Genomic DNA, 461,373 nt, shown 5'->3' with positions numbered 1-461,373 from the left:
GATGCAAACATGGCAGATGAGCAAGTCATCCTAACCCCGCAAGGGTTGAAGCAGCTGGAAGAAGAACTGGAAGAATTGAAAACGGTGAAACGCAAAGAATTGGCGAGCAGACTTAAAACAGCCATTAGCTACGGGGATCTTAAGGAGAATAGTGAATACCATTCCGCCAAGGACGATCAGGCTCACATGGAGACACGTATTCTGACTATCGAGAGAATACTGAAGAGAGCCCAGGTGGTGGAGCACTCCGACACGTCCAAGGTGAACATCGGATCCGTTGTGACCTTGAATGACATTGAGTTTTCCGAAAAAATCGAGTACCGGATTGTGGGACCTGCAGAAGCGGATGCGTCGGAGAATAAAATTTCGTACGAAAGTCCGTTGGGAGTAGCTCTGATGGGCAAGACCGTAGGGGATATTGTTACGGTAAATGCACCTGTGGGACAAATCCAGTTCGAACTTTTGGCTATCAATACACTATAATGTAAAGGCCCGCTGCTCATGCAGCGGGCCTTTCATTAGTCGCCGTAACTGGCAATTCCCTTTTTGATCAGATAATCCATCTCGGTTTCAAGGATTTCCTCCACCTGAAGCTCATTTAACTTCATTCCCGGGCGCTTTAGTACATAGTCGACAATATCGTCCATATCAATGTCGACCTCTCCCCTGGCATTGGCTTTGACACTGTTCAAATAGGACTGCCCAAATTTTAATACCTCGGCAATATGTTTGGCATTGATTTTCGTCTTTTGTTCGATAAACCGGATTACATCTTGCTCGTTAATCTGTTTTGGCATGAACTCTTGCGTCCTCCTGTTTCTATCCGTGCACGACCTCGGTGCCGGCTATCATATCATGAATCGATCGTTTATCTTCGCGGAGCCCCACCATAAAGGCGCTCACCACCAGCGCAATCCCCACGGTCAATCCGTAGATCAGTGCCGAAGAAACCACACGCAGCAGCATAGTGCCGATACCGGGATTGGAACCATCCCTCTTCTGAATACGGATGCCGCACATTTTCTTCCCTACCGTCGCCCCGTTCCATAATGCCGGGACCAGCCAACCGTACAAGAACATCAGCAGGCGACTTAACGAATCGTCAGCAGAACCCCTAACAGAATCGCTGCCACAATCGCTACCGGGATACCAACGATAATTCCATCTAACAAACTTGCCCCAAACCTAATCCAAAAACCTGCAGGATAATTCATTACGCTCCCCCTTCCTTTTCAGTATACTATTCTTCGCCCTCCTGTCCAAAGACTAGGTATCCTTCGAAAACAACAGAATTCCGTCACGCTTCGTCCATCCGGACCGCTCCCAGTAAAGGCTTCCAAGCTCATTGTCCTCCAACACAAACAAATAGCAGCGGATGATCTCTTCCTCTTTTAGCCCGTCCAAACACCGCGTTATCAGTTCCCGTCCGATTCCGGAGCCCCTATAATCTTCATCAACTGCCGCGTGGTACAAAAATCCCCTTTTGCCGTCGTGTCCGCATAGTACAGATCCGATCAGTGTCTCACCGTCAAAGCATACGAAGCTCAGACCGGGATTGCGCCCCAAAAATTTACGGACAGCCTCTTGGGAGTCGGACTGATTGAGAACCATGCCCGGTGTTTTCTCCCATAAAGCAAAAGCAGCTTCGTAATCATCGATGGCCATGGGCCTAAAAGTGAACCTCATATGATGTTTCTCCATTTCCGCCATGGATCTCTCATGACTTTTTAATAGCATTCTAATATTGCAAAGGTTTGGTTTAGCATAGACAAGGTTAATTCATACCATGAAACAAAAAAACAAGAACCAATAGGAGGTCATTCATATGTTAAGCAAACGTTCAATGTTTACAGCGATTGGTCTTGGAGCCGCTTATTTGCTCAGAAACAAACAATCCCGTGACAAGTTGATGGGACAGATCTCCTCCATGACAGGCAAAACCAAGCCGAACAATACACAAAATTATTAGAATGGCAGGGCCCCTCATTTGAGGGGTTTTTGTTTGCTTACATAGCAGGAAATCAGATCTACCGCTAGAGATGTTTGGCTTAATCCATTACATATGATGTCGGCATGCCATTTACAAGGTTCTACATACTGCTCATGCCTCGTTCTTATCAACTGCAGATAATCGGAATAGTCCTCTTCCTGTATCCCCCAACCTGCTAATTTTGAGACTCTTCTGAGCAGTCTCTCGTCCGGCGGGCAGTCTACATAAACTTTTATATCAAGCATCTCCTTGAGCGTTTCGAAGTGGAACAGCATAAATCCCTCAATGATCACTATGTCAGATGTACCTGATTTCATGATCAGGGATAATTTTTGTTGAATGCTTGTACTGTCGATCGAATCGGGATGATCAAAGTCTTCATACACTTGGTTGGAAAATGGGGATCGGGACTGCACGCGTTCATGTTTATAAAATCGGTCCATTTCAATGAGTTCAACTTTATACTTCGTCAGAGCATCATATATTTTTCTGCTTAATGTAGTCTTTCCGCTGCCGGAGCCTCCGGCAATACCGATAACGATTGGGGAGTTCAATGGGATTCATCCGCCTCTATGATAGGATCAGCAACCTCAACAATCCCTTGCGTTGCATAAGGATAGTCAATTTGTTGTTTCACCTGCTTTTCGGCCTCGCTGCCGGCAAACAACCGGATCAGATATAACCCTAGATCGATGGAAGTACTGACGCCCCCGGCTGTAATCAAATTTCCGTCTTTTACAATCCGGGATCGGATCACCTCCCGGCAATAGGGTTCGAGCAGCTCATAAGCCAAAGGATGGGTGGTCGCTTTGGAACTGCTCAAAAATCCGGCGGCCCCCATTAATAACGATCCTGTGCAAACCGAAACCTTGTATTTCACCTGTGAAGCCGTCTTGAGCCAGTCAATGAACTGCAAATCAAATCTTAGTTGACGTGTCCCCATTCCCCCAGGTATGAAAACCATGTCATATTGTGATAAATCCGGCTTAATCACTCCTGCTTTGACCGTCAGGCCCAACTCATCCGTAATGTCTTCTTTCAGCGCACAAAAGTCCCACGATGCACCTGCCGTCGGCTCAAACTGCTTTAACCTGTAAATGACATCGTAAAAGCCGACTAAGTCCAGAAACGTTAGCCCGTCAAACAGGATCAGCGCTATTTTCATTAGTTTGCTCCTTAAGATAACTTAGTAGTTCGTGCACGCTTGACACGGTATGTATAGGTTTTACGGTAACACTTTCAGGCCAGGGCTGGTTTCTTTTCATCCAAATCGATTTCATTCCGGCAGAGGCTGCGCCTTCGATATCATTTTTAGGATGATCGCCTACGTATAAGCTCTCCGTTGGTTTCATATTCAGCTTCATAAGAGCCATTTCGAAAATAGTCCGGTCCGGCTTTTTCACTCCCGCTTGCTCTGAAACTAAAATAACGTCAAAATACCCTCGAATCCCCAAAATGTCAATTTTACCGTATTGAATCTCAGTTAGGCCATTTGTAATCAAACCTAGACTATACTTGCCTTTGCAATAATCCAACAGCTTCCTTGTTCCCTGCATTAATTCAGCATTAGCCGGATATTCCCGTGTATAGAAATCCCACAGTTGATCAGCTGCCAGTTTGTCCTTCCACGGAAGGAGCGGCAGAATGTCATGAAATAATTCCTTTTTGTTTTTGTACCCGTCATTGTCCAGCTCTATTATTAGGCTGCTCCATCTGTTTTTTTCATCCGTAGTAAGTGCTGTTGCGAAAGTATCCAGGAGCTTGTCCGTAAACTTAGAAAAGGTCAAGGTCCGGTCCAGCAGCGTATTGTCCAAGTCAAAAAGTAATGCTTTCCATGGATTGATCACAATAACACCTCCGATCTTGTATCTATTCGATGTTCAAGCAGCCTCCTCCTCCCTTTTGCAGCCAATGAAAAAGGACCCCTGAAAGAGGTCCCATCGTTACTTATCGTTGTCCTTCCCACTCCGCATAAAACTGATCCAAGTACAGTTCCATAAACTTGTGCCGCTCGGCAGCCATGTTCCGGCCCGTGGTCGTATTCATCAAATCTTTCAGTTTCAGCAGTTTTTCATAAAAATGATTGATCGCCGTATCGTTCCCGTTTCTATATTGTTCGGGTGTCAATTGCTCTCGTGGAGACATCCGCGGATCGTGTATGGGCCTGCCTTTCCAACCGGAGTAGGCAAATACTCTGGCAATTCCCATCGCTCCGATCGCATCCAGCCTGTCCGCGTCCTGTACAATCTTCCCTTCGAGCGTGCGGACAGGAGGACGGTTACCGCCCTTAAAGGACATCGTCGAAATGATGTCCATGACATGATCGACAGCTGTCAACTCCACACCGGTGTTTAACATCCAAGCGTACAGATCCCGGGAAGCCTGTTCAGGGTCGTCATTCAGCTTCTCGTCCGCCATATCGTGTAGCAGTGCGGTCAATTCACAGAGAAATACATCGGCATGTTCCTCCGCGGCTATCGTTTTAGCTGTTTCCGCTACACGGTAAGTATGCCACCAATCATGTCCTGAGCTGTCATCGCCCATTTTTTTTTGCACGGCAAGCCTGGCTTGCTCTAAAATGTGTTGCTGATCCATTACGGCAAAGGCACTCCTCTGGAGCTGACATACAAAGTGTACCATTCGTCACGGGTAAGCGTAACTTGCTCCGCGTCGCGGCATGCACGAATACGGTCAGCATTGGCTGTACCGATTACCGGCTGAATGCCGGCCGGATGTTTCATCAGCCATGCAAGGACAATCGCCTCAGCGGTGGTGTTCTTCTCCTCGGCCAGTTGTTCTACCAATTTAGCGGTTGTTTGAACAGATTCTGGCTGATCTGCCGTGGACGCTCCGGAAAAAACACCTTTAGCCAACGGACCCCAAGCTTGAATTTGAATGTTTTCCATACGACAAAATTCCACCGTTCCTTCGGGGAAAATATCGTTTTTAGCGGATTCGGTGTTCAATTGTACGACGCTGTTCAGCCATCCCAGCTTCGCTAAGCTCATCTCAAGTTGGTTTACTACAAATTTTTCATCGGTATAGTGCTGCAGCAGTTGAATTTGAGCCGCACTCATGTTAGAAACGCCGAACCGGCGCACTTTTCCGGATGACTTCAGATCCGAAAGTGTTTTGGCTACTTCTTCAGGATCCATTAACGGGTCGGGGCGATGAAGCAGGAGAATGTCGAGGTATTCCACGCCGAGCCTTTTAAGAATACCGTCAACACTTTTATGTATATGCTCCTCTGAAAAATCGTACCGGCCGGGAACTCCGCTTTCCTCGGCAAAACGTATCGCACATTTCGATTGAAGAATAATGGATTCACGCAGCTCCGGCCTGTCTTTCAGCACCTGTCCGAATACTTGCTCAGCCTTACCCCGCGTGTAAATATCCGCATGATCAAACATATTGATACCGATGGACAAAGCCGCTTCCACCGCGTCATGCGCCTGACGGAGGTGCTCGGAAGTAACCGGACTGCTGTCCCAGCCGCCTCCCAACCCCATACAGCCTAAAACCAGCCTGCTGCCCTCGATACCGTGTTTGTGCAAAGGTAATGATTTCGTCATGTTCCTGGTCATCTCCCGCCATTGAATTTACGTAATTATGTACTAGTTCAAATCTTATCTAAGTTTACTACAGGCTGCTGGGCAACTCAAACAGCTCAGCAAAAACAGGCCTCTAAAAAGAGACCTGAAAACACTTTGGAATCAAGCTTCCATACGCTGACTTGGGCGGAGCTCCGTTTCAGCTGCGGAGCGAAGCTTTACCAGTGCTTTCCATGGATCCTGATCACCAAGGTAAGTCAAAGACAACACTCCATCGAAACCTGAGGCTGAAGTCAGCGCGAGGCATGCCCGAAAATCTTCCGTATCCGGCTCCCCGTTCGGGAAATTACGCATTTTGGCATGGACCGTTTCTGCAAAAGGAAGCACCTTCTCCAGCTGATCCAAATGATCTCTTGTGAAATTCCCGTAGTCCGCAGTAAAACCGAGCTGATCTTTGCATAAATCAAGCAGCGTGAGGCATTGGTCCGCTGTAGACAGCAGTTCCCCTATGTTTTCGGTCACAACACGCAGTTGATAGTGCTCGGCATATGCAGCTAATTCGCAAAGGGCTTTAGCGGCTCGTTCAAGTGAATTCTTATCCTCCGGAACCGATTCCCCCGCCACTACCCTTACTCTTGACGCTCCAAGCTTGGAAGCGGCTTCTATCCACTTTTTGCACCATGCGATATCGGCATCCCTTCGCACAGAGTCACTGCTCGATAGATCACCATAGTCTAAAAGAACAGAAGCAATTTGGATACCTGCCGCATCAAACGCTTCTTTCACCTTAACCAGCTCTTCGTCCTGATCTATAAGGTGGGCATATGACAACTCAGCAGACTGATATCCCCTTTCCGAAAGCTGCGAAGCCCATGTTGAAAGCGTCCATGTTTCCGGATAATCCTCTATTGTTTCTTTCGTCTGCTGCTTTTCCGGATCCCATTCCGTAAGGTGAAGCGGCCCAAGATGCCGCCCAAAAGTCCAGCTGTTTACAGACCATAGCATAAAAGTTCCTCCCCTGTTCATGTAAATGCGGTTGAGTTGAATTACCCAATTCTTTGAGGAATGATTGAGAAATATCCGGAACTGTGCAAGGTGATCCGGCCTACGCCGTCCTTTAGGCGAAGAGATCGTTTCATTCCGGAGAATGCATGATATTCCTTCATAAATGTTTCCAATTCCCTGTTTTGCGTTGTACCCGCGTAACTGTTGTGCTATTTTTAAACCTAACCTCTTCTGAGTGAAGCATCTTCATAGGAAAGGATGATTTGTTATGTCTATTGAACAGAAACGATGCCTGTTCTGCGAAAAAATTGTATATGCGAAGGTTACTTCGGAAGGTTTCGTATTTCGGGACTGCTACTGCACTCCTGACGGTTCTTATGAAATGAGCGCTTCTTGCTATGAGCCTTTTAATACGTTGCCGCACAGCCGGAAACGGGAAATGTTCCATATTGTATCGGCATACATAAGGGAAGTAACGGATTTGAAGCAAGCAGTCCATATTACAGTAGATAGTCTGGAGCAGATCGAACGATCGCCTATCGTACCCATTACGATCGAAAGTAAGGCCGAAAAGCTTCTTCAATATTTGCACAGGCATGCGGAAGGGCCGAACGACCCTGTCATCATTCACCAGCTTGCGCACAGCTACAACTTAACCTATTCCCCTAATATGCAGGAATTCGTATATATTATGGAGCAGCTTAAGACGGATTTTCTGTTGGATCGTGTAGGGCCGACAATCAAATTGACGGAAAAAGGCTGGAGAACGGCTCTCGCCGCGGCTCTCGCCGAAACTTTAAAACACTGCTGTATCGTGATGTCTTCCGACCCGGATCTGCGCTCAGACTGGAGTGAGTGGATTCTGCCCAAAATCGAACAATGCGGATATCAGGTACATGTCCCGGAGGTTAAGCGTACCGGTGATATTCTGGCAGAAACTGTGCAAGCCATTAATCACAGCGAATTATTGATTGTAGATATAACAGGTCTGACGCTTGAGGCTTTTTATGCGGCCGGTTATGCAAAAGGCAAGGATATGCCGATTATCTGGACTCTGCATAAAACAGCCGAGCACCAACTTCCTTTCCCCTCGGAAGAAATTCGCCCATTGCTTTGGGAAACGGCTGAGGAGCTTGGTGCCCTGCTGCAGCTGCGTCTCACACAGTAATGCAATGATGAATTTCACAAATATGGCTGTTTTATAACGAAAAAGACTGGGACCCCTAGGTCCCAGTCTTTCGTTGTTTAGTTATCATTACACCGCAAAAATATGCCTTCCGATTTTCACAGTCTGCTTACGGGTCCAAATCCACTTCGATGTGGCGGTCTGCGGATTGAAATAATATAGCGCATTATAGGTAGGATCATGGCCTTTGACTGCATCTAATGCCGCTTGGTAGGCTGCGTAATCCGGCTTAAGCTTATACTGGCCGTCATGCACGGCAGTGAATGCCCAAGGTTGAAATAGAACTCCATGCACAGTTTTCGGAAACTCAGGTGAGGACAGGCGGTTCATAATGACTGCCCCTACGGCAACTTTCCCTTTGTAAGGCTCGCCTCTGGCCTCTGCGTAAATCATTCTCGCCACCTGATCAAGTTCATGCCGGTTCACAGAAACTTTACGGAGTTTTTTCCAGGTAGTCGGCCCGGTAATCCCATCCGCTTTCAACCCGTACCGCTTCTGGAAGGATTTTACCGCCCGGGTTGTTTTGGGTCCATAATAAGAGGTTATCTCCCCCTGGAACAGCCCTACTGTTTTCAATCGGTACTGCAGATCAGGCACATCCGTTCCCCGTTTGCCGTAAGACAAGGTAGCTGATTGTACCGCTCCGGCCGGTTGAACCCATCCGATGGCAGTAAAGCCCAAAATGAAAAGCATTGTAATCCAAATCCATTTCTTCATGCTGCTGCAACCTCTCCTTATTCTTGTGGTTCCCTCAAAATACGGGAACGACGCAAAAACAACGATGTACGCCGTGATACTAATTGTATCATAGGGCTTGCAGCGGGCGGAACCGGATTCGAGTAATTACAAATAATTACCACCCTTCTCCGTGATTCTACGGAGGCGGATGCGGTTATAACGCTGGGCAGCGATGCAAGGTATATTCGCAGCTGCAGCATACAGACACATAATCAAAAAAGAAGGCAGGTCGCACCATAACAGAAATACGGGCAAAGGAAACATGGCCAGCCAATGGGCAAGCTCCCCCCTCCTCGTCTCCATAATAAATCTCTCCAAATAGACTGCCGATGCACCTTTCAGCCGCTTCTTGGCGAACCCGCCGGTAAATAACCGGCTGCCATCGGGCAGCAGCGCTTTCCATGCCTTCACCTTAAGCCATTGCTCATAGAACCGTCCATTGCGCTCAAAAGGGTATATACGCGTAAGTATGCGGCTCTGTTCGAAAAAAGATAAGGGAAGCCGGTTGCAGAAGATCGCGGCTCCCATTTGAATCAGCAGCCAAACGGCTATATCAAGAATGATATTCCAAGCAGTCGGCAGCACCCATACCTGCATAAAGGACTTCCCTCCCTAAAACATCACGTTTTCTTATTGGCGGCCTTGGATCCGGCATCGACAATTCTGCCTTTCCACCGGACTTGGCGGCGAATAAACGTCTTGTAGGCCGAAAGGGCGAAGATTCCTGCGAAAGCCGAAACAGGTACAGGAAAGAAAACGGAAGTCAGGAAGGAAAAACTGCCGGCACGCCGCAGTAGGATGAACAGCAGTGCGGCATAGGCAGCATAAAAAACCGCAATACCGATGCCTTCCCCGAAAGAGGACACTCCATAAATTAGTGTCGTTATGAAGCGTATCGAGATGGTTATCATGCCCGCGACCCAGCAGATGATCGCAGCAAGCAGCCATGGGCGGAGGCTAACCGCCCCTCCGGCGAAGTTCTTGCTCCACCCTTCGGCCAGGGACGCGAAGCCTTCCGGATACATCCGGAAGGCTGCCGTTCCTTTGCCGCTGTACAGGTGGAGCGGCAGCCCCGAGGCTTGGAAGCGACGCCCAAGCGCGTAGTTCTCCAACACCTCGCCCCGCACAGCTTCGTGTCCGCCGAGACGCTCGTAATCGTCGCGGCGGCACATCACGCAAGGTCCGAAGGCGCCCGAAGGGCGCACCTTTGGACCGAGCACCGTCATCGCCCCCATGGAGGCAATGACGACAAGGTTGAACACGGCGGAAAGCTGCTCGTAGGGCCGGATCACTGTGTGATACGGCTGCACCGCGAGCAGACCGCCGTGGCGGCACTGCGCCGACGCCAGCTTCGCCAGGGCGTCGGGGGCAAGGCGCGTGTCCGCATCCAGGAACAGCAGCAGGCGTCCCGACGCCTCTGCTGCTCCTGTGCGGCATGCCCACGCCTTGCCCTGCCATCCGGGCGGAAGCGGAGCCGCCTGGATCACATTGGCGCCGCCGGCTGCAGCAACGGCGGCGGTCCGGTCCGTAGAAGAATCGTCCACGACGAGGACCTCGAACGCCTTTACAGTCTGCTTCTGCAGGGAATCCAGCAGCGGTCCCAAATTTGCTTCCTCATTCCTGGCCGGAATTATGACGGTAATGTCATTCCCCTCTTCGGGAACACTTCCCGCAGGAGGCAGCAGCGCAATGCGGCCCAACAAGACGCCAAGGCAGATCAGTCCGCTGCTCACTAGGATTACATCGGTTAACGACACATCAATCCCCCGTCCGGAATGAATTCGCTGGAATAGTTTAGTTTATCTCGCCTGTGGTAATAGATGGTAATAGGCAGTATATGTAGTTACCCCATTAAGCCAAGGCAGTAACACAAGCATTCTCATTAAAGCCTTGCCATATTGGTAACGGTATCATACATAAACATAAGCTTAGAACGATTATAGTACGAGAGGATGAGCGGTATGTCTATGCTGGCAAAGAAACGTGTAATTGTAATCGGCGGCGGGTTGGCGGGGTTATCTGCAGCTATGCGGCTGACGGCGGACGGCCACCAAGTAACGGTGCTTGAGCAGGGTGAACGTGCCGGAGGGAAACTTAATATACGCAGCGGTCAAGGGTTTACTTTCGATACAGGCCCTTCCATCCTCACCATGCCATGGGTGCTTGAACAACTTTTTACAAGCTGCGGGCGTAAACTGGAAAACTACCTTACCCTCCAAAGAGTTGAGCCGCAATGGCGCACGTTCTTTGAAGACGGGGTTAACATTGATGTAAGTGCAGATTTGCCTACGATGCTAAACGAAATCAGGAACGTATCGCAAAAAGATGCGGCCCGGTTTATGGATTATCTGCAATACTGTGCGAAAATGTACGAACTGTGCATGTCCAGTTTCTACAAAGAGAGCCTGACAGGGCTAGCCGATCTGCGCGCCATGCACTCTTTAAAGGAACTGCTGGCCATGGACCCGCTTCGTTCTATGGATCAAGTAACCGGAAAGTATATAAAGGACCCTCATCTTCGTCAGATGTTTAATTTCTTTATTATGTATGTAGGCTCTTCCCCTTATGGAGCGCCTGCTGTACTCTCCCAATTGATTCATGTGCAGCTGGGCCTAGGGATATTCTATGTCAAAGGCGGCATGAGAAAAATCGCGGAAGCTATGCTGAAGGTTCTTGCCGAGATGGGTACCGAGGTTCGCACCCATGCCAAAGTAACTGAAATTCAAACGGCTGGAACGAAAGCCGCAGGCGTTAAGTTGGAAAGCGGTGAAACCCTGCAGGCGGACCTTATCGTGTCCAATCTGGAGGCTATTCCGGCTTACCGCACCCTCGTTAAGAATCACGGCCAAGCCGAGAAGGCGGCTGAAAAACTTAAAAAATACGCACCGACAGTGTCTGGTCTGGTACTGCTTCTGGGTGTAAACAAATCTTACGAGAAGCTGCTGCACCACAACTTCTTCTTCTCGCAAGATCCCGAACGTGAATTTAGTGATATGTTCGAAAAAGGGATTCCGACGGAAGATCCGACAGTGTATGTCGGAGTGTCTTCAAAGTCGGATCCGACACAGGCGCCGCAAGGAAAAGAGAATCTATTCGTGCTGACCCATGTGCCGCCTCTGAAAGACGGAGAATCATGGCAGCCGCATAGGGAGCGTTACCGCGAACTGGTGCTCGACAAACTAGAGCGGAACGGATTGACTGGATTGAGGAAATCCATTGAGTTCGAATATCAGTTCACACCGGATGACCTGCAAAGTCTATATGGCGCCAACGGAGGATCCATATACGGTGTGGTTACAGACCGCAAAATGAACGGCGGGTTCAAAATTCCAAGCCGGAGCGAACTGCTGAGCAACCTGTATTTTGTCGGAGGTTCTACACATCCGGGCGGCGGCGTACCTATGGTCACTCTGTCCGGCCAGCTCACTGCAGACCTGATCCGGGAAGATCTTAAACAACCCGGCGCCGCAGACGCAGGATAACGGAATTTTAACCTTTCAATGACAGGGCGGCGCAAGCCGCCCATCTTTATGTTCCCGCGTTCTCCCCTGTTCTGCCCGCTTTGGGTTGAATAAGCCCCAAGCCGATGCCGACAGGATCCACCAGATAGGCCAGAAAGAAGTCATCGAATTCCATCTTATCCCTGACAATCTTCGCACCCCGGAGGACAGCTTGGCTGATTGCCTGATTCATATCGGCGACTTCAAGATGCAGCCTGACCCCATGCGGGTAATCGGCAGGCCCCTCGGAGATGCCGCCGTCCAATCCCTTCAGATCCTGGCTTCCCGCCCCCGTTGATACTTGGCGGTATCCCCAGTTCTCTTCCCCCATCTTCCAACCGAATACCTCACTATAAAAGGATGAAGCTTTCTCCGGATCCTGGCTGTTGATCTCAAACGAAATCACTCGTCCCACGGTCTCTCCTCCAGTCGTCTAGCTAACTTACGTTCATTATATACGAACATATGTTCACTTACAACAAATATTTACCAAACATTCATTATTTTCTCGGCTTAGTCCTATTCGTTGCTTCCGCTTCCAACGGATTATCCGGCCAGTAATGTTTGGGATAGCGGCCTTTAAGGTCCTTTTTCACTTCAAAATAGGCATGTTCCCAAAAACTCGCTAAATCCTGGGTAACCTGAACCGGCCTGCGGGCTGGGGATAACAAGTGAATGGTGACGGGAACTCTGCCGCCGGCGATCCGCGGCGTTTCTTTCATCCCGAACAATTCCTGCAGCCTCGCAGCCAGAACCGGTTGTTCTGGATCCGAGTAATCAAGCGTGATCCTGGATCCGCTTGGAACGGTAAGCTGCAGCGGTACCAGCCGGTCCAGTTCCTGCCTTTGCTCCCATGGTATCAGCTCAGATAAAATATGTCCTATCTGAATCTTCTGCAGGTCGCTCCGGTTTCTCATACCGTACACATGCGGCGCAAGCCAGTCTTCCAAATGATTCAACAGCGATTCGTCCGAGACATCGGGCCAGTTCGCGGGATCGTATTTATGCATGAAGGACATCCGGCTTTGGAGCAGCCTGTCCCCTTTCGTCCACGGCAGCAGCTTATGCCCGCCCTGACGAATGCCGTCCAATAAAGCTTGAAGCATAAGTTCAGGATCCGGGGATTGTGAAGGAGTTTCTTGAATCAAGACCGCCCCGATCTTCCGAACCGTAAAAGTCCGGACAGTCTGAGCCTCCCGGTCCCAGTAAACGGACTGCTCTTCACGTATGATATCGGCAAAATATCGGTTGATTTGCTCCAGACTGATTCCTGCGCCCAGGTAGACCTTACTTTCTGTGCCTTGATCGTCAAGTTCTGCAGCTACCAGATAGGGCTCCGCCGCAAGCTGCTGACCCTCTGAAACTTCAGCCCCCCTGCCGTTAGCAAGCGTGAATTTGCCGATGCTCCGCTGCTGGCCGATTCGATCCGGATAGGCGAATCCTAGGAGCACCCCGCACATCTCAACGGCGCTTACCTCTGCCGCGGAGGTTTCGTTATCCTCTTCCCTAGGTGCCTCAAATGCTCCGCGACCGCTTCCCTCAGTGCGCAGAGCCGCCAGAGCATGATCCGCTTCCGCGATAACACGCCGGCATATCGCCGGATCGATCTCCATGCCGCCAAGCGTATCAGGGAGGTCAGCCCCGCGCCATGTCCGCGCCTCTTGCAGCATCGCCAGGCGGCTGCTCAAATCCGCATCAGTCTTCGCCCGGCCGCCGGTGCGGACCGCCACGTCGCGCTCGCCCAGCATCGCCGCCAGGTCGCATGCGATCCTGGCCAGCCCCAGCCCCTCCGCCCGCAGCACCATGTGCGCGAGCCTCGGGTGCATCCCCAGGGCGGCCATGCGCCGCCCATGGGGCGTGACCGCACCTGTCTCCGCTATCGCGCCGAGCAGGTGCAGCAGTTCCCGCGCCTGACGGTACGCGGGAACGGGCGGCAAATCCAGCCACGCCAGCTCGGCCGGATCGCCAACCCCCCAAGCCGCCAGCTCAAGCGCAAGCGGCGCAAGATCCGCCTCCAGCACCTCCGGTGTGCTTCGCGGCGGGAGGCGCCGGTCTTCCTGCTCCGTCCACAGACGGTAGCAGACGCCCGGCGCAGTGCGCCCCGCCCGGCCGCGGCGCTGGTCGGCGCTGGCCCGGGACACGGGCACCGTCTCCAGCCTTGTCATCCCCGTCCGGGGCGAAAACCGCGGAACCCGCATTAATCCGCTGTCGATCACGACACGAACTCCTTCAACGGTAAGACTCGTCTCCGCAATCGACGTCGATAGCACGATCTTCCGCTGTCCAGATACCGCCGGCGCGATCGCGGCCTCCTGTGCTGCCTGAGGCAAATTCCCGTAGAGCGGCGCGACCCTTACGCCGGGAGACAGTCCTGACTCTCTCAGCTTCCGCTCCGCACGGCGAATTTCACCTGCTCCAGGCAGAAACACCAGCATGTCTCCGTCATGGTCCTGCAATGCCTGTTTAACCGCACGTACCGTTCTGTCTTCCAGCCGTTCGGCACCATGACCGGGATAGTATACCGTTTCCACAGGATACATCCTGCCTTCCCCTCTGATGACGGGGGCATGATTCAAGATCTGCGAGACCGGCTCCGCATCCATCGTTGCCGACATAACCAGCAGCCTCATCTCTTCCCTGAATAACTGCTGTGCCTGCAGGCAAAGGGCCAGCCCCAAATCAGCATGCAGGCTGCGCTCATGAAACTCGTCAAACAGGACGGCGCCAACCCCGTCAAGCGACGGGTCCTGCTGCAGCATGCTGGTTAAAACCCCTTCGGTAACAACCTCGATCCTGGTCCGTTTGCTTACTCTGGTGTCCATTTTCACCCTGTAACCGACTGTTTCGCCGGCTTGTTCCCCTAACTGCCGGGCCATGTAAGCCGCAACAGACTTCGCCGCCAGCCTCCGAGGCTCGAGCATAAGAATACGGCGGTCACCCAGCCAGGAAGCATGTAACAGCGCTAAAGGCACTCTGGTGGTTTTGCCCGAACCGGGCGGGGCAATCAATATGGCATTCGTATGATCTGAAAGAGTATCCATAAGCTCCCCCAGAACATCATCTATAGGCAAATTTATGTTAGTCATATACAACTTCCTTCATTACTTGAGCAAAAGGCTCTCTGACGACGCAGCCGGCATAACGGTCGTAAGCAGTCTCGCTCTTATTGATAACTGCCAGTCGATCCCCTTGAAAATAAGGAACCAAATTGGCCGCTGGATACACCGACAACGACGTCCCCGCGACGATCATGAGATCCGCTTCGCGTATGGCGGCTTCGGCCTCGGCAAACAACTGCATATCCAACGGTTCTTCGTATAAAATCACACCGGGCTTCACAATACTTCCGCATTTGACGCATAGGGGCACTTCTCCCGCAAGGGACATTAACTCTTCCAGTGTATAGAATGCCGCGCATTGTACGCAAAAGTTCCGGTGAACGGAACCATGCAGCTCCAATACGGACTTGCTTCCCGCTTTTTGGTGCAGCCCGTCTATATTCTGCGTAATGATTGTGCGAAGTTTCCCTCGATGCTCCAGTTCCGCGAGGGCCTGATGTCCGCTGTTAGGCTCCGCATCCGCATGGATCATCTTTCTGTAATAAAACCTGTAAAATTCCTTTGGATGTTGTTCAAAAAATGAACGGCTCAGCATCTCTTCCGGGGAATGACTGCTTCCCTGCTTTGTGGTAAAAAGACCCGCTTCCGAACGAAAATCCGGTATGCCGCTCTCTGTAGAAGTTCCCGCTCCCCCAAAAAACACAATTCGGCTGCTCATACCGATCCACTCCCGCAATCGGGTGATTCCCATTTATACCGCCTCCACTAGTTAACATAATATTTATTATGTAAAGTAAATGAATGAATCCATGAGAATAACCTTCCTTCCATGATTATCCTCCACTAATTAACCTTCACAGTCAGTTCAATCAACAGGTCCATATCCGTATTTATCCAAATCCACAAAACGATCCCTGTTCAGTTCCACGCCTTCCGACTCCAACAAGAATCTCTGCAGCTCGAACGATTCTTCGTCCCTGATTTTAATTTCCCCGTTCCCGCTGACGACACGGTGCCATGGAAGCTGATACCGGCTGCTCATCGAATGCAAAATACGAACGACTTGCCTTGCCGCTCTCGGACTTCCGGCTGATCTTGCAATTTGTCCATAGGTCGTTACACAGCCTTCAGGTATCCCCCGAATCAGGCTGATTACCGTCTCTGTAAACGATGTCATCTTTTCTCCCCTAACTCCAACAGAACATGAATCCACGAACTCCCAGTTTAAAAGGAGCATGTTCCGGGCTATAATATAAGAACAGATGTTCTATAGGTGGTGTATTTATGAAAAACGTTGAGAAATACGTCAAACGGCATGCCGAAATCATCTATATGGATGCCAAAGGGAACTTTACGCAGCGCGAAATTTTCATTTACTCCGTTCAGGAAGACAAAGTCCAGGCTTTTTGCACTGCCTCCGGGGCTCCAAGAACGCTGCTAAAATCCAGTATTCTGGCCATGCAGCCGCCAAAGTGCCCTAAGGGGATATCTCCTTTTATACATGATATAATATAATGCAGGCACGCAGACAGCTTAACTCAACGCCAATATATCTGTTAAGGAGATGGTTTCATGTCCAACAAGTTTAAGAACGATCCTGCCCTAAAAGACCGCTTGACTCCCATACAATACCACGTGACGCAGAATAACGGAACCGAAGCTCCGTTTACGAATGAATTTTGGAGACATTCCGAAGAAGGCTTGTACGTCGATATCGTATCGGGCGAACCTTTGTTCAGCTCTCTGGATAAATTCGATTCTTCCTGCGGCTGGCCTTCCTTCTCCAAACCGCTTTCGGAAAGTAAGGTTTCCGAGCATGTGGACACTACACATCATATGGTAAGGACGGAGGTCCGGAGCAAAGACGCTGATTCCCACCTCGGTCATGTATTTGATGACGGTCCCCGCGAATTGGGCGGACTCCGGTACTGCATCAACTCCGCAGCCTTGCGTTTCATACCGAAAGCTAAGCTTGAGGAAGAAGGATACGGCCAGTATCTTTCCATTTTTCAAAAGAAATAATCTGCAAAGAAGCATCTCCGAGGCAAGCCTCATGAGATGCTTCTTTTTCCATACTACATAACTTGCCTCGTTCTGTTTAGTTCTGTATCAGAGCAATCAAATGCCCGTCTTTCACCTGTATTTCAAAACAAGCCAATTCCCGGACAGGTACGTTCTGGCACACCCCGGTCTCAGCATCGAATGTCCAACCGTGCAGCGGACATACGATTTCGTCGTCTTCCGCTTCTACCGTATATCCTGCATGCGGGCAATCACGGGAAACCAGCTTATATTTCTCCCCGTTTTTCAAAATGTAGTATTTGTCTCTCTCCTGCTCCACTGCCGCCGGAAACGACGTAAAGCTCTCCAATGCGCCTAAATCCCATTCCTTCATGATATGTCATCCTCCCTTGCTTCGATAACATATCCATTCGAGATGGAGTCCGAATTTCCTCCCCGCCTTCCAACCGGCCGGTGGACATTCTTATATGGTAACAAAAAAAGAGCGGGATCCGCTCTTTCTTTGGCCCTTTCTATTCTTACTCTTTAATCAGTGCCCAACCGGAAGGATACACCTCGACACAGTCCGGCTGTTCGTGCTCCGTATTGTTCACAAGTGTCGTAACCGGATAGGTCTCCATCAAATGCTCGCCGGTCGGCTGCAGCATCCACTCCAGCGAGGCTGTATTCGTGTATTCGGGACTCAGCCAGGCATCGATATCTTTCTCCTGAAGGATCACGGGCATCCGGTCCTGATAAGCGGAGACGACTGCATTAGGTTTGGTGGTCAAAATCGTACAAGTACGAACCTCTTCCCCTTGCGGTGTAATCCAGACATCATACATTCCCGCAAATGCGAAAACTTCCCTGTTTCTTAGAACGACATGCATCGGCTGGCGTATCTTTCCTTGCGTTTTCCAGGCATAGAACCCGCTGCAGGGAATAATGCAGCGCTGCTTTTTCAGAAGCCGCTCGAATATGGGTTTATCATGGATTTTTCTGCAGTCCGCATTAATCGAATCTTTGGCCCAGAACGGGTAGAGCCCCCAACGGAACTCCTGGAGATATCGTTCCTCCCTGTTCTCTGCAATAACCGCTACGTTTTGCGTAGGAGAAATATTAAAACGTCTGGCATACATTCCCTTATTGCTCCGAACCTGGTACCGCTTCATCAGCTCACTAAGTTCAGACGTTAACGAATAACGTTCGCACATTGCGGATCACCACCTTTTTTCAGGTAGTATCCGCAAATTGGAAAAAACTATACATACAGTCTAAATGTACCTTTAGATTTTCAACCGGTCCCTAAACTGACTTCCGAATAATGCTCTACCACAGGAAACGGCTCATAAAAATGATGCAGCAGCTTCCTCCACTCCTGATATTGCTCCGATTGGCGGAAGCCTACCGTATGATCTTCGAGTGTCTCCCACCATACGAGCAGAAGATACTGGTTGCCATTCTCCATACAGCGGTGCAGTTCATGCCTGATATATCCTTGCATGGAAGAGATAATGGCGGAAGCCTGGCGGAAGGCTTCTTCAAAACCGGGCTGGAGCGTAGGCTTTACCGGCAGTACGGCGCTCTCTAGGATCATGGTCTATTCCTCCCTCTTTACTTTAACGGATTCGATGATTTCCATCTTGTTATCCCAGCATTCAGGACTTAAATCCACCGGATATTCTTCGGGGTGCATGGACCTCTTGTACTCATCCCATAACAGTTCCAAGTTGGCGGCTGCGTAAGATTTGGATTCCTCCACGGAAGGGATCGCATAGATAAGCTTTCCATTTTCAAACACGGTCCGATGCACTTCTCTTGCCTCAAAGTTTTTGACCGTTTTACTTTGATAAGTATGCACAGGATGGAACATATATAGGGAAGGCTCTTCATTCGGACGCTCATGATCCAACGCAATATAATCGCCTTCCGATTTACCCGAATTCTTGTTAATGATCCGGTATACCCTTTTCATGCCGGGTGTGCTGATTTTCTCGGGATTGCCCGATATTTTTATTACGTCCCGCATCCCGCCGTTCTCGTCCTCAACGGCGACGAGCTTATACACGGCACCTAAAGCTGCTTGCTCGTAAGAAGTAATCAGCTTTGTGCCGATGCCCCAGGCGTTAATTCTGGCCCCCTGCGCGCGAAGGTTGATAATGGTGTACTCGTCAAGGTCATTGGATGCAAAGATTTTTGCATCGGAGAAGCCCGCCTCATCGAGCATTACACGCGCGCGTTTAGACAAGTAGGCCAAATCGCCGCTGTCCAGCCGGATCCCGACAAACCGGATCAGGTCTCCCATCTCTTTGGCCACACGGATTGCGTTCGGCACGCCGGAAAGCAGCGTGTCGTACGTGTCTACAAGAAACACGCAATCGCGGTGATGCTCCGCGTATTTGCGGAAAGCGGTGTATTCGTCCTCGTAAGCTTGGACGAATGCATGGGCGTGCGTGCCGGCAACAGGAATGCCGAAAAGTTTGCCGGCACGCACGTTGCTGGTCGCATCAAAGCCGCCGATGATCGCGGCTCTGGCTCCCCAGACAGCGGCGTCCATTTCTTGGGCACGCCGGGTCCCGAATTCAAGAGCAGTCTCATCCCCGATCACCTGCTTCATCCGCGAAGCTTTTGTGGCAATCAGCGTCTGATAGTTCACGATGTTGAGCAGCGCCGTTTCGATCAGCTGGGCTACCGCCAGAGTTGCTTCTACCCGCAGTATCGGCTCGTTTCCGAACACGAGCTCCCCTTCTACCATACAGCGCAGCGTTCCGTTAAAGCGAACGGTGCGCAAATAGGCAATAAACTCTTCTTCATAGCCCATCTCATGCTGCAAATAAGCTAAATCCGTTTCCGAGAACCGGAACGATTGCAAATAACTGACCAGCCGGTCCAGTCCGGCAAAAATGCCGTACCCGTTACCGAAAGGGAGCTTTCGAAAGTACATTTCGAATACGGCTTTTTTATCGTGAATCCCGTCAGACCAATACGATTTGGTCATATTTATCTGATATAAATCGGTATGTAAAGCAAAACTGTCGTCATTGGTGTGATTTGTATCCGGCAGCATCATGACTCCTCCAATCTGTTTGTTTACAGATTTCTCTATTTTTCAACATACCATACGAACGGCGGCATCGTCGATAAGAGTAACGGCTTAAGACTTCAATTCCGCCCTGCGGAACAGGCCCGTTCTGGATAAAGTAAAGACGGCAAGCGATGCCCAAATGAACAAGAAGGCAATCAAATGCACATGGGAGAAGGTTTCCCCATAGACGAACACCCCTAAAATCAGGCTGATCGTAGGTGCGATATATTGAAGAAAGCCGATAAGTGAGAGCGGAATCCGCTGCGCTCCAAGAGCAAAGAGCAGCAGCGGCGCAGCAGTAGCGGCACCGGAGCCGACAAGCAGCAAGAGTGTTGCCCCTTCCCCTCCGCCTACATCAAGTTTGCCTTGAAAGGAAAGCCAGATTAGATAAGCTGCTGCAAGCGGGGTAACAATTAGCGTTTCCATCGTTAAGCCGATGGAAGCTTCGAACGTCGTTAATTTTTTAGCCAAACCGTACAGCCCGAAAGAGACAGCAAGCGTGATCGCGATCCACGGGAAGTTCCCTAAGCGGATCGTCAAGATAAGCACTCCGGCTGCCGCCAGCGCAAAGGAGACCCACTGCATCGTGTTCAGTTTCTCCTTGAGGACGAACATGCCAAGCAAAACACTGACCAATGGATTGATATAATAGCCCATACTGGATTCTACCAGGTGCCCGGAGTTTACGGCCCATATATAAACGAACCAGTTGATGCTGATCAGCAGGCTCGCGGCAGTCAGGGAAAGCAGCTTTGCCGGGTGCTTGAGCACATCTTTCAGCTGCCTGGTAAATTCAGTCCATTTCCGGCTGACTCCCAGCAGTGCCAGCATTAATATACAAGCCCAAAATACCCGGTGCGCCAATATCTGATCCGACGGCACATGGCCCGCTACTTTCCAATAAATCGGCAGCAGTCCCCAAAGCAAATAGGCGCCTGCAGCATAAGCTGTTCCTTTTGAATGTTCAGTCATACCCTATCCTCCAAGCGGAAATCCATACTGTAAAGACTTTATTGTACTCCTGTTTCTGACCATCGGCAAATAAATCTCTAGAATGTCCTGTAGTCCCCTGATATGATAGAAAGATCGGCTTACAGTCATCTTAGGGGGACAAGTTATGTTTTCATTATGGAACAGTCTTTCTGCCGGAGTGAGGCGATTTGCGATGACGGAGGCGCTCCTTGGCATCGGGATCGGTCTGTTCTCTTTGGTATTGAACTATCATTTACTGTCTATGCATCTGAACGAGAAACAAATTGGTGAAATTACATCCGTTTCCAGTATCATCACCGGATTGATTTCCCTGCCGATAGGGCTGCTTACGGATCGCTGGGGCGCCAAAAACGTAATGGTCTGCGGAATAGGCCTGATGGGCATCGGGTATTTCCTATTCGCAGGCGGAGATACGCTGCCCTTGTTCTATAGCGCTCAAATCATAACATCCATTGGAATCACATTGCTGGTCAATTCGGAAATTCAGCTTTTATTTTCCTACACGGCATCGAAACAAGAAGAAGGAACGGCTTACAGCGTGCTTTTCTCTGTATTTACTCTTTTTACAGGCGTAGGTACGCTGCTTGGGGGATGGCTTCCGCAATGGCTTGACGGAGAAGGCCGTTACGTCGGAACACTCGTTTTTGCAGGGGCTCTGCTTTTGCTGCTTGCTGTTCTGCGTTGGGCCCTGCTGCCCGCCAGGCCGCCGGTGATCAGTTCGGAGAAACCATCCGGCGCAAAGCTTTCCATCAAGTTGCAGATGGCTGCCATGTACAAAGGAACCAGCTGGAAACTGGCTGTTTTCTCCTTATTAGTTGGCACGTCGCTGATGCTGGTTACTCCCTACTTAAATTTGATGATTAAAGAGCGCAATCATTGGAGCGAATCGGCCACTTCCATACTCCTGACGATAAACGGACTCATGCTGTTTGCCGGTTCTTCCGCAGCTCCCATGCTTACCCGGAAGCTAGGAGTCCGGAGAACATTCGGTTTGTTATTCCCTTTGAACCTGCTTGCTGCCGTTTTGTTGGGCCTGCAGTTGCCGGTCTTGCTTTTTAGTTTGCTGCTGCCGCTGCGGGGAGGGTTGTTTACACTGCTGAATAATCTCGTGGAAAGCGAATCGATGTCCGCTGTCCCGGAGGCGGACCGTAACCGTTTCGCCGGCATGCGAACGGTATCAAGAAGTATCGGTTCTTCCGCCGCCGTTTACGTAACCGGGGCCTTGCTTGCATCCGGTCATACCAGGCTGCCTTTCCTGTTATCCGCGCTTGTTCTTCTCGCAGCTTATGTCTATTTCTACCGTACGGTCCTTCCGGTCTATGAGCAGACGGAACAGACTTCCCCGCTCAAGTCGGCATCCGACTAAAGCTGTTTAGCAAGGTGAAACGGCTTACGCCGTCCTATATGCGGGGAGATCGTTTCTTTCCGGATCAATATCAGAACAGAGCATAGCATCATGCTAACTTTCTGATTATTTAAACTAAAAAACCGGCCTCATGGCCGGTTCTTATTCATTAAGGGATATATTGTTGAATAATTTTAACGACAACGCCGTCTTTCACCACCAGGTGATACGGGTAATCTTTCAGGCTTGCATCTTTGGCAATAAGTTTTTTAAATGCGGCCAGAGATATTTTTTCGTTCCAGACAATATCTGCGTCTTCCCAGTTCCCTGTACGATTGTAAATCTGCATATAGACGGCAGCCTTAGGGGAGACCGTTAGTTTGCGGAGCTTGGCATTGTCATTCACAATATAATATCCGTCCGGTGCGCCTTCCAGACCCGAATCCGGTTCTCTATCCAAAAATACTTTATCAGCGCTTGCCCCTTCGTACCACTGTATATAATCCGCTACTACAACCGTTTTGCCGTTAGCAAGTGCTAGTTTATCGATATATGCTGCATGCGTGTCCTTTGAAGGTTTCACCGGTGTGTAGGCCCCCGTCGCGGAAACCGCCCCCGTATTCATGCTGAATAATAAAACAGCTGTAAGCATTGCTGCGAACTTGACCGAAATTGTTTTCATCGTATTCGTTCCTTTCCTCTGTGTAAGAATGTCCCATGGTTGTCCAACTGGAATACGTTATAAATACCTATAACGCCATTCTATGATTTAGAAACGAATTTAGACCTAAACAAGTTGCATGATTCGGAAAAGAAATAGTTTCCAACAGCAATGATACGCCTAGGAACCAGCACTTATAATCTGTTTTACTCTTCCTACTTGACCATCTGTAAGCCTTACTTTAATGCCATGCGGGTGCGTCGGGGAGTTGGTCAGCAAATCTTTCACAATCCCGCGGGTCAGTTTGCCCGTCCGCTGATCCTGCTTAAGTACGATATCTACCTCGATGCCTGGTGTAATATTCTTTCTGATTTGTCCGTTCACGTATCCAGCTCCTCTTCCTCTATGTTGATTGTTTCAGAATTCGGCTTATATTTCTGCTGCCACTCTTTCCATCCGTCCTCGGCTTCCTCCCGGCTAAAATTGCCTTCCATGAGCTGCTGATCATCCAGTTGGAAAAGCGTATCATAAAACCGCTTTCCAACCTCATATACCCCGCTGTCCAATTTATGGGGGAGCCTATACAATAAATTTTCCGCTGCATCATAACGGCCTTCACCTGTATAGTAGTCCATTAAAAACAGTTCGGTCAGCGCAGGGAGATCCGCTTTATCGGCATTCATCTCCTTCAAGAGGCCGGAAATTTCCCTGCCGGTCAACCCATCCGGATCAAATCCTTCGCGCTTCGCTGCCAGTAAGAGAAACAGAGCTTTTCTCAGCCCATTGGCCCGGTCCGCTTCGATCTCCATATCCTTGTAGATATCTGCCTGGTGACGGAGCAGCAGCCCGGCCGCAGCCATTTTATCAGACTCTGGCACCCCGTTCACACTAAACATGTTCAGCAGATGTTCTTCGCTAACCGAATGCAGCAGCTTGGATTTCGGGAGATACAGCTTCGTCAGCTGCTCGTCAATCAGCTCCAGGCCTTCCTTCTGCTTCTTTTCCTGCCTTAGCTGGAGCAGCCGGGTTCCAAGAACCTCTGTCATTTGTTCGATCAGCCGCATCAAATAATCTCTCTTATACAGATCGTCCGCCCCCATTTTGTTGTCGCCTGTCTCTAAGTATACCAAGCCGGGAACACGAAAATCCAATTGTACACCTGACCAAGCTATACTACAATAGTACAAAAACAGAATTGGGAAAACAGGTGAATAAGGTGTCCGAATCATCTAAAGCAACAGAACAGGAAATCAGAGAATTGGCAGCCCAATACGCTCTCGGTCCGGAAGTGGAAATTCGGTTGGAATCCAGCGGAATGAACAATACGACCCGGTTTCTATACGCCGGAGACCAGGTCTATGTGCTTCGCATTTATGACAACCATAAAGATATCGCCAAGGTTCAATTTGAACACGAGGTGATGCTCCGTTTAGGAGAGATGAAGCTTCCTTTTGGAGTTCCCAAGCTTGTGCAAACGGAATCCGGTGCAACCTATGCACGGTCATCCGCAGGAAAGTTGTCGGCTCTCTTTGAAAAAGCACCCGGCACCCGGCCCTCTTCGGATACCCCGATGCATATCGAAGCGATGGGTAAAGCGGCGGGACAGCTGGTTGAAGCCTTATCCCGCGTAAAATCAAGTGTCCCTTCTTCCTATTTGCCTTATTATGAAATCTACGACGTTCATCCTTTATTGACTAGGGACAAGCTTCCTGGAGCTGCTGCCTTGCCTCAAGTGCCCGAGGTTGCATCAGATACCGCGTACTTGCTTGATGAAATCCAGCGCTTAGAAGAAAGCATTCCCGGCTTGAAATCCCTCCCTGTTCAAATCGTCCATAGCGATCTGGTGTTCAGCAATGCCTTAATTTACGGTGATTACGTAACGATTCTGGATTTTGAGTTTGCCACTTTGGAGCTTAGGGCTATGGAACTGGCAGTTCTGGTTTCAGAGCTTATCCGGGAGGAAGTTTCCAACGATGTACAACGATCGCGGATTATGCTGCTGTTTCAAGGTTATTCATCCAGTCATCAGTTGGAAGACAGGGAGATCGTTGCCCTGGCAGCATTAGTCAAACTGCGGTTTCTGGTGGTGTACGTGCATTTTCTGGGACGTTATTTGGAAGGCCTTGACGGCGCGGACGTACTTGTACACCAAATTGCCCGGGCAGCCTATGGGTGCCGCTGGTTTGAGCTGCATAACACTTCCTGGGAAAAGCTCATTGACCAACTCTAATTCCTCAATAAAAAAGGGCTGCGTTCGCAGCCCTTTTTCCCATCTTTCTTATTTATTTAAGTTCCGGGAGTTCGGTGTGGCCGTTCCGTATTCCTCTACACTTTTCCATGCATCAGCATCATCCATCCGATTGTTAGGGAGCAGAGGTTCCAGCAGTTCCTCTTCCACAGGCCGTTCGTCCACTGCATCCGACCGGTCAGCATGGTCTATACAGCAGCGTGCTGCGGGCATTGCCTCTAAACGTTCATAAGGAATCGGCTTACCGCATTCCTCACAGACTCCATAGGTCCCTTCCTCCATTCGTTCAAGGGCCTGATCGATCTCCCCCAAATTTTCCTGCCAGTGTACATTCATTGACAGGTCCATGCTTTTTTCAAACGTTTCCGTCCCGCTGTCCCCTGGATGATTGTCATAGGCAGACAAGTCTCCTGTTGCTTCCAGCATTCCCTCCCTGACTGTATCGTTGTTTTCCTCTATCATGTTCTCCAAGTCAGCCCGCTCGGAAGCCAGGCGGCCTTTTAATGTGTTTAGCTGTTCTTTCGATAATGTACTCATGTCCATCCCTCCGGTTCTAAACTTCTAGTCGGTAACGATACATAGCTTTACCCTTAAGGGACAGGAATTGACTCATTCGGTATAGACTAAAGCTGCAGGAAATGGAAATTAATAGGCAGGTAAACCCTGCTGCTTGCTCCGCTTGGCAACTTTACTAAAGATGTTGTACTATGTGAGAAGTCAGTTGTCATCCCAGAGATCGGAGGAATCACATCTATGGAACAGGTCATCATCGTAGGGGCAGGCCCTTGCGGACTTGCGGCCGCCATCGAGCTTCAAAAAGCCGGGTATAACCCCCTCGTTGTCGAAAAACATAATATCGTACACTCCATTTATCTATACCCGACTCATTTGCAGTTTTTCAGCACTCCGAAAATGCTGGAAATCGGGGATCTCCCTTTTTCGACACCGTACGAAAAACCTTCCCGCTCCGAAGCATTAGCATACTACCGCTTAGCCGCGGAACACTATCAACTGCGGATTAAGACCTATACCGAAGTCATCTCGGTTAAAGGCTCCGAAGGCGAGTTCACGGTGAATACGGTAAATCGTTCAGGTGAAGAAGAAATTCTAAAAGCAAGATATACAATCATTTCCACCGGATATTTCGATCACCCGAATATGCTGGGAATTCCAGGAGAAGAAGGGGCCAATGTTACCCATTATTACAGGGAAGCCCATCCTTACAGCGGAACAAAAACTGTCATTATCGGAGGCAGCAATTCCGCAGTTGACGCAGCTATGGATCTGCTGCGGGTAGGTGCGGAAGTGACAATGGTCTATAGGGGTTCCTCCATCTCCTCCAGTGTGAAACCTTGGGTGCGGCCTATCTTTGAAGGTATGGTCGACAAAGGCAGGATCCGTCTGCTGTTAAACTCGCATGTGACCGATATTACGCCGACTTCGGTTACGGTGAATACCGACGGGCAGCTGCAGCAGATCCCCAACGACTTTGTTCTTGCATTAACCGGTTTCCGTCCGGACCGGAAACTTCTCTCAGGTGCCGGAATCAAGTTAATCGGTCCACATGAACTGCCCTCTTTTACTCCAGAGACGATGGAAACCAATGTTCCCGGATTGTACATCGCGGGTGTCATCTCTTCAGGCAGTAACGCAAACGAGATCTTCATTGAGACCGGCCGGTTTCACGGCAGAAAAATTAGAGAACATTTAGACAGTAAGCGCTCATAGAACACATAAAGGCCGCCGAGTTCATCGGCGGCCTTTATGTTCAATAACGAGATGTTAGAAGTTAAAATTATCCGGGTCCGGTCCTGTGCGCTCATTGCGGTTCAGACCGTCAATTTTCGCCATATCGTCTGCCGAAAGCTCGAAGTCGAAGATTTGTGCGTTAGAAATAATCCGTTCTTTCTGGATCGATTTCGGAATCGTCACGACTTCATTCTGCAGATCCCAGCGGAGGATGATTTGCGCAGTCGTTTTGTTATATTTCTCCGCGAGCTCTTTCAACACCGGCTCATCCAGCAGTTTTCCCTGCATGAGCGGGCTCCATGCTTCCAGCTGAATGTTGTGCTCTTCGCAAAAAGCACGGAGCTCAAGCTGGGCCAACCGCGGATGGTATTCAACCTGATTGACTGCCGGCACGACTTCACTGTCTTCCATGAGGTCCTGCAAATGATGCACTTGGAAGTTGCTTACTCCGATGGCACGAACCCTGCCTTCTTTATATAAATGTTCCATAGCTCGCCATGTTTCTTTGTATTTGCCTTTTACAGGCCAATGAATCAGGTATAGATCCACATAATCCAGACCGAGTTTTTGCAGGCTTGACTCAAATGCATCCAGAGTGGACTGGTACCCTTGATCCGCATTCCAAACTTTGGTGGTGATAAACAGTTCTTCGCGATCCGTGCCGCTTTGGGCAATGCCGCGACCGACGCCTTCTTCATTTTTATACGCAGCAGCAGTGTCAATGCTTCTATATCCAGCTTGAATAGCATTCACGATTGCGCTTTCCACCTGTTCTCCTTCCTCTACCTGCCATACGCCTAAGCCAAACCAAGGCATTTCTACGCCGTTATTAAGTACAGTGCGGTCTTGTAATGATTTTGCCATGAATGTTCCTCCTAATTGTTAGTTGTCTCGCGATCCCTACAAACCTACTGTTTCCCCCGGTGTCATAATCAAGCAATGCTGCCCGTTTTCTTCCACGCGCGCTGCAAACTCTTCCGCATTCTGATTCAGCAGAGGAAACGTATTGTAGTGAACCGGTACGATTGTCTTCGCTTGGATCCACTCAGCTGCTATGACAGCGTCGTCAGGTCCCATCGTATAGTGATCCCCGATCGGCAGGAAGGCCACATCGATATCATACATATCCCCGATCAGTTTCATATCACCGAACAAGCATGTGTCGCCCGCATGGTAGAACACCTTGTCCCCAAAATGAATGATCAGCCCCGCAGCGGATCCCATATGCAGGGTTTGTCCCTCTTTCGTCACCAGGCTGGAACTGTGGAAAGCAGGAACCATCTTCACTTTGCCGAACGGCAGGTGAACGGTCCCGCCCATGTTAATATCCAACGTTTTAAGGCCTTGGGTTTGCAAATAATCCGCCAATTCGACAATTGCAAGAACAGGTGCTTCATTGTTCCTGGAGATGGTGTCGGTGTCTCCGAAATGATCGTTATGGGCGTGCGTAAGCAGTACATAATGGACTTTGATCTCGTCCGGTTTGGCTGTTGCCGCAGGGTTCCCGTTCAAAAACGGATCGATGATAACCGAATGTCCCTCTGTCTCCAGCTGTATACAAGAATGTCCATGAAATGTGATTCTTATCATTAAGTATCGCCCTCCTGGATCCTGATTGAATAGACTATGGAATTAATAAAATCTTACCTGTACTTTTGCGGCTTTCTAAGTAGAGGTGGGCTTCCTTCCCTTCTGCTAACGCGTAGCAGACTGGCTCTGTAATTTTCAGGTTTTCATCTAGAATCCACTGAAAAAGAATTCCCGCGCGCTTCACTCTCTCTTCATGGGAAGTCAGATAACTCCACAAATCCCCGCCCGTCAATGTCTTGGAAGTATCCATGAGCATACGCGGGTCGACAGGCTGTGGATCTCCCCCAGCCATACCGTAAAATACAACCGTACCTTTCGGCCGCACCGAGGCAAAACTTTCGGCAAGCGTAGATCCAACAGAATCAAAGGCTGCATCCATCCCCTCCCCAGATCTGGAACAATCCACAGCTTTTTGGACCCAGGACTCTGAATAAAGCGCACAATGCTCCACTCCGGAAGAAAGGATGGCGGACCGTTTCTCTTCGTTTGAGGTAAGTCCGAACACGTTGCCTCCTTGGAATCGGATCATTTGGGTAAGGAGACTCCCTACGCCGCCGGCTGCAGCGTGCACCAGTACATCGTCACCTGCCTTTACCCGGTAACTGTCCGTGCACAGATAGTGGGCTGTTAAGCCTTGCAGTAAGGAAGCAGCTGCTGTTGCAAAGCTGATACCTTCCGGGAGCGGAATCAAATGATCCGCCGGAACAAGCACCTTTTCCGCATTCGCATAGGGAACATCCGCAAATCCTACACGGTCGCCGGCTTGATACCCTTGAACATCGTCCGCTACCCATTCAATTACGCCCGCCCCCTCATATCCTGCAATAAAGGGAGGTTGTCCTGACAAATGGTAGTTGCCTTTACGGCGGTAGATATCCGCATAATTCAGCCCGACTGCCTTCATTGTTACAATTACGCATCCGGAACGCTCCAGAGGATCCGGAACGTCACGATACTGAAGGACCTCAGGCCCTCCGAATTTCTCGAAAGTTAAGGCTTTCAAATTTCACTTACCCCTCCTTTCGGCGTTAGCCATGTATGTATTCCCTATATCATTATAACGATTCAACAGCCAAAATAAAAACCCGGGCGGAATGCCCGGGTTTCTGCGTCCTATTTCTCAAACCATTTCTTAACAAGTTTATCCATTTCGCCGTTCTCTTTCATTTCCTTCAGAACGTTGTTGAAGGCTTCAACTTGATCAGAACCTTTCGGGAAGGCGATCGCAGATCCGCTTTCTCCCTCGTTCTCAACTGTCGTGAACTCCAGATCATCGTTGGCTTCTGCATAGCCTTTGGCTACCGTGTCTTCAATGATCGCTGCATCTAGACGGCCGGCCTTGATTTCCTGAATGATTTCCGGAATTTTGCCCAGCGGCACGATTTGCAGGCCTTCTACTTCCTTAGCTGCATCCTCTTGAATGGAGCCAAGCTGTACGCCGACTTTCTTGCCTTTCAGGTCTTCCAGTGTTTTAAATCCGCTGCCTTTTTTTGAGAAAATCGTATTCTTGGCGTCGAAATAAATGTCGGTAAAATCAGCGTTTGTTTTACGCTCTTCGGTAGGTGTCATTCCCGCCATGACGAAGTCTACTTTCTTCGTAGACAATGCGGCGAGCAGCCCGTCAAAATCCAGGTTCTCCACCTGAACTTCAAATCCGAGCTTCTCTCCGATGTATTTAGCGATATCTACGTCGAAGCCGATGATTTCATTCGTTGTTACATCTACATCTTCATAAGGAGGATAGTCTGCGGAAGTCCCCATTTTCAAAATCTTCTTCTCTGTGCTGCCGCCGCTTTCTCCGCCATTGTCCGCGGCTTTGTCGTTCTGTCCGCATGCTGCAAGCAGTGCAACCATGAACAGGGCAACCAATGCTGCCGATACGAATTTCTTCATCGTTTCTAACCCCTCCGGATCTGTAATGTTTCTTTATAAATATTTAACTATGCTAATAATTATACCAAAAGCATTGAAAGAAATTCAATCATTTTTTTGGGTTGCTCCGGTTCCAGTTCATAGAAAAACGCCGCCAAGGTCTATACCCGGGCAGCGCCGTTGTTCTTCTTCGTTGTTATTCACTGCAGCTGGAGGACACGGGAGCCGTACCTTCTTCTACATTAATATTTTCTGAGACCGTATCGCGGATGACAGAGAAAATCAATTGAAGCAGATAGTTCAAATCAGCCTGGCTTTGCTGAAATTGGGCAACGAGCGGAATACCATCCAACTCGTCCTGCAGTGTCTCGATTTCTCCTTCGATTTTGGCAACCATCTTCTCATTTTTGAACGTTTGGAATGCTACAATCTCTTTTTGCTTTTTCTTAATGGCACTAATTAATTGTTGAATCCGTTCATTTCCATTAATCAGCGCCTCTGCCTTCTGATAGACGGTCACCTCTTCGGAAGTCGAAATCAGTTCAGCAAGCTCTTTTGTTTTGGCTAAAATATCTTCACGCACTACCATTTCCGTATTCGTGTAATGTTCCATTGAACACTCTTGATCCCCATGCATATGTGCCAATTCATCCACTCTCCTGTTATCTATCATAACTTACGCTAACGCTGCTTCTTCTTGAAATTCCAATTCGCCTTTAATGATCCATGTTTGGGAGACGGTAACGCGTACATTGACGAAAGTCCCGATTAAATCGCGGCTGCCGGTAAAGTGAACAAGCTTGTTGGAGCGTGTCCGGCCTGCGAGCACATCCGGGTTGTTCTTGCTTTCGCCTTCGACCAGCACTTCGACTGTTTCACCTAATAAATTCTGATTGGCCTTTAAACTTTGCTGGTTTACCAACTCGTTCAAACGCTGCAGGCGCTTCTTCTTAACCTCTTCAGGAACATTGTCCTCCATCGAAGCTGCCGGTGTCCCTTCCCTCGGTGAATAAATAAACGTATAGGCAGAATCGAAACCGACTTCCCTTACTAGAGACAGGGTGTCCTCGAACTGCTCCTCGGTTTCTCCCGGGAAGCCAACGATAATATCGGTCGTCAGGACGGCATTCGGAATTGCCGCCTTAATGCGGCCTACCAGATCAAGATACTGCTCTCTCGTATACTTTCTGCTCATCAGCTTAAGTACTTCCGTACTTCCTGACTGGACCGGCAGATGTATATGTTCTACTAAATTCCCGCCTTGAGCCAGCACTTGAATCAGACGGTCATCGAAGTCCCTGGGATGGGACGTAGTAAAGCGTAACCGTGGAATATCAATTTTGTGGAGATCGTCCATCAGATCGCCGAAAGTATAGTTCAGGTCCTCGAAATCTTTCCCGTACGCATTCACGTTCTGACCAAGCAGCGTAACTTCCCTAAAGCCTTGACGAGCCAGCTCTCTGACTTCGGCGATGACATCTTCCGGGCGGCGGCTCCGTTCTTTCCCGCGGGTATAAGGGACGATACAGTACGTACAGAACTTGTCGCAGCCGTACATAATGTTGACCCACGCTTTGAGACCTTGCCGCTTCTTCGGCATGTTCTCGATAATGTCGCCTTCTTTAGACCATACTTCCACTACCATTTCTTTGCTGAACAGAGCTTCTTGCAGCAGCGCCGGAAGTCTATGAATATTATGCGTTCCAAAAATCAGGTCAACGAACGGATGCTTGCTAAGTATCCGGCCTACTACAGCCTCTTCCTGAGACATGCAGCCGCACACGCCAAGAATCAAATCCGGTTTTTGAATTTTCAGATGCTTCAGATGGCCTAATTCACCGAACACCTTATCTTCCGCATTTTCCCGTATCGCGCACGTGTTCAGCAGAATGACGTCAGCTTCCGTACGGTCCTCTGTGGAAGTGTAGCCCATTTGCTCCAGCATGCCTTTCATCGTCTCGGTATCATGCTCGTTCATCTGACAACCGTAAGTATAAATTGTATATTTCTTGCCAGCACCGATCTTTTGGAATTCTTCCGGTATCGAATAATCGATGACCTGTATTGCTTCTTTCCCTCTGCGCTTCTCATCCTTATATGAAGGCACAGAATTTATAGTTACATCCCTACCCTTAATCCGGTACGTCGTTTTCTCGTCATCCTGCTTTACAACTTTGGCAGTGGAGAAATCAAAATATTTCGAGTAGTCTTTCGCTTCCTTACTCAACGGGATACACCTTCCTTTTACTACGACAAACTTACCTGAAAATTATATCACTAATCCCTCTCTATATCCATCCAACGTGAAAGAATAGAAAAGGGGAAATTTACTTTCTATACATTTCTGTTTACAAAGTAGATTTCCTCCGCTAAAGTTAGGTTACCAAACGAGAATCACTAGAAAGATCAGGTGAAAAACATGAGTATGTCATTCGTAAGTAAGTACCCCAAAGAAGCTTGGCCCTTTATGGCCGCCAGCTTAATTAATTCCCTCGGCAGTGCCTTTATGTGGCCTGTCATAACGATCTACGTGCACGAAGTACTTAACCGCTCCTATGGTGATGCAGGCTTTGCGCTGCTATGCTTTTCCAGTGCCATGATGATCGGCCAGTTTGCCGTCAGCGCTTTATATCAAAGGCTCGGAATCAAAATCCTCTTAATTGGGGGGCTGCTTTTACAGGGGCTTGCTCAAATCGCCTTGGTGGCTGATACCGGCTGGGCTTTATTTTTGGTGCTGATGACGATGAACGGATTTTTCTCGGGACTCTCTATGCCGGCAATCCAAGCCTTTGTCGGGCTTCGCTGGAAAAAGACAAGCGGAGGCATTTTCAATTTCATCTATGTCGGTAATAATATCGGGATTGCAGTCGGCACTGCGCTAGCCGGCGTGACGGCCACATTCTTCAGCTTTGGCGCCAATTTCGCGATGAGCGGGTTGACTACTCTACTCTTTGCTTTTTACATGTGGTTGACCATTGGTAAAATGAAAGTGGCGGAACAGAAGGAAATGACACTTGGCGGCAAAAAGAACGCAGGCACCGTCAACAGCCGAAAACTGCTGCTCAACTACCGTTTATACCTGTTTATGTCAGTAGGCTCACTACTGATATGGTTTTCAAATTCTGTATGGAATACGGGGATAGCTCCATATTTAAACGAACAAGGGGACAACGGGTTAACATCGTACGGTTTGTTATGGACTATAAACGGCATCATTATTTTCGCAGGACAGCCAATTCTCTCTTTCTTTAAAAGCAGGGTGCTCCAAACTCTGACTTCCCAGATGACGGTCAGTGCGTTCTGTTACGGAGCCGGTTATACCGTTATGCTCATAGCCCCTTCATATCATGCCTTTATCATCGGCATGATCATCGCGACCTTCGGAGAAATGCTGATTGCCCCGACGATGCCCGCATTCATTACGGAGCATGCCGGCGGATACGCTCCATTCTATCTCGGCATCGCTGGAGCAATCAGTGCGGCTGGCCGGATCGTCGGTCCTTATGTACTCGGTAATGTGTATGACTGGGGCGGATTACATCAAGTGCTGCTCATTTCCATAGCTGGAACAGCGGCTGCTGCTATCAGCTTTATGGCTCACAGCAGTCTTCACCAGGGCTGGAGAGAACGGAATTGGAAAGCCGCACCTTAAAAAACAAAGGAGCGTATCGTATAGCCGATACGCTCCTTTTCGTTCTTTTGTTGTCCCGCTTAATCTAGAATTTCAGCCATATCTCCTGTTTTCGCACCGGATGCATTAGCTTCATCCGTATCGATATGCATATCGAGCGCATACGTTTCATGAACCCTTGCAACTACATTCTCAAACACCAAACCGCGTTCGCCGCCAACACGTACTCTTAGAGACTGGTGATTTTGAATGCCCCATTTTTCTGCATCCGATGTATGGAAGTGAATATGGCGGGCAGCCACGATAACACCTTTGTCGATTTCAATTTCTCCAGCGGGTCCCACAATTTTGATTCCCGGCGTTCCCTCAATGTTGCCCGACTCGCGTACAGGCGGATTTACTCCTAGTGCAAAAGCATCCGTTCTGGAGACCTCCAGCTGGGTTGCACCGCGCGCAGGACCTAAAATACGTACTTTATCGAATTTGCCCTTAGTGCCGATGACTGCAACGGTTTCTTCCGCTGCAAACTGGCCCGGTTGGGACAAAGCTTTCATTTCTTTAAGTTCATAGCCTTTACCGAACAACGCCTCAATGTGTTCTTTGGATAAATGGATGTGGCGTGCAGATACACCTACAGGTACTTGTTTCATTTCGTTTCAAACCTTCCTATTGTAAGTTCGAATTTGCATAAACCTGACTTATAAAACCTATGTAACCTAAATTAGCGTTCGCAAATCCGCTGTCCAATATACCACTTTCGCCGGAAAATTGCAAAATATGCAAAAAGGACGTAGGAACCTTCCCTACGCCCTTTCCTGACCTTGCCTATATTATCTGAATTCAGCTACCAATTTATCGAATTGTTCCTGGGTCAGCTCCAGCTGCTGCTTCGCCAGTCCTTCTTCTTTAAAACCGGCTACCATATTTTCATAGCTCCGCTTCTGTTTATCCTGATAAATCAAGCCGGTGATCATGCCGCCGGTTTCCATCAGTTTCGTCATAGCTTGGATACGGTTGCTCGGATCGTAGCCAGGCACTTCTTCCAGATCAATGATATTTTCTTTAAACCAGTCGTACGTATTAATCTTATTAAACGTAACACACGGGCTGAATACGTTGATCATGGAAAAACCTTCATGCTGTAAACCTTGCTCGATCAAAGAGGTCAGCTGCTTCAGATTGCTGGAGAAGGACTGCGCCACAAAAGTAGCGCCAGCCGACAAAGCAATTTCAAGCGGCGCCAGGGTCGACTCGATCGATCCTTGCGGGGTACTCTTGGTTTTGAAGCCCTCTGCACTTCTCGGGGAAGTCTGTCCCTTTGTAAGACCGTAAATCTGATTGTCCATAACAATGTAGGTGATGTTCATATTTCTGCGGATTGCATGTACGGTATGGCCCATCCCGATCGCAAAACCGTCCCCGTCTCCTCCGGAGGCGATAACAGTAAGTTCACGGTTTGCCATCTTCAAACCTTGTGCGATAGGCAGGGATCTGCCGTGGATTCCATGGAAACCATAGGCGTTAATATATCCTGAAATCCGTCCTGAGCAACCGATACCGGAAACGACAGCTAAGTTCTCAGGCTCAAGGCCGATATTGGCAGCTGCTCTTTGAATGGCAGCCTGAACGGAGAAATCTCCGCAACCGGGGCACCAGTTCGGCTTGATGTTATTTCTGAACTCCTTAAACGTTGCCATGTACGATCAGCCCCTTACACTCTTTATGAATTTCTGCAGGCAGGAATGGATTCCCGTCATATTTAAGTACATTAACAATCTTGTCCGCACAGCCCGCATGAAGCTTGATCTGGTCAGCCAGCTGTCCTGTTGCGTTATTTTCAATGACTACGATTTTCTTAGCTTTAGCCGCTTCCGCTTTGAACGCTTCTGCAGGGAAAGGATGAATGAGGCGTACCGTCACATGGTTGGAAGTAATGCCTTCCGCATCAAGCCGCGCTCTAGCTTCGTCGATGGTTCCTCCGGTGGACCCCATGCCAACAATCAGGAGGTCTGCACTTTCGTGAGGAGCATTGACGTGAATCGGGTTTGGAACCTTCAGGTTTGCCAGCTTGCCAAGTCGTTTATCCATCATCTTCTTGCGGTTTACCGGACTTTCTGAAGGACGGCCTTCTTCGTCATGCTCTACCCCTGTAACGTGGTGAATCCCGTTCTTCTGTCCAGGCAAGATTCGAGGGGACACGCCGTCCGCTGTGAATTCATAACGTTTGAACAGCTTCCCGTCTTCCCTTGCAGGCGCATCGGTTGCAATGTTTCCGCGGCGGATTTGCACCTTGTTCAAATCAAGCAGCTCGGAAGACTGCTTACCCAGGGACAGCTGCAGATCCGTTAACAAAATGACCGGCACCTGGTACTCCTCTGCGATATTAAAAGCTTCGATGGTGTCGTAGAAGCACTCTTCCAGCGAGCTGGGCATTAATACTACTTTCGGGATTTCACCGTGCGTGCCGTTTATCATGGCATTCAGGTCTGACTGCTCTTGCTTGGTCGGCAAACCGGTACTCGGTCCCCCGCGCATCGTATCAACGATAACGACCGGCGTCTCGGTCATGCCTGCAAGGCCGATAGCCTCCATCATAAGCGATAAGCCAGGTCCGGCCGACGCCGTCATGGATCTTACCCCGCCATATGCAGCTCCAATCGCCATCGTAACTGCTGCAATTTCGTCCTCCGTCTGAATGACAGTGCCGCCGAATTTAGGAAGCTGTTTAATCAGGTACTCCATAATTTCCGATGCCGGTGTAATTGGATAGGCAGGCATGAAACGGCAGCCGGCAACCAATGCCCCCAAGCCGATTGCATCATTGCCGATCATGAACAGCTTTTGTTTCCCGTCAGCCGGTTCCAGCTGAAGCTCATTAATGGGTCCGCCGGCCAGTTCCAGAACGAAATTCGCACCGCGGGCAACGGCTTCTACGTTCTTCTCTACAACCGTCGCACCTTTGCGTCCGAATTCTTCTTCCACCGCTTTGTTAAATACATCAATTGGCAGGCCTAATAATGCCCAGGAAGCGCCTGAAGCAACCATGTTCTTCATCAGGGAAGTTCCCAGCTCCTCGGCGATTGCCGTAATAGGTACGGGAAACAGTCTTGCATCTATTCCTTCCGGTACGGTAGGGCTGAATTTCGCGTCAGCAACGATGACCCCTCCGGCCCGCAATTCATGGGAATTTAAATCTATAGTTTCCTGGTCAAAAGCTACGAGAATATCCAAGTCGTCCGAAATGGCGCGGATCGGCTTTGTGGAAATCCGGATTTTGTTATTGGTATGTCCGCCCTTAATCCGGGAAGAGAAATGCCTGTAACCGTATAGATAATAGCCTAAACGGTTTAAAGCGGTTGAAAAAATCCGGTCTGTACTTTCTACCCCTTCCCCTTGCTGTCCCCCGATTTTCCATGACAATTGACTAATCAAGCGTGTCCACTCCTTTATTGGTGACCCTGAAACTGCCTGTGAAGCAGCAACCCCGCGAAAATATTAATGAAAACTACACAAACGATATAAATAGTCATGTAAATTTTATGTCTGCGTGCCCTGATTTGCAAGGTATTTCGCCGAAAATGAAACATAGCAAGTTTAGATTGAATCCATATCATTTAGGCATTGATTTATCCCCTATTATGCTCGTCAGGCAATTCCTTTTCTAGAAACCTGTACATATTATCATATAGCAATCCGTTTACTATAGATTCCGGGTAATGCTTTTGCAGCTCATTGACTAAATCAGGATAGTTCCCCGGGTGCTCCAGCCCTTTTATATAAGAAGGAATCCCGTCAAAGTCCGAACCGAAGACCAAACTGCGCTCTCCGCCCATGCCGCAGACATGGTCCGTATGTGCCAGAATATCTTTGATCTGAACTGTTGTCCTATCGGAAACGAAGTATGGAACAAACGTGATACCGATCCTTCCCCCGTCTGCTATCACTCTCCGGATTTGATCGTCCTTCAAATTCCGCGGATGGCTGCATATAGTATAAGCGTTGGAGTGGGAAGCAAGGTAAGGCTTTTTTGACGCTTCCGCCAAATCCCAAAAAGCCCGCTCGGACAAATGAGACACATCCAGGATGATGCCGAGCCGGTTACACTCTTCGATCAGACTCAGGCCTTTTGTTGAAAAACCGCCGTTTCGCTTCTCCAGTATCCCATCCGCCGCCCAGTTGCCATAATTCCATGTAACCCCGAGCGTCCTGACACCAAGGTAAAACAAAATCCGGAGATAAGCAAGGTCCCCTCCTAACCCATCAACTCCCTCCAGATGCAGCAGAGCCCCCAAATCGTTGGATGAGGAAAGTTTCTGCAGATCCGACTTGGTTTTGATGAAACGAAGGCCATGACCATGAAGGATACGAGTATAAAAAAGATCCACGCTTTGGAGTATGGGCCGAATACTTCTGTCAGTAAACTCCTCTTCGTGAACATAAATGGCGAAAGTCTGCAGCTTTACTCCTCCTGCTTTAAGTCGGGACAAGGTTACATCCAGTTTACGGTCATCTTCAAAGTGAATGGACGCATCCTCCAGCATTTTACCGAGCACATCGCAATGTCCGTCATAAATCATGCAGGTCATCCTCCTATATGTTGTCCTAGAACCACCTAGACAAAATAAAAGCCCGTTTACGTTAGTAAACAGGCGAAGCTATTTATATAAAAAAGATTATCTCGGCTCTACAATTAACTTAATTGCGGTACGGTCTTCTCCATCGATCACGATGTCTGTGAAAGCAGGAACGCATATCAGATCCACTCCGCTTGGAGCGACAAACCCTCGGGCAATGGCCACAGCCTTAATGGCCTGGTTCAGTGCACCTGCGCCGATCGCTTGAAGCTCGGCTGCGCCTCGTTCCCGCAATACGCCTGCTAATGCACCCGCTACGGAGTTAGGATTGGACTTTGCTGAAACTTTTAATACTTCCATGAACAGTACCTCCTCGGGATTGATTAGTTCCGGTAGTGTTATACATATTCTGTTTTCAGGATAAAATTCCTGCCGGGCCCGAGAAAATTTTACATTTCCTGCCTTTTGGAGGACGATGGGAGCATTAGGCTAACAGCAGGTCTTCCTCATACAGGCGGATAAGCTGGATAGACTTAGATACGCCAGTCGACTCATCCATATCGATCAGCACCGCATGAAAATGCCATTTCCCCTCCGATACGGTAAACCGTGCAGGAAGCTGTGTCTGAAATTTGTACAGTACCGCGTCCCGTTCCATACCAAGCACACCGTCACGCGGTCCTACCATACCTACATCTGTGATATAGGCAGTTCCTTCGGGGAGGATGATTTGATCATGTGTCTGGACATGCGTATGAGTGCCCACTACAGCAGACACCCTGCCATCAAGATGCCAGCCCATCGCAATTTTCTCGGAAGTAGCCTCGGCGTGCATATCAACGAGAATACATTTGTGCTTGGATCGGACTTCCTCTACAATTTCATCCGCTTTCGCAAAAGGGCAGTCGATCGGGGGCAGGAAGGTTCTTCCTTGCAGATTTATAATTACAAGTTCCTTGCCCCCTGCTTTGATTACTGTGTGCCCCCGGCCCGGTGTGCCTGAAGGAAAATTAGCCGGGCGCACCATACGGGGTTCCTCGTCGATAAATTCAAAAATTTCTTTGTTATCCCATGTGTGATTTCCCAAAGTTATACCATGGACGCCCATATCAAAAAACTCGCGGGCAATCGCTCTAGTGATACCTCTCCCGGCCGCAGCATTCTCCCCGTTTACAATGATAACGGAGGGCTGAAACCTCTGTCTCATCAGCGGCAGCGTTTGCTTCAGTGCTTTTCTTCCCTGACTGCCTACAATATCACCTACAAAAAGAACTTTAATTTCTTTCTCCTCCTTACACGTAACCGGACACTTTGAATCTTCCATTCAGCCGGATTGCAATTACTCATTAGTATAGGCAGCAATGCCTCATATATGTGGAAAAGTGGCTGCAAGCACTGCTGCAGCCACTCCCCGTTCTTCCTATTATTTAGCGTATTCAACCGCCCGTGTTTCCCGAATGACGGTAACTTTGATATGCCCTGGATAATCCAGTTCACTCTCAATCATCTTAGTGATGTCACGTGCCAATCGGAAAGCTTCGGTGTCGTCGATCTTCTCAGGCTGTACCATAACCCGGACTTCGCGTCCGGCTTGGATCGCATAAGATTTCTCAACGCCATCGAAGGATTCTGAAATTTCTTCCAGCTTCTCCAGACGTTTAATGTAAGTTTCCAGTGTCTCTCTTCTTGCTCCCGGACGTGCTGCGGACAATGCATCCGCTGCCCCAACCAGCATCGCAATTACAGAAGTAGCTTCGCAATCCCCGTGGTGGGATGCAATGCTGTTAATGACAACCGGGTGTTCCTTGTACTTCTTGCCGAGTTCTACGCCAATCTCGACATGAGATCCTTCCACTTCGTGGTCGAGCGCTTTACCGATATCATGCAGCAAGCCGGCACGTTTCGCCAATGTAACGTCTTCTCCGAGCTCTGCAGCCATTAAACCGGTCAGGTAGGCCACTTCCATGGAATGCTTCAATACGTTCTGTCCATAGCTTGTACGGAATTTCAAGCGGCCCAGAATCTTGATCAGATCCGGATGCAGTCCGTGAACGCCCACTTCGAAAGTAGCCTGTTCCCCGTACTCGCGGATCCGCTCGTCCACTTCCTTGCGGGACTTCTCCACCATTTCCTCGATACGTGCAGGATGGATACGTCCGTCCGCAACGAGCTTCTCGAGAGAGGTTCTTGCGATTTCGCGTCGGATCGGATCGAATCCGGATAAGATAACCGCTTCCGGCGTATCGTCGATAATCAGGTCGATACCTGTCAGCGTTTCCAGTGCACGGATGTTCCGTCCTTCGCGGCCGATGATCCGGCCCTTCATCTCTTCGTTCGGCAGCGTTACAACAGATACTGTAGTTTCCGCAACGTGGTCCGCTGCGCACCGCTGGATCGCAAGAGTGATGATTTCACGGGCTTTCTTATCCGCGTCTTCCTTCGCATTCTGCTCGATTTCCTTAATCATTTGAGCGGTTTCATGACGAACTTCCTGCTCTACATTGGAAATGATGATATTCTTCGCTTCCTCAGTAGTCAAACCGGAAATACGCTCCAATTCCGCAACTTGGGCTTTATAAAGCAAGTCGATTTGCGCCTGTGTTTCTTCGATACGCTTCTCTTTGTTGGCAACTTGCTCTTCTTTGCGCTCTAAGGAATCCAATTTTTTATCCAGCGTTTCCTCTTTTTGCAACAGTCGTCTTTCCAGTCGTTGTGTTTCGTTGCGACGTTCACGAATGTCTTTTTCAGCTTCGGTTCTCAGCTTATGGACTTCGTCCTTAGCTTCAAGAACCGTTTCTTTCTTTAATGCTTCAGCTTCTTTCTTGGCGCTTTCCACAATTTGCGCGGCAGCGTGCTCAGCACTAGAAATTTTAGCTTCTGCAAGGGATTTGCGGATAAAATAACCGATCCCAAAGCCTAGAACGCCAACAACGAGTACGACCGGGACCCAGATGTACCACATCTTGCTCACCTCCTCGTTGATTTCTCCATAAGCTTACGCTTGGGGATCTTTGTTTGGTTTTTAATCCGTTTCGCAATCATTGGATAATGTTGCTGCAAGGCCGTCTTTCCGGCAGTAAAGCCGGCCAGGGAAGCATGTACCGTGCCCGTACATCTTCGGGTTCATACAAATAATTGGCGATGCGTATAATCTGGAATCATTATCATAAAATAATTGATTCACAAGAATATGAATGCACAAGATTATTTTATCTTTTGGAGAAAGAAGTTGTCAAGCGATGTTAGTATGTTCTTCCTTTTAGTCCCATGATTTTTAATTCCATTAATGATTTATGGGATTAATCCAAAAACATCTCATCCGCTTCCATCTCTGCTTCCCCATCTATACAGGCCCGCAGCACCTTTTGAACTTGGGAGGAGGAGTAACCCCTTCTTAGCAAAAAGCCGTATAACTTCCTGCTCTTGTCCGTTCCGCTGCCGGAGAGAAGCTTCCATCTCTTGAGGCCAAGTTCCATTGCACTTGCCAGTTCCCTTTCCGGGTCAACCCGTTCCAATGCGCTTTGAATATGTTCCTTCGGTACACCTTTTTGCGCCAGCTCCTGCTGTACAAGATTCCGTCCCTTCTTCTGTGAATAGATACGGGATTCGGCCAGCTGCTGGGCGAACAGTTTATCATCGACAAACTTCTGCTCTTTCAGACGTTCCACGGCATAGTCTATCAACTCCGGCTCATATCCCTTCTCTTTCAATTTCAGCCGAAGCTCCTTTACCGTTCTTGGCCGGTGACTGATGAAACGGACAGCCTGAAAGTATGCCGAATGGCGTTCTTCATCCTGCAGAATCTGCTCAAAATTCTCAGAAGGGATCATTTCCCCTTTAAGCAGCCTGTGCTTGATCATGATGTCTTCATGAACGGAAAAAGCATACGTACCGCCTACATGAATATTGTACCGGTGTTTACTCCGCTTCTGCCTCTCCACTGAAGTTATCATGGCTGCCTGTTCTTCTTCCTGCTCCCCAGTCTGCAAAATGCTGCTGCCGTCCATGTGCATGGTCTCTTGCTTTTCCAGCCAAGCTTCTATCGTTTTCTTCTTATTCACACTTTTGCCTCTAGGTTTCATCATCTTCAACCTCCCGTCTATCTTTGCGTTTAAAAGAAAAGCCGCACCCTATTGCAGGGTGCGGCTGGTTCCGTCACTGTCTTACTCCATGGACAGCAGCAGTTCTTCTTCATCTTCGTCATCAACGGAAGGAGTTCCGACCATGCCTGTCAGGTTGCTTGCATCCCGAATCTTCTTCTCGATAACATCCGCAATTTGCGGGTTCTCTTTCAAGTATTGCTTCGCATTCTCCCGGCCCTGGCCAAGACGCTCGTTCTCGTAAGAATACCAAGCGCCGCTCTTGTTCACGATATCCATTTCCGTACCGATATCGATAATGCTGCCTTCCCTGGAGATTCCCTCTCCGTACATAATATCGATTTCAGCCTGTTTGAACGGAGGCGCCACCTTGTTCTTCACGACTTTAATCTTCGTACGGTTACCGACCATATCGTTACCTTGCTTAATCGTCTCGATTCGGCGCACTTCCAGACGGACGGAAGAGTAGAATTTCAGGGCGCGTCCGCCCGGTGTGGTTTCCGGGTTGCCGAACATGACGCCGACCTTCTCACGCAGCTGGTTGATAAAGATCGCAATCGTCTTGGACTTGCTGATCGCACCGGACAGCTTCCGCAGCGCCTGAGACATCAGACGTGCTTGAAGACCCACGTGGGAATCCCCCATGTCGCCTTCGATTTCCGCTTTCGGTACCAATGCCGCAACGGAGTCGATAACGATAATCTCAACAGCACCGCTTCGTACAAGCGCTTCTGCAATCTCCAGCGCTTGCTCTCCCGTATCCGGCTGGGACAGCAGCAGCTCGTCGATGTTAACGCCAAGCTTGCTTGCATACAGTGGATCCAGTGCGTGCTCAGCGTCAATAAAAGCCGCCTGGCCGCCAAGCCTCTGTACTTCGGCAATAGCATGGAGCGCTACTGTAGTCTTACCGGACGATTCAGGTCCGTACACTTCAATAATTCTGCCTCTCGGCATACCGCCGATACCTAATGCAATATCTAAAGCTAGGGAACCGCTAGGAACGGTTTCAACCTGCATATGTGTGGATTCACCGAGTTTCATGATGGAGCCTTTACCGAATTGTTTCTCGATTTGGCGCAATGCTACTTCTAATGCGGCTTTACGATCTGCTGCCAAATAACTCACTTCCTCTTCTTGTTATATTTATATGATAACTTATTTCCGTTCGCTTGCCAAGCATTTTTTCGAACATACATTCGCTTTTTTGCTAAGGCTAAGCCAATACGGATGCTGACGTCATGAAACAAACAAAAACCGCAACAAAGGAGTCCTTTGCTGCGGTTCTTCCGTCAACATTTAAAGATTAACATATACTGGCAGAATCTGCAACATATCTTCCTATAATCTGCTGGTCCGACAACCGCGGACCCATGAATACAGCTACTTGGCTACCAAAGCCGACCACAACAGAAATAACGCTCTCTTGGCCGCTTTCAGCTTCACGCTTTCCCGGTTTCCGGCAAGCTGGAGCCGTTCAACCACCGTTTCTCTGCCGCGCTGGGCAAGCCCGATATAAACCAAGCCTTCCGGTTTGCCTTCGGAAGGTCCGGGGCCGGCTACTCCCGTTATAGACAAAGCGTAGTCTGAATCCGCGAACGACCGGATCCCCTCCGCCATCGCCGCAGCTGTCGGTTCGCTTACAGCGCCGGGGCAACCGTCTCCTTCCAGGAACTCCTGAGGAACGTTCAGCAGCTTGTGCTTAAATTCGTTGGAGTAGCTGATAATCCCTCCGCGGAACGCGTCCGCACTGCCGGGATTCGCCGTAATCAGGTCCCCGAGCAGGCCCCCTGTGCAGCTTTCAGCCATAGCCAGGGTTAATCCTTTGCCTGACATAATTCGAACAATCGCCGTTTCAATCGGAATATCCTCGTCAGCATAAATATGTTTGCCTAGCCGGGAATAAATTTCGGCTACAACTGCAGCCATCTTCTCCTCCGCTTCCTCCTTGCTACCCGCCCTTGTAGTAACCCGGATCGATACTTCCCCCTCTTTCGCATACGGTGCGATCGTAGGGTCCGTTTGTGCTTCAATCAGGTCAATAAGACGGTTCTCCAGATCTGATTCGCCAATTCCGGCAAACTTAAGCATTTTGGAATGCAGAGGTACCGCCTCGCCAAGCAGGCCCCTTAACCAAGGCAAAGCCTGGTGAAGAAACATCGGTTTCATCTCTTTCGGCGGACCGGGCAGAAGCACATAATGTGTGCCGTCCGCCGTTAAGGCATTGCCCACAGCAAGCCCCGTTTCATTCTCCAGCGGGTCGCTGCCTTCGATCCAATGGGCCTGCCTTATGTTACTTTCGACCATATGGGCCCCGCGGGAAGAAAATAACTCTCTGATTTTATCCATCGAGGGTTCATGAACCTTGAGCTCCCTGCCAAGCATGCCGGCGAGGACGTCCTTGGTTAAGTCATCCTGCGTAGGCCCGAGTCCGCCCGTAAACAAAATAACGTCCGCTCTCCCTCTTGCAATTTCAACTGCGGCCCGGATCCGCTCCGGATTGTCGCCGACTACCGTTTGGTAATGAACATGTATGCCGTTATTAGCACATTCCTGAGCGATAAACTGGGCGTTTGTATTAACGATCTGCCCGAGCAGCAATTCCGTTCCCACTGCAATAATTTCAGCCTTCACAACATGGCGCCCCTTTCCGGCAAAAAATAAGAGGAGTACCATCCGGTTCCTCCGGTAAATAGACTCCTCTTGTTTTGTAAACAACGTGTTTTATTTTGAAAAATTGAGAACGCTCTTATTCTTGATGAAATAATCGATCCCTGAGTAAATAGTAATAATCGCAGCCGCCCAAGCCGCCACAAGATCAAATCTGAAATGAACGAAAGCAAACGGAAAGTTATTCAGCATGATCGCGATGATGGCGGTAATCTGAATGGCTGTCTTCCATTTCCCCCAGGCGCTGGCAGCCACCACGGAGCCTTCGAGCAAGGCGACCTGGCGCAGTCCCGTTACCGCGAACTCTCTGGAAATAATAACGATGGCAATCCATGCATCCAGTTTGTCCATTTCTACCAGCGAGATGAGGACCGCGGCGACCAAAAGCTTATCAGCCAGAGGATCCAGCAGTTTACCGAGATTGGTTACAATTTTGCGCTTGCGGGCAATATAGCCGTCCAGACCGTCGGTAGCCGCAGCAATGATAAAAATCAAAGTAGCAATGATCTGGTTGTAGCTGATACTAAACTCCCCGAAAGTCAGCGGATTCACATCAATTTTCACCAATAGAAAAAACATGATCACCGGCACGAGGAAAATACGGGCTAGCGTAATTCGGTTAGGCAGGTTCACGCAATTCCCTCCCCGGACAGGTCGAATTCAAAAGAATGCGTAATGCGTACCCTTTGAATTTCACCTATGCCAGAGGTGCATCGGGTAATAAATACTTCGCCGTCCACTTCCGGCGCGTCGTATTGCGATCTTCCTATGTAAACATCGCTTCGGCCGTCGTAACGCTCGACAAGCACGTCCAGTTCTTTGCCGATGAAGCGGCCGCCGGCCTCTTTGGAAATTTCACGCTGAATCTCCATCAGTGTGTTGGCACGCCATTCCTTTACATCATCCGGCACTTGGTCCGGCAGTCTGGCGGCTGGCGTATCTTCTTCCTGAGAGTAGGTAAAGACGCCAAGACGGTCAAACTTCATCTCACGGACAAATTCCGTTAAAGCGTGGAAATCTTCTTCCGTTTCACCCGGAAAGCCGACGATCAGCGAAGTCCGCAAAGAAACATCCGGAATACGGTCACGAATTTTGCGAACCAGTTCTCTTGTGTCCCGCTGTCTGCCGGGACGGCGCATCCGTTTCAAAATCCGATCCTCACTATGCTGCAGAGGCATATCGATATATTTACAGATTTTCGGATTGGAGGCGATAGCATCAATCAGTTCATCCGAGAAGAATCCCGGGTATGCATAATGAAGACGCACCCACTCGATTCCCGGTACTTCGCTTACTTTATTCATAAGTACCGGCAGCATGAAGCCTTCATATAAATCCGTTCCATAATTGGTAGAATCCTGGGCAATGAGACTGATCTCTTTCACGCCTTGGCTGGCGAGATCCGCAACTTCTGCCAGAATGGACTCCATAGAGCGGCTTTGGAACTTGCCTCTCATAATAGGAATGGAGCAGAATGTGCAAGCGTTATCGCAGCCTTCAGCGATTTTCACATAGGCTGTATATCGTGGTGTAGAAACGCGGCGAGGCAGAACTTGATCATAGTTGAATATCGGGTTGCCCACATATACCGGCTTGCGGCCGCGCAGAGCCTCATCTACGATATCACCGATTTTATCGAAATCGCCCGTGCCGACAATACCGTCGATTTCCGGCATCTCATTCATTAGTTCCTTCTTGTAACGCTGTGTCAGACAGCCTGATACAATCAGTGCTTTCAACTTTGCGGTTTCTTTCAGATCGGCCATATCCAGAATCGTGTTCACCGACTCTTCCTTCGCCGCATCGATAAATCCGCACGTATTGACGATAATGACCGTCGCTTCTTCCTTATCATCGACAAGCTGGTAGCCTCTTTGGTGTATTAGACCTGACATAATTTCGGAATCAACCAGGTTTTTTTCACAGCCGAGCGTGACTACCTTCACTTTTTCTGTCATGTTACGTCCCCCAATTATCCATACCTATCTAATCAAGTATAATACACTGAAAAGCGGAGTGTCAAAAAGAGGAACCTCTTTCACCCCGCTTTCCATCCCGTTATTTAAGGTTTGTAAACTGCAGATCGAGCGGTAAATTCGCTTTGCGAAGCAATTGAATCACACTTTGCAGATCATCCCTGCTTTTGCCGGTAACCCGGATGGAATCGCCCTGGATCTGACTTTTCACTTTCAGTTTGGAATCCCGGATCAGTACGTTAATCTTCTTCGCGTTTTCCTGATCAATACCGACTTTGAGCTTGATACGCTGGCGTACAGAGCGGCCGCTTGCCGGCTCCACTTTGCCATAATCTAAATTCTTAATGGAAATTCCGCGCTTTGTCATTTTCCCTTGCAAAATATCAAGTACGTTCTGGAGTTTAAATTCATCGTCGGAGGCAATGACAAGCTCTTCTTTCTCCAGCTTAATTGTACTATTGCTGCCTTTAAAATCGAAACGGTTGTCAATTTCCTTCTCAGCCTGGTTGATGGCGTTGGCCATCTCCTGCAGGTCCACCTTGGAAACAATATCGAATGAACTTTCGGAACTCATGATGGGTACACGTCCTTTCAAAACATTATGCAAGCATTATAGCAAATTTTAACGAAAAATAAAAAGTGCACGGAAAGCGGAATTGATAATGTGATTCAAGGTGAATCGGCTTTTGCCGTCATTATGCGGGGAGATCGTTTCATTCCGGAGAAATATCAGAACAGAGTACAGCGAAAAACTTATACTTAATTTGATATTTTAAAAAAAGAAAAGGAGGCCGCGGAGGCCTCCATGTTATTCTAAGACAGTATTCTACATTGCGGATAAATTCATCTGCAGACGCTTCGAATTCGGCTGATCGCCGTCTTCCACCTGCACGCCGTTCACTTTTACAACTACGTTCGCCGCATTTCCGACTTTAATAAAAGTGTCCTTATCCGAGGTTACCGTAACTGTACTGGAATTCTCCAGCGTTCCGGTATCCAGCTGTTTTCCTTTGGAGTTCCCCTCGCGCACCTCATACCAGCATTGCTTGCCTTCGGCAACAGTCAGCTCCACAGTTATGCTTGTGGAACCTGACACATTGAAGTTATCCGTTTTCCCGCTTTTCTTGTCGAAAACGACTTGAGCATCCTGCGGCAGTGCAGGCTCCTCCGCTGTACCGTCCGTATTGGGCACCACCGTCCCGTCCGTTGTGCCGGTGTCGCCGCCGCTTGTTCCCGTGCCGTTTCCGTCAACAGACCCCGCAGGCGTATTTCCTGAACCGTTGTTGCCCGTTCCGGTGGCAGAGTCTCCATTCGTACTGCCCTCATTTGGCACTACTTCAGGCTCCTTCGTCTCGTCCGTAATCTTAGTATCGTCCTGCGGCTTCGATTGCTGTTCATTTCCGTCTTGCTTGTTTACGATAGCAAAATAAATAATGCCTATAATGAGAATTGGGAACAGCCACATTAGCGCGGAGGATGCCCATTTGCCCACTTTCTCCGTATCGGAATCCGACCTTCTCCGTTTACGTGCTACCGGTTCCGGACGCGTTTCCTGCGGAGCAGCTGGGAGCACATTTTTGTAAAGTCCTAACACGTCATCCGGATTCAATCCGACCGTTTCCGCATAGGTCTTGATAAACGCCTTTACATAAAAGTTGCCTGGCAATGCCTTGAAATTCCCGTCTTCAATGGCTTCGAGGTAATGCTTACGTATTTTCGTGATACCCTGTATGTCTTCAAGCGTATACCCTTTCTCTAAACGGGCATTCTTTAATAACTGTCCTAGCTCTGACACGTAAATTCGCCTCCCTTTCTTCTGTTATTGTCAAAATCCGTCGTAATTTGCGGTGAACGTGTCGTAAGTAATCTCTTCCTCCGGAAAGTTGCGCAGCTCAATTATGTAATCAAAATGGCTGTAGTCATATTCTGATTCTCTTATGAAAATATCCGGATGCTCTATCACCTTGGTAGAAGGCATATGCATAATATCTTTCAGCAGCTGTGCATGCTTTTCATTGGAACGGATGGTGCTTACGATTCCGTCGATAATGAAGATATTATTCGGGTTCATTTCGTCTTCAGACATTTGGCTGCGCACCGTCTGACGCAATAACGTCGAGGATACGAACGTCCACCTTTTGTTGGAACAGACACTTCCGGCGATAATGGATTCAGTTTTGCCGACACGCGGCATGCCCCGAAGTCCTATGACCTGATTGCCTTCCCTTTTAAATACTTCACCCAAAAAGTCGACAAGTAATCCCAATTCTTCTCTTGTGAAACGGAAAGTTTTGCGATCGTCCGAATCCCGGTCTATGTATCTTCCATGACGTACGGCCAAAATATCGACAAGCTTCGGCGCACGCAAGGCTGTAATCGTTATATTATCTACCTTTTTGAGCATTCTGCCCATGAGCTCGATTTTCTCGTCATCGGCGGTCTGAAGCAGCATTCCGCGTTTACGGTCGTCTACCCCGTTAATAGATATGATGTTAATTTCCAGCATCCCCATCAAAGACGCGATATCCCCCAGAAGTCCCGGGCGGTTCTTGTGAATCTTGTACTCCATGTACCACTGTTTCAATTCCATACGGTTTTGGCTCCTCTATCCCATGAATACGCATTGGTTACTTTAATTAAAGTATCATATTCTACAATATTCTGCATTATCCACTTTCATGGGATTTATTGGAGACGACGGAATCAGGGCCGCTTCGTTCAGCACAAAAGCCCCCTTCGAGGCAGGAGGCTTCGTATGCTTCATCTTGCGGCCCCTAACTTTTAGGCAATCCGCTTATTGGTTATGCTTAGCCAATTTAACCATCAATTTGGCCATCACGTGGCGTTCTTGTTCATTTCCAACATCCCACAGCTCTTTCAGCACGCGTTGTTCGTCATTCTTAGGGTCCACTCTTTCGTCCAGGAATTCACCGATTTCATAAGCAAGGTTTGCGATTGTATCATCGTTCATTCCTGCTTTATGAGCCGCCTCAACGCGGTCCCCTAAAAATTTCTTCCAACCGTCAAAGCTAGATAGTACAGACATTCAAAGTCCTCCCTGTTCATCATGTAGTATTCAACATTCGTAATATTTGCATCAGAGAGGACAATTATACAACGTAAACCGCCTGCAAAAAGTTGCAGCACTTAAGTAATCCATCCCCCGTTAGGAGATATGACCTGTCCGGTAATATATCCGGACTCGGGTAGCGCTATAAAATATACTAAAGATGCGATCTCCTCCGGTTGGGCGAAACGCCCTACAGGAATCTCGTTTTGCAGAGCATCCCGTTCCTCCATGTTCAGATGGCCGATCATCTCGGTGTCTACCGCTCCCGGAGCGACTGCATTTACAGTAACTCCGGAGGGAGCAAGCTCCTTGGCCAACGCCTTCGTGAAAGCATTTACTCCGCCTTTAGCAGTTGAATACACCACTTCACAGGACGCTCCGGACATGCCCCAAATAGACGAGACGTTGATAATCCGCCCATAACGCTGGGATATCATATGCGGCATGAACATCTGCGTACAAAGAAACATGCCTTTCAAATTGATCGACATGACTTCATCCCATTCTTCTTCCGTTACATCCGAAAGCATGCTGTAATGGGCAGTCCCGGCATTATTAACCAGAATATCCGGTAATAAGCCGTGTGTATCCAGCTTCTCCTTCATCCGCTGCAGCTGTTCTTTCGAACGCAGATCTGCGGAAATCGTAAGGACCCGCACGCCGTATTCCAGGCAGCTGCGGGCTACTTCATTCGCGGATTCATGAGACTGTAAATAATGAATGACCACGTTCATCCCGACAGAGGCGAACCTTTTGGCGATAGAAGCGCCGATCCCTCTGCTTCCCCCGGTAATCAACACAGTCATTTCCGATAAGGGTTTCACTGTTTCTCGCTGGTGACCAGGGATACAGCTAATTGATTCCAGTCAAAGTGCCTCCGAATCGCCTCATTCACATCCTGAAGCGTGATTGATTCATACAGGGGCAGCATTTGAAACAGATCCGTATCTCTAAACCGGTATTTCGTATATTCATTTGCAATGGATTCAGGGGAATTCATCATCCGTAAAAAGGCTCCGATTTTTTTGCGGCGGCTCCGTTCAAACGCTTCCTGGGAAACCCCATTCTCAATAGCCGGAGTAAGCTCCTTTTTGATGGCAGAAAGCAGTTCTTCCGGGGAACGTGTATCCCCGCCAATCACCGTAAAAGCATAATCTTTGCTGCAATTATATTCGCTGCCAAAACTGTCGGAAATCAGATTCTCGTCATACAAACTTTGATACAGGCTGGAACTCGGTCCAAGCAGTATATCCAAAGCGAGGCGCATTACAAGCTCTTTGCGGAGCAGATCGTCTCCTCTTTCGGCAGGAGCCGGTTCTTTAAATCCGAACAAGCACTTAGGAAGCGATACAGGAAGCGTGATTTGTTTTCTTGCATCTCTAACCTGTACCGGCTCTTCCTCGAATATGCGCTCAATTTCACCTTGCGGTTCGAACGTTTTGGCTGCCTGGTTGTCGCGAACGAGCTTCATGATCTCATTCGCATCCACTCCTCCGACAACAAATAAGTTCATATTCGTCGGGTGATAAAATGTATGGTAACAATCGTACAGCGTATCTTTCGTGATCTCGGCAATAGATTCTACGGTACCTGCAATGTCAATATGAACCGGATGCTTGGCATACATCGTTTCAATCAGCCCAAAGTAAACCCGCCAATCCGGATTATCCTGATACATTTTGATTTCCTGTCCGATAATCCCCTTTTCTTTCTCCACATTCTCGTTGGTAAAATAAGGATTTTGAACAAAATCGATTAATGTTTTTAGGTTCTCCTGGATATGCTCTGTAGCCGAAAACAGGTAAACGGTACGGTCAAAACTTGTAAACGCATTGGCCGATGCCCCATGGGAAGCGAACTTATTGAAAACGTCACCGCCCCCCGGTTCCTCGAACATTTTGTGCTCAAGAAAATGGGCTATGCCGTCCGGAACGCGCTGCTCCTCTTTGCCCTGCAGCCGGAAATGATTATCAACCGAACCGTAATTGGTAGAGAAAGCAGCATACGTTTTTTGAAATCCCTCTTTAGGCAAAACATACACCTGCAGCCCATTAGGCAGCTTTTCGTAATAAATGGTTTCTTTGAGTTGGTCGTATCGGATCGCTTCCATTTGTTACTCTCCCTTCTGGTCCCGCAGGAAATAGATAGTCTCCAGGCTAACCTGCTTAGCAAAAGCTTGTATGTCGGGCACACCGACCTGCTCCAGCCTTTGTATCAACTCGCCAGCCGAACGTTCCTTGCCGCTGAGCACACTGCTGAAATCAAACGAAATCATTTCAAAAGCGGAATCCAGCATCTCCCGCAGTGAATTCCCAAGCATGGCTTTGGTTTGGGACAGCTCCAGCTCGCTAATGTCCCCTGCGGCCATGGAGTCCAGCTGCTTTCGTATAATGTCCGTCGCTTTCTCAAAGTTATCGATCTCTATACCGGACTGAATCGTTAGAATACCTTTATGACCGTCCAACCTGGAGGCAGCATAGTAAGCAAGGCTTTCTTTCTCCCGAACATTAACAAACAGCTTCGAATGAGGATACCCTCCAAGAATACCGTTGTACATCAACGCTGCCGGATAGTTCTCGTCCGAATAACTAGTACGGGCCCGTAAACCCATGTTAAGCTTTCCTTGATTCACGTCCATCTTTTCCACAATTGTCCGGACTTCTCCTGCCTCACGTTGGACCGGTTTCACATCATAAGAATAAATATCCCCGCGTTCTACGGAAAAATGCTTCTGCACTAATTCGGAGACCGCTTCGAGTGAAGTGTCACCAACCACATATACATCAATTGGAGATGTTCTCAGCCAGTCCATGTAAGATTGGTACAAAGATTGCGGAGTAATCCCCTGCAGGTCACCGATGCGTCCAAGCGGGTGCAGCCGGTATGGCTCATCTTTGCACATTTCTTCTATATTGCGTTCCGCCGCGTAGCGGATTTTATCGTTAACAATGGATTCCAGCTTCTTCTTAAGCGTGTTTTTTTCGGCTTCTACATATTTCCTGCTGAAGGCTCCATCTTCCACTAATGGATTCGTAATCACTTCTCCGAGAAATTGCAGCGATTCAGCTAACAGGGATGAAGACTGCTGCTTTACGAATTGATCGTGTATCGTATCCATACGGAATTGGACGATTTGATTATCGCCCCGTTTATAAATATCAAACCCGAAACCCGCTCCATAGAGGTCGTCCAACCTTTCGCGGAACTGTTGTGTTTCCGGGTAAGTAGCCGTTCCTCTTCTTAGAACGAAAGGGGCCAGTGCCGTCGCAGTCACTTTCTCTTCTGTTAATGGATGGCCGATATACACAGAAACGGCAAATGTCTTAAAACGTTGTGTAGGCATGACGTGAAGCCGGATTCCGTTTACGGTAGTTCGTTCAAATCCCTGGTTAGTCAAAATGTTCCGACATCCTTTCTATGCTGGCCTAATGTGTCTAAAGTCACTTTATTCCATTTTTCATTATTCTATACCATCGGCCAATGAGGTTCAACTTTTGGGTGTTCGACTGCTCTTTCACAGAAAAAGTAAGAAAAGATAAAAGGCTCTTGCCGCGAGCCCTTTATCTTTCCGTTTGGTTACATACAGAAAACATGTTTCCCTATCGTCTTTACTTGCGGGCGGCTCCAAATCCATTTGGACGTTGCTGTCACTGGATTAAAATAATATAAACAGCCTCCTGAAGGGTCCCAGCCGTTAATGGCGTCCTGTACGGCCCGTTTCGCTCTTTCGTTCGGCTCCAGATTGATTTGGCCGTCTGCCACGGCTGTAAAGGCGCCCGGCTGATAAATGACTGCAGCGGCAGTGTTAGGGAAGCTTGCTGATTTCACCCTGTTCAGGATCACGGCAGCCACCGCAACCTGCCCTTCATACGGCTCGCCTCTGGCTTCACCGTATACAGCGTTGGCCATAATTCGAATGTCGTTGCTGGACAGGCCCAAATGATTAGATGGTGTCATTTTATTGCCTGCCGCATTACCGCCGCCGCCTTTACCGGCTTGATTACCGCTTGCGGCCCCGCCATTGGCAACGCCTAGATCGGTAGCGGTAGGTTTATAATTTTTCGTTGCATTGTATAGTTTTAGTTTCGTCTCAGCACCCGCGACACCGTCAGGCTTAATGCCGAATTCGCTTTGAAACCATTTCAGCGACTGCAGCGTGCTGTAACCGAACTGACCGTCGACCTTCCCGAAAAAATACCCTAAATGCTTCATCCGGTATTGTAATTCCCTGACGTCTTTGCCCGCAGCCCCGTACTTGATTACGGACTTGCTGAAGGTTTCTGTTACATGTCCTGGAGTATTCATCCGATATAACCCTAGAAGGAGAGCTACAATCGCTAAAACCACCCAAAACACTCGTTTTGGCATCATGTTATTTCATCCTCTCGTTATGTTACTTAAGCCAGTTGTAGTTAGTATGAGATGCAATGAAAGGGATTATGCACCATGAACTGCAGCACAAAGAAACCCCCTCTGGCAGAGGGGGTTATTCCGGCTTATGAACTCATTCGGTTATGTTCGTATTGCTCCATGCTCAATAGTACCTCGCGGGGTTTGCTGCCTTCGTATGGGCCGACTACACCTTTGGCTTCCATCGTATCAATAAGCCTGGCTGCCCGGGTATAGCCGATTCGCATCCTCCGCTGCAGAAGGGAAACGGAAGCTTGCTTAGCCTCCAATATAATTTGGACGGCCTGGTCGAACAACTCATCCAGCGGCTCACCTTCGTCTTCCGGTTTGTCCTCCACTTCGGGAACAAGTTCTTCGTTATACTCCGCCTGTTCTTGATCGCGGCAGAAGTTAACAACAGCTTCTACTTCCTGATCGGACAAGAATGCTCCTTGTACCCTGATCGGCTTAGAGGCTCCCATCGGAAGGTAAAGCATATCCCCCCGTCCAAGAAGCTTCTCGGCACCTACCATATCCAGAATGGTACGTGAGTCCACCTGAGAAGATACCCCGAAAGCAATTCTTGAAGGGATGTTCGCTTTAATTACACCCGTAATAACATCGACGGACGGCCGCTGTGTAGCGATAATCAGATGTATCCCCGCGGCACGCGCCATTTGGGCCAGCCGGCAGATGGCATCCTCCACATCATTTGCCGCAACCATCATTAAGTCTGCAAGCTCGTCGACAATAACTACAATATACGGCAGCAGATCTATATTTCCCTTAGAAGCGAGCATCGCATTATAGCCTTCAATGTTTCTTGTTCCTGATTTGGAGAACATCTCGTACCGTTTCTCCATCTCTACTACGATTTTCTTGAGTGCCAGGGAAGCTCTGCGCGGATCCGTCACGACAGGAGCAAGCAAATGAGGGATACCATTGTACACATTGAGCTCGACCATTTTGGGGTCAACCATCAGGAATTTGACTTCTTCCGGCTTTGCCTTGTATAAAATACTCGTAATGATCCCGTTAATACAAACGGATTTCCCTGATCCGGTTGCTCCCGCTACAAGAAGATGGGGCATGCGGGCTAAATTGCCAACAATGGGCTGCCCGGAGATATCACGGCCCAAGGTGATCGACATCTTGGAGCCTGCTTCCTGGAAGGCTCCGCTCTCCATGACTTCCCGCATCGTAACGACAGATACTTCGGAATTGGGAACTTCAATACCGATGGCGGACTTGCCCGGAATTGGAGCCTCCATTCTTATATCCTTGGCGGCAAGCGCAAGAGCAATATCATCTGTCAGACTGACGATACGGCTTACTTTCACACCGGTGTCCGGCTGGATTTCATAGCGCGTTACCGATGGCCCTTTTACTACTTCAAGAACTTTCGCACGTACACCGAAGCTTTCCAGTGTCGCCTCGAGTTTTCTTGCGGTGCCCATGTAATCGGAAGAATCCGCACCCTTCCCGAAAGCTGCTCCCTTGGACAACAAGTGAAAAGGGGGCAGCTGGTACGGCTTCTTGGCTGGACGCTCCGGAGCAAAGCTCATGCCCGCCAACCCGTCTTCTCCCTCAAACTCAGGGTTTTCCGCTTCCATCGGAGATACGGCTGGCGGTAGAACTTCAGGTTCATCCTGCCACTCTGCTTTCTCACCCGGTGTCAAGTGATCCTCAAAATTTCGGATAATCGGTATAGGCTGCTCCTGGATGGCTGCAGGTACTGAATTGGAATCCAGCGCCTCGTCATCATCGTCATACGAATTGTCATTGTACGGAGCCGGTACTGTTCTGAGGCCTTTGCCATCCATCTCGTCCTCTTCCAGATCATCCATCTCCGATTGTTGAGACTTCGGTTCCTTCTGCAGAAGCTGAAAGAACAGCGGCCTCTTCTTAGGTTTAACCGGCTTGTACATTTCTTCATCAAACTCATCGTCTATAGGAAGGTAAGGATCCTCATCCGGTATGGCAGTTTTAGCTGGCTGCTGCACTTTCTTCTTCTGCTGCAGGTTCTTAAGCATAGCCACTATCTTCTTATCCAGACGGCCGAGCACATGTTTCCCTTTGCCTCGTGCGGCTTGCGCCAGATCAACATATGAGATTCCGGTTATCAGCATAAAACCGATCACGAACATAGTATAAACCATCAGTTTGGATCCGGTATAGCCAAAAAGAAAAAACAACAAGGCATACCCGATCCCGCCGACATATCCGCCTCCGTACTCGTTTGAAGCTGATATTGTTCCTGCAGGAGGGCCCTTAATCAGTCCGTTCATAAGCTCCCGTTGCGTAGTATCCATAATGGCGCCTGATGTCAAGATTCCGGCCGGAGCAAATTTGCTGTCAATCATCGCGATATGCGTATGTATAGCAAAAGCAAGAAGAGCTACCAACAGGCCTGTTTTGCGAAGTGTCCAGCCGCGGGGCCATTTCCGGTTCCACATCACAAACAATCCAACATAAATAAATACAACAGGCAGCACAAAATACGAATCGCCCAGGACGAAACGAAACAGCTTCATAAAGGCTTTTCCAACAGTAGCTTCCCCTGATAGGGAAATCACGGAAAGCGTGATAATCAGAATGCCGTATACTTCAAATTTCAGCGTTGAGGTAAGGGCTTTCGACTTCTTCTTCTTATTCTTCTTAGCCAAAACTTGGACACCCCCGAGTCCCTATTATACCATAACTTGCCTGGGGTTCCTATGATCTAGGTTTAAACCATCATTACGGGTGTATAATGGATCACTTGTCCCGGTGAAAATTTCGGATCAAGATAATCCTCCATCGATGCACAGTTTACAAGCCTTACAACCCTTACACGCATGGCATCCATACGTTCGACAAGCAGTAACCGGCCCTGAAACGTCAGCTCTTCATAGGGCGCCATTTCATCGGTAAAACCGGCAAATACGACTTCCAGCGGCATCGGTGTATAATAAGTCAATGTGCTACCCCTCCATTACTGCGTACTTGGCGGTATTCTCCAATGAGCTGATTCAACTTTTTCAGCGCGTCGCCTATCCCTCCAATAGCATCGATGAGACCGTGCTTCACCGCATCCGCGCCGATTACGGTCGTTCCGATATCTCGTGTCAACTCACCTGTCTTGAACATGAGTTCTTTAAATTTCTCTTCTGTAACATTGGAATGCTCTTTTACAAAACGGACGACGCGTTCCTGCATTTTATCCAAATACTCAAATGTTTGCGGTACGCCGATCACAAGGCCGTTAAGACGGATCGGATGAATTGTCATCGTTGCGGTTTCGGCAATAATAGAGTAATTCGAAGAAACAGCGATCGGCACGCCTATGCTGTGACCTCCCCCCAGCACCAAAGTTACCGTTGGTTTAGACAATGTCGCGATCATCTCTGCTATGGCAAGGCCTGCTTCCACATCTCCCCCGACCGTATTCAAAATAATCAGGATTCCTTCCACTTTCGAACTTTGTTCTGCAGCCACCAACTGAGGGATCAAATGTTCATATTTGGTGGTTTTATTCTGCGGGGGCAGAACGATATGTCCCTCAATCTGCCCGATAATGGTCATGCAGAAAATATTGGATTCTCCTGAAGGAACCGTAGTCTGTCCCAGGTGCTGTATATTCTCCAAAACGGGGTTGCTTCTGCGTTCTTCCATACCTGGTCCCGGTTGTTCCGTGCGGTACGGTGCCGGATTCACACCGGGTGCCGGAGGCTGGTTCGGGTTCGGGTTTTGCGGCGCACCCGGAGCTGTACCGGGAAGGGGGGCGGCATTTCTGGTCGTTATCGGGCTGCGCGGATTATTGTAAGTCATATGAAGTTCCTCCTTGTAGTTGCCTAATCTCCCATAGTATGGGTTATCGATTAGATATTATTCCAAGGTTGGACGAGCTTTGAATAGAGGCTATTCAATGCAAAAAACCTCTCCATGGAGGAGAGGCTCTTCTAAGTGACTGTAACGGTATCTAATTATACTTCCATGATGATCGGCAGGATCATCGGTCTTCTGCGGGTTTGTTCGTACAGGAACCTTCCAAGCGCTTCTTTCACATGGGTTTTCAGGGAAGCCCATTCATTGACGTTATCGCTCATCAGACGGTTCAAAGTGTTCGTCACAATCTTGTTCGCTTCATCCAGCAAGCCTTCGGATTCACGAACATAAACGAAGCCGCGGGAAATGATATCCGGACCGGACAAAATGTTCCCTTCCTGCTTGCTAAGTGTAACGACAACAACCAAAATTCCATCCTGCGACAGCAACTTGCGGTCACGCAAAACGATATTTCCTACATCTCCGACACCAAGTCCGTCTATCAGTACATTGCCTGCTTGGACTTTCCCGGATTTACGTGCACTTCCGTTCTGAATTTCCACAATATCCCCATTGTCTACAAGGAATATATTCTCTTTCTCGACACCGATTGTTTCAGCAAGAAGTCCATGATGCCTAAGCATTCTATACTCCCCGTGAATCGGAATGAAATATTTTGGCTTCATCAGCGTGAGCATGAGCTTTAACTCCTCTTGGCTGCCGTGACCGGAAACGTGTACACCCGAGACGGAACCAGGTCCGTAAATCACGTTGGCACCCAAACGCATAAGCTCGTCCACTGTGCGTCCTACATACTTCTCGTTGCCAGGAATTGGAGTGGCTGCAATGATTACCGTGTCACCAGGAAGGATATCGACTTTCCTGTGTGTGGAACGGGCCATTCTTGTCAGCGCTGACATCGGCTCTCCCTGGCTGCCTGTCGATAAGATAACAACACGGTCAGCAGCCATCTTATTCACTTCTTCCGGCTCAATCAACATCCCGTCCGGTATATGCAAATATCCAAGCTCGCTTGCAATATTAACGACATTAACCATACTGCGCCCGATTACAGTCATCTTTCGGTTTGTAACAACCGCAGCATCGATAACCTGTTGGATTCTGTGCACGTTGGAAGCAAAAGTAGCTACTACTACGCGTTGTTTAGATTTACGGAATATCTCTTCAAGTTCTTCCCCGACACTTTTCTCAGAAGGGGTAAAGCCCGGCCGTTCTGCATTTGTACTGTCCGATAGCAGGGCAAGAACGCCTTTGCTGCCGATTTCAGCCATACGATGCAGGTCAGCATACTGATCGTTCACAGGAGTCTGATCGAATTTAAAGTCTCCAGTGTGTACGACAACTCCTTCAGGGGTATCCAGCGCAACGCCTACTGAATCCGGAATGCTGTGATTCGTTCTGAAGAATGTAGCACGCAGGACACCCAGTTGAATTTCTGAGTCTGCGTTAATCAAAATACGCTTCGTTTCCCCCAGAAGATTCGCTTCTTTTAATTTGCTTTCGATAAGTCCAAGGGTCAATTTCGTGCCGTAAACGGGTACATTTAACTGTTTGAGGACATAAGGCAGTCCTCCGATGTGGTCTTCGTGTCCATGGGTGATGATGATGCCTTTAACCTTATCTCTATTCTCTGTTAAGTAGGAAATGTCAGGAATTACAATATCCACACCGAGCATGTCCTCTTCGGGGAATTTCAAACCGGAATCTACAACGACGATATCGTTTGCATATTGAATGCAATACATGTTCTTACCAATTTCGCCTACGCCGCCCAATGCGAAAATGGATAATTTATCAGCATTATTCTTCTTTGACAACTGAATCTTAACCTCCTAAACGTATTCAAAACGTCCCTAATTGATATTAAACATTCCAAAATGTACCGTACCCAAGTCACTTGACCCCATTATACATGATGGAAAACCCAAAACACAAGTCAATGCAAGTAAGCACTATTGTATCCAAAAAACAAAAACCGATGCCGACCTGAGCCAGGAGGCCCAAGCAAACATCGGTCGCACGATATCCGGATGCAGGTAGCACCAAGAATGATCGTTTAAAATAAGGATGCAATGAACGCTTCCTGCTGTTCGTTTGCTGACAGTAAAGGAAGTCTTACGCCACCTGTTTCCAAGCCCTTGAGCTTAAGTGCACACTTCACCGGCGCGGGGCTCGGGAATTCGAACAAACCTTTGAAAACGGGAAGCAGTTGACGGTGGAGTTTGGCTGCAGTGCCGGTATCTCCGCTAAGGTGGGCTTCCATCATTTCTTTCATGGAGCTTCCCACCACGTGGCTCGCGACACTCACAATTCCGTGTGCCCCGATGCTCATCATAGGAAGAGTCAGGCTGTCATCACCGCAGTATACGATGAAATCTTGATCTACAATCGTAAGCAGCTTCGTGATTTGGTCCAAATCTCCGATCGCTTCTTTGGTAGATGTAATATTCGGAATGCTGGATAAGCGCGCTGTTGTTTCAGGCAGCAGATTTACCCCTGTACGCCCTGGGACATTATATAACATGATTGGCAGGGATGTAGACGCCGCCACAGCTTTATAATGCTGATACAGCCCTTCTTGACTAGGCTTATTGTAATACGGCGTAACCAAGAGAATACCGTCCACCCCTAGAGCTTCCGCTTTTTGGGTTAAACTGATCGTGTGGGACGTATCGTTGCTGCCTGTTCCTGCAATCACTTTACAACGGCCGGCAGCGTGCTTGACAGAAAACTCAAACAGATGCAGTTTCTCGTCTTCGGATAGCGTAGGCGACTCGCCTGTAGTTCCGCTTACGATAATACTATCCGTTTTCTGTTCATCAATCAGATAATCAATCAGCTTACCGGCTGCCGCCCAATCAATTTGCAGATCCTGGTCGAAGGGAGTGACCATAGCCGTAATCAGTCTTCCGAATTCCATCGTAACAACCTCTCCTATCAAATAGACTACTTATGCAAATGAAACTTGGCATGCAATGCTCTAATCGCTTTGACCATGTCGCTGTTCTGGACCAGTACCCAGATCGTTGTATTGGAATCTGCGGATTGAAGAATTTGAATTTCCTCTTCAGTCAGTGCTTCTACAATACGTGCCATAATACCCGGTACCCCGTTCATTCCTCCACCGATGACTGATACTTTGGCGCAATTCTCAAGGAAGGAAGGCTCATAGTCCATAGCCCTCAACACTTTCATGGCCTGCTCCGCATCATAATCGAATACTGTATACACAACACCCATAGGGTTTACGTTGATGAAATCCACACTGATATGGTTCTCCGCCATAGCTTTAAAAACGTTAAGCTGCAAATCACGGTGATTGCCGTCGGCCAGTACCTGGATTTGCGTTACATTGGAAACATGGGCAATCCCGGTGACGAAACGGTCTTGGATTTTCTCGCTGTGCTTGAGAATATCCTGCGATGTAACCAGAGTTCCTTCGTCCTGTGAAAAAGTGGACCGCACGCGGATTGGAATTTGGGCCTGCATCGCCACTTCCACAGCCCGGGGATGTATTACTTTTGCTCCGTTGTATGCCATATTGCATATTTCAGCATAGGTGACAACTTCAAGCGGCCGAGCATCTTCCACTACGCGGGGGTCTGCCGTCAAAATACCGTTTACATCAGTGAAAATATCTACCATTTCAGCTTTCAGAGCTGCTCCTAAAGCTGTAGCTGACGTATCGCTGCCGCCCCGGCCTAATGTAGTAAAGTCGCCGTCCTCTGTAATTCCTTGAAATCCGGTAACGACCACGACTTTATCCTCTTCCAACTGTTCGATAATTCTGGAAGGATTAATTGATAAAATATGAGCGTTTCCATATTGGGCATTCGTAAGAATACCCGCCTGGGCTCCGGTAAAAGCGACTGACGGGATTGCGAGATCGTTCAACAAGCTGCATAAGGTGGCTGCAGAAATCATTTCTCCACAGCAGAGCAACATATCTCTTTCTCTAACCGGCAGCCTGTTCCCGTTCGAGCGGACCCAGTCCAAAAGTGTATCCGTCGCATAGGGTTCTCCTTTACGCCCCATTGCGGATACGACTACAACCAGTTTATATCCCTGGTCAAGTGCATGCCTGATATGTCCGATGGCATGCTCCCTCGCTTCCGGTGTGGATAACGAGGTGCCGCCGAACTTCTGCACTAAAATACGCATTCCATTTCCCCCATACCTGTTGCTGGTGCATTGCTGACTGACTTTAGGTAACTCTTGAAGCATGATAGCGGTCGACCGGAATTCACTTCCAATTAGGAACTTCCGGTCTTCCCATAATCTAAGTATTTGCTCTCCCACAGTACCTGTTGCTGAAATAAATTAATATGAACCTACTATTCATTCGTCTTAACATAAATCTACCTTACTACACAAGCGCATTACTTCCCGATATATCAAGAAAAGCTTCGTTAGAAGCTCTCTCGGATGTATATGTGGTATGCAATAGCACTGTTAGGAGTTAAAACGTTCCACTAGCAAAGGCTGAAGCTGTTTACCTTCCAATGCCGCCTCACATGTCTCCATGATAAGATCCATGCGTGCGACAAGGGAATTCGGTTTCGCCTTGGGCGCATCCTGGCCATATGGTACAAAATAAATATTCTTGGTTACCAGCAGCTTAGCTATATTCGCTGCATTCAGCCCCAAGCCGTCATTCGTGGAAATAGCAAGGACAAGTGGCCGTTGATTTCTCATTTGGGCTTTGGCCGCCATCAATACCGGTCCGTCCGTCATAGCGTTCGCCAGCTTGCTTGTCGTATTGCCGGTACAAGGGGCAATCACCATAACATCCAATAATTTGGAAGGCCCTAGCGGCTCCGCGTCTACGATTGTAGAAATAATATCATTCCCTGTTATATCTTTCAACTGTTTTTGCCAATTTTCCGAGGTGCCGAAACGAGTATCCGTAGTAAGAATTGTCTGTGAAACAATCGGCACCACCTTGGCGCCGGCATCTATAAACCTCTGGATTTGCGGCATCACTTCCGCAAACGTACAATGTGATCCCGACAGCGCATAGCCAACCGTCTTCCCTTGCCAATTCATTGCGCATTCCCCCGCTCTAGTGAATCTTCCAATATCAACTGGCTTAAGCAGTTCGCTAGAATACGACCGGCCGTCTTAGGAGCGACGATCCCCGGCAGTCCGGGGGCCAACATGGCCTTCACTCCGCGCCTTTCAGCGTAACGGAAATCCGTTCCGCCGGGGGCTGAAGCCAAGTCGATAATCACGGCACGGTGTGGGAGATTGACTATGATTTGCGCTGTGACTATCATATTCGGTATCGTATTAAAAAGCAAGTCGACATTGGAGACTTGATTCAGCAAATCTTTTGTATAAAAAGGCTCGAAACCCATCTCCACAGCACGCGCATAATGTTCATCCTTCCGCACGCCTACTTTGACTTTAGCTCCCAGACCCTGAAGTGTTCTCGCTAACGTGAAGCCGGTTCGTCCAAGACCCAACACCATACATTGGGACCCGTGAATCGTGATGTCGGTGTTCTGAATCGCCATCATAACCGCACCTTCAGCCGTGGGAATCGAATTATATATAGCAACATCATCCCTGTCGAGAAGTTCCACCAGGCGGAGCCCGTGTTTCGTGCACGAATGTTTCAGAAAGCTTTTGGCCATACCGGTAAACACAGTGGCTTCTTTAGGAATTTGCGATGAAATAGCATCCTCCCAGTATAGTTCCTGCGTAGAGAAGACAGTGCTGATCCGTCCCGCATCGTCCGTACCAACCACCGGCAAGATAACCGCGTTTGCTCCTTGTACTGCCTCTGCGGTCCAATCAGCCCGGGAAACCCCACCGAATTGCCGCTGTAAATTGTCAAAACCGATTAATGTGACCGTAGCATCCCATTCGGAGAGCTGCTGAATGACTTCAAGCATTCTCGCATCGCCCCCGACGCATACCACATGAATACCGGTTAACATCAGGCACCTTTCCTCCTTCGCTGCCGATCTATACTCACATCTTATGCTCGCGCCCAAAAAGGGTTACTGCCCCTGGAAACAGAAAAAAGCACCTTTCCCCATCGGGAAAAGTGCCTATCGCGAAATTATTTCGTACCTGTATGTCCAAACCCGCCGGAGCCGCGCACGGTTTCAGATAGTTCATCGACTTCGGTTAACTCAACTCTCGGAACCACTTGAAACACCATTTGTGCGATCCGTTCATTGCGGGTTAACCGGAACGGTTCTGTACCATGATTAATCAGCAGCACTTTCACTTCTCCGCGGTAATCCGCGTCGATCGTGCCCGGAGAGTTTAAAGCAGTGATTCCATGCTTGTATGCAAGTCCGCTCCGCGGTCTGATTTGGGCTTCCAGCTCTGCCGGCATGCTCATCGCAAAACCGGTCGGCACCAAAATCCGTTCTCCCGGTGCTATCACCGTGTCTTCCCCAACGGCTGCATATAGATCGAAACCCGCTGCAAGCTCAGACATTTTTTGAGGCAGAGACAGATCCTCGTTCCCCGGCAGTTTCTTCAACTCCACTTTATAGAACAAGCTGATCCCTCCTGAACCCCGATATAACCTGGTCGGATTGGCCCACCATAGCCAAGGCGAAAGGCTTGCTGAAAACCGTCTGATACAACGAAGCAATTTCGTCCATAGTTACGGCGTCAATCCGCTCAATGATTTCATCCAGCGTCAAATGACGGCCAAGCAAGAGCTCGTTCTTACCCATCCGGTTCATCCGGCTGCTTGTACTTTCCAGGCTTAAGATCAAGCTGCCTTTGAGCTGTTCTTTGCCTTTGTGCAGTTCCGCAGCAGTCATCCCGTTACGAACCAGGTCATTCATCACTTCCATCGTCACTTCCAGCACTTCTTTCGTTTGTTTCGGAGCGGTACCCGCATAGAGTGTAAACAAACCGCTGTCTAGATGTGCGCTGTGATAAGAATAGACGGAGTAAGCTAAGCCCCGCTTCTCGCGGATTTCCTGGAACAACCGGGAGCTCATCCCCCCCCCGATCGTATTGTTCAAGATGATCATTCCATAAATACGCGGATCAGCCAGTGAACAGCCTTCGAACGAAAGGCAGATGTGATTCTGCTCTGTAGCTTTCTCATGGAACAATAAGCCGCCGTCGAAATCAGGTTTGATTAACACATCCTGCTCGCCTGCGTTACTGAACTGTCCAAAATGGGCTTCTACCAGTTCAAGAATGCTGCTCTCTTCAATATTTCCGGCAATGGAAAGTACCGTGTTGCCGATGTGGTAATTTTCCTTCATATACTGTCTGAGGTCGTCCGACTGTAGCTGCGTCAAAATCTCCTCAGTCCCTAAAATCGGGGAGGCCAGCGGGTGCGTACTATAAGCTGCTTTGGTAATCAGATCGTGCACCATATCATCCGGCGTATCTTCATACATCGAAATTTCTTCCAATATAACGTTCTTTTCCTTCTCCAGTTCCTCGCGGTCGAACTGTGAATGGAAGAACATATCGGAAAGCACGTCCATCGCTAAAGGAAGATGCTGATCCAGCACCTTGGCATAGTAACAAGTATACTCCTTGGATGTAAAAGCGTTCACGTTTCCGCCAATGCCGTCAAATACCTCCGCAATCTCTTGCGCGCTGTAACGCTCTGTACCTTTGAACAGCATATGCTCAATAAAATGGGATATCCCGTTATTAATCTCCTTCTCGTTGCGCGAACCCGTTTTGACCCAGATGCCAAATGTGACAGAACGCAAGGAAGGGATGGGTTCCAGTACCACCCTTAAACCGTTAGCTAACCGATGCTTTATCAATAGGGATCCTCCTATAAATGCTTATACTTCATGATTCTATCAAAAAGCAAACGTATCCTCAACTTTAGGTACCCTTGCAGGCGAAAGCAGCTCGCTGACAGTGCCCAGAACATACCCTTTCCGTTTAATATTACGGATCATTTCCGGCAGTGCCTGGCTTGATGCGCTTGTTGGGTGCATCAAGATCATGGATCCTGCCTCCACTCTGGTGCTGATCTTACGGATAACGGATGCGGGAGATGGATTCGTCCAATCTACGGTATCAAGTGTCCACAGTACGGTTTGCAGGTTCATGCTTTTGGCTATGTTTACAGTCTCTTGGTCGAAATCTCCTGAAGGAGGTGCAAATAATTTGTTGTTGACACCAATTTCCCTCAAAAGTTTCTCCGTCTTTATAATTTCCTCACGGGCTCTGCTTTCAGTAAGCTGGCTCATGTTTTTGTGGGAGTAGGCGTGGTTTGAAAGCTCGTGACCCTGGGCCAATATTTCCTTAGCGGTCTCTTTATGAGACTTCAGCCAAGTCCCGTCCAGAAAAAACGTCGCTTGCACATGTTCCTCTTTCAATGTTTTCAACATAACGGGGAGGAACTCGTCCCCCCAGGCAACATTGATCATGAGAGAGACCATCGGCTTTCTAGGATTTCCTTTATAGACAGGGTTAGGAGGAAGTTGCGACAAGTCAACGGAAGCCGGAATTTCCCGGTAAACAATCTGCAGCTGATCCTGAGGACCTTTGTCTGCATTTATGCGGTGCGTCCGTGCAATATCAACTTCTAATCCGTTGTAGCCCGGAATCGCCTTCCAGACCCGGTCCACTCTGGCATCAATCGGTTTGACATACTGTTTGGCAGCCTCTTCTCGGATGCGTAACAATAGCCGGTCATCTGATAGTGCAGCTGCAGTGATGGATTGTTTATGGCTTGATTTCACAAAAGCTGTATATTCTCCGATAGGACCGGGCATGGTGAAAACTCCGAAACTGATTACGGCAGTGCATAGGATAACCCAAACTTTTTTTCCGTTCATCACTGGACTCCTCCAACTTCAAGCGGCCCGTCCGATCCGCAGGGGATTTGTCCTATTTGTATGATAACCATTTCCTGTTTATGCAAAATAAAAAAGAGTCAGATGCGACTCTGGCTCTTCTTCGTTATTGTAATCGGATTAGGCTTTAGCCGGCGCTTCTGCAGCCGGAGGCGTCATCGTAGCTTTGCGGGAAAGATTTACCCGGCCTTGCTGGTCAATTTCCGTAACCTTCACCGTAATCTGATCGCCGATCTTCACGACATCTTCGGTTTTAGCTACACGTTCCGTAGAAAGCTGCGAAATATGAACTAACCCCTCTTTGCCTGGAAGGATTTCTACGAACGCCCCGAACTTCTCTACACGTTTCACGGTACCGAGGTACGTTTCGCCGACAACCACTTCTTTAACAATTCCTTCAATGATGCTTCTGGCTTTATTATTCATTTCTTCATTAGAAGAAGCAATGAATACTCTGCCGTCCTGCTCGATATCGATTTTTACGCCGGTTTCTTCAATGATCTTGTTAATAATTTTGCCGCCTGCACCAATGACATCGCGGATTTTATCCGGATTGATCTGCATCGTAACGATTTTCGGAGCGTATTTGGATAAGCTCTTTTTCGGTTCTTGGATACGCGCCGTCATTTTGTCCAAAATGAACAAACGGCCTTCTCTGGCTTGTTCCAATGCTTCCTTCAAAATGCTGCGGTCGATGCCGTCAATCTTAATGTCCATCTGAATAGCAGTGATCCCTGCAGCCGTACCGGCAACTTTAAAGTCCATATCTCCAAGATGGTCTTCCATCCCTTGAATATCAGTCAGTATCGAAACTTGGGAACCGTCTTTAATAAGGCCCATTGCAATTCCCGCTACGGGAGCTTTAATCGGCACCCCTGCATCCATCATCGCCAGGGTGCTTGCGCAAATCGAAGCCTGGGACGTAGATCCGTTCGATTCGATAACTTCGGATACCAGACGAATCGTATAAGGGAATTCCACTTCATTCGGAATTACCTTAGACAAGGCACGTTCGCCCAATGCGCCGTGCCCGATTTCGCGGCGACCCGGAGCGCGGAGTGGTCTCGCTTCCCCGACGGAGAAAGGAGGGAAATTGTAATGGTGCATAAAGCGTTTCGTTTCTTCCGGGGAAATGCCGTCCAAAATTTGTACGTCTCCCAATGCGCCCAAAGTACATACGCTTAGTGCCTGGGTTTGTCCGCGGGTGAACAAGCCGGAACCGTGCGTACGAGGCAGCAGCGAGATGTCGCAGTCGATCGGGCGGATTTCGTTCAAGCCGCGTCCGTCCGGACGAACTTTGTCATGCGTAATCAAGCGGCGCACTTCTTCTTTCACGATATCATAAAGGACTTCATGTACATCTTTCATAAGCTCAGGTGTTTCCGCGTATACTTCGGAGAAATGCTCTGCTGCTTCCTTCTTAATGGTGTCGATTGCTTCGGAGCGTGCCTGCTTCTCCTCGATCCGAACAGCTTCGACAAGTCTATTCATGGCATAAGCACGGACTTCATCATTCACCTTGGCATTTACTTCATGCAGTTTTACAGCCATCTTCGGCTTTCCTGCCGCCTCAGTGAATTGCTCGATGATGCTTACGATATTCTTGATTTCATCATGTCCGAACATGATTGCTTCAAGCATTACGTCTTCCGCTACTTCGTTGCCTTCCGCTTCCACCATCATAATCGCGTCTTTCGTTCCTGCAACGACACAGTATACATCACTTTGCTCTTCCTGTTCAGGAGTCGGGTTGATGATGAACTTGCCGTCAATACGGCCGACAATAACGCCGCCGATCGGACCGTTGAACGGAACGTCGGAGATGCTCAACGCTGCGGAAGTACCGATCATTGCAGCGATTTCAGGAGAGCAATCCTGGTCTACGCTCATGACAAGATTCAATACTTGTACATCATTACGGAACCCTTCCGGGAACAAAGGTCTAATCGGACGGTCCGTCAAACGGCTGGACAGAATGGCTTTCTCGCTTGGTCTGCCTTCTCTCTTAATAAATCCGCCTGGAATTTTACCTACTGCATAGAGGCGTTCTTCATAATTTACGGTTAACGGGAAAAAGTCTAAATCTTTTGGTTCCGATGATGCCGTTACGGTACATAACACAACTGTATCTCCGTAGCGAACGGTCACTGCCGCGTTCGCCTGCTTGGCCAATCTGCCGGTTTCCAAGACCAGCTTGCGGCCGCCAAGGTTCATTTCTATCGTTTTTTCCATGGGATCCCTCCTTAGTAACTCACACTACTTCTGCATAATGGTCAGTATTTCCTTCTCACGGCAAAAACATGAAGCAGCCGCGGATATTTATGTACATTACAAAAAGCAACCTTACTGACAGCCCGGACGGGTGCCCGGACTTGAGGTCAGCATGGGTTGCTTCTTTACGGTTACGTATATTATCTACGCAAGCCAAGTTTGGCGATCAGAGAGCTGTAACGGGTAACGTTCTTGTTCTTCAGGTAAGACAACAGTTTACGGCGTTGGCCAACCATCTTCAGCAAACCGCGGCGGGAATGGTGGTCTTTCTTGTGAATCCGCAGGTGGTTCGTCAGGTTCACAATGTTCTCCGTCAAAATTGCAACTTGCACTTCAGGAGATCCTGTGTCGGACTCGTGAGTTTTGTGCTCTTGGATCAGTTGTGTCTTGCGCTCTTGTGTCAATGCCATCGTAGGGCACCTCCTATAAAATGTTTGTAATCGCCGATAGCCCAGCCGATCGTCGGAAGTAGAACGAATCTCCAAGCTACGGTTAATGCCGCAGAGTTCAAATAAGCTGTGTTAACGGCAACGTAGTAAAGTATAGCATATTTTTGCTTTAAAAGTAAAATGATTTCGCCGTCTGTGCATCTTTACCGATTTGATCGATTAATTCCTGAACGGAAGAAAATTTGCGTTCGGCGCGGATAAAGCTCAAAAAATCCACCCTGACGGTTTCCCCGTAAATGGACCTGTCAAAATCAAACAAGTGCACTTCAAGGCTAGGTACCGTATTCTCTGTAAAAGTCGGCTTCACTCCGATATTCATTACGCCGCCGAACCTTTTATCACCTATATAAGCCCGCACGGCATAAACGCCCTTAGCAGGAACGATAAATGGTTCATGCAGCTTAAGATTTGCAGTTGGGAAACCAATCGTTCTCCCGCGCTGATCTCCGCCTACCACTTCCCCGTACAGCGAATACGGTCTTCCTAATAACTCTGCTGCTTCGCTTACATTGCCCTTCTCGAGAAGGTTCCTTATGCGGGTAGAACTTACTTTCTCCCCTTCCGCCATATAAGGCGGGACCATGTCTACGTTGATGTCAGGAAGGCAAAACTCCCGGAGAGTGGATACGGAACCCGCACCCCGGTAACCGAAGTTAAAATCAAACCCGACAACAATAGTATGCAGGCCCATAGGGATCAACATGTCGGAAATGAACGTTTCCGGCGCAAGTTTTGCAAACTCAGGTGTAAACTTAACGACATATGCCGTATCCACACCCATTTGTTCAAACAGACGAAGTTTCTCCTCTAGAGGTGTTAAATACTGTCCGTATTGGGACAATCCCAGAATTTCTCTCGGATGAGGATGAAACGACATGATCGCTACAGGAAGTTGTTCTTCGCGGCCAATCCGCAAAGCTCTGCGGATGACATCCTGGTGCCCCCGATGGGTACCGTCAAAGTCACCGATTGCCAGAACCTGCCTGCTGCTATCTGAGGGCAGAAGTGCCCGGTCGAGCGGAAAACCCAAATGAATGATCTTCAAATCCATCACACCTAACTTTAGTCAAACTAAACTTGATCTGAATAAATTTTCACGGGGACCAGCCGTTGTACAGATGGATCCAGTTGATAGAATCCAACCAGCTTTTCCTGTTCGGTAAAGGCCGCAATGACATCTCGCTCATTCCCGGTAATCCCGCTGACAAAGGAAACCGGCAGTTTCTGGCCTTGCAGCGCTTGTTTCAATCTGGAATCAAGAATTACCATTCTCGGCATATGAGAAACCATACGTTCAACGGGAATGAGTAATGAACTGATATCACCTGTTTCTTGCGCCTTCTGAATCTGATCCAGCGTGTAACATTGGTCCATGGAAATATGTCCTGTTGAAGTCCGGGTCAGTTCGGCCATCGCAGCTGGATATCCTAAAGCTTTGCCGATGTCTACGCACAGTGTCCTGATGTATGTTCCTTTGGAACATTTGACGCGGAAGCGGATATCGGGATGCTGCTTGTCCAGCTTCAATTCTAGGATGTCGATGGAATAGATAAAAACTTGACGGGCCTTCCTTTCGACAACCTCTCCTTGACGGGCCAGCTCATATAAACGTTTCCCGTCCACTTTTACTGCAGAGTACATAGGCGGAACCTGTGAGATCTCACCTAAAAAATTCCCGACGGCAGAGCGGATTTGTGATTCCGTCAATGTTACCGAATCCACCGAAGAAACGATTTCCCCTGTCATGTCTTCTGTGTCGGTTGACACTCCGATACGCAGCACGGCCTCGTACTCTTTCGGCAGCTCTTGTATATATTCCACCAGCTTCGTAGCTCTCCCGATACATAACGGAAGCACACCGGTTACCTGGGGGTCCAGGGTACCAGTGTGCCCAATCCGTTTCATACGTAAAATGCGCCTGGCTTTCGCCACGACATCATGGGAGGTGAAGCCTACCGGCTTAAGAACCGGCAATACTCCGTCCAAGCTCATTCTAACGCACTCCTAACACAATTCACAACTTCTTGAATGACCTGCTCTAATGGTCCTTGTACGGTGGCTCCCGCAGCACGGACATGCCCTCCGCCGCCGAAGCTTTTCGCGATCACAGCAACATCGGCCTTGCCTGCAGAACGAAATCCCACTTTATAGGTGTCTTTGCCCGTCTCTTTAAATAAGAGGCCGACTTCAACCCCCTCGATATTCCGGGGATAATTTACAATACCTTCAAAATCTTCATTGGTCGCATTCGAATCCTTCATGTCAGCTGCAGTCACCATTACCCACGCGATTTGCTTATCTTCAGTGAATGCCAGGGTAGACAAAGCTTTCTTCAAAAGAAGAATATGCGCCAAGGAAGACTTCTCCAAAAGCTCGTTAGCAAGCTCATGGCCGTTTACACCCAAGCGGAGCATCTCTGCAGCAATATTCATTACATGCGATGTCGTATTGGAATATCGGAAACCGCCGGTATCGGTAAGTAATCCGGTATAAATCGCAGTGGCTAAAGAAACATTCCAATTTAGCTTCATCTCTTGAAACAAGTCATACAAAATTTCAACGGTAGCGGCGGCATCGGTACGAATCAAGTTCACTGCACCGAACTCGTCATTTGTAGGGTGATGGTCGATATTTAAAACGATGGCATCTTCCGTAAACATCGACGCGACAGAGCCGATTCTGGAATAATCCGCACAATCAACACTGATGATGTGCTTAAACTTACCTTTTGCCGGATTTTCAGACAGATTGACGATTTCACTGTACTTCGGAAGAAAGGATAATTTTCGTGGCACCGAGCCTTCATTGATAAGCAGAAAATTCTTTTGGAGCTGCTCAAGCAATAGCCCGATGGCTACGGTAGAACTTGCTGCATCCCCATCCGGTTGGATGTGGGATACAACAAGAAAATCATCATTCTCCTTCAGGAAACGTGCCGCCTCTTCCAACTGATTCCCATAAACAGCTGCACGGGCTGCCGAACCGCTCATTCGCTGTCCTCATCGCTGATTTTTTCCAAAAGCTTTTCAATCCGGCTGCCGTACTCGATCGACGAATCAAACTTAAATATCAGTTCCGGCTGATGACGCAGAAGCAGCTTGCGTCCAAGCTCTGAGCGAAGAAAGCCTTTGGCTTTCTCCAAAGCTTTCAGGGACTCGGCTTTCTGCTCATCACTGCCTAATACGCTAAAAAATACTTTAGCCTGAGACAAGTCGTTTGTGACCTCTACACCGGTAACTGTAATGAAACCTATGCGGGGATCCTTTAATTCGGTTTGAATGATTAAGCTTAGTTCCTTCTTAATCTGTTCGCCTACCCGGCCGACACGTACTTTAGCCATGGACGATCACCTCTTATCTTTCAACAGTTTCCATCACAAATGCTTCAATGATGTCGCCTTCTTTAATATCGGTGAATTTCTCAATCGTAATACCGCACTCGTATCCTTGAGCCACTTCTTTGGCATCGTCTTTGAAACGCTTCAGCGTATCGATCTTTCCAGTGAAGACCACTACATTGTCGCGAATAATACGTGTTTGCGAAGCACGTGTAATTTTGCCGTCGGTAACCATACAACCTGCAATTATCCCTTTGTTGATTTTGAAGATATTGCGCACTTCGGCATGGCCGATAATATTCTCTTTGAAAATTGGATCCAGCAAGCCTTTCATGGCCGCTTCGATCTCTTCGATGGCGTTGTAGATAACGCTGTGCAGACGGATGTCTACTTTCTCCTGTTCAGCCGTTGCTTTCGCAGCAGGTTCCGGTCGAACATTGAAACCGATGACGATCGAATTGGAAGCAGAAGCCAAACTGATATCGGATTCCGTAATAGCCCCTACACCGGAATGAAGGATTCTGACACGTGCGCCTTCGACTTCGATTTTTTGAAGGGAACTCTTCATTGCTTCGGAAGAACCGTGTACGTCTGCTTTAATGATGACGTTGAGCTCTTTCAATTCTCCGTCTTTAATGTGCTGGAACAAATCATCCAGCGTTACGCGCGTGTTGGCCGTAATCTCGGATTGACGCAGCGCTACCGTACGCTTCTCTGCAATATCGCGGGCTTTGCGCTCGTCCTCGAACACGATGAACGGATCGCCGGCAAGCGGCACTTCGGTCAAACCGGTTATCTCTATTGGGGTAGAAGGTCCTGCTTCTTTCAGACGGCGGCCCTTGTCGTTGACCATGGTTCTTACACGTCCGAAATAGACCCCTGCTACGAAAGCATCCCCTACTTTCAACGTACCGTGCTGAATGAGAACGCGCGCTACAGCTCCGCGGCCTTTGTCCAGCTCGGCTTCGACAACCGTACCTCTGGCCCGTTTGTTAGGATTTGCTTTATATTCATTGACCTCTGCAACGAGGAGTATTGTTTCCAGCAATTCATCCAAACCTTGACGCTGTTTCGCAGAAACCGGTACGAAAATCGTATCTCCGCCCCACTCTTCCGGAACCAGTTCATATTCAGTCAAGCTTTGTTTGATGCGGTCTGGATCTGCGCCTTCTTTATCCATCTTATTGATGGCGACGATGATCGGAACGTTAGCGGCTTTCGCATGGTTAATCGCCTCGATGGTTTGAGGCATAACGCCATCGTCTGCAGCAACAACCAGAATCGTGATATCGGTAACGGAAGCACCGCGTGCACGCATGGAAGTAAATGCCTCGTGACCCGGCGTATCCAGGAACGTAATCTTCTTGCCCTTCGCTTCAACTTGGTATGCCCCGATATGCTGGGTAATACCGCCTGCTTCTCCGCCAGTTACATTCGTTTCACGAATGGCGTCCAATAGAGTTGTTTTACCATGGTCGACGTGACCCATGATAGTAACAACCGGCGGACGTTCCATGAGGTTTTCTTCCTCATCCGTTTCTTCAAAATTCTCGAAACGGTCCTCTTCGACAACAATCTTCACTTCAACCTCTACACCAAACTCAGTGGCAAGAAGCTGAATGGCATCCAAATCCAACTCTTGATTAATCGTAGCCATCGTTCCAAGGAACATCAGCTTCTTAATGACTTCGGAAGCATCCTTGTGAAGAAGCTTCGCCGTCTCACCCACGGTCATGTTACCGCGGACGATAATTTTCTTAGGGGTGTTATCGATTTTCTCTTTCCGTTCTTGCGATTGGTGCTTGCCTTTGCCTCTGTTATTGCGGCTGTTAAAGCCTCCGCCGCGGTTGTTGCCGCCGAAGCCGGGTTTTCCGTCTTCAAAACGCTTGCCTGTTGGCTTCGCTTTGCGGTTTTGGGATTTCGGGTTCGATCCGGCAGCTCCCGCTCCTGAATCAGCAAAGCCCGGACGCGCTGCAGGTTTGGAATCCGCAGTCCGCCCTGGCTGCGAGGGACGCTGTCCCCCTCCAAACCGGTTACCGCCCTGACCTCCTTGGCCTCCTTGACCGGAGAACGTTCTTTGGCCGCCCTGACCTTGGCCTCCTTGGCCGGAGTATGTGCGCTGGCCGCCTTGACCTTGACCGCCTGTACGAGGCGCGCCTCCCTGGCCGCCGGTGCGCGGAGCACCGCCTTGGCCGTTGTTGGAACGCTGTCCGCCTTGGCTGCCCTGGCTGCTGCCGGAATAAGGTCTCTGACCTCCTTGGCCGCTTTGGCCGGAACGAGGTGCACCGCCTTGAGATGGACGGTTGTTGGATTGGGAACCTCCAGTCGAGCTGGTCCGGTTCTGATTGTAGCTTCCGCTTGAATTTCTATCATTAGGTTTTGTTGAATTCATATGTCCCTGTCTTTCTTGTGGCTGAGATCGACGTTCACCGGAGTTTGCGTCGTTGGTGCGGTCTTGCGAAATGCTGGTTGGTGCTGTGTCTCGCTGCGGCAGCGAAGAAACGGTCGAAACCGGTTTCTCTTCTGCTTTAGGCTGTGCCGGTGTGGAAGCTACTGTTTTGTCAGCAGACTTGCTTGGGTTAGCGCCCGGCGCCGGCTTAGATCCTTCGGATGCCCTCTTGGCAGCCGCATTCTGCTTGATATCGCGAAAGAATCCTTCCACGCGGGAAACCGCGTCATTCTCCATAACACTCATATGATTATTAACTGGAAGATTTAAGCGTTTAAGAATGGTAATGATTTCCTTGGAGCTCATATTTAACGATTTCGCATATTCGTAGACTCTAAGTTTATCTTTATTATCTTTCTCTTGTTTACTCAATATTCTCCACCTCCGCGGGTTGTTCCAAGCATTTCATCATCATCTTGGCAAAGCCCGGGTCCGTTACGGCCAGAACCACGCGATCCTCTTTGCCGATACTTACGCTGAGCTGTTCGCGACTCAGTTCTTCCGTATGCAGGACCTGGTAGGAACGGCATTTGTCCCTGTATTTCTTCTTGGCGTTGTCCGATGCGTCATGAGCTACAAAAACCAGCTTTGCAGAACCGGAACGGACCGCCTTCAACACATTCTCGTCACCGGAGAGAAGCTTTCCGGCCCTCAAGGCTAATCCCAGCTGATTCAGCAGTTTAGGAATCATCGTCATTCACCGCGTCTTTAGCTGCATTAAAGTCATCTTCCACCCGAATAAATTCCTGTTCGAGCTGATCATAAATTTCCGGGCTTACCGGCTGCTTCAGCGCCCGGTCCAGCGCCTTGCTTTTCTTCGCCAGTTTGAAGCAGGAAACTTTGCCGCACAGATAGGCGCCGCGCCCCGATTTCTTGCCCGTGAGGTCAATCAGGATCTGCTCATCAGGCGTGCGGACGATCCGAATCAGCTCTTTCTTCGGCATCATCTCTTGGCAGGCGACGCATTTGCGCAAAGGTATTTTTCTTGGCCTCACGTTATACCCTCCTTCGGAAACGGCGTGTAATTAGTCGATGCTGACAGAGTCCTGATGCATTAATTCCGTGCTAGTTTTGACTCTTCCATACTCTTGCTCAGCCTGCGTTTCGCTCTTGATGTCGATTTTCCAGCCTGTCAGCTTCGCAGCCAGACGGGCATTCTGTCCTTTAATACCGATCGCAAGCGAAAGCTGATAGTCGGGAACGATAACGCGGGCCATTTTCTCATTTTCAAAAACGGTCACTTCCACGACTTTGGACGGGCTTAACGCATTGGCTACGTACTCGTCGACATTTTCGGACCAGCGGACGATGTCAATCTTCTCGCCCTTCAGTTCATTCACAATTGTCTGGACACGCAGACCTTTAGGTCCTACGCAAGAACCTACTGGATCCACTTCAGGATTGCGGGAGTGAACGGCAATTTTCGAACGGAATCCCGCTTCGCGCGCAACGGAGCGAATTTCCACGACGCCGTCAAAAATCTCTGGAACCTCGAGCTCAAACAAGCGCTTCAGCAATCCGGGATGCGTCCGGGACAAAATAATCTGCGGTCCCTTTGTCGTGTTCTCCACCTTGGTAATATAGGATTTCACACGGTCGCCGTGGCTGAATTTCTCATTCGGCATCAATTCGTTAAGCGGCAGAGCCGCCTCGATTTTGCCAAGGTCAATGTAGATATTGCGCTGGTCCTGACGCTGAACGATACCCGTTACGATATCCTCTTCTTTGTCGATGAACGCGTTATAAATCAGGCCGCGCTCCGCTTCGCGAATACGCTGCGTAACAACCTGCTTGGCAGTTTGCGCTGCAATTCGCCCGAAGTCACGGGGTGTAACCTCGATTTCGGAAATGTCGTCGATCTGAAAGTTCGGATTCATTTCGCGGGCGGCATGCAGTGAAATTTCCAGACGCGGATCGAGTACATCCTCCACGACTGTCTTGCGGGCATATACCCGGATAACGCCCGTCATCCGGTTGATGTCGACGCGAACGTTCTGCGCCGTGTTGAAATTGCGTTTATAGCTGGAAATCAGGGCCGCTTCGATCGCTTCAATCAATATGTCCTTGCTGATCCCTTTCTCTCTTTCGATCTCCGACAGTGCTTCAATAAAATCCATGCTCATTGGAAAGTAGTTCCCCCTTATCAAAATTTCACATTAAAAAACGATGGCCAACCTTGCACTCGCCACTTTCTCGTAGGGCACCTCAACCGTCTTCTTCCCTGCCGCTATCTTCAGGACATCGCCTTCGAACGAAAGCAGCTTGCCTTCAAATTCCTTCGAGCCGGAAACTGGTTCATAAGTGGTAACGAAAACGTTCTTGCCCACCGCTTTAGCAACATCCTGCGGCTTCTTAAGCGGGCGTTCGGCGCCCGGCGATGATACCTCAAGGAAATAAGCATCCGGAATCGGGTCGGTTTCATCCAGCTTCGAGCTTAAAAACTCGCTGACGCGGCCGCAATCGTCAATATCAATGCCGCCTTCTTTGTCTACAAAGACCCGCAGAAACCAGTTGCTTCCTTCCTTCACGTATTCAATGTCGACCAATTCAAAACCATGCTCCTCTAAATAGGGTTGAACAATAGGTTCTACGATGGTTTTCGCCTGTGCTGAATTCAAAAATGTACCTCCTCGATAGTTTCAAATATGTATGAACCTATTCAAATAGGCTCTTATCAAAATGTAAAGAGTGGGTTTCCCCACTCTTCTGCAGTCGTTCTATACACATTATTACCAGAAAAATTATAACATAACATCACAGCTCTGACAAGGGCGTTCCCTTGACGCGAACGGTGGCAGGTAAGCAGGCAACAATTAGAATAAAGACAGCTGGTTGGACTCCGGCAGTCCGCGGAAGCAACCCATCCCCGTAAGGACTTCCACAATCGTTTTACTTGCCTTGGAACGCTGCTGGAAGTCTTCAATAGACAGGAAGTCTCCCCCCTCCTTCGCTGCGGCGATATTCCGTGCCGCATTATCACCGATGCCGCCGATGGCTGCAAACGGAGGAATCAGCGAATCCCCGTCGATAATAAATTTCGTAGCATCCGAGCGATATATATCAATCGGTTTGAAGGAGAACCCGCGAGCCGTCATTTCAAGCGCCATTTCAAGCAAGGATACCATGGCCTTCTCTTTAGGGAGCGCCTGGAAACCTTTTTCCTCAATTTCAATGAGTTTTCGCAAGATAGCTTCATATCCTTGACATAGCAGCTCCAAATCGAAATCCTCTGCCCGTACTGTAAAGTAGGTCGCGTAATAAGCAATCGGGTAATACACTTTAAAGTAAGCGGTCCGCACCGCAGAAATAACGTAGGCGGCGGCGTGCGCTTTCGGGAACATATACTCAATCCGAAGACAGGAGTCAATGTACCACTGAGGCACTTTATGCTTCTTCATGTCCTCGATCCATTCGTCGGTAAGCCCTTTACCTTTACGCACGCTTTCCGTAATCTTAAATGCCAGTCCGGCATCCATGCCTGCTTTATAGATAAGGAACAGCATGATATCGTCACGGCAGCCGATCACGGTTTTGATCGTACATTGACCTTTGCGGATCAGCTCCTGGGCATTGCCCAGCCACACGCCGGTACCGTGCGACAAGCCTGAAATCTGCAGCAAATCGGCAAACGTCTGCGGCTGCGTTTCCTGAAGCATCTGACGCACGAATTTGGTTCCCATTTCCGGCACCCCGTATGTCGCTACCGGCGTCCGAATCTGTTCCGGCGTTACATTCAACGCATGGGTTGAAGAGAAAATACTCATTACTTTAGGATCATTCATCGGTATCGTAGTCGGATCTACACCGGTTAGATCCTGCAGCATTCTCATCATCGTCGGATCATCATGGCCGAGAATATCAAGCTTTAGCAAATTGGCATCAAAAGCATGGTAATCAAAGTGTGTGGTCTTCCATTCGGCGTTTATATCATCCGCAGGGAATTGAACCGGAGTGATGTCTTCTACTTCAATGTAATCCGGGACAACGACAATACCGCCCGGATGCTGCCCGGTGCTCCGCTTTACGCCGGTACAGCCGTTCGCCAGCCTGGTGAGCTCGGCATTCCGCCATTTTTTGCCTTTCTCTTCTTCGTACTTCTTAGCAAAACCAAAAGCGGTTTTCTCTGCAACCGTACCGATGGTACCGGCACGGAACACGTTTTTGTCGCCAAACATGATCTTGGTGAAATTATGGGCCGTAGGCTGATATTCACCGGAGAAGTTCAAATCGATATCGGGAACCTTATCCCCTTTGAATCCCAGGAATGTCTCGAAGGGAATGTCCTGCCCTTCCCCTTTCATTTTCTCTCCGCACTTAGGGCAGTTCTTGTCCGGCAGATCGAATCCGCTCGGGTAGCTTCCGTCAAGGAACCACTCGCTGTACTGGCACTTGCACAGGTAATGCGCCGGCAGCGGGTTTACTTCGGATATCCCCAGGAACGTCGCTACTACGGAGGAGCCGACCGATCCCCTGGATCCGACCAGATATCCGTCCTGATTCGATTTTTTTACCAAGCGCTCAGAAATCAGATAGTTGGCGGAAAACCCGAATTTAATAATCGGAACAAGTTCCTTTTCGAGCCTTTGCACGACCACATCCGGAACAGGTTCGCCGTAAAGTCTTTTGGCGGTATCGTAACATGTATTGCGGATTTCATCATCTGCGCCTTCAATGATCGGAGTATACAGCTTGGTCGGGAACATTTCGATTTCTTCAAACCGGTCCGCCAGCTCCACCGTATTCTTAATGACCACCTCGTGCGCTTTCGTATCGCCAAGGAAGGCGAACTCAGCAAGCATTTCATCAGTAGTGCGGAAATGGACGTCAGGCTTGTTCTGATCCTTCAGCGGACTGAAGCCGGTAATGCCCTGGATCGTAATATCGCGGAAGATTTTCTCCCTTGGGTTAAGGTAATGGACATTGCCGGTTGCGATAACCGGTTTATTCAGCTTGTAGCCGATTTCGCACACTCTTTTCAGAGCTCCTTCAATTTCCTCACGGCTTCCCACGAGCCCTTTATCCACCAGATGCATATATAAACCGACCGGCTGGATTTCAAGAATATCGTAAAACTCCGCCACCTGCTCCGCCTCTTCAACCGACTTATTTAAGACGCTCTCAAAAAACTCGCCTTTTTCACATCCGGATACAATCAGCAGCCCTTCCCGAAGCTCCATCAGCTTGCTCTTAGGGATACATGCCACTTTATTAAAGTATTCCGTATGCGATAGAGAGATCAGCTTAAAGAGATTTTTCTTCCCGACCGCATTTTGTGCATAGATGCAGCAATGAAACGGCCGGGTGTTCTTCAAGTTCTTTCCTACAAAATCATTCAGCCTGGCCAGGTCCGTAATATTTGCCTGAACGGCGTCATTGATCAGATGAAACAGCACGTAACCTAGGGCTTCCGCATCGTCAACGGCGCGGTGATGATTTTCAAGCGACACTTTATATTTATCCGACAGCGTATTGAGCCGGTGATTTTTCAGGTTCGGATGCAGCAGACGCGCCATTTCCAAAGTATCAAGTACAGCATTATCCAGTTCTGGCATGCCTAAACTTTTCAGTGTGTGCTGAATGAAACCCATATCGAACCTTGCATTATGGGCCACGAGCACAGCATCCCCTACAAAAGCAGAGAACTCGCGGATACAAGGTTCAAGCTCCGGCGCATTCACTACCATGTCATCCGTAATATTAGTCAGCTGCTGAATATGATAAGGAATTTTCTCATGCGGATTCACAAAAGTGGCATACCGGTCGATTTCTTTGCCGTCCTTCATCTTCACGCCGGCAATCTCGATGATCTTGTTATTGACAACCGAAAGTCCCGTGGTCTCGATATCGAACACAACATATTCCGCTTCTTTCAGCGGCACTGGCACCGCATTTAACACGACGGGGACAGCATCGTTCACAACATTAGCTTCTACTCCGTAAATTACCTTGATACCGTTCTTCTTGGCGGCTTTGTAAGCATCCGGAAAACATTGAACTCCGCTGTGATCCGTTACGGCAATCGCTTTGTGTCCCCACTTGGCGGCAGTTTTCACATACTCCCCGATCGGTGTTATACCGTCCATCGTACTCATCGAAGTATGCAAATGAAACTCTACACGCTTCTCTTCCGCTTTGTCCTTGCGTTCCCCCGGAGGCACCACCTCGTTAATATCATTAGGAATCATCACAAGCTCAGGCACCTGCATAAAACGGTCATACTCCACCTTGCCGCGGCATTTGATCCATTTTCCGTTAGAGAGAAGGTTCAGTATTTTGACGTCTTCCTTATTCTTCGCAAACACCTTCAACTGCAGGGAGTCCGTAAAATCAGTCAAATTAAAAGTGAAGAGAGTCATGCCGTTACGGAGCTCTTTCTGTTCCAAATTGAACACAGTGCCCTGAATTGCTATTTTCTTCTCCTCATCGGTAATCTGCTGCAGAGGTACCGGCTGGTCTTTAATCTCGTTGCCGATCCACAGTTTCAAGTCCTGCTCGGGCAGATCCGAGTCTTCAGACTCTGACTGTACGGCCGTTATAAGCTGTTGTACAACATGCCGTTCCTCTTGCTCGATTTTCTGCATGAACTTCTCATAATCCTCGGGATTCGACTCTCCCAATGAAAGCTTCACCTGCAGGTTACGGGAAAAATATTGCGAATAATACCGCTGAATCCATTGGTCCACATTTTTCTTTTTGGCAAGCTCCAGCGACATCGAATCTACCAAGGCTGCGGTGAGCAAATTCCCGTTCACTTCAATCCTTCCGGATTTCAGCCATCCGTTCACCGAAGGTACTTCTTTTTGAACCCAATCCAGAAACAGGTTCCAATATTCCTGTACGACATGAGCGTCCTCAACGGCTGAACCGTATTGCAGCACGAAACGCACTTTGGCAATATGCGATAGTTTATCATGTACGAGCTTACAGAAGGTTCGGTAGACCGGATGAGGAACCAGCGTTTCTTTGGATAGATAAAATGTCCATTCCCGGTTCGTCTTGCTGATTTCCACCTTGTCGATATACCCTTCCGAAAAATAGGTTTCTATCATCTCCATCGGGATTTCCGACTGCTTCATGAGCAGCTCGAAGCGATTCCTCTTTTCGGTAAGTTGGCTCACGATGTTTCCCCCTCTATAACTCTAGTAAACTTTGATTCTAGCAATGGCATGATCCAAACGACAAAGAAAAGTATAGGGCGGAACCGCCGATTGGGATTTTCACCCTTACTGCTGCGGCTGGTTCACACAACCTATACTTTAAGCTCAATCTATATTCTACGACATTCGTTTCTTAATAAGCTCTGGCAAAAACAACCGTATGTTCCGCAGCTTCGCCGCAAACGAGGCACTTGGATTTCTTCTCTTCCGTTTCAAAAGGAATGTTGCGGCTTGTTGCTCCTGTTTCTTCTTTCACCTGATGCTCACAGGCATTGGAGCCGCACCATCCAGCCAGATAGAACCCGCGGCGCTGTTCCATGTCGGCTTTAAGCTCGTCCAGTGTATCTACTGACAGGAAGTTTTCATCTCTGAACCGTTTGGCATTCTCGAACATCAGCTGATGCGTTTCTTCAAGCATCTTCTGCACTTCTTCTACCAGGTTCTCCTCCGAAACGATCCGCTTTTCTCCGGAAATACGGGAAACGAGAACCGCCACGCCATTCTCCATATCTCTTGGCCCCAGTTCCAAACGAACTGGTACGCCCCGCATTTCGTATTCGTTAAACTTCCAGCCCGGGCTTTGGTCAGCACGGTCATCCACTTTCACACGGACTCCTGCTTTCTTCAGCTCGGCATACAACTCGTCCGTACGTGCTATTACTGCGTCTCTGGTTTTGGCAGGACCGATTGGTATCATGACCACTTGCGTAGGAGCAACTTTTGGAGGAAGCGCCAGTCCGCGGTCATCGCCGTGCACCATAATAAGCGCCCCGATCAGACGGGTGCTGACACCCCAGGAAGTTGTATGCACATACTGCTGCGTATTTTCACGGTCAAGGAATTTGATTTCGAACGCTTTAGCGAAATTAGTTCCTAGATAGTGGGAAGTTCCCGCTTGTACCGCACGGCCGTCCTTCATCATGGCTTCAATTGAGAACGTATCGACCGCACCGGCGAATTTTTCCGAAGGAGTCTTCTGTCCGGTAATGACTGGAATTGCCAGGAAGTTCTCTACGAAATCGCGATAGATCTCCAGCATCTGCATCGTCTCGTGACGAGCTTCTTCTTCCGTCTCATGAGCTGTATGTCCTTCTTGCCAAAGAAACTCGCTTGTACGCAGAAACGGCAGCGTACGCTTTTCCCAGCGCACGACATTCGCCCATTGGTTGATCAACAGCGGCAGATCACGGTAGGATTGAATCCACTTGGCATACATATGGCCGAACATCGTCTCTGATGTCGGACGAATTGCCAATTTCTCTTCCAGCTGCTCTCCACCGGCTTCCGTTACGAATGGAAGCTCAGGGTTGAATCCCTCGACATGCTCCTTTTCTTTCTGAAAAAAGCTTTCGGGAATAAAAAGCGGGAAGTATGCGTTACGGTGGCCTGTCTCTTTAAACCGGGCATCCAGTTCACGCTGGCACAGTTCCCAAAGCTCATAGCCCTCCGGACGGAATACGATACACCCGCGGACCGGCGAATAGTCCATCAATTCCGCTTTCTTAATGACATCAATATACCACCGAGAGAAATCTTCGCTCTGCGGGGTAATTTCGGTAACAAAACCTTTGTCCTTTGACATGTCGACCTCCGAAAATTAGAACTTCAAGTTCAGCTCTTAAATAAACGCAAAATATCATTATAAGTAACAGCCAGCATTAGCAGCATCAGCATCGCGAATCCGATGAAATGCACCATGCTTTCCCTGTTGGGGTCTACCGGACGGCCGCGGACCGCTTCAAATCCGAGAAACACAAGCCTGCTTCCGTCAAGCGCAGGAAACGGCAGCAAATTGAATATTCCTAAGTAGAGGCTTAAAATCCCCGCCCAGTAAATCAACTGCGGGAGGCCGGCTTTGGCAAATTGGCCGGTCACTTCAAACGTACGTACCGGTCCGCCTAAATCATCCATTTTGAACTGGCCGAACACAAGCTTCTTAAAGCCGTCAAAAATCAATACCGTCGCATCTTTCATAATATGCGCACCATTCTGAACCGCCTCGCCGAATCCGGCATTGCGTGTGATAACAGGCACCGTGATACCCACACGGCCGATATTATCCTGTTTATTCAAAGCAGGGGTAATTTCAACCTTCTGCTCTTGTCCATTGCGGATGATAATCCAGTCCATCGGCTTATTAGGCGATTTATTAATCAGCTCAATCAGCTTCGTTCTATCCCCGCCGATGGCTACGCCGTTAACGGACTTTACAACATCTCCGGGAGTCAAGATGCCTTTGGCTACGGAGTTGTTCTCCACTGTGCCGATCTTCACATACTGCGGTTGTTCCACTGGAATCCCCGCCATTAATATGTACGTGCAGAAAAAGACGAAAGCTAAAATAAAGTTCATCAGAGGGCCGGCAAATATGGCCAACGCACGCTGTCCGACGGTCTTGCTGCCGAACTGGCGGTTATGGGGCGCAATTTGGGTTTCTTTGAGTTTGGAGACGATCACCGCTTCAGGATGAACGTTATACTTCTGGACTTCACCCTCGATATCAAGCTTTACATATAGTGCATGCTCGATGTCCAGCTTTTCGATCACGCCTTGAACCGTGTTGTTCCTCTGATCCAGCTGATCCATAAAGATGTGGCTGACTTGATCCTGCTTGTTTAGTCTTAGCGCAACAGTCTGCCCCGGCTGGACTTCAACAACTTCCGGATCTTCTCCGGCCATCCGCACGAAACCGCCGATCGGGAGCAGCCTTAGCGTATAACGGGTTTCTCCTCTTTTATAAGAGAAAATTTTCGGCCCGAAACCGATGGCAAACTCTCTGACGAGAATGCCGGCACGCTTAGCAAAATAGAAATGGCCCCATTCATGAATGGATACCAGTACAAAAAATACCATGACCGTTTGAAACAGTACTTGAGGCGTCAACGATTCCCAACCCCTATTCTCTTAGTGTGAAAGGACTTTCCGTTCCGGTGATGAGATCAACGCGGGTTAACATGTCCTTAAGATAACATTATTCCTCACTCTAACACAAGAGAATCAACTCAGGCAAACATGCAGTGAAAAACCGAGGCCGGTTCGCACCAACCTCGGCCTATCATACTACTTATGCCATGCTGCAGCCTCTTTACGGGCCCAGGCGTCACATGCAAATATTTCGTCCAGCTGCGGTTCGTGAATGGTATCATGGCGGCTCAGCACTTCCTCAATAATGGCCTCAATTGCCAAAAAAGGGATTCCTCCGCGAAGGAAACGGGCAACCGCCGCCTCATTAGCTGCATTATAAACAGTGGGTGCGCTTCCGCCAGCTCTGCCGGCTTCGAAAGCCATCCGCAGCAGCGGGAACCGGTCATAATCCATTTCCCGGAAATGCAGCGTGCCTAGACGCGCCAAATTCAACGGCTCGGTAGGGCTTGCAATGCGGTCAGGGTAAGTTAAGGCATATTGAATCGGGACCCTCATGTCGGGATTCCCCATTTGTGCTATGATGCTGTGATCATTGAATTCCACATAGGAGTGAATGATGCTCTCGGGATGGATTAAAACTTCAATCTGATTGTAGGACAAGTCAAACAACCAGTGGGCTTCCATCACCTCTAGCCCCTTGTTGACCATCGTAGCCGAATCAATCGTAATCTTCGCGCCCATAGACCAGTTTGGATGCTTAAGGGCATCTTCTACTGTCACACCCGCAAGCTCCTCGCGTGAACGGTCCCGAAACGAACCGCCGGAAGCGGTTAATGTAATCTTCCGGACGGCCGCGCGGGGCTCGCCGTTCAAACATTGAAAAATCGCCGAATGCTCACTGTCAATCGGCAGCAGCGACACACCGCGCTGCTTCGCCAACGCGGTGACCAGATGGCCGGCGCTCACAAGGGTTTCCTTGTTAGCGAGGCCGATCTGCTTGCCGGCGTCAATCGCCGCAAGTGTCGGCTTCAGCCCTTGGCTGCCGACAAGGGCTGTAATGACGAAATCCGCGTCGTTATGGGCCGCGATTTCGATTAAACCCTGCTCGCCGAAGCTCAGCTCGATGCCCGGAGGAAGCTCGCCGCGAATACGGTCGGCTAGCTCCTTAGTGGCAACCGACACTTTCTTCGGGCGGTGCACTCTGGCCTGCTCAGCCAGCAGCTCGATATTGCTTCCGGCTGACAATGCCTCCACTGTATATAGCTCCGGATAGCGGGAAATGACATCCAGGCTTTGCGTGCCAATCGAACCCGTAGAACCAAGAATCGAAACTTTCTTCTTCAAAAGGACACCACTTTCTATCATTCGTTCCGGCTGTTGACATGCGATCAAATCAAGCCGAGCATATGAACCAGCGGGAAGACGATCAGCCAGCTGTCGCACCGGTCCAATATACCGCCGTGACCAGGCAGCAGATTGCCTGAATCCTTTACTCCCCTGACACGTTTATATGCAGATTGGATCAAATCTCCAAGCTGGCCGAACACGGAGCTGACTACACCGATCCACACTGCGTTTGTAACATTCAGCAAGTCCGGTTTCACGACAGCAAATAGAACGGCAGCCAGTACCGAAATAACAATCCCCCCAACGGAACCTTCTATGGTTTTGTTAGGGGAAATTTCAGGCCACAGCTTATTTTTGCCGAAAGCCTTTCCTGTAAAATAAGCACCGGAATCGGAAGCCCATATGCAGACAAACAGCACAAAAGTAAAAAATAACCCGTTCGGATCCATATCCCGCGTAGCGGTCATATAATGAAACCCGATCCCTATGTAGACGACACCGATAAAAAGAAGCGAGACTTTACCGATATCCTTTTTGTTCTTCGAAAAAACAGTAATTGCCATAAGAAGCAGCATGAACAGCCAAATAATGGTTTCCATAGGAGGAAAATGCCAATCTTGTATAATACTCGCCGGCATTACTAAATACAGTACGGCCGCATAACCTGCGATGACAGGGATCTCCATGCTTTTGAAACCGTTCATCTTGGCGAACTCATAAAATCCGATTAATGACATTACCGTGATAAGGGCGCGAAACCAGACCTCTCCTAGTACAAGCAAAAAGAGAAAAGCGGCTCCGGCCAGCACCCCTGTTACGATTCTCTGCTTCAACGACGATTCCTCCAATAATGCCGGTCTTGCCGGTTACAGTCCGCCGAAACGTCTAGCGCGCTGTTGATATCCTCTTATAGCTTCATGAAAATGTTCTTCTGTAAATGCGGGCCAGAACACGTCGGTAAACCACAGCTCAGAGTATGCAAGCTGCCACATCATGAAGTTACTGATACGCAGTTCCCCGCTCGTACGGATTAATAGATCAGGATCCGGCAGAGTGCGGGTTAGCAAATGCTGTTCGTACAATTCCTCTGTGATTTGATCCGGTTGCAGTTCTCCCGTTTGGACCGCTGCCGCCATTTCTTTAAATGCATTTAGCATTTCTTTCCGGCTGCCGTAATTTAAAGCGAAATTTAGAACCATTCCCGTATTGTGTTTAGTGCGTTCTTCCGCTGCTTCTACGGCTCTCAGCGTATGCTCCGGCAAATCTTCCTTATAGCCCATCATGCGGACCTGTACATTGTTCTCGTGCAATTCTTCCAGTTCAATGGAGAGAAACTCCTGAGGAAGCTTCATTAGAAACTCTACTTCTTCCTTAGGCCTTTTCCAGTTCTCCGTTGAAAAAGCATACAAGGTCAACACCTTGACTCCCAGCCGGTCTGCGGCTTTCGTAATGCGCTTAATTGTTTTCATACCCGAATGATGCCCTGCGATTCTTGGCAGACCATGGGATTTTGCCCATCTGCCGTTACCGTCCATAATAATGGCTACATGCTGCGGGATTTTGTCGGAAGAAAGTTCGGCCGCTGCGGATTCTTTTTGCTGTTTGGACGCAAATAAGTTTTTGAGTTGTCGTTTCATCCTATTTCCCCCGTGAAGAACTCGAACATAGACATAAACCCCCTCGGATAGAGGGGGGAACGTATGTGAATTAAACTTCCATGATTTCCTTTTCTTTAGCAACAAGAATCTTGTCAACTTCTGCAACAAACCGGTCCGTAGCCTTCTGGATATCATCCTGATGTTTCCGGGACTCATCTTCAGAGATCGTGCCCTTCTCCAGCTTCTTGATATCATCGTTGGCATCGCGGCGGATATTGCGGATCGCCACCTTTGCATCTTCCCCGAACTTCTTCGTGTTCTTCACGAGCTCGGCTCTGCGTTCTTCCGTAAGCGGCGGGATTACAATACGAATGGAACTTCCGTCGTTGGAAGGAGTAAGTCCAAGATCAGACTTGAAAATAGCTTTCTCAATGGTGGACAAGGAAGACTTATCCCAAGGTTGAATCATCAGTGTTCTGGAGTCCGGTGTGGAAATATTGGCCAACTGGTTCACCGGCGTCATTGCTCCGTAATATTCAACCTGTACGCGGTCCAGCAATGCCGGAGTAGCGCGGCCCGCACGCAGCGTAGTCAAGTCGCGGTGCAGGGCGGACAGTGCCTTTTCCATGCGTTCTTCCGCGTTCTTTTTTATGGCTTGTGGCATTAATCTACACTCCCTTTGATAATGGTACCGATTTTTTCACCAAGGACAACACGCTTAATATTACCCTCTTCGGTAATGTTGAACACAATCAATTGGATGTCGTTATCCATACACAGGGACGATGCTGTAGAATCCATGACTCCGAGGTTCTTGTTCAAAACTTCCATGTATGTCAGCTGGTCGTATTTCTCGGCAGTTTCATCTTTGAAAGGATCTGCAGAGTATACGCCGTCCACTTTGTTCTTAGCCATCAGAATGACTTCCGCTTCGATTTCGGCTGCGCGAAGAGCTGCAGTCGTGTCTGTGGAGAAGTACGGATTTCCTGTGCCGGCAGCAAAAATGACAACACGGCCTTTTTCCAGATGGCGGATTGCCCGTCTGCGGATATAAGGCTCAGCGATTTGCTGCATGGCGATGGATGTTTGTACGCGGGTCGGCACGCCGATCTGCTCCAATGCATCCTGAAGTGCCAGCGAGTTCATCACAGTTGCCAGCATCCCCATGTAGTCAGCAGTTGCACGGTCTATACCTTTGGCGCTGCCTGCGATCCCCCTCCAGATGTTGCCGCCGCCTACGACAATAGCTACCTCAACCTGGAGTTCCACAACCTCTTTTACTTGCTCAGCAATTGAGGAAATCGTGTCGGCGTCGATTCCATAGCCTGTCTGTCCGGATAAGGCCTCTCCGCTTACTTTAAGAACAATGCGTTTAAATACCGGTTGTTCCAAACTGTTTTCCTCCCTTTCCTATCCCCGTATTAACTTATCATTAGTGATTTATACTTTCTTATGTGGTTATAAAAGAAGGAACACAGAAGGTGTTCCTTACTTGGATTCATATGCTGATGCTTATTGCTTCACTTGAGCCATAACTTCTTCAACGAAGTTATCGACTTTCTTCTCAAGGCCTTCGCCCAGTTCAAAACGTGCAAAACGACGGATGGAGATATTTTCTCCGATCGTTGCCACTTTCTCTTTCACAAGCGTTTCGATCGTTTTGTCCGGATCTTTAATGAAGGATTGCTCCATCAGGCAGAACTCTTCATAGTACTTGCCGATGCGGCCTTCAACCATTTTCTCAACGATTTTCTCAGGCTTGCCTTCGTTCAGTGCTTGAGCTTTCAGAATTTCTTTCTCTTTCTCGAGCTCTTCAGTCGGAACTTCTTCACGGCGTACATATTTAGGGTTAGCCGCTGCGATTTGCATAGCAACGTCACGTGCAAACTCCTTAAACGAATCTGTTTTTGCTACGAAGTCAGTTTCGCAGTTGATTTCAACCAGAACGCCGATTCTTCCGTTAGCGTGAATATAGGATTCAACAACGCCTTCCGTCGCAATACGTCCTGCTTTATTAGCCGCTGCCGCCAAGCCTTTCTCACGAAGAATTTCACCCGCTTTGGTTACATCTCCGTTAGCTTCTTCCAATGCTTTTTTGCAATCGAGCATACCTGCTCCTGTTTTCTCGCGCAATTCTTTAACTTGAGCCGCTGTTACTGCCATGATTAATTTCCTCCTTAAAGGTTGGGTGCTTAGTTAGGGATGTGTTTCGACGATTTTTATGTGAGATAAACCTATTTCGGGGCCTTTCAAAGAAGAGCGGCCGCGTTTCTATGTAGGTTTACGCGCCAATAAGAAAGCCCGTTCGCTTACAGAAGCTAACACTTTCTTATGTTGTAAAAACCGTTCGCCGCAGCTCCCGGGCATACCATTCGTTTGCTTGAAAAAAAAGGGTAGTGATAGGTTAAAAAACCTCCCAACCACCCTTTTATGTGTACAGCATCTATTAAGCTGTTGTAGTTTCGCCTTGGTTAGCTTCGATGATAGCGTCAGCCATTTTTGCAGTAAGCAATTTAACGGCACGGATCGCATCGTCGTTACCAGGAATAACATAATCGATTTCGTCCGGATCACAGTTCGTATCAACGATACCTACGATTGGGATACCCAATTTGCGAGCTTCCGCTACGGCGATACGCTCTTTGCGAGGGTCGATAATGAACAGGGCATCAGGCAATCTTCTCATGTTCTTGATTCCGCCCAGGAATTTCTCCAAACGATCTTTCTCTTTGCGAAGGATGATGACTTCTTTCTTAGGCAGAACCTCGAAAGTGCCGTCCTCTTCCCATCTCTCAAGAGTTTTCAGACGATCAATACGCTTCTGGATTGTGGAGAAGTTTGTCAGCGTTCCACCCAACCATCTTTGGTTGATGAAGAAGTTACCGCAGCGCTCAGCTTCCTCTGCAACAGAGTCTTGAGCTTGCTTCTTAGTTCCTACGAACAGCATAGTGCCGCCCTCAGCTGCAAGGTTCTTAACGAAGTTATAAGCTTCGTCAACCTTCTTAACTGTTTTTTGCAAGTCGATAATGTAAATACCGTTTCTTTCGGTGAAGATATAACGATCCATCTTAGGATTCCAACGACGGGTTTGATGTCCGAAGTGTACCCCAGCTTCTAGAAGCTGTTTCATGGAGATTACTGCCATCTTCACGCACCTCCTCAACATGGTTTTTTAGTGTGTTGCCCTCCGCCTGCCTCATCTTTGCATAAAACTCCAAATGGAGCACCGTTATACAAATTAGCCGACGTGTGATTTTAACACCGTCAATTACTATATCATACGCAGCCCAAGGATGCAACCGCCAGGCATAGAAAAACCCTGAAACCACTCACATAGCCGGCTATTCAGGGTTTAATGATGATATCAATGATGTTCTGAAGGGACATGCCCTTAGTAAAATGCTTCAATCCGGGTTGAATTTTGCCGTTCGCCTGTTTGACCGTCATCAAGTTTTCGAACGCCTGCACTTCCTTTATTACGCCAAGCTGACGAAGGATTTCAGACAATGTGGCAGAATCCGTCCCCTTCATAATGTATACGGCCATCATCGCTCCAGAATCCTTTGAATCATTCGCGATGTCGGACGGCTTATTCCCTAGAGCGGCGGAACTTGCGGCTTTCGACCCGATTTTCTTGGCTTCGCTCACCAAACGGTCTACTTCTTTCTGAGTATACACTTTGTCGCCGTCCGATAATAAAGTCAGTCCCAGTTCCTCTGCCTGCTGTTTTACTTCATCGGCCGTTAAAGGTTCCTGTGCCGGCATGCTAAACCTAGCGTCCTGCTGTTCCACCGCAAACAACAACTGAAGAAGAAGCGCTCCGGCCATCATGCCGATTCCGATCCCTATAAGCAATGTGCGGTTCTTAAGCACGAAGTGTCTCCTCCTGTCGTGCCAGCTGAAGAATTAACTGCAGTTCGCCCTTGTTCATCGACAGCTTTTTCGCAATATAGTCAGCGGATTTGCCCTGGGACTGAAGTTCGAACACTTCGCTGTACCTCTGTTTGATCTGCATAGCCTGGTGAGACTGATCCGCATTCCCCGTATCTTGGACAGGTTCATTTTCAGAGCTCTTTACTTCGGATTTACCTGTCCATTCTGCGTCCGAACGAGCCTGAATCCGTTCCAGCTGCTTATGAAAGGTGTCCAGTACTGCATTGAATTTAGCTTCAGCAGCCGCATACTGTTCCTCGAGCTGGTTAATCCTTGCTTTAAGTTCCGCTTGTTCCCGGTCATGTTCCTTATGAATTTGTGAAAAATGGGCCAGCAGCTCCCGGTTTTCTTGTTCAATCTGCCCCATATAATGCTCCAGGCTTTCCTGAAAATCCTTGACGGACCCGCCGCCTTGCTGCCGGTCTGCGCGCTTTGGCATCAGGGATGCTAAAACAGCAACTACTGAGCCTAACAACACAATATAGGACCAACTGCTCATTAGGTATCACCATACTTTTCTGGGTTAATAGGTAAAATCAATATGTCTGCCTTTGTATGGATGCTCGGCAAGGGTTTCTTCCGTATCTTCTTTCAGGGTACGTTTCTTTCCGGAAGAGGCGGAAGGCGCCGGATTTCTGCGTTCTCGGTCGGCAACCCCGCTTCCCGATGCTTCTTCCGGCTTACTGCTTCGATGGCGTGAGTCTTCCTGATGCTTGGCTTCCTGTCCGGCTAACTGGCTCTGATCCGTGACCGGTTTCTGGTTTAACTGATTATGCAAAGGCACCAGGTCATTGGTCCTGGGAATTGCAATTTGCATCTCAACAGGTTTAAAGTTCACGTTCCACAGCTCCTTCCGTTCCTGCCTCAGCGCCCGGCAACCATTCCTATATCACCGTCAAGATATCGGAATGTGACTCTCTGGCATGGATCCTTAACGAATTTCGTATAGCGTCCGATCACGATTTTGGCGCCTCCATAAATGGTAGAAATTACATCCACCCTCGCCTTTTCGGTATCTTCAAGCGTTTTCTCAATCCCCAAAATTTTATCCCGCAATACGTTTTGTTCATCCGCGGTTTGCCTTTTGGTATGGGCAAGCTTAACCCTCATAGCCATTTTATCTGGACCCAGGCTGCCGGCTGCTGCCATTTGATCCAACAGGATCAGTGCTTTCTCCGTTTTGTCCGCATTCTCCATATTTAATTTCAATTGGGAACGCAGCTGCTGCAGTTCGTTTCGAAGTTCGGGCACAACCCCTACTTCAATGGCCGTTGCTGTCGACATCGTATTCCCGACGGTTCTTGCCACGACCGACTCACCCGCCTGAATAAGCCCTCCAACGATTAAGCCCTTGGCCCCATTGCAAAGCACGCTTCGTTTGGCTCTTACCTGAGAATGCATAATGCTTTGGGTAACTACAACATCTTCTCCGGCATAAACATTTCCTTCTTGAATAAAGGAACTTTTCACTGAGCTTCCCGCCCGGATATAACCTTTGTTATGGCCGAGCACACCGGCTGTGATCTCAATCGACCCTTCCGCTTCCAATTCTGCGCCTTCCACGCCGCCGATGACCCGGATATCTCCGGCCGCTTTTACCCTGAACCCGGTAAGGACGTTTCCGCGTATAACTACAGTCCCTACAAAATCAATGTTACCGATGCTGTAGTCCACATCTCCATTTACCTCGTAAACCGGAAAAACATTGACTTTGTCCCGGTCCGTTTTGGTAACCATACCATCAATTGCGGCATAAACCCGAATCTGTTCCGGATCGATCACGACATTTTTACCAAGCTTAAACCTGGCTTCCCTACCGTGTTTCCCAGCAAGCTCTTCCCCTGTGACGGCCCTCCCGTTCTGACCAGGCAGTGCAGGGATACGTTCCGCAATCAACTGTCCCCGTTTCACATTTCGCAGATCGATAATTTCCTTAAAATCAACCGTCCCGTCTATAAGCTCTACCGGCTTACGGTCTTTGTTATCTAAATCATATTGAAACTGTATGTATCCGTCTTTCCCGTCCTGAGGTACTTCCCCAGAAGCAACCAGAGCCTGGTTAAAAACATACTGTTGGGGGTCGGAAACCATGTAGGAAAGCACATGAGTCTGTATTCCGTGAACAATTTGCCTGCTTTCCAGCAGCTGCTCCAGTTCTTCCAATGTAACGCTGAACTTCTCGTCGATATCTATAAACTGGACAAATGCCTTTAACTTATCGTCTGACAAGACCAATGATACATAATGCTCGATCGGATAAGTTCTAGTAGACATCACCGGTCCTCCTTTCATCCTGGCACAACCATGTTATGGGTTCTCAAACAACTGCCCTTTCAGCCTTCCTAGAGAACCCCTAAGGCGAAGAATGGCTTTAGAATGAAGCTGCGAAATCCGGGAAGGTGACAGGGACATCACTTCGGCAATTTCACTTAAGGATAAGTCTTCGTAATAAAGCAGGGAGACCACCGTACGCTCCTTCTCCGTCAACCGTTCAATAGCCTTAACCAGTGATTCTTTTAAGAAAAATTCCCCAACTTTAGATTCCGGATTTTTGGCTCTTTCATCCACCAGCACATTCAGCCTGGTTTCCGTTTCTTCTTCGCCGATCGGATCCTCCAGAGAACAAATGGCCGTTATCGATATATCCTGAAGCATGTGCTGAAACTCCTTTTCCGAAAGTTCCAGATAATCACTTACTTCCGCATCGGTTACAGTTCTTAAGTACTTCTGTTCAAGCACAGTATAAGCCTCTTCGACCTTCTTGGCCTTCTCACGGACGGATCGCGGAACCCAGTCCCCTTGACGGAGACCGTCGATGATGGCGCCGCGGATGCGCCAGGAAGCATAAGTTTCAAATTGAAGCCCGCGCTCGTAATCGAACTTTTCCGTTGCATCCATTAATCCCATTACACCGTAGCTGGATAGGTCGTCCTTTGAAACATTTTTGGGCAAGCCAACGGCCAGTCGATTAGATACGAAATCCACAAGAGGCAAATAGGTTTCGATAAGAAGCTTCTTGGCTTCCGTGTCCCCTTGTTCCTTCCACTGCTTCCACAATTCCATGTTCGGCAAATGTGATGTCTTGGTTTCCATCATGGTTCACCATCCCCTACTCTTCATTCAGGTGGCGTATTGCTTTAGCCAGCTCCTCAGGTTGAAGTTTATTCTTGTTGACTAACTGCGGCGGTTCAAGAGGAGCAAAGGAGAGATCCGCTTCTTCATCCTCCGGCTCCTGATGCGATTCCGGCGGCGCTCCGTTTTTTAGAAGCCCGTTTAGCTCTTCCGAATCATCCGGAGTCACATAATCCAGGGTTCCGCCCACGCCATGCCTACCTTGAGTCTCCTCCGCGCCTGCCGCCCCGTTGATGCCCATCAGGATACCAAGGATCAAACGGAACATAAAGATCAGAACGAACAGTATAACGAAAGAATAAAGACTGCGGATCAAGGTAGTCTGGAGAAGGTTCGAACCGAGGCTCAGCACAAAAGTCAAAACCATACCCGTACCGGCACCAATGAAATTCCATCGTAATGAACCTCTCATTTATATCTCTTTAACCCCTTGCTGCACACTGCGAATAATGAGAATGCCAGTTTCTGCCTGAAATTCGATCGTCCGCCCGTAATTGCTGCCGGTATCTTCAGCAAGCAGCGGGATTTGGTATTGTTCAAGCATTGCTTTACAGGACTCCACGTTCCTCGGTCCGATGCGGAGCGTATCATTTCCGCTTGAAAAAGCAAACATTTGTGCGCCACCCGCCATCTTAGCAACCATTCTGCTAAGGGAGGCTCCAAGCTCCGTCATCCTGCGGATAAGCTCAGGTATGGCGGTATCAGCATATTTTGCGAGATTAAGGCTTCCTTCTTTGGCGATTTCGGATGAAGGCAGCATGACATGCGCCATTCCGGCCACTTGGGTCCTTGTATCGTAAAGTGTCAATCCTACACAGGAGCCAAGGCCTGTCGTTTTCAGTACACCGCCGGGTTTCATCACATTCAAATCTGCCATGCCAACCTTCATAACATGATCCTGTATCATTCGGCGGGCACTCCCAGCGCAGTGAAGATTTTACCGAATGATTCAGGATCCGGGATCAGAAAGAAATACCCTTCCACTTCATCGTGATCCTCCAAAAATTTGGTGTCAATAACAAGTGCTGCATCGCCCATTTCGCCATATTGGATCAAACCGTAACTGAGTATGGCACCTGCCATGTCGATAGCCAGCGACGGGACTGTCGGAGACATAGCCAAACTTGTGAAATCCGCTAAAGAGGACAGATACGATCCTGCCAGAATGTTACCGATTTCGGAAAGTGCGGAAATCTCCATTTCTGTGTACTGGCCTTCTGCTTCAAGCTGGATGCCCGCAAAATTGCGAAGTAGCCGTTTGGCCGATTCCTGGTTAATGATGAAAAACATATTACCCGGCGCATCCCCGACAACTCTTAGAAATATAGCGACTACGACGTGTTCCGCACCGCCTACACGTTCGGCTACTTCCTCAAAAGGCACCAGGTTCACTTGAGGCACCTGCATGTCGATAGGCTTGTCCAGCAGTCTGGATAAAGCTGTTGCTGCATGACCGGCCCCGATGTTCCCGACTTCTTTGAGGACATCCATCTGCATTTCGGCAAACTTCTTGAACAATTCCACCTGTTGTTAACCCTCTATACTTTCGAGCTGGATAATTTCGTTCTTATTCAGCACTTCATGGAGATTCAGCATAACCAGAAGGCGGTTATCCTTCAGTTTCGCAACACCCCTCAAATACTTGGCTTTAATACCGCCGACCACTTCAGGCGGATCCGCAATCAGATCCGTATCCAAATCGATGACATCGCTTGCGGAGTCGACAATTAATCCGACTTCCATCTCCCCGACGGCGACGATAATAATCCGGGAATTTTCCGTAAATTCAGCTTGCGGCAGGGCAAAGCGTTCACGAAGGTCAATGATTGGAATGACAATTCCTCTAAGATTAATGACTCCCTTTACAAAAACCGGCGTCTTCGGCACGCGGGTTATCGGCATCATTCTTTCAATTGTGCGGACCTTGTCAACTTCTACCCCGTATTCTTCATGTGCCAGCGAAAATACGATAAATTTAGTCTCTTCTGCCATGGCTGCTGCCTCCTCTATTTAATTAATGCATTCGGATCAAGAATAAGTGCTACTTGCCCGTCACCCAGAATAGTTGCTCCGGAAACGGCATAAAGTTCGGTTAAATATTTGCCCAATGTTTTTAATACGATTTCTTGTTGCCCGATAAACTCGTCTACCATGAGAGCCGCAAGTTTGTCGCCTTTGCGGATTACAACCACTTCCGTCTCGACTTCGCCGGCTTCGCTGTAATCGGGACTTTCCAGCTGCTGACTGAGAGATACCAGCGGAATTACCTGATTACGGTAATCCATCATCAAATTGCCGTGAACTTTACGGATTTGCTCCGTTTGAATCATGGCCGTTTCAACGATGGATGACAGCGGAATAGCGTATTTCTCGCTGCCCAGCTTCACCAGCATGGCTGAAATAATCGACAAAGTCAGGGGAAGCTGCACTGAGAATTTCGTTCCGGCGCCGAGTTTGGAATCTACGGTTACATTCCCGCCCAACGAGGTAATCTTGGATTTCACAACGTCCAGGCCTACACCGCGGCCGGAAATATCGGAGATTTTTTCTGCGGTGGAGAATCCGGGAGCAAAGAGCAGCCCATACACTTCTGCGTCTTCCATGCTTTTGGCCTGTTCCGGATTTACAATCCCTTTCTTGACGGCGGAATTCAACACTCCTTCGCGGTTGATGCCGCGACCGTCCTCTTCTATTTCAATAAAGACGGAGTTGCCGCTGTGAAATGCCCGCAGATGGACCGTTCCGGTTTCATTTTTACCGGCGTCAATACGGTCTTGTATAGGCTCAATACCATGATCTACCGCATTGCGCAGCAAGTGTACCAGAGGATCGCCGATTTCGTCGATAACGGTGCGGTCCAGCTCCGTATCGGCGCCTTCGATGATCAGGTCGACTTTCTTATCCAGTGATTTGGCCAAATCCCTGATCATTCTAGGAAAACGATTAAACACCGAGTCAACAGGCACCATTCTCAGCTTCAAAACGATATTCTGCAAATCGCTGCTTACCCGCGACATATGCTCAACTGTTTCCGTGAGCTCGTTCTTATGAAGTTCACTCGCAAGTTGTTCTAATCGAACACGGTCGATAAGCAGCTCGCTGAAAAGATTCATTAAAGCATCCAATCGCTCAATATCTACACGGATTGTGCGGCCGCCAACTTGTCCTCCGCCAGCTGCAGCCGCCTGCTGGGTGCGGGGGGCTGCCTTCGGCTGCTCAGCCGCAGGCACATTCTTCTTGTCGGAGGCTGAATGTGCTTCCACTGCCGCGGCAGCCTCCTGACGGGCAACTGCCGGGGCTGAAGCCGATAAAACGGCAAGCGTTTCTAGATCCAACACAACGGCACGGACTGCATCTACTTCTGAAACTGCCCCTACACGCTGTTCCAGCTCCTGCGCCTCAAGTCCTGAAATATAGTAGACGGAGAACGAGCGGTCGAACTTTTCCTGTTCTATGTCCTGTACACTTGGCGAGGATTTCACAACTTCCCCGTTCTGTTCCAGCACGTCGAATACCATGTAGGCCCTGGCAGCTTTGAGAATGCAGTCTTCTCTTAGAGACACTTCAAGCATAAACACCCGGCTGCCTTGTTCGATCGATTGTTTCAGGATTGAATATTGGAACTCATCAAGCTCTATACCATGGGCTTGGGAAGGCGAAGCTTTGGAAATTTCCGCAACCGGAGCAGCGGTTCCCTTCGCATAGTCAGGGCTGACAATAGATTTCAGTGATGACACGATCTGTGTTACGTCGGCAGTACCCGTGCCTCCTTGGATAATATCCTGCACCATGGATTCCAACGAATCCAACCCTTTAAACAGCGTATCGAAAATGAACGGATCCATATCCAACTTGCTGTTTCGGACTAGGTCAAGCACGTTTTCCATTTCATGAGTAAGGGACGCAATGTCCTCGAAGCCCATCGTAGCGGACATCCCTTTTAATGTATGAGCCGACCGGAAAATATTCTGGACGATGCTGATATCCTGGGGATTGCCTTCCAATTGAAGCAAATTTTCATTCAATGCCTGCAAATGATCATTCGATTCGTCAATAAACATGGACAAATATTGATTCGTGTCCATCCCGCACCTCCTGCAAATTTTGAAAAACTGGTTTCATCTCTTTATGTATATCAAAGCCTTAACGTGACATCAGGAGTTCGGTTAATTTGCGGGGAATCTCAGTCACAGGCAAAATATAATCAACGCATTGCGTCTCTACTGCCGCTCTTGGCATACCATACACAATGCAGGTCTCCTCGGATTCCGCAATCGCGGTCCGAATGCCCGCTTCCTTTAATGCTTTCATTCCTTTGGCACCGTCACTCCCCATGCCTGTCATAACTACGGCGTGCATTTCCAAATCTTCAGCAATCGGCAGCAGCGAGTCAAATAACGCATCTACCGAGGGGCGGTGGCCGTTCCGCGGTTCGTCTTTGGTGAGTTTTACTCTGTAGCTTCCCGCCGTCTGCTTAACAATGAGCAAATGCCAGCCACCCGGAGCTATATAAGCTTTACCGGTTTGCAGCTCTTCACCTTCAGACGCCTCCGTCACCGCGATTTGAGAATTCTTGTCCAGCCGTTCCGCTAATGAATGGGTAAACTTCGGAGGCATATGCTGAACGATCACGATCGGGGCAGGAAAATCTGCCGGAAGTTCTGACAGCACTTGATTTAGAGCACGGGGGCCCCCCGTCGAAGTCCCGATAGCGACAAGCTTCGTTATTTTCGTCCTGGAGTGCGTTGGGATCGTTTGGTTAGCAGCCGCAGCTTGCCCGGGAAGCTCTGAATTCGATTGCGGGTTTGGCCAAACTTTGGGGATCGCTGGCTTGTCAGAACCGAATTTTTGTTTACTCTCCTCTGTTTTGGCCGGTTTCCGAACAACTGCAGCCTCCTGCACTGCCGTGCGTTTGACTGGAGTCACTGCAAGCGCTGCAGAAGCCTTCCCACTTGATGGGGCCTGTAACGCGTTCTTTGAACTCATTCGGATTTTGACAGCCATCCTCAACTTTTCCTGCAGGAGCAACTTTACTTTATAAACATCAAGAGATACGGAACCCGAAGGTTTCCGAACGAAATCCACAGCGCCCCGCTCCAACGCAATAATGGTTTCCCTGGCACCTTCTTCAGTCAGGCTGCTCAGCATAATTACCGGAACCGGTGTGTCCTGCATAATATGGAGCAGCGCTTCCAGCCCGTTCATTTCGGGCATCTCCACATCCATCGTCACGGCATCGGGCTGAAGCTCCTTCACCTTGGCAATGGCTTCTTTGCCGTTCTTGGCCGTACCAATTACGGTAAACTGCGGATCGTCTTCAATTAAATCGGATACGACTTTCCTCATAAACGCTGAATCATCCACTACGAGGATTCTGTTTGGTGCCATCTTCTTCACCCCTGTCACATGATGACAATTTCGTTCTGCAATGGATGCTTAAGCCAGCAGGTTTTTCATTTTTTGCAAAAAGCCTTTCATGCCACCCTGTTTGGCAGACAATCGCTTCTCGCCATTCAAAAATTGGAGGACGATCTGCCTGATCGACTCGGAAGCGGCACTGCCAGGGAAAGACAGAGTGAACGGCGTTTGTTTCTTTACAGCTTTCGAGACATTCGGATCGTCGTAAACGAAACCAAGCGCCGGTATGTTCAGTCCCAAAAACTGCTCGGCGACCATGCTGATTTTATCAGCGGTATGCTTGCCTTCCTTGAAATCCGACACCCTGTTGATTACGAGCCTGTACTTTACTTTATGACCTAAAGAATGAACCATTTTGATGATGGCATAGGCGTCGGTAATGGATGTAGGCTCGGGTGTCGTTACGACAATCGCTTCGTCGGCCGCTACGATAAATTTCAGCGTTTCTTTGGAAAGTCCGGCGCCTGTGTCGAAAAGAATGTAATCCACAGTTCCATTAAGAAGCTCTACCTGTGAAGCAAAGAAATCAAGCTCCTCTTCCGTCAGCCTAAGCAAGTCGTTAAAGCCTGACCCGCCGGCGATAAACTGCAGCCCGCCCGGGGCAGTATGGATAATCTCCTGTATCGTCCGTTCCCTCTTCAATAAATGGTACAAGCTGTACTTGGAGGAGACGCCCATCAGCACATCGATGTTGGCTAAACCGATATCGGCATCAAATATGAGCACTTGATATCCTTTGGACTGAAGTGTGAGCGCAAAATTCAGCGTGAAGTTCGATTTTCCTACGCCGCCTTTTCCGCTGGTGACCGTTATGATTTTGGTCTGCCTGTAATCCCCGTTCTCCCTGCCTTGGATCATATTGCGGAGTGCCTGCGCCTGATCACTCATCTCTCCAGCCCTCCAGCAATCCGTTCAGGAGGCTCGCTTCATCGGCCTGCCGGATATCATCAGGCACCGTTTGTCCATGGGTTACATATGACAACTGCAGATCGAAGTCGTACAGCAAATTCGCTGCGGCTCCGTAAGAATCGGTCTCATCCGCTTTTGTAAATAAAACTTTGTCGATCGAAAACTTGGTGAAATTCTCTGTCACGGCTTTCATATCTCTGTATTTCATCGTAAGGCTCAACACAAGGAATGTTTCGTTTTCCCCTTCAGAACGAAGAAGGCTGTTCAATTCGGACACATACATTTCATTGCGAAAATTACGGCCTGCTGTATCCATAAAGATCAGATCGCAATCGGACAGGTTCATGAACGCCCTGTTAAGTTCCTGAGGCGAGAACACCACTTCCATCGGGATATTCAATATTGTAGCGTAGGTCCTTAGTTGGTCGATTGCCGCAATGCGGTACGTATCTGAAGTGATAAAGCCTACTTTACGGTTATGTTTGAGCGCCTGCTCCGCAGCCAGCTTTGCAATGGTCGTAGTTTTGCCTACTCCGGTCGGCCCCACAAAATGCACGACACGTGTAGAGGGCGATATCGGCTTGCGGCCTTCCTTATAAAGAATGTTCTTTAGTTCTTCCCTCACGATCATGCTGATCCGGTCTTTGGAAAGTTCCCCGTCTTCCCCGGCAGAAGCTTCGTCAAGGACATTCATCAGGTGTGTCAATAACTCTTCGCTGATATCCTGGCTGCGCAAGTGCTTCTCCAGCTCCCTGACTGCTTCCGGTGTCGGCTTTGTCCCTTCCTGCCGCAGGGAAAGCTGCTTCATCATCGCTTTCATCTGCTTGAGCTCTTCATACAGCCGTTCGTCCTGCGAAACGAACGGCGCGGCGCCGCTCGCTTCCAGCGGCTTCGCTGCCTGCATCGGAAGCGGCACCGCCGCTTCCGATGCGGGCGAGGCCGCTGGCGCGCCCGCTGATCGCGGCGCCGGCGCGGGCGCCGGTCTGTGCCGGTCCTCCGGCACAGCCGACGGTGCGCCCGCGGCGTAGGCTCTGGCCGCAGCTGCCGGAGGCATGCTGGCGGCCGGCCGGCCCGGCTCCTGCAGCGGCGTTTCGCGCTGCGCTGCAGGGGCCGGGCTCGCCTGCGCTGCGGCATGCTGCAGCAGCGCCTGCTCCAGCTGGGCCGCGGCGGAAGGCTTCGCCTTCGGCCGGGCCGGTTCTTCCGCCGCTGCGTCGGTGGCGGCGATGACTTCGATTTTCTTCTTGGCGAACATGCCTAGAACACCGCCGACCCGGACTTCCTTCGTATTGAGAATGACCGCGTCTTTGCCAAGCTCGGCGCGAATTTTCTGCATCGCCTCGGGCATCGTGTCCACGATATACTTTTTCACTCTCATAAATTCACCACCCCTACGCTCTGAATTTCCACGTTAGGTTCCAGCTCGCTGTACGAGAGGACAGGAATATCCTGCATCGTACGGTCCATCAGCTGGCGCAAATACATCCGGATGGTCGGTGACGATAAAATCAACGGCTGCTGCCCGGACTGGATCAGCTTGTTAATCTGTTCTGCCAGCTTCTGATAAACGGCTTGGGTAGATGACGGATCCATCGCCAGATAACTTCCTTGCTCCGTCTGCTGAACGGATTCGGCGATTTTCTTCTCCAATGACGGACCGACCGTAATCACCCGCAAGGCCTCCCCTGTCTGCGTGTATTGCAGCGTGATCTGACGGGAAAGAGCTTGCCTCACGTACTCGGTCAGAACATCAGGGTCCTTCGTATAAGTTCCGTAATCGGCCAAAGTTTCAAATATAGTAACCAGATCGCGGATGGACACTTTTTCTTTCAAGAGCTTTGCAAGCACCTTCTGGATGTCGCCGATGGAAAGAACATTCGGGATCAGCTCGTCCACGAGAGCCGGATTGGAATCTTTGACATTGTCGACCAGCGACCTTGTCTCTTGACGGCCAAGAATTTCATGGGCATGCCGTTTGATCACTTCCGTCAAATGGGTAGCCACAACCGAAGGCGGATCTACCACCGTATAGCCCGACAGTTCGGCACGTTCCTTATTCGCTTCATCAATCCAAAGCGCAGGGAGTCCGAAAGCCGGCTCCACCGTTTCAATACCATGAATGGAATCATCATCGAAACCGGGGCTCATTGCGAGATAATGGTTAAGCAGCAGTTCGCCCCGCGCGACGGTATTCCCTTTGATCTTGATGACATATTCGTTCGGCCGCAGCTGAATGTTATCGCGGATGCGGATGACCGGTACGACAAGGCCCAATTCGAGCGCGCACTGCCTGCGGATCATAATGATCCTGTCAAGCAAGTCGCCGCCCTGCTGCGTATCAGCCAGCGGAATGAGACCGTAACCGAATTCGAATTCGATCGGATCCACCTGCAATAACGAAACGACGCTTTCCGGGCTGCGCACTTCTTCGATCTGCTGCTCTTCGACCAGCTGCTCGTCCTGAATCTGCTTACGCTCCAGGTTCTTCTGCATCGTATAGGCTGCATATATCAACAGCCCGGCAATAGGTACTGTCGAAATCGGGCCGATCGGAGTGAAGAAACCGAGCAGCAGCACGGTTCCCGATACGATATAAAGCAGTTTAGGCTGACTGAACAGCTGCGAGGTGATGTCGAAGGACAGATTGCCTTCCGAAGCGGAACGGGTTACGATCAAGCCTGCCGCAGTCGAAATCAGCAAAGCAGGAATCTGGCTAACCAGACCGTCTCCGATCGTGAGAATGGAATACGTGTGCAAAGCTTCCCCGAAAGGCATGCCATGAATCGCCATGCCGATGATGAAACCACCCAACAAATTGATTAATAGAATGACGATCCCTGCAATCGCGTCGCCTTTTACGAATTTGCTTGCACCGTCCATAGCTCCGTAGAAATCGGCTTCGCGTTCAATTTTGGACCTGCGGTCTTTGGCCTGCTGTTCGTTAATCAAACCGGCGTTTAAATCCGCATCGATACTCATTTGTTTCCCCGGCATTGCGTCCAGCGTAAACCTTGCGGCTACTTCGGCCACGCGCTCGGACCCTTTCGTAATTACGATGAACTGTACAACGACCAGGATAAGAAACACGACAAAACCGACGGCAATCTGCCCGCCAGCGACAAAGTTACCGAACGTCTCAACAACGTGTCCCGCTTCAGCTTTGGACAGAATATTTCTGGTTGTTGATACATTCAATGCTAGACGGAACAAGGTCGTGATTAGCAATAATGCCGGAAAAATGGAAAACTGAAGCGCCTCGTTTGTGTTCATCGACACTAACAGAATAATCAGTGCCGTTGAAATGTTGATGATCAAGAGGACATCCAGCAACCAAATCGGCAGCGGCAGCACCATCATGAGCACAATGCCGATGATGCCTAACAGGATGGTTAAATCTTTCGTTCTCACGCTGGGTCCTCCTCTCTATGAATGTTAAGCTTTGCGTTTCATTTTGTAGACAAAAGCCAACACTTCCGCAACAGCCTGGAACAGTTCCACGGGAATGCCTTCCCCTATTTCAGCCTTCTCGTACAACGCTCTGGCGAGCGGCCGGTTTTCCATCGTAGGAATCCCTTCCTGCTTGGCGATTTCCTTAATTTTGAGGGCTACGAAATCCATGCCTTTGGCAAGAACCAGCGGAGCATCCATTTTGCCGGCCTCATATTTTAGCGCGATCGCAAAGTGGGTTGGATTCGTAATGACCACATCCGCCTTGGGAACTTCCTGCATCATGCGCTGCATCGCCATACGCCTTTGCTTTTCGCGGATTTTAGCTTTGATGAGCGGGTCCCCTTCGGATTTTTTATATTCATCTTTAATGTCCTGTTTGGACATCTTCAGCTGTTTTTCGTGTTCATAGCGTTGGTACGCATAATCCAGAACGGCCAGTACTACAAGTACGGCACCGATTTTGACCCCAAGCGATAAAACAAGTCCGGCGGTAAACGTGAATATCGATTCTAAAGGCACCGTGCTGAGTTCAAGGATGCGCTCCTTTTCCCCCCACAACGTCATATAAGCCACGACACCGACAACTATGATTTTGGCAATGGATTTGAACAATTCCACTAAGGACCGGAGCGAAAAAATCCGCTTTGCCCCTTCAATCGGGTTGATCTTATTAAATTTCATCATCAGCGGGTCGCCGGTTAACAGAAAACCAAACTGTGCGTAATTGCCGATGATCGCAACGATAACCGTGATGACCATGATAGGTGAAATCAAAATCAAAGACTGCACTATTAAATCGCTGAACATTTGAGCGGCTGTTGCTTGAGTCAATTCCCGGTTCATATAATCGTGAAACGTAACGGAGAACAAACGGTAGATCCGTTCTTTATAAAACCCGCCGAACATAGAGAACGACAAAAAGGAAATTAACAGGATAAATGCGCCGGGCAGCTCCATGCTTTTGGCGACCTGGCCCTTTTTACGGGACTCCTGGCGTTTCTTCGGCGTTGCCTGTTCTGTTTTTTCTCCGGAAAATAACTGTAAATCCAGCTTCAGGCGGAACTCCGGGTTCAGAGCCACAAGCGTCCCCTCCTCTACTTCTTGTGCGTTCTCTAAGGTGCGGGCTGGCCGCCCATAAGTTGTAACAGGGACCGCATTCCTTCAAACATGGAAGCAAACACATGCTCAAACTGGGAAATAAAGCCCGGGATCAGCAGTAACAGCATCAGCAGTCCAACCAATATTTTAAGCGGTACCCCGACGACAAAAATATTCATTTGGGGAACCGTCCGGGCCAGCAGGCCCAATGCCACGTCAGTTAAGAACATCGCAACGACGATCGGTGCGGACATTTGAAAGGCCAGCTTGAACGTCTCACTAAACGTGCGGATCAGAAAATCGGTAATATGTCCCGAGTACATTTGCTGAAACAAGGTGCTGTTTAACGGGACCCATTGATAGCTTTGGATCAGTCCTTCAAGCAGCAATAAATGACCGTTGATCGAAAGGAAGATTAAAATGGATATCATAAATTTGAAATTACCGAAAATCGGGCTTTGCGCGCCGGTCATCGGATCGATCACATTCGCAATCCCAAAACCCATCTGAAGATCGATAAAGGAGCCCGCGATTTGGACTACCGTGAAGAACAGATATGCCAGAAAACCGAGCAGAAGTCCCGCGAGAATCTCTCTGGCAATCGATAATACATAAGTTGCATCTGTTTCCACCGTTACCGTTCCATACTGGTTCAGCAGGATAAGTACCGATACGAAAAAGGCGAGGCCAATTTTGACTTGAGACGGAAGGCCGCGCATGGAGAAAATCGGCGCCACCACAAAAAACGATGTAATTCGACAAAAAATCAACAGGAAGACAGGAAAATAGGTTTGTAACAGCTCCAACTGTCTTCACTACCTATCCGATATATTTGTAGAGGTTATTAAACAGGTTATAAGTAAAATCTACCAGTGTCGTTAAAATCCAAGGCCCAAACAGCAGAACCGCGGCAAATACCGCTACAATTTTGGGCACAAACGCCAATGTCTGCTCCTGAATTTGGGTGGTCGCCTGAAAAACACTTACAAGCAATCCGACGACCAGAGCAATAATCAGCATGGGGGCACTGGCCTTTAATACGGTGTATACGGCTTGTCCGGCCAATGCCACGACGAATTCGGAATTCATGCGTTACCCACCTTGTAATCAAGTATTAAAGCTTAACAGTAGAGATTTCACTACAAGATACCAGCCGTCTACCAGGATAAACAGCAGAATCTTGAACGGAAGTGAAATCATGACGGGCGGCAGCATCATCATCCCCATTGCCATCAATGTACTGGAGACGACCATATCGATAACCAAAAAGGGAATAAAAATCATAAAACCCATTTGAAAAGCGGTTTTCAATTCGCTGATAGCATATGCCGGCACCAAAACATGAATCGGAATGTCCTTGTACGTGGCCGGTTTGGGCGATTTGGAATATTTCAAAAATAAAAGTAAATCTTTCTCTCTGGTTTGCTTCGCCATGAACTTCTTCATCGGCTCCGCTGCCTTCTGAAGGGCGGCTGTTTGGGTCATCTCCCCCTTCAAATAAGGCTGAAGGGCCACGGTGTTCAGTTCGCTTAATGTCGGTGACATGACGAACAATGTCATAAACAATGCCAGCCCTACCAACACCTGGTTGGGAGGCATCTGATTGGTTGCAAGGGAAGTCCTGACGAATCCCAGCACGATAACGATCCTTGTGAAGCTGGTCATTAAGATCAGTATGGCCGGAGCCACACTTAGGATCGTGATCAATAGCAGGATCGATAAGGTGGTTGAACCTCCGGGTTCACCTGTACCGGTACCGCTCCCTCCGATTTGGATCCCGATATCAGGTATTGGGTCCGCCGCCATAGCAGCAGCGGCTCCAAACGAGCTGAGCGTAATCAATAATACAAGGGCTATAAGTAATTTTCTTCTCATGTTTCCGACGACCGATCATTATTTTTTTCTTCCTGCAGCATGTCTTCAACCATTTTCTTCCGGCTTGGCAGCTGCTGCATCTTTTGATAGAACACATCCTGGAAAGATGCTTCCAGTTCTTCATCCTGCTGCGGTTTTTTACGTTTCCAGCTGCCTATCCAATCTGACAAAGCTGAAGCGGCGGCATTTCCGTTGAAACCGGCTGGATTTCGAAAAGAAGAGAGAATGTGTTCCACTTCCTCGGGGTCCTGAATTTTCTCCAGCAACCGGATATCCTCACCCACGCCGACAACATAAATCGAACTTCCGATTTCCACCAGTTGTATCGATTTATGCTGCCCAAGGGGTATGCCGCCCAGCGTTTTGATAGAACGGTTTACCATCCATCCCCTGTTCTTTTGTCCTAAATACCGGATGAGCAGCACAATCAGCCCAACGATCAATACCAGGACAAAGATCACGCGGAAGAAATTACCGAATAGGTTCGGATCAGGAGCTGCAAGATCGTCGGGGAGCGGTTCGTTCTCTCGTAATCCCGTATTCGTTGCTAGCAGATAAGCTTGTAGTGCTATACGCATCAATAGAGACAACCCTTTCCCGCTTGCAAACGTTAGCCCAGAGTTTTCTTGATCGCTTCAATAACACGGTCAGCCTGGAACGGTTTTACGATGAAATCTTTGGCACCCGCTTGGATAGCATCGATAACCATAGCTTGCTGGCCCATTGCGGAACACATTATGACTTTGGCATTACCGTCCATCTTCTTGATTTCTTTCAGAGCCGCAATCCCATCCATTTCCGGCATTGTGATGTCCATAGTGATCAGATCCGGCTTCAATTCTTTAAATTTCTCGATCGCCTGGGCGCCGTCTTGGGCTTCACCTACTACTTCAAATCCGTTCTTGCTCAAAATATCCCGGATCATCATTCTCATAAAAGCTGCATCATCTACGATCAAAATACGATTCGACATAGTAATTCATCCTCCTAATATTGTGTTATTGCAATTTCTGAATACGATCCCATTGGCTGACTATATCGGTTACACGTACACCGAAATTTTCATCGATGACCACTACTTCGCCTTTTGCTATCAACTTGTTATTCACAAGGATATCGACCGGCTCGCCGGCAAGCTTGTCCAGTTCAATGATGGAACCCAGCGACAGCTCAAGAATATCTTTGATCACCTTTTGCGTACGGCCCAGTTCCACCGTCACTTTCAACGGGATATCCAGCAGGAGATTCAGGTTCGTTTCATCAAGGTTACCGCCTGCATTGCCCGATAGATTCGAGAATTGAACTGGTTGTACATTCACATTCCGGTTATTCATACCACCGTACCCTCCCATAGGTTGCTGAGGAGCCGCAGGCTGTTGCATAGCAGGCTGTTGCATAGGTGCAGAGTATGATGGGCTAGGAGGCTGGTGCATGGCCGGCGGTGCCTGGTACATCGTCTGTTCTTGTGTATAGCTTTGTGCTGCTGCCGCGTGTGGAACTTCCTCGGGCATCGTGTAGAAATCCTGCTGGTTCTCGTATGGATCAGTTCCAGCCGAATCCGGTGAACTTCCGCCCATAAGGATCGATACCATTTCTTTAGCAAAAGGAACGGGAACAAGCTGCATGATCGTAGAATCTATTAAATCGCCGATCGTAAGGCGGAACGAAATTTTAATGAAATAATCGTCCTGCGGCAGATTCGTTACCCCTTGTCCGCTCTCCATATTTAAAATATCGATTCCCGGCGGTGAAATATTGACGAAACGGTTGAAAATCGTCGACATAGATGTTGCTGAGGAGCCCATCATTTGATTCATTGCTTCCTGTACCGCACTGATGTGAATTTCATTCAGTTCCGTTGCATCGTCAACGTTTCCGGCACCGCCCAGCATTAGATCTGCAATTACTTGGGCATCCTTCGTTTTGATCACAAGGGAATTAATTCCCTGAAAACCGTCTACATATCGGACGCTTACAGCTACATGAGGTTTTGGAAATTCATCTTCCAAATCGTTCTTGGCGATAACGGATACTTTCGGTGTGGTAATGTCAACTTTCTTGCCCAATAAGGTGGACAGTGCTGTTGCTGCGCTGCCGAATGTAATATTGCCGATTTCACCTAGAGCATCCTGTTCCAGCATACTCAGGAATTCATCGATGGCAGGACCCGAACCCGAAGAGGAGGGCTCATCTGAGTTCTGTCTAAGTAATGCGTCTATTTCCTCTTGGGACAAATAGTCCTTATTCGTCATATTCTTCTGCTCCTTCGCTGACAATCTCCGAAATCTGGACTGCCATTCTTCCTTTTGTTGATCCTGGGCTGCCGTGGAACTTCAACCGCTCGCCTACTTTTACATTCAAGGGTTCATCCGTTTTTGTGTCGAGTGTAATAACATCCCCTACCATTAAACCAAGGAATTCCCTAACGGAAATGTGAGAGTTCCCGAGTTCAGCAATGATAGGAAGCTTAGCTTTCGTCAGCCTGCTTTGCAGCACTTCCTGTTCTTCCGGCGCCCTGGTTCTCTTTTGAGAGACAAACCAGTGGTGTACGGAAAGCCTGGACATGATCGGCTCAATCACCACATGCGGGATACATAAGTTGATCATTCCCGTCGTATCTCCGATTTTGGTGCTTAGAGAGATAAGGGCAATCGTTTCATTGGGAGAAACGATCTGCATAAACTGCGGATTGGTTTCCAGCGCTTCAAGTCTTGGCTGAAGTTCTATGACCGTTTTCCAAGCTTCCTGTAAGCTGTCGAATGCCCTGCTGAAAATGCGTTCCATCACTATAGTTTCAATTTCAGTAAGCGTATTGAGCTTAGTCGGAGCCGTTCCCGTACCGCCAAGCATACGGTCCAGCATAGCATAGGCTACGTTTGGATGTACCTCTAGAACCATACGGCCCTCTAAAGGCTCAGCTTCAAAAATATTCAAAATCGTCATTTTCGGAATGGACCGAATAAACTCATCATATGGAAGCTGTTCTACTTGAACTACATTGATTTGAACAAAAGTTCTAAGCTGTGCAGAGAAGTATGTAGTCAAATACCGCGCGAAGTTTTCGTGGATTCTGGTTAAACTTCGGATATGATCCTTTGAGAAGCGAACCGCCCTCTTAAAATCGTAGGCACGAACCTTTTTCTGAGTGTCTTCCTTCTTGAGCTCCTCCGCATCCATCTCACCTGAAGAAAGCGCGGCAAGCAATGCGTCGATTTCATTCTGCGACAATACATCAACCAATCAAGTCACCCCCTTATGCAAATTCACATGCGTATTTCTTCTAGTTGAGAGGAGTTATTACGAAATCCGTAATTTCCACCTGAGTCAGCTTGCCTTTTGGCAATGTTGCGTTAATTAAGTTAATCAGCTTGGCACTCAGAGCATCAAAGCCTTTGCCGCCTGTCACTTGTTCCGGCTGCATGTCGGACAATGTGCGAATGATGATCGGTTTAATTTTGAGGTTTACGATTTTATCGAACTCCTCTTTGGTTTTCTTGCTGTCAAGCTGGAAAGCAAAGCTCATTTTCACCACATAATCCCGATCTGCAAGGTTGGTAGTGATGTTCTCCAGCACAGAGCTTACCTCGATGATCTCTTCCGCAGACAGTTTCTTGGCCGTTACTTTACTGACACTGTCCTTTGCTTGCTGGTGGGGGTCTTCGGATTCCATTGATTTGTTCATGTAATTCCACAGTACGAAAAAGGCTACTGTAATCAGTGTAATAATAACTAATATCATGGCCATCCAAGGCATCATACGCTTAAACATGGTCTTGCTCCTCCGTTCGATTCACTACCGAAGCGGAAGCGAGTCCGATCGACCGCAGGTAGTTGCTGGTCAAACTTATTACATCGGAAACACTTTCTAGAACGATTATTTTTTTGCCCGTCGTTAAGGTTACTACCGTATCCGGCGTGTCCTCGATCGTCTCAATCAATAAGGCATTGATCACCAGGCTTTTGTTGTTCAGCCTCGTAACAGGAATCATGGTTTGTCCCCCATTAATCAAAGTAATCTCATAGGGTGTCTGACCGGAGGAGCTTCCTCCGGTCTCAACCCAGTAATGGTTTAACGCTTGAGATTCACAACTTCTTGCAGGATTTCATCGGATGTAGTGATGATCCGCGAATTGGCCTGGAATCCGCGCTGAGCCACGATCATCTCTGTAAACTCGTTCGTTAAGTCTACGTTAGACATCTCAAGTTGACCAGAGATAATGTCACCTGTTCCAGCTTCTGTATTACCCGCTTCCTGGACTACGATCTGTTCGAGGTTAGAGTTCAGTGTATTACGGTATAGGTTACCCCCTACCTTTTCTAAGCCGCCCGGGTTGGTTACTTTTACAACCCCTACTTTGAAATCGGTCGGCGTACTGGTTCCATCCGCATTTACGGCGATAATCGTTCCGTCTTGCGCGATGGAAAAGGCAGTTACTTCTGCATCCAACTGGATGGGCTCTCCAAGGCCGCCGTCCGCATTCATGACGAACATCCCGTCTCCGTTAACCAGGTAACGATCTGCATCCAATGTAAAGTTACCTGCACGCGTTAGGTAAGGGACTTCCTGATCCGGGGAGGTCTTTACTGCAAAGAATCCGTCCCCGTCGATCCGGAGATGCGTGCTTACATTAGTTGTCTGTGCACTGCCTGGCGTATGAATGGTTTCAATACTGCCAATCGTCACACCCAGACCGATCTGCTTCGCATTTACACCTCCGACTGTCCCGTCGGAAGGCGGCGTTACGCCGGAAACAGTCTGGCTTAAAATATCTTTGAATACTACGTTTCCGGCTTTAAAGCCGATTGTATTTACATTAGCGATGTTATTTCCGATTACATCGAGCTTTGTTTGGAAGCCCCTCATACCGGATACACCGGAATACATTGATCTCAACATGTCAAGTTCCTCCTAAAAGTTAAACAAAATGGTGGGCAAGCTGCTTCAGTCGGTCCGCAGCTTCAGGCTCCCATAAACGGGCCGGCCAAATATTATGAAATTACAATCGCACTGTCGATTTGAGTGAATACTTGATCTTTCATCGACTTGGAATCAATAGCGGTAACAACCGTGCGGTTTTTAATGTTTACAATCAATGCCACATCGTTCATGAAAAACAGCGAATCTTTAGCTCCCTTGGCAGAAGCCTTATCAATGGCGGTTTCGATCTTGGCCATTTGTTCGGGCTTCAACACAATCCCTCTTTGCTGAAGCCTTGTTTCAGCGTGGTGGCTGAACTTGACGAGCTTTTGATCTAACAGCTCCTGAAACGATTTTGTTTCCTTAGTATGAGATCCCGAAGGCAGAGCTCCGGAAACATTCCGTTTAGCACCTGTCCCGACAACATTCGGGAAAATCTGACCTATAGTTATTCGATCCGACATGTTATTTCTCCTCTTTATTTCGGATGCCTGTTATCCGATCCAGAGAAATTTGTTCCTCGCCGGTCTCCGCGTACTGAACGCCGTCCTTAATGCGTATCGATTGCACGGTTCCGCTGCGGTTTGAGCTTAGTCCGGTCACCGGATCCGTCACGGTCCAAGAGATGTCCTTACCGATCAACCCCGATGCCATTCCGATGGATTGACGCAGCATTTTCATCTCGCCGGCCATATTCATGATCTGCTCTACAGAGCTGAATTGAGCCATTTGAGCAATAAATTCACGGTCCTGAAGCGGCTGTGACGGGTCTTGATTCTGCAGCTGTGTCACTAAAATTTTGAGAAAATCATCTTTGCCGAGTGAGGATTTGTCTTTCCCCGCTTTGCTGTCCGTTACGCTATCAACATTATGCTGTGCGTAGTTGGGCCAGATGTTTTTGGTTGAAATGGGATCTGCCATTGTATTCACCTCATTCGTTAAGCGGTGACGTTAAATTCACTGCCGTAATTGCGAAGCCTCGCCTCTTCTTCTAGATTCAGGTCATCAGCAAACTCGCTGCCAACTGTATCAACCGCCGAAGTCCGGCTCCGGTTTCCTTGTCTTCCGGATTGTTCTTTAAACTGTTGTTGTCTCTGATCCTGAAACATGGAAGTTTGTGCGTTCGTGTTCTGCGTTACCTCCAGCTTCTCTACCTGAATGCCTTGGGCCAGAAGAGTATGCCTTAACTGGTGCAGCTGATTCTCAAGCATTTCCTTCCCGGCGTTGCTGCTCGCCATAAACTGGGCCACCAGGTGCCCGTTCTGCAAGGAAAGCTTTACTTCTACTTGACCGAGATGTTCCGGAGTCAACGTAATTTGAGCTTCCGTCAAGCCGTTAAACTGGGTTACTTTCACATGTTTAAAGAGAAATTGGCTCATATCATCTACAAATTGCTGCGAAGACATAGTCAGTTGAACCGGCTTTGCTGCTACCTCGGCAGGAACGGTTTTTGCCGTCTCCGGCAGCTGAACGACTGTGAATGGCTCGGCGGTTTCAGCAGGCAGCTGAGTTTCGGCAATGCCTAATGGTGTCTGCTCTGTCATAACTTCATCGGCAGCGGAAAATGCAGACTGCTGCATTTGCTGTACGGCAGCCGCTGTTTGCTGAACCTGCAGATGCTTTAAGCCGACAGGCTGAATCAATGGAACGGTTTTGACAGGAGCGCTATCCATTACGATATTTTGGTTACCTGCCGTACCCCCTATGTCACGGACAGTACGTGTCGCTCTGTTGCTGTTCCCTTTCCCTGCTTCGATGCCTGAACCGGATGCTGCTTCAACAGCATGAAATGCACCTTGTGCACTTCCCGCTTGAAGAGCAGAAGGATCAGATAACATCTTCTGAAGCTTTGTAAGCACTTCTTGGAAAGCAGCAATCTGCTGTGAATTCACCTGATCATGCTGCTGAAGTTTCTTTATGGATTGCATCAGATGGGCCAGGGTGTTTTCTGGAGTTGAACCGTTCGTAAGCAATTGGATAAGCTGATCTTCAGAAATGGCGCTGCTTGCCTGACCTGTTCGTGCGTTCTCAGAAGATTCAGCGGTTGCAGCCGGGATAAGGGTAAGTAAAAGGGCATTAGCCTCAGCCATCCAATCCATGAAAGCTGGATCCGTTTCTGCCTTTTGCTTTTCTTCCTCGGACAAGCCTTCCAGCAGTTTTAAAAGTTTCGCCGCAAGTTCTTCCAGGTCGCCTAATTCTGTTCCCTCATCCGAAAGTAGTTGGGTCAGTTCTCCGGAGCCGGAATTCATTGTTTTCAGCAGCAACGATGGTATGTCCTCTGTAGAGCCCGCGGTTGCCGATTCTCCGGTTACATGTTTATCCCCCAGCAATTGAACCAACGCGGAGGCAAAGTCCCCTGTTCCCTCATTATCCTTGTCTGCTTGTACACCGTTGGGAGCGGTTGCGGAAACGGACGATCCGTTTGCGGCGGGAGACGTAATGTTCATCATATCCATATTTATTTCACCTCCTCTCAAAAGTACAAATCAGTTGCCTAACTTAGCTGTAATCTTGGCAGTTACTGAAGCGGACTCCGACGTCATTTCGCTTAAAATTTGGGAGCGGGCTGCCGTTTCAAGCGAGTTAAGAATCGATAAAACTTTGTCTTTATTGGTTTTGTTCATTTCCAACAGCATTTCGGCAGCACTTTTCGGAGTCATGCTTGCAATCGTACTTGCCAGGTCGTTTCTAGTAATGGATGTGGATGTCTTAGGTTCGGACTTTGTATATTTATCAAGTCTTTCTTGCAAAGCCTTTACTTCCAAATCACCCGATTTCACCGTGTCCTTTAGCAGTATGGAAGCTTCGGCTGCCTTCAAGGGGTCCATTTTCTCTAAAATCCGTGTCTGTTCATCCGTTTTCATCCGGCTAAGTACAAGCACTTGTTCACTGAGTGTCAGGTTTTGAATCACTTGTGCGGCTTTATTGGGTGACATATCCGCATAAACTTTAGCTAGGCCCTTCACCTTATCCTCATAAGCGCCCTCGTTGGCTGTTTCTGTGGTTGATTTAGTTTTTAGAGCCGCAATCTGTGCGCTCAGCCGCTTGATCTCTTCATCTTTGGCCTTGATGTTTTCCGAAGCTTTCAGCATTTCAGCCTCTTTCACCGCTAATTGCTGCTTCAGCTCTTTCACCGTATTTCCGCCTGCATCTTCGGGTGTACCTGTACCCGGTGTCTTCGAATCAGGCAAAATGGATTTCACCAAGGGTATCTTGTTACCATAGTTTAACAGTGAATTTTTAAAGTCGTAATTAAACATAGTCAGAAGCACCAATACCAGAACCAGTGTGAAAACAACCGGTGTCAGAAAAAACAAAAATCGTTCAAAGCCGCTGTAAGAAGATTTGTCAGTTTCCATACTTTCCATGCGGTTACCTCCTTAGAGAGCGGTATTCACAAAGCGGACCGTCGCCATTTCATCGAGCTCGTCCTGCTCTTTTTTCAGAAGTTGCGAGTGAAACATCAATTTCGCCTTCTCCCGGGTCATGCTCCATACTTTTTCATCCTGCATTTTGTTTTGAAGAACGTTTTTTGTGTGTTCCACTTCAGACTGTGCTGCTTGAATCTGACCTTGTTGGTTGCGGATCCGTTCATCCAGCCTGCTAATATAAAATTGGGCGGTTCTCATCGAAGAAATCGTAGTGCTGAGCGACTGCTCCTGCAGTTCTTCCTGAAGTTTGGTTTTCTGCTCATATAACATCGTAAGCGAGCTTTCCTCCTCCCGAAGAACGCCTACCGCCTTAGACAGCATCCACTCCGCGTGCGTTTTCTGGGTGGTCTTCAAGTCTACGATTTTTTGTAAATGATAGTGGAAACGCATCTATACTCATCTCCTGTAAAAATCGATCAGGAGCCGGTCCACAGCTTCCTGGTAGGTTACTTTCTCTTTGATGCTTTGTTTCGTGTAATCCCAGATGGTCTGGATATATTCCAAAGAAAGATCAATTTCTGAATTTGTTCCCCGCTGGTACGCCCCTATATTGATAAGGTCTTCCGAATCTTTATAAGTAGAGAGCAACCGTTTCAGATAAGATGCCGCTTCCTGCTGCTGCGGAGGCACAATGTCCTTCATGACACGGCTGACCGAGGCCAGCACATCAATGGCAGGAAAGTGGCCGCGGTTCGCTATGCTCCTGTGGAGAACAACGTGCCCGTCCAAAATTCCGCGCACGGCATCCGCAATCGGCTCATTCATATCGTCACCATCAACAAGTACGGTATAAAAAGCTGTAATGGAACCTTTCGGACCTGTGCCTGCGCGTTCTAAAAGCTTCGGAAGATTTGCAAACACCGAAGGCGTATACCCGCGCGTGGCTGGTGGCTCGCCAATCGCAAGACCTACTTCCCTATACGCCATGGCATAGCGGGTAACCGAATCCATCATGAGCATGACATTAAGTCCGTGATCCCGGAAATACTCTGCGATCGTCGTAGCGATCAGTGCGCCTTTGATACGGATTAATGCAGGTTGATCGCTTGTGGCAACGATTACTACTGAGCGTGCTAGACCTTCCGGGCCGAGATCTTTCTCGATAAACTCCAGAACTTCTCTGCCCCGTTCGCCGATCAGTGCGATCACGTTCACATCGGCAGAAGTATTTCTTGCTATCATGCCGAGCAGCGTGCTCTTTCCAACCCCTGATCCGGCAAAAATACCGACACGCTGACCTGAACCGATAGTCAGAAGTCCGTCCAGGCAACGCACACCTGTTGAGATGGGTTCGGTCACCCTGGGGCGCTGCAGCGGGTTACTTGGAGCATTATGGGTTGAATAATGGGACATACGGCTAGGCAGATATGAACCGTCTAGCGGCTCCCCGAGTCCATCAAGAACCTTACCGAGCAGTTCATGCCCGACTTGGACCGTTAGCGGTTTTCCTGTCCCGACAACATCGCAGCCCGGGCCAATCGAGGTGAGTTCGCCTAGCGGCATCAAAAGAACCCTGTTATTGCGGAACCCTACAACTTCGGCTTTGAGCGGCTGGGCGGAATTATGAGGATAAATGTAACAAACATCGCCGATACTTGCGTTTGGCCCCTCTGATTCAACGGTAAGCCCGATAACTTGCGTAACTTTGCCGTTCACCCTGACCGGATCCACCGCTTTTATAGCATCCAGGTACTTGTCCACGTTGAGGTTAGCCGTCCGCATAATCGCCTGCCTCCCCTTTCGCTACCTGAAGGAGAATTTTCTTGATCTCCGTCAATTGGGTATCGATTCTGGCATCTATACTCCCGAATGCCGTTCGGACAACACATCCTTGATCGTTCACTGAAGCATCCGGCAGAATCTGAAGTTCCGCTTGGGAATCAATATGCAGGACAAGCTCTTCCCTGTAACTTTGAATCGTACTATACCGACCGGGTGAAACGCACAATGTAATGACTCCTTGTTCTCTTCTTCGTGCAAGCACGCTTTTGACCAGGTCGACCATCCATTCGGTTTCAACAGTCAACTGTTTGTCCAATATTTTGGAAGCAATGTTGGTGCTGAGCTCGATTAGAAACGGTTCCGCCTCCTGAATGATCAGCTGCTTCATTGCATGAGATTGCTCAAGAATGGAACCCGCTTCCAGAAGCATTTGCCCGTATTGCTCCCTCAGGTTCGCTTCTGCTGAAACCAAACCTTCCTGGTACCCTTCCAGATAGCCGGAATTTTTAGCTTCGTTGACATGCTGCTCGTCCATCAGACGGCGTTCCTGCCACCACAGATCGATTTCTTCCTGAGCTCGGATTTTAATTCGTTCCGCCTCATCCTGTGCTTCCCGGATTTGTTCCTGAGCAAAAATTTCGGCTTCGCGCATCATCTGTTCTTTGGCCGCAGTAAACTCTTCGTGCTTATGGGCAAGCAGCTTCTCTTCTTCCGTCATCTCCGACTCTTCTTTATAGAAGGGCTTGACGATAACTTCCCGGGCTTCCAGTGTACGGATATGCTCTAAAGATACATATTGATTCGGTTTGATAACATTAGACAATGATATCGTCTCCTCCACCGCGGGCAATGATGATCTCTCCAGATTCCTCTAAGCGGCGGATTGTTGCCACAATCCTGGTTTGAGCTTCTTCGACATCACGCAGCCGGACAGGTCCCATGTACTCCATTTCTTCCCGAAACGTTTCCGCCATCCGTTTGGACATATTCTGGAAAATGGCTTCCCGGACTTCTTCGCTTGCCACTTTCAATGCAAGCTGCAGGTCCGCGTTCTCGATATCGCGTATAATTCGTTGGATCGAGCGATTGTCGATATTGACGATATCCTCGAAAACAAACATGCGTTTCTTGATTTCCTCCGCCAATTCGGGATCCTGGATTTCCAATGAATCGAGAATGGTACGTTCCGTTCCGCGGTCTACTCCGTTCAAAATCTGAACGATAGCTTCGATACCGCCAGCAGACGTGTAATCCTGGGTCACGGTAGCGGATAACTTCTGTTCCAGTACCATTTCAACTTGGGCGATAACCTCAGGAGAAGTGCTGTCCATCAAAGCAATCCGCTTTGCGACATCCGCTTGCTTGTCCTGCGGCAGGGAGGAAAGAATGACCGATGCTTGTTCTGATTGTAAATAAGAAAGCACTAGGGCAATTGTTTGGGAATTCTCGTTCTGAATAAAATTCAAAATTTGAGCCGGCTCCGCTTTGCGGGCAAAATCAAACGGCCTGACTTGCAGTGTCGATGTCAGCCTGTTGATAATATCGAGCGCTTTTTGGCTGCCAAGAGCTTTTTCGAGAATTTCTTTCGCGTAAGTAATGCCGCCCTGAGAAATGTATTCCTGAGCAACACAAATTTCATGAAACTCGCTTAAGATGGTTTCCTTCTCGCTGTTTTCCACTTTTCGCACGTTGGCAATTTCAAGCGTAAGCTGTTCGATCTCATCTTCTCTTAGATGCTTAAACACCTGGGCGGACACTTCCGGCCCTAGCGTAATCAATAGAATTGCGGCTTTCTGTCTGCCTGACAACCCCTGCTGTAATTTTACCAACCGTTACACCTCTATTCGTCAACTAGCCAAGTCCGAAGCAGATTAACAAATTCCTCCGGTCGTTTCTTGGCCAATGTCTCAAGCTGCTTGCGTACTTGATTTTCGTTCTTTGCCGGGTCCATCTCGATACTTGGCAGCTCCACTCTGGTAGAAGGAGCCATTTCGAGTTCCTCTTCAGCCAATTCTGCAGCTCTCCGTTTTCTTCTGACTGCCAGAACAATTCCTCCGGTAACCAGCGCAAGTGCTACTCCGCCTAGACCAAACATCAAGTATTTGGAAAGAGCGCTTGTCGTCTCCGCTTGTTGTTTACCTTCGAAAGCTTTCGAGAATATGACCACTTTGTTCTGCATATCTTCCGGAGTAAATGCCATCCCGTTGTCCGCAAGCGATGCGCTGACGATATTCACCATAATATTTTTGACTTCATCCTTCGTCTCCTGGGTTAAAGATGCAGGATTATTCGGATCCGGTGGTTCAATACCGATATTAATGGTTAAATCTTTTACGGAGTAAGGGCTTCTCGATATCGTGTTCTGAATCCGGTTAATTTCGTTGTTGATCGTTTCAGATGATTTCTCCGAAGTCGTTTTACCTGTAGAACTTGAGCTGGGATAGTTTGGAACATCCGTTTGGCCCGTCCCGGCAACTCCTCCGCTTGGCGCCCCTTCTCCGGAATAATTCTCTTGAATTTTCTGGACTGAAACGGCAATTCCTTCATCGTTAACTACCGGTGTTACCAAATTCTCCTGGGAATTAACCTTGTCGAAATTCAATTTCGAGACGACGCTGACTACGAACTTTCCGTTTCCGAATAATGGACCCAGGAATTGTTTCACATTGTTTTCGATAGATTTATTAAACTGGTTCGTTACCTCAAACTGCTGTGCCACAACACCTGCCGAATCGTTCCCCGCTGTTTTCGAGGAAGGGAGCAGCTCGCTGTCCGGCCCGGTTACATTAATGTTATCCAGCGGCAAATTCGGAACACTCTTAGATACGAGATTATAAATAGAGTCGATTTGCGCTTGATCGGGCCTGTACCCAGGTTTAAATCTAACATTTACGGAGGCAAGTGCCTGTTGCTGATCTTCTGTTGTAACAAAAGGGTCTTCTTCAGGCAGAGTAACCAGCACCTTGGATGAGGTAATCCCGTTCATAGAGTTAATGAGCTGTTGAATTTCTCCTGCCAGCGCATCCTGTTTCACAACATCAAATTCATTATCTGTAAAACCGAACATATTCTCACTTTTGGAAAAGATATCAAAACCGATGGATCCATTCTGGATGAGTCCCTGCGCCTCCCCTTCAATCTTCACTTTAGTGGCGTCAGCCGCCGGGACATCAATCATGCTCTTGCCGTCAGGCGAGGAGCTTATCTTGTACGGTATACCGTTAGAATCCAGGTAAGCGGCGATACCGGAAGCATCCGCAGAATCCAAATTCGTAAAAGCGGTAGAATACTCGGTCTTAGAAAAATAAAAGCTTAATAATATGATGGCCAAAACACTCATCAATACGGCCGAAACGAGCATAATTTTCTGTGTCTTATTAAATTGTGTCCAATATTGAGTCATTCTCTCTCTATATTGGAGAAGCCTTTCGTTCACAACGTCACCTCACCAAAGATTTACTATGAAAGAAGAGTGCGATTAAATTTGGGTTCTCATAATTTCTTGGTACGCTTCTATCACTTTATTGCGTATTTGAGAGGTAAGCTGCAGGCCGAGCTCCGCTTTCTGAGAAGCAATCATGACCTGATGAACATCCACTTCGCCGACAGCGAATTTGTCATTCATCGTACGTACGGTTTGTTCCTGCGTGTTTAAAGTCTCTATTGCGTTCTTCAACATATTCGAAAATTGCTCTGTGACTTCAGAACTACTTCCCACTTTCAGCCCTGAATCCTTGGGCATAATCATCTGTAATGGCTTAATAGCTGCTTGCTCAATCAATAGATTCCCCTCCAAGGAAGTAGTTTACCACATGTTACCTGTTCCAGGTTCTGCCTTACCTGCCAATTTCCAACGCTTTCGTGAACATTGCTTTGGAAGCATTCAGCGCGGTAACGTTCGCCTCGTAGGATCGTGTGGCTGAAATCATGTCTACCATCTCTTTAACAACATCGACATTCGGCATCTGTACATATCCCTTCTCGTCGGCGTCGGGATGTGAAGGGTTGTACACAAGCTTAAAAGGAGTCTGGTCTTCCATAATCCGGGTCACCTTTACCCCGTCTGCTCCGCGTACTTTCCCATCGGAACCATTCATGGCATTATTGAGTAGATTGTCGAACTGCCGATTCGGCTCAAGAACCGCCATCTTCCTGCGGTATGGCTCAAACTTGCCATTTACATAACTGCCTCTGGTTGTCTCGCTGTTTGCAATATTGGAAGAGATGAGATCCATCCGAAGCCGCTGAGCTGTTAACGCGGATGCGCTGGCATCAAACCCGTTGGATAGCTTCACTTATTATTTCCCTCCTTGTATGGCAGTCCGGTACTGTGTTATTTCATGATTCAGCTCTTGAATATAAGTGTTATATTTGAGTTGATTTTTCGCCAGTTCCGTCATCTCATAATCGATATCCACATTATTCCCGCTGTTGTTCATCAACGTAGTGCCTGCGGTGACGACTGTCGGCAGAGGAAGCGAGCTTAAAGGGCCGATGTAAAAATGTCTTGGATTCGTGCGCTTGCCGGCCAGGGGTTCAGGATTCCATCCGTCCTCTGCTGCCTGCAGATACTCTTCGAACTTCACCTCAGACTTCTTGAAGTTCGGCGTATCGACATTGGCAATATTATTGCTGATGACTTTCTGCCTGAGCATCGATACGTCCAAAGAGCGTTCCAGAGAGCTCATCCCTCTGCTGTTGAATAGATTCATGCTACGTCCCACCTCTTATTGTGCTGAAGAACATATTTCTACACATAATATCCAATTTCCTGCCTTGTTTCGACAAAACTTGATGATCTAGTACTAAAATTCTACATATCTATACTCCAAGATATTCCTTTCCAGCACAATAAGAAAAAAGCCCTATCTTTCGAGGGCTTTTGACATTTTTTGCTAATATTATATGCTGTTTTTATTAAGTTCCTTCACTAATTGGTCATTTAGAATCTTGATATAGGTCCCTTTCATGCCGAGAGAACGGGTTTCAATCACTCCAGCGCTCTCAAGCTTTCTTAGGGCATTCACAATAACCGACCTGGTTATGCCTACTCTGTCCGCAATTTTACTTGCAACCAATAGGCCTTCTTTCCTACCTAATTCTTCAAAAATATGCTCCACTGCTTCTAATTCACTAAAAGATAACGAACCGATAGCAACGGAAACCACTGCTTTGCTTCTTGCCTCAAGCTCCAATTCTTCCGTCTTCTCCCGCAATATTTCCATGGCAATGACCGTGGAACCATACTCCGCAAGAATCAAGTCATCATCCACAAAAGGCTCTTCCATCCGCGATAAAACAAGAGTTCCTTGGCGTTGGCCGCTTCCGATTACCGGTACGATCGTCATATATTTGTGATTGTTCCAATGATGTATTTGTTCTACTATACCCTGAGTATCCGACTCCGGCTGCACATTGGCAGCGGTTTCCTCTATTTTGAGGAGCACCTTATTGTATTCATCCGGAATACGCCGTTCTTCCGTAACCGATTCCTGGATCAAATGAGGCTGATGCTGGGCATGGACGGAATAACCCAGCACTTTTCCTTTGCGGCTGATAACATAAACATTAGCGTCGATAATCGTTTGAAGCACTTCAGCCATTTCTGTGAAATTGACAGCATGACCGGCAGCTTTCTGAAGAAGTTTGTTTAACGTTCTGGTTTTTGTAAGTAAAGTCACTTTCTTTGCCTCCCGAAGTTCGGGGCCGACATAGAACCCCTGGCACAGCTACAATATATATTGGCTTAAATCTTTGTTTTTGGCAATGTCGCTTAATTTCTCACGCACGTATTCAGGTGTTATCGTCATCTGCTCCAAAGGAATGTCTGAAGCTTCGAACGACAAATCCTCCAGCAGTTTTTCCAAAATGGTGTGAAGACGACGAGCACCGATATTTTCTGTGTTGCTGTTCACATCTGCAGCGATGCAGGCAATTTCCCGAATAGCTTCCCCTGAAAACTCCACCCGAATCCCTTCTGTTTCCAAAAGAGAGGTGTACTGCTTCGTCAGGGCATTTTGCGGCTCAGTAAGGATAGATACAAAATCATCTACCGTAAGATTGCTCAGTTCAACCCTGATCGGAAATCGGCCTTGCAGCTCCGGGATCAGATCCGAAGGCTTGGAAATGTGAAAAGCTCCTGCGGCAATAAACAGAATATAATCCGTCTTGACCGGCCCGTATTTCGTCATTACCGTTGATCCTTCGACGATAGGCAGGATGTCCCGCTGCACTCCTTCTCTTGAAACATCAGGACCTGCTCCTCTGCCGCTTCCTGCTACTTTGTCGATCTCATCAATAAAAATGATACCGGACTGTTCCGCGCGCCGGACGGATTCTGCATGGACATCATCCATATCGATGAGTTTATGGGCTTCCTCTTGTGTCAGCACTTTTCTGGCTTCCTTTACGGTCAGCCTCCGCTTCTTCGTGCGTTTGGGCAAAAAGCTACTGAACATTTCTTGCATATTCATGCCGGACTGTTCATTACCTTGGCCTTGCAGCATGTCCAGCATCGTAGGAGAATGATCCTCTACCTCGATTGTAATCCATTCATTCTCCAGTTTACCGGCGGTCAACTGCGTCCGGATCTGGGCACGTTTTTCAGCGAGATTCGGGTCTGTCTCTTCCGGTTCAGGCTTCTCCGCCCCCTGGTTGCCTCCAAACAGCATTTCCAGCGGATTTCGGCCGGCCGTCTTTTTGGCAGCCTGCGGGGCAAGTATAGATACAATTCGTTCATTAGCCAATTGCTCGGCTTGCTCCTTCACCGTTTCCGTACGTTCCGCTTTCACCATTCGGATTGATGTTTCAATCAGGTCCCTTACCATAGATTCGACGTCTCTGCCCACATATCCTACTTCTGTAAATTTGGTTGCTTCCACTTTTACAAAAGGGGCATTTACAAGTTTGGCTAGTCTTCTGGCAATTTCCGTTTTCCCTACACCTGTAGGTCCGATCATTAAAATATTTTTCGGCACTACTTCGTCACGCAGGCTCTCCTCGAGCAGACTTCTGCGATAACGGTTGCGCAGGGCTACGGCTACTGATTTTTTGGCTTTCTGCTGGCCGACGATATATTTATTTAATTCCGCAACGATCTGTCTTGGGGTAAGCGCAGGTTGAGTCATACGACAGCCCTCCTAAAAGTTATAGCGTTGCCGGTGCTAAATTTCTTCGACAATGATATTCTCATTCGTATATACACAAATTTCGGCGGCCACTTGAAGGGCCCCTCTGGCTATGTCTTTGGCTTCCATTCCCGAGGCATGCCGTTTTAGGGCGCGTCCCGCGGCCAGTGCAAAACTGCCTCCCGATCCGATGGCTAGAATGCCGTCGTCCGGCTCGATGATTTCACCGTTACCTGAAATAAGCAGCAGTCCGCTTGCATCCATAACAATCATCATCGCTTCAAGTTTCCGCAATACGCGGTCGGACCGCCAATCCTTTGCCAGTTCGACGGCTGCACGCTGCAGATTGCCGTGATGTTCCTCCAGCTTGTTTTCAAATTTCTCAAAAAGCGTGATCGCATCGGCAACAGAACCCGCAAAGCCAGCAATTACTTTGCCACGGTATAATCTGCGCACTTTTTTGGCTGAAGCTTTCATGACCATATTGTTGCCGAACGTGACTTGGCCGTCACCGGCAATGGCACCTTTCCCCTGGTGGCGTATCGCAAAGATCGTGGTGGCGTGAAAAGACGGCATTTCTGACATCATATCGACTCCTCTCATGGAATTTTGCAGATGATCCATCATGCTCTCGGATGGGCCCGGTTATACACTGATTGCAGATGCCCTTTGGTAACATGCGTATAGATCTGAGTGGTGGAAATATTAACATGGCCAAGAAGCTCTTGCACTGTTCTCAAGTCAGCGCCCGCCTCCAGCATATGGGTGGCAAAACTGTGTCGTAACGTATGAGGGCTGATTTGCCGGATTCCGGCAACCTGTTCCACATATTTATCAATCAGTCTGCGCACGCTTCGGTCCGTCAGTCTTGAACCGCGATGGTTTAGAAACAATGCATGGCCGTCCACTTTATTCATATTCGCCTGAAGGAGCTTCATTCTTGCTTCTGACATATATTTTTGGAGCAGGCTTATGGCAAACTCACCTAGCGGAACATAGCGTTCCTTCGAGCCTTTACCGAAAACCAGAGCGATCCCGTGATCCAGTTCTATCGAGGACATATTCAGCCCGACCAGCTCACTGACACGCATCCCGCTTGCATAAAGGACCTCCATGATAGCAGCATCCCTTAGTCCCAGCGGAGTGGATGTATCCGGTGCTGATAAAAGGTCCTGCATTTCTTCTACGTACAGAAATTTAGGAAGTTTCTTATCTCGTTTCGGCGTGCGGATGTACGTAAAAGGACTGGCCACGACATCACCTTCCCGCAGCAGGTAACCGTAAAAGGAACGGAGAGAAGATAGCTTGCGCGACACACTGCTTTTGGCATACTCGTTCCCGTTCAGCTCAGCCAAAAACATGCGTACATGCAAGTATGAGACCTCTCCAAAGCTAGTTATGCCTTTGTCTTTAAGGAACGTTCCAAATTGCCCTAAATCCTTTGCGTACTGGGTCATCGTATGCTCCGCCGCATTCTTCTCCGCCTTCAGATAACGAAGAAAGCCTTCCACCCTGAATTCTTCGATCAATCTGCTCACCTCCGCTGGAAAAGGTTACTCTAATAAATCGGCAAACGAACGAATCGTTTCCAAGGCGCGCTCCGCAATTTTTTCGTTCTTTTCTTTTTTGTTGCGGATCCGCTTGTCCAATGGCGGAAGCAGGCCGAAATTAGCGTTCATCGGTTGAAAATGTTTGAAATCGGCAGTAGTAATATAATGCGCCATGCTGCCAAGAGCCGTTTCTTTCGGCATAACAACCGGATCCTTACCCAATGCCAGCCTGCCCGCGTTCATACCTGCAATGAGGCCGGAAGCTGCGGACTCGACGTATCCTTCTACACCTGTCATCTGTCCTGCAAAGAACAAATCGGCGCGCTGCTTGAACTGATAGGTCGGTTCCAAAAGCTTCGGAGAGTTAATGAACGTGTTCCGGTGCATTACGCCGTAACGGACGATCTCCGCATTTTCCAATCCTGGAATCATGGAGAATACCCTCTTCTGTTCTCCCCATTTCAAATGCGTCTGGAAACCGACCATATTGTAAAGGGTGCCTGCAGAATTGTCCTGTCTCAATTGGACAACCGCGTAAGGCAGCTTGCCAGTATGTGGGTTCACAAGGCCAACGGGCTTCATCGGGCCGAATAAGGCGGTCTGCTTTCCCCGCTTGGACATGACTTCGATCGGCATGCAGCCTTCGAAATACACTTCTTTCTCGAATTCCTTAAGCGGTGCCGCCTCCGCAGTAATTAAAGCCTCATGAAAGCGGTCGAACTCTTCTTCCGTCATAGGGCAGTTGAGGTAAGCAGCTTCACCCTTGTCATATCTTGAAGCAAGATAAACCTTGCTCATATCGATCGAGTCTTTCTCAATAATCGGCGCAGCCGCATCGTAAAAGTAAAAGTACTCTTCGCCTAACAGGCCCTGAATTTTCTCAGAAAGTGCGGGAGATGTTAACGGTCCCGTAGCAATCAGCGTGATGCCTTCGGGAATGTCTGTAATTTCTTCCGTACGAACTTCGATTAGCGGGTGGTTATGCAGCGTGCTGGTGATGTCCCCCGAAAACCCGTCACGGTCTACGGCAAGCGCTCCTCCGGCAGGAACGCTGTTACGGTCCGCACTCCCCAATATTAAAGAATCGAATAAGCGCATCTCCTCTTTTAACAAGCCCACCGCGTTCGTGATTCCGTTAGCCCGCAGGGAATTGCTGCACACCAGTTCAGCAAATTTATTTGTATGGTGGGCCGGTGTCTGGCGAACAGGCCTCATCTCGTATAAAGTAACAGGCACTCCTTGTTTAGCGATCTGCCACGCAGCCTCACTTCCGGCCAGTCCTGCTCCGATGACGGTTACTCTTGGTGTATCTGACAAGATAATAAACCTCCTTAAAAGTTAGAGCCTACTTCGCAGTAGGCATAAAAAGTATAGCTATGCTGTTGGTCATACGGGACGAAGCAGGCTCCACTTAGTCCGCGCTTTCCGCATCTTCCTCGCTATGGTCGCATTGGGTGCATTTGATCAGGAGCCCTTTCTTGTTGCGCTTCTCTATCATCAACCCCCCGCAGTCCGGGCATGGATGTTTGGCTGGCTTATCCCACATCACGTTATCGCATTCCGGATACCGTTCGCATCCATAGAACACTCTGCCCTTCTTGCTGCGCCTTTCGATCATATGTCCTTCACCGCATTTCGGGCAAGGTACCCCTATATCTTTAACAATCGGCTTTGTATTCCGGCAGTCCGGGAAACCGGAGCATGCCAGGAATTTACCGAAACGTCCCATTTTGTAAACCAGCGGATTTCCGCATTTCTCGCAGATTTCATCGGACACTTCATCCTGAATCTCGATCTCTTTCATCTCTTCTTCGGCTACTTCCAGCCTTTTCTCGAACGGCTCGTAGAAGTCGCCCAGTACTTTCACCCAATCCTCTTTACCCTCGCCGACATGGTCGAGGTTGTCTTCCATATGGGCCGTAAATTCACGGTCGAGAATTTCAGGAAAGAACTCTTCCATCAATTGAATGACCAGTTCTCCAAGCTCCGTAGGAATAAACTTCTTCTCTTCCAGTGCGACGTAGCCGCGCTTCTGGATCGTCTCCAGTGTCGGGGCATACGTACTCGGACGGCCGATGCCTTCTTCCTCCAGCGTCTTGACTAGACGGGCTTCCGTATAGCGTGGTGGAGGCTGAGTGAAGTGCTGCTTCGGATCGATTTCTTCCTTCTTCAGCTTATCGCCTGCAGCCATAGCCGGCAGGAACTTTTCCTCTTCCGTAGCACCGTCATCGTTACCTTCGACGTACACTTTCATGAAGCCGGGAAATTTAATTTTGGAACCTGTCGCACGGAACATAACACGATCCGCCGTAATATCCACTGTCATCGTATCCAGAACGGCTGAAGCCATCTGGCTTGCCAGGAACCGTTCCCAGATCAGCTTGTATAACCGCAGCTGGTCACGGCTGAGATACTCTTTCATCTCATCCGGTGTACGGAGTAGAGAGGTAGGCCGAACCGCTTCATGAGCATCCTGGGCGTTCGCCGCTTTCTTCGAATAGTTGCGCGGGGATTCAGGCACGTAAGACTGGCCGTATTTGGACACGATATAATCCTTAGCTTCCTCTTGGGCAACAGGAGAGATCCTCGTGGAATCCGTACGCATATAAGTAATGAGACCGACGGTTCCTTCCTTGCCAAGCTCCACTCCTTCATACAACTGCTGAGCGACGGACATCGTCTTCGCAGCCCGGAAATTCAACTTGCGCGCCGCTTCTTGCTGAAGGGAGCTGGTTGTGAACGGGGCGGAAGGATTCCGCAGGCGTTCCTTCTCCCTGATGTCCTTAACGATATACTCTGCTTTTCTGAGTGCCGCAAGAACTTCCTGGACTTCCTGTTCATTGTGAAGTTCTTTCTTTTCTCCGTCGAGTCCATAAAATTTCGCTTCAAACGTAACGGGCCCTGCGGTTAGCTGGGCGGTAATCGTCCAATATTCTTCCGGCACAAATTCGTTGATTTCATTCTCACGGTCAATAATGATCTTCACTGCTACGGACTGCACCCGGCCGGCGGACAAGCCTTTTTTCACTTTCTTCCATAGAAGAGGGCTGATCTTGTAACCTACAAGGCGATCCAGAATACGCCGTGCCTGCTGTGCATTCACCAAATCCATATTAATCTTGCGAGGCGTTTTAAACGCGTCTTTCACGGCTTGCTTCGTAATTTCATTAAAAACGACACGGCAGGATTCCTGCTCGGAAACGTCCAAGTAATGAGCAAGATGCCATGCAATCGCTTCCCCTTCGCGGTCAGGGTCAGCCGCCAGATAGACTTTCTTGACTTTCTTGCGCGCATCCTTCAATTCCTTGAGCACATCGCCCTTGCCGCGGATCGTTATATATTTAGGGGTAAACCCGTTTTCCACTTCCACGCCGATTTGGCTTTTCGGCAAATCGCGCACGTGTCCCATGGAGGCTTTTACAATATATTTGCTTCCGAGATATTTTCCGATTGTCTTGGCTTTCGCCGGTGATTCCACAATGACTAACGCGTCGGCCATAGGTGGTGCTTCCTCCCCGAATGGTTCGATTAGAATAAAGTATAAATAGATCCTGGCATTTGTCTGATCTGTTTTTTTATCAATAAATGTAACAGAAGTGAATGCAAATGTCCAAATTGAAGTTTAGAAACGGCCTGCAGCTCGTCCAAGGTGGCTCCTTCCAACGGGATGAGCTGCAGGACGAAGTTCTCTTCGTCCGTTAGCTGGGGCGGAGCCTCCGACGCCGGCTGCACAGGCACTTGAGGCATTATCGAGGAATACTCCTCGATGATATCCTCCGCGCAGGTGACGAGCTTGGCCCCTTGTTTGATCAGCGCAAGAGCCCCTTGGCTCTTCGGTGAGGAAATAGGGCCGGGCACGGCGAACACGTCGCGCGCCTCCTCCAAGGCCTGGTCGGCAGTGATCAGGGATCCGCTGCGGACCGCGGCCTCGATGACGACCGTGCCGAGGGAGAGCCCCGCGATGATGCGGTTGCGCTGCGGAAACATACCCGGATGGGACGGCGTCCCAGCCGGGTATTCCGACAGCACGAGACCGCGCGCGGCGATCTCCGCGTACAAGGCACGGTTCTCCGGCGGGTACGCGACGTCAATGCCGGTGCCCAGCACGGCAATGGTCGCCCCGCCGGCAAGCAGCGCGCCTCTGTGCGCGGTGCTGTCGATTCCGCGCGCGAGGCCGCTGACGACGCCGAAGCCTCGCCGCGCAAGGCCCGCCGACAGGTCCTCGGCGGCCTTGCGCCCGTATGCGGTCGGCGTGCGCGTGCCGACCATCGCCAGCAGGGGCAGTTGCAGCAGCCCAATGTCCCCGCGGGCGTAAAGCACCCAAGGCGGCTGAGCGGTTTGCTTCAGCAGCGGCGGGTAGGCTTCGTCCAGCACGGTCACAACCTGTGTTCCGGACGCCTCATAGAACGCTAAACGGCTGCGGATCGATGCTGAGGTGAATCCGCGCCTCAGCACTTCCCTTTTCACCTCATCCAGCCCCAGCTCCTCGGCGGGGCTCGCCCCCGACCCGATATCCAGAAGCTGATCCAAGCTGCTTGTGCCCTGGATCAGCTTCCGGATCGTTTTCCAGCCGATCCCGGGCAATTCATGCAGTCCAAACAGAAGCTCACGTTCCCCTAAAAGAGACTTACAATGTATGGCCGCCGCCTTTGTACCCGATTCTACCATTCCTTTATTGCTGTATTCCATCGCCATGTCCCCCTTAATACGCAAAAAACCTCTCCGCTCCCTAAGGAGAGGAAAGGTTTCTTACCGTTCCGGTATTGCTATATACTTCCAATCTTACTTCTTAACGATACATTTGTCCAGCAGACCTTTTTCTTCAAGAACGCTGACAAGGGTAGAGCCCATCTCAGAAGGCGTAGGAGCTACTTTAATGCCGCATTCCTCAAGCTTGGCCACTTTCTCCGCAGCCGTACCTTTACCGCCTGAAATAATCGCGCCGGCATGGCCCATGCGTTTGCCTTCCGGAGCCGTTTTGCCGCCGATGAAGCCAACAACCGGTTTCGTCATATTGGCTTGGATCCACTCAGCCGCTTCTTCTTCCGCCGTTCCACCGATTTCACCGATCATGATGACCGCATAAGTGTCCGGATCTTCATTAAACATCTTCAGGATATCAATGAATTCGGAACCTTTCACCGGGTCGCCGCCAATACCTACTGCGGAAGATTGTCCGATGCCGCGGGTCGTCAGCTGATGAACCGCTTCATAAGTCAGGGTTCCCGAACGGGATACTACGCCGACATGGCCCGGAAGGTGAATATATCCAGGCATGATACCGATTTTGCACTCGCCCGGTGTAATAACGCCAGGGCAGTTAGGACCGATCAGAACGGTATTTTTGCCTTCCATGTAACGAGAAACTTTTACCATATCCAATACCGGAATACCCTCAGTAATACAGATTACGAGCGGAATTTCAGCATCCACCGCTTCGATAATGGAATCTGCTGCAAATGCAGGGGGTACATAAATAACGGAAGCATTCGCGCCTGTAGCCGCCACTGCATCAACAACCGTGTTGAATACCGGCAGAGATTTTACTTCGCCGTTTTCCAGTGTAATGTCGACATTTGTGCCGCCTTTGCCAGGTGTTACGCCGCCTACCATCTGCGTGCCGTATTCCAAGCCGCCTTTGGTGTGGAACAAACCTGTAGCACCTGTAATCCCTTGAGTAATAACCTTTGTATTCTTATTGACCAAGATACTCATTATCGATTCACCCCGAATAGTTAATAATGATAGAAAAGAAAGCGAACTTACTGAACCAGGCTTACGATCTTCTGCGCGCCGTCTGCCATGGAATCAGCCGCTACAATATTCAAACCGGATTCGTTCAAAAGCTTCTTGCCGAGCTCTACGTTCGTGCCTTCCAGACGCACAACCAAAGGACGGTCCAGACCAAGCTCTCTTGCCGCCGCTACTACGCCTTCAGCTATAACGTCACAGCGCATAATGCCGCCGAAAATGTTAACGAAGATCCCTTTGACTTTCTCGTCGGACAGAATGATTTTGAACGCTTCGGTTACTTTCTCTTTCGTTGCACCGCCCCCAACATCGAGGAAATTAGCAGGGTCGCCGCCGTAATACTTGATAATATCCATAGTAGCCATTGCTAGTCCCGCACCGTTAACCATACAGCCGATATTGCCGTCGAGGGCGATGTAGCTCAGGTCGAATTTGGACGCTTGAATCTCCTTTTCGTCCTCTTCTTCCAAGTCGCGCAGCGCTTGGATGTCCTTGTGGCGGTACAATGCATTCGAATCGAAATTCAGTTTCGCATCCAGAGCCATGACGTTTCCGTCACCGGTCACTACCAAAGGGTTGATTTCCGCGATGGAGCAGTCTTTCTCCACAAAAGCTTTATATAAAGAAAGCATGAAGCTTGCCGCTTTGTTCACTAGTTCTTTAGGGATGTTAATATTAAACGCAAGTCTGCGGGCTTGGAAAGCTTGCAGGCCGACGGCAGGATCTACAACTTCTTTGAAGATTTTCTCCGGGGAATGAGCCGCTACTTCTTCGATCTCGGTTCCGCCTTCTTCGGATCCCATCATGACTACGCGGCCGGTTGCACGGTCTACAACGACACCGACATAGTACTCCTTCTTGATATCGCAGCCTTGCTCGATCAGCAGGCGTTTCACTTGTTTACCTTCAGGGCCTGTTTGGTGAGTAACCAGCACTTTACCCAAAATTTCCTGCGCATATTGTCGAACTTCGTCCAGGTTTTTTGCGACCTTGACACCGCCCGCTTTACCGCGGCCTCCGGCATGAATCTGCGCCTTAACGACCACTACGGAAGTGCCGAGTTCTTTGGCTGCTTCTACCGCTTCTTCCACGGTAAACGCAACTTTGCCCTGAGGAACTGCAACACCATATTGTTTCAGGACTTCTTTACCTTGATACTCATGGATATTCATCTACAAATCCTCCTATCAGACTATGTATACGTATTCATAAAAAACCTTTCTTATTGTATCACTTTCCTGCAAAGTTGTCTTCTTTTACCTCAAAAAACGGCCGCACCGCCGCAGGAAACGTCAAACTTTGGAAGAAAGTCCCGTTTTTTCTTATTCCTCGGGCAATGAACGGAATGATACACATAAAAAAGCTTCTCCCCTCTTCGGAAAGAAGCGTTTGCTTATTACCGTTCTCCGGTTAATAAGTAGATGTGACGACGCTGGGAGTGCGCGGCTCCCGTTCTGCTTGTTTCACAAAACGCATTTCATTGCCTACAAAATTGCAGACCATGCACTGGATATGAGGCTCGGCCTGAGCCACTTCTACCGGTTCCGCCATTTCTTCAACCACTCCGGTTATCGCATCTTTCAGAAACCGTTGGGAGTAGTTGGACATGATGCTGAATTTAACCCGGTTCGACCTGCAATTGGGGCAAAAATAGGGCTTGTCCTGCATGATTATCACCTCTTTCGCAGTATTCCCCAATAACGTAAAAAACATGAAACAGCAAATGAGAACGCCTTAATACCAGCTGTTTTATGATAAAATATATATGCCTCGTAGAATAATACTGAACGATCGGGAGTGGATTGTATGGGTGTCGGTTTGCTTAAAAACATCGCTATATTCACTGCTGCGGCTTCCTTGCTGATCACCGGTTCCCTACCTGCAAGCGCCGAAGCAAGCCGAAGTTATCTGGAGCATCAGCTCATCAAGCTGCCTTCGGGAACGTTTGACCGCGAAGAAGCGGATGCCATGACGAGCCGGCTTTTCCGGATGTATCCGAATCTTTTAGAGGGACTTATTTATAACAAAATACATATAAAGCTTACGAACGGCCCTATCACGGAAGAGCCGGAAATGGCCGCATTCAAGGGGAAAACCCCTAGAGGGTGGGAAGGTACGGGCAAAAGCTGGGATGACATCCCCGGTTCGGGAGGAAACCCGGTTCTTGTGCGCATCGGTTACAGTGAACGCGGTAAAGGCCATGGGTCCTATAATTTGGAACTTCACGAAACGATGCATGCAGTCGATCGGTATTTGTTCCATGAAGTTTCCACGTCGGAAAAGTTTAGAAAACTGTGGGAAGAGGAGGCCGGAAGGCTCTACTACGGTGATGGGTATATTGATTCCTACCCTGAAGAATACTTTGCGGAAGCGGCTTGCATGATGTTTGCCTCGGAGGAAACGCGCACAGCGGCGGAGCAGAAGCTGCCTGAGACTTACTCTTTTCTGGAAAGCCTTTTTAGGGAGTACGTCCCTTCCTTGCCTGCTCCAATAAAAGAAATCGAGCAACATTGGGCTAAGAGTGCAATAGAGCGGCTGATCGGTCTTCAAATCCTTACAGGCTTGCCCGGAGGGAAAATCCTCCCCTCCTCCCCTGTGACAAGGGAACAGTATGTGAAGATATTATTGATTGCATCCGGAGGATCCCCCTCGCAGGCCAACGGGCCCGACCGCTCAGCCTTTTCAGATGTCCCTGCGACCCGTTGGTCCAGCACGTACATTAACGAAGCAGTCAACAAAGGGTGGGTCCTTCCCGGGGAATACGACGATGCCCGCTTCCTTCCCGGCAGGACGTTAACTCGGCTTGAAATGGCGGTCATGGCCGCAAGAGCACTCCGGTTGCAGGAGAATGTAAATGCTCTCGCATCTTTTCCGGACAGCAGCGTTATTCCCGTGGAACTCCAAGGGGCGGCTGGGGCAGCAGTTGCAGCAGGTTTACTAAAAGGACTTCCAGGCGGAAAGTTCGGTCCGGACGCGGAAGTGACCCGCGCTCAAGCAGCGGCGGTTACAGCGAATGTTCTCGCTTCCCAAGCTCAGATACCGGTTCCTATTGACAATCAAGGTTCTGCGGCGATAGACTTCAAGTAATTAAACATATAGTTGGCATGTAAGGAAGCACCTTCATCCGGCGGTTTACATTGAGTTCAATGAAACTGGGAGGAAGGTGTTTTTGGTATGTATGCAAAAGTTAATTGTGCCTGTATAGACGGGATCGACGGTAAAATGATCGAGGTGGAAGTAGATGTGAGCAACGGTTTGCCTCAGATCAATATTGTAGGGCTGCCTGACTCCGCTGTTCGCGAATCCAGTGAAAGAGTCCGGTCCGCCGTTAAAAACTGCAAATTTACGTTTCCGATGGAACGGATTACCGTGAATCTGGCCCCTGCGGACGTTCGTAAAGAAGGTGCTTCCTTCGATCTCGCCATTGCAGCAGGGATCCTCTGCGCCAGCGGGCAGTTATCGGTTCCTCTGCTCGATCAAACACTGATCCTGGGGGAGCTTGCTTTGAATGGAGAAATCCGGCCTGTACCGGGAGTGCTTTCTATGGCGGATCAGGCTGTCAAGCAAGGGATAAGGCGCATAATTTTACCTGTTGCAAATGCAGAAGAGGCTGGTCTGATTGAAGGGATCGCATTGTTCCCTCTTCATCATCTAGAGGAGTTGAAAGAACTTGGTACTATAGATAAGGAACCTGCGCAATTGATTAATAACATAAATAATAAATGGGGTGAATATTCAAATCGATTGTTGGAGAGAGAACCCTTTACCGATCCACCTACAGAAGAAAAAGATAGCAAAAAGGATGCCCAATATCTTGATTATTCCGATGTGATCGGCCAAAACCAGGCGAAACGAGCTTTGATGATCGCGGCTGCCGGGATGCATAATCTGCTGTTTATCGGGCCTCCCGGATCAGGCAAAACAATGCTTATCCGCAGGCTTCCTACGATTTTGCCGGAGCTGACAGACAGCGAAGCGCTGGAAGTTATGAAGGTTTATAGTGTATCCGGAAAACTTCATGACCGCACGCGGCTGCTAAGGCAGCGTCCGTTCCGCTCACCGCATCATACAGTGTCCGGTGCCGGCCTGATCGGCGGAGGATCGGTTCCAAAGCCGGGCGAGGTGACACTGGCGCACCGCGGCGTGCTGTTTCTGGACGAGCTGCCGGAATTTACGCGGGGCGTGCTCGAAGTGATGCGCCAACCGCTCGAAGACCAGCGCGTCATTATAGGGCGGGCGCGGGCAGTGACCCGCTTCCCCGCCGATTTCATGCTCGCTGCAAGCATGAACCCATGCCCCTGCGGCCATCTGGGCTCCGACTCCGGAGGCGCCCCCTGCACCTGCAGCTCGGCGAAGATCCAGCAGTACCGGTCCCGGATATCCGGGCCGCTGCTGGATCGGATCGACCTGCATGTGGAGGTGCCGCGGGTATCGTCGCTTGCAGCCGCAGGGCGCCCGCTCGGCTCGCTGGAAATGCGCGACAGGGTGCTGCGCGCCCAGTCCCGGCAGCGGGCTCGCTATGCGGGCACGGGCATCGTGTTCAACGGCGAGCTGGCCGGCCGGATGCTGCGCCGGCACTGCCGCCTCACTTCCGAGGGGGAGAGGCTGTTGGAGCAGTCATTCGCGGCGCTACAGCTAAGCCTGCGTGCCTATGACCGGATTCTCCGCATTGCCCGGACGATTGCCGATCTTGAAGACAGTGACGATATTCTTACGGAACATGCCGCTGAGGCGGTACAGTACCGAAATCTGGACAAGAAATTCATCCCGTAACACGCTAATTTCTTATTCTAAGTTGACTCCATGGCGAAACGGTTGCAGGTATGAAAACTTACACTTGCAGAAATAAAAAGCTGTTTCCTGGGAGCTCACAGGAAACAGCCGGTCTCAAAATGCATTCGGTATATGCTTTACATCGACTTTATCTTTCACCATAAGCACCGCAACCACGTCAAAACGCAATCTGCTTTCCAACTTCTGCTCTGCAGACAGGTACATCTGTGCCAATGTACGCACCTTGCGCTGTTTCTGCGGGGTTACAGATTCCGCAGCGGAACCGAACCGCTCCGAACCTGTGCGGGTACGAACCTCCGCAATAACAACCGTGTCACCGTCTTCAGCAACTATATCCAACTCGCCGAACCGGCATCGCCAATTCCGGACCACAATGCGATAACCCAACTCTTCAAAATACGAAGCGGCTATCTCTTCTCCAGCTTTCCCTGTCGCTTTTCTGCCGTCATAAGGAGTCGTTCGCGGATTTTTATTATTTTCCGTCATACCGTTGGAACACGCTCACTTTCTGGTCTGATCGGTATACATAACTTAGAATTTCGGCAACGAGCTGGTATAGTTCCGGGGGAATTTGCTGGTCTACTTCAATTTTGGACAATACCTCCACTAAGGATGCATCTTCCTGGATAGGCACACCGTGTTCCTTGGCCTTCTCAAGGATCGCTTCCGCAACCCTTCCTGATCCTTTGGCCGTAACGGTTGGAGCTTGCTGCGTACCCGGCATATACTTCAATGCTACAGCTTTGGCTAAAGATTTAGGCCTCTCAGTCGGATTCGGGTGTTCCTTCATATTCGTAAATCCATTCCTTTATAAGGTTCTGCAGTATAGTTGGCAGCTGACTGCATAAGTACAGCCTCATCAGTGCTGCTCCCTATATCGTCACTAGATCCTGTCACAGGATAAGGAGCACATTTTAGCGACAAAAATTGGTAACCGAATCCCTCCAGAGCGTCAGATATATCGGAGCGGCTTTCTTCCATCAGTTCTTGGACCGCAGGGAAATCGTTGTGTATTTTAAGCGTTACGATCTTATTCACTACCTGTACATCAAGCAGCGTATTTCCTAAAGCTTTCATGTGAAGATCGAACAGCAGCCTGCAATTGTCTTTATCCAGCTCCCCCTTCTCGCCTTTACGGGACTGAATATGGACGGCCGCAGTTTGTTCGCCTTGATCGTTTTTAAAGGGAATAAACAAAGTAACATGGGAAAAAACATGATTCCGGTCCGGCGACATTAAAAGCTGTTGACCTGTGATTTGCTGGATCGCCTGCTGCAAGGAGTCTTTCACCCCAGAGGGAAGGTCCGCCGATTGGGAGAGCTGCAGCAACAGACTTTTTACGGTTTCTCCGCTGGCAGCAGAAGTTCCTTGCTGTGCACTCGCATTTCCTGTAAGGAGTATCTCTTGCTGCATGGCGGAATTTAATCCGGCACGTCCCTCCCCGGACTGGGACATGGGGACAAATCTTGAAACCCTATGTTCATGCTCTATCCCCAACAGCTTCATTACTTTCGCAATCCAGGGATTCTCTTCCACCGTTGTGCCGGTAACCCCCGATGAGACGTTTCCATTTAAGCTAGGACTTTGTTTCTCTTGGACTTCAAGTTCTGAACCCGCGCCCGAGTGCTGTGCTCCACCCGCTATTGAATCATCAGCTGTATTCTGGCGAAGATCCGTTCCTGTAGCACCGGGAACAGCGGGCAGAGTACCATTCATCTTACTGTCTCCCACACTTCCCGATTGTTCAGGCATGTTACCGCCAGGATATGGCTGTGAACCCTGCTTGGGGGTACCTGCTATTTGTTCCTTTGCAGCCTGTCCAGAGGCAGCCGCTTCAGCCTGTCCAACCTTTACGTTCTGTTGAGCTGCCGCCTCCCCGCTTGTGGAAGCTCCCGCGGCGGGGTTCTTTACTTGCGCCTCATCATGTAGTTCGCCGCCCTGTGCTTGTGTTACATAAATGGAAGAACCGCCGCCAGCGTCACCCTTCTGCAGAGTAGCCGTTCCATTGCCTTCCGGATGTATTCCTTTGTCATCGGACACATACCCTTGCATCGGCAGTGTTATCCCGTTACTAGCCTTATTCCCGCCGGTATTGACCCTATCTGCAGTACTTCCTGATGCTGCTGCCCTGTGTTCCGGCTCCGCACTGCCTGTGTCCAGACCGGCTGCACCACTGGAACGGACCGGAATATCCCTGCCTGCAGGGACTGCCGTACCACCCTGCCCTGGCCCTGGTTTAGTATCGCCGGCCAGGTTTCGGGAACCCGCGGTTTCTGCAGCCCCGAGCTTTCCCAAAACCTGTTTAGCGGGAACAGCCACAGCTGCCTCGCCCTCTCCGAGAATTTCTCCCGCAAGGGCCGTCAGTTTTTGCAAAAGTTGTGTTGTCTCAGGCGACAGTTTGATTCCCTGGCTGCCCAGCTGGTTTAATGCGCTTTGCAAATCCTGTAACGTCCCGGCAAGCGGTTTACCGAACATGACCTGTCGCAGGGAAGCAACTGTTTCCGCCGTAACAGGCAGTCCCCTTTTCATCGCTACCGTTGCTGCTTTCAGCCATTCTCCCTCATCCGTTCCTTCAGGGATCTGCTGAATCAACAGCTTCAACGCCTCCGCCGATTCCTTCGTTAACGGCAGCCCTTCTTTATGTAATAACCGTACAATTGCTTCACCCTGTCCGGGCTTCATTCCTTGCAGGCCTAAGGTCTTTACCACATCAGCTATAGAATCCTCCGCAATGGGAACCGCCGTCGAGCTGCCCACAGGCTTCAGTACAACCTGTCCATCAGCAGATTCCGGCTGAACCTGCAATAAAGTCGTTTGTCCCTGCTCCAACGGAGTTTCCAGTTTGGCTTTTACCAATGCACCGTTAATATTCATTAAGGCTTCCGAGTCCGGCCCTGTCTGCAGCACTTTCCCTTTGACAATCTGCCCGGGTTTTAATTCAAGCTGCTTCCCTTCCGCAGGCTGCACCGCCCCTACCATACTCCTCATCAAACTGCTGATATTCATTCCTGTTTCCCCCGCTCCGTTTCATTAAGGAAAGCTTCTCTTTTATATATCGGCCTGTTTAGGAGAAACATGAAGACGCGGTACGGTTCTTCACCATGCTAGAATAGTTCCAATTGTTCCAGTCCCTGCGCCGATTCGAGTATTTTGCTGAGAAACGTCATCCGGTGAAGTGGGCTTGGTCCAAACTCCAGCAACCGTTCCCTGTGAAATTTCGTAGCATAGCCTTTATGGCGAGCGATCCCAAACTCCGGATATTGCCTGTCCCATTCCAAACATAAACGGTCCCGCGTCACCTTAGCGATAATAGAAGCCGCTGCAATAGACTGGCTAAGGGCATCCCCGTGTATGACAGCGAGCTGTTCGGTGCTGCAATCTACTTTTTCGGCGTCAACGAGCAAATAATCGGGTTGGGGAACGAGTTGTTCCACAGCCATTTTCATGGCCAGCCGTGCAGCTTGCTTAATATTGATCTCCTCAATAGTCTTCACATCCACTCTGCCAACTCCGACAGACAATGCCTCAGCAAGGATAAGGTCATACAGCTCCTCCCGTTTCTTTTCAGTCAATTTTTTGGAGTCGTCCACACCTTCCAGAACGAGACCCGCGGGCAAAATTACCGCTGCTGCAACAACATCGCCGAACAAGCATCCCCTGCCTACCTCATCTACTCCTGCTATATGTATATAGCCCTGATTCCAGAGCCCTGTTTCGTAGGATAACAATGTTTGCACCTCTTTTATCATAATCTCACCGAAAAGTCATATTCACGATGCCCGAACCCTGCCGGCAGAAAACTTCCGCAAATGCACCGTTCACTAGCGTTAACTGAGGCGGTACATGGCCGATATCGGCATCATAAATGACCGGTATACCCATAGGAAGGAAAATCCGCTCTAAAGCATCCTTCAACTCAAAATTTTGGGTATCTGCATATCCGTCAGGCCGTCCGACAAGCACACCGTTCGCATGATCAAACCACCCGCATTGCTGAAAGTTCCATAAATGCCTGTAAATGTCCGCCGCATTCATTTCACAGCTTTCTAAATACCAGATCAGACCGGTATCGCTGCAGTATTGTTCCACAAATGCAGATACGGGCGCATACCGGGTTCCCGCTAAAATCGACAGGGTGTCCATGCATCCGCCAATCAATCTTCCTGAAAAGGACACGTCAGACCGTCTCTCACCAAGGATCTTCCACTCCGTTGGCGTATCCAATTGAAAATGGGGCTGCTGAAAGTCCCATCGGGATTGATATAACTGTGAGGAATGCTGCAGGATCGAACCGCCAGCCGGTACGGACAAAACCTGGTCCCAGCCAACCATCCCCGTTTCTCCAGCACGCATGTCCATTAGATTCGTTCCATGAGCCGTAGCGTTTCCTGTTAACAGTGTGTAAACAAACAGAATGGTGCTGATATCGGAATACCCGAGCATCCATTTCGGCTCCCCTGCTTTCAACGCCTCCCAATCGATCAGCGGCAATATTTCCATCAAAAATTCTCCGCCCCATGGAGGAATCACAGCATCAACAGAGGGATCGGCCATAAACCTCTGCAATTCCAACGCCCGAGACTCCTTAGGAGCGCTGACACACTTATCGCTGATTCTAAGCGCCTGGCCTTCAGCCACGTTATAACCCAAGGAACGGACCGCCTGAACAGCTTCGTCCAAAACACCGTGCAATTCCGGCCTGACCCCGCTGGAAGGTGCTGTGATTCCTATCGTATGACCGGGTTTCAACGGATTTGGGTACGTTATCCGTTTCATACAGTCCGCCTCCTCTATATGTATCCTTTAGGTTACTATGACTTTGAAGCTGCGGCAACCACGTAACAACAAAAAAGGCAGGCTCTATGCCTGCCGCTTTCTGGGAATCATTTTTAAAATACTTCTTGTTCGTTCGGTCTCTCTAAAGAGATTCGCCCCATTTTGCCCGCTCGGAGTTCTCTTAGTATCAGCATTGAAGCTTTGTCCAAATCGACCCGCCCCCCGCTGACGATACATCCGCGCTTCCTTCCGATTTCCTCCATGATCTCAACCACCTCACGGTTGTCCTCAAGATCTTCGGGAACATGCTGGACACCATAACGTTCCTGCAAATTCGCTAAGTAATGCTTAGCCATATAGCGCACCGCATAGAAGGCAATATCATCGATATGAAGAATTTCCTCTTTAATGGAACCGATGGTAGCAAGACGGTACCCCACTTGCTGATCCTCAAATTTTGGCCACAGAATACCTGGTGTATCCAGCAATTCCATTTCGGTTCCTACTTTAATCCACTGCTGGCCCTTGGTTACGCCTGGTTTATCACCGGTTGCCGCTATATTCTTCCCGGCCATCTTATTGATTAATGTAGATTTGCCTACGTTCGGAATACCTACAATCAGCGCTCGGATGGCCCTTGGATTAATGCCTTTGTTCAACTGACGCTGTATTTTATCGGCCAAAATAAATTTCGCCTTCGGAATGATATCCCCGACCCGGTGTCCGGATGAAGCATCGATCGGGAATGCATTCAATCCGGCTTCAGCAAAATAATTCACCCATTGCTCCGTAACCTGAGGATCGGCCAGATCTGATTTGTTCAGTACGACCATCCTAGGTTTATCCTGAAGGATCTCGTCAATCATAGGATTTCTGCTGGACAATGGCACTCTTGCATCGAGCAGTTCAATTACGATATCGATCAGCTTCAGCTTCTCCTGGATTTGTCTGCGGGCTCTGGTCATATGTCCAGGAAACCATTGAATCGCCATCGCCACTCACCTCATTCTAGTGTTTAACCAATGATATATTATTAATCGGCCAAAAAATAACGTCCGCTCTGCCAATCACTTTATTGTAAGGAATATAACCGATTTCCCTGCCGTCTTTACTGTTTCCGCGGTTATCCCCCATTACAAAAATAGAACCTTCCGGCACGGTGCCGTCCTGAACCATCCCATTCGGGAAACCCGGCCCTGTATTATAGAGTCCGCCATTTTTCTTCATTTCATCCACGGCTGCCTTAATGTACTGCTCCTCAATAGGTTTGCCGTTAACGGATACCGTATCGCCTTCCACTGTAATTTTATCGCCCGGCAGACCGATGACACGCTTAATGTAATCTTTGCCTTCCGGAGCGTGGAACACGACAACTTCTCCGCGATGCGGTTTACGGATCGAATAGACAATTTTATTGACGATCAGACGTTCGCCCGTCTCGAAATTAGGCTGCATGGAAGGACCGTCTACTATAAAAGGAGCAAAAATGAAATAACGAATCACGAAAACGAGCACTGCGGCAATTAATAAAGCTTTAATCCATTCCCAAGCCTCGTTCTTGACCGAGCTTTGCGTAATTTCCTGTTCCATTCGAATTCAAGCCCCTCTCCTGCACATTCCTCTATGTAAGCTAGATGTATGCTTGTAAATAAGTAAACTAAAAGGGGCTTGTTTTATCAAGCCCCTCCTGCTATTAGCGAATTTCTTTAATTCTTGCTGCTTTACCGCGTAGACCGCGAAGATAATAAAGTTTCGCACGGCGAACTTTACCACGGCGAGCCACTTCGATTTTCTCAATTTTCGGAGAATGGATCGGGAAAGTTCTTTCCACACCCACACCGTAAGAAATTTTTCTTACAGTGAAAGTCTCGCTGATTCCACCGCCGCGGCGTTTAATTACAACACCTTCAAACAGCTGAATACGTTCGCGGGATCCCTCGACAACTTTAACGTGAACTTTCAGCGTATCGCCTGGGCGAAAGCTTGGCAGATCAGTACGAAGTTGTTCTTTAGTAATCTCTTGTAACAGGTTCATTTATGACTCCCTCCTTCCACACAGGTGTTCTTGCGGCCATCTAATCGACAACGGGACATCCGTTCTCAGCTCGCAGCGGACCACCAGACTCAAAACTTTCACAACAGACTTTATTCTATCATAAGCCAAGAGCGAATACAATACGCAGCTCTAGGAATCTTTGAATTGCTGCAGCCATTTTCGTTCTTTCTCGGTAAGCTCCATTCGCTCCAGCAAATCAGGACGACGCCTAAGCGTACGAAGCAGCGATTGCTGTCTCCGCCATTCGGCCACATTCGCGTGATGCCCGCTCAGCAGCACGTCCGGAACCTGCCATCCCCGAAATTCAGCAGGCCTCGTATAATGAGGGTATTCCAGCAATCCAGTACTGAACGAATCTGTAACAGCCGACTGCTCGTTGCCTAAAACACCCGGGAGAAGACGCACAATGCTGTCGACAATCACCATGGCAGCCATTTCTCCGCCAGTCAGCACGTAATCTCCTATGGATATCTCGTCCGTCACCAGATGCTCCCTGATCCGTTCGTCATAGCCCTCGTAGTGGCCGCACAGAAAAATAAGGTGATCTTCCTGCGAAAGCTCTTCCGCTTTGCGCTGGGTATAGGTCTCGCCTTGAGGACACATCAGTACGATACGCGGGGGTTTGCCTTCGGAGGGAGGAAGATCTTCAACTGCTGAAAAGATAGGTTCCGGTTTCAGCACCATCCCTCCTCCGCCGCCGTAAGGATAATCGTCCACGGTATTATGCTTATTGTTGGAGTATTCGCGGAAGTTTACCGTGTTCAGGGAGACCAGGCCTTTTTCCCTTGCCTTTCCGAGAATACTGCTGCCAAATACGCCTTCGAACATTTCGGGAAACAAGGTCAGGACATCAATCCTCATGTTAGAGCAAACCCTCCATTATATGTACTCGCACCGTCTTGTTTTTTACGTCGACATCCAATACTACATCGTCAATGACCGGCAGAAGCACCGGTTTTCCATTGGGACGCGCCACAACCCACACATCGTTCGCTCCGGGAGTCAGAATTTCTTTGATTTCCCCCAAAAGTTCACCTTCATCGGTAATGACCTGACAGCCGATAATTTCATGGAAATAATATTCGTCCTCTTGCAGGTCTTCCACGAACCGTTCGGAAATTTTAACAAGCCATCCTTTGAACCGTTCTACATCATTAATATTGTCGAATCCTTTAAGCCTGGTAAGATATACATTCTTCTGCTCGCGCGAAGATTCGATTTCAATCGCTTGTTGATCACCGGTTTCCGGATGCACCAGCACCAGCTGGCTGCCGGGTGCAAATCGCTGCTCGGCGAAGTCGGACTGGGATAGGATTTTCACTTCCCCGCGTATGCCGTGCGTATTCACCAGTTTGCCAACGGTAAACAGTTTCTCCGCCATCATGGCCCTCCAATCCTGTAAATACAATTTCTTCTTCTAGCATAACCATCTTTGTTTCTAAAGACATCTAAGGTCGAGAAAAAGGGCTAGGATGACATCATCCTAACCCTTTGCCGTTGATCGTATCTAGGATACGATCTCCACATTCACACGTTTCGTTTCCTTCACTGCTGCCGAGGTAACCACGGTACGGATCGCTTTCGCAATCCGGCCCTGTTTGCCGATAACTTTACCGACATCACTCGGATGTACGGATAACTCGTATACGACCGCGTGTTCACCTTCAACAACGTTCACGCGAACCTCTTCCGGATGATCTACCAAGCCTTGTGCGATAACCGAAATTAACTCTTTCATCGTGAGGCCCTCCGAATCAGCAAATTACTTCTGAAGTTTAGATTCGTGGAACTTTTGCATAATGCCTGCTTTGCTGAACAGGTTGCGAACTGTATCGGAAGCTTGCGCACCGGTTTGTAACCATTTCAGAGCTTTCTCTTCATCGATATTTACTTGAGCCGGTTGTGCAACCGGGTTATAAGTGCCGATTTCCTCGATGAAACGTCCGTCACGCGGAGAGCGGGAATCGGATACTACCAGACGGTAGAAAGGAGCTTTGTGAGCACCAATACGTTTTAGACGAATACGAACTGCCATTTGTGAAAGTCACCTCCTTCAAAGAATTGCCTTGCCTATCTTACCATACGGATTAACCGAACGGGAATTTAAAATTTTTGCCCATCATGCCCTTCAGGCCTTTCATGCCGCCCTTCGGACCTTTCGGCCCCATCATGCCGGAGAACTGCTTCATCATCTTCCGCATTTCTTCGAACTGCTTGATGAGTTTGTTCACTTCCTGAATGGAAGTTCCGCTGCCGTTCGCAATCCGCTTGCGGCGGCTTGCGTTGATGATTTCAGGCTTCACTTTCTCATCCTTGGTCATGGACTTAATAATCGCTTCAATGTGTCCAAGCTGCTTATCGTCCACCTTGAGGTTGTCCATGCCTTTCATCTTGCCCATGCCCGGCAACATATCAAGCAGCTGATCCAGCGGTCCAAGCTTCTTTACCTGTTCCATCTGATCCAGGAAGTCATCAAACGTGAACTCCGCTGTCCGCATCTTCCGCTGCATCTCCAGCGCTTTCTCCTGATCGATGCCGGCCTGCGCCTTCTCAATCAGCGTAAGCACGTCGCCCATGCCCAAAATCCGGGATGCCATCCGGTCCGGATGGAAAGGCTCAAGCGCATCAATCTTCTCGCCCATGGCGGCGAATTTAATCGAGCAGCCCGTTACGGCCTTTACGGACAGCGCTGCACCGCCTCGAGTGTCGCCGTCGAGCTTCGTCAGCACGACGCCTGTCAGTTCCATCTGTGAATGGAAGCTTTCAGCGACGTTAACTGCATCCTGACCGGTCATCGCATCCACGACCAACAGCACTTCGTCCGGCTTCACCACTTCACGGATCTGCTTCAGCTCGTCCATGAGGTTTTCATCGATATGAAGCCGTCCGGCCGTATCTATGATCACGTAGTCATTGCCGTTATCCTTCGCATGCTGCAGACCGCTGCGGGCAATTTCCACCGGGCTCGTCTTGTCGCCCATGGTAAATACCGGAGCCTTAATCTGCTCGCCGAGAACTTGCAGCTGCTTGATAGCGGCAGGGCGGTAAATATCCCCCGCTACCAAGAGCGGCTTGTGGTTCTGCTTCTGAAGCAGCTTAGCCAGCTTACCGGTCGTCGTTGTCTTACCTGCACCCTGCAGACCGACCATCATGATGACGGTTGGCGGGCGGTTAGACTTAGCAAGCTTGCTCTGAGTGCCGCCCATCAGGTTTGTTAATTCCTTATTCACGATGTCGATAACAACCATCCCGGGAGTGAAGCTCTTAAGCACTTCCTGCCCGACCGCCTGCTCCTTCACCTTGGCAATGAATTCCTTCACTACCTTAAAGTTAACGTCCGCTTCAAGCAAAGCGAGGCGAACTTCGCGCATCGCTTCGTTGACATCGTCCTCGGACACTTTGCCTTTGCCTTTCAGCTTGCCGAATACGTTCTGCAAACGACTGGCTAATCCTTCGAAAGCCATCCGCGTTCACCTCCGTTTGTCTTTCGTTAAGATCTATTCTTCTATAACTTCATCATCTATCATATCTAAGTTTATCAGTTCGCGGGCGATGCGCAACAGCTCTTCGCGCTGTCGTCCGCCTTCCGCTTCCTGCAGCAGAGACTGCAGGAGCTGCTGACGCCGCTCGTATTGAGCCAGCAGATGCAGCTTCTCTTCGTAATCTTCCAGCACCCGTTCCGCGCGCTTAATATGCTCGTAAACGGCTTGACGGCTGATTTCGAACTCAGCGGCGATCTCGCCCAGCGAGAAATTCTCGTGGAAATAATAGCGCAGGAACGTAGCCTGCTTCTCGGTCAACAGCGTCTGGTAAAAGTCGAACAGCGCGTTGATCCTTGTCGTCTTGGACAAGGCCTCCAAGTCCGTCACAGTGTCAACTCCTTCCGTCAAGGAAAAATACTTTACACCGGAACATTGACTAGTTTACCCGATCCGCAGACGATTGTCAAGGAGTTATACTTGTCAGATTCAAATAGGCTCAGCGGACAGTTTTCTAAAGCTCTTCCCCTGCTTCTTCCCGGTCTTTGATCAGCCCTGCAAACAGAGCATGCACGAATTGTTCGGAGTCAAACTCCTGAAGATCATCCATTTTTTCGCCTAAACCCACGAATTTCACCGGAATGTTAAGCTCCTGACGGATTGCAATGACAATTCCGCCCTTTGCCGTACCGTCTAGCTTGGTCAACACCAGGCCGGTCACACCCGTTTTCTCGCCAAACAGCTTTGCCTGCTGCAGCGCGTTCTGCCCTGTCGTTGCGTCCAGCGCCAACAGCACCTCATGCGGAGCGTCTGGAACTTCCCGCTGAATGACGCGGTAAATTTTGTTCAGCTCTTCCATTAAGTTCACTTTATTCTGGAGCCGGCCCGCAGTATCGCAAATCAGGATATCCACCCCGCGGTTCTTAGCGGCCTTAACGGCGTCATACATGACTGCGGCCGGGTCGGAGCCTGCCTGCTGTTTAATTACTTCGACGCCAACACGCTCTCCCCAGACTTCCAGCTGCTCGATCGCTCCCGCACGGAACGTATCTCCGGCGGCCAGCATAACAGTCTTGCCTTGCTGCTTATAACGGTGAGCCAGCTTGCCGATTGTAGTCGTCTTGCCTACCCCGTTAACGCCTACAAACAGAATGACACTTAGTCCTTGTTTAGCCAGATTTACCGATGTATTCTGCTCGCCCTTCAGAAGTCCGATTAACTTCTCGGACAGCACCGGCTGCAGGTCTGCTGCGTCTTCAATTTTGCGCTTGCGCACTTCAGTGCGCAGCTCATCAATCAAGTTCATCACCGTGTTGACACCGACATCCGCACCAATCAGAATTTCTTCCAGCTCTTCGTAAAATTCTTCGTCAATCTTTTTGCGGCGCGTAATCAGATCTTCAACCCGTTCGACGAAAGCCGTGCGTGTTTTAGCCAGTCCCTCCGTAAACTTGCTGGTGATGCTTTCCGTTTTGGTGGCGATGCTCTCTTTTAACTTTTTAAAAAAACTCATAGGTTCCTCCTGTCATGTACTGCTCTTATCCTGCGGTTGCTTCGTTATTCAATCGTACCTATGCTGATACGGCCTCATCGTCCTCGAGTTTCACGGAAACCAGCTTCGATACGCCGCCTTCTTCCATCGTAACCCCGTAAAGCACGTCAGCTTCTTCCATCGTTCCTTTGCGGTGTGTAACCACAATAAACTGAGTCAACTCAGAGAACTCTCTTAAATACTGGGCAAAACGGGATACGTTCGCTTCGTCCAAAGCCGCTTCTACTTCATCCAATACGCAGAACGGAACCGGCTTCACCAGCAAAATGGCAAACAACAGCGCGATCGCAGTCAGTGCGCGTTCGCCCCCTGAAAGCAGCTGTAAATTCTGAAGCTTTTTGCCCGGGGGCTGCGCGATAATCTCGATCCCAGTCTCCAACAGGTTGTCAGGCTCGGACAAGATCAGATCCGCTCTGCCGCCGCCGAACAGCTTAGCAAATACGACAACGAAATGGGAGCGGATCGCATCGAACGACGCCCTAAATCGCTTGGACATCTCATCGTCCATCTCTTTAATAACCATATAGAGCGCCGTTTTGGCTTCGATCAGATCATTTTTCTGCTCGTTCAGGAACTCAAACCGTTCGTTGACACGGGCGAACTCTTCGATAGAGCCAAGATTCACATCACCCAGCGCAGCGATCGAACGCTTCAAGTCACGTACCAGGTTCTGCGTACCCGCCACATCTTCAGGAAGCGGATATCTTTCCTTGGCCAACTCGTAGCTCAGCTCATAATCTTCGGACAGCTTGCGAAGCAGGTTCTCTAATTCTACATCCAAACGGTTTACTTTGACCTCCGTCTGGCGGAGCTGCTCTTCCACCTGCTGCAGTCGTACACGCTGCTCGCGGGTTTCGTTCTCTTCTTCTTCAAGCTCTTTGGCCCACTTCGCGCGTTCCGCACGTTTAAATTCAAGCTGATCGGTACATTGCTGTTTTCGGATTTTCAGGCTGTTGACATCCTCGGTCTGCTTAACCGTCTGCTGCTGGTTGTACTCTATGTCCTCTGCAATTTGCTCCAGCATGCTCCGGTTCAGTTCCAGCTCCTGATCCTGCTGCTGAAGCTCGCTGGTCACGCGCTTTAAATGATCTTGCAGCGACTGTTTCTCCTGTGTATAGGAGGCAACCTGGACTTTGAGGTCGGTTAAGTACGTCTGCAGCTCTTCTTTGGCAGACTCACTGGCTTTACGTGAAAGTTCAGCGTTCCGGATCGCCTGCTGCAGCCCCTGCTCCTCACTTTGAAGCACTATAAGCTGTTGCTCCAGTTCCTTCTTGCGGGTGCGGTATTCTTTGATTTCGCTTTCGTGCTGTCCCCGGTCCTGCAGGTACAGCTCCAGTTGAGGGCTCAGCTGCGACAATTCGCCTTCCAGCTGTTTGAGCTCGGCCAGCAGCTGCTGTTCCTCGATCCGGTGCTGCTCGCCGGCTTCCCGCAGACTTTCAAGCTTGCCGTTCGCTTCGGACATATCCTGCTTAAACCGGCTCAGCTGGTCCTTTAAGGCAGCCATCTGTTCCTGGGACTTCCTGATCTCTTCATGGAGCTCATCGATCTGGCGTTGACGCCCCAGCAGGCTCGCATTCTTCTTCTGAAGGCTGCCGCCCGTCATCGAACCGCCTGCGTTAACGATATCTCCTTCGAGTGTCACTACCCGGTACCTGTATTGACAACGAGCCGCAATCTTATTCGCATCTTCCAGAGATTCGGCGATAATGACATTTCCAAGCAAATTGCCTACAATATTGCGGTATTTTTGGTCATAGTGGACCAGATCGGCAGCAATCCCGACAAAACCCGCTGCACCTTGAAGATTCCGCTGTTCCATCTCCGCAATATATCTTTCCTTAATGACGTCCAGCGGCAGGAAGGTCGCGCGTCCCAACTGACGGCGTTTCAAGAACGCAATGGCTTCGCGGGCGCTTGCTTCCCCGTCCATTACAACATGCTGGAGAGCCCCGCCCAATGCAGTTTCCACTGCGAGCTCGATTTCCGCCGGCACTTTGACAAGCTCGGCCACTGCTCCATGGACACCGCGTAATCCGCCTTCCCGATTTCTGGCTTTCAGCACCTCTTTGACACCGTGCATAAACCCGTCGAAATCATTCTGCATTTCTGTCATCGTATCCCGCCGGGAAATGAGCGCGTCGGCTTTCTGTTCCCACTTCCGTGCGGTTGCCTGCGCATTCTCGTATAACTCTTGATTTGAGCGGATACTTTGGGATACTGCGACATATTCATTCTTCGTGTCGGAGATAGCTGCAATACAGTCGGTCAGCTTCGCGCTCAGACTTTTCTTGCGTGCCTCCAGCTTTGCCTGCTGTTCCGCTAGCCGGGATTTATCTTCCTCCACCCGCGTCATCCTGCGCTGTACCGCTTCCATCTGTTGTTCCAGGTAGCGGATGTCGTTGCGGGCCTGCGCAGACTGGTTGAGCTTGTCCAGAAGATCGCCGCGAAGCTTCTCTTCCGCTTCGCTGCTAGTGCCGCCGGCAACGCCGAGCAGGCGCTCTTCTTCCGCTCTCAAGGTGGATTGCAGCCGGTTCAGCTCCGAGCTGATATGATTGTATTTATCCCGGTATCCTGTCTGCTCCGCCCGTCTCTCTTCGATCCGCTTTTCGCCCACTTCCACCATCTGCAGCAGCTGCAGCCGGTTTTGGACCAGATTGCGGCTCCGTTCTTTCAGCACTTCCCCTTGCCCTTCGTTCTTCTCCAGCTCTTCACTATACCCTAGCAATGCAGCCTGAAGCTCGTCCAATTCCGTTTCCAGACGGCGAGTCTCCCAACGGTGTTTCTCTAAATGCGCATCATGCTGCCGGACAACCGTAGACAACTCAATCTGCTCAGTCTGCAGCGCAGCCAGCCGTTGATTCGCTTCCGCCCAGCTTTCGTGAATCTGCTCGATTTGAAACACGTACATGGAAATTTCGCTCGTCTTCAGCGTTTCTTTCAATTCCTTATACTTGACGGCTTTTTCCGACTGCACCCTGAGCGGCTCGATCTGATCTTCCAGCTCCACAACCAAGTCATGAATCCTCAGCAGGTTCTGTTCGGTATCATCGAGTTTGCGCTGTGCGTCTTTTTTGCGGGATTTGTATTTGACAATGCCCGAAGCTTCCTCAAAAATCCCGCGGCGGTCTTCCGACCGGGTGCTTAGAATTTCCTCGATCCGGCCTTGACCGATGATGGAATAAGCTTCTTTGCCAATCCCCGTATCCATAAAAAGCTCGGTAATGTCTTTCAGGCGGCAGGACTGCTTATTAATAAAATATTCGCTGTCACCGCTTCTATGTACACGGCGTGTTACCGTTACCTCGCTAAAATCCAGTTTCAGCGCTTCGTCATGGTTATCTAATGTGAGCGATACCTCCGCATAATTCACGGCTTTTCGCGCATCGCTTCCCGAGAAAATGATATCCTCCATTTTGCCGCCGCGCAGTGACTTTGCACTTTGCTCGCCCAGCACCCAACGGATGGAATCGCTAATGTTGCTCTTTCCGCTGCCGTTAGGTCCTACAACCGCGGTGATCCCCTGAACGAATTCCAGTTCCGTTTTATCCGCAAACGATTTAAACCCTGCTATTTCAAGCCGTTTCAAGAACATGGCTAACTTTCACCTCAATGCTATTTTACCATACAATCCTTCCATTCCGCTTCGGCAAAAATACTAGGCCTCAACAAAGAAAAGGAGCAGGAACAACCGTAGTTGCTCACTGCTCCCTACTTTGCTCCGGCCCGCGCCCAAATGCAGCTTACGCTTCCGTCGGGGAAGCCGCCATAATCGTCCTCAACGCTTCCGAAGCAGCCTGCTGCTCCGCTTCCTTCTTTGACCTTCCCGTACCCCGGCCCAGCCTGCGGTCATCCATATAAACCTCGGACACAAACTCCCGCTCATGAGCAGGTCCCGTTTCTCCGACGATCCTGTAATCCAGGGCCCCCATCATTTGAGACTGGGTCAGCTCCTGAAGCTGCGTCTTAAAGTCCTTGTTCTGGAGTTTCGCCGCCGAATTCAGCTTAGGGAACATATGCGTGTCCAGAAATAACTTAACAGCGTCCAGGCCTTGGTCGAGATACAGAGCGCCTACGAACGATTCAAACACGTCGGCCAGCAAGGCAGGCCTGGTCCGTCCGCCTGTAAGCTCTTCCCCCTTGCCCAGAAGAACATAGAGTCCGAACTGAAGCTCTTCCGCAAACTGGACGAGGGAAGGCTCGCAGACGATCGAAGCACGAAGCTTCGTCAGCTCTCCCTCGGGCTTCTCGGGATACATGCGGAATAAATATTCCGAAACGGTCAGTTCCAGTACGGCGTCCCCAAGGTACTCCAGCCGCTCGTTATCGTTGGAATGGGTCAGCCGGTGCTCGTTGACATACGATGAATGAGTAAATGCCTGCGTCAGCAGGGAAGGCTCACGAAAACGGATATTCAGTTTGGATTGAAGTTGTTTAAGATCTTTATGCATGGCTTGCCTTTTCACTCCTTGAACACGTCGTTCGCCCTGCCTGCCGCTTAGGCTTCATATTTCTTTAAAATAATCGTTGCGTTATGCCCGCCGAATCCGAAGGAGTTCGACATGACGACATTCAGATCCGCTTGACGCGGCGTATTCGGCACGTAATCCAAATCGCATTCCGGATCCTGGTTCTCCAGGTTCGCTGTCGGCGGGATCGTCTGATGCTGCAGCGCAAGGCCAAGGATTACACTCTCAACGCCTCCGGCAGCACCGAGCAGATGTCCTGTCATCGATTTGGTTGAACTCACGGCCACTTTGTAAGCATGGTCTCCGAAAGCTTTCTTGATTGCCGTCGTTTCGGATTTATCCCCGACAGGAGTAGAAGTGCCATGTGCGTTAATGTAGTCTACATCCTGAGGTTCAATCCCCGCATCTTTCATCGCTTTCGCCATACAGCGTGCAGCCCCGTCCGGGTCCGGCTCCGTCATATGATGGGCATCCGCGCTCATGCCGTAACCGATAACCTCGCCGTAAATGCGGGCGCCGCGTTTCAAAGCATGTTCCAGCGATTCCAGGATCAATACGCCGGCACCTTCGCCCATTACGAATCCGTCACGGTCCACATCGAACGGGCGGCTTGCTCTCTCCGGCTCGTCGTTGCGTGTGGACATGGCGCGCATGGAACAGAATCCGGCCATACCGATCGGACGGATGGTCGCTTCCGCGCCGCCGCAAATCATCACGTCGGCATCGCCGCGCTGGATCATTTTGAAGGAATCCCCGATGGAATGCGTTCCTGTCGCGCAAGCCGAAACCGCAGCCGTATTCGGGCCTTTCGCTCCCGTCGACATGGAGATCTGTCCGGAAGCCATATTCGCGATCATCATCGGAATGAAGAACGGACTTACCCGCTTCGGACCTTTCTCAAGCAGAATTGAGTGCTGTTCTTCCCATGTGCCCAGCCCGCCGATGCCCGAACCGACAATAACGCCGGCTCTTTCGGGATCCGTGTCTTCCTCGATATTCAGGTTTGCGTCCTTAAGCGCCATCAGGCTTGCCGCAAGGCCGAACTGTACGAAACGGTCCATCCGGCGCGCTTCCTTCTTCTCCATGTACGCTTCCGGGTTAAAATCCTTCACGGAAGCTGCGATCTTCGTCGGATAATCCGATACGTCGAACGCTTCAATCGTAGAAATGCCGGACTTGCCCTCCAGCAGGTTATTCCAAAGCGTATTCAAATCGGAACCCAGGGACGTCACAACGCCCATTCCCGTAACTACAACTCTTTGCTTCAACATTCTCACCTCGAGAGCAATCTACAATATATATTAAGAACATGATGGCGATCAAAGCAGCCTCTATGTTGCTTTCGTACTCTTAAATGATCCTTTGAATGAGGAGAAGTCCCGTTGGTCTAACGGGACTTATCTGTTTTACGTATGAGATTTTATGTAATTAACAACTTCTCCCACAGTGGTAATCTTCTCAGCATCCTCATCGGAAATTTCCATATCGAACTCGTCCTCTAGTTCCATAACCAATTCTACAACATCGAGAGAATCAGCGCCTAAGTCATCTTTGAAAGATGCTTCGGTAGTGACTTCAGCCTCGTCAACTCCTAGACGATCGATGACAATACGTTTCACACGGTCTAATACATCGGACATCCGGTTCACCTCCTCCTTGGTATTATACGAGAATTGATAGCAAATTACCATAGAATCGAAATCAATTTTCGTTGTCTGCCTTAACGCGGGTTACGGCTGTATAATAAACTATTATACCTGCTTGCGAATCTTACATGTACATACCGCCGTCGACATGGATAGTCTGCCCTGTCATATACGAGGCATCTTCCGATGCCAGGAACAATACAGCCTTGGCGATATCCTCAGGCTGTCCGAGACGTGCCAGCGGAATGGAACCCATTAGACCGTCACGCTGTTCCGCCGAAAGCTTGTCGGTCATATCGGTTTCAATGAAGCCCGGAGCTACCGCGTTCACCGTAATGTTACGGGAGGCGAGTTCCCTGGCGGCTGCCTTGGTCATACCGATGACTCCCGCTTTCGCCGCAACGTAGTTAATCTGGCCCGGGTTACCCAAGGCGCCTACGACGGAGGAAATGTTCACAATCCGGCCGCCGCGCTGCTTCATCATCGGACGGGTGACCGCTTTAACGCAGTTGAACACGCCTTTCAAGTTCGTATCGATGACCTGATCAAACTCTTCCTCTTTCATCCGCATAATCAGGTTATCGCGTGTGATGCCGGCATTGTTTACCAGTATATCGATTTTGCCGAAAGTTTCAAGGACATGCTTCACCATATCCTCCACTTCCGAAGAAACGGCTACGTTTGCACGGATCTTTACCGCTCTGCGGCCCATGGCTTCAATCGCTTCCACCACCTGTGCCGCCGCCTCTTCGCTGCCTGCATAGTTCACGGCAACGTCCGCGCCTGCTTCTGCCAGCGCAAGCGCTATCGCTCTGCCTATGCCGCGCGACGCACCTGTGACCAGCGCTGTTTTTCCTTCAAACTTGCCCATATGAATCCCTCCCCCAAAATTCCTTGTCAGCCTGCCGGAACGGAAGGGCATCACCTTCCAGTGTTGCCCACCTGGCGAAGCTTATACCGTCTGCAGCTGTTCCCCTGCGGTTTGTACTGCCTCCAGAGAATTCACGGACACGACGCGGACAGAGCGGTCGATCTTCTTGATCAGTCCGGCAAGCACCGAGCCGGAACCGATCTCAACGAAGGTATCGACCCCCTGGCCGATCAGCCAGTTGACCGAGTCCTCCCATAGGACCGGGGAGGACACCTGCTCTTCCAGGAGCCTGCGGATATCGGCAGGCTCCGTCACCGGTCCGGCCGTGACATTGGCCACGACCGGCACTTCGGCAGGCTGCATGTCGATGCCGGCCAGTACGTCCCGCAGCCGCAGCGCGGCCGGCTGCATAAGCGAGGAGTGGAACGGTCCGCTGACCTCCAGCGGGATGACCCGCTTGGCGCCTGCCTCCTTGCCCCGTTCCACTACAGAGGCTACGCCCGCGGCGGTGCCGGACACGACGATCTGGCCGGGGCAGTTCACATTGGCCAGTTCAACAGCGTTCCCGCCTGCGGTAATGTCTCCGCACAGCGCCGCCAACGGCCCGCGCTCTGCGCCCAGCACAGCGGCCATCGCCCCGGTGCCGCCGGGCACGGCCTGCTCCATGAACTCGCCTCGCGCACGGACCGCGCGGACAGCGTCCTCAAAGCGCAGGACGCCCGCAGCGACCAGCGCGCTGTATTCGCCCAAAGAGTGGCCCGCAACGAAGTCGGGACGCACACCCTGGGCATCAAACGCTTCCAGCAGCGCAATGCTCGTTGCCAGCAGAGCCGGCTGGGTGTTGTACGTGATTTTCAGCTGGTCGTCCGGCCCGTTGAAAATCAGATCGGACAGCTTGAACCCCAACGCTTCATCCGCCCGCTCAAAAACGGCACGGCTTCCCTCATGGCCTTCATAAGCATCCTTCCCCATGCCGACGGCCTGCGCCCCTTGGCCGGGAAACACAAATGCGATCTTGCCCATAAGTTATCTCTCTCCCCTGTTAGTAAGTGTCTTTCAACAGATTACCCTACCAATTCATCTTACCAAACCAGAACCGATGCTCCCCAAGTCAAACCTCCGCCGAAACCGACGAGAACCACTTTATCTCCTTCGTTCAAGCGTCCTTCTTCCGCCGCCTCCGCAAGCGCAACAGGGATGGAAGCGGCCGACATGTTGCCGTAGCGGTCCAAGTTGACCATGCACTTCTCTTCGGGCAGCTCTAAACGGTTCAGCGCCGATTGGATAATCCGCACGTTTGCCTGGTGAGGAACCAGCAGATCGATTTCGGATTTCTCCATTCCCGCTTTCCGCAGAGCCTCTTCGGCTGCGCTGCCCATAATGCGGACTGCAAATTTGAACACTTCGCTGCCCGCCATGTAAATAAAATGCTGCTTGGCATCGATACTCTCCGGACTGGAAGGGACGCGGGAACCGCCTCCGCGGATATGCAGCAGCTCGCTGCCGGAACCGTCCGCTCCAAGTTCGAACGATTTGAAGCCTCGGCCTTCCGGCACCTCGCCAAGAACTACAGCTCCCGCACCGTCGCCGAATAAAATACAGGTATTGCGGTCCGTATAATCCGTAATTTTGGATAAGCATTCGGCACCGATAACTAGAACATATTTATAAATTCCGGTAGCAATAAAGTTAGAAGCATTCGCCAAACCATAGATAAAACCGGAGCATGCCGCCGACAGATCGAACGCCGCCGCTTTCTTGGCACCCAGCTTTTCCTGAAGAATGCATGCCGTGGACGGAAAGTACATATCCGGAGTAACCGTAGCAACAATAATAAGGTCCAGCTGATCTGCCGTAATGCCCGCATTCTTCAATGCAATTTCGCTTGCAGTCAGCGCCAGGTCCGAGGTGGCCTGCTCGGCAGATGCCAAACGGCGTTCCCGGATGCCGGTTCTGGTGACGATCCATTCATCGTTCGTCTCTACCATCTGTTCGAGATCTTTATTCGTTAGCACCCGCTCCGGGACATATTTGCCTGTTCCGATAATACCGACCGGTATCGTATTCATAAAACCCACACTCACTTCCTGCTGATTTCGGATGAGATCGAAACGACTAAATCGTTCTTTAAAGCTTCCCTTGCCTGACGAACCGCGTTCTTAATGGCTTTCGCGTCGGAAGAGCCGTGGCTCTTCAGCACCAAGCCGTTCAAGCCCAGAAGGGGCGCGCCGCCATGTTCCTTATAATCCAATTTCTTCTTGAACCGGGATAAACCCGGCTTTAGCACGGCAGCTGCCAGCTTGCTGAGTAATGAGCTTGTAAACTCCTGCTTCAGCACGGAAAATATCGTCCCCGCCGTGCCTTCCATCGTCTTGAGCAGAATATTGCCCACAAAACCGTCGCACACCAGGACATCGCAGTTACCTTGGAGCACATCCCTGGATTCCACATTGCCCACAAAATGAATCGGCGCTTCCGAAAGCAGCGGGAACGCCGCCTTCGTCAATTCGTTCCCCTTCATCTCTTCGGTTCCCACATTCAGCAGACCGACACGCGGACGTTCGAGACCATGCACTTTCTGCCGGTAGATGCTGCCCATGATGGCATACTGCATGAGATGCTGCGGGGAAGCATCCATATTCGCGCCTAAGTCCAGTGCAAGCGTACCTTTGCCGTCCATAGTAGGAATCATCGGCGCCAATGCGGGACGCTCGATGCCTTCCATACGCCCCACCACCAGCAGACCTGTTGCCATTAAAGCTCCTGTATTTCCAGCGGAAATCATGGCATCTGCGGCTCCTTCTTTCACCAGTCTCCCGGCTACAACCATCGAAGCGTCTTTCTTGCGCCGAACGGCCCGCACCGGCTCGTCATCCGGCAGCACTACTTCGGACGCATGTTGAATCGATAGATTCGACGGGGCTCCGTTCAACGCGGGCGCAAGCCGTTTCTCATCCCCTACCAGGATAATGTGAACGTCACCCCACTCTTTAGCGGCTTCTATCGCTCCTTGAATATTAATATCCGGCGCAGCGTCGCCGCCCATTGCATCTATAGCTATACGCATGCTGTTCACTCCTTCGCATCCGGATACTGTTCCCCAGCGCCCAGCCCCGTATCGATATGAATCACGAAAGTTCCCTGGAAAACCAGCTCTTCACCGGCATATGTAAACACTTCGACCTTAGCCTTCCCCTTTTGCCCGATCTTAGAACGGACATAAGCTTTGGCTACGCACTTCTCCCCCAGCCTGACGGAGCGGACGAATCGGATGTCGGCAGATGCCGTCAGCGCAACATCCGCGTTGATGACCCCCACGGCCAAAGAGTTGGCCTGCGAAAAAATATGATGACCCCGGGCAATGCCTGTCCGGGAGAATACATGCTCTTGCCTGATTTCAAAAATGGAGATACCGCTCTGATCCAGCTGAAGATCGATCACTTCGCCGATTATTTCATCCAACGGAAGCGACTTGACAGGATCCAAAGAACGTTCCGCCATCAGTTTCATGCGCTCTCTCACTTCCGGAATGCCTAGCTCCATACGGTCCAGACGAATCGTCTGAATGCTCACCTTGAGCTTACGGGTCAACTCCTGGTCGGTGATGAACGGATTCTCTTCGATGAACTGCGTCAGCCTCTGCTGGCGCTCGCGTTTAGGCAGGCGTTCGATTGGTAACAACCCCTTGTAGTTCCGGAAGCATCAATGCCTGTCCGAAGTTTAATACCTGGTACTAAGACTAGTATATAGAATCCGCCCGCAAAAAGAAAGCAAAAAAAATAGCACCTCACCGAAGATGAGATACTACTTTATTGATTATTGCTTGATAATCTCTCTAGCTTTGTAAGTTCCGCAAACTTTGCACACGCGGTGAGCCAATTTCAATTCTCCGCAATGATCGCATTTCACCATGCCCGGAACTTCTAATTTAAAGTGAGTACGGCGCTTGTCGCGACGAGTCTTGGACGTTCTTCTTTGAGGTACTGCCATATTCCCACCTCCTTACTCGAATATACTGGGGTGCTGCTCTTAACCTATTACTGTTTGAAAAAATCTTTGAGCCCGGCTAAACGAGGGTCGACTTTCTCCGTATCGCATCCGCAAGACGCTGTATTCCGGTCGGTTCCGCATACAGGGCACAGACCCTTGCAGCCTTCCTCGCATACAGGCGCAAACGGCAGATAAAGCAAAAATGTTTGTTCGACATAAGGCTTTAAGTCTACGCGTTCTTCCTTCACTGCGATGATGTCGTCATCTTCATCTTCTTCCGACGCTTCCGGTTTCAGAGCGAATTGCTCTTCAAAAGGAATCAGCACTGTTTCATTCACAGGCTTCAGGCAGCGGGAGCAAGCCATGGTAATCTCGGCTGTCAGCTGGCCTTCCACGCGTACCACGCCGCCGTGATAACGGGCGGTCAAGTCCACCTGCAAAGGGCTGGCTGCCAGCAAATCCCGGCGGCTCTCCACCAAGGCGTCGACATTCATGCGTTCATGAAACTCTGCTGCGACGTCCTTCGAAGCCAGTTCTTTAAAATGAAATAACAATGAGAATCACTCCAAACAAACAAAGATTATTATATCTATCGAGAGCCTATCTTGTCAACCTTTTCCCCTTAACATTTTGCCGGAGACAGGCTGTTCATGATATATTCGTAACAAATCTATCGGCCAGGTACAAGCACTCGGAGGTGACCGGTCCTGAAAACCGTCGGCGTAATCGTTGAATATAACCCTTTACATTATGGACATGTTTATCATTTCCGTCAATCTTTAAACTTATCAGGCGCGGATTGCGCCGTTGCCGTCATGAGCGGCCACTTCCTCCAGCGGGGAGAACCGGCGCTGGCCGGCAAATGGGCAAGGGCGGAGATGGCACTGAAGATGGGCGCCGATCTTGTCATAGAACTGCCGGCCGCTTACAGCTCGCAGCCGGCGGAGTGGTTTGCCTATGGTGCCGTATCGCTTCTTGAAGCAACAGGCGTAGTGGATTCCCTCTGCTTCGGCAGTGAAAGCGGAGAAATCGGCTGGCTGATGCAGCTCGCGAACATTCTTGCCGATGAACCTCAAGCGTTCCGCGGACAGGTAAAGGCCGGGCTCGCCGCAGGAATGAACTACCCGTCCGCCTACAGCGCTGCGGTAAGGAATTTGGCGCAGGAATTAGGAGGCTCCGCCGGGCTGTACTCCGGTTCAGGCGGCGGAACCGAAATCCCCGCCGATGCCTTGTCGCAGCCTAATAATACGTTGGGACTCCATTACCTGATTGCACTGGCCCGGCTGAACAGCCCGATTGTGCCGCTCACCGTAACAAGAAGGGCTGCAGGATATCATCAGACGGATATCACCGACGAACAGATTGCCAGCGCGACGGCCATCCGCCGCCTGCTGTTTGAGGAAGGCGACCTCGCCGCGGCCAAACCGTACCTCCCTCCTTACACGTACGACGTGCTGCAGAGGGAGTGGACGGCCGGGCGGGCACCGGTGTCCTGGAGCCGGTACGCGCCGCAGCTGATGCACCGGATCGTCAGCGCTTCCGCTGACGATCTGGCTCAGCTCGCGGAGGTGACCGAAGGGCTCCAGCACCGGCTCAAAGCCGCCCTCCCGCGGCTCGGCTCTTCCCCGCTCAACATCGAGCGCCTCCTCGCCGAGCTGAAAACCAAGCGCTACACGCGGACCAAGCTGCAGCGGATGCTCACCCGCATCCTGCTGGGCCATACCAAGTCCGCGTTAAGCGCCGGCGCCCTGCGCGCGGGCGTATCCTACATCCGTGTGCTGGGCTTCACGGAACGCGGACGCGCGCTGCTGAAGCGCATGAAGACCACGGCTAAGCTCCCCGTCGTCACGAAAGTGTCGAAGGAGAGCTTCCCTTATCTGGACATGGATATCCGGGCTACTGCCGTCTATGCGCTCGGCTTTGACACCCCGTCCTCCGAGGACCTGCTGCGGGACTACTACCAGTCCCCGGTTCAAATGCCTTGACTCAAACAGCGTCAGCTTTATGATCCGGACACAAGAAACCCCCACTCTGTCAAGATGGGGGTCCTTGGCGTTCCTATTAATCCTTCGGCGGCAGCTTCGCTAAATATTGAAGCGCCTCATCAAGCGTTCCGACGGAAACGATCTTCATTTTCGTTCCGATCATTTTTGCCCGTTCTTTGGCTTCCGTCGTATTCAGTACCGGTTGATACCGCTGTCCTTTCGGAGGGTACCAGTCCTTCGGGGCGAAGAAAATCTCGGCCCCCTCCTTATCGGCGGCAACAATTTTATGCTTGATACCTCCGATGACACCGATTTCGCCCTCAGGCGTAATCGTTCCCGTACCCGCGATCCGGTAGCCTTTGGTCAAATCTCCCGGTGTTAATTGGTTCAGGATCGCAAGGCTGAACATAAACCCGGCCGAAGGGCCTCCGATTTCACCGGCCTTGATTTCCACCGTCTTGCCGCCGGAGGAAGGCATGACCGTCTGCAATTCCGCCGGGATTATCCCTATGCCCGGCTGCGGTTTGGCCGGTTTCTTCTCCCCTGGCTGTACCGGCAGCGCGGCAAGAACAATCGATGCCTCTTTCTTCTCTTTGCCGCGTTCGTAGCCGATCTTTACGGTTTCGCCCACCTTTTTCAGGCGGATCAAGCGAAGCAGCTCTTCCAGGTTCTTCACATCTTTGCCGTCTACTGACAGCAGCCGGTCTCCGGGGAGCAGCACTTTTTCGGCGGGCATTCCCTCATTCGTCTCCAGTACGATGACCGACTTCGTCACCATCTTAAAGGGAATGCCCGCTTTTTTGTAAGCCGCCTGCACTGCATTGCTCTGAGAGGTCTGCATGACGTAAGCTTGGCGTTCCGAATACTCCTCCCGGCTTTCCCCTTTCTGCAGCAGCTCGCTCCTTTTGGCAATATCCTGATACGGGTTAACCAGTGCATACAAGTACTGCAATGTGTTCGAATACGTAAGGGATACGGTTGTCAGCATGAACGTCCCCTTTTCCTCGGGATCGCCTTCGTTCACATGGATCATCGGCCTGATTACCTCGGCTGAACCGGGTTGATATACAACATAAGGGGTAGGCAGATAAATAAGTACATAACAAATTAATAAAACCAGTACAAAGGCCGGTAAAAATCCGAACTTTCGTTTTCCGCCGCGCACGGGCATAGCATCCACTCCTTGAAGTAACTGTCTGTCGTCCGCCGTTCCCGGTGTTGGTCTAAAGAAGTACAGGCCCGCGTACACATGTAAAAGCTGTCCCATCTAAGGTAAGGAGGAGCTAGCATGTCCCCGCCCGTTTCCTGGAAACAAAGCAAAAGCATGACCCTGTTGACCGGCGTTTCTGCTATTACGGCGGTTATTTGTATTTTAATCTTCCCCAGCCAGGCGTTTCAAGCGTCGCTCGGCGGGCTGCATCTGTGGTGGACGATCGTATTTCCGGCCTTGCTGCCTTTTCTTGTCCTGTCGGAGCTTCTGATCGCATTCGGGTTCGTGCATGCGCTTGGAACGCTGCTGGACCCGCTCCTTCGGCTGCTGTTCCGGATTCCCGGCGCAGGCGGCTGGGCGGTTGCGATGAGCCTTTCTTCCTCCCTGCCTGCCGGTGCAGGCATTACCGCGAAGCTGCGTAAAAGCGGAGCGGTCAGCAGAGAGGAAGGCGAACGCCTGCTGGGCCTTTCCCATCTGGCCGGACCCGTGATCCTGTTAAATGTAATCGCCGTAGGCTTCATGGGAAATGCAAGCCTTGGCCTGTATATTTGCTTTATCTATTATATAACCGCCGCCCTGACCGGTATGCTTTTTCGTTACAGCGGGGGCCCCGGCCGGGATCATCAAGACAGGGAAACCGCCCAACCGGCAAGAGTCTCCGTTTGGAACGCCGTCTACACCGCCATGCATAAGGGCCGCCAAGAAGACGGGCGCTCGTTCGGCAAGGCGCTAGGAGACGCGGTGACCAACGGCATCCAGACACTGATGATGATCGGAGGATTTATGATGATTTTCTCCGTTCTGCTGGCGATCTTAAAGCTTTCGCCGGCTGCGGAGGCGGCCGCACAAGGACTCACTTTGCTTTTAAGCCCGTTCGGCGTTCCTGCCGTGCAAATCGACGCTTTGCTGCAGGGACTGTTCGAGCTGCATGTGGGAGCATTTGCTGCCGGGAGGCCGGAGGCGCAGTCCCCTTCGGTCATGTGGAGCGTTGCCGCTGTATGCTCCATTCTCGCCTGGAGCGGCCTGTCGCTCCATGCCCAGGTTCGTACGCTGATCCGCGGGACCGACCTCCGCTATGGGGCGTTTTTTCGGTTTCGCGCCGTACACGGGGCGTTATGTCTGGCAATAACCCCCCTGCTTTGGCGGCCCTTGAACGTATGGTTCTCAGGGGCCGTCCCCAGCTTTCTGTTTCTGGACCGGCAGCCTGCCCATCCGGAGGAACAGGTGTCAGCGGCTGCTGGCTGGCTCGCGCTTCCTTACGCAGCCTATGTGCTTGCTTTCGTTATGCTGTTTCTGCTCGGCGCAGCAGCCTGCTTGTCCGCAGCCCGTTACCTTGCAAACAGAATGTAGCTTACTTCCCTGCAAATTTAGCTCGGAGCGCCTCTTCCACTTCAGCCGAAACCAGCTCATGCACATTCCCGTGAAAGCGGGCAATCTCTTTTACAATACTGGAACTTAAATAGGAGTACTGCGGGTTCGTCATCATAAAGAACGTCTCCACCTCGTCGCTGAGCTTGTGATTGGTGGAGGCCATTTGCATTTCATATTCAAAATCCGATACCGCCCGCAGTCCGCGGACGACAATGTTGGCTTTTTTGGCATGCATGTAATTTACCAGCAGATCCCTGAAACTGTCGATCTCCACATTAGGTAAATCCCGCGTCACCTGAGCCAGCAAATCCTTCCGCTCTTCTACCGTGAACAGAGGGTTCTTGCTTGTATTATTCAGCACAGCTACAACGAGGTGGTCAAAATGCTTGGCCGCCCTCCGGATAATATCCAGGTGCCCCATCGTTACAGGGTCAAAGCTTCCGGGATACACCGCAATTTTTGGTTGAATCGGCGCTTCGTCGTTCATGTCCTCGTCTCCTCTTCCTTTTCATCCTTCGCGTGATCGGCATCGCAGGCATATAAGGAAACCGCAATGTCGCCGTATTCCACCCGCCTGAATTGTATCGCCCTGCCGATCTGCTGTTCATATGTATGGTTGGCATCATGCTCTATCACGATCGTGGCCCCGCTCGCCAGCAGCCCCAGCTGTTCCATGGAGGATACCAGCTCGTCCGCATCTTTCATCCTGTAAGGCGGGTCCAAAAATACCAGATCGAATTTAATTCCTCTTTTGGCCAGCACCTTCAGCGCCCTTGCCGCATCGTTCCTGTATACTTCCGCCTGCCCGGCAAGTTTTGTGGAGTTCAGATTGTCTTGTATGACTTCCAGGCTCTTTTTTTCGATATCGATAAAAATGCCCTTGTCCATTCCCCGGCTCAACGCCTCGATCCCCAGCCCCCCGGTTCCGGCAAACAGGTCCAGCACAACGCCTCCTTCAAAATAGGGGCCGATCATGCTGAAAATCGCTTCCTTCACCTTGTCGGTCGTCGGGCGGGTACCGCTTCCGGGCACCGCTTTCAGCGATCTTCCCCGGGCTGTTCCTGATATAACTCTCAACTTCTCACCTGCTTGTTATCAATATCGCTTAGTATGTTCTTCCGCCTGTTATCGTACCACAATTTGAGTATTATGAAAAAAATTCGGCCCCTCTGCAAAATATTCTTTCAGCAGACATGTATATTTTTCCGGAATCGGGCCATCCTAACATTATCGGCATGAGAATGTCGAAGACAACCGCGGAGAAGGCTTACGTTTCCCCATAAGCTCTTCGTCCGGTTTCTCCTCTCCCATGAAGGGCCTCGTCGCGAGACGGGGCCCGACTTTTTTGTGTCCGGGGGATGGTTTCGCCGCTCCCTGGATACCTTATTTGTTGGATACGAAAAATCGACGATGTACAAGGAGGAAGAAATAGAATGGGTATTTTAAGCGGAAAACCAAACCAAGAACCCCTCCATTATGGAGAAATTCACGGCTTGTGGTGCTACTCTATGATGAAAAAAGCGTTGATTTCCAGCAATCAGACGATGCTGAACCATGCGGGCGACGAGGATCTGCGGGAGCTGCTGAAAGACAGCCTTCATGAAGCAAAAGGCGAAGCTGTGGAAGTAGATGACATTCTAAAAGAGAACGGCATTACGCCGCCTCCTTACCTGCCGGAAAAACCTAAGGCAGACTTGGAAAGCATTCCGGTAGGCGCCCGCTTCACGGATTTGGAGATCGCAGGCGCATTGGCGGCCGAAGCTTCCGGCGGGCTGATCGAATGCAGCAAGATAATGGCTATGGTTATCAGAGAGGACATCGGCGTCCTGTTTGAAAAGTACCATACCAAAAAAGCGGCATACGGCACCCGCGTACTTCGCATGCTTAAGGACAAAGGCTGGCTGATTCATCCGCCGCTGCAGATTGTAACCGGAAATACGGAAACCAAATAATGAAAAAGCCAAGCGGATTTTCCCGCTTGGCTTTTTTTATTTAAAACGTTCTAGCCGCTTCTTTCGCACGCTGGATCGCTTTGGCTTTGATATCCGCCGCTTGGTCCTGCATGGCAGCCATACCTTCTACGAAAATTTTGTCCACTGACGGAATTCCCAGAAAGCCTGCAATGAGTTTCAAATAACGATGTCCTGATTCGAAATCTACTGCAGGGCCTTCCGAATATACGCCGCCGCTGGCTTGGATATGGAATAGTTTCTTGCCCGTCAGCAAGCCGACCGGGCCCTCTGCCGTATATTTGAACGTTTTGCCTGCCACACAAATGGAATCGATATAAGCTTTCAAAATCGGCGGAAATGAGAAGTTCCACATCGGGTTCACGAACACATATTTGTCAGCCGCTGTAAATTGATCCACCAACTGCCCGAGACGGGACACCTTGCGCTGTTCCTCGCCCGAAAGGGAATTGAATTCGCTGCCGGAGGCCAGCTTGCCCCAGCCGCTGAATACGTCCGCATCGATATGCGGAATATCGGTTTTGTACAAATCTAATGAAACTACTTCGTCCCGGGGGTTTGCTTCCCGGTACGCTTGGATAAATTCTTTCCCGACCGCCAAGCTGTAAGAAGCGTGCTCGTCGTGCGGATGTGCCGTAATATAAAGTACAGTTGCCATAAGAGATCATCCATCCTTTTCTGTAAAGAGTAAATTTCTTATGTATTATGCGTTGGAAGTGTAAAAGTATTGCACAAAGGGTGATGGAAAAAATTATTAGCCGCCGGACCATAAGGTCTGGCGGCTTGTTTGGGCTAACGGACAGCTTCGGGCTTCAATTCTTTTCTTCCGTGCATGTAAGGCTGCAGCGCTTGCGGAATACAGATACTTCCATCTTCCTTCTGATGATGTTCAAGGAGGGGAATGAGGATTCTCGGCGTAGCAACCGCTGTGTTGTTTAACGTATAACAATAACGCGGCCTTCCCTCCCCGTCCCGAAAGCGGATATTTGCTCTTCTTGCCTGATAATCCAGCAACAGCGAAGACGAGTGCGTTTCCCCGTATGCTTGTCTGCTGGGCATCCACGTTTCGATATCGTACTGCTTATAGGCTTTATGCCCCATGTCTCCGGCACATACGGCAACTACACGATAGGGCAGCTCCAGCATTTGCAGAATCTGTTCCGCGTTTCCCGTGATCTCGTTCAACAATGCCTCCGCGGTTGTGATATCGTCCTTGCAGACGACTACCTGCTCCACTTTTGCAAATTGATGCACACGGTACAGCCCTCTTACATCCCTGCCTGCCGAACCTGCCTCGCTGCGGAAACATGCCGAAGCGGCCGCCAGTTTGACAGGGTGGGTTACATCCAGTATTTCACCGCTCAAATACGCCACCAGGGGCACTTCAGCGGTTCCCGCCAGGTGAAATTCCCCGTCGTTGACGCTGTACGTCTGGTCTCTCCCTTGCGGAAAGAACCCTGCTTGCATCATCGCGTGTTCCTTCACCGCCACAGGCACTTCCACGGGTTCAAAGCCACGGCCGGTCAAAAAGTCCATTGCCATCTGCTGCACCGCTCTATGCAGCATCGCTCCCTCTCCCCTGAGAATATAGCCTCTGCTGCCCGCGATTTTGACACCTCCCGCCGCATCGATCATGCTGTGTAACTTGCCTAGTTCCAAGTGATCTTTAGTCCATTCCGCCATCTCGGGAACTTCGCCGCAGCTGCGCAGCGGAACATTGTTCACATCCGAAGTTCCCGGAGGGGTATCGGGCGATACGAGGTTGGGTGCCAGCAGAAGAACCCCGCTATATTCCGCATTGGCTGCCGACAGCTTCAATTCCAGCTCAGTTACCTCCTGGTTTAACAGCCTTCCCTTCTCCTTGTAGAATTCCGCCTCATTCTTAAGCCCTTTTCTCAGGCAGTTTCCGGCCGCATCCGAACATTCATTCCGGGATTTCCTTGCCGCTTCCACCCTCGTCTGAAGTTCCCGCCTTACCCTGTCTGTCTCCAACAGCCGTTCGACCGGAAAGTCCAGCCCCCTCGCTTTCACCGCCTCTCTCAGCCCTGCCGCATCCACCCGAATCCGATTCATGTCCAACATACCTGGTCGCTCCTTTTACAAGATGTGAAAAACACAAAAAGCGCCCTTGTCCGATTGGGACGAGGAGCGCTTCGCTCGCGGTGCCACCCAACTTGTTCGATGCCTGAGTACAGGGACCGAACCTCTTGGTTCCGCGGTAACGGGCGGTGCCGGCAGACTTAGGGAACTGCATCTGTGCGATCGTTCCGGTCGAGAACGCCTCCGAGTTGGATGCTCTTCATTGGCTTAATAGTCCGTATGAAAATGTAGTAACAGTATACTGTATATAAAGATTTTTATGCAACCCGAACTTTATTTCTTATAATCCGGATGTATAATCCCGTGATATAAAATCGTAGTGAGCTGTTCCGTGACGGTGTTCAAATCGCTCATGCCCTCAAGCGCCCCGCTGTTAAGCGAAAACTGCTTCATAAACGTTAAGAACATCATCAGCACATGCGGCGATATGTCTTTGCGGATCTGCCCCATTTGCTGGCCCCGGAAAATCATCTCTTCAAATCCGGGTAAAATCTGCTGCTTGCCGAGCGCCAGCATCCGGTCCGTTAATTGCGGGAACATTTCGGTCAGGTCCGTCACAAAAGCGACTGACAAGTCCTTGCTCTCCAAACCGGCGCGTGTGTAAAACTGCTGAAGAGCATCCAGCGGATCTTTAGCCTCCTCCATGATCCTCCGGTAAACATCGTACCTTTCGTTCATCCATTGTTCCACGATCTGTTCGACAAGGCCTTCCTTGCTGTTAAAATAATTATATATCGTCATCTTGGACACAGGAGCGGCTTCCGCTATCTGTTCCATGCTCGTCGCGGCGATGCCCCGTTCCATAAACAATTTCTTTCCTGTATCCAAAATCAGCTGTTTCTTGCTTACGGGCATAGTTACGTTATATCCCTTCGCTGTATAATCAGCAGGCCGATCAGAAGCCCGGCCGCATATATACCTAGCGTAACCAGCACGCCTGTCAGTGTCAAGTCTGCTCCCCGAGCGATGGCCGGCGCATCAAACAGCTTAAAGGGGCTCGCCTTGGCTGCCGTTTTCAGCAAGTCCCCCGCGCCGTTCATCAACGTAAGAAGGTAGGATGCAATTACAATGCCTATTCCGATTCCGCCTGCGGCCCGTTCTGAAGACAGCGCGCTTGTCAGGGCATACCCGCTTCCGGCAAACGCAAGCGACAACAGATATCCTGCAGCAACCATCTGAATAATTGCCATCGGATGTTCCAGTCCTGCGGAAGCCTTTCCGAGACCGACCGCAATGACGCCTGCCATGGCATACACGGCTGTAATCATCAGAAAATGAGCTCCTGCCTTGGATAAGAACACATGGGACCTCCGGTAAGGCAGCGAAAACAGGAACTCTCCTGTCCCCCGGTCCCTTTCCTTCACAATGCCAGTAATCGCCCAGCTGGCAGCAAAAGAACCTGCCACTAACACAATATAAATATAGGCCTGACTGGCAAAATATCCTTCATAAGACTGAAAACTTTCGGGCGTAATGCCAAATGCATCCAAAAGTGATTTGGGCATGGAATTCAGCACTTCAGCCATGCTGCTGTTGCCGACCACGGCATCCGCTTTGGCCAACATTAAGATCAGCAATATACAGGTAACGGCGACGGCGGTGACGAACCCTCTGCGGCCTTGCCGCAGTTCATGGCGAATCAGGTTCCAGCTCATTGGTCAGCCCTTCTTTCTTCCCGATAATCGTCCATAAACAATTCTTCTATGGTAGGCTTGCGAAGTGTAATCTCCCTTACCTTCTTCTCCGCCAGTACCGTAAGGAGCTCCTGCAGACGGCTTCCTGTGCGCAGGTGGTGAACTCCGTTTTCATAAGCGGCATTCGGATCCAGCTGTAACAATCCATAAGCCTCTAACTTATTCCCTTCCTCCGCAAACCGGATGGCCGCAATATGATCTCCCGGGGCCGTCAGCGAATCGACGTCGGAAATACGGACGAGCTCACCTTCCCGGATAAAGGCGACTCTTTCACAAAGCTTCTCTACTTCGGACAACACATGAGTAGAGAAAAAAATCGTCATGCCCTGTTTGCGTTTCAAATCCGATAGCAGTTCAAAAAATTCATGCTGTATCAACGGATCCAACCCTGAAGTAGGCTCGTCTAATATCAGCAGTTCAGGCTGATGCAGAAGGCTGAGTACGATGCCCAGCTTCTTACGGTTTCCCAGCGAGTAACTTTTGATTTTCCTGTCCATATCCCACTGCAGACGCTCCGCATAATCGGACGCTTTCGTGTCTTTTAAGCGCAAGCCGCAGGCATTAGCTGCCAGCTCCAGCGCTTGTTTTCCTGTCATTTCCGCGTAAAAATGAATTTCGGACGGCAGGTAGCCGATTCTCCTGCGAAGTTCGGCTCTTTCTCCTTGAATCCGCTGCCCGAGGAGATGAATCTCCCCGCTGGTCGGTGATGTCAGCTGAAGAAGCATGCGGATCGTGGTAGACTTTCCTGCCCCATTGGGTCCAATAAATCCAAACACTTCTCCCTGCGCCACCGACAGATTCAAATCGGTGACACCTCTAGCGGTTCCATAACGTTTCGTTACATGGACAAGCTCTATCGCCGATTTCACAATCCAGCACCACCTTATACTAATCTATAAATATGAGTACATTATGAACTTCAAAAATCTTTTAGTCAACATTAATTTTATACCGTAAACTAATGAAAAGTATAAAAAAAGGAGTTTCCGCCTGAGGGAAACTCCTTTTTGGGGCTGTTCGCCAATACCTTTTTTCTGCACTGAACCTTCGCCTAGTCGGACTCTGTCCACTCAGCTTCATAAACGCATCGAAACCGTTCTACGCCCGGATAAGCTTCACCTAGGCTCTCCACAATAAAGCCCACGTTGCGGTAGAAGTTCACGCCTTCTTCATCGGTTTCGGCGGTCATGCGTACAGGGTGCAGCTGTTCCAATACCTCCAGCAGAATGCCCCGGCCGTAGCCTTCTCCGCGCCGCAGAGGATCGACAGCCAAATGCCGTATGGTAACGCCGTTGTCCCCGTGAAGCTCTAAACCGATTAAAGCGATAAGCTCTCCTTCTTCTACATAGCCGTATAAGGAAAGCTCCCGGTTCGCCTCATAAGCCGCCGCCGCAGCATCGACCGCTTCAGGATCGGGAAATACCGAGCAGCTCAGCAGTTCCTTTACTTCGGTTTCTTGAACTCTATGCTTGATTTCCGTTAACATCTTTTCACTCGCTTTCTATTTCCTATTCTATGATGTTCGAGTTAGGCACTGAACTCCTTTATCTAAACAGGAACGGCTTCTTTTTGCAAATATAACCTGCGTGCAAAAAACATCCCCCGGTTGGAGGATGTTCGCCTTTGCGTGCTTATTACTTCCAACCGTTCCGCTCAAGCAGGCCGGTAATCTGTGCGGTATGATGACGGCCGTGCCACGCATACATGCCCAGCATATGCTCCAGCGTATGCATGCCGGATGCCGGGTGACGCAGCGTCCGCTGCCACTCGGACTCCCCGAGGGAATGCAGCAGTGTCGTCCAGCGGTTATGCAGACTATCCAGCAGCCGGAGCGAAATGTCAACAGGAAGCTGTTTCGCATCCGGCAGTTCCGCCCAAAGCTGTTCCTCATAAGGCTTGATCACGGGCTCTTCTTCCGTCAAAGCGAGCTTAAACCGGATGAAGCTGTTCATGTGGCTGTCAGCCAGATGATGCACTACCTGCCGGACGGTCCACCCTTCGGGACGGTAAGGCGTATCGAGCTGCTCCTCTGTCAGCCCTTCCACCGCTTGGCGCACAAGCCCGGGCAAGGCCGAGATCGACTCGAGCCATTCTCCCCGCTGCGCTGCCGAAACGGGCCCCTTGGATTCAAATGTGCCGATGGGATACCGTAAGTCTAATCCGGATTTCATAGATAACGCCTCCTAAGCAAAATGATAACTATACCATATCATGAATAGCAAGATCATAGATAACTATATATAGAGATGGCATTCATCGGTTTTAATTTCAACAGACAAAGACCGGCAAGCCGCGGACGTTCTCTCCGTGGTTTGCCGGTCTTTTTAGACTACTTAAGAAGTAAGCTGAAACGGCTGCTCAGGTGCCTCGAACCTGCGTACCAGCACCCTCGAAATGCGTAAATGATCCGTTTCCTCAATGACAAATTCAAATTCGTCGCGGTATAGAATCCTTTGATTCTTTTTCGGAGGAATCTCGATCTGCGAGTATAGCCATCCGCCGATCGTATCATAATCGTCGTTCTCGATTTCCATTCCGAAAAATCCGTTCACTTCCTCGATCAGCAGCATTCCGTCTATTGAGTAAGTCTGCTCATCTTTCTTCTCGATGCCCGGACGCTCATTATCGAATTCATCCTGAATTTCCCCGACGATTTCCTCTACGATATCCTCGAACGTCACAAGGCCCGAGGTGCCGCCGTACTCGTCGATCAACAGCGCCATCTGCGTACGGCGTTTCTGCATCAGCTTCAGCAGTGCGCTGATCTGCATCGATTCCGGCACGCTCGTCATCGGGCGGATCATCGTCCGCAGATCGTCGGTATCCCGGTCCGCCTTCAGCAAGTCTTTGATGTGAACAAAGCCGACGATGTTATCTTTATCCGGATCGCATACCGGGTAGCGCGTATGCATCTCCGTGACGGCGATCGCCCGGTTCTCTTCGAAGGACAGATTCGCGTACAGGCAGGTCATCTCCGTACGGGGAATCATAATTTCCCGGGCCGTCGTTTCGGCGAACTCGAAGATGTTGTCCACGAGCGTCATCTCTGTATTATTAATAAGGCCGTTCTTGTTGCTTTCTTTCATCAGGATCCGAATTTCTTCTTCCGTGTGGGCTGAATCATGTTCTGAAGCCGGCTCAATGCCGAACACGAGCAGAATCCGGTTGGCTGTTCCATTAAGGAACCAGATGAAAGGATACATCAGTTTATGAAACAGGATTAAAGGAACCGCTGTTAACAAGGTAACGCCTTCCGACTTTCGAATTGCCAATGTTTTGGGTGCGAGTTCACCTAGTACGATATGCAAAAACGTAATAATGACAAAAGCTATGACGAAAGCAATCGTATGAATTACGCCATCACTAAAGCTTAATTTCGACAGCCATGGAGCGATCAGGTCCGCAATGGCCGGCTCCCCGATCCATCCGAGGCCCAGCGACGCCAAGGTGATGCCCAGCTGGCAGGCCGACAAGTAGGCGTCCAGATGATCCACCACGTTGCGGGCGAACTTCGCCCGGGCGTGGCCCTCCTGAACCAGAAAGTCGATCCGGCTGCCCCTTACCTTCACCATCGCAAACTCCGCGGCTACAAAAAAGCCGTTCAATCCCACCAAAAACAAAACTAACAACAAATTCAATAATGCCGGTAACGGGTCACTACTGTCCAATAACATTCCCTATTGCCTTGTTTATGCCAAGGCAACAGGTACACCTCCCCTATCCATCAAGTTATTCAAAAATTCTTAAATTTCATTATATCTACTTTTAAACTATACCGTCAAATGAACCTCTATGCCTGACCACAGTGAAATAGTACGAACCGGAAAGAGCATTTTTAGTGGACAACAACTTTTTCCACTATACACCGAACATATATTCGCCTTATAATGCATACTATAAAAACACAAACAAATGTTCTTATATTGGAAACAGGAGGAAATTCGGATGAGCAACCGGGTTATTTTTCTCGTGGACATGCAAAGCTTCTATGCCAGTGTAGAAAAGGCCGCGCGCCCCGAATACAGAGACAGGCCGCTCGTCGTTTCCGGGGACCCCGCCCGCCGGTCGGGCATCGTGCTGGCGGCTTGCCCGCTGGCTAAGAAGCTGGGCGCCAGCACCGCACAGCGGCTCGGGGAAGCGGTCCGGGCCTGTCCCGATCTGGTCGTGGTACGGCCTCGGATGCAGGAGTATATTCGCGTGTCCCTTAAGATTACAAGCATTATGGAACGTTTCACCGATTTGGTCGAGCCGTTCTCCATCGATGAACAGTTTATGGACGTCACGGGCAGCATCGCCCTGTTCGGGGAACCGGAGACCATGGCGAAGAAAGTGCAGGACGCCATATGGGAGGAAACCGGCGTCCGCGCCCGTGTGGGCATCGGTTCCAATAAAATTTTGGCCAAGACAGCCTGCGATAATTTTGCGAAGAAGAATGAGAGCGGAATTTTCTGGCTTACGCCGGACAAGATCGAAACGGATATGTGGGAGATGCCTGTAGGCGGGCTGTTCGGGGTGGGCAGCCGGATGCGGCGGCATTTTGAACGCATGGGCATCCATAAGGTGGGCGATTTGGCGCGCTATCCCCTTCCCCGCCTGCAGCAGCTGTGGGGCATTAACGGGCATGTATTGTGGCTGACGGCGAACGGCAAGGATTCGTCCCCCGTCACCCCCCGCACCCATGAGCAGCAGAAAGCCGTCGGCCATCAGATGACCCTGCCGCGGGACTACGGCACGCTGCAGGACATCCGCGTCGTGCTGCTGGAGCTTAGCGAGGAAGTGTGCCGGCGCGCGCGGGCCAAGGGGCTCATGGGCGAGACCGTGTCCGCCGGCTGCCGCGGGGCGGATTTCGACCATCCGACCGGCTTCCACCGGCAAATGAAGCTGGGGGACCCGACCTGCAGCGCCAAGGACGTTTACGATGCGGCGTGCAGGCTGTTTGATCAGCACTGGGACGGCCAGCCCGTCCGCAGCGTGCATGTGAACCTGTCGCAGCTTTCCGGCAGCGGCGAGTACCAGCTGGACCTGTTCCGCGATCTGGAGCGGGAACGGAAGCTTGATCTTGCGATCGATTCGATCAAGAGCAAATTCGGCAGCAGCTCGATCTTTAAAGCCGCCTCCCTGACCGAGGCGGGGCAGGTATTCGAGCGGGCCATGAAAATAGGCGGACATTACAAATAAACTGCCTGAAGGAGGTCACCATGATGAAAATAAACAAATTAACGGCCGGGCGCAACCTGCTGTGGGAATCCAGCCGGATGATGCTCCCGGAACACAAAGAGCAAATTCTGCAGCACCGCAGCCGCTTGGAGCATAAAGAAAAGCCGGTGCTCGATGAGCACCGGCTTCAGGAACTGTCGCAGGCCATAACGGACGCGATGATGCACGGATGGGCGGCGACCGTAACGCTCTACGATCCGGTAGAACCGCAGTCCGTCACCGGCCGGGTGCTTACGATCGACCCGCTCGGACGTAAGCTGATTCTCAGCTGGGACGGAGAGAAACGGTCCGTGCCCCTCTCCGACATTATGGATATTACGATGTCGGAGCCGGAGAAGTAAACGGGGACGTCGCCCTACCCGTTCCCTGCCGGACGCAGACGGTATAAAGACGCTGCCGTCTTGTGCAAAATCCACTCCTGCTGCTCTGCGGTCAGCCCGCAGGTGCGGACCTTGGCCAGCTCCGTGCCCGTGTTATCGGCATGATCGGTCCCGAACAGGAAGCGGTTGGCCCCGATTTCGTCGGCCCAGTGCCGTAGATTGAAACCGGCGGTCCACGTGATGTCGGCGTACAGATTCGCCCGCATCTTTAAGGCCTGGCCCGCTTCCCCTGACATAATCATCATGCCGCAATGCGCCATCACGATCGGCACGTCGGGAAAGTCCTCCGCAGGTTCCAGCAAATTGCTCGGATTGGCGAACGGAATGCCCGCACCCGTATGTACCATGACAGGCACACCCAGCTGCCGGGCGAGGCGGAAGACGTTCCGGCCCGCCCTTCCGTTCGGGTGTACCGCATGCGCGAACGTGTGGATTTTAATTCCAACAAAACCCAGCTCTTCCACACACCGCCGAACCTCCTTTTCGTAAACTTCCTGAGGAAGGTGAGGGTTCGGGTTAGCCATTCCATAAAAGCTGCCCGGATGATTCCGGGCAAGCTCCGCAATCCGGTCATGCTGCCGTCTTACCGTCTCTAAATCATGGCAGGAAGCAGGCTGCAGGATCGTAGCGGCGATCCCGAATTCCTTATGCTTCTGCCATTGCTCTTCCAATGTAAAATCCTCATCGAACACCTGATCCCAGCCAAGATGCGCATGAACATCAATAATCATCCGGCTGCCTCCGTGTCCAGAACCAGCACCCAATCGTCCCCCCGGCCGCTGCTTGGCGGCTGGAACGACTGGGTGCCTGCGTTCTCCCTTATCCCTACAGCCGTCCGCTCTCCGGTACGGGGATTGAACCAGGAAGCATGAACTTGAGTCCCTGCGATGCGGCCCATGGCCACGTTCATGTTTAATCCGTGAGGGCTGTAGATCCACGCATATCCTTCTCCGCGGCAAGCGCGCATATGATTGGCTCCCTTGTAATTATCCGCGAGCAGGCTCTGATCAGGCACCCGTTCCAGCTGAGGTTTCGACTCGATCAGCTCTCTGACGAAACGCATCTGCATAGCGCCCGGACGGTCTACAGCGTCCTTCCAGTGCATAATGAAATAATCGGCCGGCTCCGTCGTCATCGCCCAGATGGAATGATGGCCGTACGTGTGCCCGAAAGCCCCTGAAAACAAAGCATAATAAGCCGCTTTCCGTACATCCGCATCGTCGAAATATCCATTCTCCGCGTTAAAGCCGCGGGGATGATCTTCATAGCAAGGCTCGGCATCCAATGTAGGCTTGACGGGCAGTTTCCCGTAATCAGACATTACATGCGTATAATTGTTCTGAACATGGTCGCCATGACCGGACTGGATCATATTGAAATCCAGCCAGGTCTCCCGATGCACATGATGCGAAGAAGAAAACCCTCCTGGCGGATGGAACGTGATCAGGTGCCGGCCCCCGTCTCCTTCCCGCAAGCCCTCGGCCAGACCGCGGTTCACTTCAAAGTGGCTAAATTCCGTCAGCGGCCGGTCCCCGCCTACTACCCAAAGTAGGTTCGAACGATCCCTGTAACGCTCGCCCAGCCACTTGCCGAATGCCTTGGCATTGTTCCTGTCGAAAATGACGGGCCCTTTGCCCCATGCGACATTGTATTTATCGCCCCAGGTAGGCAGAAACGCGATATAGATACCAAGAGATGCCGCCCGGTCGACGATATCATCGACATGCGTCCAATAATCCTCGCCTCCCGGCTCCGAAGCCGTGTCGGGTAGAAGCGGGTCATACTGTCCTTCCGCATTCTGTTTCAATGGCCTATACCCGTAAGCATTCGGCTCCGTGATTCCCTCCATTTCCGCTAAAGCTACGGCCTGAACAACAGTAAATCCCTGTTCGGCTCTGCGGCGCAAATAAAAATCCGCTTCCTCCCTGGTCAGTTTGTGAAACAGCTCCCACGCTGTATCACCTAGCCAGAAGAAAGGCGTGCCGTCCTCCTTTACCAAATACCGTCCGTTATCGCTTACACTAAGGTTTGAACAAGCTCTATCCATATGCTATACCTCCTTATAGTCCGGTCCCTGTTTGAAAAAAACCGGCATCTGCCGCGAAGCGCTCTCATATACGCCAAAGACCATACCCAGCGTGACCAGGTTGTGCTCGCCGCTCGTATCGAACGGTTCCCCCGATTCCAGGCAACTTACAAAATGGGATTGCAGCCGGAAATGGCTCTCCTCATGATCCAGCTCCGTATGTTCAGCGATTACGGATTCCGATTGTCCGTCCGCGCTTACCAGCGTAATTCTTCCTAAGGTATAGAGCTTGAGCGTCCCCTTGTCCCCCTCGATCACGAACTGCTCCAAATGCACCGGGCCGACGCCGGGGCCGAGAGGCCGGTCCAGCTTCTGTCTCGTAGCCCAGCTCATATCCATATATCCATAAAATCCCGAATGTCCCAATACGACAACCCCGGAATCCTCACCGCGCACATAAGGACTCACCGTAAGTGTCTCGGCATACAGCCTTTCCGGAGTACCGAACAAAAACCGCCACGTGTCCATCCAGTGGGCACCCATTTCATAAAACAACAATCTCGGCATCTCCCGAAAAAAAGGCTGCGGCAGTTCTGCGTCCGGCGCCATTCGCGGTGTATAGTAGTCCGTGTGAATATACCTTGCTGTCCGGAGCGTACCAAGGCGGCCTTCGTCCAGAACACTCTTCATGATCTGGAAAGGCTGCAGCCACCGCCAGTTTTCCGTGACCATTAGCCGCACACCCGCACTGCGCGCAGCAAGCACCATTTCTTCAGCTTCTTTCAGCGAGGAAGCAAACGGCTTTTGGCACAGCATATGTTTGCCGGCAGCGGCTGCTTTCTTCACAAATTCAAGATGCGTTTCCGGTCCGGTAACGATATCGACCACATCCAAGTCAGCCTCGGCAAGCATGTCATCGATACTGGTGAACAACCGTTCTTCCGGAACTCCATAAACCAGTGCCTTAGCCTTCATCTTCTCTTCGCTCCGGTTGCACAGGGCCGCTATCTCCACATTGGGAATCCGGTTCCACGCCTGTAAATGGTTTTCGGACCAAAACCCTGTCCCTACCAGTCCCACTTTCCAAGTTTTCGGCATCGTCCCGTTACCCCTCTAACGATAAGGTGTTCAATTTTTCAGGGTGCAGCATAACGTCGACTTGTTCATAAACCTTCTCGGGATCGTACAAGCGCTGCCATCCCTCTTTCAGCATGTATCGCTTGCCGTATTCAATCGCTATTTTACATGCATCGGAGAACGGATTCCCGGCCTCCCCAAAGACAATGGCCAGCTGAATATTGACATGCCCAAGCATGAAGTCCCTGGCGGCATCATAAGGAACACCGCGCTTTACGGCTTCCTCCATAGCTTCGCCCAGCACGGTGACCAGCATGGAGCTAATCGTTTCCGCCATCGTAGGCTCCAGCATGGCCATCTGCTCAAGGGTGATCCGGTGGGATCTCATTACAGGAGCATACATTTCTGCTGCCAATGCTTCCCCGCGGGCATAATCCTCCTCCGGCCCTTGTACCAATGCGCACACGATGGCTTGCTTCGCTTTGATACCTCCGAAATAATCCGTTCTGGCCTCCTGATCCTCATCATTGAACACTGGGGGATGACAAGGATGGGTCACAAAATACGTCACATCGTTATGAACAGGAAGCTTATCCAGAAAAGCGGCCGCCGGATCCAGGACGATCAGCATCGCTCCCGGCTTCATAAGGGGCACTACTGTGCGCGACACATCGCCGATGGCAACATCAGGCACAGCTAAAATTACAGCGTCGGCTTCAGGCACGGCATCCTCCTGCAGGGAGGGTGTAATTCCCCGTTCCGCAAGCCGCCGGATACCGCTTTCACTAATTTCAACATAGGAAACCAGGTTCGTGCTTTTCCGCAGATTGTCGGTGAGTCTGCAGCCCATTTTACCGCCCGCGCCGATCAGAGTAATCATTGCCATAAGTCCATTCCTCCTCAAATGAAAGCGTTTCGTTTGTAATTAGCCTATCACAGCGCGTTTTTATATACAAGATGTATACAATATTATTTTTTTGGTATACAATCTTCGTAATAGACAAGATGGAGAGGTAATGCAATGACGGCAGTGACATTGAAGGAAAAGGCATATGCTGAGCTTAGGAAATCGATTTTGAACGGGGAATTGAAGCCGGGTGACTTTCTGACGGAACGGATGCTGGTCGAGCAGCTTGAGATGAGCAGAACCCCGATTCGCGCTGCATTGGAGCGGCTTGATGCCGAAGGCCTCGCCAAATATACACCTAATAAGGGACTTGTCGTTACGGACATATCGATAAGCCAGGCTAGTGACATTTACGACTTCCGCATGGCCATGGAATGCTTCGTAGCCGGAAGACTGGCCCTTCGGCGGTGGAGTCCGGAAGATATCGGGTGGTTCAGGAGCAATTTGAGGCTGCAGGAAAAGTGTGTGCAGGAAGACGATCATCCTGGCTTTACCGAAGCTGACGCCTTGTTTCACCGTAAGCTTGCCGAAGTATACGAAAATAACGAAATTTTGCAGACGATGGATCGGCTACAGGATAAATTGTATCAAATCGCTCTAAGAGTGTTGAAAAAAGACCGTACACGCATTCGACAGTCTTTTCAGGATCATATGGAAATCTTTGAGCACATTCTGCAAGGGAAGCAGAATGAGGCTGCAAAGGCGATGGAGACCCATTTGGAATACGGCAAAAAAATCCTGATCACGTAAAGGAGTTCATAAAGATGAAGCTGGGACTCAGCACTTACACGATGACCTGGTCTGTCGGTGTACCTGGATATGCTCACCCTTTCTCCCCTTTGTCCGCACTAGGTCTAATTGAACTTGCCGCAGAGCACGGCCTGAAGCTCGTCCAGTTTGCAGATAATATGCCGCTGGACGGATTCTCGGCACTGGAGCTTGATTCACTGCGAAAGGCGGCGCAATCTCATGGTATTACTTTGGAGGCCGGTACCCGGGGGACCGATCCTGGACATTTGCTTTCTTATCTGGACATCTGCCAAAGGTTGGACGCCAAGCTGTGCCGGACCCTGATTACAAAGCCCGGCGTTGAGGACGCAGAGCGGGAGTTAAGGTCCGTTCTTCCCCGCTTTGAACAAGAAGGCGTTGTCATAGCTATCGAGAACCACGGGCTGCATACTACGGATGAGTTGAAAGGATTGTTCCAGTCCATTGAGAGCCCCTTCCTCGGCTGCTGCCTGGATACGGTCAATTCTTTCGGCGCGTTGGAAACGCCGTCGCAAGTGATCGAGACGCTGCTTCCTTTTGTAGTAAACCTTCATATCAAGGACTTTACTATTCAGAGGGTGCCCCATCAAATGGGATTTGAAATATTGGGCACTCCCGCCGGACAAGGGCGCCTCCCGATCCCCGGGCTGCTTGAAGAGATCTCGAAGAAACGGTTACAACCGACGTCAATACTGGAATTGTGGACACCGTTTACCGGCTCGGTGGAAGACACCATTCGTATGGAGCAGGAGTGGCTGGGGCAAAGTATCCGGTATTTAACCTCCCTGCCGTGGATCGAACAGTACAACAAAACCCCTTCAGCATAAGCTGAAGGGGTTTTCCTCTGTAATCGAGAAGCTTAGTCTTTATCAGGATCATCCCATTTACGGGAATACGCTTTATTTGTAACCCAAATTGTAATCCAAGTGATTGCCGCCACTATCAGAAATGCAAAAAACCAGACCCAGCCCATAGTTCAATCCCCTTTGTAATAGTTGAAATGCATCCGTGTCCCCATGTCGTACAGCTTGTCCGCTTTCACTCCGTTCCTGAGCAGAACAGCCCCCTTACCGCTCCGAAAGAGGGCCGTCATGCTAAGGCTGTTTACCTGAACATACTCCACAATTTCAACAAATGAAACGTATTCTTTGGGTCGATCTTCTGTGCCAGCACGAAATCCACAATATTATCGGCATGCTGAGGCGTTAACCGCTCGTTCAATACAGCTGCGGCATGGGCCACAAGGCGCTTTACTTTGGCACGGTCCTGCAAGTCCCGCTTGGTAACCCCGTCCAGAAGCGCTTTGATTTTGTCCTTAACCGCAGGGCTCTTCATCTTCACTTTGACGCGCTCCACGAAGTCGGTTGATATGCCGTATTTCACATAACTCACTACGCATCCCTCCATCCATACTACTGTATGCGAGGAGGGCTTGTCAGTTGTTCTTCCTGATTTCTCGTTCCGTCTGCCGCCCTGCCGGTTAATCCAACAAATCACCTTGAAAAATCTGTTCCCGCTGTAAATAGTGCCGCAGGCTTACGTACTTAGCGGCCGTCCAGAAATCGGACTGCGCCACAAGCTCCGCCGTATCGTCCCTTGCCTGCTCCAGCACCTCAAAATCGGTCGACAAATCCGCAACCCGGAATTCAGGAAGGCCGCTCTGCTTGGTCCCGAAAAAATCACCCGGTCCGCGCAGTTCCAAGTCCCGTCGGGCAATTTCAAAACCGTCGTTGGTGTCGGTCATTACCTTCATGCGCTCTTTGCCTGTTTCGGACTTCGGGTCCGCAATAAGGATGCAGTACGATTGATGCGCTCCCCGCCCTACCCGGCCGCGCAGCTGATGAAGCTGTGATAAACCGAATCGCTCCGCATCGTAAATGACCATCAGCGTTGCATTCGGCACGTCGACACCGACTTCGATGACAGTGGTGGAGACCAGGACATGCGTTTCCCCCGAGCTGAAGGCATTCATCGTTTCATCCTTCTCCCCTGCGGTCATCCTGCCGTGCAGCAAACCGACCCGAAGGTCCGGGAACTCAAACTGCAGCTGTGCATGCACATCCAAAGCATTCTGGTATTCCAGCTTGTCCGATTCTTCAATCAGTGGACAAATCACATAGGCCTGGCGCCCTTGAGACACCTCTTTGCGGATAAAAGCAAGTACGCGTTCCAATTTATCGTGCTTCACCCAAAACGTCTCAATCGGCTTCCTGCCTTTCGGCAGCTCCCGCAATGTCGATACGTCCATATCTCCGAAAGCGGAAATTGCCAGCGTGCGGGGAATAGGCGTAGCAGTCATAGTCAGTACGTCAGGATTCATGCCTTTCCGTCGGAGGATACTGCGCTGGTTAACTCCAAACCGATGCTGCTCGTCCGTAACCACAAGCCCCAGCTGGCGGAAGAATACATCTTCCTGAATCAGCGCGTGCGTACCGACGACGATGTCCAGCAGCCCCATTTGGAGAGCGGCCAGCACCTCGCGGCGCCGCTTCTCCGTCAAGCTGCCCGTCAGTATGCCGACTTGCATGCCGAACGGTTCAAACAGGCGCTGCAGCGATCTCGTATGCTGCTCCGCCAAAATTTCCGTGGGTACCATGAGCGCCCCCTGGTACCCTGACTTCACCGCGGCGAATAAAGCAACCGCCGCGACTACCGTTTTCCCTGCGCCTACGTCTCCCTGCAGCAGCCTGTTCATGCAGTAGGGCTGGCGCAGGTCGCGGATAATTTCCGCAATGACCTGCTTCTGCGAATCGGTTAGCTCAAACGGTAGCGACTTGATGAAAGCACGAAGCTCTTCATTGTCGTAGCCATGGACGAGGCCGTCCGCCCGGCCGCGGTTCAGCGTCCGAAAGGCCTGCAGCTTCAATTGGAACAAGAACAATTCTTCATACACGATCCGACGGCGTGCACGCTGCCCTTCCTCCACGTCTGCCGGCGTATGTATGGCTCGGATGGCTTGTTTTCGCGGCATGAACCCGTACTTGTCCATGATTTCAGCAGGCAATATTTCTTCAATCAGCTCTCCGAATTGCTTTAAGGCCTGGGCAATCGATTTACGCATCCATTTCTGCGTAATCGACCCCCCGACAGAATAAACAGGCTGCACTGTGCCTGAATGGGCCGGTCCCCGCTTATCCGCGAATTCCGATTCCGATACCGTCACCTGCAGCCTTTTCATATCCCATTTGCCCGTCATCGTTACTTCCGTTCCCGGGATGAGCCGATCTTTCAAAAACGGTTGATTAAACCATACAGCCGTAACCAGCATGGAATCCACCATCACCTTGCAGGACAGCCTGGATTTTCCGCCAAAACGCTGGAGAACCGCTACGGAAAATACCTTGCCGGACACCGTGACTTTCTCCCCGTCCTTTACATCCGCAAGCTCCCGGAGACGATAATCTTCATACCGGAACGGAAAGTATTCCACCAGGTCCAACACATTCAGAATGCCGAAAGCCTCCAGGTCCTTCGCCTTTTGAGCGCCGATCCCGGAGACTTGGCTGACTAGTATCGAGGTCAGTTTCATCATGTGTTACACCCGCGTCACAATGACGCCCAAAGTACCCGGTCCGACATGCGTCCCGATAACAGGTCCGATCCATGTATAGTCCATGGAGCTCACGTTCATATTCCCATGGATCAGTCCCGCTATTTGATCTGCCGGCAGCTGTGAATCCGTATATTCCACCATAACTTTGACAGGTTCCCCGGCAAATTCCTGCTTCATCAATTCTAAAATACGAGCCACCGCACGCTTATTCCCTCTTACTTTGTCCAGAGAAAATACCTCGCCGTCGTTATCGATCGATAGTATCGGCTTGATATTGAGAAGCGAGCCGAGTATTGCAGAAGCTTTCCCGATACGTCCGCCCTTTTGCAGATATTCTAAGGTATCCACCAGGAAATACACCTGCGTATTTCTTCTGATCTCAGCCAGCTTCTCCAATATCGACTCAAGATCGCTTCCGTTTCGAGCCATCTCTGCAGCAGTTGTGACAAGCACGCCTTCCCCGTAGGTTACGGTTTTGGAATCAAGCACAGTCACCTTGGTTTCATCCTCCAGCATGGAGCGAGCGATGGTCGCGGACTGGTATGTGCCGCTGAATCTGGAAGACAAATGAATGGAAAGAATATGAGTATCCGGGTCTTCCGTTAAAATACGATGGTATGTGTCCAGGAAATCAGCCGGAGAAGGCTGTGACGTCTTAGGCAGCACAGTGGCTCTAGGCAGCATCTGATAAAATTGATCCGGGTGCAAAGTCACGTTATCGAGGTAAGTTTCCCCGTCGATATTCACCTTCAAAGGAACCATCTCGATACCCAGCTCCTGACGCACGGATTGCGGGATATCAGCCGTACTGTCCGTAACGATCCGGATCGATGTCAACTTCTTCACCCCATTTTACTAGTCCGTTCTAATTACTCTACTGAGAAAATGTAACAATAAAGAGGCTGTCCGCCGCTATGAAGTTCCAGCTCCGTTCCAGGGTAGCGGTCCGACAGGAAATCGGCAATCGCCTGCGTTTCCTCTTCTTTCGCGTCTGCTCCGGTCAGAATGGTTACAATTTCGTCCCCGTTCACAATCATAGATTCCAACAGCTGTTTAGCGGTTTCAAGCAAATCCGGATGATTAACCACGATCTTATTATTCTTCAATCCGAGATAGTCGCCAGATTGGATCTGCAGATCGTCGATTTGCGTATCTCTGACCGCATACGTAATCTGGCCGGATGTAATGCGCCCGATAGCTTCTTTCATCGCAGGTGTATTGTTTTCCTCGATCTCCTCCGGATTGAACGCCAGCGCGGCCGCAATTCCTTGAGGTATCGTTTTCGTAGGGATGACCACGATCTGCTTATCCTCAACGAGATCTCTTGCCTGCTCCGCTGCCAGAATGATATTGGAGTTATTCGGATAAATATAGATAGTTGCGGCTTCAATGGCAGAGGCTGCTTTCACAAAATCTTCCGTACTCGGATTCATCGTCTGTCCTCCGGACAGAATGACGTCAACTCCAAGAGACGAGAAGATATCGGAAATTCCTTGGCCCATAGATACTGCAATCATGCCGTATGGTTTCACTTCCACGATAGGTTCGCTGCCGGTCTCTTCATAGAAATCGGCCGGTTCGAACTCACCCGCCAGAAGATCGCGGTGCTGGTCTCTCATATTCAAAATATTCATCCGTGTCAGCTCTCCATACTTCATGGACAAGTTGAACACATCCCCGGGCTTGCGGGAGTGGACATGAACCTTGATGATATCGCCGCTGTCGATAACAATAATCGAATCGCCGTCTTTGGCAAGTTCCCGGCGGTACGTTTCCTCGTGAAACGGCACATGGTTGAATTCCCCGGTAGAACGGTTAATGAAAAATTCCATATCATAAAAGAATTCAATCGCATCCGTATCAAGCTGAGCCTGTGCGCTCTTCGGAACCTGAATCGGTGCCGGTTCGGCAACTGCCGCCGCAGCACGGTAACTGGCGTCCAATGTATAATCCGTGGAGGCGCCGCCGGCCTTCAGTGCGCTGACAAACCCCTCATATATATACACGAGACCCTGGCCTCCGGAATCTACAACGCCTACTTGTTTCAGGACAGGCAGGAGATTCGGCGTGTTCGCAAGCGCTTCATTCGCTTTCTCCAGTACAGCCTCCATCAAGTCTACTACATCTGTTGCGCGTCTAGCGTACCAGACGGCATGCTTGGCTGCTTCTTTGGCAACGGTAAGAATGGTGCCTTCGACAGGCTTGACGACCGCTTTATAAGCCATGTCTACACCGGATTGAAAGGCCGCAGCCATTTCGGCAGGACCCGCCTGCTCCAAACCGGACACAGATTTGGCGAACCCGCGGAACAACTGGGATAGAATTACGCCCGAGTTCCCACGCGCGCCCATAAGAAGTCCTTTGGAAAGAAGTTCAGCCGACTTCCCCAAATGCGGCGACGATTTCTTCTTGAGCTCCTCGACTGCTGAAGTAATCGTCAAATTCATATTGGTGCCTGTATCCCCATCCGGCACCGGGAACACATTCAACGCGTTCACGTCCGCCGCATGGTCATGCAGGTTCCGGGCCCCCGTGACCACCATAGTTGTAAAATCCGTTCCATTAATAAAGCGCTTACTCAAGCTAATATTCCCCTTCCTAGCGAGATACGCGAACACCCTGTACAATTATATTTACAAAGTCTACGTGAAGTCCGACGACATCGTTCAATACATATTTCACTTTATTCTGGATGTTGTGGGCCACCTCTGATATTTTAGTACCATAACTGACAACCACGTATAAGTCAATATGGAGCCCCTCCTGTTCCCGGCGTATTTCCACACCGCGGCCCAGATTCTCCCGACCCAGAAGTTCAGCAATTCCGTCCTTTAATTGTTTGCGTGAAGCCATGCCTACAAGCCCATAACAATCCAAGGCAGCAGAACCAGCTAAACCGGCAATTACTTCGTCAGAGATATGAACTTTACCTAATTCGTTGTCTAGTTGAATCGGCATGCTTATACCAACTCCTTTTCAGATATTATGGACTAAATACCATTGTACTATAATGTACACAAAAAGGTAAGTATTTCATTGCTGCATACATCTTTTAACAGCTTTCCCGTCGCAGATTTTAGTAACCGCGCAAAGTTGGTTTCGAAAAAAACGATCGCCTCCTCATTGACATGAGCCTACTAACAATGCTATTATATCTAAGTGTTTTTATGTTGCGGTTTCTTTTTATGAGGGAGGTGTAGTAGATGTCTCGCAAATGCTATGTTACAGGCAAAGCTCCTGGCACAGGAAACAACGTTTCCCACGCTAATAATAAAACTAGACGCACTTGGGGCGTCAACGTTCAGAAGGTTCGTATCCTAGTGGACGGTAAACCTAAGCGCGTTTGGGTAAGTACTCGCGCTCTGAAATCCGGCAAAGTACAACGTGTGTAATTTGTCCGGAAACCCGGCAAGTTACAACGCAGAAAGATAACGTGTGTAATTTGTCCGGTAACTGACATGAACATGCCAAAAAAGCACCTGCAAAGGTGCTTTTTTTCGTGGCTTTTTTATGGTGTAGGACCGCTGCTTAAGGCCGGTCAACGGGATGAGGCGCGTCCCACCCTTCATGGCATGAACTGCAGAAAGCGCGCCATCAATTTCGTGCTGCCGTGCTGCCTACGGATGCCGGCCTTACGCCTCGCTTCCGTTAGTTTTTTTGAAAGGTGTTCAGCACGGCTTTCACGAAGCCACCCAAAAATTTCGGCAGTTTGAATGTGTAGAATTTCATATCTACCCCTCCTTAGCATAGTCTTGCGTTGTTCTCCGTAGGTTTAGCCGGAGCCTTCCTCCTGCATGTTCCCTGAGCCGTTACCTCAAATGACTCTTCGTGCGCCGGCCCTGGGCAAATCGCCGCAGCGATTGGCCTACAAGTCCATTCTATGCCGCAATGGCTATGATGGTTACCATTCGGAATAGGGGACGACACATGTGCGGGCACAAAAAAAAGATACGGCTGCATGCGCTGAACTGTTCAGCGGAGCTGTACGTCTCTCGTCTTGAGGGTAACGTTTGCTCATCTCATGTAACCATATCTATGCTTAAAACCGCGCTGCTATGCCTGTCTCACAGTCAGCAGATGTTTATTTCCCGCCTCGGATGGCCGCAATAGCCCCCGCACGATCCTTTGAACCAAAGACCGCATTTCCGGCAACAAGTACGTCTGCACCGGCTTCCACTACATGTGCGGCTGTTTCAGTGTTAATTCCCCCATCGACTTCTATATGGACACGGGAGAGGCCTTTTTGATCCAGCATTTGCTTTAAAGCTCTGATCTTATCCAGCGTCGCAGGTATGAACTGCTGTCCGCCAAAGCCCGGGTTAACGGTCATCACAAGCACCAGGTCCACATCTTGTAAAATAGGTTCAATCAAGGATACCGGAGTAGCCGGATTCAAAACGACCCCAGGCTTAACGCCGTGTTCCTTAATCAGGTGAATCACACGGTGCAAATGAGGGCAGGTTTCCACATGTACGGAAATGTAGTCCGCCCCTGCGTCAGCAAAAGCTTCGATATACTTTTCCGGTTCCTCCATCATCAGATGCACATCAAAAGGCAGCTTGGTGTAAGGGCGGATGGCTTTCACAATGACCGGGCCAAGGGTGATATTCGGTACAAAATGCCCGTCCATCACGTCGATATGGATCCAGTCGGCCCCGCCCTTTTCCACTTCCTGAATTTCCTGTCCCAGCTTGGCGAAGTCCGCCGAAAGGATGGAAGGCGCAATATGAATCACATTAGTACCTCCTTTTTCTGTCCTTCATTTCCGTAAGGAATTGAAGATAATGATCGTATCTCGAAGCAGCTACCGTACCCGCTTCTTTAGCATCGATGACCGCGCATTTAGGCTCATTTTGGTGCAGGCATCCCCTGAACTTGCATTGGGGCGCTAATGCGGCAAATTCAACAAAACAGGAGCCCAGTTCTTCCGGTTCGATATTCAAAAAATCCAGCTGGCTGAAACCGGGTGTATCAGCCACGACCCCGCCGTTTTCTAAATGGATCAATTCCACATGACGTGTCGTATGCTTTCCCCGGCCCAGCTTCATGCTGATTTCATTGGTTTCCAGTGTTAAGCCGGGGACAATCCGGTTTAACAGCGTCGATTTTCCGACTCCGGACTGCCCGGAGAACACGCTGATCGTGCCTGCAAGACGGTCCCGCACCTCTTCAACACCGATTTCATTTCTCGAACTTGTCCAAATGACCTCATACCCAATATCGCGGTATAGGCGGACCGCCTCTTCACAAGCAGTTCTGTCTTTCTCTTTCTCAAGCAGATCCGCTTTGGTCAGGCAAATGACGGACGTCAACCCGGCATGCTCCGTATGGACAAGAAATTTATCCAGCAGCTGAATATTCAAAGCCGGTTCCGCCATGGAGAAAACCAGAACGGCCTGCCGCACATTCGCGATAGGGGGACGGATCAGCTCCGTTGACCGGGCATGGAGTTCATCCACCATGCCTTCCCCGTTCTCCGTTATGCTGAAATCCACCCGGTCGCCGACCAACGGGGACTGTCCTCGTTTTTTGAATATGCCCCGCGCCCGGCATTGCACGGTAGCGGCGCCGCCGTCCGGCAGCACGTAATAATACCCTGCTAAAGCCTTCACAATTAAACCTTCAGGCATGAACTCAATCCTCGTTATCCGTCATTTTAATTCGCTGCGAACCTAGTCTTTTTTGCCTTTATCCTTGCCCTTGTCCTTCCCCTTGTTATCCTCTGGAGGAGCAGCTCCAGAAGTAGTATCCGTAACGGCGGGATCTGAAACGGCTGGCTGGTCTCCACCCGAAGCCGGATCGGTTGTTTCCTGGGAAGGGCTGTCAGGGATAGTTACCGCCGGCTGATCGCCGTTGTCTACCTGATCGTAAGGGATGGTAGCTTCATTCACTTTCTGGTCGTCACGGTATACGCGAATTATACCGTCTTTTTCGGGCGATAGTACCAATTCCACAGGGAACGTCTGCGTATCCGTTATCTTTTTGGCGCCCCACTCAATATTGTCACCGCGGGCATCGCTGTATACGATCCGGACCTTGCTCTCTTTACCCTGCTCAGCGGGAGGTACGGTTACCATCTGGGTCACAAATTTAGCTTCTTCCGGATAGCCGGAGGAAATATAAATCGTAATCTCGGAATTTTCCGCCACAGGTGCGTTGGGTTCGTAAGGCCACTGTTTAAATACGACGCCTTTAGGCGCATAGCTCGGTTCCGATTTGATATTCCCTTCCGGAAGCTTCAAATTATGCTGAAGCGCGATCGCTTTAGCCTCATTCTCAGTATACCCCACCAAGTTAGGCATTTTAAACGTCTCGCGGCCTTTACTCACGGTAAATACAAGAGCATCCTTCTTCGGATTCATTTCCTGGTTGGCCGGAAGCGACTGGTCCAGAATGATTCCCGGCTCCTCATCGGAGTACACCACATTATCGGAAATCAGCGCCTCGTCCACGCCCTGAGAGATCAGATTGGCTTTCACCTTCTCATAATTCTGCCCTTTGTAATCGGCCAGCATTACCATCGTAACGCCTTTGCTTACAGTGAGCTGAATGCGGTCTCCCTTTTTCACCTTCATGTCCATCTTGTTCTGCTCAAGTACCGTATCTTTCGGAACCTCTTCGTTCGCAACATAGATAGGCGGCTCCTCGACCCCGAGCCCTGCTTCCATCAAGGAAGTACGCGCTTCATCCAACGTCATGTTAATAACGTTCGGAACGGCTACTTCTGGAACAGTAAGCTGGGCTTTCACCCACTGCACGCCGAACCACATGAGCAGAAGCAGGATGAGCGTCCCTAGAATCCATGACATAGGCTTGATCCAAGTTTTTTTGCGCTTAGATTCAGTTCCGCTAAGCTCTGCTGTATCTCCCGTCCCCGGAAACGTTCCCGGGTTCGTTGCCTGTTGGGAAGCCTGGTTGGCTGCCTGATACGCGGCAACATGCTCCGGTTTGATAGCGGGCAGGACTCTAGTCTGTTCCCCGTCATCAAACGTATGGAACTGTATTTTCGGTTCATTCAACCTCGTTGGCAGCAGACAGGTTTCCAAATCACGAAGCATTTCCGTTGCCGACTGGTAGCGTTCCTCAGGGTTTTTGCGCATAGCTTTCAAGATTACATTCTCAACGCTCTGAGGAATGACCGGGTTTACCTTACGGGGTTCTTCCACATGTTCCTGTAAATGCTTTAAAGCGACGCTGATCGGACTTTCGCCAAGAAAAGGCAGTTGGGCCGTCAGCATTTGATAAAGTACGATACCTAAAGAATATAAGTCCGATTTCTCACCGGTGATGACACCTTTGGCATGCTCTGGAGAGAAATAGTGAACGGATCCGATAACAGAACCTGTTTGGGTAATGGTAGATGACGTCACCGCGCGGGCGATTCCGAAATCGGTTACTTTTACCCGTCCGTTCTTGCCGATCAAAATGTTGTGCGGTTTAATGTCCCTGTGAATAATATGATTCTGATGCGCATGTTCCAGTGCATCGCATATTTGGGAAGCGACCCGAACGGACTCTTCCACTTGCAGAGGGGCCCTTTGCTGTATAATTTCATTCAAATTATGCCCGTCAATATACTCCATGACGATATAATGAATTTCATCTTCTTGTCCGACATCATAAATGCTGACCACATTCGGATGAGATAACGATGCAGCAGACTGGGCTTCTCTGCGGAAACGGCGGATGAACTCCTCGTCGTGCACGAACTGCTGACGCAGCACCTTTACGGCCACTTTCCTGTTCAGCAGAATGTCATGCCCTTTGTAGACGAGTGCCATGCCTCCGCCGCCGATCCGGGAAATAATCTCGTAGCGTCCGCCTAGTTCTAATCCGATCATTCATCTCACCCCTTTCCTTCATCATCTGCAGGTACATTCCATAGCAGGGCGACCGAAATATTGTCGTCTCCGCCTTCTTCCAGGGCAAGGCGGACTAGTTCACGGGTTTTGGCATCCAAATCCGACGAGCTGGCCAAAGTCAGCTGCAGTTCGCCCGGATCAACCATATTGCTCAGCCCGTCGCTGCACAGCAGAACAATATCTTCCTCATTCCAGTATAAATGCTGGATTTCAGGCTCCACGAGCATTTCCGTTCCCAACGCACGGGTAACCACATTCCGGCGGGGATGGTGGATCGCCTCTTCGCTTGAAATCTGCCCTGATTTTAACAGTTCGTTCACGAGAGAATGATCGTCCGTTAACTGCCGCAATACGCCGTCACTTAATTTATACACACGGCTGTCCCCGATATGTCCCACAATGATAAAATGATCCGCTGCAAGCACGACCACTACTGTGGTTCCCATTCCCCGCAGGCGGTCCTGTCCCGAAGCAATTGTGTAAATTGCCCGGTTGGCCTGAAGAATCGCTTCTTTCATAGCCAATTCCAGCTGGCCGATCGACATCTCTTTATGTACACGCCGCATCAGAGCCGTAATCTGCTCCATTGCGGTCTGGCTTGCGGTCTCCCCGGCCTGATGGCCGCCCATGCCGTCGGCAACGACAGCAAGATAAAACCCGCTCGGCAGCTTCTCCACTACCGCGCGGTCCTCGTTCACCGGGCGGATCCGCCCGATGTCCGTAAGGTAAGCTGATTTCATTTCGAATATCACCTCGAACTGGATTCCATATGTTTCGCGCGCAGCTGACCGCATGCTGCCGCAATATCATGCCCCTGCTCCCTGCGGATCGTAGCATTGATCTTCTTCCGTTCCAGAACGCGCTGGAATGCAAAGATATCGTCTCTCGGTGTCCTGACATAGTCACGTTCAGGCACATAGTTGACCGGAATCAGGTTAACGTGGCAAAGCAAGTCCTTGAGCACATCCGCCAGTTCCTCCGCATGCTCGGGACGGTCGTTAACACCGCCGATTAACGCATATTCGAACGTAATGCGGCGGCCTGTTTTGGCAATATAGTAACGGCAGGCTTCCATTACGTCTTCGAACGGGAAGCGGCGGTTGACCGGCATCAGCTTAGAGCGCAGAGCATCGTTCGGCGCATGGATGGAAATCGCCAGGTTGATCTGGGTGTTCTCCTCGGCAAACTTATAAATACTGGGCACGATCCCCGACGTAGAAACGGTAATATGTCGCTGCCCGATGTTCAGGCCTTTCTCGTGAATCATAATACGCAGGAAGTTCATGGTGTTATCATAGTTTTCAAAAGGTTCCCCTATGCCCATGATGACAATGGAACTGACGCGCTCTTTGGTAGCATCGAGAATTTTCTGTGCCTGCACGACCTGGGCGACAATTTCGCCCGTTGTCAGGCTTCGTTTCAACCCGCCCAAAGTAGATGCACAAAACGTACATCCGACACGGCAGCCGACTTGCGTAGTTACGCAGATGCTGTTGCCGTAGCTGTGTTTCATAATGACGGTTTCGATCGAGTGTTCGTCGGACAGCGCAAACAGGAATTTCACAGTGCCGTCTTTGGACTCGAACCGGGTAATCTCGCTAAGGGTTACAAAATTAAATTGAGCCTCCAGCTTCTCTCTGAGGCTCTTAGGTAAGTTAGACATTTCTTCAAAGCTGCCGACACGCTTCACATAGAGCCAGTCAAAAATTTGCCCGGCGCGGAACGCAGGCTCCTTGTTCTCTTTGGCCCATTCCTGCAGCATCTCGAGTGTATAGTCATAAATGAACGGTTTCAAATTATCACAACCTATTAGTTTTTCAATTATTGTATGTCATCCGTTATATTTTATCATAAACGGCGTTATGTCTAAAGGGTAGGTCCGGGAGCGTGACGCTTTCGAACATACCCTTCGGATGAGTTTACCTGATTTTACGAAGCCGGGCAATGAAAAAACCGTCCGTGTGAAAATGCTGCGGCAGAATTTGAAGCATTCCTTCACTCAGCCTGGCCTTTTCCAAAACGGCGCGGGGCACAAGCGAATCAAGCTCCGTATCCAGTTGATAGTCCGGATGTTCGCTCAGGAAACGCTGCACTTGCTTCTCGTTTTCTTCCGGTTCAATCGTACAGGTGCTGTACACAAGCACACCGTCCTTGCGCAGCAGCCCGGCGACCGAGCGGAGAATGTCATACTGCAGATCGGCGATTTCGCCGATCTCGCTCTCCCGCTTGGTCCATTTGGCGTCCGGCTTCCGCCGGATGACGCCGAGTCCCGAGCACGGCGCATCCAGCAGGATGCGGTCGAACGAGCCCGGCGCAAAGCGTCCGGCCAGCTCTTTCGCATCCCCGACCGCCGTGCGGATCGAGCTGAGGCCGAGGCGCGAAGCCTGCTCGGCCACGAGCGCTTCCTTGTGCGGATGCACATCGTTCGCGGTTATCTTGCCGCGATCGCTCATTTTCTCCGCCAAGTGCGTGGTTTTGCCGCCCGGGGCGGCGCAGCAGTCCAGGACGGACATGCCGGGCTGCGGGTCGACGACTTCGGCGACCAGCATCGAGCTTTCGTCCTGCATCGTCAGCAGCCCTTGGCGGAACCACGGAGAGTGCGCCATATTACCGGCGTTCTCGATCACAACGCCCGCCGGCGCGACCACGGACGGGCGGGCAGACACCCCCTCCCGCTCCAGCTGCGCCAGCAGCTCCGCGCGGGAGAGCCTGTTCGCGTTCGCACGTACGCTGACGTGCGGCGCGGCATTGTTCGAAGCGGCTAACTTCGCCGCTTCTTCTTCGCCGTACTGCGCCGCCCACCGGGCAACCATCCATTCCGGATGGGAATGCTCGAGGGCGATGCGGCGTACGGCGGGCAAATCCGCCGGCAAAGTCAACGTATCCATGCTGCGATGCACATTGCGCAGCACGCCGTTGACCATGCCGGAAATGCCTTGGTGTCCGCGGCGTTTGGCGATGTTGACCGCCTCGTTCACCGCCGCGTGCACCGGAATCCGGTCCAGGTAATACAGCTGATAAAAACTCAGCCGCAGCAAGGCGCGTACCCATGGCTGCAGCTTGGCCACACCCTTGGCCACAAAACGGTCCAGGAAATAATCGATCGTGTTCATCCGCTGGATCGTACCGTACACTAGCTCGGTTACAAGCCCGGCTTCCTGCCGCTCCAGCTCATGCTTCTGCAGGCTCTGATTCAACAGGAGGTTGCTATAAGAATGTTCCGTTTCGATCCGGGTGAGGATGTCCATCGCAAGCTCGCGGGCGGAAGGCGTCCGCGGCTTGCCGCCTGACGGTTTGCCGGAAGCCGTGCCGCCAGGAGCACCAGCCCCGTTACTGCGGCGGTTTCTGCGTGACGTCCCCTTACCGGGACTGCCGCTGTTCTGTTTACGTTGTTCAGTCAAAGTATACTTACCTTTCTATATCGCGATGATGATATAATCACCCGAAAACCGTGCCGGCTTCGAGTTTACTGCCACGGTTAAATTGTGCCACATCCATCGCCTTCTTACCCGCAGGCTGGACCTCCGTCAGCAACACCGTGCCGTCTCCGGCAGCCACTTCGATACCCTCGTCTGAAACGCGGAGCACCGTTCCCGGCACAAGCGTTTCCGCTCCCGGACTGCGCATCACCGTACCTATCCGGCATTTCCAAACCTTAAATACCTCACCGTTCCAAAGCGTAAATGCTACCGGCCATGGATTCAATCCGCGCACCTGGTTGAACACGTCTCTAGCGGAACGCTGCCACTGAATTCTCTCGTCATCACGCGTGATGTTAGGAGAATATGTGGCTTCCTCATCGTTCTGCGGGACAGCCTCAATACGGCCCTCGATAATCGCGGGCAGCGTTTCTTTCAGCAAAGCGGCTCCGGCAACAGCCAGTTTCTCAAACATCGTTCCGGCCGTGTCCTCCTCACCGATCGGTAGCGCTGTTCTGCTGATCATGTCACCGGTATCCAGCCCCTCGGCCATATACATGATCGTAACGCCCGTTTCCGGCTCGCCGTTCATGATCGAATGCTGAATCGGCGCGCCGCCGCGGTATTTAGGCAGTAAGGAGCCATGTACATTAATGCAGCCGAGCTTCGGCAGATCCAGAACCGCTTTGGGAAGAATCTGACCGTAAGCTGCCGTTACAATCAGATCCGGTTTCAGCCTTGCCAGCTCTTCCACCGCTTCGGGCGAACGCATTCTGGCAGGCTGCAGAACCGGGAGGCCATGAGCCAGCGCTTCCACTTTCACCGGCGGAGGCGTCAATACGCGCTTACGGCCTTTGGGCCGGTCCGGCTGTGTTACAACTCCTACGATGTTATAACCGCCTTCTAACAGAACACGGAGAGAGGGAACTGCGAATTCCGGAGTCCCCATGAATACGATATTCATCCGTCCTCACTCCTCAGGCTGTGTTCTTGGGTCGTATACGGAGGTAGCCAGATCAGTGAACAGAACCCCGTTCAAATGGTCCACTTCATGCTGAAAGCAGCGGGATAACAAGCCTGTAGCTTCCACCGTAATTTCCTTGCCGTCGCGGTCAAGGCCCCGTACCGTAATTTTCTCATGCCGTTTCACTTCACCGTTCAGGTTCGGGATACTCAAGCATCCTTCGGCGCCGATCTGCTCGCCTTCCTGTGCGATAATTTCCGGGTTTACCATCTCGATCAGACCGTGTTCGTCGCCTACATCGACTACAATCACTCTTTTAGAAATGCCGATTTGCGGCGCAGCCAGGCCTACCCCGTCCGCGTCGTACATCGTATCCGCCATATCCGTAAGCAGCTTTTGAATGTTCGGGGTCACTTTCGGAACGGGTTTGGCAATTTCTCTTAATACCGGATCCGGATCTTTTACAATAATACGAATAGCCATCTATACTTCCTCCTATAGTAAGGGATCTTTCCCATAAGCTTACCTGAAATCTACATCAAAATTTGCGGATCCACATCAACGCTGATCTGCAGTTTATACGGCTTCGCCTTAGCTTCAAAAGCCGCCAGCACCGATCGGACCTGATCTACAGCGGGCGTCTCTCCCCGATATTTTACCATGCATTGGAACCGATATCTATCTTTTATCCTCGGGATCGGCGAGGCTACCGGGCCCAGCACTTCAAAGGCAGGATCGGACGATCCCGCGGCCGAAGCGCGCTCTCTTAAAGAATTCGCAAGGGCTTCTCCCATTTTGACCAAAACAGGAATTTCCTCATGAGACATCGTTATTAAAATGAGCCGGCAATAGGGCGGATACCCTCTTTCCTTACGCAGTTCCAGCTCCTCGTAAACAAACGAGCTATAGTCATGCCGGCTGGCATGTACGATACTGTAATGATCCGGCGAGTAGCTCTGGACCACCACTTCACCGGGTAGATGGTGCCTTCCGGCACGTCCGGCTACTTGGGTCAACAGCTGGAACGTTTTCTCACCCGCACGGAAATCCGGCAGATTCAAAACCGTATCCGCAGCAATCACGCCAACGAGCGTCACCTCCGGAAAATCCAGCCCTTTGGCAACCATTTGGGTACCAAGCAGCACGTCCGCCTCTTTGTTTCGGAACATCGTCAGCCACTTTTCGTGAGAACCCTTTTCCGTCGTCGTATCCACATCCATGCGTATGACGCGTATGCCCGGAAACAGTTTGCCGAGTTCTTCTTCCACCCGCTGTGTACCCGTTCCGAAAAACCGGATATGCTCGCTTTGGCACTCCGGACAGACATGAGGTTCGCGCTCGGCATAGCCGCAATAATGACAGCGCATATTCCGGGACCGCTGGTGGTATGTCAGCGAAATATCGCAATGAGGGCAGCCAGCCACAAAGCCGCATGTTCGGCACATGACAAAGGTGGAATAACCGCGCCTGTTCAGAAGCAGCACAGTCTGTTCTTTCTTCTGCAGCCGGATTTCGATCGCTTGATGCAATTCCCTGCTGAACATAGACCGGTTGCCGGCTTTCAATTCTTCCCTCAGATCGACTACTTTCACTTCAGGCAGCGGACGCCCTTCGACGCGCTCGCTCATCATCAGCAAACGGATGGCAGGTTCCTGGCCTGTTAACCGGCACGGGCGGCCCGATGCATCCACTTTGGTCTGATAAAAAGTTTCCAAAGACGGCGTAGCCGATCCCAGCACTACGACAGCATGATGCGCTTCCGCACGGCGGATCGACACATCTTTTGCATGGTACTTAGGGCTCTCCTCCTGTTTATAGGAGGACTCATGCTCTTCATCAATGATAATCAGGCCGATTTTGGTAAAAGGGGCAAAGACAGCCGATCTTGCGCCGATGGCCACTTTCACTTTCCCCGCCCGGATTTTGCGCCATTCATCATAACGCTCTCCCTGGGAAAGACGGCTGTGCAATACAGCCACTTGATCGCCAAACCTTCCTTTAAAGCGCTCCACCATCTGCGGTGTCAAAGAAATTTCGGGTACGAGGACAATCGCCTCCCGTCCATGGTCCAGACAACGCTGTATCGTCTGCAGGTATACTTCGGTTTTGCCGCTGCCGGTCACCCCTTGCAACAGATACGTACGATGGCGGTGTGCATCCAGATCGGAGGCGATTGCACGATAAGCTTCCGTTTGTTGAGGCGTCAAAGCCATAGGCCGGGTCGGTACAAAATCACGGCCCGCATACGGGTCGCGAAGCTCGTCCGTTTCCCAGATGTGAACAAGCCCCTTCTCCGCAAGGCTCTTCAGCGTCGAAGAGCTGATTTCAAGCAGTGCGAGCAGCTCCGCTTGTTTCACGGGGAAGGGATGGTTCAAGAAATGCTCCAGCACTTCCTTCTGCCTTTTCCGGTTTGCGGGCAGCCCGGCTATGTATTCCTCGACGCGGGCACGGTCTTCCGATGGGAATACGGTCAGCACTTTCTTTTGGGAAAGCCGGTCTTTGATGACCTGGACTTCTTCGAGTATGCCGGACTGAAGCAGACGCTTTACCACCGCCGCATGATCCGCGAACCTGCTCATGAGAGCTTCGGCCTTAACAGGTCCTTTTAGTTTCACATATTGCACAATGGCTTCTTCTTCCAGCGGTTCCGTGTCAAAAAGGATACCCTGTCCCTCAGTCCAGCCTATATCCGTACCACTCCCGGCTGAACCATCATCTCTTAGGTGCGGTTCTTGCCCGGAATAAGCGATATATCTTTCATATTTGGCTTTCAATGCACCCGGGAGCATGGCCTGTAAAGCGGTAATTTCATGGCATAAGTAGGTTTGGCTCATCCAGCGGGACAGCCGGACAAGCTCGGCCGTTAACGGGGGCACCAGGTCCGGCACATCCGAAATCGGCTTAATTTTGGAGGCATCGACCTCAGCTTCGTGATGCAGATCGACAACAAAGCCCTGCAGCACTCTAGGCCCGAAAGGAACGCCTACCCGGCTGCCAATCTCAACCCAGTCCGAGAGGGACGCTGGAATGCGATAGTCATAAGGCCGATTTGTCTCCTTTGATGGGATATCTACAATAATCTTTGCGTAAGTCACGAGCGGTCTCCTGACCTTTGAATCCGGGATGCTACAAGGCGCAGCAGACGGGACGCCAGCTCCTGCTTCGTCATGAGAGGCAATTCTTGCACCAACCCGCTCCGGTCAAAAATTTTGGCAATATTCGTATCCGTCCCGAAACCGGCACCCTCAAGAGCCACATTATTCGCCACAAGCAGGTCGCAATTTTTGCGGATCAGCTTTTCCATGGCGTACTGCTCCAGTTGCTCGGTCTCCGCTGCAAAACCGACGATAAACTGCCCGTTCTTCTTGCGCTGGCCCAAAGCTTGCAAAATATCAGGAGTCCGTTCAAGTTCAAGAACGAGCTCCTCTCCGGTTTTTTTTATCTTTTGTTGGAACGTTTGCTTCGGACGATAATCGGCGACCGCTGCGGCCTTGATGATAATGTCCGTCTGCGGAAGCTGTTGCAGCACTTCATCATACATTTGTTGAGCAGATCCCGTCCGAACGAGGCTAACTCCTCCCGGCACTTCCCCTGCCGATGTATTGCCTGCGACCAGGACAACCTCCGCCCCCATTCTGCGCGCTTCAGCGGCAATAGCGAACCCCATTTTACCTGAAGAATCGTTCGTAATATAACGGACCGGGTCGATCCGCTCCAGGGTGCCGCCGGCAGTCACCAGAACACGTTTCCCTTGAAGAAGCTGCTCTTCCGCAAAATACGATTCGATCGCCGCAACAACCTCTTCGGGCTCCGCAAGGCGGCCTTTGCCGACATAACCGCACGCGAGCTGCCCCTCATTCGGGTCAACGAATCTTACCCCCCTGGAAGCAAGCCTTTCTATATTCTCGATGACCGCAGGGTGCTCGTACATATGCACGTTCATAGCCGGAGCCATCACGACAGGAGCCGTTACAGCCAAAAGCGTTGTGCTGAGCATATCGTCCGCGATGCCGTTCGCCAGCTTTCCGATCACGTTTGCCGTTGCCGGCGCGACAAGAAATAAATCAGCGCTGTCAGCCAGATCAATATGGGATACTACCGACGCATCAAGTTCCTCGAACGTATCTACATACACAGGATGCTTCGATATAGTCTGAAGCGTCAGCGGCGTAATGAATTTGGTGGCGGAAGCCGTCATAATTACCTTGACAGCTGCACCTTTTTGTACGAGTTTGCTGCATATAGAAGCCGCTTTAAAAGCGGCAATGCCTCCTGATATGCCAAGAACGACCTTTTTCCCCTTTAACACCGGCACGCCCCCCTTTTCCTCATATCCACGCAAGGATGCTCTATTCTTTAAGCAAAAAAATAACAACCGCCAAGGGTTGTTAAGTGAATGCTACTTTACTCGTTCGTATACGACATGGTCTGTGTAAATTTCTTCGAGAGCCACGCCTACGAATTTGTGGGATTTCGGTTGCCGCAGTTCCGATTTCGCGCCGTCGCGGAGCAGTCTTGCCCGTCTTGATGCAGCCACCACCAAAGAGTATTTGCTGTCAACTTTACGCACCATTTCATCAATGGAAGGATATAACATCCGAACACCTCATTCTTCTATAATTGATCTATATGAAAATCCCAATACCTAGAGCTGTACGCCTTCCAGCAATTCCGTCATGACGCGTTCACGCTTGCAGTGCTCGGCCGTGATGATAGCTTGAATCCGTGAGCAGGCCGACTCAATCCGGTCGTTGACAACGGCATAGTCATAATGCTGCATCAGATTAATTTCCTCCCTGGCAGCGTTCATTCGGTGACGGATCGTTTCTTCGGATTCCGTTCCCCGGCCTACAATCCTCTGCTGTAGTTCCTGTAAAGAAGGCGGCATGAGGAACACGAATACCCCTTGAGGAAACTTCTCCTTCACCTTCAGCGCACCTTGAACCTCAATTTCCAAAATAATATCAAGGCCCTGATCCAGCGTCTTCTGCACGAAATCCCGCGGCGTTCCGTAATAGTTCCCCACATATTCAGCATATTCCAACAGCTGGTCATTTTGAATCATATCCTGAAATTGTTCTCTTGATTTAAAAAAATAGTTCACGCCGTCGAGTTCGCCCGCTCTAGGAGAACGTGTTGTGGCGGAAACCGAATATACCAGCTCCGGCGCACATTTGCGAAGTGCTGAACAGACCGTTCCCTTGCCTACGCCGGACGGGCCGGATAATACGAGTAGTAACCCTTTATTCATACGTCTCCCCAACTTTACTCATCATGGTCATCGTCTTTATTCGATAAGCGGTGCGCTACCGTTTCAGGTTGAACCGCAGACAGGATCACATGGTCACTGTCCGTAATAATCACAGCTCTTGTCCGTCTTCCGTAAGTGGCGTCGATCAGCATGTGCCGGTCGCGGGCTTCCTGGATGATCCGTTTAATGGGAGCGGACTCCGGACTGACGATAGAGATAATACGATTTGCCGATACAATGTTACCAAAACCGATGTTAATAAGTTTAATTGCCATGTTGGTTCCTCCCACAGTTCCCCTGAAAACTAAAGTTCAGTAACGCGCACTGCTCTATTATTGCCGGATGTAACAGGTGTCATACTATTTTCATAGAATGGCGCTCAAAAAACCGCCGTTATTCGATATTCTGCACCTGTTCACGGATTTTTTCAAGCTCCGCTTTCATTTCTACGACGATTCTGGTCAATTCGCTGTGATTGGCCTTAGAGCCGACGGTGTTGACTTCACGGTTCATCTCTTGAAGGAGAAAATCCAGTTTCCGTCCAACCGGATTCGGTTCGGTTAACAAATCAGCATACTGTTTGAAATGACTGTTCAATCTCGTCAGTTCTTCGTCAATGCTGGACCGTTCTGCAAAGATGGCAACTTCGGTCAGCAGCCGTTGATCTAATTGGCCCTGTTCGTCAGGCACGCAGTCCGCCAGCTTCCGGATCAGCCTCTCCCTGTATTCCGACGCCACGGAAGGAGCGGTCTTCACCAGTTGCCCGTGCGAGGAAATCAGCGCCTGCAGGCGTTCGGCAAGGTCAAGCTCCAAACTGGCGCCTTCTTTACGCCTCATGTGCTGCAGATTCCGGACTGCTTCAGAGGTGCACTCGGTGATTGCTTCTTCCCAGACACCCGTCTCGTCAGCAGACTGACTTTCGGGAAACAGAAGCGCATCCGGGAGCTGCATCAGCTCCGAAACCTCAGGCAGCCTGCCGATCCCGTAACGTTCCTTAATCTGCTTAGCCGCTTCGATATATCCGTCAAGCAAGGGCCAATTAGGCTCAGCTCTGCGGATAGCGGAGGCGCTGCGTTCTATGGCGACAAACACGTCGACACGGCCCCGTTTCACGTCCCTAAGCACGGTTTTCTTCACGAGATCCTCGTACTTCATTACTTCCCGGGGTATCCGTACCGTCACTTCACTGTAGCGGTGGTTTACGGACTTCGCCTCGACCCGCAAGTGGTATTCTCCTATCGGCCGGTCGGCCTGGCCGAAGCCTGTCATGCTGTATATCATTTCCCTTTCACATCCATTACCCTATTCTAATTCATTTTGAAAGTGGGTACAAGTGTGAATGCGGGTGTCCCGTTTTCTCCCAGACATACTGCGTAAGCTCCGCCGTCATACCGTAAAACAGGAACGGCGTCATCAAGTATATGCCGTTAAAATGCTTCATGGCCGCATCCAGCAGTTCTTTGGCAATCAGGGTGCCCATCCTGCGGCCTTCTTCGCCCTCCAGCCCGTGCATCCGGGCACGGATTTCGTCAGACAGCTGGATCCCCGGCACTTCATTATGAAGGAATTCGGCATTGCGTCCGCTGGCTAGCGGCATCACGCCGATGAAGATCGGGATGTCCAGGTGCTTGGTCGACTCATAAATCCGTTCTATAAGTCCGGGATCATATACAGGCTGTGTCATGATGTAGTCCGCTCCCGCTTGAACCTTGCGTTCCAAACGCTGAACCGCTTTATCCAAATGCTTGACGTTCGGATTAAACGCCGCCCCGACAACGAAGTTCGCCTTCTGTTTCAATTCTTTGCCGGAGAAAGCAATCCCTTCGTTCAGCTGCTTGATCATGCGGATGACCTCAAACGATTTCACGTCATACACATTGCTGGATCCCGGAAGATCGCCAAAGCTGGCCGGGTCTCCCGTGACGGCGAGCACGTGATCGATGCCCAGCGCATGCAGTCCCATCATATGGGACTGCGTTCCGATCAGATTGCGGTCACGGCACGCAATATGGATCAAGGGCCGCAGGCCCGTCTGCTGCTGCACGAGCGCGCCGAGTGCAAGATTGCTCATGCGCGTGACGGCGAGCGAGTTATCCGCCATCGTCAGCGCATCCGCGCCGGCCTCCTTGAGCGCCGCAGCGCCTTGCATGAAGCGCGCGATGTCCAGGTCGCGCGGCGGGTCAAGTTCGACGATGACCGTGTGGCGCTGCCGCACGAGATCGAGGATGTTCGGCGCCGGCTCGCCCTGCGGGGCCGGAGCTGCGGGCTGGGCCGCTGCCGTCGCGGCGGCAGCGGCGGGCGCCGCATGCGCGCGGTCCCGCGCCATGCCCGGCGCATAGCCGGTGAGCGCATCCGCTATAGCGCGGATGTGCTCCGGCGTGGTGCCGCAACAGCCGCCGATGAGGCGGGCGCCTGCGTCAGCAAACTTCAGCGCGCTGTCCGCGAAGTACTCGGGCGTGGCCATGTAGGTGTACTTGCCGTCCACATAATCCGGTATCCCCGCATTCGGGTATACCGAGAACGGAGCGGACACCGATCCGCCCACGCGCTCCAGCGCGCGCAAAATCCCGTTCGGGCCGCTGCGGCAGTTGAAGCCGACGACGTCGGCTCCCTGGTCCCGGCAGGCCTCGAACGCCTGCTCCATCGTGTGGCCGTCCAGCGTCCGCCCTACATCTTCCGTCGCGAACTGGCAGATGACCGCCGCGTTCCCTCCGATCTCCTTCACGATGCTCAAAGCCAACAGCATCTCTTCCAGATCGAAGAACGTCTCCAGCAGAATCCCGTCCACGCCGGCATCCAGCAGCGCTCCGATCTGCTCCCGTAAATCACGCTCGACAAGAGCCGTTCTGACGTTATTGCGCCGCCCGCCGCGAATGGAACCGACAGCGCCTACAATATAGGCATCTTCACCGGCCGCCTGCCGGGCGATTTCGACCCCTGCCCGGTTAATGGCCTCCACTTCGTTCTCCAAACCGAATTTCGAGAGCTTGTCCCTGTTGGCGGAGTACGTATTTGTTTCTATGATTCTAGCTCCTGCGTCATAGTAACGCCGGTGCACATCACGAATCACATCAGGTCTCGTTAAGTTTAATTCCTCATAGGAAATACCGACGGGAAACCCCAGCTGATACAAATAGGTTCCCATCGCTCCGTCGCCGATCAGTATGGTACGGGCCAAAGCCTCCCGCAAATCCGGTTTCATCCCAATCCCACCTATCAAAATAGTAACCTCTACTTTATCATAAAACGCTAGAGAACATAAGAGAAAAATAAGGTTTCAGCAAAAAAGGGGAGCCCCCGGCCCCCCCTTTACCATCCTCTTACAAACTGCCCTTAAATACTTCCGCAGCAGGTCCCGTCATGTACACATGATTGTCCTGCTCGTTCCACTCGATATACAGGTCGCCGCCTTTAAGGGAAATCGTTGCGCTGCGGTCTGTCTTTCCGTTCAGTACGGATGAAACCAGCGTTGCGCAAGCTCCGGTTCCGCAAGCCAGTGTAGGCCCGGCGCCGCGTTCCCATACGCGCATATCAGCCTGGTCCCGGCTGTTGACGGTTACGAATTCAACGTTAATCTTGCGCGGGAACATCGGATGTGTCTCGAGCTTCGGTCCCCATTCCGCAAGGTCAAAGTTTACCGCGTCGTCTACATAAATAACACAGTGCGGATTCCCCATCGAAACCGCTGTGAAGCGGAACTCATGCCCGTTTACCTCAATCGGATAATCGACAACCTGATCCTGATCGACCGTAGTTGGAACCTGCGTCCCTTTGAGAATCGGCTGGCCCATGTTCACGCGGACGGTCGCCACTTTGCCGTCCTGGACATTCAGCTGTACCTGCTGTGCTCCGGCGCCGATCGTTTCGATCGTGATTTCGGCTTTCTCAATCAGTTTATGGTCATAGACGTATTTCGCCACGCAGCGGATCGCGTTCCCGCACTGCTCCGCTTCGGAACCGTCAGAGTTAATGATGCGCATCATAAAATCGGCTTTACCCGACGGCAAAATGTAGACCAGCCCGTCCGCTCCGATACCGAAGAAACGGTTGCACAGCTCAATCGCCAGCTCCGGCGCATTGGCAGGCAGTTCCTTCTCTCCATATAAGACGATAAAGTCGTTCCCCAGCCCGTTCATCTTAGTAAATTCCATAATAAAACAGCTCCCTTTGCAATCAAAATACCGGCTAGCCAATATTTTACCGCAAAAGAAGCTGTATGAGTAGGGATCAACCCGATGAATCTTTGTACTTTTTAACACACCGGCGTAATCTACCGGAACATCGGTTTCGCGTTCATGTTCATGGATTTATCCTTCTTCTTCTTAGAAGTGCTCATCACGCTGCCCAATCCCATCAGGAACGTTGGAATGCCCGCAAAGATGAATACGATAATCCATTCTTTCAAGTGAAGCGGCACCGTTTTGAAAATCGGCTGCAGCTGTTCGATGTACACCACACCCAGAAGAAGCAGAACGGATGAAATGACCGACAGCACAAGCAATTTATTCTGGAATGGATTCCGGTGGAAAATGGAGCGTGAACTGCGGCAGTCGAATACATGGATCAGCTGGGCCATAACCAGGGTGGCGAAAGCAACGGTCTGGGCGAGCACCAGCTGTGCCTTGTCGTCCGGGTTCTCCCGAAGCACGAGCCAGAATGCAGCAAGCGTACACACGCCGATCAAAGCGCCGCGGCTGATGATTTTCCAGCCGAGCCTGCGCGCAAAAATATTCTCTTTCGCCGAACGCGGCTTATGCTGCATCAAGTCCTTCTCTGCCTGATCGACGCCAAGAGCCATCGCAGGCAAGCCGTCCGTCACCAGGTTTACCCAAAGGATTTGGATCGGAATTAACGGCAGCGGCAGTCCGACCATCATAGCTATAAACATAGTTAGGATTTCCCCGACATTGGAAGCAAGCAGATAACGGATAAATTTACGGATATTTTCGTAGATGCCTCTTCCCTCTTCAATCGCAGCTACGATCGTCGCGAAGTTATCGTCATTCAGAACCAGCGAAGAAGCTTCCTTGGATACATCCGTTCCTGTAATACCCATGGCGATCCCGATATCGGCCGCTTTGATGGCAGGTGCGTCGTTCACGCCGTCGCCTGTCATCGCCACAACATGCCCTTTCCGCTGCAGCGCCTTTACAATACGCAGCTTATGTTCAGGAGAAACGCGGGCGTACACATAAATATCATCCACTCTTTTATCCAGCTGATCGTCGGACATCGCCGACAACTGTTGGCCGTTCAGCGTCAGCCCGCCTCGAGGAAGCATGCCCAGCTGTCCGGCAATGGCTTCCGCCGTCGTCTGATGGTCTCCCGTAATCATGACGGTTTTGATGCCGGCACGTCGGCAGGTGGCGATAGCATCCCGCACTTCCCTGCGCGGCGGATCGATCATCCCTGCAAGTCCGACGAAAATCAGTCCTGCTTCCACATCCTCTTCCGATTGGGAACGGTCATACGTTTTCAGCTCCCGGAAAGCAAGACCCAGCACCCTTAAAGCGGAACGCGCCATCTCTTCGTTTGCTGCGAGCACTTTATTTTTCAAGGTAGGCGTAAAAGGTACGACCTTGCCATCCCACAGGGCATAACTGCATTGTCCAAGCAGCACATCGGGTGCGCCTTTTGTATAGACTAGACGCCCGCCTTGATGCTCCACCAGTACGGACATCCGTTTGCGCTCGGAATCGAACGGAAACTCGGCTACCCTTTTGTATAACCCTTGCAAAGAGTCTGCTGTAATCCCCTGCTTCGCCCCTAGTACAACAAGCGCCCCTTCTGTCGGATCCCCTTTAATCTCCCAGGCTGTTTCCGGCTGCGAGTCCTTGGAACGCTTTTTCTTCTTTTCTTCCGCCGCCGTTTCCGTTAAAACCGCATTATTGCACAGCACTGCAATCTGCAGCAGCCGGCGAAGCGTCTGGTCATGCTGAACGTCGGCTTTTTTGCCGTTTTTCATAACATGGCCTTGCGGCTCGTAGCCTTCCCCGGTTACTTCCGACAACTCGCCGTCCATCCAAAGATGGGTGACTGTCATCTTGTTTTGGGTGAGCGTACCGGTTTTGTCGGAACAGATGACGGAAGCGCACCCCAGCGTTTCCACCGAAGGCAGCTTTCGCACAATAGCCTTGCGCTTGATCATGCGCTGCACACCCAGGGCGAGAGCGATCGTAACAATGGCAGGCAGGCCCTCCGGAATTGCCGCTACCGCCAGCGACACGCCGGCAAGGAACATACCGTATACGGGCTGTCCGTGCATAATTCCCGCGACCACGACCATAACAGTTAAGCCTAAAGCTACTATAATCAGAATTTTCCCCAGTTGTTCCAACCGGTGCTGCAGAGGCGTTTCCATCGTATCCGTATTTTGAATCAGGTCGGCGATTTTGCCCATTTCCGTTGCCATACCTGTCCGGACTACGACGGCCCTTGCTGTGCCCCGGGTCACCATCGTTCCCATGAAACCGCAGTTTTTCTGGTCTCCCAAAGGAACTTCCCCCGGACTTGCGAGCGCTTCGCTATGCTTGTTAACGGGGACGGACTCTCCGGTCAAAGCGGACTCTTCAATATACAGGGAATTTGTTTCTAAAAACCTTACATCCGCCGGTACACGGTCTCCGCTCTCCAACAGCACAATATCTCCAGGTACGAGCGTATAAGCCGGTATTTGTTCCACGGACCCGTCACGCACTACTTTTGCCGTATAGGCGGACAGTTCTTTCAAAGCCCTGAGCGATCGTTCTGCCCGAAACTCCTGAATAAATCCTAATACCCCGTTAATGACAATGATAGCAATGATCGTAATCGCATCGAGGTATTCTCCCAGCAAACCGGAAATCAGGGTAGCCCCCATCAGTACGAGAACCATAAAATCCTTGAACTGATTCAAAAACAGCGTAATGGGAGAAACCCTCTCGCCTTCCGATAATTCGTTGAAACCGTGGACCTCCTGCCTCTTTTCCGTTTCATCTTTGGTCAACCCGTCTACCGGATGCGTTTTTTGAGCGTTCAGTACCTCATTTGCGCTCATCTGATACTCTTTCATGTGATCCATCCCTCGCAACCTCCTCGTCACTTGCCTTTTGCATGGCAGACATGTCCCTTTAGCTAACTTTATTCAGACAAGCCGCGAAATATCCCAGCCTGTACTTAAGTTTTTGATCAAAGTATGGCATGATAGAGAAAGTCTACATGGAAGAGGAGTGGCAGCAATGGCATTAGACGGACTAGTCGTGCGTGCGGTCGTACATGAATTGCAAATGTGTGTCGGCAGCCGCATTAACAAAATACATCAACCGAACCCCCACGATATCATTCTGCAGATCAGAGCCCAAGGCGCGAACCGGAAGCTGCTTTTATCTGCAAATCCTACCTACCCGAGAGTTCATTTCACCACAGGTTCGTATACCAATCCGATGGACGCCCCGATGTTCTGTATGCTTCTCCGCAAGCATTGCGAAAGCGGCATTATCGAGGCTGTGGAACAGGTGGATAATGAAAGGATTATCCGGATTCAAGTTCGGCAGAGGGACGAGTTGGGAGACCTCAGTGTCAAAACGTTGGTCATCGAACTTATGGGACGCCACTCGAATCTGATTTTGCTGGATCCCGGGACCGGACAGATTTTGGACGGGATTCATCACGTTACGCCCGCTATCAGCAGTTACCGTATTGTCATGCCGGGCAGTACTTATGTAGGGCCGCCGGAACAAGGCAAGCTGAACCCGTTAACGGCCGGCGAGGCAGAGGTAAAAGGGATTTTGGCACAAGAGGGCTTTGATTTAAAACCGGAACAAGGGATCGTCCAGCATTTCAGCGGTCTGTCCCCTCTGGCCGCCCGGGAAATCGTGTTCCGCAGCGGAACTCATACAGCGGAGGGCTTGGCGGAAGCGTTTCTTCAAACGATGGAGGATATGCGGGCGCATAACTATGTTTACAATATCGTAGAGAACGAAGCCACGGGCAAAGCCGTTTTTTCCGTGTTGGAATTGAGGCATGCGGAAGGCTCCGCGGTGTTGTTTGAATCGCTAAGCGAATGCCTTGAAGCCTATTACGGGGACAAAGCGGAACGGGATACGGTAAAACAGCGGGTATCCGACCTGATCCGTTTTCTGCAAAACGAGAAAAGCAAAAATGAGAAAAAGCTTGAAAAACTGCATGAAACGGTAGAGGAAGCCAAGGATGCCGATAAATTCCGGATTACGGGAGAGCTATTGACAGCTTCTCTGCATCTTCTTAAACGCGGCGATAAGGATATTGAAGTGGTGAATTATTATGACGAGGATCAGGCTTTGATCAAAATTCAACTGGATCCGCAGCTCACCCCTTCGGAGAACGCTCAGCGTTATTTTAAAAAATATAACAAAAGCAAAAACAGCCTGATGATCGTAGGGGAACAAATCGAAAACACCCACAAAGAGAACGTGTATATCGATTCCCTATTACAGCAGTTAAGCAATGCATCGTTAAGCGACATCGACGAAATCCGCGAGGAACTTACAGAGCAGGGTTACATCCGGGACCGTGCCAAAAAAGGCAAGAAAAAGAAGAAATCCGATAAGCCCCAGCTGCTTTGCTACACTTCCAGCGAAGGCATTCCTATTTATGTAGGCAAAAACAACACACAAAACGAGTATTTGACAAACCGGTTAGCATCGCCATCAGACACCTGGCTGCACACGAAAGATATTCCGGGGTCTCATGTCGTGATTAAGAGCCCAAGCTTTGGCGACCCTACGCTGGAAGAAGCGGGGATGCTAGCCGCTTATTACAGTCAGGCCAGAGAATCCAGCCAAGTGCCTGTCGACTATACGTTGATCCGGCATGTCCGCAAACCGAACGGCGCCAAGCCCGGATTTGTTATTTTCGATCATAACAAGACATTGTATATTACTGCAGATGAAGATCGGATCAAGAAACTCCCGTTTGTAGTGAAATGAGAAACAGCCGTCCTATAACAGGGCGGCTGTTCTGCTTGCTTATTTAAGGGACTGCAAGTTTGCGGCTTATCCATTAGTATCTAACAGCTGCTTTACCTTAAGCACGGTTTCCTTTCCTTGGCCCGAAATCATATGAACCCGCTTGGTACCCTCCAGCAGCTCGTCTTTTTCAAAGATTCTGCCTCCAAGAAACACCTTGGTTGCCAGACCGAGCTCAACAATACGCTTGTCCAGCTCCTTCAGAAACGGTATCGTTTCCGCAAAGAGGACATTGGTGGAGTAGCTGAATGTAAAAGCGGCCGGTTTAAGCTGCTCGAGACAGTCCATAATCCCTTTCTCAGCCGGCGACGCACCGAGGTACACGATCTGGAAACCGAGTTGAAGCGCATAAAATCCGAAGAACAATATCCCTAATTCGTGGCGTTCCCGCGGCCCGCAAGCCGTCACGATCAAAGGGCTGTCCGGCATTGCCTGGTACATGTTCTTCATCGCCAGAAGCCTTTCCCGAAGAAAATGGCTTCCGAAATGCTCCTGATACTCGGAGATCTCATTTCGTTCCCAAAGTTCGCCGATTTCCACAAGTACCGGCTGGATGATCTGCTGAAGCACAAAGTCCATGGAATGGAGTGCCAGCAGTTGATCGAACCAGCGCTGCGAAGAGTCTGCATCCAAATTGATCAAATGGCGGATCAGCGTTTTCTGATATTCCCTGACTTCTCCTCGAGGCTCGGAAACGGAATGGGAAGATGGGTTTCGGTCAGAGGATGCTTGCAACAATCCCTCCGCCGGCGACGAGGCCGGCAAAGTCCCGATCATCTGCCGTTCTTTGACCGCAAGATTGATCGGGACTCCTTCATCCACCCGTCTCTTCAGCCAGGCCAGCGTGTCAATATGCTCGCTTGTATAACCTCTATAACCGTTCGGAAAACGTTCCGGGGTAACAGCCTGATAACGCTCTTCCCATTTACGGATCAATTGTGTAGACAAACCTGAACGCAAAGACACTTCTTTTATTGTATATAATCGTTGTTGGTTCATCATTATCCATCTCCGTTACAGGTGTATGGTAACATTATAAACCATTTACAAACGTTATACAATGATGTTTACATATCGGCTAAAGCTTATACTCCGGTTTTCCACTCCTGTGTAAGTTTCAGCAAATAGGCTTTAAGCTGATCAGACAATTCAGGGCGCTGCAGTGCAAGTTCAATGGTAGCCTCGATATATCCGAATTTATTGCCCGTATCATAGCGCTTGCCTTCAAAGCTGTATGCCAGCATTGGCTTTGTGCGGTTCAGCGTGCGCAGCGCGTCAGTCAGCTGAATTTCTCCGCCCCTCCCCGGCTGCTGGTTCTCCAGTATGCCGAAAATTTCCGGCTCAATAATATATCTTCCTATGACGGCATAGTTGGACGGTGCTGTTCCTTGTTCCGGCTTCTCTACAAGATCGCGGATATAAGCATGCTGGCCTTGTCCCGACAGCTGTTTCTCAGGTGACACTACGCCATACCTGTGTACCTCTTCCTCCGGCACTTCCTGAACAGCAATCACGGAAGCGTGGTTTTCATCGTAAATGTCCAGCATTTGGCGCAGGCAGGGCTTCTCCGAATGGATAATGTCATCACCCAGCAGTACGGCAAAAGGCTCGTCGCCAATAAAGCTTTTGGCACACAGTACGGCATGTCCTAAACCAAGCTGTTCCTTTTGCCGGATGTAATGAATGTCGACCATACTCGAAATGCCGCGAACGATCTCCAGCATTTCGGTATTGCCTTTCTCTTCGAGCATATATTCCAGTTCGAAGGATCGGTCAAAATGATCCTCAATGGCACGCTTATTCTTTCCCGTAACGATAATAATAGCTTCAATTCCGGATGCAATGGCTTCTTCCACTATGTATTGAATCGCGGGCTTGTCCACGATAGGCAGCATTTCTTTAGGCTGTGCCTTTGTGGCCGGCAGGAATCGGGTTCCAAGTCCTGCAGCCGGAATAATTGCTTTGCGGATTTTCACTGGTTTCTCTCTCCCTTTTAGCTGTGCTTTCTTGTGTTTTGAAGCTGCGTTACCGCCTCAATTGTCACTTTGCTTGATCCAAGAGCGGCATGAAATACGACCCCGTTGCGCTCCCCGTGATAGTCGGATCCTCCGGTTTGAATCAGATCGTAACGCTCTGCGAGCATACGGTATTTAGCGGAGTCTTCGGGCCTATGGTCTGAGTGATATACCTCGATCCCATCAAATCCTCCCTGAACCATTTCTTCCACAAGCTCGTCCATCTGATATAGGCCCGGATGGGCCAATACCGCACATCCGCCGGCCTCATGAATCCATCGGACAGCATCTGCGGGTGTGATACGAGGCGGATTGACATAAGCGGCACCGTTCTTTCCCAGATACCGGTCGAACGCTTCCTGCATGGTGGCTGCATACCCTTTCTTAACAAGAAGATCGGCAATATGGGGCCTGCCGACCGTTTCGTCCGGGTCTTCTTTGTTTACATTACTCAAAATTTCTTCCATTGTAATATTCATACCCAGTTCATTCAGCCTAGCCACCATCATCTCGTTTCTAATATCCCTGGTCCGGCGTAATTCGCCAAGTCTTTCGACGAACAGCGGGTTATGGAAATCCATATAATAACCCAGCACATGGATATCCTGGCCGCCTGCAACCGTGCTGATTTCCACACCGGGTACAACTGTAATGCCCAGGCGCTCCCCCTCGGCAATCGCCTCCGGCAGTCCGGCAACGGTGTCATGATCTGTAACCGCCACTGCGGCAAGGCCCGCTTCCCATGCCAATCGCACGTTGACTGCGGGAGGGTTCGTTCCGTCCGACGCGGAAGTATGCGTATGAAGATCGGCATAGCCCTGCTTGTCCTGGACTGATCGGTCACTCACAATAAGTCCTCCTTTTGTTTTCTTCAGGTTACCAAACTTAGAGCCATTGACTCAAATCCCGTTCGCGCAAAAAAGTTAGGAAGGTAACCGCAGAAATAGGAAGCAGGGTGGATTTCAGGTAAATGGAATAGAATTTCCGCATAAATTGAACATCTTCTATTTCCACAACGCGCAGTATCCCCAAGGCCAGTTCATGCTTAACCGACGATTGGGACAGAATCGTTATTCCAAGCCCTGCCTCGACAGCGGATTTGACTGCACCTGTACTTCCAAGTTCCATCACGATTTTCATCGCTCCGGCATCGATTCCTGCCTGCTGCAGCGCTTCATGCATAACCTGGCGGGTGCCGGAACCCTGTTCTCTAAGGACAAAAGGGTACTCCAGCATTTGCTCTGCCTTTATTATCCCCTGTTCCGTGAGAGGATGGCCTGCGGGTACTATTAATTTCAGTTCATCATTCAACACTGGTTCTATATGTATGTCAGGATGCTGCACCGCAGCTTCCACGAGCCCGAAATTGAGCTGATGCTTCAATATCTCCTCCAGTATTTGCGTTGTATTAATCACCTTCATCTGGATGGAAATGTTGGGATACTCCTTACCGAAGGGTCCTAGCAGACGCGGAAGAATATATTCTCCGAAAGTCAGACTGGCGCCAAGCTGCAGCCTCCCTTGCAGCATGTGCGTAAACTTGGACATGGCTACTTCGGTATCTTTCATCAGATTGATACTGTTTAGTGCGTAGGGAATTAATTCACGGCCTGCTTCTGACAACTCGATCCGCTTCGTTGAACGGTGGAACAGCTTGGTTCCAAAATACTCTTCAAGCGATTGGACCTGCATCGTCACCGCCGGCTGCGTCATATGCAGTGCGGCAGCCGCGGCAGAGAAGCTCCCTTTTTCGGCAACTGTGTAAAAGATATGAAGCTGGTGGAAATTCAAAGCCACGTAAACGATACCTCCTGACAATCAGTAATATAAAATTTTCCAAAAAAATAAAAAAGCATGTAGACCATTGTACCTACATGCTCTTCCGATATTATTTGCGTTTGCGGCTGTTCTTAATGAGTGTCATCCGGCGGGAATGCCGCAGCCACGAGTAATAAGATTTTAAGTCCCTAAGCTCGATCGTCTCCGACATACGTCCCAGGAATGTGACAATGATCATCTTATGGAGCGGGTTCCCGAGCAGGTCTACTTCATTCTCCAAAACCGAAAATTCCGCGACCATGACCAGGTCATCCTCTATGAGATAAACATCCTGCTCTTTTCTATAATAGGGCTGAACGCAGTCTTTCTTCAGCTTTTCCCAAAGAAAGTCACAAATGTCCTCATATCCGGTTTTCTCGGTTTCCACACGGTCGACCCACCTGGATCTGGCATGATTCGTAATCACGATATCCGCTACCTTCTTATCGCCTAGCATCACATAAAAAGGTTCGTATGTGCTCCACCGACCCATGATCTTGTCTTTCATTCCTGCTACCCCTTTCCTGCTACTGGGCCTTGAAACCTATTACAATTAACACTGTTAATTGTACTTCACATTGGCAGAATTTCCAATTGAAATTTTTAAGGTGTTACAAAATTGTAACTTTTTGGGTCATGATCCCCGGCCTAGTAGGAGTAGAAAGCTGTTTTATCAGGAACATTACTGTTATATTCTGTTTTGATTTCCGTTCTGTAGGAACGTTCGATTTTTTTGACAAACGATAGCTTTTGGATCGCTTTTGTTGTATCCTCTAATCCTGCGGCATTCACATACATCGCTACATAAGACATCTTCTTCGAAATATAGTGGATACTGCCGTACCGCTCCAGCGACTTAGCCGCTTTGAGATCGCTGATCCATACGATTAAACCTGCTCTTTCTTTGAACATGGCAGAAGCCTCACTTTGCTTATTATTATAGATATGGTTAAGGAGAACCGGACTATGCAACTAAATTGTTCTGAACCGATGATTCATGTTTCGCGGGGCCCGCTGACAGAGTCCGTACACCGCGGTTTTATAGCAGTTACCGACACGGAAGGAAACGTTCTTTATCAATTAGGTGATCCGGATTATATAACGTTCGCCAGATCTGCCGCCAAACTCCTGCAAGCACTTCCCGTAATAGAATCAGGAGCTGTTGACCGTTACGGCCTGAACGAGCGGGAAATTTCCTTATTAAGCGCTTCCCATAGCGGAGAAGCCGAGCATGTAGATACCGTTCATTCTATCTTACGCAAAATCGGAGCCGCTGAAGATGAACTTCAATGCGGCCCTCATTTTCCGCTGAACCGGGACGCCGCTTCCCTGATAAGGGAGCGCGGCGGGAAGCCCGGCCGGGTTCATAATAACTGCTCGGGTAAACATTCGGGGATGCTCGCTTGGTCGCATCATCTAGGTGAAGCAACGGAACACTACATGTCGCCTGACCACCCCGTCCAGCAGGCTATGCTGGGCGCAGTTGCCGATATGGCCGGTCTGGCGCCATCCGGCGTCGTCCTCGGCACGGACGGCTGCGGCGTGCCGGTATTCGGCATGCCGCTTCGCCGGCTTGCGCAGGCGTATGCCCGCCTGGGCCGCCCGGACGGCCTGCCGGACGAACGCGCGGCAGCCTGCCGCCGGGTGACCGCTGCTGTTGCGCGTCACCCGTTCTACCTTGCCGGAACGGACCGCTTCGACACTCGATTAATCGAGGTGTCGCAAGGCCGGATCCTCGGCAAGTTCGGCGCCGAAGGCGTGTTCGCGCTGTCCGTGCCGGACCGCGGCTGGGGCCTGGCGCTGAAGGTAGAGGACGGCGCGGAGCGCGCCCTCTACCCGGCAGTGCTCGAAGCGGTAAGCCAGCTGGGCTTGCTTACCGCTTCGGAGCTTGCGCAGCTGGCCGCGTTCCGCCGGCCTGAACTGCGCAACTGGGCCGGAACGCAGGTGGGATACATCACACCTGCGTTCCGGCTGGAGCCGCGAGGGTAATTCCCGCGCGGCTGGCGGCGCTTAGCCGCAATTGCCGCTGCAGCCGCCTCCGGTGCTGCAACCTCCGCCTTTAGGCAGCGGGTCGTTGCTTGGCACCTTCACCGATGCGGAAACCGCGTGAGCGATCGTCGTCGACACTTCATGAAGTAGATCGTCCAGCGCTTTCTCCGCCAGCTTGAACTCGCGCACTTCCTCAATCGCATCCAGCTCGAGCTGAGCTTCCTTCATCTCTTCCATAGCCCTGTGATATTCGGGATGAAATCGGCCGAAGCGCTGACATTCTTCAAACAGCTCTTTCTTCTTCTCAAAGGCCTTGACCTGTTCCCGTACTGCGGGGCTCCGGTCAACGGCCTGTTTCCACTGCAGGTATGCTCTTACTTCCTGTGAAGCATTTATCAGGTCGCCTATTTGATAGGCTTCCATTAACAAAGAGGACATGTCTATCGTCCGTTGTTCCATTATACTCATGGCACATCATTCCTATTCTTTGAAAAACTTAAATCTCTTTAACTATACCACGAAACAGGCGAATGCACCCTATTAATTTTCGTTAATGCCGGGCAGAATGAGCTGCATTTCTTTGATTAGATCCGGGGTAAGCCTGGACCGTACGCCGTCTGCCAACCCTTCCGCCGACCAGCCTCCCCGTTCATCCCTTACAGCATCCGGAACAAAATCAAATGTCTTTTGGCCATCGCTCAGCTTCACATAAGCTTGCAGTTCCAGCGCCTTATCCAGCATCTCCCGTTTGGTGGATGAGTGGTACCCGCGAAGCCCGTTGAGCCATAAGGAAGGAACCTCCTCCAGGGAAGGATAGATCTCATCCAGGCTTGGCAATCCGGGTTCCATTTCGTAATAAGGAACGGAAGTTTTGCCATATACAATCCCTCGCGGCCTCAGGTCCGCGGCAGCATTGGGGGCTTCTGCAGATTCCTCAATGCTATCATCCAGCCTTGGATATCCCGGAATCTGCTCCCCCGAAACAGGAGCATCCACCCGCTTCCGCGGATGATATCCTGCCTTGTCCAGTATTGCATACAGTTCTCCCAACTTGTCCTTTTGGACGATATAGTCCTGCTTTCCTATAGACGAAATAAGGTACGCTTTCGCTCCTGGATGGACTGCCAGTTCCGCCGCCGTCTGTTCATCCCGGCAGCGCAGAAGAACCACATCAGCGAAGCTGACGCGCCCGTACTGCTGACCCCACTCGTTTAGAGCGGATGAAATATTGCCGGGGATTCCATACTTGGCCCATTTTTCCAGGCTGCTTATCAACTCAGTGAGGGTTCGGCCATGTTCCAATCCGCGGAACACACTTTCCCGCGACAACCGGTACACCATGACCTGATCGAATTTAGCCGGATCGCAGAAACATTCCAATTCCCAGCGTACGGCAAAGGATACCGTCGGCGGAACGATGACTTCAAAATCCGGCTGGACAAAAATTTGAGCCGTTTGTATAAGTTCCGGCATTGCATCCGCATCCTGTATTGCTGCTTCCCTCAGGACCTGAAAAGACCAGCGGAACATCAAACCTTGATCCGGATGCTCGCCCAGATCCGCCCAGCCTAGTTCCGCAAGAGGTTTCAGCCAGCCGGCTGCCCATTCCTCTTCCGCACGTCCTATCGAATCCTGATCCAATACCCCGAGCCGATCAAGCGCTTTGATAATAGGCCTGACCGCATACCACTCCCCCGCGGTCAGCCTTTCCAAAGCAGCACCGGCAAGCTGTTTCCAAACTTCCGCAGGACGATATACATCTGCAAACCCCCTATAAAGGGAAGCTTGTAAGTGCGGTACTGCCCGTTTCACCCAAGCAGCTATTCTGTCCGGCACTAAGGCAATGCGATCCTGTTCATGTACCAAGAGACCTAATCTAAGCGCTCTATCCAGAACAACAGCAAAGTGAGGCGGATATGCATCCTGATGCGCGTATTGGAAGGACAGGCCGCTGACGATATGCGGATCGATACGGATCTGTTCCTCCGCCTTTTGAAGCAGCCTTTTATGGATCGTCCCTTTCTGTGTTAACGGCAGCCCATGATTCGCGGTAAACGTTAATAGCTGGAACACTTCTTGCGCTAACCCCCGGCCGGCTTCACGAATGATGAGGACCTCCGTATCCGGCACGCCGCTTTTATGAGCGGGAACCATATCAGGCAAGGCAGCATGCAGCCAAAGGGAAAACGTATCCGAAGAAAAGGTATACACATGCTCTCCCCATGTTTTCCGAAAAGTAAAAAGTAACCCTTTTCGCCTGAATTGAATCAAAGCTGTTTTCAACGCAGCCGGGGAGAGCGGCACATTGCGCTCCCTACCTGCAGCCGCAACGGTTTTCAGTTTTTGCTCCAGAAGCTGCCATTCAAAAGGGGCCGAACCGGCAGCAAGCATAATAAAAGCCAGAGCTGAACGCTCCCGATCCGACAAGCTGCGGTAAGACTTGTAAATCCATTCCTGGTCCGACAGTGTTTCCGCTAATCGTGACCCATCACTTGATTCCCCTGCCCCCGTTACTGCAGCCAAATGGTTTTTCAGCTCCGCCGGAAGGCGGTTAATTAGCTGCGCGCTGTCCATGCTTTTCATCCTCCGTTCCTATGAAAGCTGCTGCCTCTGTTATGGCATAGCGGTACCCTTTTTCCACCAAAAATAACTGCCGGTTTAACGCAAACTCCTGTTCTTTCGTATCTTTTGACACTAATGTGTAGAAATAGGCTGTATTCTCACCGCTTTTAGGCCGGAGCACCCGTCCAAGACGCTGGGCTTCTTCCTGCCTGGAGCCGAAGCTTCCCGAGATTTGAATCGCGACGCTGGCATCCGGCAAGTCCACGGCAAAATTAGCTACTTTTGAAACGACGAGAACAGGAAGCTCTCCACTTTTGAAACGCGCATAAAGTTCATCCCGGTCTGAATGGGGCATTTCGCCGCTGATTAAGGGAATGCCGAGCGCAGACGCAACCATGTTCAGCTGATCCAGGTACTGGCCGATAATTAAGATCTGTCTCCCTTTATGTAATTGCAGCAAATAAGCGACGATATCCAGTTTCAATGGATTCTCCCCGGCGATACGGTGCTTTTGCTTAGCATCCGCTGCAGCATACTGCTGCCTGACCGCCTCGTTGAGCGGAACCCTGACTTCACTGCAGTAAACTTTGGCAATCCACCCTTTATGCTCAAGCTCCTTCCAAGGCATATCGTAGCGCTTGGGGCCGACCAGCGAGAATACGTCCTCTTCACGCCCGTCCTCCCTGATCAATGTAGCCGTCAACCCTAACCGCCGGGTCGCCTGAATATCGGCCGTAACGCGGAACACAGGCGCAGGAAGCAGATGTACCTCATCATAAACAATCAAGCCCCAGTCTCTTTCGTTAAACAGCTTCATATGCAGAAACTCCTCGTCCTTGCCTTTGCGGTGCGTGAGAATCTGATAGGTAGCGATTGTAACGGGACGCACTTCCTTCCTGTCACCGCTGTATTCTCCGATCTGCTCCTCTTTCATATCGGTTTTTTGAAGGATTTCTTCTTTCCACTGCCGGACCGATGTTACATTGCTGGTCAGGATTAAAGTCGCGCAATGCAGCTTTGCCATGGCAGCGATGCCAATCACCGTCTTCCCGGCTCCGCAAGGCAGGACCAGAACACCACTGCCGCTCATGATCCTGTTGTTTTCCACATAGAAGGCGTCCACCGCCTCCTGCTGATAGTCACGAAGGCAAAAGGGCTTCCCTGCCGCATCCTCAGCACGAAGCGTAAAATCCAAACCTTCCCCGTCATGGTAACCAGCCAGATCCAGCACAGGATAACCGATTCGGATCAGTTCCTGCTTGATTAACCCCCGATGAACCGGCGACACTTCCAGTGCGCCTTCCGAAGAAACGCCGACATAACCTTTAAGCGAAGGATGGGACCCGATCTCCTGCAACACTCCCCGATCATCCGACTTGAGCCTAAGCTTTATTCCGTCCGATTCCAGTCGCAACAGCCCAAAGCGGCCGATAAACCGGATAATATCATTTTTCACCTGTACAGGGACTTCAAATTTACTGAATTGCTGCAAAAAAGTAAGAACCTCTTCTTTGGTTATCCCTGCTGCAGCCGCATTCCATAAGGAAAGGGAAGAAATACGGTAAGTGTGGATATGTTCCGGCGTTTTGATTAAATCGGCAAACCTGCCCAGCCCTGCGGCGGCTTCTTCGGCGCGCGGATTGCCTGTTTCCAACAGTATCGTAAAATCACTTTGAATAATAAGCGGGAGCTCCGGCCTGTAATGATGCATGGTTAACCTCCAGTCTGTCAGTAAGCATATGATGTTAGTATGAAGGCATGCTCCACAAAATAAACCTGTTCGGGAAAGCAAAAGAAAAAGCGGCTTCTCCTGAGGGGAGAACCGCCTTTCTTTTGCAAAATATTACCAAACATAGGATTCGTGCAGGCCGCATTCCTGCAAATAGGCAAGCGGATTTTCCTGTAAGGCTGAAGCATCTCCGTCGAGGCATGCAGCACATACGTCACGGAATCCTTCCGGTTGCTGATGCAGCTCCATGCCGCAAGCGCTGCAAATCTCTTGATTATCCAACATCGGCCACATCGCTCCTTCCTTCACCAAATTTCCGCTTTAGGATGCGCTGTTATACTTTATCCTATTACTAAGACCTGGATTTTCTATAGCCTGCCGCCGCGGCTTCTTTCTCGCTGCAGAACGTTTCCTCCGCTTTTGTTTGCTCGTAATACCGTCCCCCGGACACATGATATATTTTTTGCCCTTTAGAGTTGATGTTGCCTTTTACAACAGGGCCATTGCATCGAACCGATACTTCGGATTCTGTGTTGGCCGATGACGGCTCCGTTGTTCGTTCCGGCCGGCTGCTTGATGCACCGGTATTATCACCGCTTTCTTGCCCTGACGTTCCCCAAAGCCCGGTACCGGCTTCCCTGGCCTCCCTTTCCAGTTTCACAAACCGTTTGGCATACATCACATTAGGAGGAACTGTCATTGTATTCGCATAACCTTTACGAAGCAGTTCCTCATTGAACATTTCCGATTCGCCTGCGATGAACACATACCTCAGCCAACGGCCGTAGCGGTCCGTGTTTCCGGTATCCTGAAACAGATACACCTTCCTGCCGGTCAGCCTGGTTTTGCTATACTCGCTTGCTTCCTTGGCGAAAAATTCCACAGGCGAGTTCGGCTTTACTGTCTCCGGCGTATTTACGCCGATCAGCCTTACTTTATTTCCGCTGCCGGTTTCTAGCGTATCCCCGTCCACCATTCTCTTTACCGTCTCCAGCGTGTATCGGTGACCCTCTAAATTCGGATAACGGCTTATGATATCAGCGATTTCTTGATTATTATTCTTATTCCCTGCCGTCGTACTGCACCCGGTAATCAACAATAACAGCGCCAATAGTCCTGCCGCTATGTATCTTTTCATCGTTTCTCCCCCCGTCAAATCCTTCCCCATTATACCTTCTTTCACGTAAAAAAACCTGCCCTCCCGGAACTCGGAGAAGCAGGCATGCAAATAAAAATGTTTATTTGGAGTAAGACTTGTCTTTCTCGGAAATTTGGCTGAGCGCCTCGCCCGCTTCGTCCTCGAATTTGGTGCGGACTGCCAAATCACCTATTGCAACGACTCCAACCAGCTCGCCATTTTCAACTACAGGCAGCCTGCGGATTTTCTCATTTGCCATGATTTTAGCCGCTTCATCCACAGTCATCTCCGGGCTGACGGTCCTGACATCTTTGCTGATGACATGTTCCACGGCTGTGGAGCCGGAATGTTTATCTGCATAGCCGCGGATTACCAAATCCCTGTCCGTCACTACGCCAATCAGCCTGCGTCCTTCAAGGACCGGAATAAACCCGATATCATGCTGTTTCATTTTTAAAGCAATTTCAAAGATGTTATCTTGCAAAGTTACTGTTACGATGTCGGTTGACATTACTTCTTTTAGTGTTTTGGCCATTATAGTGAGCCTCCTTTTCGAGCATAGGTTCACCCGAATTCAACGAAGACATTCACCGTCAAGCTTTACCAATTGTTTTCAATCCGTCCAGAGCCATGCCGGTAAGAAGTTCCGCAGCTTGCAGTATGGACGTCTCCGCGATATCGAATTGAGGATGATGGTGAGGAGCCGTTATTCCGTTCTCCGCATCTCCAGCTCCTACAATCATGAAACACCCCGGTACTTTTTGCAGATAATAGGCAAAATCTTCACCGGCCATCAGCCATTCCATCTCTTGCACATACGCTTCCCCAAACAGCAGATCCGCCACTCTTCTGAATCTGGACGCTTCGTTGGGATCGTTCACAACCGGAGGGTACCCGAGAACATACTTCACATCCGATGAGGCGCCAAAACTTGTGCACGTGTGATGGACCAAAAACTCCAAACGTTCTTTCGCCTCGATCCTGGTGGATTCGTCGAATGTCCTGACTGTACCTTTCAATGTGCACGTTTCGGCGATAATGTTGAACGTTGTTCCCCCGTGAAAGGAGCCTACAGTCACAACCGCCGGTTTCAACGGGTTCAACCCTCTGCTGACAATCGTCTGAAGGTTAACAACAAGCTGTGAGCTTACCATGACTGCGTCCACCGTTTGATGAGGAAGTCCACCGTGGCCTCCTTTTCCCTTAATGGTTATGGTGAACTCGTCAGCCGCAGCCATCATTGGCCCCGGCGTACAGTAAACGTGGCCCGCAGGCAGCGGCGTCCAGAGATGTACCCCGTAGACGGCATCAACGTCATCAAGCACACCGTCTTCTATCATGGCGGCAGCTCCGCCAGGCGTTTGTTCCTCTGCATGCTGAAACATAAATTTGATGCTGCCTTCCAAATGCTCTCTATTTCCGCTAAGCACTTTAGCTGCAAGCAGGAGTGCCGAGGTATGTGCGTCATGGCCGCAGGCATGCATTACGCCGGGCACTGTGGAGGCATAGTCGCATGACTTGGCATCCTGTATCGGCAGGGCATCCATATCGGCACGAAGCGCTATCGTCGGGCCCGGCAAAGCTCCTTTGAGCAAGCCGGTTACGCCGCCGCCGCCTATTTGGACTGTTACTTCCAGCCCCCAGGAACGCAGCTTTTCCGCAACGAAATTCGCCGTCTTCGTTTCCTGGTATGATAATTCCGGATGGCGATGGAGATGTCTTCGCCACTGAACCGCTTCGGTAAATCCAGCCTTGAGCATGTCCCTGTACTTCATGCAAAACTCCCTCCCTGATTCCCCCGTGTGTCTTGTAATGAATTCCTTTCATTTTATCAGAACTGCCTTTGCTTTCACAGCCGAACATTTTCCGTCCTGCAGGCTTGTCCCGAGTGTTCTGATGCTTGCACAAGGTAAGGAAACATACTATCATGGAAGAGAATGTCCAAACGTTCGTTATTATCGCCGTACTTGATTATGTATCTACTCAGGGAGGAACTAAAACATGATTATTGAAAACTCTGGCCTTAACGGCTTGACAAGCGATCTGGCCCATCTTGACGAATCTGCGGCAAGCCTCGGTTTTGTCCGCTGGCAGTGGGAATACTACCGTGCTACATACGATCTAAAAATTGTCGACAACACGAACGAATACTTCTGCAGAATCAACACCCGTGCAATTGAAGGGAAGCTGGAAAGCGCGGACGCGATTTTAAAGATCGAAGCGGTTTATCTTGGAAGAGCCACCTTCCCGCACGGCATGGAATATGAATCCCCGGTTCCGCCAAAGGTGCTTGCAGCTGCTGAAGGTAAACTGGCAGAGCTAAAAGCTGCCTTGGCCTAACAGGCCGGAACCTTCCCATGCAACAGCGCCGGAAAGGTACGCCGGACTTTCTGCTGCTGATCCTGACCTTGCTGCTTGTCGGCTTCGGCTTGGTCATGGTTTTCAGCGCCAGCTCGGCCATCGCGTTAACTCACCCTAAACTCCATGACGCCCTGTACTATACGAAACGGCAGGCTATGTGGATCGGCTTGGGCACCGTGGTCATGCTGTTTGTTATGAATATTCCATACAGCCGCTTTAAAGTTCTGTTTTTTCCGATGTTTCTTCTTTCTGTGTTGTTACTTGTGCTGGTTGCGATTCCATCCATCGGCGAGGTAAGAAACGGCGCCCGCAGTTGGTTCGGTATCGGTTCCTTGGGCATACAGCCTTCCGAGTTGGCGAAAGTCGCTATCATTCTATATCTCGGTGCACTAATTGCCAAGAAGAAAGAAAAGATTCGCGAATTTAAACGGGGATTGTTTCCTATCTTGGTGATCGTCGGCCTGATCGCTTTTCTGATTATGCTGCAGCCTGATTTGGGCTCCTGCCTGATCCTGCTTGCTGCCGCAGGCGTCATGGTATTGGCCGGCGGAGCCAATTTAAAGCATCTCCTGATTATCATAGGTTTGATCACGGGGTTCGTTACTTTAGTGCTTGCAATCATCTATCTTACCGATCCGTCTGCACTGGTTGACAATTACCGCTTTCAAAGGTTAACGTCTTTCCTCGACCCTTTAGCTTATCAGCTGGAAGACGGATACCAGCTTGTCAATGCACTCAGGGCATTCGGGCATGGGGGCTTTTTTGGAGCCGGCTTCGGTCACGGCATCCAGAAACTGCATTACCTTCCAGAGCCGCATAATGACTTTATCTTCGCTACGATCGGTGAAGAGTTCGGCTTTATGGGATCTGCAATCTTTCTTTTCCTTTATCTTATTTTTATTTGGAGAGGAATCATCATTTCCCTCCGCTGCCCGGATGTATATGGAAGCCTGATCGGTGTGGGTATCATGAGCCTGATCGGCATTCAGGCCATCGTAAACATTGGAGGCGTTACCGGCACCATGCCGATTACAGGTGTAACTCTTCCGTTCATCTCATACGGCGGCTCCTCACTGCTCATTACAATGTTCAGTATGGGAATAGTGCTAAGCGTCTCACGCGATGCCGTTGCCCCTCCTGCAGCTGCCCGGTCAGAGGGCAACCGCAGAATCACATCATCTTAATTACAAGCAAACAAAGAAAAAGCTGCCGATACCGGCAGCTTCTTCCATTTCCTGTTATTTCACCCGATTGGTGTCTTCCACGGTCTCGTCCTCTTTAAAAGCCACACCTTCGACTTTCACATTGACTTCTACTACTAGCAGACCGGTCATATTCTCTACAGCTTCTTTTACATTTTCTTGAAGATCTCTGCAAACTTCTTGGATTCTGGAGCCATAGTGGACAATCACTCTCAGATCGATCGCCGCTTCCAGCTGCCCGACTTCCACGGTAACTCCGCGTTGTGCGTTCTTTCCGCTAAGGCGCTTGGCCAAACCTTCGGAAATTCCTCCCGACATGGCGGCAACACCTGGAGTTTCGAGAGCAGCCAATCCTGCAATGGTTGCTACAACATCATCGGAAATCCGGACCAAACCTGTTTCATTGACCTCTGACATCCTTCATCACTCCTCTACGTGTACCCTCTAATTCCCATTGTAATCTGAAAACGGGGCCAAATCAATATGCCCGTCTAAGAGCATAATCCGGTTTATTTTTGTTCCCCGGCGGTTACACAAATCCCCAATATGTTTATATTAGAATAGACTATCGGGTGTAAGGCACCCTGTTGGATGAGGTGAATGTATTGTCGTTAAAGAAACTGTTTTTCCCAGGGCTGATTGCAACCTTTGCGCTGAGTGCAATTGCCCACTTTTTAACAATGAACTCCACATTGCAATTCGTTCTTGCAGCGCTCGCCATTCTGTTTGCAGCAGGCTTTCTCGGTAAAGCGACGGAAAGTGTGGCACACTATGCCGGTGACCGGATCGGCGGCTTTCTGAACGCAACATTCGGCAATGCGGCTGAGCTGATTATTGCGATTTTCCTGGTCAAAGAAGGCTTATTCGATATGGTTAAGGCTAGTTTGACCGGTTCCATTATCGGAAATCTGCTGCTGGTTCTTGGACTAAGCGTGCTTATGGGCGGACTGAAATTCAAGGAGCAGAAATTCAACAGTTTATTAGCTTCGCACAACGCGTCACTGATGATACTCGGTGTAATTTCGCTGTTTATTCCCGCCATGTTCCTGACCAGTTTTGGTGAAGGGACTCACAGGATGAACACGCTGAGCCTTATTGTTTCAGCTTTGCTTATTGCCGCTTATTTATTATGGCTTCTGTTCTCGATGGTTACGCACAAAAAAGAACTGGCCGATCATGTGGAAACGCAGCCTGACCACGGAGAACAACCTGCTTGGTCCGCTAAATTGTCAGTGCTCTTTCTTGTCATAGCGACTGTTATGGTTGCTTTCATCTCGGAGTGGATGGTCGGAACACTGGAAAGCTTCTCCCATCAATTCGGACTCTCCGAATTGTTTGTCGGGGCGTTCCTTGTAGCGATTGTCGGCAATGCCGCCGAACACAGTGCCGCCGTTATGCTCGCCATGAAGAATAAAATTGGCGCAGCCGTAGAAATTGCCATCGGCAGCTCCCTTCAGATTGCCCTCTTTGTCGGCCCTGTGCTTGTGTTTGTCAGCTCATTTACAGGAAATACAATGGATCTTGTATTTATGCCTGTAGAGCTTGTAGCGATTGCTGTAGCCGTATTTATTGCCAAATCGATCTCCCAGGACGGCTCAACCAACTGGTTCGAGGGCGCCCTGTTGCTTATTGTGTACGTTATTTTAGGTGTAGCTTTTTATCTAATTTAATCAATAAAAAAGCTAGCTTACATAAGGTCAAAAATTATCCTTTTCATAAATTTAAACAAAGACCCCCCCAGGCAAAGCCTGGGGGGGTCTTCGTTTAAATGGATCTTGCCTTGCTCTCCAAAGCCTCATATAACTGCGCTAAATTGCGCTCTAATTTACTAACGATCATCTTGCCTGCAGCTTCTTCAACCAAGCCGATCCTCACGGCGAAATCCACTTCACGCGAAAAGCCGTACATCTGCGTATCCAGCACTTCCTCATACAAAGGACATTGCCTTGTAGTGAGGTTCTGCATCTGGACTTCAATCAGCTTCTCTATTTTATTCGCATCTTCCGTCAGAAGATGATAAGCTTTATCACTCAACTGCGGATTCCAATCCGACGAAGACATATGACTTCCCCCCTGCACGCCTAAACCAGCATCTATATGGTTCTATATTAGACGAAAACAGGGGATAGCACAAGGACAAAACGGATCACTCGGACAAATCACCGCAGAAATGAAGAAAGACCGCCAAATAGGCGGTCCTCCTCCTGTTTCAGGTGAATTATTCACCGACAATAGTCACATTCAAGTTATGCTTAGCAAAAGCTTCCGCCATTGCCTTACGGGCTTCGGCTTCATCCGGGCCGTGAACATGCAGCTCATAGGTATGGTTGCCCACTAAAGTCGTGTACAGGCCAAGCAGACTTTTCACATCAATATACTTATTCTCATATTGAAGAACGATAGATGATGTGAATTTGCTTGCTGTTTGTGAAAGTTCCACGATTGCCGCGTTTGAAGACATAGAAATCCCTCCGTCAACATGTATTCGGTTCCAAACCTTTTACTTTCTTATGATACCTTGATTTCCCACTTTTGCGCAAGGGAGAAAAAGCATGTTTTATTTCAGGTTCTCCGGGTTCAACGGTTCTAATTCCGGGATGACGAAACGGCCGTCTTTACGGATCAGCACATCGTCAAAATAGATCTCTCCCCCGCCGTATTCAGGACGCTGGATCAGCACCAGATCCCAATGTACCGCAGAACGGTTTCCGTTATCGGTTTCCTCGTACGCCTGTCCGGGTGTAAAGTGAAGGCTTCCCGCAATTTTCTCATCGAATAGAATATCGTTCATCGGCTTCATAATGTATGGATTGAACCCGATTGCGAACTCTCCGATATAACGGGCGCCTTCATCCATATCCAGGATTTCGTTAATACGCTTCGTATCATTGCTCGTTGCTTCTACAATTTTTCCGTTTTCAAAGCGGAATTTGATATTTTCAAACGTCACTCCGTTATAAACGGAAGGCGAGTTATAAGCGATAGTTCCGTTTACGGAATCGCGCACTGGAGCACTAAACACTTCCCCATCAGGTATGTTACGCTGTCCGGAGCATTTTTCAGCGCCGATGTTCTTGATGGAAAAGGTCAAGTCGGTGCCAGGGGAAACAATTCTGACTTTGTCCGTACGTCTCATTAAATCCGCAAGCGGGTCTTGAGCAAGGTCCATTTTACCATAATCCAAATTACATACATCGAAATAGAAGTCCTCAAACGCCTCTGTACTCATGTTTGCCAGCTGCGCCATCGAATTGTTCGGGAACCGCAGCACAACCCATTTCGTATGCTTTACTCGCTGTTCACTATGTACCGGTTTTCTGTAAAGTGATTCGTATAGGTTCATTTGCTTCTCTGGTACATCGGACATGTCGTTCACGTTATCGTAGGCCCGGATCCCGATATAGCCCTGCATATTCTTCATGCGGTTCAAATCGTGTTCCGACCATTGTTCAATTAATGACTGAGAAGCGCCTTTTAGCATTATGCGCTGTACGGAACGGTCGATTACCTCTACAAACGGATTGCCGCCTTTGGCGTATACTTCCTCCACCAAACTTTTCACCAATTCCCGGTCCTGTCCGTACATTTCGATCAGAACATTCTCTCCGGGCTGTACATCAATGGAATAACCGACCAAGTTTTTGGCCAGCTGTTTTATTCTTGGGTCTCTCATTCTAGAATTGTCCTCCTTCAAGTGGCTTCCCGACTTTAGCCGGAATCTTTCAGTATCCTATTGTACCATGTACATGGCCCTAAGGGGAGTCCAGCCGTCTAAAACGACGGGTCGAAGTTACTAAACTCATATCGTGACATGTTCTCTTCTGTTTGCTTTGCGCCACGGTCAGTGTACGACAATTCATCTTGGATCAAAAATTCGCGCGGAAGATGGTTTCTCCGGTCCAATACCAGCGTGTAATGGCTTTGCACCTGCAGCGTTTTCAGCATCTCCGTGAACTTGGTTTTTTCCATGGTATAGGCAGCCCGAACCTTTTGCAGCAGCTGTTTTTTTTCGCGTGAAGAGAGCTTGCTTTCGTTGATCTCCGTTTCCCGCTTAGCCAGATCATAGGCCGTAAATTGCCGCTTTAGTTCCGATTGGATTCGCTGCTTTACCTCACCTTGTTCCGGTATTATATTTAGTACTGTCACCTTGGCATTAGACTGCCGGCGGTCTATGGTCACTTGTTTTCTGGTCTGATTTAAGTGCTCCATGACGGCAAGCGGATTCCATTGCTCCGGAAGGCCGGCGGCCTGCTTATCGCTTGCAGCTACCCACCTGTTGTCTTTATTCTTTTTATACAAAACGGGAGTTGGGCTAAACATCCCGATTCCCTTGCCCTTTTGGCCAGCGCCGGGATCCGCTGATTTCACGTAGAGCTTAGTGTGCCCCTCCAGCCTGCCTTCATAGACTGGCGTGCTTGATAGAAGGACACCGGAATGCATGACACTGGACTGTCCTACAAAGGTGAACCGGTCTTTGCCGGATAAACCGGTAATGGAAAGCTCCAGCAATTTATCAGGATTTTCCGATTGGATCGTACATGATGTAATCGTCGTTGTTACCCCGAACACAAGCACGAGACGCGTTAACCGTCCGCACCATGACATATGCTCCAGTTTCATAAGGTACACACTCCTTCTCTTCCATTACTGTTTGAAGAAGGAGTTGATCTTATTCGTATCATCACAGCAAAAACCCCCGTCACAGGACGGGGGTTCTTGCTCTCCAAAACGGATTAGTTCCGGATACGGATCTGATTCTTTCCTTGATGTTTCGCTTCGTATAAAGCCATATCAGCCTTATAGAACAGGGCTTCTACGCTAATCTTATCGTCTTCCCAGCTCCATTCGGAAATGCCGCATGAGACGGTCACTCTCGGTTTCGTCTCCCGAGCTACTCTAGAGCGGATCCTTTCGGCTATCCGGATCGTCTGTTCAATGGTGACCTGCGGAAGGTAAACTGCCAGCTCTTCTCCGCCCCAACGGGCCGCAATGTCCGTATCCCGGATACTGGTCTTGATAATGGCTGCCACCTGAATCAGAATTTCATCCCCAACCTGATGGCCGAACGTATCATTCACACGTTTGAAGAAATCGATATCCACCAGAATAAGAGAGCCGCAGAAATCCTGCTTCTGCTGAAGGTTTACCTGCTCGTCCAAATAATGGCGTGCATATAAGCCGGTTAAATTATCAGTGATGACCCGGCGGCGAACCTCCGCATGCAGCGAGGCATTGGTCATCGCAAGTCCGATATGGCCGGAGAGCACCTGAAGTAATTTATAATTCTCGTATGAGAAAAAATTCGCCAGACGGTGGGTTACCAGGATGGTTCCGATGACCTCATCGTTAACAATGATCGGTGCGCCGATCAGAGACCTGGAAGACGTAATTTCCATTAGCTGAGATGTCATCCGGTCCGAATGGTACATATAATCGGAAACGATCACCGGTTCTTTAGTGGCGAACACAATGCCCGAGTATCCGTAGTCTTTAGAAAAAAGCGCGTTATTCATCGTATGAAGATTGCTCGCTTGAACTACCAGTTTATCCGTCTGCTTGTCCAGCTGCAGGATACAACAGAATTCCGCCCCGAAAATTTCAATGAGTTCATTGGTAGCAAACTCGAAGATATCATTCAGCTTCAAACTTTGATTCAGCCTTTTCGTAATTTCATTAATAAGGCGCAGTTCGCTGATCAGCAAGTTGGACTGCTCATAAAGTTTAGCGTTCTCAAAAGCATTGCCTGCTGTAGAAGCAAGCAGCGAAATGAAATGTAAATGGCTTGAAGTCACACCATCTTCATGGCAGGTAAGCTGAAGCACGCCATATACGCCCTGTTTGCCGATCAGAGGAGCCGCTACAGTACAATAAGCTCCCAAAGGGGTCTCCACAGTTTCACGGATCAGCTGCCCTTCCATAAATGCGCGTGTGCGGATATCCATCTCAGCATTAAAAACAAGAGGCTGAACTTTAGGCTGATTGCTCCCGTTATCCTGAGATAAATATAAATCCGCTTTTGCCTCGGGGAATACTTTCTCACAAATCGCGATCAGCTCGGATAACACGGACTCGACGTCAATCTTCGTGTGCATTTTCTGGGCTGTCCGAAACAGCTCCTCCCTTAAGTCCGATTCCCGTTGAGACTGTTCTTTTTCCGCAGAGAGAATCTGATTTTTACAGCGTTCACACGAAAGCGCTGCTGCTGTTTCTATAGCTTCGCCGCAGCACTGAAGCCATAAAAGCTGGCCGGCTGCTGCCTCATCCAAACCGGCGAATCCGAGGCTCCATGTTTCCATTCCATCGAACAACTTAACCGGTACGGCAAGGGTGACTATCCCTGCAAGTTCCCCGTCAGTATGCTCCTTAGCAGTGCAGACCGCTCCTCTGCGCGTAGTTAAACATTGTGATACCGCATTATGACCAAGTCCCTTCCAGTCCGTTCCCGTTAAAGTCAGCCTTTCTAGTTCGCTGTGACTCCCGTGCTCCCAACGCGCATTCACCAGTCCATCCTTATCAGTCAGAAAAAGAATCCCCGGATAAGATCCCGGCAGAAGAGCCGATCTTATTGCCCAAGCTGAAAAAGCCTCCACTGCTGCCTCCTCACGTGAAGCAGAAACAGTTACGATCGAAGAAAGCGTCAAAGAAGCCGCATCTGCAGCTGCATTATTGCCAACCATGCTGACTGATGTACGATCCGGGATACGGGAACGGGTATCTTCCTGCAACTCTGGGAGATTTTCTTTCATCTGAAACTCCTCTGCATCCGATCAATTATGAAATCATTAGGCACCATGTGCATATCCGTCAAAACATCCAATAATTTCTATTATATAATCCTATCATACTATTTTTCATATCGTCTTGCACTAATTATATCGCCGTTCAGCTAAAATAACTAGTTCTTTAAGATTAGTTCTTTAGACTTATATTTAAACACTTTTAGTTTCTTTCACACGTTTTCATATTGGACTTGACACAGTACCCTTTTTTCTTATAAAATTTGTAGATGATTAGCGTATCGGGAGCCTAATGTGTGAACCCTCACAATCTTTGTTGCTGACAGGACTGCGGCTGAACATGCTTGTCAGGTTCGATTACGGACATAAACAAAGCTTGGCACGGGAACCCCATTACACTAGCACCAATCCACAATCACAAAGGAGTCAACTATACATGTCTCGTTATACCGGTCCTAAGTTTAAATTAAGCCGTCGCCTTGGAATTTCCCTGAGCGGCACTGGCAAAGAATTGAAGCGTCCTTTCCCTCCGGGCCAGCACGGTCCTGGACAACGCAAGAAAGTAAGCGGCTACGGCCTGCAGTTGGCTGAGAAGCAGAAGCTTCGCCACATGTACGGTTTGAATGAGAAACAATTCCGCAATCTGTATGACAGAGCTACTAAGATGAAAGGTATCGCCGGTGAAAACTTCATGACGCTTCTTGAAAGTCGTCTGGACAACCTGGTATACCGTCTTGGTTTCGCTAACTCCCGTGCAGGAGCGCGCCAATTGGTTTCCCACGGACACGTAACTGTAAACGGCAAGAAAGTAGATATCGCTTCTTACCTGGTATCCACTGGAGATGTTATCTCCCTTCGTGAAAGAAGCAAAGCTCTTTCTTCCGTGAAAGAAGCATTGGCTAACCGTAACTTCCTTCCTCAATACCTTGAATTCAACGAAGGTTCGTTCGAAGGTAAATTCATCCGTTTGCCAGAGCGTGCTGAGCTTCCTCAAGAAATTGACGAGAAGCAAATCGTCGAGTTCTACAGCCGTTAATCTTAATTATGAAGAATCCCTCCGGTCTCCGGAGGGATTTTTTTGTACTTATCGATTAAGTTAACTTGATACGCGCGAACTTACGCTTGCCGACTTGGATTACATCGCCGTCTTGAAGAGCAACTTCCCCGTTCGGATCTTCCTGCTTCACTTCATTGATCTTCACGGCGCCCTGTTGAATGCTGCGCTTTGCTTCCGCGTTAGAGCTCTGCAAGCCGAGGGTTACGAGAAGTTTGATCAGCTTAATTGTGCCGTTATCCAGTTCTGATGCTGGCAGAACCGCCTCTTCAATATCCTGTGGGAGCGACCTCTGCTGAAAAACGGTTTTGAAATGAGTCTCCGCGCTGTCAGCCTCTTCTATCCCTTGGTACATGCGAACTAGCGTGTGAGCCAGCTTCATTTTGGCGTCCCGCGGATGAACGGTGCCGTCAGTCAGTCCGTCTTTCAATGCAGTCAGATCTTCATTAGTAATATCCGTGGCCAACTCATAATATTTCAGCATGAGCTCGTCCGGAACCGACATGGCTTTACCGTAAATTTCATTCGGCTGCTCATCGATTCCGATGTAATTCCCTAAGCTTTTACTCATCTTGTTGACGCCGTCCAGACCCTCAAGCAAAGGGAGCGTTATAGCCGCCTGTGTCGTCTTTCCATATTCCTTTTGCAGTGTCCGGCCCATTAAAAGATTGAATTTCTGGTCGGTTCCTCCGAGTTCCACATCGCTCTCAAGCGCAACCGAATCATATCCCTGCATTAACGGATAGAAAAACTCGTGGATGGAAATCGGCTGTCCTGTTGTATATCTTTTGGTGAAATCGTCTCTTTCAAGCATGCGGGCTACCGTAACTTTGGCGCTCAATCCTACTACATCTGCAAACGTCAACGGACTTAACCACTTGGAATTATAGAATACCTGCGTTTTTTCACTGTCCAGTATTTTATAAATTTGCTTTTTATAAGTTTCCGCATTGCGCATTACGTCTTCTTCCGTAAGCTGCTTCCGCGTTTCCGATTTCCCTGTCGGATCCCCGATTCTTCCTGTAAAGTCTCCGATAATCAGTTGAATTTGATGTCCCAGCTCCTGAAACTGGCGCAGCTTATGAAGAACCACTGTATGGCCAACATGAATGTCGGGTGCGGAAGGATCCAAGCCAAGCTTTACCTTCATCGGCTTCCCCGTTGCTACAGATTTCATTAGCTTTTGCACAAGTTCTTCCTCTGGAACGATCTCAACGACTCCTCTTCGGATAATACTTAACTGGCGTTCCACTTCCTCACGCTGAGATGCGCTCAATTCTTCCCACTTCATCACAAATTCCTCCAAATAAGCAAAATATAACACAAAAAAACCTTCCATCCCACAAGGGACGAGAAGGTTTATCTCGCGGTACCACCCTACTTGAAGACAAGCCATCGGCTTCATCTTCCACTCATTCAACGATAACGGATTCTCCGGATCCGGACTACTGATAACTGTTCCCGCAAGGGAAACAGGCAAGTTCCTCCGTTCAGCTCAGGACGGTAATTCGAATCAGCGCCTGTACCGGTTCGCACCCTCCACCGGCTCTCTTCAACTAGGTTGACTGTTCTACTGCAGTCCATCACAGCTTTCATCTGATTTGCAGTTTTTATAAAAGTACCATACCTTGTTTCGACAAGTCAACCTTGAGCACCTGCGGGCATGCGGCTATTCTATGCTACTTTTTTCCTTTATGCTATAATATTGCTGTACATAAGGGGGATTTTTAACGATGTCGAACTCGAAAGATCCGAAAGACCAGGTACCACACCTTGCCGAGCAGACGGATGAACCGCAGGCCAAGCAGCAAAAGCCGGCCCGCAGCAAATGGCGGAGGTTCGCTTTTGCAATACTCATTACTATTAAGTGGATATTTATTGCAGGTCTGCTGAGCGCTCTATGCGCAGGAGGAGCCGTGTACGGATATGTTACCGCCGTGGTGAAAGACGACCCGATCCGCTCCAAGCAACTGATTCAGGAGAAGATGATGGAGAACGCGGTCACCGGCTTTGTTTATTTTAACGATGATACGGTCATCGGCCAGCTTCGTACCGAAGAAGACCGCAGGCTGGTCCAATGGAAGGATATCCCGGCCCAGCTGATCGACGCGCTCACTTCAATTGAAGATAAAGATTTTTTTGAACATCCGGGCATCTCGGTAAACGGGACGGCAAGGGCAGTGAAACAGAAGCTGCTTCATGAAGAAAACCAGACCGGCGGAAGTACGGTCACGCAACAGCTGGCCCGCCGCGTGTTTTTGAGCCTTGACAAGACCGAGGACCGTAAACTGAAAGAGATTTTCCTATCCCTGCGCCTCGAGCGATATATGAGCAAACAGGAAATTCTTGTAGCTTATTTAAACAAAGTGCCTTTTGGCAACGGGTCCAGCGGTTACAACCTGTATGGCATTAAAGCGGCAGCCAAGGGTATTTTCAATATCGACGATTTGCATCAGCTGAATCTTGCACAGTCCGCCTACTTGGTAGGCCTGCCGCAGCTCCCGAGCACGTATTCCGCTTTCAACGGGAAGGGCGATTTCGACGCGGAAGGATTCAATAAAGCGGTGAACCGGATGCAGCGGGTTCTGACCGAAATGCGCCAAGACGCCAAAATCACGGAACAACAATATTCGCAAGCCATGAGTTTTGATATCAAGAAATCCCTGGCCCCGCAGGTTAAGAAAGCTTATGCAACCTATCCCTATCTGATGCTGGAGGCAGAACGTCAGGCAGCGAAACAGCTGTTGCTGCTGCAGGATCCGAAGCTGACCCCGGAAGAGATCAATAAATCTGAATACGCGGATGAGATTGAGGATGCCAGAGTCCATTTGCTTCGCGGAGGCTATAAAGTATACACAACGATCGACAAGAGCCTGTATGACGGTATGCGTGAAATCGCTGCAAACCCGAAAAACTTCACCGGCGATTCCAAGACCAAAGGGGTCGAGCAGACAGCAGCCGTGATGCTGAATAATAAAGACGGCGCCATCCTGGGGATGATTGAGGGCCGCAGCTTCGAACTTGAACAGATGAATTATGCTACGCAGATGATCCGCCAGCCGGGTTCCACCATGAAACCAATTGCAGCTTATCTGCCTGCCATCGAGAAAGGTTCCATCCAACCCGCTTCTGTGATTGACGATGCACCGATCATCATGAAAGATTACCAGAAAGGATTCCATATTCCCCAGAACTGGAACCATAAATACCAGGGACTGGTCACGGCCCGAAAAGCATTGAACGAGTCGTTAAACCTCCCTGCCCTGAAATTGTTCCTTTATGATGTTGGCATCAAGAATGCGTGGGAATTTGCCAGAAGCGTTGGCATCACTACTTTAACTGAGGAGGACAATGATCACCAAACGGGTGTTATCGGAGGTCTTTCCTATGGCGTCACAGTCGAGGAACTTACGAATGCATATTCAGCTATTGCCAATAAAGGTGAATTTACCGATGCTTACATGATACGCAAAATCGAAGATGCCTACGGCAAGGTGATTTTTCAGCATCAAACAACACCCATCCGTGTTGTATCAGAGCAGTCCGCTTTTCTTATGACTGATATGCTGCATACCGTAATAACGGATCCGAAAGGTACCGGAGTTTCCATGAAGAGAGACTTCAAACATTACGGAAAAATACCTATTGTAGGCAAAACAGGCTCTACTCAAAACTATGGCGACGTATGGTTTATGGGGTACAGCCCTGATATTACTTTAGGCGTGTGGGCCGGGTATGAGAGGCAGAAAAACACTTTAACCAAAGAAGGGCGGAACCGGGCCAAGAAAATTTGGGCCAAAGTAATGGATATGGCTGTTGAGAAGAAACCGGAGCTATTCCCGACAAAGGATTTTAAACAACCTGACGGCATCATTAGGATGACCGTTTCCGATGTTTCCGGGAAACTGCCTACTGCACTGGTAAAACAGACAAATCACCTGGTGACGGACTTGTTCAACCGGAAGAATATCCCGACGGCGGAAGACGATGTTCTGGTGAACGAACGTTTTATCACTTATAACGGAATCAATTATATCGCTCAAAAAGGAACTCCCGAAGACTTTATTCAAGAAAAAATGGTAGTCAAGAGGGAAAAACCGATACAAGAGCTTCTAGATGAAATTGAATCCGCTCAGTCCAAAATGCCGGAAGACAGCCGAAAGCCGCTGGAAACATTCCGTCCACTGGACAGCGGCAATGACGCACCGACAACCCTGGATCCAAGAAAAGACGAAGGCCGGGCGCCCACCCCGCCAAGCTCTCTTAATCTGACAAGGCCGGCAGGAACGGTCAAGATAGCTTTCGGACCAAGCGGAAGCGGCGATGTCGTCGGCTATCGCCTGTATCGTGCAGTAAACGGCGGCTCCTTCGGTAGAATGAGCGGCAAGGTCGTATTCACTGGGGATGAGCTGAAGTTCGTAGATTACATTTCCGGTAAGAATAACTATGAATACTATGTTACCGCTGTAGATGTTGCCGGTAACGAGTCGGTTCCAAGCTCCAATGTGTCTATAGGAAGCAGTCCGCAGACACCCGTAGAACCCGAGCAGGAACCGGCGGATCCGGATAGCACTTCACCGCTGGGTATTACGAATGCTGAGGAGGAGCAGACAGTGCCAGTCCCTGCTACGCCGCAAGGATTGAATGTATCCAGGTCTGGAGCAGGCATCCATTTGGAATGGATTGCTAACCCTTCAGATCAGGATATCACCTCATACCATATTTATTACAGCGCTGCGTCTGGAGGCTCTTATGAGCTCCTTGACACTGTCAGGGACGCCCAATATGACTACATTGCTCCTTCTCTTACCGGTTACTACCGAGTAACGGCTGTAAACAATCGAGGCGAATCGGAGCCCAGCGATCATGTTTCTTACCAGGAATGACAGAACCCCCGTTCAAGAGAACGGGGGTCTTTTGTTAAACTATAAACTTCGATAAGTGCTCTTACTAATCCTCAATGGTAGATAAATCGCCTGTAGGGAGATTCAGCTCCCAGGCCTTTAGAACGCGCCGCATGATCTTTCCGCTCCGGGTTTTCGGAAGCTTATCCCTGAACTCAATTTCACGAGGTGCTGCATGAGCCGATAAGCCAATCTTCACGAACTTGGAAATCTCCGCTTTCAATTCTTCAGAAGGTTCGTACCCTTCCCTCAATGAAATGAAAGCTTTAATCACTTCACCGCGCATCGGATCCGGCTTGCCGATGACACCGGCTTCCGCGACGGCAGGATGCTCGACCAGCTTGCTTTCGACCTCAAACGGACCTACCCGTTCACCTGACGTGTTAATGACATCGTCGATGCGGCCCTGGAACCAGAAATACCCGTCTTCGTCGCAATAAGCGGAATCACCTGAAACGTACCAGCCTTGCAAGCGGAAATATTCTTCATACTTCGAAGGATTGTTCCAAACTTGCCGCATCATAGACGGCCACGGGGTACGGATAGCCAGGTTCCCCATACGGTACGGCGGCAGAATCTGCCCCGCATCGTCAATAATGGCGGCTTCCACTCCGGGGATCGGCCGGCCCATAGACCCCGGCTTGATCGGCATGGAAGGATAGTTACAGATCAGTTGTCCACCCGTTTCCGTCATCCACCAAGTATCGTGGATACGGCGGTCATACACTTTAATACCCCAGCGCACAACCTCAGGGTTCAGCGGCTCGCCTACACTTAACACATGCCGCAGAGAAGATAAATCGAATTGCTTGGCTACGTCGTCACCGGCCCCCATCAGCATACGGAAGGCGGTCGGCGCGCTGTACCAGACGGTAACTTTATAGTTGGCTATGGTCTGATACCAGTCCTGGGGAGAGAACCTGCCGCCACGAATGACATTCGTCGCGCCGTTAAGCCACGGGGCAAAAATGCCGTAAGAGGTTCCTGTTACCCAGCCCGGATCAGCCGTACACCAATACACATCGTCCTCCTGCAGATCAAGAACGATTTTGCCTGTATAATAGTGCTGAATCATTGCATTATGTACATGATATACGCCCTTAGGTTTGCCGGTAGATCCCGATGTATAGTGCAGCAGCATACCGTCTTCCCTGCTCAGCCACTCGATCTCGGCTTCGTCAGAGGCGTTCTCTACTGCCTGATAATAATCAACGGCTCCTTCCGGATTCTCCTCGCCTGCCCCGACAAGAATAATATGCTTGAGTTCCGGCAGGCTTTCTTTCCGTACCCGGCCAGCCAAAGCCGGAGTTGTCACTATGGCGATAGCGCCCGCATCTTCCAGCCGGTCTTTGACCGCAGTCTCCATAAAGGCTTCAAACAGCGGGCCGACGATGGCTCCGATTTTCAGTGCCCCTAACAAACAAAAGTACAGCTCAGGCGTTCTAGGCATAAAAATAAACAGCCGGTCGCCTTTCTTAATGCCCAAGTCCCGCAGGACATTTGCGAAACGGTTGGAAGCCTTGCGCATTTCCTCAAACGTATACTTCTCTTCCCGCTGCGGATCGCTGTAAATCAGCGCTGTTTTGTTCTTCTTAGGGCCTTTCGTATGGCGGTCGATCGCTTCATATGCGATATTGACCTTCCCTGTCTCGTGCCAAGAAAAGTGGCGTTCAACCTGCTCCCAATGAAATCCCGCCCGAGCCTCGTCATAGTCTCCGAGATTTGAGGATTGGGTTGTAACAGGTACAATTTCTCCTTGTGCGTTTTCCATAGTCAGACCTCCCAAAGCAATTTAGTGCCTGTAACAGTTGCATGAATGAAACTTTTACCTGCCTTACTAAGTTGAACTGCTTTTCGTGAGCGCTTACATAGACTTGAGTATCGACTGAAAAATTGAGAATATTTGGCCAATTTCCATTATAGCATATCACTTTAACAGGCGCCTACCTTTTCATCCCCCTACTTTAATGTTATAAGTAAACTAGGTGCGAAAGGAGCGGACTTCATGGATATCAAGAAAATATACTCTTCGGAAACCCTCGAGCGCAACGGTGATATTTTGCTCATTGAAGGACCTGTCACGCCTGATTACTTGCGCACGTTAACCATGCATGAAGGATTGAACGCTTTCCGCAGGCCTATAGAACAGCATGAAGCTCTAATCGAGATTGCGGGCTTACCGGAAGGAAGAATGATTGTAACCGTTGCGGGCGGCGTTATTGTCGGTTATGTAACGTTTCATTATCCGGACGAGATGGAACGCTGGTCCCAAGGGAATATGGTTGATTTGATTGAGCTTGGTGCTATAGAAGTAGCAAAGCCTTTCCGCTCGTTGGGGCTTGGCAAGAGGATGATCCGGCTGGCTTTCCGGGAGGAGCAGTTAGAAAACTTCATCGTCTTTACAACGGAATATTACTGGCATTGGGATTTGGAAGGGGCGAAGATGAACGTCTGGGATTACCGCAAAATGATGGAGAAGCTCATGGAATCGGCAGGCATGGTGTGGTTCGCTACGGATGATCCTGAAATTTGTTCACACCCCGCTAACTGTCTTATGGTTCGTGTCGGCAAAAAAGTACCGTTAGCCTCCGTCGAGCAGTTTGACCGGATCCGGTTTCAGCAGCGTTTTATGTATTAAATCTTACTGCTTTACTTACACCTTATCGTTTGGAGGGGAATGAAAGCTGTGGATGGTAATGCGAAGTTTATTTTTCATGAAGAAGAAGTTGATTACCGATTCAATGCAGAGCATCCGTTTAACCAGCAGCGGCTGGTGCTGACATGCGACCTGCTCCGGAAGAGCGGGGCCTTGCCTGCGGAAGCCTTAGTGCAGCCGGATCTGGCCGATGATGAGGAAATCGCGCTTGTGCACAGCCGGGAATACATCGAAGCGGTGAAGGCGCTGAGCGGGGACCAACCCGGATCCGAGTGGCTCGCCAAAGCGGAAAAGTTCGGATTAACTTCGGATGATACCCCCTATTTTTCCCGGATGCATGATATTACAGCACGTGTTGCCGGAGGCTCAATTGCAGCTGCTGAACTCGTCATGTCGGGACAAGCGCAGCATACGCTGCATTTGGCAGGCGGATTGCATCATGCATTTTCCGCTAAGGGAGCCGGTTTCTGTATTTACAACGATGCCTCTATCGCGATTGCGGCCATTCGCAAGAAATATGACGCCCGCATATTGTATATTGATACGGATGTCCATCACGGAGACGGGGTCCAATGGACTTTTTATACGGACCCGCAAGTGTGCACCTTCTCGATTCACGAGACCGGCAAGTACTTATTCCCGGGCACTGGAGGCGTGGAGGAGCGCGGGGACGGGCTTGGGTTCGGTTACAATTATAATCTCCCGATGGAGCCTTATACAGAGGATGCTTCCTGGCTGGAGTGCTTTGAGGATACGTTAAGCAGGGTTGCCGATGCCTTCAAGCCGGACTTAATCATCAGCCAGCATGGTTGCGATGCCCACGCCTACGATCCTTTATCCCATATCCATTGCAGTATGGAGATTTATGCGCGAATGCCGGCCATCATTCACAGGCTGGCGCATCAGCACTGCGAGGGCCGCTGGGTCGCTCTCGGCGGCGGAGGCTATGACATCTGGCGCGTCGTTCCCCGCGCCTGGAGCTTGCTCTGGCTGGAGATGAGCGGCCATCCGCTCGGCGCAGCCATTGCAGCCGACGGGCTGCTGCCCCTGCCGGCCGAATGGCTGGCTGAGTGGGGCCCGCGCAGCCCGGAGCCGATGCCGGCAACCTGGCTGGACGATGCGTCCAGCTGGGAGCCGATGCCCCGGCGCGCCGAGATTGCTGAACGAAATCGGCGGGTGCGGGATCTGGCGGCATTATATTTGCCGCCGCGGGATGCGGGATAAAGGTGAAACTGCGGCCTTTATCCCTAATCTTTGTTGGAATAGATCCTGGACATACGATTAGCTGCTTCGTACACTTGCCTTAATTGCTTTCCGCCAAGTAAGGTATGCAGGTCGGGATGGCCCTCTGCACTGTTTCCACCTTGCAAATCATCACTAATAGGTACAAAAAAAGCTCTCCGCTTGTAACGGAAAGCTGTTGAGTTCTGTCATCGGAACCCTTCCTACAATTGCTTGATCATACGTTCTACGATGAGATGGGATTGTTCCGATGCTTTTACTGTAAATTCAGCAAAATTCACATGAGCGGATCCGTCCGCCTTGTCGGACATCGAACGGATAATTACGAAGGGAACCTCGTTCATCACGCACACTTGCGCGACGGCAGCACCCTCCATTTCAGTACATGCGCCCTGCATCGTCTCAAATAGCTCCTTCACCTTCTCGCGGCTGGCCACAAATTGATCTCCGGAGAGAACGATCCCTTTTACCGAGCGTCCCTCCGTCATAGCACTGCAGGCCTCTTCCGCTAGACGGATTAATCCCGGGTCAGCTTCAAACGTGGAAGTTGCTGCATAAGGAATAACCCCCCTCTCGAATCCTAACGCGGTGACATCCATATCATGCTGGATGCAGGCGGTCGAAATTACGATATCTCCAATATTGAGAGAAGGATCCACCGCACCAGCAACCCCGGTAAACAGGACCGTATCTACGTCAAACGTGTCAATCAGCAATTGGGTGCAGACAGCCGCATTCACTTTTCCTACTCCCGATTTGCACAGAACAATCCTTTTTCCATCCAGATCGCCTTCATAAAACACGATGCCCGCTTTCACCGTCTGCTCCTGTCCGGACAGCTGGTTCAGCATCAGCCGGATCTCTTCATCCATGGCTCCGATCAACCCGATTTTGTTATAAGACATTCCCGTCGCTTCCCTTCGTCTTGAAATCAAAAGGGAACCCCCCTAATAGAGGGCCCCCCGCTTCCTTATCTTAAGAACTTCGTGGCTATGCTACACCTGAGCTACGGATTCGCGCTTGATAATTTCGTGCGGAAGAATAACGCGTGCGTTATCCACCGGCTCTTTCTTCATCAGCTTCGTCAGCAGACGCATGGAAACCGCACCGATATCGTACATCGGCTGAGCCACAGTGGTCAACTGCGGACGAACCATGGAGGCCATTCGGATATTATCCACACTGATGACGGAAAGATCTTCAGGCACTTTCAATCCGGCGTCCTGGATCGCATGAATGGCCCCGATAGCCATCTCGTCCGTTGCACCGAATACGGCCGTTGGTCGCTCAGACAGTTCCAGGAAGTACTTCATCATATCCACTCCGGATTCGTAACGGTAGTTTCCAATACGTACATAATCCTCATTTAAGGAGATGCCCGCTTCTTCCAGTGCACGGACATATCCCTGGTAACGCGCATAGCCGTTGGATTGATCCTGAAGCGGTCCGCTGATCATTGCAATCCGCTTGTGGCCGTTCTGGATCAAGTTGGTTACGGCATCATATGCCGCATCTTCGTGGTTGATATCCACGGAAGGAATAGCTTCCTGCTCGTCCGTCGTAGCGCACAGTACAATGGGAACGGAAGCGGTGCGGAATGCTTGTACATGCTCTTCCGTTACCGTTCCGCCCATAAACAGCAGCCCGTCCACCTGCTTCTCCAGCAGGGTGTTGATTACACGGATTTCTTTCTCTTTACGCTTGTCCGCATTACAAAGAATGATGTTGTAGTGATACATATTCGCAATGTCTTCGATACCGCGGGCAACTTCAGCGAAAATCTGGTTGGATATATCAGGAATGACAACCCCTACGGTAGTTGTCTTCTTGCTTGCCAATCCGCGTGCTACGGCATTCGGGCGGTAGCCCAGACGTTCGATCGCTTCGAACACTTTCTTGCGTGTCTGTGGTTTCACATTAGGGTTATTGTTCACAACCCTGGAAACCGTGGCCATGGATACTCCGGCTTCTCTTGCTACATCATAAATGGTTACGGTCACAGTAGTTCTCTCCATTACGTTAATTTTTATCGTACAAACATGTTGTAATTATGATACGACAAAAAAAGGCAATACGCAATGAAAACACCTTTTCATTTTCATTTTTGCACGGTATGCTTGCTAATTTGGGATAATCGGCTGCGGATTTCATCCGCCCATTCTTCATCTCCTGCGGACTGAGCCACAAGCAGAAGATCGAGCAGTTGATTAATCCGTTCTTCTATAATCCTCTTCACAGATATCTGCAGCGTCTCTTTCTCAGAAACAGAATAAATAATGTCTGCAAGCTCATTCATCTCATTAAAACGCAGCGTCTGCTTCCCTGGTTTCCCGCCGAGTCCGGCAATAAGCTGCTTCAAGTCCTCTTTGACATCCTGCAGCACTTCACTGTGTTTACATAAGTCGCATGAGTAAATCGGAACATTCTCAATCTCTACTTTTCCCGTATATATTACGGTCCGCAGCTTCACGGCCAGCTTTTGTCCGCATGTGCAAGGTTTATGCAAACCCTATCCACCCCTTATTATGTATGCAAGAAATTAAAAACAGGCGATGATTCGTATCTACTTCGACCTGACGAAACATAAATCCTGCAAGGGCTGAGCTAGAACATTTTAGCAATATCAAAGCTTATTCCATCTTTTACCGACCGCCGGAATGGAGACGAAAAGCATCGCCAACGCCGCTCCGATCGTATCATTGCGAAGGTCCGCGGGGTCCGGTGTACGGTTACCGACGAAAGACTGGTGGTATTCATCCGTTATTCCGTAGAGCAGGCACATCACCACGACCGCTGCTTTAACGCCCGTTGTTCTGCGGGCCGGAGGAAATGCGAACAGATAGGTAAGCGCAAGTCCGAAATATGCGATAAAATGCCCCCAATCGAAGCTCTCCATCTTGGGGAAAAACCTGTGAAAGAACGGCAGCAGCGTATTCAGTTCATCTCCGGTTCTGGAAGACGCATAAAAAATAAGAGCCATCCACAGGATGGCCGGTATCCAACGGTAGGACGGCTTCATAAAGTACAACTCCCAATCTAGTTATTGTTCAGTTTTTGCGCAAGGACATCGACAAATGCCTTGGTGAATGCAGGCAGATCGGGCGGCCGTCTGCCTGAAACGATGTTGCGGTCTACGACAACTTCCTGGTCAACCCAAATGGCTCCCGCATTTTCGAGATCGTCCTTAATTCCCGGCGTAGAAGTCATTGTATACCCTTTGCATATTTTCGCAGATGCCAAAACCCAGCCTGCATGACAAATATGAGCTATAGGCTTCTCGTCGCGGTGAAATTCCTGGGTCAACCGGATCACATCCGCATAGCGGCGAAGCTTATCAGGCGCCCAGCCCCCCGGTACATAAAGGCCAATGTAATCATCCGACTTCAGTTCTTCAAAAGAATAGCCTGTCGTTAAAGGGACACCGTACTTCCCATGATATACCCTGCCGGACTGAGGTCCGGCCAAGTCAACCTGAGCGCCGGCCTCTTGCAGCCTCAGCACCGGATACCACATTTCCAAATCTTCAAACTCCTCGTCAACAAACGCTAGCACTTTATAGCCTTTCAACTCCATAGTCCGTTTCCTCCCGTTCTTTCTTAGTTAGTGAATAGTCCTGCAAAAGCGATTGAATCTCCGCTGTCGACCTGCATTGCAACAAGCCTTCGAACAATTGCCGGCAGCTTTCCTTATGCTGCGAGATGAGCTGTTCCTTCACTTTCAGCACCGACTGGACCGACATGCTCAACTCCTGGACGCCTAACCCCAGCCAGATCGGCAGGGCACGAATGTCCCCTGCCATTTCGCCGCAGACCCCTACCGGTATGCCTTTGGCTTTGGCCGCCTTGACCGTGGAATGAAGTAATCGGAGTATGGCTGGGTGGTAGGGGTTATAGAGATGGGCGATTTTTTCGTTCATCCGGTCTACCGCTAGCACATACTGTACGAGATCGTTCGTGCCGATACTGAAGAAATCCACTTCCTCCGCCAGGACGTCAGCGATTTGAGCGGCAGCCGGCACTTCAATCATAATACCTACCGGAATGTCTGCGTTAAAGGGGATTCCTTCGGAACGAAGTTCTTCCTTTACGCTCTCCAAAATCCTGCTCGCATCACGCACTTCCTCCACGCTTGCTATCATAGGATACATAATCTTGGCGTTTCCGAAGGCGCTTGCCCTCAAAATGGCTCGAAGCTGGGTACGGAATAAATCCGTCTGATCGAGGCAGATACGGATCGCCCTGTATCCTAGAAACGGGTTGTCTTCCTCCGGCATCGCAAAATAATCAAGCTGCTTATCTCCTCCGATGTCGAGCGTACGGATGATACAAGGACGGCTGCCCATCCGCTGTACCACTTCCTGGTACACCGTAAACTGTTCTTCCTCGGAAGGAAGCTGTGCCCTGTCCATGTACAACAGTTCGGTCCGGAACAATCCGATCCCGTCAGCTCCGTTCTTCAGAACCAGTTCCAGCTCTTTGACTGAAGAGATATTAGCTTCCAGCTGTACCGGGAAGCCGTCGTTCGTAAGAGATGGCACTGAAGATAAATGCTGCAGACGGTCAGCGGCGGCCAGCATACGATTGCGGCGGAGTGTGTAGGTTTCCGTCAATTCGTCTTCCGGATTAATATAAACCGTTCCCTCTTCGCCGTCGATAATCAGAACGTCTCCTGTGGCGATGGGATCCCGGAGCTTCCCTTCCAAACCTGAAACCAAAGGAATACCGAGCGCCCTGGCCATAATAGCCGAATGCGAGGTATTTCCGCCCAACATCGTAACGATTCCCAGTACATGGTTCGGATTTAAGTGGGCCAGCTGGGACGGAGACACCTCTTTCGCGACAAGTATAAACGGCTGATTGTCTGCAGGCAGTGTAACTTCAGGGGAACCGATCAGATGCTTTAACAGCCGGTTACCGACATCTTTGATATCCAATGCGCGTTCTTTCATGTACTCATCGTCAAGCAGATCGAACATATTCACAAATTTATCGATGACTTCTTTCACGGCTACTTCCGCCGCCTTGTACTGGCGTTGAATGATACCTTGAATTTCATTCATAAAAACGGGATCGTCGAGTATGGCCAAATGAGCGTCAAAAATATTGGATTCCTCATAACCGACGACATCTGAAATTTCCTTCTTGATATATTCAATTTCATCCTTGGAGGTACGAATTCCCTCATACAGCCTTTCAAATTCCTTAGCGAGATCCGTTACATCGATCATCTCGTCCGGCATATCCCACTCCCAGGTAGGCAGCACAAACGCTTTGCCGATCGCAATTCCCGCCGCGGCTCCTATTCCCTTAACCATGGTTTCTCTCTCCATCCTTGCTTTCTTTATCTGTAAGGACAACCGACATCACAGCCGATTGACCCTTTTTCACAGCTTTAAACGGAGCGAAGCTCCACGATTTCACTTTATCTGAGTTGGTAATGACCATCGGGGTTACAGTGGAAGAGCTCTCTTTCTTTAACTTTTGAAGATCGAACCGGATCAACAGCTGACCCGCCTCAACTTCATCCCCTTCTTTAATATAAGCAGTGAACATCTTTCCTTTGATATGGGAAGTATCAATGCCGATATGAAGAAGTACTTCCAGCCCTTCCGGTGTAACAATCCCCAGCGCATGCATGGACGGATAGACATGAGCGATTCGCCCTGAAACCGGCGCCACCAGTTCGCCTTTCTCAGGTATAAAAGCTACACCGTCACCAACAATCTTTTTGGCAAAGATCTGGTCAGGCACCTCGGAAAGAGGAATCATCCGGCCTTGAAGCGGAGCCTGGAACTGAACGCGGTCATCGTCCTTCTGCATCACCCGCATAATCTCTTCGCGGATCAGTTCGGAGAACGTGCCGAAAACCACTTGTACATTTCCCCCGCCAAGACGCATGACACCTGCAGCACCCAAATGGCGCAAAGAATTCATATCCACAAGCTTGTCATTATTCACTGTAAGCCTCAAGCGGGTAATGCAAGCTTCGATCTGAACCAGGTTGCTTTTGCCCCCCAGCGCCTGCAGTATAAGGGGTGATCTATAACGGATATCGCCTGCCCATTCTTCTAAATGAGAGCCTTCCTCCCTACCGGGGGTAGGAATGTCGAACTTGCGTATCGCCCACCGGAACATATGATAATACACGAGACCGTACACCAGACCGATGGGAATGATTAGAAGGCCGTTATGAGCGAGGTGCAGATTCAACAGATATTCGATCGCCCCTCCGGAGAACGAAAAACCGTGATGAATATCGAGGGCATACGCAATCCACATAGAAAGCCCGGAAAGAATAGCATGAACTATGAATAAATAAGGAGCAACAAACAAGAAAGCGAATTCAATCGGTTCCGTAACCCCGGTCAAAAAGGACGTCAACGCTGCGGTCAGAAACGTGATCTTGACTTTCGGTTTCAGGTCTTCCCTGGCTTCCTGAATAATCGCAAGCGCGATGGCAGGAAGAGCAAACATCATGGTCGGATAAAGCCCCGCCATATAAATACCGGCTGTAGGGTCACCCGCAAAAAATCTGGGCAAATCCCCGATAGCCGTCTGCCCGTCTGCTCCCTGAAAGGTTCCCACTTGAAACCACATAAAATTATTTATGATGTGGTGCAGGCCCCACGGCACAAGCAGCCTGTGAGCTACCCCGTAGAGAAATGCGCCGAATCCCCCCAGGCCGGTAAGCCAGGTTCCAGTGCTGATTAACCCCGCTTCCAGCGAAGGGCCGACCCATACAAACAATGCGGATAGAACAATCGTCGCAAAGCACATAAATAAAGGGACAAATCGGGGGCCGCCGAAAAATTGAATATATTCCGGAAGCTTAATATCCTTAAAGCGGTGGTAGGATAAAGCAGCCATAACTCCGATCATGATTCCGCCTGAAATCCCCAGATGGAATGAATCCCCAATATATTCTTTCGTAATCTGTAGAAAAATAAAGTATCCGATTAAGGCAGACATCGCCGCAATACTCGAATTTTTCGTTAAGCCGTGAGCTACCCCCACAGCGAAGATGAACGGCAGATAATTAAATATCTGTTCCCCGGAAATCAACAGCGTATGTCCGACAGAGCCTAATCCAATTCGTTCCCAAGGCAAATCGGCAAGTCTGAGAAGGATCGCTGCAGCAGGCAAAGTAATCATTGGCATCATTAACGATCTTCCGAATTGCTGCAAGTTTCCCATAACGTTCAAGAGCTTCTCCTCCTCTCTTTCTGATGGTAAAGCCTATCCCTCTCTTTTGTCAAAAAGATTATGTCCCCAATGTGAACCGGATGTCGCCTTACGGAAAAAATTTATATCATTCTGATCATGGAAAACAAAAAAGCGGACCCGAAGGTCCGCCAGCAAAATGCATACAAATTAGTTTATCCAATTACCCTTGATACTGGTTTTGGAATTGGTTTTGTCCATATTGGCTTTGTCCGTACTGGGATTGTTGATTCTGATATGAACTCATGCCAAAGCCCATGCCTGTAGGCTGGGAAGAATCCCCTCTTAGGTAGGAATCGTGTCCAGCTTGGTTACCTTTGTAGGAAGCTGTGTGGAAGTTCTGAGTTATGTTGTTTCTTGGTGAAGTATAGTCTTCACGAAGGTAGGCATCATGGCCCGCTTGGTCTCCACGGTAGTTCGAAGCATGGAAATTTTGCGTGATGTTCGCGCGAGGAGAAGTGTAATCCTCACGAAGGTAGGCATCATGGCCTTGCTGGTCTCCACGGTAATTGGAAGCGTGGAAGTTTTGTGTCATGTTCGCTCTTGGTGAAGTGTAATCCTCACGAAGGTACGCGTCATGACCTTGCTGGTTTCCGCGGTAGTTAGACGCATAATAGTTACCTGTAGATTGTCCGTATTGACTTTGTCCGCCAAACTGGCTTTGTCCGCCAAATTGAGACATCATCTGCATACCGCCGGATTGCTTTCTTTGGCTGAATGCCGATTGAACAAATCCTGTCGGCTGGTATGACTGCGAGCTCCGGGAATAACCTGACGTTGCCGCGAACGAGGACGGACGTGTCGAATCAGCACGAAGGTAAGAGTCATGACCTTGTTGATTGCCGCGGTAGTTTGAAGTTTGGTATTGATTCATGTGTGGTAGCCTCCCTAGTGAAATGAAGTCTTTACGAAAGGTACCGGCCTGCGGCGACCTGATTCATAAAGCCTTCTTTATTTTCTCTAGGGGGTTGCTGTTTTATGAAGCGTCTCAATTGGGAATTTTTACTGCTCGATCCATTCTACATCCGCACCCAATGCTTTCAGGTGGTCAAAATATTGCGGATATGACTTTGCGACATGTTGCGCATCTTTAATTCGGATCGGCTGCTTAGCCCGAAGTCCTGCAACAGTTAACGACATGATCACCCTGTGATCAAAATGAGCGTTAATCTCCACACCGCCTTCAATTCCTTCAGGCCGCCCGTGTACGATGATTTCGCTTTGGCGTTCTTCTACCCGCGCGCCCGCTTTACGCAGCTCATTTAAATAATCCGTAATCCGGTCACACTCTTTATACCGCAGATTTTCCACATTATAAAATCGGGAAGTTCCCTCGGCAAACACGCTGGCTGCAACCATAGCCAAAACCCCATCGGTGAACTCATCCCCGTCAAATTCTCCTGCTTTCATAGGCTTGCCGCCGCGTACATGCACCACTCCATTTTGATGAGTCAGATCCACCCCCATAGCTTTAAGAACATCCACTACGGCCCGCTCGCCTTGCTTGCTGTGTTCCTCCAAGCGATAGACGGTGACGTCAGATTCCACTACGGCCGCTGCCGCAAGAATGGCAGCCGATCCGGGGTAATCTCCTTGAACCGTGTACTCTTTAGCTTGATAAGACTGCCTGCCCGGTATTTTGAAATGCATCAGATCGCTGCTCGCTTCAATATGAATGCCCGCCTGTTCCAGCACTTCAAGTGTCTGCCCCACCACAACCTTGGACTTCAGATCATGCAGAACTTCAATTTCACTATCTTCTTCCAGTAGAGGCGTAATGAAGAGAAGCGAGCTTAAATATTGGGAGCTTACGCTGCCGGACACACGAATTTTACCGCCTTGAAACGCCTTTTTCCGTATGGTGATCGGTAATTTCCCGGACTGATGTTCCACTTCGGCACCCATCTGCTGCAGCGCCTCGATTAGATCGTCATGCGGCCGTTTCCCCAAAGATTCCGGATATGTGTTTACGAATTTAATTTCAGGGCTTAGCGCTGCAACAGACATAAGGAATCGCAGCACAGCTCCTGCATTGCCAACGTTCAACTCTCTGACATCAGAAGGTTTTTTTCCAAAACCGGTGATCACGATTTTCTCCTGGTCTTCTTCAATTACAGCCCCTAAATCACGGATACAACGGCGCATGGCATCACTATCTTCGCTGTGTGCTGGGTAATATATTGTTGAAGTTCCTTCGGCCAATGCAGCGACCAACAGGTATCGAGTCGTGTAATTTTTAGAGGATAATGCTTGAATCTCACCGCTTAAACGTGCCGTAGGTCTAACTATAACATCCATGAAAATTACCTCTTTTCTAGAATAAGTAGTGTCCTGCCAAATGACCGGCATAAGCCGCCGTTAATCCTAATGTCATTGTCAAGGCAGCGTATCGGGCTCCGGCAGCAGTTTGCCCTTGCCGTGAGAAATCGGACAATTGAACGCTCAACGTCGAGAAAGTCGTATAGCCTCCGAGAAATCCGGTGCCAAGCAGCAGTAACAACGGCTCCGGGCTGTGCGTGGCGCTTAACATACCAAGCAGAAACGCCCCGCTGATATTTACCGTCATTGTTCCCCATGGTATGAGGGCTTCTCCACCAGCCCCTTCGCAGTTGTAACGGCGGGACACCCACACCCTGCAGACGGAGCCCGCAGCACCGCCGGCGGCAACGAGCAATAAGGAGACAATCATAGCTGTTCCTTCTTCCTGCTTCGAGCCGCGCCCCCCGCCTTGGATCCGGCAAAGGCAGCAGCATATCCAAGCCACAAACTGCTAATGATATAAAGTAATGCGATACCTGTCCGGCCGCTGTTCAGCAGATCGACCGTCTCAACGCTAAACGCGCTGAACGTAGTAAATGCGCCTAGAAAGCCTGTTCCTACAACTTCTTTAAACAACTGCTGCCCTTCCGTCATGCTCCTTTTCGCAAGAACATAGCCGAGGAGCAAGCTTCCGGCAATATTACAGGCAAAAGTCGCTGCCGGAAACCCCGCTGGCTGGATATCCTGGAGAAGAAGGCCTTCAGCATAACGACAGACTGCTCCTAGGCTGCCCGCCATAGCTATCAATAAATAAAATTTCCATAACTTTACGTATTTTGATGCCTCTTTTTGCATTCTGCAGCCTCACCGTTTATACTTCAGTTTAGGTGTCATCCACCCTTACATAATAAGAAACTATTACATTGCTGGAGGTCTTAATGAGCACATATTCTACCATCAGTCCGGAGCAGTTGAAGCTCCGTCTAGATCAGGGAGAACCACTAAACATCATCGATGTCCGCGAAGACGAGGAAGTTGCTGCCGGCATGATTCCCGGTGCCAAGCACATCCCCCTTGGCCAGCTTCCGGAGCGTTATGATGAAATCGAGAAAACGCCCGAGCTGTTCATTATGTGCAGGTCAGGCGGCCGCAGCAGCAGAGCCTGTGAGTATCTCTCAAGCCTTGGCTTTGAAGGGGTAACGAATATTACCGGAGGCATGCTTTCCTGGGAGATGTAATATGACTATGCTTCATTTAAAGGCTTCTGCTCTATAAGCCCCGCTATCATTTCCACAATGGATACGGCCGATAAATCGGTAGTATCGATAGTCACATCTGCAAAACGGTAGGCCGGCTGACGTTCGACAAGCAGGGAGGTTACCCTTTCTTCAACATCTCCCTGCAGCAGCGGTCTATTGGTGTCCTGCCTTACCCGTTCGATGATCGCCTCGGCGGTCGCCGTTAACGCGACAACCATACCTTGTCCCTTCATTAATTGACGGTTTTCCTCCCTCAGAACCGCCCCTCCGCCTGTAGCCACCACTTGACGGTTCCTGCTTAATATGTCCGCAAGAGCTCTTGATTCCGCGTTTCGAAAATAAGCTTCCCCGTCCGAGGAGAATATGTCCGGAATACTCCGGCCTTCCCGGGAAACCAGTGCCGCATCCGAGTCTATGAATGTCCATTCTAACTTCTCTGCAAGAAGCTGTCCTACCGTAGATTTCCCTGTCCCCATAAATCCGATTAAAACCAGGTTTTTTATAGGTCTTTCTTCACTGACTATCATCCCCACCTACTTTTGCGCATTAAAGTGTTTAAGTGACTTTTTTCTATCATACCATAGCCTATAAATTGCGGACAACGCCGGAATAAAAGTTTTCAGGCAAGCGTATCGTATATTAGTAGATTGCTAAACAAGTTATTTCCTATCAAGGAGGACGGCTATGTCCATCATTGAGTCCCATACTAACGCCCAAACCGAAAGATACCGCCGGATTATGAATCCCGATCATCCTTTGTGCAGGGAAGATATCATTTGGATGTTGGATTTTATGAAAAAAAAGGTGGCTGATGAAGACCCACATCTTGTGAGCCTCCCTCAGCCACTCTTATTGCGTAACTTTCAATACTTTGCCGAAGCAGCCATGCTCCTTCTCCATAACCGCAGTACCGGGGACGAAGAAGCAGAACGGCTTAGGAACTGGCTGGGAGAGACGGCTTACGGAAACGGACCGTTCCCTCCCGTTACTTGAATAGCAGGAGATTAGTTTTCCATCCAGTTAAAGTGGAACTTTCCTTCTTTATCCAAGCGCTCAAACGTATGCGCCCCGAAATAATCGCGCTGAGCCTGCAGCAGGTTTGCAGGCAGCCTCTCGGACCGATAGCTGTCATAGTAAGACAAAGCGCTTGCGAAAGCAGGAACAGGAATTCCGCGGGTAACAGCAGTTGCAATTACTGTTCTCCAAGCCTCCTGGTAGTTCTCGATGATATCGTTAAAATACTCGTCAAGCAGCAGGTTTTTCAACTCTGGGTTGCGGTCATAAGCATCCTTGATATTTTGCAGGAACTGAGCACGAATAATGCATCCGCCGCGGAAGATCATCGCAATTTCACCGTATTTCAGGTTCCAGTTATATTCTTCGGAAGCAGCTCTCATTTGAGCAAAACCTTGGGCATACGAACAGATTTTGCTTGCATACAATGCTCTGCGTACAGCCTCGATGAAGGCTGCTTTATCCTGATCGAACGGAGCCGCTTTCGGACCGTTCAGCAGCTTTGAAGCCATTACACGTTCTTGTTTCATCGCCGACAGGAAACGGGAGAATACGGATTCGGTAATAATGGAGAGCGGAACGCCCAGGTCCAGAGAACTTTGGCTGGTCCATTTGCCTGTGCCCTTCTGTCCGGCTGCGTCCAGGATCACATCGACCATTGGCTTGCCTGTTTCAGGATCTTTCTTGGAGAAGATATCTGCTGTAATTTCGATCAGATAGCTGTCCAATTCGCCTTTATTCCACTCTGTGAAGATTTCGTGTAGCTCTTCCGTAGTTAAGCCAACAACATCCTTCAACAACTGATAAGCCTCACAGATAAGCTGCATGTCTCCGTATTCGATCCCGTTGTGCACCATTTTCACATAGTGTCCTGCACCGTCCGGTCCGATGTAGGTACAGCAAGGATCTTCGCCGACCTTTGCAGAGATTGCCGTTAAGATCGGTTCAACCAGTTTATAAGCGGATTCCTGGCCGCCCGGCATAATCGAAGGACCTTTCAGCGCGCCTTCTTCTCCGCCGGATACACCTGTACCGATAAAGCGGATCCCTTTAGCATCCAGCTCTTTGTTCCGGCGCAGGGTGTCAGGGAAATATGCATTTCCGCCGTCGATCAGGATATCGCCTTGGTCAAGATGCGGCAGAAGCTGCTCAATAGTTGCGTCAGTTGCAGGACCTGCTTGTACCATGATCAGGATTTTGCGGGGGGATTCCAAGGATTGAACAAACTCTTCAATCGAATATGTACCAACCAAATTCTTGCCTTGTGCTTCTGCTACCAGGTCTTTCGTCTTTTCAGGGGAACGGTTAAATACAGAAACCGTAAATCCTCTGCTCTCAATATTAAGTGCCAGATTTTTGCCCATAACGGCCAAACCTACCACTCCGATTTGCTGTTTTGCCATGGTTTCATCCTCTTCTTTCTCTCGAATTTAATAAGCGTCAAATCACAATAAGTTTATTTTACACTTTTAAAGCACAGAAGTGAACTGCCTGCTCCCGCAACAACCGATAACAATTGTCAATAATGGCGATTGAATTATGTGATGCATGCCACATTAACGCCTAACGACTATTAGTATACTCACTCGTACAAAAAGAAAACGGCCCCTTTAAAAGAGCCGCTTTGATAATAATTATGCAAAAAGCATTCAGCCGTCAAGCTTCTAACAACAGCATTTCCTGCCGCAGCACAGCCAGCCTCTCCTTAATTCTCTCGGACTCCTCCAGATTCCGGTCTTTCAAAGCGTCAAATAATGAGGCTAGCTCATAGTCCAGCTCGAGCCTAAAGACCCGGATCCGCTCCTCTGCACGCTTGGATTTAAACGCCTGGATCATTTCCTCCTGGGTGATGACTGGCTGCTTCTGATAAAGGATTTTATGTTCCATTCCGGAAATTTCTACGAGCCTGATCAATTCCCCGAACATAATGTTTTCAATTAGAATCTGACGGTCTTTAAACCTTTTGACAACGGCATGGCCTCTCGTATCACCGATCATTTTTTCCATAATTTCGGCCAGCTTTTCATCTTTAAAGGAATAGTCCCCTACGATTTTAAAACGGTTTTGGATCCGCTGGAATTTCAGCTTCACCAGCTTTCTGCCGGAACGGATCGAGATGACAAAATGCATATCACTCTCGTTCCAATATAGCGAATATCCTTCTTGGATCAGATGTTTAATGAAATTCTGGATTAACCGGCGATCAAAACGCAGTTCTAGGTTGCAGTACTCCACTTCATAGCTTCGGTTCACGGCAATCCCTCCCGGTTCAGTTCATTTCCCGTTGACAGAATGTTCAGACAATTTAACGATTTACAATATATTATACTCCATAGTATGAATTAGTAACTTGCTTTCTTGCCTATTTTCTTATCTTCTTCTCAAAATGTCACAAATAACACAGACCTCTATTCCCGCATTTGGTACCTGCTCCGAACCTATGTTATGATAACATGTATTATTTACTACATAAAAGGACTGAGATTCTATTGACTAACATAGCGACAGAGCCCGTTTTTTCCGGTTTTACCCAACATGATTTCGATACTTTTACGGTGGAAGGCCTTGAGCCCCGCATGGAAGCGATCCGTTCCCGGATCCAACCCAAGTTTAGAGCTATCGGCCATGCGTTGACAGAGGACATGTCCATGCTCGCCGGCCAGGAGATGTTTTTGCATATTGCCCAGCATCTCCGCAGAAAGACGAATGCCCCCGTGGATACATGGATGGCGTTCGCTCCCAATAAGCGAGGCTATAAAATGCATCCCCATTTTCAAATCGGACTTTTTGATGACCATTTGTTCATGTGGCTCGCCTATATTTATGAACTGCCGGAAAAGCAGGCCATCGCCGATCGGTTTCTTGCCTCTGTCCCATTGCTAAGAGAAACAATACCGCAGGAGTATGAAGTGTCTTTCGATCACATGAGAAAAGATGCGGTTAAATTCGCCGACCTGGGCAAAGAGGAATTAAAAACAGCTTTAGAACGATTCCGCAACATTAAGAAAACCGAACTGCTCATCGGTCGCAGGTTTGCTGCAAATGATCCGATCCTTCGAGACGGAACTGAGTTTCTCGAGGCAGCCAAAGAGACATTTGAGACACTAATGCCCCTGTATCACCTATCGCTTTCACGTTAAAAAAGACGTGTACCCGGAACAAACCGAGTACACGTCTTTCTTTATTAAATCAGCGTTTGCCGGGATCGTACGGCTCTCCCAGTGCCGAAGGAGCTTTCGCTCGACCTACCGCGCCTACCAGAACAACGATAGTAAGAATATATGGCAGCATATAAATGAACTCCGCCGGAATCTGTTTAGAGAATTCAAACAGCTGCATAAAGTTTTTCAGGGCACCCTGTGTAAAGCCGAAGAACAGAGCCGCGCCTAAAGCACCGATCGGATTCCACTTGCCGAAAATCAGCGCCGCTAGGGCAATAAAGCCTTGGCCTGAAATGGTGTTATGCGCGAAGTTATCCGTAGTAGTTAACGTAATGGTTGCACCGCCTAGTCCGCCCAAGGCACCGCTGATGAGTACAGCGATATAACGCATGCGCTGGACCTTTACACCGACGGTATCGGCAGCACTCGGGTGTTCGCCGACCGCACGCAGCCGAAGTCCGAATGGAGTGCGGAATAGAACATACCAGAGCACAAATACGAGAAGCAAGGCAATGTACGTTGTTGCATACGTATTGAACAATGCCTGGCCGATAATCGGAATATCCTCCAAATAAGGAATCCTGATTCTGCCGATCCCGTTCTTGATCGTTTCTGTCTGACCGGATCCTTCAAACAGCAGTTTAACCAGATAGAGTGTGACTCCCCCGGCCAGGAAGTTGATAACCACACCGCTGACGACCTGATCCGCTTTGAATGTGATGGATGCCACGGCATGGATGACGGAGAACAGGACTCCGAACAGCATACCCGCCAGCAGGCCGACCCATGGAGCAGCTCCCCCCATTCCCGCATCTTCCGCATAAAGTGTGCCTACAGCGGCAGCAAACGCTCCGGCTACCATCAATCCTTCCAGTCCGATATTAATTACGCCCGCACGTTCCGAGACAATTCCGCCTAGTGCAGTGAAAATATAAGCTGTAGAGAAAATCAGCGTAATGCTGAGCAATTGTCCGATAGTGTTGATATCCATTTACAGCACCTTCTCTTTCTTACGCTTTGCATAGAACGGAATCAGCAGCCATCTGACAATCCCTTGCGCAGCTACGAAGAAAATAATGGACCCGATGACGATACGGATGATTTCAGGCGGGACATCAGCCCCGAAACTCATACCTGCCGCTCCGTAAGACAGTGAACCGAACAAAGCTGCCGCAAGCACGACACCCAGCGGGTTGTTCATGCCGAGCAGGGATACGGCGATACCGTCAAATCCGTAACCCAGCGAGGATGCCGCAATCGTCTGGTAGTGGAAAACACCCAACACCTCAAACGTCCCGGCAAGCCCTGCAAATATGCCGCTGATAAACATAGCCTTGACAATATTACGGCCCACGTTCATCCCTGCATACTCTGCAGCGTCAGCGTTATGTCCGACGGCACGCAATTCATATCCTTGTTTCGTTTTCCACAATATGATGTAAAACACCAGCGCCCCGATCAAAGCGATAAAGATACCTAAGTGGATTCTCGAGTTACCGAACAAAGAAGCGAACCACGGAGACGTAATCCAAGCCGATTCCGGCAGGTAGGTCGTACGCTGCTGCCCTTTTTCCAACATGAAACCTATAATGTAGTTGGACAAATAAAGTGCTGTCCAATTCAGCATGATGGTTGTAATTACTTCATTGACGCCGCGTTTCGCCTTCAAATACCCTGCAATGGCCCCCCATAAACCGGCTGCGATTCCGCCAAGAATCATAGCGACAAGTGCATGGACAACGATAGGAAGGTCCCATTGAATCCCTACCCAGGTCGCCACTGTCATACCGATCATGAACTGGCCTTCCGCTCCGATATTGAACAATCCGGAACGGAATGCAAAAGCTACGGATAAACCGGTTAAAATCAATGGAGTCACAGCACGAATCGTTTCTCCGATATCATAGCTTGATCCAAACACCTGAATGACGAGCGATTTATATGCAATTACCGGATTGTATCCGCCGATCAGCATAATAATAGCCCCGAAAATCAAGCCCAGTAGAATGGCAGCCAATGGATAAATGACGCTTTCTCTTGTTAAAGCCCGGATGAATTTGCTCATGCTCCGGCACCTCCCTCTTCACGTTGGCTGCCGGCCATCAATAAGCCCAACTCTTCATCGTTTGTTTCTTGCGGCAATACCTCGCCGACAATCTTGCCTTCGTAAATAACCGCAATCCGGTCGGAAACATTCATAATTTCATCCAGCTCAAAAGAGATAAGCAGCACTGCCTTGCCTTTGTCGCGCTGGGCAATAAGCTGTTTATGAACGAATTCGATCGCTCCTACATCCAATCCGCGTGTTGGCTGCGCAGCGATAAGTACATCCGGATCTTTATGAATTTCACGCGCAATGATCGCTTTCTGCTGGTTTCCGCCCGACAAAGATCTTGCTTTCGTATGGATGCTTGGCGTACGCACATCGAACTCCTGTATCAGCTTTTCCGCGTGCTTATCGATTTCGCCGTAATTCATAAATCCGTTCTGGTTATATTTCTTGTGGAAATACGTCTCCAGCACCATATTCTCGCTCATTGTAAAATCTAGTACAAGTCCGTGTTTATGACGATCTTCCGGAATATGGGACATCCCGGCTTCCGAAATATGTCTCGGCGATTGATTCGTGATGTCTTCGCCGTTCAGATTGACTTTGCCCTCCTGAACTTTGCGCAGCCCCGTCAAAGCTTCGATGAGTTCGCTTTGCCCGTTGCCGTCAACGCCTGCAATCCCCAGGATTTCACCTCTGCGGACATGGAAACTTAGGCTATCCAACACCCGGATCCCTTGACTGCTTGTAGCTACAAGGTTCTCAACTGTAAGCACGTTCTCCCCGGGGGATGCGCCAGTCTTGTCCACAGAGAAAGAAACATTACGGCCTACCATTTTCTCTGCTAGCTGCTTCGGAGTCGTCTCGGAAACTTTCACAGAGTCCACTACTTTACCGCGGCGGATAATGGTGCATGTATCGGCGATTTCCATAATCTCTTTCAATTTATGCGTAATCAGGATAATGGATTTGCCTTCGGCCACCAGTTTTCTCATAATTTCGAGAAGCTCTTCTATCTCCTGAGGCGTAAGCACGGCTGTAGGCTCGTCGAAAATTAGAATTTCGGCCCCGCGGTACAGGGTTTTTAGAATCTCGACGCGCTGCTGCATACCGACAGTAATTTCTTCAATCCTTGAATCCGCCTTTACTTTAAGGCCGTATTGTTCAGATAAAGCTTTTACTTTGCGGGATGCCGTTCTGTAGTCAATATTCAGCCCCGCTTTCGGTTCCATTCCCAAAATAATATTCTCAGTAACAGTAAACGGCTGTACTAATTTAAAATGCTGATGGACCATCCCGATGCCGAGATCAATCGCTTTATTCGGATTATCGATATCGGTAACCTGACCATTCACCAGAATTTCGCCCTCATCCTGACGGTAAAGGCCGAAAACAATGCTCATCAATGTGGATTTGCCCGCTCCATTTTCTCCAAGCAGCGCATGAATCTCACCTTTCTTCAGCGTCAAACTGATGTTGTCATTGGCGACAACACCAGGGAAGCGCTTGGTAATGCCTCGTAGTTCTAATACCGGAGCCGCATCGCTCATTCGTATCACCCTGGACTTTATAGTTTATAAGCCTTAGTAATGAAAGAACAAGGCCGGTTACATAACCAGCCTTGTTTGTTGTCTGACTTTATGTGCTGCGGAAACTTTATTCAGCAGGTACTGTGATTTCGCCGCTGATAATTTTTTGTTTGTATTCTTCCACTTTCTTAAGGACATCGTCCGGAACGTTTTTGTTCGTTTCAGGAAGGCCTACACCGTTGTCTTTCAGTCCCAGCGTTACGTTCTTGCCTGCAGGGAATTGACCGTCAGCCATCTGGTTAGTAATTGTTTCTACCGCCTGATCAACACGCTTCATCATGGAAGTCAGAGTAATTTCCTCACCAAACTCAAGGGATTGGTCTTTATCTACACCGATAACCCATACTTTTTTGCCTGAAGCGGAACGGTCTTTCGCTTCGTTGAACACACCGTTACCAGTAGCGCCCGCAGCGTGGAAAATGATATCTGCGCCGTCATTGTACATCGTTGCTGCAGCTGCTTTACCTGCATCCGGTTTACCGAAGTCGCCGACATAGTTGATGGTTACTTCAGCCTTAGGGTTTACTGCCTTCACGCCTTCAAGGAAACCAACTTCGAAACGCTTAATTACAGGAATTTTAATACCGCCAACGAAACCGATCTTGTTCGTTTTTGTCATTAAGCCCGCAACAACACCTACAAGGTAAGCACCCTCATTCTCCGCAAAAGTTACGGAAGCAACGTTTGGAGCTTCTACTGTGTTGTCAATGATCGCAAGCTTTGCATTCGGGTTTTCAGCAGCGACTTTCTTGATGGCATCACCCATCAGGAAGCCGATACCCCAAGTGAGGTCGTATCCGCCTTTAACGAACTTGTTCAGGTTTGGTTCGTAGTCAGGATCAGCTTTACTTTCAAGAACCTTAGTCTCGATACCTTTAGCGTCCGCTACTTTCTGAAGTCCTTCCCAAGCGCTTTGGTTAAAGGATTTGTCGTTTACGCCGCCGGAATCTGTAACCAAACCGACTTTCAAATCGGATTTCGGAGTTTCGGTTCCGGCATTGTTACCGGCCTTTGTTCCTCCGTTAGCTTCATTGCCTGCATTGTTCTTACCGCAACCGGATAGAACAAGCACAAGTGCAAGGATCATGACCAAGGTCAGACTTGTCCACTTCTTCATGTGTAGATTACCCCCAGGTTTGATTTATTACACAAACTTTCCATGAAATTTATTATCTGCAATGGAAAATAAGTGCGTGATTTTCGTTATTCATTATACTATCAAAAATAAAGAAATCCAATACATCATTACAATAAAATAGAGCTTCGTGTCAAGTAAATTGACAGAAAATTTAAAAAATATCACGAATACAAATTTATGTGTGAGGTTTCGTTACATATTTACAAGCGGATATGCATTTTTATTCAATACCTCTTACTTCAAAGCAGCTTCGACAGCAGTTTTCGTACTTTTGGAAATATAATAGCCAACCAGCACCAAGGCCAGCAGACAGACTGCTGAACTCACATAAAAAGGAAGTTCAACTTGAATTCCGTACAATACAGCTGCAAGAAGGGGACCGGCTATACGTCCAAGGCTGTCCATGGAGGAGCTTAGGCCGGAAGCCGTACCTTGGCCTACCGTAGTTTTTTGCGTAATCAACGAGGTTAGGCATGGGCGCAGCAGCGCGTTTCCCGCTCCAAATACCGAAAGGTAAATCATCGCAGTCACAAGGCTGTTCGAGAACAGCAGCAGAATAAAACCCGCCGCCTGCAGCAGGAAACCGATCTTGATCACCTTAGGTTCGTCCCCTTTCTTAATATATCTCCGAACTACACCGCCTTGAATCAGCGCTCCTACCGTGCCGCTTGCCAAAAACATATATCCGACATCCTCCGGAGTGGCACCGAAAGCCTGCATTTGAAAAAACTGGAGCGTAGCTTCCAAACCGGCAAGGGTAAACGTAACGAGAAACAGAAGGATATATAAATACTTGACCGAACCTGTAAAAGCGGCCCACCTGCTGCCGGCTCGCTTGGCCGTAGTACGCTTGTCCGCAGCAAGCGATTCCTTGAGAGTGGAAACAATAAACAAAGCGGTAAGGAGCGATATGACGGAAGCAGTGAAGAAAGGAACCGGATGCCCGTATTTGCTCAGAATTCCTCCGATGGCCGGCCCGAATATGAATCCGAGGCCTATCGACATCCCGACTACTCCCATCCCTTTGGTTCTGTTCTCATCCGTTGTTATATCGGCCACGTACGCAACAGCACAAGCTGTCGTCGCTCCGGAAAACAACCCGCCGAGTATTCTGGATACATACATGAGCCATAAATGACCGGAAGACATTCCAAACAGGAAAAAGCTTGCGCTGAACCCTATTACCCCGGCCAGCAGCACCGGCTTGCGGCCGATCCGGTCGGACAAAGCGCCCCAGAACGGGGATACTACAAACGAAACGGCCGAATAGGCTGCCAGCATAATATTGAAATGATATTCCGGCGCTCCCGTTTCCTGTACCATCACAGGCAGCAGCGGAATCACGATCCCGAAACCGATGAAAATCGTAAATAACGTAAAGCCGATGAGAGTGAGCTGCTTTCTCATTATGTACCTTCTTTCTTTATCAATCTACCGTTGTCGAATGAGGACGATTCTAATCGTAACACAACTTTTTCCGATGGAAAACTGAACAAATCAAGAACGTTTTCCCTATAAAAGTATAGCCTCGGCAAGCCTGTGCCATCCGGTCCTGAAACACGGCTTGCAATACAGTTCATTTTTGTTATAGTTACAATCAGTATATTAGGAAAGGTAGGGATGCGGGTTGGATCATCATAAGACCCCCCTGTTTACCGCACTTGTAGAGCACGCTAAGGCGAATCCGGTGCAGTTTCATATTCCCGGGCACAAGAAAGGTGCCGGAATGGATGAAGAATTTCGAAATTTCGTCGGAGATAATGTATTATCCATCGACCTGATCAATATAGCGCCTCTGGATGACCTGCATCAGCCTACAGGTGTGATTGAGGAAGCCCAGAAGCTTGCCGCCGACGCTTACGGAGCAGATTATACTTACTTCTCCGTCCAGGGGACAAGCAGTGCCATTATGACGATGATTCTTGCTGTATGCTCTCCCGGAGACAAAATTATTGTGCCGCGCAACGTGCATAAGTCCGTCATGTCAGCTATTATTTTCAGCGGTGCCAAACCGGTCTTCCTATCTCCTGCAAGGGACAAAAACCTGGGGATCGACCACGGCATCACCTTACGCTCCGTCCGGAAAGCTTTGAAGAGACACCCGGATGCAAAAGCCGTTCTCGTTATCAATCCTACGTATTACGGAATATGTACGAACCTGAAAGAAGTGGTCGATCTCGTACACAGTTATAACATCCCTGTCCTTGTCGATGAAGCGCACGGTGTTCTTATTCACTTTCATGAGGGACTTCCAATGTCCGCTATGCAGGCGGGAGCAGATATGGCTGCAACGAGCGTACACAAGCTTGGAGGCTCCATGACGGGAAGCTCTGTCCTCAATGTCAAGAAAGGCTTGGTGAACCCTTTCCGCGTTCAGACGATTTTCAGCATGCTTACGACGACTTCTACCTCGTACCCGCTACTGGCGTCTTTGGATGTGTCCCGGAGAAATCTGGCTGTCAACGGACACGACATGGCTGAGAAGGCCATTTCCCTTGCCAACTACGCCCGCGAAGAAGTCAATGCAATTCCTGGACTATACAGCTTCGGGAAGGATATATTAGGCGAGGAAGCTACCTTTGACTATGATCCAACCAAGCTATGCATCCACGTTAGAAATCTCGGCTTGACAGGGTATGAAGTCGAGAATTTCCTTAGAGACGAATATAATATCGAAGTGGAATTAAGCGATATGTATAACATCCTCGCCCTGATTACACCGGGTGACACTAGAGAGAATGTGGAGCTTTTGCTTGAGGCCATGCGCAAGCTCTCTGAGAAGTATTACAATAAACGTACCGCGGGCGAACTGGTTGTAAAAATTCCCGAAATTCCTCATCTGGCCATTACACCAAGGGATGCATTTTATGGCGATACGGAAATGATTCCGTTCACAGAATCGGCAGACCGCATTATCGCGGAATTCATTTACGTGTATCCGCCAGGGATTCCTATCCTGCTGCCAGGCGAAGTCATCACGCAGGAGAATATAGATTACATTATGGACCATGTCAAAGTAGGTTTGCCTGTAAAAGGTCCCGAAGACCGCAGCATACGCCACATTAAAGTCATTTCAGAGCCTGAGGCGATTTTCGAATAAGTATAAACCCTTACGGTACCGCATGCGCCCAATTGTGCATGGAGGTACCGTCATTTTTTTGACCATTGTAAAAGCGAACTCCCGGTGCTATGATCAACTAACGTAGGAATTATTCGGAAAAATGGGGTGCGATGCAGTGGGTCAAAGCGCTTTTGTAACCTTAGTTGAAGGGTCCTCCTCTGCGGAAATATCACTCGATGAGGTCAGAGAACTGCTTCTGCAATACCGTGAGCAAGCCGCATTAACGGGACAGCAACTTGGCTGGGATTATGCGGAGGCCGCCTTCCCTTATACGATCGAAACAAAGCCTGACGGAGAAGGTATCTGGTTTTACCTGAAAGGCAAGAACAGCCTGTACAAATATATCGTGGTAGGTACCGGCACTTCCCAAGAAGAGTCTTCTGTTTACAGGCACATTCAAATTGTTCTTCCTTCTGACGCCACTCACGGGGATAAAGCCAAAGCGAACGAACTGTGCAAATATTTAGGGCGCAAACTGAAAGCCCGTTTGCAATTGTTTAACGGGCGCATCATGTATTTCAATCCGCGCAAATAAATTAGGAATGCGAAAGGCCGGCCCGATGAATCGGTGCCGGCCTTTCTTCTATTCTTCTTATACGTTCTCCGATTCCTCGGCAGCGATTTGGTTGTAAACCGCTACTACACGGTTCCATTCCTCTTCATCTTCAATGCTTTCCAAGAACGCTTCGTCGCCTTCTTCTTCAATACGGAAAATGACGCCGTCCTCTTCAGGGTTGTTCTTGTCCAGCAGTACTGCGTATACCTGCTCTTCGGATTCAAACGTATATACCATCACCATTTCATGTTCATTGCCGTCGGCATCCGTGATGATGAAAACCTGTTCCTCGTGTTCGTGGTCGCAGTTCTCATCGTGTACGTGATCGCTCATTCGAAAGCCTCTTTTCGGATTAAATTATGTAACACAACGGTATCGTAACATTTTTGATATCAAGGGTCAATTTTGGCAAAAAGTCATATCACTTTATTTGGTGGACCTCGAAGTTATGACCTTCTTGCCTACCGTCTGGTAATCCGCATTACGGCTCAGCTTCATCATATAACTAATTGTATATTTTCCGGAGTACTTAAAATCGTAATCGATAGGCTTCGTCCGGGTATTATAAGTATCCTTCTGCTCAGTAAACACAGTCTCGGGAACAATATCCTTTGCGTTGCCGTACGGGTCAGAAATCAGTACTTTAAATGAATAAACATCGGCCAACAAGTTGTCCGTCTGCGAAATGAAAACAAAATTAGCCTTCCCCCGCTCCACTTCGTTAAAAAGCTGCGATTTGTCAGTGTCGAGCAGAATCATATGGACATTCGGTTTAAACACCCTTACGTCCTTAGTCTCATCATCCCACGTAATGATCGCACCCAAGGCTTCCGACATTTCCCTTAGAGAAAGCATTGTTTTGCCGTCCACGTTTATCCCGGGATCGGATGTTTCATTGTTATTCACGAATACCCGCACCCGCTGACCGATCGAGTCGGCAAACACCGAAGCGGTACCCAATAAGGAAATGGCTAATGTCAGGATGACAATCCGTCTTAGCTTCATGCGCCTTACCTCCAGTTGTTATTCTTTCAGTTAAGTTATACTCTTCGGTATGGAAAGAGTTGCGCTGCCGTTTAACAACTTTTGAAGGCTCTTCCGCCTTGTTCCCCGATTTTCGTTTTTTTTTAGTTTGTCTAATGTTTGTTTAACAGAAAAATGATAAATCATAACACAATCACTCTTTTATTGTAAATATAAATTAGCGCGCCCAATTTTTCCTTCTACTGCTTGTCCAAACATGGTACACTAACTATAAATTCTTGGAAATAAAGGAAGATTACGAATGACCTCTCACCAGGACTACCTAACATGCGAAATCGACCAACTTAAGAAGCTGTTGCTGAACACCGCAGAGAAATATAAATACAACTTCGGCCATCCTAAAGTGCTGGAAATCAGCCAGAAATTGGACGGTTTAATTGTGAAGGTCATGAAAGACAATCGGATTATATAAACAGAATGGACCTTGCGATCCATTCTTTTCTTATTTATAAGCCCTTCCTTTGGTCAAAATACAAGGCACACCTTTTCCGATTACGCCCGGCTCGCTCATTTTAGCAAGGTATCTTAATCCCCTGGCGCACTGCGTCTTGCATACAGCGCACGTATCCGATCCTACTACTCTCATATTGTGAATCGTTTTATCTTTAACAGGAATTTCCTTTTTCTTCGCCCTGCCCTTCACCATCCCCACTCACCCCTGCCCTGATTGTTACTTCATAATATGTTTTGGCGAGGGAATTCGCTTTCCGCTTCTGCCTATCTGCAGGCATTTGTACCGTTTTCCTTCCGCTTTGTTTTCCTGAACGAAACATGGTAAATTTTATGGAGAAAGATGAAGCTGGCAGGAGGTACCTATATGAGTGTTACACTTGAAATGCTGGGGACAGGCAATGCGTTCTCCAAACGTTTTTTTAACAACAATGCTCTTGTTTTTCAGGACGGCTTCACCTTGATGGTTGACTGCGGAATCACGGCCCCGCTAGCCCTCTACCAGACGGGCAGAACATTCGCAGACATTGACGGCGTGCTCATAACACATCTGCATGCCGATCATATCGGAGGGCTGGAGGAACTGGCTTTTCAGATGAAGTTTGTACATAAACGCTTGATTCCTTTATATGTCCCGGAAACACTGACAGAGACCTTATGGGAGAATTCCCTGCGTGCGGGGCTAGAACAGGACGATTTCAATTCGCTCCATCACTATTTTCAGGTTATCCCTTTGCGGGAAACCGAAATATGCAGCATCACTCCGAATTTACAGGTGGAAATTGTGCAAACTCAACATATTCCTGGCAAGAGAAGCTACTCCCTTTTTATTAATAAGACCGTGTTTTATAGTGCGGACGCTCAATTTAGCCGTGAGCTGATTGAGGAGGTCTACTATACAAGAGGGTGCCGTGCCATTCTACACGACTGCCAACTTCAACAGCCCGCTGTCGTCCATGCCGGGTTAGCTCAGCTCCTGACGCTGCCGGATGAAATCCAACAATCCGTTTATCTTATGCATTACGATGACATCATGCCTGAATTTGAGGGGAAAACCGGCTCGATGACGTTTATCAAACAACATGAGCTGATTACACTGGGGTAGTATAGTTTATGACACAGAGTGAGACACTTCTATAAAAAGGAGTGTGAACTTGATGGAAACCAATCAAAACCAGCAGGAAGAAGTTGTCGCCGTGCGCAAAAATGGGGACGGCGATATCGTTGAGCTGAAGTTTGCCTCAGGCAGAGTGGTAGATTATCATCAAGCGCAGGCTATGGCCAAGTCCGGGCAGATTCAAAACGTGAATGTATTTAAGGGCCGAGACGGAGACGACCACCTACGCAGCAATCCTGACGGCATCAAAGAAAATAACCTGGATAATTTGCCTATCTTTTAGGTGAACAGAAAAAGACCTCTTACGAGGTCTTTTTCATTTACGCTTTTACTTCAAAAGTTTTCGTCATCCGCACATGAGGGATTCCTGCATCCAGGAAAGTTTCCGTGGATACAACATGGAATCCCGATTTGCTGTAAAATGCCTCGGCTTGGCATTGGGAATCCAATACAGCGGAGCTATAGCCCTGCTCTATCGCGATTTTATCCAAAGCCCCTAGCAGAAGGGCTCCGACTCCTTGCCCCCGGTACGATTTCAATACAGCAATACGCTGATATTTCGCGCTGTTGTTCTCGTATCCGCGAAGTCTAGCCGCACCCACAGGCTGGCCTCCGTCTGTAACCAACACATGTGTACAATTAAAAGGATAGACATCAAATTCGTCTACTTCCAGATCTGCAGGAACATTCTGCTCTCCCACAAAGACCTCCATACGCACTTGCAGGCATTGCTGCAGTTCCGCTTCGTTCTCCGCAATCCTAATTTCCATCTGCGTCACCATCTCCGGGTCTAATGAAGTATGTAACCTGCAGCCGCTATGGACTCGCCAAGTATAGCCCAAAAGCTTTCCTCCGGGAATTGACTGAGCATTCCTTCCGGCTCACGGTTTCTTCTATAAATAATACCCCCCCGATTGCTGCTTGGCAAGCTGTTCAACGGACAGAAACGCGTCGTCAAGCTTGAACGGATTTACGGGGTTTCCGCGGTTTTTTCGTCACTGGTTTAGCAGCATCTTCTTCTTTGACCTCAACAAGTTCTAGCCCCGCAAATGAAAGCTTTAAGTCCCGGAGCTTCTCTTCGGCACGCTGCTTCGTCATTCCTGTACCGAGAATTTGATTTTTGTAAGAAATATAATAGGCCATTTGTCTCTTCTTCCTTGCCCAAAATGTGGAGTATCGAACATGTTACCGTCTTGTATTATGCTTTTGGAGAAGCGTGCTGAACCGCTCAATAATCTGATGCTCCGGAAAAAGCTCAGTTACCTCTGACGTTTTCAGATTCGGAATGAGAAGGCTCCGGACAAACCGGATGTCCGTCTCGTAGCCGATTTCGGTTACAGCAAAATTCCCATCTTGTTTAAGCCAAAGCTCATTAAATTTTGCTGCATCTTGTTGACTCTCCTTCAGGATTACGAAAAAAGCTCGGATCGGCAGCCTTGGATCGGCCGGGCGCTGTTCAAGTACGTTTCCTTTGGTGACGGGATTAGAAAAAATAACGAATTTCGAGACCTTCTGGATTAGTAACTCTAAAGTTGTCATAGTCTTAAATACCTACTTTTTCATAGATTAGTTATATTATAAAGGATTCCGGCAAAATATGACATGATTTTCAGTAAACTATTTATAAAAATGTAATCTGCATTACAAGAATATCAGTGGTGATTGATATACATAGGCCGAATGGATTATTTTGGTTTTGATTCCTTACGTAGTATCTATACAGAAGAAAGAACTGAGCCGCCCAAAAAGTGTTGACATTGTGCAGAATAGTTGTTATTATACATTTTGTCGCCACTCAATTTGATCTGATAGCTCAGCTGGGAGAGCACCATCTTGACAGGGTGGGGGTCACAGGTTCGATCCCTGTTCAGATCATCACAAAGAGCAAGAACCGATATGGTTCTTGCTCTTTTTTATTGTTCCTTTGTTAGCGGATTCAGAAGAGGTCAGCTCTTTTTGGATTCTGCGCGCAGCAGCTTGTAACCGAAATAAATAGCGCCCAGCGTTCCTCCAAGACGCATTACATCCACGACGAGCTTCTGCAGCCAGTCCAATGAGGCCATATGATCGCTAAGGATAGACAGCCCGCTGTAAGGAGCAAGCATCAGCAGAAAACTCACGACAAACGCGCCAAACATGCCAAATTGACCGTTCATAGTTGGTATACCTCCTTTAGAAAATGAATGGTGTTACCGTATATGGTATGATCTGACTTGTCCGGTGGTTTGGATTCATTCCGAAAATGCGCGATTGCCCAAACACCATCATAGACTTGCTTAGGGCCCTTCGTTTGTTTTTCATCCGGATCATGGTATAGTGTAAGCATTATGAAATAGATGGAGAATGAGTGTATCGATGAATAACAAAAAAGCAACTCCAGCCAAACCTAAACAGCCGCTTATACGTGAATACACGGTAACGGAGCAGTCCGATCTTCTCCCCTTTCTGCTGGATAACGTAACAGGGATGGGCCGAAACTCTGTAAAATCCGCACTCTCACGCGGGCAAATTGCCGTAAACGGTAAGATCGCGACCACGCATAATCATCCGTTAAAGCCCGGAGATAAAGTCAGTGTAAGTAAAGAGAGAATCCCGGAACGTCCCCCGCTGGCCGGCGTCACCCTTCTTTACGAAGATAAGGATATACTAGTGATCACCAAGGAATCCGGGTTACTTTCAATTGCTTCCGACAAAGAAACCCAGCTAACGGCATACAGGCAGCTGATGGATCATGTCCGCGCTGCGGATCCGGCGAGCCGGATTTTCGTTGTACACCGTCTAGACAGGGACACCTCGGGTGTAATGATGTTCGCAAAATCCGAAGCAGTGCAGCAGAAGCTCCAAGAGCAGTGGAAAGAGCTGGTAAAGGAACGCACTTACATTGCTTTAGTGGAAGGACAGCTTAAGAAAAACGAGGGGACTGTCTCTTCTTGGCTTAAGGAAACCAAAACATTAAAAATGTATTCGAGCCCTTATCCGAACGACGGTCAGCACGCAATTACCCATTACAAAGTACTCCAATCCAACCGCAGCTACTCACTGCTTGAGGTGGAACTGGAGACGGGGCGGAAAAATCAAATCAGGGTACATATGCAGGATCTAGGCCATCCGGTTGTGGGAGATAAGAAATACGGTGCACGCGGCAGAGGAATCGGAAGATTAGGACTCCATGCGCGAGTCCTTGCCTTCATTCATCCCGTTTCGGGGAAGGAAATGCGGTTTGAGACTCCCATCCCGAAATTGTTTTCCAATGTTTTTCGTACGGTGTAACTTGCACAATCAATAAAGGATGGGAATCTTCGATTCCCATCCTTTTGCTATATCGCCTTTTTGGAGCCGACCTACATTTTCACGTATTCTCTGTTTCGAACGAAATGATGGTATCTGGTCCCTTGATAGCTCAACGTTCCTATATCCCCCTCCGCCAGTAAGCCATATTCTGTATTAGCTACCGCAAATTCCGTCCTGGTACCGTCTGTTTGTTCAAAAGTCACAAAATAAGATGTGGAAGCCGAAGAATCACCTGAACCGCCCCATACTTCGTACCTTTTGGAGATAATTTTTGCCTCAATATTCAAAATAGGAGAAGCATTGTTCGCAGACCATTGCCGAACTCCTCCGAATATTTTGTAGGCAATGAGACCGGCAATAGAACAGAATATTAGTAGAAAAAACGTTAAAAACACTGGCGGTGCTCCATGAAAAAAACCTCCGGAAACTCCGGGCTGCTCAAACATCTGTTACTCCTCCGTTTCATTTCTGTATGTATATGACAATCTGTAAGCCAAACCGTCCCGAGCCGCCTTGATTCCGAGTGCAGAAAGCTTTACATAAACCGAATCGGCCATAAATAAGTCCGTATTTAAATTATAGCTTCGATCCAGAGTAAGGACGACTTCCTTTTAGAGTCCGTTGCTCCGCACATAACTCCTACAATGAAAATACTGAATCCAAGCACATACAAGAGAGATACGTTCACCTTATTCCTCCTTTTTCCTTATATGGTATAGTATACATGAAATTCACCCCTTCGAGGGACACTAAAGCGAGTTATTATCCCGCAACCTTTCTTTCTGCTTCCCCGTCTATGGAAGTGATTATCAAACTACTACTGTTGAGGTGAGATTCATGAATATGAAAAAAGCTGGTTTACTGTTCCTAATGCTTGCTGTGTTTCTGATGGCGGGCACTACAGTTTCAGCTTTCTCGGATGTGCAATCCAACGAAGACGGGAGCAAGATTGAAACTTTGGTAAAAGAAAAAATACTAACCGGGGTATCAAAAGATCGCTTCGGTTCCAAAGAGAAAGTTTCCTTTGCTCAAGGAGTTGCCATGATCGTTAAATCCACCGGGATCCATATTGACAATCTGCGTTTTTTCAAAGCTCCGAAAGCAAGCGACTATTTCCCGAAGGTACCGGACCAGGCTTGGTACTCGCAGTTTTTTATTATTGCAGCATGTAACGGCCTCGACCTTCCTAAAGACATCGATCCGTCCACCAACATGACAAGGGAGCAGTTTGCCCACTATTTGTTCAAAGCCATTACTGCGAGAGGGGATTTTGCCTACCCCGAAATGTTTGTGATCATAAAAGACGAAGATCAGGTGACCAAAACTTATATGGACAGCATCCAACATGTGCTGATTGCCAAAATTGCTTCCTTGGATTCCAACAACAAGTTCCGTCCGAAGCAACTCTTGATCCGTTCAGATGCGGCTGTCATGTCTTACAATGCAAACCGCTTCCTGAGGGCCTCCCAACCGATTCAACCGCAGCCTCCCGGAGAGGACACCAATACTCAAGTACAACTTACAACTACGGCCGTAAATCAGGATATTACAAAAGTGATCTTAACCGCTCAACTCCCAAACCCTGGATATGGGATTGTAATTACGAAGGTTGCCTATACTGAAGACACAGCAGTCATTTCCTATAAGGTTATGAGCCCCGATCCCGATAAAATGTATCCTCAAGTAATTACCGAAGCGAAAACAGTAACTTACATCCCTTCTGTTTATAAAGCTGTCCTTTCACCTGATTCGGAAGGAACAAAGCCTCCTGGAATTCAAATGAAGCAAGCTTCATAAAACAGAAAGAAAGCCCTCTGAGGTTACTCAGAGGGCTTTCTTGTTTATGTATTTGTTGCTCACCGTATCATACTTATGGTGGGCCCTGAGGGACTCGAACCCCCGACCAATCGGTTATGAGCCGACCGCTCTAACCAACTGAGCTAAGGGCCCTTATGCAATAGTATTGCGGGGGCAGGATTTGAACCTGCGGCCTTCGGGTTATGAGCCCGACGAGCTACCGAGCTGCTCCACCCCGCGTCAGAGTTTGCATTATTTCGAACAGCGACAACTAATAATATACACTATTCGAGAGCCATAAGTCAATCTTTTTTTAACAAAAGGGATAACAGATTTACGTCTGATGCGTATAACGGACACCGAATCTTCCTTTACGTGAACGGAATACTTCAATTTCCCGCGGACATTCGTACCCGTAAATCCACCAGTCATTCTCCATTCGTTTCGCTAAACAGCCTGCCTGGAATTTCGTTTCGTATAACCGGCCCCAATAGACCCAATTCATGATGATCCTGCTCCTTTACAACTTCATTTATGCAGCAGGGTCCGCTGCCTTATTTATCTATAGATTACCCATGTTCCCGCAAAATAAAGCCTTCCCTGAATGGAAGATATATAAAAAAAGACCGAACAAGTCGGTCTAAACATTTGCTTTCCTCAGTGCCCAGTCAAAATCCAGAACATCCAGCAGCGCTCGGGCAATTGTCATATGCCCAGTAAAATTAGGATGAACCCGGTCCCAGGCTAAAGTGGCGGGATAAATATGTTCCATTAAGCGATCCATATATGCCTGAGTATCAACATATAAAGCTCCGTATTCTTCAGCAATATTCTTTACTGCTTTTCCATACCGGTCCATCATAGCACGCATCGCATCCTCTTTATTAGGCTCCAAATAAAATGGGGCCATCAGCACGATCCCTTTCACCTGCGAGGAAGTTCGCCCAACCAATGACCGGAGGGTAGATTCGTATTCATCTATGTATACATGTGATTCCTTAATCAAAGGCTGATCAAATTGGCGCCATACATCATTGATTCCGATCAGGATGGACACCCAATCCGGTTTTAACTGTATTACGTCCGTCTCCCAACGTCCTTTCAAATCTTTGATTGTATGGCCGCTTGAACCCATATTGATCATTCGTATTCCTAGCTCGGGATAAAAGGAATGGATCAAACCTTCCGCAAGCGCCGCATATCCTTTCCCTATACCATCAAACAAGCCCTCACCTTGCGGGTGCTTTCTGCCGCAGTCCGTGATGGAATCGCCAATCAAAACCCAAGTATCGCTTTTAGCTAATTTCACTGTATGTCCCTCCCATGTAAATCAATCACTTCACCGTATGCATTCGCCGTTTCATTCGAGAATCCTTTCTTCGCCGTGAAGCAAAAATAAGGTGCCGTTGAAAACGGCACCTTATTCAGACCTGCATTACTTGCTGTACACCGCTCCGCCTACGTCCCCCCCGATCGGGGCAGAAGGATTCTTCTTAATCTCCTGGAGCATCGCGTTCCCTTCTGTGTTCCATTCTTTCAGGGCATCGCGGACTTTTTTCTTTCCTTTAATCACTTCCTGGAACTTGTTCCGTCCAATCTCCTGAACACGGTACAGGTTAGGCATCTGTTGATAAAGCTTGCTTAAATTATCCTGAGTCGGAACCGGAGTCAGTTTGTAAAATGCAGCGATATTATAGTTATAACCATCTTTAGGTTTGTTGTATTTAGTGCGGGATACAAGTTCATAACTGCTGCGGGACTTCAGTTTCGCCCAATCTTCACCGTTAATAAATTTGATCAGATCCCATGCATCCTTCACGTTCTGGGCCTTTGCATTAATTCCCATTACGCTGTTCATCCAAATATTCCCGCCTACTGTCGGCTGTTCAGGGTGAACAGGTACGGTGACAACATCCCAGTCGGGAGGCGTAAAACCTTCTACTTTAGATGCATTTTTGCTGGCATCAATCAATTGATTGATATATCCATAGTTAGCTATGGTCATAGCGACTTTGCCTGACATAAAATTGTCGCCTTGGAACGGATTATATGCCTGTTTGGAATCCATCGGCATCGGCTTGCCCGGATCTTGCATTTCAGGCATGATCTTCTCATTATAGATTTGAGATATCGTAGTCCATACTTGTTCCCATTTATCCGTATCTACCGTCATCTTCTCGGCCTTCTCGTCAAACATGGACAACTGAAGCGGTGCCGTATACGCCATCATATCGTAAAAAGGATCAGATCCGCTGTAATTGTTAAAGGAAAAACCGTATTTTGCATTTTCTCCTGTTCCGCTTTTCAATTGACGGGCCTTATTGAACAGATCGTCCCAAGTCATGCCGTCTGCAGGCGGTTCTACCCCTGCTGCCGTAAATAAAGCTTTGTTATAGAACAATGCTGAGGAGGAGAAGGTCGGCGCCAAGGCATAGAGCTTATCGTCCCCCAACTTTTTGAGACCGTCGTAAACGGCTGGAACCAATTCCGACGGATCAAACTTATCCTCCGTCATCATAGGATCCAACTGTGTCAGCATGTTATCATCGATGAAAGACTGCAGCTGCTGATAATCAACCAGCACGACATCCGGAGGGTTCGGACCGGTCATTTTCTTTTTCATTTCCTCGATCGGATCTTTAGGCTTTTCTCCCTCTTTCGGCTGCTGTTCATATCCGTACATGCTTTGTTCCACTGCCGGAATGATCTCGATGGTAATATTAGGGTGGGTATATTCATATATCTCCGTGTACTGCTGGCGAAGCCATTGATCATCGCCTCCGCCGCCAAACATCGTGGCGATCCGCAGCACTCGCTGCTCATTGTCCTTCGCTTCGCTATTGTTATTGCATGCTGCGAGTACCGGTAGAACTAAGGATAAGGCCAAGCCGGCTACAAATGATTTCTTTAGTTTCTGTTTACTGCTCATTTGTCTTCCCCTCCAACTGAATAGGTGCTTTAATAATAATTTTCTCTCCGTCAAACTCCATTGAGGCTTTATCCTTAATGTTCAAAGCGCTTAAATAGTCACGCGGTATTTGCAGCCTGCCTACGCGGTCCACGACCACATACTCTTCATGTACACGGTGCAGCGGCTGGAACCCGCCTCCCCCCTCTTCACCTCCATCCGGAATTAAATTCGGATTGCGCTTGATAAACTCGGTACTTGTTAATCCATCCCTAATCGCTACGACTCGGTCCACCTTATCCGCCAGCGACAGATCATGCGTAACAATTACGATGGTAATGCCAATATCGCGGTTTAATCTTCGAAAAATATCCATGATCATATCGGATGTCTGTGTATCGACCGAACCGGTCGGTTCATCCGCAAGAAGAAGATTTGGCCTATTGGCAAGTGAAATGGCAATCGCTACCCGCTGTTGTTCTCCGCCGGACAACTGCTGAAGCTTGTTATGCATCCGCTCCTTCAGGCCCACCCATTCCAATAACTGCTTGGCATAAGCTTTATCATGTTTGCCTCCGAGCATCATCGGCATTTCCACATTCTCCAAAGCCGACAAATAAGGAAGCAGATTCCTCGCATTGTTCTGCCAAATGAAGCCAACCGTTTTACGTTTATATTCTACAAGTTGATCATCCGTAATTTTCAGAAGATCCCATTCGCCGACCCGTACCTGGCCGGCGGAAGGGCGGTCCAGGCCTCCGAGAATATTAAGCAAGGTTGATTTCCCGCTGCCGCTGTTTCCGATTATTGCCATCATTTCGCCTGGTTTCACGGAAATGTTCAGTCCTTGCAGGGCTACAACCTCCAAGTCTTCCGTCTTATAGATTTTTACTAGGCCTTCACAATGAATCATTTCTTACCGCTCCTCTCCCAGCTTCACTGCCTGGTGTACCCGAAGCCTGCGAACTTGCAGGAACAGGAGTGCAGCCCCTGTCACCATCATAACTGCTATAACGATGTATAGCTGCATCGTATCCTTGGATTCGAATATGACACGGAACGGGGGAACCTGCGTTTGTGTGTTTTGCGTCGTCTGCAGGAACGGAAGAAACAGGAGGCTTGTAAGTTTACCTATACCGATTCCAAGACCTATGGAGAGTCCTGCTGTGAACACTTGTTCCAGCAGAAGCATCCCTGTTAACTGCCTTCGGGAAAGCCCCATAGCCCGGAGAACACCGAATTGAACAACCCTGCCGGAAAGATTGAAAAACCAGTAAAGGATATATCCGATTAATGAAACCAGCACGGAAACAAGGAACCCTAAACTAAGAATGCCGAACACACCCCCGCGGGTAGGATGCTTCCCTTGAACGATCAGCTCGGATCTTACATCTTTGACGGTAGCCAGATCAATTCCCTTCTCCTGCAGCTTTGTTATCAAAGGAGCTACTTTAGCGTCGGGCTTCATTTTCAACCATACCTCATAAGGAATCTTAGGTACTTGGTCGTAAATATAGTCCAAATTTGCAATATAGAACGGCGTCTGTTCCGGATACTGGGTAGGCCAGTAAGGAAGCACCGCTACGATTACGAAATCGACAGGGATCTGGTTCATTGCAATCGAAATTGTATCCCCTGGCTTTAATTGATTTTTCTCTGCTACGTTTGAAGAAATTATGACAGCATGTTCGTAAGAGCCCAACACGTTAAGGTACTTAAACGGATGCACCGGGAATAAATCGTCACGGAACCACGCTACTTTAGCGAAGTCCACGTTATCGATCCCCATAACAATCCCTTGCCCAATCGTTCTTCCGGAAACATTGACGCTGCCTTTCGTTTTCAGAACCCTTGCGGCGGCTTCCACCCCGTCCAGTGTTCGGAACACTTCAAACGGCGGTTCGTTATATACGATCTTCCGGGGAGGCTCATTCCCTCCGCCCGGACTGCCCGGGCTGCCTCCCGGGTTACCTCCCGGATTTCCACCGCTTCCACCGTTACCGCCGCCTCCGGTTCCTCCGCCGTTTCCTGAACCCTGTCCGCCGCCTTGCCCCGGCGTTACGTCGGCATAACCTTCCCACACGGTTTGGATCGTTACATCGGAACCGTATTGGTATAAAGTGCGCTCCGTTGAATTCAGATCAATCGTACGGGCAGCCGAAGAATTATAAACGCCCAATCCAAGTGTGAGTATCAGAAGGAGCATTAGCGGGTAATATGCTTTAGATGATCTGGACAGCTGAGTTAAGGTCAGGTATACCGGAACCGGGAATACCCTTTTGCCAATCCAGTTCAAAACCTTTAACAGCCAAGGGAAAATACGGAGAAACACCAGTCCCAGCGCGAAGATGGACAGTGCCGGCACGAAGAATAGAAACGGCTGTACCTCAAGCTGATCTGTTGTTAATCCGGTTTTTACCGCTAAAAATTGCCTCTCGTTAAATAGATACCAGCCGTAACCTGCCAGCCCAGCCAAAACAAGATCAAGAAACCATCGCTGCCAGTAAGGTTTCTGGTCGGACCTTGCCAAGCTTTTTTTGTAATCTACGATAGATTGCCGGGCATAAAGTACGGCTGGAATGACACTGGCCAGCACAGCCAGCAAGACAGCCAATGCCCCGGCAATCAGAGCGTCTGAGGAGACTCCAACCGGAATTGATTTTCGATCTACGAAAGTGAGAAACCCGCTCGCTGATCCAATGCTTTTCGCCAGAAACCAGCCGATAAACGGTCCAATCGCAAGAGCAACTGCCCCAAGAATAAGCCCTTCCAGCAGATAGATCCATATGACCTGCCATGTACTGCTTCCGCGGCTCCTTAACACAGCAATGTCACTCTTCTGTTTATCCAGTGACTGCCTCGCGTTCATTGCAATATAATAAAACACCATAGCCAGCATAGGAGCAGCTAATGTGAACAGCAAGGTCTGCAGCTGCAGGCTTTGCCGCCTGAATTCTCCAAGCAGATCGATAAAGGAGATATCCACTTTGGTGTCTTTCAACCGTTGGTATAACTCAATATTTAAGCGGTCCAACTTGCCGGCCAGCGGAGAGAGCTGACTGGTTTGAATGTCCCTTAAATCGAACGCATAATACCAGTTCGCGATATTCAGCGGAACTTTCCTAGTTTGCAGGAGTTCACCCATCAGAACCTGATCGCTTATGATCAGAGCATTCATATACCCTTCCAGTCCTTGATACCAATAAGGGTCATTGTCCTCTTTCGGCTTAAAGGCGCCGGTGATTTTCACTTGAACAGGATCTGCGGGTCCGGGTAGATCGTATTCGAATACGTCACCTACATGCAGGTCGTTCCGGTATAAGGCCTCCTCCAGAACGGCGGCTTCAATCATTCCATTCACGGAGTTATCAGCCGGCTCTTTTCCTTTAGTAAATTCAGCATGGTTTACAAGACCGCTCAGGCTGGAGATGGACATTTTGCGGCTGATGCTAGCATCCACTTTGTCCGGGTCCGCCGGAACCAGCTTTGAGCTGCGTATGGAGAGGTTTCGGACATAAGTCCGGAAAGGAAATCCGATACTTTCCGGAATTTCCTTTTCAATATAACCGTTCACTTCCTGAAGGGACTTAAGATCTGTGTCGGTGCCGCCTGTCGCCTGGTATCTCATTTGAAGAGATCCGGCTGGCAGCCCGGTGCTGTTATCAGCCAGGGAAGCCGTTATTACACGTTTGAGCGCACCGTCCGCATACATCGGAATACTCGTGGAAAACGCTACGGCTACCAGTAGGCCGAGCAGAGTGCTGGCCGTAAGCCAGCGGGTGTTCCACATTTTGCGGAACAAAAACCGGAGCAGCGGAATTCCCATATCAGTTACCTACCACTTTCTGCCCCGGCTGGAGTCCTTTAACGATTTCCGCATCCGTCGAAGTACGTTGACCAACTTCAACATCCACTTCCCGTTTCCCTTGTTCGTCGGAAACAATAACATAAGTACGTCCGCCGATCGTACGGAGTGCCGATAAAGGGATTAAAATCGCATTTTCTTTACGGTCTACTACGATAGACACGGACAACGGCGTATTACGTCCTAGGTTGGCCGGCATTTTATCCAGCTTCACGACCAGATAATTCTCAATGGAATCCTTCTGTTCGCCGGCGCCTCCTCCTTCCCCAGGCAAACCTCCGCCGCCGTTCTCATTATCATCCGTTATGACAGGAAGCTGTTTCACTACTCCGGTGTGTTTGCCGGCGGCATTAATATCGACTGTAGCCTTCATGCCGATCGCCACTTTTTCCAAATCATCTTTGCTGATTTTGGCGGCAACGGTAAGCTGGGATAAATCCGCTATGACAGCAATCGGATCGTATGCTTTCACAACCGCACCTTTCTGAACCGGAACAGAGACAATCGTGCCGCTGTAAGGGGCCGTCAGCACCGCTTTACCGATCGCCTCCTGCTGATCGGCGATAGCCTGTTTCTTCTCTTCGAATGAGATCATCTGGCCCTCAAATTCCAGCGGATCCATTTCATCTTTCTTGCGAAGCGTTTCCTTCATAGCTAATTCATCTTTACGGAACTGAAGCTTTGCGTCCCTAAGCTGCTTCTTCAAGTCCTCGACATCCAGTACCGCGATAACCTGGCCTTTCTTAACAACATCCATAGGACGGACATACAACTCTTTCAAACGTTTGTCGTTCTCCGTAAAAAAGAGAGGCTCCTCCTGCATAGACATCAGCTTCCCGCTTCCGCGGACGGTATTCTCAATGGTTTCCGAACGGACGGTGTAAACCGGCTTCTGCGATATTTTGGGGGGATTAATGACAGGCAGGACTTCTTCTTCGTCCTCTTTAGGCAGTAATGAGCAGCCTGTTGCGCTTAGTACGGCCGCACATAATAAGACAGCCAAAATCGGCCTGTGTAAAGCACGGGGTTTAGTTAGTGACGAATCTACCGTCCACCATTTCATAGACACGGTCGGCAACCTCCAAAATCGTAGGATCATGTGTAGTCATACAAATTGAAACTTTTTCGGTTTTGATAATATTCTGAAACACATTCATCACTTGCGCTCCCATCTGGGAATCGAGCTCAGCGGTGGGTTCATCAGCGAGGAGCAGCGCCGGCCTGTGGGCAATTGCCTTGGCGATCGCTACACGCTGCTGTTCTCCTCCGGACAATTCGAAAGGTCTGTGGTGCATCCGCTTACCCAGCCCTACAAGCTCCAGGCAATGCTGTACTCTTTCTTTCCACTCCGTACGGGGGATATCCGCCATGCGCAGCGCCAGCTCCACGTTTTCCCAAGCAGAGAGCAGCGGCATTAGGGCAAACGCTTGAAAAATAAAGCCCATTTCCTTACGGCGGACACTCGTTCTCTGATCATCGCCCCATTGATGGAACGGGCGGTTTCGGAAGTAAATCTCACCTTTGGAAGGCTGGTCCAAGCCTCCGAGCATATTCAGCAGCGTCGTCTTTCCCGAGCCTGAGCGGCCCCGCAGCATAATAAGCTGCCCGGAGCGGAGTTCCATATCGATACCCTTGAGCACATCGATCTTACGCGATCCGGTCTGAAAGGATCGGTGTACACCGCGCACAACCAACAGTTCTTCTTCCCCGACGACGTCAGTTACCCCTTCCAAAGAGGCGGAACCAAGCATGTCTTCCACAACTCCGGACGGTCCCGCAGCGGGCGGCTCATCTGAGACAGCTGTATTATGTATTGCCTGATCTGGAATCCGTTGTTTTCGAAAGAATCCCATCTGTATCCGCCCCCTTCTGCATTTCTCTATTTATCCAGTTAGACGTACCAAAAAAGTAAAAAGTTACGAACAGAGGAAAGTTTTTTTACAAAGGAATTCCGTAGAGATAAGTTGAATTTTTCGGGATAACACTTTAATATAAGGGGACTTTGGAACTATTTTACAAAAATTTACCGAATTGTAACCTCTTTTGATGTATAATTTTACATAATATCATTAAGAAATCTTGTGAGAAGAAGAAAGAGGAAAACCGGATGTACCCACAGAGCGCAGTTGAGGAATTCCAACATGTATACGCACAATACAAATTGACAGTGTACCATTTTATGTACCGCTTAACCCGCAACCATCACGAAGCGTCCGATTTGATGCAGGATACTTTCCTGCGTTTCTACCAAAGCGGAAGCAGTGTACAGGGCAAAAGCATCAAATCATGGCTTTTTCAAACTTCCTATCGCGTATTTGTAGATCATTACCGCAAGAAACAAAAGCGTAACTGCTCTCCGTTCGATCTTGCGCCCGAACCGGCTTGTCCCGAAACCGCGCATCCGGAGCAATGCTGCATACATAATGAATGGGAAGAAGAGCTTCATCGGCAGCTGGAACGCCTTAAGCCGCGGGACCGCCAAATTTTACTGCTGCTTGCGTATGAGGAATTATCCTACAGGGAAATCGCCGAGCGGTTGGATTGTTCGGAATCGACCATTAAGACTGCGATTCACCGCGCCCGGCTGAAAATGAAAAGGGATAGCGGGTACCTGGCTGCATCGGTGTAACGATGTGCTTCCTATTCGCCCGAATTTCTGTTTGCTGACGCGAACATAGAACACAAAGCGGCATAAAGAAAGGACAGGGGATCTTTCCCCTGTCCTATTTCCGTTTAATTCCGGCCGAAAGCAGCCGGATTCTCGCGCCAATCCTGAAGAAGCTTGATGTCTTCCGGGGCAATCTTTCCGGTATCAACCGCTACTTCGGTTAATGCTGTGTAATTGGAAAGTGTATGAAGAGCCACCCCTGCGCTTTCGAACGCCTCGGCTGCCTTTTGCAGCTGGTATGTGAAAATAGCCATCACACAGAGCGCTTCCGCTCCTGCGTCCTTCACCGCCTGAGCCGCTTTCAGTGAGCTTCCTCCCGTGGAGATCAGGTCCTCAATAATGACAACCTTCTGTCCAGGCTGGACAGTCCCCTCGATCAAGTTCTCTTTACCGTGGCCCTTAGCTTTATCCCGTACGTAGATCATTGGAAGATTCAGCTTCTGAGCAACCCACGCTGCGTGCGGAATACCTGCAGTTGCCGTGCCTGCAATGACATTAGCGTCGGGAAACAAGCTGCGGATCAGTACTGCAAATCCATCGGCAATTTGCTCTCTTACAGCCGGATGGGACATCGTTAAACGGTTATCGCAATAGATCGGGGATTGAATGCCCGATGTCCAGGTGAAAGGCTGCTTCGGACGGAGCGCCACCGCTCCGATCTCCAGCAGATGCCTCGCAATTCTGGAAGGCATTTGCTCCATTACAGTTTCAGTTGTGCTCATAAGCTTCAATCCCTTCAATAATGGTTTCAAGCGCGCTTCGCGGATGATCAGAACCGGTAATCGGCCTCCCGATGACGATATAATCTGTCCCCTGGGCGAACGCCTCCGCTGGTGTAAGTACCCTAGTCTGGTCTGCTAAGGCGGATCCCGCCGGACGAATGCCCGGCGTCACCGTCTTGAAGTCCGTTCCGCAAACCTCTTTTATCTTTGTCACTTCCAAAGGGGATGCTACAACTCCATCCAAACCTGAAGCTTGTGCCAGCTGCGCATACCGCAGCACACTGTCCTCCACTGTACCGGCAATGCCGATCTCTGTATTCAGCATTTCTCGGCTTGTGCTTGTAAGCTGCGTTACTCCGATCACGACCGGCCGGGTCAGGGAAGAGTCGGATGCTAAGGCCTCTTCTACCCCTTCAAGTGCCGCCTTCATCATCGATCCGCCGCCTGCACAATGGACATTGAACATGTCTACACCAAGCTTTGTTACGCTGGCCGTTCCGCCTTTGACTGTGTTCGGAATGTCATGCATTTTTACATCCAGGAACACTTTATATCCTTCTTGTTTCAGCTCTCTTACGAAAGCAGGACCCGCGGAGTAAAACAGCTGCATCCCCACTTTCATATAACAGGGGATGCCGGCCAGCTCCCGGAGAAGCTTCCTGGCGTCATCGGCGCCGGGATAATCCAGCGCCACCATGATTCGCCCTGCTGTCTGGGATAAAGTTGTCATGCAGCGTTCCTCCTTTATAGCTCGAAAAGTTATCCCTATCTTATAGAACCGGCATCGGCCTGGATGAGAAGTTGATCGCCTGAAGCATCGTCAGCAAAGCTTTCACCGTATCCAGCGACGTCATGCAGACAATTCCGTTCTCAACCGCTTCGCGGCGGATTCTAAACCCGTCACGCTCCGGCGTTTTGCCTTTGGTCAGCGTATTTACTACGAAGTGGGCTTCCCCTTTGCGGATCAGATCCAAAATGTTAGGGGACCCTTCGCTCAGCTTATGCACCCGGGTAACAATCAGGCCGGCTTGCTCGAAAGCGTCGGCCGTTCCGCCGGTAGCTACGATTTTGTATCCCAGGCTGGAGAAGCCGCGGAAAATTTCAATCGCCTCTTCTTTGTCTTTATCGGCCACCGTTGCTACGATGTTGCCTGTCGGCGGAATTTTCATACCGGAACCGATCAACCCTTTATAGAGAGCTTTGGCGTAATTTACATCACGGCCCATAACTTCGCCAGTCGATTTCATCTCAGGGCCCAGTGTTGTGTCTACTCTGCGCAGCTTGGCAAAGGAGAACACCGGCACTTTCACCGAGACGAACTCGTCTTCTCTCCAAAGTCCGCCCTCATAGCCAAGTTCAGCCAGCTTTTGGCCCATAATCAACTTCGTCGCCACATTCGCCATCGGAATGTTCGTTACTTTGCTTAGGAACGGAACTGTCCGGGAAGAGCGCGGGTTCACTTCGATTACATACACTTGATCTTTAAAGATGACATACTGGATATTCACTAATCCGACTACTTTCAGCTCAAGCGCTATCCGGGTTGTGATATCTACGATTTGCTGCTTAATTTCAGCTGACAGGGATTGCGGCGGATATACGGCGATCGAGTCTCCTGAGTGAACCCCAGCACGCTCTACATGTTCCATGATGCCTGGAATCAATACGGTCTCCTGGTCGCAGATGGCGTCGACTTCCACTTCCTTGCCCAGCATATAGCGGTCGATCAGTACCGGGTGCTCCGGATTGATTTTTACTGCGTATTCCATGTAGCTCAGCAGTTCTTCGTCGGAGTACACGATCTCCATGGCGCGGCCGCCAAGTACGTAGGACGGTCTGACCAGTACCGGGTAACCCAGCTTAGATGCAACGCCGACAGCCTCATTAACAGACGTTACAGTGCTGCCTTGCGGCTGTGCGATCTTCAAGCTACTGAGCATGGCTTCAAACTTTTTGCGGTCTTCCGCAGCATCGATGCTTTCCAGCGAAGTTCCGAGAATGCGTACGCCTGCTTTAGCAAGCGGTGCAGCCAAGTTGATCGCGGTTTGGCCTCCGAACTGTACGATCACCCCGATCGGATTCTCCTGCTCGATGACGTTCATCACATCTTCAAAGAAGAGCGGTTCGAAGTATAGACGGTCCGAAGTGTTAAAGTCCGTAGATACGGTTTCCGGGTTATTGTTGATAATGACCGCTTCGTAGCCCGCATCCTGAATCGCCCATACCGCGTGTACGGTAGAGTAGTCGAACTCGATACCCTGCCCGATCCGGATCGGACCGGACCCTAGTACAACCACTTTCTCTTTGGTGCTGGATGAAACTTCGTTCTCGGTTTCGTAAGTGGAATAATAATATGGCGTTGTCGCTTCAAATTCAGCAGCGCAGGTATCGACCATTTTGTAAACCGGTTTCAGGCCGTTGCTTAAGCGCAGGCTGCGCACTTCATTTTCGTCTGTTAGGCCGCTAAGATTGCCTTCCCGGCGCAGTTCCGCTACAGCCCGGTCAGTGAACCCAAAACGCTTAGCCTGGTAAAGCAGTTCTGCCGTCAGCTCCTGTTGAGTGCGAAGTTGATCCTCAAATGTAATCAGCTTCTCGATTTTGTGTAGGAACCACCAATCAATGTTGGTCAGATCCTGAATTTCCTGCAGGGAGAGACCGCGGCGATATGCTTCAGCAATGAGGAACATCCGCTCATCATCCGGCTTAACCAGTCTCGCGCGCAGCGTTTCATCATCCAGCTCATCCGCTCCTTTCAGGAACAGGCGGTGGACGCCTACTTCAAGCGAGCGCACAGCTTTTTGGATCGATTCTTCAAACGTGCGGCCGATCGCCATGACTTCTCCGGTCGCTTTCATCTGTGTACCCAGTTTCCGGTTGGCAGATGTGAATTTATCGAACGGCCAGCGCGGAATTTTTGTTACGATGTAATCCAGCGTAGGCTCAAAGCATGCATAGGTCTGGCCTGTGACCGGGTTGATGATTTCATCCAGCGTGTAGCCGATCGCAATTTTGGCGGCCATCTTGGCAATCGGATAACCGGTTGCTTTGGATGCCAGCGCGGAAGAACGGCTCACCCGCGGGTTTACTTCTATGACATAGTACTGGTAGCTGTGCGGGTCCAGTGCGTATTGAACGTTACAACCGCCTTCGATGTTCAGGGCACGGATAATTTTCAGCGACGCGGAGCGAAGCATTTGATATTCCCGGTCGGATAACGTCTGGCTAGGCGCAACAACGATGGAATCCCCTGTGTGAACCCCTACAGGATCGAAGTTTTCCATGTTGCAGACCACGATACAGTTATCGTTCGCATCGCGCATGACTTCGTACTCGACTTCTTTCATGCCCGCAATGCTGCGCTCGATCAGACATTGTCCGATCGGGCTGTAGCGGATACCGGAGGCTACCGTTTCCAGCAGCTCTTCTTCCGTGGCGCAAATTCCGCCGCCTGTACCGCCTAATGTGTAGGCAGGACGGACGATAATCGGATAGCCAATCTCGTTGGCAAAGTCCACAGCTTCCTGTACTGTCGTCACGATCACGCTTTCAGGTACAGGCTGTTCAAGTTCTCTCATCAGGTCGCGAAACAGATCGCGGTCTTCCGCTTTTTCAATGGCAGTCAGCTGTGTGCCCAGCAGCTTTACATTCTCCCGCTCCAGTACGCCTGCACGTGCGAGTTCCACTGCCATATTCAAACCCGTTTGTCCGCCTAGCGTTGGGAGCAAGCCGTCCGGACGCTCTTGGCGGATAATTTGCGTTACATAATCTAATGTAATCGGCTCGATATACACTTTATCAGCCATGTTGGTGTCGGTCATAATTGTGGCCGGGTTGCTGTTAATCAGTACGACTTCCATTCCTTCTTCTTTCAAAGCCTGGCAAGCCTGCGTACCGGCATAGTCAAATTCCGCAGCCTGTCCGATGACGATTGGACCGGATCCAATCACGAGAATTTTTTTGAGTTCATTATTTTTGGGCATATGCGAATTCTCCTTTCGGGGCTGCTTTAGCGGCTGCTGCCGCTCGTGCTGCAATCTGCGCCTGACGCGGAGGCAGCGGGTTGTTGAGCTTATGCTCACGGATCATATCCACGAACTGGTCAAACAAGTAGCTCGAATCGAATGGTCCCGGAGCCGCTTCCGGATGGTATTGAACCGAGAAAGCCGGGTATTTCTTATGCTTCAGACCTTCAATGGTCTTATCGTTGTTATTGATATGTGTAACTTCCAGTTCCGTCGAGCCGATCGAAGCTTCATTCACTGTGTAGCCGTGGTTCTGGGAGGTGATGTAGCAGCGGCCGGAAGCCAGATCTTTAACCGGATGGTTCCCGCCTCTATGACCGAATTTCAACTTCTCTGTGTCTGCTCCGCAAGCCAGCGCGAACAGCTGGTGTCCCAGGCAGATACCGAAGATCGGCACTTCGCCAAGCAGTTCCTTGATCATATTGGCTGCATGCAGCACATCCTTCGGGTCTCCAGGACCGTTAGATAATTGAATGCCGTCAGGGTTCAGCTTGCGGATTTCGTCTGCGGTTGTATCGTGCGGTACCACTACTACATCACAGCCGCGCTTCGTTAACTCTCGCAAAATTCCGCTCTTGGAGCCAAAGTCAACAAGCACGACCCGCTCGCGGTCTCCCGGCACATGAATTACGTTGCGGGTAGACACTCGGCTGACCTGATCCGTCATCAACTTCGAAGCAGCCATCATTTCCAGAAGTTCCGCTTGGGACTGGGAACCAGTCGTCAGAATTCCTTTCATGGCACCGTGATTACGGATGATTCTGGTAAGCATCCGCGTATCAATTCCGCTGATACCGATAATGCCGTACTCTTTGAGAAGTTCGCTTACGGAAAGCTGCGCACGCCAGTTGCTTGGCACTTCTTCATGCTCCCGGACTACAAAGCCGTGTACAAAGGGACGGATCGATTCAAAATCATCCCGGGTAATACCGTAATTACCGATCAGCGGGAATGTCATCGTAACGATTTGTCCGCAGTAGGAAGGGTCCGACAATACTTCCTGGTACCCTGTAATTCCTGTGTTGAATACCACCTCGCCGACCGAGGCCCCTTCACTTCCGAACGAAGTGCCCGTAAACATTGTTCCGTCTTCCAAAACCAATCTTGCCTGCTTCATCCTGGTCACCCCTGCTTCATTGTTTAACTTCGTTATGTTCATTAGGCGTTTACATCCCGTTATTCAGCCCAGACTAATTTTCCTGCCACTAAGGTATGCGTTGGCCAGCCTTTTAGGTTCCAGCCCGTAAATGGAGTATTTCTGCCTTTGCTGACAAAAGTTTCAGGATCAACCTGCCGTTCCGACTCGAGATCAACGATAGTCAAGTCCGCCGCAGCTCCAACCTCGAGCTTGCCCCAAGGCAATCCAAACACATTTGCGGGAGCAGCGGTCATTTTATCTAGAAGAAATGCCAGCGTCCACTGTCCCGTAACCACAAACTTCGTATACAAGAGAGGGAAGGCTGTTTCAAACCCTACGATCCCGAAAGGAGCCAGCTGCATTCCCTTCGCCTTTTCTTCAGCACTATGCGGGGCGTGGTCCGTTACAACCATATCGATCGTTCCGTCCGCAAGAGCCTCAATCATCGCATCGACATCTCTTCGGGAGCGCAGAGGCGGATTCATTTTCCAGTTCGCATCCAGCCCCGGGATATCTTCATCCGCGAGAAGCAGATGGTGCGGGCACACCTCAGCCGTTACTTTAATGCCCAGCTGTTTGGCCTGCCGGATCAAGCGCACTGATTGCTCTGTGCTTACATGGCAGACGTGGTAATGAACCCCGGTTGCTTCCGCCAGCAAAATATCGCGCCCCACATGAATCGCTTCGGATTCGTTCGGAATCCCTTTAAGCCCATGCCTTTCCGCAAAAGCTCCTTCCGCAACAGGCGCTCCTACCACCAGAGTTTCATCTTCACAGTGCGCGATTACGGGCATATTCATCGAAGCCGCAAGCTTCATCGCGTCCTTCATCATTTGGGCGCTTTGTACGCCTACCCCGTCATCCGTAAACCCGATTGCTCCGGCTTCCTTCAGTGCTGTGAAATCGTTCAGTTCCCGGCCCAGCTGGTTCACCGTAATTGCAGCGTAAGGCAGCACCCTAGCCGCACCCGCTTCTTCCGCCTTGGCTAATACGGAAGCAATGACTTCAGTCGTCCCGATCACCGGCTTCGTATTCGGCATGCAGGCGATCGCTGTAAAACCGCCTTTGGCAGCAGACATAGCACCGGTTGCGATCGTTTCTTTGTATTCAAAACCCGGCTCTCTTAAATGCACATGCATATCGATGAATCCCGCGGATACGAGTTTCCCCTCGGCGTCAATCACCTGAGCGTTCCCGGTATCGGGCAGCCCTTCTGCCGCAGAAATGATCTTGGAAATAACTCCGTCCTCAACATACAGATGCTTCTTCTCTTGTGCGTTCGTCTCCAAATTCACTGTAGTTCCGTTCAATATCCAAGTCGACATAACGTCCTCCCCGCATGCTCACTTCTATTATTATTCTTTGACTCTATTAGCAGATTGACTCCTCAGCTAAGAGCACGTTCCACAACCGCCATCCGGATCGGAACCCCGTTGCTCATCTGTTCAAAAATTTTGGACTTTTCATGCTCCACCAGAACGCTGTCGATTTCTACATCCCGGTTTACCGGAGCTGGGTGCATGATAATGGCGTGATCCGCCATCCGCCTCATTCTTTCAACGGTGAGTCCATATCCTTCGCGGTACTCTTCCGCTTGGCCCATAAGCCCTTGCTCATGGCGTTCCAGCTGGACTCTCAACATCATCACCACGTCCGCCCGGATTGCTTCTTCCATAGGAACGTAAGGTGCGTAACCTTCTAAATCCGGCGCCTTCATGCTGTCCGGAGCGCAAAACTGAACCTTGGCACCGAGCTTCGTCAGAGCCCATAGATTAGAGCGGGCTACACGGCTGTGATTGATATCGCCGATGATGGAGACCGTCAGTCCGCGAATCTCTCCAAAATGCTTGCGCATCGTGTAAAGATCAAGAAGCGCCTGTGTCGGATGCTCGTTGTTGCCGTCCCCTGCATTAATCAGCGGCATCTTGATAGTTTCCGCAAGTTCCGCTAGGACACCAATCGGCTTAAGCCGAATGACACCTGCATCCACCCCGGTCGACTCTAAGGTGCGTACCGTGTCGTAAATGGATTCGCCCTTTTGCACGCTGGAAGCAGCTGCGGCAAAGTTCATGACTTGGGCTCCCAGTCTCTTTTGGGCCATTTCAAAAGAGAAGCGCGTTCTGGTGCTGTTCTCAAAAAACATATTTGCAATAAATGTTCCGTTCAGCACATCCGTCTGTTTTGTCGGAAAGGCTTCCCAGTAGGCAGCTCTGTCCAGTATTGAAACTATTTCTTCGCTGTCCAGATTTCTGAGTCCCAACAGGCTTCTGGATTTTACTTTCATCGCTGTTCCGTTCATCGGTGTTTATCCCCTTTGCTGAAAAATGACTACCTGATCCTCGCTGTCAATTTCCGTGAGCGTAACTTCGATCTGCTCAAGTTTGGAAGTAGGCACGTTCTTTCCGATATAATCCGGCCGAATCGGCAGCTCCCGGTGTCCCCGGTCTACGAGAACCGCCAGCTGTATCGACTGCGGTCTGCCCAGATCCATCAATGCATCCATGGCGGCGCGGATCGTTCTGCCTGTGTAGAGCACATCGTCTATCAGTATGATTCGCTTGCCTCGCGTCGGGAACGGTATATCCGCAACAGGCGCTCCAGTGTGAGTTCCGGGATCCTTGTCCTCCAGATCGTCCCGATAGGAAGTGACGTCCAGCTCTCCGACCGAAATCGGAGTGTCTTCAATTTCGCGGATCCGCTCGGCCAGCCGTCTGGCAAGAAATGCTCCCCGTGTACGGATGCCAACCAAGACACAATCTTCAACCCCTTTGTTGCGCTCCAGTATTTCGTGCGCAATCCGGGTTAATGCCCGGCGGATTGCCGTTTCATCCATAATCACATGCTGCTGGTCAGCCATTTCGGATCTCTCCCTTTGCATTCTAGGCGAAGCGAACCTTTGCCGGTTACAGGGTACAAAAAAACCCCCTTGCCCGTAAGCAAGGGGGTTTACGTTCGTACACCCATAGAGAGTCATGGATCATGTAGGCAGATGCCGTACGCACGCATGCGCACGAATCCGCTGGGATCCGACCTCTTAACGTAACCTTGCCAGCCTCTCGGGACTGTATTTAAAGGTTCTATTCAACTAAGAGGATTATTGCATTTTCGACAAAAGAAGTCAAGCCTAAAGCGGATTAAAATTCAAATTCAACGTCGGTCAACCGGCGCTTGATTTCATCAATGACCAGCTTCTCCTGCTCTTCGCCGTTTGCAATAAACGTTACGGAGAAACGGACGAAATGGCCTGCATCGTCCCAAGGCACAGTGGAGATCAGTTTCTCGCGAATCAGAAACTGGGAGAAATCTTCTGCAGTTTCAAACCGCTGTCCGCCTTTAATGCCCTTCGGCGCTTCCACATACAGGAAAAAAGAGCCTTTCGGTTTCGATGCAGTAAAGCCGACTTCATTCAGAGCGGCTACCAGCATATCATGTCTTCTGGAGTATTTCTCAGCGATTTTTTCCGTAATCTCAGGATGCTGCAAGCCCCATGCCGCAGCTTTCTGAATCGCAATGAACTGTCCGGAATCGTTGTTATCCTTGACATCTCCGAACGCTTTCACTACAAGAGGATTACCGGCTACAAAACCGATTCTCCAGCCGGTCATGTTGTAGGATTTAGATAGAGAATGCAGTTCCACACCGACTTCTTTTGCGCCAGGAACAGACAGGAAGCTGAGCGGTTTCAAACCGTCGTAGGTCAAAGCAGCGTAAGGTGCGTCATGGACTACAACAATGTCGTTCTTCTTTGCAAAAGCTACAACCTTCTCAAAAAATTCCGGAGTAGCGCTTGCACCCGTAGGGTTGTTTGGATAATTCAGGTAAAGAAGCTTAGCGCGCTTCGCAATGTCCGCAGGAATCGCATCCAGATCGGGCAGGAAGTTATTTTCTTTTGTAAGCTGAACATTGTATACCTCTCCGCCGAGGTATTTCGTGTGGGTGCCCAAAACAGGGTAACCCGGCACGGTCATAATCGTTACATCACCCGGGTTGATAAAGCAGGACGGAAGCATAGCCAGCGCCGGCTTAGAGCCGATGGAATGCAGAATTTCCGTCTCAGCATCAATGCCTTCCACATTAAATACATTCTTAAGATATTCCGCAGCCGCTTGCTTGAACTCAGCAATGCCGTTGTCGGCATAGCCGCGGTTCTCCGGCTTGGAAGCTTCTTCAGCCAATTTAGCGACGATTCCCGCATCGGCCATTTCGTCCGGTTCGCCTACACCCATATCGATTAATTCTACATTCGGATGCTCTTTCTTAGCCGCTGCTTTCGCACGTTTGATTTTTTCAAACTTGTAGATGGCCGTTCCTTTACCGTAATTAGCTCCGCCGATGCGGTCTGCGAATAGTTGCTGGATATAAGTTTCTTCACTCATGAGTGCAGCTCTCCCTTAATCGTAGTAACGGATAAAATAGTTGTTTCAACAAGATATAAGTAAGCTTTCTTCAACCTTCAATATGAACGATAACAAGCCTTCATGGAATGGATTTTTTGGAGAAACATTTGTACTTTTGCGATACGGGTTGTCCATGAAAGGCATCACTTGTTAGCGGGAGCGGATTCGGTGAAGCACTTCCGCCATATCTCCCGGAATCGGAGCTTCAAACTCCAGGTATTCACCGGAACGCGGATGTACAAATCCTAAAAGGGCAGCGTGCAAAGCCTGTCCGTTCATAGTAATCCCTTTATTCCTGCCGTACATCGGATCCCCCACGATGGGATGCCCGATAAACTTCATATGAACCCTGATTTGATGGGTCCGGCCGGTCTCCAGCTTTAACTCTACCGTTGTATAATCGCCAAACCGTTCCATGACGAGGAAATGCGTGACCGCATGCTTGCTGTTCTTTTCCGTGACGGCAAACATTTTCCGGTCTCCGGCATCCCTTCCGATCGGTGCATCAATTGTTCCATGATCGTGCGAAATGTTTCCATGCACAATAGCCACATATTTGCGGGTAACCGTATGATCTTTCAGCTGTTTGGCCAGGGAGGCGTGGGCCTTGTCGTTTTTGGCAGCCATAATCAAGCCCGAAGTATCTTTGTCAATACGGTGTACAATCCCGGGCCTCAGTTCCCCGTTAATGCCGGATAAGTCTTTACAATGGTACATAAGCGCGTTTACAACCGTACCCGAGGCATGTCCCGGTGCCGGATGCACAACGAGGCCGCGCGGTTTGTTAATTACGATAACGTCTGCATCCTCGTATACGACTTCCAAAGGAATATCTTCAGGAACGATCTCTACCGCAGCAGGTTCCGGCATATCCAGTTCGATATTGTCGCCAGGAGCAATTTTGTAATTAGGCTTGACTTCTTTACCGTTTACCTTGACATGGCCGTCTTTAATCCATAACTGAACCTGGGACCGGGAAACATCCTCTTCTAAAGATTCCGTAACAAATTTATCGATTCTCTCGCCCGCATCCTGTTCCTGAGCGGACCATTCCTGCAATTCCCGCGTACCTTCACCCTTGTGCGTCATTGACCATCCCTCGTTTCTCTCTCCGCCAAGTTAAGAAGCTGTCCAGCAGGATCAGCCCAACCCCTATGACGATGCCCATGTCCGCAACATTAAAGATGGGATAAACATAGTAGACCGATTTACCAAAAATGGTGAAGTCGAACGTAAATTGGAAAAAGTCCACTACTTCTCCGTGAAGCGCACGATCGATAAAATTCCCCAAAGCGCCGCCCAAAATTAAACTCAACGCGGTTGGCATCAGTCTTTGCCTTTGACGGATGACCATTTGCATATACCATATGATTCCCGCCAAAATGACCGTAGTAATAATAATAAAGAACCATCGTTGATCCTGTAAAATGCCGAAGGCCGCTCCCCGGTTCCGATGCGAAGTAATAATGAAAAAATCATGGATGACGTGGAGATTTTCACCTATGGTTAAGTTGTTGACAATCCATCGTTTGGTCAGCTGATCCACCACAAATATCAGTAGTGCAATACCATAAAACAGCAGCATAGCCCACAATCCTTTACTTTTAAAATGATCACCTTAAACTTCCCTCATAACCAAGGAATCCCCTACTAAAAAAGACAACTTCGGCCCAAACTAACTCCAAGCCATCCGGTAAGGAGTTGAACTGTGGAATGAAGCAACTGGACAAGGAACAGCTCGCCGCGCTGCAACAATCACTTATGCATGAGAAGCAGGAGCTGGAGAGGCATTTCGAAATAAATGAAAATTTCAATCTAGGCGATTCCATGCGGGTTCAAACGAGCGAGTTGTCGAACTATGACAACCACCCGGGTGACCTTGGAACGGAAATGTTCGAGCGAGCCAAGGATATCGCGTTAAATGAAAACGCCGAGCGCCAACTGTACCAGGTTAACCAAGCTTTAGAAGCAATGGAATCCGGTACGTACGGCATTTGCCAATTATGCCATGCTGAGATCCCTTATGACCGTCTTGAGGCCATGCCAACGGCTATTTACTGCAAAGAACATGTCCCGGAACCGAATATTTCGGACCGCCGGCCCATTGAAGAGAAAATGTTAAATCCTCCATTCGGACGGACTAGCCTTGATGAATATGACAACAAAGACGAACAGAATCAGTTTGACGGAGAAGACGCTTGGCAAATTGTAGAAAGTTGGGGCAGTTCTAATTCACCTGCTATGCAAGAAGGCGACTTCATATCCGATTACGACAGCATGTACATTGAAGCAGACGAGAATGAAGGATACGTCGAGCCTATTGAAAGCTTCCTTGCCACGGATTTGTACGGCAATGAAGTGACCGTTGTCCGGAATCGTGAATATCGTAAATATTTGGCAAACCGCGAAGGGGAAGGTTTACTGGAACCGGACCGCTACGACGACGTAGACGAAGATCCTTACCGGTAACTTCAAATCTAAAATACCCTTCCATCAAGCTGGGCTTGCACAATACGTACCAAATCGGCGATAAAATCCCCGATAATCGGCAAATTCAATGCCCCTAATTTCCTTAGGAAAAGGACGGCAGCAGCTGCAAAAAACGTAAACCCTACACCATAACCGACCCCTCTGGAAACGCCGGCCAGTAAATTGCGGAAAATAAGTTTCCTGGGGCGGTTCATTAAATCCACATAGTCGGCAATTTGGGTTTTCTCCATGTTTTGCGCGATCCCGTTTAACCGTTCATTCAATTGACGCAGCAATGTGTCCGTATCCTGCGGGTCGCTCTTAGTCTGTTCGCCTCCGGCCAATGTGATGCCTCCTAATCAAGACGGGTAACGAGCTGCTCCATGGGATGTAATCCAAGGGCAGCTCGTTTATTTATTACCTGCTTTTATAGTCGGGTGCTAAAGCCCGATTATTCATGATGATGATTTGTTATGACCTCTGCACAGCGCAGGCAAAGGGTAGGATGCTCTTCGTTACTGCCTACTTCCGGAGTTACAATCCAGCAGCGTTCACATTTTTCCCCTTCCGCAACTTCAACCTTCACCTTCAAGGATGGGAAATCGGCAGCATCAGATGGAATTTCTGCATCGGATGGATGTACGGTAACACCGGACACGATAAACAGCTGCTCCAGTTCGCCCAGTTTCGATAACAATTCAGCTGCTTCCGCATTAGGATACAAATGCAGGGAGGCACTTAAGGAGTTTCCAATCACTTTGTCTTTCCGGGCTGTTTCAAGAGCTTTAAACACGTCCTCACGGAGCGCGATGAACTTTTCCCATTTGTCTTCAAGCTTAGGATCATACAAGGATGCATCCTCATTCGGCATATCCGCCAGTTGTGCACTAATGCCTTCAACCCCGGGGATGAATTTCCATACCTCGTCGGCTGTATGCGGCAAAATTGGAGCGATTAACTTAGTTATTGCCGTAAGTGCTTCATATAATACGGTTTGCGAAGCACGTCGGGCCGGTGCGTCAGGTGCGTTAACATACAGACGGTCTTTTACGATATCCAAATAGAATGCGCTCATCTCCACGGCGCAGAAATGGTGAACCGCTTGATACACGGTATGGAATTCATAAGCTTCATATGCCTTCAGCACTTTTCCGGTCATCCGGTTCAGACGAATCAGCGCAAACCGGTCCAACTCAGACAAATCGTTGACAGAAACTTTGTCTTTCGCAGGATCAAAACCGGCCAAGTTTCCAAGGAAGAAACGCAGAGTGTTACGGATTTTCCGATAGCCCTCCGAAATTTGTGTCAGGATGTTATCGGAGATTCGAACGTCGGACTGATAATCCACCGAAGAAACCCATAGGCGCAAAATGTCTGCTCCCAGACTGTTACATACTTTATTTGGATCTACAGTGTTGCCCAGTGACTTGGACATTTTGCGTCCTTCTCCGTCAAGAGTAAATCCGTGGCTTAGAATACTCTTATAAGGCGAGCGGCCGCGTGTGGCCACACCGGTAATGAGCGAAGAATTGTACCAACCGCGGTACTGGTCGGAACCTTCCAAATAAAGATCAGCCGGCCATTGCAGCGCTTCTCTAGTTTCCAGGACGCCTGCATGGCTGGAGCCCGAGTCAAACCATACGTCCATGATGTCAGTTTCTTTTCGGAATTCCTGGTGGTTGCATTCCGGACATGCCGTTCCTTCCGGAAGCAGCTCCTGCTCGCTCTTAGCAAACCACGCATCCGAACCTTCTTGTTCAAATACGCCTGCAATTTTCTCGATGGTCGCATCATTCACCAACGGATGGTTGCAGCTGCGGCAGTACATGATCGGAATCGGAACGCCCCACACCCGCTGACGCGAAATGCACCAGTCGCCGCGGTCTGCGATCATGTTGCCAAGGCGAACCTCGCCCCATGTCGGCGTCCATTTGATTTGTTTGATTTCGTCAAGCATATCCTGACGGAATTTGTCAATGGAAGCAAACCATTGCTCCGTTGCACGGTAGATCACCGGTTTCTTTGTACGCCAGTCATGTGCATATTGATGTTTAATGAAACCAAGCTTCAGCAAATGTCCGGAATGTTCCAGCATCTCTGTAATTTTTTTGTTCGCTTTATCGTAAAACTCCCCTTCAAATCCTGGAGCTTCCTTAGTAAACTTACCTTGATCATCGATCGGGCACAGCACGCCAAGGTTATACTTCTGGCCTACCGCAAAGTCTTCTTCCCCGTGACCGGGCGCGGTGTGTACGCATCCTGTACCGGCGTCCAGCGTAACATGATCACCCAGGATGATTACGGACTCCCTGTCATAGAACGGATGGCTGCAGGTGACGAATTCCAAATCGGCTCCGCTGATTTTTTGAATTACTTCTTCATCGGCCCAGTTCAATTCTTTGCTTACGGATTCCAAAAGCCCTTCCGCCAGGACAAACTTACGTCCATTGACGGCTGCAACCACGTAATCGAAGTCAGGGTTCACTGAAATAGCCAAGTTCGCAGGCAGCGTCCAAGGCGTTGTTGTCCAAATGACAACTTCGGCATCTTCCGGCAGCTTGCCTTTCGCATCCTTTACTTTGAAAGCAACGTAGATGGAGGGCGATGTTTTCTCCTGATACTCAATTTCAGCTTCCGCTAGGGCACTTTCGGAAGAAGGAGACCAATATACAGGTTTAAGACCCTTGTAGATATACCCCTTCTTCACCATATCGCCGAAAACGCGGATCTGCTGCGCTTCGTATTCCGGCTGCAGCGTAATATAAGGGTGCTCCCAATTTCCGCGGATGCCCAGACGCTGGAATTGAACTTTCTGCTTCTCCACCCAGTTCATCGCATATTCAGCGCAATACTTGCGGAATTCCAGCGCGCTCATCTTCTTGCGGTCTACTTTGCCGCTGTTAGCAATGGCCTGCTCGATAGGGAGACCATGCGTATCCCATCCTGGAACATAGGGAGCATCAAAGCCCTGCATCGTTTTGAAACGGACGATGATGTCTTTTAAAATTTTGTTCAGCGCGTGGCCGATATGAATATCGCCATTTGCGTAAGGAGGTCCGTCATGCAGAATAAACTTCGGCTTCCCCTTTTGCTTATCTTGCACCAGTTTATAAATATCCTGTTCTTTCCACCAATCCTGCACTTTCGGTTCGGCGTTCGGCAGATTGCCGCGCATCGGAAAATCGGTTTGGGGCAGGTTTAATGTTTTGCCGTAATCCATTTTGTCCACACTCCTATCTTTCTTTATTAAAACCAAAAAAACTTCTCCATCCCAGAAAGGGACGAGAAGTTTGCTCGCGGTACCACCCTCATAATAAGAAATGACCCCCGTGTTCGTAGGCGGCGGTTGTCTTATCACTCGATCATTGATAACGGAATGACCCGTTTCTCTTTATCCGGTTGCACTTAGGAAGCAGGCAGCGGTTCAAGAGACGCTCCTGGGTGATCTTCAATAAAATCCAGTGATTAGGCTCGCACCTGTTCCTAATTCGCTGACACTGTACCTTTATCTACTCGTCCCAGTCATCGCTTTGTAAGCTATGCACTATATTTGCTAAGTATACTATTCCAGCACACGCCAAGTCAATGCGGGCAGATGTCACGAAAGGAAGGCTGCTTAGGACTACTCAGCCGCTACCAGCCTGGATTCCTCAAGTGATTCCCAGCTTTCCTCTTTCAAAAGCTCAAGCTGCGCTTCCACCAGAGAACGGAACCTCGTACGGTATATCGAAGCCTGCTTCTTAAGCTCTTCCACTTCAATTGCAATCGAGCGGGATTTCGCAAGCGCGTCATTAATAATCCGGTCCGCATTCTTCTCCGCTTCTTTCACAATCAGCTGAGCTTCTTTCTTGGAATTCGTCTTAACTTCGTCGGCCGCGTTCTGAGCGACAATAATCGTTTTGCTAAGTGTATCTTCAATGGTCATGAAATGATTCAGTTTCTCCTGAAGGCCGAGAATCTGCCCCTGCAGATCTTTATTCTCCCGGATCAACGCCTCGTAGTCCTTGATAACCTGGTCCAGAAACTCATTGACTTCGTCCTCATCATAGCCCCGCAGTCGTCTTCCGAATTCCTTATTGTGTATGTCCAATGGCGTTAACGGCATTGGTGCACCTCCTAGTACGAATAGAAACTTTCTTTGCTTCCTCAAGATTTCGACAGCACACCCTAAATTCCTGCAAACGTTTAGGCATATTTTCCGATTTTGACTCGAACTCTGCCTTTTTTGGTCATGCCTTCGATCTCAAGCACTTTAAATCTCCCGAAACCTTGCAGTGATACAACGTCGCCTTCCTTCAGCTGTTTAGAAGGATTCTCTTCCACTTTCCAATTTACACGGCAGCGTCCGGCTTGAATCGGGGCTAAAATTTTCGTTCTGCTCAGCCTGTACACATCGCTGACAATCCCGTCCAAGCGCAAAGAAGCCACCGACAGGTTCAGTTCTTCGAACTTCACTTCCGCCGTCTTCAGACGGTCCGCAGGAAGGATTTCCGTGAGAACATGGACACGGTGGACTTGCTGTAACTGCAAATGAAAATAAGAAACGATGTCGTCTGAAACAAGAATGTGACACCCGGTATCATGTACATGAATGTCGCCGATCTTATCCCGTTTAATCCCCAAGCTTAAAATCGAACCCATGTAGTCTCCGTGCTGAAGATCCGTAATCTTGCTGTCATCCGAAGTGATGGACAGAACAGAGATCGAGGCAGGAATATCATCGGGATCGCGATAGTCCGGGGCGATGACCGCCCTTCTTCGTTCCGCTTCCTCATAGCCGCCGTCCAGGCGATACACCACATTCCCGCTTCGGTTAGCAAGCGACTCGAGGATAACGGCCTGCCTGGGATCCAGAAAATCCGTCAGCTTCACCTGATGGTTCTCCGCAGCCCTCTCGATCCATTCCGAAGCGCGGTCAACGAATCCGCGCTCATCCGGATGGAAATGCACATGAATATCTGCTGCCATCATCAGTACCCTGGAATATAGCTCAGCACAACATTAAGCCCTGCCTGAACAAGCGGAAGCACAAGAATCGCAACGATCGGGGAAAGGTCGAGCATGCCTCCGATCGGAGGAATAAATCTCCGGAAGATGGACAGATAAGGCTCTACAATCTTCCCAAGCAACTCACCGATGAAGCTGTCTCTTACGTTCGGCAGCCAGGAGAGGAGAACATAAGCGATAATTAAATAGCGGTAAACCGTAAATAGTGTGTTTATAAACAATTGGATCTCCAAGCCTATTCACCTCAGAAGTTAATATAAAATCTAGTCGGCCAAGATGTCTGTGATGGTCCCTTGAATTTCCACGGTGTCCGGTGTACAGACGAAAATATTCGGACCCACTTTCGAAATATTCCCATTCAGAGCATATACTGTTCCGCTCAGGAAATCAACGATCCGCATAGCCTGGTCGGGCCGTACCCGCTGCAAATTGACCAAGACCGGCTTTCTGGAGCGCAAGTGATCTGCGATTTCCTGAGATTCGTCATACGTGCGAGGTTCGCATAACACGAACCTGGTTTGCTGTTTCTGGGAATGAAGGCTCACGACATTCTGAGCTGCCTTCTGTTGTTTACGTGCCTCAAACGCTGAGGTTTCAACTTCCTCTTCTTGAGTCACGAATTTTTCGCGCTCAATAATTTCTTCCTCGTCCTGAAGTCCGAAGAAATTCATAAACCGGTTCATTACACTCATCCCTTTATTCCTCCTCTTTCCCTACTAGAACGGTGCCCAATCGCAACCAGGTCGCTCCTTCTTCTACGGCCACTTCAAAATCGTTTGACATCCCCATTGAAAGCTCAGTCACAGGTGCGGCAAGAATCTTACGTTCGTTCAGTTCGTCTCTCAGGGAACGAAGTCCCGCAAATACAGGGCGGGTTGCCTCCGGTTCCGATTCATAGGGTGCCATGGTCATCAAGCCGGCAACATGAATTCTGTCCAGCGTGCGAAGCTGCTCCGCAAAAGAGAACAACTCACCGGGAGGTAATCCGAATTTGGATTCTTCTCCCGAGACGTTTACCTGAATAAAACAATTGACGCTGATATCCAACGCATCCGCCTTTTTATGTAGTTCTTTCGCGAGCGAGAGCCTGTCCAGCGAATGAATGTAGTCAAATCTGCCTACCACTTCTTTAACCTTGTTGGTCTGCAGGTGACCCAAGAAATGCCACGAAGCCTTTGATCCGATCGCTTCCCATTTGGGTTGAGCGTCCTGCCAACGGTTTTCCCCGACATTCGTTAAGCCCGCTTCCACTGCGCGAATAGTTGTGTCTAAAGATACATATTTCGTTACTGCGGCAACTTTCACGCTGTTACGCTGACGGCCGCTTCGCGCGCATGCAGCCCGGATACGCTGCTCTACATTTTGCATTCGTTGTTGTAAACTCATCCCTTAACCCTCTTTTGTCATTGCAATCCAGCTCGCCATTCGTCCAGTCATCCCATTCTCTTTCCGATGGGAAAAGAACAAGTCTGTCCGGCAACCGGTACACCACTTCGATATTTCGATATGACTCGGCAAAATTCCTGCTTTTCTCAAAATTTGTCGGTTAATTCCCTTCAGATCGACTTTATATTTCCCGCTGCCTAAATCCTCATAATGCGGTTCTTCTAGCTGAAGACTGCGAACCTTAGCTATCACCGTCTCATCCACTTCATAACAGCATGCTCCGATCGAAGGGCCGATTGCTGTAAGGATATCCTCAGGACGCGAGCCGTATGCAGAATGCATGGCCTCCACGGTGTTGGATGCTATCTCCTGAACGGTTCCTTTCCAGCCAGCATGAGCTAATCCTGCCGCTTTTTGAACAGGATCGAAAAACAGAATAGGAACACAATCCGCATAAAAAGAAGTTAGCAGCACACCCGTAACATTCGTAATGAGTGCGTCCGTATCCTGAACGGCATTCTCCCGTGAAAGACGTCCGGCTCCTATATCCGATGCTTCCACTATGGTAACAGTATTGCCGTGAACCTGTTCTCCGCAAGTCCAGGAACCGGCAGGCAAGCCTAATGCTTCCGCCAGCAGTGTCCGGTTCCGAATCACCGACTCATCCTCGTCATTCACATGGAGAGCGCAGTTTAACGAACCATAAGGCTGCTTGCTAACGCCCCCGCTCCTTGAGGTAAAACCTGCTGTAACCTCCGGGTGCGCATTCATCCAGGAGTTTATATAAAATAAAGACATGTTCTCATTCACTGCGGTATGTACAAATGGTTCCATGGAATCCCCTCCGTGTTTCAGTGTATCACAAACCTGCCTGAAGATGAAAAAGCACACGTAACCGGGCATGGACCGGATACACGTGTGCTGCATGGCAGAGCCGCTTACCTGCTGCGCTGATAATCGATGGGAACTTCGTCATCCTGAGTCCGGTATGTTTTCATATCATCCAGCTTAACCAGCACCACATCTGCTCCGATCTTGACAATATTCCGCCATGGAATGACCAGATCCGTCCCGCCGCCGAACAACCCGAAAAATTTACTGGCATTCGGCACAACGATCGAATCGATTCTCCCCTGCCGCAAGTCAAGTTCCAGATCGCTGATTTGACCAAGTTTCTTGCCATCCACAATATTAATAACGTCCTTCGTTTGAAAATCCGATATTTTCATCCGAATCACCACTGCTTTGCTAGAATGGGTTTCTCACGGAGCAAGCCGATGCCTATCCACTACCTAATATATGTGTAACCTAAGTAAAATGTCCATAAAAAGAAAAAACGGCACTAACTGCAAAAAAAATCGCAACAATGCTGTGCAGGACATGAGCACTGAATTTCAACATGAATTAGAAAGCATAACATTACAAAGACAAAATTTCTTATGATGCGGCTCATACAACAGAAGGAACAGTGCAAGGTCATCGATATCTTACGAAAGCTTCAGCTTTCTTCGGGCGCACTACCATAATGTTGAGCCAGCTGGAGGAAGACGGGTTCATTACACGCAAGCGCAGCGAAGAGGACCGCCGCATCGTCTGGCTGACGCTCACGGACGAAGGACAGAAAAGATTACATCCGCGATCGGCAGTGTCCGCATAGCAGCTGCCGCCTCTTCTAAAACAAACAAGGCCTAAATAGTGCAGACACAACAAAGCCCGGCGGCCGCCGGGCTTATTTTTCGAAGTTTGGAAACACGGTTACGATTTTACATGCTTCTGCATTTGCGATATTGCCGACTTCTCCAGCCGTGACACCTGGGCTTGCGAGATGCCGATCTCATCGGCAACCTCCATCTGCGTCTTTCCCTCGAAAAACCGCATGGAGAGTATCATTTTCTCCCGGTCGTTCAGCTTCCGCATCGCTTCGCGCAAGGCAATTTCTTCAATCCAGGATACATCCTTGTTCTTGTCGTCGCTGATTTGATCCATGACATAAATCGGGTCCCCGCCGTCATGATAAATCGGTTCGAACAACGAGACCGGATCCTGGATGGCATCCAAAGCAAAAACAACATCTTCCTTTGGTACGTTTAACGCCTCGGAAATCTCGAAAATGGTCGGTTCCCGCGAATTCATATTGGTCAAGCTGTCTCTTACCTGCAGCGCTTTGTAAGCTATATCCCTAAGCGAACGGGATACACGGATCGGGTTGTTGTCCCTTAGATAACGGCGGATTTCGCCGATAATCATCGGAACCGCATAGGTCGAAAATTTCACATTTTGGCCTAAGTCAAAATTGTCAATGGCTTTCATCAGGCCGATACAGCCGACTTGAAACAGGTCGTCGACGAACTCACCCCGGTTGTTAAATCTTTGGATGACACTCAGAACCAGTCGAAGGTTCCCGTTCACCAATTTCTCTCTTGATGCTCGTTCGTTCTGGGTTTGCAGGCTGACAAACAGCTCACGCATTTCGGCATTCGTTAATACCGGCAGCTTTGCCGTGTCCACACCGCAGATCTCAACTTTGTTTCGGGTCAACGTGACTACCTCCCAAGGAGAAACATTAATGTTAATTATCCCCGAGGCCGTCTTTTTTATTCCAAAAATTAACCCGTTGACCCGCCGTATAAAGCTTGTCTGAATAGGACATGAGCAGCTAAACCATCTTGTTGAATTCCTTGCGCAGCCGCTTGATAATCCGCTTTTCCAGCCTGGAAATATACGATTGAGAAATGCCGAGCAGATCGGCTACATCTTTCTGTGTTTTTTCTTCCCCATCGGTTAAACCGAAGCGGAGCTCCATAATGACGCGCTCCCGGTCTGATAATTTATCCAATGCTTTATGTAGCAGTTTCCGGTCCACCTGTTCTTCGATGTTTCGGTAAATTGTATCGTTTTCAGTGCCCAGAACATCCGAAAGAAGCAGTTCGTTTCCGTCCCAGTCAATGTTCAATGGCTCATCAAAAGATACTTCCGTGCGAATTTTGCTGTTGCGCCTAAGGTACATCAATATTTCATTCTCAATGCAGCGGGAAGCATACGTGGCCAGCTTTATCTTTTTTTCCGGATCGAATGTATTTACCGCTTTAATTAGCCCGATGGCACCGATCGACACCAGATCCTCGATATTTATGCCAGTGTTTTCAAACTTTCTAGCTATGTACACAACAAGACGCAAATTCCGCTCGATCAGCATAGCGCGGATTGCCGCATCTCCTGTCGTAAGCTTGCCTAGTAAATATTCCTCTTCTTCACGGGTCAACGGCGGCGGCAGCGCTTCGCTTCCACCGATATAATAGATCTCTTCGGATTTGATTCCAAGCTTCATCAGGATACGGTAGTACCAAACGGAGAGCTTCATCTTCAACTTTAGAAACATGTTTCTTTCCTCCTAAGTCGATCAGTATCGGTTATTTAGCATACGGAGTGCTAGGCCTCGCTTACCAGTGCAGGATGTATGATCGCATGGTATACACCCTCTGCCGACAGTTTGCCGCCATCCAGACCAATCAGTACTTTCGTGGCTTCAATTACCTTGCCGGAGAGACAAATGGTTACTTTATCGGGCTTTATTGCGAGCATAAACTGGGTTCCCCGGTTTAATCCCCGGTAAGGCACCAAACGGAGACGGTCCTGCCAAGGAAAGTCCTCCTGTCCGATGGCGGAGATGATCTCATCGATTTCAGAATCGCGGATCCGTTTCATCCAGGCTTCCGGCAGGTGTTCTTTCCATGCTTCTGCTTCCATGATCATAACCGGTGTTCGCGTTAACGGATCGTAAAGGTGATTTCCTGTATCAATCAATCCAGTACAAACCGATTCATGGCTGTCAATCAGCACCGACACTTCAGCCATGTGTTCCGCTTCCGTGTCCTGCTTCTTCTTGGCTGCAAAGACTATCCGGTACAGCAGAGCCGACAGCATCAGGAATATGACCACAAAGAAAAAACCTACTTGAAGCCGGAAAGAGAATCCGGTCTGAGAAACGAGGATACCGTTCCATACTTCGTTTGAATTTTGAAACAGGTAATACGCTCCAACAATCCCCCCGGCTGCTGCAAAGTTAATACAGTAAAAGGCACCTGTATTTTTTGCAAACCGCCCCAGGCTTCCATATCCGAATGCGATGAGCATCATCACGAGGGACAACATAAACTTAATGAGAAACGTAAATAAAAAGGATAACGAAGGAATCAGCATAAAAATCACATAAGAAGCGCCAACCGTTGAAGAAAGCAACAGCCTCCACAGCTTGGGCTTCAAGTGGCGGGTCTTGGCGGTCAGCAGCAGCAAAAGCGCGTCAATCAGCAGGTTAAACAGGAATATCAGGTCCGCATAGACTACCACGAAGCTCATCACCCTACCATTTCCTTGCGGTCTTTCATACCAATCGCTTCCAGCTGTTAACCTATGAGCCTAGTATATCGAAAGCTTATTCCAAAGTCTGTCTAAACATGCCGAGAATCTGTAGGTTTTTTTGTCGAAATAGAAGGTGTCTAAAATGCAAAAGAAACCCTCACTATGGAAGTGAGAGTTTCGCTTATGTGCTGTTTATCTGTCGTTATTTCTGCGGTTGCGCAGGAATGTAGGGATATCCAGCTGGTCTTGTGAAATGGAAGGACTCGCCGGTTTGTTAAAACCGGGGTTCACATACTTCTGCTCTTCCGTCTCAGCCTGCGGCTGCTGTTGTGCAAGCGGCTTGCGCTGCAGGTAGGCAGCAGGCTTATGTTCAAAGCCTGTGGCGATAACCGTAACTTTAATGTCGTCCTTCATGTTCTCGTCAATGATCGCACCGAAGATCATGTTCACATCCGGATCGGATGCCGAAATCACAATCTCAGCCGCCTCATTCACTTCGTACAAGCTGAGATTCGCTCCGCCTGTAATGTTCATGATTACTCCGCGGGCACCGTCAATCGACGTTTCCAGCAGCGGGCTCATAATGGCTTTCTTAGCAGCTTCCGCAGCACGGTTTTCCCCTGTTGCCTGGCCGATTCCCATCAGTGCCGAACCGCGTTCGGTCATGATCGTCTTTACATCCGCAAAGTCAAGATTGATAAGTCCAGGTACCGCAATCAGATCGGAGATGCCTTGAACCGCCTGGCGAAGTACATTGTCCGCTTCCCGGAACGCTTCCAGCATCGGTGTCTTCTTGTCGACGATCTCAAGTAACCGGTCATTAGGAATGACGATCAGGGTATCAACCTTCTCTTTCAGTGCCTCGATCCCCTGTTCTGCTTGAGAAGCGCGCTTGCGGCCCTCGAAAGTGAACGGACGCGTAACTACGCCTACAGTAAGAGCACCGCATTCTTTCGCGATTTCCGCAATCACCGGCGCCGCACCTGTACCTGTTCCTCCGCCCATACCGGCAGTAACGAATACCATATCCGCTCCGCGAAGGGTATTCATAATGTTCTCTCTGGACTCCTCGGCCGCTTTCTTGCCGACCTCCGGATTCGCTCCCGCGCCAAGTCCCCGGGTCAGCTTGTCCCCAAGCTGCAGCTTATGCTCCGACTTCGCAAGGTGAAGAGCCTGGGCATCCGTGTTCACCGTAATGAACTCTACGCCTTTCACACCGTTCTCGATCATCCGGTTCACAGCGTTGCTTCCGCCGCCGCCGACCCCAATGACCTTTATCTGAGCCAATTGGTCTAATTCAAAATCAAATTCCAGCATATTAATTCATGTCCCCCTAACTCAGCATTCGTGTCCGTCATAATTCGAACCTATATGAATTCGCTAAAATAATTCTTCATACGCTCCATAAAGCCCGGTTTCGCAGGAGCTGCCGCTTTGCGCGAAGCTGCTTTCTTCGGCGCGATAGCGGTCCCGCGGTTTTTCATGAATTTAGTAACAAAATGGATGATGCCTACACCGCTTGTAAACGCCGGATCGCGAACCCCAATAAAATCCGGTACAGCAATCCTGACGGATGTGGCCAGTTCTTCCTGGGCAATGGTCAGCATGCCTGGCATCGATACCGTACCGCCGGTTAACACGTAACCTCCGGCCAGATCAGCATACCCTAACCGGTTTACTTCTTCGCGAATTAATTGAAAAATCTCTTGTACGCGCGGTTCGATGATATTGGACAGGTCCACCTGGGAGAACTCTTTGTCCACATTGCTGCCGATGCGGTTTACCTTAAACACTTGATCAGCTGCAGCATCGGAGATGACGGCACAGCCGTATTTCAACTTAATTTTCTCTGCATACTCCGCATGCGTGCGCAGACCGATGGAAATATCGTTAGTAATATACTCCCCGCCGATCGGCAGCGTAGATGTGGCTGTCAAGTTGCCTTGCTCGAACACGGAAATCGTGGTCGCACCCGCTCCGATATCCACCAGAACAGTGCCCATTGATTTCTCATCTTTGGACAATGTCAGCTGGCCCGAAGCAAGTGACATTAAAATAAGGCCTGTTACTTTCAGGCCCGCTCTTTCTACACAGCGGAGAAGATTATGTATCGCCATCTTCGAACCTGTAATGATAGTTGCTTCTACTTCCAAACGTACGCCGATCATGCCGCGGGGATCCTGAATGCCTTCCAGGCCGTCCACCACGTATTGCTTTGGCACTATGCCGATAATTTCGCGTTCCGGGGGAAGAGCGATGACTCTTGCCGCCTGTATGACCCTGTCGATGTCCTCGTCGCCGATTTCCCGGTCCTCATTCGAGACGGCAACTACGCCGTGGCTCGACTGCAGTGCAATATGATTCCCGGTAATGCCTACTGCTACTTCGGATATTTGAATGCCTACCATCCGTTCCGCATGGTCAATGCTGTTCCGGATAGACTGCACAGTCTGGTCAATATCAACGATGGCTCCCTTGCGAATGCCTTCCGAGTCGGCCGATCCAACTCCAATAATATTAATGGTTCCATTAGTTATCTCACCAATAATAGCACGTACTTTGGATGTACCGATGTCCAAACTAACAATGATGTCATTGCTGCTCAATCCTTGGCACCTCCTGTTTCATCAATAAAAAGGGTGAAAAAATCAAAAAGCCTTTGTACATATTCAACACGGCACTTATATTCCCTCTTTTTTTCTACAAAATTTTTGTGCTGGACTTCCTTCACTCATTCCGTCCAAATCCCGTACAAAAAAAACAAAAATACGCCGTGCATGTGAATGCGGATTCTTAGATAACTCTCTAATTCTACCATTATACAGATCTATTGAGTAGTATCATTTTGGGAATTCTCATCCCCGGACGAAGCTTCCGGCACGTACGGCGTATAAAAGTCCGCTTCCAGCATCGTAATCCTGCCAGGTTCCTGACCGTCGATGACGGCATTTATGTACTCCGCTTTCTGCGGCAAGTAAGAAATGGTAGTCGACACTTCGAATCTGGAGCGAGTGTAAAGCAGTATCCGGTCAGGGTAAGCATTTGAAGGATCGGGTTTAATCTCGGAAATATCGGACAACAGTCCGTCCTGCACCTTCGCCAGCGCTAGGCACAATTTCTTCATCAGCGCTTCTTTGCCGTCCCATCCGGAAAGTACAGGCTTATCCAAGGTTACCCGGTTCGTCTTCGGAATCACAGTGCCGCCGCCTGATAAAATAGCCATTAATTTACCCTCTTTAGGCGACAATTGAAACGCTACCGTCTTCTGTTCCCGGATCTCTATTAGAATATACCCGGGAAACTTCTTATGAATCACTACTTGCTCAATTGGCAGTAATTGGCCGATACGCCGCTTCATCGCTCCGGAGGTTGTCCCGAAAAACTGGTCGCCGACCTTTACGTCCAAGGCCTGGCTGATTTCTTGTGTAGTTAAATAATGATTGCCTTTAATTTCAATCGTCTTGACCTTGCTGAAGGAAGAACGGAAGAATAGAATGGCCAGCAGCACCATAAATAAAAAGAGAAGAAGATATAAAAGCTTTCTGCTGCCCCGACGCTTTACTTTCTGCTCCCTCAGCACCGGCAGCTGCGTAATGTTCGCCAAGCGTGTTCCACCTTCCTATAGGCAAGTATCCCGGGAAAGCCTTGCGTCCCCTCTTCCAACTACAAGAGGGGACGACACTGGCCGGCCTATATTCAATCCCTTGATCGTTACTGATTGTTCAACCTCCGAAGAAGCGGCTGCGATGCAGGTGACCGGCGTTCGATCGTGGCTCCGAGATGCTGGAAGATCTGCTCGATCCGGTCGTAACCGCGGTCAATGTGATGAATCTGCTCGACAACGGTAATTCCGGTCGCCGCGAGTCCCGCAATAACCAGTGCTGCGCCGGCACGCAAATCGGTCGCCTCTACCGTTGCGCCATACAACCGGGGTACGCCCCGGATAAATGCTGAGCCCATATCTACTGAAATGTCCGCACCCATTCTTGAGAGTTCGTCGACATGTTTGAAGCGGCCCTCAAAAATCGTTTCTTTCATGATGCTGACTCCGTCAGCCAGGCATAACAGCACCATAACCTGAGACTGAAGGTCCGTCGGAAATGCCGGGTAAGGCGAGGTTACGATCCGTTCCACCGGCTTCGGACGGGTATGACAGCCTACCGTTATTATATCACCATCCACGGCGATCTGAACACCCGCCCGCTTGAGCACATGCATAGCCGACGTCAAATGCCCCGGATTTACATTCTGAAGCGTAATACTGCCGCGGGTAGCAGCGGCAGCTACCATAAGCGTTCCCGCAACGATACGGTCGGGAATCACGCTGTATACGCAAGGTGTCAGCTCGCTTACACCCTCAATCGTGATCGTGTCCGTACCCGCTCCGATAATCTTGGCGCCCATGCTGTTAAGGAAGTGCTGCAAATCCTGAATTTCCGGCTCTCTGGCGGCATTGGTGATCGTTGTAATCCCTTCCGCTTTCACGGCCGCCATCATAATATTTTCCGTAGCGCCGACACTTGGAAAATCCAATACGATATCCGCGCCGGTCAATTGGGCTGCCTTGCAGATCAGCCGGTTTTCCTCTTCCACGATTTCGGCGCCGAGCGCTTCAAGCCCTTTTAAGTGAAGGTCTATTTTGCGCTCTCCGATCGCGCATCCGCCAGGCTGATAGATCTGGACCTCTCCAAACCTGGCAAGCAGCGGGCCCATCAGAAAAATAGACGATCTCATCTGGCCCATTAAATCTTCAGGTATATGCGCCGTATGCACATCAGAAGTGTCAAGGGTAACCGTCTGCAGACGGTGTTCCGTCTTGCAGCCAATACGCTCAAGTATATTCAGCATCGTCTGAATATCCAGCAGGTCGGGAACGTTCTCGATCACATGCGTTCCTTCGGCCATTACGCTAGCTGCAAGTATCGGCAGTGCGGCGTTTTTGGCTCCGTGAATGCGAATGGTACCTGATAATGGTTTCCCGCCTTCAATCACCAACTTATCCAATGTCTCACCTCCGATTTACCGCTCACCCACCACCAAAACTTCAGGAACAAGCTCTACGCCGAACCTCGCTTTTACAGCGTCCTTCACTTGTGCCATCAGGGTGAGAACGTCACTGGCCTTCGCCTTGCCGGTGTTGACGATGAAATTGGCATGCTGGACCGACACTTCCGCATCGCCTACGCGCAAGCCCTTCAGTCCGGCTTCCTCGATTAGCTTAGCGGCAAACGTGCCCGGCGGATTCCGGAATACGCTGCCGGCACAAGCCAGCTGCAGAGGCTGCGTTTTCAGCCGCCGGTCTTTGTAGGATGCCATTGCGGCAGCAATCTCTTTGCGGTCACCGAAGCTCAGCTCAAACGTCGCTTCCGTAACCAGCCCCCGCTGCTCATGCAGAACGGAGTGCCGGTAGTCGAACTTCAAGTCTTCCGGCTGCCATTGCCTTAGTTCACCTGTTTCCGTCAAGATTTCGGCACTTGTAAGAATGCGTGACACATCAGACCCGTGGGCTCCTGCGTTCATATAGACGGCGCCGCCTACAGTGCCCGGAATCCCCCCTGCAAATTCCAGGCCGGTCAATCCCTGCTTTCCCGCCATAATCGAGAGCTTGATAAACGAATATGAAGCGCCCGCGACGGCAATGTTCCCTTCGAACCGGACATAATCCAAACCTTCTCCAAGCTTGATGACGACCCCGCGGATCCCTTTATCGGAAACGAGCATATTGGAGCCCCTTCCGATGGCGGACCATGGAATGCCGTGGCTGTGAAGAATGCGTACCGCTTGAACCAGCTGGTCTTTCGTGTGGGGAACAATCAAAACATCGGCCGGGCCGCCTATTTTCCATGTTGTGAATTCTGCAAGTGATTTGTTTACTAGTACATCTCCTATATTCGCGGCTTTCAATTCAGAAATGGCCTGCTGCATGGGACGAACCTCCTTCATAGAACATCAAAGGGTTGGCGTGTGACGCCTGTTAAACCCGCGTTCCATCTGGGTGACTGTCACGTTTATGGGATAGTCTATGTCAGTTTGCTCACGAGTGTGACAATCGCCCAGACGTACTTTCCATCCTGTTTCATTCTAACGGACAAGCCGTTTCATTTCTTCCAAAAGCAGCTGAGCCGCGTCCCGCTGGCCGAGTTTTAACGACTGGCTCGACATGCTTTCCGACCTGCCCGGATTCTCTACGATCGAGCCGATCGCTTGGCTCAGTGTGCTTCCATTCAGTTCCTTCTCCAGGATCAGGACGGATGCCTGCTCCTTTTCCATCCATCTGGCATTCGCCTCCTGATGGTTATTCGTTACGTAAGGGGACGGGATCAGAATCGACGGGATGCCTAATGATGTAATTTCCGATAAAAACGACGCTCCCGCCCTGCTGACGATCAGGCTTGTTGCCGCCAGAACTTCGGGCATATTGTATACGAACGGCAGCACATGAAGATTGGACGGCGACGTGCCTGCCGTCTGTTTAATCTTGAGCAGCACGGCTTCATAATGAGCTTCCCCGGTAACATAAACAAAATGGGTACCCTTAAACCGGCCGATATCCGGGAGCATGCTCATAAACGCTTCATTGATAGCACGCGCCCCTCTGCTTCCGCCGACGATGACAACGATTTGGCTGCCGGACGGCAGCCCCAACGTGGCAAATCCCCGTTCTGCGTCTGCATTTGCGACGACGGTTGCACGGGGATTACCGGTATAAACGGCACGCTTGGCTGCCGGGAAATTGGATTCCGAACCCTTAAAACTTACCGCAACGGTTGAAACATAGCGGCTCAAAAATTTATTAGTCAAACCGGGAATTACATTTTGCTCATGGACAAGTGTAGGAATGCCTGAACGAGCCGCCGCATAAACGACCGGACCGCAAACATAACCGCCAGTACCGACTACGATATCGGGCTTAAATTTGCGCAGAAGCTCTTTGGAGCGGCTGACGCCTTTCACAAACCTCATTACCGTCCGCACATTGTCAAGCGACAGCTTCCGTTTGAAACCCGTGATTTCAATGGATTCAAAAGGAATTCCTTCCTTAGGGATAATATCTCTTTCCAACCCCCGGGAGGTGCCGATATACAGAAACTCGGCATCCGGGAACTCCTTCAGACATTGTCTGGCAACGGCCACAGCCGGGTAAATATGCCCCCCTGTACCGCCGCCAGTTAAGACGACGCGCATAGAATTCACCTCGAATACCGGGATATGTTAAGTAAAATGCCTAAACAAGTTAGCATCAGCGTAAGGGAGGATCCCCCGTAACTAATCAGCGGCAGTGTAATACCCGTTACCGGGAACATGCCGATGACGACGCCTATATTAATTACGACTTGAATGGCAATCATGCCGACGATCCCTACGGCGAGCAAGCTTCCGAAGGTATCAGGCGCTGTTATGGCCGTGCGCATGCCCCTCCAAACCAGAACAAGGAACAAAGCCAGGACCGTAATGCCGCCGATAAAGCCGAGTTCTTCCGCAATAATTGAGAAAATAAAGTCCGTTTGAGGCTCCGGAAGATAACTGTATTTCTGTCTGCTCATCCCAAGACCAAGTCCGACAAGACCGCCGGGTCCGACCGCGTAAAGCGACTGAATGGCCTGATAGCCTGCACCCAAAGGGTCGCTCCACGGATCCAGGAATGCGGTAATCCGCTTCAGCCGATAAGGAGCGGCCAAAATCAGACCGACGAATCCGGCTATCCCGACCAAAGCCAAGGAGCCTAAATGGAGCATTCTCGCACCGGCTACATAAATAATTAAAATCGATGCCCCTACCATGACCGCCCCGGTTCCAAGATCCGGCTGCAGCATAATTAAGCCGAACGCCAGCCCCATAATTCCAAGCGGAGGAAGCAAGCCTTTCGTAAACTGCGTAATCTTCGATTGTTCTTCCGATAACAGCTTGGACAGAAAAATAACCATGCCCAGCTTCATAAATTCGGACGGCTGAATGCCGAACGACGAAATGCCCAGCCAGCTTCGCGCACCGCCGCGGACAACCCCTACTCCAGGAATCAGGACGAGAATCAACAGACCGAAGCATACGATCAGGCCGACCTTCGCCACTTTCTTCCATACCCAGTAATCAGTGTTCATCGTGAAATACATCGCTACTAAGCCGAGTCCTGCAAAAAAGAGCTGGCGTTTCAGAAAATAGAATGAATCTCCGAAATTATGAAAGGCCAGCACGCTGCTGGCGCTGTACACCATCACAACCCCGATTCCCAGGATGGCCAGCAGGGGGATTAAAATCCAGATGTCCGGAGCGGAACGTGTCTTAGGCATGGACGCAAGCACCTCTTCATATCGATGTAGGGCTTGTTTTACGCCCTATTACAGACTATGCACCGATTTTTTAAAAATGCGTCCGCGCTCCTCGAAGGAAGAGAACATGTCCCAGCTTGCGCATGCAGGCGACAACAGGACGATATCGCCCTCTTCAGCGAAGGCCGCCGCTTGCCGCACCGCAGCATCCAGAACCTCGGCCGCATTCTCCCCAGTATCGACGGATTCCATCGAACTGATTCCTGCCAGCCTGGCGATGTTCAGGATTTTAATACGGGTCTCGCCGAGCGTGACGACGGCTTTGACCTTGTTTTCAAAGATGGGCAGCAGCTCCATATAATCGGAGCCGCGGTCCAAACCGCCCGCGATCAGCACGATCGGGCGGTCCAGCGATTGCACCGCCGAGATGGTGGCGGTGGCGTTCGTGGCTTTGGAGTTGTTGTAGTAGGTGACACCGTTCACCTCTGCAACAAACTCCAGGCGGTGTTCGACGCCGCGGAACGCTGCGAGTTCCGCGGCAATCGCCGCCAGCGGCGCGCCGGCGGCAAGGCTGATCGCAGCCGCAGCCAGCGCGTTCGCCGCGTTAAACGTGCCGGCCACGCCGAGATCCCTCGCAGGAAGGATCTCGTGCTCGGCACCGGCGCGGTCGCGGTACACGAGGCGGCGTTCGCCGAGGGATTCGCCAGCAGCCATCGGCGGCTGCAGGAAGACGCCGCATTCGAGCTCTTCGTGCACAGAGAACGGCAGAAGCTGCGCTTTCAGCGAACCGGCAAGCTCACGGCAGACTGCGTCGTCCCAGTTCAATACTGCCGTATCTTCGGCTGTCTGGTTAGCAAACAGCTTCGCTTTAGAAGCAACGTAATCTTCCATCGTGCCGTGATAATCCAGGTGAGTCTCTGCCAAATTAAGCAGGCAGGCAATACGCGGACGAAACTGGTCCGTTCCTTTCAGCTGAAAACTGCTTAGTTCGACAACCATCCAGTTGTCCGGTTCCGCTTCTAACGACGCTTCTGTCAATGCCCTGCCGATATTACCCGCTACAACAGGCTTCAGTCCAGCGCGCTCCAGAATTCCCCCTACCCATGTAGTGGTCGTGGTCTTGCCGTTAGATCCCGTGATGCCGATCATCGGCGCAGGGCTGAGCCTGTATGCAACCTCCACTTCCGTCACGACCTCAATGCCTAGACGCAAAGCATCCGCCACAGGAGGTGCGGTGTAAGGAATACCCGGGTTTTTGACCACCAAAGCAACGCCCTCATGCACGAGGCCCTCCGGATGACCGCCGCATAGAACAGAAATACCCAAAGCCGACAACTCGCCGGCCTCGGGACATTCGGAGCGCTCTTTTCTATCGTTGACCGTAACTTTCGCCCCTAGGTCATGAAACACCTTGGCGACGCTGACGCCTGATTTGGCTAAACCGAGAACGATGACCTGCTGATTCTCATATTCCGAAGGATGTTTCATCTAGTTCAACCCCTCATTGATGTAAAGTCCGACAGCCGCAAGAAACAGCCCTACGGTCCAGAACGTCAGGACCACTCTCCACTCCGACCATCCGGACAATTCGAAGTGATGGTGGATCGGGCTCATTTTGAACACACGCTTGCCTCTCGTTTTGAAAGAGACGACCTGGATAATCACGGACAGCATTTCTACTACAAAAACGCCGCCTACCACAATCAGGAGAAGTTCCGTTTTCGTAATAAAAGCAACTGCCGCCAGCCCTCCGCCGATGCCCAGCGAGCCGGCATCTCCCATGAAGACTTTGGCCGGGTGGGCGTTAAACACGAGAAAACCAAGAACCGCTCCGATCATGGCCGCCGAGAAAATGCCAGCTTCCCACTCGGTATGCATCATTGCGATTACCGCAAAGGCACCGAAGGCAATAGCGCTGATGCCAGACAGAAGTCCGTCCACACCGTCGGTAAAGTTCACCGCATTGGACATGGCCAGCATGGTGAATACAACAAACGGATAGTAAAGCCATCCAAGATCAATGGAATAATGAAGGCCTGGAATTGCGATTGCCGTACTGTGGCCACTCATGTTCAACAGGTAACACACTACAATCGCAAAGAAAAGCTGTCCGATCAGTTTCTGCTTGGCTGTAAGGCCTAAAGAACGCTTGAACACAATTTTAATATAATCATCCAAAAAACCGATCAGCCCGTAACCTAAACAGGCTACAAGCAAAATATAAAAATCGGCGTTATGTTCCGAAAAACGGAAAAAAGCCAGTGTCAGGGCGACCATGATAATAATGCCGCCCATCGTAGGCGTGCCGGCTTTCTTCAAGTGTGTCTGCGGCCCGTCGTTCCGGATCTGCTGGCCGAACTTCAGGCGGCGCAGCAGCGGAATGAACAACGGCCCCAAAATCACCGCCAGGACGAAAGAGACGCCCATCGTTAACAGAATCAGTTTAAAATCCACAACTTAACCCCCTGTGCAAATACAACAAACAAAACCTAAATGCGCATGCAGCTTCATTACAGAAATCTTTCTAAAAATGAAGTTCAGACAGTCCGTTTACGACATCTTCCAGCTTCATGCCCCGCGATCCTTTGACAAGTACGATATCCACATCGGGCTCAACAATGGAGGCAATTTTCTTTACGATGTCTTCTTTAGAATCGAAGGCCTGAACCCGTCCGGCCGGATATTGCTTCTCCGCCTCTTCAGCGATCAGCTTTGCAAGCTCCCCGTAGGTATAGACGTAATCGATCAGATGCGGTTGCAGGCCCCTGCCTATTTCCCTATGAAAATCCGCTTCCTCGCTTCCCAGCTCCAGCATATCCCCAAGTACGGCAATCTTCTTGCGGTATCCGCTTAAATCCTCCAGCAGGCGAAGTGCGGCTTTCGTAGAAGTAGGGCTAGCATTATAAGCATCGTTAAGAATGGTCAGCCCTGTCTTTCCTTTAACGATTTCGATCCGCATCCCCGTAACCTTCAGATCCTTGAGCCCCTTGGCAATATCCGCCTCGCTGACCCCCATGTACTTCGATACGGCAATTGCTGCCAGCGCATTGGAGACATTATGGATTCCAAGCATCGGAATAAAGAAAGCGCTGGAATTGGGCAGATTTAAGGTAAACCGGGTACCATCGCCGTCCGTCATGACGCCGACCGGATATAAATCGTTTGTGTCCCCCATTCCAAAACGGAACCGAAGCATTTCCTCAGGCAGGTCAAGCTGTTTCAGCCCTTCCTCCAGAAGCGGTTCATCCCCGTTATAAACCAGCAGGCCGTCTGCTTTTAATCCTGCAGTAATTTCAAGCTTCGCTTCCGCGATCGCTTTGCGGGAACCTAATTGAAGCAGGTGCGATTCTCCGATATTCGTAATCAAAGCCGCTTCGGGTCCGGCAATGGAGGACAGCAGATCAATTTCTCCGCGCCCGCTCATCCCCATCTCAATGACCGCCATCTCCGTGTCCTCTTCCAACTGCAGCAGCGTGAGCGGCAGGCCGATGTGGTTGTTGAAATTGCCTTGGGTTTTATGAACTTTGTAAGTAGTGGAGAGAATTGCTGCGACCATATCCTTGGTAGTCGTTTTCCCGTTAGATCCCGTAACTCCGATAACCCGCACAGGAAGCTGAGCCCGGTAGGAGGCTGCCAGCTGCTGCAGTGCTTCGAGTGTGTTGTCGACTAGTACCAAAGGCAGATGTTCAGGCGCTTCCCCTTCACCGGTTTCCCAGAAAGCAAGAGCTGCCCCCATGCCAAGTGCATCCTCGACAAAATGATGTCCGTTAAAGTTCTCGCCCTTTAACGGGATAAACAATTGGCCGGGCTCAATTTTGCGGGAATCGGTCGTTACACCTTCGATCGTATGATCATTGACTTGTTCGGCTGCAGGGGACAGTGTTCCCCCGCTTAGCTGCGCAATTTGCGCAAAGGTACGTTTTATCACTTTACAAGACCCCTTAATGCTTCTTTGGCTACCAGGCGGTCATCAAAATCATGAGTGACCCCGTTAATAATCTGGTAGGTTTCATGGCCTTTCCCCGCAATCAATACTACATCGGCCGGGCTTGCCATATCAATAGCCTTCTGTATCGCTGCTTTGCGGTCTACAATCAGCTCATAACGCTCTTTGGCTACTTGGTCTTCCTTCAATCCGGCTTCAATATCGTCCAATATCCGTTCCGGGTTTTCTGAACGGGGATTGTCGGAGGTGACCAGAATTCTGTCTGCGTATTTTGCCGCGATTTTCCCCATGATCGGGCGCTTCGTCCGGTCCCGGTCGCCGCCGCAACCGAACACACAGATCACTTCGCCCTCTGCAAATTCCCTGACGGTAGCCAGCACGTTTTCCAAACCGTCCGGAGTGTGGGCATAATCGACAATAACAGCAAACTCCTGCCCGCCGTCCACAGCCTCAACCCGGCCGTCAACACCTTTTACCGATTCCAGGCTTTCTTTCAGCTGCTCAAGAGGAATGCCTTCGATCAACCCTGCAGCCATCGCGGCAAGTGCATTGTATACGTTAAACTTACCGAGCATCTGCAGCTGCACAGACTCTGTCCCTACCGGAGTTTCTACTGTGAAAGCCGTCCCTTTGGAAGTAATCCGGATATGGGAAGCCCGCACGTCCGCAGCTTGATCGATACCGTATGTAATGACTTCAGCCGCTGTAATGGAAGCAAACACGGATGAGGCTTCATCGTCCGCATTGAGCACCGCATATTTGCGGTCAGACGGATCGGACGAGAAAGAATTCCCCAACCGGGAGAAGAACAAGCCTTTCGCGTCTCTGTACTTATCCATCGTAGCATGGTAATCCAGATGATCCTGAGTCAGGTTGGTAAAAATGGCCGTCCGGAAGTCGCAGCCCTTTACCCGGCCCTGCTCCAATGCATGGGAGGAAACTTCCATGACGCACGCCTCTGTCCCCGCTTCCACCATCTGATGAAAGCGAGTCTGCAGCTCCAAAGCTTCCGGCGTTGTTCCGTTCATATCGTACATTTGATCTGCGATTTTCATCCGGATCGTTCCGATTAAGCCGGTCCGCGTGTTGCGATCAGTCAAGATCTTGTCGATCAGATAGGTTGTCGTCGTTTTCCCGTTCGTCCCGGTCACGCCTATCAGATTCAGTTTGCTGCTGGGATATCCATAGAAATGCGCGGCCATGGCAGCCATAGCAAAGCGGGTGTCCTTCACTTTGACAGTAGGAACGTCGATCCCTACATCCTGCTGTACGACTAGTGCCGCCGCTCCCTGTTCTACGGCTTTCACCGCGTAATCATGGCCGTTCACCGTGTGCCCGGGAAGACAGATAAAGAGGTCTCCCGGCTTCACTTTTCGGGAATCAGTTTGGATCCCGGTAATAACGGTATCCTCTTTCCCCTCTACTTTGGCTATCATCAGGCACGAGGCAAGTTCTTTAAGCTGCATTGACAATTCCTCCGATTTCATTTGCTCCTATTGCTATTATAGACCAAAAGGGAAAAGTAAGAATCACTGTGTTGGCTTCGATTCTTTCTTTTCAGCCGGGTCTTCTCCCAGATAAATCCGGATCGTCGATCCGCGGTCCACACGGCTGCCCGGCTTAGGCGCTTGGCTGATGACGGTATTCCCCGTTCCGGACGCAGACAACATAAAGTTCGAATTCAAATCCTCGTATATGTCCACAACAGTGGCTCCAACCAGATTCGGCACCGTTACTACCGGGGTTTCACCGTAGCGGTACTCCTTATCCAGCTGCTCTTTCCGCGGCTCCACCCCCATGTAGCGAAGGGAGTCTCCGAGAATATTCTTTACGATCGGCGCTGCAATCAGGCCTCCGAATTGAAGCCCTTTCGGGTCGTCAACCGCAACATAAACGACGATTTGCGGATCGTCCGCAGGCGCGAATCCGATGAAAGACACGATATGTTCATCTGAAGAATATCTGCCGTTGATCACTTTCTGGGCCGTACCCGTTTTGCCGCCGACCCGGTATCCGTCGATAAAGGCGTTCCGGCCGGTCCCGTTTGCGACGACACTTTCCAGGGTTTCCCTCACTTTTTTGGAGGTTTCCGGGGAGATGACCTGGCGTACGAGCTCCGGCTTCATTTCCTGGACCGTTGCCCCCGTTTCCGGGTTGACCCATGCTTTGGCAACATGCGGCTTGTAAAGCTTGCCGCCGTTAATTGCAGCCGAAATGGCCGCAACCTGCTGGATCGGGGTAACGGAGACGCCTTGGCCGAAAGCGGTAGTAGCAAGCTCTACAGGTCCGATTTGGGAAGGCTTGAACATGATTCCGTTCTCCTCGCCCTGCATGTCGATCCCGGTCTTTTTACCGAATCCGAAGTCTTTAATATACTGAAAAAGCTTATCTTTGCCAAGTCTCTGTCCAAGAGCGACAAAACCGGGATTGCAGGAGTTTTCCACAACCTGGGTGAATGACTGGCTTCCGTGGCCTCCCCGCTTCCAGCACCGGAGACGGGCGCCTCCCACCTCTACGGAGCCTTTATCGTAGAAGTGATCATGTTCCAAGTCTACTTTGCCTTCTTCGATAGCGGCGGACAAGGTGATGATCTTGAATGTGGAACCGGGCTCGTACGTCATCCATATTGGTAAATTACGGTTATACGTTTCAGATGGGTATTCTCTGAACTTATCCGGTTCGTAATTAGGCCTGCTTGCCATCCCGAGAATCTCCCCATTCTTGGGATTCATTGCAATCCCGATGACATGTTTCGCCTGATATTGAATCATAGCCTGATCAAGCTCTCGTTCCATAATAGACTGTACATTCTTGTCTATGGTGAGCTGCAGATTCAGGCCGTCTTTAGGTTTTTCGTATTTATCCGTCGAATTGGGCATGGTACTCCCGTTCGCGGTTGAAAGATATGATATATTGCCTTTCAGGCCGTTCAGCATTTTGTCATAAGTCAGTTCAATGCCGGCAAGACCTTGGTTATCGATACCGGTAAAACCGAGGATATGAGAAGCAAGGCCGCCGAAAGGATAATATCGTTTGTTGTCTTCCGCGACCACCACGCCGGGCATGTTCAGGTCGCGGATCTGCTGCGCTTTTTCAAGAGTAATTTTACGGCCTCCGGGCTGGATGTTTACACTGCTTGTTTTCTTTTTGAGCAGAGCAAGCACCTTCTCCTTAGACATTCCCAGCATCTCAGCCAGCCGGGCTGCCGTGCCTTCCTTGTCCTTCACCTGCACAGGAATGGCCATGATGGTCGGAGATGAGATGTTATAAGCAAGGGGTGTACCGTTCCGGTCCGTGATCTCCCCCCGCTTTGGCTGCACCGGAATGAGGCGCCGCCAAGAGTCCTCCGCCTTAGCCGATAATTCCGCCCCGCGCCAAATCTGCACGACGCCAAGCCGGAACATTAAGGCCGCAAATAACACTGTCATAATGATAATAGCTGTAAACAATCTGCGCCGTACGGTCACATTGGAAACTCTCAAAGCCGTCCCCTCCCAGGTCCAGTGAATAAGTCATAATTGGTTTCATAACATGACTATTCGGGACAAGGAGGGGATAGAACAAGCCCCTCTTAGGTCAGTCGTCCGAGCCTTCTTCCGCCTTTGTCTCAGCCTTTGTCTCTGCCTTAGCTGCTTCTGTAATGCTCATAGGCTTCAAAGCAAGCTTCAAAGTCCGGACCCCCTTTACCGTCTGCAGAGACTGCGCAGTAACGTACCCTTCTCCGCTGATACTGGCCTGCAGCCCCAGCAAAGAGCTGATCTGGAGCGCCTCTTGCAGCGGTTTGCCCGACAGGTCAGGGACATCGGTCTTATCAGGGGTCGAAGTGAGCAAGTATACTCTCTGTCCGGCGGACATCATCCCGCCTGGTTGAGGGATCTGATCGGTTACTTTAGCTCCTTTACCTAGCACCATGTAGGAGATGTCTCCGGAGTTTAATTGTTCCTTCGCCTCCTTAACGGAGACTCCCAGCATATTCGGAACGTTAATACCTGGCTCGCTTTGCTCTACTTTGGTTGTTGTGCTCTTCTTTGTCGAAGAAGGAACTTTCATATAACGCAAAGATTGGGACACGATTTCCTGGAAGATCGGAGCTGCCACCGCACCGCCGCCAAGGTCGCTGGGTACATCCGGTTCGTCTACCAGGACATAGACGAGAATTCTGGGATCTTCAACCGGAGCGTAGCCGATAAAAGACACAACGAACTTGTCGTCGGAATATTTTCCGTTAATAACCTTTTGAGCCGTACCCGTTTTGCCCGCTACACGGTACCCTTCAATATAAGCGTTGCGGCCGGTCCCGATTTTCCTGTCGGATACAACCTGTTCCAAATACTCGCTGACTTTCTTGGACGTTTCGGGTGAAATCACCTGGGCGACTTGCTTTGGTTCAAATTTCTGAATGACTTTCCCGTTGGCCGGATCTTTAATTTCTTTCACGATGTGCGGCCACATCAGCTTTCCGCCGTTTGCAACTGCCGCAATCGCTGTCACCTGCTGAATCGGAGTCACGTTAACCTGCCCTTGTCCATACGTTGCGCTTGCGGCATCTGTCCTGGTTGGAAATTCAATAGTCCTGGAAACTTCGCCCGGAAGATCTACACCCGTTTTTTGGCCGAAGCCGAACTTATGAATATAATCCAGAAATTTCTCAGGTCCCAACTTTTCGTAACCTAAATGTACAAAAGCCACGTTACTGGAACGCTTTAACCCTTCCAAATAGGTAATTTTGCCCCAGCCGCCCCGTTTAATATCCCTGACCAGTTTACCCGGCACACGGATGGATCCCGACTGGTATTTGGCATTAGGATCAAACAGCCCTTCCTCAACTGCTGCAGCCAGTGTCACAATTTTGAATGTCGACCCTGGTTCGTATACGGAAGCTACCGCATGATTCATAAAAGCGGATAAATCTTTTGTTTCCCAGAAGGCTTCCGGATTGAAATCCGGCGTATTCGCGAGCCCCAGAATTTCCATCGTTTTCGGATCTACCGCCACCGCCGTCATGCTTTTCGGATGATATTCGCTGTCCGCCTTACGAAGCGCTTCTTCCATAAAATGCTGGATGTTCTCGTCAATAGTTAACGTTATGTTGTCCCCGTCTACTGCAGGCTTATATTCCACTTTAGCATCCGGCAGCCGCTGGCCTTTCCGGTCTTTCTCATAGGCAATCGAACCTGCTGTGCCCATCAAGGTTTTGTCGAAGAACGCTTCAAGCCCTATGGCCGGCTTACCTTCTTTAGTCACATAGCCGAGTACGTGCGATGCCATTTCTTCTTTAGGATAATAACGTTTGAAATCTTCCGTCAAAATAATGCCTACATTATTCTTTCCTGTCTTTTCCCGAAGCGTTTTCTTTAGTTGATCGATCTTATCTTTGGCTTCCGTATCCACTTTCCGGCCGTCTTTGCCGAGCTCTCTGTACTTTCTGTACGCTCCGCCGCTGCCCTTGGAGTTGACACTGTCCCTGATCTTGCTCTCGGCAATGCCAAGAATACGGTGCAGCCCTGCTACTACTTCGTCCTGAATGCCCAGCTTGTGGATGATGTCCGGATCGACCGCTACGGTATAGGCTTCCCCGTCTTTGGCCAGCACTTTGCCGTTCCGATCCGTAATTGATCCCCTAACGGGCAATATCGTATTTTCCGCGGCCCATTGCTTTTCAGCATTTGCCAGCCAAAACGAACGGCCTGATACCTGGATCGTATACATTTGGATCAAAATGCCCATAAAAAAGAGGGTGATTACTCCCCCTATAAAAAGTGTGCGCATTCGGATTTTTTTGTACATGTCAAAATCCCTCACTATTTATTCTGTTATAGCAACCTCGGAGGAAGCTTTGGTTTCCGGCATGATCAGTTCTTCCGACTTATCCGTCCCCTCTACAAAACCTTGTGCCTTCGCGCGCTGTTCCAACTCTTTCGGATTCATCATCGCCTCCAGCTTCAGCCTCATCTTGCTGTTCTCCGTTTGCAGTACTTTAATGTCTTTCTCTACCTTTTGCAGCTGCAGATTCATTTCATAGATTTGAGCATAGCGCAAAATAATAGCCCCTGCAACCAACACGCCGACAGCGATAGCAAACATGAGCAGCAAACGCTCTTGTGTAGAGATTTTCTTGCGTACGACAATTCTCGTCTGCTCTTTGACTCGCGTTACCTTAGGCTGCTTCCGTTCCACAGCCAGATTCCCGTGAATATATCCTGCCACTTGATTTCCCCCTTACTTATGTAACCTTCCGGTCCTTAGGTCTAAGAACTTATAGTTTCTCCGCAATTCTCAACTTCGCCGAGCGTGCGCGCTGATTTGCTTCCAATTCTTCTTCCGAAGCTATGATCGGTTTGCGGTTCACGAGCTTGATGACACCCTTCTTCCCGCAGACGCACATCGGGAAATCCGGCGGACAGGAACATTTCTCCAACATTCCTGCAAAAATCTGCTTACAGATCCGGTCTTCCAAAGAATGGAACGTAATGACCGATACCCGGCCACCCGGCGCTAAACAGCTAACCGCATCCGTTAAAGCTTCCTCAAAAGCCCCCAATTCATCGTTTACAGCAATCCGGAATGCCTGGAAACTGCGTTTGGCAGGATGTCCTCCCGTCCTTCGTGCCGCCGCGGGAATCCCTTCCTTGATCAGCTCAGCCAACTGGCTTGTCGTCTCAATCGGAGCGGTTTTCCTGGCCTCCGCAATACCGCGGGCAATGCGCCTGGAAAACTTCTCTTCTCCGTAAACATATAAAATCCGGGCAATCTCTTCTTCCGGCCATTCGTTAGCAATCGTGTATGCAGTCAGTTCCGCTGATTGGTCCATTCTCATGTCCAGCGGTGCGTCCTGATGATAACTGAATCCGCGGTCCGCTTCGTCCAACTGAGGCGAAGAGACGCCGATATCGAACAGGATCCCGTCGACCTGTGGAATTCCATTCAACTGCGGAACCGGAAGCGAGGCGAGTGCCTGCTTAATATATCTGAAATTCGTTTTCACAAGGGTAACCCGGTCCATGTAAGGCTTGAGTCTCTGTTCTGCGTTGCGTAAAGCAATGTCATCCTGATCAAAAGCAATTAATCTGCCTGACCCGCTGAGCTGAGAAGTAATTAATTCGCTGTGTCCCGCTCCGCCGAGCGTGCAGTCCACGTAAATGCCGTCCGGCCTAATATTCAGGCCTTCTACCGATTCTTCTTTAAGTACTGTAATGTGATGAAACAAGTTGATAGTCCTCCTAGATTCCCGGCCGGTTTACAAATCAAAATTGAAATCGACCAACTTTTCAGCAATTTCATTGAAAGAAGTTTCAGATTGACTGAAGTAACCTTCCCACACTTCTTTGCTCCAAATTTCCACACGATTCGACACGCCGAGCACGACGCAATCTTTCTCCAGCTTTCCGTGCTCCCGCAAGGTATTCGGTAAGTTTACCCTTCCCTGTTTGTCCAACTCGCATTCGGTGGCGCCTGAAAAGAAGAACCGGGTGAACGCGCGGGCATCCGACTTCATCAGGGGAAGCGCTTTGAGCTTCGTCTCCAGCACTTTCCACTCTTCCATCGGGTATACGAATAAGCAGTTGTCCAATCCGCGGGTAACCACGAAATTGGTCCCCAGGGCGTCGCGGAATTTGGCAGGAATGATCATGCGGCCTTTATCGTCGATCGTATGCTGATATTCACCCATGAACATTACTCTACCACACCTCCACCCCAAGTCACCACTTTACCCCACTTTTCCCCACTCTGAAACACTATTCTATATAAAAAAAGAAAATCCTGCTTGTTAGCAGGATTTTCTAGAAAATATTTTAGATGGTAAATGACTCTATTCTTTCGATGTAGTTTCTGAGGCCTGATCAGTTAGTTGAACTGTTTTCTTCTGCTTGCGGATGACAAACCAATAAACCAATGCCAGCGCGGGCAGGATGATAATAAGTAAAGGCAGAAGTCCGGCCAGCAAGATAACGGCAGCTTCCGCAATCGATACAAGGAATCGTCCGCTTTCTTTCATTGCATTTCCCGCTCTGTCAAAGAGGGGATCTTTCGCAGTATCCTGCTTTGCTGCTGCCGGCTCCAGCGGCTGGTATACCCGAAGCTGAATGGTAGAGAAAGCTACATTTTCGTCAAGGTAACGGGTGCGCCCTTTAATGCGTTCAATCTCCTCTTGTACCGCCCCAAGTTCTTTTGAGAAGGCCACCAAATCACTTGCCTTTTGGGCATTTTCCATGAAGCTCAGCAGGCGTGCTTCCACCACTTGCTTGGCTTTTAACCGGGCTTGCAGGTCTACATATTCCTCCGTCACATCCGTGCCCTGCACACTGCGCTGAAGCTCCACCGGTTTCATTTTTTCCAGTTCTCCGATGAAGTTCATAAATCCTCCCGCCGGCACCTTAATGGTAAAATTCCCGCCTAGTTCGTTGAGGGACTTGCTGTCTGTAAATTCAATCATGTAGCCTCCGGAGAGCGTAATCAGGTTTTGAAGAGCGGATTGAGCCTTAGCGTAATCCTTCACTTCCATCGTCAGATTCGCCCTGTAAATCAGTTTCTGGCTTAGAGCCGGAATATTGGCGGTACTCATTCCGGCAGAAGGAGAAGCTGCCTTGTCGTCCGCGGAGGTCGTACTCGCTTCCGTTGATGCCGGCGCGGAATCTGATCCGCTTTGGGACATGGATTCGTCCTTCGGGGCAGAATCGGCCATATTGGCAATGCCCGCACCGTCAGCTGCTTTGTTTGAATCGGCTGCAGAGCATCCGTTTAACAACCCCGCTGCCAATACAACTAACATCATCAAAGCCCAGCCTCTGGTTTTCCAAATTCCTTTCATCTAACATCCCCCTTTATTTGTAATGGCACTATTAGATATATAGACGAAATCAACTTGAAAATGTTGCCAATCAAGGGGCCTTCTCCGCATTATTTTACAAAGTGTACCATCAGCAAAACAATCCGAATCTCGAGAAAAAGGGCTGACCCCCAAGGTATCTTTACCTCAGAGAGCAGCCCGTTTCATTTTTATATTAACCTTTACCCTTGCAAGACGGATCTTCTCGCATCTTGTCCTGTTCCAGACATATCCCCATCAATTACTGGTCTGTCCAGCTGTCCAAGTAAGCCTTTTGTTCTTCCGTCAGCCGATCGATCGCAATCCCGAGCGACTCCAGTTTGATCGCTGCTACTTGCTGGTCCGTTTCATATGGAACGTTGACAACTGCCTTATCCAGTTCTTCATACTTGTCGTTCACATATTTCAAAGACAACGCCTGCAGAGCGAACGTAGTATCCATAATTTCGGCCGGGTGACCGTCTCCTGCGGCCAGGTTCACGAGACGCCCTTCCGCCAGGACGTATATGTTACGGCCGTCACTTAGCTTGTATTCTTCTATATTACGTCTTACGGTACGGATGGAAACGGATTGGGCCGCAAGCTCAGGCTTGTTGAATTCTACGTCGAAGTGCCCCGCATTGGAAAGCAGCGCTCCATTCTTCATCACTTTATAATGCTCGCCGCGTATGACATCTTTATTGCCGGTGACCGTTATGAAGAAGTCGCCTACTTTCGCTGCTTTCAGCATCGGAAGCACTGTGAAACCGTCCATATAGGCTTCTACTGCTCTGATCGGGTCAATTTCGGTTACTACGACCTGCGCACCCAGCCCTTTGGCACGCATAGCGACTCCTTTGCCGCACCAGCCGTATCCCACGACAACTACCGTTTTGCCGGCAACCATCAGATTGGTCGTACGGTTGATCCCGTCCCACACAGATTGACCTGTGCCATACCTGTTATCAAACAGATACTTACAGTAGGCATCGTTCACGGCCACCATCGGAAATTTCAGCTGTCCTTCTTTCTGGAGTGCCTTCAGCTTAATGATACCGGTTGTCGTTTCCTCTGCGCCGCCGCGGATCTGTCCGGCCAAATCCTGACGCTCTGAATGCAAAATGGTCACCAGGTCGCCGCCGTCATCGATAATCAGGTCCGGCTTCGTCTCGAGCGTTCTGATAAGCAGACTCTTGTACTCTTCCGGGGTCGGATTGTATTTTGCAAAAACCGTGATCCCGTCTTCCACCAATGCCGCACAAACATCGTCTTGCGTAGAAAGCGGGTTGCTGCCGGTAATTGTTACATCCGCACCGCCGGCTTGGACCACTTTCGCCAGGTAAGCTGTTTTAGCCTCTAAATGAAGGCAGATTGCTACCTTAAGGCCCTTGAAAGGCTGCTCCTTTTCAAACTGCTCCCTTACCCGGTTCAAAACCGGCATATGGGCATTTACCCAGTCGATTTTCAATTTCCCTTCCGGTGCCAATGCCGGATTTGCTATGATGCTGTGCGCTTTTGCACTCATATTTTATTAAAGCCTCCTACACACTCATGATTTATAAATACACAATCTGATGGTCTTTCGAGGTTTGAGGTTCCCGGCCAATCAACCCATGCAGCCAGTCTTCTCCAAACTTATTGATAAAGTGATACACATTCAACACGCGTTCCTGAGGCCTTCCAAGCGGTGTCAACACAGCTCCGATCCGCTCCCAATGACGCAGAGAGGCGTCGAATTGGGCATGGTAAGCATCCTGAGCCTTTCCTTCCAGGAATTCGATTTGATCAAGAATTCGTTGGCGGTTCGTTTCAGCCAATTGACCGACACCGTTGTTGATCGTACCTACCAGTTCCACAAGAGGTGCATACATGGCGTGAAACTCGTTCCTCGCCGCTGCAAACCGCTCTTTCAGCTGCAGCGTATCCTGCCCTTCCAGCCATGCCTGCTTGCACTCTTCTAACCGAAACAGAGCATCTTCCGCGGATAGGCCAAACTTCGTGAAATGCTTATGCAGCGTGCCTTCCACCAGTGTATACTCCTGTCTAGGCACTAACAAAGGCATCCTGAGTCCGAACTCGCGGAACGCATCCTTTGTGAGGGCCCAGTAAGCGAGCTCTCCAGGCCCCAGCACGGAAGCCAGCACCGGCAGCAGAACGTCCTGCATGAGCGGACGCGTCATCACATTGTTGCTGAAGGTGCCCGGCTCGCTACCGGCGGCCGCGAGCAGCTGCGCCTCAGACAAGCGGAACGTCCCCCGCTTGTCGGTGAAATCCGCGCCGTCCCGCTGCAGCAGGACGCGCTCCCCGTCCCGGAAAACGAACACGTTCGCGTTTTGCGGGACGACCTCGGCGGCCGGGGCGAAGCCGGCCGCCTCTATACGGCGCTTGGCCGACTGCAGCGCGTCGGCCAGAGCGCCGTTACGCCCGATGAGCTGCGCGAACATCGGGCCCTCAAGTGCGCGCAGATTCGGATCATCCGAATCAAGCAGCACGAGGCCGTACCGGCCGAACAGCTGCGCCATCGAGCGCGCAAAGAAATCGCTCAGCGTCGCAGACGACGCTGCGGCTTCACGCAGCTGCCCGAGCAGAACCGGCTTGAACTCCGTATCCTGCAGCAGGCCGGACAGCTCGTTCAACGCGTCCTCCCAGACGGCGCTGTCGATGGCAGTTCTGCTTACAGCCGTACGATGTCCCGTAGGATGCTCAATCTTTAATTTATGTATCTGCGACTCCGCGTTCAGTACGAAGGTATGGTTCGCTTCGTCGAAATCATGGTCCTCCCCCGCAATCCAAAAGACGGGGACGACCGGAACCCCCAGCGCCGCTTCCGCACGCTTCGCTGTCTGAAGGATCGTAACCGCTTTATAGATTACAAGCAGCGGTCCCGTGAACAAACCGGCCTGCTGGCCTCCGACAACGGCCAAGGTGCCGCTTTCGCGCAGGCGGCGGACGTTCGCCAGCGTTTCTTCGCCCGCTCCTGCGCGGCGGTTATAAGCCTCCAGTACGTCGGCTACCGCGCTGCGGGCAACCCGTTGAACCTGCCCCTCGCTGCTTTCCAGCCATGCAGCGCGTTCTTTCCATGACGCAGACGCCGAAGGGTCGTATTCGTAAAGAGAGCTAACCTGTGTATAATTGCGTATGTAGGCTTCAGCTAAAGGCTGGCTCCGCTTCCACTGAACTTGCTCCGTCTTCATCCTTAGCCTCCATCCTAATTTTAAGTAAGTACATAATCTAAATTATTGTACACCTATGCCTTGTTTCCGTCAAAGAGATTCAACGGAATTTCAACACATTCTCTTCTTTAGATTCCCCTAAAATTTAGGAACATGCAAGGTAAAATAACCGGAACCGTCCTTTTGGCAAGAGTTGGTTCATTCCGGAGTAATTTCAGAACGGGTGTAAGATCCATGCTTGCTGTCTTCAGAAGTTTCAAAGAAAAAAACCGGCGCCTTTCGGCACCGGTTCTAAACCTCATTATGCATAATGGCAAGCCACAAAATGTCCTGGCTGCGCCTCGCGGAATGCTGGCTCTTTCTTAGCGCACTCTTCCGTTGCCAAAGGGCAGCGGGTACGGAAGAAGCAGCCGCTCGGAGGGTTCACCGGGCTAGGCAGTTCACCTTTGAGTACAATTCTCTCACGATTGGCTTCTACATCCGGATCCGGAATCGGAATCGCGGACAGAAGCGCTTTAGTGTAAGGGTGCAGCGGGTTGGCGTACAGCTCATTGCTGTCTGCAAGCTCAACCATTTTGCCCAGGTACATTACCGCCACACGGTCCGAAATATGCTTAACCATGGACAAGTCATGCGCGATGAACAAATAAGTCAGGCCCATCTTCTGCTGAAGCTCTTGCAGAAGGTTAACGACTTGAGCCTGGATGGATACATCCAACGCGGAAATCGGCTCGTCACAGATAATCAGCTTAGGATTTACCGCCAATGCGCGGGCAATCCCGATTCTTTGACGCTGGCCTCCGGAGAACTCGTGAGGATAACGGGTCGCATGGTCCGGGTTCAGGCCAACCAGATCCAGCAGTTCTTCTACTCTTTTCTTGCGCTCTTGCTTAGTGTTCACTAAACCGTGAATATCCAGCGCCTCACCGATAATATCGGTTACCGTCATCCGCGGGTTAAGCGATGCATAAGGATCTTGGAAAATCATCTGCATATCGCGGCGCAATGCTTTCATTTTGTTGCCGCTCAGCTTATAGATGTCCTTACCTTCAAACTTCACTTCGCCGGATGTCGGCTCGTACAAACGAAGAATGGTACGGCCGGCTGTGGATTTACCGCAGCCGGATTCCCCTACCATCCCAAGAGTTTCCCCTTTACGGATCGAGAAGGAAATATCGTTAACGGCTTTCAGCGTGTTGCCTCCGCCGATATTGAAGTGTTTGCTGAGGTTCTTTACCTCAATCAAATTCTCGCTCATTGTGCCACCTCCTGTGCAAGAGGATGCTGCAGCCAGCAGCTCACGAAGTGAGTATCGCTCAGCTGAGTCATGATAGAATCTTTATTCGCGCAGATATTCATCGCGTCGTCGCAGCGGGAGCAGAATCCGCAGCCTGCAGGCGGTTTGATCAGATCCGGCGGAGTTCCGAAGATCGGAACCAACGGCTCGTCTTTCTTCTGGTCCAGACGCGGAACGGAGCGCAGCAATCCTTTGGTATACGGATGCTGAGGATTTTTGAAAATCTCCCACTTCGTACCTGTTTCGACTACTTTACCGGCATACATAACGATAACGCGGTCGCACATGTCGGCAACAACACCAAGGTCATGCGTAATCAGGATAATCGAAGTGCCCAGCGTTTTTTGAAGATCCTTCATCACCGTCATGATTTGGGCTTGAATCGTTACGTCAAGCGCTGTTGTAGGCTCATCAGCAATCAGAAGAGACGGGTTACAAGCCAATGCGATCGCGATCATGGCACGTTGTCTCATACCGCCCGAAAATTCATGCGGGTATTGCTTGATCCGGGATTCAGGATTCGGAATGCCAACAAGCTTCAGCATTTCAACCGCACGTTTATTCGCTTGATCTACGCTCATCTTCTGATGCTTGATCAGACCTTCCGTGATCTGCTTACCGATCGTAATCGTCGGATTCAGCGAGGTCATCGGATCCTGGAAGATCATTCCCATGTCTCTTCCACGGATATCTTCCATTTCTCTTTCGGTCTTCTTCAAAATATCCTGCCCCATAAATTCGACGGAGCCGCTCTTTATAATAGAAGGGGGGCTTGGAATCAGACGCATCAGAGTTTGTGCAGTTACGGATTTACCGCAGCCGGATTCCCCTACGATGCCGACAGCCTCACCTTTGTTTACATGAAAATTAACGCCGCGCACAGCCTGAACTTCACCGCCGTACACTTTGAAAGAGACCCGCAGGTCTTTCACTTCTAACAATTTCTGAGACATAGCGATCCACCTCCTACTTCTTCATCTTCGGATCCAACGCATCGCGCAGACCGTCACCGAATAAATTAAATGCTAGCATGGTAATACTGATAAGAAAGGCCGGGAACAGAAAACGCCAAGGATACAGTCTCCAGGCAGTCATAGCTTCGTTGATCATTGTTCCCCAGGAAGCTGCAGGGGACTGAACACCCAGTCCGAGGAAGCTTAAGAAAGCTTCGGCAAAAATCGCACTTGGTACGGTAAGTGTCAATGTAACAATAATAGGACCTAGAGAATTCGGGATCAAATGGCGGAATAAAATTCTGCCCGATCCAGCGCCCAGGGCACGGGAAGCCAGTACATACTCTTGGTTCTTCAACTGCATGATCTGCCCTCTGACAATCCAGGACATGTTAATCCATCCCGTGATACAAAGAGCGATAATAATCGTGGTCATTGAAGGCTCCAGAACGACAGAGATCAGAATGACAATCAACAGGTAAGGAATGGCATAAAGAACTTCGGAAGTCTTATTCATGACTTCATCCACTCTGCCTCCGAAATATCCCATAATACCGCCGTATACTACACCTACGATAAGGTCAATCAAAGCGGCATATATACCTACTTGCAAAGAAATTCCGGCTCCCATCCATGTGCGGGCAAACATGTCACGGCCTAAGTCGTCCGTTCCAAACCAATGTTCACTGGAAGGCTTCAAGTTTGTTGCGTTCAAATCATTCGTATAGTAGTCATGCGGTGTCAGTACAGGCCATATAATGGCCATGACAACCAGCAGAATAATCGTAATCAATCCAGCCATTGCAAGTTTATTTTCTTTTAAGCGGATCCAGGCGTCCTGCCATGCAGTCAAGCTTTGGCGGGAAATCTTGTCCGGAGTTTTCAGATCGTTGCTTAACTTCTGAAAATCCTGGTTGCTCACCGGAATTTGCTGTGTCTCTACAATTGGTTGAGTAGCCATCTATTTCCCTCCTTTTCCAAGCTTGATTCTAGGGTCTACAAAGACATAGGCTACGTCCGTAAGGAAACGCGCTGCCATCAGAATAACGGCATAGAATAATGTGATACCCATAATTAAAGTATAGTCACGATTGCTGACGCTTTGTACAAAATATTTCCCAAGGCCTGGAATACCAAAAATTTGTTCCACAACTACAGAACCGGTGATGACATTGGCTGTCAGAGGACCAACATAAGTTACTACCGGCAGAATACCATTACGGAGTGCATGGCGAATCATGATAACTCGTTTTCCCAAACCTTTCGCTCTAGCAGTCTTAATATAGTCAGATGCCAGCACTTCAAGCATGCTCGAACGTGTCAAACGGGCGATAAACGCGATAGGAAGAGCGGACAAAGCAATAACGGGCATGACAAAGTCGAACGGACCATTCAGACCTGCAACGTTAAAGAGTCCAAATTTCTCACCTAGTACATATTGTAATAGAGAAGCTAATACAAAGTTAGGAACGGATACACCTAATACAGCAAGCACCATGGATGCATTATCGAGAAACTTACGGTGGTGCAACGCAGCAACCATTCCCAAGGCAAGGCCGACAATAACGGAAACAATAATTGCTACAATACCAAGTTGAGCTGAGTAGATAAAAGAGTTATTAATAATGCTGACTACAGACGTGTGCTGCATTTTCATCGACATACCCAAATCCCCTGTCAACAGGTTCTTCAAGTAATTTACATACTGTTCCGGAAGTGGTTTATCGAGTCCGTAGTAAGCCATAATTTGTTTTTTAATTTCCGGCGGGATTGCTTTCTCGGATTGAAAAGGGTCGCCTGGTATGATTTTCATCAGGAAAAACGTAGCAGAGGCAAGTATGAACAACGAAATGAGCATATATAGGATCTTGCTTGATAGATAACGTGTCATGCGCCCTTGGCACCTCCTAAAAATATTTTGTCCTTAGTTTATTTTAAAGGCTAAAGCCTTTATAAGCCATCTCATATTATTTCCATATTGAAAAGCAGATTTTTAGACAACAGAAAATTCGGGATATATATGGCTACCATACATATCCCGAATTCCCACAATCACTTTAGTCGAAACTTACTTGTTTTCAACATAACCGCGCGTGAAATCGATGTCGCCTTTGTAGTCGAACGTGATGTTCTTGAAGTTAGGTTTCAGCAAACCTACGCTTGTGTAGTAGTAGATCGGCATGATGATCATATCATCTGTAATCATTTTTTCTGCTTTCGCCATAGCTGTCATACGAACCTTCTCATCCGAAGAAGCTTTAGCCTCGTTAACCAGCTTGTCGAACTCAGGGTTTTTCCAGCCGGTATCATTGTTGCCGCTGTTGGACGTGAACAGGTCGATATAAGTCATCGGATCGTTGTAGTCCGCTCCCCAACCTGCGCGAGCTACCTGGTAGTTCAGGTTTGTACGGTTTTTCAGGAATACGCCCCACTCTTGAGCTTCGATTTTCACATCTACGCCAAGGTTCGTTTTCCACATGCTTGCGATTGCTGTAGCAATCTTCTTATGACCAGCACCTGTGTTATGGATTAGAGTGATCTCAGGAAGCTTGGAGTAGCCTTTTTCCTGCATACCTTTTGCAAGAAGAGCTTTTGCTTCTGCATTGTCTTCTTTAAACAGATTGCTTTCTTGTTCTTTGCGGAATTCGTCTTTCTCCCCTTTGATGCCTGGAGGTACGAATGCAAAAGCTGGTAATTGCCCTGCAAGTGTAACTTTGTCAACGATTTGCTGACGGTCAATGGACATTGCAAAAGCTTTACGGATATTTACGTTATCGAACGGTTCAGCAGTTGTGTTGAACACGTAGTAGTAAGAGCTTGCAATTGGGTCAATACGCATTTCCTCTTTTTTGGATTCTTTCAGCACCGGAATTTGATCCAAAGGAATTTCACCTGTAGGTGCACCGGAGTAATCCAGTTGGCCGGTCTCATACATGGAAAGCTCAGTAGAAGCATCGTCAACCATAGCCATTTTCACTTCAGACAGTTTTACTTCGTCTTTAGCATAGTAGTTATCGGATTTCTTCAGCGTGATGCTGTCGTTATGCTTCCAGTCAGCGATTGTGAAAGCGCCGTTACCAATGATTGTGCTTGCTTCTGCTGCAAAAGCAGGGTTAGCGGATACGGACTTCTCATGCTGCGGGAAGTAAGTGAAGAAGGACAGCAGACCCAGGAAATATGGAGTCGGTGCTTTCAGCGTGATAACCAGCGTCTTGTCGTCTTGCGCTTTCACGCCGACTTGATCAGCTGTAACGCCATCTTTCTTAGAGTTGTACTCTTCCGCATTTTTCAGGTAGTACAATTGATAAGCATAAGGAGAAGCAGGTTGCAGGTTTGGATCCAGGATACGTTTCCAGGCAAACTCAAAGTCTTTAGCCGTAACCGGGTCGCCATTACTCCATTTCGCATCATCGCGAAGGTTCATGGTGTAAGTAAGGCCGTCATCGGAGATCTTCCAGTCCTTAGCAACGCCAGGCTGAACTTCTGCTTTCTCGTTCTTTGTAGTCAGACCCTCGTAAATTGCGTTCAACACTGTGAAAGATGTGTTGTCCTGTGCTTGCGCCAAGTCCAAAGAAGGCGGCTCAGTGTGCAGGTTCATACGGAATACTTGCTCTCCGGACCCGCCGGTGCCTTTCGTGCCGCAGCCCGCCAGGACAGTTCCGGTCATCAGAACCGCAGCAAGACCCAAAGCTAAACTCTTTTTCTTCATGCTACCTTTTCCCCTTTAAGTAAATTTTTTGTGTATCAGTGTTCCTCATTATACAACCATTGGTCAATAAAATCTAGCGAAATTTTCAGACTTTTTAACCATGAAAGTTTCGCCATTTTTGAGACTAACGATGTATATGCGTAATATATTATTACACGAACACGAATAACTGCAACAAATTTTTTCTGGATGTCACGTTCCCTAACATGAACACTGGTAGAAAAGCCTTGTTTACTTATTTTAAATATTATTCGACAAAAATACAATATATTATTGTTCTTTTAAAAATCTCCTGGACGTTCCTCGTTTCTTACCTTATCCAACGCATACGAAATCTCCCGGTATACATCGGTCTCCACCTGCATACGCAGCTGGGTTTTCGCGAACACTTCGCCCTTCACGGTGGAAACATACTTTGGGGGCAAATGATTCAAGGCAATTGCTATTACATCGCTTTGGGCCTTCTCGTCCAGTTCGGCCAATGCTTCTTGTGTATGCATTAATTCCTTCAGGCAGGCTTTCACGATGTCTTCCATCAAATTATGTACGGTCATGGCTGGCACACTCCTTAGGCTGTGAGGATTTGCTTACTGATTCCCCATATCATAAATAGAATATAAAAGAAACTTAGTACAAGAAAGCTCATGCGCCATAATGCCCTGCTCAGCTTCGGCACATTTACTTTACCTTTAATCCGGTTCTGGGCGCTTCCGATCAGTCCCGCCGACAGCAGCAGAAACAATAGAATACCATAAAATCCGAAACCGGACGAAAACAGACGGTTGAACAGCGCCGCTACAGCAGCTATCAGAAATAAAGTGGTAATATCCATTGCAATGCCCGCAGCTTGTTTACGATTTTTGACAATGCCGTATCCGATCAGCCAGGCCGCGGCAAAAGGTATCACAGGAACAACTGCCATCATTCCGAACAAATTGGAGATGCCCTCCAGTATGAACATAGTTACGATCCTCCGGAAGTTTGGGATTCGATCGTCTTCACCATTCTACAAACCGTCTTATGTACTTGGAGCTGGATGCCATGCCGCTGAGCCAGTTGAATCAGGCTGCCGTTGATCCAATCGATCTCCGTTGTACGGCCGGCCTCCAAATCTTGCAGCATTGAGGAACGGTTGGCCGCAGTCTTATTGCAAACTTCCAGAATACGCTCCCACAATCCTGCGGGGAGACTAATTCCTTCAGCAGACATAACCTGTATTCCTTCTTCGAACAGGTCTCTCATTAAGGAGAGGGAAGCTTCCCGTGCCGGCAGCTCTCCGTTCGTAATTCGAGCAATGGCTGTCAGAGGGTTGATGACGGCATTGATTAGCAGCTTTTGGTAGATGACGCTCACCATCTCATTCGACAAACGGGCTGTAAATCCTGCTTCGGCAAAAGCTTCGGGCAACTTTTTTTCCGGCATGCCTGCTGGAGCGGCATCAAGGCGGCCGATTTCTGTGAGGCCGCGGCCGGTGTGCGTTACGGCGCACGGTGACGTTCGCCGAGCGCCCTCGGTTGTGACCGCCGCATACAGCAGATGCGGCGGGAAGACGGCGGCGAGGGCCTCCATGTGGCCGACGCCGTTCTGGAAGCAGAGCAGCCGGGTCGACGGCCCGGCGAAGCCCCTCAGCTGCGCGAGGAACTCACGGTGATGCAGATCCTTCTGCTTCACCGTGAGGAAGAGCCAGTCCGGCGCCGCGGGGCCGGATGGCCCGGCCGCTCCGGGCGCGGCAAAGCTGGCGGCTCGGACGCGCGCCAGCGCGGCGGTGCCGCCGGCGTCCGTGAACGCCAGCCCGCGGGCGTTCACGAGCTGCGCCTGCTCCGCCGTGCGCGTGACCAGAAGCACGGCGTGACCGGCGAGGCTGAAGCGAGCCGCCAGCAGCAGGCCTATCGATCCTGCACCGACAATAGTAATCTGCATAAATTGTCCCGACCTCTCCTGTTATGTAAAGCCAATATAACAAATGCTTCCTATGAATTCAAACACGGCCCCAAATAGAAAAAAGCCGCTCTCGCGAGCGGCTTTTGTATCTTAACTTTGACGTTGTAATTATTCGATTCTCTCCAAATTGCCGTTAGCGTCCATCTTGAACCTTGACCTCGGCTCATCTTCTTCCTCTGCCAAGAAAGCAAGCTTTCTTGCACGGTCCATGATTTGTATAAGTGCTTTATAATCGTCGTTTACTACACGATAATCCGTCTGCACTTCACTAACCTCTTTGGAAAGCTTGGAATTTTCTCTGCGAATGCGCTCCAACTCTTCTTCCCGGTCGCGCAGCTCTCTCTCAAGCTGTTTAATTTGCCGTGACATCTCCTGAAACGTGGATTTGGACTGGCGAAGGAAACGAATGACGGCGTCAATGGAAAGAGACTCTTCTGATACAGACTCTGTACGATAGCTAGACGTGTCTTCATAGGATTCCAGCGATACCGAAGAAACCTGTGCTTCCTGCAGCGACGGCGAGGATTGCTGCTTCTTTACATAGCTTTTCTTTTGACGCTGGGCTTTCGCGATCTGGATGGCGGCTTCGTATTTTTTGCGGACACAGCTGTTCCATCTGAAGCCGCAGGCTGCGGACGTTCTGCCGATCCTCTCCCCCACCTCTTCAAAGGCTGCCAGCTGAGTGCTGCCTTCTCTAATATGGCGAAGCGTAATATCCGCAAGCATTAGATCGTCTTCCGCGCTCCATGCATCCTGTCTAATAGCTGACATGTTTGCCATAACCTCCTAACCATAGTTTCACCTGTATAGGGAAAATAAGTCGTAATTTTAACTGCATACTTTATCTCTATGCCCTTAGTAGAGTTCATAGAATCTATTTGATACTATTTGGTATATCCATTTTTTAGGGCAATCATACGTAGCTTCATTCAAAAAGAGAGGCGCTGGACAAAGGGACAACATCTGAAAAGTTTACCATTTCGTCAAAAGTGGACAGTTTACTTCATGAAGGGGTATAGGTATAATGTTCAATAGATAATTACGATCGCATACGAGAGGGGGATTTATTCGTGGCACGCATGTTTCGGGTACTTGGATTTTGGACGCTCGTGATCGGCTTGATGGCTTTTATCGGCGACATGACGGAGATGGCGTTGTTGTTCTTCTTCCAGACTGCAGTGTTCGTCTTACTGGGATATTTGAATTTCTCCGAAAGAACTTACATATTAATGTTCTGGGGCTATATGATCCTTTCGTTTTTAGGATTCACTTACTGGACCTTCTTTCAAATGGGTCTCCCTTTCTAAGGAACGACCTGACAAACAAGGCGCTGACTTTTAGTCAGCGCCTTGTTTTCGCTTCTATCTTTTTACCCCTTTGGACTGCAGCATCACTTTGAACAGTTCGCTCATTTGATCGCTCAGCAGCAGCTGACGAATCCCCCTGTTCCTGCGGGCTGCGGGGCTAAACGGGTCTTGAACGGCATGTTCCTGAAGCTCGCCAAGTATGCCCGCTTCCACCAGAAATTCCTTCTGAGTCTTCAGCGAAACCAGTTCCAACCCTGCTTGCTCGCCCGCGTCGATACAGGCTGAGAAATTTACATGAGCCGTCATATCCTGCTCTCCGACCCGAATGAACGGATCCGAGGAAGCCTGATGCTGATAATAACAAAGCAGCGTTCCTTCCCGCCGATGGGCAGCGTACAGTTCCTCCGCCTCATGACCGTAATCCAGCGTTAAGACATATCCGCTTTCGACAGCTTGGCCGATTTCCTTCATCCATGTTATGGCATCCATATTCACTTCCGCTTTCTGGCCAACGGCAGGCGAGGGAAGATAGGCGGATAAATAACATTCATGTTCCGGTACAGGCTTTCCTTCATAAATTTCTATAAACTTACCGCTGTCTTCACTCCAACCTACCCGAATTTCGCGCCAGCCCGTTCCTTCGTAAATATACCGGTACACCGGAAAAGCATCCGGCACTTCATTGGAAATAACAGCAACCGAACGATACGGACCGCCTTGGATCCACTGTCCGGATGTGAGATGTTCTATTTTGGAGGCATGCCGGGCAAGGGCTTCGTATTGAAGACGGCGGTGAGCAGGGCTTTTCTCTATCGATACATATCGTATTCTTTCATAGATCTCCGGGAACTTCTCTTCCCATGTGTCCAGCATTTGCTTCGCCAGCCTCCCGCTACCGCCGCCCCATTCAACAATCATAATCTGCTCGTCCGGCAGCGAAACAAGGTACGGAGACAGTGCGCAGGCAGTCATTTCTCCCATTAGGCTGCCGACGAACGAACTCGTATAATAATCTCCCTCCCTGCCCAACTTGGGACTATCGGACATATAGTAGCCCCAGCTTTCATGATATAAACATGCTTCCATATAATCGCGAAAAGAAATTGAACCCTCCGTAGAGCCGCTTATCCTGGCAATTAGGCTGTTAATCAGCGGAACCGTTCCTGTTGTGTACACAGATTCGAAACACCTCAATTTTTTGTCATCTTTCCGGCCTCTGTCCGAATAAGTTTAGGAAGAAGGACAAGGGGGTGCTGCTATTGCTGAAATCTATTACGTTATTCTTGAACTTCTTGCTGGCCGCTGTTCTAATCTTTGGCCCAAACCTTCATGCAAGAGCTGAAATCTCTTCAAAAGCTCCTGACCCTGCCCAAGGCTTACTGGAGAAAAGCCTTACCCTAATCGAGCTGAACCGGGAACTGGACAGGATACGGGAACAACAGGCTGACATTGCTCTCAAAATAAAGCAAACGGACGTCCGCATCAGCGACCGCGAAAACTCGCTTCAACAACAGAAACAACGGACAGGCGCATTGCTCCGGAGCGTATATACCGGGGAACGTCAGTCGTTATGGACCGTAATGCTGCAAGTCCGCTCCTGGACGGAAGCACTGGAAATCATGGACCTCTTCGGAATAATCATGAAGCAGGACCGTCAGACGATGGACAGCTATGCTTCTTCCGCAAGGCAATTACGCATGGATAAACAAAGTTTGGAACAGCAGCAGGTATCTTTGTCTTCGCTTGAAGACCGCCTTACTCTTCAAAAGAACAGGCTGCAGACTGTCCAGTCCGAAGTGGACCAGGAGCTTGCCGGAAATCCCGATGCAGAGGCACTTCGTTCTCTGATGGAAAATATGTCAAACTACTGGCTGGAGAAAGGGCAAGCCTTGTTTAAATCCTATTTCAGGGCATTAGCCCAGGCTATGAAAGACTTTCCAGAACTGCTTCAGGATAGCAGCCAAGAGTTATCCCTGGAGAGCATGAATTATAAAGTGATCGTGAAGGATGAGGAGCTCAACAAATTTCTTAGGAGAAAAAACGATCTGTTTCAGAACATTGATTTTAGGTTCGAACAGGGACAGTTGATAGCCTCCGGCAGCAAGGACGGGATGGATGTCTTGATTGCAGGCCACTATACAGTGCTTCAGAAGCCCAAAAATGTAATCTCGTTTCATATAGACCGGCTGGAGTTTAACGGGCTTGAGCTTCCTGACACAACACGTTCCGATTTCGAAAACAAGTTTGATTTGGGATTTTATCCACAGAAAATCATGTCTGTATTCAAAGCCAAAAACGTTCGGATCGAGCCCGGAGTATTAACGGTTCAACTCGATTTAGCGCTGTAATTGGCTCCATCTGATGTTAACGGCATCCAAAAATCGTTGGAAATCAGTTTGACCCGAGGCCAGCTTAGCTGCCTCTTCCTTTAGTACAGCAAGCTTAGCAGAGGATTTAGGATCTTGATAAGGCAGAATGGATTGCCGGACTGCAGCGGATACTTTCTCGTAAAGCGGATCCCTGCGAAATACAGCGGATTCATATGTATATTTACTGGCGGGGAGATACTTATAGGCGTTTGGACCCGCAGATACAAAAAACCGGTCGGCTACCGCGGCGATCCAACGGCCGGCCTCTTCCTCCTGCTCCGACAATGTCGAGACCGCGAAGCTCTGCCCTTTCATCCAGCTGCCTGCGGAAGGGTTTCCTTGATTTGAGAGAACTGAGAAGTCCAAACCTTCTCCGGCATGTTCCAAATATTCGGATAACGGCATGATAGCGATGGCCGGATCCCCTTTGGCCAGCTGAATCCACGCATCTTCCCCGCTAATCCCCCATCCGTCCCTCAGCACCTTTTCGATGGTTCCGTCCCATTCGGTTTCCTCAGGAGTAAGAGCCCATTGGCCGTCCTCGCGCCACGGGATATCCATTGCAGACATGAAACTTAAAACTGCATACGGATCATCGTATGGCACAAACATCCGCTCCAGTCCGTTTTTGCGCAGGACCGCTTCATTTGCGGAGCGCCACTTCCCCGAAAATTGCTCCGGATGCAGCCCTGAGGCAAGAAAACTTGAACGATTCCAAACGAGCACATACGGGTCCACATCCCAAGGTATACCCCACAGATATCCGTTCCATTTCACCTGTTCTATAGAACGGTCAAGTCCCTCTGAACTTGGAATATTAGAAAGCAGCGAGTCAACAGGCTTGAGATGTGCGCTTGCCGCAAATGCCAGTAAATCCAGGTTATCCAAAAGCATCAGGTCTGGAGCTTCACCAAGTTCTGCTTTCTCCCAAAGCTCCGCACCTGCCTTGTTCCGGTTCAAATTCACTAGCCGGATTTCTATTTGCGGGCGGCTCATGGCGTAATCGCCGCTGATCGTCTGAAGTCTGGAAAATGCTTTAGGAGGCAGCGAAACGGCAATGGTAAGCACTTTCTTCGCTTGTTGATCCGACAAATCTTCAGATGGCGGGATCGTTGCCTGCTTTACCCTTGAAACAGGAGACTTCTGTAGATTCGTTTGATCGTGACATTCAGTGAGAAGGATCATACTTAGGAGCAGCATCATACTGAGGATCATGCCTTTGCGCCGCAGCATGGCACACTTCCTTTCGGACAGGTTCTTCTTTTCATCATAGCATGTTTCAGCCGCCCTTGTAATCGCTTTATTCCCATACCTTTACCTGTTTGACTTTTCCTTGAAGAGGTTGTCATAATGGTTGCATGAATTGTAAAGATACACTGTAAGGAGGATCCAATGCTGCATTTATACAAGTATGGGCTGCAAATGCATCTCCCTGAAGGAAAACTGCCCGGATATTACGCGCAAATCGTAAAAGCCATTGCCGAGAAGACTGTTCTGTTTGACCGGGACAAGGAGCTGCTGATCGCAGAGACTGACTCCGATAGAGAGGCCATGATCAGCATTATGGACAAATACAAAGTGAGTCATGATTTCCTTGATCTTCTTCTGCTGCCCGAGAATGCGCAGACAGATCCCCTGTTTTCCGACTATGGTTTTGAAAGTAAAGCAGGGAACAGGTATCTCTATGCAGAACAGGTTGTCCTCTACAGTATAGAACGTGGACCGTCTGCGAATGCATACGATGAAGAACAATGCAATGTTCAGCTAAGCGAACACCGGATCGCGTTCTTTTCCATCAACGGGGCCGCGATTTTTGCTGCGGACAGTCAACTGATAGAACTGGTCCAGCGAATCGCAAAAGCCTACGGGATGATTGCCCAACTGCATTAAAAAAAGAAATCACAAAAAAGCAGGGTCTCCCCTGCTTTTGTAATGTTTACAGTAAATCCGTAGCCAGTTGGGCGAGTCCGGACCGTTCCCCTTTTTCCAGTGTGATGTGGCCGCTGATCCCCTGCCCCTTGAACTGTTCCACAATGTAGGTCAGTCCGTTGCTCGATGCATCCAGATAAGGATGGTCGATTTGTTCCGGGTCCCCCATCAGAATAATTTTACTGTTCTCCCCTACACGCGATACAATGGTTTTCACTTCATGTCTTGATAAGTTCTGGGCTTCATCAATGATAATGAATTGTCCCGGAATGGATCTTCCCCGGATATACGTGAGTGCTTCCACTTGGATACTGCCTAGGCCGACCAGAATTTTATCAATATCACCGGGCTTTTTCGTATCAAACAGGAATTCCAAATTGTCGTAAATCGGTTGCATCCAGGGGCGTAATTTCTCCTCTTTCTCTCCAGGCAGATATCCGATATCTTTCCCCATCGGCACAACCGGGCGTGCAATTAACAGTTTCTTGTATTTATGTTCATCCTCTACTTTCAACAGTCCTGCTGCGAGCGCAAGCAGGGTCTTCCCTGTTCCTGCTTTTCCCGTTAATGTAACCAGCGGAATGTCGTCGTTTAAAAGCAACTCCAGCGCCATCCGCTGTTGGGCGTTACGCGCTGCGATTCCCCAGATCGGCTCATTGCTTAAATACAGGGGCTCCAGCTTCTTACCGTCAGGTGTCACCTTCAGAAGGGCTGATTTGGACGTTCCCATCTCGTCCCTCAAAATAACAAACTCATTAGGATGTAGGCCGTAATTCACGTTCAAGTTATTAATGCTAAGGAATCTGTATGTGTAAAACTCATCAATAACGGCCGGATGAACCATCAACGTAACGTATCCCATGTACATATCCGAAAGCTGTACCGTGCGGTCATTGAGATAATCCTGTGCAATCAGGCCCAGCACATCCGCTTTAATCCGGACCAGTGTATCTTTACTTACCATAATTACAGGTTTAGGGTCGGATGTCTGCTGCTGCTCTAAATGATAATTGAGCGCTACGGCCAGAATCCGGTTGTCGTTAGTTACTTCGCTGAACATTTCCTGCATTTTATTGAAACTTTTATGATTCAACTCCACTTTCATCGTACCGCCATTGTCCAGAGCTATACCTTCATATAATTTCCCTTTGTTTCTCAGCCCGTCGAGCAGCCTGGAAATATACCTCGCATTTCTGCCGATTTCATCGGCATTGCGCTTTTTCGAATCAATTTCTTCTAATACAACGGCCGGAATGACGACTTCATTATCCTCAAAAGAAAACATGCTGTTCGGATCGTGCAGCAACACGTTAGTATCCAGTACGAATATTTTTTTCACCTAAAAGTCCCCTCCGTGCATTGGTTTTCCCAAAAAAGGATAATACATAGAAATTTGCTTTAAGGACAAACTATCCATGTTTTTAAAGGAATAGAAAGGGCGAATGTGATGAAAACAATGTGTGCCGTCGTAATAATCCTGAGCATCCTTGCAGGCTGCAACAAGTCTTCTCAGAATGGGGCCGCTCCTGCTCCTTCACATGATAAGTATTATGTAAAAACGGAGCAAACGATACCGGGGCGGCCTGTCATAAATGATTCCAAAAGTGTATCCGCCCACTTGGAGAGCCTTGCCCGAAGCGTCCCTAACGTGAAGGGAGCCAACTGTGTTGTTATCGGAAACACCGCTATCGTTGGATTGGACATCGACGGCAAGCTGGACCGGTCACGGGTCGGCACGATTAAATATGCTGTTGCCGAGGCACTGCGCAAAGATCCTTATGGTAAATACGCCATCGTTACGGCTGACATGGATATTGCCCAGCGAATCCGCGAAATCCGGCAGGATATCGGCAATGGGCATCCTGTCCAAGGGTTCGCGAACGAATTGACCGATATCATCGGCAGAATTATGCCTCAACTGCCAAGAGATGTAAATACACCGGACAATGGCCCTGACAGCGGGCAAAACCAGCTGCATCGGAAAAGCCTCTGACCTGCATAATCCGGTCCTTTCAAGACCATCCTATAAGTAGACGAAAAAAGCCTAAGTTCCGCTAAGGAACTAGGCTTTTTGGCACAGGTGCAGAAACCTGATAGTCAGGCTCAAGCGCCGTCATATTATAAGAGGTGAAGATGGCCGCGAAGGAACCGCTCAAATGCATCTTAAAGCAAGCTGTGATTTTAGCTACTGCTGCAATTTCTGCCATCAAATCAGCCCTCCTAAGAAGCAATCTGATTACAAGCTTAGTATAGCATATGCAGGAAACTCTTCCAATGCAACCCCAACTTACTTTACTGGGATCCCTCCAGCGTTGCTTTCAGTTTGCTTTTAGCTGCTTCCAGCTGCTGTTCGTCAATGTGGATATACGGGCTTTTCCAAGTCCCGTCTAAAGGAATATATTCGATATTATCATTGCTGATGCCTATATACGTGGTAATAAAACTTTTTAATTGCTCTTCTTGTATATCCGTGCTTACATTGTCACCCAGCGCTTTAAATATGCCGTTAATTTTCGTGATGCCTTGGAATGACTTTAATTTATCTACCAATTGATGAATGACTTGCTGCTGCCTTGCGTTTCGCTCCAGGTCGCTGGAAGCGCCGGTTCCGTGGTTGGATTTGCGGTAACGGACAAAATCAAGCGCATTGTCTCCGTTCAGCAGCTGATTATCGCCTTTCTTTAAATCAATATCAGTGCCGTCTGCAGAGTCTGTGTACCTCATATCCATATCAATGTCCACTTCCACGCCGCCTACTGCGTCTACCACTTCGCGGAAACCTTGGAAGTTAATAGTAGAAACATAATCGATCGGCACGTCCAGGTATTTACCGAAAAAGCTCTTCATATTCGTATCAACCGGGTCGTTGTAATCATTTTTGTTATGAAATGCGGCATAATAGCTGTTTGCTTTGGAAACACGGTTAAATCCGGGTACTTCCATACGGGTATCCCTTGGAATAGAAACAATCGTCGCATGCTTGGTTTTCGGATTTAACGTTACGACCATAATGACGTCCGTCAACATCGTATGCGTTTGTTTCCGGCTGTCCAAACCGAGCAGAAGCAAGGTTTTGGGCTTCTCGCTGGCAAGTTCCCCTTTCGGCACCGGCGCGGCATTCGGGCTGTCCGCAGCCACATCTCCAATCAATCCGTTAAACTGCACATATAAATACCCAATAATACCTCCGCCGATTAAAAGAATCAGTGTCAAAAACCATAAAAAGACTTTCAGGCCCCTGCGCTTTTTCGGAGGCTTCTTGGAAGACCTCGACGGCATGCCTGAGTTTGGTGATGATGTCATTGCAACCACCCTTACTATTCGTTGTATTTAGGATTTTCAGTAATATCATGAAGCAGGCGGAACGCCTCTTCCCGGTCTATCAGCTTCTTTTTGCGGCTATCTCCCGTTTCATAAACTACATATACCATAGTGTCGTCCATCCGCTCAATCTCATATTTACCCACATGGTGGTCTTCCCGAAGCATCAGCTCGAAAAAATCCCTTGTCTCCGCCGCAGCCCGATCCTCTGGCCTGGCGTTGCACACCAGCTTGATTTGAAGCCAGTTAAACAACGTATCCTGCAGATTCATGATTACCGACTCTCCCCTGTATGGAAGCATATAGGAAGAGAGGCCCCGGATTCAGGAATCCCGCGGGCCTCTCTACTTTCGTTATTCCTAACCCTGTTTCTTCTGTTGTCTTGCCTTCTGCCTGGCCTCCATGAAATACCGGATCCTTACTATAAACATTAATCCGATAGCAACGGCGAGACAGGGAATGATAGGCAAGCCTGCATCCAGTTGAAAAATCAGGAGCATGCCCGCCCCGAGGGCAACCAGCAGATAGACGATCAAATCTTTCAGAAGCGGGAGTTTCCTAACGCGAAATACTTTGTTGTAAATAAAGACCAGCCCTGCATAAATCATGGCAAAAGCAATCCAAGGATGGTCCAGCAGCCACTCGTTCATTGCAGCTCCTCCTGATTACGCGGTGTTAGGCGCCTTATACGCTGGCTTCCGCGTTCTTGCGGTTCTTCTCTGCGCGTTCACGCTCATTCTTGTTCAGAATCTTCTTCCGAAGACGGATGGACTTCGGCGTGATTTCGCAGTACTCGTCGTCGTTCAGGTACTCAAGAGCTTGTTCCAGTGAGTACAGGCGCGGAGTCTTCATCTTCACGGTATCATCTTTACCGGAGGAGCGGACGTTAGTCAGCTGCTTCTCCTTACAGATGTTAACGATAATGTCGTTATCGCGTGTATGCTCGCCGACAATCATGCCCTCGTATACTTCAGCACCTGGCTGCAGGAACAAAATACCGCGGTCCTCTATGGACAAGATGCCGTACAATGTCGACACGCCGTTTTCGCTGGAAACCAGAACGCCTTGGTGACGTCCCCCGACGTTCGCGCCGTGATAAGGACCGTAGCTGTCAAACGCATGGTTCATTACACCATAGCCGCGTGTCAGCGTCAGGAAGTTCGTACGGTAACCGATTAGTCCACGTGCAGGAATCAGGAACTCCAAACGTACTGTACCGGTACCGTTGTTGATCATGTTGACCATTTCCGCTTTACGGGAACCCAAGCTCTCCATAACAGCGCCCATGGAGTCTTCCGGTACGTCAATAATCAGGCGTTCAATCGGTTCGGATTTCACGCCGTCGATCGTTCTGACGATGACTTCCGGCTTGGATACTTGAAGCTCGAAGCCCTCGCGGCGCATATTCTCAATCAGGATACCCAGATGAAGTTCTCCGCGTCCCGATACGATAAACATGTCGGGGCTGTCCGTATCCTCAACGCGCAGGGCGACGTCCGTCTCAATTTCTTTGTAAAGACGCTCACGCAGCTTACGGGAAGTGACCCACTTACCTTCTTTCCCAGCAAACGGAGAGTTGTTCACAAGGAACGTCATTTGTAGAGTCGGCTCGTCAATAGTAAGAACAGGCAGCGCTTCTGGGTTGTTCGGGTCGGCAATCGTTTCTCCGATATTGATATCTTTAATCCCTGCAAGGGCGATAATGTCACCCGCTCCGGCTTGCTCAACCTCAACCCGTTTCAATCCCTGGAAACCGAATAGTTTCTCGATCCGGGCTTGTTTCGTCTTGCCGTCACGGTCAATAACAGCAACCGCCTGACCTTGGCGGATAATCCCGCGGTTCACGCGGCCGACAGCGATACGTCCCAAATATTCATTATAATCCATCAAAGTAACTAGGAATTGCAGCGGCTCTTCCGTGCTCTCTGTTGGAGCCGGGATGTTCTTTACGATCATTTCGTACATGGCTTGCATATTCTCATCCTGCTGCTCCGGATTCTCGGAGGATGTACCGTTCAGCGCGGATGCATAAACAACCGGGAAGTCCAGCTGCTCGTCATTGGCGCCAAGTTCGATGAACAGATCCAGAACCTCGTCCACCACTTCAGCAGGGCGGGCGTTCGGACGGTCGATCTTGTTCAATACAACGATAGGAGTCAGCTTCTGTTCCAAGGCTTTGCGAAGAACGAACTTGGTTTGCGGCATGCAGCCTTCGAATGCATCGACAACGAGCAATACGCCGTCAACCATCTTCATGATCCGCTCTACCTCGCCGCCGAAATCGGCGTGACCCGGGGTATCTACGATATTAATGAGAAATTCTTTATAGGTAATGGCCGTATTTTTAGCCAAAATGGTAATCCCGCGTTCTCTCTCCAGATCGTTGGAATCCATGGCTCTCTCGTGTACGACCTCATTATCTCTAAATGTGCCGGACTGTTGAAGCAGCTTGTCAACCAAGGTTGTTTTTCCATGGTCAACGTGGGCGATAATAGCAATATTGCGGATATTCTCTCTTGAATGCATAATCCCTATCCCTTCTTCTCTTGGGTTCCAAAAAAGAAGCGCCGGACTACAGACCGACGCCATCATACATAATAGTATACTTGATAAAACAGGTAAAATGCAATGTTTTAAGCTACCAGCCTTTCCATCTACGTACCAGGATGGCTGCCCCGCTTACAATCAGCACCAATGAGAAAAATAAAAACCCGGCATGCAGCATCAAATTTACAGCGGTTAACAGCAGGGTTACAGCCCCCGTTGCGGCCGCAGCAGCGAGCCATTTTCTTCTTCGAGGCCGGCTGAACAGATATACCTCCAGCATGCCCAAAGAAATTCCGCTTATAAGAAGAGGCCATCCGTAAATAAGCACCTGCGGGCCGATACGGGAGTACAGCAGAGTAAATAGGGAACTGGATGCAAGCATGCCGCCCGGAATCAGTACGTAGACCGGTGCTTTTCCTGCGAAAAACAAACCATGCAGTCCGGCAGCAGGCAGAAATAAAAAAACAGGCCAGAGCGAAGCGCTCCAAACCTGCGGAATATCCGTCTTACCGGCCAGCAAGGCAAAGCCGGCCAGCATCAGCGCCAACCCTAAGCCTGCAGGCACAGGTTTTTTGCTCATGAGGTTCAGCCTCCTCTTACCGAATGATCTGAAGACATATCTTTTATGTAATCCGGATCCATTTTGATTTTTGCAGCAGTCCAAGACTAATAACAATTAGAGTCAGTCCAACTGGTATGCCTATATGCATATAAGGATTTCCATGGAGAATCATTTCGTCGATTTTCGGGTCTCCCACCAGCATTTCCCCGGCCGTAAAACCCAGAATTCCCGCTCCCAGATAAGTCAACACCGGAAACATATGCAGCAGCTTCATAATGACACTGCTTCCCCAGACAATCAAAGGGATACTGAGTCCGATCCCCAGAACAATCATGGCATAATCGCCTTCCGCAACAGCCGCAATAGCCAGGACATTGTCCAGACTCATTACAAAATCGGCTACAATGATCGTCCAAACCGCACTATATAAAGTACTGGCGCCTTTTATCTGATCATGGCTGTTCTCATCGGCCAACAGCTTGATTGCTATATAAAACAAAAGCAGAGAACCGGCAGCTTGAATAAAGGGCACATTCAGCAGCATTACAGCCGCAACTGTAAGCACAAGACGAAGTATGACCGCGCCGGCTGACCCCCACCAGACAGCTTGTTTTTGCTGCTTTGAAGGGAGATTCCGACTGGCCATAGCGATGACGACGGCGTTATCTCCGCTGAGTACGATATTGATCAGCATGATCTGCAGAAACAGAATAAATTCATCCACTTGTACAACCCCCCAGTTGTACAATCTATGAGAAATTGCGTTTATTAAGTACTAGAAAAATAAAATGTATTTTTTTGAAACTCTCGCGCAGGCATTACGTATATGAGGTTACGTTGTTTTGAATGCACTCTCGCATTTCTAGGCATCATATCTTCAAAGAAGGAGTGGGACTATTGGACTTTTTTTCAGTTGAATTTTTTTCAGCGCTGTTAACCATCATCTTTATCGATCTCATACTCGCTGGCGACAACGCTATCGTTATAGGGATGGCAGCAAGAAATCTTCCAAAGGAAAATCAGAAGAAAGTCATTTTCTACGGGACGGCGGGAGCCATCGGGATCCGGATACTCGCAACGCTGGTTGTGGTCTGGCTGCTGGATATTCCGTGGCTGCTGGTAATCGGGGGAGTATTGCTTGTATGGATTGCTTATAAGCTGCTGGTCGAAGAAGAAAAACCTCATGAGCTTAGCGCTGGTACAAGCATCTGGGCCGCGGTGCGTACGATCATCATTGCGGATGCGGCTATGGGATTGGATAATGTGATTGCTGTAGCGGGCGCTGCCCATGGAGATATGCTCCTTGTAGTGATCGGATTGATCATTTCTATTCCTATCGTCGTTTGGGGCAGCACGCTCTTTATCGGCCTGATCAACCGCTTTCCATGGATTGTCTACCTGGGATCCGGAATTTTAGCTTATACCGCGGCAAAGATGATCACACACGAGCCTAAGGTAAAGCATTTATTTGAAAATCCGGCGGTTTATTGGGGATTCATCGCTTTAGTCGTGGTAGGTGTCCTGATTGCCGGAAGACTGACCATGAAGCGCAAGCAACAATCGAACGTTACCCAGCATTAAATAAAAATACCCTGCAGCCGCCAACTCTTCACTGGGACTGCAGGGTATTTTTATTTTAGAAAAAACGATCAATGGACTGAGGTTCCGCTGTTGTTGTTTCCTGATGTTCCGGGGACGTTGGTAACGCCCCGCCAGCATGCTGATCCATGACAGAAGTGTCGAACAATTGGGAAAACCAGAACGTTTCCGTACCCTCAACGGCCAGCCGGATCTCCTCCTCCAGCCAACTGGAAGCACTGCGCTCAATTCGTTCTATAACCCTCAAGTTAGGATTGGTGCTGGGCGATTTCGCAGCGAATAAGGTACAGCAGTCTTCATACGGCAATATGGAAGTTTCGTATGTGCCGATCCGGTGCGCAATCCGAATGATATCATCCTTGTCCATCGTAATAAGCGGCCGTAATATGGGAAGCTCCGCTACTTTTCCAATCGTATTCAAGCTAGGCAGCGTCTGGCTCGCTACCTGCCCCAAGCTTTCACCGGTCACAACAGCTCCCGCTTCATGTTTCGCAGCTAACTGTTCTGTAATCCGGAACATGGCTCTCCGCATCAAAGTAATCAGTAAATTAGGCTGTCCTAACTGATTTAAACGGGTTTGGATCTCCGTGAAGGGGACCATGTGAACCTTCACCTTGCGGGTATACTTGGCTAATTGAAGCGCAAGATCTTTGACTTTCTGCTGTGCCCGCTCACTAGTGAACGGGTAAGAGTGAAAGTGGACTGCCTCGATGTCCAGTCCTTTGCGCATGGCAAGCCACCCGGCCACAGGACTGTCAATCCCCCCGGACAGCATCAGCATCGCTTTGCCGTTGCTGCCGACCGGATAACCTCCTGCACCCTTGATCACATCGGAGAAAAGATATGCCCCGTCCTCCCGTATTTCTACGCGAAGCTCTACCTCGGGTTTATGTACATCTACAGTCAACCCTTCTACATGACGCAGTACGGGTCCTCCGATCAGCCCGTTCAATTCCTGGGAATCATACGGATACTCTTTCCATGTCCTTTTTACCGTAACCTTAAAGGTCTTCGGTTTACGCGACAGCCCATCCATTACACTTAAGGCAGCAGCCCGTATTACTTCGAGATCATGTCCGCAGAACAGGACAGGACTGAAGGTCTGGATACCGAATACAGATTTGAGGCGCTCTGCTACGTTCTCATAAGGCGCTCCGTTTAACTCCAGATACAATCGGCCGTATGCCTTTCGGTAACGGAGTCCCGGGTAATCCCGCAGAACGTCCAGCGTATAATGGATGACGGCTTGTTCGAAACGCAGCCGGTTTTTTCCTTTTAAAGTAAATTCCCCAAAGCGGAGAAGTATCAGTTCGGGTTTCATCTTAAGTTCCTCACAAGTGGTTGTAATTTATCTACAGACATACGAAGAGCTTTGCAAAGAAACTGCACGTCCGCTTCGGTATGCTCCCCGGACATCGAAATCCGGATTCCAGAGCTTGCACGCTCCCTATCAAACCCCATGGCGAGCAGCGTATCGCTGGGCTTTTCGGTTTTGGATGCGCAGGCCGATTGGCTCGATACATACACTTTATGTTTCTCCAGCATGTGGACCAGCACCTCCGATTTCATGCCGGGAAACGTGAAATGGATAATATGCGGAGCCATGCCGGCTTCTTCAGGTGACCCGGTAACATATAAACCGGGGATCTCCCGGATCTGTTCCGTCACCATGCGCCGCAGCTTGTACAAGTGCGGCGCATGGTGCGGCATGCGCTCCATCGTCATGCGGCACGCTTTGGCCGCAGCGACGATGGCCGGCACGTTCGGCGTACCGCTGCGCGCGCCGAACTCCTGGCCGCCGCCGGCGAGCAGCGGATGCAGCTGCACGCCGGCGCGGCGGTACAGCAGTCCGACCCCCTTGGGCCCGCGGATTTTATGAGCGGATACGCTCATCAAATCGAGGCGCCAGGCGGCGGGCCGGACCGCTGTTTTCCCGATGCTCTGCACCGCATCGGTGTGGAACAGCACGCGCGGCCGCCCTGCCAGCACGCGCGCAATCTCCTCGACAGGCTGAATCCGGCCTGTCTCGTTGTTCACGTGCATGATGCTGACGAGAATCGTCTCGTCCGTCAACGCCGCTTCTACATCGGCGGCGGAAACAGCCCCCGTCTCGTCTACGGGAAGCCGGGTGACCCGGAACCCTTCCGCCTCCAGCTGGCGCAGAGGCTCGGCGACCGACGCATGCTCGATCGCCGAAGTAATAATATGCCGGCCCCGGTCCCGGTACTGATATGCCGCCCCTTTAAGGGCCAGGTTGTTGCTTTCCGTCCCGCCTGACGTAAAGATCAGCTCGGACGGTTTCACGCCAAGCGCTTCCGCAGCCACCTCTCTGGCGCGCGTCATCAGCCTCTCGGTCTCAACCCCCATCCGATGAAGGGATGAAGGATTGCCATAATGCAGCCTCATTACTTCAGCAAGAGTATCGACCACTTCATCATATGGCGGAGTAGTCGCACTGTGATCGAAATATAACATAGGACTCCCCCTCCGATCTATTTATCTGCATAGGTACTCAGGCTTCCTGAAAAAGAAAAAGACCAACCCGCGCGGCCGCGTTTTGATCATCGTTCCCTATTCACTCATAAATTATATCATATATTCCTGTTTGGCCCGTAACACCTTAGTTACATACTTCTGCGTCTCGCCCGGCAGCTTATCGAAAGAAGCAAACAGATCCGCATCATTATGAATGCCTAAGCGGTCAATTCTGCCCGGACCGCAATTATAAGCAGCAACAGCTACCGCTGTATTGCCGTCGTATTTGCGAAGCAGATCGGCCAGGTACTTTGTGCCGCCGTCTATATTCTGCGCAGGGTCGAAGGAATTCGTGACACCGAGCGATTCAGCCGTACCGTCCATCAGCTGCATCAGCCCTTTCGCGCCCGCACTGGAGACAACATCCGGGTCAAAGGAAGATTCCGACCGGATGACGGCTTTAACGAGGCTCTCGCTGACACCGTAACGGCTGGCGGCTCCTTGAATCAGCGTATTATAAGCTGTTTCCTTCGCTCCAGCTTCCAATGGGCTGGTTCTGAGTTCTCCGCTTTGCATGTTCGAAACAAGGTGCTCCGCACTGGAAACCTCTGTCTCGCCCACAAACAACAAAGGGTTTGGGACAGGAGCAAAATAAGCTTTCAGGCTGTCCAGGGTGCCTTCGGAAGGAAGCTTACCTTCGGGACTCATCAGTTGTTGTAACAAAGCGGTAAATTCAGAAGTTTCCGCAGCATTCGTTGGACTTGCAACAGTTCCGTTCGTATAATCCATGCTTCTCAACTGCAGTTTCAGCATCTCGCTGATCATCTTAGCATCTATCGACATGATGTAAAAACTCCTATTGTCAAAAATGTGCATAATCTGATTCTATCTTACATCAGCGCTTCCAAAGTGACCAGTATTTTCTTTCTCTTTGCATACCGTACCTGAGAATGCCAAAAAACAGGCTCCCGCAGGAGCCTGTTATCCGACCTTACATCCGTTTCCGGTTAATAATACCTTCTCACGAAAAAGAATGAAATCAAAGAGATCAAACCGATGACAATAGCCCAGCCCCCGGTAGTTCTTGCTCCTCTGGAGTAGGATACAAAACCTAAGATGGCGCCGGCCGGAGCAAGGAGGCCTGGCAGCAGGAACAACGATACAATAGATGCAATTAATGCCCATACGCCAAGCGTTTTGCCCATTGACTGTGTCGATGCTTGGGAGCCGGAAGCGGAACCGGTACCGCTTTTTTGCACCGTACTCTTTTGCGTAGTTGTGGTTTTCTCAGTCCTGCTGGTTACAGCAGCCGGTGCCGTCATCTCCGCAGCATATTCTTCATTGTAATCCGAGTATGCGGATGGTGCAGGAAGCGCGGCAAGCCGCTTTCCTTCAGCTTTAGCTGTTGTTGTTGTAGTCTTCTTCATAGTTGCGGCCCCTGATGGCGAAGCAGACTCGGAGCCAAACTCCTCTTTAAAGCTGGAGGATGATCCCGAAGCTGTTGGAGAAGGCATTTTTGCACGTTCAACGTTTGCCGTTTGGGTTTCTGTTTTGACTGTCGTACTGGTTGGCGTCAAGTCTTTGCCAAATTCCTGTGTCGTGTTTTTGGCCGAAGGTGACGGTGAAGGTGAGGAACCCGACTGTTCCACGGGTACTCGCTCGGCGGTATACATTTGTGTCTCGCGGGAATCGGCGATCGACTTATTTTGAACCGGTTCCACAGCAAATTCGTTATACATCCGGTTCATTGGAAGATCTGTGGTGTGCAGTTCCTCCTCCCCGATTCTTACTGAACTTTTGTTTAAAGCTGTAGGGCCTTCGCCCTTACTGTAATTTGAAGAGTTTTCCATCTGCGGCAAACCTCCTTTACGTTCCAGCTTATTTGCTTCTTGGCTTAAAGGTATGACAGCATGTGGCGGAAGACGTTTTAGCAGCGTCCTGATGTTCGGAATCGAATGTTTCCCCGGCGAATTCCTCGTTATACTTCATTGTTGCGTGTGCGTCCACATCAATCATGATGGCATCTGCGTTACAGTTGTTTCCTTGTCCCCAGAAAGAACAATTTGACACGCTGCATTTTACAATCGGTTTGTCCATTTGAGTATCACCCCCGTTACAATTTCCCCTTCGGATGCGAACTCTATACTCAATCTCGACGCTAGCCCCCAAGCAAAAAAAGGAACGCCATCGGCGTCCCCTTGTGTTCTTATTCTTAAACCCTTTCGCCCTGAATACGGCGCTGCGTTATATAGTCGGATTCGTAATAAGACAAATCTTCACGCAGTTCTTCAAAGATTTTGGACAATGCGAGTACGGTATCGCGCACTTCACGGGCCGGCTTCTTGCGGAAGCGGATGGCATCTTGTCCGGTGTAGGCATAACGCCCGTCCTCGGAATAGCATTCGTTCTTTGGATAGAAGTATGCATTTACAGTCTGGTGATACGTCTCATACAATGCTTTCTCGGAAGGCTCCACAGGGAAATTCGGACGGCGTAACAGTGCGCCCAGCTTCTCATAATTGACCTCGGAGAATACAAGCAATTGGCGCAGGTCGGACAGGCACCCTTTGTAGAACACTTCACTGTCAGCCTCTTCCGTTACCAGCTGCGGCAATGCGTAGTTGTTAAGGAATGTTTCCAGCATGCCTGCAGCTTCTTTCAGCTTTGCTTGGGTTGATTCACAAAGGTTTCTTACATCATTGTTAGCCATCAAGAAAAAGCCCTCCCAAAATACATAACAGTAATAATAAATTGTAAATGAAACAATTAAATCCTACCACAAAAACTTGTGAAGCGGTACCTTAATTCTCCTGAAATTACACTTGTATAAATTCTCTTTCTCCTCCTTATTCTAACGTTAACTTGAAGGGTTGTATAGTTCAAAAATAAAGAGCAGGAGGTAATCCACATGAAACGGGCACTCTTAGCCATAATGCTGTTAGCGGCCATTGTCTTCTTCGTTTTCCCTTTGCCTGACGGCGATAAACGGCAAGCAGGGGACCGGCATACCCCGGGTGCAGAAGGAAACATGACGGCTGCGCAGGAACTGACTCAAAACCGCCTCGTCATGAATCAGGATCTTCAGAGATCGGACGAGTTGTGCCGGTCACAGTGCATGCTGCATTTTACCCATCTCCTGTCCCATTCGAACCATGGCGGTACTGCCGCCGTCAAAAAACAGATGGCACTCATGCAAAAAAAGTACCGTCACATGGAATTTGTGGAGTGGAACGGTCATGGTAGACGCTTGACTTCGGGAAAAACGGATGCCGAGGCCTATAAAATCGCGCAGCGTCATTTAAAATCGGCTAAACAGCAAGCATCACTAGGAAAAAGTTATCTGTCTTCCCCGTTTACAGTGAAAGGTCAGACTTATTTTGTGCTAGGGGTTCCCGCAAAAGACGGTTCTGCCTCCGTTACGGGAATTGTGCACCAGGATATTCTGGACCAGATCAAGCTTCATCAGGTTAAAAACTTGCGCCTCAAACCTTTTCCAAGCGAGGGCCGTTACAAAATTGAATCCGCCGACTCCCGAACTTTAACGGATGTTACCGTCGATCATCCCGAACAGAACGAAGGTACCAGCCATTATCACACCAACCAGGTAGTAGTAAGGTTTCGCGGAGATCCGACGGACGGACAGCTGGACCAAATCAAAAGGGATATTTCAGCCGTACGGGCCAAGAAACTGGGGTATACGTATGTATTCGAATCGCGCACGATGGAAGCAAAAACATTGATGCGTTATTTCACGGACAAATGGAATCCACATTATGTGGAACCTCATTTTCTATATATGACCAACGAAACGGAGGAGCTCCCGGCAGCGAAACCTAATGACACACTGTATTCCAGATATCAATGGAACCTCCCCATCATCAGCACCGAGAAAGGCTGGGGTGTGACCCGCGGGAAGCAGGAGGTCATCGTAGGTGTCGTAGATACGGGAGTCGATCTCACCCATCCAGACCTTCAGGGACGGCTGCTGGAAGGCTACAACGTGTATGACAAAAGCACGAACCCTTCGGACGATGTCGGACACGGTACCCATGTTGCGGGCATTATAGCTGCATCCGTGGATAACAACGAAGGCGTCGCGGGCATGACCTGGTTTAACAAAATTCTGCCGGTGAAAGTACTGGACCAAAGCGGGGCCGGTTCGACTTATTCGGTAGCTGAGGGAATTATCTGGGCGGCAGACCATGGCGCCAAAGTCATTAACATGAGTCTTGGCAATTATGCGGAGGCGGAGTTTCTGCACGATGCAATAAGATATGCCTATGATAAAGATATTGTATTGATCGCTGCATCCGGGAACGATAATACGATCCGTCCCGGTTACCCTGCCGCATATCCCGAGGTATTTGCCGTGGCGGCTACGGACAGCAACAAGAGAAAGGCATCCTTTTCCAATTACGGTGAATATGTGGATGCTGCCGCTCCGGGCGTCAACATACCTAGTACGTACACAGGCGGGCAATATGCCGCCTTATCCGGCACATCGATGGCCAGCCCTCATGTGGCCGCTTTAGCCGGACTGATCCGTTCGGTAAATCCGCTGCTTTCCAATACCGAAGTGATGGATATTATGCGCCAGTCAGCCGTCGACCTTGGGGAGCAGGGAAAAGACGACTATTTCGGATACGGGCAGATTGATGTAGCAAACGCGTTACAAGCAGCGAATCAAAAGCAGGAATCGCTGCAATTGCTACCTCAAAATCTGGACCGTAAACTAAATGCCGTTATTCAGTCATTTCTCAATGCACGAAAATAGGAACAAACCAAAAAGAGCCCTTACGGGCTCTTTCGTCATGTTTTATAATTTTTTAGGTTATGGGCAGTTGTGAGAAGTTTGCCGTAAGCCGGGTTCTGTACTTCGGGTGGTCCAAGCGGTAACAACCCTCCCACCCATGAAGTGACAATCATCTATCTAGGCCTGACATTGCTGCCAGGCTCAAGCGACCAACCCGAACGCGCCTCGGGCTAAGGCTGCAAGTCAAGCTTGCTGCGTTCCATTAGGTCTTGCTCCAAGTGGGGTTTACCAGGAGATATGTCACCATAAATCCTCGTGGTCTCTTACACCACGGTTCCACCCTTACCTGTGCGCCTTGCGGCGCCATCGGCGGTCCGTTTCTGTGGCACTATCCTTCAACTCGCGTTGACTGGACGTTATCCAGCACCCTGCCCTATGGAGCCCGGACTTTCCTCCCGCGGCCAAGCCGCCGGCGATTGTCTGTCAAACTTCTCGCTCACAAATGCTAGTATACTAGGTATAGCGTCAAATCACAACCTTCAATTGCTAGCAGATTTGTCTTCTCTTTCCTTGGATTGTTCAGGAACAGGATCAAATTCTACAGGAACTGAAAAGGTTCCGTATTCACTTGGGAGGCGGTGATTTCCGTGGCATACTTGTGCTCAATGAGCTTGGCCCGAAGAATGTCAGCCACACCGGTTTTCATGATTTTCTCGATGTTATGTCCGGGGTCAATAAGGCATAAGCCGGCTGCCAACGCATCATGCGCCGTGTGATAGTCGATATCTCCGGTAACCAGAACATCAGCTCCGGCAAATATGGCATGGCGGATATAGCGGCTGCCGGAGCCGCCAAGAACCGCTACTTTCCGGACGGTTTTGCTCGGGTCCCCTACTACACGGCAAACAGGCACGTCAAATACCGCTTTTACCTTCTCGTTGAGTTCTCCTAATGTCAATGGCTTGGGAAGCTTTCCCGCACGTCCTAATCCGAAGGTACGGCCCTTCAAATCGACGCTGTACAGGTCGTATGCAACCTCCTCGTAAGGATGTGCTTTCAGCATCGCCTGTACAGCTTTCCTGTGGACGTTATCCGGCACGATAACTTCTACCCGGACTTCCTGAGCCTCTTCCAATGTGCCTACTTCGCCAAGGTAAGGTTTTGATCCTTCCTCAGGCTTAAATGTGCCCGTACCGTCGATATTGAACGAGCAGTGGCTGTAGTTGCCGATATAGCCGGCCCCTGCTTGGAATAAAGCGTCCAACACCTTCCGGTGGTGTGACTTCGGCACAAACACAACTAGCTTATACAGCTTCTCCGTATGGACCTCTTCTAGAGGGGTTAACCCTGAAAGCTCCAAAGCGGCAGCCATCATATCGTTAATCCCGCCTTCAGCCACATCGAGATTCGTATGGGCAATATAGACAGCAATATCGTGTTTAATCAGCTTCTCATATAATTTGCCGGCAGGCGTGTCCGTTTGCAGCTGTTTCAACGGTCTGAAAATAATCGCATGATGAGCGATGATTAAATCAACTCCCAAGTCGATTGCTTCGTCTACTACTTTATCCGTAACGTCCAGTGCCACCAGAATGCTGCGTATTTCCTTATTTAATGTCCCCAGCTGCAAGCCAATCCTGTCATCAGGTATTGCATAGTGTTTAGGGGAAAATTGCTCAAAGAGCTGAATTACGGTCTGGCCTTTTGCAAACATGACAGCACCTCCCCAATAGTGTCGATCTGCTTCCGCAGCTCTTCAGCTTTTTCTTTGGATGCTTCCAGGTCCGATTGTTCCACCGTACGGAGAATACGGCGAAGCTTACCTGCTTCCGCTTCCCATTTGCTTACAAATACAGGCTCCGCTTTTCGAAGCAGGTAAGGTCCGAAATCCAGCACTTGCTGCAAGGTCAGCTGCATGCCGCAGGCCAAGTTTCGATTCTGCTCATACAGACTTTCAGTGAGTTCTTTCGCATCGGGCCGCTTTACAGCAGTCAGCACCTCATAAATCTTCCGGTCTTCTTCCAAAATGTGTTCGTCGCTCAAAAACCAGCCTTCGTTTCTCAGCCATTCGCGAACCTGATCTTCCGCCACGTTAGGTTGCAGTACTAACGTCTTGACTCCTTCCAATTTCGAAGGATCAGCGGATAGAATAGAGACGATCAGGCTTCCGCCCATGCCTGCGATAGTAATCGTATCTACCTCGCCAGGTTGGATTACGGCCAACCCGTCGCCTTTTCTGACGCTGATCCGGTCCGTCAACCCCGCATCTTTCACTTGCGTCAACGCGGCCTCAAAAGGGCCTTGATTTACCTCTCCAGCAACGGCGGAAACTGAAGTTCCGCTCTGCACAAGAAACGTAGGCAGGAGCGCGTGATCCGACCCGATATCCGCCATTCTGGATCCTGCGGGCACTTGTCCCGCTATTGTCATTAATCGTTTTGATAATTTCACCATGTTATGCTACCCACTCTGTCCACTTTTTTCTATAAGTATATAATACCCCGGCACCTGCGGCCAGTTTACCGAAACCGGCAAGCTGCACCGCTTGTCCTGCGGGCGAATTCCACACGAGCTCATACACCTGCGGCATCATCCACAATAGGCAGGAAACGCCGAATAAGACTGCGGACACCGGCTTATTCTTCAAATGAAGGAACCAGGAAAGCCAGCCCAATATAAATCCGGCCGGTACCCAATACAATTCATTTAACAGCCAATGGCCTTGTTTCGATAAACTGTGAATCCACCAGCCGTAACAGAGAACCAAACCAATCCATCCGCTCAGATGCAGAATTCCCAATCTAGTCAACACTCCAAATAAAAGCCAAAGTAAGCTGCATATTGCCACATATCCTGCTATCCACTCCGGACGGTCATACCCCTGTCCTGTTAAAATATGAAGCCCAAACACGAGCAGAAGTATACTTGCCAAGCCGATCAACAGATAGGCCGCGGCGGGCCGGCTGCTCCGAAGCCGGAGGCCCGCTATGTAAAAAAGCAGTACTCCTGCCGCTCCCACGCCAATTTGCATTGGCCATGCAAAAGAGTTAAAATGAAGAGCAACAAAACAAATTAAGGAAATAATCCCAAAAGAAAACAGCCATGTTTTCCAGTGGCTCGACTGAATTGCTTTCGAAGAGATGCCGGCTACCTTAGCACCGGGGCCTACACTGTCATCCATATAGAGGTTCAACAGGAAGTCGCAATATTGCTCAGGAAGCAGTTTACTCCTGCGCCAGTGTTCAATTTCCCGGACAATCACCGTTCGTTTTTCCAAATCCATTGCTCTTCACTCCAACTTAGATATTCAAGCAAAACGACCTTACTGTATACTAGTACACAGCAAGGTCGCTTAGGGCCAAACTATTCCAAAAAGTCTTTCAACCGCTTGCTACGGCTAGGATGTCTAAGTTTACGAAGCGCTTTGGCTTCAATCTGACGAATCCGCTCGCGCGTAACGCCAAACACTTTTCCTACTTCTTCGAGCGTACGGGTTCTTCCGTCATCCAGACCGAACCGAAGGCGGAGTACATTTTCCTCACGCTCGGTGAGAGTATCAAGCACATCTTCAAGCTGCTCTTTCAAGAGCTCGTAAGCAGCGGCATCGGCCGGTGCCAATGCTTCTTGATCCTCGATAAAGTCCCCTAAATGTGAGTCATCCTCTTCCCCGATCGGTGTTTCCAGAGAAACAGGCTCTTGAGCGATCTTCATAATCTCCCGGACCTTTTCCGTGCTCAAATCCATTTCCGCAGCAATTTCTTCCGGTGTCGGTTCGCGCCCGAATTCCTGCAGCAGCTGCCTCGAAACTCGTATTAATTTATTGATGGTCTCTACCATATGCACAGGAATCCGAATGGTTCTTGCCTGATCCGCGATAGCGCGGGTAATGGCTTGACGGATCCACCAGGTGGCATAGGTACTAAATTTAAAGCCTTTGGTAAAGTCGAACTTCTCTACCGCCTTGATCAGACCCATATTCCCTTCCTGAATCAAATCCAGGAACAGCATTCCGCGGCCTACATACCTCTTGGCGATGGAAACTACCAGCCTTAAGTTCGCTTCCGCTAGACGGCGTTTGGCTTCCTCGTCCCCTTTTTCAATACGCTTGGCAAGTTCAATCTCATCATCCGCGGACAGAAGCGGCACGCGGCCGATTTCTTTCAAGTACATCCGTACGGGATCATTAATCTTAATGCCTGGCGGAAGTGTCAGATCATCGTCAAAGTTGAACTCGTCATGCTCCCGGTCCGGGTCATCGGAATTCCGCGACGTCATATCATCTTCGTTCTCGTTTACAACTTCAATGCCGTTATCGGCCAGCAGCTCGAAAAACTCGTCAATCTGCTCGGCATCCTGGTCGAAACCGGCCAGTTTCTCCATAATGTTCTTGTAGGTCAGTGAAGAACGTTTCTTGCCAAGCTCAATCAGCTGCTCCTTGACTTGCTCGAGTGTCAATTCACTTTCCTGCTCAGTATGCTGGTCATTCGCCATAACTCGACTCCTCCTCCCTAGAACTTACTGCTGCAACGTTTTGTGTTGTCTTTCTAGGGTTATAATCTCAATTCCAATTTGCGCCGCTTTTAGAATATCCCCAGCTCTCTCGGCACGGTGCATTTCCTCTTTCAGCCTCTGAATAGCGGCTTGCTGCGGGAATTTCTGTACTTCTTTTATATAATCATCAATCACTTGGAAATCAGGCGAAGGATCGAATTCCAGCATCAGAATGCCGCTTGCCGCTCTTTCCAACTGGTCGTCTTGAAGCGTTGACATATATTTACTTGGATCCGGCTCTTTTCCTTGGGCGTAATAAGCATATAAGTAAGCAGCCAAAGCTGCATGAGCTTCTACGTTAAACTGATCTCCGAGACGCTGCTGCACATAATCCGCTACTTCACTATCGTGGATCATCATGGCAAGCAGCCTCCGCTCCGCATTGTGATAGGCCGGCATTAAAGACGGAGCTTTCACTTTTACAGGCTTTTCATTCATAACATTATTCCACGGATTGTCAAGATTATCCCCTTGAGGGGCTAATTTTTGTTGCTCCTGGCGGATCAGGTTCAATTCCTGCTTCAACGTGTCGAGGCTCTGGTTAAACTCTTCAGCCAGTTCTTTCAGATAATGCTCTCTTTCCATAGGCGAAGAAATGACCGCAAGAAGCTTGAGCGCTTCCTGAATGTATTTTATCCTTCCGGTCTCTTCTATGAGTATATGGTTCCTGCGCAGATATATAAGCTTAAATTTGAGAGCCGGAACCGCTTCATTCATAATTTCCCGAAGGAACCGTTCCTCTCCGTGCGCTTGAATGTACTCGTCCGGGTCCATTCGGTCCGGGATCAAAGCCACCTTCACCTCGCAGCCGGCTTTCTCGAGCAAATTCATGTTCTTATAAGCCGCATTGCGTCCTGCATCATCCCCGTCATAACAGATCGTGATGAGGTCCGCGTTCTTGCGCATCATAAAAGCATTTTCTTCGGTCAGCGATGTCCCCATACTGGCCACGCCGTTACTCACGCCGGCGTCCCAAGCTTTAATTACATCTACGTATCCCTCGAAAAGCACCAGATGCCGAGTTTTCCTTAAAAGAGGCCGCACATGATGAAAATTGTACAGGGTCCTGCCTTTATGGAACAATGACGACTCCGAAGAGTTAAGATATTTGGGCTGACCTTCCCCCAGGATTCTGCCGCCAAAAGCGATGACCTTTCCGCGCGCATCCCAAATCGGAAACATAATTCTATCGCGGAACAAGTCGTAATATCTGCCGTCATCGCGGGAAAGGAGCAAACCGCCCTGTTTCATAAGCGGCATGGAAAACTCCCGCTTGTCCAGCTGCCTTGCAAGTGTATCCCACTGGGGAGGAGCGTAACCGATCTGGAAATGATCAATCAGCTTATCCGTGAATCCTCTGCCCTTAAGATAAGCCATCGCCTGCTTTCCGTGCTCGGTATTCTTCAGTAAAAAGTGATACATTCGAGCAGCGAATTCATAAGCATCAAGAAGAACTTGACGCTCACGCTGTTTCTCGGTCGGCTCGGACTGCGCATCTTCCCATTGGACAGGGAGTTCCGCTTCCTCTACCATCACTCTGACCGCTTCTGGAAAACTATACCCTTCGATCTGCATCATAAAACCGATGGAATTGCCGCCGGCCCCGCAGCCGTAACACTTAAAAATTTGTTTGTCGGGCGTCACCGTGAAGGAAGGCGTCTTTTCGGAATGAAAGGGACATAAGCCCTTCATGTATTTGCCGTTCCTGGTCAGGTGGACGTATTTGCCGACCGTATCCACAATGTCATGGTGCTTTAGTACGGCCTCAATAACCTCATCCGGGATGCTTCCGTTACTCACCAAATCACCTTCATCATGATAAACACGTATTACTATTCTCTATTTCAGTTCATTTTCCTGCCGTATCCTCTAAAACTTTTGTCAAAGTTTGTAGAAAATGTGTACGGTCCTCTTCTGTAAAAGCTCTGGGGCCCTTGGATCTCCCTCCGCTTCGCCTTACTTTGGCGCTGTGATGGCGGGATTCCAAAAGAAAATCAATCGTCTGATCGGTATACTGCTGCCCTCTGTTCGAGAGAACAACCGCCTTTTTGGCCAGCCCGATCGTAGCTAACCCAAAATCCTGTGTTACGAGTATGTCACCCGGCCGAAGTTGATTGGCTATATACAGATCCACGGCCTGATCGGAACGGTCTACTTGAATGTTCCTTACACCCGCTCTCACCGGAAGCCGATGATCATGCGAGGCCACCATCCAAATATCAACTCCGAACCTAAGCCCCGCCGCTGCAATCTCGTCCTTAACAGGGCAAGCGTCAGCGTCCACAAGTATCTTGCTAGTATATATATACGAGCTTTTCAGAAAAAAATCCTTCTTTCTTCCCTTGACGGCTAATAATCTTACGATAATACGTTTGGACTTACCGCATAAAGTCGATAATCAGGCTTGCCGTTTCCTCTACCGCACGGGTAGACACATCGATCACATGACAGCCAAGTTTCTCGATGATCCGCTGAGAATATTCGAGCTCGCTTACGATCCGGTTGACGTTGGCATAGTTGGCATCGCCTGCAAGCCCGAGGGCTTTTAACCGTTCCTTGCGGATTTGATTGAGCTTGTCCGGATTGATGGTCAGACCGATAATTTTACGTTTCGATACCGTGAATAATTCGTTCGGCGGTTTCAGCTCCGGCACAAGGGGCACATTGGCCACTTTAAATTTCTTATATGCCAGATACATGGATAACGGAGTTTTGGAAGTACGGGAAACGCCAACCAGAACGATATCCGCTTTGAGCACGCCCATAGGATCCCTGCCGTCATCATATTTAACCGCAAACTCAACCGCTTCTACTTTCCGGAAATAATCTTCATTCAACTCATGGATCATTCCGGGTTTATGCCGCGATTCCTGACCGATTACCTTTTCCAGGCTTGAGATGACAGGCCCTAGTGTATCAATGTAGGGAATACCATGTTTCACTGCCAGTTCGATCACGTAATCCCGCAGCTGAGGTACAACCAGTGTAAATAAAATGATGGCCCGGTCACGGACGACGTCCACGATTGCTTTATCCACATCGGAACGGTCCACAATGAAAGAAGACCGCCGAATGTCTACCTGTACGGGATAAAATTGAGCCGCAGCTGCGCGGACGACGGAATCGCCCGTGTCTCCCGCCGAGTCCGAAAGGACATAAACGACGGGAGCAAACGTTTGATCGTTCACTAAGGAACAACTCCTTCTGTACTTTCTGCCGCTACCAAACCAGTTTCGAGAAGTCCGCGAAGCGCTTCAAGTCCGACGATACGGCAGCCAGGGTGGCCAAACGGTTCGCACGGACGTCCTCTTGTTCCGCCATGACCATGACCTTGTCGAAATAAGCGGTAATCGCAGGCTGCAGGCTTCCTAATTGCTGCAATGCTTCCTCTTCGCGGCCCTCAGTCATCAAACTGTTAAAACGTGAACTTACCTCTGCCCACAGCGTATACAGCTCATTTTCAACCTTCTCTTGGAATATAGACGCATCAACTGCAGTTTTCGTTGCTTTCCCTGCCAAATTATTTACACGGTTAAAGGATTCTACCGTTGTTTTGAAGTCCGGCAGCCGGACAGCATTCATCAAAGCCGCTGCACGGCGCACACTTGATGCCGCATCGTCAAAGCCGCTGGCCATTGCCGCGTCTACCACATCATAACGTGCATTTTCCGACAGCACGTTCTTCACGCGGAGTCCGAAGAAATCAAACAGGTCCTTCTGTATGTCTGCTGCATCCCGCTTCAGCAGGCCTGCTTCACGGTGCACTTCCAATGCGGCAAGAAACACGTCCGAAAGCTTGCAGGCAGTATTGTGAGCAAGCAGTATTTGTACGATGCCAGCTGCTTGTCTGCGAAGAGCATACGGATCCTGGGAACCTGTCGGGATAATTCCGATTGAGAAGCAGCCTACGATGGTATCGATTTTGTCTGCAATGCTTACGATAGCGCCCGCTCTTGAAGCAGGTGCCTGATCGCCGGAGAACCGGGGCTGGTAGTGTTCGAATATAGCCTGTGCCACCGCATCGCGTTCTCCTGCTTTGCGTGCGTAATCCTCACCCATTACACCCTGAAGTTCAGGGAATTCATATACCATTTGGGTAACCAGATCAAACTTGCAGATTTGTGCTGTCCGTGAAGCATCCTGCGCTGTCTGTGAATCTGCGTTCATAAGGTTCGACAACTTCGAAGTAATTGAACCGATACGGCGTACTTTATCCGCTACCGTTCCCAGTTCTTCATGAAATACGATCGTTTCCAGCTTATCCAGTGCCGCAGAAATCGGCATCTTCTGATCTTCCCTGTAGAAGAAACGCGCATCAGAAAGACGTGCACGAAGCACCTTCTCGTTACCTTTGGCTACCTGCTCAATCGCCTTCTCGTTTCCGTTTCGAACGGTAACGAAGAAAGGCTGAAGCTGTCCTTCCGTATTCAGCACAGGGAAGTAACGCTGATGCTCACGCATGGATGTAATCAGCACTTCCTGGGGGATATTCAGGAAATCTGGATCAAACGTTCCGTACAATGCAGTAGGATATTCGACAAGGAATACAACTTCCTCCAACAAATCCTCTTTGATCGAAATTTTCCAGTTCTTTTCTTCAGCAAGACGATGAATCTGATCCAGAATCAGCTTCTGCCGCTCTTCCACGTCGGCGTAAACGAACTGTTCTTTCAAGCGCTCAGCGTAATCCGCGGGCTTGGAAATTTCCGTTTCGTTCCCCAGGAATCGGTGCCCCCTTGTTACTCTGCCTGTAGAAACCCCTGCAATTTCGAAAGGCACCACATCTGTTCCAAACAAAGCTACCAGCCAGCGGATCGGACGGACAAATTTCAGATCCCAATTTCCCCAGCGCATATTCTTCGGAAACGTCATCGAAGTGATCAAGGCCGGCAGGCTTTCATTCATAAGCGTGCCTGTCGCCTCGCCTATGCTGCTTTTGTTCGCATAAATGTACTCCACACCGCCTAGCTCCTTGAAATAGAAGCTGTCCGGATCTACCCCTTGGCTGCGGGCAAAGCCTAAAGCCGCTTTGCTCCAAGCCCCACTCTCATCCTGGGCGATCTTCCGCGACGGGCCCTTTACTTCCTCATTTACATCGCTTTGTCTCTCTTCCACGTCATGAATCAAAATCGCCAGACGGCGGGGTGTGGCATATGCTTTGACTTCTCCGTGTCCGATCCGGCTGTCAGCAAGCCATTTCACGGTTTTTTCTTTCAGCTGCTCCATGGCGGAGCGGATAAACCGGGCCGGCACTTCCTCCAAACCGATCTCCAGCAGCAAATCCTTAGCCATTGCGCTCCACTCCTTTCTCCGCTTTCGCCAGCAGCGGGAAGCCCAGCTTCTCGCGTTCGGCTAAATACGTTGCCGCGCACTCTCTAGCCAAGTTGCGGACTCTCATAATGTATCCGGTTCTCTCGGTTACACTAATTGCACCACGTGCATCCAAAAGGTTGAATGTATGCGAACATTTCAGCACGTAATCGTATGCCGGAAACACCAGATTCTGCTCCATAGCCCGGCGTGCTTCCTCTTCATACGTCGCGAACAATCCGAACAGCATTTTGGCGTCGGACACTTCGAACGTATATTTGGAATGCTCATATTCCGGCTGCAGGAACACATCGCCGTAACTGATTCCGTCCACCCATTCCAGGTCAAATACATTCTCTTTCTCCTGAATATAGGATGCCATCCGTTCAAGACCGTACGTGATCTCCACGGCCACCGGATTCGCGTCGATTCCTCCGACCTGCTGGAAGTAAGTAAACTGGGTGATTTCCATTCCGTCCAGCCATACTTCCCAGCCCAAGCCCCATGCGCCTAAAGTAGGGGATTCCCAGTTATCTTCTACAAAACGGATGTCATGAAGCAGCGGGTCAATCCCCAGACGCTTCAAGCTCTCCAGATACAGCTCCTGAATGTTGTCCGGGGACGGCTTCAAAATCACCTGAAACTGGTGATGCTGGTACAGCCGGTTCGGGTTTTCGCCATACCGCCCATCCGCCGGTCTGCGGGAAGGTTCCACATACGCCACATTCCAAGGCTCTGGACCGATGCTTCTTAGAAACGTCATCGGATTCATCGTTCCAGCGCCTTTCTCGGTGTCATACGGCTGAACGATGATACAGTTCTGCTCGGCCCAGAAGTTCTGCAGAGTCAGAATAATTTGTTGAAAATTCATACGATCGCTCCTCTTCTTTCATAATTGGAGGCTTTAGGCAGGGTTGAGTTCCGAGTCCCTTTAGAGCACTAGGGACGCAAAAAAACTCTCTCCATACACCTGCAGCCAGGTATAGGGACGAGAGTTATTCCCGCGGTTCCACCCTAATTGACCGGATATACCGGCAGCCACCGCCGCCTGCATCTTTCCGATCCACTTTCAGTCCGTTGCGGCCCTCCAGAGTGCCTTGTTCACCGTGCGGCCGTTCGGGCTCCCACTCTCCCCGATCGCTTCATCCAACCTTACCGGTTACTTTCTCCTTCATTGTGCCGTATTCATTTGTAGATACTATGAGAACCATAATAATGAAAATTAACCGCATTGTCAATTAAGTAAGTTATATGTCGTATTTATCCATTTGATCCAAAAAATGAAGAGAACGCAGATGCACCCCTGCATGAGCGTCCATATAGGCACGCAGGAATTGTTTTAGCTGCGCTTTGGTCTCCTCTTTGACACCGATTTTGCCCAGCCTGCGAAGATCGAGCTGCTGAAGCAATTTCAGCAGTTTCACCGTACCTTCACCTGCCTGGATCGACTTAGGATCGCGGCTGCGGCACGCAGCGCACAAGAGTCCCCCCAGCCCCGGGCTGAGGGAAAATGGAGGCGGTCCTTCTCTGCCGCAATTGACACAAGCATCAAGAACCGGCGCTACCCCGCTGAATGACAACATTTTCATCTCGAACAAACGCAAAATAATTTGCGGATCTTTACTCTCCTGCAGAGCTTTTAACGCTGACTTCAGCTGTTCGAATAAAAATTCGCTGGCCTCGTTATCGCTTACCATTTTATCGACCATTTCCACAAGATAAGAAGCATAAGCGGCCAGATGCAGATCCTCCCGGAGCTGATAGTGAGCCTCCAGAATTTCACCGTCATTTAAAGATCCGAGCTGCCCTGTTTTATAAAAGACAAATTCACCGTATGTAAAGAGCTGGGTAATGGCCGCATGCCGGCTTTTCAGCTTCTTGGCTCCCCGGGCCATTACCCCTATTTTGCCATGAGTCTGGGTATATAAAGTAATAATTTTGTTGCCTTCCCCGTAATCAAAGCTGCGAATCACAATCCCTTCGACTCTGTAAAGCATCGCGATACCACCTTACCGTTCGGAAGGCGGGCTGCTTATGTTAACTTGTCAGCTCGCTTACTTCTTCCTGAACCAGTTCTTCCTCACCCGCCGGATCTTCTTCCCTGCCTGTATTCATGTAATCCTTGTAAAGCATATATGCTTCCACATCGCCCGTCATCGTAAAGTATTTCCACGTAAAGTCTCGCATCGCTATCATCCTCCTGGTTGGATAGTTGCTTTGTTTAAGGATCCAAGCTGCCAAACGTTAACCCGTGAAACCATAGTTTTAGGATGAGACTCCAGGGTCGGATCTATGCGTTACAAAAATTGGTTAATCGTGCCGGAAACCTAAATCCTTAAGCACCCGCTCCTGATTGCGCCAGTCTTTCTTTACTTTCACCCAAAGCTCCAGGAAAATTTTGGAGCCAAGGAGTCTTTCTATGTCCATACGGGCTTCCCGTCCGATCGCTTTCAGAAGGGCTCCCTGCTTGCCGATAATAATCCCCTTTTGTGAATCGCGTTCCACAAAAATGACGGCCCCGATTTCCACTAATCCATTCTCTTTCACCTTCATACTCTCGATTGTTACGGCGATGGAATGCGGAATCTCTTCCCGGGTTTTGTGGAGGATTTTTTCGCGGATCAACTCTGCGCAAACGAATTGCTCCGGATGATCCGTCACTTGATCTGCCGGATAATATTGCGGCCCTTCCGGCAAAAACTTACGTACTTGATCAAGCAGTGTATTCACGTTATTACCCATTTTGGCGGAAATCGGAACGATCTCTGCAAAGTTATACAAATCCTTATATTGGGTAATGACCGGCAGTAATGCCTGAGGCTCTACCTGGTCAATCTTGTTCAGAACAAGGATAACCGGCGTCTTAATATTCTTCAGCTGTTCGATAATAAAACGGTCTCCGCCGCCGATGCCTTCCGCTACATCCACAAGGAACAGGACGGCTTCGACTTCCGATAACGCTCCCTGAGCCACTTTCATCATATAATCGCCTAGTTTGGACTGCGGCTTGTGAATACCCGGCGTATCCAAGAACACGATTTGATATCCTTCGCCAGTATACACCCCGTGAATTTTGTTCCGGGTGGTTTGGGGCTTGTCTGACATAATCGCAATTTTCTGTCCGATGACCTGGTTCATTAATGTGGACTTCCCGACGTTCGGACGGCCAACAATGGCCACAAACCCCGAGCGGTATTTGGTTGATGAATCAGTAGAATTGGTCAATGAAATATTCCTCCTGCTTACGTTAGGCTGCTGCTGTCAAATGCGCCAGGAAGCAGCTCTTTTACGGTTGTAGTGATATAAACTCCGGCTGTGTTTCCCAGGATGACAGGCATGTCAGGTCCGCATAATTCAATCATGACCTGACGGCAAATGCCGCAAGGTGCGATAGGACCTTCCGTATCTCCTACTACAGCCATAGCTTTAAAGGTGCGGACCTGGCGGCCTTCCGCCAGTGCGCGAAACATAGCAGTTCGCTCGCCGCAATTCGTCGCTCCGTACGAAGCGTTCTCAATATTACAGCCGTGGATGATGTCACCGCTCTCGTGGAGCAGCGCAGCACCTACTTTAAAATGCGAATAAGGCACATAAGCTTTATCCATTGCTTTCAGAGCTTCATTAATTAGAGCTCTTTCGTCCATAGTACGGCCCTCTTTCATTGGTATTTTATATGGCAAGCCACTCCCTGACCGGGTGGAGAAAGACATAAAGCCCGACTATAACGGCAAAAACCGCAGTGACCAGCACGGCACCTGCGGCAGCATCTTTGGCGGTTCGGGCTAACGGGTGCTGCTCCGGCATCGCAAGGTCTACAGTCTTCTCAATGGCCGTATTCATCAGTTCGGCTGACATTACAAGAGTAATGGCTAGAAGGACAAGCAGAAAATGCGGTGCAGGAATTCGGAACACCACGCTAAGAACAAGTGCGGCAGCTGCGAAGGCAGTATGAATTTTCATATGCCGTTCATTGCGTACCGACTGGACAATTCCCCTGAAGGCGTGCACGAAGGCTGCGATTTCCTTCGGCAGGCGCATCACCGGGTCAAGCCCACTTTCTGCAGAATCGCTTCCTGCTTCGCGATCATTTCTTTCTCGGCAGCTTCATCCTCATGGTCATATCCGATCAAGTGCAGAAAACCATGTACGAACAGAAACCCGATTTCCCGGTCTATGGAATGTCCATAATCTTCACTCTGTTCTTTCGCCTTCTCCACGGAAATAATAATGTCCCCAAGAACATGCGTAAAGCCTTCCGGCGTCTCTTCTCCTTCTTCCAGCTCATAAACAATATCAAGCTCTTCATCCGTCGTCTCTTCCATGGAGAAGGACAACACATCCGTCGGACGGTCTATCCCTCGGTACTCCTTGTTCAGCGCATGAATTTCTTCATCAGTTACGAAAGACAAGGCCACTTCCCCGTCCTCGACTTGCTCGGCTTGTCCTGCTTCCTGCAGCAGCTTCTCAAGCAAGGCAATCAGTGTATCCGAAATCGGCAGTTTTTCCTGATCGTTGCTCCAATTTAAAGTTAAGGCCATAGTATTAGGATTCTCCTTTTTTGACCCCTTTGGTCAAATCCTCAGGGTATTCGATTCTGGAATGAAAAATGCCAAGCAGCGTTTCTTTCAGCGTTATCGCTATTTTGTCCAATTCTTTGAGCGTCAAATCGCATTCATTAAATTGGTGGTCATCCAACCGGTTTTTTATGATTTTCTGTACCATTGATTCAATCTGTTCCACCGTCGGATTACGCAAAGAGCGGACCGCTGCTTCTACACAATCGGCAATGCCCACAACCGCTGCTTCTTTGGACTGGGCTTTCGGACCCGGATAGCGGAAGTCGGCTTCCTGCAATTCCGAAGGTTCTTTGCCTTCCTCTTCATATTGTTTCTGAGCTTTGTGATAAAAATATTTCAATAACGTGGTCCCGTGGTGCTGCTCGGCAATTTCCCATATCGGTTTGGGTATTTTGTGGTCCTTCAGCATTTCCACTCCGTCCCGGGCGTGGGCGATGATAATGGACTTGCTGAGCTTCGGATCGATATGGTCATGCGGGTTCTCAATATTGGATTGATTCTCAATGAAATAACTTGGCCGCTTGGTTTTGCCTATATCATGATAAAAAGATCCTACGCGGCATAGCAGTCCGTTCGCTCCAATAGCTTCCGCCGCCGCCTCCGAAAGGTTGCCTACCATGACACTGTGATGGTAAGTGCCCGGCGTTTCTGTCAGGAGCTTGCGGAGAAGCGGATGGTTCGGATTGGAAAGCTCAACCAGTTTCAGAGCGGAAAGAATTCCAAAGGTAACTTCAAAAAAGGGCATCAGTCCGATCACCAATACGGCGGTGAGAAGTCCGCTTCCAACGGCCACGGAAATCGATTGCAGCATAGTACGAAGATTATATTCGTCACTAAGCAGGTTCAAAGCGACTACGGAAGCGGAGCCCACCAGACAAACCATCACGCCCGCTTTCAGAATGGTGGAACGCTGGCTCGCCCGATGCAGGGCGAATATGGCGGAGAAACATACCATTAGAGCCACGAAGCCGTACCGGTAATCAAAAAGCGTATCCCCGGTCTGGTTAAATATAATCGCTGCGCCTGTGCTGAAAAGGACCGACGACAAGAACGCCAGCGGTACGTCCAGCAGCAATGTGATCAGCATCGCACCTAAGGCAACAGGAGCCAAATAGGCCAAATAAGGCAGCTCCGCGCTCTGGCCCATGGCTACAATTTTCATAGAAAGAAAATTAAGAATGAAAATCAGCACCAGCATCAGCAGCTTCGCATTATTGTCCCTAACCGCTGTACTCCGCTGCATGATGTACATTACAAGCAGCAGTACCATCAGTGTAACGAGAACAATCAGCCCGAGCTGGGGCATATAATTCACTTTATCCTTAAGGAGTTCCATGCTGTCAAGCAAATCGTACTGCTCTTTGGTAATGATCTGGCCCTTCTCTACCAGCACTTCACCCTTCTTGATCAGAACAGGCGGCGTGTTCTCCCTCGCCTGCGCTCTCGCTTCCTCCGTAGCCTGCTTGTCAAAAAAGACATTCGGCGTAAGTACGAAGCGGGCGATTTCCGTAACCATTTTGCGCTGCGTATTCTTAGTCAAATTCGATGTATTTACGAGCTCAGCCACCTGGGCCCTAGCCGCTTGGGCATCGGGACGGCGATCGGACATCAGCTCTGTAACTACGTCGATCGTAACCGGCCTCATCGCTTTCAAATCTTCTTTCGTCAAGCGCGGGAGCTTGAAGAACGATTCTTCAGGAAAGCGGTATTCCTGCTCCGCAGCCTGCTTCTGCACTTCTTCCAGCAGTGTTGCGGAATACAGAGTGGAGGCCGAGGAAGCGCGGAGAAAGGCATTTAGAAATTCCTCCCGCTTGAGCGGCAGCTCCCTCCGGTAAATATCGACCTTCTCTTCCAGTGTCACCTGTGTATCCGAGTTCAGCTGCTCCAGCTTGTCATAGAGACTGTTCACGAGATTCTCGTTCTTTAGCGAAACGAACGTGTTGACGGGCTCTACGCTTTGGGCTGCGGTTTCCTGCGCTTTCAACGAGGCCCTCTCATCCTCCACCTGCTTAGGGGCAAGGATCATCTTCTCGCTGGGCGCATTCAGCTGGATATCGTAAGTCTGCGGAATCAGCTTGTCCGAGAAAGAGAAATAGAATAAGAGCCAAAACAGGAAAAAGAGAAGAAAGCGCGCGGTTGCACTGTACTTCCATCCCCCTGCTGTATATTGAAACTTGTCTTTGAAGCTGGATTGCTGCTGGTTCATAGAAAGGTCAATCCTCTCTGTTACCCGTTGTTTTCACTGTCCGCGTTGTAGGCAACGATGATTTTCTGTACTAGGGAGTGGCGCACAACGTCTTGTTCCGCAAAATAGATAATGCCGATTTCATCGATATTGGATAAAATCCGTTCCGCTTCCTTAAGTCCCGACTTCTTGCCTTTGGGCAAATCAATCTGGGTCAGATCGCCGGTGATGACCATCTTGGAACCGAAGCCGAGACGGGTTAGAAACATCTTCATTTGTTCAGGAGTCGTATTCTGGGCTTCGTCCAAAATAATAAACGAATCGTCCAAGGTGCGCCCGCGCATATATGCCAAAGGAGCGATTTCAATCAGTCCGCGTTCCAGAGACTTGGCCACCTGCTCGGGACCCAGCACGTCATTTAACGCGTCGTACAGCGGCCGGAGGTACGGATCCACCTTCTCCTGTAAATCACCTGGCAGAAAGCCTAAGCTTTCTCCTGCTTCCACTGCGGGCCGCGTCAACACAATACGCTTCACCCGGCCTTCTTTCAATGCCGTTACAGCCAAAACTACGGCCAAGTAGGTCTTCCCGGTTCCTGCAGGGCCGATGCCGAATACGATATCATTCTTCTTAATGGTAGTGACGTAATGATTCTGCCCGATCGTCTTGGCCCGGATCGGCCTGCCCCGGAACGTCATGGCGATCTCGCCTTTATATAAATCGAGGAGCTGGTCGGCCTTCATCTCTTTGGCCAGTTCCAGAGCGTATACGATATCCCGCTCTGTCAGTATGTACCCGTTGCGGACAAGCTGCAGCAGGACGCTAAAAAGCTGTTCCAGTATGTCCGTTTCTTTTCGGCCGCCCTGGATTACGATATCCGCTTCGCGGGTGTAAATTTGTGCATCGACGGCCTTCTCGATGATGTTCAAAAACTTGTCCTGCGGACCAAACAGGGAGAGCCCTTCTGCCGCGCTTTGCAATGGTAGTTTTATGACTAGTTCCTTATCCGACAAAAAGCCTCATTCTCCTTGCCCTATAATAGACTGCTCCGCGCTGATCAATTGATCTACTTCCATCAGCACTTTCATATAAACTTTACCATTCTCCGTCTTATCATGCAAAATTTTTTCTGCCACGATCTTAGGCTCTAGCTCGGTCCGGGCCAATATTTGCGCCCTCGCGCTGTTCAATCCTATCGCCCTGGCGGCAGGCCGGTCCAGCTTTTGCACATCATACCGGACCTCCATCAGCTTCTCCTTCATGAAGCCCGCAGGAATCCCGTATCCTCGCCAAGCGGCCTTTTGGATCGTAGTGTGCGTCTCGTATTTGTCGAATGGAAGCTTACCGTATCCCGTAATTTGCAGCGCTTTACTGCCAATGACAACATAGCTGCGCTCTTTTACTGCCCCCGTATAAACCTTGAATTTCTGCGTCAGCGGACTGACTATGTTAAATTCATGCCACACCAGCCCCCGCACTTTGCCTTCGGCTACAACGGCCTCCTGGTTCTCCTCATCTCCATATATTCCTTTGATCAATATGCTTCCCTTGCGCACATGGCTGTTTACTTTTACTAAAGGGCGGCCCTTCTCCGCAAAAATCTCCGTTACAACCGCATCGGCTGTGGAGACCAGATTCCGTGGACTTTGGAGCGGTTTTTTCTCAGGTTGTTCAGCTTCTACAATACGCAGGTTCACTTGAGAGCCCCGGATTTCAATCCCGATCCAGGTTACTCCGGGCAGGTCGTTGGTCAGCTTTTTGGCGATTACAGAGGTGTCGACCATCCTGAATTTCCATTGATACGGATAGATCCCTTGTTTGCGTGCCGCAGCTAATATATCCTCTTTTGCCAGCCTGTCGTTGCCGGTGATATTTACCTGCCACACAAGCGAGGACAATGCATACAAGCCTGCCAGAAACACAAAAATGCCGGCGGCAAACCATTTACGCCGTTCCAGTTTACGAAGAAAGAACGGAAATCCGTGCCTTTTGCGGATACGTACCAGACAGCCTGTCCGTTTGGCGAGCGGACGAAGACGGAAGAAATCCTTCAACAGGATGTCCATCTCCAGCTCGCGGGCATCCAGAGGCTGAATGTTGGAAACGCTCATTCCTGCGGATACCGCCTGATTCAATAATCCTTCCGGGTCCCTGCCCACTACGCGAATGGTCACATATCCGAGAACTGAAGCGACAGCCTGCGATTTCAAAGGAAACTCCTCCTTACACGACGATACGTGGATTATGTACAACAGACGGGCTTGTCAGGGCAAATACTTTACGCCCGAAACTTCCCCTTCTATGAAAATCTCTTCTGTCAAAATGGCCCTGATCACGAGATTCTTCCCGTAGATCTCCATAGCTCCTTTACTCAGCGAAAGGCGAAGCATCTCACTTGTAAACTCACTTACGCCACGATGGTTCTCGATATAAAGCTGCATATTCCCAATCAACGTAACTCTCGGCAGATCGAAGATAACATCTTGCGGAAGATCTAGAACGTTTGCGGTGAATTTACGCAGCCTGCGATTTATGCGGCGCATGAGCGACAGCCCCCTCCCGTACTTTAATAAATATGTGTCGGATCAGGAATTTATGAGAAGTACTTCTCCACGCAAGGTCATCCGGTTAGCGCCGCCGTTAAGGCGAAATTACAGAAAAAAAGAAGCAGCTGGCATCCCCGGAGGACGCCAGCTGCTTTACTGCATTTTGTTATTTAGGAAATTTACGTACGTACGGTTGTTTCGCACGAGGAGGTCCGAGAATCTCCGCCCAAATCAATCCCTGCGCCAATGATTTCCTGTCCGTATGCAGGTCATGCTGAAGCGGATTATGGCGCGGTTCTTCTGTAAGGGAGTTAGACGAAACTTCCGGCTCATAACGATATTCCAGCGTTTCTCCCTCCTCTGCTTGCCTGGATAGAGTTGAAACGGAAGAGTTCAGCTCCTCGAATGAGGCTGAAGCGCCTTCCTTCTTCGGAGCATCGTCAGGCTTGGAGAATGGACTGCCCGTACTCTCCGGACTGCGCGGTGCCCATCCGCCGGCGTCTCCTCCAAAGGACGGCATCCTGTTTACGGGCCGGTCGGCACGCCCGCTTTGCCGCCCTGCCGGAGCATCCGGTTTTCTTCCCGATAAACCTTGGGATATGAATTTGCTAAAAAAGGAGAGAAGAAAGCCTCCGATGGCTATGACGATCACGATGTTTTCCAGCAGCAATGCCAATAACGTTCTCACTTCCGGATCACCTCGTATCTACTCTTTACGTTCATTCCCCGGATCCGACATCCGTCCCAGCGAAGATCTCATCTGGGTGTCGGACTCAATGTTGCGCAGGTTCATGTAATCCATGACGCCCAGTTTCCCGTTCTTCAAGGCATCCGCCATAGCCAGCGGAACTTGAGATTCGGACTCAACCACCTTAGCTTTCATTTCAACTACTCTTGCTTTCATTTCCTGCTCCTGCGCTACAGCCATCGCACGGCGTTCTTCCGCTTTGGCCTGGGCAATCCGTTTGTCCGCTTCCGCTTGTTCTGTCTGCAGGTGGGCACCGATATTTTTTCCCACATCTACATCGGCAATATCTATAGACAGGATTTCAAAAGCCGTTCCGGCATCCAAGCCCTTGCCCAGCACGGTACGTGAAATCATGTCCGGATTTTCCAATACATCTTTGTGGGAATTGCTTGAGCCGACCGTAGTAACGATCCCCTCGCCTACACGGGCAATAATCGTTTCTTCACCGGCACCGCCGACAAGCCGTTCGATGTTTGCCCTAACGGTTACTCTGGCTTTTACTTTCACTTCGATCCCGTCTTTAGCTACGGCAGCAACGATCGGCGTTTCAATTACACGCGGGTTTACGCTCATTTGAACGGCAAGCAGAACATCACGGCCGGCCAGATCGATGGCTGCGGCCCGTTCAAAAACAAGCATAATATTGGCGCGTTCCGCAGCAATCAGCGCGTTAACGACACGGTCCACATTCCCTCCGGCCAAATAGTGGCTTTCCAGCTGGTTAATAGTCAAGCCTAAACCTGCTTTTCTCGCTTTAATCAGAGGGTTAACGATCCTGCTTGGTATAACGCGGCGGAGCCTCATAGCGACCAGCGTTATAATGCTTACGGGTACGCCGGATGCCAATGCGGAAATCCACAGCATAATCGGGAAAAGACTTAAAAATACAGCTAAAACGATGACAACGACCGCTATAATGAACATGATTTGCACTGTCGGATCCATATACATTCCTCCAAAATGGTTACTTATCGGTTTCCCGTACAACGACCCGGGAACCTTCGATCTTCATAATTCGGACCGGCTTGCCCGCAGCAATAAACTCACCTTCGGTAACGACATCCACCCGTTGGCCTCCAACTTGAATCGTACCCGCAGGTCTAAGGGGAGTAAGGCTCGTGCCCGTCTGGTGCAGCAGTCCTGTCTTTGCGGCCGCAGGTACATATCCTTCGGAAGTTTTCAACTCATCTTTCAGAATAAATTTGTGCCAAACACCGCGGTGCCGGAAATACCGGACGAAGACGGCCGTAATGATCAAAGCAATGACCGCGGCAATACCAAGCGAAACTGCGGCATTGCCTGAATCTTGAGCCGCAAGTACTACGCCGCTGATCAAACTGACGATGCCAAGAATACCTAGAATACCGAAACTTGGCACAAAAATTTCTGAGGCAAGCAGCACAATTCCCGCGATAAACAGTACCACTTCTTCCACCCCCGCAAAACCGGCAATATAATGCCCGAAGAAGTATAAAGCAAATGAGGCCGTTCCAAGGATACCCGGATACCCGAACCCCGGTACAAGAAGCTCAATGGCGATTCCGGCGAGACCAATAACAAATAAAAGCGTCATGACGGCCGGATGCGTAACCCAAGCGGCGACTTTCTCAGCTAATGACTGCTCCGCCTCCTTGGAATCCGTCCCTGAAGCACTCAACCACGCTGCTGACACGTTCCGATCATCCGCGGTGTCCGCCTTCGGGCTTTCGGCTGCAGCGGCCATCGGCAGGAAACACAATGCAAGAAACAATAACACGGCAAGCAAACTGCCCCGTCCCGTGGCAAGAGCTTTCCACTGCCTGGTTTTCATAGTAAGAATCACCCCCTCGTGTCTTTCCGCCATTTCAGCAATACCTATGTGTACGATACGATGTGATGCAGCGTTTCATACCTTCTTCAATATTATGTAAAAGTTTTCTCAGCGCATACAAAAAGCACTCCATTGCTGGAGTGCTCTTCTATATTATTGCAGAAACTGCTGAACGGCTTGATTTACTAGCTTGCCGTCAGCACGCCCTTTGGTTTTAGGCATTAATGCGCTCATGACTTTCCCCATATCAGCTTTCGAAGAAGCACCGACTTCCTGGATGGTCTGCTGTACAATCACTTTGATCTCTTCTTCTGTCAGCTGCTGCGGAAGGTATTGGCCGATAATTTCAATTTCTGCTTTAACTTGGGAGGCGAGGTCATCTCGTCCCGCTTTCTCAAACTCTTGGAGGGAATCTTTACGCTGTTTGATCTCACGAGCAAGGATATCAAGCACTTCGTTGTCGTCGAGCGATCTCTTTAAATCTATTTCAAGATTCTTAACCGCCGAGCGGATCATTCGAATAACGGAGAGTTTAAACTTGTCTTGGTCCCTCATCGCTTGCTTCATATCGTCGTTCAATCGTTCGCTTAAGCTCATTGCTGATTAAATCCTCCTAAAACTTTCTCTTACGAGCAGCCTCAGATTTCTTCTTGCGCTTAACACTTGGCTTCTCATAATGTTTACGCTTCTTAACCTCTGCAAGCACACCGTCTTTAGCGATGGAACGCTTAAAGCGGCGAAGTGCAGCATCAATGGTTTCATTCTTGCGAACTTTAGTTTCAGACACCAGTTTTCCCTCCCTCCGAACAGACCGTCCAAGACGAACAACACGGTTTATCAAACTACATTATAAGTGATAACGAAAGGGAGTGTCAACCTAGCCGCCATACTTTTTATGTACAGAACTTACGCATGCCAGTATCGCCTTAAAACAATCATCTTATACTCTCTTATCATAACATATTACGCAAGCAGCGGACCTAAATTCCTGCCGCCGACCAGATGATAATGGATATGGTATACAAGCTGGCCGCTGTCTTTGCCGCAGTTGTTAATTAACCGGTAGCCGCTTTCCGAAATCCCCTCTTCTTTGGCGATCTGCTGGGCTGCCTGATGAATCTCTCCGATCAGCTGCAAATCCTCCGGTTGAACATCGTTCATAGTTGCAATATGCTTCTTCGGAATGATAAGAACGTGCGTAGGCGCCGCAGGCGAAATATCGCGGAAAGCCAGAATGCGGTCGTTTTCGAACACCTTGGCGGAAGGGATCATTCCCTCAACTATTTTGCAGAAGATACAATCCATTATATATCCTCCTCTCTTGATTTCTTCTCCCAACCATCATACCAAACTTTAGGAGGGCCAGTCCAATACGGGAGCAAAGAAATCCCCCGGAGATCCGGGGGCTCATTCGTGCTTCTGTCGCCGGTCAAAAATATGGCAGCAAAGACAGGCCCGCCAATGCGGCCAACGGGAGTCCGAGACGGTTGAAACGCCGCCGGTAAGGATACCCGTACGGATACCCGTATGGATAACCGTAATACGGATAACCAGGGTAATAAGGCGATGGATAAAATGGAGGCCGGATTCCCGGTGAGCCGAAGGGGAAAAATGCCCTCGTATCCGGAGAAGGCATCATGACAGGGCCTGGGACTGCCGACTGCGCCTCTGCCTGTGCAGGTACGGCAAGATATACATTATCCTCATCCACTTCGGCCATAATTCCGTCATAAACCGATCCGTCTTTCGTCTGCAGGGCCACATAACGGTGCATTACCGACATACAATGCATTTTTACGTCTTTAGTATCCAAGTTTACGCCTCCATGTAACGTTTATCTTCATGATATTCACCCATAGGCAAATGGCTACTCGGGACAAAATATTTTGCCAATGAAAAATTAAATATAGTAGAAAAGACTCATTTTATTATATACTGGAAAAGATTCGACCATAATTTACAAATTTCGCGCAACATTCTATCGAGGTGACAAGTGAATTCAAATAATAATGCAGCCTTCTTTTCGCTCGGACATGCGCTTCTGCCGCTGATTTTGTCCCTCCTGTATCTGCTGGAAGGCCAACAACCTGTATTGATTGTTTTTATTTTGATTTCAAGCCTTTGGACTCTTGTTCTACTTTGGAGGTTTGCCGTTACCAAGGATCTGCAGAATCATCTATTGTCCGGTTCCGTGTGGTGGTACATGGCCGTAGACACGGTCCTTATCGGGGGAATCTTTGCCGTTCCTTCGTGGAATGCCGGCTTTTCCCCAACATGGCTGGTGCTTCTGCTTCTTGCTTTTTATGCCGTGGAGATTGGTTTAAGAGCGGCATTGATCTTCTCTACGCTCGCATTCGTCAATTTGGGACTGTTTGCCTATACGCAGGACAGACCGTTCCTTACTGTTGAAACGTTCCTTATCTGCATGGGCATGGTCCTGTTCCTGATTTTCGTAAGCAAAATGACGGATCATCTGGACCGGATTGCCCATTACGACGCGCTGACACTGCTTCCTAACCGCGTGGCGTTCCGGGAGAAGCTGGACGATGCGATTCGGGGAAATGCGAACAAGGACAAAGGGCTGGCTGTTTTCTTTCTCGACTTGGACCAGTTCAAATACATTAACGATACGATGGGGCATGTAGCAGGAGACAGCCTGCTGAAAACGGTGGCCGAACGACTTCGGACCAAGCTTCCGAATGGAGCAACGCTGGCCCGGATGGGCGGGGATGAGTTCGCGGTGTTAATGAACGGAGGCAGTGAAGAAGCCGGCCGTGCCGCCGAGCGGATGTCCGAAGCTTTGAATGCGTCTGTCGTGGTGGAAGGAAAGGAGATTTTCGCTACGTCCAGCATTGGGATCGCGCTTTTTCCCCAAGACGGGCAAAATGCCGATACGATCATGAAAAATGCCGACAGCGCTCTGTACGCCGCCAAGAAAGACGGACGGAACAATGTCCGCTACTATACGCACCCCGCTTCTTCGGAACGGTTTGAACGGGTGACGATGGAGACGATGCTCCGCCATGCGGTCGAACGCAATGAGTTCGTAGTGTATTACCAGCCCAGAGTGGACACAACAACCGGCAAAACCATCTGTCTTGAAGCGCTCGTCCGCTGGATCCATCCCGAACAGGGAATCATACCTCCTGACGAATTCATTCCGCTTGCAGAAGAGACAGGGTTAATTATTCCGATTGGAGAACAAGTGCTGAAAATCGCCTGCCGCCAGTTGAAACGCTGGTTGGATGAAGGTTATCCGCGTATGGGCGTCAGCGTGAACCTGTCCCCTCGCCAATTCGGTTATGCCAACTTGACGGACTCCATCCGGAAAGTGTTGAAAGAAACAGGCTTGGATCCCTCTCTATTGGAGCTGGAAGTAACAGAAACAGCAGCGATGCAGGACGTCAACAACGCCATTGTGATCCTCCATCAGTTGAAGGATATGGGCCTGAAATTGGTCATCGACGATTTCGGCACGGGTTATTCTTCTCTCAGCTATTTGAAGAAATTCCCGATCGACGGGCTGAAAATCGACCGTTCCTTCATCAGCGGCATACACGAAAGCAGCGATGATTCCGCTATCGTAACCGCCATTATCGTATTGGCAAAAACATTGAACCTGCACGTGACGGGCGAAGGCGTGGAAACAGCCGAACAATATTGGTTTCTGCAGGACAAGAAATGCGATGAAGCGCAAGGCTATTACTTCGGAAAGCCGATGCCGCAAAAGATGCTTCAGGAATGGCTGGATGTAAGCAATACGCTGGCGCAAAGCGGATAAAGCGTCAGAATGATAAAACAGTGATCTGCAGCAAAGATGAAAGATGAAAGATGAAAGCCGAGAGCTGAAAGATGAAAGATGAAAAGAGGCTGTCCTGAAGGTTTAATTACCTTTAGTGACAGCCTCTTTTGGCTGGATATAACCTTTATAAAGTTTCGGTATGAATCCGGCTTCCTTTGCCCGAAGGCTCTGCGGGCGTTACGATCAGCTTGCGCGGCAGCCTCGCCCGAAGCTCCGGGACGTGGCTGATGACTCCGACGGATAATTGATCCGTATGGAGCTTTTCAAGAGACGAAATGACGGTGTCGAGCAGGTCCTGGTCCAACGTCCCGAACCCTTCGTCCAGGAAGAAAAACTCCAGAGGGAACTGGCCTCTTAATTGAATTTGGCCGGACAAGGCTAATGCCAGTGCCAGCGAGGTAAGGAACGTTTCTCCCCCTGAAAGGGTAGAAACGGGGCGCCGCAGCCCTCCGTTCGCATCGTCCCGAATCACGAATCCTCCGGACGAATCCACTTCTAAGGCGTAACGCTGCCTTGTCAGGAAGCCCAGCCTTTCGGAAGCGGCCCGGCTCACTTGGATCAGCTGTTCTTCGGCGATATACTCAACAAACGCATTTCCCCTGAATACGCTTTGCAGCGACTGCAGGCGGTTATGTAAGCTTTGCAGTTCGTTCCGGCGCTGTTCAAGCCCTTTCCATTTCTCATGGCGGCGGAGCATTTCCTCCAAGTCCCGTTCTGCTTTGGCCCGCTCGCGGACCGCCTTTTCATCCGCTTCTTGCGCTTCATTCCGCTTCATCACAGCTTCTTCCCACTGCTCGGTCGTCACAGGGTCTCCCGAAAGTGCCGCGCTGATATGTTCCAGCTGGCCCCGCAAAGCATGCTGCCTCTCCCGGTGGAGGCGAATTTCCTCCGTCCAGGCGGTAACTGTTTCTTCCGGCAGCGCAGCTTCGCGAACTTCATCGGCCGTTCTGAAAGGCGAGGTTTCCACGGCAGCGGCCCAATGCCCATAGCACTTCTGCTTATGGGTCTCAGCGGATTCCTCGGACTGGGACCGCCTGTTCCATAAATTAGACGCTTCCTGAAGCGCAGCAGCCGTCTTCTCCAGTTCTTCCTTGGTGAGAGCCCCCTGCTTTCTCAGCTGCTCCAAACGCGATGAAGCTTCGGATAAAAGCGTATCGACAGGCTGACCCGCCGTCCATTCCACCAATCGCTCCCCCTTCTCCTGAAGGAGCTGCTGTTTCCCGCTCAACACGGCATCTATCTGCGCCGTGTCTTTGTCGCAAGCGGCAGCGGCGGCTTGATGCTGTTCAATTGCCGTACGAGTGTTTTCGATGAATGGCACACTTTTCTCCAGCGACTCCCGGATAGCTTGAGCCTGCTTGTCCTGCTCTGCCAGTTTCTCGATGGAAGCAAGCGCCTCCTCTTCTGTCAGTTCAGGGAAATCAACGGTCCAAATTTGCTGCGAATCGGCAACATCCTTGGCAAGGCCTGTGTGTTTGCGTTCTGCTTCTTCGACCACCGCACGGAGTGCTTTTTGCTCCGCTTCCTGTGTATGCCTTTTTCTTCTGGCTGCTTCAGCTGTCTGCATTGCTGTGCGCTGGCGGCCGGACAGCTCCGAAGCCTCCCTTAAATGCTGCTGAAGCAGCTTTTCCAACCGGTCTGTACGTGATGCCAGGGTTGGAAGGTCAGGTACGTCAAAGGCCTCGGAAGCCGGTGAAAGCTGAAGGGACGATGCTGCGGCGGCCTCGTACGCCGCCTGCGGCAGCAGCTCCGCGAGCTGCGCGGCCAGCCCGGTGTGAAGCAGCCTCAGCTGCTTCGCCTCGGGCACCAGGCCGCGCACGCGGTCCAGCAGCTGCTGCAGCTGCTGCGCGGCGCCCTCTTCCGGCGCCGCCCCGCTCTCCCTCGCCGGCTGCGGGTGCACCGACGATCCGCACACCGGGCACGGTGTGCCGTCGTGCAGATGCGCCGCCAGCTGCGCGGCCAGCGCTGCCGCCGACCGGGAACGGTCGGCGGCTTGCGCCTGCTCCAGCTGCTGCGGCACAGCCGCCAGCAGCAGCTGGAGCTCCGCCGCGCCGGCATCGGCTGCGATGCCGGCGGCGGCCAGCTCGGCAGCGAGGCCGGTGAAGACGGCCTCGCATGCCTGCTCTTCGCGCAGCAGCGCGGCTTCCGCCTGCTGCAGCGCGCCGAGCGCGGCCGCTTTGCGCGCCGCCTCCTCAGCTGCGGCAGCCTGCTGCTTGCGCAGGCTGAGCAGCTCTTGGCGGCGCTGCGCGGCCAGCTGGAGCCGGCGGCGATCCTCGGGCCGCACCTCCACAGCCTTCAAAGCTTCCTGCAGCTCGCCCTGCCGCTTATAGGCCTTGTCCAGCATAGCGCGCTCCTTCGCCAAACTCTTCTCCAACTCAGCAAGGCGGGTACGGGAGACCTGCTGGCGAGCAGTAAGCTCCTCCGTCTCCTTACGCAGCTGATCCATCTCGTTCTGCAGCTCTTTCGCCTGCTTCAGTTGATTCAACCGGAGCAGCAGTTCGCCCTCTTGTCCGGCTAAAGCCTGCTGGGCCTGTTCCGATGCAAGCTTCGCTTGTTCATGCAGAGCAAACGCCCGCTCCTTCGCCCGGTTGGCTTCGACAAGCTGCAACGACGCCTGCTCCAGAGCAGCCTTTGCAGACAGCCACTCCGTCAGTACGGGCAGGATCCGGTCCGCCGATGCATGCATAACGAGCTTACGCTCTTTCCCGGCCAGCTCGGGTTCGGCGGCTTCCAACACTGCAAGCTGGTTCAATACATTCTGCTGCTCCTGCTGCCGTTCCCTCAACATCTTCAGCCGCTCATAGGCCTGTCTGCATTCCTCCAGCCGCTTCCTCTGGACAGCAGCGGTCTCGACAGCCTGTTTCAACCGAAATTCCGCTTCTTTCAACGCCTCCGCCGATGCTTCTCCCAATCCCTGCTGCTCCGCTTCCGTCTGCTTCAACTCCAGATTCGTCTGCTTCGCCCGGTGGCTGAGACGCCCGTTCAGCACATCACCGTACGCTTCCAGATGGAACAGTCTCTGAAGCATCTGCCTGCGGTCCCCGCCTTTTAACGAAAGAAACTCGGCAAACTTCCCTTGAGGCAGAACAACGGCTCTCGTGAAATCTTGCATTGAGAGGCCGATCAGCTCCTCGACACACTGGTTCACATCAGCCTGCTTGTCCGCCGCGACCTGCTCGCCCTCAGGGAGAACATGCACAAACCGGCATACCGTGTTGCTTACGGAAACATCCCCCGTACGCTTATATTGCCGCTCCACCCTATACCGTTTTTTCCCTGAAGCCCCGGACAGTTCAAAGGTAAAAGCGACGGTCAGCGCCTGCTCGAACTGGTTCATAATGCCCTGCGTCCCCAGCGGAGCCCGCTCTACCTTCCCGTATAACGCCAGTGTAATCGCATCAAGAATCGAGGATTTGCCGCTGCCGGTAGGCCCGAATATCCCGAAGACACCGGCTTCGGTCAAAGCGGTAAAATCGATCTCCTGCGCTTCCCGGTAACTCTGAAGCCCCGAAAGTTTCAAATGGACCGGCCTCATCAGGCATGCCCCCTTTCTTCTTGCGGATCCCCGCCGGCTGCGTCAGGATCCAGCAGTTCCAGAAACAGTCTGATCATCTCTTCATCCGGTTCCGCACCGCCAGTCTGTTTCATGTAAAAACGGCGGAACATCTCGTCTATCGGCAGCTGTTCTCTGGCAGCGGCTCCGGCGTTTTGCTCCATCTCAGGATAAATGACCCTGATATTGACGATCCCGCCATGCTGCTTCCGCAGCACTTGAATCTGTTCCATCGATAAAGCTTCCGTCATATGCAGTTCCAGATCGATCCAGGCTGACGCATCCCTTCCTTCGTCCAACCACTGGTATACCTGCCCGATTCCGCCCTGCGCCCTCCACCTCACGAGCGGCCTTCCGCTGGTTAAGAACACTTCCTCCACCAGCGCCGGCTGACCTGGAGCAAGCTCCACGACCGTTACCGACTTGGCTTGCCCCGCTTCAGAGAAACTGTAAGCCAGAGGTGATCCGCTGTACCTGACGGGCACATCCGCTTTCAACGTTTGAGGCCTGTGCAAATGCCCTAGCGCCACATACTGAAGCCCCTCGGCCAGCAGCGCTTTCGTATCCACCGTATAGGCACCGCCTACCTGAATAGGACGTTCCGACTCCGTCTCTGCACCGCCAAGCACATATAAATGACTCATGAGCAGGTTCACGGTATCCTTGCCAAAATACCCCGATTGCCGGTCCACTAGATGGGCGACGCGCTCGGTGTATGCCCTCCGCAGCACCTCTTCGTCCGTGCTCGCCGTAAGCAGCTCACGGAGCCTTGACTCCGAAGGATACGGCAGTGCGAACACGTTTGCTGTTTCCCCTGTGCGCCGGACAGGAACGCTCAGGACGCCGTCCATCGGCAAACCGACCAGCGTAATGCCGCGCTCGTTAGCCAAAGGTCCTGCCGCAGCAAGCCGGTCAGGGTTATCGTGGTTGCCTGCAATCACGAGCACCGGTCTCGTACCGCCTTCGGAAAGCCTGGAAACCGCATCGTAGAACAGCTGCTCCGCCATCGCCGGCGGGTTCACCGAATCATAGATGTCTCCTGCTATCATGACCATATCGATCCGCTGGGCGCGAACCAGCTCTACCAGCTCGTCAAGAAAAGACGCCTGTTCCTCCAGCCGGCCCCGCCCTTCCAGCATGCGCCCCAAGTGCCAGTCAGCCGTATGCAGAATCCGCATGATGTTTCCTCCTACTCTAGTAATCTATCTCTTGGGCCGCAGCCTCTTCCTTATTCGATGAAGTATCCATTTTGACAACATGAGCCCCATCAAAGAAAAATAAATACGCTTCCGTCACCGGACGCTTCCAGATTCGCTCAACCGATTCCGAATAGAGCTCAACCTGAAGCCTGTAACGCTCAGAAGCCTCTGCGAGACTGCCGCCCGAGGTCCGGTCGGTCTTGTAATCTACCATCACAAGCCCTCCGTCGCCGGTTTCAAACACACAGTCAATAACCCCTTGGATCAGAATCGTTTCCTCTGCAGAATCCGTCCCTGCCGCATCGGGATACACCCTTGCTGCCGGCAGGCCGCAGCTGAACGGAACTTCACGCTGCACACGCGGGCTCGAAAGCATGCGTATGCCTAATTCGGAGGACAGGAAGCCGGCAATAACATCCGCATCCACCGCTTCGCTTTGTTCTGCAGTCAGCTGCTCCCGCTCAACCATCGTCCGGATGGCTAGCTCCACTTCTTCCCGTCCGGTCCCGGGACGTACCGGCAGCTGCTGCATAACAGCATGGTACGCGATGCCCCGTTCCGCAGGCGTCAGCTTCCGTTCCTCCATGAACCTCGGCCTGCGGATCCATGAACTGCGGGATGCCGTGCCCGCTGCTGCGGAAGGGCCGATCGGAATCGACTCGCCGGTTTCATCTGAAGGCATCCATTCCCTCAGTCTCTTCAACTCGGTTACCGTAGTTTTCGTAAAGTAGCCTTGAGCTTCCTGAAACCGGTAGTCCCACTCCAGCCGTCTTTGGATTTCCGCCTGTTTCGAACCGCTTAATTCAACCGCTTCTGCAATCTGCAGCAGAGGCACCAGTGTTTCCCGCTCCGTATCGTGTTCGGACCCTGCGGCCGCCTCCTGCATCGCCATCCAGCCGCCGCTCATGACATGAAGCGACCAACTGGACGGTTCCTCCGCCATAACGTCCGCAATCCGCAGCGTGAGTCCTGCTTCTCTTTTCAAAGCATGAGCAGCCTTGTGTCTCAGCAAAGCGGGGCCGATCCAATCCAAATAACAGCGTGCCTTGGCGAGCATCGGCTCAGGCAGCGACCAGCCGTCCGTCTCCAGAGCGGAGCTCCATTTGTCCAACTGCTTCTCCATATTCCGAACGGTGCCGATCAAATACAATTTCTCTTTCGGGCGGGTCAAGGCCACATACAGCACACGCATCTCTTCCGCCAGCATCTCCATCCGCATGCTGCGCTTGATTGCAAGGCTCGGCAGGGTAGGATAGCTTAAACGGAGTGCGGTGTCCACGTATTTCGGCCCGAATCCCAGCTGTTTGTGAAGCAGGAAATTGCTTTTGAGATCCGACTGGTTAAAGGCTTTTGATAATCCCGCCAAGAAGACAACCGGGAATTCCAGCCCTTTACTTTTGTGAATCGACATGATGCGGACCACATCTTCTTGTTCTCCGAGCGCCCTGGCCGCACCTAAATCGCCGCCGCTGTCCTGCATTCTGTCGATAAACCGGAGAAACCGGAACAAACCGCGGAAAGAGGTTGCTTCGTACTGTCTGGCACGGTCATAGAGCGCTCTTAAATTCGCCTGCCGCTGGTTTCCTCCGGGCATGCCGCCGACCAGATCGTAATATCCGGTCTCACGGTAGATCCGCCATATCAGATCGGCTAAGGAACCTTGGCGCGCTTCATCCCTCCATGCTTCCAGCTGAATGTGAAACAGCCTGAGCCTGCCCGTAATGTCCGGATTCCAGTCCGGCATGTCCAAGCACGCGAGGATGGCATCATAATAACTGCTTCCCGCCGCGCCGTCTCTGCCTTCGATCCTGATCAGCGCAAGCTCCTCAGCCGTAAAACCGAAAAGCGGTGAACGCAGTGCCCCGGCAAGCGGGATATCTTGAAACGGGTTATCCACGATTTTGAGCAAAGACAGGACGACTTCCACTTCCGTTGCCTGAAAATACCCGGTGCTCAGCTCGGCATAAGCCGGTATACCGGCCGCACGCAGCCGCTCCATCATAACGGGCGCCCAAGCTTGCGTAGCTCTAAGCAAAATGACCATGTCCCGGAACGTTACGTCCCGCATGTCTTTCGTCCGTTTGTCATACACCCGGAACGGTTTGCTGATGCCGTCTCTGCCCAGTAATCGGTTCACTTGCTGCACAATCAGTTCTGCTTCCAGCTGCGCCGTCTCCAGCTCCTTCAAATCTTGCAGCGCCGGATCGGTCCCCTGCGCCTCCGTACCTTCCTCGGCATCTTCAGAAGAATCCTCGAAATGGGAGGCGTCCTCTTCCTCGCCGCCAAGTTCCGTTCCGCTCCGGTCATACAACAGTACATCTATGGCATAATCCTGATGCCCCGCAACCTCTCCGGTCGGGTAGGACGCGCCGCACACCAGCTCGGCCCGCTGGTCATAAGCAATTTCGGCAACATTTTCATTCATCAGCTGCCTGAAAATGTAATTGACTCCGTCCACAATCTCCTGCCGGCTGCGGAAATTCCGTGCCAAGTCAATCCTGAGCCCGTCACCGCCTGCAGCATAGGCTTTATATTTCGCCAAAAACAGCCCGGGTTCAGCCAACCGGAAACGGTAAATACTCTGTTTCACGTCGCCCACCATGAACCGGTTGCCCGGCTCGGGTTTGGAGATGAGCTCCACAATCGCTTCCTGGACCATGTTCGTGTCCTGGTATTCATCGAGGAGCACTTCCACGAACCTTTCCCGGTACTCCTCCGCCGCCGCTGAGGGCTCCAGCCGTTCCGGGGAGGAGTCTTCACTTCGCAATATTTTCAGGCAAAAATGCTCCAGATCCGCAAAATCGACCAGTCCTTTGGAGGTCTTTGCCTCCGCGTACCTGCGGCCAAAGTCTATGACGATCCGAACCAGCTCCTGCATCAGAGGAGCCAGAGCCGCCAATTCCGCTACATAGCTTTCAGGTTCGCGCTCAAACAGCTCGTCTTTGATTGCATAAAGCTGCTTCTTTGCCTGCTCCCTCAACCCTTTTACCTGCTCCTGCAAAGCCTTGTCCACTTCGTCGCCCTTGCAGGGCTTCAGTTTACCGAAGCCGGAGCCTTGAAACGCGTGATATAAATGTTCCCAGCTGTGGGTTCCGGTTACTTCCAGCAAATATTCCACCAAGGCCAAATCTTCGTTCAGGGTGGCTGCATACGGCTTAGGTCCTCCCGGCAGCTCGGTCAGCACCAGGGCGCTCCGAAGAGAATGAGCCGTACCGCTTAGTTCCAGCTGTACATCCTTTGCGATGGCACGGTACCATTCGCTCTTCTCCAAGTCCTCCACGGAAGTCACCTGAAAGGCTTCGGCGGTGCTGATCAGCCACTCGTCCGGCCAAGGATGGCTTCGCGAAAAATCATATAAGTTCTGGATCAGGTTAAAAAGGACATCGTCGCTCCGTTCCCCGCCGAAACTTTCGGCAAGGCGCCAGAACCGGCCTTCCGACCCCCCGGTCTCATACAGCTCCTCGACCTGTTCTTCCAGCACATCCTGCCTCATCAGCTCCGCCTCGGTCTCGTTTGCGATGCGGAAGCCCGGGTCTAGCGGAACAAGCTGGAAGTACTTTTGGATCACTTCCATACAGAAGGAATGAAGCGTTGTGATCGACGCCCGGTTCAACAGTGCCAGCTGCCGCCGCAAATGTTCAGAGTCCGGCTGCTTCACCAGCTCTTCTTCGAGCGCCTCGCGGATCCGTTCCTTCATTTCCGCAGCTGCAGCTTTCGTAAAGGTAGCCACCAGCATCCGGTCTGCATCCACCGGCGAAACCGGGTCGGCGATTTTGCGGATAATCCGCTCTACCAGTACAGCAGTTTTGCCTGAGCCTGCGGCAGCGGCAACGAGTACGTTTTGTCCGCCTTGGACTACCGCGCTCCATTGATCGTCGGTCCATGTGCTGCCCGGGGGCTTGGGCGGTATCGTATGGGATACCTGGATATCAATATGTTTGTCGGTCAAGTTTCCGCAGCCCCTTTCTCATGCAGCAGCGCCCATAACTGGTCTTTGCCCTGCTTGGTTAAACTTTGATAGCCGTTCCCCTCGATCAGCTGATCGAACTGGCAGACCGGTTTATAAGAGCAGAAGGTACAAGGTGTCTTTTGCCCAAACCTGTAAGGATGTATCGCGACCGTACCGCCGGTAATCTCGGTTCCGATTTCCCGGATCGTTCCTCTGACCGCTTTGCGCAGCACATCCCACTGCTCCCCTGTCATCACAGAAGATGAACTATAGAACTGGCCGTCTGCCTTGATGGCCAAAGGCAATAAAGAGGAGTGGCCTTTCTCCAGCGTGTTATCCATTAACCGCACCGTTTCCTGATCGGCTAGCACAAGTCCCCGCATTTTGAACCGTTTGAACAGCCTCTCTTCCGCTTCCTGAGGTGATATGGCCGCGCTGACCTGCAGCAGCGGATTATGTACATGAAAGTACAATGCGCCGGCCGGCATTGCCGGCCTTCCCAGCCAGGTTTCGGCATGGGTGATCAACACATCCAAATAGGTTAACAGCTGCAGTGCCAGCCCGTAATACACCTCTTCCAGGCGCAATGCCGTCTGGCTTGATTTATAGTCAATGACGCGGATAAGGAGCCCTTTCTCGCTCTCGGCGCTGTCGACCCGGTCAATCCGTCCGATGATTTCCATCGTACAGCCGTTCTCCAGCCGGAACGATAACGGAGGCACTTCCGCGTTCGGCCCAAAGTCCATCTCCAGCCTCAACGGTTCAAACGATCCCCGGCGGGCATGCTCACCCAATACGACCGAGGCACGTCCGACAATTTCTTTAAGCTTCGCGGAAATATATGCGAAACGCTTGGAACTAAGCAAGATCTCGCTCTGCAGCCTTGGAGCCAGCACATCCACCGCCTCATCCGCCTGCTTACGGCACTGTTCGGCGGTCAGCTGCCCCCAACTCTCTTTCTTAGACATCAGGTTTTGGGCAATCATGCTTAAGGCCGCATGGAACAGCTGGCCTATATCCGGCGCTTCCAGCCGATAGATCCGGCGTTCCTGCAGTCGCAGTCCATAGGACATGAAATGGTTGAAAGGACAAGCCATAAACCGTTCCATCCGGGATACGCTGGCCTTCAAATGAGTGCCGTAGAGCCGTCTGCTGGTCCCTTCCGTCAGCCGTTCGGCCTCATTCGCGTAGAACAAGGCACGCAGCAGTGTCCGGAGCTTGTCTTTCCATTCAGGCCGCGACGCGAACCAGTTGTAGACATCCCACCAGACCGGCTCGATGGCCGTGCCCTTCTTCCACTCCCTCAATTGTGCGATCAAATAAGACAGCGCCCGTTCCGGATGTGAAATATAGTCCAGCTGCCTTGCCGTCTCCGTCTCTCCGCCAGGATCGCCCATGAGCAGCCGTTCCTTTAATCCTGGAAACAGGTGTTTCAAGCGCCGGATCAGCTCCGATGGCAGCAATGTGCGGCCTTCTTCGTCCGCGAGCGGATAGCTGACCCACAGCCTGTCGCAGGCTGCAGTCATCGCTGTATAAATAATAAAGCGCTCATCGAGCATACGCCGGCGAGCTCCTGGAGCCAGCACGATGCCGGTGTCCGCGAGCTTCTCCCGTTCTTCCTCGGAGATCACGCCGTCTTCGGACATTCTTGCCGGTACCACGCCGTCATTAACGCCCAATATGAAAATGTGCCGAACCCGGCCCGATCTCGTCCGATCCATACTTCCGATAAGCACCTGATCCAATGTCGGCGGCACCAGGCTTAAGCGGATACTTTCCAGCCCCGTCTCCACGATGCCGGCAAACTGCTCGACTGTCAGTTTGTCTTCCCCCATCGTCTCCACGATCTGGTCCAGTACGTCGAGCACCGCACCCCACAACTGGCGGTGCTCCCGCGCCTTTGCCGGCCGGCCGGCGGCCACCGCGTCATCGCTCCAGCGCTCAAGCCGCTCCGCGGCGCCCAGCCGCGTGAGCAGCGCGTACAGCGCTTCGGCCATGCCGCGGGCATCGGCCGCCGCTTTCAGCTCGCGCTCGAAGGCGGCAAGCGGCGCGGCCACCGCGCGCCGCACCGTATCAATGCGCGCGAGCTCCGCGCTTTCGCGCCCGGTCGGCGCCGCAGGCTCGTCTTCGAGCGAGCGGTGAAGCTTGTAGGCCCAAGGCCGCTCGTCCGTCCAGCGGCCGCCTTGTATGCCGAACGCGAGCACATAGTTCTCGAGTTCGTCGAGATGCCTCCGGGTGATATCCTGCTCACGGAACGGCTCGTCTTCTACATGGATGGCGAACGGGGATGGAGACGTCTCCGCGTAAGCCGGCAGCAGCCCTGTCTTTACACAGCGGAAGACAGCGTCGTAGCGCCAGTACCCGTTCACCACTTCCAGTGCGGAGCGGATCAGTTCCGTGAGCGGATGGTGCAGAACGGTTCGCTTTTGGTCGAAGAAATGAGGAATCTCATGATCCGAGAGTGTCGTTGCAAGCAGTTCCTCGTAGTCCGCGAGGTTGCGCACCAGCACCGCCATTTCACGCCATCGGACGCCTTTCTCCCGGGTCAAACGCAGCATCTCCCGGGCGGCTCCCTCTACCTCGGCGCGCCGGTGGACAGCTGAGTACAAGTTCAGCTCCGGATCAATGGGCGAGGGCCCTTGATAAGGCGATCTTCGGTCAAACGCCCGCTCGAGATGAGCCAGCATCGGACTGCGCTCGTAACGGGGCGGCGGCGAAGTTTCGAGAACAATGTGTTTCTCCACCTCTACAGCTCCTGCCTCGGCGATTTCCATTAAGCGGATCATGGTCGACGCAGTTGGATGAAACAAATCCAGCTCATGCGGTTTCTGTCCCGTTCCATAAGGCTGATCCAGTGTCAGCGCAATCGTGACCTTCCTGGCATGCCGCATAAGCTGGTCCAAAACAGCGAATTCCTGCGGCGTAAACCCGTGGAATCCATCTACCCAGAATTCCGCCTCGCCCAGAAACTCAGAGTCTCCCGCCTGCTCGGTCAGAATGGCCAAGAAATCCTCCGAGTCGATGTGATGCCTGCCCAGCTCCAGCTCGAAATCATGATAAATTAAGAGCAGATCGTGCAGCTTGTCCTGCAGCATCCGCTCTTTACGGAATGCACCCCGGTTTTCCTCGAGGTGAGAAGCGAGCCCGCTCCCGTCAATCCGGTATCTTTTGAACTCGTTATATAAATCGTTAACCCGGTCAATGAACCCCGTCTGTCCGCTGCCTTTGGCAAACACCTTCAGTTCTTTGGCTCGCCTGCGGATGATCTTGTGAAGGAGCATTTTTTTGCCGGTATCGTCGATATGTAGTAAAGTGGAACGCCCGACTTCCTGCATGACTCGGAACGCAAGCCTGCGGAAGCTAAGTGCCTGAACGCGGATGATCCCTTCCAGACCGGGGGTCTGAACCAGCTCATGCTCCGCCTGAAATGTGGCCTGTTCGGGCACCAAAAGCACCATGGGGGAACCGTCCGCTTCGCTGCGCAGTTTATCCCGGATCTGGTCCATCATGCTCCGCGTTTTGCCGCTGCCCGCACGCCCTAAAATGAATTGTAATGACATGGCCGACCTCCTCTATCTTTCTACTATTTTACCACAAAACGATAGGGCTGCATCTTGGTAGAATCATGAACTGCCTTCACGCTTGGCCGGAAGCCGGATTCAAAACTTGTTCCCGGGTGTAAAATGGTTCATACTATTTACATAAGGAAATGAAAGTCTAAGGAGGAACCCGGATTGATTATTGACGTATATCAGGACACGGTCTGCCCGTGGTGCCGCATCGGCAAAAAGAACCTGCTGGAGGCCATGGACCGCTGGAGTGAAACTCATAAAGAACCCTATAGTGTGCGCTGGCATGCGTTTCAGCTGGATCCGACTACTCCTCAGGAGGGACGGAATTTCAAAGAGGTGATGACTGCCAAAATGGGCGGCGAAGAGCGGCTCGGCCAAGTCATTGCCCACACTTGTGAAGCAGGCAAAGCGTGCAGTATTGATTTTAATATGGACCGCATTGAATACATGCCGAATACCCTGCGTTCCCATCAGCTGATCGCATTGGCGCCGGAAGAATACAAGCTGCCTCTGATCGACGGGATTTATAAGGCTTATTTTGAGGATGGAAGGGATATCGGAAAGTTGGATGTTCTGCTGGAACTGGCCAAGGAAACCGGAATGGGCTATATCGACGCACTGCGCAAGCAGATGGAAGATGGAGCCGGCATGAACGAGGTAGAGGAAGACCTGAACCATGCTTCGCAAATCGGCATTACAGGCGTACCGTTCTTCATCTTTAACAACAAGTACAGCTTCTCCGGGGCCCAATCACCGGAAGGGTTCCTGAAGGTGCTGGAGATGATCGAGGAAAAAGAGAAGGAAAACGCGTAAACCAGCGCAAGAAAAAAGCTGTCAGCCAAGATCCTTGGTTTGACAGCTTTTTTGCTTGGTTCACTCACCCATCGATCGTTCGGATGTATTGGATTTCGTTAAGCAGGATCGTTTATGCAGTGAACCTCCTCAAGCATGCAGGATCCGGTCCCCTTTCTCCGCCGCAAACACTGCCTGATTGCAAGCCGACACGTATGCCTGGGCCGCAGCCAGTACGATGTCCTGCTCCATGGATGTCCCGCGGAATGTTTTGCCCCCATGCGAAACCGTGACCACAGCCTCGCCGTGCGCTTGTTCCCCTGAAGACATCGAGTGCAGCTCCAGGTCCTCAAATTCGATTGCATAAGGGATCGCCTGGGAAATGCAGCGTATCGCAGCTTCTACCGGACCCCCGCCGATGGCCGAGCAGGAAACCTCCTTCCCCTGCTTCCGGTCCAGCAAAGTGACGGAGGCGACCCTGGCCCGCTGGCTGCCGGCTACCACCTGCATGTCGATCAGCTTATACGCCTCTTGAGGCTGCTCCAGCGTCTCCCCGATCATCTGAAGCAGCTGATCATCAGTAACGATTTTCTGGCGGTCCGCTGTTTTTTTGAATTCCTCGTACACCTTTTCCAGCTCGGGTCCTGCAAGCTCAACCCCGTACTCCGCCGCCCGGTGCTTGATCGCGTGCCTGCCGGAATGTTTCCCCAATATGATCATACTCCGCGAGATACCGAGCTTCTCCGGGTCCATGATTTCATAGGTGCTCCGGTTCTTAATCAAACCGTCCTGATGTATGCCCGACTCATGCTGGAAGGCATTTCTCCCCACAATAGGCTTATTATAAGCAATCGGGAAATGCATGGCCCGGCTCACCATCCGCGAGGTTTCGTAAATTTCTTCCGGGCGGATTCCCGTCTTCGCCCCGATCGCAGACTGCCTGGTATCCAGCGCCATGACCAGCTCTTCCAGAGCGCAGTTCCCCGTGCGTTCTCCGATGCCGCCGACCGTGACTTCCACCTGAGTAGCGCCAGCAGCAACCGCAGCCAGGCTGTTGGCAACCGCCAGCCCTAAATCGTTATGGCAATGGGCGCTGTATTGAACCCGCTCCCCTCCCCTGGCCTGCGAGCGCACACTGCGGAACAGGTTCCCGTATTCCTCCGGCAGCGCGTACCCTACCGTGTCGGGCAGATTAATGATCGTCGCGCCTTCCGCAATGACCGCTTCCACCATTTCCACCACAAAGTCGATTCCGCTGCGGGTAGCATCCATCGGAGTAAATTCGATCTCCTCTACATACTGCTTCGCATAAGCGACCATTTCACGCGCGATAGCGGCGACTTCTTCCCTGCTTTTCCGCAGCTGATGATTCAAATGGATGTCCGAAGAGGAAATAAAAAGGTGCAGCCTCCTTCGTTCCGCATCGCGCGTCGCTTGCACGGCTGCGTCAATATCCCCCCGCACCGCCCGGGCAAAGCCGCAGATTTCAACCTGCGGGTAAGCTCTTGAGATGGCCTGAACTGCTGCAAATTCCCCTGGACTCGAGACCGGGAAGCCCGGTTCAATGATATCGACTCCAAGTTTCACCAACTGGCCTGCAATAACGATTTTCTGCTCCGGGGAAAGCGTCGCGCCGGGCGCCTGCTCTCCATCTCTCAGCGTGGTATCGAAAATTCGAATGTTTCTCATGAATGGGGACATGTGGATTCTCTCCTTTCGAATGGGAACAACAAAAAACCTGCCGTCTCGTTTGAAGAGACGACAGGCTTTATCAACCTGCCGCGGTACCACTCAACTTGGCCCCTAAGGAGCCCGCTCCGCTGCGGGAGACTGCCTGCGCACGGCAGTCTCCCGCACGCCCTGTAACGGGGGCAGCCGTAAGCCGGTCGCTCACAGGTATCAGCAGCACAATTGCCCACACCCGTACGTTCCCGATTTCCGCTCCCGGGCGAGTTCCGGCCGTCCATCGGCTGCGTCGCACCTTCCCGCAGCTCTCTGTACCCGTTCGAACCGTACTACTCCCGTTCATAGCGTTTCTACTATATCTGAACACCAAAAAAGCCTGCCGTCTCCTATGAAGAGACGACAGGCTTGAAACTGTCGCGGTACCACTCTACTTGACGCATCCCCATATAAGGGTTTGCATCCGCTTAAGCGAAGAAAACCGGTGTCCGGACAACGATCTTCCCGCACCCGATTACGGAGGTTACCCGTAAGCCGTTACTTTCCAATGGGATTAAGGCATTGCAAGCCCGCTCCTCCTAAGGATTTCCCCGCTTCCGCTCCCGGGTGAGTTCCGAATACCTGTCTGCTGCGTTGCACCGACCCGCAGCTCTCTGATGAAAGGTGGATTCGTACTAGTCCCGTTCTTTGCGTTTCACCATATTTTGGTTTGTTCCATAGTATACTGCTGCCTTGAAGGCAAGTCAATACTCAGGATAAAAGAAAGCATGCCCATTTTGGATGGCAATCATTCAAGCCCTACTGCTATACCGCTTGAACTTTCGCTCCCTGCTGCAACTGATACATCTGATAGTATCTGCCTTGCAGCTGCATCAGCGACTCATGCGTACCCCGCTCGACGATTTCGCCTCTGTGAAGCACAAGAATCTGGTCCGCCGTGCGGATGGTCGACAGCCGGTGCGCAATGATGAACGTTGTCCTGCCTTTCTTGAGAACGTCCAGCGCATTTTGAATAATAGTCTCCGTCTCCGTATCGATGCTTGCCGTAGCTTCATCCAAAATGAGAATGGCCGGGTCGAAAGCCAGCGCCCTTGCAAAAGAAATCAGCTGTCTCTGTCCTGCAGACAAGGTGCTTCCTTTTTCGATCACGGGTTCATCGTATCCCTTTGGCAAAGAAGCCAGAAGTTTATCCGCGCCCACATCGTTCAGCGCCTTTTCCACCTTCTCTCTGGAGATGGAAGGATCGTCCAAGGAGACATTGGATGCAATCGTACCGGTGAAGAGGAACGGATCCTGCAGAACGATCCCCATATGCTGACGCAGAAGCTGTTTGGGAATATCGACAATCGGCTGCCCGTCAATTGTAATCGTGCCTTTTTGCGGATCGTAGAAACGGAACAGCAAATTCATAATTGAGCTTTTGCCGGAGCCCGTATGACCGACCAAAGCTACAGTCTGGCCTTGGTGCGCTTCCAGTGAAATCTGTTTCAACACATAATCCTCTTTATACGCAAACGAAACATTATCGAACTTCACATTCCCTTTGTATCGGGGCATAACGCCTTCGGCCACATCCCGGCCTTCGGTATCCATCAATTCAAATACGCGTTCGGCCGACACCCGCGCGGTTTCCAGCTTCGCAAGCTGATTTACCATATTGGTTACGGGCTGGAACAGACGCGTGAGATAGTCGACAAAAGCATACAGCACGCCGATGGAAATCACGCTTTCCGCTTTCAGCGAAGCGCCGCCGAAGTACCAGATCATACCTACGAAAGCAAGATTCCTCAGCACACCCACCAGGTTATGTGAAGTGAGCGAGTTCAAGTTCAGCAGCTTGTTCTCGTTTGTAAAATGCTCCTGATTCAGCTTGTCGAACTCTTTCTCCGTCTCTTCCTGGCGGCGGAAAGCGCGGATGATGCTCATTCCCTGGATCGATTCATTGATCATGCCGTTGATGTCGCTTAGCAAAGAACGGATTTTATGGTTATACCGCGAAGCATACTTGCGGTAAATCACTATCCATAAAGCTACGATCGGGATGAGGACTAACGAAACGGCCGCCAGTTTCACATCGAGGAAAAACAGCGCTATAAAAATACCCGTCATATAGATTGCACTGTTTACGAATGTTGCCAGAACGGTAACGAACAATTCCTGTATGGATTCCGTATCGTTGGTTACTCTGGAAACAACCTTCCCCGCCGGCAAATTATCGAAGTAATGGATCGGCAGCCTTTGAATCTGTTTGAACACGTCCAAACGCATGCGTTGAATGATCCGGTTCGCAGAAGACTGCAGCAGCAGTTTCTGAAAGTACTGGAACACCGAGGCGATTGCGATAAACCCTAGGTAGATCAGCATCAGCCTAATCAACTTAGGAATTTCGGGCTTGTAAAAGGCCATTAGTTCCTTCCGTTCCAGCTTTGTCACCGGGTACACGGCTGTATCCGACTTTGTCTTCACCGTCATTTGCCCGTTCTGTACCGTACGCTCCCCGTCAACAGGCAGCGGCTGATTCAGGAAATAGAACGAACGCCCCGATTGAAGCACGCGCACTTCCCGTCCCTTATCGTCCCCCGGTTCGAGCCGGTCGCTCCGTTTGTACCAGCTGCCATTGTAGGCGACAGCGCCTTTCGTCCCCTGAGCGGTTTCTACCCATGGCTTCTCCACCCCGAGAATGTTGTTATCAATCATTTGTTTGGCAATTAAAGGCCCGGACAGCTCTGCTCCTACAGCGACTGCCAATAGCGCCAAAGCAAGAATAATCGTTCTTTTATAGAGCATCGCATATTGATAAAGTCTTTTCCCTACACTCACGGTATTCACCCGCTTTCCGTCAAATGCGCTTCGACCTGCTGAAGCTCATATTGTTCTTTATACCAGCCGCCTGCCTTCATCAGCTGATCATGAGTTCCCTGCTCGGCGATATTCCCTTCATCCAGAACAAGGATCCAATCCGCATGCTGTACCGCCGACAGACGGTGGGTTGAAATGAATGTGGTTTTGCCTGCCCGCTCTTTGCGGATATGGCGGATGATGTTGGCTTCCGTTTTTGCATCCACCGCAGACATGGCATCGTCCAAAATCAGGATTTCGGGATCGGTCATCAGCGCCCTGGCGATCGAGATCCGCTGTTTCTGCCCGCCGGACAAAGCAACACCCTTCTCCCCAACGAGCGTATCCAGACCATGAGACAGTACATTGATATCCTGCGCAAAAGAAGCGGCTTCCAGCACATGCATAACCTCTTCGTCGGTCCCGTCCGGCCGCCCGAACTTGATGTTATCGCGTACGGAACGGGAGAACAGAATCTGCTCCTGCGGGACGTAGCCGATCCAGCTGTGTATGCGGTCTACCGCAATCTGGCCGATTCCCGTACCTGAGAAAGTGATGCTCCCTTGACCCAGCGGATACTCACGCAGCAGCTGTTTGAGCAGCGTTGTTTTCCCGCTGCCGGTACGTCCTACAATGCCCAGCGTCTCTCCCCTACGGATACGGAAGCTGATGCGGCACAGGTTTTCAATGCTGGATGAAGGATAGCGGAACGTCACATCTTTAAATTCGATCACATCCGGAACCGCCACCTCTTTCGTGACCGCTTGATCCTGCACATCCGCTTTATAGGACAATGTCTCAATAACACGGTCCAGAGATGCATTTCCCCGCTGCATAATATTGATCAGCTCGCCCAGCGCAAACATCGGCCAGATCAGAATTCCCAGATAGACGTTAAAGGACACCAGCTCACCAAGGGTAATCTCATTCCCGAACACAAGGTAGGCGCCGTAACCGAGACCGATCATATAACTCATGCCAACCAGTATTTTAATGGTCGGTTCGAACAGGGCGTCGATTTTGGCGACCGCCAGATTTTTGCGGAACACATCGTCCGTTAAATTCTGAAACCGCTGCTCTACTGCCTTTTCCTGTACATAAGCGCGAATCACCCGCACCCCGGCGACATTTTCCAGCACCTGATCGTTCATATCGCCGAAAGCGTCCTGGGCGGCCGTGTATCTTTTGTGGATCGCCCCGCCGTAATACGTCATGGCCAGTGCGATCAAAGGCAGCGGAATCATGGAGGCCAGCGTAAGCTTCCAGGAGATAAACGCACCCATCACCGTAAGAATCGTGATCATGAAAAAGGTCGAATCCACCAGTGTCAAAATCCCGAATCCCGCCGTGAGCGAGACGGCTTTCAAATCGTTTGTAGCCCTCGCCATCAGATCACCGGTACGGTTTTTCTCAAAAAACGTCGGCGTCATTTTCAGAAAATGCTTCATTAATCTCGAACGGTAAGCACGTTCCGCCAGGAACGCTCCCCCGAACATCTGGTACATCCAGACGTAGGTAATCGCATAAATAAACACGGTCAGCGCTAAATACCCGGCAATCATTCCGGTCAGCTTCCCCGGGGTCAGCGTTCCCAAGTGAATGTAATCGATCGCTACGCCAAGCAGCTTAGGAGGAATCATTTCCACAATTCCGGCTACAATCAGCAGGAACACGGCTACGGTGTATCTCCTCCAATACCTGCGGAAAAACCAGCCTAGTTTCACTAAAACATCAAACATGTTCTCTCTCCTCTCAGGCAAACAAAAAAAGACATAACGCTTGCTGCGCTATGCCGTTCCTCTGCTTCTCTATCTCATCAAAAAAAGCGCATACCGCTGGGATGCGGCACACGCTGGAAATCTCAGTCGACAAGTTCAGTTCATAACCTGCACGCCAAAGGAGCGGACCCATCCGGATGTATGGAGTTGTCGAAGGACATAGTGCGATGCGGTACAGGACGATCCAACGGACGGATTACATCAATCATGACGGGGTTCTCCTTTCTTTTTCCAAAATGAATTATTGCTAATTTACCACGGCGGTCACAAAACTGTCAATTCCGGCAGGTTCGTTTTAACGATACTTTACAACTTTACAGTTCGGACTATGTCTGGTTATATGAAAGAGAAGACTGACGGATGGAAGGAGAACTATATGATTAAAGCGGTTGTTTTTGATTTTGACGGTTTAATTTTGGATACGGAAACGCCCTGGTATGACGCTTTCAGCGAAATTTATAAAGAACATGGCGCGGAGCTGCCGATTGAGCTTTGGGGGCTTGGAGTCGGGACCAGTTCGGAGCATTTTGACCCTTACGCCTATTTAGCGGAATGCACTGGTTCAGAGGTGGATAAAAAGCAGATTGACGAGCTGTTTTGGGTAAAGCACGGAAAATTAATGGAATCGGAAAAGGTCCGTCCCGGAGTAGTTGAATATTTGCGCGATGCCCGTAAACTTGGTCTCCGTATCGGACTTGCATCCAGTTCCCCGCGGAGCTGGATCGAGAAGTATTTACGGCAGCATGGGCTGTTTGAATGGTTTGAGGTGATCAAGACGGCGGATGATGTCAGCCGGATTAAACCGGATCCGGAGTTGTATACTGCCGCCGCGGCAGAGCTCGGCGTGAAGCCCGAAGAGGCGGTGGCGTTCGAGGATTCTCCGAACGGCACACGAGCCGCCAAAAGCGCCGGCATGTACTGCGTTATCGTACCGAATCGCCTGACCTCAATGCTGACGTTTGACGAGTATGATCTGCGGATTTCCTCGATGGCTGAGCTTCCCCTGGCGGAAGTGATGGGCCGTTTTGGAAACTAACCCTCATAACAAAAAAAGCCTCCCTAAGGAGGCTTTTCGCTTATTGGTAACGCTTGTTCCGGCCAAGACCGGCAAAACCGAACATGCCCAGCAGACCGAACCAGCCAAGCCATCCGTATTTGCGGGGGTTCGTCAGGTTTTCACGAAGCTCGGCGGTATTGTTGTTGTTGTTCATCTGGTATAAGTTGTTGCCGCGCACCTGATTGTTACCGTTGCCGTTGTTCAATGTGTTGTAGTACGGAGAACGTGAGGCCCCCATGAAATTTGGAGCCGTAGGGCCGTTTTGCATCAACTGGTAATGCGCACTGCCGTCAAACGTACCGATGCCCGCGCCGTTATACCCGTTCATAGTGTAATCCTGGGCGCGGACGCCGCGGCCTGCCCCGTCCTGGCCGGTCATGTTATAGAACGGGTTACCGTCCATTACGCCTCTTCTATTCATGCGCTGACCGCCTGCATTTCCACCGTTCGCGCCAGCGTTCCCGCCAAAACCGGCACTGTTCAGGAAAGGCTGCGAATAGTTCTGACCTGCAGAGTCTAACGGAGAAAAGCCTGTGCCGTTATGGCCAGTCACTCCTCGGATGCCCATCCGGTTTTGGAAAGACTGTTCCAACGGGTTTGCGCCGGAAAGTGCCGAATATCCAGGATCGTTCGTCTGATTCATATTCGTATTGGCATTCATATTCATGTTTCCGTTATTGCCTCCACGGGCGTGGGCATGAGCCCCGACCGATAACACAAGGCTCGCTGAAAGAGCCAACACAGCCGCTTGTTTGTTCACTTTGCTCAGACTCCTTTGATGTGCAAAATTGACCTACAAGCTTAGAATTTTCATTTGCTGTGTGTGTTATCCGTCAACCGGACTTGGAACTCTTGGCAGAAATTTTACACCTCATTCTTCGAACGGACTTCAAAAATTGCAAATTTCAGATAATGTCCCTCATCTACGCCGAGAATTTGCGGATGATCTTTGCCTGCACCGCGCCACTCCACGAGGCGCAGTACTTTGCCTGCATCTACAGCAGCCTCCTGGATGGTCTCCAGAAACAAGTCGGGACGCATATGATAAGAACAGCTCGCCGTAACAAGGTACCCTCCTTCATTGACAAGCTTCATTCCATGCAGATTGATGTCCTTGTATCCACGGCAAGCGCCTTTCACGGCACCTTTGGTTTTGGCAAAAGCCGGCGGGTCCAAAATAACCACATCCCAAGTGCGGCCTTCTGAGGCCAGTTTTTTGGAAGTATCCACCTTTTTGCCCTCACCCTGTGCTGCTGCAGCCCGGTCTTTCCGTTCGTCCAATCCCCGGACCTGCTGGCGGAGATAATCAAAAGCATCCGCTACCACGAACTCAACCCGGTCCGTGAAGCCGTTCAGTTCTACGTTCTGCCGCGCGCTTTCAATCGCATGTTCCGAAATGTCCAGGCAAGTCACTTTCTTAGCGCCGTATTTGCATGCATTCAGGGTAAAGCTTCCCGTGTGCGAGAAGCATTCCAACACCGTCGCACCGTCCCAGTACGGGAACGTGACAACTTTGCCGTTGGCGTTCACAGGTGAAACGACCACGGCACCGTCTTCGCCCTCAACATCACGCAGCTCGATTCCGCTGCGTCCTCCCCAGCCTCGCATCAGCTTCGCAATCGAGGCGCGATTCTCCCGCTGGTCAAAGAAGTAACCCGTCTTCTGCCCCTCCACGATGTCCACGTCGAACCGCAAGCCGTTCTCCGTGATCGGCACGTGCCGGGGGCAGTCGCCGTAGAGTACGCCTGTGCGCTGCTCAAGCCCCTCGAGTTCGCGCACGGAGACATCGCTCCGCTCGTAAATGCCGCGAGGAGCGAACACGCGGACCAGTGCCGCCACGAGCGCCTCGCGGCAGCGGTCCATGCCCAGCGTCAGCAGCTGTACCACGAGCACGTCGTCGAACTTATCGACGATCAGGCCCGGAAGGAAATCCGCTTCGCCGTACACCATGCGGCATGCGTTCGTATCATCCAAAAAGCGGAGCCTATGCTGCCGGCACGCTTCCAGCCTTTTCACGAAAAACTCCTCATCCATCTCAGCCAAAGGGCTGTAGGACACAACACGTACAATAATCTGTGATTTCGGATTATAATACCCGGTTGCCAAATAACGTCCTTGATGATTCGCCACATCAACGAGGCTGCCCGGAACAGCTTCTCCTTCCATGCGGTCCACTTCGCTTGCGAAAACCCAAGGATGGGCCTGTTCCAACCTCTTCTTGCGCTGTTTGCTTAATACGATTGTTGCCATATGTATGCCTGCCTCCATTTTTCAAGAAAAAACCCCAAGCTTCCGCCTGAGGTCTTTTACTCTTGTACCTAAACTTAATATCCGCCGGTGCTGTTGCCGCCCTGGACAAGTGCTACGCCCGAGCTTGTACCCAGCCGGTTTGCTCCCGCTTCAATCATCGCATGTGCCGTTTCCAGGTCCCGTACGCCGCCCGATGCTTTCACGCCTACCTTATCGGACACGCTCGAACGCATCAAACGGATATCCTCCACAGTTGCTCCGCCTTTGCCAAAGCCCGTTGAGGTTTTGATGAAATGGGCCCCTGCTTCTTCAGAAAGCTTCGACGCCATTCTTTTCTGTTCGTTATTCAAAAGTCCCGTTTCCAAAATGACTTTTACAATCGCTCTACCTTCTACAGCCTGCACCACATTGCGGATATCTTCCCTTACATAATCGTAGTCTCCGCTTATCAGGGACCCTACCGCGAGCACCATATCCACTTCCGCCGCACCCTGCTCAGCCGCTTTGGCCGCTTCGTATGCTTTGGTCTCACTCGTGCTCGCTCCCAAAGGGAAACCTACAACTGTACATACGCTGACATCGGAACCCTTCAAAAGCTCTGCGCACAGGCTGACCCATTGGCTGTTAACGCAAACACTGTAGAAATGATGTTCCAGAGCCTCCTTGCAAAGTTTCTCCAAGTCCGCGCGGGTTGCTTCCGGTTTCAGTAAAGTGTGGTCTATGTACCTTGATAAAGATTGTGTAAGATCTGAAGCTGCCATGTTTATTCCACCTCGTAGCCTAATTTGTGTAAAGCAATGTGAAGCACCTGATCATTATTATCATATCCATGCTCTTTCTGGCGCATCCATGCGGTCATCGGCTCAAACCATTCTACTCCCCGTATTTCCTCGACTTGCGGCTGCAGTGAACCGTCCACGGCTTCGACCAGATAGTAATGGACTTCTTTATCCACGGTTCCATGAACCGCCGACTGATATTGATACTGAATGACATATAAGGGTTCACGAATTTCTCCGATAATTCCGGTTTCCTCCAGAATTTCACGCAATGCCGTTTGTTCTACAGTCTCTCCAGGTTCCATTTTGCCCTTGGCTAAGGAGACTTTGCCATACCTGTCCTGGATGAGCTGAATTTCTCTCCGGCCGTCAATATCGCGATAAACTACCCCGCCCGCAGATATTTCTTTCATTTGCAGCACCCCTCTCACTTAAAAAGGAACAAGGATTCTATTCCAGCCTAACCTTACCTGCATGAAATAGAATCCTCATCGTATTTACACCAGCTGTTAAAAATTAAACTGCTTCCGCAGCGGCTTGTCCCTGGTTATCCTGGCTTTCCATGACACGGACAAATTCGCCTTTGCATTCGTTCACGCCTGCCTCGGTCAATTTCACTCGGCACAGCTTGCCGATCAGTTCTTCGGATCCGTTAAACACGACTTGTATATAATTGTCGGTGTATCCCATAACAAGGCCCGTTCCCGGAGCCCCCTTATAGTCCCGCTCCGGAATTACGTCCAGCACTTGTCCGACGAATTGCTGCGCATATTCCAGCTGCATACGCTCGGACAGGTCAATCAGTTCATGAACCCGGCGGTTCTTTACTTCCTCATCCACCTGATCTTCCATTCGGGCGGCAGGCGTACCTGTACGTTTGGAGTAAGGGAACACGTGCATTTCCGCAAACTTCATTTGCTCCATATAACGGTATCCTGTCTCGAACATTTCTTCCGTTTCGCCAGGGAACCCGACAATAACGTCAGTAGTAATCGCTACGCCGGGCATAACGTTGTGGATTTTCTCAATCTTGGCCGCAAATTCCTCTACGGTGTATTTACGACGCATCCGTTTCAGCACGGTATTGTCCCCGGCTTGAAGAGGAATATGGAGATGACGGCACATTTTGTCCGACTTCTGAAGCACTTCAATCACTTCATCGGTAATTTGGCTAGCTTCGATGGAAGAAATTCGGATCCGCTCCAGTCCTTCGACTTTATCCAAATCCCAAAGCAGATTGTGAAGCTTGTAATCTTCCAGATCGTCACCGTAGCCGCCGGTATGAATCCCGGTTAGAACGATCTCTTTGTATCCAGCAGATACCAGCATTTTGGCTTGTTGAATGACACTTTCGGCATCCCGGCTGCGAGATAGACCTCGGGACCATGGGATGATGCAGAATGTGCAGAAATTGTTGCAGCCTTCCTGGATTTTCAGGAACGCTCGGGTGCGGTCTGCGAAATCAGGAACATCCAGTTCTTCGAAGTCCCTGGTTTTCATAATGTTGCGCACGGCGTTAATCGGCTGGCGTTCCGCCTGAAACTGCTCGATAAACTGCAGAATCTTTTCCCGGTCCTGCGTTCCGATAACCAGGTCTACACCGGGAATCGCCATGATTTCCGCAGGAGACGTCTGTGCATAGCATCCTGTTACGGCAATAATTGCATCCGGGTTACGCCGCACCGCACGGCGGATGATTTGCCGGCTTTTCTTGTCGCCTGTATTCGTTACTGTGCAAGTATTAACAATATATACATCGGCAGTCGCCTCGAAGTCTACCTGATGGTAGCCGTCATTCTTGAACATCTGCCAAATGGCTTCCGTATCATAAAAATTCACTTTGCAGCCCAGCGTGTAAAATGCTACTTTTTTGGCTGCTGTATCTGTGACCGTTGCAGTTGCTGTTGTCAACTCAGGTCCCTCCCATCTCTCCGGTTTCATATAAAATGCATGTTAAGGCGGCCATAGCCGCCGTTTCTGTTCTTAAGATCCGTTTACCCAAACTAATCGAGTGCACTCCTGATGATTCCGCCTGCGCAATTTCGTTCTCGGAAAAACCGCCTTCGGGCCCGATCAGCAGCAGCACCTTATTTAAGCGGTGTTCCGCAGCCGCCATCCGCAGCCGTTCGCGAAAGCGCAGTCCCTGCTCTTTCTCATAACATATCAATGCCAAATCGAACTCGCCGGCCATCTGCAGCAGCTGCTTCCAGCTGTATGGCGCCGTTACTTCCGGAACCCGGTTCCGGTGTGCCTGCTCCGACGCTTCTTTGGCAATCTTGTTCCACCGGTCGAGCCGCTTCGCTTCCTTCTTCGCATCATACTGGACTACGGTTCGTTCGGACAAAAACGGAAGAAACCGGCTCGCGCCGATCTCTGTACATTTCTGAATCACTGTTTCCATCTTATCGCCTTTGGGCAGGCTCTGAGCTACCCAGACTTCTACCGCCGGCTCTGCATCCATAGGCAGTTTTTCTATAATTCTCGCCGTAACCGTACCCGCAAGGATTTCGGTAATTTCCACGAGCGCTTCGCGTTCCTGTCCATCGCTGCAGATCACCTGCTCTCCGGTCCGGGCCCGCATAACTCTAGTCAAGTGATGTGCATCGTCGCCCGTAATCCGGACTTCGTCATCGGTAAACTGCTCTGGCGCCACAAAATAACGCTGCATGAAGCTCTCAACCTTTATACATAGAATAGAATGCTCTTTCAAAATATCCAAAAGATATCTTACAACTTTTATGCCCCAAATGCTACCCTTTTACACGAATTGTCAAGGTTTCGCAGGCGTTCAGCCTATTCCGAACAAAGCGGAAATGATCCGGCTGAAGAACAGCAAAATATCATCACTGAGGCTAAATAAAGGTCCAATAGTTACGTTGCTCAAAGGTGTGATGAAAACGATCAGCAAGAACAGATAGACGCCCCAATGCTCATATTGGCTTAAACGCGTCCGGATGTGCTGCGGTGCCAAGTCCTCCACGATCCTGTATCCGTCCAGCGGGGGCAGCGGAATGAGGTTAAATATGAAGAGCGTAATGTTTAGGGAAATCAAATATTGAAACATGGTAACGATTGCTTTGGTAGCACCCGGGCTAAGATTTTCAATCACATTCAGATAAACAAGAAACAGGTAGATGAACATGCCTATGAAAGCAATCAGTAAATTGCTTAATGGACCAACAAGCGAGACAATTATCCCCATGAGCCGTGGATTTTTAAAGTTGTTACGGTTTACAGGAGTAGGTTTAGGCCACCCGAATCCGGCTACAAATACAAGTATTGTACCTAGAACGTCCAGATGGGCCATTGGATTTAAAGTAACTCTGCCTCTATCTTTAGCGGTGTTATCCCCAAATTTAAAGGCAGCATACGCATGTGCAAATTCGTGAACTGTAAAAGCAATGGCAATGGAAATGAACAAGAATGGCCACTCATTAAGAGGAAAACGAAAAAATCCCTCCATCTCTCACCTATACCTTTCTCGCGACGAACGCGTACCAGTCCTGATCCGTATTTCTAGCATCAATGACAAAGCCTGCTTTCACCAATTCCTCTTCTACTAATTCCGCTTTGTTCTTCCAGATCCCGGATACAATATAGAATCCGCCTGTCTCCAGCACCTGATAGACATCATCGATGAAAAGCAAAATAATTTCAGCCAGAATGTTAGCGACAACGACTTTTACAGGAATATTCACGCCTAGTTCGCGGCTTGTGTTCTCGCCTTCGGTTTCGCTGGTACGCAGGACCCCGAGAAGGTCGCTTAACTTCACGGTCACCTGATCGCTCATCCCGTTCAGCCTTACATTTTCCGTTGCGCTGGAAACAGCCACGGGATCCAAATCTACGGCAAGCACATGCCTCGCTCCGAGCTTAACTGCCCCAATAGCCAAAACGCCGGAACCCGTGCCTACGTCTATTACATCATCACCGTCCTGGATAACGCCTTCGAGTGTTTTCAAGCACAGCGATGTGGTCGGATGAGTCCCTGTGCCAAATGCCATGCCTGGATCCAACTCAATAATCAGTTCACCCTGGGCAGGGGTATAGTCTTCCCAAGTAGGTTTGATCGTTAAGCGGTCCGTAATCTTCAGCGGTTTAAAATACTGCTTCCACGCTGTAGCCCAGTCTTCCTCATCGACAAGACGTACACTCATTTCAGCCGCACCCGGATCTATGCCGAACTCTTTCAGCTGTTCAATTGAACGCTTCAGTTCGTCCATCAGATCCCCGGGACTCATCTCCTCATTAAAGTACCCTTTGATGACCGCTTCGCCTTCCGGAATATCATTCAGCGGAACATCGTACCATTGCCCCAGGGACGTATCTCTCGGCCTGTTTAATGAACCGGACTCTTCAATAGAAACTCCTCCCGCACCAAGCTCATGTAAAAAATTCGAGATCATTTCCTGTGCGATCTCCGTAGTATGTATTGTGATTTCATGCCAGCGCATGCCCCAATCCCCTTTCGATTCTTCCCTTGTTACCCGTGCCTTTTTACGCACATATAAATTCTATTGTACTATATCCGCCGGACAAGCACAAAAAGACGAAGCCGCTGCATGAACGGACTCCGTCTCCTATTTGCTAAACAGAACACTATTACATTTGGCCGCCGGCGTCGCGGATCACCTGTAAAGCCTGATGATGGATTTCTTCATCCACGATTGCAGTCAACAGGATGTCTTTGCCCGTAGGGCCGCCTTGACCCCCGTCGCTGAATCCGCTGGCATTGATATCCGCTGCTGTAAGGATGCCGGCACTCCGGTTGGTGATGTCCGCATCCAACGTCAGGGACGCAAGGCTCGGCACTTTCCCTGTGGCCGGATTCATAATTTGCTCTAATCCATCCCCCGGGTACATACTGAACCGGTCTATCGCAACTTCCGAAGCGCGAAGCGCCATCAGTTTAGACTTCACAGCCTCCGCCTGCTCCGGCGTGTTAAAGTAGGCAAGTATATTTTTTTCCGCCATAAAGGTTATTTCTCCTGTCTTTGATCCGCTTCAGCTGCACGTTCCCGTGCTTCCCTGTCATCGCCGTCCGCAATTTCGTCGGAATACTCTACATCTTCATTTTTGCTCACGGGCAGGCGGTGTCCGGTTCCTCTGGAAATATTAAAATTAGCGCGTTTGTTATATGTATCGCTCATTGCTACTCCTCCATGAAATCGAATTGGGATGCTTTGGTAGTTTATCGCGCGGCGCATACTTTTATGCAAGTTAGTCACAAGCTAGAGAAAAAAAGACGGAGGTTACAAATGCGCTTATTCCCTATGTTACTGATCCTGTCCCTGTTTGCAGCTGTCCTATGCGGACCCGCTCAAGCTTCTCAGCAGCCGTCCTATGCGAAATGGGGACAACTGGCGGTAAAGGAAACGCAAAAAGCGTATGCCGGTGCCCCGATCACTGACTACCTTTATATGGGGAGAACGATTCTCGCTCCAAACCGGGCACAGGAGAAATTCAAGCTGATCGTGAGAAAAGGAACGAAATTAGTTGGCGTTCTTGTTACCGTCACGATCGAACTGCCCAGCGAGAAATTCGTTTCCATCCTGCTCCGAGAGACATCCCCCTGACTGCGCTGAATGGAGAAAAAGCCTCCGGCACTTATGCCGGAGGCTTCATTGTCTTCAGTTTTTACCCGTTCGTTCCAGCCGTTCCACTACCGGGTTCCTCATCGCTGCCGGTCAACTGGTTCTGGCTCTGTTTTGCATCCTCTGCCGCTTTGGCTGCAGCTTCAGATTCCGGGGTTTTATTCAGCTCATGCTTCAGCGCCTGCTGAGCAGCTTCGATATCTTCCGGCTTCACCACGATGTAAGGGCTCTCCCACTCCCCGTCCAAGTGGATAAAGCGGATATTCTGCGTGCTGATGCCGAGATAAGTCTGAATAAAGTCTTTCATCTCTCCCGGGGATAAGTCTGTCTTGACATGCTTGCCCATGATCTCCATCAAGGAGCCGAATTTGGATACGCCGTTCACCGAAGCCAGCTTTCCAAGCAATTCTCCGAGAACCTGCTGTTGCCGTTCATTACGGGCTCCATCGCTTGAAGGCTCCGTACCCCGGTTGGATTTCCGGTAGCGGACAAAATCCAGCGTCTTTTTGCCGTCTAAATGCTGCATCCCCTGCTTCAAGTCAATGTTCGTGCCGTCCCACGTATCCACGTACCGCATATCCATATCCACATTAATATCCAGGCCGCCCAGCTCATCAACGATTTCTTCAAATCCTTGAAAATCAACCGTGACCATATGTTCGATCGGAAGACCCACCACTTCTTCAAAAACTTTCTTGGTGTTTTCAAAGGCGGTCTGCTCGTCTTTCAGATAGAAATGCGGAAAATAATAATTCGCTTTCCGGTGCTGCAGGTCATCGGGGGTCAACTGCAAATCCCTCGGGATGGATACGACCGTAGCCGATTTCATCTTCGGGTTCAGCGTAATCGCCATCAGCACGTCGGAATTCATGCTTCCGGTTTTCTCGCGATGGTCAATGCCTGCCAGTAAAATAGTCATAGGTTTCAAATCTTTCGGTTTTTCATCCTTAATGGAGTTCGAGTTCGTGTTCTTCACCGTCATGTCGTCCAGCATATGATCAGCTTTACTATAAAGGTAACCGGCGTATGCGCCTGTACCGACTATGACGACGAGGAGTATAATCGCGGTGTACTTGACTGCTTTCTTCCACATGGCAATGACCTCTTTCGCTATTCATGTTGATCCTTATCATTGTACAAGCATTGAACAAGAAAAAGTGTTACAAAGTCGTTAAATTTTACTTGGTAATCATTCACAATTGGTTTGCAAGCTTTGGCAGCCTCGTCTATTAATAGCTTCGTAACCTCTTCTCCATTTTCGGCCGCACTCCGGTCATTGTAAGACATTACCACACGCATGCTCCTTATGAAGCAGCAAAAAAACCCGTTTTCACAGCGTTAGCCGTAAAAACGGGTTTCCGTTCATTTCCGTTTATTCACCAAGGAAAGCTTTCTTCAGTCTCTCAAAAATAGACTGCTGGTGGTGATGCGTATGGTCATTGATCGTCCCGCCGAACTGTTTCAGCAACTCTTTCTGCTCGTCTGTCAGATTCGTAGGTGTCACAATGACCGCTTTGACGTGCTGGTCGCCTTGGCCGTACCCGCGTAAACGCGGCACCCCTTTGCCCTTCAGGCGGAAGTACGTACCGGTTTGCGTTCCGGCCGGGATCTTAAGCTTTACTTTCTCGGTCAATGTCGGGATTTCAATCTCGTCACCAAGCGCAGCCTGGGCAAACGTCAACGGCACCTCACAGTAGATATCGTCGCCTTCCCGTTCGAAGAAATCATGTTGCTTCACGCGTAAAACAATGTATAAATCGCCGGCAGGACCGCCGCGTGTTCCCGGCTCACCTTCGCCGGAGACGCGAAGCTGTGCGCCATCGTCCACACCTGCAGGTATTTTCACATGAATTTTACGGTTCTTCTTCACTTTGCCGGAACCGTGGCATGTTCCGCAGCGCTCTTTAATGATTTGGCCGCGTCCGGAACAAGTCTGACAGACACGGCGGTTCACGATGCGTCCAAAAGCCGTGTTCTGAACGACTTCCTGCTGCCCGGAACCTTTACAAGTCGTACAGGTTTCCGGCTTCGTGCCCGGCTTTGCACCATTACCGTGGCATGTATCGCAATCCTCGGTGCGCGGAATCGTAACGTCTGTTTCCTTACCGAACACCGCTTCTTTAAATTCAATCGTCATGGAATACTGCAGGTCATTTCCCCGCTGCGGTGCGTTCGGATCACGTTGACGTCCGCCTCCGCCGCCGAAGAACATATCGAATATGTCGCCGAAACCGCCGAAATCCGCGCCTCCGCCGCCGAAACCGCCCGCTCCCTGATTCGGATCGACATGGCCGAACCGGTCATAGGTCGAACGTTTCTGGTCGTCACTCAACACATCATAAGCTTCCTTAGCTTCCTTGAACTGCTCCTCCGCGTCCGGCGCCTTGTTCACGTCCGGATGCAGCTTGCGCGCAGCCTGCCGGTAAGCTTTCTTGATATCGTCAGCCGATGCATTCTTACCGACGCCAAGCACCTCGTAATAATCGCGTTTTGACACTTTTCCACCCCCATAGAAAACCGCAAAAGGAAGTCAAAGCCGGAATCTTCCTGACTTTGACTTCCGCATGCAGGTCAATCAAGCCTTATTTTTTGTCGTTGTCGTCCACTACTTCATAATCTGCGTCTACAACGTTGTCTTTCTTTCCTGCGCCTGCCGCCCCTTGTGCGTCTGCGCCTTCCGCTCCTTGAGCCGCTTGCGCCTGCTCATAAAGCTTCACGGACAACTGCTGAACAATTTGCGTCAGTTCTTCAGTTGCAGCTTTGATTTCATCAAGGTTGTCGCCTTCCAGCGCTTTCTTCACCTTTTCTTTGGCTTCTTCCGCTTTCGCTGTTTCAGAAGCGTCTACTTTGTCGCCAAGGTCTTTAATCGTTTTGTCAACGCTGTATACCAGCTGGTCCGCTTCATTGCGGGCTTCTACCAGCTCTTTGCGCTTGCGGTCTTCTTCCGCGTGCAGCTCAGCGTCTTTCATCATTTTATCGATTTCCTCATCGCTCAGACCGCTTGAGGAAGTGATCGTGATCTTTTGGCTCTTACCAGTGCCTTTATCCAAAGCGGACACGTTTACGATACCATTGGCATCGATATCGAACGTAACTTCGATTTGCGGCACGCCGCGCGGAGCCAGAGGGATATCGCCCAGAGTGAAGCGGCCCAGCGTTTTGTTGCCGGCAGCCATGGAACGCTCCCCTTGAAGCACATGAATCTCTACCGCAGGCTGATTGTCAGCATAAGTGGAGAACACTTGGGACTTGCTTGTCGGGATCGTCGTATTGCGTTCGATCATTTTCGTGAATACGCCGCCTGCAGTTTCAATACCCAGGGACAATGGAGTAACGTCCAGAAGCACGACATCCTTCACATCGCCAGTCAGTACGCCCGCTTGAACTGCAGCGCCCAACGCTACTACTTCATCCGGGTTCACGCCTTTGTGAGGCTCTTTGCCTGTTAGTTTCTTAACGGCTTCTTGTACGGCCGGGATACGTGTGGAACCGCCGACAAGAACAATTTTGGTGATGTCATTAGGCGTCATGCCCGCATCGCTCATTGCTTGGCGTGTAGGCCCCAACGTGCGCTCCACCAGGTTAGCGGAAAGCTCTTCGAACTTCGCACGAGTCAGGTTCAGCTCCAAGTGCTGAGGAACGCCGTCTACTACCGTAATGAACGGCAGGGAAATTGTCGTAGTAAGAACGCCGGAAAGTTCTTTCTTCGCTTTCTCAGCTGCGTCTTTCAGACGTTGTACGGCCGCTTTATCTTTGCTCAGGTCGATGCCTTGGTCTTTCTTGAATTCTGCTACCAGGTAGTCGATGATCACTTGGTCGAAGTCGTCGCCGCCCAGTTGATTGTCGCCGGAAGTCGCTTTTACTTCGAAGAAACCGTCACCCAGTTCCAGGATGGATACGTCGAACGTACCGCCGCCAAGGTCGTAAACCAGGATCGTTTGATCTTCGGATTTCTCCAAGCCGTAAGCCAAAGCAGCTGCCGTCGGCTCGTTGACGATACGCAGTACTTCCAGGCCTGCAATTTTACCGGCATCCTTCGTCGCTTGACGCTGGCTGTCGTTAAAATAGGCAGGAACAGTGATTACCGCTTGGGTTACCGGTTGTCCCAGGTAAGCTTCAGCATCGGATTTCAGCTTTTGCAGAATGATAGCGGAAACTTCTTGAGGCGTATATTCTTTGCCGTCGATCACTTCTTTGTGATTTGTACCCATGTGACGTTTAATGGAGATAATCGTACGGTCCGGATTCGTCACCGCTTGGCGCTTTGCCGTTTCGCCGACGATCCGCTCTCCGTCTTTCTTAAAGCCTACTACGGAAGGAGTCGTTCTGTTTCCCTCCGGATTCGGAATAACGACGGCTTCGCCGCCTTCCATTACTGCTACGCAAGAGTTCGTTGTACCCAAGTCAATACCGATTACTTTGCTCATTGAAAAGAATCCTCCTTTTATTAGCTGCTAACTTTCACCATAGCCGGGCGCAGCACTTTATCCTTGAGCGTGTAGCCCTTCTGCACTTCCTCGACAACGGTTCCTTCTTCGTACTCATCAGATTCCACTTGCATAATTGCCTGGTGGAATTCAGGGTTAAACGGCTGGCCTACCGATTCGATCGGAGCCAGTCCCTCATTTGTCAACACCTGCTCAAATTGGCGGAAAATCATGTCTACACCTTTGGCGAAGGAATCATAATCGCGGTTATCCTTGCTCGCGGCCAATGCGCGTTCAAAGTTATCCAACACCGGTACCAGCTGTTCCAGAAGCTTGGCTGACGCATATTTAGCCAGCTCTTCCTTCTCTTGTCTGGTACGGCGGCGGAAGTTCTCCAGATCCGCCTGTGTGCGCAGGTAGCGCTGATTGTTTTCTTCAGCCAAGGCGCGCAGCTGTTCAAGTTCACTGTTGCCTGCACTTGCGCTCGCGTCCGCCTCTGGAGCCTCCTCTGTATGGGAAGCCGTCACCTCTGCCTCTTCAGCAGCGGTATGGCCTTGCTGTTCGTTGTCCGTATCCATGGATTGGGAATTTTCTTTATTATCGTTGAAACTCACCTTCCATTTCACCTCCTTAAACTGGTAAACACACTTCTCTTAGTATGCACTGTTTTGCCGCGGAATTAAAGTTCCGCCATTGATCTCATTTTGATGACCGTGTGAATCCGCAAAATTGCGCCGGCTACTTCAGCAGCAGCTTTCAGCGCATGAACCTTCACCAGCGCGGGATCCACTATGCCTGCTTCAAGGCAGTCCATTAAGTTCCCTGTGTCGCAGTCAATGCCAACCCTGTCGGTGTCCTGCACCAGTTGAGCAGCTTTAGCCTGCTCCACCTTCTCCAGCGGATTAAAGCCGGCGTTCAGCACGATCTGCGCAAGCGGCTTACGAAGAGCCTGGATGACCGCTTCCACACCGAACGCCTCCATGTCCTTGACCGTATCGCGGTAGCGTTCCAGCTCCCTCGCAACGGCAATCTCCACGGCGCCGCCGCCGGGAAGGTAGCCCCCCCGGACGGCAGCCTGCACGGCCGAAGCCGCGTCCTTGGCGATACGGGCACGCTCTCCGACGACCTCTTGGGTCGAGGCGCCGACAATCATCGTGACCATAGGGCGGTCCGTACCGCCGATTAAACGAATCCGGCTCAGCTTATCGTCATAGGAGACCTTCTTAGCGAGACCGAAATAGCCTTGCAATTCCTGTTTCGGTTTATGTAAGGCAATTCGTTTAATGGGACGGGCGCCGGTATGTTCGCAGATCAACTGCAGGTCCGCTTTGGATACCCGCTGCAGCACCATCACGCCAAGGTCGGAGAAGAATTGCTCCGCCTCTTGATGCACCCCGCGGTCCGCGGCAATGAAACCGATGCCCAGTTCCGCGAGCTTCCTTAAGTTTGAGCGAAACTGTTCCTTATGCTCCATATACTGTCGGAACCCGGCTTCGGTAGCAAGTGCTTCCTCATCTACCGGATCCGGTTCGAGCGCATCCTGAAGGACGAGCACCGGCGTTTCCTCCAGATCGATTTCCATCTGCATATTCATCGGCTTCTTGTGGAGCAGAAGCCCAGGCCATACCTCGTTGCCGGCTTTCTCGTGCGCGGTCACGGCGTCTGCGAAACAATAGGCCGGATCGCGCAGGCGATCCGTACCCGCGATATGCGCCGCCTCAATGACGAGACGGGCAATGTCGCCGTGCTCCCGGCCGGCGATGTAGGCCGTGCGCTGCAGCAGCGGATCGTCGAGTCCCTCGACGGCGATCGCCCGGCGCTTCAGCGATTCCACGGCCAGCGCCGCCGCCTGCTCGATGCCGCGCACCACTTTTGCGGCAGGCACGCCTTTGACTACCTGGGCGACGCCTTCGTTAAGCAGCGCGCCTGCAAGTACGGTTGCCGTTGTTGTGCCGTCGCCTACCTGCTCCTGCTGCGCCCTTGCCACCTGGATCAGCAGCCGGGCCGCCGGGTGAGTAACGTCCATCTTCTCGAGGATCGTAACGCCGTCATTCGTGATGATCACGTCGCCCTGGGGACCGACCAGCATCGTGTCGAGCCCCTTGGGGCCTAACGTGCTCTCAACGGCCGAGCATATGGCCCGGATGGCGCTGGCATTATTCGTTATCGTTGCATAACGCTCTTCCCCGTCAGGGTTCATCTGCTTTGAGGTCATCGGTTTACGTTCCCTTCTTTGCAGGTTGTTACTTCTGCTTCTTATTTGTAAAAACGCCCCATCAGCAGCGCTAAGTCCTTAGACAGAACATCCATTAGAGAAATCACCTTGGCATAATCCATTCTTGTCGGACCCAAAATTCCGATTGTGCCTAAATTCTGACCCTCCAACGTGTACGTCGCGGTAATCAGACTGCAGGAATTAATAGCCTCCATATTGTTCTCCGTACCGATCCGGACCTGAATTCCTTCCGGTGCCGAATGAAACATCTTTACCCAAGTTGGGGTTTCCTCGAACAGATCCAGAATCGTTTTTACCTTGTCTACGTCTTTAAACTCAGGCTGTGCCAGCATATTCGTCGTACCGCTCAAATGGACGCGGCTTTGCGGGTCATTGACAAAAACTCCCTCGAGCATGCCCAGCAATTCTTCATACCCGCTCACATACCTGCTCATTTCCTCGCCGATTTCGGAATGGAGCTTCGATTTAAGATGCAAAAGCGGCACGCCTGCGAGCTTCTGGTTCAACAGGTTTACAACCTTCTCCAGTTCGCCGGCCTGAATCCCGGACGGAAGTTTCACGGTCTTGTTCTCGACGTGACCTGTATTCGTTACGATAATAGCTACCGCCGTATCATCGCCAAGCGGAAGCAGCTGCAAGTGACGCAGCGTTGTCGTGAATACCTCAGGACCAAGCACAATGGATGTATAATTAGTCAAATTAGATAGAATCGAGGCCGCATGCTGGATTACCTGTTCAATTTCCTGAATCCGCTCGGCAAAAAAAAGCTTGAGCACATCCAGCTCATGCTTGCTGATATCTCCTAATTTCACAAGATGGTCTACATAATAACGGTATCCTTTATGGGAAGGGATCCGTCCTGCCGATGTATGGGGCTGCTCCAGGAAGCCGAGATCCTCCAAATCGGACATTTCATTGCGGATCGTTGCCGGGCTGAACGCTACTTCGTTCCGCTTCGAGATGCTGCGGGAACCCACCGGTTCGGCCGAACGAATATAATCATCGATAATAGCGTTAAGAATGAGACGCTGCCGTTCCGTTAACATAACCGGGTTCCTCCTTCGTGTTCATGTTAGCACTCTTCTGTAGTGAGTGCTAAGTGATATTACAAAAATACCAAACCAACTTGACGTTGTCAAGTCAGTTCAGTACTTTGAGAACCGCTATTTCATCACAGCAGTGCTGCTTTTTGCAGTGGACACAATCGGTCCATACTTTCTCCGGAAAGATCTCTTTTTCAACCACCGTGAAACCGTTTTTCTTGAAAAATTCGACCTCATATGTCAAAGCCATCACCTTCGGCGTTCCCAGCTCCTTCGCCTGTTCCATAAGCGAATCGACCAGCTTGCCGCCGATGCCCTGGCCCTTGTAGCCGTCGCTGATTCCCAGTGACCGGATCTCTACCAGATCCTGGCCCAGCTTGCATAAAGACCCGCACCCAATCACTACCCCTGACTGCTCAGCCACCACAAACGTATCGATCATTCTGTGGAGGGCTTCCTTCGACCTCGGGAGCATAATGCCTTGTTCCGCATAACCCTGTATTAATTCATATAATGTGTCCACGTCGCCCACTGTCGCTTTCCGACATACGGTACTTACCGACAACGCCATAACAACCACCGTCCGCCTCCAATGTAATATGAATAAATATACAATAAGTAGTAGTATTTATTCAATCTATTTTTTCAGTCCGTCTTGCCGTCGAACGTGCTGCCCCAAAAAGGTCCCGGGTCACGGCGATAGTATCCTTTGACAATGTCCCGAACTGGTTCCGGCTGCAGGTTGTGTTCAATCATCTCCTCTAAATGAATCCAATAAAACTCCAGATGGGCTTCTAATGAACGTGGATTTACTCTATGCGGCAAATTTGGCAAAGTTACCTGAAAGACATGATTGATTTCCTGGTGATACGAATCCTCTTGCTCAAAATCCGCTTCGACCGCACCCAGATACGTTCCGACTTCACACTCTTCTCCGAACTCCTCAGCAATCTCTCTGGCGAGCGTTTCTTTCATGCCTTCCCTAAACTCGACATGTCCCCCCGGCAAAAACGTGTTATCCATCCCGATACAATGAGCGACTAAGATATATTCCCCTGACAGAATAACGCCTCTAGCGAGGACGTGGTACTTTTGATTTGGAGTTTGCATATTACACCCGCTTTGCATTTATTCTGCGTTTCTCATCCCTATGGTAAATCCATAAGCCGCCTAGTACGAAAGGAAGAGAGATCAGGATGGAAATCCCTATCACTTTTATCAACGTAAGAAATAAGCCTTTGTAATTATAAAGAAGAGTTAGACTCAGTCCATTTTCTTGAAGAGTTTCATTAATTTTTGTATGTAATATATAGGAGCCTTCTTCATGAATGTGAAAACTGTATAATGACTCCCCTTTGCTTTCATCGACCGTGTAAGATAAGGATGTGTCATCCGCTATAACCGGTTGGGGCAGATCTGCAGGTGCAACGATTTTAAATTCTAATGCGCTTTTCACATCGCTGATCTTATTGTTTTCTGTAATTGTAACGGGTCCGAAGCGCCTATTGCTCTCGTTATATTCATAAAAAAGGGAATAGGTTCCCTCTTTCAGCGTACGCCTCTCTTCGCTGTTCATCGCTAGGTAATCCCGTTCGGTGATATCCTGCAAAATAATAGTGCCTTTTGCGAAACCGCCGACTATGATCAGGCCCGCTATAATTAGTAAACCGTATTTCTTTACATGCAATTTTAAAGCTGCCACCATATCTGTTCTTCCCCTTTGTCTCGTTTCCCTTTGTAGAGCACCTCACCCTCAATAGACAAAATATCAAATTCGAAGGTGCAGTAGTTTCTGAATAGTTCCGCATCGCTAATGCCGTTTTCCGTCTTCTCAATGAATTCGGATGCAAGTATTTTGGCCTGCTTGTTCGTGATCGGGCGTTTTACCATCAGGCGGAATTTGATCTTCTCAATACCACCCGCAGAAACTGCCGAGTCCATTATTTCCCTCTGTTTCATGGCCGTTTCAGCTTTGCCAGCTGCGTTTGCAACTTCCTCCTGGTCAGGTTTAGATTCCGAGCAGCCAGCAAGTAACATGCTAAAAATAAGTGTAAGTGCAACACAGAACCAATACTATTTCAACTTAGAAGCTCAACTCCATATCCTATGTAATGAAATGATTTCCCCATCGGTAAGGACCGACTCAAATACGTCCGGATTCGTTAGCTTCTTCCATTCTTCAAATCCAAAAGCAGGATGATAATGTTTCAGCATTAAGGAGAGAAGATTTCCATGGGTGCAAACAACAATATTTCGGTGCCTGCCCTGACTCAGTTCTCTTAACACTGCCATCCCTCTGCTCCCAGCCTCAAGTGACGACTCTCCGCCTGCAAACTTGATATTCATGTCGAAGTACGTTTGTGCCAGCAGCTCCATCCAGTTGCTTAGATGTTCTGTAGAAAGCACTCTTTCTTCAAGCCTGACATCCGTCTCAACCGTTACACCGATACGGTCTGCTAGAGGCCTCACACTTGCGACGGCTCGCAAAAATGGGCTGGAAACAATACGATCGACTTTCTTATCAGCAAACAAATCCGCCAACCGCTCAGCTTGATGCTGACCTTCTTCCGTCAAATGCGCTTCAGGCTCCTGACCGGAAGCCTTACAATGTCTTACAAGATAAACGGTCGCCATAGCACCCTCCTGGTTTGATTGTATAGCTTCCAAATGAAATAAGGGACCTTTTATCTAGCTATCCTAGCCGACGAAGCTGCTGATATTTGTTAAATAAACAACTGGCCAACACAATCCCGACAATCGTCCCCGAGATGGAAGAGACTACAAGAATACCAACTATATTCGTGCTTTCCGTGAAAGCCAATTTGAGTGAGACCACCACGGCGGCGGTTATTATGACTACAAGCCAGTAGTGAATCTTTCTTCTTTTTTGCACGGTCACAGGCAATTGTGCAGGAACCGAATTCCGGACCAGCCATAATACCAGTAAGAGTTCGGCCACTAACCCTAGCAGAGACAGTGAATATTGAAGCCATTTATACAAAGGTAATTGGAAAATCTCCTGTTGAAGCGCCCGCTCCTGGCGGGCAAAAGAACCGGAGACATGCGTGAAGGAATCAATGAACACATGGCTGTAAAAACCAATGACCACGGTAATCAGAAATAGGATCCATGAGGAGACTTTCCGGTATTCAAAAGGTTCCAATGAGGCATATAATTTTCGGTCCAACTGAAAAACGCTTGGGACGTGCATGGCTAGAATTCTCAGAACGAAGCTGAACACAAGCACAAAAAGTACACTTAAAGGAATGGCTTGCAGCCACAATCCTTGATGCGTATGACCAATCGTCTGGTAGGGTTCCAATGCCAGAAAGTACTCGAAATCAGGCGACATACTCCCGAGCACCAGCCCCCAAGCGCTAATATGGCGAGGATTAATGAACTTTAAAGGCAAAGCATAAAGCGGATGAGCAAATGTGAATGGCATGTTGCACTTCCTTTTGTATGTATGACTGTGTTGCAGGTGAAAAGTTCCATACAGATTATTGTCAGCTGCCGATGGCCACAATAACACTTGTAATCAGCATTAAAATGGATACCGGTGCCCAAATTTTTCGCTCCCATATGCTTTTTGTAATCACATTTAGTATGGAAGCAATCAATGAGAATATCACAACGAACCAGATAGCACTCTTTGCAAAAGAAACCCAGCCGCTAACAAGGATACCGGAATGAATCAGCACTACAAACGCAAGAAACATCAGAATTAATACTTGAAAAATAGCGGTAACACGCATGCTTGGAGGGTATTTCCCCGGAAACTTTCCCCCCATCGCGTAACTTCCCCAGGGCACCCCTGCCGCTAAAGCAAGTTGGAATAGGACGACAATGCCTATTAATACTGTAAAAAGAATGGCTGATATAGATGTGAGCATGGTTCACCTCCCATTGTTAATAAGGTTACAGGTCATCAATAGTGATTGCATACATCTCTGACTTTTCCATGACTCTTGCTGAGCCGATATTGTCCGGATGGCATCTTGCATCAATCCTCACAAGCCCCATCCTCTCAAATCCAAAAGATATAATCTCCTTCACCGTCTCGGTCATGTAACCTTCCCCCCAGCAAACTTTCTCAACAGGGTTCTCCTGTTTTCAATCGGTTGTAGATCACCGTAAATATCTTGGATTTCCAAAGTCATTCCTCCTTGATTACGAGAGTAACAAGCTACCATTTGTTGATATATCCGGCTTTTCGCAAATAATACTCGGTAAAAGGGTTTAATTCTTCAATCGGTTCATCCAATGAAAAATACCTCAACTCAAGCCCCTCGTCATCATTAATTCTAGGTATACCATAGACTTCATGGGCTTCGTATACTGCCATCACATTGTAAATTTCATCCCCGTTGGGATACTTGTAATACATATCCTCACCGCAGCAGGGTAATGAACTGAAAGTGCTTAGCCTTCAAACCCGCCTCCTCATAAAGTTCACGCACAGCCGCTTGTTCCAAAGACTCCCCTAATTCCAAGGCACCTCCAATGGTTCCCCAGTCGTGAGAGTCCGATCGTTTTTGTAATAGCAGCTGGTTCTGCTCCTGAAACACGAGCACACATGCACCAGGTATGATGATAGGGCGTGTTCCTACGAATTCTCTTACATCAGATATGTATCCCATGGAGCCTCCTATCTTCTAACCGTACCATAAGATATTTTCATATTTGGCGCGTACGTAAGCCACGAATCAGCATCAAATACTGAAGCAAAGCGCATCTCCGCACGGACTTGTGCCGCTGCCTCTTCTTCCGTGAGGCCCCTTAGGGCCAAGCGTTTTACTGTTTCGGAAATCGATTCCGGCTCTTGCCCCAGCCCTTCTGCTTGCAGATAGTGGAAAAGCCGCTCTTTGGCGCTTTCCTCCATATGCTGATCCAAAAAGTTGACCCGGTCGCTCACCCGGCACCCTACATCCGCTAAGCCCATTTTACTCATTCACGCCGGGATCTTAATGCCGATATTCCCGTCTTTCCCGGTTTGCGCTGCATCTTGTTCATACAGTTTCTGAAGTGCGCCAAGTTGTACAACCTCGGATAGCGCGTGCCCGCTAAGTTCGTAGTTGGCCATAGCAGCAATCCAATGAGTCTCAAAACAAATGACCCTTCCTCCCTCTACCACACTGTTACTCATTTTTTGCAGAATGGCTCCGGGATCCGGCATATGCAGCAAAAAAGCATGGCAAACGGCAAGATCATACTTACACGCCGGGTTCATCTGTTCTATATCTCCGACAATGAAGTTGGTTTGATACGGCAGCTTGGCAAACACTTGCTTCGCTTCGGCAATCAACGCTTTACCCTGATCCACCCCGGTGTAACTTGACCCCTCCGGGAGAAGCGGCAGCAGCTTCAAACCAAGGTATCCATACCCGCAGCCAAAATCAATCACACGTACCGGCCGGGTAATGCCCCATACTTTTTGCAGCAGAAATTCAAGGTAATCATCATTGTAGTATAACGTTCTGGTGTTTCTTAAATATTCGATCTGATCGTCCCAAAAGTACGACATACCGCTTCTCCCCTCACAAAGTCACTTTTTCTCGTACAAATTTGCACTCCAACCGGCAATGTCCAATCTGCGGACAAAATGAAACCCGTTGCTTCTATAAAAAGCGTTAAGTTTGGGGTTTTCAGCCATACAATCCAGCCGAATCACTGTTTTCCCTTTTTGTTTGATATGATCTTCTGCCATTTTTAACAGTAAAGGTCCTACCCCTTGTCCGTAAAAATCCCTATGTACTGTAAATCTATGTATATATCCCGCATCGTCATGATCCAGCTCCCCCCAGATCTGAGGATCTGACCAAGTCAAAACATATGTACCAACAACTAAGCCTTCTGATTCAGCAATATATACGTCCGAGCCCTCTTCCATAAAACCCAAAACTTGTTCCAATTGAAAAAAATCCGGCAGCCATTGGACAATGCCTTTCTCTAGCAGCCAGCTTGCAGCACTTTGCCACAATTGCAAAATCAGGGGTGCTTCCAACCGGGCAGCTAACCTACAGTTAATGTGCATAGGATGATACTCTCCTAACAGTAATCTAATAAATACTTCTAGACGGCTACCAGTCCCTCCACAATGTTCGAGCTGTCCCCATCCGCCATATCAGACTTTACATATTCATATGACAACCATTCGTAATAAGGCATTCCAAGCAGTTCAGCGACACGATAGGCAGGGCTCAGCTCAAACGCCTGTTCAAACTCAGTAATATGAAATAAAGGTTGAAGCTCCTCCAAAGTAACCTTAGCATTCTGTACAGGATTGGCGTTAATTACATCTACTACCTTGTTCAAGTTAAATTCCCCGTAGTTGCTATCCACTTCTTCTTCCCACACGCAATCATAATGAAACACCTGTTCAGCCCGTTCATAAATGCTTAAAGTCCAGCCATGATCCTCCGCAAAAATATAATGAACCAACGTTCCCAGGTTGTTCCTCACTAGCTGCTTATTCTCCTGAAACATACTGCCTTCCGCCAAAATGGTCACCCAATGGTTTTGGGCAGGATACACATATCCTTTCAGTTTTGCTCTGGTCAGCAGCTCGACACCCTCTTCTTGCCTGTCGGAAAATAAATGATAACTTTCGCTGAATTCACTCACAGAATCGGCCCCCTGGTTCAAGATACTTACTTCCTGTATATTTCAATTCCCCCCTTTCCATTCCCTTCTTTTTCCTCTCCCGCCCTCCACTATGAAAAAAGACAGCCTGCCGGATAGGCAAACTGTCTTGAACTTACCTTATAAATCAATTCTCCAAAAACGCCCCAAACACTTCGTTCCCCAGGACAATCCCGGCTTCCGATAACCGGTAACCCTGTTCAGTACGCTCTAGCAGCCCCTGGTCAAGCAGTTTCCGGATAATCTCACCAAACACATGTTCCATCGGCAGTCCGAACTGAACCATGAAGTCTTCCTGCTTCACTCCGTCCAGCAGCCGCAGGCCAACCATCATGAAGTCTTCCATTGCTTCCTGTTCCGTTACCGGATTCTCTTCCAGCAGCGGCAAGCCTTTCAACGTGGCATCGATATAGTTCTGCACGCCTTTGATGTTGATGTGGCGCATACGGTTGGCATAGCCATGGGCTCCTGCGCCCAGTCCGTAGTAAGCTTCATTCTTCCAGTATTTGGAGTTGTGGCGCGACTCATACCCCGGCTTGGCAAAGTTGCTGATTTCGTACTGCTTGAAGCCCTCAGCGCTTAGCCGCTCCATAATCGTCCTGTACATCGCGAGTTCTTCATCCTCATCGGGAAGGGGAAGCTGGTTGCGCTGATACAGCGTGTGGAACAACGTGCTTTCCTCTACTTTCAAGCCATAAATGGAGTAGTGTTTCAGATCCAGAGCCAAAGCCTTATCCAGCGTATCATTCAACAGCTCCAACGTCTGCTTGGGCAGTCCAAACATTAAATCAATGGACAGGTTTGTAAAGCCTGCTTTTTTGGCATTTTCGATACTGCGGTAAACATCATCTGTATTGTGGATACGGCCAATGCGCTCCAGCAGCTCGTTATTGAACGATTGAACGCCGAAGGAGATCCGGTTCACGCCTCCTTCTTTCATAGCGGTAAGCTTCTCCAAGTCGGTTGTGCCGGGGTTCGCTTCCATCGAGAACTCCAAATCCGGTGCCTGATTAGGGAAGTAGGTGTTTACCAGCTTCAGAAAATGAGACATCTGATCCGGCAGCAATACCGTCGGCGTACCGCCCCCGACAAAGATGGTTTCTATCTGCCCCGGCGGCAGCTTCTTCACGGTCAGCTCCATTTCCCTTTCCATCGCATCCAAGTAATCCATGACAGGCTGTCCCTTTAAGATGTAGGAATTAAAGTCGCAGTAGTGACATTTGTTCGTGCAAAAGGGAATATGCAAATACAATGCCTTCGGATTTGCTTGCGGAATGGCAAAAGAAAGCGAACCTGACTCTGTTTGTTGTTTGTGATGCTTCGTCATCATGATTCCTCCTTTCGTAAGTGCTGTATTGAAAAAACGAAGACTGCGGGAGCCCCCGCAGTCCTGCTTCGCTCTATTACGACTATTCGTCGATTTTCAGAACCGCCATGAAAGCTTCCTGCGGCACCTCTACGCTGCCGACCTGCTTCATGCGCTTCTTCCCTTCCTTCTGCTTCTCCAGAAGCTTCCGCTTACGGGAGATGTCACCGCCGTAACACTTGGCAAGGACGTTCTTGCGCATCGCTTTAACGGTTTCACGCGCAATGACTTTCGTGCCGATAGACGCTTGTACCGGCACCTCGAACATTTGGCGCGGAATCAGTTCTTTCAGCTTCTCGCAAATGATACGTCCGCGGTTGAACGCACGATCGCGGTGAACGATAACGGACAAGGCGTCAACCTGCTCGCCGTTCAACAGAATGTCCATCTTGACCAGATTGGATTTCTTATAACCGGACAGCTCGTAATCGAACGACGCATAGCCCTTCGTGCTGGACTTCAGCTGATCGAAGAAGTCATAAACGACTTCGGACAGCGGGATATCGTAGGTCAGCGTAACCCGGTTTGTATCCAGGTATTCCATATTAATGAACTCGCCGCGCTTGCCTTGGCAAAGTTCCATAATAGCCCCGACAAAATCGTTAGGCACAATTATGGATGCCTTGACGTAAGGCTCTTCGACGTAATCGATTTTCTGTACATCCGGGAAGTTCGACGGGTTGTCGATATTCAGTGTCTCCCCGTTCGTTTGTGTAACTTTAAATACTACACTTGGTGCGGTAGTAATCAAAGGAATATTGAATTCCCGCTCTATCCGCTCCTGAATGATCTCCATGTGCAGCAGCCCCAGGAAGCCGCAGCGGAATCCGAAGCCCAGCGCGGAGGATGTCTCCGGCTCATACCGCAGGGAAGCATCGTTCAGCTCCAGCTTCTCCAAAGCTTCGCGAAGATCGTTGTAATCCGAAGTTTCGATCGGATAAAGTCCGCAGAATACCATCGGGTTGATCCGGCGGTAGCCCGGCAGCGGTTCCAGCGTCGGATTCTTCGCGTCCGTAATGGTATCCCCTACACGGGTATCCTTCACATTCTTAATCCCCGCCACAACGAAGCCTACGTCGCCGATTGTCAGCTCGTCCACCGAAGACATGCGCGGCATGAAAGCCCCTACTTCGATAACCTCGAACGTCTTATCTGTAGCCATAAACTTGATCTTAGAGCCTGCCTTGATCGTCCCGTCAATGACACGGACATACACGATAACCCCTTTATACGGATCATAGTGCGAGTCAAAGATCAACGCTTTCAGCGGGTTATCCGGATCACCGACAGGTGCCGGCACTTTTTGTACCACTTGCTCCAAAATTTCCTTGATGCCGATACCGGCTTTAGCCGAAGCCAGAACCGCTTCGCTGGCATCCAGTCCGATAACATCCTCCACTTCCTGCTTCACACGTTCAGGATCCGCACTCGGCAGATCAATCTTGTTAATGACAGGCAAAATTTCCAGATTGTTATCTAAAGCCAAGTACACGTTTGCAAGCGTTTGTGCTTCGATGCCCTGCGCCGCATCCACAACAAGCAAAGCGCCTTCACAGGCCGCCAAGCTGCGGGAAACTTCATAGGTGAAGTCGACGTGTCCCGGTGTGTCAATCAGATTCAGCAGGTAGAGTTCGCCGTTATCCGCCCGGTACTGCAGTCGAACCGCCTGTAGTTTAATGGTGATGCCGCGTTCCCGCTCCAAATCCATCTGATCGAGCACTTGTTCCTGCATTTCCCGTTGGGACAAGGCTCCGGTATATTCTAAAATCCGATCCGCTAAAGTCGATTTACCGTGATCGATATGCGCGATAATACTGAAGTTGCGAATGCGCTTTTGGCGCTCTCTTGCGTCTGACATGAGAAACCCCCGTTGCTGGTCATAGTAAATACATTTCATTATAACAGCAAAGGGAATCCTCAGCAATGTTATCCGTCATTTCAACACTTTATCAAAAAGCCCGACAACCATCTCGATCCCGTGATGCGATACGATTTGCAGCAAATCGCCTGTTTTGGCCGCCAAACGGCTGGTTGTCGCTATATCCTGCGGCTGTGGCGCTCCTGGACCTGCAACGGGGGAGATCTCCCCGGAGTCTGCTGCACCCGCCTGAACCGCTACGTGTCCTTGTACTTGACCTTGTACTTGCCCTTGAACTTGTCCTTGTACCTGACTTTGAACCTGCTGGACTTGCTGCACCGGCACAGTCTGTACCGGGAGCGCCGCCGGCTGCTGCTGAACCCAAACCTGGGCGGAATTGCCGCCTGTCATGGGGCCCTGCACCGATTCCGTCCCTTTTTGCGCCAATTCCAATCCGTAACATACACCAAGAGCAATCAATGCGATCGAAACGAATGTTTTGAAAGTTGACTTTTTCACCGCTTACCCCCGCTTTCCTGCGCCGCTGTCCGCCAGCTTGCCCTTGTCATCGGCTTTCTTCGGCTCCTGTTTTTTCTCGCCGCCGTTCACTTTTTCCGCTTTCCAATACACGTCCGCGATCATTTTGGCCAGCACATCTACCGTCCGGTAGCACTCTTGCAGCGTATTTTCCACACCGCCGATCTCGACTAATATGCTGTTAGGAGACACATGCTGATTATATTCACCGTTGCCGTTCTTGGAGGACTTGCCCCAGATGCCTCTGGATATGCCCGGATACTTGCTTTCGAGGCTCTGCTGGATTTGCGCTGCGAACTCCTCGTTTTCTTTCCAGTCCGGATTCCGGTGTCCGACAATAAAGTATACTCTCGCATAATCCACACCTTTCACCGTGGTCGTCGTTTTCTCACGTCCTTGGGAATCCCGGTGGATATCGAACAGGAACTTGATGCCCGGATTTTGTGCAAACGCCGTCTGAATCGTCTTAAGCGAATATTTATAGGAAAAGTTATAGTTGTAATTTTTCACGCTCGATGCGTAATCCGTTTTGGAAGCGGAAGCTCCTACACCTAGCTCTTCCAGCTTTTTGGCAAGACGGGCGCTCAATAAGGTAACGTTCGTTTTGGAGTCCTCCGGAAATTTTGCGCCTTTCTTCAATGCAGGAAAGTAGGATTCCCGGTTATGCGAATTGTAAATGAACACTACTTTTTTGCCGTTGGTGGTCGGAGTGGTAACCGGCTCCTTTATCCCCGAATCGGTTTCAGTCCCTGGCGGGTTGTCGTTATTGCCCGTGCCCGCCGATGCATCAGGGGCCTGAACCGGTCCGTTCTCCGAGCCCTCGCTGCCGGCATTCCCTTGATTAGCACTGCCATCTGCCCCCGCGTTTCCGTCCGGAGCAGGTTCATTTCCCGTTTGTTCCTCTTCTCCCTTTGCGCTTCCGTTCCCGGGATGATAATCCTGCGGCGCCGCTCCCAGATCCGTACCCGAGCTGCCCCGGAGCACGAATGCGTCATCGGTGTCCATCAACGGAATCTCTCTGGCAATGAGACTTTGCGGATAATTATGCGGATTAATGCTGGTTACATATTGAAAAAGAAATTGAGTAATATTGCGCGAGGAAAGAGCGGATGCCGAACTGCTTTGCTGCGCATGCGGCAGTTCCATTCCCATCATATCCATGAAAAAACGGCTTGATACAGCGGCGGCCAGCCCTTGCATCGAGCTGGCGGGCGAGGTATTGACCTTGGCCTGAAACATACCTCCGAATCCGAGCAGAACGAAGAATACCGCCGAACATAGAGACAATGAAATGTATATGCGTCCGAGCAGGCCCATGCTCTGCCCCATTCTTCTGACTTTGCCGACGTTCACTGTAACGGATGTCCATTTCATGATCCTGTGTTCCTCCCAATCGTTTTCTGACTCAACTCTACTAGCAATTTATGAGTTCACTAGAGTTGATAGAACCTATCGGGACAAATTTTATGAAAGAGTTCCAACGCCTGCTTTTCACGGACGTCAAAAAGACCTGCCCGGAAGAGCAGGTCACTGCAGATGAAGCAATTAGTGGGTGTACGCAGCCACATTGTCGGAATCGATGGCCTCATGAAGCGCCGCATTTAGTCCGCTTGCGATGATATTCGCGATATCTTCGATAAATTCGTCAATCTCTTTAGGGGTGACTACAAGATCATGGCCAAGCGGATTCAATACTTCCTTCACCAGCATCAAGCGCTCATTCTCCTGCAGAGTATCGAGCATACCGAGAATTTTGTCAGTGGCCTCGGTTTCTTTCTTGAAATGCGAGATCAGCATTTCAATACTGCTGTTGACAATCGTCGAGGCGAACACTACGGTTGGGACGCCGATTGCGATGACCGGCACGCCCAGCACTTCTTTCGTAATCCCTTTGCGTTTATTGCCAACGCCGGACCCCGGATTAATTCCCGTGTCGGCAATCTGTATCGTCGTATTCACGCGTTCGAGAGCCCGGGAAGCAAGTGCATCGACAGCGATAACCAGGTCCGGCTTGGACATTTCCACAATGCCCTGCACGATTTCACTTGTTTCGATGCCTGTAATCCCAAGTACTCCAGGTGAAACGGCGCTCACCTGACGATACCCCGGAGCGACCTGGTCCGGCATCAGTTCAAAATAATGCCGCGTCACCATCACATTCTCCGTTACGATCGGGCCCAGCGCATCCGGAGTTACGTTCCAGTTGCCAAGGCCCACGATAAGCACCTTGGCCGTCTTGGAGACGCCCGTATCTGCCAGAAACTGCTCGAATTCTTTGGCGAATCTGGTCGCCACACGGTCCTGGAGCTTGGAATCTTTATTCCGGAGTTTAGGCACTTCGATTGTTACATAATGGCCCGGCAGCTTGCCGATGGCACGGGAACCCTCTTCGGTAGTGACTTTAATTTTAGTCAGGTAAATGCCGTCGTCTTCATAGGACTCTTCCTCAACGCCGGGGAGCCTCCCGGGATTGTTCTCGGAAACCAGTTCCCTGGCTTCCAAAGCCAAATCCGTTCGCACGTTATACATCTGCAAGTCGTTCCGCTGATCCATGTTTTCCACAAACTCCTTTACACGGCATTTGATGCTTAGTATGCTCAGGAGAGCGGCCGTTATTCCGGGTTTTCGACGCCTGCTTGCCATGTGTCTATCCTGGAGATAAATCTCTTCATGCTCTTGCAATTTGGGCATACCCATGATAGAATACTTTAAGTTATGTGTCGAAACACCATGTACGGTTGTTTTGTGGAACACTTATGACGTCCTTTGTAGGAGGTGAATGCAATGCCTAACATTAAATCCGCAGTGAAAAGAGTAAAGACTAGCGAAAAGCGTCGTCTTCTTAACGCTTCTCATAAATCCGCTCTGCGTACAGCTGTGAAAACCGCTGATGTAGCTTTGGCTGGTACAGACGTAGAAACTGCAAAAACTGCTTTGGTTAATGCAACGAAGAAGTTGGACAAAGCCGTAACTAAAGGTCTAATCCACAAGAACGCTGCTGCCCGTAAGAAGTCCCGTCTGGCGAAACGCCTGAACGCACTTTCCGTACAGCAATAATTACAAGTCTTCATTGAAAAGTCCTGCAAGCATTCGCTTGCAGGACTTTTTTGTAATTAGAGCAAGGTAAGCCATCGGAGCTAAACCTCCGTCGGCCCGCCTTGCTCTGGTTTCAGTTCCTACGCTGCCATGCGGAGCAGGAACAGTTCCAAGCCCAGCACTTTATCGATTTTGCCGCTCTTCATCCGGTAATCGAGCTCCGCCAATTCCGATAGAATCCCGGCCAGACGTTTCGTCTCAAACCGCCTTCCCTGCTCCGCCGCTATCTTTACGGCATAAGGATGGAGTGCCAGCTGGGAAGCGGATTGCTGCTGTGAATACCCCTGATGGGTCAGCTCTTTCACCTGGAGGATGATCCGGAATTGTCGGGCGATCAGCGCGATCAGTTTGATCGGCTCCTCCCGCTGTTTCAGAAGATCATAGAAGATGGACATTGCACGCTGAACCCTTAACTGAGCAATCTCCTCGATTAGCAGGAAGACGTTCTGCTCCGTCGTACGGACAACCATGCTTTCTATCACTTCCTCAGTAACAGCCCCGCCTTCACCAACAAATAAAGAGAGCTTCTCCATCTCCCTGCTCAGCGCCTGGAGCGAAGTTCCCGCGTTCAAGATCAGCCTGTCCGCCGAAGTCCGGTCCATTCTGCACTTCAGTTTTTCTGCGCGCCTCATTACCCACTGTACCAATTCCTCGGCGCTTAACGGCTGAAACGGGACTACGCCGCCCCGCTCCTTCAGTTGCTTTACAATCTTCTTCCGCTCATCGAGTTTATCTGCCGAAACCGTAAAGACAATCACACTGCTCTCGGAAGGCTTCGCTATATACTCTAAAAGTCTATCAACCCTATGCTCCACCTTGGAACTGTCCTTCGCACCTGTGAAAAAGACGGCATCCTTGGCTACAACCACTTTACGAGGAGCCAAAAAGGGCGGTGTCTCCGCATCGTCCAGCACGTCGTCCAGCCTGGTTTCCGACAATTCAAACTTACTCAAGGCAAAATCCATATATTCAGGTTCAATCAACTGCCCCGTCAAATAGGCCAGGAATTCGTCCATTTGATATTTCTCCGAACCATAACATAAATAAACAGGCTGTATCTTCCCCTGATGTATCTCTCTGGCCGCAGCTTTGTAATCCATATCCTTCTCCTTATCCCACACCTGCACGATCAGGTTGTTTCCTATATCTGTTTCTATTCTACTACATTTATGGGCTGATTTCAGGCGGAGATCCGATTACAAAAAAACAAAGGGATCAGGCCAAAATTCCTCGAGGAGTTTTGACATAATCCCTTTGCCCCAGCACATCTATATAAACACCCCTGAGCCGGATCCTAGGTATCCGCTATCCGGGTGGTCATACGACGAACGTCTCGCCGCTGACTCGTTTATACAATATACGCCTGCCAAGCCCAATGTGTGCGTGGAATTTGGCTCTTTACAATCATTTTTTATTTTCTTTCCAAGTTCCAACTTCCACCGCATAACTCTCGTTAACGTTCTTTCCGAGCACATCATAAGAAACGGTCATCTCATCATCTGACCAGATCAGGTTTGCAATAGCGCCAGCTTTAGGAGAAGAAATAAATATCGGCTTGTGCTTGATATGATCATAGATAATCACTTCGCTCTTCGCCGTTACATAAGCAGAATAGGCGCCGTCCTTCGTATAATGCTGCGTTACACCGGCCTCCGGTTCTCCTGCAGATGAATCGGCTGTGATGCTGTGTTTGCCTCCAAATCCGCTCTGACCAGGAGAACCTTCTGCGGCAGGGACTTTGCCCTGATCCGCATCCCCATTCGACCCTGCCGGGGTGTCTTCGACAGAAGTACTGCCTGTCTTCCCGCCGGATCCTGCGCCATTTCGCGACGGGGCCGGAGCATTAGGGGAAGTCACATCCGCCCTTACGCCGTCCTTAAGATCAACCCCGCCGTCAGCACCCGCATACCCCGGCACCTGATTTCCGCCATTGGGATTCGTGCCTGAATCGGTGTACTGATCAGGAGCACCTCCGCTGTCGGAAGAAACCGGCGTATCCGGAGAGGCGCTTTTGTCTGCCTCCGCTTTAAATTGATCCATCTGAGCAGCCGGTTCATCCGAAGCAGGCGAATTCTCCTGTCCGGCAGCGGATCCGTCCGCTGCGCTCTGTTTCCTCATCATTGTTTCCGGTGCCTCCGCTGTGGAAGCTGTATCGGCCGCAGCGTTATCCGCCTTGTTACTCTGGCTGCCGCCAGGGGGATTGGTCACCATAAACAGGCCGATCATCAGTCCTGCAGCCACTACACCGCCAAGTGCCGGCCAGTTCCATGCGGCCATTCGCTTGCGTCGGGCCGCCGTTTTTGCTTGCGGCGTCCCTGTAACTTCTGCAGGCGCCTCGACTGAGGCGGAATCCAAAGCATCAAGACGCGGAAGAATAGAATCCACAATGGAGAAAGGAGGCACAACTTTGGGCAGCTGCTCAAGTTCGGAAGACAGCCTTTCCAGCCTTTCAAACATGGTTTGACAGGCCGGGCATTGCACAAGGTGCCTATTCATGTCATCTTTCTCGCTGCTGTGCAAGTCCCCGTCTATATGTCTTTGCATCAATTCCATCACCTCTTGGCAGTTCATCCGCGCACACCACCTTTCTGATAATCTTGGAGTAAAGTTTGAAGCTGCTGCCTTGCTCTGAATAAATAGGACTTCACCGTATTCAACGGCAATCCAAGGCTGTCGGATATTTCGTTATAAGAGAAATCCTGCAAATACCTGAGTACCACGACCGCCCGGTGATGCTCCGGAAGCTGATCAATCGCACCGCGGATATCTTCAGCGACAAAAGCTGAGAAGACCGAGTCCTCTACATTCTTGGGGGAGGTAAATACCATCTCATGCTCATCGATGGACACAGCTGGCTTCGTTCTTCTGAATTTGTCGATGCAGATATTCGTTACAATCCTCTGCACCCATGTCTTAAACTGGGCTTTCTCTTCATAGGAATGAATTTTGGTATAGATCCGGATGAGCGCTTCCTGCGATGCATCCAGAGCGTCCTGTTCATTGCCGAGTATATAAAAAGCCGTGCGGTAGACGGATTGTTCGATTTCTCGCAAAAGAGTAATAAGAGCGTCGCGATCGCCTGATTGAGCAGCTCTTACGAGTTCTTGCTCTACCACCTGAATCCCCCTCTCATGCAACCTTATAGACGCCGGACGTCATGAAATTGTTGCACTAGTAATAATAACCATAAGTTCTGTATTTTCAGTTAACATTCTATGTCCGGTTTAGACCGCACATGTTACTAGAATAGCAAATATAGGTATTGAAGTATATATGACATCATTTCCTGTACACAAGACAAAAAGCCGCCCTGCGGCGGCTGTCCAAGTTAATCGACCTCTCCTGTACGGACAATCTTGGATTTGATGCTTACTTTGAATTTGGATTCGGGATAGAGCTCTCTCCACGTTTCTCTGGTCAGATGCGACCGGTATACCTCTTTCCGGTAGATCTCCCCGAATCCGATGGGGTCGCTATTCATACGTGTCAGTTTTTGGAGAAGCTTATGTGCCTGATTTTCCAGTACCCGGTTGATCTCGGCCTCGATAGCATGGACCGATTCCGGTCTTCCGAAGCTCATTTGTTCCGACGTCTCGAGAAGCAGACCCTTCAAGCGGACTTCTACCGCAAATGTAAGAGGGTTCCGGCTGACAAGCTTTCTTGAGACCGAGCTGTTAATATTGTCTATTACTATGCGCACATACTTGACATTCACCGGACGCAGGCCGGGAATTTGTTCTTTCAACCTGTCCGTTTCAAGGGATAGCTCTATACTCCCTGACTTGTAGCGGTTTCGAATCAGCTTCAAAATGAACGTTTCCATCGGGTTATTTGACTGTTTCCGCTTCATCACTGGTTTCCTCCTTTCCATCCTTGCTTTTCATACGAAGGAGAACAAGGCCGAACAGGAAGAGCGGATACAGATAAACCGTATACAGAGAGAGCGTTGCGAACAGATCGTTGATTTTATCCATCTGGACTCTCGTTTCAATTCGGGTGCTGACCAGCCATACTACCGCGAAGAACACGACAACGGCGTACTTTTGCTTCCATTGAAACACCTGCTTCAACCCCCTGGTAGCCGTCCACCCGAACAAGAGCAGGTTCCCCATGATGACCATCAGCCACAAACTTACTCCCAGGTACTCGAACCGCTCAAGAAAAGGAATTTGGATAATTTTCAGCATGGTGAACGTGGCCCAGGCATTTTTAAAGATTTGTCCTCCGCTGAAAAATACTAAGGATACAGCCATCACCAGAAAGTAAAAGACGTTAACCGACATGATGCCGAGCTGTGCATATTTGTGAACCTTCTGTTTATCCCTCACAAACGGGTACAGGTAATACAGAATTTCAAATCCGACGAGGCTGAAAGACATTCGCACGGCCCCAAGCATCAAATGCTGCGGATCCGCTTCGGCAACAGGAAAAAGGTGGTCCCAATCCGCATACACAAGCGGGAAGTATAATAGGATGACCATCCACACGGATAAGCACACGAAAACGAAACTTGCCCCAACGATGGTTTTCAAGCCGCCGTGAATTCCGTAAACGGCTAAACTCGCAAAAATCAGTCCCAACATCCAGGCATCGGAGTACGGGAACAGCCAAATTTGAACCATTTCCACATAATTGCGGAGTACCACGATACAGGCATAAAGGTAATAAAAAACGACCAGGAGGTTTAGGCACCTGCCCAACCATTTCCCATATACGGCATCATGTATTCCGTATAAATCTCTATCCCCGGCCCGGTGCAGTGTCATCACTATGATCCACGCAAGCAAATGTACATATAATCCCGCCAGTATCACGCTGATCCAGGCATCATGACCGGCCGAACGGTATATGATTCTCTGAAAGCCGGGCAGGCCGACTCCGATTTGGGCGTCATGAATAATAAAGATCAGCAAATAGGCGCTGAAGAGAAAAGGCTTTGCAGAAGGAGGCCGATGCGCTTGATCTGCCGCTGGCTCAGTATTCATCTATGTCGCCTCCCTTGCCTTGGTTTCCTGACACGGCCGGCTCAGAGAAGGATGCCCGATTCGGAAACATCCGGTATGGAAGCCGGAAAAAAGCATCTTTCCGGTCCTGCCGCCGGGGAGCTTCCAACGGATAAAAATAAGGATATCCGCTGCTTGTCAGGCGCAGCAAATGAAGAATCATCAGAACGGCACCGACAGCAATACCCAGCGCTCCCATAATACCGCTAAGCACAATCAGCGGGAAGCGGAGCATCCGGATCGTATTTGCCATTTGAAACACAGGTGTAGTAAAGGAAGACAATGCCCCTAAAGCGACGATAATAATCAGAATATTGCTCGTGAAGCCGGCTTGAACGGCTGCTTGGCCTATGACGATACCGCCTACGATGCCCATGGTTTGGCCTACTTTGCTGGGCAGCCTGGCCCCGGCCTCGCTGAGCAGTTGAATGACCAGTTCCAGCAGCAGCGCTTCAAACAAGGGCGGAAAAGGAACCCGGGCCCGGGACTGCGCCAAAGGAACGAGAAAAGCCTGAGGTATGGTCTCATAATGGAAGGTTAGAGCAGCGACATACGTCGCCGTGCCGAACATGGAAATCACAAGAGCGAACACCCGAAGCAATCGGATAAACGTCCCTGTATTCCATCGGAAATAGTAATCTTCTATGGATTTGAAGAAATCAAAGAACGTACTCGGGGCAATGACAGCAAAAGGGCTTCCCGATAAAATCAAAACTACCTTTCCCTCCAGTAAAGGAAATATAGCGTGATCCAGACGTTCCGTCGTGATGAAAGTCGGGAACATCGCGGCGGGCTGATCTTCCAGCCATTGGCTCAGAATAGATCCGTCAAGCAGTACCTCAACGTTCAACGAATCCAGTTTTTCTTTTATTCGCTCCACCAGTTCGGGGACTGTCCGGTTTTCTATGTAGAACAGATTGATCGAGGATTTGATTTCTTTCCCGATCTGAATGGACTCTTGTTTGAGAGAGGTAGCAGGAAGGTAGGTATGTATTAATGCAGAGTTCGTAGCTAAATTTTCAGTAAACGCAAGCTGGGGCCCCAGAATCTGGCTTTCTACTTCCGGTTTGGTAACAGCCCTTTCCTTAGGGGCAAATGTATTGATCAGGAGGCCTTTTTCATACCCGTTTACGTGAATATAGGTCCAACCGGTTAGCAAGTGCTCTTTTACATTGTCCGCATCTGCAGCTTCCTTTCCTTTACTTCCCCAACCGGAATGTTCTGCAGAAGTTTATACGGTGTCACCTCATCTTGCAGGGAAATGAGCGGTTCAAGCACTTTTTCCATCAGCATCCGGTTTTGAATCAAGTTTTTCAAATAAAAGATGCCAAAGCGCTGCAGCTGCTCCAGTTCCCTGAACGCAAAATCAGGACTGCCTTGAAACATTCCCTTTATGCATGTTTTCGTTTCCTCTAACTCGGAACTCAGTTTGCAAACCGGTTTGGATTGCTTTTCATCGTCTTTCTGAGACTTCGGTTTGCGGTTCTTGCTCGATATAAACAACGGACTTCACCACCCTGTTCCCTTTGGCATATCATGCCCCGTATCCGCTTATCACATGTAACTTTTGGCTGAAACAGCTTTCGCGGGCAATACAAAAAGCCCTCCGCGGCATTACCGCAGAGAGCTGGAAGATCGGTAAAAAGGATATTTATTTTAGGATAGCCAGGCTTGAATTAATAATGCAGCCATCATAATGGCACCGCATTGCATAGCCGCATCCAAAGCGCCTTTCATCAAAGGAAGATAAGCTTCGGAGGGGTTTACCGGCTGAAGGCCTTTGTATTTGTTCAGGAACGGCACTGCTGTAATCATGGCAGCCAAGGCATACCATGGAAGAGCCCCGAGCAATACACCGATCAGGAGCGTTATATAAGCGCTATATACGAGAATCAATGAAAAACGCAGGGCACGGGATTCCCCCCATACTACAACCAGAGTCCGCTTCCCCGCTTTTTCGTCCGCTCTCCAATGAAGGAAGTGATGATTAAATAAAATCAGTGTAGTTAAAATCCCAATCGGGCACGAAATCAGGAACGTATCCCAAGTCACGCCGCCGGTTTGCACAAAATAACTCCCCATCACCGGTATTGCCCCGAAAGCCAGGAAAATACCGATCTCGCTATAGCCTTTTCCGCGATAACCGAACTTGATCGGCGGAGCCACATAGAAATACGCAATGAGCGCACCGGCAACTGCAAACAGCAATACTTCGATCCCGCTGACAGCGGCAAGCCAAATGCCCGAAACTAATGCAATATAGAACATCGCCCAAGTATAAAAGGCAAATTTCTTCTCGCTGTAAATTCCTTGTGTCAGAAATCCTGAGTTGGTGGAGATGGCCGAAGCCGTTTCCTTCGCTGTATCGTCCACTCCGTTCCGGAAATCCCATAGATCGTTCACCATATTCGAAAACAAATGAGCGGCAGCAGCACCGATCAGCGTGATAAGAAGCAGCAGGGGGTGAAATTCGCCGGTCGTCTTGTAGGCACTGGCAGCGCCAAGAAGTACGGGGACCAGGATGACAGGTATTACATAGAACCGGGATGCCCGCAGGAATAATCTTACTTGTTCCATGATGTAGAAACGCCTCCTTCTATAATCAATGTATCCATTCATGCCAAAACAAGCCTTAGAAGATATCTCCTAAGCCTGCAGACTTTGTGAAAAAATACTCAATGTTTATTGTAACACTATTTATTTACATCGCCTATCAATATTTTTCATGGAAACTATGGATCACGCAAAAAGCTGCTTACCCCAATTTCTGAGGTAAGCAGCTCTTTATGAATCCGTTATCTGCGGTTGCGTCCGCTAAGGACTTCTTCGCCTTCCACAATGGCATTCCCCGAGCGGTCCAGGTCTGCTTTCTCTTTGCGAAGGGTTTCACTTACATGCTTCGTATCTTCAACGGTGCGTTTGCCTAAGGTTACCTCTTCGGTGACGACAGGCTTCTTCGTTACCTCCACCCGCTCTTCACTGACCGGAATGCGGATCGTCTCCCCCTCTGTGAAGGAAGCTGTGTCAGCATCTCTTCCGGAGACCGGGTTCCGTTCAATGACAACTTCTTCCCGTTTCACGGGCACGTCCACCGTTTGTCTCTCCTCAATTACTTCTTTATGAAGGCGAACTTCGCCGGTTTGAACCTTTTCTTTATCCACTTCAAGCCGTTCCTCGTGGAGCGTGATATGGCCCTGGTCCCGATCTGTATAACTTTTCCCGGTGTTGTTATATGCTGCTTTATTCCTGTCAAGCAGCTCTGTATCCGAGGTGCCATAGGTGTTCATTCTAGCCTGATCCGATCCGTACATATCGGAATTTATGGACCCGTGTGCCCGGAAAATATCGTACACCCGGCTGCCCCTATTGTTATCGTCATCAACCATGACCAGTATATGTTCATCATCTACGTAGTTGTTATACCGTTCAGCTTCGTCTTCCGGAATGCCCAGTCCGACTAGACCGCCCACGAGACTGCCCGCACCTGCTCCGACCGCCGCCCCTGTCAAAGTAGCAGCAATCGGCCCTGCCGCAAGAATGGGCCCGACGCCCGGAATAGCTAATAATCCGATACCTGCAAGAAGGCCGGTAAGACCGCCGACGACACCGCCTGTAGCCGCACCGGCCGCGATGCCTTCAGGAGCTTTCGTTCCCGTTTCGGTGCTGATCGTATTCATGTCCTCTTTGTTTCGGGAAATGACGGAAATGTCATCCGAGCGGTAGCCGAGTTGCTTCAGTTCCTCAATGGCGCTGATGGCTGCCTGTTCTGTTTTGAATACACCTACAATATGGTTGTTCATTGTTCTCATCCTCCTTGGGTTTGGTTTCTATGCTGGTGCAATGTTCAGGAATCGTATGGAACACTAGGTACTTAACCCCGCAAACAGTCATATAAACGGGAACCCCGCATTAGAAAAGCTTCATTTTCAAAAGGCTCCGCGCAGTGTAAAACAATCTGTTTGGCATCAATCTACTCCTCTCCCTCATTAAGCTTCGTACGTACGCTCAACCCGTCAGGTGATACTTTAAATTGAACCTCCCCCATCTGATCCGTCCTAAGCACATAAGTATGGGATTGTTGGAGACGTTCCAGCAGCTCCTTTGCCGGGTGGCCGTAAAAATTATCCACTCCGGCGGATATGACCGAAGACTTCGGCTTCCAATAGCGCAAAAATTCCTCAGATGTAGAATTCTTGCTTCCGTGATGTCCTGCTTTGAGGACGTCCAGCCCGGAGCCCTGAAATGTCTGGAATCCTTCAGAAGGTTGCTTCTTCAGCTGTTCCAGCATTGTTTGCTCGGCTTCGAAGCCGGCATCGCCCGTGAACAGGAAGGTGCTTTGATGCATGCGCATAAGGAATATGACGGAAAGTTCATTTTGCTCCGGTTCTATGGGAACCGCTTGGTTTAGGCGCGGCGCTTCGGCAGGCGAGAGAAATTGGAGTTGGGTATGTGCGTCGACTGTAAGCCGATTACCGAAAGATGCGGGTAGAAGCGGAATATGTTTGTGCCGAAACGTTTGAAACAATGCATAAGCATCTTTGTTGTCCTTTAACGTACCGTTAAATATGACATGCTTAACCGGTATTTCCTCGGCCACAGCCTGCAGACCGCCGATATGGTCCTGGTCTCCATGGGAAATGATCAGGTAATCGATGGCATGTACACCGCGTTGTTTCAACAATGGAACAACCAGCTTCCTTCCAACCTCGTAAGGATCTCTCCGCTGCCTCCATTCTTCTCCCGGTTTGGTGAAATTCAACGTACCGCCCCCGTCTACAAGCATTATGCGGCCTTCCGGTGTGCGGATCAGAATACAATCTCCCTGGCCGACATCGAGGACCTGCACCAAACCTGCAGTTGAAAAACGGTCGGGGACATAACCATATCCGAGCAGTATGCAGAACAGGGAGGCCGCCACAAGGAATGCTGTTCCTTTGCGTTTGAGAAACGTTGGAATTCCAGCAGCCAGCAAAGCGAACAGGATGTAATATGCTGCAATCCAGCGGATATCCGGCTTCGCCCATATGCTGGACATGATGGAGTATCGGCTAAGCTTATCCACAAACCAAAAAGCCCCGGCATTCAGCCACTCCACCAAGGAAGCGACTCTGATTCCCAGCCCTGTATGTAACGTTCCGATCAGTAAGGCAATGGTTCCTGCGGGCAAAATCAAAAAACTCATAAATGGAACGAGAATGAAATTAGCGGCGAAAGAAAGCAGCGAAAACTGATGAAAGTAGAAAATGGTCAGCGGGAAAGAAATGCATTGTGCAACAAAAGTGACCGACAGCGCTGTTTTCAAGGCGGGCGATTGCAGGGGAATCCGCTCTGCGGTGCGCGAGACAAACAGGATCAACCCTGCTGTAACTATAAAAGACAGCTGGAAACTTACATTCAGCAGATAATATGGGTTCCAAATGAGCATTAACAATGCCGCGGCGCAGATAATGTGGAGCCCGTCTTTAAGCACGTGATGACGGGCGGCATACAAGGCGATCATCGCCATGATGCCGGAGCGGATGGCGGAAGGAGAAGCCCCTGTGAGCAGGACATACAGCGGAACAAGGCATAATGTGATGATCAGTTTTTTCTCCCTTATAAAACCCAACAGCCGCAGCAGCCAAGTGCAGGAACCGACAAAAACGGCTACATGCAGCCCGCTGATCGCGAGGATATGGGTTAAGCCCAGCTTCGAAAACCTGCGGAATTGCTCCGGATCCATATCGTCTGTAATTCCCAGCAGCATGCTTTTCATAAAGCCGGACTGAGAATCTGTAAAAATGGCGTCCAACACTCCGCCCAGTTTGTACCTGGCCAGATCGTTCCACCTCATTAGCACCAGGAACGGGCTTGCCGCCCCCGGTTTCACCTCTGCGGCCGCTCCTTCCGCCTGCAGCTTCCAATTCACCTTTTGAAGTCTCATATAAGCTTCATAATCAAAACCTCCAAAATTGCGGGCTTTTCCAAAGCTACGGAGCGCGCCGGACATCTTGATCCCATCTCCGCGCCTCCACTTCTCTATCTTGCTTATCTCTTCTTCTTCCTTTAAGCGAATATAGAACTGGATCGTTTCCGTAACATGGAGTGCCCGGGAAGACGATTTCAGTGCAACGTAATTCGTCCTTACTAAAAATACAACTTTATCCCCGTCCCGCTGTGGAGGACTGGCGATAGTTCCTGCCACCGACACCTCTGCCTCCTCATTGATTCCCGCCCCCCTAATAGAGGTACTGTTGCGGCTGTCCACAGCTTCCGTATACCCCGCTGCGGCGGCGAAACCGAGCAAGCAGACGATGGCTTGGTTTCCCGTCATTCTCCCGCTGTGCCGCAGCAGAGGAATCATCAACGCGAGCCCCGCCGCGGGAACAGCATGCTCCCAGCCGGACAGCGACAACGCGGACCAGCAGCCTATAATCCAGGCTGCGGTGAAGTAGACGAGCGGCCTTTTCATTGCAAACCTCCTCACTGTAATTATGAAAACAAAAACACCCCTTCCCACCCTATGGATGGGAAGAGGTGCTTCCTCTTCTACCAGCAAACGCAGCTATTTATTCAGGATTGAAGGGAAGTGCCCGGCGGCGGTGCGAATCCTTCCATCCGGCGGAATATGATTCCGCGCTGGCGCATCATTTCCTTCACTTTCTCGCTATCTTTCAAGTAAGGCCGGTCATACACCACTTCCGTAACGCCGCTGTTGGCAAGAAGGTTGGCACATGTCCAGCATGGCTGGTCTGTAACGTACACGGTTGACCCCTCCCGGTCGCTCCGGTCCGTAAACAACAGCAGATTTTGCTCGGCATGGATCGTGCGTACGCAGCGTTCTTTCTTCACAAGTTCCTGCTGTCCGTCCACAACTCTCATCTCGTACTCTTCCACAAGCATACAACCTGCTTCCGAACAGTCGTCCACCCCCATAGGTGCGCCGTTATATGCTGTTCCCAGCAGCTTCTTCCCTTGTACCAGCACAGCTCCTACATGCCTTCGCGGACATTGAGACCGGGTAGACGCCATATAGGCAATATCCATAAAATACGTATCCCAGTCTTTCCTGACAGACGCTCCAGCCACGTTAACAGTCATTACCGTTCCCCTCCCACTCTTCCTATGTCCCCGCTCCATGAGCGGTACCTCTTGTCCTTATTTTACCTTGTTCCTGCTGTCTTGTCTGCACATGCAGCCGGTTCCCTTATTCCAGCGAAATTCTGTCCCGGATGTTTTGAAAAAGTTTCGGTCCGACTCCCTTAACCTTGTCGATCTGTTCTAAGCTGGTAAAGGCACCATGTTCCTCCCGATAGTCAACAATAGCCTGAGCTTTGCTGGGTCCGATTCCCGGAAGCTTATCCAGTTCGGCAGCTGTAGCGGTATTTACATTGATTCTGCCGTTCTCGGGCCGGAGTGATGAAGCCTCTTTAGGCTGCTGCGGAACAACCGGCTTCCGTTCTTCCACCTTAGGTGCAGTCACGACGGGTTCAACCAATGGATAATTTTCCATAGCGGTCCCTGCTTGTTCCTGCAGATCCATCCATCCTTCAGGCGCCTTCTTTTTCTCTGTAAGCATCATCAGCGTAATCCCGGCCCCGCAGGCAAACAAGACCGTGAAGATCAGCATGCTTTTCATAGTCCAATTCCATGTTCTGCCTATCATGATCAGCACCTTTCTGTGATCTGTTCCAAACAAAAAAATTGCAGACTTGCCCCGTAGTAATGCTTACTGTTACTGCTGCATATAGTTAGTAAAGCGTTCTAGGTTTGCCATGCCATGCCGCAAGGCAGTCTATGGGAGGGGTCAATATGAAAGTCGGTTTTATAGGTACAGGAAGTATGGGGAGCATTCTGATCGAATCCCTGATTCAATCCGGGGCTTTACAACCTGAACATATGATTGCATCGAACCGCACTTTTTCAAAGGTTGAGCTCCTTGAAGCTAAATATCCGGGCTTTCAGGCGGTACAATCGAATGTGCAGGTTGCCGGTGATTCGGACATCCTTTTTTTGTGTGTAAAACCTAAAGAATTTCGTCAAGTAGCCGAGGAAATAAAAGGGGCGGTTTGCGCCGAGCAAATTGTAGTTTCTATCACAAGTCCTGTTCAAATCAAGCAGTTGGAAAGTGTTTTGAAAGGAAAAATAGCTAAAATCATACCAAGTATTACCAACTATGTTTGCAGTGGAGCCACATTATGTATTTATGGGGACCGGATTACACCGGAAGACCAAATCCTGCTGGAGCGTTTGCTGTCCAACATCAGTCTGCCGATTCGAGTTGCTGAGGAATATACGAGGGTGTCTTCCGATTTATCGAGCTGCGGACCGGCGTTTCTGGCTTTTTTCGTACAGAAATTCGTCGATGCCGCAGTCGAACAAACCGGCATACCCCGTGAGGAAGCGGTACGTCTCGCCGCAGAGATGGTGCTCGGCACCGGAAAACTGCTTACGGTCGGAGGCTTCAGCCCGGAGAGTTTGCAAAAAAGAGTCAGCGTCCCCGGCGGAATTACCGAGGAAGCGCTGCATCTGCTTGATGTGAGATTACAAGGTGTATTCAACGAATTGATTGAAACGACCCATAGTAAATTTTTTGAAGATGTCGACAAGGTCGAAGCCCAATTTTATGCGCCGAAATAGACCTCTTGATGTGTTCAGCAAAGCCTTGTATGTTATAGCTGGATTCCGATTAGCCGACTACAATATTTACTAATTTGCCTTTTACAGCAATTACTTTGCGGACGGATTTACCGGACATCGCTTCTTTCACTTTGTCGGATTCCATTGCTGCAGCCTGCATATCCGCTTCGCTGAGATCCGCGGCAATTTGAAGACGCTCTACGATCTTGCCGTTTACCTGCACGACGATTTCCACTTCATTTTCCACCGTCCAAGCCTCATCATAAACTGGCCATGGAGCGTAAGTGACCGACTCCTGATGCCCCAGCTTCTCCCAAAGCTCTTCTGCCAAGTGAGGGGCCAGCGGCGACAGCATCTGAACGAAATCTTTCGCTGCCTGAACCGGGATCGTCTCTGCTTTATAGGCGTCGTTGACAAAGATCATCAGTTGGCTGATCGCCGTATTAAAGCGGAGGTTCTCGAAGTCCTCGGTAATCTTCTTGATCGTTTTGTGCCATGTACGCTTGAAGGTATCGGTTCCGCCGTCCTCATTAATTTTCGGATGGATTTGGCCTTCTTCATTGACAAACAGCCGCCAAATCCGGCCCAGGAACCGGTAAGTGCCTTCTACACCATTGGTATTCCATGGCTTAGTCGCTTCCAACGGCCCCATGAACATCTCGTAAACCCGAAGCGTATCGGCCCCGAACTGGTTTACGATTTCGTCCGGATTGATTACGTTTCCGCGGGATTTGCTCATTTTCTCATTGTTATCGCCCAAAATCATACCTTGGTTGACCAGCTTGTGGAACGGCTCTTTGGTATCTACGACACCAAGATCATACAGCACTTTGTGCCAGAACCGCGCATACAACAAGTGAAGAACCGCATGTTCCGCTCCGCCGATGTACAGGTCAACCGGCAGCCATTGCTGCTGCTTATCCTGCGAGCAGAGTTCCTTATCGTTATGCGGATCGATAAAGCGCAGGTAATACCAGCAGCTTCCCGCCCATTGCGGCATGGTGTTCGTTTCGCGCTTCGCCTTCATGCCCGTTTCCGGGTCAATCGTATTCACCCATTCGGTCACATTAGCTAGCGGGGATTCACCAGTGCCCGAAGGTTTAATTTCGTTCGTCTCCGGCAGCATGACAGGAAGCTGATCGACAGGGACAGGCTTCATCGTACCGTCTTCCAGGTGCAGGATCGGAATCGGTTCTCCCCAATACCGCTGACGGCTGAACAGCCAGTCTCTTAGACGGTAGGTTACTTTCCCTTGTCCTTTGCCGTTCTCCTCAAGCCAATCGATCATCCGTGCCATCGCTTCCTCATTGGAAAGCCCGTTCAGGAAACCGGAATTGACATGCGCTCCGGAACCTGCATAGGCTTCCTTCTGCACATCTCCGCCTTCTACCACTTCGATGATCTGCAGGTCGAACTGTTTGGCAAATTCCCAGTCGCGCTGGTCATGCCCCGGAACGGCCATAATCGCTCCAGTACCGTACCCGGCCAGTACGTAATCCGCAATCCAGATCGGCAGTTTCTCACCGTTGGCAGGGTTTACTGCGTAAGCTCCAGTGAATACCCCAGTCTTCTCCTTCGCCAAATCAGTACGTTCTAAATCCGATTTACGGGCAGCCTGCTCCTGATATCCCTTCACTGCTTCACGCTGTGCATCCGTTGTGATCTTAGCCACAAGCTCATGCTCTGGAGCAAGTACACAATACGTCGCGCCAAACAGCGTATCCGGACGGGTAGTGAATACAGCAAGCTGAGACCCGCTGTGCCCCTCAATATCGAAAGCAACCTCCGCGCCCTTGGATTTGCCGATCCAGTTGCGCTGCATATCCTTAATGCTCTCCGACCAATCCAGTTCCTCCAGATCTTCCAGCAGCCGCTCTGCGTAAGCTGTAATCTTCAGGATCCACTGGCGCATCGGTTTGCGGATGACAGGATGCCCGCCGCGCTCACTCTTCCCGTCAATGACTTCCTCGTTCGCCAGCACGGTTCCAAGCGCCGGACACCAGTTTACAGGCACTTCCGCTACATAAGCCAAGCCCATGTTATACAGCTGGATAAAAATCCATTGCGTCCACTTATAGTAAGCGGGATCCGTCGTACTGATCTCCCGGTCCCAATCATAAGAGAAACCGAGCGATTTGATCTGGCGGCGGAAGTTATCGATGTTCTTAACGGTAAATTCATTCGGATGGTTCCCGGTATTCAATGCATATTGCTCCGCCGGCAGTCCGAAGGCATCCCAGCCCATAGGGTGCAGCACATTATAGCCTCGCATCCGCTTATAACGGGATACGATATCGGTAGCCGTATACCCTTCCGGGTGACCTACGTGCAGCCCGTCACCGGACGGATAGGGAAACATGTCCAGCGCATAAAACTTCGGCTTCTCCGCGTTCTCCAGCACTTTGAAAGTCTTGTTCTCATCCCAGTACCGCTGCCATTTCGGCTCAACCGTCTGAGGGTTATATCCTTGTTCTTTCTCCATAAAAGAATCCTCCTTTGTGCATAACAATACATCCGTAATTTCCTCGAAGCGGATATCAACAAAAAAACCTCTCGTCCCTAGCGAAATCGCTAGGGACGAGAGGTTGAATTCCCGTGGTACCACCCTAGTTAGCAGCAAGTATACTTTACCTCTGCTCACTCTGCCCCTTAACGCGGGTGAAACGTCGCGGCTTACCCCTTATGAATATCGATCATACGGTTCGGCCGCAAGGCTCCGAGGCGAGTTCACTGATTCCATCCGGCGGTTTGCACCAAAGCCCGCCTCTCTGAAGGTATGGAATGAAAGTTACTGCTCCTCATCACTGCCTGTATTGTTAAACAATTACTTCAAATTATATGTAATGGGATCTGTCCGTGTCAAGCTTCCTATTTCACCGCGGCGAAAAACACACGTTCCGAGTCTTCTCCGGGGGGATCAAATGTAAAGTCCGCGCTCACCCGGACATCCCTGAAGCCTGCTTCAAGCAGCCTCGCTTTCAGCCACTCCGGCTCATATGCCCGCTGCGTATGAATTTCGTCGATCCTGCGGAAGCTTGCGGGATCTTCCGGATCCGCTGCAAAGATCGTCAGATCATGCTCAATCTGCATCCGATCTTCGTGATAATCGCAGTACCACAGGTACGCTACGTCCTCCAGGTTCAATGTGAAGGGCTGGTTCTCATAATAGCGGACCAACTGGTTCGGATGGTGCACATCGAAAAGGAATAAGCCGCCCTCCCGCAAACCTTCGCAGGTTCTTTGGAATGTTTGTAAGATGTCGCTTTCTTCAAGCAAATAATTCAGGCAGTCACAGAAAGAAATGACCGCATCCGTTTTACCCGCCAGTTCCCATTCGCGCATATCCTGTTGAATCCATTGAACCGCGGACGGTGACGCACCGGCCTCATCCTGCCTGCGCCGAGCCACGGAGAGCATTTCTTCCGAAAGGTCGATGCCTGTAATCGAATAGCCTTTCTCCGCGAGAGGGAGTGTTACGCTCCCCGTACCGCAGCCCAGGTCCACCAGAGAGGCGGACGGGCTTCCCTTCCCGCAGGAAGGGAATAATTGCCCTTCGGAGTGAAGGCGGAAACATTCTTCGGCAAACCTTACCCATTCCGGGTAAGGCATATCTTCCATCAGCCGGTCGTATACAAAGGCGAAAGAACCGTATGACATCGATGAATGCCCCTTTCTTGCATCGGCATGGCTTATTGCTGCCCGCCGGGTTCTTCTTTCTTTAAATAAGTCCAGCTTCCTTCCTGATAGACCAGGCCTTCCTTCATTAGCTTGCCGAGAGCACGCTTGAAGGCGGATTTGCTGATGCCGAACCGCTGTGTGATCAAGTCGGCAGCCGTCTCGTCGGAGTATGGCATGCCGCCGTTAGGCCGCTCTTTAATGAACGCCAGCAGCCGCTCGGCGTCTTCATCCCTGCCAACTTCTTTCGGCTGCTTCATGGACAGGTTCACGCGCCCGTCTTCGCGCACGAACGCTACCCGCACCTTCACGCGTTCGCCCAGGCGCGGCAGTCCGACACGCTCGGAAGAATGAATCATTCCGATCGCCCCAAAGCCAAGCACGCCGCCGTCCACCAGCACGAAGGTGCCCATCTGGAGAGGCTTGTACACCCAGCCCTCCATCCATTGGCCCTTCCACGAAGTCGGCGCGTGGAAGCAGCGCTCGATGAGCGCTTCCTCGCCTGCGAGCCGGGCGAGCAGGCGCCCTTGTTTGTCGTGTCCCATCTCGACAAACACGCGGTCCCCGATGGCCGGGCGAAGCTCAGGCAGCTCCGGAAGCTGCCGGTTCGGCAGCAGCAGCTGGCGGCCCAGGCCCATCTCGAGGAAACAGCCGAGCCGCGGATGGATATCCGCGACTTCGAGCAGCGCCATCTCGCCGAGCGTAAGCAGCGGCCGGCGCATCGTAGCGGCAAGGCGGTCATCCGTATCGTGGAAGATAAACACTTCCACACGGCCGCCCACCTTCACAGGCTTCTTCTGGGTTTCCGCGTAGGCGAGAAGCACGTCCTCTTCGCCGTCCGTAAGGAAGTACCCGAACGGCGACACTTCGCGGTCTACCGTTAATTCAACAATCGTTCCTGCCGTCAAACTCATCCGATTTCAACCACTTTCGCATCGGACCATAGACGCTCGATGTTGTAATATTCCCGCTCATCGCGGTGGAACACATGGACAACGACATCGCCTAAATCGATCAGCACCCAGCGGGCCGTATCAACGCCCTCTACACCTTTAATCGTCACGCCAAGCGCATCCGCTTGTTTCTTGATCTCCGTCGTAATCGCATTCACTTGCGTGTCGGAGTTCCCGTGGCAGATGACAAAATAATCGGCGACCAGAGAAATTCCCTGCAGATTCAAAGCCACCACGTTCATGGCCTTTTTATCTTCAGCGGCATTCACGACCGCTTCCAGCAGCTGTTCTGAAGTTGCTACCATCCAATACCCTCCTTGTACATCTTATGATTCTCCCTGCATCGCAAGAAGGCCGTTCCGTGCTTCCACTGTCAACGGAAATATCCGTTTGCCTTTCGAAATTAAGAACAAGATTGTAGAATCGAATCCTGCGGCAAGCGCCAAATTCAAGTCCGTCACAGCCAATTCACGAACCCGTTCCACCCCTGGAAAGGTGCGTCCCGGTTCGATATAGTCCGCCAGGCAAACGATTTTGTCCAGCAAAGTCATATTCGCCCGGCCTGAAGTATGATACCTTATGGCATCCAGCACTTCCTCGTCTGTTATGCCGAACTCTTGCTGAACCGCATAAGCACCCACTGGAGCATGCCAAAGCTCTTTGTCATAAGATAAAAGCTCCTGAGGCAGCTTCTGCTCCCTGATCACGCGTTCCATTCGGTCCGTCGGCCAATACTTCGCATAGTCGTGCAGCAATGCGGCTAGGTCCGCCTTCTCCGGATCGCCTCCGTACCGCCCGGCCAATTCCACAGCCGATGCCATAACGCCGAGCGTATGCTGCCAGCGCTTGGCCGGCATTTGAGCCTGCACGGCCTCCATCATCCGTTCCCGTTCATTCCCCGGCATATAATCCATTCTCCTCTATATAGCGTGCAACCGCATCAGGTACGGTGTACCTGACCGGTTTCCCCTCCGCTCTGCGAATCCGGATATCCGTCGACGAAACCTCAATGACAGGCATCGGCACCAATTCCACCTTGGAGCGAAGAAAATCAGGCAATGTTTCCTTCTCCAGCACGTATCCTTTACGCTGTAACCCGATAAACCCGATTCTCTGCGCCAACTCTGAGATTCTGTGCCACTTTGGCAAATATTGAACCATATCCGCCCCAATGATGTAATAGAATCGATAACCCGGAAAATCCTCCTGCAGCTCGACTATAGTGTCATAGGAGTAGGATATGCCGTCTCTGCGCATTTCGGCCTCGCACACCTCAAAGTTTTCTTCCTCCTGTGTGGCAAGCCTTACCATAGCTAACCTCTGGGAAGCCGAAGCTCCGCCGGACAGCTGCTTATGCGGGGGTACCGATGCCGGAAGAAACCAGATCCGGTCGAGCTGTAACCCCTCCAACGCCCGTTGGGCCGCGATCAAATGGCCCATATGAATGGGATCGAATGTGCCTCCCATGATACCCACTTTCATAGTACGACCTCCTGCAGGCCGCTCCCGTACTTAAGGAAGCTCAATCGTCTTATGATCCTTGGATTCCTTGTACAAAATGACTGTACGCCCGATCACCTGTACCAGTTCAGAACCGGAACCGGAAGCCAGCTGTTCCGCAATTTCATCGCGGTCGTCGGCACAGGTCTGAAGGATGGAAACTTTCATCAGCTCTCTTTTTTCAATGGCTTCTTCAATATGCTTAATCAAGTTCTCGTTTACGCCCTCTTTGCCCACTTGAAAGATCGGATTCAGATGATGCGCCTCGGATCTTAGAAATCTCTTTTGTTTGCCTGTTAACATACCATTACCCCAATTCTCTTCATTTACCTTCTAACTCTTGGCTGTCGATGCCTGCAGCAGGGATGCAAGTACAGTCTCCCTCATGACGGCGGCAGGTGCTTCTATTCCCGTCCAATATTCGAAGGCGAATGCACCCTGATAAATAAACATGCCCAGTCCGCCATGGGTAACGCACCCTGCTTCTGCCGCTTCCTTAAGCCACCGGGTTTCCAACGGATTATAGATCAGATCGCTGACAGTCATTCCCGGTTTCAGCCAGGAAGTTGGTGCAGGCAATTCCCCAATGTCCGGGAACATGCCTACCGATGTCGTATTGACAACCAAGGTGCAGCTTTCCTTACTATTTTCCAATGCAGCCAATCCCATTCCTTCTGCGTCGACAAGCGCGCTCAGGTTATCTGCCAGCTCACGCGCCTTCTCCTCAGTCCGGTTGACAATGACGATACGCTCGGGCGACTCTTTGGCTAAGGCATAAGCCACGCCTTTCGCAGCGCCGCCCGCTCCGATAATCACGATTCGTGATCCCTTGAGTGTAATGCCGGTCTCTTCTTTCAAAGAGCGTACATAGCCGATGCCGTCGGTATTATAGCCGGTCAGCATTCCGTTCTCATTGACGATCGTGTTGACAGCGCCGATAAACCGGGCCCCTTCGTCGATCTCATCCAAATAGTTCATGACTTCCACTTTATGCGGAATCGTTACGTTCACGCCGCGAAATCCCAAAGCGCGGATGCCTTCGACCGCCTGCTTCAGTTCGGCTGGCTTTACGTGAAAAGCCGCATAGGCGCCGTTCACGCCTGTCGCCTGGAACGCCCGGTTCATCATCACCGGAGAGCGCGAATGCCTTACCGGATCCCCGAAAACACCGAACATTTGCGTATAGCTGTCCAACCGTCCTTGATCTCCCAATCCCATCTAGCCAAACTCCCCTTTGCCGGCAGTCCCGCAGGCGAACCGGATGGCGCGCCTATACTGCCTGACCGTGGTAATTAGATCAGTGCATCTCTTAGCAGCACTTTAATTCCCTTAGGAACATGCACGTTGACCAATGCTCCCGCTTCGCCGTTTGCACGGATCCAGCCTAACCCGGAGATAAAAATGTCCGAGCTGCTGCCTTTCGGCACACGGATTTCATGTTTTGTCCACTTTGGCAGCTCATCGAGTCCTTCTTTGGAAGGCGGCGTCAAAAGTTCTCCCGCATGATCAGCATACAGCTCGTCAGCTCGTTCCAACTTCGTCCGGTGTATTTCCAGGGCATTGGATACGTAGCAGGTAAACGACTGCCGTTCCCCTTTCACAAAATCGAACCTTGCCAAGGCCCCGAAGAACAGCGTTTGCTCCGGATTCAGCTGAAACACCATGGGTTTAATCGGTTTCTCCGGCATAACCGTCCCCAGATCCTTGCGGGAAACCAGCTCCGTCATACGCGAACTGTACACAATTCCAGGCGTATCAATGATAAACTTGCCGTCATCAAGAGGAATTTTCACCAGATCCAGCGTGGTTCCGGGATAACGGGATGTCGTCAATTCCGAATCCAAATCGCTGTAGCCTTGAATCAGCCTGTTAATCAGCGTCGATTTGCCTACATTGGTCGCGCCCACAACATAGATGTCCCTTCCTCCACGGTGGGATTCCAGCACTTCGATAACACGGTCAAAGCCCATGTTGCGTTTTGCGCTGCAAAGGACCACGTCCACTACTTTGAGACCCTGCTCCTTCGCCTGCTTGCGTACCCAGTTGACAATTTTGTTCATGTTCATGCCTCGGGGCAGAAGATCGATCTTGTTCACGACGAGCACTACCGGATTGTTTCCGATAAAGCGCTGCAGTCCGCCCACAATGCTTCCTTCAAAGTCGAAAATGTCCACGATATTCACTACCAGCGCCTGAGTGCTCGCAACATGGCCGAGAATTTTCAAAAATTCACCCTGGTCCAAAGTGATGGCAGCTGCCTCGTTGTAATTCTTAATCCGGAAGCAGCGCTGGCAAATGACCGGATCGCGCTCCAGCGCCTGGTCCGGCAAGTAGCCGAGCTTAGATGCGTCCTCCGTCTGTAACTTCACTCCGCATCCCGAGCAGGAAAGCGGTCTTTGCAATGTATCTTCTGACGCCATTAATGGCCCTCCCTGGGGTCTGTCCCTTTTTTGCGTAAATTGGATAATGCGATTCGTTCAATGTTCCGGTTCACCAGCTTCGTAAACAGCCCTTCATCGGGAAGCGAAATCGGAGCAACCAGAATCGTATATAAGCCGATCCGCTTGCCGCCCAGCACATCCGTCAGCATTTGGTCTCCGATAACCACCGTCTGCTGCGGTTCAAGCTGCATCAGCTGAAGCGCTCTGCGGAACGCCTTGGTGGAAGGCTTTCGCGCTGCATGGATGAAAGGAATATCGATCGGGGAACAAAACGTATTCACCCGCGCATGATTATTATTGGACACAACAACGACTTGAAATCCGAGCGTCTTCAATTTGCCGAGCCAAGCGATGAGTTCAGGATTGGCAAGTGGATCGCGGGCGCCGACCAGCGTGTTGTCCAGATCGGTAATGATGCCCTTAATACCTTGTTTGATCAGGGAATCCAAATCAATATCATAAATCGACTTTACGCTTAAATGCGGTAAAAGCCTCTCGAACATGCGGTCACCTCGTAAGTGTTTTGTTACGCAAACTATACCATAATTGTCCTTTTTCATGCAAAAAGGAGCTGTCCCGAAAACGTCATCATACGACAATTTGCGGTCTTCCGCAAGCATAAAATGGAAAAGCCGCACCACGCCGGTGCGGCTCTCCTGTCCAGCCCCGATGCAACCAGCCGGGCTGAACAGCTATTTTAAAGCTGCCCGCAAGGACTGGATGCGGGCAAGGCCCCCCTGCAGCTCCTCCTCGCTGAGGAGCGCAGGGCTGTACTTCGCCTTCTCGAACAGGCCGAGAAGGGCGGCAAGATCCTGCTGCAGCCAGCTGTACTCGCGGCTCCAGCGGGTTATCGTTTCCCGCGCGGTCTCATGTTCCCCGCGGGTCAATCCTTTGCGCCTCGCATAGCGCAGATAGCGCTCGAATTCCGCTACGAGGCGTTGATTGGCACGGTCGGGCGTACGTCCGCGCCACCGGTCGACTCTGTCGGCAATCGCCTCTTTGTATAGGTACGCGGCGACAGCTGCTGCTGCAAGGAACACTACAATTATGGCTGAAACGATGAAAGTCGCTTTCGGCCAGGAAGAAGCATCTTCTGCAGCCGGAACTGCAGGATCCGGCGCTTTTGTTTCAGATTGTTCAAGCTGTTCCCCTTCGGGGGCCAGCAGCGGCATCGTAAAACCGGCTGTCGGTTCAAACGGGATCCATCCGTATCCTTCGAAATAGATCTCCACCCAGGAATGGGCATCGGAGTTGCGGACCGTGTATGTGCCCGGACCTTCCAATTGCTCCATAATCGCTTCAGGGGGCATTCCGCCGCGGTAATCAAAATTATCGAGCGGCTGTTCCCCGGCCGTATATCCCTTTACCCAGCGGGACGGCAGCCCGATGGACCGGGCAAGCACCGCCATGGCCGTGGAGTAATAATCGCAATACCCTTCCTTGATTTCAAACAGGAAGCCGTCCACGAAATCATAGCTGCCGGCTTTGGATACATCCGGCTTCGGATTATAAGGATACGTCAGGTTCAAATAGGATTCAATCGCCTTGGCCTGATCGTATGGGTTGGCCGCATCCTTAACGATGTCCTGAGCCAAGGCCCGTACCCTGTCGGGCAGCGTAGGCGGGAGCTCCAAATAATCCTGCATGGCTGGGCCCGCAGTTTTGGGCACCTTGCGCAACGCCTCTTCATCTATTACAGGGATGCGGGAGACTACAGTGTATGAATTGGGGTATCCCGCATCATACCAGCGCAGCTCCTCTTCCCTCGGTACCCAGGTGATATTTCCGTTACTTGCGGAAGCATGTCCGGAATTCACACTTTCTGCATCTTTCACTTGCTCATCCACGATCATTTCCAGACCTTTCGCAGCGAACAAGATGGGTTTATGCGGCTTCTGCATGCGGAATACCTGCGTAACCTCTTCTGTTTCCAGCTTCGAATCGTCAAAACCGGGAAACGGCTTCAAGATCTGGTTATAACCCGCCTCTTGGGAAGGGGCTCCTTCTTCCTCTCCCCTCTTCCATCCGCGGCCTGTGTACAGCGATTTCGTTTCTCCTCGCCAATAGCTTTTACGGGATGTGTCCACCGTCATCACAGGGGTAAAGCTGTAGTCAAAACCGCCCCCGAGCTTTTCATCATTACGGCTGTAGCCGGATTTGGCATTTTTAGGAGAATCGCTGTCCTTCTTATCCTCATCACCGTCTTCCCCGCCCTTGCCTTTGACGGAAACGGGTTCGCCGATCGAATTTTTCCACGCAGTGTAAGGATCTGTTACCATTGGCTTCCATTCCGGGGCCGTTAACCCGACGGCAAACACCGCACCCGCAGTCACAACTATCGGCAGCAACACACGAACCGGCTTACGCCTCATGCTACGCCACGAAGCAGGGTGTTTACGTTCAATCTCCGCATAATTTCTGACGATCAGCAGACATAAGCCGGAACCGAGAATGACAGCGATCTGATCCCACAAAATAAGCGGGGAGAAGGAATCCATAACGGAAAAAGAAAAAATGCTGAACAACAGCAAACAGAATACACGGTACAGTGTGGTCAGCCCTCTTAGCAGCATGGCGTAGATGATCCAAACCGCTAACACATACCAGATATAGGGATCGAACAGTTTCAGGTCATACCACAGAATATCAAGAAAGCCGGCCGTCCCTCCGGTGTCTGCGTTTAAAGGAATAAACCCTTCAAGCACCAGCGTATGTGCTGCCGTTATCCCTGCTAACTGGAGCAAAAGCCTAACGGTTACCGGGAGAACGTAAATCAGCTCCACGATGAAAGTAATGCCTAGAGCGATGCTAGCCAGCTTAACGGTATCCTTCAGCCAATACTCGTCAAACCAGATAATGAACTGCTGCAGGATAAGTCCGATGAACAAAGCGTACAAAATATGAGGCCAAGGCCGGCTCCATACCGAACCCGCCAGACGCGGAGCCCGTGGAGTTTCCTCCGGGATGATGACATTCATGCCGATCCACCCCCAAGTGCGGAAGGCAGTTCATCCAGTCTCCTAATGGAATAACCGGTATAGCCAGAACGTTTCAGCATCCGGTGCCATGATTCCTTGGAAAAGGTATCCTGGCCGATATGGATATGGCACGGAATCATCTGCCGCTGTTCCAGCCACTGCATCGATTCCAGAAGCTTCTGGCTTTGCACAGGGGTGATCAGCACCACAAAACATCCCCGGAATTCTCGACTAAGCCGCTCTTTCAGAACGGTGCCCAGCAGATGGGATCCGTCTGCCTCAACTGAAATT

455 protein-coding genes, 3 tRNA genes, 1 other RNA gene, 4 pseudogenes and 5 other annotated features (1 of these 468 only partly in view) are annotated in these 461,373 nt (G+C 50.1%); of the genes and pseudogenes, 55 read left to right on the top strand and 408 right to left on the bottom strand.

From position 1 onward, the window contains the following. Positions 1–9 precede the first annotated feature (9 nt). Positions 10–483, top strand: coding sequence for a transcription elongation factor GreA (gene greA, locus ACFSUF_RS11880; RefSeq protein ID WP_377603066.1), 474 nt, complete (start codon positions 10–12; stop codon positions 481–483). A gap of 35 nt (positions 484–518) precedes the next feature. Here greA and ACFSUF_RS11875 read toward each other — a convergent pair whose 3' ends face one another. The 3 genes and pseudogenes from ACFSUF_RS11875 to ACFSUF_RS11865 form a co-directional block, all read right to left on the bottom strand. Next, a complete protein-coding gene (locus ACFSUF_RS11875; protein WP_377603064.1) occupies positions 519–797 on the bottom strand; it encodes a hypothetical protein in 279 nt (92 codons plus the stop codon). Positions 798–819: 22 nt separating this feature from the next. After that, positions 820–1,214, bottom strand: a pseudogene (locus tag ACFSUF_RS11870) (RDD family protein). A 52-nt stretch (positions 1,215–1,266) separates the two neighbouring features. Further along, a complete protein-coding gene (locus ACFSUF_RS11865) occupies positions 1,267–1,686 on the bottom strand; it encodes a GNAT family N-acetyltransferase (RefSeq protein WP_377603062.1) in 420 nt (139 codons plus the stop codon). A 139-nt stretch (positions 1,687–1,825) separates the two neighbouring features. Between ACFSUF_RS11865 and ACFSUF_RS11860 the strand changes: the two genes are divergently transcribed. Beyond that, on the top strand, positions 1,826–1,969 hold the full coding sequence (locus ACFSUF_RS11860) for a hypothetical protein (protein WP_377603060.1): 144 nt from the start codon (positions 1,826–1,828) through the stop codon (positions 1,967–1,969). Between the two features lie 14 nt (positions 1,970–1,983). Here the strand turns inward: ACFSUF_RS11860 and ACFSUF_RS11855 are convergent, their stop codons facing one another. The 6 genes from ACFSUF_RS11855 to ACFSUF_RS11830 all read right to left on the bottom strand — a co-directional run bounded on the left by ACFSUF_RS11855 (position 1,984) and on the right by ACFSUF_RS11830 (position 6,546). After that, on the bottom strand, positions 1,984–2,544 hold the full coding sequence (locus tag ACFSUF_RS11855; RefSeq protein ID WP_377603058.1) for an AAA family ATPase: 561 nt from the start codon (positions 2,542–2,544) through the stop codon (positions 1,984–1,986). Beyond that, entirely contained in the window at positions 2,541–3,155 is a 615-nt protein-coding gene (locus tag ACFSUF_RS11850) for a DJ-1/PfpI family protein (protein ID WP_377603056.1), read from the bottom strand. The genes ACFSUF_RS11855 and ACFSUF_RS11850 overlap by 4 nt, the downstream gene beginning before the upstream one ends. Next, a complete protein-coding gene (locus ACFSUF_RS11845) occupies positions 3,130–3,837 on the bottom strand; it encodes an HAD family hydrolase (RefSeq protein ID WP_377603054.1) in 708 nt (235 codons plus the stop codon). Before ACFSUF_RS11845 ends, ACFSUF_RS11850 begins: the two co-directional genes overlap by 26 nt. 100 nt (positions 3,838–3,937) lie before the next feature. Further along, on the bottom strand, positions 3,938–4,585 hold the full coding sequence (locus ACFSUF_RS11840; protein ID WP_377603052.1) for an HD domain-containing protein: 648 nt from the start codon (positions 4,583–4,585) through the stop codon (positions 3,938–3,940). After that, complete coding sequence (locus ACFSUF_RS11835; RefSeq protein WP_377603050.1) at positions 4,585–5,562, bottom strand: aldo/keto reductase; 978 nt, start codon at positions 5,560–5,562, stop codon at positions 4,585–4,587. Before ACFSUF_RS11835 ends, ACFSUF_RS11840 begins: the two co-directional genes overlap by 1 nt. Positions 5,563–5,703: 141 nt before the next feature. Further along, positions 5,704–6,546: a sugar phosphate isomerase/epimerase family protein gene (locus tag ACFSUF_RS11830; RefSeq protein WP_377603048.1), complete on the bottom strand. Its 843-nt coding sequence runs from the start codon at positions 6,544–6,546 to the stop codon at positions 5,704–5,706. A 268-nt stretch (positions 6,547–6,814) separates the two neighbouring features. Between ACFSUF_RS11830 and ACFSUF_RS11825 the strand changes: the two genes are divergently transcribed. Then, positions 6,815–7,714 (top strand): hypothetical protein, encoded by a 900-nt coding sequence (locus ACFSUF_RS11825; protein ID WP_377603046.1) that lies wholly within the window; start codon positions 6,815–6,817, stop codon positions 7,712–7,714. A gap of 87 nt (positions 7,715–7,801) precedes the next feature. Here the strand turns inward: ACFSUF_RS11825 and sleB (ACFSUF_RS11820) are convergent, their stop codons facing one another. The 3 genes from sleB (ACFSUF_RS11820) to ACFSUF_RS11810 form a co-directional block, all read right to left on the bottom strand. Continuing rightward, positions 7,802–8,449 carry a spore cortex-lytic enzyme gene (gene sleB / locus ACFSUF_RS11820; RefSeq protein ID WP_377603044.1) on the bottom strand — a complete coding sequence of 216 codons (648 nt, stop codon included), beginning with the start codon at positions 8,447–8,449 and terminating at the stop codon, positions 7,802–7,804. Between the two features lie 126 nt (positions 8,450–8,575). Then, positions 8,576–9,067 (bottom strand): glycosyl-4,4'-diaponeurosporenoate acyltransferase CrtO family protein, encoded by a 492-nt coding sequence (locus tag ACFSUF_RS11815; protein ID WP_377603042.1) that lies wholly within the window; start codon positions 9,065–9,067, stop codon positions 8,576–8,578. A gap of 23 nt (positions 9,068–9,090) precedes the next feature. Continuing rightward, entirely contained in the window at positions 9,091–10,227 is a 1,137-nt protein-coding gene (locus ACFSUF_RS11810) for a glycosyltransferase (protein WP_377603040.1), read from the bottom strand. A 204-nt stretch (positions 10,228–10,431) separates the two neighbouring features. On the opposite strand from ACFSUF_RS11810, the gene ACFSUF_RS11805 reads away from it, so the two are divergent. Continuing rightward, positions 10,432–11,952 carry a phytoene desaturase family protein gene (locus tag ACFSUF_RS11805; protein ID WP_377603038.1) on the top strand — a complete coding sequence of 507 codons (1,521 nt, stop codon included), beginning with the start codon at positions 10,432–10,434 and terminating at the stop codon, positions 11,950–11,952. Between the two features lie 46 nt (positions 11,953–11,998). Here the strand turns inward: ACFSUF_RS11805 and ACFSUF_RS11800 are convergent, their stop codons facing one another. From ACFSUF_RS11800 to ACFSUF_RS11785, 4 genes are all read right to left on the bottom strand, one after another. Continuing rightward, complete coding sequence (locus ACFSUF_RS11800) at positions 11,999–12,385, bottom strand: VOC family protein (protein ID WP_377603036.1); 387 nt, start codon at positions 12,383–12,385, stop codon at positions 11,999–12,001. Between the two features lie 85 nt (positions 12,386–12,470). After that, positions 12,471–15,056 carry an ATP-dependent helicase HrpB gene (hrpB, locus tag ACFSUF_RS11795; RefSeq protein WP_377603034.1) on the bottom strand — a complete coding sequence of 862 codons (2,586 nt, stop codon included), beginning with the start codon at positions 15,054–15,056 and terminating at the stop codon, positions 12,471–12,473. Beyond that, entirely contained in the window at positions 15,049–15,780 is a 732-nt protein-coding gene (locus ACFSUF_RS11790; protein ID WP_377603032.1) for an NAD-dependent protein deacylase, read from the bottom strand. Before ACFSUF_RS11790 ends, hrpB begins: the two co-directional genes overlap by 8 nt. Before the next feature lie 114 nt (positions 15,781–15,894). Then, complete coding sequence (locus tag ACFSUF_RS11785; protein WP_377603030.1) at positions 15,895–16,206, bottom strand: MGMT family protein; 312 nt, start codon at positions 16,204–16,206, stop codon at positions 15,895–15,897. Between the two features lie 107 nt (positions 16,207–16,313). Between ACFSUF_RS11785 and ACFSUF_RS11780 the strand changes: the two genes are divergently transcribed. Both ACFSUF_RS11780 and msrB read left to right on the top strand, forming a co-directional pair. Continuing rightward, positions 16,314–16,544 carry a hypothetical protein gene (locus ACFSUF_RS11780; protein WP_377603029.1) on the top strand — a complete coding sequence of 77 codons (231 nt, stop codon included), beginning with the start codon at positions 16,314–16,316 and terminating at the stop codon, positions 16,542–16,544. An 84-nt stretch (positions 16,545–16,628) separates the two neighbouring features. Further along, positions 16,629–17,051 (top strand): annotated as a pseudogene (msrB, locus tag ACFSUF_RS11775) (peptide-methionine (R)-S-oxide reductase MsrB); the annotation flags it as partial. A gap of 76 nt (positions 17,052–17,127) precedes the next feature. Here msrB and ACFSUF_RS11770 read toward each other — a convergent pair. The 5 genes from ACFSUF_RS11770 to rarD form a co-directional block, all read right to left on the bottom strand. Continuing rightward, entirely contained in the window at positions 17,128–17,424 is a 297-nt protein-coding gene (locus ACFSUF_RS11770; RefSeq protein WP_377603027.1) for a Rieske (2Fe-2S) protein, read from the bottom strand. A 145-nt stretch (positions 17,425–17,569) separates the two neighbouring features. Then, the gene (locus ACFSUF_RS11765; protein ID WP_377603025.1) at positions 17,570–18,244 is read right to left on the bottom strand and encodes an SOS response-associated peptidase; all 675 of its coding nucleotides are present in this window, start codon (positions 18,242–18,244) and stop codon (positions 17,570–17,572) included. A gap of 80 nt (positions 18,245–18,324) precedes the next feature. Then, on the bottom strand, positions 18,325–18,627 hold the full coding sequence (locus ACFSUF_RS11760; protein ID WP_377603023.1) for an antibiotic biosynthesis monooxygenase family protein: 303 nt from the start codon (positions 18,625–18,627) through the stop codon (positions 18,325–18,327). Between the two features lie 3 nt (positions 18,628–18,630). Further along, entirely contained in the window at positions 18,631–20,100 is a 1,470-nt protein-coding gene (locus tag ACFSUF_RS11755; protein WP_377603021.1) for a nicotinate phosphoribosyltransferase, read from the bottom strand. Positions 20,101–20,184: 84 nt separating this feature from the next. Continuing rightward, positions 20,185–21,087 (bottom strand): EamA family transporter RarD, encoded by a 903-nt coding sequence (gene rarD, locus ACFSUF_RS11750; RefSeq protein ID WP_377603019.1) that lies wholly within the window; start codon positions 21,085–21,087, stop codon positions 20,185–20,187. 145 nt (positions 21,088–21,232) lie between these two features. On the opposite strand from rarD, the gene ACFSUF_RS11745 reads away from it, so the two are divergent. Next, positions 21,233–22,474 carry an MFS transporter gene (locus tag ACFSUF_RS11745; protein ID WP_377603017.1) on the top strand — a complete coding sequence of 414 codons (1,242 nt, stop codon included), beginning with the start codon at positions 21,233–21,235 and terminating at the stop codon, positions 22,472–22,474. Positions 22,475–22,622: 148 nt separating this feature from the next. Here ACFSUF_RS11745 and ACFSUF_RS11740 read toward each other — a convergent pair whose 3' ends face one another. From ACFSUF_RS11740 to ACFSUF_RS11730, 3 genes are all read right to left on the bottom strand, one after another. Further along, entirely contained in the window at positions 22,623–23,135 is a 513-nt protein-coding gene (locus ACFSUF_RS11740) for a hypothetical protein (RefSeq protein WP_377603015.1), read from the bottom strand. Positions 23,136–23,294: 159 nt separating this feature from the next. Beyond that, positions 23,295–23,498: a YwbE family protein gene (locus ACFSUF_RS11735; protein WP_377603013.1), complete on the bottom strand. Its 204-nt coding sequence runs from the start codon at positions 23,496–23,498 to the stop codon at positions 23,295–23,297. After that, positions 23,495–24,265 carry a DUF6483 family protein gene (locus tag ACFSUF_RS11730; RefSeq protein ID WP_377603011.1) on the bottom strand — a complete coding sequence of 257 codons (771 nt, stop codon included), beginning with the start codon at positions 24,263–24,265 and terminating at the stop codon, positions 23,495–23,497. Before ACFSUF_RS11730 ends, ACFSUF_RS11735 begins: the two co-directional genes overlap by 4 nt. 65 nt (positions 24,266–24,330) lie before the next feature. Between ACFSUF_RS11730 and ACFSUF_RS11725 the strand changes: the two genes are divergently transcribed. Continuing rightward, complete coding sequence (locus ACFSUF_RS11725; RefSeq protein ID WP_377603009.1) at positions 24,331–25,344, top strand: phosphotransferase; 1,014 nt, start codon at positions 24,331–24,333, stop codon at positions 25,342–25,344. A gap of 48 nt (positions 25,345–25,392) precedes the next feature. Here the strand turns inward: ACFSUF_RS11725 and ACFSUF_RS11720 are convergent, their stop codons facing one another. Continuing rightward, positions 25,393–25,899 carry a TraR/DksA C4-type zinc finger protein gene (locus tag ACFSUF_RS11720; protein WP_377603007.1) on the bottom strand — a complete coding sequence of 169 codons (507 nt, stop codon included), beginning with the start codon at positions 25,897–25,899 and terminating at the stop codon, positions 25,393–25,395. Between the two features lie 216 nt (positions 25,900–26,115). On the opposite strand from ACFSUF_RS11720, the gene ACFSUF_RS11715 reads away from it, so the two are divergent. Then, a complete protein-coding gene (locus ACFSUF_RS11715) occupies positions 26,116–27,090 on the top strand; it encodes a YpdA family putative bacillithiol disulfide reductase (RefSeq protein ID WP_377603005.1) in 975 nt (324 codons plus the stop codon). 54 nt (positions 27,091–27,144) lie between these two features. Here the strand turns inward: ACFSUF_RS11715 and ACFSUF_RS11710 are convergent, their stop codons facing one another. The 6 genes from ACFSUF_RS11710 to miaB form a co-directional block, all read right to left on the bottom strand. After that, entirely contained in the window at positions 27,145–27,975 is an 831-nt protein-coding gene (locus tag ACFSUF_RS11710; RefSeq protein ID WP_377603003.1) for an aldo/keto reductase, read from the bottom strand. A gap of 36 nt (positions 27,976–28,011) precedes the next feature. Further along, positions 28,012–28,701 carry a metal-dependent hydrolase gene (locus tag ACFSUF_RS11705; RefSeq protein ID WP_377603001.1) on the bottom strand — a complete coding sequence of 230 codons (690 nt, stop codon included), beginning with the start codon at positions 28,699–28,701 and terminating at the stop codon, positions 28,012–28,014. A gap of 34 nt (positions 28,702–28,735) precedes the next feature. Beyond that, positions 28,736–29,704: a quinone oxidoreductase family protein gene (locus ACFSUF_RS11700; RefSeq protein WP_377603000.1), complete on the bottom strand. Its 969-nt coding sequence runs from the start codon at positions 29,702–29,704 to the stop codon at positions 28,736–28,738. Between the two features lie 110 nt (positions 29,705–29,814). After that, positions 29,815–30,594 carry a transporter substrate-binding domain-containing protein gene (locus tag ACFSUF_RS11695; RefSeq protein WP_377602998.1) on the bottom strand — a complete coding sequence of 260 codons (780 nt, stop codon included), beginning with the start codon at positions 30,592–30,594 and terminating at the stop codon, positions 29,815–29,817. A 175-nt stretch (positions 30,595–30,769) separates the two neighbouring features. Next, positions 30,770–31,210: a RicAFT regulatory complex protein RicA family protein gene (locus ACFSUF_RS11690; protein WP_377603165.1), complete on the bottom strand. Its 441-nt coding sequence runs from the start codon at positions 31,208–31,210 to the stop codon at positions 30,770–30,772. 39 nt (positions 31,211–31,249) lie between these two features. Continuing rightward, a complete protein-coding gene (gene miaB, locus ACFSUF_RS11685) occupies positions 31,250–32,800 on the bottom strand; it encodes a tRNA (N6-isopentenyl adenosine(37)-C2)-methylthiotransferase MiaB (RefSeq protein ID WP_377602996.1) in 1,551 nt (516 codons plus the stop codon). Between the two features lie 192 nt (positions 32,801–32,992). On the opposite strand from miaB, the gene ACFSUF_RS11680 reads away from it, so the two are divergent. Continuing rightward, entirely contained in the window at positions 32,993–34,225 is a 1,233-nt protein-coding gene (locus ACFSUF_RS11680; RefSeq protein WP_377602994.1) for an MFS transporter, read from the top strand. 59 nt (positions 34,226–34,284) lie between these two features. Here ACFSUF_RS11680 and pduL read toward each other — a convergent pair whose 3' ends face one another. The 99 genes from pduL to ACFSUF_RS11185 form a co-directional block, all read right to left on the bottom strand. Then, positions 34,285–34,854 carry a phosphate propanoyltransferase gene (gene pduL, locus ACFSUF_RS11675; RefSeq protein ID WP_377602992.1) on the bottom strand — a complete coding sequence of 190 codons (570 nt, stop codon included), beginning with the start codon at positions 34,852–34,854 and terminating at the stop codon, positions 34,285–34,287. 180 nt (positions 34,855–35,034) lie between these two features. Further along, a complete protein-coding gene (locus ACFSUF_RS11670; RefSeq protein WP_377602990.1) occupies positions 35,035–35,901 on the bottom strand; it encodes a 2-oxoacid:ferredoxin oxidoreductase subunit beta in 867 nt (288 codons plus the stop codon). Beyond that, positions 35,888–37,636 carry a 2-oxoacid:acceptor oxidoreductase subunit alpha gene (locus ACFSUF_RS11665; protein ID WP_377602988.1) on the bottom strand — a complete coding sequence of 583 codons (1,749 nt, stop codon included), beginning with the start codon at positions 37,634–37,636 and terminating at the stop codon, positions 35,888–35,890. The genes ACFSUF_RS11670 and ACFSUF_RS11665 overlap by 14 nt, the downstream gene beginning before the upstream one ends. 194 nt (positions 37,637–37,830) lie before the next feature. Further along, complete coding sequence (locus ACFSUF_RS11660) at positions 37,831–38,781, bottom strand: dipeptidase (protein ID WP_377602986.1); 951 nt, start codon at positions 38,779–38,781, stop codon at positions 37,831–37,833. 96 nt (positions 38,782–38,877) lie between these two features. Continuing rightward, a complete protein-coding gene (locus ACFSUF_RS11655; protein WP_005550495.1) occupies positions 38,878–39,138 on the bottom strand; it encodes a stage V sporulation protein S in 261 nt (86 codons plus the stop codon). Positions 39,139–39,262: 124 nt separating this feature from the next. Continuing rightward, positions 39,263–40,102 carry a TIGR00282 family metallophosphoesterase gene (locus ACFSUF_RS11650; RefSeq protein WP_377602984.1) on the bottom strand — a complete coding sequence of 280 codons (840 nt, stop codon included), beginning with the start codon at positions 40,100–40,102 and terminating at the stop codon, positions 39,263–39,265. A 99-nt stretch (positions 40,103–40,201) separates the two neighbouring features. Further along, complete coding sequence (gene rny / locus ACFSUF_RS11645) at positions 40,202–41,740, bottom strand: ribonuclease Y (protein ID WP_377602982.1); 1,539 nt, start codon at positions 41,738–41,740, stop codon at positions 40,202–40,204. Positions 41,741–42,077: 337 nt separating this feature from the next. Then, positions 42,078–42,863: a regulatory protein RecX gene (locus ACFSUF_RS11640; RefSeq protein ID WP_377602981.1), complete on the bottom strand. Its 786-nt coding sequence runs from the start codon at positions 42,861–42,863 to the stop codon at positions 42,078–42,080. A gap of 78 nt (positions 42,864–42,941) precedes the next feature. Further along, positions 42,942–43,994, bottom strand: coding sequence for a recombinase RecA (gene recA / locus ACFSUF_RS11635; RefSeq protein ID WP_377602979.1), 1,053 nt, complete (start codon positions 43,992–43,994; stop codon positions 42,942–42,944). A gap of 264 nt (positions 43,995–44,258) precedes the next feature. Further along, a complete protein-coding gene (locus tag ACFSUF_RS11630) occupies positions 44,259–45,509 on the bottom strand; it encodes a competence/damage-inducible protein A (RefSeq protein WP_377602977.1) in 1,251 nt (416 codons plus the stop codon). 90 nt (positions 45,510–45,599) lie between these two features. Then, positions 45,600–46,178, bottom strand: coding sequence for a CDP-diacylglycerol--glycerol-3-phosphate 3-phosphatidyltransferase (gene pgsA / locus ACFSUF_RS11625; RefSeq protein WP_377602975.1), 579 nt, complete (start codon positions 46,176–46,178; stop codon positions 45,600–45,602). Further along, complete coding sequence (rimO, locus tag ACFSUF_RS11620; protein ID WP_377602973.1) at positions 46,175–47,503, bottom strand: 30S ribosomal protein S12 methylthiotransferase RimO; 1,329 nt, start codon at positions 47,501–47,503, stop codon at positions 46,175–46,177. The genes pgsA and rimO overlap by 4 nt, the downstream gene beginning before the upstream one ends. 100 nt (positions 47,504–47,603) lie before the next feature. After that, positions 47,604–48,095, bottom strand: a complete 492-nt coding sequence (locus tag ACFSUF_RS11615) for a YajQ family cyclic di-GMP-binding protein (protein WP_377602971.1) — start codon at positions 48,093–48,095, stop codon at positions 47,604–47,606. A gap of 252 nt (positions 48,096–48,347) precedes the next feature. Continuing rightward, a complete protein-coding gene (locus ACFSUF_RS11610) occupies positions 48,348–49,316 on the bottom strand; it encodes a helix-turn-helix domain-containing protein (RefSeq protein ID WP_377602969.1) in 969 nt (322 codons plus the stop codon). 30 nt (positions 49,317–49,346) lie between these two features. Beyond that, on the bottom strand, positions 49,347–50,111 hold the full coding sequence (locus ACFSUF_RS11605; RefSeq protein WP_377602967.1) for a DUF3388 domain-containing protein: 765 nt from the start codon (positions 50,109–50,111) through the stop codon (positions 49,347–49,349). 204 nt (positions 50,112–50,315) lie between these two features. Further along, complete coding sequence (locus ACFSUF_RS11600; RefSeq protein WP_377602966.1) at positions 50,316–50,567, bottom strand: DUF3243 domain-containing protein; 252 nt, start codon at positions 50,565–50,567, stop codon at positions 50,316–50,318. 101 nt (positions 50,568–50,668) lie between these two features. After that, positions 50,669–51,397 (bottom strand): elongation factor P 5-aminopentanone reductase, encoded by a 729-nt coding sequence (ymfI, locus tag ACFSUF_RS11595; protein ID WP_377603164.1) that lies wholly within the window; start codon positions 51,395–51,397, stop codon positions 50,669–50,671. Positions 51,398–51,411: 14 nt separating this feature from the next. Further along, positions 51,412–52,701, bottom strand: a complete 1,290-nt coding sequence (yfmH, locus tag ACFSUF_RS11590; RefSeq protein WP_377602964.1) for an EF-P 5-aminopentanol modification-associated protein YfmH — start codon at positions 52,699–52,701, stop codon at positions 51,412–51,414. A gap of 3 nt (positions 52,702–52,704) precedes the next feature. Continuing rightward, on the bottom strand, positions 52,705–53,988 hold the full coding sequence (gene yfmF / locus ACFSUF_RS11585; protein WP_377602962.1) for an EF-P 5-aminopentanol modification-associated protein YfmF: 1,284 nt from the start codon (positions 53,986–53,988) through the stop codon (positions 52,705–52,707). Positions 53,989–54,167: 179 nt separating this feature from the next. Further along, entirely contained in the window at positions 54,168–54,959 is a 792-nt protein-coding gene (gene sleB, locus ACFSUF_RS11580) for a spore cortex-lytic enzyme (protein ID WP_377603163.1), read from the bottom strand. Positions 54,960–55,087: 128 nt separating this feature from the next. Next, positions 55,088–57,646 carry an FtsK/SpoIIIE family DNA translocase gene (locus ACFSUF_RS11575; protein WP_377602960.1) on the bottom strand — a complete coding sequence of 853 codons (2,559 nt, stop codon included), beginning with the start codon at positions 57,644–57,646 and terminating at the stop codon, positions 55,088–55,090. Positions 57,647–57,708: 62 nt separating this feature from the next. After that, positions 57,709–57,939 carry a YlzJ-like family protein gene (locus ACFSUF_RS11570; RefSeq protein WP_377602958.1) on the bottom strand — a complete coding sequence of 77 codons (231 nt, stop codon included), beginning with the start codon at positions 57,937–57,939 and terminating at the stop codon, positions 57,709–57,711. Beyond that, complete coding sequence (locus tag ACFSUF_RS11565) at positions 57,936–58,634, bottom strand: ClpP family protease (protein ID WP_377603162.1); 699 nt, start codon at positions 58,632–58,634, stop codon at positions 57,936–57,938. The genes ACFSUF_RS11570 and ACFSUF_RS11565 overlap by 4 nt, the downstream gene beginning before the upstream one ends. A 311-nt stretch (positions 58,635–58,945) precedes the next feature. Further along, the gene (locus ACFSUF_RS11560; protein ID WP_377602956.1) at positions 58,946–60,625 is read right to left on the bottom strand and encodes a ribonuclease J; all 1,680 of its coding nucleotides are present in this window, start codon (positions 60,623–60,625) and stop codon (positions 58,946–58,948) included. Positions 60,626–60,864: 239 nt separating this feature from the next. Next, positions 60,865–61,728 (bottom strand): 4-hydroxy-tetrahydrodipicolinate synthase, encoded by an 864-nt coding sequence (dapA, locus tag ACFSUF_RS11555; protein ID WP_377602954.1) that lies wholly within the window; start codon positions 61,726–61,728, stop codon positions 60,865–60,867. A 26-nt stretch (positions 61,729–61,754) separates the two neighbouring features. After that, positions 61,755–62,969, bottom strand: a complete 1,215-nt coding sequence (gene dapG / locus ACFSUF_RS11550; RefSeq protein ID WP_377602953.1) for an aspartate kinase — start codon at positions 62,967–62,969, stop codon at positions 61,755–61,757. A 291-nt stretch (positions 62,970–63,260) separates the two neighbouring features. Continuing rightward, entirely contained in the window at positions 63,261–63,854 is a 594-nt protein-coding gene (locus ACFSUF_RS11545) for a dipicolinate synthase subunit B (RefSeq protein ID WP_377602951.1), read from the bottom strand. Further along, on the bottom strand, positions 63,851–64,750 hold the full coding sequence (dpsA, locus tag ACFSUF_RS11540) for a dipicolinate synthase subunit DpsA (RefSeq protein ID WP_377602949.1): 900 nt from the start codon (positions 64,748–64,750) through the stop codon (positions 63,851–63,853). The genes ACFSUF_RS11545 and dpsA overlap by 4 nt, the downstream gene beginning before the upstream one ends. A 125-nt stretch (positions 64,751–64,875) precedes the next feature. Beyond that, positions 64,876–65,325: a dUTP diphosphatase gene (dut, locus tag ACFSUF_RS11535; RefSeq protein ID WP_377602947.1), complete on the bottom strand. Its 450-nt coding sequence runs from the start codon at positions 65,323–65,325 to the stop codon at positions 64,876–64,878. Beyond that, complete coding sequence (locus ACFSUF_RS11530) at positions 65,315–66,571, bottom strand: M16 family metallopeptidase (protein WP_377602945.1); 1,257 nt, start codon at positions 66,569–66,571, stop codon at positions 65,315–65,317. Before ACFSUF_RS11530 ends, dut begins: the two co-directional genes overlap by 11 nt. Positions 66,572–66,610: 39 nt before the next feature. Then, entirely contained in the window at positions 66,611–67,597 is a 987-nt protein-coding gene (locus ACFSUF_RS11525) for a polysaccharide deacetylase family protein (RefSeq protein ID WP_377602943.1), read from the bottom strand. A gap of 138 nt (positions 67,598–67,735) precedes the next feature. After that, positions 67,736–69,847, bottom strand: coding sequence for a polyribonucleotide nucleotidyltransferase (gene pnp, locus ACFSUF_RS11520; protein ID WP_377602941.1), 2,112 nt, complete (start codon positions 69,845–69,847; stop codon positions 67,736–67,738). 179 nt (positions 69,848–70,026) lie between these two features. Next, entirely contained in the window at positions 70,027–70,296 is a 270-nt protein-coding gene (rpsO, locus tag ACFSUF_RS11515; protein ID WP_377602939.1) for a 30S ribosomal protein S15, read from the bottom strand. 148 nt (positions 70,297–70,444) lie between these two features. Beyond that, positions 70,445–71,386, bottom strand: a complete 942-nt coding sequence (locus tag ACFSUF_RS11510; RefSeq protein ID WP_377602938.1) for a bifunctional riboflavin kinase/FAD synthetase — start codon at positions 71,384–71,386, stop codon at positions 70,445–70,447. A 20-nt stretch (positions 71,387–71,406) separates the two neighbouring features. After that, a complete protein-coding gene (truB, locus tag ACFSUF_RS11505; RefSeq protein WP_377602937.1) occupies positions 71,407–72,327 on the bottom strand; it encodes a tRNA pseudouridine(55) synthase TruB in 921 nt (306 codons plus the stop codon). Beyond that, a complete protein-coding gene (locus ACFSUF_RS11500; protein ID WP_377602936.1) occupies positions 72,324–73,325 on the bottom strand; it encodes a DHH family phosphoesterase in 1,002 nt (333 codons plus the stop codon). Before ACFSUF_RS11500 ends, truB begins: the two co-directional genes overlap by 4 nt. Beyond that, positions 73,322–73,675 carry a 30S ribosome-binding factor RbfA gene (rbfA, locus tag ACFSUF_RS11495; RefSeq protein ID WP_377602935.1) on the bottom strand — a complete coding sequence of 118 codons (354 nt, stop codon included), beginning with the start codon at positions 73,673–73,675 and terminating at the stop codon, positions 73,322–73,324. The genes ACFSUF_RS11500 and rbfA overlap by 4 nt, the downstream gene beginning before the upstream one ends. A 13-nt stretch (positions 73,676–73,688) precedes the next feature. Next, entirely contained in the window at positions 73,689–76,493 is a 2,805-nt protein-coding gene (gene infB / locus ACFSUF_RS11490) for a translation initiation factor IF-2 (RefSeq protein ID WP_377602934.1), read from the bottom strand. Beyond that, positions 76,486–76,812 carry a L7Ae/L30e/S12e/Gadd45 family ribosomal protein gene (locus ACFSUF_RS11485; protein WP_377602933.1) on the bottom strand — a complete coding sequence of 109 codons (327 nt, stop codon included), beginning with the start codon at positions 76,810–76,812 and terminating at the stop codon, positions 76,486–76,488. Before ACFSUF_RS11485 ends, infB begins: the two co-directional genes overlap by 8 nt. Then, positions 76,802–77,116, bottom strand: coding sequence for an RNase P modulator RnpM (gene rnpM / locus ACFSUF_RS11480; RefSeq protein ID WP_377602932.1), 315 nt, complete (start codon positions 77,114–77,116; stop codon positions 76,802–76,804). Before rnpM ends, ACFSUF_RS11485 begins: the two co-directional genes overlap by 11 nt. Before the next feature lie 30 nt (positions 77,117–77,146). Further along, a complete protein-coding gene (gene nusA, locus ACFSUF_RS11475) occupies positions 77,147–78,244 on the bottom strand; it encodes a transcription termination factor NusA (RefSeq protein WP_377602931.1) in 1,098 nt (365 codons plus the stop codon). Between the two features lie 33 nt (positions 78,245–78,277). Beyond that, entirely contained in the window at positions 78,278–78,739 is a 462-nt protein-coding gene (rimP, locus tag ACFSUF_RS11470) for a ribosome maturation factor RimP (protein ID WP_377602930.1), read from the bottom strand. A 195-nt stretch (positions 78,740–78,934) separates the two neighbouring features. Beyond that, positions 78,935–83,239: a PolC-type DNA polymerase III gene (locus ACFSUF_RS11465; protein ID WP_377602929.1), complete on the bottom strand. Its 4,305-nt coding sequence runs from the start codon at positions 83,237–83,239 to the stop codon at positions 78,935–78,937. A gap of 172 nt (positions 83,240–83,411) precedes the next feature. Beyond that, on the bottom strand, positions 83,412–84,860 hold the full coding sequence (gene proS / locus ACFSUF_RS11460; RefSeq protein ID WP_377602928.1) for a proline--tRNA ligase: 1,449 nt from the start codon (positions 84,858–84,860) through the stop codon (positions 83,412–83,414). A 29-nt stretch (positions 84,861–84,889) separates the two neighbouring features. After that, a complete protein-coding gene (gene rseP, locus ACFSUF_RS11455) occupies positions 84,890–86,131 on the bottom strand; it encodes an RIP metalloprotease RseP (RefSeq protein WP_377603161.1) in 1,242 nt (413 codons plus the stop codon). A gap of 207 nt (positions 86,132–86,338) precedes the next feature. Then, positions 86,339–87,487 carry a 1-deoxy-D-xylulose-5-phosphate reductoisomerase gene (locus ACFSUF_RS11450; RefSeq protein ID WP_377602927.1) on the bottom strand — a complete coding sequence of 383 codons (1,149 nt, stop codon included), beginning with the start codon at positions 87,485–87,487 and terminating at the stop codon, positions 86,339–86,341. 44 nt (positions 87,488–87,531) lie between these two features. Beyond that, positions 87,532–88,323 carry a phosphatidate cytidylyltransferase gene (locus tag ACFSUF_RS11445; RefSeq protein ID WP_377602926.1) on the bottom strand — a complete coding sequence of 264 codons (792 nt, stop codon included), beginning with the start codon at positions 88,321–88,323 and terminating at the stop codon, positions 87,532–87,534. Between the two features lie 33 nt (positions 88,324–88,356). After that, on the bottom strand, positions 88,357–89,127 hold the full coding sequence (locus ACFSUF_RS11440) for an isoprenyl transferase (protein WP_377602925.1): 771 nt from the start codon (positions 89,125–89,127) through the stop codon (positions 88,357–88,359). Positions 89,128–89,197: 70 nt separating this feature from the next. Next, positions 89,198–89,752 (bottom strand): ribosome recycling factor, encoded by a 555-nt coding sequence (gene frr / locus ACFSUF_RS11435; RefSeq protein ID WP_377602924.1) that lies wholly within the window; start codon positions 89,750–89,752, stop codon positions 89,198–89,200. After that, on the bottom strand, positions 89,752–90,480 hold the full coding sequence (pyrH, locus tag ACFSUF_RS11430; protein WP_377602923.1) for a UMP kinase: 729 nt from the start codon (positions 90,478–90,480) through the stop codon (positions 89,752–89,754). Before pyrH ends, frr begins: the two co-directional genes overlap by 1 nt. A 120-nt stretch (positions 90,481–90,600) precedes the next feature. Beyond that, complete coding sequence (gene tsf / locus ACFSUF_RS11425) at positions 90,601–91,251, bottom strand: translation elongation factor Ts (RefSeq protein WP_377602922.1); 651 nt, start codon at positions 91,249–91,251, stop codon at positions 90,601–90,603. A gap of 283 nt (positions 91,252–91,534) precedes the next feature. Beyond that, a complete protein-coding gene (rpsB, locus tag ACFSUF_RS11420; protein ID WP_377602921.1) occupies positions 91,535–92,233 on the bottom strand; it encodes a 30S ribosomal protein S2 in 699 nt (232 codons plus the stop codon). Positions 92,234–92,433: 200 nt separating this feature from the next. Next, a complete protein-coding gene (locus tag ACFSUF_RS11415; RefSeq protein WP_377602920.1) occupies positions 92,434–92,961 on the bottom strand; it encodes a hypothetical protein in 528 nt (175 codons plus the stop codon). Continuing rightward, entirely contained in the window at positions 92,954–93,520 is a 567-nt protein-coding gene (locus ACFSUF_RS11410; RefSeq protein WP_377602919.1) for a DUF6115 domain-containing protein, read from the bottom strand. The genes ACFSUF_RS11415 and ACFSUF_RS11410 overlap by 8 nt, the downstream gene beginning before the upstream one ends. Positions 93,521–93,544: 24 nt before the next feature. Then, a complete protein-coding gene (locus tag ACFSUF_RS11405) occupies positions 93,545–93,859 on the bottom strand; it encodes a hypothetical protein (RefSeq protein ID WP_377602918.1) in 315 nt (104 codons plus the stop codon). Positions 93,860–93,885: 26 nt separating this feature from the next. Next, positions 93,886–95,295, bottom strand: a complete 1,410-nt coding sequence (locus ACFSUF_RS11400; RefSeq protein WP_377602917.1) for a DUF342 domain-containing protein — start codon at positions 95,293–95,295, stop codon at positions 93,886–93,888. A 33-nt stretch (positions 95,296–95,328) separates the two neighbouring features. Continuing rightward, positions 95,329–96,117, bottom strand: a complete 789-nt coding sequence (locus ACFSUF_RS11395) for a FliA/WhiG family RNA polymerase sigma factor (protein WP_377602916.1) — start codon at positions 96,115–96,117, stop codon at positions 95,329–95,331. 13 nt (positions 96,118–96,130) lie between these two features. Then, entirely contained in the window at positions 96,131–96,565 is a 435-nt protein-coding gene (locus tag ACFSUF_RS11390; protein ID WP_377602915.1) for a hypothetical protein, read from the bottom strand. Continuing rightward, positions 96,566–97,060 (bottom strand): chemotaxis protein CheD, encoded by a 495-nt coding sequence (locus ACFSUF_RS11385; RefSeq protein WP_377602914.1) that lies wholly within the window; start codon positions 97,058–97,060, stop codon positions 96,566–96,568. Further along, positions 97,057–97,677, bottom strand: a complete 621-nt coding sequence (locus ACFSUF_RS11380; RefSeq protein WP_377602913.1) for a chemotaxis protein CheC — start codon at positions 97,675–97,677, stop codon at positions 97,057–97,059. The genes ACFSUF_RS11385 and ACFSUF_RS11380 overlap by 4 nt, the downstream gene beginning before the upstream one ends. Positions 97,678–97,683: 6 nt before the next feature. Further along, positions 97,684–98,145 (bottom strand): chemotaxis protein CheW, encoded by a 462-nt coding sequence (locus tag ACFSUF_RS11375; protein WP_377602912.1) that lies wholly within the window; start codon positions 98,143–98,145, stop codon positions 97,684–97,686. Positions 98,146–98,159: 14 nt separating this feature from the next. Beyond that, positions 98,160–100,238 (bottom strand): chemotaxis protein CheW, encoded by a 2,079-nt coding sequence (locus tag ACFSUF_RS11370; RefSeq protein WP_377602911.1) that lies wholly within the window; start codon positions 100,236–100,238, stop codon positions 98,160–98,162. A 58-nt stretch (positions 100,239–100,296) separates the two neighbouring features. Next, positions 100,297–101,541, bottom strand: coding sequence for a protein-glutamate methylesterase/protein-glutamine glutaminase (locus ACFSUF_RS11365; protein WP_377602910.1), 1,245 nt, complete (start codon positions 101,539–101,541; stop codon positions 100,297–100,299). A gap of 48 nt (positions 101,542–101,589) precedes the next feature. Beyond that, the gene (locus ACFSUF_RS11360) at positions 101,590–102,459 is read right to left on the bottom strand and encodes a MinD/ParA family protein (protein ID WP_377602909.1); all 870 of its coding nucleotides are present in this window, start codon (positions 102,457–102,459) and stop codon (positions 101,590–101,592) included. Continuing rightward, positions 102,452–103,855, bottom strand: a complete 1,404-nt coding sequence (gene flhF / locus ACFSUF_RS11355) for a flagellar biosynthesis protein FlhF (protein WP_377602908.1) — start codon at positions 103,853–103,855, stop codon at positions 102,452–102,454. Before flhF ends, ACFSUF_RS11360 begins: the two co-directional genes overlap by 8 nt. Then, the gene (flhA, locus tag ACFSUF_RS11350) at positions 103,852–105,885 is read right to left on the bottom strand and encodes a flagellar biosynthesis protein FlhA (protein WP_377602907.1); all 2,034 of its coding nucleotides are present in this window, start codon (positions 105,883–105,885) and stop codon (positions 103,852–103,854) included. The genes flhF and flhA overlap by 4 nt, the downstream gene beginning before the upstream one ends. Positions 105,886–105,909: 24 nt before the next feature. Next, positions 105,910–107,001, bottom strand: coding sequence for a flagellar biosynthesis protein FlhB (gene flhB, locus ACFSUF_RS11345; RefSeq protein WP_377603160.1), 1,092 nt, complete (start codon positions 106,999–107,001; stop codon positions 105,910–105,912). 38 nt (positions 107,002–107,039) lie between these two features. Beyond that, the gene (gene fliR, locus ACFSUF_RS11340; protein WP_377603159.1) at positions 107,040–107,825 is read right to left on the bottom strand and encodes a flagellar biosynthetic protein FliR; all 786 of its coding nucleotides are present in this window, start codon (positions 107,823–107,825) and stop codon (positions 107,040–107,042) included. Positions 107,826–107,844: 19 nt separating this feature from the next. Beyond that, the gene (fliQ, locus tag ACFSUF_RS11335) at positions 107,845–108,114 is read right to left on the bottom strand and encodes a flagellar biosynthesis protein FliQ (protein ID WP_377602906.1); all 270 of its coding nucleotides are present in this window, start codon (positions 108,112–108,114) and stop codon (positions 107,845–107,847) included. Between the two features lie 18 nt (positions 108,115–108,132). After that, a complete protein-coding gene (fliP, locus tag ACFSUF_RS11330) occupies positions 108,133–108,900 on the bottom strand; it encodes a flagellar type III secretion system pore protein FliP (protein ID WP_377602905.1) in 768 nt (255 codons plus the stop codon). Beyond that, positions 108,897–109,478: a flagellar biosynthetic protein FliO gene (locus tag ACFSUF_RS11325; RefSeq protein WP_377602904.1), complete on the bottom strand. Its 582-nt coding sequence runs from the start codon at positions 109,476–109,478 to the stop codon at positions 108,897–108,899. Before ACFSUF_RS11325 ends, fliP begins: the two co-directional genes overlap by 4 nt. 32 nt (positions 109,479–109,510) lie before the next feature. Beyond that, positions 109,511–109,873 (bottom strand): response regulator, encoded by a 363-nt coding sequence (locus ACFSUF_RS11320; RefSeq protein WP_377602903.1) that lies wholly within the window; start codon positions 109,871–109,873, stop codon positions 109,511–109,513. 25 nt (positions 109,874–109,898) lie between these two features. Beyond that, a complete protein-coding gene (gene fliY / locus ACFSUF_RS11315) occupies positions 109,899–111,152 on the bottom strand; it encodes a flagellar motor switch phosphatase FliY (RefSeq protein WP_377602902.1) in 1,254 nt (417 codons plus the stop codon). After that, positions 111,142–112,140 (bottom strand): flagellar motor switch protein FliM, encoded by a 999-nt coding sequence (fliM, locus tag ACFSUF_RS11310; protein ID WP_377602901.1) that lies wholly within the window; start codon positions 112,138–112,140, stop codon positions 111,142–111,144. Before fliM ends, fliY begins: the two co-directional genes overlap by 11 nt. A gap of 40 nt (positions 112,141–112,180) precedes the next feature. Beyond that, positions 112,181–112,669: a flagellar basal body-associated FliL family protein gene (locus tag ACFSUF_RS11305; protein WP_377602900.1), complete on the bottom strand. Its 489-nt coding sequence runs from the start codon at positions 112,667–112,669 to the stop codon at positions 112,181–112,183. Then, complete coding sequence (locus tag ACFSUF_RS11300; protein ID WP_377602899.1) at positions 112,662–112,889, bottom strand: flagellar FlbD family protein; 228 nt, start codon at positions 112,887–112,889, stop codon at positions 112,662–112,664. The genes ACFSUF_RS11305 and ACFSUF_RS11300 overlap by 8 nt, the downstream gene beginning before the upstream one ends. A gap of 80 nt (positions 112,890–112,969) precedes the next feature. Then, positions 112,970–113,797 (bottom strand): flagellar basal body rod protein FlgG, encoded by an 828-nt coding sequence (gene flgG / locus ACFSUF_RS11295; RefSeq protein ID WP_377602898.1) that lies wholly within the window; start codon positions 113,795–113,797, stop codon positions 112,970–112,972. Between the two features lie 92 nt (positions 113,798–113,889). Next, the gene (locus ACFSUF_RS11290) at positions 113,890–114,282 is read right to left on the bottom strand and encodes a TIGR02530 family flagellar biosynthesis protein (protein WP_377602897.1); all 393 of its coding nucleotides are present in this window, start codon (positions 114,280–114,282) and stop codon (positions 113,890–113,892) included. 1 nt (position 114,283) lies between these two features. Continuing rightward, positions 114,284–114,739 carry a flagellar hook capping FlgD N-terminal domain-containing protein gene (locus tag ACFSUF_RS11285; RefSeq protein WP_377602896.1) on the bottom strand — a complete coding sequence of 152 codons (456 nt, stop codon included), beginning with the start codon at positions 114,737–114,739 and terminating at the stop codon, positions 114,284–114,286. A gap of 17 nt (positions 114,740–114,756) precedes the next feature. Next, on the bottom strand, positions 114,757–116,274 hold the full coding sequence (locus ACFSUF_RS11280; protein WP_377602895.1) for a flagellar hook-length control protein FliK: 1,518 nt from the start codon (positions 116,272–116,274) through the stop codon (positions 114,757–114,759). Positions 116,275–116,304: 30 nt separating this feature from the next. Next, complete coding sequence (locus tag ACFSUF_RS11275) at positions 116,305–117,186, bottom strand: hypothetical protein (RefSeq protein ID WP_377602894.1); 882 nt, start codon at positions 117,184–117,186, stop codon at positions 116,305–116,307. Between the two features lie 12 nt (positions 117,187–117,198). Then, entirely contained in the window at positions 117,199–117,639 is a 441-nt protein-coding gene (gene fliJ / locus ACFSUF_RS11270) for a flagellar export protein FliJ (RefSeq protein WP_377602893.1), read from the bottom strand. Positions 117,640–117,645: 6 nt separating this feature from the next. Then, positions 117,646–118,971: a flagellar protein export ATPase FliI gene (gene fliI / locus ACFSUF_RS11265; protein WP_377602892.1), complete on the bottom strand. Its 1,326-nt coding sequence runs from the start codon at positions 118,969–118,971 to the stop codon at positions 117,646–117,648. After that, a complete protein-coding gene (locus ACFSUF_RS11260; protein WP_377602891.1) occupies positions 118,958–119,794 on the bottom strand; it encodes a FliH/SctL family protein in 837 nt (278 codons plus the stop codon). Before ACFSUF_RS11260 ends, fliI begins: the two co-directional genes overlap by 14 nt. Next, positions 119,787–120,800, bottom strand: a complete 1,014-nt coding sequence (gene fliG, locus ACFSUF_RS11255; RefSeq protein ID WP_377602890.1) for a flagellar motor switch protein FliG — start codon at positions 120,798–120,800, stop codon at positions 119,787–119,789. The genes ACFSUF_RS11260 and fliG overlap by 8 nt, the downstream gene beginning before the upstream one ends. An 11-nt stretch (positions 120,801–120,811) precedes the next feature. Beyond that, complete coding sequence (gene fliF, locus ACFSUF_RS11250) at positions 120,812–122,407, bottom strand: flagellar basal-body MS-ring/collar protein FliF (RefSeq protein WP_377602888.1); 1,596 nt, start codon at positions 122,405–122,407, stop codon at positions 120,812–120,814. Positions 122,408–122,449: 42 nt separating this feature from the next. Further along, the gene (gene fliE, locus ACFSUF_RS11245) at positions 122,450–122,752 is read right to left on the bottom strand and encodes a flagellar hook-basal body complex protein FliE (RefSeq protein WP_377602886.1); all 303 of its coding nucleotides are present in this window, start codon (positions 122,750–122,752) and stop codon (positions 122,450–122,452) included. A gap of 55 nt (positions 122,753–122,807) precedes the next feature. Continuing rightward, positions 122,808–123,266 (bottom strand): flagellar basal body rod protein FlgC, encoded by a 459-nt coding sequence (gene flgC / locus ACFSUF_RS11240; protein ID WP_377602884.1) that lies wholly within the window; start codon positions 123,264–123,266, stop codon positions 122,808–122,810. Positions 123,267–123,269: 3 nt separating this feature from the next. Further along, the gene (gene flgB, locus ACFSUF_RS11235; RefSeq protein WP_377602882.1) at positions 123,270–123,683 is read right to left on the bottom strand and encodes a flagellar basal body rod protein FlgB; all 414 of its coding nucleotides are present in this window, start codon (positions 123,681–123,683) and stop codon (positions 123,270–123,272) included. Between the two features lie 189 nt (positions 123,684–123,872). Continuing rightward, the gene (gene codY / locus ACFSUF_RS11230; RefSeq protein WP_377602880.1) at positions 123,873–124,652 is read right to left on the bottom strand and encodes a GTP-sensing pleiotropic transcriptional regulator CodY; all 780 of its coding nucleotides are present in this window, start codon (positions 124,650–124,652) and stop codon (positions 123,873–123,875) included. Positions 124,653–124,700: 48 nt separating this feature from the next. Next, a complete protein-coding gene (gene hslU / locus ACFSUF_RS11225) occupies positions 124,701–126,098 on the bottom strand; it encodes an ATP-dependent protease ATPase subunit HslU (protein ID WP_377602878.1) in 1,398 nt (465 codons plus the stop codon). Positions 126,099–126,134: 36 nt separating this feature from the next. Then, complete coding sequence (hslV, locus tag ACFSUF_RS11220) at positions 126,135–126,674, bottom strand: ATP-dependent protease subunit HslV (protein WP_377603158.1); 540 nt, start codon at positions 126,672–126,674, stop codon at positions 126,135–126,137. A gap of 47 nt (positions 126,675–126,721) precedes the next feature. Then, positions 126,722–127,627 (bottom strand): tyrosine recombinase XerC, encoded by a 906-nt coding sequence (xerC, locus tag ACFSUF_RS11215; protein ID WP_377602876.1) that lies wholly within the window; start codon positions 127,625–127,627, stop codon positions 126,722–126,724. 24 nt (positions 127,628–127,651) lie between these two features. Beyond that, complete coding sequence (gene trmFO / locus ACFSUF_RS11210) at positions 127,652–128,965, bottom strand: FADH(2)-oxidizing methylenetetrahydrofolate--tRNA-(uracil(54)-C(5))-methyltransferase TrmFO (RefSeq protein WP_377602875.1); 1,314 nt, start codon at positions 128,963–128,965, stop codon at positions 127,652–127,654. Between the two features lie 94 nt (positions 128,966–129,059). Further along, positions 129,060–131,147, bottom strand: a complete 2,088-nt coding sequence (gene topA / locus ACFSUF_RS11205) for a type I DNA topoisomerase (RefSeq protein ID WP_377602873.1) — start codon at positions 131,145–131,147, stop codon at positions 129,060–129,062. 29 nt (positions 131,148–131,176) lie between these two features. Continuing rightward, complete coding sequence (gene dprA, locus ACFSUF_RS11200) at positions 131,177–132,316, bottom strand: DNA-processing protein DprA (protein WP_377603157.1); 1,140 nt, start codon at positions 132,314–132,316, stop codon at positions 131,177–131,179. A gap of 114 nt (positions 132,317–132,430) precedes the next feature. Beyond that, entirely contained in the window at positions 132,431–133,363 is a 933-nt protein-coding gene (sucD, locus tag ACFSUF_RS11195; protein WP_377602871.1) for a succinate--CoA ligase subunit alpha, read from the bottom strand. A 47-nt stretch (positions 133,364–133,410) separates the two neighbouring features. Next, positions 133,411–134,571: an ADP-forming succinate--CoA ligase subunit beta gene (gene sucC, locus ACFSUF_RS11190; RefSeq protein ID WP_377602869.1), complete on the bottom strand. Its 1,161-nt coding sequence runs from the start codon at positions 134,569–134,571 to the stop codon at positions 133,411–133,413. 238 nt (positions 134,572–134,809) lie between these two features. Continuing rightward, positions 134,810–135,067, bottom strand: coding sequence for a hypothetical protein (locus tag ACFSUF_RS11185; protein ID WP_377602868.1), 258 nt, complete (start codon positions 135,065–135,067; stop codon positions 134,810–134,812). Between the two features lie 138 nt (positions 135,068–135,205). On the opposite strand from ACFSUF_RS11185, the gene ACFSUF_RS11180 reads away from it, so the two are divergent. Continuing rightward, a complete protein-coding gene (locus ACFSUF_RS11180) occupies positions 135,206–136,486 on the top strand; it encodes an anthrax toxin lethal factor-related metalloendopeptidase (protein ID WP_377602866.1) in 1,281 nt (426 codons plus the stop codon). Positions 136,487–136,573: 87 nt separating this feature from the next. Next, positions 136,574–138,172 carry a YifB family Mg chelatase-like AAA ATPase gene (locus ACFSUF_RS11175; protein WP_377602865.1) on the top strand — a complete coding sequence of 533 codons (1,599 nt, stop codon included), beginning with the start codon at positions 136,574–136,576 and terminating at the stop codon, positions 138,170–138,172. A gap of 114 nt (positions 138,173–138,286) precedes the next feature. Here the strand turns inward: ACFSUF_RS11175 and ACFSUF_RS11170 are convergent, their stop codons facing one another. The 26 genes from ACFSUF_RS11170 to ACFSUF_RS11045 form a co-directional block, all read right to left on the bottom strand. Further along, entirely contained in the window at positions 138,287–138,679 is a 393-nt protein-coding gene (locus tag ACFSUF_RS11170) for a YraN family protein (protein WP_377602864.1), read from the bottom strand. Next, positions 138,666–138,983 carry an EscU/YscU/HrcU family type III secretion system export apparatus switch protein gene (locus ACFSUF_RS11165; RefSeq protein ID WP_377602862.1) on the bottom strand — a complete coding sequence of 106 codons (318 nt, stop codon included), beginning with the start codon at positions 138,981–138,983 and terminating at the stop codon, positions 138,666–138,668. The genes ACFSUF_RS11170 and ACFSUF_RS11165 overlap by 14 nt, the downstream gene beginning before the upstream one ends. Then, complete coding sequence (locus ACFSUF_RS11160; protein ID WP_377602860.1) at positions 138,980–141,199, bottom strand: hypothetical protein; 2,220 nt, start codon at positions 141,197–141,199, stop codon at positions 138,980–138,982. Before ACFSUF_RS11160 ends, ACFSUF_RS11165 begins: the two co-directional genes overlap by 4 nt. A gap of 98 nt (positions 141,200–141,297) precedes the next feature. Beyond that, positions 141,298–141,942 (bottom strand): ribonuclease HII, encoded by a 645-nt coding sequence (locus ACFSUF_RS11155; protein WP_377602859.1) that lies wholly within the window; start codon positions 141,940–141,942, stop codon positions 141,298–141,300. Positions 141,943–141,946: 4 nt separating this feature from the next. After that, entirely contained in the window at positions 141,947–142,969 is a 1,023-nt protein-coding gene (locus tag ACFSUF_RS11150; protein ID WP_377602857.1) for a S66 family peptidase, read from the bottom strand. Positions 142,970–143,082: 113 nt separating this feature from the next. Continuing rightward, complete coding sequence (gene ylqF / locus ACFSUF_RS11145; protein WP_377602854.1) at positions 143,083–143,961, bottom strand: ribosome biogenesis GTPase YlqF; 879 nt, start codon at positions 143,959–143,961, stop codon at positions 143,083–143,085. Positions 143,962–143,977: 16 nt separating this feature from the next. Then, complete coding sequence (lepB, locus tag ACFSUF_RS11140) at positions 143,978–144,559, bottom strand: signal peptidase I (protein WP_377602853.1); 582 nt, start codon at positions 144,557–144,559, stop codon at positions 143,978–143,980. A gap of 103 nt (positions 144,560–144,662) precedes the next feature. Further along, positions 144,663–145,004, bottom strand: coding sequence for a 50S ribosomal protein L19 (gene rplS, locus ACFSUF_RS11135; protein ID WP_377602852.1), 342 nt, complete (start codon positions 145,002–145,004; stop codon positions 144,663–144,665). 150 nt (positions 145,005–145,154) lie between these two features. Next, a complete protein-coding gene (trmD, locus tag ACFSUF_RS11130; protein WP_377602851.1) occupies positions 145,155–145,886 on the bottom strand; it encodes a tRNA (guanosine(37)-N1)-methyltransferase TrmD in 732 nt (243 codons plus the stop codon). A 1-nt stretch (position 145,887) separates the two neighbouring features. After that, positions 145,888–146,406 carry a ribosome maturation factor RimM gene (gene rimM, locus ACFSUF_RS11125; protein WP_377603156.1) on the bottom strand — a complete coding sequence of 173 codons (519 nt, stop codon included), beginning with the start codon at positions 146,404–146,406 and terminating at the stop codon, positions 145,888–145,890. A 126-nt stretch (positions 146,407–146,532) separates the two neighbouring features. After that, the gene (locus ACFSUF_RS11120; RefSeq protein WP_377602849.1) at positions 146,533–146,763 is read right to left on the bottom strand and encodes a KH domain-containing protein; all 231 of its coding nucleotides are present in this window, start codon (positions 146,761–146,763) and stop codon (positions 146,533–146,535) included. A gap of 24 nt (positions 146,764–146,787) precedes the next feature. Further along, entirely contained in the window at positions 146,788–147,060 is a 273-nt protein-coding gene (gene rpsP, locus ACFSUF_RS11115) for a 30S ribosomal protein S16 (RefSeq protein WP_377602847.1), read from the bottom strand. A 52-nt stretch (positions 147,061–147,112) separates the two neighbouring features. Next, entirely contained in the window at positions 147,113–148,489 is a 1,377-nt protein-coding gene (gene ffh / locus ACFSUF_RS11110) for a signal recognition particle protein (RefSeq protein ID WP_377602846.1), read from the bottom strand. A gap of 33 nt (positions 148,490–148,522) precedes the next feature. Beyond that, positions 148,523–148,894: a putative DNA-binding protein gene (locus ACFSUF_RS11105; RefSeq protein ID WP_377602844.1), complete on the bottom strand. Its 372-nt coding sequence runs from the start codon at positions 148,892–148,894 to the stop codon at positions 148,523–148,525. 124 nt (positions 148,895–149,018) lie between these two features. After that, complete coding sequence (gene ftsY, locus ACFSUF_RS11100) at positions 149,019–150,017, bottom strand: signal recognition particle-docking protein FtsY (protein ID WP_377602843.1); 999 nt, start codon at positions 150,015–150,017, stop codon at positions 149,019–149,021. Between the two features lie 58 nt (positions 150,018–150,075). Then, positions 150,076–153,648, bottom strand: a complete 3,573-nt coding sequence (smc, locus tag ACFSUF_RS11095; RefSeq protein WP_377602842.1) for a chromosome segregation protein SMC — start codon at positions 153,646–153,648, stop codon at positions 150,076–150,078. A gap of 148 nt (positions 153,649–153,796) precedes the next feature. Next, a complete protein-coding gene (rnc, locus tag ACFSUF_RS11090) occupies positions 153,797–154,504 on the bottom strand; it encodes a ribonuclease III (RefSeq protein WP_377602840.1) in 708 nt (235 codons plus the stop codon). A 47-nt stretch (positions 154,505–154,551) separates the two neighbouring features. Further along, positions 154,552–155,790 carry a beta-ketoacyl-ACP synthase II gene (fabF, locus tag ACFSUF_RS11085; protein ID WP_377603155.1) on the bottom strand — a complete coding sequence of 413 codons (1,239 nt, stop codon included), beginning with the start codon at positions 155,788–155,790 and terminating at the stop codon, positions 154,552–154,554. 138 nt (positions 155,791–155,928) lie between these two features. Beyond that, positions 155,929–156,162, bottom strand: a complete 234-nt coding sequence (acpP, locus tag ACFSUF_RS11080) for an acyl carrier protein (protein WP_377602838.1) — start codon at positions 156,160–156,162, stop codon at positions 155,929–155,931. Positions 156,163–156,292: 130 nt separating this feature from the next. After that, positions 156,293–157,039: a 3-oxoacyl-[acyl-carrier-protein] reductase gene (gene fabG / locus ACFSUF_RS11075; RefSeq protein ID WP_377602835.1), complete on the bottom strand. Its 747-nt coding sequence runs from the start codon at positions 157,037–157,039 to the stop codon at positions 156,293–156,295. An 81-nt stretch (positions 157,040–157,120) separates the two neighbouring features. Further along, a complete protein-coding gene (gene fabD / locus ACFSUF_RS11070; protein ID WP_377602834.1) occupies positions 157,121–158,062 on the bottom strand; it encodes an ACP S-malonyltransferase in 942 nt (313 codons plus the stop codon). A 59-nt stretch (positions 158,063–158,121) separates the two neighbouring features. Continuing rightward, positions 158,122–159,108 carry a beta-ketoacyl-ACP synthase III gene (locus ACFSUF_RS11065; RefSeq protein ID WP_377602832.1) on the bottom strand — a complete coding sequence of 329 codons (987 nt, stop codon included), beginning with the start codon at positions 159,106–159,108 and terminating at the stop codon, positions 158,122–158,124. Between the two features lie 11 nt (positions 159,109–159,119). After that, positions 159,120–160,106 (bottom strand): phosphate acyltransferase PlsX, encoded by a 987-nt coding sequence (gene plsX / locus ACFSUF_RS11060; RefSeq protein ID WP_377602831.1) that lies wholly within the window; start codon positions 160,104–160,106, stop codon positions 159,120–159,122. 5 nt (positions 160,107–160,111) lie between these two features. Then, positions 160,112–160,702 (bottom strand): transcription factor FapR, encoded by a 591-nt coding sequence (fapR, locus tag ACFSUF_RS11055; protein WP_377603154.1) that lies wholly within the window; start codon positions 160,700–160,702, stop codon positions 160,112–160,114. A 153-nt stretch (positions 160,703–160,855) separates the two neighbouring features. Continuing rightward, positions 160,856–161,029, bottom strand: coding sequence for a 50S ribosomal protein L32 (gene rpmF / locus ACFSUF_RS11050; protein WP_377602830.1), 174 nt, complete (start codon positions 161,027–161,029; stop codon positions 160,856–160,858). A 47-nt stretch (positions 161,030–161,076) separates the two neighbouring features. Next, positions 161,077–161,583, bottom strand: coding sequence for a YceD family protein (locus ACFSUF_RS11045; protein ID WP_377602829.1), 507 nt, complete (start codon positions 161,581–161,583; stop codon positions 161,077–161,079). Positions 161,584–161,736: 153 nt separating this feature from the next. Between ACFSUF_RS11045 and ACFSUF_RS11040 the strand changes: the two genes are divergently transcribed. Then, entirely contained in the window at positions 161,737–163,014 is a 1,278-nt protein-coding gene (locus ACFSUF_RS11040) for a nucleotidyltransferase (protein ID WP_377603153.1), read from the top strand. 76 nt (positions 163,015–163,090) lie between these two features. Here the strand turns inward: ACFSUF_RS11040 and ACFSUF_RS11035 are convergent, their stop codons facing one another. Further along, positions 163,091–164,185: a SepM family pheromone-processing serine protease gene (locus ACFSUF_RS11035; RefSeq protein ID WP_377602828.1), complete on the bottom strand. Its 1,095-nt coding sequence runs from the start codon at positions 164,183–164,185 to the stop codon at positions 163,091–163,093. Positions 164,186–164,302: 117 nt separating this feature from the next. Here ACFSUF_RS11035 and ACFSUF_RS11030 point away from each other — a divergent pair, with 117 nt between their 5' ends. Then, a complete protein-coding gene (locus ACFSUF_RS11030; RefSeq protein WP_377602826.1) occupies positions 164,303–165,574 on the top strand; it encodes a nucleoside recognition domain-containing protein in 1,272 nt (423 codons plus the stop codon). Between the two features lies 1 nt (position 165,575). On the opposite strand, the gene coaD is transcribed toward ACFSUF_RS11030, so the two are convergent. Beyond that, a complete protein-coding gene (coaD, locus tag ACFSUF_RS11025) occupies positions 165,576–166,082 on the bottom strand; it encodes a pantetheine-phosphate adenylyltransferase (RefSeq protein ID WP_377602824.1) in 507 nt (168 codons plus the stop codon). Continuing rightward, the gene (gene rsmD / locus ACFSUF_RS11020; RefSeq protein WP_377602822.1) at positions 166,079–166,672 is read right to left on the bottom strand and encodes a 16S rRNA (guanine(966)-N(2))-methyltransferase RsmD; all 594 of its coding nucleotides are present in this window, start codon (positions 166,670–166,672) and stop codon (positions 166,079–166,081) included. Before rsmD ends, coaD begins: the two co-directional genes overlap by 4 nt. Positions 166,673–167,028: 356 nt before the next feature. Between rsmD and ACFSUF_RS11015 the strand changes: the two genes are divergently transcribed. Next, a complete protein-coding gene (locus tag ACFSUF_RS11015; protein WP_377602821.1) occupies positions 167,029–167,547 on the top strand; it encodes a DUF3231 family protein in 519 nt (172 codons plus the stop codon). 40 nt (positions 167,548–167,587) lie between these two features. Here the strand turns inward: ACFSUF_RS11015 and ACFSUF_RS11010 are convergent, their stop codons facing one another. From ACFSUF_RS11010 to ACFSUF_RS10975, 8 genes are all read right to left on the bottom strand, one after another. After that, a complete protein-coding gene (locus ACFSUF_RS11010; protein ID WP_377602820.1) occupies positions 167,588–168,223 on the bottom strand; it encodes an FMN-dependent NADH-azoreductase in 636 nt (211 codons plus the stop codon). Between the two features lie 134 nt (positions 168,224–168,357). Next, complete coding sequence (gene serS, locus ACFSUF_RS11005) at positions 168,358–169,647, bottom strand: serine--tRNA ligase (protein WP_377602819.1); 1,290 nt, start codon at positions 169,645–169,647, stop codon at positions 168,358–168,360. A gap of 291 nt (positions 169,648–169,938) precedes the next feature. After that, positions 169,939–170,520: a TetR/AcrR family transcriptional regulator gene (locus ACFSUF_RS11000; RefSeq protein WP_377602818.1), complete on the bottom strand. Its 582-nt coding sequence runs from the start codon at positions 170,518–170,520 to the stop codon at positions 169,939–169,941. A gap of 2 nt (positions 170,521–170,522) precedes the next feature. Continuing rightward, positions 170,523–171,320 (bottom strand): ABC transporter permease subunit, encoded by a 798-nt coding sequence (locus tag ACFSUF_RS10995; RefSeq protein ID WP_377602816.1) that lies wholly within the window; start codon positions 171,318–171,320, stop codon positions 170,523–170,525. Continuing rightward, positions 171,317–172,228 (bottom strand): ABC transporter ATP-binding protein, encoded by a 912-nt coding sequence (locus tag ACFSUF_RS10990; protein WP_377602815.1) that lies wholly within the window; start codon positions 172,226–172,228, stop codon positions 171,317–171,319. Before ACFSUF_RS10990 ends, ACFSUF_RS10995 begins: the two co-directional genes overlap by 4 nt. A 182-nt stretch (positions 172,229–172,410) precedes the next feature. Continuing rightward, positions 172,411–172,845, bottom strand: coding sequence for a GNAT family N-acetyltransferase (locus ACFSUF_RS10985; RefSeq protein ID WP_377602814.1), 435 nt, complete (start codon positions 172,843–172,845; stop codon positions 172,411–172,413). Positions 172,846–172,993: 148 nt separating this feature from the next. Continuing rightward, positions 172,994–173,530 (bottom strand): YfiT family bacillithiol transferase, encoded by a 537-nt coding sequence (locus tag ACFSUF_RS10980; RefSeq protein ID WP_377602812.1) that lies wholly within the window; start codon positions 173,528–173,530, stop codon positions 172,994–172,996. Between the two features lie 162 nt (positions 173,531–173,692). Beyond that, positions 173,693–175,033 carry a hemolysin family protein gene (locus tag ACFSUF_RS10975; RefSeq protein WP_377602810.1) on the bottom strand — a complete coding sequence of 447 codons (1,341 nt, stop codon included), beginning with the start codon at positions 175,031–175,033 and terminating at the stop codon, positions 173,693–173,695. A gap of 271 nt (positions 175,034–175,304) precedes the next feature. On the opposite strand from ACFSUF_RS10975, the gene ACFSUF_RS10970 reads away from it, so the two are divergent. Next, positions 175,305–176,537, top strand: a complete 1,233-nt coding sequence (locus tag ACFSUF_RS10970) for a DNA polymerase IV (RefSeq protein WP_377602809.1) — start codon at positions 175,305–175,307, stop codon at positions 176,535–176,537. 20 nt (positions 176,538–176,557) lie between these two features. Next, on the top strand, positions 176,558–176,917 hold the full coding sequence (locus ACFSUF_RS10965; protein WP_377602808.1) for a YolD-like family protein: 360 nt from the start codon (positions 176,558–176,560) through the stop codon (positions 176,915–176,917). A 14-nt stretch (positions 176,918–176,931) separates the two neighbouring features. On the opposite strand, the gene ACFSUF_RS10960 is transcribed toward ACFSUF_RS10965, so the two are convergent. The 4 genes from ACFSUF_RS10960 to ACFSUF_RS10945 are packed head-to-tail and all read right to left on the bottom strand — an operon-like array spanning position 176,932 to position 180,945. Next, positions 176,932–177,687: an amidohydrolase family protein gene (locus ACFSUF_RS10960; protein WP_377602807.1), complete on the bottom strand. Its 756-nt coding sequence runs from the start codon at positions 177,685–177,687 to the stop codon at positions 176,932–176,934. Continuing rightward, complete coding sequence (locus ACFSUF_RS10955; RefSeq protein ID WP_377602806.1) at positions 177,684–179,003, bottom strand: glycoside hydrolase family 140 protein; 1,320 nt, start codon at positions 179,001–179,003, stop codon at positions 177,684–177,686. The genes ACFSUF_RS10960 and ACFSUF_RS10955 overlap by 4 nt, the downstream gene beginning before the upstream one ends. Positions 179,004–179,006: 3 nt before the next feature. Continuing rightward, the gene (locus tag ACFSUF_RS10950) at positions 179,007–180,080 is read right to left on the bottom strand and encodes a Gfo/Idh/MocA family protein (protein ID WP_377602804.1); all 1,074 of its coding nucleotides are present in this window, start codon (positions 180,078–180,080) and stop codon (positions 179,007–179,009) included. A 7-nt stretch (positions 180,081–180,087) separates the two neighbouring features. Further along, the gene (locus tag ACFSUF_RS10945; RefSeq protein WP_377602803.1) at positions 180,088–180,945 is read right to left on the bottom strand and encodes a phosphogluconate dehydrogenase C-terminal domain-containing protein; all 858 of its coding nucleotides are present in this window, start codon (positions 180,943–180,945) and stop codon (positions 180,088–180,090) included. 135 nt (positions 180,946–181,080) lie between these two features. Here ACFSUF_RS10945 and ACFSUF_RS10940 point away from each other — a divergent pair, with 135 nt between their 5' ends. Together ACFSUF_RS10940 and ACFSUF_RS10935 are read left to right on the top strand one after the other, a co-directional pair. Next, a complete protein-coding gene (locus ACFSUF_RS10940) occupies positions 181,081–181,716 on the top strand; it encodes a GntR family transcriptional regulator (protein WP_377602802.1) in 636 nt (211 codons plus the stop codon). A 14-nt stretch (positions 181,717–181,730) separates the two neighbouring features. Next, positions 181,731–182,561: a sugar phosphate isomerase/epimerase family protein gene (locus ACFSUF_RS10935; RefSeq protein ID WP_377602801.1), complete on the top strand. Its 831-nt coding sequence runs from the start codon at positions 181,731–181,733 to the stop codon at positions 182,559–182,561. 277 nt (positions 182,562–182,838) lie between these two features. On the opposite strand, the gene ACFSUF_RS10930 is transcribed toward ACFSUF_RS10935, so the two are convergent. The 5 genes from ACFSUF_RS10930 to ACFSUF_RS10910 form a co-directional block, all read right to left on the bottom strand. Further along, positions 182,839–183,126, bottom strand: a complete 288-nt coding sequence (locus tag ACFSUF_RS10930; RefSeq protein WP_377602799.1) for a stage VI sporulation protein F — start codon at positions 183,124–183,126, stop codon at positions 182,839–182,841. Between the two features lie 88 nt (positions 183,127–183,214). Next, positions 183,215–185,266: an ATP-dependent DNA helicase RecG gene (recG, locus tag ACFSUF_RS10925; RefSeq protein ID WP_377602798.1), complete on the bottom strand. Its 2,052-nt coding sequence runs from the start codon at positions 185,264–185,266 to the stop codon at positions 183,215–183,217. Between the two features lie 3 nt (positions 185,267–185,269). Further along, complete coding sequence (locus ACFSUF_RS10920) at positions 185,270–186,133, bottom strand: DegV family protein (protein WP_377602797.1); 864 nt, start codon at positions 186,131–186,133, stop codon at positions 185,270–185,272. Positions 186,134–186,156: 23 nt separating this feature from the next. Continuing rightward, entirely contained in the window at positions 186,157–187,869 is a 1,713-nt protein-coding gene (locus tag ACFSUF_RS10915) for a DAK2 domain-containing protein (protein ID WP_377602795.1), read from the bottom strand. Positions 187,870–187,885: 16 nt separating this feature from the next. Continuing rightward, complete coding sequence (locus tag ACFSUF_RS10910) at positions 187,886–188,245, bottom strand: Asp23/Gls24 family envelope stress response protein (RefSeq protein WP_377602794.1); 360 nt, start codon at positions 188,243–188,245, stop codon at positions 187,886–187,888. A gap of 245 nt (positions 188,246–188,490) precedes the next feature. Between ACFSUF_RS10910 and rpmB the strand changes: the two genes are divergently transcribed. Beyond that, positions 188,491–188,679 carry a 50S ribosomal protein L28 gene (gene rpmB / locus ACFSUF_RS10905; RefSeq protein WP_068608211.1) on the top strand — a complete coding sequence of 63 codons (189 nt, stop codon included), beginning with the start codon at positions 188,491–188,493 and terminating at the stop codon, positions 188,677–188,679. Between the two features lie 256 nt (positions 188,680–188,935). Here the strand turns inward: rpmB and spoVM are convergent, their stop codons facing one another. From spoVM to ACFSUF_RS10815, 18 genes are all read right to left on the bottom strand, one after another. Next, positions 188,936–189,016, bottom strand: coding sequence for a stage V sporulation protein SpoVM (gene spoVM / locus ACFSUF_RS10900; RefSeq protein WP_055107596.1), 81 nt, complete (start codon positions 189,014–189,016; stop codon positions 188,936–188,938). A 352-nt stretch (positions 189,017–189,368) separates the two neighbouring features. After that, positions 189,369–190,022, bottom strand: a complete 654-nt coding sequence (gene rpe, locus ACFSUF_RS10895) for a ribulose-phosphate 3-epimerase (protein ID WP_377602792.1) — start codon at positions 190,020–190,022, stop codon at positions 189,369–189,371. Between the two features lies 1 nt (position 190,023). Beyond that, positions 190,024–190,917 carry a ribosome small subunit-dependent GTPase A gene (gene rsgA, locus ACFSUF_RS10890; RefSeq protein ID WP_377602791.1) on the bottom strand — a complete coding sequence of 298 codons (894 nt, stop codon included), beginning with the start codon at positions 190,915–190,917 and terminating at the stop codon, positions 190,024–190,026. A 42-nt stretch (positions 190,918–190,959) separates the two neighbouring features. Next, positions 190,960–193,128, bottom strand: a complete 2,169-nt coding sequence (gene pknB, locus ACFSUF_RS10885) for a Stk1 family PASTA domain-containing Ser/Thr kinase (RefSeq protein WP_377602790.1) — start codon at positions 193,126–193,128, stop codon at positions 190,960–190,962. Between the two features lie 5 nt (positions 193,129–193,133). Then, on the bottom strand, positions 193,134–193,889 hold the full coding sequence (locus tag ACFSUF_RS10880; RefSeq protein ID WP_377602788.1) for a Stp1/IreP family PP2C-type Ser/Thr phosphatase: 756 nt from the start codon (positions 193,887–193,889) through the stop codon (positions 193,134–193,136). An 8-nt stretch (positions 193,890–193,897) separates the two neighbouring features. After that, positions 193,898–194,944, bottom strand: coding sequence for a 23S rRNA (adenine(2503)-C(2))-methyltransferase RlmN (rlmN, locus tag ACFSUF_RS10875; RefSeq protein WP_377602787.1), 1,047 nt, complete (start codon positions 194,942–194,944; stop codon positions 193,898–193,900). A 124-nt stretch (positions 194,945–195,068) separates the two neighbouring features. Beyond that, positions 195,069–196,550, bottom strand: coding sequence for a 16S rRNA (cytosine(967)-C(5))-methyltransferase RsmB (gene rsmB / locus ACFSUF_RS10870; protein WP_377602786.1), 1,482 nt, complete (start codon positions 196,548–196,550; stop codon positions 195,069–195,071). 37 nt (positions 196,551–196,587) lie between these two features. Then, positions 196,588–197,532 carry a methionyl-tRNA formyltransferase gene (fmt, locus tag ACFSUF_RS10865; protein WP_377602784.1) on the bottom strand — a complete coding sequence of 315 codons (945 nt, stop codon included), beginning with the start codon at positions 197,530–197,532 and terminating at the stop codon, positions 196,588–196,590. A 6-nt stretch (positions 197,533–197,538) separates the two neighbouring features. After that, positions 197,539–198,015 carry a peptide deformylase gene (gene def / locus ACFSUF_RS10860; protein ID WP_377602782.1) on the bottom strand — a complete coding sequence of 159 codons (477 nt, stop codon included), beginning with the start codon at positions 198,013–198,015 and terminating at the stop codon, positions 197,539–197,541. Positions 198,016–198,065: 50 nt separating this feature from the next. Beyond that, positions 198,066–200,627, bottom strand: a complete 2,562-nt coding sequence (priA, locus tag ACFSUF_RS10855; RefSeq protein WP_377602780.1) for a primosomal protein N' — start codon at positions 200,625–200,627, stop codon at positions 198,066–198,068. Next, positions 200,624–201,841, bottom strand: a complete 1,218-nt coding sequence (coaBC, locus tag ACFSUF_RS10850; RefSeq protein WP_377602778.1) for a bifunctional phosphopantothenoylcysteine decarboxylase/phosphopantothenate--cysteine ligase CoaBC — start codon at positions 201,839–201,841, stop codon at positions 200,624–200,626. Before coaBC ends, priA begins: the two co-directional genes overlap by 4 nt. 90 nt (positions 201,842–201,931) lie before the next feature. Next, positions 201,932–202,129, bottom strand: a complete 198-nt coding sequence (gene rpoZ / locus ACFSUF_RS10845; RefSeq protein ID WP_377602777.1) for a DNA-directed RNA polymerase subunit omega — start codon at positions 202,127–202,129, stop codon at positions 201,932–201,934. Between the two features lie 48 nt (positions 202,130–202,177). Further along, a complete protein-coding gene (gene gmk / locus ACFSUF_RS10840) occupies positions 202,178–202,783 on the bottom strand; it encodes a guanylate kinase (RefSeq protein ID WP_377602776.1) in 606 nt (201 codons plus the stop codon). A gap of 14 nt (positions 202,784–202,797) precedes the next feature. Continuing rightward, positions 202,798–203,058: an extracellular matrix/biofilm regulator RemA gene (gene remA, locus ACFSUF_RS10835; protein ID WP_009672664.1), complete on the bottom strand. Its 261-nt coding sequence runs from the start codon at positions 203,056–203,058 to the stop codon at positions 202,798–202,800. A 118-nt stretch (positions 203,059–203,176) separates the two neighbouring features. Next, the gene (locus ACFSUF_RS10830) at positions 203,177–204,064 is read right to left on the bottom strand and encodes a YicC/YloC family endoribonuclease (RefSeq protein ID WP_377602775.1); all 888 of its coding nucleotides are present in this window, start codon (positions 204,062–204,064) and stop codon (positions 203,177–203,179) included. Positions 204,065–204,095: 31 nt separating this feature from the next. Further along, positions 204,096–205,985 carry a bifunctional homocysteine S-methyltransferase/methylenetetrahydrofolate reductase gene (locus tag ACFSUF_RS10825; protein WP_377602774.1) on the bottom strand — a complete coding sequence of 630 codons (1,890 nt, stop codon included), beginning with the start codon at positions 205,983–205,985 and terminating at the stop codon, positions 204,096–204,098. 118 nt (positions 205,986–206,103) lie between these two features. Then, a complete protein-coding gene (gene dapF / locus ACFSUF_RS10820; RefSeq protein WP_377602773.1) occupies positions 206,104–206,934 on the bottom strand; it encodes a diaminopimelate epimerase in 831 nt (276 codons plus the stop codon). A 119-nt stretch (positions 206,935–207,053) separates the two neighbouring features. Continuing rightward, positions 207,054–209,843 (bottom strand): calcium-translocating P-type ATPase, SERCA-type, encoded by a 2,790-nt coding sequence (locus ACFSUF_RS10815; RefSeq protein ID WP_377602772.1) that lies wholly within the window; start codon positions 209,841–209,843, stop codon positions 207,054–207,056. Positions 209,844–210,000: 157 nt separating this feature from the next. Between ACFSUF_RS10815 and ACFSUF_RS10810 the strand changes: the two genes are divergently transcribed. Then, positions 210,001–211,728 carry an Rqc2 family fibronectin-binding protein gene (locus ACFSUF_RS10810; protein ID WP_377602771.1) on the top strand — a complete coding sequence of 576 codons (1,728 nt, stop codon included), beginning with the start codon at positions 210,001–210,003 and terminating at the stop codon, positions 211,726–211,728. A 66-nt stretch (positions 211,729–211,794) separates the two neighbouring features. Here the strand turns inward: ACFSUF_RS10810 and ACFSUF_RS10805 are convergent, their stop codons facing one another. The 6 genes from ACFSUF_RS10805 to ACFSUF_RS10780 all read right to left on the bottom strand — a co-directional run bounded on the left by ACFSUF_RS10805 (position 211,795) and on the right by ACFSUF_RS10780 (position 216,512). Further along, positions 211,795–212,769 carry a MerR family transcriptional regulator gene (locus tag ACFSUF_RS10805; RefSeq protein WP_377602769.1) on the bottom strand — a complete coding sequence of 325 codons (975 nt, stop codon included), beginning with the start codon at positions 212,767–212,769 and terminating at the stop codon, positions 211,795–211,797. Positions 212,770–212,852: 83 nt separating this feature from the next. Then, the gene (gene galU, locus ACFSUF_RS10800) at positions 212,853–213,743 is read right to left on the bottom strand and encodes a UTP--glucose-1-phosphate uridylyltransferase GalU (RefSeq protein ID WP_377602768.1); all 891 of its coding nucleotides are present in this window, start codon (positions 213,741–213,743) and stop codon (positions 212,853–212,855) included. Between the two features lie 17 nt (positions 213,744–213,760). Then, entirely contained in the window at positions 213,761–214,630 is an 870-nt protein-coding gene (locus ACFSUF_RS10795; protein ID WP_377602766.1) for a PHP domain-containing protein, read from the bottom strand. A 37-nt stretch (positions 214,631–214,667) separates the two neighbouring features. Further along, positions 214,668–215,579, bottom strand: a complete 912-nt coding sequence (locus ACFSUF_RS10790; protein WP_377602764.1) for a selenium metabolism-associated LysR family transcriptional regulator — start codon at positions 215,577–215,579, stop codon at positions 214,668–214,670. A gap of 91 nt (positions 215,580–215,670) precedes the next feature. Continuing rightward, positions 215,671–216,108: a hypothetical protein gene (locus ACFSUF_RS10785; RefSeq protein WP_377602762.1), complete on the bottom strand. Its 438-nt coding sequence runs from the start codon at positions 216,106–216,108 to the stop codon at positions 215,671–215,673. A 140-nt stretch (positions 216,109–216,248) separates the two neighbouring features. Continuing rightward, the gene (locus ACFSUF_RS10780) at positions 216,249–216,512 is read right to left on the bottom strand and encodes a YlbG family protein (protein WP_377602761.1); all 264 of its coding nucleotides are present in this window, start codon (positions 216,510–216,512) and stop codon (positions 216,249–216,251) included. Positions 216,513–216,566: 54 nt separating this feature from the next. Between ACFSUF_RS10780 and ACFSUF_RS10775 the strand changes: the two genes are divergently transcribed. After that, entirely contained in the window at positions 216,567–217,589 is a 1,023-nt protein-coding gene (locus ACFSUF_RS10775) for an asparaginase (RefSeq protein ID WP_377602759.1), read from the top strand. A gap of 21 nt (positions 217,590–217,610) precedes the next feature. Here the strand turns inward: ACFSUF_RS10775 and ACFSUF_RS10770 are convergent, their stop codons facing one another. The 7 genes from ACFSUF_RS10770 to ACFSUF_RS10740 all read right to left on the bottom strand — a co-directional run bounded on the left by ACFSUF_RS10770 (position 217,611) and on the right by ACFSUF_RS10740 (position 224,793). Next, entirely contained in the window at positions 217,611–218,057 is a 447-nt protein-coding gene (locus tag ACFSUF_RS10770; RefSeq protein ID WP_377602757.1) for a YlbF family regulator, read from the bottom strand. A gap of 72 nt (positions 218,058–218,129) precedes the next feature. Then, complete coding sequence (locus ACFSUF_RS10765; protein ID WP_377602755.1) at positions 218,130–220,163, bottom strand: helicase-associated domain-containing protein; 2,034 nt, start codon at positions 220,161–220,163, stop codon at positions 218,130–218,132. After that, positions 220,141–221,862: a DNA repair helicase XPB gene (locus ACFSUF_RS10760; protein WP_377602753.1), complete on the bottom strand. Its 1,722-nt coding sequence runs from the start codon at positions 221,860–221,862 to the stop codon at positions 220,141–220,143. Before ACFSUF_RS10760 ends, ACFSUF_RS10765 begins: the two co-directional genes overlap by 23 nt. Positions 221,863–221,994: 132 nt before the next feature. Further along, positions 221,995–222,165, bottom strand: coding sequence for a hypothetical protein (locus ACFSUF_RS10755; protein ID WP_377602751.1), 171 nt, complete (start codon positions 222,163–222,165; stop codon positions 221,995–221,997). 67 nt (positions 222,166–222,232) lie between these two features. Continuing rightward, complete coding sequence (locus ACFSUF_RS10750; protein WP_377602750.1) at positions 222,233–223,018, bottom strand: thermonuclease family protein; 786 nt, start codon at positions 223,016–223,018, stop codon at positions 222,233–222,235. Positions 223,019–223,118: 100 nt separating this feature from the next. After that, complete coding sequence (locus tag ACFSUF_RS10745; protein ID WP_377602749.1) at positions 223,119–223,553, bottom strand: CBS domain-containing protein; 435 nt, start codon at positions 223,551–223,553, stop codon at positions 223,119–223,121. 58 nt (positions 223,554–223,611) lie between these two features. Continuing rightward, positions 223,612–224,793 carry a M20 metallopeptidase family protein gene (locus ACFSUF_RS10740; RefSeq protein ID WP_377602747.1) on the bottom strand — a complete coding sequence of 394 codons (1,182 nt, stop codon included), beginning with the start codon at positions 224,791–224,793 and terminating at the stop codon, positions 223,612–223,614. 226 nt (positions 224,794–225,019) lie between these two features. Between ACFSUF_RS10740 and ACFSUF_RS10735 the strand changes: the two genes are divergently transcribed. Both ACFSUF_RS10735 and ftsW read left to right on the top strand, forming a co-directional pair. Continuing rightward, on the top strand, positions 225,020–225,358 hold the full coding sequence (locus ACFSUF_RS10735) for a YugN family protein (protein WP_377602746.1): 339 nt from the start codon (positions 225,020–225,022) through the stop codon (positions 225,356–225,358). A gap of 17 nt (positions 225,359–225,375) precedes the next feature. Continuing rightward, positions 225,376–226,563, top strand: a complete 1,188-nt coding sequence (gene ftsW / locus ACFSUF_RS10730; RefSeq protein WP_377602745.1) for a putative lipid II flippase FtsW — start codon at positions 225,376–225,378, stop codon at positions 226,561–226,563. 54 nt (positions 226,564–226,617) lie between these two features. Here ftsW and ACFSUF_RS10725 read toward each other — a convergent pair whose 3' ends face one another. Beyond that, complete coding sequence (locus ACFSUF_RS10725) at positions 226,618–226,998, bottom strand: Asp23/Gls24 family envelope stress response protein (protein WP_377602743.1); 381 nt, start codon at positions 226,996–226,998, stop codon at positions 226,618–226,620. A 188-nt stretch (positions 226,999–227,186) separates the two neighbouring features. Here ACFSUF_RS10725 and cax point away from each other — a divergent pair, with 188 nt between their 5' ends. Then, positions 227,187–228,251, top strand: a complete 1,065-nt coding sequence (gene cax / locus ACFSUF_RS10720; protein ID WP_377602741.1) for a calcium/proton exchanger — start codon at positions 227,187–227,189, stop codon at positions 228,249–228,251. Between the two features lie 94 nt (positions 228,252–228,345). Here cax and ACFSUF_RS10715 read toward each other — a convergent pair whose 3' ends face one another. The 5 genes from ACFSUF_RS10715 to ACFSUF_RS10695 form a co-directional block, all read right to left on the bottom strand. Continuing rightward, the gene (locus ACFSUF_RS10715; protein ID WP_377602739.1) at positions 228,346–228,642 is read right to left on the bottom strand and encodes a DUF1507 family protein; all 297 of its coding nucleotides are present in this window, start codon (positions 228,640–228,642) and stop codon (positions 228,346–228,348) included. Between the two features lie 157 nt (positions 228,643–228,799). After that, positions 228,800–229,042 (bottom strand): HPr family phosphocarrier protein, encoded by a 243-nt coding sequence (locus ACFSUF_RS10710; protein WP_377602737.1) that lies wholly within the window; start codon positions 229,040–229,042, stop codon positions 228,800–228,802. A gap of 96 nt (positions 229,043–229,138) precedes the next feature. Continuing rightward, positions 229,139–230,254, bottom strand: coding sequence for an aminopeptidase (locus ACFSUF_RS10705; protein WP_377602735.1), 1,116 nt, complete (start codon positions 230,252–230,254; stop codon positions 229,139–229,141). A gap of 98 nt (positions 230,255–230,352) precedes the next feature. Beyond that, positions 230,353–231,201: a hypothetical protein gene (locus ACFSUF_RS10700; RefSeq protein WP_377602734.1), complete on the bottom strand. Its 849-nt coding sequence runs from the start codon at positions 231,199–231,201 to the stop codon at positions 230,353–230,355. Between the two features lie 113 nt (positions 231,202–231,314). Beyond that, positions 231,315–233,327 (bottom strand): sensor domain-containing diguanylate cyclase, encoded by a 2,013-nt coding sequence (locus ACFSUF_RS10695; protein ID WP_377602733.1) that lies wholly within the window; start codon positions 233,325–233,327, stop codon positions 231,315–231,317. 427 nt (positions 233,328–233,754) lie between these two features. Here ACFSUF_RS10695 and rpsD point away from each other — a divergent pair, with 427 nt between their 5' ends. Continuing rightward, positions 233,755–234,354, top strand: a complete 600-nt coding sequence (gene rpsD / locus ACFSUF_RS10690; RefSeq protein WP_377602731.1) for a 30S ribosomal protein S4 — start codon at positions 233,755–233,757, stop codon at positions 234,352–234,354. 55 nt (positions 234,355–234,409) lie between these two features. Here rpsD and tyrS read toward each other — a convergent pair whose 3' ends face one another. Beyond that, complete coding sequence (gene tyrS, locus ACFSUF_RS10685; RefSeq protein ID WP_377602729.1) at positions 234,410–235,663, bottom strand: tyrosine--tRNA ligase; 1,254 nt, start codon at positions 235,661–235,663, stop codon at positions 234,410–234,412. Positions 235,664–235,714: 51 nt separating this feature from the next. Then, positions 235,715–235,968: a binding site (T-box leader), on the bottom strand. Between the two features lie 137 nt (positions 235,969–236,105). Between tyrS and ACFSUF_RS10680 the strand changes: the two genes are divergently transcribed. Beyond that, positions 236,106–239,258 (top strand): transglycosylase domain-containing protein, encoded by a 3,153-nt coding sequence (locus ACFSUF_RS10680; protein WP_377602727.1) that lies wholly within the window; start codon positions 236,106–236,108, stop codon positions 239,256–239,258. A 64-nt stretch (positions 239,259–239,322) separates the two neighbouring features. Here ACFSUF_RS10680 and acsA read toward each other — a convergent pair whose 3' ends face one another. Beyond that, positions 239,323–241,047 carry an acetate--CoA ligase gene (gene acsA / locus ACFSUF_RS10675; RefSeq protein WP_377602725.1) on the bottom strand — a complete coding sequence of 575 codons (1,725 nt, stop codon included), beginning with the start codon at positions 241,045–241,047 and terminating at the stop codon, positions 239,323–239,325. A gap of 234 nt (positions 241,048–241,281) precedes the next feature. Between acsA and ACFSUF_RS10670 the strand changes: the two genes are divergently transcribed. Both ACFSUF_RS10670 and ACFSUF_RS10665 read left to right on the top strand, forming a co-directional pair. Continuing rightward, positions 241,282–241,914 (top strand): GNAT family N-acetyltransferase, encoded by a 633-nt coding sequence (locus tag ACFSUF_RS10670; protein WP_377602724.1) that lies wholly within the window; start codon positions 241,282–241,284, stop codon positions 241,912–241,914. 39 nt (positions 241,915–241,953) lie between these two features. Further along, entirely contained in the window at positions 241,954–243,156 is a 1,203-nt protein-coding gene (locus tag ACFSUF_RS10665; protein ID WP_377602722.1) for an acetoin utilization protein AcuC, read from the top strand. Between the two features lie 221 nt (positions 243,157–243,377). Here ACFSUF_RS10665 and ACFSUF_RS10660 read toward each other — a convergent pair whose 3' ends face one another. The 11 genes from ACFSUF_RS10660 to crcB all read right to left on the bottom strand — a co-directional run bounded on the left by ACFSUF_RS10660 (position 243,378) and on the right by crcB (position 253,508). Continuing rightward, positions 243,378–244,079: a 5'-methylthioadenosine/adenosylhomocysteine nucleosidase gene (locus ACFSUF_RS10660; protein ID WP_377603152.1), complete on the bottom strand. Its 702-nt coding sequence runs from the start codon at positions 244,077–244,079 to the stop codon at positions 243,378–243,380. A gap of 90 nt (positions 244,080–244,169) precedes the next feature. Further along, complete coding sequence (gene ccpA / locus ACFSUF_RS10655; RefSeq protein ID WP_377602720.1) at positions 244,170–245,174, bottom strand: catabolite control protein A; 1,005 nt, start codon at positions 245,172–245,174, stop codon at positions 244,170–244,172. 98 nt (positions 245,175–245,272) lie between these two features. Further along, positions 245,273–245,680 carry a hypothetical protein gene (locus ACFSUF_RS10650; protein ID WP_377602719.1) on the bottom strand — a complete coding sequence of 136 codons (408 nt, stop codon included), beginning with the start codon at positions 245,678–245,680 and terminating at the stop codon, positions 245,273–245,275. A gap of 117 nt (positions 245,681–245,797) precedes the next feature. After that, on the bottom strand, positions 245,798–246,193 hold the full coding sequence (locus tag ACFSUF_RS10645) for a VanZ family protein (RefSeq protein ID WP_377602717.1): 396 nt from the start codon (positions 246,191–246,193) through the stop codon (positions 245,798–245,800). 17 nt (positions 246,194–246,210) lie between these two features. Then, entirely contained in the window at positions 246,211–246,747 is a 537-nt protein-coding gene (locus tag ACFSUF_RS10640; RefSeq protein WP_377602716.1) for a type 1 glutamine amidotransferase domain-containing protein, read from the bottom strand. Next, a complete protein-coding gene (ptsP, locus tag ACFSUF_RS10635) occupies positions 246,728–248,488 on the bottom strand; it encodes a phosphoenolpyruvate--protein phosphotransferase (protein ID WP_377602715.1) in 1,761 nt (586 codons plus the stop codon). Before ptsP ends, ACFSUF_RS10640 begins: the two co-directional genes overlap by 20 nt. Further along, positions 248,481–250,376 (bottom strand): glucose PTS transporter subunit IIA, encoded by a 1,896-nt coding sequence (locus ACFSUF_RS10630; RefSeq protein WP_377602714.1) that lies wholly within the window; start codon positions 250,374–250,376, stop codon positions 248,481–248,483. Before ACFSUF_RS10630 ends, ptsP begins: the two co-directional genes overlap by 8 nt. A 181-nt stretch (positions 250,377–250,557) precedes the next feature. Then, a complete protein-coding gene (locus ACFSUF_RS10625) occupies positions 250,558–251,268 on the bottom strand; it encodes a hypothetical protein (protein WP_377602712.1) in 711 nt (236 codons plus the stop codon). A gap of 128 nt (positions 251,269–251,396) precedes the next feature. Beyond that, entirely contained in the window at positions 251,397–252,692 is a 1,296-nt protein-coding gene (aroA, locus tag ACFSUF_RS10620; RefSeq protein WP_377602711.1) for a 3-phosphoshikimate 1-carboxyvinyltransferase, read from the bottom strand. 16 nt (positions 252,693–252,708) lie between these two features. Then, on the bottom strand, positions 252,709–253,083 hold the full coding sequence (locus ACFSUF_RS10615; protein WP_377602708.1) for a fluoride efflux transporter FluC: 375 nt from the start codon (positions 253,081–253,083) through the stop codon (positions 252,709–252,711). After that, the gene (gene crcB, locus ACFSUF_RS10610) at positions 253,080–253,508 is read right to left on the bottom strand and encodes a fluoride efflux transporter CrcB (RefSeq protein ID WP_377602706.1); all 429 of its coding nucleotides are present in this window, start codon (positions 253,506–253,508) and stop codon (positions 253,080–253,082) included. The genes ACFSUF_RS10615 and crcB overlap by 4 nt, the downstream gene beginning before the upstream one ends. An 83-nt stretch (positions 253,509–253,591) precedes the next feature. Between crcB and ACFSUF_RS10605 the strand changes: the two genes are divergently transcribed. Further along, on the top strand, positions 253,592–253,891 hold the full coding sequence (locus ACFSUF_RS10605; protein WP_377602705.1) for a rhodanese-like domain-containing protein: 300 nt from the start codon (positions 253,592–253,594) through the stop codon (positions 253,889–253,891). 5 nt (positions 253,892–253,896) lie between these two features. Here ACFSUF_RS10605 and ACFSUF_RS10600 read toward each other — a convergent pair whose 3' ends face one another. Continuing rightward, the gene (locus tag ACFSUF_RS10600) at positions 253,897–254,439 is read right to left on the bottom strand and encodes a shikimate kinase (RefSeq protein ID WP_377602703.1); all 543 of its coding nucleotides are present in this window, start codon (positions 254,437–254,439) and stop codon (positions 253,897–253,899) included. A 157-nt stretch (positions 254,440–254,596) separates the two neighbouring features. Here ACFSUF_RS10600 and ACFSUF_RS10595 point away from each other — a divergent pair, with 157 nt between their 5' ends. Further along, positions 254,597–254,905 (top strand): hypothetical protein, encoded by a 309-nt coding sequence (locus ACFSUF_RS10595; RefSeq protein ID WP_377602702.1) that lies wholly within the window; start codon positions 254,597–254,599, stop codon positions 254,903–254,905. Between the two features lie 11 nt (positions 254,906–254,916). Here ACFSUF_RS10595 and gndA read toward each other — a convergent pair whose 3' ends face one another. Next, entirely contained in the window at positions 254,917–256,329 is a 1,413-nt protein-coding gene (gndA, locus tag ACFSUF_RS10590) for an NADP-dependent phosphogluconate dehydrogenase (RefSeq protein ID WP_377602700.1), read from the bottom strand. A gap of 253 nt (positions 256,330–256,582) precedes the next feature. Continuing rightward, a complete protein-coding gene (locus ACFSUF_RS10585; protein ID WP_377602698.1) occupies positions 256,583–257,179 on the bottom strand; it encodes a hypothetical protein in 597 nt (198 codons plus the stop codon). Positions 257,180–257,415: 236 nt separating this feature from the next. Between ACFSUF_RS10585 and ACFSUF_RS10580 the strand changes: the two genes are divergently transcribed. Next, positions 257,416–258,066, top strand: coding sequence for a YktB family protein (locus ACFSUF_RS10580; protein WP_377602696.1), 651 nt, complete (start codon positions 257,416–257,418; stop codon positions 258,064–258,066). Positions 258,067–258,115: 49 nt separating this feature from the next. Here ACFSUF_RS10580 and ACFSUF_RS10575 read toward each other — a convergent pair whose 3' ends face one another. The 5 genes from ACFSUF_RS10575 to ACFSUF_RS10555 form a co-directional block, all read right to left on the bottom strand. After that, the gene (locus ACFSUF_RS10575; protein WP_377602695.1) at positions 258,116–259,078 is read right to left on the bottom strand and encodes an ABC transporter permease; all 963 of its coding nucleotides are present in this window, start codon (positions 259,076–259,078) and stop codon (positions 258,116–258,118) included. Continuing rightward, entirely contained in the window at positions 259,079–260,152 is a 1,074-nt protein-coding gene (locus tag ACFSUF_RS10570; protein WP_377602693.1) for an ABC transporter permease, read from the bottom strand. Continuing rightward, complete coding sequence (locus ACFSUF_RS10565; protein ID WP_377602691.1) at positions 260,149–261,687, bottom strand: ABC transporter ATP-binding protein; 1,539 nt, start codon at positions 261,685–261,687, stop codon at positions 260,149–260,151. Before ACFSUF_RS10565 ends, ACFSUF_RS10570 begins: the two co-directional genes overlap by 4 nt. A gap of 106 nt (positions 261,688–261,793) precedes the next feature. Next, the gene (locus ACFSUF_RS10560; protein ID WP_377602689.1) at positions 261,794–262,843 is read right to left on the bottom strand and encodes a BMP family lipoprotein; all 1,050 of its coding nucleotides are present in this window, start codon (positions 262,841–262,843) and stop codon (positions 261,794–261,796) included. A gap of 255 nt (positions 262,844–263,098) precedes the next feature. Next, positions 263,099–264,271: an MFS transporter gene (locus ACFSUF_RS10555; protein ID WP_377602688.1), complete on the bottom strand. Its 1,173-nt coding sequence runs from the start codon at positions 264,269–264,271 to the stop codon at positions 263,099–263,101. A gap of 220 nt (positions 264,272–264,491) precedes the next feature. On the opposite strand from ACFSUF_RS10555, the gene ACFSUF_RS10550 reads away from it, so the two are divergent. Then, positions 264,492–265,964: an aminotransferase class I/II-fold pyridoxal phosphate-dependent enzyme gene (locus tag ACFSUF_RS10550; RefSeq protein ID WP_377602686.1), complete on the top strand. Its 1,473-nt coding sequence runs from the start codon at positions 264,492–264,494 to the stop codon at positions 265,962–265,964. 136 nt (positions 265,965–266,100) lie between these two features. After that, positions 266,101–266,520, top strand: a complete 420-nt coding sequence (locus tag ACFSUF_RS10545; RefSeq protein WP_377602685.1) for a DUF1885 family protein — start codon at positions 266,101–266,103, stop codon at positions 266,518–266,520. A gap of 57 nt (positions 266,521–266,577) precedes the next feature. On the opposite strand, the gene ACFSUF_RS10540 is transcribed toward ACFSUF_RS10545, so the two are convergent. Together ACFSUF_RS10540 and ACFSUF_RS10535 are read right to left on the bottom strand one after the other, a co-directional pair. Continuing rightward, positions 266,578–266,874: a DUF1292 domain-containing protein gene (locus tag ACFSUF_RS10540; RefSeq protein WP_377602684.1), complete on the bottom strand. Its 297-nt coding sequence runs from the start codon at positions 266,872–266,874 to the stop codon at positions 266,578–266,580. A 93-nt stretch (positions 266,875–266,967) separates the two neighbouring features. Continuing rightward, a complete protein-coding gene (locus tag ACFSUF_RS10535) occupies positions 266,968–267,546 on the bottom strand; it encodes a stalk domain-containing protein (protein ID WP_377602682.1) in 579 nt (192 codons plus the stop codon). Positions 267,547–267,826: 280 nt separating this feature from the next. Here ACFSUF_RS10535 and ACFSUF_RS10530 point away from each other — a divergent pair, with 280 nt between their 5' ends. The 3 genes from ACFSUF_RS10530 to ACFSUF_RS10520 all read left to right on the top strand — a co-directional run bounded on the left by ACFSUF_RS10530 (position 267,827) and on the right by ACFSUF_RS10520 (position 269,435). Further along, positions 267,827–267,997, top strand: a complete 171-nt coding sequence (locus tag ACFSUF_RS10530; RefSeq protein ID WP_377602681.1) for a Spo0E family sporulation regulatory protein-aspartic acid phosphatase — start codon at positions 267,827–267,829, stop codon at positions 267,995–267,997. Between the two features lie 405 nt (positions 267,998–268,402). Further along, entirely contained in the window at positions 268,403–269,140 is a 738-nt protein-coding gene (locus tag ACFSUF_RS10525; RefSeq protein WP_377602679.1) for an MBL fold metallo-hydrolase, read from the top strand. Positions 269,141–269,192: 52 nt separating this feature from the next. Further along, positions 269,193–269,435, top strand: coding sequence for a DUF3892 domain-containing protein (locus ACFSUF_RS10520; protein ID WP_377602678.1), 243 nt, complete (start codon positions 269,193–269,195; stop codon positions 269,433–269,435). Between the two features lie 37 nt (positions 269,436–269,472). On the opposite strand, the gene ACFSUF_RS10515 is transcribed toward ACFSUF_RS10520, so the two are convergent. From ACFSUF_RS10515 to ACFSUF_RS10505, 3 genes are all read right to left on the bottom strand, one after another. Further along, on the bottom strand, positions 269,473–269,994 hold the full coding sequence (locus ACFSUF_RS10515; protein ID WP_377602676.1) for a GNAT family N-acetyltransferase: 522 nt from the start codon (positions 269,992–269,994) through the stop codon (positions 269,473–269,475). Positions 269,995–270,106: 112 nt separating this feature from the next. After that, positions 270,107–270,295 (bottom strand): hypothetical protein, encoded by a 189-nt coding sequence (locus ACFSUF_RS10510; protein ID WP_377602675.1) that lies wholly within the window; start codon positions 270,293–270,295, stop codon positions 270,107–270,109. A gap of 42 nt (positions 270,296–270,337) precedes the next feature. Beyond that, positions 270,338–270,691: a hypothetical protein gene (locus ACFSUF_RS10505; protein ID WP_377602674.1), complete on the bottom strand. Its 354-nt coding sequence runs from the start codon at positions 270,689–270,691 to the stop codon at positions 270,338–270,340. Positions 270,692–270,954: 263 nt separating this feature from the next. Here ACFSUF_RS10505 and ACFSUF_RS10500 point away from each other — a divergent pair. Beyond that, positions 270,955–271,027 (top strand) — tRNA-Val (locus ACFSUF_RS10500). Between the two features lie 71 nt (positions 271,028–271,098). Here ACFSUF_RS10500 and ACFSUF_RS10495 read toward each other — a convergent pair. After that, a complete protein-coding gene (locus ACFSUF_RS10495; RefSeq protein WP_377602672.1) occupies positions 271,099–271,308 on the bottom strand; it encodes a hypothetical protein in 210 nt (69 codons plus the stop codon). Between the two features lie 199 nt (positions 271,309–271,507). On the opposite strand from ACFSUF_RS10495, the gene ACFSUF_RS10490 reads away from it, so the two are divergent. Further along, the gene (locus ACFSUF_RS10490) at positions 271,508–272,422 is read left to right on the top strand and encodes an RluA family pseudouridine synthase (protein WP_377602670.1); all 915 of its coding nucleotides are present in this window, start codon (positions 271,508–271,510) and stop codon (positions 272,420–272,422) included. 71 nt (positions 272,423–272,493) lie between these two features. Here ACFSUF_RS10490 and ACFSUF_RS10485 read toward each other — a convergent pair whose 3' ends face one another. Then, entirely contained in the window at positions 272,494–272,889 is a 396-nt protein-coding gene (locus ACFSUF_RS10485) for a DUF2500 domain-containing protein (protein WP_377602668.1), read from the bottom strand. A 391-nt stretch (positions 272,890–273,280) separates the two neighbouring features. Here ACFSUF_RS10485 and ACFSUF_RS10480 point away from each other — a divergent pair, with 391 nt between their 5' ends. Then, the gene (locus ACFSUF_RS10480) at positions 273,281–274,240 is read left to right on the top strand and encodes a protease complex subunit PrcB family protein (protein ID WP_377602666.1); all 960 of its coding nucleotides are present in this window, start codon (positions 273,281–273,283) and stop codon (positions 274,238–274,240) included. Between the two features lie 76 nt (positions 274,241–274,316). On the opposite strand, the gene ACFSUF_RS10475 is transcribed toward ACFSUF_RS10480, so the two are convergent. The 9 genes from ACFSUF_RS10475 to ACFSUF_RS10435 form a co-directional block, all read right to left on the bottom strand. Further along, positions 274,317–274,393: transfer RNA gene (locus ACFSUF_RS10475), tRNA-Ile, on the bottom strand. Between the two features lie 13 nt (positions 274,394–274,406). Further along, positions 274,407–274,480: transfer RNA gene (locus ACFSUF_RS10470), tRNA-Met, on the bottom strand. Between the two features lie 94 nt (positions 274,481–274,574). After that, positions 274,575–274,745, bottom strand: coding sequence for a hypothetical protein (locus tag ACFSUF_RS10465; protein ID WP_377602664.1), 171 nt, complete (start codon positions 274,743–274,745; stop codon positions 274,575–274,577). 135 nt (positions 274,746–274,880) lie between these two features. After that, the gene (locus ACFSUF_RS10460; RefSeq protein ID WP_377602662.1) at positions 274,881–275,549 is read right to left on the bottom strand and encodes an SGNH/GDSL hydrolase family protein; all 669 of its coding nucleotides are present in this window, start codon (positions 275,547–275,549) and stop codon (positions 274,881–274,883) included. 126 nt (positions 275,550–275,675) lie between these two features. After that, positions 275,676–277,169: an ABC transporter substrate-binding protein gene (locus tag ACFSUF_RS10455; protein WP_377602660.1), complete on the bottom strand. Its 1,494-nt coding sequence runs from the start codon at positions 277,167–277,169 to the stop codon at positions 275,676–275,678. After that, positions 277,159–278,061: an ABC transporter ATP-binding protein gene (locus tag ACFSUF_RS10450; protein ID WP_377602658.1), complete on the bottom strand. Its 903-nt coding sequence runs from the start codon at positions 278,059–278,061 to the stop codon at positions 277,159–277,161. The genes ACFSUF_RS10455 and ACFSUF_RS10450 overlap by 11 nt, the downstream gene beginning before the upstream one ends. Before the next feature lie 3 nt (positions 278,062–278,064). Next, complete coding sequence (locus ACFSUF_RS10445; protein ID WP_377602657.1) at positions 278,065–280,974, bottom strand: ABC transporter permease; 2,910 nt, start codon at positions 280,972–280,974, stop codon at positions 278,065–278,067. Position 280,975: 1 nt separating this feature from the next. Further along, complete coding sequence (locus ACFSUF_RS10440) at positions 280,976–282,076, bottom strand: efflux RND transporter periplasmic adaptor subunit (RefSeq protein WP_377603151.1); 1,101 nt, start codon at positions 282,074–282,076, stop codon at positions 280,976–280,978. Further along, positions 282,042–282,764 carry an ABC transporter ATP-binding protein gene (locus ACFSUF_RS10435; protein ID WP_377603150.1) on the bottom strand — a complete coding sequence of 241 codons (723 nt, stop codon included), beginning with the start codon at positions 282,762–282,764 and terminating at the stop codon, positions 282,042–282,044. Before ACFSUF_RS10435 ends, ACFSUF_RS10440 begins: the two co-directional genes overlap by 35 nt. Positions 282,765–283,120: 356 nt before the next feature. On the opposite strand from ACFSUF_RS10435, the gene ACFSUF_RS10430 reads away from it, so the two are divergent. Beyond that, complete coding sequence (locus ACFSUF_RS10430) at positions 283,121–283,642, top strand: RNA polymerase sigma factor (RefSeq protein ID WP_377602656.1); 522 nt, start codon at positions 283,121–283,123, stop codon at positions 283,640–283,642. Positions 283,643–283,746: 104 nt separating this feature from the next. On the opposite strand, the gene pyrE is transcribed toward ACFSUF_RS10430, so the two are convergent. The 10 genes from pyrE to lspA form a co-directional block, all read right to left on the bottom strand. Beyond that, on the bottom strand, positions 283,747–284,403 hold the full coding sequence (gene pyrE / locus ACFSUF_RS10425; RefSeq protein WP_377602655.1) for an orotate phosphoribosyltransferase: 657 nt from the start codon (positions 284,401–284,403) through the stop codon (positions 283,747–283,749). Then, positions 284,390–285,133: an orotidine-5'-phosphate decarboxylase gene (gene pyrF, locus ACFSUF_RS10420; protein WP_377602654.1), complete on the bottom strand. Its 744-nt coding sequence runs from the start codon at positions 285,131–285,133 to the stop codon at positions 284,390–284,392. Before pyrF ends, pyrE begins: the two co-directional genes overlap by 14 nt. Positions 285,134–285,173: 40 nt before the next feature. Beyond that, positions 285,174–288,383, bottom strand: coding sequence for a carbamoyl-phosphate synthase large subunit (carB, locus tag ACFSUF_RS10415; RefSeq protein ID WP_377602653.1), 3,210 nt, complete (start codon positions 288,381–288,383; stop codon positions 285,174–285,176). Then, complete coding sequence (gene carA, locus ACFSUF_RS10410; protein ID WP_377602652.1) at positions 288,370–289,584, bottom strand: glutamine-hydrolyzing carbamoyl-phosphate synthase small subunit; 1,215 nt, start codon at positions 289,582–289,584, stop codon at positions 288,370–288,372. Before carA ends, carB begins: the two co-directional genes overlap by 14 nt. Positions 289,585–289,601: 17 nt before the next feature. Next, positions 289,602–290,888 (bottom strand): dihydroorotase, encoded by a 1,287-nt coding sequence (locus ACFSUF_RS10405; protein WP_377602651.1) that lies wholly within the window; start codon positions 290,886–290,888, stop codon positions 289,602–289,604. A gap of 62 nt (positions 290,889–290,950) precedes the next feature. Beyond that, on the bottom strand, positions 290,951–291,847 hold the full coding sequence (locus ACFSUF_RS10400) for an aspartate carbamoyltransferase catalytic subunit (protein WP_377603149.1): 897 nt from the start codon (positions 291,845–291,847) through the stop codon (positions 290,951–290,953). Positions 291,848–291,868: 21 nt separating this feature from the next. Further along, positions 291,869–292,420 carry a bifunctional pyr operon transcriptional regulator/uracil phosphoribosyltransferase PyrR gene (gene pyrR, locus ACFSUF_RS10395; protein ID WP_377602650.1) on the bottom strand — a complete coding sequence of 184 codons (552 nt, stop codon included), beginning with the start codon at positions 292,418–292,420 and terminating at the stop codon, positions 291,869–291,871. A gap of 277 nt (positions 292,421–292,697) precedes the next feature. Next, positions 292,698–293,939 (bottom strand): LL-diaminopimelate aminotransferase, encoded by a 1,242-nt coding sequence (locus ACFSUF_RS10390; protein WP_377602648.1) that lies wholly within the window; start codon positions 293,937–293,939, stop codon positions 292,698–292,700. A 171-nt stretch (positions 293,940–294,110) separates the two neighbouring features. After that, entirely contained in the window at positions 294,111–295,049 is a 939-nt protein-coding gene (locus ACFSUF_RS10385; RefSeq protein ID WP_377602647.1) for an RluA family pseudouridine synthase, read from the bottom strand. Continuing rightward, on the bottom strand, positions 295,033–295,542 hold the full coding sequence (gene lspA, locus ACFSUF_RS10380; protein WP_377603148.1) for a signal peptidase II: 510 nt from the start codon (positions 295,540–295,542) through the stop codon (positions 295,033–295,035). Before lspA ends, ACFSUF_RS10385 begins: the two co-directional genes overlap by 17 nt. Before the next feature lie 131 nt (positions 295,543–295,673). On the opposite strand from lspA, the gene ACFSUF_RS10375 reads away from it, so the two are divergent. Beyond that, the gene (locus ACFSUF_RS10375; protein ID WP_377602646.1) at positions 295,674–296,429 is read left to right on the top strand and encodes a TraR/DksA C4-type zinc finger protein; all 756 of its coding nucleotides are present in this window, start codon (positions 295,674–295,676) and stop codon (positions 296,427–296,429) included. 8 nt (positions 296,430–296,437) lie between these two features. On the opposite strand, the gene ACFSUF_RS10370 is transcribed toward ACFSUF_RS10375, so the two are convergent. The 9 genes from ACFSUF_RS10370 to ACFSUF_RS10330 all read right to left on the bottom strand — a co-directional run bounded on the left by ACFSUF_RS10370 (position 296,438) and on the right by ACFSUF_RS10330 (position 304,051). Then, positions 296,438–296,773, bottom strand: coding sequence for a DUF5665 domain-containing protein (locus ACFSUF_RS10370; RefSeq protein WP_377602645.1), 336 nt, complete (start codon positions 296,771–296,773; stop codon positions 296,438–296,440). 107 nt (positions 296,774–296,880) lie between these two features. Further along, positions 296,881–299,649, bottom strand: coding sequence for an isoleucine--tRNA ligase (gene ileS, locus ACFSUF_RS10365; protein WP_377602643.1), 2,769 nt, complete (start codon positions 299,647–299,649; stop codon positions 296,881–296,883). A 54-nt stretch (positions 299,650–299,703) separates the two neighbouring features. Further along, positions 299,704–299,964: a binding site (T-box leader), on the bottom strand. An 87-nt stretch (positions 299,965–300,051) separates the two neighbouring features. Next, positions 300,052–300,534, bottom strand: a complete 483-nt coding sequence (locus ACFSUF_RS10360; protein WP_377602641.1) for a DivIVA domain-containing protein — start codon at positions 300,532–300,534, stop codon at positions 300,052–300,054. Between the two features lie 80 nt (positions 300,535–300,614). Continuing rightward, a complete protein-coding gene (locus ACFSUF_RS10355) occupies positions 300,615–301,397 on the bottom strand; it encodes a YlmH family RNA-binding protein (protein ID WP_377602640.1) in 783 nt (260 codons plus the stop codon). Between the two features lie 2 nt (positions 301,398–301,399). Next, positions 301,400–301,675: a YggT family protein gene (locus ACFSUF_RS10350; protein WP_377603147.1), complete on the bottom strand. Its 276-nt coding sequence runs from the start codon at positions 301,673–301,675 to the stop codon at positions 301,400–301,402. Positions 301,676–301,699: 24 nt separating this feature from the next. Further along, positions 301,700–302,128 (bottom strand): cell division protein SepF, encoded by a 429-nt coding sequence (locus ACFSUF_RS10345; protein WP_377602638.1) that lies wholly within the window; start codon positions 302,126–302,128, stop codon positions 301,700–301,702. Positions 302,129–302,132: 4 nt separating this feature from the next. Beyond that, positions 302,133–302,822 carry a YggS family pyridoxal phosphate-dependent enzyme gene (locus ACFSUF_RS10340; protein WP_377602636.1) on the bottom strand — a complete coding sequence of 230 codons (690 nt, stop codon included), beginning with the start codon at positions 302,820–302,822 and terminating at the stop codon, positions 302,133–302,135. A gap of 3 nt (positions 302,823–302,825) precedes the next feature. After that, positions 302,826–303,656 carry a peptidoglycan editing factor PgeF gene (pgeF, locus tag ACFSUF_RS10335; RefSeq protein WP_377602635.1) on the bottom strand — a complete coding sequence of 277 codons (831 nt, stop codon included), beginning with the start codon at positions 303,654–303,656 and terminating at the stop codon, positions 302,826–302,828. Between the two features lie 104 nt (positions 303,657–303,760). Then, on the bottom strand, positions 303,761–304,051 hold the full coding sequence (locus tag ACFSUF_RS10330) for a YlmC/YmxH family sporulation protein (RefSeq protein ID WP_377602633.1): 291 nt from the start codon (positions 304,049–304,051) through the stop codon (positions 303,761–303,763). A gap of 239 nt (positions 304,052–304,290) precedes the next feature. On the opposite strand from ACFSUF_RS10330, the gene ACFSUF_RS10325 reads away from it, so the two are divergent. Beyond that, the gene (locus ACFSUF_RS10325) at positions 304,291–304,479 is read left to right on the top strand and encodes a transcriptional regulator, SarA/Rot family (RefSeq protein WP_377602631.1); all 189 of its coding nucleotides are present in this window, start codon (positions 304,291–304,293) and stop codon (positions 304,477–304,479) included. 98 nt (positions 304,480–304,577) lie between these two features. On the opposite strand, the gene sigG is transcribed toward ACFSUF_RS10325, so the two are convergent. The 31 genes from sigG to ACFSUF_RS10170 all read right to left on the bottom strand — a co-directional run bounded on the left by sigG (position 304,578) and on the right by ACFSUF_RS10170 (position 340,044). Then, positions 304,578–305,360, bottom strand: a complete 783-nt coding sequence (gene sigG, locus ACFSUF_RS10320; protein WP_377602629.1) for an RNA polymerase sporulation sigma factor SigG — start codon at positions 305,358–305,360, stop codon at positions 304,578–304,580. Positions 305,361–305,478: 118 nt separating this feature from the next. Continuing rightward, positions 305,479–306,201: an RNA polymerase sporulation sigma factor SigE gene (gene sigE / locus ACFSUF_RS10315; protein WP_377602627.1), complete on the bottom strand. Its 723-nt coding sequence runs from the start codon at positions 306,199–306,201 to the stop codon at positions 305,479–305,481. Between the two features lie 50 nt (positions 306,202–306,251). After that, the gene (gene spoIIGA, locus ACFSUF_RS10310; protein WP_377602625.1) at positions 306,252–307,178 is read right to left on the bottom strand and encodes a sigma-E processing peptidase SpoIIGA; all 927 of its coding nucleotides are present in this window, start codon (positions 307,176–307,178) and stop codon (positions 306,252–306,254) included. A gap of 195 nt (positions 307,179–307,373) precedes the next feature. After that, positions 307,374–308,498, bottom strand: coding sequence for a cell division protein FtsZ (gene ftsZ, locus ACFSUF_RS10305; RefSeq protein WP_377602623.1), 1,125 nt, complete (start codon positions 308,496–308,498; stop codon positions 307,374–307,376). A 50-nt stretch (positions 308,499–308,548) separates the two neighbouring features. Continuing rightward, on the bottom strand, positions 308,549–309,787 hold the full coding sequence (gene ftsA / locus ACFSUF_RS10300; RefSeq protein ID WP_377602622.1) for a cell division protein FtsA: 1,239 nt from the start codon (positions 309,785–309,787) through the stop codon (positions 308,549–308,551). Between the two features lie 221 nt (positions 309,788–310,008). Further along, positions 310,009–310,785: a cell division protein FtsQ/DivIB gene (locus tag ACFSUF_RS10295; RefSeq protein WP_377602621.1), complete on the bottom strand. Its 777-nt coding sequence runs from the start codon at positions 310,783–310,785 to the stop codon at positions 310,009–310,011. Positions 310,786–310,892: 107 nt separating this feature from the next. Beyond that, positions 310,893–312,185 (bottom strand): UDP-N-acetylglucosamine 1-carboxyvinyltransferase, encoded by a 1,293-nt coding sequence (gene murA / locus ACFSUF_RS10290; RefSeq protein ID WP_377602619.1) that lies wholly within the window; start codon positions 312,183–312,185, stop codon positions 310,893–310,895. A 15-nt stretch (positions 312,186–312,200) separates the two neighbouring features. Next, positions 312,201–313,106 (bottom strand): UDP-N-acetylmuramate dehydrogenase, encoded by a 906-nt coding sequence (murB, locus tag ACFSUF_RS10285; RefSeq protein WP_377602617.1) that lies wholly within the window; start codon positions 313,104–313,106, stop codon positions 312,201–312,203. 156 nt (positions 313,107–313,262) lie between these two features. Beyond that, complete coding sequence (gene murG / locus ACFSUF_RS10280) at positions 313,263–314,366, bottom strand: undecaprenyldiphospho-muramoylpentapeptide beta-N-acetylglucosaminyltransferase (RefSeq protein ID WP_377602615.1); 1,104 nt, start codon at positions 314,364–314,366, stop codon at positions 313,263–313,265. Positions 314,367–314,371: 5 nt separating this feature from the next. After that, a complete protein-coding gene (spoVE, locus tag ACFSUF_RS10275) occupies positions 314,372–315,469 on the bottom strand; it encodes a stage V sporulation protein E (protein WP_377602614.1) in 1,098 nt (365 codons plus the stop codon). Positions 315,470–315,517: 48 nt separating this feature from the next. Continuing rightward, positions 315,518–316,936 carry a UDP-N-acetylmuramoyl-L-alanine--D-glutamate ligase gene (gene murD / locus ACFSUF_RS10270; protein ID WP_377602613.1) on the bottom strand — a complete coding sequence of 473 codons (1,419 nt, stop codon included), beginning with the start codon at positions 316,934–316,936 and terminating at the stop codon, positions 315,518–315,520. Then, on the bottom strand, positions 316,937–317,902 hold the full coding sequence (mraY, locus tag ACFSUF_RS10265; protein WP_377602611.1) for a phospho-N-acetylmuramoyl-pentapeptide-transferase: 966 nt from the start codon (positions 317,900–317,902) through the stop codon (positions 316,937–316,939). A gap of 70 nt (positions 317,903–317,972) precedes the next feature. Further along, entirely contained in the window at positions 317,973–319,376 is a 1,404-nt protein-coding gene (locus ACFSUF_RS10260; protein WP_377602609.1) for a UDP-N-acetylmuramoyl-tripeptide--D-alanyl-D-alanine ligase, read from the bottom strand. Then, positions 319,373–320,860 (bottom strand): UDP-N-acetylmuramoyl-L-alanyl-D-glutamate--2,6-diaminopimelate ligase, encoded by a 1,488-nt coding sequence (locus ACFSUF_RS10255; RefSeq protein ID WP_377602607.1) that lies wholly within the window; start codon positions 320,858–320,860, stop codon positions 319,373–319,375. The genes ACFSUF_RS10260 and ACFSUF_RS10255 overlap by 4 nt, the downstream gene beginning before the upstream one ends. A 63-nt stretch (positions 320,861–320,923) precedes the next feature. Then, positions 320,924–322,876, bottom strand: a complete 1,953-nt coding sequence (locus ACFSUF_RS10250; RefSeq protein WP_377602606.1) for a stage V sporulation protein D — start codon at positions 322,874–322,876, stop codon at positions 320,924–320,926. A 94-nt stretch (positions 322,877–322,970) separates the two neighbouring features. Continuing rightward, positions 322,971–325,181, bottom strand: a complete 2,211-nt coding sequence (locus ACFSUF_RS10245; RefSeq protein WP_377602605.1) for a penicillin-binding protein — start codon at positions 325,179–325,181, stop codon at positions 322,971–322,973. 18 nt (positions 325,182–325,199) lie between these two features. Continuing rightward, the gene (locus ACFSUF_RS10240) at positions 325,200–325,601 is read right to left on the bottom strand and encodes a cell division protein FtsL (RefSeq protein ID WP_377602603.1); all 402 of its coding nucleotides are present in this window, start codon (positions 325,599–325,601) and stop codon (positions 325,200–325,202) included. 49 nt (positions 325,602–325,650) lie between these two features. After that, positions 325,651–326,601, bottom strand: coding sequence for a 16S rRNA (cytosine(1402)-N(4))-methyltransferase RsmH (rsmH, locus tag ACFSUF_RS10235; RefSeq protein ID WP_377602601.1), 951 nt, complete (start codon positions 326,599–326,601; stop codon positions 325,651–325,653). A 30-nt stretch (positions 326,602–326,631) separates the two neighbouring features. Next, positions 326,632–327,069 carry a division/cell wall cluster transcriptional repressor MraZ gene (mraZ, locus tag ACFSUF_RS10230; protein ID WP_377602600.1) on the bottom strand — a complete coding sequence of 146 codons (438 nt, stop codon included), beginning with the start codon at positions 327,067–327,069 and terminating at the stop codon, positions 326,632–326,634. 135 nt (positions 327,070–327,204) lie between these two features. After that, positions 327,205–328,203, bottom strand: coding sequence for a DUF4349 domain-containing protein (locus ACFSUF_RS10225; RefSeq protein ID WP_377602598.1), 999 nt, complete (start codon positions 328,201–328,203; stop codon positions 327,205–327,207). Positions 328,204–328,462: 259 nt separating this feature from the next. After that, positions 328,463–329,725 (bottom strand): adenosylhomocysteinase, encoded by a 1,263-nt coding sequence (locus ACFSUF_RS10220; RefSeq protein WP_377602597.1) that lies wholly within the window; start codon positions 329,723–329,725, stop codon positions 328,463–328,465. 31 nt (positions 329,726–329,756) lie between these two features. Further along, complete coding sequence (gene bshC, locus ACFSUF_RS10215) at positions 329,757–331,394, bottom strand: bacillithiol biosynthesis cysteine-adding enzyme BshC (protein WP_377602596.1); 1,638 nt, start codon at positions 331,392–331,394, stop codon at positions 329,757–329,759. 280 nt (positions 331,395–331,674) lie between these two features. Beyond that, positions 331,675–332,631, bottom strand: a complete 957-nt coding sequence (locus tag ACFSUF_RS10210) for an ABC transporter ATP-binding protein (protein ID WP_377602594.1) — start codon at positions 332,629–332,631, stop codon at positions 331,675–331,677. Further along, positions 332,628–333,623 carry an ABC transporter ATP-binding protein gene (locus ACFSUF_RS10205; RefSeq protein WP_377602592.1) on the bottom strand — a complete coding sequence of 332 codons (996 nt, stop codon included), beginning with the start codon at positions 333,621–333,623 and terminating at the stop codon, positions 332,628–332,630. Before ACFSUF_RS10205 ends, ACFSUF_RS10210 begins: the two co-directional genes overlap by 4 nt. 13 nt (positions 333,624–333,636) lie before the next feature. Then, positions 333,637–334,584, bottom strand: a complete 948-nt coding sequence (locus ACFSUF_RS10200; protein ID WP_377602591.1) for an ABC transporter permease — start codon at positions 334,582–334,584, stop codon at positions 333,637–333,639. Continuing rightward, complete coding sequence (locus ACFSUF_RS10195) at positions 334,585–335,514, bottom strand: ABC transporter permease (RefSeq protein ID WP_377602589.1); 930 nt, start codon at positions 335,512–335,514, stop codon at positions 334,585–334,587. A gap of 177 nt (positions 335,515–335,691) precedes the next feature. Further along, positions 335,692–337,332, bottom strand: a complete 1,641-nt coding sequence (locus tag ACFSUF_RS10190; RefSeq protein ID WP_377602588.1) for a peptide ABC transporter substrate-binding protein — start codon at positions 337,330–337,332, stop codon at positions 335,692–335,694. 281 nt (positions 337,333–337,613) lie between these two features. Beyond that, complete coding sequence (locus ACFSUF_RS10185; RefSeq protein WP_377602586.1) at positions 337,614–337,886, bottom strand: late competence development ComFB family protein; 273 nt, start codon at positions 337,884–337,886, stop codon at positions 337,614–337,616. A gap of 14 nt (positions 337,887–337,900) precedes the next feature. After that, positions 337,901–338,293 carry a DUF3397 domain-containing protein gene (locus ACFSUF_RS10180; protein ID WP_377602585.1) on the bottom strand — a complete coding sequence of 131 codons (393 nt, stop codon included), beginning with the start codon at positions 338,291–338,293 and terminating at the stop codon, positions 337,901–337,903. A 2-nt stretch (positions 338,294–338,295) separates the two neighbouring features. Then, complete coding sequence (locus ACFSUF_RS10175) at positions 338,296–339,252, bottom strand: ketopantoate reductase family protein (protein WP_377602583.1); 957 nt, start codon at positions 339,250–339,252, stop codon at positions 338,296–338,298. Between the two features lie 129 nt (positions 339,253–339,381). Further along, a complete protein-coding gene (locus tag ACFSUF_RS10170) occupies positions 339,382–340,044 on the bottom strand; it encodes an RsfA family transcriptional regulator (RefSeq protein ID WP_377602581.1) in 663 nt (220 codons plus the stop codon). Between the two features lie 299 nt (positions 340,045–340,343). Here ACFSUF_RS10170 and ACFSUF_RS10165 point away from each other — a divergent pair, with 299 nt between their 5' ends. Next, positions 340,344–340,580, top strand: a complete 237-nt coding sequence (locus ACFSUF_RS10165; RefSeq protein WP_377602580.1) for a DUF2626 domain-containing protein — start codon at positions 340,344–340,346, stop codon at positions 340,578–340,580. A 54-nt stretch (positions 340,581–340,634) separates the two neighbouring features. On the opposite strand, the gene ACFSUF_RS10160 is transcribed toward ACFSUF_RS10165, so the two are convergent. Further along, positions 340,635–341,756, bottom strand: a complete 1,122-nt coding sequence (locus tag ACFSUF_RS10160) for a class I SAM-dependent methyltransferase (RefSeq protein WP_377602578.1) — start codon at positions 341,754–341,756, stop codon at positions 340,635–340,637. A gap of 83 nt (positions 341,757–341,839) precedes the next feature. Here ACFSUF_RS10160 and ACFSUF_RS10155 point away from each other — a divergent pair, with 83 nt between their 5' ends. Beyond that, positions 341,840–342,928 carry a hypothetical protein gene (locus tag ACFSUF_RS10155; RefSeq protein ID WP_377602577.1) on the top strand — a complete coding sequence of 363 codons (1,089 nt, stop codon included), beginning with the start codon at positions 341,840–341,842 and terminating at the stop codon, positions 342,926–342,928. On the opposite strand, the gene ACFSUF_RS10150 is transcribed toward ACFSUF_RS10155, so the two are convergent. Beyond that, complete coding sequence (locus ACFSUF_RS10150; RefSeq protein ID WP_377602576.1) at positions 342,917–344,182, bottom strand: extracellular solute-binding protein; 1,266 nt, start codon at positions 344,180–344,182, stop codon at positions 342,917–342,919. The two genes, ACFSUF_RS10155 and ACFSUF_RS10150, sit on opposite strands and share 12 nt — an antisense overlap. A 159-nt stretch (positions 344,183–344,341) precedes the next feature. Between ACFSUF_RS10150 and ACFSUF_RS10145 the strand changes: the two genes are divergently transcribed. Continuing rightward, positions 344,342–344,839: a hypothetical protein gene (locus ACFSUF_RS10145; RefSeq protein WP_377602574.1), complete on the top strand. Its 498-nt coding sequence runs from the start codon at positions 344,342–344,344 to the stop codon at positions 344,837–344,839. A 46-nt stretch (positions 344,840–344,885) separates the two neighbouring features. Here ACFSUF_RS10145 and ACFSUF_RS10140 read toward each other — a convergent pair whose 3' ends face one another. After that, positions 344,886–346,217: a PhoH family protein gene (locus tag ACFSUF_RS10140; protein WP_377602572.1), complete on the bottom strand. Its 1,332-nt coding sequence runs from the start codon at positions 346,215–346,217 to the stop codon at positions 344,886–344,888. A 108-nt stretch (positions 346,218–346,325) separates the two neighbouring features. Here ACFSUF_RS10140 and ACFSUF_RS10135 point away from each other — a divergent pair, with 108 nt between their 5' ends. Continuing rightward, entirely contained in the window at positions 346,326–346,871 is a 546-nt protein-coding gene (locus ACFSUF_RS10135; protein ID WP_377602570.1) for a YhcN/YlaJ family sporulation lipoprotein, read from the top strand. Positions 346,872–346,932: 61 nt separating this feature from the next. Here the strand turns inward: ACFSUF_RS10135 and ACFSUF_RS10130 are convergent, their stop codons facing one another. From ACFSUF_RS10130 to ACFSUF_RS10100, 7 genes are all read right to left on the bottom strand, one after another. After that, positions 346,933–347,085 carry a hypothetical protein gene (locus ACFSUF_RS10130; protein ID WP_377602569.1) on the bottom strand — a complete coding sequence of 51 codons (153 nt, stop codon included), beginning with the start codon at positions 347,083–347,085 and terminating at the stop codon, positions 346,933–346,935. A gap of 85 nt (positions 347,086–347,170) precedes the next feature. Beyond that, on the bottom strand, positions 347,171–348,181 hold the full coding sequence (locus tag ACFSUF_RS10125) for an LCP family protein (RefSeq protein WP_377602567.1): 1,011 nt from the start codon (positions 348,179–348,181) through the stop codon (positions 347,171–347,173). A 14-nt stretch (positions 348,182–348,195) separates the two neighbouring features. Further along, positions 348,196–348,471 carry a hypothetical protein gene (locus ACFSUF_RS10120; RefSeq protein ID WP_377602566.1) on the bottom strand — a complete coding sequence of 92 codons (276 nt, stop codon included), beginning with the start codon at positions 348,469–348,471 and terminating at the stop codon, positions 348,196–348,198. Positions 348,472–348,558: 87 nt separating this feature from the next. After that, a complete protein-coding gene (locus tag ACFSUF_RS10115; protein ID WP_377602564.1) occupies positions 348,559–348,849 on the bottom strand; it encodes a YlaH-like family protein in 291 nt (96 codons plus the stop codon). Between the two features lie 34 nt (positions 348,850–348,883). Beyond that, positions 348,884–350,725, bottom strand: a complete 1,842-nt coding sequence (gene typA / locus ACFSUF_RS10110) for a translational GTPase TypA (RefSeq protein WP_377602562.1) — start codon at positions 350,723–350,725, stop codon at positions 348,884–348,886. A gap of 112 nt (positions 350,726–350,837) precedes the next feature. Next, positions 350,838–351,326, bottom strand: a complete 489-nt coding sequence (locus ACFSUF_RS10105; RefSeq protein WP_377602560.1) for a hypothetical protein — start codon at positions 351,324–351,326, stop codon at positions 350,838–350,840. A gap of 43 nt (positions 351,327–351,369) precedes the next feature. After that, positions 351,370–352,002 (bottom strand): TerC family protein, encoded by a 633-nt coding sequence (locus tag ACFSUF_RS10100; protein WP_377603146.1) that lies wholly within the window; start codon positions 352,000–352,002, stop codon positions 351,370–351,372. 203 nt (positions 352,003–352,205) lie between these two features. Here ACFSUF_RS10100 and ACFSUF_RS10095 point away from each other — a divergent pair, with 203 nt between their 5' ends. Then, complete coding sequence (locus ACFSUF_RS10095) at positions 352,206–352,889, top strand: TerC family protein (RefSeq protein ID WP_377602559.1); 684 nt, start codon at positions 352,206–352,208, stop codon at positions 352,887–352,889. A gap of 55 nt (positions 352,890–352,944) precedes the next feature. On the opposite strand, the gene thiI is transcribed toward ACFSUF_RS10095, so the two are convergent. The 6 genes from thiI to ACFSUF_RS10065 all read right to left on the bottom strand — a co-directional run bounded on the left by thiI (position 352,945) and on the right by ACFSUF_RS10065 (position 358,092). After that, entirely contained in the window at positions 352,945–354,228 is a 1,284-nt protein-coding gene (gene thiI, locus ACFSUF_RS10090; RefSeq protein ID WP_377602558.1) for a tRNA uracil 4-sulfurtransferase ThiI, read from the bottom strand. After that, positions 354,225–355,382 carry a cysteine desulfurase family protein gene (locus tag ACFSUF_RS10085; RefSeq protein WP_377602557.1) on the bottom strand — a complete coding sequence of 386 codons (1,158 nt, stop codon included), beginning with the start codon at positions 355,380–355,382 and terminating at the stop codon, positions 354,225–354,227. The genes thiI and ACFSUF_RS10085 overlap by 4 nt, the downstream gene beginning before the upstream one ends. Before the next feature lie 111 nt (positions 355,383–355,493). After that, on the bottom strand, positions 355,494–356,225 hold the full coding sequence (locus ACFSUF_RS10080) for a lytic transglycosylase domain-containing protein (RefSeq protein ID WP_377602556.1): 732 nt from the start codon (positions 356,223–356,225) through the stop codon (positions 355,494–355,496). A gap of 164 nt (positions 356,226–356,389) precedes the next feature. Continuing rightward, complete coding sequence (locus tag ACFSUF_RS10075) at positions 356,390–357,232, bottom strand: hypothetical protein (RefSeq protein ID WP_377602555.1); 843 nt, start codon at positions 357,230–357,232, stop codon at positions 356,390–356,392. Between the two features lie 28 nt (positions 357,233–357,260). After that, complete coding sequence (locus ACFSUF_RS10070; protein WP_377602554.1) at positions 357,261–357,479, bottom strand: DUF1540 domain-containing protein; 219 nt, start codon at positions 357,477–357,479, stop codon at positions 357,261–357,263. 115 nt (positions 357,480–357,594) lie between these two features. Further along, on the bottom strand, positions 357,595–358,092 hold the full coding sequence (locus tag ACFSUF_RS10065) for a DUF3907 family protein (RefSeq protein ID WP_377603145.1): 498 nt from the start codon (positions 358,090–358,092) through the stop codon (positions 357,595–357,597). A gap of 198 nt (positions 358,093–358,290) precedes the next feature. Here ACFSUF_RS10065 and ACFSUF_RS10060 point away from each other — a divergent pair, with 198 nt between their 5' ends. Further along, positions 358,291–360,156 carry a S8 family peptidase gene (locus ACFSUF_RS10060; protein WP_377602552.1) on the top strand — a complete coding sequence of 622 codons (1,866 nt, stop codon included), beginning with the start codon at positions 358,291–358,293 and terminating at the stop codon, positions 360,154–360,156. A gap of 69 nt (positions 360,157–360,225) precedes the next feature. On the opposite strand, the gene rnpB is transcribed toward ACFSUF_RS10060, so the two are convergent. The 27 genes from rnpB to ACFSUF_RS09925 all read right to left on the bottom strand — a co-directional run bounded on the left by rnpB (position 360,226) and on the right by ACFSUF_RS09925 (position 383,675). After that, an RNA gene (gene rnpB, locus ACFSUF_RS10055) (RNase P RNA component class A) lies at positions 360,226–360,627 on the bottom strand. A gap of 106 nt (positions 360,628–360,733) precedes the next feature. Then, a complete protein-coding gene (locus ACFSUF_RS10050) occupies positions 360,734–361,849 on the bottom strand; it encodes a Nif3-like dinuclear metal center hexameric protein (protein WP_377602550.1) in 1,116 nt (371 codons plus the stop codon). Continuing rightward, a complete protein-coding gene (locus ACFSUF_RS10045) occupies positions 361,825–362,589 on the bottom strand; it encodes a tRNA (adenine(22)-N(1))-methyltransferase (protein ID WP_377602549.1) in 765 nt (254 codons plus the stop codon). Before ACFSUF_RS10045 ends, ACFSUF_RS10050 begins: the two co-directional genes overlap by 25 nt. A 1-nt stretch (position 362,590) precedes the next feature. Beyond that, a complete protein-coding gene (locus tag ACFSUF_RS10040) occupies positions 362,591–363,418 on the bottom strand; it encodes a hypothetical protein (protein WP_377602547.1) in 828 nt (275 codons plus the stop codon). Positions 363,419–363,498: 80 nt separating this feature from the next. Continuing rightward, positions 363,499–364,626, bottom strand: coding sequence for an RNA polymerase sigma factor RpoD (rpoD, locus tag ACFSUF_RS10035; protein WP_377602545.1), 1,128 nt, complete (start codon positions 364,624–364,626; stop codon positions 363,499–363,501). A gap of 24 nt (positions 364,627–364,650) precedes the next feature. After that, a complete protein-coding gene (gene dnaG, locus ACFSUF_RS10030; protein ID WP_377602543.1) occupies positions 364,651–366,486 on the bottom strand; it encodes a DNA primase in 1,836 nt (611 codons plus the stop codon). A gap of 49 nt (positions 366,487–366,535) precedes the next feature. Continuing rightward, on the bottom strand, positions 366,536–366,970 hold the full coding sequence (locus ACFSUF_RS10025; RefSeq protein ID WP_377602542.1) for a YaiI/YqxD family protein: 435 nt from the start codon (positions 366,968–366,970) through the stop codon (positions 366,536–366,538). A gap of 94 nt (positions 366,971–367,064) precedes the next feature. Then, the gene (locus tag ACFSUF_RS10020; protein WP_377602540.1) at positions 367,065–367,874 is read right to left on the bottom strand and encodes a pyruvate, water dikinase regulatory protein; all 810 of its coding nucleotides are present in this window, start codon (positions 367,872–367,874) and stop codon (positions 367,065–367,067) included. A gap of 31 nt (positions 367,875–367,905) precedes the next feature. Beyond that, complete coding sequence (gene glyS / locus ACFSUF_RS10015; RefSeq protein ID WP_377602539.1) at positions 367,906–369,978, bottom strand: glycine--tRNA ligase subunit beta; 2,073 nt, start codon at positions 369,976–369,978, stop codon at positions 367,906–367,908. After that, positions 369,971–370,867 carry a glycine--tRNA ligase subunit alpha gene (glyQ, locus tag ACFSUF_RS10010; protein ID WP_377602537.1) on the bottom strand — a complete coding sequence of 299 codons (897 nt, stop codon included), beginning with the start codon at positions 370,865–370,867 and terminating at the stop codon, positions 369,971–369,973. Before glyQ ends, glyS begins: the two co-directional genes overlap by 8 nt. Positions 370,868–371,243: 376 nt before the next feature. Then, on the bottom strand, positions 371,244–371,993 hold the full coding sequence (gene recO / locus ACFSUF_RS10005; protein WP_377602535.1) for a DNA repair protein RecO: 750 nt from the start codon (positions 371,991–371,993) through the stop codon (positions 371,244–371,246). Between the two features lie 40 nt (positions 371,994–372,033). Next, a complete protein-coding gene (locus tag ACFSUF_RS10000) occupies positions 372,034–372,183 on the bottom strand; it encodes a YqzL family protein (RefSeq protein ID WP_377602533.1) in 150 nt (49 codons plus the stop codon). A gap of 123 nt (positions 372,184–372,306) precedes the next feature. Beyond that, entirely contained in the window at positions 372,307–373,221 is a 915-nt protein-coding gene (gene era, locus ACFSUF_RS09995) for a GTPase Era (protein ID WP_377602531.1), read from the bottom strand. Positions 373,222–373,238: 17 nt separating this feature from the next. Continuing rightward, positions 373,239–373,640, bottom strand: coding sequence for a cytidine deaminase (locus tag ACFSUF_RS09990; RefSeq protein ID WP_377602530.1), 402 nt, complete (start codon positions 373,638–373,640; stop codon positions 373,239–373,241). A 25-nt stretch (positions 373,641–373,665) separates the two neighbouring features. Beyond that, positions 373,666–374,034 (bottom strand): diacylglycerol kinase family protein, encoded by a 369-nt coding sequence (locus tag ACFSUF_RS09985; RefSeq protein WP_377603144.1) that lies wholly within the window; start codon positions 374,032–374,034, stop codon positions 373,666–373,668. After that, the gene (ybeY, locus tag ACFSUF_RS09980) at positions 374,034–374,534 is read right to left on the bottom strand and encodes an rRNA maturation RNase YbeY (protein WP_377602529.1); all 501 of its coding nucleotides are present in this window, start codon (positions 374,532–374,534) and stop codon (positions 374,034–374,036) included. The genes ACFSUF_RS09985 and ybeY overlap by 1 nt, the downstream gene beginning before the upstream one ends. Positions 374,535–374,538: 4 nt before the next feature. Continuing rightward, positions 374,539–376,779 (bottom strand): HD family phosphohydrolase, encoded by a 2,241-nt coding sequence (locus tag ACFSUF_RS09975; RefSeq protein WP_377602528.1) that lies wholly within the window; start codon positions 376,777–376,779, stop codon positions 374,539–374,541. A gap of 20 nt (positions 376,780–376,799) precedes the next feature. Further along, positions 376,800–377,771, bottom strand: coding sequence for a PhoH family protein (locus tag ACFSUF_RS09970; RefSeq protein WP_377602527.1), 972 nt, complete (start codon positions 377,769–377,771; stop codon positions 376,800–376,802). A gap of 6 nt (positions 377,772–377,777) precedes the next feature. Further along, on the bottom strand, positions 377,778–378,968 hold the full coding sequence (gene yqfD, locus ACFSUF_RS09965; protein ID WP_377602526.1) for a sporulation protein YqfD: 1,191 nt from the start codon (positions 378,966–378,968) through the stop codon (positions 377,778–377,780). A gap of 54 nt (positions 378,969–379,022) precedes the next feature. Beyond that, positions 379,023–379,301 (bottom strand): sporulation protein YqfC, encoded by a 279-nt coding sequence (gene yqfC / locus ACFSUF_RS09960; protein WP_377602525.1) that lies wholly within the window; start codon positions 379,299–379,301, stop codon positions 379,023–379,025. Between the two features lie 169 nt (positions 379,302–379,470). Continuing rightward, on the bottom strand, positions 379,471–379,992 hold the full coding sequence (locus ACFSUF_RS09955; protein ID WP_377602524.1) for a hypothetical protein: 522 nt from the start codon (positions 379,990–379,992) through the stop codon (positions 379,471–379,473). A gap of 18 nt (positions 379,993–380,010) precedes the next feature. Further along, positions 380,011–380,997 (bottom strand): flotillin-like protein FloA, encoded by a 987-nt coding sequence (gene floA / locus ACFSUF_RS09950; RefSeq protein WP_377602523.1) that lies wholly within the window; start codon positions 380,995–380,997, stop codon positions 380,011–380,013. A 19-nt stretch (positions 380,998–381,016) separates the two neighbouring features. Continuing rightward, positions 381,017–381,862 (bottom strand): NfeD family protein, encoded by an 846-nt coding sequence (locus ACFSUF_RS09945; RefSeq protein ID WP_377602522.1) that lies wholly within the window; start codon positions 381,860–381,862, stop codon positions 381,017–381,019. Positions 381,863–382,015: 153 nt separating this feature from the next. Beyond that, a complete protein-coding gene (locus ACFSUF_RS09940) occupies positions 382,016–382,459 on the bottom strand; it encodes a GatB/YqeY domain-containing protein (RefSeq protein WP_377602520.1) in 444 nt (147 codons plus the stop codon). A 16-nt stretch (positions 382,460–382,475) separates the two neighbouring features. Next, positions 382,476–382,649, bottom strand: a complete 174-nt coding sequence (gene rpsU, locus ACFSUF_RS09935) for a 30S ribosomal protein S21 (protein ID WP_005547957.1) — start codon at positions 382,647–382,649, stop codon at positions 382,476–382,478. A 176-nt stretch (positions 382,650–382,825) separates the two neighbouring features. Then, a complete protein-coding gene (locus tag ACFSUF_RS09930) occupies positions 382,826–383,167 on the bottom strand; it encodes a histidine triad nucleotide-binding protein (RefSeq protein ID WP_377602518.1) in 342 nt (113 codons plus the stop codon). Between the two features lie 124 nt (positions 383,168–383,291). After that, entirely contained in the window at positions 383,292–383,675 is a 384-nt protein-coding gene (locus ACFSUF_RS09925; protein ID WP_377602516.1) for a hypothetical protein, read from the bottom strand. A gap of 180 nt (positions 383,676–383,855) precedes the next feature. On the opposite strand from ACFSUF_RS09925, the gene ACFSUF_RS09920 reads away from it, so the two are divergent. Further along, positions 383,856–385,643 (top strand): putative bifunctional diguanylate cyclase/phosphodiesterase, encoded by a 1,788-nt coding sequence (locus ACFSUF_RS09920; RefSeq protein WP_377602515.1) that lies wholly within the window; start codon positions 383,856–383,858, stop codon positions 385,641–385,643. A gap of 145 nt (positions 385,644–385,788) precedes the next feature. Here ACFSUF_RS09920 and ACFSUF_RS09915 read toward each other — a convergent pair whose 3' ends face one another. Genes ACFSUF_RS09915 through addB form a run of 4 tightly spaced genes read right to left on the bottom strand, consistent with a single transcriptional unit; the run spans position 385,789 to position 397,925 of the window. Beyond that, positions 385,789–389,199, bottom strand: a complete 3,411-nt coding sequence (locus tag ACFSUF_RS09915; protein WP_377602513.1) for an AAA family ATPase — start codon at positions 389,197–389,199, stop codon at positions 385,789–385,791. Beyond that, positions 389,199–390,395 (bottom strand): metallophosphoesterase family protein, encoded by a 1,197-nt coding sequence (locus ACFSUF_RS09910; protein ID WP_377602511.1) that lies wholly within the window; start codon positions 390,393–390,395, stop codon positions 389,199–389,201. The genes ACFSUF_RS09915 and ACFSUF_RS09910 overlap by 1 nt, the downstream gene beginning before the upstream one ends. Before the next feature lie 16 nt (positions 390,396–390,411). Further along, complete coding sequence (gene addA / locus ACFSUF_RS09905; RefSeq protein WP_377602510.1) at positions 390,412–394,365, bottom strand: helicase-exonuclease AddAB subunit AddA; 3,954 nt, start codon at positions 394,363–394,365, stop codon at positions 390,412–390,414. Then, positions 394,362–397,925, bottom strand: a complete 3,564-nt coding sequence (addB, locus tag ACFSUF_RS09900) for a helicase-exonuclease AddAB subunit AddB (RefSeq protein WP_377602508.1) — start codon at positions 397,923–397,925, stop codon at positions 394,362–394,364. Before addB ends, addA begins: the two co-directional genes overlap by 4 nt. 174 nt (positions 397,926–398,099) lie before the next feature. Between addB and ACFSUF_RS09895 the strand changes: the two genes are divergently transcribed. Continuing rightward, a complete protein-coding gene (locus ACFSUF_RS09895; protein ID WP_377602506.1) occupies positions 398,100–398,750 on the top strand; it encodes a DsbA family oxidoreductase in 651 nt (216 codons plus the stop codon). A gap of 129 nt (positions 398,751–398,879) precedes the next feature. Here ACFSUF_RS09895 and ACFSUF_RS09890 read toward each other — a convergent pair whose 3' ends face one another. The 3 genes from ACFSUF_RS09890 to ACFSUF_RS09880 all read right to left on the bottom strand — a co-directional run bounded on the left by ACFSUF_RS09890 (position 398,880) and on the right by ACFSUF_RS09880 (position 404,989). After that, positions 398,880–400,430, bottom strand: coding sequence for a 2-isopropylmalate synthase (locus ACFSUF_RS09890; RefSeq protein WP_377602504.1), 1,551 nt, complete (start codon positions 400,428–400,430; stop codon positions 398,880–398,882). 50 nt (positions 400,431–400,480) lie between these two features. Next, positions 400,481–400,767: a binding site (T-box leader), on the bottom strand. A 37-nt stretch (positions 400,768–400,804) separates the two neighbouring features. After that, positions 400,805–401,109, bottom strand: a binding site (T-box leader). Between the two features lie 107 nt (positions 401,110–401,216). After that, on the bottom strand, positions 401,217–403,232 hold the full coding sequence (locus ACFSUF_RS09885) for an ABC transporter ATP-binding protein (RefSeq protein ID WP_377602501.1): 2,016 nt from the start codon (positions 403,230–403,232) through the stop codon (positions 401,217–401,219). A 5-nt stretch (positions 403,233–403,237) separates the two neighbouring features. Next, entirely contained in the window at positions 403,238–404,989 is a 1,752-nt protein-coding gene (locus ACFSUF_RS09880; RefSeq protein WP_377602499.1) for an ABC transporter ATP-binding protein, read from the bottom strand. Positions 404,990–405,404: 415 nt separating this feature from the next. On the opposite strand from ACFSUF_RS09880, the gene ACFSUF_RS09875 reads away from it, so the two are divergent. Continuing rightward, positions 405,405–406,064 (top strand): HAD family hydrolase, encoded by a 660-nt coding sequence (locus tag ACFSUF_RS09875; RefSeq protein WP_377602497.1) that lies wholly within the window; start codon positions 405,405–405,407, stop codon positions 406,062–406,064. A gap of 40 nt (positions 406,065–406,104) precedes the next feature. On the opposite strand, the gene ACFSUF_RS09870 is transcribed toward ACFSUF_RS09875, so the two are convergent. From ACFSUF_RS09870 to ACFSUF_RS09825, 10 genes are all read right to left on the bottom strand, one after another. After that, positions 406,105–406,845, bottom strand: coding sequence for a hypothetical protein (locus tag ACFSUF_RS09870; RefSeq protein ID WP_377602496.1), 741 nt, complete (start codon positions 406,843–406,845; stop codon positions 406,105–406,107). 104 nt (positions 406,846–406,949) lie between these two features. Next, entirely contained in the window at positions 406,950–408,335 is a 1,386-nt protein-coding gene (locus ACFSUF_RS09865) for a class I SAM-dependent rRNA methyltransferase (RefSeq protein WP_377602495.1), read from the bottom strand. Between the two features lie 74 nt (positions 408,336–408,409). Beyond that, the gene (gene deoC, locus ACFSUF_RS09860) at positions 408,410–409,096 is read right to left on the bottom strand and encodes a deoxyribose-phosphate aldolase (protein ID WP_377602494.1); all 687 of its coding nucleotides are present in this window, start codon (positions 409,094–409,096) and stop codon (positions 408,410–408,412) included. Positions 409,097–409,098: 2 nt separating this feature from the next. Beyond that, positions 409,099–409,527 (bottom strand): NUDIX hydrolase, encoded by a 429-nt coding sequence (locus ACFSUF_RS09855; RefSeq protein ID WP_377602492.1) that lies wholly within the window; start codon positions 409,525–409,527, stop codon positions 409,099–409,101. 103 nt (positions 409,528–409,630) lie between these two features. Further along, on the bottom strand, positions 409,631–411,025 hold the full coding sequence (gene mtaB / locus ACFSUF_RS09850) for a tRNA (N(6)-L-threonylcarbamoyladenosine(37)-C(2))-methylthiotransferase MtaB (protein ID WP_377602490.1): 1,395 nt from the start codon (positions 411,023–411,025) through the stop codon (positions 409,631–409,633). A gap of 1 nt (position 411,026) precedes the next feature. Continuing rightward, positions 411,027–411,782, bottom strand: a complete 756-nt coding sequence (locus ACFSUF_RS09845) for a 16S rRNA (uracil(1498)-N(3))-methyltransferase (RefSeq protein WP_377602488.1) — start codon at positions 411,780–411,782, stop codon at positions 411,027–411,029. 120 nt (positions 411,783–411,902) lie between these two features. After that, entirely contained in the window at positions 411,903–412,577 is a 675-nt protein-coding gene (locus tag ACFSUF_RS09840) for a site-2 protease family protein (protein WP_377602487.1), read from the bottom strand. Between the two features lie 7 nt (positions 412,578–412,584). Further along, the gene (gene prmA / locus ACFSUF_RS09835; protein ID WP_377602485.1) at positions 412,585–413,568 is read right to left on the bottom strand and encodes a 50S ribosomal protein L11 methyltransferase; all 984 of its coding nucleotides are present in this window, start codon (positions 413,566–413,568) and stop codon (positions 412,585–412,587) included. A 148-nt stretch (positions 413,569–413,716) separates the two neighbouring features. Next, positions 413,717–414,088, bottom strand: a complete 372-nt coding sequence (locus tag ACFSUF_RS09830) for a hypothetical protein (protein WP_377602483.1) — start codon at positions 414,086–414,088, stop codon at positions 413,717–413,719. Positions 414,089–414,093: 5 nt separating this feature from the next. After that, a complete protein-coding gene (locus ACFSUF_RS09825; RefSeq protein WP_377602481.1) occupies positions 414,094–414,264 on the bottom strand; it encodes a YfhD family protein in 171 nt (56 codons plus the stop codon). Positions 414,265–414,372: 108 nt separating this feature from the next. Between ACFSUF_RS09825 and ACFSUF_RS09820 the strand changes: the two genes are divergently transcribed. Further along, a complete protein-coding gene (locus tag ACFSUF_RS09820; protein WP_377602479.1) occupies positions 414,373–414,690 on the top strand; it encodes a DUF3889 domain-containing protein in 318 nt (105 codons plus the stop codon). 61 nt (positions 414,691–414,751) lie between these two features. Here ACFSUF_RS09820 and ACFSUF_RS09815 read toward each other — a convergent pair whose 3' ends face one another. The 24 genes and pseudogenes from ACFSUF_RS09815 to gpr form a co-directional block, all read right to left on the bottom strand. Next, positions 414,752–415,801, bottom strand: coding sequence for an LCP family protein (locus ACFSUF_RS09815; protein WP_377602477.1), 1,050 nt, complete (start codon positions 415,799–415,801; stop codon positions 414,752–414,754). A gap of 279 nt (positions 415,802–416,080) precedes the next feature. After that, positions 416,081–417,205, bottom strand: coding sequence for a molecular chaperone DnaJ (gene dnaJ, locus ACFSUF_RS09810; protein ID WP_377602476.1), 1,125 nt, complete (start codon positions 417,203–417,205; stop codon positions 416,081–416,083). An 85-nt stretch (positions 417,206–417,290) separates the two neighbouring features. Further along, positions 417,291–419,135 (bottom strand): molecular chaperone DnaK, encoded by a 1,845-nt coding sequence (dnaK, locus tag ACFSUF_RS09805; RefSeq protein WP_377602474.1) that lies wholly within the window; start codon positions 419,133–419,135, stop codon positions 417,291–417,293. 20 nt (positions 419,136–419,155) lie between these two features. Beyond that, positions 419,156–419,713: a nucleotide exchange factor GrpE gene (grpE, locus tag ACFSUF_RS09800; protein WP_377603143.1), complete on the bottom strand. Its 558-nt coding sequence runs from the start codon at positions 419,711–419,713 to the stop codon at positions 419,156–419,158. A 101-nt stretch (positions 419,714–419,814) separates the two neighbouring features. Beyond that, entirely contained in the window at positions 419,815–421,350 is a 1,536-nt protein-coding gene (locus ACFSUF_RS09795) for a TCP-1/cpn60 chaperonin family protein (RefSeq protein ID WP_377602472.1), read from the bottom strand. A 41-nt stretch (positions 421,351–421,391) separates the two neighbouring features. Further along, complete coding sequence (gene hrcA / locus ACFSUF_RS09790) at positions 421,392–422,417, bottom strand: heat-inducible transcriptional repressor HrcA (protein ID WP_377602470.1); 1,026 nt, start codon at positions 422,415–422,417, stop codon at positions 421,392–421,394. 94 nt (positions 422,418–422,511) lie between these two features. Further along, a complete protein-coding gene (locus ACFSUF_RS09785) occupies positions 422,512–422,985 on the bottom strand; it encodes an N-acetyltransferase (RefSeq protein WP_377603142.1) in 474 nt (157 codons plus the stop codon). 74 nt (positions 422,986–423,059) lie between these two features. Next, a complete protein-coding gene (locus ACFSUF_RS09780; protein ID WP_377602467.1) occupies positions 423,060–423,524 on the bottom strand; it encodes an NUDIX domain-containing protein in 465 nt (154 codons plus the stop codon). A 1-nt stretch (position 423,525) separates the two neighbouring features. Further along, positions 423,526–424,119 carry a hypothetical protein gene (locus ACFSUF_RS09775; RefSeq protein ID WP_377602466.1) on the bottom strand — a complete coding sequence of 198 codons (594 nt, stop codon included), beginning with the start codon at positions 424,117–424,119 and terminating at the stop codon, positions 423,526–423,528. After that, positions 424,104–424,355 (bottom strand): hypothetical protein, encoded by a 252-nt coding sequence (locus ACFSUF_RS09770; protein ID WP_377602464.1) that lies wholly within the window; start codon positions 424,353–424,355, stop codon positions 424,104–424,106. Before ACFSUF_RS09770 ends, ACFSUF_RS09775 begins: the two co-directional genes overlap by 16 nt. A gap of 150 nt (positions 424,356–424,505) precedes the next feature. Further along, complete coding sequence (locus ACFSUF_RS09765) at positions 424,506–425,048, bottom strand: histidine phosphatase family protein (RefSeq protein ID WP_377602463.1); 543 nt, start codon at positions 425,046–425,048, stop codon at positions 424,506–424,508. A gap of 58 nt (positions 425,049–425,106) precedes the next feature. Beyond that, the gene (locus ACFSUF_RS09760) at positions 425,107–425,859 is read right to left on the bottom strand and encodes a DUF4184 family protein (RefSeq protein WP_377602461.1); all 753 of its coding nucleotides are present in this window, start codon (positions 425,857–425,859) and stop codon (positions 425,107–425,109) included. A 61-nt stretch (positions 425,860–425,920) separates the two neighbouring features. Beyond that, positions 425,921–426,307: a hypothetical protein gene (locus ACFSUF_RS09755; protein ID WP_377602459.1), complete on the bottom strand. Its 387-nt coding sequence runs from the start codon at positions 426,305–426,307 to the stop codon at positions 425,921–425,923. 25 nt (positions 426,308–426,332) lie between these two features. Beyond that, positions 426,333–426,488 (bottom strand): annotated as a pseudogene (locus ACFSUF_RS09750) (GNAT family N-acetyltransferase); the annotation flags it as partial. 112 nt (positions 426,489–426,600) lie between these two features. Beyond that, a complete protein-coding gene (locus ACFSUF_RS09745; protein WP_377602457.1) occupies positions 426,601–426,801 on the bottom strand; it encodes a hypothetical protein in 201 nt (66 codons plus the stop codon). Positions 426,802–426,805: 4 nt separating this feature from the next. Further along, a complete protein-coding gene (locus tag ACFSUF_RS09740; protein WP_377602455.1) occupies positions 426,806–427,054 on the bottom strand; it encodes an NUDIX domain-containing protein in 249 nt (82 codons plus the stop codon). An 8-nt stretch (positions 427,055–427,062) separates the two neighbouring features. Beyond that, positions 427,063–427,938, bottom strand: a pseudogene (locus tag ACFSUF_RS09735) (class I SAM-dependent methyltransferase). A 21-nt stretch (positions 427,939–427,959) separates the two neighbouring features. Then, complete coding sequence (locus tag ACFSUF_RS09730; protein WP_377602453.1) at positions 427,960–428,448, bottom strand: GNAT family N-acetyltransferase; 489 nt, start codon at positions 428,446–428,448, stop codon at positions 427,960–427,962. 38 nt (positions 428,449–428,486) lie between these two features. After that, positions 428,487–429,038: a hypothetical protein gene (locus tag ACFSUF_RS09725; protein ID WP_377602452.1), complete on the bottom strand. Its 552-nt coding sequence runs from the start codon at positions 429,036–429,038 to the stop codon at positions 428,487–428,489. A gap of 145 nt (positions 429,039–429,183) precedes the next feature. Then, a complete protein-coding gene (gene hemW, locus ACFSUF_RS09720; protein WP_377602450.1) occupies positions 429,184–430,386 on the bottom strand; it encodes a radical SAM family heme chaperone HemW in 1,203 nt (400 codons plus the stop codon). A 79-nt stretch (positions 430,387–430,465) separates the two neighbouring features. Continuing rightward, positions 430,466–432,280: a translation elongation factor 4 gene (gene lepA, locus ACFSUF_RS09715; RefSeq protein ID WP_377602448.1), complete on the bottom strand. Its 1,815-nt coding sequence runs from the start codon at positions 432,278–432,280 to the stop codon at positions 430,466–430,468. Positions 432,281–432,355: 75 nt separating this feature from the next. After that, complete coding sequence (locus ACFSUF_RS09710; protein WP_377602446.1) at positions 432,356–432,799, bottom strand: hypothetical protein; 444 nt, start codon at positions 432,797–432,799, stop codon at positions 432,356–432,358. Between the two features lie 3 nt (positions 432,800–432,802). Further along, the gene (gene spoIIP, locus ACFSUF_RS09705) at positions 432,803–434,191 is read right to left on the bottom strand and encodes a stage II sporulation protein P (protein WP_377602445.1); all 1,389 of its coding nucleotides are present in this window, start codon (positions 434,189–434,191) and stop codon (positions 432,803–432,805) included. Positions 434,192–434,362: 171 nt separating this feature from the next. Next, complete coding sequence (gene gpr / locus ACFSUF_RS09700) at positions 434,363–435,370, bottom strand: GPR endopeptidase (RefSeq protein WP_377602443.1); 1,008 nt, start codon at positions 435,368–435,370, stop codon at positions 434,363–434,365. A gap of 231 nt (positions 435,371–435,601) precedes the next feature. Between gpr and rpsT the strand changes: the two genes are divergently transcribed. After that, the gene (rpsT, locus tag ACFSUF_RS09695; protein ID WP_377602441.1) at positions 435,602–435,874 is read left to right on the top strand and encodes a 30S ribosomal protein S20; all 273 of its coding nucleotides are present in this window, start codon (positions 435,602–435,604) and stop codon (positions 435,872–435,874) included. A gap of 119 nt (positions 435,875–435,993) precedes the next feature. On the opposite strand, the gene holA is transcribed toward rpsT, so the two are convergent. The 12 genes from holA to ACFSUF_RS09635 form a co-directional block, all read right to left on the bottom strand. Then, positions 435,994–437,013 carry a DNA polymerase III subunit delta gene (holA, locus tag ACFSUF_RS09690; RefSeq protein ID WP_377602439.1) on the bottom strand — a complete coding sequence of 340 codons (1,020 nt, stop codon included), beginning with the start codon at positions 437,011–437,013 and terminating at the stop codon, positions 435,994–435,996. A gap of 304 nt (positions 437,014–437,317) precedes the next feature. After that, entirely contained in the window at positions 437,318–438,484 is a 1,167-nt protein-coding gene (locus tag ACFSUF_RS09685) for a zf-HC2 domain-containing protein (RefSeq protein WP_377602437.1), read from the bottom strand. Continuing rightward, complete coding sequence (locus tag ACFSUF_RS09680; protein WP_377602435.1) at positions 438,481–439,029, bottom strand: RNA polymerase sigma factor; 549 nt, start codon at positions 439,027–439,029, stop codon at positions 438,481–438,483. Before ACFSUF_RS09680 ends, ACFSUF_RS09685 begins: the two co-directional genes overlap by 4 nt. Before the next feature lie 212 nt (positions 439,030–439,241). After that, positions 439,242–439,763 (bottom strand): Ger(x)C family spore germination C-terminal domain-containing protein, encoded by a 522-nt coding sequence (locus ACFSUF_RS09675; protein WP_377602433.1) that lies wholly within the window; start codon positions 439,761–439,763, stop codon positions 439,242–439,244. Then, positions 439,741–440,898 carry a GerAB/ArcD/ProY family transporter gene (locus ACFSUF_RS09670; RefSeq protein ID WP_377602432.1) on the bottom strand — a complete coding sequence of 386 codons (1,158 nt, stop codon included), beginning with the start codon at positions 440,896–440,898 and terminating at the stop codon, positions 439,741–439,743. The genes ACFSUF_RS09675 and ACFSUF_RS09670 overlap by 23 nt, the downstream gene beginning before the upstream one ends. Further along, entirely contained in the window at positions 440,888–442,075 is a 1,188-nt protein-coding gene (locus ACFSUF_RS09665) for a spore germination protein (protein ID WP_377602430.1), read from the bottom strand. The genes ACFSUF_RS09670 and ACFSUF_RS09665 overlap by 11 nt, the downstream gene beginning before the upstream one ends. 8 nt (positions 442,076–442,083) lie before the next feature. Continuing rightward, the gene (locus ACFSUF_RS09660) at positions 442,084–442,419 is read right to left on the bottom strand and encodes a hypothetical protein (RefSeq protein ID WP_377602428.1); all 336 of its coding nucleotides are present in this window, start codon (positions 442,417–442,419) and stop codon (positions 442,084–442,086) included. Between the two features lie 153 nt (positions 442,420–442,572). Continuing rightward, positions 442,573–443,493: a prenyltransferase gene (locus tag ACFSUF_RS09655; protein ID WP_377602426.1), complete on the bottom strand. Its 921-nt coding sequence runs from the start codon at positions 443,491–443,493 to the stop codon at positions 442,573–442,575. 218 nt (positions 443,494–443,711) lie between these two features. Beyond that, the gene (locus tag ACFSUF_RS09650) at positions 443,712–444,716 is read right to left on the bottom strand and encodes a YsnF/AvaK domain-containing protein (RefSeq protein WP_377602425.1); all 1,005 of its coding nucleotides are present in this window, start codon (positions 444,714–444,716) and stop codon (positions 443,712–443,714) included. Between the two features lie 170 nt (positions 444,717–444,886). Then, positions 444,887–447,367 (bottom strand): DNA internalization-related competence protein ComEC/Rec2, encoded by a 2,481-nt coding sequence (locus ACFSUF_RS09645; protein WP_377602423.1) that lies wholly within the window; start codon positions 447,365–447,367, stop codon positions 444,887–444,889. Positions 447,368–447,468: 101 nt separating this feature from the next. Further along, complete coding sequence (locus tag ACFSUF_RS09640) at positions 447,469–447,996, bottom strand: deoxycytidylate deaminase (RefSeq protein WP_377602422.1); 528 nt, start codon at positions 447,994–447,996, stop codon at positions 447,469–447,471. A 106-nt stretch (positions 447,997–448,102) separates the two neighbouring features. Next, positions 448,103–448,561, bottom strand: coding sequence for a ComEA family DNA-binding protein (locus tag ACFSUF_RS09635; RefSeq protein ID WP_377602420.1), 459 nt, complete (start codon positions 448,559–448,561; stop codon positions 448,103–448,105). Between the two features lie 146 nt (positions 448,562–448,707). On the opposite strand from ACFSUF_RS09635, the gene comER reads away from it, so the two are divergent. After that, the gene (gene comER / locus ACFSUF_RS09630) at positions 448,708–449,535 is read left to right on the top strand and encodes a late competence protein ComER (RefSeq protein ID WP_377602418.1); all 828 of its coding nucleotides are present in this window, start codon (positions 448,708–448,710) and stop codon (positions 449,533–449,535) included. Between the two features lie 49 nt (positions 449,536–449,584). Here the strand turns inward: comER and leuS are convergent, their stop codons facing one another. The 12 genes from leuS to ACFSUF_RS09570 all read right to left on the bottom strand — a co-directional run. Next, positions 449,585–452,017: a leucine--tRNA ligase gene (gene leuS / locus ACFSUF_RS09625; protein WP_377602416.1), complete on the bottom strand. Its 2,433-nt coding sequence runs from the start codon at positions 452,015–452,017 to the stop codon at positions 449,585–449,587. Between the two features lie 88 nt (positions 452,018–452,105). Next, positions 452,106–452,349: a binding site (T-box leader), on the bottom strand. Between the two features lie 54 nt (positions 452,350–452,403). Then, positions 452,404–453,192: a class I SAM-dependent DNA methyltransferase gene (locus ACFSUF_RS09620; RefSeq protein ID WP_377602414.1), complete on the bottom strand. Its 789-nt coding sequence runs from the start codon at positions 453,190–453,192 to the stop codon at positions 452,404–452,406. Between the two features lie 32 nt (positions 453,193–453,224). After that, complete coding sequence (locus ACFSUF_RS09615) at positions 453,225–454,124, bottom strand: CvfB family protein (RefSeq protein ID WP_377602412.1); 900 nt, start codon at positions 454,122–454,124, stop codon at positions 453,225–453,227. Further along, a complete protein-coding gene (gene rsfS, locus ACFSUF_RS09610; RefSeq protein WP_377602410.1) occupies positions 454,121–454,468 on the bottom strand; it encodes a ribosome silencing factor in 348 nt (115 codons plus the stop codon). The genes ACFSUF_RS09615 and rsfS overlap by 4 nt, the downstream gene beginning before the upstream one ends. 21 nt (positions 454,469–454,489) lie before the next feature. Next, positions 454,490–455,068: a bis(5'-nucleosyl)-tetraphosphatase (symmetrical) YqeK gene (gene yqeK / locus ACFSUF_RS09605; RefSeq protein ID WP_377602408.1), complete on the bottom strand. Its 579-nt coding sequence runs from the start codon at positions 455,066–455,068 to the stop codon at positions 454,490–454,492. Continuing rightward, positions 455,055–455,645 (bottom strand): nicotinate-nucleotide adenylyltransferase, encoded by a 591-nt coding sequence (locus ACFSUF_RS09600; RefSeq protein WP_377602407.1) that lies wholly within the window; start codon positions 455,643–455,645, stop codon positions 455,055–455,057. The genes yqeK and ACFSUF_RS09600 overlap by 14 nt, the downstream gene beginning before the upstream one ends. Positions 455,646–455,675: 30 nt before the next feature. Next, positions 455,676–455,966, bottom strand: coding sequence for a ribosome assembly RNA-binding protein YhbY (gene yhbY / locus ACFSUF_RS09595; RefSeq protein ID WP_377602406.1), 291 nt, complete (start codon positions 455,964–455,966; stop codon positions 455,676–455,678). 30 nt (positions 455,967–455,996) lie between these two features. Continuing rightward, complete coding sequence (aroE, locus tag ACFSUF_RS09590) at positions 455,997–456,881, bottom strand: shikimate dehydrogenase (RefSeq protein ID WP_377602404.1); 885 nt, start codon at positions 456,879–456,881, stop codon at positions 455,997–455,999. Between the two features lie 74 nt (positions 456,882–456,955). After that, a complete protein-coding gene (gene yqeH, locus ACFSUF_RS09585) occupies positions 456,956–458,083 on the bottom strand; it encodes a ribosome biogenesis GTPase YqeH (RefSeq protein ID WP_377602403.1) in 1,128 nt (375 codons plus the stop codon). Further along, a complete protein-coding gene (locus ACFSUF_RS09580; RefSeq protein WP_377602402.1) occupies positions 458,083–458,607 on the bottom strand; it encodes a YqeG family HAD IIIA-type phosphatase in 525 nt (174 codons plus the stop codon). Before ACFSUF_RS09580 ends, yqeH begins: the two co-directional genes overlap by 1 nt. Positions 458,608–458,796: 189 nt before the next feature. Continuing rightward, positions 458,797–461,082 (bottom strand): DUF4129 domain-containing transglutaminase family protein, encoded by a 2,286-nt coding sequence (locus ACFSUF_RS09575; RefSeq protein WP_377602401.1) that lies wholly within the window; start codon positions 461,080–461,082, stop codon positions 458,797–458,799. Continuing rightward, positions 461,079–461,373: the final stretch of a DUF58 domain-containing protein gene (locus ACFSUF_RS09570; RefSeq protein ID WP_377602399.1), read on the bottom strand. The gene runs 917 nt beyond the window's last position; only the last 295 of its 1,212 coding nucleotides appear in the window; its start codon lies beyond the right edge, outside the window — the gene reads right to left on this strand; it ends in the stop codon at positions 461,079–461,081. The genes ACFSUF_RS09575 and ACFSUF_RS09570 overlap by 4 nt, the downstream gene beginning before the upstream one ends.

The organism is Paenibacillus gansuensis, from assembly GCF_042684925.1.
GTDB classification, from domain to species: Bacteria; Bacillota; Bacilli; order Paenibacillales; family DY6; genus Paenibacillus_N; species Paenibacillus_N gansuensis.
This window is presented reverse-complemented; position numbering and strand designations above follow the sequence as displayed.

What these genes read in the sequence shown, in the direction of transcription:
- greA (WP_377603066.1), top strand. Translation starts at nt 10, where the DNA reads ATGGCAGATGAGCAAGTCATCCTAACCCCGCAAGGGTTGAAGCAGCTG.
- ACFSUF_RS11875 (WP_377603064.1), bottom strand. Translation starts at nt 797, where the DNA reads ATGCCAAAACAGATTAACGAGCAAGATGTAATCCGGTTTATCGAACAA.
- ACFSUF_RS11865 (WP_377603062.1), bottom strand. Translation starts at nt 1,686, where the DNA reads ATGAGGTTCACTTTTAGGCCCATGGCCATCGATGATTACGAAGCTGCT.
- ACFSUF_RS11860 (WP_377603060.1), top strand. Translation starts at nt 1,826, where the DNA reads ATGTTAAGCAAACGTTCAATGTTTACAGCGATTGGTCTTGGAGCCGCT.
- ACFSUF_RS11850 (WP_377603056.1), bottom strand. Translation starts at nt 3,155, where the DNA reads ATGAAAATAGCGCTGATCCTGTTTGACGGGCTAACGTTTCTGGACTTA.
- ACFSUF_RS11840 (WP_377603052.1), bottom strand. Translation starts at nt 4,585, where the DNA reads ATGGATCAGCAACACATTTTAGAGCAAGCCAGGCTTGCCGTGCAAAAA.
- ACFSUF_RS11835 (WP_377603050.1), bottom strand. Translation starts at nt 5,562, where the DNA reads ATGACGAAATCATTACCTTTGCACAAACACGGTATCGAGGGCAGCAGG.
- ACFSUF_RS11830 (WP_377603048.1), bottom strand. Translation starts at nt 6,546, where the DNA reads ATGCTATGGTCTGTAAACAGCTGGACTTTTGGGCGGCATCTTGGGCCG.
- ACFSUF_RS11825 (WP_377603046.1), top strand. Translation starts at nt 6,815, where the DNA reads ATGTCTATTGAACAGAAACGATGCCTGTTCTGCGAAAAAATTGTATAT.
- sleB (WP_377603044.1), bottom strand. Translation starts at nt 8,449, where the DNA reads ATGAAGAAATGGATTTGGATTACAATGCTTTTCATTTTGGGCTTTACT.
- ACFSUF_RS11815 (WP_377603042.1), bottom strand. Translation starts at nt 9,067, where the DNA reads ATGCAGGTATGGGTGCTGCCGACTGCTTGGAATATCATTCTTGATATA.
- ACFSUF_RS11805 (WP_377603038.1), top strand. Translation starts at nt 10,432, where the DNA reads ATGTCTATGCTGGCAAAGAAACGTGTAATTGTAATCGGCGGCGGGTTG.
- hrpB (WP_377603034.1), bottom strand. Translation starts at nt 15,056, where the DNA reads ATGACTAACATAAATTTGCCTATAGATGATGTTCTGGGGGAGCTTATG.
- ACFSUF_RS11790 (WP_377603032.1), bottom strand. Translation starts at nt 15,780, where the DNA reads ATGGGAATCACCCGATTGCGGGAGTGGATCGGTATGAGCAGCCGAATT.
- ACFSUF_RS11785 (WP_377603030.1), bottom strand. Translation starts at nt 16,206, where the DNA reads ATGACATCGTTTACAGAGACGGTAATCAGCCTGATTCGGGGGATACCT.
- ACFSUF_RS11780 (WP_377603029.1), top strand. Translation starts at nt 16,314, where the DNA reads ATGAAAAACGTTGAGAAATACGTCAAACGGCATGCCGAAATCATCTAT.
- ACFSUF_RS11770 (WP_377603027.1), bottom strand. Translation starts at nt 17,424, where the DNA reads ATGAAGGAATGGGATTTAGGCGCATTGGAGAGCTTTACGTCGTTTCCG.
- ACFSUF_RS11765 (WP_377603025.1), bottom strand. Translation starts at nt 18,244, where the DNA reads ATGTGCGAACGTTATTCGTTAACGTCTGAACTTAGTGAGCTGATGAAG.
- ACFSUF_RS11760 (WP_377603023.1), bottom strand. Translation starts at nt 18,627, where the DNA reads ATGATCCTAGAGAGCGCCGTACTGCCGGTAAAGCCTACGCTCCAGCCC.
- ACFSUF_RS11755 (WP_377603021.1), bottom strand. Translation starts at nt 20,100, where the DNA reads ATGATGCTGCCGGATACAAATCACACCAATGACGACAGTTTTGCTTTA.
- rarD (WP_377603019.1), bottom strand. Translation starts at nt 21,087, where the DNA reads ATGACTGAACATTCAAAAGGAACAGCTTATGCTGCAGGCGCCTATTTG.
- ACFSUF_RS11745 (WP_377603017.1), top strand. Translation starts at nt 21,233, where the DNA reads ATGTTTTCATTATGGAACAGTCTTTCTGCCGGAGTGAGGCGATTTGCG.
- ACFSUF_RS11740 (WP_377603015.1), bottom strand. Translation starts at nt 23,135, where the DNA reads ATGAAAACAATTTCGGTCAAGTTCGCAGCAATGCTTACAGCTGTTTTA.
- ACFSUF_RS11720 (WP_377603007.1), bottom strand. Translation starts at nt 25,899, where the DNA reads ATGAGTACATTATCGAAAGAACAGCTAAACACATTAAAAGGCCGCCTG.
- ACFSUF_RS11715 (WP_377603005.1), top strand. Translation starts at nt 26,116, where the DNA reads ATGGAACAGGTCATCATCGTAGGGGCAGGCCCTTGCGGACTTGCGGCC.
- ACFSUF_RS11710 (WP_377603003.1), bottom strand. Translation starts at nt 27,975, where the DNA reads ATGGCAAAATCATTACAAGACCGCACTGTACTTAATAACGGCGTAGAA.
- ACFSUF_RS11705 (WP_377603001.1), bottom strand. Translation starts at nt 28,701, where the DNA reads ATGATAAGAATCACATTTCATGGACATTCTTGTATACAGCTGGAGACA.
- ACFSUF_RS11695 (WP_377602998.1), bottom strand. Translation starts at nt 30,594, where the DNA reads ATGAAGAAATTCGTATCGGCAGCATTGGTTGCCCTGTTCATGGTTGCA.
- ACFSUF_RS11690 (WP_377603165.1), bottom strand. Translation starts at nt 31,210, where the DNA reads ATGCATGGGGATCAAGAGTGTTCAATGGAACATTACACGAATACGGAA.
- ACFSUF_RS11680 (WP_377602994.1), top strand. Translation starts at nt 32,993, where the DNA reads ATGAGTATGTCATTCGTAAGTAAGTACCCCAAAGAAGCTTGGCCCTTT.
- pduL (WP_377602992.1), bottom strand. Translation starts at nt 34,854, where the DNA reads ATGAAACAAGTACCTGTAGGTGTATCTGCACGCCACATCCATTTATCC.
- ACFSUF_RS11670 (WP_377602990.1), bottom strand. Translation starts at nt 35,901, where the DNA reads ATGGCAACGTTTAAGGAGTTCAGAAATAACATCAAGCCGAACTGGTGC.
- ACFSUF_RS11660 (WP_377602986.1), bottom strand. Translation starts at nt 38,781, where the DNA reads ATGATTTATGACGGACATTGCGATGTGCTCGGTAAAATGCTGGAGGAT.
- ACFSUF_RS11655 (WP_005550495.1), bottom strand. Translation starts at nt 39,138, where the DNA reads ATGGAAGTATTAAAAGTTTCAGCAAAGTCCAATCCTAACTCCGTAGCG.
- ACFSUF_RS11650 (WP_377602984.1), bottom strand. Translation starts at nt 40,102, where the DNA reads ATGGAAGATTCAAAGTGTCCGGTTACGTGTAAGGAGGAGAAAGAAATT.
- rny (WP_377602982.1), bottom strand. Translation starts at nt 41,740, where the DNA reads ATGTGGTACATCTGGGTCCCGGTCGTACTCGTTGTTGGCGTTCTAGGC.
- ACFSUF_RS11640 (WP_377602981.1), bottom strand. Translation starts at nt 42,863, where the DNA reads ATGATGAAACCTAGAGGCAAAAGTGTGAATAAGAAGAAAACGATAGAA.
- rimO (WP_377602973.1), bottom strand. Translation starts at nt 47,503, where the DNA reads ATGACAGAAAAAGTGAAGGTAGTCACGCTCGGCTGTGAAAAAAACCTG.
- ACFSUF_RS11615 (WP_377602971.1), bottom strand. Translation starts at nt 48,095, where the DNA reads ATGAGTTCCGAAAGTTCATTCGATATTGTTTCCAAGGTGGACCTGCAG.
- ACFSUF_RS11605 (WP_377602967.1), bottom strand. Translation starts at nt 50,111, where the DNA reads ATGGAATTGAAACAGTGGTACATGGAGTACAAGATTCACAAGAACCGC.
- ACFSUF_RS11600 (WP_377602966.1), bottom strand. Translation starts at nt 50,567, where the DNA reads ATGTCTGTACTATCTAGCTTTGACGGTTGGAAGAAATTTTTAGGGGAC.
- ymfI (WP_377603164.1), bottom strand. Translation starts at nt 51,397, where the DNA reads ATGACTGTGTTGATTACCGGGGGAAGCAGAGGGATCGGCGCTTCTATC.
- yfmH (WP_377602964.1), bottom strand. Translation starts at nt 52,701, where the DNA reads ATGGAAGCGATCCGATACGACCAACTCAAAGAAACCATTTATTACGAA.
- sleB (WP_377603163.1), bottom strand. Translation starts at nt 54,959, where the DNA reads ATGCCAAAACGAGTGTTTTGGGTGGTTTTAGCGATTGTAGCTCTCCTT.
- ACFSUF_RS11565 (WP_377603162.1), bottom strand. Translation starts at nt 58,634, where the DNA reads ATGGAAGAACGCAGAAGCAACCCCGTTTTGGAGAATATACAGCACCTG.
- dapA (WP_377602954.1), bottom strand. Translation starts at nt 61,728, where the DNA reads ATGGAATTCGGAAGACTGATTACGGCTATGGTCACTCCCTTCGACCAG.
- dapG (WP_377602953.1), bottom strand. Translation starts at nt 62,969, where the DNA reads ATGCGTATTTTAGTGCAGAAGTTCGGCGGCACCTCGTTATCCACACCG.
- ACFSUF_RS11545 (WP_377602951.1), bottom strand. Translation starts at nt 63,854, where the DNA reads ATGAATTGGCAAGGGAAGACGGTTGGCTATGCGCTGTCGGGATCACAT.
- dpsA (WP_377602949.1), bottom strand. Translation starts at nt 64,750, where the DNA reads ATGTTAACCGGTATTCATGTGGTATGCGTCGGGGGCGATGCGAGAATG.
- ACFSUF_RS11525 (WP_377602943.1), bottom strand. Translation starts at nt 67,597, where the DNA reads ATGAACGGAAAAAAAGTTTGGGTTATCCTATGCACTGCCGTAATCAGT.
- pnp (WP_377602941.1), bottom strand. Translation starts at nt 69,847, where the DNA reads ATGGAAAAAACGATAGAAATGAACCTTGGCGGCCGCAAGCTGGTCTTG.
- rpsO (WP_377602939.1), bottom strand. Translation starts at nt 70,296, where the DNA reads ATGGCATTGACACAAGAGCGCAAGACACAACTGATCCAAGAGCACAAA.
- ACFSUF_RS11510 (WP_377602938.1), bottom strand. Translation starts at nt 71,386, where the DNA reads ATGGATTTGAAGATCATTCATTTGGGTTTTCCGCTCGACCGGGCACTT.
- truB (WP_377602937.1), bottom strand. Translation starts at nt 72,327, where the DNA reads ATGAGCTTGGACGGAGTATTGCCGGTTCTTAAGCCGGTAGGCTTCACC.
- ACFSUF_RS11500 (WP_377602936.1), bottom strand. Translation starts at nt 73,325, where the DNA reads ATGAGCGGTTCGGCAGCCCGTGCAGCTGTTTATGGGAATCAGTTGGAA.
- rbfA (WP_377602935.1), bottom strand. Translation starts at nt 73,675, where the DNA reads ATGGCTAAAGTACGTGTCGGCCGGGTAGGCGAACAGATTAAGAAGGAA.
- ACFSUF_RS11485 (WP_377602933.1), bottom strand. Translation starts at nt 76,812, where the DNA reads ATGATTCCTAAACTGCTGAATCAGCTGGGATTAGCCTTGAGGGCCGGA.
- nusA (WP_377602931.1), bottom strand. Translation starts at nt 78,244, where the DNA reads ATGAGCATGGATTTTATTGAAGCACTGTCGGAGATCGAAAGAGAGAAA.
- proS (WP_377602928.1), bottom strand. Translation starts at nt 84,860, where the DNA reads ATGTCAAAGGACAAAGGTTTTGTTACCGAAATTACCCCGCAGAGCGAA.
- rseP (WP_377603161.1), bottom strand. Translation starts at nt 86,131, where the DNA reads ATGGTATTTTTTGTACTGGTATCCATTCATGAATGGGGCCATTTCTAT.
- ACFSUF_RS11440 (WP_377602925.1), bottom strand. Translation starts at nt 89,127, where the DNA reads ATGAAACGACAACTCAAAAACTTATTTGCGTCCAAACAGCAAAAAGAA.
- frr (WP_377602924.1), bottom strand. Translation starts at nt 89,752, where the DNA reads ATGCCACAAGCCATAAAAAAGAACGCGGAAGAACGCATGGAAAAGGCA.
- tsf (WP_377602922.1), bottom strand. Translation starts at nt 91,251, where the DNA reads ATGGCAGTAACAGCGGCTCAAGTTAAAGAATTGCGCGAGAAAACAGGA.
- rpsB (WP_377602921.1), bottom strand. Translation starts at nt 92,233, where the DNA reads ATGGCAGTAATCTCCATGAAACAGCTTCTAGAAGCTGGGGTACACTTC.
- ACFSUF_RS11410 (WP_377602919.1), bottom strand. Translation starts at nt 93,520, where the DNA reads ATGAGCAGTTGGTCCTATATTGTGTTGTTAGGCTCAGTAGTTGCTGTT.
- ACFSUF_RS11400 (WP_377602917.1), bottom strand. Translation starts at nt 95,295, where the DNA reads ATGTCTACTAGAACTTATCCGATCGAGCATTATGTATCATTGGTCTTG.
- ACFSUF_RS11395 (WP_377602916.1), bottom strand. Translation starts at nt 96,117, where the DNA reads ATGATGGAAACCAAGACATCACATTTGCCGAACATGGAATTGTGGAAG.
- ACFSUF_RS11390 (WP_377602915.1), bottom strand. Translation starts at nt 96,565, where the DNA reads ATGAGAGGTTCATTACGATGGAATTTCATTGGTGCCGGTACGGGTATG.
- ACFSUF_RS11385 (WP_377602914.1), bottom strand. Translation starts at nt 97,060, where the DNA reads ATGATACAGGATCATGTTATGAAGGTTGGCATGGCAGATTTGAATGTG.
- ACFSUF_RS11375 (WP_377602912.1), bottom strand. Translation starts at nt 98,145, where the DNA reads ATGGCAGAAGAGACTAAATTTATCGTATTTTCGCTGGCACATGAAGAA.
- ACFSUF_RS11370 (WP_377602911.1), bottom strand. Translation starts at nt 100,238, where the DNA reads ATGGACACGAATCAATATTTGTCCATGTTTATTGACGAATCGAATGAT.
- ACFSUF_RS11365 (WP_377602910.1), bottom strand. Translation starts at nt 101,541, where the DNA reads ATGGCACCAAACAGAATCCTCGTAGTGGATGATTCAGCGTTTATGAGG.
- ACFSUF_RS11360 (WP_377602909.1), bottom strand. Translation starts at nt 102,459, where the DNA reads ATGAGTGATCAGGCGCAGGCACTCCGCAATATGATCCAAGGCAGGGAG.
- flhF (WP_377602908.1), bottom strand. Translation starts at nt 103,855, where the DNA reads ATGAGAGTGAAAAAGTATATCGTGGACACGATGCCCGAGGCGATGCAG.
- fliQ (WP_377602906.1), bottom strand. Translation starts at nt 108,114, where the DNA reads ATGAATTCCGAATTCGTCGTGGCATTGGCCGGACAAGCCGTATACACC.
- fliP (WP_377602905.1), bottom strand. Translation starts at nt 108,900, where the DNA reads ATGAGAAGAAAATTACTTATAGCCCTTGTATTATTGATTACGCTCAGC.
- ACFSUF_RS11325 (WP_377602904.1), bottom strand. Translation starts at nt 109,478, where the DNA reads ATGCGTATAGCACTACAAGCTTATCTGCTAGCAACGAATACGGGATTA.
- ACFSUF_RS11320 (WP_377602903.1), bottom strand. Translation starts at nt 109,873, where the DNA reads ATGTCGAATCGTATTTTGATCGTAGATGATGCAGCTTTTATGAGAATG.
- fliY (WP_377602902.1), bottom strand. Translation starts at nt 111,152, where the DNA reads ATGACGAATAAGGACTATTTGTCCCAAGAGGAAATAGACGCATTACTT.
- ACFSUF_RS11305 (WP_377602900.1), bottom strand. Translation starts at nt 112,669, where the DNA reads ATGTTTAAGCGTATGATGCCTTGGATGGCCATGATATTAGTTATTATT.
- ACFSUF_RS11300 (WP_377602899.1), bottom strand. Translation starts at nt 112,889, where the DNA reads ATGATTCCTGTTACGAGGCTGAACAACAAAAGCCTGGTGATCAATGCC.
- flgG (WP_377602898.1), bottom strand. Translation starts at nt 113,797, where the DNA reads ATGTTGAGATCAATGTATTCCGGTGTATCCGGTATGAGGGGCTTCCAA.
- ACFSUF_RS11290 (WP_377602897.1), bottom strand. Translation starts at nt 114,282, where the DNA reads ATGTCGGATCGAATAACTATAGGTCAGATTTTCCCGAATGTTGTCGGG.
- ACFSUF_RS11285 (WP_377602896.1), bottom strand. Translation starts at nt 114,739, where the DNA reads ATGGCAGATCCCATTTCAACCAAAAACATCTGGCCCAACTACGCACAG.
- ACFSUF_RS11280 (WP_377602895.1), bottom strand. Translation starts at nt 116,274, where the DNA reads ATGGATATGATGAACATTACGTCTCCCGCCGCAAACGGATCGTCCGTT.
- ACFSUF_RS11275 (WP_377602894.1), bottom strand. Translation starts at nt 117,186, where the DNA reads ATGGAAAGTATGGAAACTGACAAATCTTCTTACAGCGGCTTTGAACGA.
- fliJ (WP_377602893.1), bottom strand. Translation starts at nt 117,639, where the DNA reads ATGCGTTTCCACTATCATTTACAAAAAATCGTAGACTTGAAGACCACC.
- fliI (WP_377602892.1), bottom strand. Translation starts at nt 118,971, where the DNA reads ATGCGGACGGCTAACCTCAACGTGGACAAGTACCTGGATGCTATAAAA.
- flgB (WP_377602882.1), bottom strand. Translation starts at nt 123,683, where the DNA reads ATGAATCTATTCAACAGCAGAGGGATGAGCTCTCTGGAACGCTCTTTG.
- hslU (WP_377602878.1), bottom strand. Translation starts at nt 126,098, where the DNA reads ATGACTCAACCTGCGCTTACCCCAAGACAGATCGTTGCGGAATTAAAT.
- hslV (WP_377603158.1), bottom strand. Translation starts at nt 126,674, where the DNA reads ATGCCGTCTTTTCACGCCACCACGATCTTTGCGATACGCCACCAGGGG.
- topA (WP_377602873.1), bottom strand. Translation starts at nt 131,147, where the DNA reads ATGGCCGACGCGTTAGTCATTGTGGAATCACCGGCGAAAGCCAAGACA.
- dprA (WP_377603157.1), bottom strand. Translation starts at nt 132,316, where the DNA reads ATGGTAGAATCGGGTACAAAGGCGGCGGCCATACATTGTAAGTCTCTT.
- sucD (WP_377602871.1), bottom strand. Translation starts at nt 133,363, where the DNA reads ATGAGTATCTTGGTCAATAAGAATACAAAGGTTATTACTCAAGGGATT.
- sucC (WP_377602869.1), bottom strand. Translation starts at nt 134,571, where the DNA reads ATGAATATCCATGAGTATCAAGGTAAAGAAGTCCTGAAACAATATGGT.
- ACFSUF_RS11185 (WP_377602868.1), bottom strand. Translation starts at nt 135,067, where the DNA reads ATGCAGGACAAGCCCTATTTTTGCCCCAATTGCAGGTCGAACCGGGTT.
- ACFSUF_RS11180 (WP_377602866.1), top strand. Translation starts at nt 135,206, where the DNA reads ATGGGTGTCGGTTTGCTTAAAAACATCGCTATATTCACTGCTGCGGCT.
- ACFSUF_RS11175 (WP_377602865.1), top strand. Translation starts at nt 136,574, where the DNA reads ATGTATGCAAAAGTTAATTGTGCCTGTATAGACGGGATCGACGGTAAA.
- ACFSUF_RS11170 (WP_377602864.1), bottom strand. Translation starts at nt 138,679, where the DNA reads ATGACGGAAAATAATAAAAATCCGCGAACGACTCCTTATGACGGCAGA.
- ACFSUF_RS11165 (WP_377602862.1), bottom strand. Translation starts at nt 138,983, where the DNA reads ATGAAGGAACACCCGAATCCGACTGAGAGGCCTAAATCTTTAGCCAAA.
- ACFSUF_RS11160 (WP_377602860.1), bottom strand. Translation starts at nt 141,199, where the DNA reads ATGAATATCAGCAGTTTGATGAGGAGTATGGTAGGGGCGGTGCAGCCT.
- ACFSUF_RS11155 (WP_377602859.1), bottom strand. Translation starts at nt 141,942, where the DNA reads ATGATAAAAGAGGTGCAAACATTGTTATCCTACGAAACAGGGCTCTGG.
- ACFSUF_RS11150 (WP_377602857.1), bottom strand. Translation starts at nt 142,969, where the DNA reads ATGAAACGGATAACGTACCCAAATCCGTTGAAACCCGGTCATACGATA.
- ylqF (WP_377602854.1), bottom strand. Translation starts at nt 143,961, where the DNA reads ATGGCGATTCAATGGTTTCCTGGACATATGACCAGAGCCCGCAGACAA.
- lepB (WP_377602853.1), bottom strand. Translation starts at nt 144,559, where the DNA reads ATGGAACAGGAAATTACGCAAAGCTCGGTCAAGAACGAGGCTTGGGAA.
- rplS (WP_377602852.1), bottom strand. Translation starts at nt 145,004, where the DNA reads ATGAACCTGTTACAAGAGATTACTAAAGAACAACTTCGTACTGATCTG.
- trmD (WP_377602851.1), bottom strand. Translation starts at nt 145,886, where the DNA reads ATGAGGATTGATGTCCTGACCTTGTTTCCCGAAATGTTCGAAGGCGTA.
- rimM (WP_377603156.1), bottom strand. Translation starts at nt 146,406, where the DNA reads ATGGCGGAGAAACTGTTTACCGTTGGCAAACTGGTGAATACGCACGGC.
- ACFSUF_RS11120 (WP_377602849.1), bottom strand. Translation starts at nt 146,763, where the DNA reads ATGAAAGAGTTAATTTCGGTTATCGCACAAGGCTTGGTAGATCATCCG.
- rpsP (WP_377602847.1), bottom strand. Translation starts at nt 147,060, where the DNA reads ATGGCAGTTCGTATTCGTCTAAAACGTATTGGTGCTCACAAAGCTCCT.
- ffh (WP_377602846.1), bottom strand. Translation starts at nt 148,489, where the DNA reads ATGGCTTTCGAAGGATTAGCCAGTCGTTTGCAGAACGTATTCGGCAAG.
- ftsY (WP_377602843.1), bottom strand. Translation starts at nt 150,017, where the DNA reads ATGAGTTTTTTTAAAAAGTTAAAAGAGAGCATCGCCACCAAAACGGAA.
- smc (WP_377602842.1), bottom strand. Translation starts at nt 153,648, where the DNA reads ATGTTCTTGAAACGGCTTGAAATAGCAGGGTTTAAATCGTTTGCGGAT.
- rnc (WP_377602840.1), bottom strand. Translation starts at nt 154,504, where the DNA reads ATGCATAAAGATCTTAAACAACTTCAATCCAAACTGAATATCCGTTTT.
- acpP (WP_377602838.1), bottom strand. Translation starts at nt 156,162, where the DNA reads ATGTCCGATGTATTAGACCGTGTGAAACGTATTGTCATCGATCGTCTA.
- fabG (WP_377602835.1), bottom strand. Translation starts at nt 157,039, where the DNA reads ATGGGCAAGTTTGAAGGAAAAACAGCGCTGGTCACAGGTGCGTCGCGC.
- fabD (WP_377602834.1), bottom strand. Translation starts at nt 158,062, where the DNA reads ATGGGCAAGATCGCATTTGTGTTTCCCGGCCAAGGGGCGCAGGCCGTC.
- ACFSUF_RS11065 (WP_377602832.1), bottom strand. Translation starts at nt 159,108, where the DNA reads ATGAATACGATACCGGTCGGTATTATCGGAACAGGCAAATATGTCCCG.
- plsX (WP_377602831.1), bottom strand. Translation starts at nt 160,106, where the DNA reads ATGCGTATAGCTATAGATGCAATGGGCGGCGACGCTGCGCCGGATATT.
- rpmF (WP_377602830.1), bottom strand. Translation starts at nt 161,029, where the DNA reads ATGGCAGTACCTCAAAGAAGAACGTCCAAGACTCGTCGCGACAAGCGC.
- ACFSUF_RS11035 (WP_377602828.1), bottom strand. Translation starts at nt 164,185, where the DNA reads ATGCCCGTGCGCGGCGGAAAACGAAAGTTCGGATTTTTACCGGCCTTT.
- ACFSUF_RS11030 (WP_377602826.1), top strand. Translation starts at nt 164,303, where the DNA reads ATGTCCCCGCCCGTTTCCTGGAAACAAAGCAAAAGCATGACCCTGTTG.
- coaD (WP_377602824.1), bottom strand. Translation starts at nt 166,082, where the DNA reads ATGAACGACGAAGCGCCGATTCAACCAAAAATTGCGGTGTATCCCGGA.
- ACFSUF_RS11015 (WP_377602821.1), top strand. Translation starts at nt 167,029, where the DNA reads ATGGGTATTTTAAGCGGAAAACCAAACCAAGAACCCCTCCATTATGGA.
- ACFSUF_RS11010 (WP_377602820.1), bottom strand. Translation starts at nt 168,223, where the DNA reads ATGGCAACTGTACTTTATATTACGGCACATCCGCACGACGAGCACGCT.
- serS (WP_377602819.1), bottom strand. Translation starts at nt 169,647, where the DNA reads ATGTTGGACATGAATCGGATTCGGGTGGATGCGGCAGGGCTGAGAGAG.
- ACFSUF_RS11000 (WP_377602818.1), bottom strand. Translation starts at nt 170,520, where the DNA reads ATGCCCGTAAGCAAGAAACAGCTGATTTTGGATACAGGAAAGAAATTG.
- ACFSUF_RS10995 (WP_377602816.1), bottom strand. Translation starts at nt 171,320, where the DNA reads ATGAGCTGGAACCTGATTCGCCATGAACTGCGGCAAGGCCGCAGAGGG.
- ACFSUF_RS10985 (WP_377602814.1), bottom strand. Translation starts at nt 172,845, where the DNA reads ATGTTAACGGAAATCAAGCATAGAGTTCAAGAAACCGAAGTAAAGGAA.
- ACFSUF_RS10980 (WP_377602812.1), bottom strand. Translation starts at nt 173,530, where the DNA reads ATGAAATCCGGATTAGACTTACGGTATCCCATCGGCACATTTGAATCC.
- ACFSUF_RS10975 (WP_377602810.1), bottom strand. Translation starts at nt 175,033, where the DNA reads ATGTTATTGGACAGTAGTGACCCGTTACCGGCATTATTGAATTTGTTG.
- ACFSUF_RS10970 (WP_377602809.1), top strand. Translation starts at nt 175,305, where the DNA reads ATGAGCAACCGGGTTATTTTTCTCGTGGACATGCAAAGCTTCTATGCC.
- ACFSUF_RS10965 (WP_377602808.1), top strand. Translation starts at nt 176,558, where the DNA reads ATGATGAAAATAAACAAATTAACGGCCGGGCGCAACCTGCTGTGGGAA.
- ACFSUF_RS10960 (WP_377602807.1), bottom strand. Translation starts at nt 177,687, where the DNA reads ATGATTATTGATGTTCATGCGCATCTTGGCTGGGATCAGGTGTTCGAT.
- ACFSUF_RS10955 (WP_377602806.1), bottom strand. Translation starts at nt 179,003, where the DNA reads ATGGATAGAGCTTGTTCAAACCTTAGTGTAAGCGATAACGGACGGTAT.
- ACFSUF_RS10950 (WP_377602804.1), bottom strand. Translation starts at nt 180,080, where the DNA reads ATGCCGAAAACTTGGAAAGTGGGACTGGTAGGGACAGGGTTTTGGTCC.
- ACFSUF_RS10945 (WP_377602803.1), bottom strand. Translation starts at nt 180,945, where the DNA reads ATGGCAATGATTACTCTGATCGGCGCGGGCGGTAAAATGGGCTGCAGA.
- ACFSUF_RS10940 (WP_377602802.1), top strand. Translation starts at nt 181,081, where the DNA reads ATGACGGCAGTGACATTGAAGGAAAAGGCATATGCTGAGCTTAGGAAA.
- ACFSUF_RS10935 (WP_377602801.1), top strand. Translation starts at nt 181,731, where the DNA reads ATGAAGCTGGGACTCAGCACTTACACGATGACCTGGTCTGTCGGTGTA.
- recG (WP_377602798.1), bottom strand. Translation starts at nt 185,266, where the DNA reads ATGATGAAACTGACCTCGATACTAGTCAGCCAAGTCTCCGGGATCGGC.
- ACFSUF_RS10910 (WP_377602794.1), bottom strand. Translation starts at nt 188,245, where the DNA reads ATGCCGATTCAACTAGACAACGAATTAGGTAAAGTTCATATCTCTGAC.
- rpmB (WP_068608211.1), top strand. Translation starts at nt 188,491, where the DNA reads ATGTCTCGCAAATGCTATGTTACAGGCAAAGCTCCTGGCACAGGAAAC.
- spoVM (WP_055107596.1), bottom strand. Translation starts at nt 189,016, where the DNA reads ATGAAATTCTACACATTCAAACTGCCGAAATTTTTGGGTGGCTTCGTG.
- rsgA (WP_377602791.1), bottom strand. Translation starts at nt 190,917, where the DNA reads ATGCCTGAAGGTTTAATTGTGAAGGCTTTAGCAGGGTATTATTACGTG.
- pknB (WP_377602790.1), bottom strand. Translation starts at nt 193,128, where the DNA reads ATGATCGGATTAGAACTAGGCGGACGCTACGAGATTATTTCCCGGATC.
- ACFSUF_RS10880 (WP_377602788.1), bottom strand. Translation starts at nt 193,889, where the DNA reads ATGAAATCAGCTTACCTTACGGACATCGGGCGGATCCGCCCGGTGAAC.
- fmt (WP_377602784.1), bottom strand. Translation starts at nt 197,532, where the DNA reads ATGAATATCGTATTCATGGGGACTCCGGAATTCGCAGTTCCCTCTCTC.
- def (WP_377602782.1), bottom strand. Translation starts at nt 198,015, where the DNA reads ATGGCTATTCGTATTATTGTAAAAGATCCGGATCCGGTATTAAGAGAA.
- rpoZ (WP_377602777.1), bottom strand. Translation starts at nt 202,129, where the DNA reads ATGTTATATCCTTCCATTGATGAAATGGTGCGTAAAGTTGACAGCAAA.
- gmk (WP_377602776.1), bottom strand. Translation starts at nt 202,783, where the DNA reads ATGAATAAAGGGTTACTACTCGTATTATCCGGCCCGTCCGGCGTAGGC.
- remA (WP_009672664.1), bottom strand. Translation starts at nt 203,058, where the DNA reads ATGGCAATTAAACTTATTAACATCGGTTTTGGTAACATTGTATCGGCA.
- ACFSUF_RS10830 (WP_377602775.1), bottom strand. Translation starts at nt 204,064, where the DNA reads ATGATATACAGCATGACAGGCTTCGGCCAGGCCGACCGGCCGATAGGA.
- ACFSUF_RS10825 (WP_377602774.1), bottom strand. Translation starts at nt 205,985, where the DNA reads ATGAAACCGGATTTGCGGGAGGCTTTGGCCCGTACCATACTGATCGGC.
- dapF (WP_377602773.1), bottom strand. Translation starts at nt 206,934, where the DNA reads ATGGAATTTACTAAGATGAACGGGCTGGGGAACGACTTTATCGTCTTA.
- ACFSUF_RS10815 (WP_377602772.1), bottom strand. Translation starts at nt 209,843, where the DNA reads ATGGATCACATGAAAGAGTATCAGATGAGCGCAAATGAGGTACTGAAC.
- ACFSUF_RS10810 (WP_377602771.1), top strand. Translation starts at nt 210,001, where the DNA reads ATGGCATTAGACGGACTAGTCGTGCGTGCGGTCGTACATGAATTGCAA.
- ACFSUF_RS10805 (WP_377602769.1), bottom strand. Translation starts at nt 212,769, where the DNA reads ATGATGAACCAACAACGATTATATACAATAAAAGAAGTGTCTTTGCGT.
- ACFSUF_RS10785 (WP_377602762.1), bottom strand. Translation starts at nt 216,108, where the DNA reads ATGAAAGACAAGATCATGGGTCGGTGGAGCACATACGAACCTTTTTAT.
- ACFSUF_RS10780 (WP_377602761.1), bottom strand. Translation starts at nt 216,512, where the DNA reads ATGTTCAAAGAAAGAGCAGGTTTAATCGTATGGATCAGCGATCTCAAA.
- ACFSUF_RS10775 (WP_377602759.1), top strand. Translation starts at nt 216,567, where the DNA reads ATGCAACTAAATTGTTCTGAACCGATGATTCATGTTTCGCGGGGCCCG.
- ACFSUF_RS10770 (WP_377602757.1), bottom strand. Translation starts at nt 218,057, where the DNA reads ATGAGTATAATGGAACAACGGACGATAGACATGTCCTCTTTGTTAATG.
- ACFSUF_RS10765 (WP_377602755.1), bottom strand. Translation starts at nt 220,163, where the DNA reads ATGGACAGCGCGCAGCTAATTAACCGCCTTCCGGCGGAGCTGAAAAAC.
- ACFSUF_RS10760 (WP_377602753.1), bottom strand. Translation starts at nt 221,862, where the DNA reads ATGCATCATTACAGGCCGGAGCTCCCGCTTATTATTCAAAGTGATTTT.
- ACFSUF_RS10755 (WP_377602751.1), bottom strand. Translation starts at nt 222,165, where the DNA reads ATGTTGGATAATCAAGAGATTTGCAGCGCTTGCGGCATGGAGCTGCAT.
- ACFSUF_RS10750 (WP_377602750.1), bottom strand. Translation starts at nt 223,018, where the DNA reads ATGAAAAGATACATAGCGGCAGGACTATTGGCGCTGTTATTGTTGATT.
- ACFSUF_RS10745 (WP_377602749.1), bottom strand. Translation starts at nt 223,553, where the DNA reads ATGGCCAAAACACTAAAAGAAGTAATGTCAACCGACATCGTAACAGTA.
- ACFSUF_RS10740 (WP_377602747.1), bottom strand. Translation starts at nt 224,793, where the DNA reads ATGAAGTACAGGGACATGCTCAAGGCTGGATTTACCGAAGCGGTTCAG.
- ACFSUF_RS10735 (WP_377602746.1), top strand. Translation starts at nt 225,020, where the DNA reads ATGATTATTGAAAACTCTGGCCTTAACGGCTTGACAAGCGATCTGGCC.
- ftsW (WP_377602745.1), top strand. Translation starts at nt 225,376, where the DNA reads ATGCAACAGCGCCGGAAAGGTACGCCGGACTTTCTGCTGCTGATCCTG.
- ACFSUF_RS10725 (WP_377602743.1), bottom strand. Translation starts at nt 226,998, where the DNA reads ATGTCAGAGGTCAATGAAACAGGTTTGGTCCGGATTTCCGATGATGTT.
- ACFSUF_RS10715 (WP_377602739.1), bottom strand. Translation starts at nt 228,642, where the DNA reads ATGTCTTCGTCGGATTGGAATCCGCAGTTGAGTGATAAAGCTTATCAT.
- ACFSUF_RS10710 (WP_377602737.1), bottom strand. Translation starts at nt 229,042, where the DNA reads ATGTCTTCAAACGCGGCAATCGTGGAACTTTCACAAACAGCAAGCAAA.
- ACFSUF_RS10705 (WP_377602735.1), bottom strand. Translation starts at nt 230,254, where the DNA reads ATGAGAGACCCAAGAATAAAACAGCTGGCCAAAAACTTGGTCGGTTAT.
- ACFSUF_RS10700 (WP_377602734.1), bottom strand. Translation starts at nt 231,201, where the DNA reads ATGAAACTGGAGCATATGTCATGGTGCGGACGGTTAACGCGTCTCGTG.
- ACFSUF_RS10695 (WP_377602733.1), bottom strand. Translation starts at nt 233,327, where the DNA reads ATGAAAGAAAATCTCCCAGAGTTGCAGGAAGATACCCGTTCCCGTATC.
- rpsD (WP_377602731.1), top strand. Translation starts at nt 233,755, where the DNA reads ATGTCTCGTTATACCGGTCCTAAGTTTAAATTAAGCCGTCGCCTTGGA.
- tyrS (WP_377602729.1), bottom strand. Translation starts at nt 235,663, where the DNA reads ATGAAGTGGGAAGAATTGAGCGCATCTCAGCGTGAGGAAGTGGAACGC.
- ACFSUF_RS10680 (WP_377602727.1), top strand. Translation starts at nt 236,106, where the DNA reads ATGTCGAACTCGAAAGATCCGAAAGACCAGGTACCACACCTTGCCGAG.
- acsA (WP_377602725.1), bottom strand. Translation starts at nt 241,047, where the DNA reads ATGGAAAACGCACAAGGAGAAATTGTACCTGTTACAACCCAATCCTCA.
- ACFSUF_RS10670 (WP_377602724.1), top strand. Translation starts at nt 241,282, where the DNA reads ATGGATATCAAGAAAATATACTCTTCGGAAACCCTCGAGCGCAACGGT.
- ACFSUF_RS10665 (WP_377602722.1), top strand. Translation starts at nt 241,954, where the DNA reads ATGAAAGCTGTGGATGGTAATGCGAAGTTTATTTTTCATGAAGAAGAA.
- ACFSUF_RS10660 (WP_377603152.1), bottom strand. Translation starts at nt 244,079, where the DNA reads ATGTCTTATAACAAAATCGGGTTGATCGGAGCCATGGATGAAGAGATC.
- ACFSUF_RS10645 (WP_377602717.1), bottom strand. Translation starts at nt 246,193, where the DNA reads ATGAAGCCGTCCTACCGTTGGATACCGGCCATCCTGTGGATGGCTCTT.
- ACFSUF_RS10640 (WP_377602716.1), bottom strand. Translation starts at nt 246,747, where the DNA reads ATGGAGTTGAAAGGCTATAAAGTGCTAGCGTTTGTTGACGAGGAGTTT.
- ptsP (WP_377602715.1), bottom strand. Translation starts at nt 248,488, where the DNA reads ATGGTTAAGGGAATAGGAGCCGCGGCGGGAATTGCGATCGGCAAAGCG.
- ACFSUF_RS10625 (WP_377602712.1), bottom strand. Translation starts at nt 251,268, where the DNA reads ATGAATCAATACCAAACTTCAAACTACCGCGGCAATCAACAAGGTCAT.
- aroA (WP_377602711.1), bottom strand. Translation starts at nt 252,692, where the DNA reads ATGGATGTTATAGTTAGACCTACGGCACGTTTAAGCGGTGAGATTCAA.
- ACFSUF_RS10615 (WP_377602708.1), bottom strand. Translation starts at nt 253,083, where the DNA reads ATGATTGTCTCCTTATTGCTCGTTGCCGCCGGCGGTGCTGCGGGCTCC.
- crcB (WP_377602706.1), bottom strand. Translation starts at nt 253,508, where the DNA reads ATGCAAAAAGAGGCATCAAAATACGTAAAGTTATGGAAATTTTATTTA.
- ACFSUF_RS10605 (WP_377602705.1), top strand. Translation starts at nt 253,592, where the DNA reads ATGAGCACATATTCTACCATCAGTCCGGAGCAGTTGAAGCTCCGTCTA.
- ACFSUF_RS10600 (WP_377602703.1), bottom strand. Translation starts at nt 254,439, where the DNA reads ATGATAGTCAGTGAAGAAAGACCTATAAAAAACCTGGTTTTAATCGGA.
- ACFSUF_RS10595 (WP_377602702.1), top strand. Translation starts at nt 254,597, where the DNA reads ATGTCCATCATTGAGTCCCATACTAACGCCCAAACCGAAAGATACCGC.
- gndA (WP_377602700.1), bottom strand. Translation starts at nt 256,329, where the DNA reads ATGGCAAAACAGCAAATCGGAGTGGTAGGTTTGGCCGTTATGGGCAAA.
- ACFSUF_RS10575 (WP_377602695.1), bottom strand. Translation starts at nt 259,078, where the DNA reads ATGGATATCAACACTATCGGACAATTGCTCAGCATTACGCTGATTTTC.
- ACFSUF_RS10570 (WP_377602693.1), bottom strand. Translation starts at nt 260,152, where the DNA reads ATGAGCAAATTCATCCGGGCTTTAACAAGAGAAAGCGTCATTTATCCA.
- ACFSUF_RS10565 (WP_377602691.1), bottom strand. Translation starts at nt 261,687, where the DNA reads ATGAGCGATGCGGCTCCGGTATTAGAACTACGAGGCATTACCAAGCGC.
- ACFSUF_RS10560 (WP_377602689.1), bottom strand. Translation starts at nt 262,843, where the DNA reads ATGAAGAAGTGGACAAGTCTGACCTTGGTCATGATCCTTGCACTTGTG.
- ACFSUF_RS10555 (WP_377602688.1), bottom strand. Translation starts at nt 264,271, where the DNA reads ATGAGAAAGCAGCTCACTCTCATCGGCTTTACGTTATTTACGATTTTC.
- ACFSUF_RS10540 (WP_377602684.1), bottom strand. Translation starts at nt 266,874, where the DNA reads ATGAGCGATCACGTACACGATGAGAACTGCGACCACGAACACGAGGAA.
- ACFSUF_RS10535 (WP_377602682.1), bottom strand. Translation starts at nt 267,546, where the DNA reads ATGAAGCTAAGACGGATTGTCATCCTGACATTAGCCATTTCCTTATTG.
- ACFSUF_RS10530 (WP_377602681.1), top strand. Translation starts at nt 267,827, where the DNA reads ATGACCTCTCACCAGGACTACCTAACATGCGAAATCGACCAACTTAAG.
- ACFSUF_RS10525 (WP_377602679.1), top strand. Translation starts at nt 268,403, where the DNA reads ATGAGTGTTACACTTGAAATGCTGGGGACAGGCAATGCGTTCTCCAAA.
- ACFSUF_RS10520 (WP_377602678.1), top strand. Translation starts at nt 269,193, where the DNA reads ATGGAAACCAATCAAAACCAGCAGGAAGAAGTTGTCGCCGTGCGCAAA.
- ACFSUF_RS10510 (WP_377602675.1), bottom strand. Translation starts at nt 270,295, where the DNA reads ATGGCCTATTATATTTCTTACAAAAATCAAATTCTCGGTACAGGAATG.
- ACFSUF_RS10505 (WP_377602674.1), bottom strand. Translation starts at nt 270,691, where the DNA reads ATGACAACTTTAGAGTTACTAATCCAGAAGGTCTCGAAATTCGTTATT.
- ACFSUF_RS10495 (WP_377602672.1), bottom strand. Translation starts at nt 271,308, where the DNA reads ATGAACGGTCAATTTGGCATGTTTGGCGCGTTTGTCGTGAGTTTTCTG.
- ACFSUF_RS10490 (WP_377602670.1), top strand. Translation starts at nt 271,508, where the DNA reads ATGAATAACAAAAAAGCAACTCCAGCCAAACCTAAACAGCCGCTTATA.
- ACFSUF_RS10485 (WP_377602668.1), bottom strand. Translation starts at nt 272,889, where the DNA reads ATGTTTGAGCAGCCCGGAGTTTCCGGAGGTTTTTTTCATGGAGCACCG.
- ACFSUF_RS10480 (WP_377602666.1), top strand. Translation starts at nt 273,281, where the DNA reads ATGAATATGAAAAAAGCTGGTTTACTGTTCCTAATGCTTGCTGTGTTT.
- ACFSUF_RS10465 (WP_377602664.1), bottom strand. Translation starts at nt 274,745, where the DNA reads ATGAATTGGGTCTATTGGGGCCGGTTATACGAAACGAAATTCCAGGCA.
- ACFSUF_RS10455 (WP_377602660.1), bottom strand. Translation starts at nt 277,169, where the DNA reads ATGAGCAGTAAACAGAAACTAAAGAAATCATTTGTAGCCGGCTTGGCC.
- ACFSUF_RS10450 (WP_377602658.1), bottom strand. Translation starts at nt 278,061, where the DNA reads ATGATTCATTGTGAAGGCCTAGTAAAAATCTATAAGACGGAAGACTTG.
- ACFSUF_RS10445 (WP_377602657.1), bottom strand. Translation starts at nt 280,974, where the DNA reads ATGGGAATTCCGCTGCTCCGGTTTTTGTTCCGCAAAATGTGGAACACC.
- ACFSUF_RS10440 (WP_377603151.1), bottom strand. Translation starts at nt 282,076, where the DNA reads ATGAAATGGTGGACGGTAGATTCGTCACTAACTAAACCCCGTGCTTTA.
- ACFSUF_RS10435 (WP_377603150.1), bottom strand. Translation starts at nt 282,764, where the DNA reads ATGCTTGGTTCCGCCTCTTTGGAAGGGGTAACTGACGTCGTCGGGGAA.
- ACFSUF_RS10430 (WP_377602656.1), top strand. Translation starts at nt 283,121, where the DNA reads ATGTACCCACAGAGCGCAGTTGAGGAATTCCAACATGTATACGCACAA.
- pyrE (WP_377602655.1), bottom strand. Translation starts at nt 284,403, where the DNA reads ATGAGCACAACTGAAACTGTAATGGAGCAAATGCCTTCCAGAATTGCG.
- pyrF (WP_377602654.1), bottom strand. Translation starts at nt 285,133, where the DNA reads ATGACAACTTTATCCCAGACAGCAGGGCGAATCATGGTGGCGCTGGAT.
- carB (WP_377602653.1), bottom strand. Translation starts at nt 288,383, where the DNA reads ATGCCCAAAAATAATGAACTCAAAAAAATTCTCGTGATTGGATCCGGT.
- carA (WP_377602652.1), bottom strand. Translation starts at nt 289,584, where the DNA reads ATGAACATAACGAAGTTAAACAATGAAGCAGGGGTGACCAGGATGAAG.
- ACFSUF_RS10405 (WP_377602651.1), bottom strand. Translation starts at nt 290,888, where the DNA reads ATGTCGACTTGGATATTGAACGGAACTACAGTGAATTTGGAGACGAAC.
- ACFSUF_RS10400 (WP_377603149.1), bottom strand. Translation starts at nt 291,847, where the DNA reads ATGAAAGTAAAATCCAGAAGCCTGTTGGGACTCAGAAATCTGGACAGC.
- pyrR (WP_377602650.1), bottom strand. Translation starts at nt 292,420, where the DNA reads ATGGCTGACCAGCAGCATGTGATTATGGATGAAACGGCAATCCGCCGG.
- ACFSUF_RS10390 (WP_377602648.1), bottom strand. Translation starts at nt 293,939, where the DNA reads ATGAGTGAAGAAACTTATATCCAGCAACTATTCGCAGACCGCATCGGC.
- ACFSUF_RS10385 (WP_377602647.1), bottom strand. Translation starts at nt 295,049, where the DNA reads ATGACGCACAAGGGTGAAGGTACGCGGGAATTGCAGGAATGGTCCGCT.
- ACFSUF_RS10375 (WP_377602646.1), top strand. Translation starts at nt 295,674, where the DNA reads ATGAAGCAACTGGACAAGGAACAGCTCGCCGCGCTGCAACAATCACTT.
- ileS (WP_377602643.1), bottom strand. Translation starts at nt 299,649, where the DNA reads ATGGATTACGGCAAAACATTAAACCTGCCCCAAACCGATTTTCCGATG.
- ACFSUF_RS10360 (WP_377602641.1), bottom strand. Translation starts at nt 300,534, where the DNA reads ATGCCGTTAACGCCATTGGACATACACAATAAGGAATTCGGAAGACGA.
- ACFSUF_RS10355 (WP_377602640.1), bottom strand. Translation starts at nt 301,397, where the DNA reads ATGGCAGCAGATATTCATGTGCATTTCCATCCGGATGAGCGCGGATTC.
- ACFSUF_RS10345 (WP_377602638.1), bottom strand. Translation starts at nt 302,128, where the DNA reads ATGAGTGTAATGAACCGGTTTATGAATTTCTTCGGACTTCAGGACGAG.
- ACFSUF_RS10340 (WP_377602636.1), bottom strand. Translation starts at nt 302,822, where the DNA reads ATGAGTTTACAACAACGAATGCAAAATGTAGAGCAGCGTATCCGGGCT.
- pgeF (WP_377602635.1), bottom strand. Translation starts at nt 303,656, where the DNA reads ATGGAACCATTTGTACATACCGCAGTGAATGAGAACATGTCTTTATTT.
- ACFSUF_RS10330 (WP_377602633.1), bottom strand. Translation starts at nt 304,051, where the DNA reads ATGAAAATATCGGATTTTCAAACGAAGGACGTTATTAATATTGTGGAT.
- sigE (WP_377602627.1), bottom strand. Translation starts at nt 306,201, where the DNA reads ATGTTTCTAAAGTTGAAGATGAAGCTCTCCGTTTGGTACTACCGTATC.
- spoIIGA (WP_377602625.1), bottom strand. Translation starts at nt 307,178, where the DNA reads ATGAGCTTCGTGGTAGTCTATGCGGACCTGATATTCCTGTTTAACCTG.
- ftsZ (WP_377602623.1), bottom strand. Translation starts at nt 308,498, where the DNA reads ATGCTGGAATTTGATTTTGAATTAGACCAATTGGCTCAGATAAAGGTC.
- murB (WP_377602617.1), bottom strand. Translation starts at nt 313,106, where the DNA reads ATGCAGCAGGCCATTTCTGAATTGAAAGCCGCGAATATAGGAGATGTA.
- murG (WP_377602615.1), bottom strand. Translation starts at nt 314,366, where the DNA reads ATGCGCGTCGTCTTAACTGGCGGCGGTACAGGGGGGCATATTTACCCG.
- spoVE (WP_377602614.1), bottom strand. Translation starts at nt 315,469, where the DNA reads ATGCCTAAGACACGTTCCGCTCCGGACATCTGGATTTTAATCCCCCTG.
- murD (WP_377602613.1), bottom strand. Translation starts at nt 316,936, where the DNA reads ATGAAACATCCTTCGGAATATGAGAATCAGCAGGTCATCGTTCTCGGT.
- ACFSUF_RS10255 (WP_377602607.1), bottom strand. Translation starts at nt 320,860, where the DNA reads ATGCAGCTTAAAGAACTTGCCTCGTGCCTGATGATAGCCAAAGTAGAG.
- ACFSUF_RS10245 (WP_377602605.1), bottom strand. Translation starts at nt 325,181, where the DNA reads ATGTACAAAAAAATCCGAATGCGCACACTTTTTATAGGGGGAGTAATC.
- mraZ (WP_377602600.1), bottom strand. Translation starts at nt 327,069, where the DNA reads ATGTTCATGGGTGAATATCAGCATACGATCGACGATAAAGGCCGCATG.
- ACFSUF_RS10225 (WP_377602598.1), bottom strand. Translation starts at nt 328,203, where the DNA reads ATGAAAGGAATTTGGAAAACCAGAGGCTGGGCTTTGATGATGTTAGTT.
- ACFSUF_RS10220 (WP_377602597.1), bottom strand. Translation starts at nt 329,725, where the DNA reads ATGAGTGCAAAAGCGCACAGCATCATAGCAAATCCGGCATTGGCACCG.
- bshC (WP_377602596.1), bottom strand. Translation starts at nt 331,394, where the DNA reads ATGAAGACGGAGCAAGTTCAGTGGAAGCGGAGCCAGCCTTTAGCTGAA.
- ACFSUF_RS10210 (WP_377602594.1), bottom strand. Translation starts at nt 332,631, where the DNA reads ATGAGCGAGAATTTGATTGAGGTAAAGAACCTCAGCAAACACTTCAAT.
- ACFSUF_RS10205 (WP_377602592.1), bottom strand. Translation starts at nt 333,623, where the DNA reads ATGTCTCAGAAATTGTTAGAAGTGAAAGACCTGCGGGTCTCTTTCAAA.
- ACFSUF_RS10200 (WP_377602591.1), bottom strand. Translation starts at nt 334,584, where the DNA reads ATGGCTACTCAACCAATTGTAGAGACACAGCAAATTCCGGTGAGCAAC.
- ACFSUF_RS10195 (WP_377602589.1), bottom strand. Translation starts at nt 335,514, where the DNA reads ATGACACGTTATCTATCAAGCAAGATCCTATATATGCTCATTTCGTTG.
- ACFSUF_RS10190 (WP_377602588.1), bottom strand. Translation starts at nt 337,332, where the DNA reads ATGAAGAAAAAGAGTTTAGCTTTGGGTCTTGCTGCGGTTCTGATGACC.
- ACFSUF_RS10185 (WP_377602586.1), bottom strand. Translation starts at nt 337,886, where the DNA reads ATGACCGTACATAATTTGATGGAAGACATCGTGAAAGCCTGCCTGAAG.
- ACFSUF_RS10180 (WP_377602585.1), bottom strand. Translation starts at nt 338,293, where the DNA reads ATGTTCATACTGGAGGGCATCTCCAATTTGTTCGGAATGATGGCAGTT.
- ACFSUF_RS10175 (WP_377602583.1), bottom strand. Translation starts at nt 339,252, where the DNA reads ATGCAGATTACTATTGTCGGTGCAGGATCGATAGGCCTGCTGCTGGCG.
- ACFSUF_RS10170 (WP_377602581.1), bottom strand. Translation starts at nt 340,044, where the DNA reads ATGTCAGCTATTAGACAGGATGCATGGAGCGCGGAAGACGATCTAATG.
- ACFSUF_RS10150 (WP_377602576.1), bottom strand. Translation starts at nt 344,182, where the DNA reads ATGCTGCGGCGCAAAGGCATGATCCTCAGTATGATGCTGCTCCTAAGT.
- ACFSUF_RS10145 (WP_377602574.1), top strand. Translation starts at nt 344,342, where the DNA reads ATGCTGCATTTATACAAGTATGGGCTGCAAATGCATCTCCCTGAAGGA.
- ACFSUF_RS10135 (WP_377602570.1), top strand. Translation starts at nt 346,326, where the DNA reads ATGAAAACAATGTGTGCCGTCGTAATAATCCTGAGCATCCTTGCAGGC.
- ACFSUF_RS10130 (WP_377602569.1), bottom strand. Translation starts at nt 347,085, where the DNA reads ATGGCAGAAATTGCAGCAGTAGCTAAAATCACAGCTTGCTTTAAGATG.
- ACFSUF_RS10125 (WP_377602567.1), bottom strand. Translation starts at nt 348,181, where the DNA reads ATGACATCATCACCAAACTCAGGCATGCCGTCGAGGTCTTCCAAGAAG.
- ACFSUF_RS10120 (WP_377602566.1), bottom strand. Translation starts at nt 348,471, where the DNA reads ATGAATCTGCAGGATACGTTGTTTAACTGGCTTCAAATCAAGCTGGTG.
- ACFSUF_RS10115 (WP_377602564.1), bottom strand. Translation starts at nt 348,849, where the DNA reads ATGAACGAGTGGCTGCTGGACCATCCTTGGATTGCTTTTGCCATGATT.
- typA (WP_377602562.1), bottom strand. Translation starts at nt 350,725, where the DNA reads ATGCATTCAAGAGAGAATATCCGCAATATTGCTATTATCGCCCACGTT.
- ACFSUF_RS10105 (WP_377602560.1), bottom strand. Translation starts at nt 351,326, where the DNA reads ATGAGCAAAAAACCTGTGCCTGCAGGCTTAGGGTTGGCGCTGATGCTG.
- ACFSUF_RS10100 (WP_377603146.1), bottom strand. Translation starts at nt 352,002, where the DNA reads ATGCTGATCAATATCGTACTCAGCGGAGATAACGCCGTCGTCATCGCT.
- thiI (WP_377602558.1), bottom strand. Translation starts at nt 354,228, where the DNA reads ATGAAACCCGAACTGATACTTCTCCGCTTTGGGGAATTTACTTTAAAA.
- ACFSUF_RS10085 (WP_377602557.1), bottom strand. Translation starts at nt 355,382, where the DNA reads ATGTTATATTTCGATCACAGTGCGACTACTCCGCCATATGATGAAGTG.
- ACFSUF_RS10080 (WP_377602556.1), bottom strand. Translation starts at nt 356,225, where the DNA reads ATGTCGATAGATGCTAAGATGATCAGCGAGATGCTGAAACTGCAGTTG.
- ACFSUF_RS10075 (WP_377602555.1), bottom strand. Translation starts at nt 357,232, where the DNA reads ATGGAAAACTCTTCAAATTACAGTAAGGGCGAAGGCCCTACAGCTTTA.
- ACFSUF_RS10070 (WP_377602554.1), bottom strand. Translation starts at nt 357,479, where the DNA reads ATGGACAAACCGATTGTAAAATGCAGCGTGTCAAATTGTTCTTTCTGG.
- ACFSUF_RS10065 (WP_377603145.1), bottom strand. Translation starts at nt 358,092, where the DNA reads ATGGCTAACAATGATGTAAGAAACCTTTGTGAATCAACCCAAGCAAAG.
- ACFSUF_RS10060 (WP_377602552.1), top strand. Translation starts at nt 358,291, where the DNA reads ATGAAACGGGCACTCTTAGCCATAATGCTGTTAGCGGCCATTGTCTTC.
- ACFSUF_RS10050 (WP_377602550.1), bottom strand. Translation starts at nt 361,849, where the DNA reads ATGTTTGCAAAAGGCCAGACCGTAATTCAGCTCTTTGAGCAATTTTCC.
- ACFSUF_RS10045 (WP_377602549.1), bottom strand. Translation starts at nt 362,589, where the DNA reads ATGGTGAAATTATCAAAACGATTAATGACAATAGCGGGACAAGTGCCC.
- ACFSUF_RS10040 (WP_377602547.1), bottom strand. Translation starts at nt 363,418, where the DNA reads ATGGATTTGGAAAAACGAACGGTGATTGTCCGGGAAATTGAACACTGG.
- rpoD (WP_377602545.1), bottom strand. Translation starts at nt 364,626, where the DNA reads ATGGCGAATGACCAGCATACTGAGCAGGAAAGTGAATTGACACTCGAG.
- glyS (WP_377602539.1), bottom strand. Translation starts at nt 369,978, where the DNA reads ATGGCTAAGGATTTGCTGCTGGAGATCGGTTTGGAGGAAGTGCCGGCC.
- glyQ (WP_377602537.1), bottom strand. Translation starts at nt 370,867, where the DNA reads ATGAATTTTCAACAAATTATTCTGACTCTGCAGAACTTCTGGGCCGAG.
- recO (WP_377602535.1), bottom strand. Translation starts at nt 371,993, where the DNA reads ATGCTTTACAGAGTCGAAGGGATTGTGATTCGCAGCTTTGATTACGGG.
- ACFSUF_RS10000 (WP_377602533.1), bottom strand. Translation starts at nt 372,183, where the DNA reads ATGCGAGACTTTACGTGGAAATACTTTACGATGACGGGCGATGTGGAA.
- ACFSUF_RS09990 (WP_377602530.1), bottom strand. Translation starts at nt 373,640, where the DNA reads ATGGACGAAAGAGCTCTAATTAATGAAGCTCTGAAAGCAATGGATAAA.
- ACFSUF_RS09985 (WP_377603144.1), bottom strand. Translation starts at nt 374,034, where the DNA reads ATGCGCCTGCCGAAGGAAATCGCAGCCTTCGTGCACGCCTTCAGGGGA.
- ybeY (WP_377602529.1), bottom strand. Translation starts at nt 374,534, where the DNA reads ATGGCCTTAACTTTAAATTGGAGCAACGATCAGGAAAAACTGCCGATT.
- ACFSUF_RS09975 (WP_377602528.1), bottom strand. Translation starts at nt 376,779, where the DNA reads ATGAACCAGCAGCAATCCAGCTTCAAAGACAAGTTTCAATATACAGCA.
- yqfC (WP_377602525.1), bottom strand. Translation starts at nt 379,301, where the DNA reads ATGCGCCGCATAAATCGCAGGCTGCGTAAATTCACCGCAAACGTTCTA.
- floA (WP_377602523.1), bottom strand. Translation starts at nt 380,997, where the DNA reads ATGGATCCGACAGTGCAAATCATGTTCATTATAGCGGTCGTTGTCATC.
- ACFSUF_RS09945 (WP_377602522.1), bottom strand. Translation starts at nt 381,862, where the DNA reads ATGAAAACCAGGCAGTGGAAAGCTCTTGCCACGGGACGGGGCAGTTTG.
- ACFSUF_RS09940 (WP_377602520.1), bottom strand. Translation starts at nt 382,459, where the DNA reads ATGAGCTTAAGCGAACGATTGAACGACGATATGAAGCAAGCGATGAGG.
- ACFSUF_RS09930 (WP_377602518.1), bottom strand. Translation starts at nt 383,167, where the DNA reads ATGGATTGTATCTTCTGCAAAATAGTTGAGGGAATGATCCCTTCCGCC.
- ACFSUF_RS09915 (WP_377602513.1), bottom strand. Translation starts at nt 389,199, where the DNA reads ATGAGGCCGGTCCATTTGAAACTTTCGGGGCTTCAGAGTTACCGGGAA.
- ACFSUF_RS09910 (WP_377602511.1), bottom strand. Translation starts at nt 390,395, where the DNA reads ATGCGGATTCTGCATACGGCTGACTGGCACTTGGGGCGCATGCTGGAA.
- addB (WP_377602508.1), bottom strand. Translation starts at nt 397,925, where the DNA reads ATGTCATTACAATTCATTTTAGGGCGTGCGGGCAGCGGCAAAACGCGG.
- ACFSUF_RS09890 (WP_377602504.1), bottom strand. Translation starts at nt 400,430, where the DNA reads ATGTCCCCATTCATGAGAAACATTCGAATTTTCGATACCACGCTGAGA.
- ACFSUF_RS09880 (WP_377602499.1), bottom strand. Translation starts at nt 404,989, where the DNA reads ATGTTTGATGTTTTAGTGAAACTAGGCTGGTTTTTCCGCAGGTATTGG.
- ACFSUF_RS09875 (WP_377602497.1), top strand. Translation starts at nt 405,405, where the DNA reads ATGATTAAAGCGGTTGTTTTTGATTTTGACGGTTTAATTTTGGATACG.
- ACFSUF_RS09865 (WP_377602495.1), bottom strand. Translation starts at nt 408,335, where the DNA reads ATGGCAACAATCGTATTAAGCAAACAGCGCAAGAAGAGGTTGGAACAG.
- deoC (WP_377602494.1), bottom strand. Translation starts at nt 409,096, where the DNA reads ATGGCAGCTTCAGATCTTACACAATCTTTATCAAGGTACATAGACCAC.
- ACFSUF_RS09855 (WP_377602492.1), bottom strand. Translation starts at nt 409,527, where the DNA reads ATGAAAGAAATATCTGCGGGCGGGGTAGTTTATCGCGATATTGACGGC.
- ACFSUF_RS09845 (WP_377602488.1), bottom strand. Translation starts at nt 411,782, where the DNA reads ATGCAGCGTTATTTTGTGGCGCCAGAGCAGTTTACCGATGACGAAGTC.
- ACFSUF_RS09840 (WP_377602487.1), bottom strand. Translation starts at nt 412,577, where the DNA reads ATGGAGGGATTTTTTCGTTTTCCTCTTAATGAGTGGCCATTCTTGTTC.
- prmA (WP_377602485.1), bottom strand. Translation starts at nt 413,568, where the DNA reads ATGCGCTGGCATGAAATCACAATACATACTACGGAGATCGCACAGGAA.
- ACFSUF_RS09830 (WP_377602483.1), bottom strand. Translation starts at nt 414,088, where the DNA reads ATGGCGGAAAAAAATATACTTGCCTACTTTAACACGCCGGAGCAGGCG.
- ACFSUF_RS09825 (WP_377602481.1), bottom strand. Translation starts at nt 414,264, where the DNA reads ATGAGCGATACATATAACAAACGCGCTAATTTTAATATTTCCAGAGGA.
- ACFSUF_RS09820 (WP_377602479.1), top strand. Translation starts at nt 414,373, where the DNA reads ATGCGCTTATTCCCTATGTTACTGATCCTGTCCCTGTTTGCAGCTGTC.
- ACFSUF_RS09815 (WP_377602477.1), bottom strand. Translation starts at nt 415,801, where the DNA reads ATGTGGAAGAAAGCAGTCAAGTACACCGCGATTATACTCCTCGTCGTC.
- dnaK (WP_377602474.1), bottom strand. Translation starts at nt 419,135, where the DNA reads ATGAGCAAAGTAATCGGTATTGACTTGGGTACAACGAACTCTTGCGTA.
- grpE (WP_377603143.1), bottom strand. Translation starts at nt 419,713, where the DNA reads ATGGATACGGACAACGAACAGCAAGGCCATACCGCTGCTGAAGAGGCA.
- ACFSUF_RS09795 (WP_377602472.1), bottom strand. Translation starts at nt 421,350, where the DNA reads ATGACCTCAAAGCAGATGAACCCTGACGGGGAAGAGCGTTATGCAACG.
- hrcA (WP_377602470.1), bottom strand. Translation starts at nt 422,417, where the DNA reads ATGTTAACGGAACGGCAGCGTCTCATTCTTAACGCTATTATCGATGAT.
- ACFSUF_RS09785 (WP_377603142.1), bottom strand. Translation starts at nt 422,985, where the DNA reads ATGGCGTTGTCGGTAAGTACCGTATGTCGGAAAGCGACAGTGGGCGAC.
- ACFSUF_RS09780 (WP_377602467.1), bottom strand. Translation starts at nt 423,524, where the DNA reads ATGCAAACTCCAAATCAAAAGTACCACGTCCTCGCTAGAGGCGTTATT.
- ACFSUF_RS09775 (WP_377602466.1), bottom strand. Translation starts at nt 424,119, where the DNA reads ATGGTGGCAGCTTTAAAATTGCATGTAAAGAAATACGGTTTACTAATT.
- ACFSUF_RS09770 (WP_377602464.1), bottom strand. Translation starts at nt 424,355, where the DNA reads ATGGACTCGGCAGTTTCTGCGGGTGGTATTGAGAAGATCAAATTCCGC.
- ACFSUF_RS09765 (WP_377602463.1), bottom strand. Translation starts at nt 425,048, where the DNA reads ATGGCGACCGTTTATCTTGTAAGACATTGTAAGGCTTCCGGTCAGGAG.
- ACFSUF_RS09760 (WP_377602461.1), bottom strand. Translation starts at nt 425,859, where the DNA reads ATGCCATTCACATTTGCTCATCCGCTTTATGCTTTGCCTTTAAAGTTC.
- ACFSUF_RS09755 (WP_377602459.1), bottom strand. Translation starts at nt 426,307, where the DNA reads ATGCTCACATCTATATCAGCCATTCTTTTTACAGTATTAATAGGCATT.
- ACFSUF_RS09745 (WP_377602457.1), bottom strand. Translation starts at nt 426,801, where the DNA reads ATGTATTACAAGTATCCCAACGGGGATGAAATTTACAATGTGATGGCA.
- ACFSUF_RS09740 (WP_377602455.1), bottom strand. Translation starts at nt 427,054, where the DNA reads ATGGGATACATATCTGATGTAAGAGAATTCGTAGGAACACGCCCTATC.
- ACFSUF_RS09730 (WP_377602453.1), bottom strand. Translation starts at nt 428,448, where the DNA reads ATGCACATTAACTGTAGGTTAGCTGCCCGGTTGGAAGCACCCCTGATT.
- hemW (WP_377602450.1), bottom strand. Translation starts at nt 430,386, where the DNA reads ATGATGACGAAGCATCACAAACAACAAACAGAGTCAGGTTCGCTTTCT.
- lepA (WP_377602448.1), bottom strand. Translation starts at nt 432,280, where the DNA reads ATGTCAGACGCAAGAGAGCGCCAAAAGCGCATTCGCAACTTCAGTATT.
- spoIIP (WP_377602445.1), bottom strand. Translation starts at nt 434,191, where the DNA reads ATGAAATGGACATCCGTTACAGTGAACGTCGGCAAAGTCAGAAGAATG.
- gpr (WP_377602443.1), bottom strand. Translation starts at nt 435,370, where the DNA reads ATGGATCAGCGGAACGACTTGCAGATGTATAACGTGCGAACGGATTTG.
- rpsT (WP_377602441.1), top strand. Translation starts at nt 435,602, where the DNA reads ATGCCTAACATTAAATCCGCAGTGAAAAGAGTAAAGACTAGCGAAAAG.
- holA (WP_377602439.1), bottom strand. Translation starts at nt 437,013, where the DNA reads ATGGATTACAAAGCTGCGGCCAGAGAGATACATCAGGGGAAGATACAG.
- ACFSUF_RS09685 (WP_377602437.1), bottom strand. Translation starts at nt 438,484, where the DNA reads ATGAACTGCCAAGAGGTGATGGAATTGATGCAAAGACATATAGACGGG.
- ACFSUF_RS09675 (WP_377602433.1), bottom strand. Translation starts at nt 439,763, where the DNA reads ATGAAGCGGAAACAGTCAAATAACCCGATGGAAACGTTCATTTTGAAG.
- ACFSUF_RS09670 (WP_377602432.1), bottom strand. Translation starts at nt 440,898, where the DNA reads ATGAATACTGAGCCAGCGGCAGATCAAGCGCATCGGCCTCCTTCTGCA.
- ACFSUF_RS09655 (WP_377602426.1), bottom strand. Translation starts at nt 443,493, where the DNA reads ATGGAACAAGTAAGATTATTCCTGCGGGCATCCCGGTTCTATGTAATA.
- ACFSUF_RS09650 (WP_377602425.1), bottom strand. Translation starts at nt 444,716, where the DNA reads ATGAACAACCATATTGTAGGTGTATTCAAAACAGAACAGGCAGCCATC.
- ACFSUF_RS09645 (WP_377602423.1), bottom strand. Translation starts at nt 447,367, where the DNA reads ATGAAAAGGCCGCTCGTCTACTTCACCGCAGCCTGGATTATAGGCTGC.
- ACFSUF_RS09640 (WP_377602422.1), bottom strand. Translation starts at nt 447,996, where the DNA reads ATGACTGTTAACGTGGCTGGAGCGTCTGTCAGGAAAGACTGGGATACG.
- ACFSUF_RS09635 (WP_377602420.1), bottom strand. Translation starts at nt 448,561, where the DNA reads ATGATAGGCAGAACATGGAATTGGACTATGAAAAGCATGCTGATCTTC.
- comER (WP_377602418.1), top strand. Translation starts at nt 448,708, where the DNA reads ATGAAAGTCGGTTTTATAGGTACAGGAAGTATGGGGAGCATTCTGATC.
- leuS (WP_377602416.1), bottom strand. Translation starts at nt 452,017, where the DNA reads ATGGAGAAAGAACAAGGATATAACCCTCAGACGGTTGAGCCGAAATGG.
- ACFSUF_RS09620 (WP_377602414.1), bottom strand. Translation starts at nt 453,192, where the DNA reads ATGTCATACGGTTCTTTCGCCTTTGTATACGACCGGCTGATGGAAGAT.
- ACFSUF_RS09615 (WP_377602412.1), bottom strand. Translation starts at nt 454,124, where the DNA reads ATGAGTTTGACGGCAGGAACGATTGTTGAATTAACGGTAGACCGCGAA.
- rsfS (WP_377602410.1), bottom strand. Translation starts at nt 454,468, where the DNA reads ATGGTAGCAACTTCAGAACAGCTGCTGGAAGCGGTCGTGAATGCCGCT.
- yqeK (WP_377602408.1), bottom strand. Translation starts at nt 455,068, where the DNA reads ATGCCGGGGAATGAACGGGAACGGATGATGGAGGCCGTGCAGGCTCAA.
- ACFSUF_RS09600 (WP_377602407.1), bottom strand. Translation starts at nt 455,645, where the DNA reads ATGAAAGTGGGTATCATGGGAGGCACATTCGATCCCATTCATATGGGC.
- yhbY (WP_377602406.1), bottom strand. Translation starts at nt 455,966, where the DNA reads ATGTTAACAGGCAAACAAAAGAGATTTCTAAGATCCGAGGCGCATCAT.
- aroE (WP_377602404.1), bottom strand. Translation starts at nt 456,881, where the DNA reads ATGGGATTGGGAGATCAAGGACGGTTGGACAGCTATACGCAAATGTTC.
- yqeH (WP_377602403.1), bottom strand. Translation starts at nt 458,083, where the DNA reads ATGGCGTCAGAAGATACATTGCAAAGACCGCTTTCCTGCTCGGGATGC.
- ACFSUF_RS09580 (WP_377602402.1), bottom strand. Translation starts at nt 458,607, where the DNA reads ATGTTCGAGAGGCTTTTACCGCATTTAAGCGTAAAGTCGATTTATGAT.
- ACFSUF_RS09575 (WP_377602401.1), bottom strand. Translation starts at nt 461,082, where the DNA reads ATGAATGTCATCATCCCGGAGGAAACTCCACGGGCTCCGCGTCTGGCG.